At 72.6% G+C, this 459,757-nt stretch carries 380 protein-coding genes, 4 pseudogenes and 1 riboswitch (2 of these 385 cut by a window edge); of the genes and pseudogenes, 187 read left to right on the top strand and 197 right to left on the bottom strand.

Annotation, left to right across the window (positions count from 1 at the left end; genetic code table 11):
- Positions 1-1,233, top strand: the 3' portion of a protein-coding gene (locus ACQPYD_RS12940; protein WP_433701218.1) for an alpha-mannosidase. Its footprint begins 1,833 nt before the window's first position; 1,233 of the gene's 3,066 nt are visible here — the last part of the coding sequence; its start codon lies beyond the left edge, outside the window; its stop codon occupies positions 1,231-1,233.
- Between the two features lie 60 nt (positions 1,234-1,293).
- A complete protein-coding gene (locus ACQPYD_RS12935) occupies positions 1,294-2,073 on the top strand; it encodes an IclR family transcriptional regulator (protein ID WP_433701217.1) in 780 nt (259 codons plus the stop codon).
- Positions 2,074-2,155: 82 nt separating this feature from the next.
- Here the strand turns inward: ACQPYD_RS12935 and ACQPYD_RS12930 are convergent, their stop codons facing one another.
- Positions 2,156-2,911 carry a metal-dependent hydrolase gene (locus tag ACQPYD_RS12930; protein WP_433701216.1) on the bottom strand — a complete coding sequence of 252 codons (756 nt, stop codon included), beginning with the start codon at positions 2,909-2,911 and terminating at the stop codon, positions 2,156-2,158.
- A gap of 193 nt (positions 2,912-3,104) precedes the next feature.
- Here ACQPYD_RS12930 and ACQPYD_RS12925 point away from each other — a divergent pair, with 193 nt between their 5' ends.
- Together ACQPYD_RS12925 and ACQPYD_RS12920 are read left to right on the top strand one after the other, a co-directional pair.
- Entirely contained in the window at positions 3,105-3,416 is a 312-nt protein-coding gene (locus ACQPYD_RS12925) for a hypothetical protein (RefSeq protein ID WP_433701215.1), read from the top strand.
- A 206-nt stretch (positions 3,417-3,622) separates the two neighbouring features.
- The gene (locus ACQPYD_RS12920; RefSeq protein ID WP_433698589.1) at positions 3,623-4,858 is read left to right on the top strand and encodes an IS701 family transposase; all 1,236 of its coding nucleotides are present in this window, start codon (positions 3,623-3,625) and stop codon (positions 4,856-4,858) included.
- Positions 4,859-5,031: 173 nt separating this feature from the next.
- On the opposite strand, the gene ACQPYD_RS12915 is transcribed toward ACQPYD_RS12920, so the two are convergent.
- From ACQPYD_RS12915 to ACQPYD_RS12900, 4 genes are read right to left on the bottom strand one after another with little or no spacing between them, the layout of a single operon-like run.
- Positions 5,032-5,892, bottom strand: a complete 861-nt coding sequence (locus ACQPYD_RS12915; protein ID WP_267949681.1) for a carbohydrate ABC transporter permease — start codon at positions 5,890-5,892, stop codon at positions 5,032-5,034.
- 5 nt (positions 5,893-5,897) lie between these two features.
- The gene (locus ACQPYD_RS12910) at positions 5,898-6,836 is read right to left on the bottom strand and encodes a carbohydrate ABC transporter permease (RefSeq protein ID WP_330160141.1); all 939 of its coding nucleotides are present in this window, start codon (positions 6,834-6,836) and stop codon (positions 5,898-5,900) included.
- Positions 6,837-6,859: 23 nt separating this feature from the next.
- A complete protein-coding gene (locus ACQPYD_RS12905) occupies positions 6,860-8,212 on the bottom strand; it encodes an ABC transporter substrate-binding protein (RefSeq protein ID WP_433701214.1) in 1,353 nt (450 codons plus the stop codon).
- 28 nt (positions 8,213-8,240) lie between these two features.
- Entirely contained in the window at positions 8,241-9,248 is a 1,008-nt protein-coding gene (locus tag ACQPYD_RS12900) for a LacI family DNA-binding transcriptional regulator (RefSeq protein ID WP_433701213.1), read from the bottom strand.
- A 167-nt stretch (positions 9,249-9,415) separates the two neighbouring features.
- Between ACQPYD_RS12900 and ACQPYD_RS12895 the strand changes: the two genes are divergently transcribed.
- Both ACQPYD_RS12895 and ACQPYD_RS12890 read left to right on the top strand, forming a co-directional pair.
- Entirely contained in the window at positions 9,416-10,414 is a 999-nt protein-coding gene (locus ACQPYD_RS12895) for an ADP-ribosylglycohydrolase family protein (protein WP_433701212.1), read from the top strand.
- Positions 10,404-11,438, top strand: a complete 1,035-nt coding sequence (locus tag ACQPYD_RS12890; RefSeq protein ID WP_433701211.1) for an ADP-ribosylglycohydrolase family protein — start codon at positions 10,404-10,406, stop codon at positions 11,436-11,438. The genes ACQPYD_RS12895 and ACQPYD_RS12890 overlap by 11 nt, the downstream gene beginning before the upstream one ends.
- 156 nt (positions 11,439-11,594) lie before the next feature.
- Here ACQPYD_RS12890 and ACQPYD_RS12885 read toward each other — a convergent pair whose 3' ends face one another.
- Positions 11,595-11,984: an ArsR/SmtB family transcription factor gene (locus tag ACQPYD_RS12885; RefSeq protein ID WP_433701210.1), complete on the bottom strand. Its 390-nt coding sequence runs from the start codon at positions 11,982-11,984 to the stop codon at positions 11,595-11,597.
- Between the two features lie 165 nt (positions 11,985-12,149).
- Between ACQPYD_RS12885 and ACQPYD_RS12880 the strand changes: the two genes are divergently transcribed.
- On the top strand, positions 12,150-13,256 hold the full coding sequence (locus ACQPYD_RS12880; protein WP_433701209.1) for an NADH:flavin oxidoreductase/NADH oxidase: 1,107 nt from the start codon (positions 12,150-12,152) through the stop codon (positions 13,254-13,256).
- A 199-nt stretch (positions 13,257-13,455) separates the two neighbouring features.
- Here the strand turns inward: ACQPYD_RS12880 and ACQPYD_RS12875 are convergent, their stop codons facing one another.
- Both ACQPYD_RS12875 and ACQPYD_RS12870 read right to left on the bottom strand, forming a co-directional pair.
- Positions 13,456-14,964, bottom strand: a complete 1,509-nt coding sequence (locus ACQPYD_RS12875; RefSeq protein WP_433702039.1) for a Na+/H+ antiporter — start codon at positions 14,962-14,964, stop codon at positions 13,456-13,458.
- 167 nt (positions 14,965-15,131) lie between these two features.
- Positions 15,132-15,503 carry a DUF2255 family protein gene (locus ACQPYD_RS12870; protein ID WP_433701208.1) on the bottom strand — a complete coding sequence of 124 codons (372 nt, stop codon included), beginning with the start codon at positions 15,501-15,503 and terminating at the stop codon, positions 15,132-15,134.
- 283 nt (positions 15,504-15,786) lie between these two features.
- Here ACQPYD_RS12870 and ACQPYD_RS12865 point away from each other — a divergent pair, with 283 nt between their 5' ends.
- From ACQPYD_RS12865 to ACQPYD_RS12850, 4 genes are all read left to right on the top strand, one after another.
- On the top strand, positions 15,787-16,224 hold the full coding sequence (locus ACQPYD_RS12865) for a DUF6892 domain-containing protein (protein WP_433701207.1): 438 nt from the start codon (positions 15,787-15,789) through the stop codon (positions 16,222-16,224).
- A gap of 474 nt (positions 16,225-16,698) precedes the next feature.
- The gene (locus ACQPYD_RS12860) at positions 16,699-17,166 is read left to right on the top strand and encodes a hypothetical protein (protein WP_433701206.1); all 468 of its coding nucleotides are present in this window, start codon (positions 16,699-16,701) and stop codon (positions 17,164-17,166) included.
- Positions 17,167-17,218: 52 nt separating this feature from the next.
- Positions 17,219-19,924: a hypothetical protein gene (locus ACQPYD_RS12855; RefSeq protein WP_433701205.1), complete on the top strand. Its 2,706-nt coding sequence runs from the start codon at positions 17,219-17,221 to the stop codon at positions 19,922-19,924.
- A gap of 323 nt (positions 19,925-20,247) precedes the next feature.
- Positions 20,248-21,675: a PepSY-associated TM helix domain-containing protein gene (locus ACQPYD_RS12850; protein WP_433701204.1), complete on the top strand. Its 1,428-nt coding sequence runs from the start codon at positions 20,248-20,250 to the stop codon at positions 21,673-21,675.
- A 46-nt stretch (positions 21,676-21,721) separates the two neighbouring features.
- Here the strand turns inward: ACQPYD_RS12850 and ACQPYD_RS12845 are convergent, their stop codons facing one another.
- From ACQPYD_RS12845 to ACQPYD_RS12820, 6 genes are all read right to left on the bottom strand, one after another.
- Complete coding sequence (locus tag ACQPYD_RS12845; RefSeq protein ID WP_433701203.1) at positions 21,722-22,288, bottom strand: copper chaperone PCu(A)C; 567 nt, start codon at positions 22,286-22,288, stop codon at positions 21,722-21,724.
- 110 nt (positions 22,289-22,398) lie between these two features.
- Positions 22,399-23,664, bottom strand: a complete 1,266-nt coding sequence (locus ACQPYD_RS12840) for a Dyp-type peroxidase (protein WP_433701202.1) — start codon at positions 23,662-23,664, stop codon at positions 22,399-22,401.
- Positions 23,661-24,284 carry an SCO family protein gene (locus tag ACQPYD_RS12835; protein ID WP_433701201.1) on the bottom strand — a complete coding sequence of 208 codons (624 nt, stop codon included), beginning with the start codon at positions 24,282-24,284 and terminating at the stop codon, positions 23,661-23,663. The genes ACQPYD_RS12840 and ACQPYD_RS12835 overlap by 4 nt, the downstream gene beginning before the upstream one ends.
- 85 nt (positions 24,285-24,369) lie before the next feature.
- Positions 24,370-24,975, bottom strand: a complete 606-nt coding sequence (locus ACQPYD_RS12830; RefSeq protein WP_433701200.1) for an RNA polymerase sigma factor — start codon at positions 24,973-24,975, stop codon at positions 24,370-24,372.
- A gap of 236 nt (positions 24,976-25,211) precedes the next feature.
- Positions 25,212-25,787: a hypothetical protein gene (locus ACQPYD_RS12825; protein WP_433701199.1), complete on the bottom strand. Its 576-nt coding sequence runs from the start codon at positions 25,785-25,787 to the stop codon at positions 25,212-25,214.
- A 50-nt stretch (positions 25,788-25,837) separates the two neighbouring features.
- Positions 25,838-27,232, bottom strand: coding sequence for a hypothetical protein (locus ACQPYD_RS12820; RefSeq protein ID WP_433701198.1), 1,395 nt, complete (start codon positions 27,230-27,232; stop codon positions 25,838-25,840).
- Between the two features lie 151 nt (positions 27,233-27,383).
- On the opposite strand from ACQPYD_RS12820, the gene ACQPYD_RS12815 reads away from it, so the two are divergent.
- Positions 27,384-28,787: a molybdopterin-dependent oxidoreductase gene (locus ACQPYD_RS12815; RefSeq protein ID WP_433701197.1), complete on the top strand. Its 1,404-nt coding sequence runs from the start codon at positions 27,384-27,386 to the stop codon at positions 28,785-28,787.
- Positions 28,787-29,284 carry a hypothetical protein gene (locus ACQPYD_RS12810; protein WP_433701196.1) on the top strand — a complete coding sequence of 166 codons (498 nt, stop codon included), beginning with the start codon at positions 28,787-28,789 and terminating at the stop codon, positions 29,282-29,284. Before ACQPYD_RS12815 ends, ACQPYD_RS12810 begins: the two co-directional genes overlap by 1 nt.
- Before the next feature lie 114 nt (positions 29,285-29,398).
- Here the strand turns inward: ACQPYD_RS12810 and ACQPYD_RS12805 are convergent, their stop codons facing one another.
- The 5 genes from ACQPYD_RS12805 to ACQPYD_RS12785 form a co-directional block, all read right to left on the bottom strand.
- On the bottom strand, positions 29,399-30,079 hold the full coding sequence (locus ACQPYD_RS12805) for a methyltransferase domain-containing protein (RefSeq protein ID WP_433701195.1): 681 nt from the start codon (positions 30,077-30,079) through the stop codon (positions 29,399-29,401).
- Positions 30,067-30,738: a TIGR04282 family arsenosugar biosynthesis glycosyltransferase gene (locus ACQPYD_RS12800; protein WP_433701194.1), complete on the bottom strand. Its 672-nt coding sequence runs from the start codon at positions 30,736-30,738 to the stop codon at positions 30,067-30,069. The genes ACQPYD_RS12805 and ACQPYD_RS12800 overlap by 13 nt, the downstream gene beginning before the upstream one ends.
- Entirely contained in the window at positions 30,735-31,511 is a 777-nt protein-coding gene (locus tag ACQPYD_RS12795; RefSeq protein ID WP_433701193.1) for a glycosyltransferase family 2 protein, read from the bottom strand. Before ACQPYD_RS12795 ends, ACQPYD_RS12800 begins: the two co-directional genes overlap by 4 nt.
- Positions 31,512-31,581: 70 nt before the next feature.
- Positions 31,582-32,655: an NAD-dependent epimerase/dehydratase family protein gene (locus tag ACQPYD_RS12790; RefSeq protein ID WP_433701192.1), complete on the bottom strand. Its 1,074-nt coding sequence runs from the start codon at positions 32,653-32,655 to the stop codon at positions 31,582-31,584.
- 200 nt (positions 32,656-32,855) lie between these two features.
- On the bottom strand, positions 32,856-34,067 hold the full coding sequence (locus ACQPYD_RS12785) for an MFS transporter (RefSeq protein ID WP_433701191.1): 1,212 nt from the start codon (positions 34,065-34,067) through the stop codon (positions 32,856-32,858).
- An 841-nt stretch (positions 34,068-34,908) separates the two neighbouring features.
- On the opposite strand from ACQPYD_RS12785, the gene ACQPYD_RS12780 reads away from it, so the two are divergent.
- The 4 genes from ACQPYD_RS12780 to ACQPYD_RS12765 are packed head-to-tail and all read left to right on the top strand — an operon-like array spanning position 34,909 to position 38,448.
- Complete coding sequence (locus tag ACQPYD_RS12780; protein ID WP_433701190.1) at positions 34,909-35,328, top strand: universal stress protein; 420 nt, start codon at positions 34,909-34,911, stop codon at positions 35,326-35,328.
- Positions 35,325-36,335 (top strand): Bug family tripartite tricarboxylate transporter substrate binding protein, encoded by a 1,011-nt coding sequence (locus tag ACQPYD_RS12775; RefSeq protein ID WP_433701189.1) that lies wholly within the window; start codon positions 35,325-35,327, stop codon positions 36,333-36,335. Before ACQPYD_RS12780 ends, ACQPYD_RS12775 begins: the two co-directional genes overlap by 4 nt.
- A 24-nt stretch (positions 36,336-36,359) precedes the next feature.
- Positions 36,360-36,899: a tripartite tricarboxylate transporter TctB family protein gene (locus tag ACQPYD_RS12770; RefSeq protein ID WP_433701188.1), complete on the top strand. Its 540-nt coding sequence runs from the start codon at positions 36,360-36,362 to the stop codon at positions 36,897-36,899.
- 1 nt (position 36,900) lies between these two features.
- A complete protein-coding gene (locus tag ACQPYD_RS12765; protein ID WP_433701187.1) occupies positions 36,901-38,448 on the top strand; it encodes a tripartite tricarboxylate transporter permease in 1,548 nt (515 codons plus the stop codon).
- 77 nt (positions 38,449-38,525) lie between these two features.
- On the opposite strand, the gene acnA is transcribed toward ACQPYD_RS12765, so the two are convergent.
- A complete protein-coding gene (gene acnA / locus ACQPYD_RS12760; RefSeq protein WP_433701186.1) occupies positions 38,526-41,198 on the bottom strand; it encodes an aconitate hydratase AcnA in 2,673 nt (890 codons plus the stop codon).
- A gap of 81 nt (positions 41,199-41,279) precedes the next feature.
- Here acnA and ACQPYD_RS12755 point away from each other — a divergent pair, with 81 nt between their 5' ends.
- Positions 41,280-41,960: a GntR family transcriptional regulator gene (locus ACQPYD_RS12755; protein ID WP_433701185.1), complete on the top strand. Its 681-nt coding sequence runs from the start codon at positions 41,280-41,282 to the stop codon at positions 41,958-41,960.
- A 136-nt stretch (positions 41,961-42,096) separates the two neighbouring features.
- On the opposite strand, the gene ACQPYD_RS12750 is transcribed toward ACQPYD_RS12755, so the two are convergent.
- Both ACQPYD_RS12750 and ACQPYD_RS12745 read right to left on the bottom strand, forming a co-directional pair.
- Positions 42,097-42,567: a nitroreductase/quinone reductase family protein gene (locus ACQPYD_RS12750; protein WP_433701184.1), complete on the bottom strand. Its 471-nt coding sequence runs from the start codon at positions 42,565-42,567 to the stop codon at positions 42,097-42,099.
- 90 nt (positions 42,568-42,657) lie between these two features.
- Complete coding sequence (locus ACQPYD_RS12745) at positions 42,658-43,731, bottom strand: alkene reductase (protein WP_433701183.1); 1,074 nt, start codon at positions 43,729-43,731, stop codon at positions 42,658-42,660.
- A gap of 211 nt (positions 43,732-43,942) precedes the next feature.
- On the opposite strand from ACQPYD_RS12745, the gene ACQPYD_RS12740 reads away from it, so the two are divergent.
- Positions 43,943-44,455, top strand: a complete 513-nt coding sequence (locus tag ACQPYD_RS12740; RefSeq protein WP_433701182.1) for a MarR family winged helix-turn-helix transcriptional regulator — start codon at positions 43,943-43,945, stop codon at positions 44,453-44,455.
- A 243-nt stretch (positions 44,456-44,698) separates the two neighbouring features.
- A complete protein-coding gene (locus ACQPYD_RS12735) occupies positions 44,699-45,361 on the top strand; it encodes a pentapeptide repeat-containing protein (RefSeq protein ID WP_433701181.1) in 663 nt (220 codons plus the stop codon).
- A 56-nt stretch (positions 45,362-45,417) separates the two neighbouring features.
- Here the strand turns inward: ACQPYD_RS12735 and ACQPYD_RS12730 are convergent, their stop codons facing one another.
- Positions 45,418-46,530, bottom strand: a complete 1,113-nt coding sequence (locus ACQPYD_RS12730) for a serine hydrolase domain-containing protein (RefSeq protein ID WP_433701180.1) — start codon at positions 46,528-46,530, stop codon at positions 45,418-45,420.
- 46 nt (positions 46,531-46,576) lie between these two features.
- Positions 46,577-47,242, bottom strand: a complete 666-nt coding sequence (locus ACQPYD_RS12725) for a DUF4097 family beta strand repeat-containing protein (RefSeq protein WP_433701179.1) — start codon at positions 47,240-47,242, stop codon at positions 46,577-46,579.
- Positions 47,243-47,512: 270 nt separating this feature from the next.
- On the opposite strand from ACQPYD_RS12725, the gene ACQPYD_RS12720 reads away from it, so the two are divergent.
- Positions 47,513-48,001 carry an ATP-binding cassette domain-containing protein gene (locus ACQPYD_RS12720; protein ID WP_433701178.1) on the top strand — a complete coding sequence of 163 codons (489 nt, stop codon included), beginning with the start codon at positions 47,513-47,515 and terminating at the stop codon, positions 47,999-48,001.
- A gap of 291 nt (positions 48,002-48,292) precedes the next feature.
- On the opposite strand, the gene ACQPYD_RS12715 is transcribed toward ACQPYD_RS12720, so the two are convergent.
- Together ACQPYD_RS12715 and ACQPYD_RS12710 are read right to left on the bottom strand one after the other, a co-directional pair.
- A complete protein-coding gene (locus ACQPYD_RS12715; protein ID WP_433701177.1) occupies positions 48,293-49,321 on the bottom strand; it encodes an NAD-dependent epimerase/dehydratase family protein in 1,029 nt (342 codons plus the stop codon).
- A gap of 128 nt (positions 49,322-49,449) precedes the next feature.
- Positions 49,450-49,773: a putative quinol monooxygenase gene (locus ACQPYD_RS12710; RefSeq protein ID WP_433701176.1), complete on the bottom strand. Its 324-nt coding sequence runs from the start codon at positions 49,771-49,773 to the stop codon at positions 49,450-49,452.
- Between the two features lie 103 nt (positions 49,774-49,876).
- Between ACQPYD_RS12710 and ACQPYD_RS12705 the strand changes: the two genes are divergently transcribed.
- On the top strand, positions 49,877-50,707 hold the full coding sequence (locus tag ACQPYD_RS12705) for a helix-turn-helix domain-containing protein (RefSeq protein WP_433701175.1): 831 nt from the start codon (positions 49,877-49,879) through the stop codon (positions 50,705-50,707).
- Positions 50,708-50,773: 66 nt separating this feature from the next.
- On the opposite strand, the gene ACQPYD_RS12700 is transcribed toward ACQPYD_RS12705, so the two are convergent.
- Both ACQPYD_RS12700 and ACQPYD_RS12695 read right to left on the bottom strand, forming a co-directional pair.
- Positions 50,774-52,249, bottom strand: a complete 1,476-nt coding sequence (locus ACQPYD_RS12700; protein WP_433701174.1) for a DUF6297 family protein — start codon at positions 52,247-52,249, stop codon at positions 50,774-50,776.
- Positions 52,246-52,863 carry an ABC transporter ATP-binding protein gene (locus ACQPYD_RS12695; protein WP_433701173.1) on the bottom strand — a complete coding sequence of 206 codons (618 nt, stop codon included), beginning with the start codon at positions 52,861-52,863 and terminating at the stop codon, positions 52,246-52,248. Before ACQPYD_RS12695 ends, ACQPYD_RS12700 begins: the two co-directional genes overlap by 4 nt.
- Positions 52,864-53,059: 196 nt before the next feature.
- Between ACQPYD_RS12695 and ACQPYD_RS12690 the strand changes: the two genes are divergently transcribed.
- Positions 53,060-54,121, top strand: coding sequence for a hypothetical protein (locus tag ACQPYD_RS12690; protein WP_433701172.1), 1,062 nt, complete (start codon positions 53,060-53,062; stop codon positions 54,119-54,121).
- A 108-nt stretch (positions 54,122-54,229) separates the two neighbouring features.
- Here the strand turns inward: ACQPYD_RS12690 and ACQPYD_RS12685 are convergent, their stop codons facing one another.
- On the bottom strand, positions 54,230-55,201 hold the full coding sequence (locus ACQPYD_RS12685; protein WP_433702038.1) for an NAD(P)-dependent alcohol dehydrogenase: 972 nt from the start codon (positions 55,199-55,201) through the stop codon (positions 54,230-54,232).
- 163 nt (positions 55,202-55,364) lie between these two features.
- Here ACQPYD_RS12685 and ACQPYD_RS12680 point away from each other — a divergent pair, with 163 nt between their 5' ends.
- A complete protein-coding gene (locus ACQPYD_RS12680; protein ID WP_433701171.1) occupies positions 55,365-55,964 on the top strand; it encodes a TetR/AcrR family transcriptional regulator in 600 nt (199 codons plus the stop codon).
- A gap of 109 nt (positions 55,965-56,073) precedes the next feature.
- On the opposite strand, the gene ACQPYD_RS12675 is transcribed toward ACQPYD_RS12680, so the two are convergent.
- Both ACQPYD_RS12675 and ACQPYD_RS12670 read right to left on the bottom strand, forming a co-directional pair.
- Positions 56,074-56,412, bottom strand: a complete 339-nt coding sequence (locus tag ACQPYD_RS12675; protein WP_433701170.1) for a DMT family transporter — start codon at positions 56,410-56,412, stop codon at positions 56,074-56,076.
- A 1-nt stretch (position 56,413) separates the two neighbouring features.
- Complete coding sequence (locus ACQPYD_RS12670; protein ID WP_433701169.1) at positions 56,414-56,728, bottom strand: DMT family transporter; 315 nt, start codon at positions 56,726-56,728, stop codon at positions 56,414-56,416.
- A gap of 12 nt (positions 56,729-56,740) precedes the next feature.
- Positions 56,741-56,807, bottom strand: a riboswitch (guanidine-III (ykkC-III) riboswitch).
- A 290-nt stretch (positions 56,808-57,097) separates the two neighbouring features.
- Between ACQPYD_RS12670 and ACQPYD_RS12665 the strand changes: the two genes are divergently transcribed.
- Positions 57,098-57,310 carry a hypothetical protein gene (locus ACQPYD_RS12665; protein ID WP_433701168.1) on the top strand — a complete coding sequence of 71 codons (213 nt, stop codon included), beginning with the start codon at positions 57,098-57,100 and terminating at the stop codon, positions 57,308-57,310.
- Positions 57,311-57,450: 140 nt separating this feature from the next.
- Here ACQPYD_RS12665 and ACQPYD_RS12660 read toward each other — a convergent pair whose 3' ends face one another.
- The 5 genes from ACQPYD_RS12660 to ACQPYD_RS12640 form a co-directional block, all read right to left on the bottom strand.
- Entirely contained in the window at positions 57,451-57,930 is a 480-nt protein-coding gene (locus ACQPYD_RS12660) for a hypothetical protein (RefSeq protein ID WP_433701167.1), read from the bottom strand.
- Positions 57,931-58,658: 728 nt separating this feature from the next.
- Positions 58,659-60,056, bottom strand: a complete 1,398-nt coding sequence (locus ACQPYD_RS12655) for an MFS transporter (RefSeq protein WP_433702037.1) — start codon at positions 60,054-60,056, stop codon at positions 58,659-58,661.
- 163 nt (positions 60,057-60,219) lie between these two features.
- On the bottom strand, positions 60,220-60,348 hold the full coding sequence (locus tag ACQPYD_RS12650) for a hypothetical protein (RefSeq protein WP_433701166.1): 129 nt from the start codon (positions 60,346-60,348) through the stop codon (positions 60,220-60,222).
- 111 nt (positions 60,349-60,459) lie between these two features.
- The gene (locus ACQPYD_RS12645; RefSeq protein WP_433701165.1) at positions 60,460-61,659 is read right to left on the bottom strand and encodes an FAD-dependent monooxygenase; all 1,200 of its coding nucleotides are present in this window, start codon (positions 61,657-61,659) and stop codon (positions 60,460-60,462) included.
- A gap of 67 nt (positions 61,660-61,726) precedes the next feature.
- Positions 61,727-62,686 (bottom strand): zinc-binding dehydrogenase, encoded by a 960-nt coding sequence (locus tag ACQPYD_RS12640; RefSeq protein WP_433701164.1) that lies wholly within the window; start codon positions 62,684-62,686, stop codon positions 61,727-61,729.
- A gap of 68 nt (positions 62,687-62,754) precedes the next feature.
- Here ACQPYD_RS12640 and ACQPYD_RS12635 point away from each other — a divergent pair, with 68 nt between their 5' ends.
- Entirely contained in the window at positions 62,755-63,393 is a 639-nt protein-coding gene (locus tag ACQPYD_RS12635; protein WP_433701163.1) for a TetR/AcrR family transcriptional regulator C-terminal domain-containing protein, read from the top strand.
- 118 nt (positions 63,394-63,511) lie between these two features.
- A complete protein-coding gene (locus tag ACQPYD_RS12630; RefSeq protein ID WP_433701162.1) occupies positions 63,512-63,721 on the top strand; it encodes a hypothetical protein in 210 nt (69 codons plus the stop codon).
- Between the two features lie 387 nt (positions 63,722-64,108).
- Here the strand turns inward: ACQPYD_RS12630 and ACQPYD_RS12625 are convergent, their stop codons facing one another.
- The 7 genes from ACQPYD_RS12625 to ACQPYD_RS12595 all read right to left on the bottom strand — a co-directional run bounded on the left by ACQPYD_RS12625 (position 64,109) and on the right by ACQPYD_RS12595 (position 70,074).
- Entirely contained in the window at positions 64,109-64,489 is a 381-nt protein-coding gene (locus tag ACQPYD_RS12625) for a VOC family protein (protein WP_433701161.1), read from the bottom strand.
- 202 nt (positions 64,490-64,691) lie between these two features.
- Complete coding sequence (locus ACQPYD_RS12620) at positions 64,692-65,390, bottom strand: nitroreductase (protein WP_433701160.1); 699 nt, start codon at positions 65,388-65,390, stop codon at positions 64,692-64,694.
- 75 nt (positions 65,391-65,465) lie between these two features.
- Positions 65,466-66,254: an NADPH-dependent F420 reductase gene (locus tag ACQPYD_RS12615; RefSeq protein WP_433702036.1), complete on the bottom strand. Its 789-nt coding sequence runs from the start codon at positions 66,252-66,254 to the stop codon at positions 65,466-65,468.
- Positions 66,255-66,333: 79 nt separating this feature from the next.
- On the bottom strand, positions 66,334-66,930 hold the full coding sequence (locus ACQPYD_RS12610) for a TetR/AcrR family transcriptional regulator (RefSeq protein WP_433701159.1): 597 nt from the start codon (positions 66,928-66,930) through the stop codon (positions 66,334-66,336).
- A gap of 297 nt (positions 66,931-67,227) precedes the next feature.
- Positions 67,228-68,004: a hypothetical protein gene (locus tag ACQPYD_RS12605; RefSeq protein WP_433701158.1), complete on the bottom strand. Its 777-nt coding sequence runs from the start codon at positions 68,002-68,004 to the stop codon at positions 67,228-67,230.
- Between the two features lie 223 nt (positions 68,005-68,227).
- The gene (locus tag ACQPYD_RS12600; protein WP_433701157.1) at positions 68,228-68,767 is read right to left on the bottom strand and encodes a class IV adenylate cyclase; all 540 of its coding nucleotides are present in this window, start codon (positions 68,765-68,767) and stop codon (positions 68,228-68,230) included.
- Between the two features lie 86 nt (positions 68,768-68,853).
- A complete protein-coding gene (locus ACQPYD_RS12595) occupies positions 68,854-70,074 on the bottom strand; it encodes a protein kinase family protein (protein ID WP_433701156.1) in 1,221 nt (406 codons plus the stop codon).
- Positions 70,075-70,424: 350 nt separating this feature from the next.
- Between ACQPYD_RS12595 and ACQPYD_RS12590 the strand changes: the two genes are divergently transcribed.
- A complete protein-coding gene (locus ACQPYD_RS12590) occupies positions 70,425-70,724 on the top strand; it encodes a hypothetical protein (RefSeq protein WP_433701155.1) in 300 nt (99 codons plus the stop codon).
- Positions 70,725-70,985: 261 nt separating this feature from the next.
- The gene (locus ACQPYD_RS12585; RefSeq protein ID WP_433701154.1) at positions 70,986-71,642 is read left to right on the top strand and encodes a class I SAM-dependent DNA methyltransferase; all 657 of its coding nucleotides are present in this window, start codon (positions 70,986-70,988) and stop codon (positions 71,640-71,642) included.
- A 148-nt stretch (positions 71,643-71,790) separates the two neighbouring features.
- Here ACQPYD_RS12585 and ACQPYD_RS12580 read toward each other — a convergent pair whose 3' ends face one another.
- The 3 genes from ACQPYD_RS12580 to ACQPYD_RS12570 form a co-directional block, all read right to left on the bottom strand.
- Positions 71,791-71,967: a DUF397 domain-containing protein gene (locus ACQPYD_RS12580; protein WP_433701153.1), complete on the bottom strand. Its 177-nt coding sequence runs from the start codon at positions 71,965-71,967 to the stop codon at positions 71,791-71,793.
- A 257-nt stretch (positions 71,968-72,224) separates the two neighbouring features.
- Positions 72,225-72,395 (bottom strand): DUF397 domain-containing protein, encoded by a 171-nt coding sequence (locus ACQPYD_RS12575; RefSeq protein WP_433702035.1) that lies wholly within the window; start codon positions 72,393-72,395, stop codon positions 72,225-72,227.
- 2 nt (positions 72,396-72,397) lie between these two features.
- Entirely contained in the window at positions 72,398-73,159 is a 762-nt protein-coding gene (locus tag ACQPYD_RS12570) for a Scr1 family TA system antitoxin-like transcriptional regulator (protein ID WP_267949616.1), read from the bottom strand.
- A gap of 225 nt (positions 73,160-73,384) precedes the next feature.
- Between ACQPYD_RS12570 and ACQPYD_RS12565 the strand changes: the two genes are divergently transcribed.
- The 4 genes and pseudogenes from ACQPYD_RS12565 to ACQPYD_RS12550 all read left to right on the top strand — a co-directional run bounded on the left by ACQPYD_RS12565 (position 73,385) and on the right by ACQPYD_RS12550 (position 76,326).
- Entirely contained in the window at positions 73,385-73,870 is a 486-nt protein-coding gene (locus ACQPYD_RS12565; protein ID WP_433701152.1) for an ATP-binding protein, read from the top strand.
- Between the two features lie 186 nt (positions 73,871-74,056).
- Positions 74,057-74,257: pseudogene (locus ACQPYD_RS12560) on the top strand (BldC family transcriptional regulator); the annotation flags it as partial.
- Between the two features lie 167 nt (positions 74,258-74,424).
- A complete protein-coding gene (locus ACQPYD_RS12555; RefSeq protein ID WP_433701151.1) occupies positions 74,425-74,706 on the top strand; it encodes a hypothetical protein in 282 nt (93 codons plus the stop codon).
- Between the two features lie 363 nt (positions 74,707-75,069).
- Positions 75,070-76,326: an AI-2E family transporter gene (locus ACQPYD_RS12550; RefSeq protein WP_433702034.1), complete on the top strand. Its 1,257-nt coding sequence runs from the start codon at positions 75,070-75,072 to the stop codon at positions 76,324-76,326.
- 145 nt (positions 76,327-76,471) lie between these two features.
- On the opposite strand, the gene ACQPYD_RS12545 is transcribed toward ACQPYD_RS12550, so the two are convergent.
- Genes ACQPYD_RS12545 through ACQPYD_RS12530 form a run of 4 tightly spaced genes read right to left on the bottom strand, consistent with a single transcriptional unit; the run spans position 76,472 to position 80,419 of the window.
- Entirely contained in the window at positions 76,472-77,299 is an 828-nt protein-coding gene (locus tag ACQPYD_RS12545) for an ABC transporter ATP-binding protein (RefSeq protein WP_433701150.1), read from the bottom strand.
- Entirely contained in the window at positions 77,296-78,348 is a 1,053-nt protein-coding gene (locus ACQPYD_RS12540) for a FecCD family ABC transporter permease (protein ID WP_433701149.1), read from the bottom strand. The genes ACQPYD_RS12545 and ACQPYD_RS12540 overlap by 4 nt, the downstream gene beginning before the upstream one ends.
- Positions 78,345-79,382 (bottom strand): FecCD family ABC transporter permease, encoded by a 1,038-nt coding sequence (locus ACQPYD_RS12535; protein ID WP_433701148.1) that lies wholly within the window; start codon positions 79,380-79,382, stop codon positions 78,345-78,347. The genes ACQPYD_RS12540 and ACQPYD_RS12535 overlap by 4 nt, the downstream gene beginning before the upstream one ends.
- 2 nt (positions 79,383-79,384) lie before the next feature.
- A complete protein-coding gene (locus tag ACQPYD_RS12530) occupies positions 79,385-80,419 on the bottom strand; it encodes an iron-siderophore ABC transporter substrate-binding protein (RefSeq protein WP_433701147.1) in 1,035 nt (344 codons plus the stop codon).
- Positions 80,420-80,827: 408 nt separating this feature from the next.
- On the opposite strand from ACQPYD_RS12530, the gene ACQPYD_RS12525 reads away from it, so the two are divergent.
- Positions 80,828-81,256 carry a fluoride efflux transporter FluC gene (locus ACQPYD_RS12525; RefSeq protein ID WP_433701146.1) on the top strand — a complete coding sequence of 143 codons (429 nt, stop codon included), beginning with the start codon at positions 80,828-80,830 and terminating at the stop codon, positions 81,254-81,256.
- The gene (locus tag ACQPYD_RS12520; RefSeq protein WP_433701145.1) at positions 81,253-81,621 is read left to right on the top strand and encodes a fluoride efflux transporter FluC; all 369 of its coding nucleotides are present in this window, start codon (positions 81,253-81,255) and stop codon (positions 81,619-81,621) included. The genes ACQPYD_RS12525 and ACQPYD_RS12520 overlap by 4 nt, the downstream gene beginning before the upstream one ends.
- A 59-nt stretch (positions 81,622-81,680) precedes the next feature.
- On the opposite strand, the gene ACQPYD_RS12515 is transcribed toward ACQPYD_RS12520, so the two are convergent.
- The 3 genes from ACQPYD_RS12515 to ACQPYD_RS12505 form a co-directional block, all read right to left on the bottom strand.
- Complete coding sequence (locus ACQPYD_RS12515) at positions 81,681-83,372, bottom strand: ABC-F family ATP-binding cassette domain-containing protein (protein WP_433701144.1); 1,692 nt, start codon at positions 83,370-83,372, stop codon at positions 81,681-81,683.
- 429 nt (positions 83,373-83,801) lie between these two features.
- Positions 83,802-84,533 carry a cation diffusion facilitator family transporter gene (locus tag ACQPYD_RS12510; protein WP_433701143.1) on the bottom strand — a complete coding sequence of 244 codons (732 nt, stop codon included), beginning with the start codon at positions 84,531-84,533 and terminating at the stop codon, positions 83,802-83,804.
- A complete protein-coding gene (locus ACQPYD_RS12505) occupies positions 84,533-84,868 on the bottom strand; it encodes an ArsR/SmtB family transcription factor (RefSeq protein ID WP_433701142.1) in 336 nt (111 codons plus the stop codon). The genes ACQPYD_RS12510 and ACQPYD_RS12505 overlap by 1 nt, the downstream gene beginning before the upstream one ends.
- Positions 84,869-85,689: 821 nt before the next feature.
- On the opposite strand from ACQPYD_RS12505, the gene ACQPYD_RS12500 reads away from it, so the two are divergent.
- Positions 85,690-87,246, top strand: coding sequence for a BCCT family transporter (locus ACQPYD_RS12500; RefSeq protein ID WP_433701141.1), 1,557 nt, complete (start codon positions 85,690-85,692; stop codon positions 87,244-87,246).
- A gap of 145 nt (positions 87,247-87,391) precedes the next feature.
- Here ACQPYD_RS12500 and ACQPYD_RS12495 read toward each other — a convergent pair whose 3' ends face one another.
- The 7 genes from ACQPYD_RS12495 to ACQPYD_RS12465 all read right to left on the bottom strand — a co-directional run bounded on the left by ACQPYD_RS12495 (position 87,392) and on the right by ACQPYD_RS12465 (position 97,395).
- Positions 87,392-88,708 carry an MFS transporter gene (locus ACQPYD_RS12495; RefSeq protein WP_433701140.1) on the bottom strand — a complete coding sequence of 439 codons (1,317 nt, stop codon included), beginning with the start codon at positions 88,706-88,708 and terminating at the stop codon, positions 87,392-87,394.
- A complete protein-coding gene (locus ACQPYD_RS12490; RefSeq protein WP_433701139.1) occupies positions 88,705-89,529 on the bottom strand; it encodes an ABC transporter ATP-binding protein in 825 nt (274 codons plus the stop codon). The genes ACQPYD_RS12495 and ACQPYD_RS12490 overlap by 4 nt, the downstream gene beginning before the upstream one ends.
- 50 nt (positions 89,530-89,579) lie before the next feature.
- Positions 89,580-90,515 (bottom strand): ABC transporter ATP-binding protein, encoded by a 936-nt coding sequence (locus tag ACQPYD_RS12485; RefSeq protein WP_433701138.1) that lies wholly within the window; start codon positions 90,513-90,515, stop codon positions 89,580-89,582.
- A gap of 431 nt (positions 90,516-90,946) precedes the next feature.
- Complete coding sequence (locus ACQPYD_RS12480; RefSeq protein WP_433701137.1) at positions 90,947-92,794, bottom strand: ABC transporter permease subunit; 1,848 nt, start codon at positions 92,792-92,794, stop codon at positions 90,947-90,949.
- Complete coding sequence (locus ACQPYD_RS12475) at positions 92,794-94,278, bottom strand: ABC transporter substrate-binding protein (RefSeq protein WP_433701136.1); 1,485 nt, start codon at positions 94,276-94,278, stop codon at positions 92,794-92,796. The genes ACQPYD_RS12480 and ACQPYD_RS12475 overlap by 1 nt, the downstream gene beginning before the upstream one ends.
- A gap of 229 nt (positions 94,279-94,507) precedes the next feature.
- Entirely contained in the window at positions 94,508-95,833 is a 1,326-nt protein-coding gene (locus tag ACQPYD_RS12470; RefSeq protein ID WP_433701135.1) for an ABC transporter substrate-binding protein, read from the bottom strand.
- Between the two features lie 731 nt (positions 95,834-96,564).
- The gene (locus ACQPYD_RS12465; RefSeq protein WP_433701134.1) at positions 96,565-97,395 is read right to left on the bottom strand and encodes an SDR family NAD(P)-dependent oxidoreductase; all 831 of its coding nucleotides are present in this window, start codon (positions 97,393-97,395) and stop codon (positions 96,565-96,567) included.
- 74 nt (positions 97,396-97,469) lie between these two features.
- On the opposite strand from ACQPYD_RS12465, the gene ACQPYD_RS12460 reads away from it, so the two are divergent.
- Complete coding sequence (locus tag ACQPYD_RS12460) at positions 97,470-98,078, top strand: TetR family transcriptional regulator (protein WP_433701133.1); 609 nt, start codon at positions 97,470-97,472, stop codon at positions 98,076-98,078.
- 60 nt (positions 98,079-98,138) lie between these two features.
- On the opposite strand, the gene ACQPYD_RS12455 is transcribed toward ACQPYD_RS12460, so the two are convergent.
- On the bottom strand, positions 98,139-98,774 hold the full coding sequence (locus ACQPYD_RS12455) for a TetR/AcrR family transcriptional regulator (RefSeq protein ID WP_433701132.1): 636 nt from the start codon (positions 98,772-98,774) through the stop codon (positions 98,139-98,141).
- Positions 98,775-98,911: 137 nt separating this feature from the next.
- Here ACQPYD_RS12455 and ACQPYD_RS12450 point away from each other — a divergent pair, with 137 nt between their 5' ends.
- Positions 98,912-100,117, top strand: coding sequence for a cytochrome P450 (locus ACQPYD_RS12450; protein WP_433701131.1), 1,206 nt, complete (start codon positions 98,912-98,914; stop codon positions 100,115-100,117).
- Positions 100,118-100,167: 50 nt separating this feature from the next.
- Complete coding sequence (locus ACQPYD_RS12445) at positions 100,168-100,365, top strand: ferredoxin (RefSeq protein WP_433701130.1); 198 nt, start codon at positions 100,168-100,170, stop codon at positions 100,363-100,365.
- Between the two features lie 39 nt (positions 100,366-100,404).
- Here ACQPYD_RS12445 and ACQPYD_RS12440 read toward each other — a convergent pair whose 3' ends face one another.
- The 7 genes from ACQPYD_RS12440 to ACQPYD_RS12410 all read right to left on the bottom strand — a co-directional run bounded on the left by ACQPYD_RS12440 (position 100,405) and on the right by ACQPYD_RS12410 (position 108,104).
- The gene (locus tag ACQPYD_RS12440; protein ID WP_433701129.1) at positions 100,405-100,701 is read right to left on the bottom strand and encodes a VOC family protein; all 297 of its coding nucleotides are present in this window, start codon (positions 100,699-100,701) and stop codon (positions 100,405-100,407) included.
- 545 nt (positions 100,702-101,246) lie between these two features.
- Entirely contained in the window at positions 101,247-102,299 is a 1,053-nt protein-coding gene (locus ACQPYD_RS12435; protein WP_433701128.1) for a PQQ-binding-like beta-propeller repeat protein, read from the bottom strand.
- A gap of 221 nt (positions 102,300-102,520) precedes the next feature.
- Positions 102,521-105,064 carry a hypothetical protein gene (locus tag ACQPYD_RS12430; protein WP_433701127.1) on the bottom strand — a complete coding sequence of 848 codons (2,544 nt, stop codon included), beginning with the start codon at positions 105,062-105,064 and terminating at the stop codon, positions 102,521-102,523.
- Between the two features lie 44 nt (positions 105,065-105,108).
- Positions 105,109-105,441, bottom strand: coding sequence for a hypothetical protein (locus tag ACQPYD_RS12425; protein ID WP_352984638.1), 333 nt, complete (start codon positions 105,439-105,441; stop codon positions 105,109-105,111).
- 708 nt (positions 105,442-106,149) lie between these two features.
- Positions 106,150-106,527 carry a VOC family protein gene (locus ACQPYD_RS12420; protein WP_433701126.1) on the bottom strand — a complete coding sequence of 126 codons (378 nt, stop codon included), beginning with the start codon at positions 106,525-106,527 and terminating at the stop codon, positions 106,150-106,152.
- Between the two features lie 197 nt (positions 106,528-106,724).
- Positions 106,725-107,306: a sugar O-acetyltransferase gene (locus tag ACQPYD_RS12415; protein WP_433701125.1), complete on the bottom strand. Its 582-nt coding sequence runs from the start codon at positions 107,304-107,306 to the stop codon at positions 106,725-106,727.
- Between the two features lie 99 nt (positions 107,307-107,405).
- Positions 107,406-108,104, bottom strand: coding sequence for a GntR family transcriptional regulator (locus ACQPYD_RS12410; RefSeq protein WP_433701124.1), 699 nt, complete (start codon positions 108,102-108,104; stop codon positions 107,406-107,408).
- A gap of 93 nt (positions 108,105-108,197) precedes the next feature.
- Between ACQPYD_RS12410 and ACQPYD_RS12405 the strand changes: the two genes are divergently transcribed.
- On the top strand, positions 108,198-108,629 hold the full coding sequence (locus ACQPYD_RS12405; protein ID WP_330161965.1) for a VOC family protein: 432 nt from the start codon (positions 108,198-108,200) through the stop codon (positions 108,627-108,629).
- 118 nt (positions 108,630-108,747) lie between these two features.
- Here the strand turns inward: ACQPYD_RS12405 and ACQPYD_RS12400 are convergent, their stop codons facing one another.
- The 3 genes from ACQPYD_RS12400 to ACQPYD_RS12390 form a co-directional block, all read right to left on the bottom strand.
- On the bottom strand, positions 108,748-109,530 hold the full coding sequence (locus ACQPYD_RS12400) for a GntR family transcriptional regulator (protein WP_433701123.1): 783 nt from the start codon (positions 109,528-109,530) through the stop codon (positions 108,748-108,750).
- 59 nt (positions 109,531-109,589) lie between these two features.
- Positions 109,590-112,559, bottom strand: a complete 2,970-nt coding sequence (locus ACQPYD_RS12395) for an FAD-binding and (Fe-S)-binding domain-containing protein (RefSeq protein ID WP_433701122.1) — start codon at positions 112,557-112,559, stop codon at positions 109,590-109,592.
- 64 nt (positions 112,560-112,623) lie between these two features.
- Positions 112,624-113,790 (bottom strand): pyridoxal-phosphate-dependent aminotransferase family protein, encoded by a 1,167-nt coding sequence (locus ACQPYD_RS12390; protein ID WP_433701121.1) that lies wholly within the window; start codon positions 113,788-113,790, stop codon positions 112,624-112,626.
- 326 nt (positions 113,791-114,116) lie between these two features.
- Between ACQPYD_RS12390 and ACQPYD_RS12385 the strand changes: the two genes are divergently transcribed.
- Entirely contained in the window at positions 114,117-115,538 is a 1,422-nt protein-coding gene (locus ACQPYD_RS12385) for an SLC13 family permease (protein WP_433701120.1), read from the top strand.
- Positions 115,539-115,589: 51 nt separating this feature from the next.
- On the opposite strand, the gene ACQPYD_RS12380 is transcribed toward ACQPYD_RS12385, so the two are convergent.
- Positions 115,590-116,474: an amidohydrolase family protein gene (locus ACQPYD_RS12380; protein ID WP_433701119.1), complete on the bottom strand. Its 885-nt coding sequence runs from the start codon at positions 116,472-116,474 to the stop codon at positions 115,590-115,592.
- A gap of 218 nt (positions 116,475-116,692) precedes the next feature.
- The gene (locus ACQPYD_RS12375) at positions 116,693-117,322 is read right to left on the bottom strand and encodes a TetR/AcrR family transcriptional regulator (protein ID WP_433701118.1); all 630 of its coding nucleotides are present in this window, start codon (positions 117,320-117,322) and stop codon (positions 116,693-116,695) included.
- A gap of 87 nt (positions 117,323-117,409) precedes the next feature.
- Between ACQPYD_RS12375 and ACQPYD_RS12370 the strand changes: the two genes are divergently transcribed.
- The 6 genes from ACQPYD_RS12370 (at position 117,410) to ACQPYD_RS12345 (ending at position 121,684) form a co-directional block, all read left to right on the top strand.
- On the top strand, positions 117,410-118,027 hold the full coding sequence (locus ACQPYD_RS12370) for a GNAT family N-acetyltransferase (RefSeq protein WP_433701117.1): 618 nt from the start codon (positions 117,410-117,412) through the stop codon (positions 118,025-118,027).
- Positions 118,028-118,252: 225 nt separating this feature from the next.
- On the top strand, positions 118,253-118,726 hold the full coding sequence (locus ACQPYD_RS12365; RefSeq protein WP_433701116.1) for a carboxymuconolactone decarboxylase family protein: 474 nt from the start codon (positions 118,253-118,255) through the stop codon (positions 118,724-118,726).
- 234 nt (positions 118,727-118,960) lie between these two features.
- A complete protein-coding gene (locus ACQPYD_RS12360) occupies positions 118,961-120,565 on the top strand; it encodes a glycoside hydrolase family 10 protein (protein ID WP_433702033.1) in 1,605 nt (534 codons plus the stop codon).
- Between the two features lie 124 nt (positions 120,566-120,689).
- A complete protein-coding gene (locus ACQPYD_RS12355) occupies positions 120,690-120,821 on the top strand; it encodes an aldo/keto reductase (RefSeq protein WP_433701115.1) in 132 nt (43 codons plus the stop codon).
- A 49-nt stretch (positions 120,822-120,870) separates the two neighbouring features.
- Positions 120,871-121,197 (top strand): aldo/keto reductase, encoded by a 327-nt coding sequence (locus tag ACQPYD_RS12350; RefSeq protein ID WP_433701114.1) that lies wholly within the window; start codon positions 120,871-120,873, stop codon positions 121,195-121,197.
- Positions 121,198-121,363: 166 nt separating this feature from the next.
- Complete coding sequence (locus ACQPYD_RS12345; RefSeq protein ID WP_433701113.1) at positions 121,364-121,684, top strand: MazG nucleotide pyrophosphohydrolase domain-containing protein; 321 nt, start codon at positions 121,364-121,366, stop codon at positions 121,682-121,684.
- Here the strand turns inward: ACQPYD_RS12345 and ACQPYD_RS12340 are convergent.
- The 7 genes from ACQPYD_RS12340 to ACQPYD_RS12310 all read right to left on the bottom strand — a co-directional run bounded on the left by ACQPYD_RS12340 (position 121,591) and on the right by ACQPYD_RS12310 (position 128,774).
- Positions 121,591-122,034: a hypothetical protein gene (locus ACQPYD_RS12340; protein WP_433701112.1), complete on the bottom strand. Its 444-nt coding sequence runs from the start codon at positions 122,032-122,034 to the stop codon at positions 121,591-121,593. The two genes, ACQPYD_RS12345 and ACQPYD_RS12340, sit on opposite strands and share 94 nt — an antisense overlap.
- Positions 122,035-122,215: 181 nt before the next feature.
- The gene (locus tag ACQPYD_RS12335) at positions 122,216-123,268 is read right to left on the bottom strand and encodes a hypothetical protein (protein ID WP_433701111.1); all 1,053 of its coding nucleotides are present in this window, start codon (positions 123,266-123,268) and stop codon (positions 122,216-122,218) included.
- 276 nt (positions 123,269-123,544) lie between these two features.
- Complete coding sequence (locus ACQPYD_RS12330; RefSeq protein WP_433701110.1) at positions 123,545-123,778, bottom strand: hypothetical protein; 234 nt, start codon at positions 123,776-123,778, stop codon at positions 123,545-123,547.
- A 67-nt stretch (positions 123,779-123,845) separates the two neighbouring features.
- Positions 123,846-125,507 (bottom strand): pentapeptide repeat-containing protein, encoded by a 1,662-nt coding sequence (locus ACQPYD_RS12325; protein ID WP_433701109.1) that lies wholly within the window; start codon positions 125,505-125,507, stop codon positions 123,846-123,848.
- Positions 125,508-125,575: 68 nt separating this feature from the next.
- On the bottom strand, positions 125,576-125,992 hold the full coding sequence (locus ACQPYD_RS12320) for a hypothetical protein (RefSeq protein ID WP_433701108.1): 417 nt from the start codon (positions 125,990-125,992) through the stop codon (positions 125,576-125,578).
- A 545-nt stretch (positions 125,993-126,537) separates the two neighbouring features.
- Positions 126,538-127,983, bottom strand: a complete 1,446-nt coding sequence (gene gndA / locus ACQPYD_RS12315; protein WP_433701107.1) for an NADP-dependent phosphogluconate dehydrogenase — start codon at positions 127,981-127,983, stop codon at positions 126,538-126,540.
- Positions 127,984-128,198: 215 nt separating this feature from the next.
- The gene (locus ACQPYD_RS12310) at positions 128,199-128,774 is read right to left on the bottom strand and encodes a TetR/AcrR family transcriptional regulator (RefSeq protein WP_433701106.1); all 576 of its coding nucleotides are present in this window, start codon (positions 128,772-128,774) and stop codon (positions 128,199-128,201) included.
- 101 nt (positions 128,775-128,875) lie between these two features.
- Between ACQPYD_RS12310 and ACQPYD_RS12305 the strand changes: the two genes are divergently transcribed.
- Positions 128,876-129,727, top strand: coding sequence for an SDR family oxidoreductase (locus ACQPYD_RS12305; RefSeq protein WP_433701105.1), 852 nt, complete (start codon positions 128,876-128,878; stop codon positions 129,725-129,727).
- A gap of 197 nt (positions 129,728-129,924) precedes the next feature.
- On the opposite strand, the gene ACQPYD_RS12300 is transcribed toward ACQPYD_RS12305, so the two are convergent.
- Positions 129,925-131,100 (bottom strand): MFS transporter, encoded by a 1,176-nt coding sequence (locus tag ACQPYD_RS12300; RefSeq protein WP_433701104.1) that lies wholly within the window; start codon positions 131,098-131,100, stop codon positions 129,925-129,927.
- The gene (locus tag ACQPYD_RS12295; RefSeq protein ID WP_433701103.1) at positions 131,097-131,474 is read right to left on the bottom strand and encodes an ArsR/SmtB family transcription factor; all 378 of its coding nucleotides are present in this window, start codon (positions 131,472-131,474) and stop codon (positions 131,097-131,099) included. The genes ACQPYD_RS12300 and ACQPYD_RS12295 overlap by 4 nt, the downstream gene beginning before the upstream one ends.
- Positions 131,475-131,757: 283 nt before the next feature.
- On the opposite strand from ACQPYD_RS12295, the gene ACQPYD_RS12290 reads away from it, so the two are divergent.
- Both ACQPYD_RS12290 and ACQPYD_RS12285 read left to right on the top strand, forming a co-directional pair.
- Complete coding sequence (locus ACQPYD_RS12290; protein ID WP_344178481.1) at positions 131,758-132,543, top strand: 2-keto-4-pentenoate hydratase; 786 nt, start codon at positions 131,758-131,760, stop codon at positions 132,541-132,543.
- Positions 132,544-132,627: 84 nt separating this feature from the next.
- Positions 132,628-133,389 carry a phosphotransferase gene (locus ACQPYD_RS12285; protein WP_433701102.1) on the top strand — a complete coding sequence of 254 codons (762 nt, stop codon included), beginning with the start codon at positions 132,628-132,630 and terminating at the stop codon, positions 133,387-133,389.
- Positions 133,390-133,514: 125 nt separating this feature from the next.
- On the opposite strand, the gene ACQPYD_RS12280 is transcribed toward ACQPYD_RS12285, so the two are convergent.
- The gene (locus tag ACQPYD_RS12280; protein ID WP_433701101.1) at positions 133,515-134,372 is read right to left on the bottom strand and encodes a helix-turn-helix transcriptional regulator; all 858 of its coding nucleotides are present in this window, start codon (positions 134,370-134,372) and stop codon (positions 133,515-133,517) included.
- A 126-nt stretch (positions 134,373-134,498) separates the two neighbouring features.
- Between ACQPYD_RS12280 and ACQPYD_RS12275 the strand changes: the two genes are divergently transcribed.
- The 3 genes from ACQPYD_RS12275 (at position 134,499) to ACQPYD_RS12265 (ending at position 136,742) form a co-directional block, all read left to right on the top strand.
- Entirely contained in the window at positions 134,499-134,930 is a 432-nt protein-coding gene (locus ACQPYD_RS12275; protein ID WP_344178489.1) for a nuclear transport factor 2 family protein, read from the top strand.
- Complete coding sequence (locus ACQPYD_RS12270; protein ID WP_433701100.1) at positions 134,927-135,757, top strand: ergot alkaloid biosynthesis protein; 831 nt, start codon at positions 134,927-134,929, stop codon at positions 135,755-135,757. Before ACQPYD_RS12275 ends, ACQPYD_RS12270 begins: the two co-directional genes overlap by 4 nt.
- A 187-nt stretch (positions 135,758-135,944) precedes the next feature.
- Entirely contained in the window at positions 135,945-136,742 is a 798-nt protein-coding gene (locus ACQPYD_RS12265) for a siderophore-interacting protein (protein ID WP_433701099.1), read from the top strand.
- Between the two features lie 37 nt (positions 136,743-136,779).
- On the opposite strand, the gene ACQPYD_RS12260 is transcribed toward ACQPYD_RS12265, so the two are convergent.
- The 3 genes from ACQPYD_RS12260 to ACQPYD_RS12250 all read right to left on the bottom strand — a co-directional run bounded on the left by ACQPYD_RS12260 (position 136,780) and on the right by ACQPYD_RS12250 (position 139,862).
- On the bottom strand, positions 136,780-137,424 hold the full coding sequence (locus tag ACQPYD_RS12260; RefSeq protein ID WP_378552349.1) for a response regulator: 645 nt from the start codon (positions 137,422-137,424) through the stop codon (positions 136,780-136,782).
- On the bottom strand, positions 137,412-138,641 hold the full coding sequence (locus tag ACQPYD_RS12255) for a sensor histidine kinase (protein ID WP_433701098.1): 1,230 nt from the start codon (positions 138,639-138,641) through the stop codon (positions 137,412-137,414). The genes ACQPYD_RS12260 and ACQPYD_RS12255 overlap by 13 nt, the downstream gene beginning before the upstream one ends.
- A gap of 441 nt (positions 138,642-139,082) precedes the next feature.
- Entirely contained in the window at positions 139,083-139,862 is a 780-nt protein-coding gene (locus tag ACQPYD_RS12250; RefSeq protein ID WP_433701097.1) for a carbon-nitrogen hydrolase family protein, read from the bottom strand.
- A 99-nt stretch (positions 139,863-139,961) separates the two neighbouring features.
- On the opposite strand from ACQPYD_RS12250, the gene ACQPYD_RS12245 reads away from it, so the two are divergent.
- Complete coding sequence (locus tag ACQPYD_RS12245; RefSeq protein WP_267949560.1) at positions 139,962-140,591, top strand: GntR family transcriptional regulator; 630 nt, start codon at positions 139,962-139,964, stop codon at positions 140,589-140,591.
- Between the two features lie 149 nt (positions 140,592-140,740).
- Here ACQPYD_RS12245 and ACQPYD_RS12240 read toward each other — a convergent pair whose 3' ends face one another.
- A complete protein-coding gene (locus tag ACQPYD_RS12240) occupies positions 140,741-142,075 on the bottom strand; it encodes an MFS transporter (protein WP_433701096.1) in 1,335 nt (444 codons plus the stop codon).
- 82 nt (positions 142,076-142,157) lie between these two features.
- On the opposite strand from ACQPYD_RS12240, the gene ACQPYD_RS12235 reads away from it, so the two are divergent.
- The gene (locus ACQPYD_RS12235) at positions 142,158-142,850 is read left to right on the top strand and encodes a DUF2848 domain-containing protein (RefSeq protein ID WP_433701095.1); all 693 of its coding nucleotides are present in this window, start codon (positions 142,158-142,160) and stop codon (positions 142,848-142,850) included.
- Positions 142,851-143,021: 171 nt separating this feature from the next.
- Here the strand turns inward: ACQPYD_RS12235 and ACQPYD_RS12230 are convergent, their stop codons facing one another.
- Positions 143,022-144,854 carry an ABC transporter ATP-binding protein gene (locus ACQPYD_RS12230; RefSeq protein ID WP_433701094.1) on the bottom strand — a complete coding sequence of 611 codons (1,833 nt, stop codon included), beginning with the start codon at positions 144,852-144,854 and terminating at the stop codon, positions 143,022-143,024.
- Complete coding sequence (locus tag ACQPYD_RS12225; RefSeq protein ID WP_433701093.1) at positions 144,851-146,647, bottom strand: ABC transporter ATP-binding protein; 1,797 nt, start codon at positions 146,645-146,647, stop codon at positions 144,851-144,853. The genes ACQPYD_RS12230 and ACQPYD_RS12225 overlap by 4 nt, the downstream gene beginning before the upstream one ends.
- Before the next feature lie 300 nt (positions 146,648-146,947).
- On the opposite strand from ACQPYD_RS12225, the gene ACQPYD_RS12220 reads away from it, so the two are divergent.
- Positions 146,948-147,718 (top strand): siderophore-interacting protein, encoded by a 771-nt coding sequence (locus ACQPYD_RS12220; RefSeq protein WP_433701092.1) that lies wholly within the window; start codon positions 146,948-146,950, stop codon positions 147,716-147,718.
- Positions 147,719-147,929: 211 nt separating this feature from the next.
- The gene (locus ACQPYD_RS12215; protein ID WP_433701091.1) at positions 147,930-148,937 is read left to right on the top strand and encodes an iron-siderophore ABC transporter substrate-binding protein; all 1,008 of its coding nucleotides are present in this window, start codon (positions 147,930-147,932) and stop codon (positions 148,935-148,937) included.
- A gap of 120 nt (positions 148,938-149,057) precedes the next feature.
- Here ACQPYD_RS12215 and ACQPYD_RS12210 read toward each other — a convergent pair whose 3' ends face one another.
- A complete protein-coding gene (locus ACQPYD_RS12210) occupies positions 149,058-150,242 on the bottom strand; it encodes an alcohol dehydrogenase catalytic domain-containing protein (protein ID WP_433701090.1) in 1,185 nt (394 codons plus the stop codon).
- 178 nt (positions 150,243-150,420) lie between these two features.
- Here ACQPYD_RS12210 and ACQPYD_RS12205 point away from each other — a divergent pair, with 178 nt between their 5' ends.
- From ACQPYD_RS12205 to ACQPYD_RS12195, 3 genes are all read left to right on the top strand, one after another.
- Entirely contained in the window at positions 150,421-151,062 is a 642-nt protein-coding gene (locus ACQPYD_RS12205) for a TetR/AcrR family transcriptional regulator (protein ID WP_433701089.1), read from the top strand.
- Positions 151,059-151,811, top strand: coding sequence for a DUF4097 family beta strand repeat-containing protein (locus ACQPYD_RS12200; protein ID WP_433701088.1), 753 nt, complete (start codon positions 151,059-151,061; stop codon positions 151,809-151,811). The genes ACQPYD_RS12205 and ACQPYD_RS12200 overlap by 4 nt, the downstream gene beginning before the upstream one ends.
- 258 nt (positions 151,812-152,069) lie before the next feature.
- The gene (locus tag ACQPYD_RS12195) at positions 152,070-152,555 is read left to right on the top strand and encodes a CarD family transcriptional regulator (protein WP_433701087.1); all 486 of its coding nucleotides are present in this window, start codon (positions 152,070-152,072) and stop codon (positions 152,553-152,555) included.
- A gap of 105 nt (positions 152,556-152,660) precedes the next feature.
- Here the strand turns inward: ACQPYD_RS12195 and ACQPYD_RS12190 are convergent, their stop codons facing one another.
- Positions 152,661-153,227, bottom strand: a complete 567-nt coding sequence (locus ACQPYD_RS12190; RefSeq protein ID WP_433702032.1) for a dihydrofolate reductase family protein — start codon at positions 153,225-153,227, stop codon at positions 152,661-152,663.
- Positions 153,228-153,583: 356 nt separating this feature from the next.
- Between ACQPYD_RS12190 and ACQPYD_RS12185 the strand changes: the two genes are divergently transcribed.
- Complete coding sequence (locus ACQPYD_RS12185; RefSeq protein ID WP_433701086.1) at positions 153,584-154,210, top strand: GAP family protein; 627 nt, start codon at positions 153,584-153,586, stop codon at positions 154,208-154,210.
- A 141-nt stretch (positions 154,211-154,351) separates the two neighbouring features.
- A complete protein-coding gene (locus ACQPYD_RS12180) occupies positions 154,352-156,067 on the top strand; it encodes a DUF885 domain-containing protein (RefSeq protein ID WP_433701085.1) in 1,716 nt (571 codons plus the stop codon).
- Positions 156,068-156,100: 33 nt separating this feature from the next.
- On the opposite strand, the gene ACQPYD_RS12175 is transcribed toward ACQPYD_RS12180, so the two are convergent.
- Together ACQPYD_RS12175 and ACQPYD_RS12170 are read right to left on the bottom strand one after the other, a co-directional pair.
- A complete protein-coding gene (locus ACQPYD_RS12175; RefSeq protein WP_433701084.1) occupies positions 156,101-157,582 on the bottom strand; it encodes a serine hydrolase domain-containing protein in 1,482 nt (493 codons plus the stop codon).
- Between the two features lie 79 nt (positions 157,583-157,661).
- A complete protein-coding gene (locus tag ACQPYD_RS12170; RefSeq protein ID WP_433701083.1) occupies positions 157,662-158,681 on the bottom strand; it encodes a GlxA family transcriptional regulator in 1,020 nt (339 codons plus the stop codon).
- A 100-nt stretch (positions 158,682-158,781) separates the two neighbouring features.
- Between ACQPYD_RS12170 and ACQPYD_RS12165 the strand changes: the two genes are divergently transcribed.
- The gene (locus ACQPYD_RS12165) at positions 158,782-159,855 is read left to right on the top strand and encodes a saccharopine dehydrogenase family protein (protein WP_433701082.1); all 1,074 of its coding nucleotides are present in this window, start codon (positions 158,782-158,784) and stop codon (positions 159,853-159,855) included.
- Positions 159,856-159,892: 37 nt separating this feature from the next.
- Here the strand turns inward: ACQPYD_RS12165 and ACQPYD_RS12160 are convergent, their stop codons facing one another.
- Positions 159,893-160,390, bottom strand: a complete 498-nt coding sequence (locus tag ACQPYD_RS12160) for a MarR family winged helix-turn-helix transcriptional regulator (protein ID WP_433701081.1) — start codon at positions 160,388-160,390, stop codon at positions 159,893-159,895.
- A 39-nt stretch (positions 160,391-160,429) separates the two neighbouring features.
- On the opposite strand from ACQPYD_RS12160, the gene ACQPYD_RS12155 reads away from it, so the two are divergent.
- Positions 160,430-160,669 (top strand): hypothetical protein, encoded by a 240-nt coding sequence (locus ACQPYD_RS12155; RefSeq protein ID WP_433701080.1) that lies wholly within the window; start codon positions 160,430-160,432, stop codon positions 160,667-160,669.
- An 83-nt stretch (positions 160,670-160,752) separates the two neighbouring features.
- Here the strand turns inward: ACQPYD_RS12155 and ACQPYD_RS12150 are convergent, their stop codons facing one another.
- On the bottom strand, positions 160,753-161,403 hold the full coding sequence (locus ACQPYD_RS12150) for a CatB-related O-acetyltransferase (RefSeq protein ID WP_433701079.1): 651 nt from the start codon (positions 161,401-161,403) through the stop codon (positions 160,753-160,755).
- A 444-nt stretch (positions 161,404-161,847) separates the two neighbouring features.
- Between ACQPYD_RS12150 and ACQPYD_RS12145 the strand changes: the two genes are divergently transcribed.
- Together ACQPYD_RS12145 and bla are read left to right on the top strand one after the other, a co-directional pair.
- Positions 161,848-162,357, top strand: coding sequence for a DUF2255 family protein (locus ACQPYD_RS12145; protein WP_433701078.1), 510 nt, complete (start codon positions 161,848-161,850; stop codon positions 162,355-162,357).
- Positions 162,358-162,612: 255 nt separating this feature from the next.
- On the top strand, positions 162,613-163,527 hold the full coding sequence (gene bla, locus ACQPYD_RS12140) for a class A beta-lactamase (protein WP_433701077.1): 915 nt from the start codon (positions 162,613-162,615) through the stop codon (positions 163,525-163,527).
- Between the two features lie 315 nt (positions 163,528-163,842).
- On the opposite strand, the gene ACQPYD_RS12135 is transcribed toward bla, so the two are convergent.
- From ACQPYD_RS12135 to ACQPYD_RS12120, 4 genes are all read right to left on the bottom strand, one after another.
- A complete protein-coding gene (locus ACQPYD_RS12135; RefSeq protein WP_433701076.1) occupies positions 163,843-165,033 on the bottom strand; it encodes an MFS transporter in 1,191 nt (396 codons plus the stop codon).
- Between the two features lie 62 nt (positions 165,034-165,095).
- On the bottom strand, positions 165,096-165,716 hold the full coding sequence (locus ACQPYD_RS12130; RefSeq protein ID WP_433701075.1) for a maleylpyruvate isomerase family mycothiol-dependent enzyme: 621 nt from the start codon (positions 165,714-165,716) through the stop codon (positions 165,096-165,098).
- Between the two features lie 260 nt (positions 165,717-165,976).
- On the bottom strand, positions 165,977-166,702 hold the full coding sequence (locus tag ACQPYD_RS12125) for a class I SAM-dependent methyltransferase (protein WP_433701074.1): 726 nt from the start codon (positions 166,700-166,702) through the stop codon (positions 165,977-165,979).
- A gap of 246 nt (positions 166,703-166,948) precedes the next feature.
- Entirely contained in the window at positions 166,949-167,644 is a 696-nt protein-coding gene (locus ACQPYD_RS12120) for a tectonin domain-containing protein (protein WP_433701073.1), read from the bottom strand.
- Positions 167,645-168,132: 488 nt separating this feature from the next.
- Between ACQPYD_RS12120 and ACQPYD_RS12115 the strand changes: the two genes are divergently transcribed.
- Positions 168,133-170,448 (top strand): FdhF/YdeP family oxidoreductase, encoded by a 2,316-nt coding sequence (locus ACQPYD_RS12115; protein ID WP_433701072.1) that lies wholly within the window; start codon positions 168,133-168,135, stop codon positions 170,446-170,448.
- A gap of 89 nt (positions 170,449-170,537) precedes the next feature.
- On the opposite strand, the gene ACQPYD_RS12110 is transcribed toward ACQPYD_RS12115, so the two are convergent.
- Positions 170,538-171,884 carry a TIGR01777 family oxidoreductase gene (locus ACQPYD_RS12110; RefSeq protein WP_433701071.1) on the bottom strand — a complete coding sequence of 449 codons (1,347 nt, stop codon included), beginning with the start codon at positions 171,882-171,884 and terminating at the stop codon, positions 170,538-170,540.
- A 249-nt stretch (positions 171,885-172,133) separates the two neighbouring features.
- On the opposite strand from ACQPYD_RS12110, the gene ACQPYD_RS12105 reads away from it, so the two are divergent.
- Positions 172,134-172,769, top strand: coding sequence for a histidine phosphatase family protein (locus ACQPYD_RS12105; protein ID WP_433701070.1), 636 nt, complete (start codon positions 172,134-172,136; stop codon positions 172,767-172,769).
- A 70-nt stretch (positions 172,770-172,839) separates the two neighbouring features.
- Here the strand turns inward: ACQPYD_RS12105 and aroQ are convergent, their stop codons facing one another.
- Entirely contained in the window at positions 172,840-173,304 is a 465-nt protein-coding gene (gene aroQ / locus ACQPYD_RS12100; protein ID WP_433701069.1) for a type II 3-dehydroquinate dehydratase, read from the bottom strand.
- A gap of 216 nt (positions 173,305-173,520) precedes the next feature.
- On the opposite strand from aroQ, the gene ACQPYD_RS12095 reads away from it, so the two are divergent.
- A complete protein-coding gene (locus ACQPYD_RS12095; protein WP_433701068.1) occupies positions 173,521-175,317 on the top strand; it encodes an acyl-CoA dehydrogenase in 1,797 nt (598 codons plus the stop codon).
- A 156-nt stretch (positions 175,318-175,473) separates the two neighbouring features.
- On the opposite strand, the gene ACQPYD_RS12090 is transcribed toward ACQPYD_RS12095, so the two are convergent.
- Positions 175,474-175,851, bottom strand: a complete 378-nt coding sequence (locus tag ACQPYD_RS12090) for a hypothetical protein (RefSeq protein WP_433701067.1) — start codon at positions 175,849-175,851, stop codon at positions 175,474-175,476.
- On the bottom strand, positions 175,836-176,639 hold the full coding sequence (locus tag ACQPYD_RS12085; protein ID WP_433701066.1) for a MerR family transcriptional regulator: 804 nt from the start codon (positions 176,637-176,639) through the stop codon (positions 175,836-175,838). Before ACQPYD_RS12085 ends, ACQPYD_RS12090 begins: the two co-directional genes overlap by 16 nt.
- Positions 176,640-177,265: 626 nt before the next feature.
- Here ACQPYD_RS12085 and ACQPYD_RS12080 point away from each other — a divergent pair.
- Positions 177,266-177,787, top strand: coding sequence for a DinB family protein (locus ACQPYD_RS12080; protein WP_433701065.1), 522 nt, complete (start codon positions 177,266-177,268; stop codon positions 177,785-177,787).
- Positions 177,788-178,039: 252 nt separating this feature from the next.
- Positions 178,040-178,879, top strand: coding sequence for a phosphotransferase enzyme family protein (locus tag ACQPYD_RS12075; protein ID WP_433701064.1), 840 nt, complete (start codon positions 178,040-178,042; stop codon positions 178,877-178,879).
- 38 nt (positions 178,880-178,917) lie between these two features.
- Here the strand turns inward: ACQPYD_RS12075 and ACQPYD_RS12070 are convergent, their stop codons facing one another.
- From ACQPYD_RS12070 to ACQPYD_RS12060, 3 genes are all read right to left on the bottom strand, one after another.
- A complete protein-coding gene (locus ACQPYD_RS12070) occupies positions 178,918-179,418 on the bottom strand; it encodes a metallophosphoesterase family protein (RefSeq protein ID WP_433701063.1) in 501 nt (166 codons plus the stop codon).
- A gap of 38 nt (positions 179,419-179,456) precedes the next feature.
- Positions 179,457-180,224 carry an enoyl-CoA hydratase/isomerase family protein gene (locus ACQPYD_RS12065; protein WP_433701062.1) on the bottom strand — a complete coding sequence of 256 codons (768 nt, stop codon included), beginning with the start codon at positions 180,222-180,224 and terminating at the stop codon, positions 179,457-179,459.
- A 79-nt stretch (positions 180,225-180,303) separates the two neighbouring features.
- Positions 180,304-182,148, bottom strand: a complete 1,845-nt coding sequence (locus ACQPYD_RS12060) for a serine hydrolase domain-containing protein (protein WP_433701061.1) — start codon at positions 182,146-182,148, stop codon at positions 180,304-180,306.
- A 194-nt stretch (positions 182,149-182,342) separates the two neighbouring features.
- Between ACQPYD_RS12060 and ACQPYD_RS12055 the strand changes: the two genes are divergently transcribed.
- From ACQPYD_RS12055 to ACQPYD_RS12035, 5 genes are all read left to right on the top strand, one after another.
- Positions 182,343-184,139: a sensor histidine kinase gene (locus tag ACQPYD_RS12055; RefSeq protein WP_433701060.1), complete on the top strand. Its 1,797-nt coding sequence runs from the start codon at positions 182,343-182,345 to the stop codon at positions 184,137-184,139.
- Positions 184,136-184,792: a response regulator gene (locus tag ACQPYD_RS12050; protein WP_433701059.1), complete on the top strand. Its 657-nt coding sequence runs from the start codon at positions 184,136-184,138 to the stop codon at positions 184,790-184,792. The genes ACQPYD_RS12055 and ACQPYD_RS12050 overlap by 4 nt, the downstream gene beginning before the upstream one ends.
- 205 nt (positions 184,793-184,997) lie before the next feature.
- Positions 184,998-185,450, top strand: coding sequence for a MarR family winged helix-turn-helix transcriptional regulator (locus ACQPYD_RS12045; protein ID WP_433701058.1), 453 nt, complete (start codon positions 184,998-185,000; stop codon positions 185,448-185,450).
- 171 nt (positions 185,451-185,621) lie between these two features.
- Positions 185,622-186,896 (top strand): MFS transporter, encoded by a 1,275-nt coding sequence (locus ACQPYD_RS12040; RefSeq protein ID WP_433701057.1) that lies wholly within the window; start codon positions 185,622-185,624, stop codon positions 186,894-186,896.
- A 170-nt stretch (positions 186,897-187,066) separates the two neighbouring features.
- Positions 187,067-187,525: a hypothetical protein gene (locus ACQPYD_RS12035; protein WP_433701056.1), complete on the top strand. Its 459-nt coding sequence runs from the start codon at positions 187,067-187,069 to the stop codon at positions 187,523-187,525.
- A gap of 137 nt (positions 187,526-187,662) precedes the next feature.
- Here ACQPYD_RS12035 and ACQPYD_RS12030 read toward each other — a convergent pair whose 3' ends face one another.
- The 3 genes from ACQPYD_RS12030 to ACQPYD_RS12020 all read right to left on the bottom strand — a co-directional run bounded on the left by ACQPYD_RS12030 (position 187,663) and on the right by ACQPYD_RS12020 (position 190,362).
- Positions 187,663-187,998 carry a hypothetical protein gene (locus ACQPYD_RS12030; RefSeq protein ID WP_267949518.1) on the bottom strand — a complete coding sequence of 112 codons (336 nt, stop codon included), beginning with the start codon at positions 187,996-187,998 and terminating at the stop codon, positions 187,663-187,665.
- A gap of 94 nt (positions 187,999-188,092) precedes the next feature.
- A complete protein-coding gene (locus ACQPYD_RS12025; protein WP_433701055.1) occupies positions 188,093-188,578 on the bottom strand; it encodes an N-acetyltransferase family protein in 486 nt (161 codons plus the stop codon).
- A gap of 80 nt (positions 188,579-188,658) precedes the next feature.
- Complete coding sequence (locus ACQPYD_RS12020) at positions 188,659-190,362, bottom strand: RelA/SpoT family protein (RefSeq protein WP_330158048.1); 1,704 nt, start codon at positions 190,360-190,362, stop codon at positions 188,659-188,661.
- Positions 190,363-190,655: 293 nt separating this feature from the next.
- Here ACQPYD_RS12020 and ACQPYD_RS12015 point away from each other — a divergent pair, with 293 nt between their 5' ends.
- Entirely contained in the window at positions 190,656-191,891 is a 1,236-nt protein-coding gene (locus ACQPYD_RS12015) for an IS701 family transposase (RefSeq protein WP_433698589.1), read from the top strand.
- A gap of 156 nt (positions 191,892-192,047) precedes the next feature.
- Here ACQPYD_RS12015 and ACQPYD_RS12010 read toward each other — a convergent pair whose 3' ends face one another.
- Entirely contained in the window at positions 192,048-193,169 is a 1,122-nt protein-coding gene (locus ACQPYD_RS12010; RefSeq protein ID WP_433701054.1) for an IS630 family transposase, read from the bottom strand.
- 165 nt (positions 193,170-193,334) lie between these two features.
- Between ACQPYD_RS12010 and ACQPYD_RS12005 the strand changes: the two genes are divergently transcribed.
- Positions 193,335-193,583 carry a PLD nuclease N-terminal domain-containing protein gene (locus tag ACQPYD_RS12005; RefSeq protein WP_433701053.1) on the top strand — a complete coding sequence of 83 codons (249 nt, stop codon included), beginning with the start codon at positions 193,335-193,337 and terminating at the stop codon, positions 193,581-193,583.
- A gap of 305 nt (positions 193,584-193,888) precedes the next feature.
- Here the strand turns inward: ACQPYD_RS12005 and ACQPYD_RS12000 are convergent, their stop codons facing one another.
- The 3 genes from ACQPYD_RS12000 to ACQPYD_RS11990 form a co-directional block, all read right to left on the bottom strand.
- Complete coding sequence (locus ACQPYD_RS12000) at positions 193,889-194,272, bottom strand: hypothetical protein (RefSeq protein WP_433701052.1); 384 nt, start codon at positions 194,270-194,272, stop codon at positions 193,889-193,891.
- A 146-nt stretch (positions 194,273-194,418) separates the two neighbouring features.
- Positions 194,419-200,871, bottom strand: a complete 6,453-nt coding sequence (locus ACQPYD_RS11995; RefSeq protein ID WP_433701051.1) for an RHS repeat-associated core domain-containing protein — start codon at positions 200,869-200,871, stop codon at positions 194,419-194,421.
- Between the two features lie 128 nt (positions 200,872-200,999).
- Positions 201,000-204,497 carry a LamG-like jellyroll fold domain-containing protein gene (locus tag ACQPYD_RS11990; RefSeq protein ID WP_433701050.1) on the bottom strand — a complete coding sequence of 1,166 codons (3,498 nt, stop codon included), beginning with the start codon at positions 204,495-204,497 and terminating at the stop codon, positions 201,000-201,002.
- A gap of 582 nt (positions 204,498-205,079) precedes the next feature.
- On the opposite strand from ACQPYD_RS11990, the gene ACQPYD_RS11985 reads away from it, so the two are divergent.
- Entirely contained in the window at positions 205,080-206,834 is a 1,755-nt protein-coding gene (locus ACQPYD_RS11985; protein WP_433701049.1) for a stealth family protein, read from the top strand.
- Positions 206,835-207,011: 177 nt separating this feature from the next.
- Here the strand turns inward: ACQPYD_RS11985 and ACQPYD_RS11980 are convergent, their stop codons facing one another.
- Together ACQPYD_RS11980 and gntD are read right to left on the bottom strand one after the other, a co-directional pair.
- Positions 207,012-207,440: a DUF4259 domain-containing protein gene (locus tag ACQPYD_RS11980; protein WP_433702031.1), complete on the bottom strand. Its 429-nt coding sequence runs from the start codon at positions 207,438-207,440 to the stop codon at positions 207,012-207,014.
- Positions 207,441-208,340: 900 nt separating this feature from the next.
- Positions 208,341-209,372, bottom strand: coding sequence for a guanitoxin biosynthesis L-enduracididine beta-hydroxylase GntD (gene gntD, locus ACQPYD_RS11975; RefSeq protein ID WP_433701048.1), 1,032 nt, complete (start codon positions 209,370-209,372; stop codon positions 208,341-208,343).
- A 266-nt stretch (positions 209,373-209,638) separates the two neighbouring features.
- Here gntD and ACQPYD_RS11970 point away from each other — a divergent pair, with 266 nt between their 5' ends.
- A complete protein-coding gene (locus tag ACQPYD_RS11970) occupies positions 209,639-210,028 on the top strand; it encodes a DUF2267 domain-containing protein (protein WP_433701047.1) in 390 nt (129 codons plus the stop codon).
- A 231-nt stretch (positions 210,029-210,259) separates the two neighbouring features.
- Here ACQPYD_RS11970 and pepE read toward each other — a convergent pair whose 3' ends face one another.
- Both pepE and ACQPYD_RS11960 read right to left on the bottom strand, forming a co-directional pair.
- Complete coding sequence (pepE, locus tag ACQPYD_RS11965) at positions 210,260-211,018, bottom strand: dipeptidase PepE (protein ID WP_433701046.1); 759 nt, start codon at positions 211,016-211,018, stop codon at positions 210,260-210,262.
- Positions 211,019-211,027: 9 nt separating this feature from the next.
- Positions 211,028-211,879: an IclR family transcriptional regulator gene (locus ACQPYD_RS11960; protein ID WP_433701045.1), complete on the bottom strand. Its 852-nt coding sequence runs from the start codon at positions 211,877-211,879 to the stop codon at positions 211,028-211,030.
- Positions 211,880-212,093: 214 nt separating this feature from the next.
- On the opposite strand from ACQPYD_RS11960, the gene ACQPYD_RS11955 reads away from it, so the two are divergent.
- From ACQPYD_RS11955 to ACQPYD_RS11940, 4 genes are all read left to right on the top strand, one after another.
- Complete coding sequence (locus ACQPYD_RS11955; RefSeq protein WP_433701044.1) at positions 212,094-213,743, top strand: OPT/YSL family transporter; 1,650 nt, start codon at positions 212,094-212,096, stop codon at positions 213,741-213,743.
- A gap of 14 nt (positions 213,744-213,757) precedes the next feature.
- Complete coding sequence (locus tag ACQPYD_RS11950) at positions 213,758-214,465, top strand: AroM family protein (RefSeq protein ID WP_433701043.1); 708 nt, start codon at positions 213,758-213,760, stop codon at positions 214,463-214,465.
- Positions 214,462-215,103, top strand: coding sequence for an aspartate/glutamate racemase family protein (locus ACQPYD_RS11945; protein WP_433701042.1), 642 nt, complete (start codon positions 214,462-214,464; stop codon positions 215,101-215,103). Before ACQPYD_RS11950 ends, ACQPYD_RS11945 begins: the two co-directional genes overlap by 4 nt.
- A gap of 140 nt (positions 215,104-215,243) precedes the next feature.
- Positions 215,244-216,194, top strand: coding sequence for a DUF1177 domain-containing protein (locus ACQPYD_RS11940; protein ID WP_433701041.1), 951 nt, complete (start codon positions 215,244-215,246; stop codon positions 216,192-216,194).
- A gap of 46 nt (positions 216,195-216,240) precedes the next feature.
- Here ACQPYD_RS11940 and ACQPYD_RS11935 read toward each other — a convergent pair whose 3' ends face one another.
- From ACQPYD_RS11935 to ACQPYD_RS11925, 3 genes are all read right to left on the bottom strand, one after another.
- Complete coding sequence (locus tag ACQPYD_RS11935) at positions 216,241-217,506, bottom strand: pyroglutamyl peptidase (RefSeq protein WP_433702030.1); 1,266 nt, start codon at positions 217,504-217,506, stop codon at positions 216,241-216,243.
- A 587-nt stretch (positions 217,507-218,093) separates the two neighbouring features.
- Positions 218,094-219,125: an SMP-30/gluconolactonase/LRE family protein gene (locus ACQPYD_RS11930; protein ID WP_433701040.1), complete on the bottom strand. Its 1,032-nt coding sequence runs from the start codon at positions 219,123-219,125 to the stop codon at positions 218,094-218,096.
- 29 nt (positions 219,126-219,154) lie between these two features.
- Entirely contained in the window at positions 219,155-220,972 is a 1,818-nt protein-coding gene (locus ACQPYD_RS11925) for a flavin-containing monooxygenase (protein ID WP_433701039.1), read from the bottom strand.
- 223 nt (positions 220,973-221,195) lie between these two features.
- On the opposite strand from ACQPYD_RS11925, the gene ACQPYD_RS11920 reads away from it, so the two are divergent.
- The 7 genes from ACQPYD_RS11920 (at position 221,196) to ACQPYD_RS11890 (ending at position 231,857) form a co-directional block, all read left to right on the top strand.
- A complete protein-coding gene (locus ACQPYD_RS11920; RefSeq protein WP_433701038.1) occupies positions 221,196-221,672 on the top strand; it encodes a MarR family winged helix-turn-helix transcriptional regulator in 477 nt (158 codons plus the stop codon).
- 785 nt (positions 221,673-222,457) lie between these two features.
- Positions 222,458-223,354 (top strand): class I SAM-dependent methyltransferase, encoded by an 897-nt coding sequence (locus tag ACQPYD_RS11915; RefSeq protein ID WP_433701037.1) that lies wholly within the window; start codon positions 222,458-222,460, stop codon positions 223,352-223,354.
- A gap of 104 nt (positions 223,355-223,458) precedes the next feature.
- Entirely contained in the window at positions 223,459-226,287 is a 2,829-nt protein-coding gene (locus ACQPYD_RS11910; RefSeq protein WP_433701036.1) for an AAA family ATPase, read from the top strand.
- A gap of 156 nt (positions 226,288-226,443) precedes the next feature.
- Positions 226,444-227,175, top strand: coding sequence for a 7-cyano-7-deazaguanine synthase QueC (gene queC, locus ACQPYD_RS11905; protein WP_267949485.1), 732 nt, complete (start codon positions 226,444-226,446; stop codon positions 227,173-227,175).
- Between the two features lie 852 nt (positions 227,176-228,027).
- On the top strand, positions 228,028-228,675 hold the full coding sequence (locus tag ACQPYD_RS11900; RefSeq protein ID WP_433702029.1) for a 7-carboxy-7-deazaguanine synthase QueE: 648 nt from the start codon (positions 228,028-228,030) through the stop codon (positions 228,673-228,675).
- On the top strand, positions 228,672-229,250 hold the full coding sequence (gene folE, locus ACQPYD_RS11895) for a GTP cyclohydrolase I (RefSeq protein ID WP_330158019.1): 579 nt from the start codon (positions 228,672-228,674) through the stop codon (positions 229,248-229,250). The genes ACQPYD_RS11900 and folE overlap by 4 nt, the downstream gene beginning before the upstream one ends.
- Positions 229,251-230,291: 1,041 nt before the next feature.
- Positions 230,292-231,857 (top strand): GMC family oxidoreductase, encoded by a 1,566-nt coding sequence (locus ACQPYD_RS11890; RefSeq protein WP_433701035.1) that lies wholly within the window; start codon positions 230,292-230,294, stop codon positions 231,855-231,857.
- Positions 231,858-232,040: 183 nt separating this feature from the next.
- On the opposite strand, the gene ACQPYD_RS11885 is transcribed toward ACQPYD_RS11890, so the two are convergent.
- A complete protein-coding gene (locus tag ACQPYD_RS11885) occupies positions 232,041-232,880 on the bottom strand; it encodes a helix-turn-helix transcriptional regulator (RefSeq protein WP_433701034.1) in 840 nt (279 codons plus the stop codon).
- A 327-nt stretch (positions 232,881-233,207) separates the two neighbouring features.
- Here ACQPYD_RS11885 and ACQPYD_RS11880 point away from each other — a divergent pair, with 327 nt between their 5' ends.
- Both ACQPYD_RS11880 and ACQPYD_RS11875 read left to right on the top strand, forming a co-directional pair.
- The gene (locus tag ACQPYD_RS11880) at positions 233,208-234,152 is read left to right on the top strand and encodes an SDR family oxidoreductase (RefSeq protein WP_433701033.1); all 945 of its coding nucleotides are present in this window, start codon (positions 233,208-233,210) and stop codon (positions 234,150-234,152) included.
- 40 nt (positions 234,153-234,192) lie between these two features.
- A complete protein-coding gene (locus ACQPYD_RS11875; protein ID WP_433701032.1) occupies positions 234,193-235,554 on the top strand; it encodes an MFS transporter in 1,362 nt (453 codons plus the stop codon).
- A 99-nt stretch (positions 235,555-235,653) separates the two neighbouring features.
- On the opposite strand, the gene ACQPYD_RS11870 is transcribed toward ACQPYD_RS11875, so the two are convergent.
- A complete protein-coding gene (locus ACQPYD_RS11870; protein WP_433701031.1) occupies positions 235,654-236,355 on the bottom strand; it encodes a MerR family transcriptional regulator in 702 nt (233 codons plus the stop codon).
- 146 nt (positions 236,356-236,501) lie between these two features.
- On the opposite strand from ACQPYD_RS11870, the gene ACQPYD_RS11865 reads away from it, so the two are divergent.
- Genes ACQPYD_RS11865 through ACQPYD_RS11855 form a run of 3 tightly spaced genes read left to right on the top strand, consistent with a single transcriptional unit; the run spans position 236,502 to position 241,137 of the window.
- Positions 236,502-238,304: an ABC transporter ATP-binding protein gene (locus tag ACQPYD_RS11865; RefSeq protein WP_433701030.1), complete on the top strand. Its 1,803-nt coding sequence runs from the start codon at positions 236,502-236,504 to the stop codon at positions 238,302-238,304.
- Positions 238,301-240,043 (top strand): ABC transporter ATP-binding protein, encoded by a 1,743-nt coding sequence (locus ACQPYD_RS11860; RefSeq protein ID WP_433701029.1) that lies wholly within the window; start codon positions 238,301-238,303, stop codon positions 240,041-240,043. Before ACQPYD_RS11865 ends, ACQPYD_RS11860 begins: the two co-directional genes overlap by 4 nt.
- Before the next feature lie 26 nt (positions 240,044-240,069).
- Positions 240,070-241,137, top strand: a complete 1,068-nt coding sequence (locus tag ACQPYD_RS11855) for an ABC transporter substrate-binding protein (RefSeq protein WP_433701028.1) — start codon at positions 240,070-240,072, stop codon at positions 241,135-241,137.
- 405 nt (positions 241,138-241,542) lie between these two features.
- Here the strand turns inward: ACQPYD_RS11855 and ACQPYD_RS11850 are convergent, their stop codons facing one another.
- Positions 241,543-241,998, bottom strand: a complete 456-nt coding sequence (locus ACQPYD_RS11850) for a MerR family transcriptional regulator (protein WP_433701027.1) — start codon at positions 241,996-241,998, stop codon at positions 241,543-241,545.
- A 99-nt stretch (positions 241,999-242,097) separates the two neighbouring features.
- Here ACQPYD_RS11850 and ACQPYD_RS11845 point away from each other — a divergent pair, with 99 nt between their 5' ends.
- Positions 242,098-242,433: an EthD domain-containing protein gene (locus tag ACQPYD_RS11845; protein WP_433701026.1), complete on the top strand. Its 336-nt coding sequence runs from the start codon at positions 242,098-242,100 to the stop codon at positions 242,431-242,433.
- A 142-nt stretch (positions 242,434-242,575) separates the two neighbouring features.
- Here the strand turns inward: ACQPYD_RS11845 and ACQPYD_RS11840 are convergent.
- Both ACQPYD_RS11840 and ACQPYD_RS11835 read right to left on the bottom strand, forming a co-directional pair.
- Positions 242,576-242,686, bottom strand: a pseudogene (locus ACQPYD_RS11840) (IS5/IS1182 family transposase); the annotation flags it as partial.
- Between the two features lie 235 nt (positions 242,687-242,921).
- A complete protein-coding gene (locus ACQPYD_RS11835) occupies positions 242,922-243,743 on the bottom strand; it encodes an SDR family NAD(P)-dependent oxidoreductase (protein ID WP_433701025.1) in 822 nt (273 codons plus the stop codon).
- A 113-nt stretch (positions 243,744-243,856) separates the two neighbouring features.
- Between ACQPYD_RS11835 and ACQPYD_RS11830 the strand changes: the two genes are divergently transcribed.
- The 3 genes from ACQPYD_RS11830 (at position 243,857) to ACQPYD_RS11820 (ending at position 245,258) form a co-directional block, all read left to right on the top strand.
- Entirely contained in the window at positions 243,857-244,465 is a 609-nt protein-coding gene (locus ACQPYD_RS11830; RefSeq protein ID WP_433701024.1) for a TetR/AcrR family transcriptional regulator, read from the top strand.
- 173 nt (positions 244,466-244,638) lie between these two features.
- Positions 244,639-244,773 (top strand): hypothetical protein, encoded by a 135-nt coding sequence (locus tag ACQPYD_RS11825; RefSeq protein WP_433701023.1) that lies wholly within the window; start codon positions 244,639-244,641, stop codon positions 244,771-244,773.
- A 311-nt stretch (positions 244,774-245,084) separates the two neighbouring features.
- Positions 245,085-245,258, top strand: coding sequence for a hypothetical protein (locus ACQPYD_RS11820; protein WP_267949469.1), 174 nt, complete (start codon positions 245,085-245,087; stop codon positions 245,256-245,258).
- 204 nt (positions 245,259-245,462) lie between these two features.
- On the opposite strand, the gene ACQPYD_RS11815 is transcribed toward ACQPYD_RS11820, so the two are convergent.
- The gene (locus tag ACQPYD_RS11815; protein ID WP_433701022.1) at positions 245,463-246,866 is read right to left on the bottom strand and encodes a GH1 family beta-glucosidase; all 1,404 of its coding nucleotides are present in this window, start codon (positions 246,864-246,866) and stop codon (positions 245,463-245,465) included.
- Between the two features lie 401 nt (positions 246,867-247,267).
- Here ACQPYD_RS11815 and ACQPYD_RS11810 point away from each other — a divergent pair, with 401 nt between their 5' ends.
- On the top strand, positions 247,268-248,035 hold the full coding sequence (locus tag ACQPYD_RS11810; protein WP_433701021.1) for a DUF1266 domain-containing protein: 768 nt from the start codon (positions 247,268-247,270) through the stop codon (positions 248,033-248,035).
- Positions 248,036-248,069: 34 nt separating this feature from the next.
- Here the strand turns inward: ACQPYD_RS11810 and ACQPYD_RS11805 are convergent, their stop codons facing one another.
- The 3 genes from ACQPYD_RS11805 to ACQPYD_RS11795 all read right to left on the bottom strand — a co-directional run bounded on the left by ACQPYD_RS11805 (position 248,070) and on the right by ACQPYD_RS11795 (position 250,935).
- Positions 248,070-249,086: a methyltransferase gene (locus ACQPYD_RS11805; RefSeq protein ID WP_433701020.1), complete on the bottom strand. Its 1,017-nt coding sequence runs from the start codon at positions 249,084-249,086 to the stop codon at positions 248,070-248,072.
- Positions 249,087-249,098: 12 nt separating this feature from the next.
- Entirely contained in the window at positions 249,099-250,184 is a 1,086-nt protein-coding gene (locus tag ACQPYD_RS11800; RefSeq protein WP_433701019.1) for a magnesium and cobalt transport protein CorA, read from the bottom strand.
- Positions 250,185-250,281: 97 nt separating this feature from the next.
- Positions 250,282-250,935: an alpha-ketoglutarate-dependent dioxygenase AlkB family protein gene (locus tag ACQPYD_RS11795; protein ID WP_433701018.1), complete on the bottom strand. Its 654-nt coding sequence runs from the start codon at positions 250,933-250,935 to the stop codon at positions 250,282-250,284.
- 288 nt (positions 250,936-251,223) lie between these two features.
- Between ACQPYD_RS11795 and ACQPYD_RS11790 the strand changes: the two genes are divergently transcribed.
- A complete protein-coding gene (locus tag ACQPYD_RS11790; protein ID WP_433701017.1) occupies positions 251,224-252,036 on the top strand; it encodes a hypothetical protein in 813 nt (270 codons plus the stop codon).
- A gap of 53 nt (positions 252,037-252,089) precedes the next feature.
- On the opposite strand, the gene ACQPYD_RS11785 is transcribed toward ACQPYD_RS11790, so the two are convergent.
- Entirely contained in the window at positions 252,090-253,892 is a 1,803-nt protein-coding gene (locus tag ACQPYD_RS11785) for a hypothetical protein (protein WP_433701016.1), read from the bottom strand.
- A 262-nt stretch (positions 253,893-254,154) separates the two neighbouring features.
- A complete protein-coding gene (locus tag ACQPYD_RS11780; RefSeq protein WP_433701015.1) occupies positions 254,155-255,216 on the bottom strand; it encodes an EamA family transporter in 1,062 nt (353 codons plus the stop codon).
- Between the two features lie 71 nt (positions 255,217-255,287).
- On the opposite strand from ACQPYD_RS11780, the gene ACQPYD_RS11775 reads away from it, so the two are divergent.
- Positions 255,288-256,208, top strand: coding sequence for a LysR family transcriptional regulator (locus ACQPYD_RS11775; protein WP_433701014.1), 921 nt, complete (start codon positions 255,288-255,290; stop codon positions 256,206-256,208).
- 29 nt (positions 256,209-256,237) lie between these two features.
- On the opposite strand, the gene ACQPYD_RS11770 is transcribed toward ACQPYD_RS11775, so the two are convergent.
- Positions 256,238-257,167, bottom strand: coding sequence for a LysR family transcriptional regulator (locus tag ACQPYD_RS11770; protein ID WP_433701013.1), 930 nt, complete (start codon positions 257,165-257,167; stop codon positions 256,238-256,240).
- Positions 257,168-257,484: 317 nt separating this feature from the next.
- On the opposite strand from ACQPYD_RS11770, the gene ACQPYD_RS11765 reads away from it, so the two are divergent.
- The 3 genes from ACQPYD_RS11765 (at position 257,485) to ACQPYD_RS11755 (ending at position 261,760) form a co-directional block, all read left to right on the top strand.
- Entirely contained in the window at positions 257,485-258,027 is a 543-nt protein-coding gene (locus ACQPYD_RS11765) for a GNAT family N-acetyltransferase (protein ID WP_267949456.1), read from the top strand.
- Between the two features lie 339 nt (positions 258,028-258,366).
- Positions 258,367-259,575, top strand: a complete 1,209-nt coding sequence (locus tag ACQPYD_RS11760; protein ID WP_433701012.1) for a hypothetical protein — start codon at positions 258,367-258,369, stop codon at positions 259,573-259,575.
- Positions 259,576-259,651: 76 nt separating this feature from the next.
- The gene (locus tag ACQPYD_RS11755; RefSeq protein ID WP_433702028.1) at positions 259,652-261,760 is read left to right on the top strand and encodes an FUSC family protein; all 2,109 of its coding nucleotides are present in this window, start codon (positions 259,652-259,654) and stop codon (positions 261,758-261,760) included.
- A 68-nt stretch (positions 261,761-261,828) separates the two neighbouring features.
- On the opposite strand, the gene ACQPYD_RS11750 is transcribed toward ACQPYD_RS11755, so the two are convergent.
- On the bottom strand, positions 261,829-262,482 hold the full coding sequence (locus ACQPYD_RS11750; RefSeq protein WP_433701011.1) for a cyclase family protein: 654 nt from the start codon (positions 262,480-262,482) through the stop codon (positions 261,829-261,831).
- A gap of 251 nt (positions 262,483-262,733) precedes the next feature.
- Here ACQPYD_RS11750 and ACQPYD_RS11745 point away from each other — a divergent pair, with 251 nt between their 5' ends.
- From ACQPYD_RS11745 to ACQPYD_RS11735, 3 genes are all read left to right on the top strand, one after another.
- Complete coding sequence (locus ACQPYD_RS11745) at positions 262,734-263,417, top strand: lysophospholipid acyltransferase family protein (RefSeq protein ID WP_433702027.1); 684 nt, start codon at positions 262,734-262,736, stop codon at positions 263,415-263,417.
- Between the two features lie 292 nt (positions 263,418-263,709).
- Positions 263,710-265,056, top strand: coding sequence for an FAD-dependent oxidoreductase (locus ACQPYD_RS11740; protein ID WP_433702026.1), 1,347 nt, complete (start codon positions 263,710-263,712; stop codon positions 265,054-265,056).
- A 381-nt stretch (positions 265,057-265,437) separates the two neighbouring features.
- On the top strand, positions 265,438-268,305 hold the full coding sequence (locus tag ACQPYD_RS11735) for a penicillin-binding transpeptidase domain-containing protein (protein ID WP_433701010.1): 2,868 nt from the start codon (positions 265,438-265,440) through the stop codon (positions 268,303-268,305).
- 142 nt (positions 268,306-268,447) lie between these two features.
- On the opposite strand, the gene ACQPYD_RS11730 is transcribed toward ACQPYD_RS11735, so the two are convergent.
- The 6 genes from ACQPYD_RS11730 to ACQPYD_RS11705 all read right to left on the bottom strand — a co-directional run bounded on the left by ACQPYD_RS11730 (position 268,448) and on the right by ACQPYD_RS11705 (position 274,000).
- Complete coding sequence (locus ACQPYD_RS11730; protein WP_433701009.1) at positions 268,448-268,837, bottom strand: DUF3040 domain-containing protein; 390 nt, start codon at positions 268,835-268,837, stop codon at positions 268,448-268,450.
- A gap of 204 nt (positions 268,838-269,041) precedes the next feature.
- Positions 269,042-270,133 carry an ABC transporter ATP-binding protein gene (locus ACQPYD_RS11725; protein WP_433702025.1) on the bottom strand — a complete coding sequence of 364 codons (1,092 nt, stop codon included), beginning with the start codon at positions 270,131-270,133 and terminating at the stop codon, positions 269,042-269,044.
- On the bottom strand, positions 270,133-270,978 hold the full coding sequence (locus ACQPYD_RS11720) for an ABC transporter permease (RefSeq protein WP_433701008.1): 846 nt from the start codon (positions 270,976-270,978) through the stop codon (positions 270,133-270,135). The genes ACQPYD_RS11725 and ACQPYD_RS11720 overlap by 1 nt, the downstream gene beginning before the upstream one ends.
- The gene (gene modA, locus ACQPYD_RS11715; protein WP_433701007.1) at positions 270,975-271,790 is read right to left on the bottom strand and encodes a molybdate ABC transporter substrate-binding protein; all 816 of its coding nucleotides are present in this window, start codon (positions 271,788-271,790) and stop codon (positions 270,975-270,977) included. The genes ACQPYD_RS11720 and modA overlap by 4 nt, the downstream gene beginning before the upstream one ends.
- A complete protein-coding gene (locus ACQPYD_RS11710; protein WP_433701006.1) occupies positions 271,783-272,184 on the bottom strand; it encodes a TOBE domain-containing protein in 402 nt (133 codons plus the stop codon). The genes modA and ACQPYD_RS11710 overlap by 8 nt, the downstream gene beginning before the upstream one ends.
- 187 nt (positions 272,185-272,371) lie before the next feature.
- Entirely contained in the window at positions 272,372-274,000 is a 1,629-nt protein-coding gene (locus ACQPYD_RS11705) for a glycoside hydrolase family 10 protein (RefSeq protein WP_433701005.1), read from the bottom strand.
- Between the two features lie 321 nt (positions 274,001-274,321).
- Here ACQPYD_RS11705 and ACQPYD_RS11700 point away from each other — a divergent pair, with 321 nt between their 5' ends.
- Both ACQPYD_RS11700 and ACQPYD_RS11695 read left to right on the top strand, forming a co-directional pair.
- Entirely contained in the window at positions 274,322-275,605 is a 1,284-nt protein-coding gene (locus tag ACQPYD_RS11700) for an isochorismate synthase (RefSeq protein WP_433701004.1), read from the top strand.
- A gap of 59 nt (positions 275,606-275,664) precedes the next feature.
- Positions 275,665-276,165: a GNAT family N-acetyltransferase gene (locus tag ACQPYD_RS11695; protein ID WP_433701003.1), complete on the top strand. Its 501-nt coding sequence runs from the start codon at positions 275,665-275,667 to the stop codon at positions 276,163-276,165.
- A 73-nt stretch (positions 276,166-276,238) separates the two neighbouring features.
- Here ACQPYD_RS11695 and ACQPYD_RS11690 read toward each other — a convergent pair whose 3' ends face one another.
- Positions 276,239-276,547 carry a threonine dehydratase gene (locus ACQPYD_RS11690; RefSeq protein ID WP_267949444.1) on the bottom strand — a complete coding sequence of 103 codons (309 nt, stop codon included), beginning with the start codon at positions 276,545-276,547 and terminating at the stop codon, positions 276,239-276,241.
- A 61-nt stretch (positions 276,548-276,608) separates the two neighbouring features.
- Positions 276,609-277,307: a zinc ABC transporter ATP-binding protein AztA gene (aztA, locus tag ACQPYD_RS11685; RefSeq protein WP_433701002.1), complete on the bottom strand. Its 699-nt coding sequence runs from the start codon at positions 277,305-277,307 to the stop codon at positions 276,609-276,611.
- A gap of 51 nt (positions 277,308-277,358) precedes the next feature.
- Between aztA and aztB the strand changes: the two genes are divergently transcribed.
- The 4 genes from aztB (at position 277,359) to aztD (ending at position 281,760) form a co-directional block, all read left to right on the top strand.
- The gene (gene aztB, locus ACQPYD_RS11680) at positions 277,359-278,252 is read left to right on the top strand and encodes a zinc ABC transporter permease AztB (RefSeq protein ID WP_433701001.1); all 894 of its coding nucleotides are present in this window, start codon (positions 277,359-277,361) and stop codon (positions 278,250-278,252) included.
- The gene (locus ACQPYD_RS11675) at positions 278,249-279,457 is read left to right on the top strand and encodes an ABC transporter (protein WP_433701000.1); all 1,209 of its coding nucleotides are present in this window, start codon (positions 278,249-278,251) and stop codon (positions 279,455-279,457) included. Before aztB ends, ACQPYD_RS11675 begins: the two co-directional genes overlap by 4 nt.
- A gap of 4 nt (positions 279,458-279,461) precedes the next feature.
- Positions 279,462-280,403: a zinc ABC transporter substrate-binding protein AztC gene (gene aztC / locus ACQPYD_RS11670; protein ID WP_433700999.1), complete on the top strand. Its 942-nt coding sequence runs from the start codon at positions 279,462-279,464 to the stop codon at positions 280,401-280,403.
- 172 nt (positions 280,404-280,575) lie between these two features.
- Entirely contained in the window at positions 280,576-281,760 is a 1,185-nt protein-coding gene (aztD, locus tag ACQPYD_RS11665; protein WP_433700998.1) for a zinc metallochaperone AztD, read from the top strand.
- Between the two features lie 200 nt (positions 281,761-281,960).
- On the opposite strand, the gene ACQPYD_RS11660 is transcribed toward aztD, so the two are convergent.
- The 4 genes from ACQPYD_RS11660 to ACQPYD_RS11645 all read right to left on the bottom strand — a co-directional run bounded on the left by ACQPYD_RS11660 (position 281,961) and on the right by ACQPYD_RS11645 (position 288,261).
- Positions 281,961-283,979, bottom strand: a complete 2,019-nt coding sequence (locus ACQPYD_RS11660) for a PhoX family protein (RefSeq protein ID WP_433700997.1) — start codon at positions 283,977-283,979, stop codon at positions 281,961-281,963.
- Positions 283,980-284,522: 543 nt separating this feature from the next.
- A complete protein-coding gene (locus tag ACQPYD_RS11655; protein WP_433700996.1) occupies positions 284,523-285,884 on the bottom strand; it encodes a GntP family permease in 1,362 nt (453 codons plus the stop codon).
- A gap of 12 nt (positions 285,885-285,896) precedes the next feature.
- Complete coding sequence (locus tag ACQPYD_RS11650; RefSeq protein WP_433700995.1) at positions 285,897-287,096, bottom strand: glycerate kinase; 1,200 nt, start codon at positions 287,094-287,096, stop codon at positions 285,897-285,899.
- A gap of 64 nt (positions 287,097-287,160) precedes the next feature.
- Positions 287,161-288,261: a CdaR family transcriptional regulator gene (locus ACQPYD_RS11645; RefSeq protein ID WP_267949435.1), complete on the bottom strand. Its 1,101-nt coding sequence runs from the start codon at positions 288,259-288,261 to the stop codon at positions 287,161-287,163.
- Between the two features lie 155 nt (positions 288,262-288,416).
- Between ACQPYD_RS11645 and ACQPYD_RS11640 the strand changes: the two genes are divergently transcribed.
- Positions 288,417-289,061, top strand: coding sequence for a VOC family protein (locus ACQPYD_RS11640; RefSeq protein ID WP_433700994.1), 645 nt, complete (start codon positions 288,417-288,419; stop codon positions 289,059-289,061).
- Positions 289,062-289,429: 368 nt separating this feature from the next.
- Here the strand turns inward: ACQPYD_RS11640 and menD are convergent, their stop codons facing one another.
- The 3 genes from menD to menB form a co-directional block, all read right to left on the bottom strand.
- Positions 289,430-291,142 carry a 2-succinyl-5-enolpyruvyl-6-hydroxy-3-cyclohexene-1-carboxylic-acid synthase gene (gene menD, locus ACQPYD_RS11635; protein ID WP_433700993.1) on the bottom strand — a complete coding sequence of 571 codons (1,713 nt, stop codon included), beginning with the start codon at positions 291,140-291,142 and terminating at the stop codon, positions 289,430-289,432.
- Positions 291,143-291,326: 184 nt separating this feature from the next.
- Positions 291,327-292,313, bottom strand: a complete 987-nt coding sequence (locus ACQPYD_RS11630) for an o-succinylbenzoate synthase (protein ID WP_433700992.1) — start codon at positions 292,311-292,313, stop codon at positions 291,327-291,329.
- Positions 292,310-293,149, bottom strand: a complete 840-nt coding sequence (gene menB / locus ACQPYD_RS11625; protein ID WP_267949431.1) for a 1,4-dihydroxy-2-naphthoyl-CoA synthase — start codon at positions 293,147-293,149, stop codon at positions 292,310-292,312. Before menB ends, ACQPYD_RS11630 begins: the two co-directional genes overlap by 4 nt.
- Positions 293,150-293,388: 239 nt before the next feature.
- Between menB and ACQPYD_RS11620 the strand changes: the two genes are divergently transcribed.
- The 3 genes from ACQPYD_RS11620 to ACQPYD_RS11610 all read left to right on the top strand — a co-directional run bounded on the left by ACQPYD_RS11620 (position 293,389) and on the right by ACQPYD_RS11610 (position 297,082).
- A complete protein-coding gene (locus ACQPYD_RS11620) occupies positions 293,389-294,645 on the top strand; it encodes an AMP-binding protein (RefSeq protein WP_433700991.1) in 1,257 nt (418 codons plus the stop codon).
- Positions 294,646-295,181: 536 nt separating this feature from the next.
- Complete coding sequence (locus ACQPYD_RS11615; RefSeq protein ID WP_433700990.1) at positions 295,182-296,591, top strand: RNA polymerase sigma factor; 1,410 nt, start codon at positions 295,182-295,184, stop codon at positions 296,589-296,591.
- A gap of 134 nt (positions 296,592-296,725) precedes the next feature.
- Positions 296,726-297,082: a hypothetical protein gene (locus ACQPYD_RS11610; protein ID WP_433700989.1), complete on the top strand. Its 357-nt coding sequence runs from the start codon at positions 296,726-296,728 to the stop codon at positions 297,080-297,082.
- A gap of 28 nt (positions 297,083-297,110) precedes the next feature.
- On the opposite strand, the gene ACQPYD_RS11605 is transcribed toward ACQPYD_RS11610, so the two are convergent.
- Positions 297,111-297,473 (bottom strand): GntR family transcriptional regulator, encoded by a 363-nt coding sequence (locus ACQPYD_RS11605; RefSeq protein ID WP_344182759.1) that lies wholly within the window; start codon positions 297,471-297,473, stop codon positions 297,111-297,113.
- A gap of 112 nt (positions 297,474-297,585) precedes the next feature.
- The gene (locus tag ACQPYD_RS11600) at positions 297,586-297,972 is read right to left on the bottom strand and encodes a hypothetical protein (RefSeq protein ID WP_267949427.1); all 387 of its coding nucleotides are present in this window, start codon (positions 297,970-297,972) and stop codon (positions 297,586-297,588) included.
- A 144-nt stretch (positions 297,973-298,116) separates the two neighbouring features.
- Here ACQPYD_RS11600 and ACQPYD_RS11595 point away from each other — a divergent pair, with 144 nt between their 5' ends.
- A complete protein-coding gene (locus ACQPYD_RS11595) occupies positions 298,117-298,731 on the top strand; it encodes a TetR family transcriptional regulator (protein WP_433700988.1) in 615 nt (204 codons plus the stop codon).
- A 135-nt stretch (positions 298,732-298,866) separates the two neighbouring features.
- On the top strand, positions 298,867-299,646 hold the full coding sequence (locus ACQPYD_RS11590; RefSeq protein ID WP_433700987.1) for a sporulation protein: 780 nt from the start codon (positions 298,867-298,869) through the stop codon (positions 299,644-299,646).
- 122 nt (positions 299,647-299,768) lie between these two features.
- On the opposite strand, the gene ACQPYD_RS11585 is transcribed toward ACQPYD_RS11590, so the two are convergent.
- Both ACQPYD_RS11585 and ACQPYD_RS11580 read right to left on the bottom strand, forming a co-directional pair.
- Positions 299,769-301,577, bottom strand: a complete 1,809-nt coding sequence (locus tag ACQPYD_RS11585) for an ABC transporter ATP-binding protein (RefSeq protein WP_433700986.1) — start codon at positions 301,575-301,577, stop codon at positions 299,769-299,771.
- 112 nt (positions 301,578-301,689) lie between these two features.
- Positions 301,690-302,703, bottom strand: a complete 1,014-nt coding sequence (locus tag ACQPYD_RS11580; protein ID WP_433700985.1) for an ABC transporter permease — start codon at positions 302,701-302,703, stop codon at positions 301,690-301,692.
- Positions 302,704-303,076: 373 nt separating this feature from the next.
- Here ACQPYD_RS11580 and ACQPYD_RS11575 point away from each other — a divergent pair, with 373 nt between their 5' ends.
- Positions 303,077-303,418 (top strand): hypothetical protein, encoded by a 342-nt coding sequence (locus ACQPYD_RS11575; protein ID WP_433700984.1) that lies wholly within the window; start codon positions 303,077-303,079, stop codon positions 303,416-303,418.
- 1,028 nt (positions 303,419-304,446) lie between these two features.
- Here ACQPYD_RS11575 and ACQPYD_RS11570 read toward each other — a convergent pair.
- Positions 304,447-304,749, bottom strand: a complete 303-nt coding sequence (locus tag ACQPYD_RS11570; protein ID WP_433700983.1) for a hypothetical protein — start codon at positions 304,747-304,749, stop codon at positions 304,447-304,449.
- An 8-nt stretch (positions 304,750-304,757) separates the two neighbouring features.
- A complete protein-coding gene (locus tag ACQPYD_RS11565) occupies positions 304,758-304,934 on the bottom strand; it encodes a hypothetical protein (RefSeq protein ID WP_344183094.1) in 177 nt (58 codons plus the stop codon).
- Positions 304,935-305,576: 642 nt separating this feature from the next.
- Here ACQPYD_RS11565 and ACQPYD_RS11560 point away from each other — a divergent pair.
- The 7 genes from ACQPYD_RS11560 (at position 305,577) to ACQPYD_RS11530 (ending at position 314,426) form a co-directional block, all read left to right on the top strand.
- Positions 305,577-305,801, top strand: coding sequence for a hypothetical protein (locus ACQPYD_RS11560; RefSeq protein ID WP_433700982.1), 225 nt, complete (start codon positions 305,577-305,579; stop codon positions 305,799-305,801).
- A 599-nt stretch (positions 305,802-306,400) separates the two neighbouring features.
- On the top strand, positions 306,401-307,879 hold the full coding sequence (locus ACQPYD_RS11555; protein ID WP_433700981.1) for a DUF3375 family protein: 1,479 nt from the start codon (positions 306,401-306,403) through the stop codon (positions 307,877-307,879).
- On the top strand, positions 307,876-308,643 hold the full coding sequence (locus tag ACQPYD_RS11550) for a DUF4194 domain-containing protein (RefSeq protein WP_433700980.1): 768 nt from the start codon (positions 307,876-307,878) through the stop codon (positions 308,641-308,643). Before ACQPYD_RS11555 ends, ACQPYD_RS11550 begins: the two co-directional genes overlap by 4 nt.
- The gene (locus ACQPYD_RS11545; protein ID WP_433700979.1) at positions 308,640-312,008 is read left to right on the top strand and encodes an ATP-binding protein; all 3,369 of its coding nucleotides are present in this window, start codon (positions 308,640-308,642) and stop codon (positions 312,006-312,008) included. The genes ACQPYD_RS11550 and ACQPYD_RS11545 overlap by 4 nt, the downstream gene beginning before the upstream one ends.
- Positions 312,005-313,153, top strand: coding sequence for a Wadjet anti-phage system protein JetD domain-containing protein (locus tag ACQPYD_RS11540; protein ID WP_433700978.1), 1,149 nt, complete (start codon positions 312,005-312,007; stop codon positions 313,151-313,153). Before ACQPYD_RS11545 ends, ACQPYD_RS11540 begins: the two co-directional genes overlap by 4 nt.
- A 319-nt stretch (positions 313,154-313,472) precedes the next feature.
- On the top strand, positions 313,473-313,934 hold the full coding sequence (locus ACQPYD_RS11535) for a hypothetical protein (RefSeq protein WP_433700977.1): 462 nt from the start codon (positions 313,473-313,475) through the stop codon (positions 313,932-313,934).
- Positions 313,935-314,192: 258 nt separating this feature from the next.
- Positions 314,193-314,426 carry a hypothetical protein gene (locus tag ACQPYD_RS11530; RefSeq protein WP_433700976.1) on the top strand — a complete coding sequence of 78 codons (234 nt, stop codon included), beginning with the start codon at positions 314,193-314,195 and terminating at the stop codon, positions 314,424-314,426.
- Positions 314,427-314,538: 112 nt separating this feature from the next.
- Here the strand turns inward: ACQPYD_RS11530 and ACQPYD_RS11525 are convergent, their stop codons facing one another.
- Together ACQPYD_RS11525 and ACQPYD_RS11520 are read right to left on the bottom strand one after the other, a co-directional pair.
- Entirely contained in the window at positions 314,539-316,350 is a 1,812-nt protein-coding gene (locus ACQPYD_RS11525; RefSeq protein ID WP_433700975.1) for an ABC transporter substrate-binding protein, read from the bottom strand.
- Between the two features lie 82 nt (positions 316,351-316,432).
- The gene (locus ACQPYD_RS11520; RefSeq protein ID WP_267949417.1) at positions 316,433-317,458 is read right to left on the bottom strand and encodes an ABC transporter permease; all 1,026 of its coding nucleotides are present in this window, start codon (positions 317,456-317,458) and stop codon (positions 316,433-316,435) included.
- A 317-nt stretch (positions 317,459-317,775) separates the two neighbouring features.
- On the opposite strand from ACQPYD_RS11520, the gene ACQPYD_RS11515 reads away from it, so the two are divergent.
- Positions 317,776-318,492: a nucleotidyltransferase domain-containing protein gene (locus ACQPYD_RS11515; protein ID WP_433700974.1), complete on the top strand. Its 717-nt coding sequence runs from the start codon at positions 317,776-317,778 to the stop codon at positions 318,490-318,492.
- Between the two features lie 416 nt (positions 318,493-318,908).
- Here ACQPYD_RS11515 and ACQPYD_RS11510 read toward each other — a convergent pair whose 3' ends face one another.
- From ACQPYD_RS11510 to ACQPYD_RS11500, 3 genes are all read right to left on the bottom strand, one after another.
- Positions 318,909-320,531, bottom strand: coding sequence for an ABC-F family ATP-binding cassette domain-containing protein (locus ACQPYD_RS11510; RefSeq protein WP_433702024.1), 1,623 nt, complete (start codon positions 320,529-320,531; stop codon positions 318,909-318,911).
- A 491-nt stretch (positions 320,532-321,022) separates the two neighbouring features.
- Positions 321,023-322,723 (bottom strand): glucose-6-phosphate isomerase, encoded by a 1,701-nt coding sequence (pgi, locus tag ACQPYD_RS11505; RefSeq protein ID WP_433700973.1) that lies wholly within the window; start codon positions 322,721-322,723, stop codon positions 321,023-321,025.
- A gap of 212 nt (positions 322,724-322,935) precedes the next feature.
- Positions 322,936-323,775 (bottom strand): ion transporter, encoded by an 840-nt coding sequence (locus ACQPYD_RS11500; RefSeq protein WP_433702023.1) that lies wholly within the window; start codon positions 323,773-323,775, stop codon positions 322,936-322,938.
- A 274-nt stretch (positions 323,776-324,049) separates the two neighbouring features.
- Between ACQPYD_RS11500 and ACQPYD_RS11495 the strand changes: the two genes are divergently transcribed.
- Entirely contained in the window at positions 324,050-324,298 is a 249-nt protein-coding gene (locus ACQPYD_RS11495) for a hypothetical protein (RefSeq protein WP_433702022.1), read from the top strand.
- 25 nt (positions 324,299-324,323) lie between these two features.
- On the opposite strand, the gene ACQPYD_RS11490 is transcribed toward ACQPYD_RS11495, so the two are convergent.
- Positions 324,324-325,079 (bottom strand): FadR/GntR family transcriptional regulator, encoded by a 756-nt coding sequence (locus tag ACQPYD_RS11490; protein WP_433702021.1) that lies wholly within the window; start codon positions 325,077-325,079, stop codon positions 324,324-324,326.
- Between the two features lie 1,067 nt (positions 325,080-326,146).
- On the opposite strand from ACQPYD_RS11490, the gene ACQPYD_RS11485 reads away from it, so the two are divergent.
- The 5 genes from ACQPYD_RS11485 to ACQPYD_RS11465 all read left to right on the top strand — a co-directional run bounded on the left by ACQPYD_RS11485 (position 326,147) and on the right by ACQPYD_RS11465 (position 331,595).
- On the top strand, positions 326,147-326,839 hold the full coding sequence (locus ACQPYD_RS11485) for a 7-cyano-7-deazaguanine synthase (protein WP_330157023.1): 693 nt from the start codon (positions 326,147-326,149) through the stop codon (positions 326,837-326,839).
- A gap of 464 nt (positions 326,840-327,303) precedes the next feature.
- Positions 327,304-328,089 (top strand): (Fe-S)-binding protein, encoded by a 786-nt coding sequence (locus tag ACQPYD_RS11480; protein ID WP_433700972.1) that lies wholly within the window; start codon positions 327,304-327,306, stop codon positions 328,087-328,089.
- Positions 328,086-329,513 carry a lactate utilization protein B gene (locus tag ACQPYD_RS11475; protein WP_433700971.1) on the top strand — a complete coding sequence of 476 codons (1,428 nt, stop codon included), beginning with the start codon at positions 328,086-328,088 and terminating at the stop codon, positions 329,511-329,513. The genes ACQPYD_RS11480 and ACQPYD_RS11475 overlap by 4 nt, the downstream gene beginning before the upstream one ends.
- Positions 329,514-329,599: 86 nt before the next feature.
- On the top strand, positions 329,600-330,223 hold the full coding sequence (locus ACQPYD_RS11470) for a LutC/YkgG family protein (RefSeq protein ID WP_433702020.1): 624 nt from the start codon (positions 329,600-329,602) through the stop codon (positions 330,221-330,223).
- A 148-nt stretch (positions 330,224-330,371) separates the two neighbouring features.
- On the top strand, positions 330,372-331,595 hold the full coding sequence (locus tag ACQPYD_RS11465) for an alpha/beta hydrolase family protein (protein ID WP_433700970.1): 1,224 nt from the start codon (positions 330,372-330,374) through the stop codon (positions 331,593-331,595).
- Between the two features lie 16 nt (positions 331,596-331,611).
- Here the strand turns inward: ACQPYD_RS11465 and ACQPYD_RS11460 are convergent, their stop codons facing one another.
- Positions 331,612-333,129 (bottom strand): cytochrome P450, encoded by a 1,518-nt coding sequence (locus ACQPYD_RS11460; protein WP_433700969.1) that lies wholly within the window; start codon positions 333,127-333,129, stop codon positions 331,612-331,614.
- Between the two features lie 440 nt (positions 333,130-333,569).
- Between ACQPYD_RS11460 and ACQPYD_RS11455 the strand changes: the two genes are divergently transcribed.
- A complete protein-coding gene (locus tag ACQPYD_RS11455; protein WP_433700968.1) occupies positions 333,570-334,871 on the top strand; it encodes a DUF2786 domain-containing protein in 1,302 nt (433 codons plus the stop codon).
- A gap of 1,033 nt (positions 334,872-335,904) precedes the next feature.
- Here ACQPYD_RS11455 and ACQPYD_RS11450 read toward each other — a convergent pair.
- Positions 335,905-336,246, bottom strand: coding sequence for a hypothetical protein (locus ACQPYD_RS11450; RefSeq protein ID WP_433700967.1), 342 nt, complete (start codon positions 336,244-336,246; stop codon positions 335,905-335,907).
- A 95-nt stretch (positions 336,247-336,341) separates the two neighbouring features.
- Between ACQPYD_RS11450 and ACQPYD_RS11445 the strand changes: the two genes are divergently transcribed.
- The 5 genes from ACQPYD_RS11445 (at position 336,342) to ACQPYD_RS11425 (ending at position 352,595) form a co-directional block, all read left to right on the top strand.
- A complete protein-coding gene (locus tag ACQPYD_RS11445) occupies positions 336,342-349,364 on the top strand; it encodes an ADP-ribosyltransferase (protein ID WP_433700966.1) in 13,023 nt (4,340 codons plus the stop codon).
- Positions 349,364-349,738 carry a hypothetical protein gene (locus ACQPYD_RS11440; RefSeq protein ID WP_433700965.1) on the top strand — a complete coding sequence of 125 codons (375 nt, stop codon included), beginning with the start codon at positions 349,364-349,366 and terminating at the stop codon, positions 349,736-349,738. Before ACQPYD_RS11445 ends, ACQPYD_RS11440 begins: the two co-directional genes overlap by 1 nt.
- 60 nt (positions 349,739-349,798) lie before the next feature.
- Positions 349,799-350,296 carry a hypothetical protein gene (locus ACQPYD_RS11435; protein ID WP_433700964.1) on the top strand — a complete coding sequence of 166 codons (498 nt, stop codon included), beginning with the start codon at positions 349,799-349,801 and terminating at the stop codon, positions 350,294-350,296.
- Between the two features lie 354 nt (positions 350,297-350,650).
- Positions 350,651-351,436 (top strand): RNA ligase family protein, encoded by a 786-nt coding sequence (locus tag ACQPYD_RS11430; protein ID WP_433700963.1) that lies wholly within the window; start codon positions 350,651-350,653, stop codon positions 351,434-351,436.
- The gene (locus ACQPYD_RS11425) at positions 351,420-352,595 is read left to right on the top strand and encodes an AAA family ATPase (RefSeq protein ID WP_433700962.1); all 1,176 of its coding nucleotides are present in this window, start codon (positions 351,420-351,422) and stop codon (positions 352,593-352,595) included. Before ACQPYD_RS11430 ends, ACQPYD_RS11425 begins: the two co-directional genes overlap by 17 nt.
- A gap of 139 nt (positions 352,596-352,734) precedes the next feature.
- Here ACQPYD_RS11425 and ACQPYD_RS11420 read toward each other — a convergent pair whose 3' ends face one another.
- Positions 352,735-353,946 (bottom strand): phosphatidylserine decarboxylase, encoded by a 1,212-nt coding sequence (locus ACQPYD_RS11420; RefSeq protein WP_433700961.1) that lies wholly within the window; start codon positions 353,944-353,946, stop codon positions 352,735-352,737.
- A 619-nt stretch (positions 353,947-354,565) separates the two neighbouring features.
- On the opposite strand from ACQPYD_RS11420, the gene ACQPYD_RS11415 reads away from it, so the two are divergent.
- Positions 354,566-356,143, top strand: a complete 1,578-nt coding sequence (locus ACQPYD_RS11415; protein WP_433700960.1) for a hypothetical protein — start codon at positions 354,566-354,568, stop codon at positions 356,141-356,143.
- 79 nt (positions 356,144-356,222) lie between these two features.
- Here ACQPYD_RS11415 and ACQPYD_RS11410 read toward each other — a convergent pair whose 3' ends face one another.
- Both ACQPYD_RS11410 and ACQPYD_RS11405 read right to left on the bottom strand, forming a co-directional pair.
- A complete protein-coding gene (locus tag ACQPYD_RS11410; RefSeq protein ID WP_433702019.1) occupies positions 356,223-356,678 on the bottom strand; it encodes a GNAT family N-acetyltransferase in 456 nt (151 codons plus the stop codon).
- A gap of 184 nt (positions 356,679-356,862) precedes the next feature.
- Positions 356,863-357,693 carry a hypothetical protein gene (locus ACQPYD_RS11405; protein ID WP_433700959.1) on the bottom strand — a complete coding sequence of 277 codons (831 nt, stop codon included), beginning with the start codon at positions 357,691-357,693 and terminating at the stop codon, positions 356,863-356,865.
- A 139-nt stretch (positions 357,694-357,832) separates the two neighbouring features.
- Between ACQPYD_RS11405 and ACQPYD_RS11400 the strand changes: the two genes are divergently transcribed.
- Positions 357,833-359,605 (top strand): PD-(D/E)XK nuclease family protein, encoded by a 1,773-nt coding sequence (locus ACQPYD_RS11400; protein WP_433700958.1) that lies wholly within the window; start codon positions 357,833-357,835, stop codon positions 359,603-359,605.
- A gap of 26 nt (positions 359,606-359,631) precedes the next feature.
- Here ACQPYD_RS11400 and ACQPYD_RS11395 read toward each other — a convergent pair whose 3' ends face one another.
- The 3 genes from ACQPYD_RS11395 to ACQPYD_RS11385 form a co-directional block, all read right to left on the bottom strand.
- Positions 359,632-361,593, bottom strand: coding sequence for an ATP-binding cassette domain-containing protein (locus tag ACQPYD_RS11395; RefSeq protein ID WP_433700957.1), 1,962 nt, complete (start codon positions 361,591-361,593; stop codon positions 359,632-359,634).
- Positions 361,594-362,539: 946 nt separating this feature from the next.
- On the bottom strand, positions 362,540-363,760 hold the full coding sequence (locus ACQPYD_RS11390) for a CaiB/BaiF CoA transferase family protein (protein WP_267949392.1): 1,221 nt from the start codon (positions 363,758-363,760) through the stop codon (positions 362,540-362,542).
- Between the two features lie 163 nt (positions 363,761-363,923).
- Positions 363,924-365,423, bottom strand: coding sequence for a carboxyl transferase domain-containing protein (locus ACQPYD_RS11385; protein ID WP_433700956.1), 1,500 nt, complete (start codon positions 365,421-365,423; stop codon positions 363,924-363,926).
- Positions 365,424-365,688: 265 nt separating this feature from the next.
- Between ACQPYD_RS11385 and ACQPYD_RS11380 the strand changes: the two genes are divergently transcribed.
- On the top strand, positions 365,689-366,330 hold the full coding sequence (locus ACQPYD_RS11380) for a FadR/GntR family transcriptional regulator (RefSeq protein ID WP_433702018.1): 642 nt from the start codon (positions 365,689-365,691) through the stop codon (positions 366,328-366,330).
- An 87-nt stretch (positions 366,331-366,417) separates the two neighbouring features.
- Here the strand turns inward: ACQPYD_RS11380 and ACQPYD_RS11375 are convergent, their stop codons facing one another.
- Positions 366,418-367,815: an SLC13 family permease gene (locus ACQPYD_RS11375; RefSeq protein WP_433700955.1), complete on the bottom strand. Its 1,398-nt coding sequence runs from the start codon at positions 367,813-367,815 to the stop codon at positions 366,418-366,420.
- Positions 367,816-368,434: 619 nt separating this feature from the next.
- On the opposite strand from ACQPYD_RS11375, the gene ACQPYD_RS11370 reads away from it, so the two are divergent.
- Positions 368,435-369,919, top strand: a complete 1,485-nt coding sequence (locus ACQPYD_RS11370) for a hypothetical protein (protein ID WP_433700954.1) — start codon at positions 368,435-368,437, stop codon at positions 369,917-369,919.
- A gap of 63 nt (positions 369,920-369,982) precedes the next feature.
- Here the strand turns inward: ACQPYD_RS11370 and ACQPYD_RS11365 are convergent, their stop codons facing one another.
- The gene (locus ACQPYD_RS11365; RefSeq protein ID WP_433700953.1) at positions 369,983-370,585 is read right to left on the bottom strand and encodes a histidine phosphatase family protein; all 603 of its coding nucleotides are present in this window, start codon (positions 370,583-370,585) and stop codon (positions 369,983-369,985) included.
- A gap of 122 nt (positions 370,586-370,707) precedes the next feature.
- On the opposite strand from ACQPYD_RS11365, the gene ACQPYD_RS11360 reads away from it, so the two are divergent.
- A complete protein-coding gene (locus tag ACQPYD_RS11360; protein WP_433700952.1) occupies positions 370,708-371,916 on the top strand; it encodes a hypothetical protein in 1,209 nt (402 codons plus the stop codon).
- Between the two features lie 143 nt (positions 371,917-372,059).
- A complete protein-coding gene (locus ACQPYD_RS11355) occupies positions 372,060-372,797 on the top strand; it encodes an SDR family NAD(P)-dependent oxidoreductase (protein WP_433700951.1) in 738 nt (245 codons plus the stop codon).
- Between the two features lie 55 nt (positions 372,798-372,852).
- Here the strand turns inward: ACQPYD_RS11355 and ACQPYD_RS11350 are convergent, their stop codons facing one another.
- Genes ACQPYD_RS11350 through ACQPYD_RS11340 form a run of 3 tightly spaced genes read right to left on the bottom strand, consistent with a single transcriptional unit; the run spans position 372,853 to position 380,098 of the window.
- A complete protein-coding gene (locus ACQPYD_RS11350) occupies positions 372,853-377,088 on the bottom strand; it encodes an SbcC/MukB-like Walker B domain-containing protein (RefSeq protein WP_433700950.1) in 4,236 nt (1,411 codons plus the stop codon).
- The gene (locus tag ACQPYD_RS11345) at positions 377,085-378,569 is read right to left on the bottom strand and encodes a DUF2398 family protein (RefSeq protein ID WP_433700949.1); all 1,485 of its coding nucleotides are present in this window, start codon (positions 378,567-378,569) and stop codon (positions 377,085-377,087) included. The genes ACQPYD_RS11350 and ACQPYD_RS11345 overlap by 4 nt, the downstream gene beginning before the upstream one ends.
- A complete protein-coding gene (locus tag ACQPYD_RS11340; protein ID WP_433700948.1) occupies positions 378,569-380,098 on the bottom strand; it encodes a TIGR02677 family protein in 1,530 nt (509 codons plus the stop codon). The genes ACQPYD_RS11345 and ACQPYD_RS11340 overlap by 1 nt, the downstream gene beginning before the upstream one ends.
- A gap of 275 nt (positions 380,099-380,373) precedes the next feature.
- Here ACQPYD_RS11340 and ACQPYD_RS11335 point away from each other — a divergent pair, with 275 nt between their 5' ends.
- From ACQPYD_RS11335 to ACQPYD_RS11295, 9 genes are all read left to right on the top strand, one after another.
- Positions 380,374-381,738 (top strand): hypothetical protein, encoded by a 1,365-nt coding sequence (locus ACQPYD_RS11335; protein WP_433700947.1) that lies wholly within the window; start codon positions 380,374-380,376, stop codon positions 381,736-381,738.
- Positions 381,739-381,999: 261 nt separating this feature from the next.
- Positions 382,000-382,503 (top strand): DoxX family protein, encoded by a 504-nt coding sequence (locus tag ACQPYD_RS11330; protein ID WP_433700946.1) that lies wholly within the window; start codon positions 382,000-382,002, stop codon positions 382,501-382,503.
- Positions 382,504-382,680: 177 nt separating this feature from the next.
- Positions 382,681-383,808 carry a 2-keto-3-deoxygluconate permease gene (locus tag ACQPYD_RS11325; protein ID WP_433700945.1) on the top strand — a complete coding sequence of 376 codons (1,128 nt, stop codon included), beginning with the start codon at positions 382,681-382,683 and terminating at the stop codon, positions 383,806-383,808.
- The gene (locus tag ACQPYD_RS11320) at positions 383,805-385,004 is read left to right on the top strand and encodes a four-carbon acid sugar kinase family protein (RefSeq protein ID WP_433700944.1); all 1,200 of its coding nucleotides are present in this window, start codon (positions 383,805-383,807) and stop codon (positions 385,002-385,004) included. The genes ACQPYD_RS11325 and ACQPYD_RS11320 overlap by 4 nt, the downstream gene beginning before the upstream one ends.
- The gene (pdxA, locus tag ACQPYD_RS11315) at positions 385,001-386,032 is read left to right on the top strand and encodes a 4-hydroxythreonine-4-phosphate dehydrogenase PdxA (RefSeq protein WP_355011310.1); all 1,032 of its coding nucleotides are present in this window, start codon (positions 385,001-385,003) and stop codon (positions 386,030-386,032) included. The genes ACQPYD_RS11320 and pdxA overlap by 4 nt, the downstream gene beginning before the upstream one ends.
- Before the next feature lie 296 nt (positions 386,033-386,328).
- Positions 386,329-387,282: a GntR family transcriptional regulator gene (locus ACQPYD_RS11310; protein WP_433700943.1), complete on the top strand. Its 954-nt coding sequence runs from the start codon at positions 386,329-386,331 to the stop codon at positions 387,280-387,282.
- A gap of 290 nt (positions 387,283-387,572) precedes the next feature.
- Positions 387,573-387,869: a lactococcin 972 family bacteriocin gene (locus ACQPYD_RS11305; protein ID WP_433700942.1), complete on the top strand. Its 297-nt coding sequence runs from the start codon at positions 387,573-387,575 to the stop codon at positions 387,867-387,869.
- Positions 387,870-387,938: 69 nt separating this feature from the next.
- Complete coding sequence (locus ACQPYD_RS11300; protein ID WP_433700941.1) at positions 387,939-390,005, top strand: hypothetical protein; 2,067 nt, start codon at positions 387,939-387,941, stop codon at positions 390,003-390,005.
- 49 nt (positions 390,006-390,054) lie between these two features.
- Positions 390,055-390,711, top strand: a complete 657-nt coding sequence (locus ACQPYD_RS11295) for an ABC transporter ATP-binding protein (protein ID WP_433700939.1) — start codon at positions 390,055-390,057, stop codon at positions 390,709-390,711.
- Between the two features lie 126 nt (positions 390,712-390,837).
- Here the strand turns inward: ACQPYD_RS11295 and ACQPYD_RS11290 are convergent.
- Positions 390,838-391,337, bottom strand: a pseudogene (locus ACQPYD_RS11290) (GNAT family N-acetyltransferase).
- A 154-nt stretch (positions 391,338-391,491) separates the two neighbouring features.
- Here ACQPYD_RS11290 and ACQPYD_RS11285 point away from each other — a divergent pair.
- From ACQPYD_RS11285 to ACQPYD_RS11265, 5 genes are all read left to right on the top strand, one after another.
- Positions 391,492-392,310: a metallophosphoesterase family protein gene (locus tag ACQPYD_RS11285; protein ID WP_433700938.1), complete on the top strand. Its 819-nt coding sequence runs from the start codon at positions 391,492-391,494 to the stop codon at positions 392,308-392,310.
- A 74-nt stretch (positions 392,311-392,384) separates the two neighbouring features.
- Complete coding sequence (locus tag ACQPYD_RS11280) at positions 392,385-392,801, top strand: SgcJ/EcaC family oxidoreductase (protein ID WP_433700937.1); 417 nt, start codon at positions 392,385-392,387, stop codon at positions 392,799-392,801.
- Between the two features lie 308 nt (positions 392,802-393,109).
- Positions 393,110-393,532, top strand: a complete 423-nt coding sequence (locus ACQPYD_RS11275; protein ID WP_433700936.1) for a hypothetical protein — start codon at positions 393,110-393,112, stop codon at positions 393,530-393,532.
- Between the two features lie 223 nt (positions 393,533-393,755).
- Complete coding sequence (locus tag ACQPYD_RS11270) at positions 393,756-394,070, top strand: contact-dependent growth inhibition system immunity protein (RefSeq protein ID WP_433700935.1); 315 nt, start codon at positions 393,756-393,758, stop codon at positions 394,068-394,070.
- 336 nt (positions 394,071-394,406) lie between these two features.
- Positions 394,407-395,705, top strand: a complete 1,299-nt coding sequence (locus tag ACQPYD_RS11265) for a metallophosphoesterase (protein WP_433700934.1) — start codon at positions 394,407-394,409, stop codon at positions 395,703-395,705.
- 79 nt (positions 395,706-395,784) lie between these two features.
- On the opposite strand, the gene ACQPYD_RS11260 is transcribed toward ACQPYD_RS11265, so the two are convergent.
- On the bottom strand, positions 395,785-395,931 hold the full coding sequence (locus ACQPYD_RS11260) for a hypothetical protein (RefSeq protein WP_433700933.1): 147 nt from the start codon (positions 395,929-395,931) through the stop codon (positions 395,785-395,787).
- Positions 395,932-396,591: 660 nt separating this feature from the next.
- On the opposite strand from ACQPYD_RS11260, the gene ACQPYD_RS11255 reads away from it, so the two are divergent.
- Positions 396,592-397,773 carry a hypothetical protein gene (locus ACQPYD_RS11255; protein ID WP_433700932.1) on the top strand — a complete coding sequence of 394 codons (1,182 nt, stop codon included), beginning with the start codon at positions 396,592-396,594 and terminating at the stop codon, positions 397,771-397,773.
- On the opposite strand, the gene ACQPYD_RS11250 is transcribed toward ACQPYD_RS11255, so the two are convergent.
- The 3 genes from ACQPYD_RS11250 to ACQPYD_RS11240 form a co-directional block, all read right to left on the bottom strand.
- Positions 397,722-398,342, bottom strand: a complete 621-nt coding sequence (locus tag ACQPYD_RS11250) for a hypothetical protein (RefSeq protein ID WP_433700931.1) — start codon at positions 398,340-398,342, stop codon at positions 397,722-397,724. The genes ACQPYD_RS11255 and ACQPYD_RS11250 overlap by 52 nt on opposite strands.
- A 218-nt stretch (positions 398,343-398,560) precedes the next feature.
- Entirely contained in the window at positions 398,561-400,489 is a 1,929-nt protein-coding gene (locus tag ACQPYD_RS11245; protein WP_433700930.1) for a caspase, EACC1-associated type, read from the bottom strand.
- Positions 400,486-400,875, bottom strand: a complete 390-nt coding sequence (locus ACQPYD_RS11240) for a hypothetical protein (RefSeq protein WP_433700929.1) — start codon at positions 400,873-400,875, stop codon at positions 400,486-400,488. Before ACQPYD_RS11240 ends, ACQPYD_RS11245 begins: the two co-directional genes overlap by 4 nt.
- 464 nt (positions 400,876-401,339) lie before the next feature.
- Between ACQPYD_RS11240 and ACQPYD_RS11235 the strand changes: the two genes are divergently transcribed.
- The gene (locus ACQPYD_RS11235) at positions 401,340-402,308 is read left to right on the top strand and encodes an HNH endonuclease (RefSeq protein ID WP_433700928.1); all 969 of its coding nucleotides are present in this window, start codon (positions 401,340-401,342) and stop codon (positions 402,306-402,308) included.
- A 494-nt stretch (positions 402,309-402,802) separates the two neighbouring features.
- On the opposite strand, the gene ACQPYD_RS11230 is transcribed toward ACQPYD_RS11235, so the two are convergent.
- The 5 genes from ACQPYD_RS11230 to ACQPYD_RS11210 all read right to left on the bottom strand — a co-directional run bounded on the left by ACQPYD_RS11230 (position 402,803) and on the right by ACQPYD_RS11210 (position 421,033).
- Positions 402,803-405,229 (bottom strand): UvrD-helicase domain-containing protein, encoded by a 2,427-nt coding sequence (locus ACQPYD_RS11230; RefSeq protein ID WP_433700927.1) that lies wholly within the window; start codon positions 405,227-405,229, stop codon positions 402,803-402,805.
- Positions 405,226-411,936, bottom strand: coding sequence for a DEAD/DEAH box helicase (locus ACQPYD_RS11225; protein ID WP_433700926.1), 6,711 nt, complete (start codon positions 411,934-411,936; stop codon positions 405,226-405,228). Before ACQPYD_RS11225 ends, ACQPYD_RS11230 begins: the two co-directional genes overlap by 4 nt.
- 2 nt (positions 411,937-411,938) lie before the next feature.
- The gene (locus ACQPYD_RS11220; RefSeq protein WP_433700925.1) at positions 411,939-416,864 is read right to left on the bottom strand and encodes a class I SAM-dependent DNA methyltransferase; all 4,926 of its coding nucleotides are present in this window, start codon (positions 416,862-416,864) and stop codon (positions 411,939-411,941) included.
- Positions 416,864-419,704: a DEAD/DEAH box helicase gene (locus ACQPYD_RS11215; RefSeq protein WP_433700924.1), complete on the bottom strand. Its 2,841-nt coding sequence runs from the start codon at positions 419,702-419,704 to the stop codon at positions 416,864-416,866. Before ACQPYD_RS11215 ends, ACQPYD_RS11220 begins: the two co-directional genes overlap by 1 nt.
- A gap of 282 nt (positions 419,705-419,986) precedes the next feature.
- A complete protein-coding gene (locus tag ACQPYD_RS11210) occupies positions 419,987-421,033 on the bottom strand; it encodes a serine/threonine-protein kinase (protein WP_433700923.1) in 1,047 nt (348 codons plus the stop codon).
- Between the two features lie 224 nt (positions 421,034-421,257).
- Here ACQPYD_RS11210 and ACQPYD_RS11205 point away from each other — a divergent pair, with 224 nt between their 5' ends.
- Complete coding sequence (locus ACQPYD_RS11205; protein WP_433700922.1) at positions 421,258-421,728, top strand: hypothetical protein; 471 nt, start codon at positions 421,258-421,260, stop codon at positions 421,726-421,728.
- 68 nt (positions 421,729-421,796) lie between these two features.
- Here ACQPYD_RS11205 and ACQPYD_RS11200 read toward each other — a convergent pair whose 3' ends face one another.
- Positions 421,797-422,141, bottom strand: coding sequence for a hypothetical protein (locus ACQPYD_RS11200; protein WP_433700921.1), 345 nt, complete (start codon positions 422,139-422,141; stop codon positions 421,797-421,799).
- Between the two features lie 111 nt (positions 422,142-422,252).
- On the bottom strand, positions 422,253-422,816 hold the full coding sequence (locus ACQPYD_RS11195; protein WP_433700920.1) for an ATP-binding protein: 564 nt from the start codon (positions 422,814-422,816) through the stop codon (positions 422,253-422,255).
- A 226-nt stretch (positions 422,817-423,042) separates the two neighbouring features.
- Between ACQPYD_RS11195 and ACQPYD_RS11190 the strand changes: the two genes are divergently transcribed.
- The 6 genes from ACQPYD_RS11190 to ACQPYD_RS11165 all read left to right on the top strand — a co-directional run bounded on the left by ACQPYD_RS11190 (position 423,043) and on the right by ACQPYD_RS11165 (position 427,250).
- Entirely contained in the window at positions 423,043-423,903 is an 861-nt protein-coding gene (locus ACQPYD_RS11190; protein ID WP_433700919.1) for a helix-turn-helix domain-containing protein, read from the top strand.
- Positions 423,903-424,088, top strand: coding sequence for a DUF397 domain-containing protein (locus ACQPYD_RS11185; protein WP_433700918.1), 186 nt, complete (start codon positions 423,903-423,905; stop codon positions 424,086-424,088). The genes ACQPYD_RS11190 and ACQPYD_RS11185 overlap by 1 nt, the downstream gene beginning before the upstream one ends.
- Positions 424,089-424,234: 146 nt before the next feature.
- Positions 424,235-424,441, top strand: coding sequence for a hypothetical protein (locus ACQPYD_RS11180; RefSeq protein WP_433700917.1), 207 nt, complete (start codon positions 424,235-424,237; stop codon positions 424,439-424,441).
- Positions 424,438-424,992: a DUF6879 family protein gene (locus ACQPYD_RS11175; protein WP_433700916.1), complete on the top strand. Its 555-nt coding sequence runs from the start codon at positions 424,438-424,440 to the stop codon at positions 424,990-424,992. The genes ACQPYD_RS11180 and ACQPYD_RS11175 overlap by 4 nt, the downstream gene beginning before the upstream one ends.
- On the top strand, positions 424,993-425,835 hold the full coding sequence (locus ACQPYD_RS11170) for a helix-turn-helix domain-containing protein (protein WP_433700915.1): 843 nt from the start codon (positions 424,993-424,995) through the stop codon (positions 425,833-425,835).
- Between the two features lie 251 nt (positions 425,836-426,086).
- On the top strand, positions 426,087-427,250 hold the full coding sequence (locus tag ACQPYD_RS11165; RefSeq protein ID WP_433700913.1) for a methyltransferase domain-containing protein: 1,164 nt from the start codon (positions 426,087-426,089) through the stop codon (positions 427,248-427,250).
- A 483-nt stretch (positions 427,251-427,733) separates the two neighbouring features.
- Here ACQPYD_RS11165 and ACQPYD_RS11160 read toward each other — a convergent pair whose 3' ends face one another.
- Both ACQPYD_RS11160 and ACQPYD_RS11155 read right to left on the bottom strand, forming a co-directional pair.
- Positions 427,734-428,606 (bottom strand): helix-turn-helix domain-containing protein, encoded by an 873-nt coding sequence (locus ACQPYD_RS11160; RefSeq protein ID WP_433700912.1) that lies wholly within the window; start codon positions 428,604-428,606, stop codon positions 427,734-427,736.
- Entirely contained in the window at positions 428,603-429,151 is a 549-nt protein-coding gene (locus tag ACQPYD_RS11155) for a DUF6879 family protein (RefSeq protein ID WP_433700911.1), read from the bottom strand. The genes ACQPYD_RS11160 and ACQPYD_RS11155 overlap by 4 nt, the downstream gene beginning before the upstream one ends.
- A 368-nt stretch (positions 429,152-429,519) precedes the next feature.
- Here ACQPYD_RS11155 and ACQPYD_RS11150 point away from each other — a divergent pair, with 368 nt between their 5' ends.
- From ACQPYD_RS11150 to ACQPYD_RS11130, 5 genes are all read left to right on the top strand, one after another.
- Positions 429,520-429,675, top strand: a complete 156-nt coding sequence (locus ACQPYD_RS11150) for a lasso RiPP family leader peptide-containing protein (protein ID WP_433700910.1) — start codon at positions 429,520-429,522, stop codon at positions 429,673-429,675.
- Positions 429,676-429,950: 275 nt separating this feature from the next.
- Complete coding sequence (locus ACQPYD_RS11145) at positions 429,951-431,576, top strand: asparagine synthase-related protein (RefSeq protein WP_433700909.1); 1,626 nt, start codon at positions 429,951-429,953, stop codon at positions 431,574-431,576.
- Entirely contained in the window at positions 431,573-431,860 is a 288-nt protein-coding gene (locus ACQPYD_RS11140) for a PqqD family protein (RefSeq protein ID WP_433700908.1), read from the top strand. Before ACQPYD_RS11145 ends, ACQPYD_RS11140 begins: the two co-directional genes overlap by 4 nt.
- Positions 431,857-432,279 (top strand): lasso peptide biosynthesis B2 protein, encoded by a 423-nt coding sequence (locus tag ACQPYD_RS11135; RefSeq protein ID WP_433700907.1) that lies wholly within the window; start codon positions 431,857-431,859, stop codon positions 432,277-432,279. The genes ACQPYD_RS11140 and ACQPYD_RS11135 overlap by 4 nt, the downstream gene beginning before the upstream one ends.
- An 81-nt stretch (positions 432,280-432,360) precedes the next feature.
- Positions 432,361-433,401, top strand: coding sequence for a protein-L-isoaspartate O-methyltransferase family protein (locus ACQPYD_RS11130; protein ID WP_433700906.1), 1,041 nt, complete (start codon positions 432,361-432,363; stop codon positions 433,399-433,401).
- An 84-nt stretch (positions 433,402-433,485) separates the two neighbouring features.
- Here the strand turns inward: ACQPYD_RS11130 and ACQPYD_RS11125 are convergent, their stop codons facing one another.
- Both ACQPYD_RS11125 and ACQPYD_RS11120 read right to left on the bottom strand, forming a co-directional pair.
- Entirely contained in the window at positions 433,486-434,535 is a 1,050-nt protein-coding gene (locus ACQPYD_RS11125; protein ID WP_433700905.1) for an alpha/beta hydrolase fold domain-containing protein, read from the bottom strand.
- Between the two features lie 402 nt (positions 434,536-434,937).
- Entirely contained in the window at positions 434,938-435,063 is a 126-nt protein-coding gene (locus ACQPYD_RS11120; RefSeq protein WP_433700904.1) for a hypothetical protein, read from the bottom strand.
- A 528-nt stretch (positions 435,064-435,591) separates the two neighbouring features.
- On the opposite strand from ACQPYD_RS11120, the gene ACQPYD_RS11115 reads away from it, so the two are divergent.
- Both ACQPYD_RS11115 and ACQPYD_RS11110 read left to right on the top strand, forming a co-directional pair.
- Positions 435,592-435,861 (top strand): hypothetical protein, encoded by a 270-nt coding sequence (locus tag ACQPYD_RS11115; RefSeq protein ID WP_433700903.1) that lies wholly within the window; start codon positions 435,592-435,594, stop codon positions 435,859-435,861.
- A complete protein-coding gene (locus ACQPYD_RS11110) occupies positions 435,854-436,459 on the top strand; it encodes a DUF6879 family protein (protein WP_433700902.1) in 606 nt (201 codons plus the stop codon). Before ACQPYD_RS11115 ends, ACQPYD_RS11110 begins: the two co-directional genes overlap by 8 nt.
- Here the strand turns inward: ACQPYD_RS11110 and ACQPYD_RS11105 are convergent.
- Positions 436,450-436,695, bottom strand: coding sequence for a hypothetical protein (locus tag ACQPYD_RS11105; protein ID WP_433700901.1), 246 nt, complete (start codon positions 436,693-436,695; stop codon positions 436,450-436,452). The genes ACQPYD_RS11110 and ACQPYD_RS11105 overlap by 10 nt on opposite strands.
- Before the next feature lie 371 nt (positions 436,696-437,066).
- Positions 437,067-437,267, bottom strand: coding sequence for a hypothetical protein (locus ACQPYD_RS11100; RefSeq protein WP_433700900.1), 201 nt, complete (start codon positions 437,265-437,267; stop codon positions 437,067-437,069).
- Positions 437,268-437,516: 249 nt separating this feature from the next.
- Between ACQPYD_RS11100 and pglX the strand changes: the two genes are divergently transcribed.
- Entirely contained in the window at positions 437,517-440,993 is a 3,477-nt protein-coding gene (gene pglX / locus ACQPYD_RS11095; RefSeq protein ID WP_433700899.1) for a BREX-2 system adenine-specific DNA-methyltransferase PglX, read from the top strand.
- A 200-nt stretch (positions 440,994-441,193) separates the two neighbouring features.
- Positions 441,194-442,234: a hypothetical protein gene (locus ACQPYD_RS11090; RefSeq protein ID WP_433700898.1), complete on the top strand. Its 1,041-nt coding sequence runs from the start codon at positions 441,194-441,196 to the stop codon at positions 442,232-442,234.
- Between the two features lie 213 nt (positions 442,235-442,447).
- Here ACQPYD_RS11090 and ACQPYD_RS11085 read toward each other — a convergent pair.
- Positions 442,448-442,537, bottom strand: a pseudogene (locus ACQPYD_RS11085) (DUF5710 domain-containing protein); the annotation flags it as partial.
- A gap of 228 nt (positions 442,538-442,765) precedes the next feature.
- Here ACQPYD_RS11085 and ACQPYD_RS11080 point away from each other — a divergent pair.
- From ACQPYD_RS11080 to ACQPYD_RS11065, 4 genes are all read left to right on the top strand, one after another.
- A complete protein-coding gene (locus ACQPYD_RS11080) occupies positions 442,766-443,035 on the top strand; it encodes a hypothetical protein (RefSeq protein WP_330156307.1) in 270 nt (89 codons plus the stop codon).
- 4 nt (positions 443,036-443,039) lie between these two features.
- A complete protein-coding gene (locus ACQPYD_RS11075) occupies positions 443,040-443,639 on the top strand; it encodes a DUF6879 family protein (RefSeq protein ID WP_433700897.1) in 600 nt (199 codons plus the stop codon).
- A 61-nt stretch (positions 443,640-443,700) separates the two neighbouring features.
- Complete coding sequence (locus tag ACQPYD_RS11070) at positions 443,701-446,076, top strand: ATP-binding protein (RefSeq protein ID WP_433700896.1); 2,376 nt, start codon at positions 443,701-443,703, stop codon at positions 446,074-446,076.
- A gap of 80 nt (positions 446,077-446,156) precedes the next feature.
- Positions 446,157-446,270 (top strand): DNA/RNA helicase domain-containing protein, encoded by a 114-nt coding sequence (locus tag ACQPYD_RS11065; protein ID WP_433702017.1) that lies wholly within the window; start codon positions 446,157-446,159, stop codon positions 446,268-446,270.
- Between the two features lie 84 nt (positions 446,271-446,354).
- Here ACQPYD_RS11065 and idi read toward each other — a convergent pair whose 3' ends face one another.
- From idi to ACQPYD_RS11045, 4 genes are all read right to left on the bottom strand, one after another.
- Entirely contained in the window at positions 446,355-446,963 is a 609-nt protein-coding gene (gene idi / locus ACQPYD_RS11060) for an isopentenyl-diphosphate Delta-isomerase (RefSeq protein WP_433700895.1), read from the bottom strand.
- A 166-nt stretch (positions 446,964-447,129) separates the two neighbouring features.
- On the bottom strand, positions 447,130-447,990 hold the full coding sequence (locus ACQPYD_RS11055) for a geranyl diphosphate 2-C-methyltransferase (RefSeq protein WP_352985480.1): 861 nt from the start codon (positions 447,988-447,990) through the stop codon (positions 447,130-447,132).
- A gap of 86 nt (positions 447,991-448,076) precedes the next feature.
- Positions 448,077-449,453: a family 2 encapsulin nanocompartment cargo protein terpene cyclase gene (locus ACQPYD_RS11050; RefSeq protein ID WP_433700894.1), complete on the bottom strand. Its 1,377-nt coding sequence runs from the start codon at positions 449,451-449,453 to the stop codon at positions 448,077-448,079.
- 35 nt (positions 449,454-449,488) lie between these two features.
- Positions 449,489-450,892, bottom strand: a complete 1,404-nt coding sequence (locus tag ACQPYD_RS11045) for a family 2B encapsulin nanocompartment shell protein (RefSeq protein WP_433700893.1) — start codon at positions 450,890-450,892, stop codon at positions 449,489-449,491.
- Positions 450,893-451,572: 680 nt separating this feature from the next.
- On the opposite strand from ACQPYD_RS11045, the gene ACQPYD_RS11040 reads away from it, so the two are divergent.
- The 3 genes from ACQPYD_RS11040 to ACQPYD_RS11030 all read left to right on the top strand — a co-directional run bounded on the left by ACQPYD_RS11040 (position 451,573) and on the right by ACQPYD_RS11030 (position 458,765).
- Complete coding sequence (locus ACQPYD_RS11040) at positions 451,573-452,805, top strand: MFS transporter (RefSeq protein WP_433700892.1); 1,233 nt, start codon at positions 451,573-451,575, stop codon at positions 452,803-452,805.
- Positions 452,806-453,864: 1,059 nt separating this feature from the next.
- Positions 453,865-457,554 (top strand): CHAT domain-containing protein, encoded by a 3,690-nt coding sequence (locus tag ACQPYD_RS11035; RefSeq protein ID WP_433700891.1) that lies wholly within the window; start codon positions 453,865-453,867, stop codon positions 457,552-457,554.
- Positions 457,555-458,294: 740 nt separating this feature from the next.
- Entirely contained in the window at positions 458,295-458,765 is a 471-nt protein-coding gene (locus tag ACQPYD_RS11030) for a hypothetical protein (protein ID WP_433700890.1), read from the top strand.
- 945 nt (positions 458,766-459,710) lie between these two features.
- On the opposite strand, the gene ACQPYD_RS11025 is transcribed toward ACQPYD_RS11030, so the two are convergent.
- Positions 459,711-459,757: the 3' portion of a TetR/AcrR family transcriptional regulator gene (locus ACQPYD_RS11025; protein WP_433700889.1), read on the bottom strand. The gene runs 553 nt beyond the window's last position; only the last 47 of its 600 coding nucleotides appear in the window; the start codon falls outside the window, past its right edge; its stop codon occupies positions 459,711-459,713.

The raw sequence follows: 459,757 nt of genomic DNA, 5'->3' as shown, positions 1-459,757 counted from the left end.
CAGGGGGCGCTGGCGGAGGACCCCGGCGGGAGCGGCGCCACCCTGGTGTTCAACGCCGCCCCGCACGAGCGCGACGGCGTGCCCGCCCTCGGCGCGGTCCCCGCCGCGCTCACCGGCGCGCCCGGCGCGGCGGCGGCCTCGGTCGACGCCTCGGACGGCGGCTTCACCCTGGACAACGGGCTGCTGACCGTGCGCGTGGACGGCCGCGGGCTCGTCACCTCCGTCCTGGACAGGGTCGCGGAGCGCGAGGTGCTGGCCCCGGGGTCGCCGGGCAACCTGCTCCAGGTGCACCCCGACCTGCCCAACCAGTGGGACGCCTGGGACGTCGACGCGTTCTACCGCAACACCGTCACCGACCTCACCGGCGCCGACGCGGTCGAGGCCCTGGAGCCGCGGCCCGGGGGCGCCGCCGCGCTGCGCGTGGCGCGCACGTTCGGCGCGTCCTCGGTCGTCCAGGTCCTGTCCCTGAGCCCCGGCGCGCGGCGCCTGGACGTGGAGACGGTGGTGCACTGGCACGAGCGGGAGAAGTTCCTCAAGGCGGCCTTCCCGGTCGACGTCCGCGCGGACGAGTCCTCCTCGGAGATCCAGTTCGGGCACGTGAGGCGCCCCACCCACTCCAACACCTCGTGGGACGCGGCGAAGTTCGAGATCTGCGCGCACCGGTGGGTGCACGTGGGGGAGCCCGGCTACGGCGTGGCGGTCCTCAACGACTCCACCTACGGGCACGACGTGACCCGCGCGGTCCGCGGCGACGGGGGCACCACGACCACGGTGCGGTTGTCGCTGCTGCGCGCCCCGCGGTTCCCCGACCCGGAGACGGACCAGGGCGAGCACCGCTTCCGCTACGCGCTGGCCCCGGGCGCGACGGTGGAGGACGCGGTGCGCGAGGGGTACCGGATCAACCTGCCCCCGCGCGAGGTCCCCGGCGGCGGCGCGGTCGAGCCGCTGGTGCGCGTGGACGACCCCGGGGTGGTGGTGGAGTCGGTCAAGCTCGCCGACGACCGGTCGGGCGACGTCGTCGTGCGGCTGTACGAGGCCCGCGGCGGGCGGGCCCGCGCGACGGTGGCGCCGGGCTTCCCGTTCGCCGGGGTCCGCGCGGTGAACCTCCTGGAGGAGGAGTACGGGGGAGCGCCCGGACTCGACGTGCGGACCGCGTCCGGTGACGGCGGGCACGGCCGCGTGGCGTTCGGGCTGCGGCCGTTCCAGATCGTGACGCTGCGGTTCGCCCGGTAGCGCGGCCGCGTACCGGCCGGAGCGTCCGGCCGGTACGCGCGGCCGTCTAACCTGGCACGCATGCACAGGCAGAGCACCACACCCCCCGGCACGCAGACGCTGCGGCGGGGGCTCGACGTCGTCGCCGCCGTGGCGCGGGGGGCGTGCGACCTCCGGGCGGTGTGCGAGAGGACGGGGATCAGCCGCAGCACCGCGCACCGGCTGCTGCAGCTGCTCGTGCAGGAGGGCTACCTGCGCCGGGGCCCGGAGAACACCTACCTGCTGGGCCCCGCGCTGATCGAGTACGGCTTCCTCGCCCTCCAGCAGAACCCGGTGCCCCTGGTGGCGCGCCCGGTCCTGGAGCGGCTCTCCGGGAGGTACCGGGACACGGTGCACCTGGCCATCCGCGACGACGACGAGGTGCTGTACCTGGACAAGATCGCGAGTCTGCGCGGCGCGGAGACGCGTTCGCGGATCGGCTACCGCATGCCCCTGACCACCACGGGCATCGGCAAGTCCCTGATCCTGGACGAGGGGGAGGAGGTCTGGGAGCGGCTCTTCGCCGCCGAGCGGGAGGGCGGCGGTGGCGGCGACCGATCGCTGGACCGCTTCCTGGAGACGATGCGCCGCTACCGCAGGCTGGGCGCCACGATGGACCTGGAGGAGAACGAGCCGGGCATCCGCTGCGTGGCCGCCCCCGTGCGGGACGGCAGCTCGTCCGGCGTTGCGGCGGTCAGCATCGCCGCCACCCGCCCCTACATGCCCATGGAGCGCATGCGCGCCCTGGTCCCGGTCCTGCGCGAGGCGGCCGAGGAGATCTCCGGGCTCCTGGGGTACCCCTCGGCGGGGTCCCCGGCCTGACCCCCGCCCGACGGGGCCCGCCCTCCCGCGGTCGGCGGGAGGGGCCCGGTCGCGTCCGTGGAGACGGGGTCGGCGACCCGCCTCACGCCGCCGGCGGGAGGGGCGCCCCCAGCACCAGCAGCACGGGGAACCCGAGCAGCGCCCCCACCCTGATGGCGTCCTCCACCCTGCTCCTGCCTGTGTGGAAGGCCACCGGTGAGCGCAGCATCCACCACCGCTTGCCCCGCACCGTGAACGGCCAGGCCAGCGGCACGCCCGACCGGGTCAGCCAGTCCCCCAGCACGTGCGTCAGCGTGCCCGCGAACACCACCAGGCCCACGAGCCACGGCGCGGGGCCGTAGCCCTCCACGAGCAGCGTGCACGCGCCGAGGACGAGGGCGGCCACCAGCGCCGCCCGTCTGCGCCGCCGGACCGTGCCCCACGCCCTCCAGGGGCGGACCACGGTCCCCAGACCCAGGGCGGACATCGCGAACACCACCGCGGCGGCCCCGAACGGAGCCAGCGCCACCCCCAGCGCGACCAGGCCGAACACCAGGCACGCCGGGACGGTGTGGGTCAGGTGGCGGTGTCCGCCGTCCTTGGGCGCCTCCAGCTCCCGCGGGGTGGCCGTGCGGCGGTAGACCCGTCTCGACAGGCCGCGCAGGCCGGTCGAGACCAGTTCCGTCACCGGCCCGAGCGAGCGCCCCGCCGAGGAGCCGGGCTCGTCCAGGTCGGGGAGGAGCGCGGCGCCGGCGCCGACCGCGGCGCACGTCAGCGTGACGGGCACGTCGGCGCCGCAGAGCAGGGCGACGGCGCCGCCCGCGAGCACACCGGTCGCGGCGTGCGAGGTACCCATCATCGAGGTCTCCGTAGGGGGTGGGGAGGTCTGCCTCCCCGACCCTCTCTCGGACGTGCGACACCGCTGCGCCCGGGGCCCTGTCCACGCCTCGCCGGGCGGGGCGGCCGGTGCCGTGACGGCTTCCCGTTGCCGCCGGCCGACGGCCGCAGGGAGTCCGGGCGCCGAGGGGGTGCGTGCGGCCGGGTGGGCGGCTGTGGCCGGAACGGGGTTCGCGGCCGGGCCGGTCGTCGGCCTCACGGGCCTACCGGCGACGGAGGCGACGCGGTCCCCCAACGGCCCGGAGAACCTCCTGGCCGCCGGGGTCGACGCCGTGGCCGCCGGAAGCTTCGTGCTCGTGGCACGGGCCTGCCGACGACTGGGCGGTGGTCGCCCTCCTCGTGGTCGGGGCGGCCCTCGGGGCCCGGTGGGCGCCGGGTACGGGCGCCGCATGTCCCCGGACCCGAGGGGGGCGCTCGTCGTCGCCGTCGGGAGCGCCGCCGTCGTCGACACGGTCTTCTTCTCCTGAGCGCGCCCGCCCCGGGCCGGCGCCGCTTCGCGCGGCTCCGGCCCGGGTGGGCGTGCCCCCTGCCCTCCGCACGGGCCGTCCGGCCCGGCGGGGGCTGCCCGGACGGGCGGGCGCCGAGGCGCCCGGCTGTCCGGGGCCGGACCCGTGCCCTAGTAGTACTTCGTTAAGTATCTGTTTTCTCGGCTCGGTTCCGCCATCATGGACGCGTGGATCTGGCCGCTGTAGAAGAGCTGCGCGAGGACCTCGACGCGTTCTGCGCCGAGGTCTTCGCGTCCATCCCCCGCAAGGACTCCCGGGCCTGGGGCAGCTGCTACCTGCGCGGTCTGATGCTGGACGGGCGGCGCAAGTCCATCCAGCCCATGGCCGAGCGCCTCCCGGACGGCAACATGCAGGCCCTGCAGCAGTTCGTGGGCCAGTCCCCGTGGGAGCACACCCCCGTCCAACGACGCCTGGCCACCAAGGTGAGTGAGGCGATCACCCCGGATGCGTGGGTGATCGACGACTCGGGCCTGCCCAAAGCGGGCACCGAGTCGGTGGGGGCGGCCCACCAGTGGTGCGGGGCCCTGGGCAAGCAGGCGGTGTGCCAGAGCGCGGTGAGCCTGCACGCGGTCACCGATGCCGCCTCGGTGCCGCTGAACTGGCGGCTCTACCTGCCCCAGGACTGGGCCGATGCCGCCGATGAGCGCCGGGTCAAGACCGGGGTGCCCGACCGGGTCGGCCACCGGGAGAAATGGCGGCTGGCCCTGGACATGGTCGATGAGGCCCGCTCCTGGGGGCTGGCCGACCGGGTGGTGGTGGCCGATGCCGGCTACGGGCAGATCCACGGCTTGCGCCACGGGTTGGCCGAGCGGGGCCTGGACTACGTGGTCGCGGTGCGCGGTGATCTGAACGCCCATCCCGGTGGGGCGGTGCCCCGGGCGCCCGATCGGTCCGGGCCGGGGCCGCGTCTGCCGCGCTACCGGACCCCGGCCCGCTCGTTGAAGGACCTGGCCCTGGAACAGGGGCGCGCCGCGTTGCGTCGGTGTACGTGGCGGCAGGGGTCCCGTGGGGCGATGCGGGGCCGTTTCCTGGTCATGGACGTGCGCTTGGCGGGTAAGTCCGCCCGCCAAGCGGCTCTGGACCGTGCGGGCGGGCGCTCGACGTGGGACGGGGTGCTGCCGGTCGAGACGCTGATCGCCGAGTGGCCGCCCCATGGGGAGGCGCCCACGGACTACTGGCTGTCCAGCCTGTCTGCCGGGACCGTGTTGCGGCAGCTGGTGCGGTTGGCGAAGATCCGGTGGCGGATCGAGCACGACTACCGCGAGCTCAAGCACGGCCTGGGGTTGGACCACTACGAGGGGCGGACCTGGCGGGGCTGGCATCACCATGTCACGCTGGTCAGCGCGGCGCAGGCGTTCCTGACCCTGCGAAGACTCGACCCAAAAGGGTCGACGTCGGTCTGAGTCTGTACCAGGTGTTGGAGGAGCTCCAACGGGTGCTGCTGTGCTGGACCGGCGTGTGTCACACCTGCCGTAGGCCCCTTGCGCAGCAGCACCCACCCGACACGAGTTAACGAAGTACTACTAGGACGGAGGGCGCGGATCCGGCGGTTTCGGGACCCCTCACGGGGCCGTGGTCAGTTGGCCATGCCGGTGGAGGCGTAGCCCGACACGAAGCGGCGCTGCATGACGAGGAAGACCGCGAGCATGGGCAGCAGCATGATCAGGCCGGCCGCCGCCACCAGGGCGTGGTTCACGGTGAAGCCCTGCTGGAACGAGTACAGGGCGATCGAGACCGGCAGCGCCTCGGAGTCCTGGAGGAACGTCACCGCCAGGAGGAACTCGTTGTACGCCTGGAGCCCAGCGACCAGGCCCGCCGTGAGCAGCCCCGGCCAGATGAGCGGCAGCACGATCCGGAAGAACACGGTGAGCTCCCCCGCGCCGTCCATCCGGGCCGCCGCCTCGTAGTCCGGCGGGATGGCGATGAGGTAGGACCTCAGGAGCAGGGTCGCGAAGGGGCTGTAGATCGCCCAGTAGATGAGGATGAGGCCGAACTGGGTGTCGTACAGCCCCAGCCGCGTCCACCACGACAGCAGCGGGACGAGGAACAGCTGGATCGGCAGCGAGGTCACCACCAGCAGGTACATCGTGATCGCCCCGGGAGCGGGGACGTCCAGGCGCACCATGGCGTAGGCGGCGGCGCCCGAGATCAGGCACACGCCGACGGCGGTGCAGGACACGATGACCGCGCTGTTGGCCAGGCCGGTGGCCATGTTCGCGCTCTGCCACGCGGTGGTGAAGTTGTCCCAGGCGGCGTCGGCGGGCAGCCCCATCGGGTTGGTGCTGAGCTCCGCCGGGGTCTTCAGCGCGCTGAAGACCATGACGACGATGGGCCCCAGCGCGTACGCGGCGAGGATCACCAGCAGCAGGTAGGTGAGGGGGCGCCCCCGGTCCAGCAGACGCGCGGCGCGTCTGGCCCGTGTCGGTCGTGCGGGCATCGGGGTCACACCTCCCATCGGAGTCGGCGGCGCAGGACGAGGTAGCCCGCGATGGTGACGGCGCTGATGACCGCCATGACGACGCCCACGGCGGAGGCCACGCCCGCCCGGGACTCGCTGAACGCCGTGCGGTACAGCAGGGTGCTGAGCATGTCCGTGGAACCCGCCGGGCCGCCCTGGGTGAGGATGTAGACGAAGTCGAACACCAGGAACGACCAGATGATCGTCATCAGGAACAGGAAGACGAGGGTCGGCCGGATCCCGGGCAGGGTGACGTGCCAGAACTCCCGGAACCTCCCGGCCCCGTCCAGGCGGGCCGCCTCGTACAGCGACGGGTTGACCGACTGCATGGCGGTGAGGAAGAGCATCACCAGGAAGCCCCACCACTGCCAGTTGTTGATCATCGCGATCGCGCCCAGGGCCAGGTCGGGGTCGCCCAGCGCGTTGGCGTCGCCCACCCAGGGCACCCCGAAGGAGGCCAGGGCCGGGCCGATGCCCGCGTCGGGGCTGAGGATCTGGCGCCACACGGCGGCCGAGACGACGGTGGCGACCACGTAGGGGATGAAGAACGCGATGCGGAACAGGGTCCGCCCGCGCCGCACGCGGCTGAGCAGGTAGGCGCCGAGCAGGCCCATCCCCATGGGCACCGTCAGGAAGAACAGCGTCCACACCAGGTTGTGGCCGAGGGCCCGGTGGAAGGCCGGGTCGCCGGCCAGGGCCACGTAGTTCGCCGTGCCGACGAAGTCCGGGGTGTTGATCCCGTCCCAGTCGGTGAACGAGTACGCGACCGACATCATCGCCGGACCGGCGATGACGAGGACGTTGACGATGAGGAGCGGGGCGAGGAACAGCAGGCCCGTGAGCCTGCGGTTGGGGCCTCGCCTGCGGGCCGGGGGGCGGGGCGGTCGGGCCGCCCCGCCCGTCCCGGTGACAGCGACGGACATCGGGTGGGGTTTCCGGTTTCTCTCTACTGCGGAGTGAACGGCGTCGGCAGGCCGCCGGCGCCCAGCTCCTGCTCGAAGCTGGTCTTGAGGAAGCCCGCGTACGCCGACGGCGACATGTCGCCGGTGATGACACCGTCGAACTCGGTGTAGAGCGCGGTGTTGGTCTGCGGGGGCAGGAAGGTCCAGCTGGCGTAGCCGATGTTGTCCGACTCGGGGATCTGCTCGTACAGGCGCTGGGCGCGCGGGTCGATGCCCTCGGGGAAGTCGTCGGAGGCGTAGGCGACGGGCGGCGGGTTCTCGCCCTGCTCGGCCAGGTAGCCCAGGGAGCGGGAGGTGTCGCCGACCAGGTGGTCCAGGAAGGCGGCGGCGGTGTCGGGGTCGCTGCTGTCGGAGCTGATGGACAGCGCGGTGCCGATCGCCATCGGGAACACGCCCGGCTCGACGCCCTCGGCGAGCGAGGGCAGGGGCGCCCAGTCCCAGTCCTGCGGGTCGTTGCCGGAGTCGGTGAAGAACGTGCCCATGGAGCTGAAGCTCCACGTGCCGCTCATGTACATGGCGACGTCGCCGTTGGCGATGCCGGTGCACATGTCGGGGTCGGTGTTGGTGAACCAGCGCTCGGCGCCGCCGCCCCACCAGCCCTTGTCGATCTGGGACTTCATCGTCTCCAGGGCGTCGACGACGGCCGCGTCGTTCCAGTCGCGGTCCCCGGTGAGGATCTCGTAGAGGTTCTGGGGGCCCACGGCGGCGTTGAGCACGCAGCTGAGGTACCACTCGCTCTGTGCCGGATAGCCGCTGTTGCCGGCGCCGACGGGGATGATCCCCTTGGAGTCGGCGTCCTCGCACAGGGCCTCGAACTCCGACTTGGTCGTGGGCGGGGTCCAGCCGTTCTCCTCGAAGACGGCGCGGTTGTAGTACATCACCAGCGAGCCGTAGGAGGTGGGCACGGACTGCATGGCGTCGTCCACGCGGCTGAGCTGCTGCGCCCAGGGGAGCAGGCGGTCGTTCCAGCCGTACTGGTCGGCGTAGTCGTCCAGGGGGATCGTGCGGTTGCCCTGGGCGTAGGACACCGTGGTCGTCGGGCCGGGCGAGTAGATGATGTCGGGGGCGTTGCCGGAGGAGACGGCGGTGTCGGTCTGCGAGGCCAGGTTGGTGAGCTGCTTGGTGGTCATCTTGACCTGGCGCTCCGACGACCCGTTGAACGTGTCGATGAAGTGGGTGCGGAAGTACTCCTCGGTCTCCGGGGTGGGGAAGGCGCCCCAGTAGTCGATGGCGGAGGAACCCCCGCCGGAGCCGCCGCACCCGGTCAGGAGCCAGGCGCCCGCGAGGGCCCCTCCGGCGAGTTTGAAGGCGTCACGGCGAGGAAGGTGGTGGGTCACAGGGGATCCTTTGGATCGTGCACGGTGTTCAGGTGGATTCGCGGACGATGAGTTTCTGGGGGAGGACGACCTCGCGCGCCCCCTGGGCGGGGCCTTCGGAGAGGCGGTCGAGGATCAGCCGGGCGCAGGTGCGCCCGATCTCCCGTGCGGGGTTGTGGACGGTGGTGAGCGGGGGCGACAGCAGCGACGCCGCCTCGATGTCGTCGAACCCGGTGACCGCGACGTCGCGGGGGACGGTCAGGCCGCGCTCGCGGACGGCGTCCAGGGCGCCCACCGCTATGAGGTCGTTGGCGCAGACCAGGGCCTCGGGCGCCGGGTCGAGCGCGAGGAGGGCGTGGGCCCCCTCCACCCCTCCGGCCCGCGTGAAGGGGCCGGAGACGACGAGGGACTCGTCGAACTCGACCCCGAAGTCGCGCAGGGCCCGTTCGTAGCCCGCCAGGCGGAGCCGTCCCGGCGCGGTGTCCGGGTCCCCGTTGACGAAGCCGATCCTGCGGTTCCCGCGTTCGAGCACGTGGGTGACGGCGTCCGCCATGCCCCCGGTGTCGTCGGCCCGCACGATGTCGCCGAAGCGCGGGTCGAGCTCACCGCTCAGCCGGACCAGGGAGGCGCCGGCATCGGTGATCGCCGCGTAGTGGCGCTCCTGGGCGGTCAGCGACGCCAGGACGACCCCGTCGACCTTGCGGTCGAGCAGGTGGCGCAGGGCCGCGTCGAGGTCCTCGGAGTTCTCCCGGACGCTGCAGATCGAGATGAGGAAGCCCTGGGGCTGGAGCACGTCCTGGAGCCCGGCCGCCATCTGGGGGTAGAAGGGGTTGGTGACGTCGGAGACCACCAGCGCGACGGCCTCGCTGCGCCCGGTCCGCAGTCCCCGGGCCGAGGGGTCGGGCCGGTAGTCCAGCTCCTGGACGATCCGGAGCACCTTGGCCTTGGTCTTGTCGCTGACCGGGCGCCGCCCGCTCAGGACGTGGGAGACGGTCGTGATGCTCACACCCGCACGCGCCGCGACGTCGGCGATGCCGGCCCTGTTCTCCTTGCTCATCTCTCTCGATTCGCATCGTATGCAAAACGTATTGCAAAAGGGTAGGGTTCATAGTGGCCAAAAACGGTGTGCAGTGTCAAGACGAGTATCCCCCTCCCCCACTCACCAGTTGGAACATGGCGGAGCGCGTCGAACTGCTGTGCGCAAAACGAAGTGAGAGGATGCCGATGGTGACTCGTGATCGGTGCCGCGGGGCCCTGGTGGGCCTGGCGGTCGGCGACGCCCTGGGGGCACCCACAGAAGGCATGACCCCCGATGCCATCCGTGCAGCGCACGGACGTGTGGTGGACTTCCTCGAGGAGGACGCCGCGGGCACCGACGACACCGAGTACGCCGTCCTGTGCGCCCGGGGGCTGCTCGCGCACGGGCACGGCCTCACGGCCGACCACGTCGCCGAGGTGTGGCGGACAGCACTCCTGGCCCAGACCGAGGGGTTCCACGGCGCCGGGTTCAGCGAGATGGTGGCCATCGCCAACCTGCGGGCCGGGCTGCGGCCCCCGGTCAGCGGCGCCGACAGCTACGAGTCGTGGAGCGACGGCGCGGCCATGCGCGTCGCGCCCGTCGGGATCCTCTGCGCCGGCGACCCGGCCGAGGCGGCCCGGCTGGCGCACGAGGACGCCATGGTCAGCCATGACGCCGACGGCGTCCACGGCGCGCGGGCCGTCGCCGCGGCCGTGGCGGCCGCCCTGGTGGCCGAGGGGCCCGACGAGGTCGTGGCGGCCGGGCTCGCGGCCATGCCCGCGGACTCCTGGACCGGACGCCTCACGAGGCGGGCCCTGGAGATCGCCGGGGCCGCCCCCGACACCGACACGGCCGAACGGGAGCTGTACGCGCAGATCCCGCTCTTCCACTACCCCTGGCCCGACACCGCCCCCGAGGCGGTGGCCCTGGCCTTCGGCCTCTTCGCGGCCGCCCGCGGCGAGTTCGTCCCCACCGTGCTCGCCGGGGTCAACATCGGGCGCGACTCCGACACCATCGCCGCGATGGCCGGGGCGATGGCGGGCGCGCTGCACGGCGCCTCGGCCGTCCCCGCGCACTGGCGGGAGCAGGTGACGAGCGTCTCCGGCCGCTGCGTCACGGTCACCGCAGGAACGGACCTCATCGAACTCGCCGACGCCCTGCACGCCGCCGGGCGCCACCACCAGGAGGTGGACCTTGCGCTCTGAGACCGCGCGCGGAGCCCTGCTCGGGCTCGCGATGGGCGACGCCCTCGGCCTGCCCGCCCAGTTCCACCGGCGTGTCCGCTCCGGGTGGGGGCGCGACATCCTGTGGCAGAAGAACGCCGAGCTCGACGGCCAGCGCGTGTCGCGCCCGCTGCTGCCCTTCGCCCTGAGCGGCGACGAGGGCAGCCCGCTGTCCGGCACCGACGACGCCGAGACCGCGGCGACGGCGGCCCTGGTGCTGCTGGAGGCCGAGGCCTACGACACCGCCTCGCTGTTCGCCCGGTGGCGCGCGCACTACGTGGACACCGAGGACGTGTGGTGCGGCGTCGCCGAGCGCGGCGCGGCCGTCCACGCCCTGCGGGGCGCGGTGCCTCCCACCACGGGCACGGACAACCCCGTGCACTGGGACGACGCCGCGGTCCCGGCGGCCGTGGCGGTCGGACTGCTGCGGGCGGGGGACGCGGACGCCGCCGCCCTCCTGGCCGGGGACTACGCGAGCATCACCCACTCCCGGGACGGGCTGTGGGCGGCCCGCGCCATGGCCCACGCCGTGGCGTCGCTGGCCGGGGGCGCCCCGCTGGAGATCGCGCTGGCGGGAGCCCGCCGGACCGTGCCCGCGGACAGCTGGCTCGGGCGGGGGCTGGACCGCGCCGACGCGCTGGTCGACGGCGCCGCGGACGCCTTCACGGCGGTGCCGGACCTGGTGGACGCCTTCGGGCGGGCGCGCTACAGCCACGGGGGCGTGGCCCCCGAGACGCTGCCGACGGCGTTCGCGATCACCCGCCTCGTGGGCGGGGACCTCGCCGCGGGGCTCCAGGCCGCGGCGCTCCTGCCCCGGCAGGCCGACAGCATGCCGGCGATGGTCGGCGCCCTGTGCGGGGCGGTCGGCGGCGAGCAGGCCGTCCCGGCGGCCTGGCGCGAGCGCGTCGACCGGCTGGAGGGCGTGCTGCTCCCCCGGGTCGCGGGCGTGCGGCTGACCGAACTGGCCGACCGCCTGGTCGCCGCGGGGGCTGGAGTCCTCCGGTGAGGTGAGCTGGGCCGGGCACCGGTACCGGAGGGCGGATCGGGGCAGGCGTACCCGGCAGCGCGGGGGCGCGCCGGGTATCGGGGGCCGCGCGGGGCGGAGGATCCGTCCCGCGCGGCCTTCCGCGTTCCCGGAGCCGCGCCGCTCCCGGACGGGCCCTCAGCGCCCGCCGTCGGAGGACGCCGGCACGGCGGCCGCGTCCTCGCGCTCGGCGAGGAGGGCGGCGTTCAGCACCGCGCCGAGCAGCCCCGGCATACGCGCCTCCAGGTCCTCGGTGCGCAGGCGGCTCATGCGCGACGTGCCCTCGTAGTACTGGCGGATGATCCCGGCCTCGCGCAGCACGCGGAAGTGGTGCGTGGACGTGGACTTGCTCACCGGCAGCGCGAAGGCGATGCAGGCCATGTCCTCATGGCCGTCCGCCAGGTCGCGCACGATGCGCAGCCGTACCGGGTCGGCCAGTGCGTGCAGGACCGCGTCCACCCGGATCTCCCGGGCGTGCGGGTGCTCCAACCGGCGTCCCGGCCTTCTCGTCCCCGCCGTGTCGGCCACAGGACCGCCTCCCTCGCTGCGCCACCATCCACAAAGTACGACAAGCCTCGTAGTTTGACAATCATCGTAATACGATGATTATCGTATGAGGAGCGGTCGCCTCGTGACCGACACCCGACCCCGGCGCCGCCGGGGTCCTACCCCGCACCACGGGAAGGACCGACCGTGAGCACGTTGTTCACTCCCCTCGTACTGAGGTCGCTGGAGATCCCCAACCGCGCGTGGATGTCCCCGATGTGCATGTACTCGGCGGAGTCCCAGGGCCCCGACACCGGCGTGCCGACCGACTTCCACCTGGCGCACCTGGCGGACCGGGCCGCGGGCGGTCTCGGCATGGTCATGGTCGAGGCCACCGCCGTGCGCCCGGACGGGCGGATCAGCCCGTGGGACCTGGGCCTGTGGAACGCGCGGCAGGAGGCGGGCCTGGCCCGCGTGGCCTCGGCCGTCCGCTCCCACGGCGCCGTCGCCGCCATCCAGCTCGCGCACGCCGGGCGCAAGGCCTCGGTCGACAAGCCCTGGCTCGGCAGCCGCCCCGTCGCCCCCGCCGACGGCGGATGGGCCACGGTCGGCCCGAGCGCCGAGCCCTTCCACGACCACCCGGCGCCGACCGCGCTGACCGTCGAGGAGATCGGGCAGCTCGTGCGCGACTTCGCCGCGGCCGCCGAGCGCTCCCTCGCCGCGGGGTTCCAGGTCGTGGAGGTGCACGGGGCCCACGGCTACCTCCTCAACTCCTTCCTCTCCCCCGCGGCCAACCACCGCACCGACGCCTACGGCGGCAGCCTGGAGAACCGCATGCGGTTCCCGCTGGAGGTGGTCGACGCCGTACGCGCCGTCTGGCCCGAGCACCTGCCGGTGCTCTTCCGCACCTCCGCCACGGACTGGCTCTCGGAGAACGCCGACGACGCCCGGGAGGGCTGGACCGCCGAGGACACGGTGCGGCTCGCCAAGGAGCTCCAGGCCAGGGGCGTGGACCTGCTCGACGTGTCCACCGGCGGCATGGTCCACGACGCCTCCATCCCCGCCGCGCCCGACTACCAGGTCCCCTTCGCCGAACGGGTGCGCCAGGAGACCGGCCTGCCCACCGCGGCGGTCGGCCTGATCCTGGAGCCCGCCCAGGCGGAGGAGATCGTGGCCTCGGGCCGCGCCGACGCCGTGTTCCTGGGGCGGCAGCTCCTGCGCGAGCCCTACTGGGCCCACCGCGCGGCCGAGGAGCTGGGCGGGGCCTCGCGCTGGCCCGACCAGTACGGGTACGCGGTCGCCCGTCGGCGCTGACCGCGCGCACGGACCCGCCCGGCGCGGCGCCCCTCCCTGGGGCGCCGCGCCGTCGTCGTCTCCGGGGGCGGGCCCTGCGCCGCGGCCGGGCCGGGAGGCCCGCCCGTCCGGACACGCCTCCCGCCGCTCCGGGGAACCCGTTCACCCCCCGGCGCGGGAGTCCCCCGTCGTCACGGGTCCCCCCGCCCGAGCCCCGGCCTCACTCGAACTGTTCGCGGTGGGTGAGCCGGACCTCCTCGGTGTCCATCGCCGACTGCATCCGGCGCAGCACGACGTCGTCGATGCGGCGCTCGTCGCGCAGCCGGATCACGGTGGCCCGCTTGCGGGCCAGCAGAGCCAGGCGCAGCGCCGTGTACTGCTCCTCCCTGTTCCGGATCCGGTCGGTCCGCGCGGCGTCGGGGTCCTCGCGCAGCGTCTCCAGGTGCTCCCGGTACTCCTCCTCCAGGCGGGAGGCGACGGCCGGGTCGGTGTCCAGGGCGGACGCGGTCCCGGGCAGGGCCTCCAGCGCCTCCTCGATCGCGGTCCGCTGGGCGAACCGCCGCTCCCGCTCCACGTCGGAGTCGTCGGGCAGGCCCGCCCGCGAGATCAGCGGGGGCAGCAGCAGCCCCTGGACCACCAGGGTCACCAGGATGACGCCGGTCGTGGTGAACACGATGAGGTCCCGCTCGGGGAAGGCGGCCCCGGAGGACGTCGTCTGCGGCACCGACAGGGCCACCGCCAGCGACACAGCGCCGCGGAACCCCGCCATGGCGTTGACGAGCCGGGAGGGGAGCCCCGGTCCCCCGGCCGGCCGCCGCTCCCGCGGCAGGAGCCGCACGAGGAGGGCCGGGCCGAGGACGAAGGCGCCCCGCACCGCGAGGACCAGCACCGACACGAGGGCCACCAGCGCGAGGGCCTGGGCCAGGGCCAGGCTGGCGAGCCCCCGCACGGCCGTGTGGACCTCCAGGCCGACCAGCACGAACAGCGACCCGTTGACGAGGAACACCGCCAGGGACCAGGACGCCTCGGTCTGTCGGCGGGACAGGGGGCGCCCGACGGTCGGGCCGGCCTGGCTCATGATCAGGCCCGCCACCACCACCGCCAGCACGCCGGAGGCCTCCACGCCCTCCGCCAGGAGGAAGGCCGTGAACGGGGTGAGGAGGATGGCGACGTTCTGCAGGAGGGCGTTCTCGATGCGGCGGCGCACCGCCGCCCAGAACAGGGCGGTGACCGCGCCGGCCGCGACGCCGCCGCAGTAGGACAGCAGGAACAGCCAGCCGACGTGCGGGGCGCTCAGGGACTCCTCCCCCACGGTGACGCCGACGGCCACGCCGTAGACGACCAGGGCGGTGCCGTCGTTGACCAGGCCCTCGGCGCGGAGCACGGTGATGTCCCGGCGCGGCAGGAGGCGGGCCACGGTGGACACGGCGGTGGCGTCGGTGGGGGCGACGGCGGCCCCCAGCACCCACGCCGCGCCCCAGGGAAGCCCCCACAGGTGGGCCAGGACGGCGACGGCGGCGGCCGTGGCGATGACCAGCAGGGTGCTCATCACCGCGATGCCGGTGAGGTTCTTGCGGATCTCGCGCAGCGACGTGGACAGGCTCTCCCAGTACAGCAGGAGGGGCAGGAAGATCAGGAGCATCAGCTCCGGCGGCAGCTGCACCTCGTGCAGGGCGGGGACGAACCCCATCAGCACCCCGCTGCCCAGCAGCAGGGCCGGGGCGGGCAGGCGGGAGCGGCCCGCCAGGGCGGTGCAGACCAGGATCGCCGTCCCCAGCAGGACGACGAGTACGAGACCGAGCAGGAGGCACCTCCGTCGACGTCGTCCGCGCGGGCCCCGGCGGCCACGCCCCCGTGCGGACCGCCGGGGCGCGGCCGGGCGTCCCGGCCGCCGGTTCAGGCGCGCACGAGCCTCATCGTGGTGGAGCGGGCGGTCGCGCTCGTGATGCTCCCGACCGCGGCCGAGGACGCCCCGTACTTGTCGCGGTAGGCGGCGTCGATCCGGTCGTCCAGGGCGTCGTCGGCGTCCTCGAAGGCCACGTCGGCCTCCACCCCGCCCGCGCTCACGTGCCCCGCGAGGCGGTCGCGGGTGCCCCGGTACCAGGAGGAGCCCGGCCCGTTGACCGACCGGACGTAGAGGTCGCCGCCCTGGCGCACCACCCAGATCGTCCTCGGGCGCCGGAGCCCGCCCCCGCCGTCGCGGGACGTGATGCGCATCTCCCCGGCGTCGCCGATCCTGGCGAGCTCGTCCTCGGTCCACCCGCTCATCGGTGTCCTCCCTCGTTCTCCGGCACGCTCGGAAGCCTCTCGCGCCGCACCCCTGGAGGGGCCGCCGGACACGGCGCTTTGCCCGGGCCGGAGGAGGTTCTGCCCGCTCCTTGGCCCGCGGGGACGGGGGCGCCGGTCCGGGACCCGGGAGGGTCCGCCCGCCCGCGCGCCGCGGCCGGGGCCCCGGGCCGGGGCCGCCGCGCCCCGGCCGCCCGGCGGGAGGCGGGCCGCAGGGCCGGACCTGGCACGGAACGGTGTCGTACCCCCTGGCTACCGTGGTCCCATGCCGACCTTCCAGGACTTCAACTTCAAACTGCTCGTCGTCGAGAAGCTCATGTACGACGACGGGACGCTCTCCCCCCGGTTCACCCTCTCCGAGCACCTCAAGGGGCTCGGGATCACCCACGCCCCCTACGAGTACGCCTACTCGATCGGCAAGGAGTTCCAGGTCCTGGACGAGGCGCGCGCGTACTTCGAGGCGCTGGAGATCAGCGCGGAGCAGCTCGCCACCGTGGACTCGGTCCTGTTCGACGGCGGGCTCCGGGTGTTCATGGAGTGCGCGCCGGTCTGGGACGGCGAGGACGACCTGTTCGACGTCCGCTCCCTGGACGACCTCGACCTGGTGCCGAACCTCCGCCGCTTCCAGTGCGCCGAGGACCTCTTCTACGAGCGGCCCGAGATGCTGGAGGCCCTGACCGCCAGGGGCATTCGGATCGACTGAGCCTGCGGACGGCCCCCGCCCCGTGTCCGGGGCGCGGGCCGTCCGTGTCCTGCCCCGCGACCGTCTGCGGAGGTTCGGCCTCTCCCGAGGCCGCTCGGGGAGAGGGCACGCAGGGGCGGTCGTACGTCCGGAGAATCGCTTTCCCCTCCGAGGGGACGTGACGACGTACCGGAAGGGCGCAACAGGACCGGAGGGTTGATCCCCTTCGACGTCCTGGGGGCCTTCTTCACGGACGCGCACATCCCGCGTCCATGTGCCTCTTCGGGTGTCACCGGGCCCGGTTCCTCCCGTGGTCGCCGACCACGGCACCGGGCCCCGGCCCCGGCGGTCACCCCGGGTGTCCGCGGGAATGGCCGGTTTCGGACATCGGGTCCTGTACCCGGGACAGTTCGGGAAACCCGGGTGCGGGAAGTACACACCCACTAGGATCCCGGTCATCACAGGGACTCTCCCCGGCCCGAAGGCGGATTCGCGTTGACCCCTCCCACCACCTCGACGATCGACTCACTCGCCCGGCATGTGGTCGAGCGGCAGGCGCCGGACGAAATGCCGTACTACCCGAACCTTCGGGACGACTTCTTCGCGCTCGGCGGCAGGCTCCCGAAGGAAGGGGACAACCCGCTCGGTTTCGGGGCGGTGGCACTCGGGGTGGTCACCGGCGTGGTCCTGGCCGTGCTCAACGACCTGGTGGTCGGCTCGCTGACCGACGCCGTCCGCCCGTGGTGGAAGAAGGCCTGGCAGCGGCTGTTGCGCAGGGCTCCGCGTGTCGACGCGCAGGCGGAGCTCCCCGCCCTCTCCGCGCACCAGGTTCCGCTGGTGCGAGAAGCGGTCCTCCGCCACGGAGCCCGGGCCGACCTGCGGGAGGAGCAGGCCGCAGAACTCGCGGACGCGATCGTCTCCGAGCTCATGTCACGCGCCGATGACTCTCCGACCGCCGACTGAGGGAGCACCGGAAGACCGACGGCCGATCGGCGCACGAGGTCACCTCCTCCCGGTGAGCAGCCGACGGCCCACAGGGGCGTCGCAGTTCCTGCGACTGCCGAGTGCGACGACGGCGCGCTTCCTGATCCTGGTCGTGGCAACGGCCGGCGTCGCCCTCTACTTCCTTCCGCAACCCCTTCAGATGGCCTTCCTGGTGGCGGCGGACCTCGATGTGCTGCCCCGTGTGTGGCACACGCGCTGCCCCGAGGACGCCCTCGCCCTCGTCGGGAACGTTCCGGCGCGGGAACTGCGCCGGGAGTACCTGGACTGCGCGGCTCTCGCGAGCACGGTCGAGACAGGGACATGGGTGGCGGCCCTCGCGCTCCCCTTGTCGATCGGGCTCCTGATCTACACCCTGTACCCACGATGGCTGCGCCGGCGCCTGCGTCCGCTGGCCCGTCCCGAACTCGCCCAGGCCGCGTACGCGGAGCGGGAGCTGGCCCGGGCCCTGGGCTCCCGTCGAGGCGGCGTGCGGCTGCTCGTCACACCCGGGACCGCGGGCGGGGCGAGGGCGTTCGGGGCCTGGGGGCGGTACTGGATCGCCGTCGACCGCAGCCTGCTGCCCGCGACCGGCTCCGCGCCGGGGAGCTCTCCGCCGCGGTCCCCGGATCGTGGTCGTACGGGCGGCCCCCCGGGCCGGCAGCCGGACGCGTCCTCCGGCCGGCACGCGAACCGGAGCGACGCACTCATCCACCATGAGGCCGCGCACGTTCTCAACCGCGACATCGACATCACCTACCTGGCCATCGCGGTCTGGTGGGGGCTGGTCCTGTGTGCGGTCCCGGCGACCGCGCTCATGTTCCCCACCCCGTCGGGGGGCTGGGGAAGGACCGCACTGCTCGCGGTCCTGCTCGTCGTTCTCAGCCACACGCGCTCTCGGGTGCTCCAGGTACGGGAGTTCTACGCCGACGTCCGTGCGGCTCACAGCCCCGGTGTCGCGGTGCAGCTCCTGCACCTGTTGCCCACGGCACGCCCCGAACGCCTGCTCCTCCGCTGGTGGCGAGCGCTCAGCAGTTCGCATCCCCCACCCGGGCAACGTGCGGAGACCATCCGGGATCCCTCGCGCCTTCAGAACATGCACGTTCTCGACCTGTTCTACGCCGGATGCACCGTAGGACTCGGCTACGTCGGGTTCCAGTACTTGGCGAACTCGATCAGCGAGGTCGTCGGCGCCCCGTACACCTGGATCGTCGGCAACGCCTCGGGGATCCTCTTCGGCGTGCTGGCGGCGTTCGTGGTGTGTGCGTTCGTGTGGCGGGCCTCGCTGGGGTCCCTCGTCCGCGCCGAGCCCCGGACCAGGGTGTTCGGCGCAGCTTCGGCGCTGACCGCGGGCGTTCTCCTCGGGCAGGTGGTGGGACCTGGCAACCTCGAGGCCTCATGGGTCTACCTCCTGGAACTCCGCCCGGGGGCGGCTCTGGTGCTCGCGGTCCTCCTATGGATCGTGTTCTCGGTCATCCTGAGGTGGATCCTGATGGTGGCCACCACGTGGCTCTCGGTGTCCGAGTCCGTCTGGCCGCTGTGGCCTTGCGTGGCCGTCAGCGCACTCATGTTCGTCCTGGCCCTGACCCATTGGTTCTACATAGTGGGGCACATGACGGTCGGGGGAAGCGCACGTCCGGTGCCTCCCTCGATCCTCAACCTGCTCGTCCTGCCGATCACCGACCCGGCCTGGATCGCAACGGCCTGCCTCGGCGCCGCCCTGCCCTTGCTGGCCTGGTCGGCGTGGGGACGGGAACTGTCCGGACGTGACGCGGCTCCGCGCCTGTGTCCGCCATGGATACCGGTGGCCTTCTCGGCAGTGGTGCTGCTGGGTCTGATCGTCGTCGTGGCAGGGGCACTGAGGTGGCTGATCGAGCGGGTGGTCGAGGACATGGCCACCTCGGATTCGGTGTTGTCCCTGGCAGCACAGCTGGGACCCCTCCTCCTCGTCTGCCTGGGAGTGGTACTGGCCATCACGGTCGTCTCCTCCTGGATGCTCGGGGGGAGAGGGGCGCGGGCGCGGGTCCTGTCCACGACGGTGCTCGCCCTGTTCCTCACCTCGTTCCTGGCCATTCCCGCTGTCCACACGGGTATAGCCGTCGGCGCCTGTGTACGCGGGTTCGATGTGCCGGGAGCATGCGGGGACAGCTTCGACGGCTTCGGCGCGAAGGCCTTCACCGATTTCGTCAACACCGGGTCCTTCGTCTTCGTCCCGCTCCTCCTGGTGTGCGTTCCGGCGGCACTGGCCGCATCCTCCCTTCGGACGGTGGCCGGAATCCGTCCGTGGCCGGTTCGCCCGGCGCCGGGGCGTTGGTACGACCTCCTCGCGTTGGCCGCGTCGGCACTCCTGGGCGCCGTCGCGCTGCTCGAGCCTGCTGCCACCCCGGCCCCCGAGCCGGAGGCCGAGAGGGGGACCCCGTACACCGCGACGGTTCCGGGGGCACCGGCCGGGGAAGGCCCGCTGACCGGTCGGCAGACGTGTGAGGCCGTCGACACCGAGTACTACCTGGCGATCGACTTCTTGAACAACCCTTGGTCATCGGCGGCCGGTACGACGCACGTTCTCGCACGGTCCACGGATCCTGTGCTCGCCGCCTTCGCGGAACCGGCTCTCGAGGTTTTCGACGGGGGCGACGAGGCCGGGGGTGTCACCAGCTCCATGTACTCGCAGGCCGCCGCCCAGCACTACTGCGCTCTTCGTCACCCGGGGACAGGGCTGCTGCGCAACCCGGCCATGTGATCCCGTTCCCCGGACGGCGGCAGGGGACTCCGTGACCGTCCTCGACCACTCCCGCCGGGCGTTCCGGGGCCGCCCGGGGCCTGACTCTGCGGTCGCGGCCCCGGCGGACGGCACGCGCCACCGCAGCATCCTGTCGGCCCCGCCTCAGCGCGCCCGGTCGTCGACGTCCGGCCCGGCCGCATACACGGGGCCGGGCCGCGCGGGGCGCCCGGGCACGGGTTCGCGCCGACGGGAACCCGGAGGCCCCCGCGCACGACCACAGGGGCGAAGGACGCTTCCCACCGGGCACCGGCCCGGTGCGCCGCTGTGAGGAGAACCGACGCGTGGAACGGCAACCGGACAAGTCGACAGCGGACCGGGCCCGCCCGGGGCCCCGCGGCGCCTGGGCGGCGCTGCGACCCCTGGTCCTGCGGCTCCACTTCTACGCGGGGGTGTTCGTCGCCCCCTTCGTCCTGGTCGCCGCCGCCACGGGGCTCCTGTACGTGTGGACGCCGCAGATCGAGCAGGCGGTGTACGCGGAGCAGCTGTACGTGGAGCCCGGGGGCGAGCCCCTGCCGCTGCACGAGCAGGTGCGCACCGCCCGGGCGGAGCTGTCCGGGGCCGAGGTCGACGCGGTGCGCCCGGCCACCGGCGAGGAGGACTCCACACGGGTGCTCTTCGACCTGCCCGGGTCGGCCGAGAGCCACCGGACAACGGTGTTCGTCGACCCCTACGGCGGCGAGGTCCTCGGCGTGATGGAGACCTACGGCACGAGCGGCGCGCTGCCCGCCCGGACCTGGGTCGACATGCTGCACCGCAACCTGCACCTGGGCGACGCGGGCCGCCTGTACAGCGAGCTGGCCGCGAGCTGGCTGTGGGCGGTCGCCCTGGGCGGGGCCGCCCTGTGGGCCTCGACCGCGCTGCGCCGCCGCGGGGGCGCGCGCCGTCTGCTCGTCCCCGGCGCGGGCACCGCTCCCGGCCGCCCCCGGTCGGTCTCGGTGCACGGCGCGGCCGGGACGTGGCTGCTGGCGGGGCTGCTGTTCCTGTCCGCCACGGGGCTGACGTGGTCCCAGTACGCGGGGGCGAACATCACCGAACTCCGCGAGCGGCTGGCCTGGACCACGCCCTCCGTCTCCGCCGACGTCCCGAACGCCTCCCCGGGGGTGGACATCGGCATCGACACGGTGCTCGCCGGCGCGCGGGAGGCCGGTCTGGACGGACTGGTCGAGATCTCCCTGCCGCAGGACCCCGCAGCCCCCTACACGGTCACCCAGATCGACCGGTCCTGGCCCACGAGCGTGGACTCGGCGGCGATCGCCGCGGACACCGGGAAGGTCGTCGACGTCGTCCGCTTCTCCGACTACCCGCTCATGGCCAAGCTGAGCCGCTGGGGTGTCGACGCCCACATGGGCGTGCTGTTCGGGGTGCCCAACCAGCTCGTGCTGACCGCCGTCGCCCTGGGGCTGGTCGCCGTCGTGGCGTGGGGATACCGCATGTGGTGGCAGCGGCGTCCGACCCGGGGCCGGGCCCTGGGCGTGGGCCGCCCGTACCCGCGCGGCTCCTTCCGGGCCCTGACGTGGCCGTGGCGGGCGGCGGTGGTCGTCGTCCTGGCGGGGATCGGGTGGGCCGTGCCGCTGGTCGGCGTCTCGCTCGCGGTGTTCCTCGCGGTGGACGCGGTGCTGGGGTGGCGCGCCCGCCGCCCGCGCCGCACGGCGGGGCCGCCCCCCGCCGCGTCCGGGGACGCGCCGGTCGCGGGGTCCCGCTCCCGGTGACACGTCCCGCGCGGCCGTCCCCGCCCGGGCGGGGACGGCCGCGGGCTCAGTGGTGCCCCCCGTGGTCGGTCACGGGTGCGCTCCCGGCCGCCATGGGCTGCACGGGCGCGGTGACCTCCAGTTCGCTCCCCTCGGCGAAGGTCAGCGTGACGGCGACCTCGTCACCCTCCTCCAGGGGTTCGGGCAGGTCGTTGACCATGATGTGGTAGCCGCCGTCGACCAGTTCGGTGGCTCCCCCCGCCGCCACGGGGATCTCCTCCACGACGCGCATGCGGGAGGCCCCGGAGCCGGAGGTCTCCGTGCTGCACAGGTCGGCGTCGGGCGAGGCCCCGGTGGAGACCCCGGTGATGGCGGTGTCCTCGTCGGCGGCGTTGGAGACCTCCATGTACAGGACGGCGATCTCCGGGTTGGCGGGTTCGGGCACCCACGCGCCGGTGACCTCCAGGTCGCCGGCGGCGGCGTGGCCGCGGGGCTCCGCGTCCGGGGCGGCCCCGGCCCGGTCGGCGGGAGCGTCCGGCGTCCCGCAGGCCGTGGCGAGGAGCAGGGCGGCCAGCGCGGCGGTGGCGGCGGTGGTCCGTGGCGTCGGCACGGTCCCGTGTCGTGGGAGTGGCATGGTCCTCGCGGTTTCCTCGTGGTCGTGGTCGTGCGGTGGTGCGGGTGGGGAGCGCGGCCCCGTCCCCGGGGTCGTTCACGGAGCCCTCGCGGTTCCCGGGGCGCGCTCCCTCATCCGGGGAGGAGGTCGTGCGCGATCCAGGGGCGGCCCTCGCGCACGGGCGGCACGGCGAACAGGGCGCTCCCCTCGTGGCGGACGTACCGGTGGAGGGCGTCGGACCCCTCGTCCAGGGCGCGCTGCACCGGGGTGAAGCCCGCCCTGGGGTCCGCCTGCCAGGCGGTGAAGACCAGGCCCGCCTGCCGGAGGCCGTCGGCGTCCCAGCCCAGGTCGTAGTTGAAGCCCCGGCGCAGCATCCGCGCGCCGAGGGTGTTGCCGGGGGCGGCGAGCCTGATGTGGGCGTCGGGCGCGATCACCGGCGTGCCGTCCTCCCCCGTGGCCGACAGGTCGGGGAGGTCGTCCTCGGCGCCGCCCCCCAGCGGCGCGCCGGTGGAGAGGCGGCGGCCGATGACGGCCTCCCGGTCCCCGGGGTCGAGGGAGTACCAGTCGTCGAGGAGCATGCGGATGCGGCGGACGACGAGGTAGGTGCCGCCGTCCATCCACGCCAGGGCGGGCTCGGGGTGCGCGGCGAGGACCTGGGGGCCGAACACCGGGTCGGAGGCGTGCGGGTTGACGGTCCCGTCGATCTGGCCCATCAGGTTGCGCGGCGTGGCGCCCGGGTCCTCGGCCGCGGCGGCCGAGCGCTGGAACCCGGGCAGGGACCACCGCGGCCGCGCGTCGGCGGCGACGGCCCCGACCAGGTGCCCGACCGCGGAGGAGAGGACGACGGGGTCCTCCGCCCCCGCGTGGAGCAGCAGGTCCCCGCCGCACCAGGCGGGCTCCAGGCGGTCGGACGCGAAGGCCGGGAGGTCCTCCATGTGCGGGGGGATCCGGTTCTGCGCCCCGATCCGGTCGAGCAGGGAGGCGCCCAGGCCGACGGTGACGCCCAGCGACGCCGGGAACAGCCCCCGGGTCGGGGCGCCCTCGACACGGGCGTCGAGGCCGTGCCCGTGGAGGGCGCCGATCTCCCGGCCCCAGGTCCGGAGCACCCGGCGCGCGGCGTCGCGCGCCCGCTCCCCCGGCTCCGCCCGCAGGTCCAGCGCGACCAGTCGGACCTGTGACGGCGTGGGCGACAGGAGGGCCGGGGGCAGGCCGTCGCGGTCCCCCGCCCCGGAGCGGGAGGGGGCGAGCGCCCGGGCGTTCTCCTCCTCGGCCCGGCGGTCGGCGAAGGCGTGCCCGGCGCCCGCGCCCGCGGCCAGGCCGGCGAGACCGGCCGCGCCCGCGGCGGTCAGGAGGCCGCGGCGGGAGGGCCCCTCCCCCGGGTCGGTCCGGCGTCTCACAGCAGGGTCTCCGCGAGTTCGGGGAGGAGCGCGGCGATCCGGTCGGCCTCGGTGCCCTCGTCGAACATCCCGGCCGCCTCGCCCCCGGGCAGCAGGACGACGATCCGGCCGCCGTGAGTGACCAGGTACTGGCCCTCGGTCTCCTGCGGGGGGTCGACGGCGATGCCGTAGTCGCGGGCGGCCTCGACCGTCGTGTCGACGTCCCCCCGGACCCCCTGGAAGGAGGGGTCGAACCGGTCGAGCCAGGACCGCATCTGCTCGGCGGTGTCGCGGGCGGGGTCGGTGCTGACCATCACGACGTCGTAGGCGTCGGCCGCGTCCCCGGCCTGCCCGAGTGCCAGGTCGATCTCGGCCATCGTCATCGGGCACACGTCGGGGCAGCTGGTGTAGCCGAAGAAGAGCAGGGTCAGCCGGTCGTCGGCGACGTCGGTGAAGCCCCACGGGTCGCCGTCGAGCGTCGTCAGCTCGGTCGCCGAGGCGGCCATGGGGTCGTCGGACAGGTCCATGTAGTGGTCGGCCTCCGCGACGGGGTCCGCGGCGGAGCAGGCGGTGGCGAGGGCGAGGGCGGCGGCGCAGAGTGCGGGGCCGCGGAGGGCGGCACGGCGGGGTCGGGGCGTCATGGTGTTCCTTCTCTGGTTCGGGGCCGGCCGGGGCCGGCGGTGGGGAGGCGCGTCCGGGGCGGCGCGGTGCCGCCCCGGACGCGTGTCAGGCCGCCTGGCGCAGCATGCGCGCCAGGTCGCGCCGGCCGCGCGCCACGCGGGAGCGCACCGTGCCGACGGGGGCGCCGATGGCCCGGGCGGCCTCGGCGTAGGGCATGCCCTGGATCTGGGTGAGCACGAAGGCCGTTCTGCGGTCCTCGGGGAGGTCCTCCAGCAGGGACAGCAGGGCGAGGTACTCGTCGAAGCGCCCCTGGTGGGCGCACACGCCCTCCTCGGCCCACCCGTCCACGGCCTCGTGGCGCGGGATCCGGCTCTGGGCGCGGTAGCGGTCGGCCACCGTGTGGCGCGCCACGGAGAAGAGCCAGGCGCGCACCGGGGCGCGTCCCGCGTAGTGGTCGAGCCCGCGCAGGGCCCGCGAGAAGGTCTCCTGGGTCAGGTCCTCCACCCAGGACGGGTCCACCCGGCGGGCGATGAAGCGCGCCACGTCGTCACGGGTGCGCGCGAACAGGGAGTCCAGCGCGTCGCGCGCGCCCTCCTTGGCGCGCATCGCCAGGGCTGTCAGTTCGCCGTGCTCGCCGCCGGGGCGGAGGGCGTCCGTTCCGGGGGAGCGGTCGGGGGGTGCGGAGGGGACGGTCTCGCTGAGGGAGAGCATGTCGGTTCTTTCTGTCGCCGACCGCGCGGACCCCGGGACAGGGGTCGGCTGAGGACCGCGCGGTACACGTCGGAGGGGGCGCTCGGCAGGGCGGAGCACCCGGGGAAGGGCCGGCGGGGCCCGGACGGCGCGCTCGACCGTTCTCCGGCGCCGGGGCGGTGCGGGAGGCCGGGGCAGGGGTCAGGGCGGGAAGGGCCGTGACAGAGTCCTGCTCGGGGCGTGGCGGACGCGGGGTCTCAGGCGGGCGACAGGGCCGGGGGGCCGCGCAGGATGCGCGTGTGACGCAGGTACGGCAGCCGGATGCGGACGGGCACGTCCGCGGTCCGCAGGCGGGGCACGAGGGGGCCGCACGGCGAGGGCAGGCCGCGCACCAGCACCAGCAGCGGGAGGAGGGCGAGCGCCATGAAGCGCAGGAAGGCGAACAGCGCGGCCTCCCCGCGGCGCAGCCACCACGCGCTGACCAGCGCGGAGACCACGTGCATCCCGATCATCGTCCACGCGGGCAGGGCCGCCTGGACCACCGCGTCGCCCCCGTGCGAGGCGGTGTGCGGCCCTCCGAACGAGCCGACGTAGCTGAACGCCACGTGCAGGGCGAACTGGCCCCAGAGCATCCACCCGGTGAGGGTGGCCCAGCCCTGGCGGCGGTTCGCGGCCGCCCACGCCATGGCGAACACGACGGCCGCCCCCGCGAGGAGGCCGGCGAGGGGGACGTCGTGGCCGGAGCTGAGCGCGTGCCCGTGCGCGGACAGGCTCGCGCACACCAGGGTGAACACCCCGGCGCGCAACGGGCGGCACGACTCGCTCTCGGTCATCTCCCCGCCATCGTCCCACCACCGCGGGGGGCGGCGACGGCGGGGGCGGGTCACCAGCCGGTGAGCAGCAGGTGGTTGACCAGGAGGGCCGTGGCCCCCTGGGCGGCCAGCCACCCCCGGTGGTGGCGGTCCGGCAGGAGGGCCGCCGCGGGGACGAGCCACAGCACGAACGGCAGCCAGATCCGCTCGGTCTCGCCCTTGCTCATCCCCGAGAGGGTGGCCACGGCGATCGCCCCGAGCCCGGCGGCGACGAGCAGGACCGTCGTCGAGGCCTCCCGGGACGGCGCCCGGAGCAGGCCGCCCGCCGCTGCGGGCGCCCCCGCCAGAGCCCGGCGCAGGCCCGCCGCGGTCGCGGGTCCCGCGGCCAGGCACGCGACGGCGAGGTTGGCCCACACCCAGTACGCGTAGGGGCGGACGGCCGCCACCCCCTGGTAGTAGCGCTCCACGAGCAGGCCGTACCCCTCCCACCAGTGGAAGCCCGCCGCGGTGAAGGCGGCGGCGACGACCAGGGCGCCCGCCAGGGCGTAGGGGAGGGGGCGCGCGTTCCTCGCGCACAGGAGCACGGCCAGGGCCGGGACCGCGGCGAGGACCAGCCCGTAGGACAGGTACACCGCCCACCCCAGGAGCAGGCCGGCCGCCAGCGCGGTGGAGCGCGGCGCGCGGGCGCCGGGCGACGCGCCGACCGCGAGCAGGGCCAGGCCCCACGCGGTGACCGCCGCGAAGTAGCCGTCCGCGGACACGCCCGCCCACACCGCCGCGGGCAGCAGCACGAGGAACGGGGCCGCCCGGCGCGCCGCCCCCTCCGCGCCGAGCGCGCGCATGGCGACCAGGACGGCCGCGGCGGCCGAACCGCCGGCCAGGATGCACCAGAGCCCGGCCCACGCCCCTCCCCCCAGGCCGATCCGGTCCAGGACGACGAAGGTCAGGACGGCGCCCGGCGGGTGCCCGGCCACGTGCGTGGGCCAGTTGTCCGGCTGCCCGATGAGGATGTGCCGGGTGAACGTGCTCAGGGCGGCGCCCGCGTCCTCGAACCGGTGCACCGAGGACAGGTACTCGTGGGGTGACAGGAGGCGGTCGGCGATCCCGCGCCTCCAGCCGTCGACCAGGGCGAGCGCGGCGGTCCAGAGGGCGGACACGGCCCAGGCCGACCCCACCAGGGCGCGCCAGGGCAGGGCGCGCGCGGCCGCGGGACCGCAGGCCGCCACCGCCGCCGCCAGGACCAGGGCCGGCACCGTGCCCGGCCCCGTGTGCGGGAGCCAGGAGGCGTACAGCGGCGGCCAGTCGACGTGCAGGACGCCCCGGGTGCGCTCGATCCAGGTGCCGGTGACGGCCGCCGCGGCGAAGAGGAGCACGGCCAGGGCGGCGGCGGTCAGGTCGGCGCGGAGGCCGCGACGGGCGGAGCCGGGCGACTCCCGGTCGTTCCGGTGGAGTTCTGGCTGCGTCACGCCGTCACCGTAGGTCACGGACGCCGTTGTCGCGGGGTGCGCGGCGGCGTGTCGCCGGGGCCGGGGAAACCGCTGTTCGCAGGGGGTGCGGTCGGACACACCGCGAGGCCGGCGGTCCGCTCCCGCCGCGCCCGGTCGACCTAGGGTGACCGTGGCCGATCCATCGTTGCGGAGGGCGGAGGACCACGTGGACGAACGGGAGGGCGGTCCGCCCCGGGGGCATGCGACCGGCGGCGGACACGCGGGGTCCCCGGCCCCCGGGCCCCGGCGGCGGGCCGGCGGGTTCCGCGCGCTCCTGCGGGACGGTCCCCCGTACGGCCCCACCCGGGCGGAGTTCTGGCGCAGTCCGCTGCGCGGGCCGCGCCTGACGTCCCTGCTGGGCGCGGTCCTGCTCGGCGGGGTCCCGGTGCTGTTCCTCACCGGCCTGCTGTCCTACGCCGCGTACAACCCCGACCTCGGGTCCAACGACATGACGCCCGGCAAGGGGCTCCTCGGGTTCCACCTCTTCCCCTGGCCGACCGACCCGCCGTGGCTCTACCGCCTCACCCAGGGCGTGCACGTCACGCTCGGCGTCACGCTGGTACCCGTCCTGCTGGCCAAGCTGTGGTCGGTGGCGCCCCTCTTCTACCGCTGGCCCCCGGTCCGCTCCCCCGCCCACGCGCTGGAGCGGCTGTCCCTGGTGTTCCTGGTGGGCGGGGCGCTGTTCGTGTTCGCGACCGGGATCCTCAACATCCAGTTGGAGTACGCCTTCCCCGGCTCCTTCTACCCCCTGCACCTCTACGGCTCCTGGGTGTTCGTCGCCGCCCTCCTCTCCCACGTCGTCCTGAAGCTGCCGACCGCGGTGCGGGCGCTGCGCGGGCCGCGCCGGGGCGCGGGCGCGGGCGCCCCGCCGCCCCCGTCCGGGGCCGGGGAGGGCCTGGTCGCGCCCGCCCCCGCGCCGCGGACGGCGTCGCGCCGCACCCTGCTGGGCGCGGTGGGGCTGGGCTCGCTGGCGCTGTTCCTGACGACGGTCGGCCAGAGCCTCGGCGGCCCGCTCCGGCGCACGGCCGTCCTGGCGCCGCACGGCAGGCTGCCCGAGGACGGGTCCGACGGCTTCCCGGTGAACACCACCGCGGCCCACGCGGGGATCACCGGCGCCGACACGGGCCCGGACTGGCGGCTGACGGTCCGGTACGGGGACCGGGAGGCCGTCCTCACCCGGGAGGAGCTGCTCGCCCTGCCGCAGCACCGGTCGGCGCTGCCGATCGCGTGCGTGGAGGGGTGGTCGACGCGCGACCTGGACTGGGAGGGGGTGCGCCTGGCCGACCTCGCCGCCCTGGTCGGGGCGGAAGGGGCCCCGGGGGTCCTCGTGGAGTCGGCCCAGCGCTCGGGCGCCTTCCGCAGGGCCGCCCTGCGCGCCAACCAGGTCGCGGACCCGCGGTCGCTCCTGGCGCTGCGCGTCGGCGGCGAGGACCTGTCCCCCGACCACGGCTACCCCGCGAGGGTGGTCGTGCCGGCCAACCCCGGCGTGCACAACACGAAGTGGGTCACCCGGCTCGGCTTCGGGGAGGTGTGATGGCGCTCCTCCGCCGCTGGTACGGGGCCCCGCCGTGGCACCTGCTGCTGATGGTCGCCGTGTTCGCCGTGGTCGCCTACGCGGGCGTGCGGCTGCTGGCCGGGGGCAGCCCGTGGGGCATCGCCGTGTGGTTCGCGGGCGCGGCCCTGCTGCACGACCTCGTCCTCGTCCCCGCCTACAGCCTGGCCGACCGCCTCCTGCGGACCGCGTGCCTGGGCCGGTCCGCACGCCCGGACGGTACCCGCGGGGAGCCCGGCCGGGCGCGTACGGCCCTGCTCGACCACGTGCGCGTCCCGGCGGTCGCCTCGGCCCTCCTGCTCCTGGTGTACCTCCCGCTGATCCTCGGCCCCCCGGAGGCCTACGTCTCCAAGACGGGTCTGACCGGAGAGCCGTTCGGCCCGCGCTGGCTGGGGGTCTGCGCGGTCCTGTTCGCCGCGTCGGCGGCCCTGGGCGCGGTCCGGTACGCGCGGGCCGTGCGGGCCGCGCGCACGCCCTGAGCGGCCGCCGGCGCGGCGCCGCTCCCGGGGGGAACGCGACGGGCGCGGGACCGCCGCCCGGTGTCCGCCGGTCGGGACCGCCGACGCGGCTCCGCTCCCCCGGCCCGCCGCGGTTCAGCGCGGGGAGCGCAGCGCCGCGAACCGGCGCCCCCGGACCCTCCACGCCTCCGACCACGTCCATCCGGCCGCCTCCGCGCACAGCCGCAGGGCGGGGAGCCCGACCCTCGCCCACGGGAACGGCGACCCCGGGTCCCGGCGGCCGTCGGTGACCTGCACCGTCACGCACTCGTGGACGTCCTGGCCCGCGGCCTCGACGACGAGCAGGCCGCCGGGCAGGACGATCTCCCGTATACGGGAGAGCAGGTCCCCCGGCACGCCGCCGATACCGATGTTGCCGTCGAGCAGCAGGGCGGTGCGCCAGGCGCCCTCCCGGGGAAGGGGGTCGAACACCGACGAGCGCACCGCCCGGCCGCCCGCCTCGACGGCGCGCGAGACCGCGACGGGGTTCGTGTCCACGCCCAGCGCGAGGTGGCCGCGGGCCGTGAGCGCGGCGACCATGCGGCCGGGGCCGCACCCGACGTCGACGGTGTCGCCCTCGGCGCGCTCCAGCACGCTCTCGTCGGCGGCGTCGGTCCCCCCGCACCAGCGCTCGACCTCCAGCGGGAGCATCCACCCGTCGGACCGGCACAGGAACAGGGGGCCGCGCCCGCTGGCGAGCGCCTGCGAGTAGGGGTCGCACAGCCACGGGGCCGACCCGGCGTCGATCCCGGTCCCGGCCGCGCTCACCTCCGGCACCGCGCTCTCGCCAGCCGGACGGCCCTGCCGAAGCGGCTGCGGGGTATCAGCGACGCCACGAGGGCGGCGTCGCGCGCGGTGTCGACGTCGGTGATCCTCTCCAGGTCGCCCACGCGCAGCCCCGCGCCGACGAGCCGCTCGCGCTGGACCCGGCCCGTGCGCGCGGTCGACATCGGGACGCCGCGCAGCAGTGCGGGGTCGGGGGCGGCCAGGCCGAGCGCCCAGAAGCCGCCGTCCTCGCTCGGTCCGAACCACGCGTCGGCGCGGTCCCACGCGTCCGGGGCCAACGCGGGCGCCAGGAGCGCCCGGCTCACCTGGGGGGTGTCCATGCCGATCAGCAGGGTGGGACCCGAGCACGCGGCGAAGGCGTGCGCGAGCCGCTCGTCCAACCCGGCGCCGACCTGCGGCACCACCTCGAAGCCCGGGGACGGGAGCCAGGGGCCGGGCCTCCCCTCCAGGACGAGGAGCCGCCTCCTGGCGGGGAGGGAGCGCACCGTGTGCAGGGTGTCGGCCAGGGCCGCCTCCGCGAGCGCGGCGGCCTCCTCCCGCGTGTACTCCGGGGTGAGCCGCGTCTTGACCAGGCCGGGGACCGGTTCCTTGGCGATGACCACCAGGGTGGCGGCTCCGGTCGGCAGGGCGGCGTCGCGGCGGCCGGTCACGGCGACCCTCCCCCCGCGGGCGCGCGGCGCCGGGCCGGGGGCTCGCGCAGGACCGCCGCCATGTCGCGCACCGCGGTCCAGGTGCCCCGCCACGTCCCGGTGACCTTGGACCTGCCCGACCGGGGCAGGTAGGGCACGTCCACCTCCTCGATCCGCCACCCGGCGTCGGCGGCGCGCACGACCGTCTCCAGGGGGTAGCCCGAGCGGCGGTCGGCCGTCCCCAGTCCGAGGAGCCCGGTCCTGCGGGCCGCCCGCATCGGTCCGATGTCGCGGACCCGCACCCCGGTCCGGGAGCGCAGCATGCGCGCGACGGCGGCGTTGCCGGCCCTGGCGTGCGCCGGCCAGGTTCCCCGGCGGGTGGGGCGCCGCCTGCCCATGACCAGGTCGGCCCCGCCGGAGCGGACCCGCTCCACCATCTCCGGGAGGAGCCCGGGGTCGAGCGAGGCGTCGCAGTCGCAGAAGCAGACGAACTCGGCGGTCGCGGCGGTCAGGCCCGCGTGGCACGCCGCGCCGAAGCCCCGGCGCGGTTCGGGGACGACGAGGGCTCCCAGGGCCTCGGCGACGGAGGCCGAGCCGTCCGTCGAGCCGTTGTCGACGACGATCGCCCGCCAGCCCGGCGGTATCCGCTCCATGACCCAGGGCAGGGCGGCGGCCTCGTCCAGGCAGGGCAGCACCACGTCGACGGGCGGCGCGGGACCGCTGCCCCCGGGACCGTGGCCGGCGCGCGCCGGTTCGTCGTTCTCGCGGTCGTGCTCGTGAGGTTCACTGGTCATCTTGATCACGTTACGAATCGATGCCCTCGCCGGGTGTGAACGGCGGTCGCGACACGCGGAGGCGGCGTCCTCACCCCGTCGGGGCCCCCGCGCCGACCGATCCGCGCAGTTCGGCGCGGGCGAACTCGGCCATCCCCTCGGCGAAGCCGACCCTCGGCCGCCAGGACAGCTCCTCGACCAGCCGCCGGGAGGACGCGGTGATGTGCCGTACGTCGCCCAGCCTGTACTCGCCGGTGGTCCGGGGCGCCGGGCCCCCGTACGCGTCCGCCAGCGCCCGCGCCATCTCGGCGATGGTGTGCGGCGTCCCGCTTCCGGTGTTGAAGGCGGACAGCTCGCCGCCGGTCCGGTCCCGCACCGCCTCCAGTGCCGCCACGTTGGCCCTGGCCACGTCCGCGACGTGCACGAAGTCGCGCCGCTGGCGGCCGTCCTCGAACACGCGGGGCGCCTCGCCGCGGGCGAGCGCGGAGCGGAAGAAGGAGGCGACGCCCGCGTACGGGGTGTCGCGGGGCATCCCGGGCCCGTACACGTTGTGGTAGCGCAGGGACACCGCGCGCCCTCCGACGGCCCTGGCCCACGACGCGCACAGGTGCTCCTGCGCCAGCTTCGTGGTGGCGTAGACGTTGCGCGGGTCGGTCGGCGCCTCCTCCCCGACCAGGCCGGGCACGAGCGCGGCGCCGCAGCGGGGGCACGGGGGGTCGAACACCCCGGCCGCCAGGTCCGCCTCCGCCCTCGGCCCAGGGCGGACGTCGCCGTGCTCGGGGCACGTGTACCGGCCCTCGCCGTAGACGACCATCGAACCGGCCATGACGACGTCGCGGACCCCGGCCCGGGCCATGGCGGCCAGCAAGACCGCCGTGCCCAGGTCGTTGCAGCCCACGTAGTCGGGGGCGTCGAGGAAGCCGGCGGAGCCCAGTCCGACCATCGCCGCCTGGTGGCAGACCGCGTCCACCCCGCGCAGGGCGCGCTCGACGGCGTCGCCGTCCCGGACGTCGGCCACGACGTCGACGCCCTCCCGCGGGCCCTGCCCGGGGTGGGCCTGGGGCAGGTAGGCGTCGAGGGTCACCGCCTCGTGCCCGGCCAGGCGGAGTTCCTCCGCCACCCGCGATCCGATGAACCCGGCCCCGCCTGTGACTAGTACGCGCATGGCCCCAACCTACGTTTCGATCACTCACCGTCACCGTCTTCGCCACGCACGGTGCGGTGTTTCCGCGGTCGGCGCCCCTGTCGGGCGCCGACCGCGACCCGGGGGCCGCGCGGCGGCGGGCGGTCCTCCGGGCGTGCGGGGGCCGGGCCGCGGCGGGCGGTCCGACCGCGGCCCGGTCCGGCCGCTTGCCCGGGACGGCCTCAGACGGCCGCGCCGGACCGGCGGCGGGTCGTGCTCGCGCCCGTGGCCAGGGCCACGGTGAGCAGGACGGGCACCAGGAGGCCGGTGCCCACCCCGCCCTGCTCCGCGAGCACCCCGATCACGGGGGCGCCCAGCAGGGGCCCCAGGTAGCCGATGGCCGCGACCGTCCCCAGGTTCTTGCCGACCCGCCGGGGGTCGATCTCCGCCGCCGCGCTGAACAGCTGGGGCACCGCGCACGAGAGGCCGAGGCCGACCAGGGCGAACCCCGCCAGGACCGTGGCCTGGGTGGGCAGGCCCAGGGCCAGGGAGAAGCCGGCGACCGCGACGAGCGCACCGGACCTGAGCAGGACCACCCGGCCCAGCCACAGGACCAGGCGGTCGCCCATGAGTCGGCCGATGGTCATGGTGACCGTGAACGCCGCGAACGCCGTCGCCGCCATGGCGCCGGAGGCGCCCACGCTCTCCTGGGCGTAGAGCGCGCTCCAGTCCTGGACCGCGCTCTCGGTGAGCATCGCGGCCAGGGACAGCACCCCCAGGGTCAGGAGCAGGGGGGAGAGCCGGAGCCTGCCGGGTGACCCGCCGGCGCCGCAGCCCGGGTCGACCGCCGGTGGCGTGTACCGCGCGAGCGCTCTCGCGGGGACCAGTGCGGCCATCGCCAGGAGCGCGCCCATGGCCTGGAAGGTGATGAGGGGGCTGAGCCCGACGTGGGCGGTGACGACACCGCAGACGGCGCCGAAGGACGCTCCGAGCGACACGAAGGCGTGGAAGGAGGACAGGAGGGGCCGGCCCAGCGGCTGCTGGAGGGTCGCGGCGTGGGTGTTGACGCTGATGTTGAGCAGGGAGTGGGCGACGCCGAGGACGAACAGGGCGGCGGCCAGCTCGCGGGGCCCCATGGCCGCTCCCGGCAGGGCCAGGCAGAGCGAGGCCGCGACCGCGGCCGGGGGGACGACGAAGCGGGGGGCGCACCTGTCGAGCAGGGCGCCGCCGACGCGGGCCGTGATGATCGCCCCCACCCCCATCGCGAGGAGCGCGAGGCCGAGCTGGTCGGCTCCGACGCCGCTCTGCTCCTTGACGGCGGGGATGCGGGAGGCCCACACGGGGATCACGGCCCCGGTGAGGAAGAAGTACCCGGCGAGGGCCGATCGGGCGTGGAGGGCCCTTTTCTCACTGGTATCCCGATCTGGATTGGGGTGCGCGGTGTCAGGTTTCATGGACACTCTCCAGGTTCTCTGGGGTGGTGGAATCGAACGTCACCGCAGGAAATGGTCACGGGCGAGGTCGGGGTCAGGGGCGCATGCGAACACGCAGGCCTCTGGCCGCGCTCTCCCTGCCAGACCCATGGTCGGCCGAAAACACGAGGTTACAAGCGCCACAACCCGAAGAGTAGTAATTCGCGGACTTTATTTTGTAGAACTGCGAATGGCTTAATCCAGAATTTTCACGAAGTTGTGGAACATGGGGATATTATCCGAGATATTCTTTTTCACGGGAACAAAGGAGAACACCGGAAAGAATGGCAATGACCAACAGATCCCGCTTGTCGACGCATTCGACCGAAGGACACATGCCGCACGGCAGGACAAAAGAACCCGGCGCGCGAGAATTGGTTACCCCGGTCCGAAGTTATCCTGTGGCTTCCTCCATCGGGGGGCGACCCCGCCGGAACACGAAGTGTGGTCCGCCACACTCCTCCATGCAGTCCCACCTGGAACACCAGGTCAGACCCGTCCCGGCCACCGGGTGCGGACGGCGGCCGGGGTCGGCCGGACGCCGGCGGCGGCTCCCGGGGTGACTCCGGGGGCGCCCGAACCCCCCCGCTCGGGGGGTCGGGAGAGTGCCGTCCGGCGCTCGGCCGAACTCCAGCGCCCCGCCCCGCACGGGGGTCGGGCACACCCCCCACGCCCCCGGGTCCGCCCCGGCCGAACCCGCCGCGACCCCCGGGAGGCGCCCCCGGCCGTCGCCCTCTCCCTGACATTGACGGATCGGCCCCGGTGATACAGCCTATACACTGCACACTGTGATGCCAGTCACGGAGTGAACGAGGAGGAGCAGATGACAGTGGTGCTCGCACACGCCCCCGTGGAGTCCGCCGAGGCGGCCTTCGCGCAGGCGGTCCGGCAGGCGGGACTCCAGGGCGGCGAGTTGGTGATCGCCAACGCCGTCTCGCACGACGCCGCCGCCGACACACGGGCCGCCGACGCGTCCCGGGTGCGCGAACTCGTCGGGCGCGCGGAGGGCGAGGGGGTCCGGGCGAGGGCCGTACGCCTGACCGACGCCGACGCGGCGGCCGCCCTCCTGGAGCTCACCGAGGAGCTGGACGCCGACCTGCTCGTCATCGGGGTCCGCCACCGCTCCGCGATCGGCAAGCTGCTCATGGGCAGCACGGCCCAGCGCCTGCTCCTGGAGGCGTCGTGCCCCGTGCTCGCGGTGAAGTCCGGGGCCGGGCCCCGCGGAGCGGGAGGCCCCGCGTGATCGGCGACAAGGGCCTCCTCGGCGCCGGGATCGGCCTCGCCCTGGTCGTGACGACCGGGTTCTTCGCCGTGCAGGACGCCGCGGGCGGCGACGAGGGCTCGCGCGCCCGCTCCGCCCTGACGGTCATCGCCCCCGCCGCGGCCGGAGGGGGCTGGGACCTGGCCGCCCGCGAGTTCCAGCAGGCCACCAGGACGGAATCGATCGTCAACAACGTCCAGGTGGTCAACGTGCCCGGCGCGGGCGGCACCATCGGCCTGGGCCAGCTGGCCAGGCTCGACGGGGAGCCCACCACCGTGATGGTCACCGGCGCAGCCATGGTCGGCGGCGTGGAGATGGGCGGTTCCCCGGTCCGGCTGAGCGACGTGACGCCGATCGCGCGCCTGACCGACGACTTCGAGGTGATCGCGGTCCCCGCGGACTCCCCCTGGCAGACCCTGGACGACTTCCTCCGGGCCTGGGAGGAGGACCCGGACATCCCCGTGGGCGGCGGGTCGGCCGGATCGCCCGACCACCTGGTCGCCGGGCAGCTCGCCGAGGCCGCAGGGCTGGACCCCGCCGACCTGCACTACACGCCGCACGCCGGGGGCGGGGAGCTGACGATCTCCCTGCTCTCCGACGCCGGCGGCACCGTGCGGATCGGCGTCACCGGGTTCAACGACTTCCGCGACCTCATCGAGGGCGGGCGGCTGCGGGCGCTGGCCGTCGTGGCTCCCGAGCGCCTCGACGGGTTCGACATCCCGACCACCGCCGAACTCGGCTACCCCTCCGTCGACCTGGTCAACTGGCGCGGCCTCGTCGCCGCCCCCGGGATCGGCGACGAGGACCGGGCGGAGCTCCTGGCGATCACGGAGGAGATGTACGGGGCCGACTCCTGGCAGGAGGCGACCGACCGCAACTACTGGCAGCCGAACTGGGCCGGTCCGGAGGAGTTCGCGGATTTCCTCGCCGACGAGGAGGTCCGGATCCGCACGCTCATGACCGACCTCGGCCTCATCTCGGGCTCCTGAGCCCGAGGACTTCACGGAGAGAACATGTCACACACAGACCTCGACAGAGGCTCGGCCGCCGACCCGGCGCAGGCCCCGCCGCGGACACCGTCCTTCTGGGACGGCCGCGGTGAACTGGTCATCGGCGGCCTCCTGCTGGCCATGGCGGGCACGCTCGCCGTCGGCAACGCGGGGATGGACGTCATCGGCGACGGCGGACTGCTCGGCCCCCAGGGGTTCGGCTGGTTCGTGGCCGCGCTCGCCGCCGTCATCGGCCTCCTGCTGATCGTCGCGGCGCTGCGCCGCTCCCCCGGGCGCCGCGCCGCCCTGGCCGCGCAGGAGCGCACCAACTGGCGGGCCGTGGGCCTGGTCCTGCTCGGCATCGGCGCCTTCAGCGGCCTCATCGACATCGTGGGCTGGCTCCTCATGGCGACGCTGATGTTCACGGCCGTCGCGACGGGGCTGGGCAACCGGAACCTCCTGCGCAACCTGACCGTCGGCTTCGTCATGGCCGCGACCGTCCAGATCGTGTTCAGCGGCATGCTCGGCCTGAACCTGCCCTCCGGTGTGCTGGGGGGCCTGTGACATGGAGCAGCTGACGCACCTCATCGGCGGGTTCGGCGCCGTCCTCACCCCCATGAACCTCCTCTGGATCACCCTCGGCGCGTTCCTGGGCACGGCGGTGGGCGTCATGCCCGGCCTGGGCTCGGCCATGGCCGTGGCCCTGCTGCTGCCGATGACGTTCACGCTCGACCCGCTGGCCGCGCTCATCATGTTCAGCGGCGTCTACTTCGGCGGCCTGTTCGGCGACTCCACCGCGGGCATCCTGATGAACACGCCGGGCAACAGCACCGCGATCGCCACCACCTTCGAGGGCCACAGGATGGCGCGGTCGGGACGGGCGCCGCAGGCGCTCGCCACCTCCGCCATCGGCGCGTTCACCGGAGGCGTCCTCGCCACCGTGCTGGTCGTCTTCTTCGCGCCCTCCATGGCCGACCTGGCGACGAAGTTCGGCCCCGGCGAGTACTTCGCGCTGGCCGTCTTCGCGTTCGTCGCGATCTCCGCCGTGGTCTCGGAGTCGCCCCTCAAGGGCCTGGCCGCCCTGGCGTTCGGCCTGGGGCTCGCCCTGGTCGGCACGGACCAGTCGACGGGCACCGCGCGCTTCACCTTCGGGATGCCGGCGCTCTTCGACGGGATCAGCGTCGTCGTCATCACCGTGGCCGTGCTGGCCGTCGGCGAGGTGCTGTACTCGGCCGGGCGCGTGGGCCACCGCGGCGCGCACGAGATCGTCCCCTCCGCGGGACGGCCCTGGCTGTCGGGCAGGGAGTTCCGGGCGGCGCTGCCCGCGTGGCTGCGGGGCGCCGGCATCGGCATCCCCTTCGGCGTCATCCCGGCGGGGGGCGCGGAGGTCCCCACCTTCCTCGCCTACAGCGCCGAGCGCCAGCTGGACAAGCGCCGCCGGAAGCCGATGTTCGGCAAGGGGGCGATCCAGGGCGTGGCGGCCCCGGAGGCCGCGGGCAACGCGACGGCGGGGAGCGCGATGGGGGCGCTGCTGTCGCTGGGCCTGCCGACCTCGGCCACCGCGGCCGTGCTGCTGGCCGCCTTCCAGCAGTACGGCATGCAGCCCGGCCCCCTGCTGTTCGAGCGCAACGGCGACATCGTGTGGGCCCTCCTGGCGGGCCTGCTCCTGGCCACGGTCGTGCTGCTGGTCATCAACCTGCCGTTCGCGCCGCTGTGGGCGAAGCTGCTGCTGCTCCCCCAGTCCTACCTCTACGCGGGCATCACGGTCTTCGCCTGCCTCGGGGTCTACGCCACCGGCGCGAGCAGGACGGACCTGGTGCTCATGTGCCTCCTCGGCGTCCTGGCGTTCGCCATGCGGCGCACGGGGGTGCCCCTGGCCCCGGTGCTCATCGCGGTGATCCTGGGCCCGCTGGCGGAGTACTCGCTGCGCGACGCGATGGCCAACTCCGGCAACGACCCGCTCACCCTGGTCGGGAGCCCGATCACCGTCGCGCTCTACGGCCTGCTCCTGCTCGGGCTCGTCTGGACCGCGTGGCGGCGGCTGCGCCCCGCCGCGCCCGCCGGCGAACCCGACGCGGAGGACTCCGAGGAGGCCCCGCGGGCGCGGAGCTGACCCCGGCGCTCCGACACGGAAGGGCCGGCCGGGAGAGGACTCCCGGCCGGCCCTTCGCCGTGCGGCGCGCGGCCGGGTCAGTCCCGGACCCGCCCCGGCTCCGACAGCGCCCGGTGCAGGATGTAGGGCAGCAGCCCGCCGTGGCGGTAGTAGAGCTGTTCGCGGGAGGTGTCCACCCGGGCCCGCACCGTGAACTCGGTGACCCGGCCCGTGCGCAGGTGGCGGGCGGTGACGGACAGGCGCTCGGGGACCTCGTCCCGGCCCTCCAGCCCCCTGACGGCGTACTCCTCCTCCCCCGTCAGCCCGAGGCTCCCCGCGCTGTCGCCGTCCTCGAACTGGAGGGCGAGCACGCCCATGCCCAGCAGGTTGGAGCGGTGGATGCGCTCGAAGGACTCGGCGATGACCGCGCGCACGCCCAGGAGCGAGGTGACCTTGGCGGCCCAGTCCCGGGAGGAGCCCGTGCCGTACTCCCGGCCGGCGATGATCAGCAGCGGCTGCCCGCGGTCGCGGTGGCGGTCGGCGACGGCGTGGACCTCGCCGACCGTGCGCTCGTCGCCGTCGGGGCCCAGATCGACGGCGCTGCCGCCCGGCAGGCCGGGGGTCATCGCGTTGCGGAGCCCGGGGTTGGCCAGGCCGCCGAGCCTCATCACCTGCCAGTTGCCCCGGCGCGAGGCGTAGGTGTTGAGGTCGCGCGCCTCCACGCCGCGCTCGCGGAGGAACCGTCCGGCGGGGCTCTCGGGGGGAATGCGCCCGGCCGGGCAGAGGTGGTCGGTGGTGACGGAGTCGCCGAGGACCTGGAGTGCGCGGGCGCCCACGATGTCGCCGTGCGCCCCCTCCGCGCCCCGCTCCGCCGCCGGTTCCAGGAACGGGGGGCGCTGCAGGTACACGGAGCCGGGGTCCCAGTCGAACCGGTCGCCCCCGGGCGCCGTGAGCCCCCGCCAGTTCTCGTCGCCGTCGAAGAGCGTGCCGTAGACCTCGGTGTACATCGACGGTTCGATGCCGGCGGAGACTACCTCCTCGATCTCGGCCTCGGTGGGCCACAGGTCGGCCAGCATGACCGGCTCGCCGTCCGGGCCGGTGCCGAGCGGGTCGGCGGTGAGGTCGACGCGGGTGGTCCCCGCCAGGGCGAAGGCGACCACGAGCGGGGGCGAGGCGAGGAAGTTCAGGGAGACGTCGTTGTTGACGCGGCCGTCGAAGTTGCGGTTGCCCGAGGTCACCGAGGCGGCCACCAGCCCCCTGTCCTCGACGGCGGCCGCCGCCACGGGCGCCAGCGGCCCGGAGTTGCCGATGCACGTCATGCACCCGTACCCGACCAGGCCGAACCCCAGCTTCTCCAGGTCGCGCATCAGGCCGGCGCGCTCCAGGTAGTCCACGACCACGCGGGAGCCGGGGGCCAGGCTGGTCTTGACCCACGGTGCGACGCCCAGTCCGCGCCGGACGGCGTTGCGCGCGAGGAGGCCGGCGGCGACCATGACGGCGGGGTTGGAGGTGTTGGTGCACGAGGTGATGGCGGCGATGGCGACGGCGCCGTCGCGCGGCCCGGACGCGCCGGGCCCCTCGGCGGGCGCGGGCTCCTCGGCGCGGCCCAGCTCGGCGAGGGCGGCGCGCACCGCCTCGCCGGTCCCGGCAAGCTCGACCCGGTCCTGCGGTCTGCGCGGTCCGGCCAGGCTCGGGGTGATCCCGTCCAGGTCGACCACGAGGGTCCGGTCGAAGCGCGGCCTGCGGTCGGGGTCGTGCCACAGGCCCTGCTCCTTGGCGTAGGCCTCCACCAGCCGCACGTGGTCCTCGCGGCGCCCGGTCAGGCGCAGGAACTCCAGGGTGCGGCCGTCGACGGGGAAGAGCGCGGCGGTCGAGCCGAACTCCGGGCTCATGTTGGCCAGGGTGCACCGCGTGGCGACGCCGGTGGCGCCGACCCCGGCGCCGAAGAACTCCACGATGCTGCCGACCACGCCCAGGCGCCGCATCCTCTCGGTGACGGTGAGCACGAGGTCGGTCGCGGTGACGCCGGGCCGCAGCTCGCCGACCAGTTCCACGCCGACCACCGGGGGGATGAGCAGGGAGACCGGCTGGCCCAGCATGGCCGCCTCCGCCTCGATGCCGCCCACGCCCCAGGCCAGCACGCCCAGCCCGTTGACCATGGTGGTGTGGGAGTCGGTCCCGGCGACGGTGTCGGGGATGGCCACGCCGTCGCGCACCTCGACCACGCGGGCCAGGTGCTCGACGTTGATCTGGTGCATGATGCCGGCGCCGGGCGGGACCACCTCGAGCGTGCTCAGCGCCCGCTGTCCCCACTTGAGGAACCGGTAGCGCTCGGCGTTGCGCTCGTACTCGCGCCGGACGTTGAGGCGGGGGGCGTCGGGGCGGGCGAAGAAGTCGGTGGACACCGAGTGGTCGACCGTCAGCTCGGCGGGGATCGCGCCGTCGACGGCACGCGGGTCCCCGCCGCGCTCGGCGACCGCGTCGCGCAGCGCGGCCAGGTCGGTCAGGACGGGCACGCCGTTGGTGTCGTGCAGGAACACCCTGGAGGGGTGGAAGGCGATCTCGTGGGCGCCTGTGCGCCCCTCCGCCACCGCCGCGATGTCGGCCCCGGTGACCAGGTCGCCGTCCTCGTGGCGCAGGAGGTTCTCCAGCATGATCTTGTGCGCGAGGGGCAGCCGTTCGGTTCCCGGCACCGCCCCGATGTGGAAGTACTCCGCGCCGCCCGCCGCGGACCCCAGCCTCCGGCGGCTGCGGTGTGAATCGATCGACATCAGTCCTCCTAGCCTATAGGCTACATGATGTCAGAAGTCAGGAGAGGCCGATATCCTGCCTCCTCAGGGAGGACGACGTTCGTGACGACGAAGCCGGTTTTCAGCAAGAGCCAGTACGCCTACGAGGAGATCAAGCAGCGCATCCTCGCCGACGAGCTGCACCCCGGGGCGGCGCTGAGCCAGGAGGGCATCGCGGCCGAGCTGGGCGTCTCGACCACGCCCGTGCGCGAGGCGCTCAAGCGCCTGGCCGCCGAGGGGCTCATGACGCTGGAGACGCACCGGGACGCGCGGGTGACGGAGCTGACCTTCGAGGAGGCGCAGAGCCTGTACGAGGTGCGCTCGCACGTGGACCCCCTGGCCGCCGGGTGGGCGGCCCAGCGCCGCACCGGCGCCGATGTCGAGGCGATCCGCCGCGCGCTGGACGCCCTGGACCCGCTGACCGGCACGTCCGGCATCCAGGCGCTGAACGCGCACCGCGACTTCCACCGCGCCGTGTACCGCGCCTCCCACAACGAGCCCATGATCGGGATCCTGGACAGCCTGTGGGACAAGGCCGACCGCTACCGCCAGTTCACCCTGCGGCACCGCGCCGGGTCCGCGTCCGAGGACGCGCGCGTGCGCCGCGAGCACCGGGCGCTGGCGGAGGCGGTGATCGGCGGCGAGAGCGGGACCGCCGAGGAGGTCATGCGCGGGCACATCGAGCAGAGCCTGGGCCGGCAGGCCATGGAGGCCCTGCGCCCGGGGTCGGCCCCCGGGTACTGACCGGGCGGGCCCGCGCGGCGCCCGCCGACGTGGCGGCCGAAGCCCCGCGGGCCGAGCGGGCGGAGCCCCGTCCCGGAGGTCCCCGGGAAGGCCCCGCCGTCGGCAGGGTCCTTCCCGGGGCGGGCAGGGCGGTGACTCAGTCCTCGCCGTGGCCCTTCGGGAGGAGTCGGATGACGGGGATCGTGCGGTCGGTGGCCCGCTCGTACTCCGCGAACCCGGGTGCGGCGGCGGTGATCTTCGCCCAGACGCGGTCGCGTTCGCCTCCGGTGAGCTCCTCGGCGGTGACGGCGAGCTCCTCCCCCGCGACGACCACGCGCACCCGGTCGGGTGCGGTGGCAAGGTTGCGGTACCAGACCGGGTGCCTGGCCGCCCCGGCTGCAGAGGCCACGATCGCGTAGGAGTCCCCGTCCAGGGGGAAGTAGGCCACCGGCGTCTGCCGCTCCTGCCCGCTCTTGTGGCCGACGGTGACCAGGACGAGCGCGTTCATCCCGTCCGGTCCGCTGCCGCCGGCGCGGATGTCGGCGATCACGTCCTCGTTCATCCGCCGCATCTGCTCGGCGGGCGGCAGCTGGGTGCCGCGGGTGCCCTCGGGTGTGTCGAAGCTCAAGGTGACTCCTTATCGGTGTGTCGTCGCGGCGTCGGCGGGCCGACGTCGCGGGCGTCGCGGGACAGGCCGCCGGACGGCGGCGGGGCGGTCTCAGCCCAGGGCCGGGTAGTCGGTGTAGCCCCGCTCGCCGCCGGAGTAGAAGGTGGCCCGGTCCGGGGCGTTGAAGGGCCCGTCGGAGGCCAGACGCGCGGGCAGGTCGGGGTTGGCCAGGAACAGGGCCCCGAAGGAGACCAGGTCGGCGGTGCCGTCCGCCACCAGGTCGACCGCGTCCGGGCCGGTCGGGACGCCGGAGCCGGTGGCGGGGTTGAGGATGAACGTGTTCGGCCACGCGGCGCGCAGCCGGTCGGTGAGCGCGCGGTCGGCCTGCTCCGCCAGGTGCAGGTAGGCCAGGTCCAGCTCGGCCAGCCCGGTCACCAGCGGCAGGTAGGTCGCGGCCAGGTCCGGGTCGTCGGTGATGTCGTTGAACGTGCCGCCGGGCGAGAGGCGGATGCCGGTGCGGTGCGGGCCGATCGCCCCGGCCACCGCCCGGGCGACCTCCAGGGGGAGCCGGATCCGGTTCTCGACGGAGCCGCCCCACCGGTCCGCGCGGAGGTTGGCGTTGACCGACAGGAACTGGTGGAGCAGGTACCCGTTGGCCCCGTGGACCTCCACCCCGTCGAACCCGGCCCCGACCGCGTTGCGCGCCGCGTCGGCGAAGTCCCGGACCGTCCGGTGGACCTCCTCGTCGGTCAACTCCCGGGGGGTGACGAACTCGGCCGCCCCCCGATGGGTGTACACCTTCCCCCGCGCCCTGACCGCGGAGGGCCCCACCGGCGCCAGGCCGTCGGGCAGCACGTCGGGGTGTCCGATCCGGCCCGTGTGCATCAGCTGGGCGAAGATCACCCCGCCCTCGGCGTGGACCGCGTCGGTCACCGCTCTCCACGCCCGGACCTGCTCGGCCGAGTGCAGCCCGGGGGTGTTGGTGTACCCCTGTCCGACGGCCGAGGGCTGGGTGCCCTCGGTGACGATCAGGCCGGCGCTCGCGCGCTGGGCGTAGTACCGGGCGGTCAGCTCCGTCGGGATCCGCTCCGGCTCCCGGGCCCGGCTGCGCGTCATGGGCGCCATAACGATCCGGTTCCTCAGCTTGGTGCCGGCCAGGTCGTGAGCCTCGAACGCCGTGGTCATGTCCTTCTCGCCTTCTCCTGCCGCAGAGCCGGGGACATCATGCTCCGCAGAGTTTGTTGTCCGGACAAGTAAAGCATTGCCGAAGGCGGATTATTCCCATGACCTGGTTCGTCGAGACAGAGAATCTAGAATGGAAAGACAGGGTCGCACCACTGAGTGGCCGGTCAAAGAAACCGCGCCGCGAAAGCCGTGCGTTCGAGAGAGGGACTTCATGTGCAGCACACCCGCAGGGCACTCCGGTGAGTGCGGGCCCACCCCCCTGCCCGGGGCCACCGAACGGCTGGGACCGGTCAGCAACGCGATCGTGCGCGTGGCCCGCCTGCACCGCATGCTCGCCGGCCAGCTGCTGCGCCGCGTGGGACTGCACCCGGCCCAGGAACTGGTGCTGATGCAGCTGTGGGAACGCGGACCCCAGCGCCTGAGCGACCTCGCACGGCTCCTGGGCTCGGAGGCCGCGACCATGACCCGCACCGTCCAGCGGCTCGAACAGGGCGGCTTCGCCAGGCGCACGCCGAGCCCGACCGACGGACGGGTCACCCTCGTGGAGGCCACCACGGCCAGCCTGGCCCTGCGCGCCGAGGTGGAGCGGGTGTGGGAGGAACTGGAGCAGAGCGTGACCCGCGACCTCGGCGGCTCCGAGCGCGAGGGGGTCCTGTCCTCGTTGGAGCGCATGGAGCAGGGCTTGGCCGAAGCCGTCGAGCGGGCCCGGTCCGCGCAGGGGTGAACCGCCCCGCGGGCGGGCCCGCCTCGGCGGGCACCGCGTGCTCCTGCTTCCGTCCGCCCCGGGCAGGCGGGGGCCGGTGCCGCGGTCGGTGTCCCCGACCGCTCGTGGCGGACCGACCGGGGCGCCGCTCGACGCGGTGGTAGGTTCCACTGGTCAGGAGACCGCGGTGGCGTCGGGTGCGAACCCGCCTCGCGCCCGTGTCCGCCCCGCGGCCCGCCAGGGGCCGCTCCAGGAGAGGACCCCGTGTCCGGTCGCCCCGTTCCCACCGAGATCTCGGACCTGCCCTACGCCGAGGACCTGCGCCCCTTCAGCATGGAGCAGCTGCACGACGACCCCCACGAGGCCGTCCACTTCGACGGCGGCGGGTTCGACCGGGTCCACCTCACCGGCGCCCGGTTCATCGAGAGCGCCTTCACCTCCGCCCGGTGGAGCGGCGGGAGCCTGCGCCGGTGCAGGTTCACCGACGTGTGGCTGCACACGGTACGCGTGACGGGCACCGACATCGCGGAGTCCGTCTGGCTCGACAGCAGCATCGTGGACAGCGTGTTCGCCGGGGCCGCCTCCTTCGACTGCGAGGTCCGGCGCGTGGTCTTCTCCTCCTGCAAGCTCGACGGGGTGAACTTCAGGGCCTCGCGCATGGACGACGTGGTGTTCGAGGACTGCGTCCTCACCGACGTGGACCTCGGCGGGGCGTCCCTGTCCCGGGTCTCCTTCCCGGGCTCCAGCCTGCGGAAGGTGCACCTGGCCGGGGCGAAGCTGCGCGAGGTGGACCTGCGCGGGGCGGTCGACCTCGACCTGACGTCGGGCTTCGAGTCCCTGTCCGGCGCGATCGTCACCCGGGGACAGCTGATCGCGCTCGCCCCCGCCCTCGCCGCGAGCACGGGGATCTCCGTCCGGGACGAGTGAGCGCCCGGCGGGGCCCGACCGTCCCCGGCCCCCACCGCCGACGGCCCCGGAGCCGTCTACCGGGCCGGGCCCGCCGCGGCGTCCCGCCCGCCGCCGAAGACCTCCCCGACGAGCTTCCGCGTCACCTCCTGGAACGCCCCCGCCAGGGACTGCCCGGCGTCGTCCACGTAGGTCAGCGAAGCGGTCAGGGTCCGGCTCGCGTCGGGCGCGGCGTACATCAGCGCCGCGTAGCCCCCGATGCCTCCGTTGTGGGTGATGACGGTGCCCCCGCCCGGGGCCTCCTGCACGAACACCCCGAGGCCGTAGCCCGCCTTGGGGTGCGGCGCGCACATCTCGGCCAGGAGCGGGGCGGGCAGGAGCCTGCCGCCCACCAGCGCGGAGACGAACACGTGGAGGTCCCGGGTGGTGGAGACCATGTCGCCGCCGCTGGAGATCCACGAGGGGTTCTGGCGGGTGACGTCGACCGTCCTCTCCCCGCCGTCCTCCTCGTACCGGTAGTAGGCGTGGGCGTGCGGTTCGGGGAGCTCCGGCCCGGTGGTCGGCACGACGGTCCCCGTCAGCCCGAGGGGGCCCAGGATCGAACGCCGCATCTCCTCGGCGAGCGAGTGGCCGGTGACCTTCTCGACCAGCAGCCTGGCCAGCACGTAGTTGGTGTTGGCGTAGCTCCAGTCCTCGCCCGGCTCGAACCGCGCCGGCCTGGACAGCGACAGCTCCACCAGCTCCTCGGGCCGGTAGGTCCTGAACCGGCTCTCCACCCACTCCCGGCCCGCCCAGGTGATCCCGGGCACGACCGTGCCGTCCTCGTAGTGCTCGCCGGTGAAGTTGAAGATGCCGCTGGTGTGCTGCAGCAGCATCCGCACCGTGATCCGCCGGTCCAGCCCGAACCCGGGGAGGTGGTCGGCCACCGGGTCCTCCAGACCGAGTCTTCCCTCGGCCACCAGCTGCAGCACCACGGTCGCGGTGAAGGTCTTGGTGTTGCTGCCGATCCGGAAGTGCCCGTCGGTCGGCGGCCTCTCCGGTGAGCCCAGTTCGCGGGCCCCGGCACTGCCGACCCACTCCCCCCGCTCGTCGTTCACGCGCATCTGGATCCCGACGAAACCGGGGCCGAGGATGTCCTGGATGATCTTCTGGAGTTCCGGGCGGTCCTGCTCGGTGGAGGTGGCGGACATGGTGGTGTTCTCCTTCGACTGCTGGTACGGGACGGGTTCGGTCGTGCTACAGGCTGCGGGCGGTGATGTCGCCGTGGGCGGTGGTGGCGCGGATGTGCAGGTCGGGGGCGCCGTCGTTCCTGAGGGCGTTGTGGATACGGCCGTAGGGGGTGCCGGCGTCCAGGGAGGCCGAGACGCCGGGGGCTGCGCCGATCGAGATGCTTCCGGACTCGGTGCTCAGCTCGACGGTGCCGCGCACGGCCTCGGTGACGGCGATGTCGCCCTTGGAGGTGCTGATCCGGGCGGAGCCTTCGAGGCGGGCCAGTGAGACGTCGCCGGCCAGGAGGGTGAGGCGGGCCTCGGCGGTGTGGTCGAGTTCGACCGTGGCGCGGGCGGCGTCGAGGGTGACCTCGCCCAGGCGTCCGGTGCTGTGCAGCCGGGTGTCGGCGGCCTTGGCCCGCAGGGCCGAGCCGGCGGGCAGGTGGACGGCGACCCGAACGGAGCCGGTGTCGCCCAGGATCCGGTTCTCGGCGGGCGCGGTCCGGATGCTCAGGACCCCGTCGGCGAGGTCCACGGCGGTGCGCTCGGCGGCCTTGACGTCGCGGCTCCTGGCGGGGTCGGCGGGCAGGACCTCGACGGTGGTGTCGGCGCGGTCGGCGGCGGTGAGGCCGATGTGGGCACCGGGGACGTCCAGGACGGCGGTGACGGGGGCGGGGGTGGTGAACGTGTGCATCGTGTTTGTCCTCCTCGTGCGGCGGATCCTTGCGACCCGCTGTTTCCGATGAAGGAAAAGCTACGTTGCATTCGCATAGTAGGCAACATCTTCGTTGCGAGAAAAGCCCATATCCGCAGGCAGTTTCCGTGAAATCGTTGCTTTGGTTTTGAATCTAACGCAACATCTCCGTGCCATACATTGCAATGGATGGAAAACGAACGCTATGGCGCCCCCGGCCGGAAGACATCGGGCTTGCCGCCCTACCTAACGGTAGGTAGATTGATGCCCATGCTCGAACACACCTCGGTCGCGGTGACCGGCCTCAGGAAGTCCTACGGGAAGCACCCGGTCCTCACCGGCGTCTCCCTCGAGGTCCGGCGGGGCAGCCGCACGGTCGTCCTCGGCCCCAACGGGGCGGGGAAGTCCACACTGCTGGAGATCGTCTCGACCCTGCGCACGCCGACCTCGGGAACGGTCGTGGTGGAGGGCCGCGACGTCGTGGCCCATACCCGGGAGGCGCGCCGCCTGATCGGGCTGACGCCCCAGTCCAACGCGCTCTTCACGGGCGTGTTCGCCCCCGTGGAGGAGCTCTCCGGCTGGATGCGGGCGATCGCGACGGTCAACCCGCTCACGTACGTCATCGACGCCGCGCGCCAGGTGGAGGCCGGGACCGCCCCCACCGAGGGGCCGCTCGCGGCGGTCGTCCTGGTCGCGCTCGTCGCCGCGGGGTTCGCGGCCTGCGTGCTCGCCCTCGGCCACGCGCGGAGGAACCGGTGAGCGCCGCGCCCGGTGACCGCCGCCGGCCCCCGGGCCGACCTGCCCGCGGGCGGTGATGCGGCGGCGGATCACGGACGGCCCGCGGCGGCAGGCGCGGCTGACATCGGTGCCCGCGGTCTCCAGGACCGGGGTGAAGAAGCCCCGGCTCGGCGGACCCGCGCCCCCGGCACGGCGTGCCGGAACGCCGGGGCCCCGGGCGCGGGTGCCCCCGGCACCCCCGCGGGGGAGCGCCTGCGCCGTGCCGGGCGTCGCGGACCGCGCCCGTGCGCGGGGAGCGGGACGGCGCGGTGGCTACCGGACGGACGCGCGCAGACCGTCCAGTCCGGCCGAGAAGCTCACGCCCGGCCGGTAGTCCAGCTCGGCGCGGGCCCGGGTGATGTCGTAGCTGCGGTCGCGCCCCATGATGGCGATCATCCAGTCGTACAGCGGCGGCGGGGTGGGGCGGCGCAGCAGCCGCCATGTCCGGTCGAGGACCCCGGCGACCGGCGAGGCGACCGCGAGCGGGACGCTGCGGGCGCCGCTGACATCGGCGCCCGCGGTCTCCAGGACCTGGGTGAAGAAGTCCCGGATCGGCATCGGAGCGCCGTCGGTGACGTAGTAGACCCCGCGGTCGCGGCCACGGCTCAGCGCGGCCGCCGTCGCGGCCGCGAGGTTGTCGACGTGGACGAAGTCCATGACGTGGCGCCCGCCGTCGATCCAGGCGAACTGTCCGGCGGCGGCCGCGGCCGCCGAGTCGCGCAGCGTGGTCATCCCCCTTCCCCAGATGAACGGCGGGCGCAGCGTGACCAGCGTCATCCCCGGTGTGGCGGTGCGCGCCAGGGCCCGCTCGGTCGCGAGCTTGACCCGCCCGTACGCGATGATCGGCCGACCGGTCGGCGTCTCCTCGGAGACCACCTCGGGCGTGCGGCGCCGGTCGGTCGACACGGCGGCGGCGCTGATGAGCACGAACCGTTCGACGCCGGCGGAGGCCGCGGCGCTGAACAGGGCGACGGTCGGCCGGTGGTTGTCCCGCTCGAACCCGGCGTCCGGCCCCCAGAACTCCATGCGGGCGGCCGAGTGGATCACCGCTCCGCACCGGTCCAGGACGGCCAGCCAGTCCGGCGCCGGGCGCGGCGTTCCCGTGGGAGCGCCGCCGGAGCGGTGATCCGGCCCGCGCAGGTCGGCGAGGTCGCCGGGGACGGGCGTCGCCCCGGCCCGCTCCACCCGCTGCGCTGCCTCGGGGCTGCGGGCCAGCGCCCACACGGCGTGGCCGTCGGCGATCAGGCGGGTGATGGTGTGCTGTCCGACGAAACCGCTGCCGCCGGTGAGAAAGATGTCCATGCCAGTTCCCGTTCTCCGTCAATGGCTGTGTCGCAGGTCGATCCGGTGTGCGCCGCGTGCGCGGGGGACCGCGCGGGGGGACGCGGGCGGGACGGCCGACGGGCGTTCCCGCCCGGCGGCCGGATCCCCTACTCCGCCGGACGGAACGGCCGCAGGAAGCGGACCCCGTCGTCGGCCTCCCCGTCCAGCAGCTCCATGAGCCGGGGCGCCAGCTCCCGGCGCCGGGGGGCCTTCAGGTGGCCCTCGAAGGCCTCGTGCGTGTCCCAGCGCTCGAAGACGACGAAGGTGCCCGGCCTGCCCTCCACCTCGTGGGGCTCGTAGTCGATGTTGCCCGGGTCGTTGCGGGACGCGGTGACGGTGCCGGCGATGAACGCCTTCAGCTCGTCCTCCCTGCCGGGCTTCGCCCGGACCTCCAGGAGCACGGTGACATAGCGGTCAGGTGTGTTGTCCATGGGATCGATGGTGGGCCTGCGGGCGGGTCCCGTGGAAGCCACAGGCCTTCCTGGTACAGCCGGTACCACGCACGGCGGCCGGGTATGCGGGAGGATGGCCGCCATGAACGAACTCGGTGTCGCACTGCGGTCCTGGCGGGATCGGCTCGACCCCGGCGCCGTCGGACTGCCCCACCACTCCCCCCGGCGGGTCGCCGGCTTGCGGCGGGGCGAACTGGCGCACCTGGCCGGGATCTCCGTCGAGTACGTGGTGCGGCTCGAACAGGGCCGGGCGGCGACGCCGTCGGCACAGGTCTGCTCGGCGCTCGCCCGCGCCCTCCGGCTGTCCGACGACGAACAGGCCCATCTCCTGCGCCTGGCCGGCCACGCCGCGGACCCTGACCGTGTTCCCCGGCTGGTCCCCGCCGGCGTGCACCGGATCGTGGAGCGGCTCGCCGACAGCCCGGTGGCGGTGTGCGACGCCGCCTGGCAGCTGTTGCACTGGAACCCGCTGTTCGCGGCGACCTTCGGCGATCCCACCAGGCAGGGCGAGGACGAGCGCAACGCCCTGCTCTCCCAGTTCGAGGGCGGGGCGACCCGGATCCGGCAGACCCCCGGGGAGCGGGCCGCGTTCGAGGAGTCGCTGGTCGCCGACCTGCGCGCCACGACGAGCCGGTACCCGGACGACCCCGACGTCAGGGCGCTGGTCGCCAGGCTGAACCGCGGTCACCGGTTCCGTGAGCTCTGGGCGCTCCGGTCCGTGGGCGACCACCAGGGCGCGCACAAGATCGTCGCCCATCCGGACGTGGGGGACATCGCCATCGAATCCGATGTGCTCACCACCCAGAGCACGAACCTCCGCATCGTGGTGGACACCCCGCGCGACGCGGACGCCAGGAACAGGCTCGATCTCCTGGCCGCCATCGGCATCCAGGACATGGCCTCCAGAAGCTGACCCGCCGGTCCGGCCGCCGTGCGGGCCCCGGACCGGCGCGGCCCGGGGCGGCCCGGGGCGGCGCCCCTACGCCCGCCCCGGGGCGGCGCAGTAGGCCGCCAGCACCGCCGCGCCCCACACCGCCTGCGCCGCGAACAGCGGCCCGGTCACCCCGGCGGCGACCGCCACGAGCGCGGGCAGGCATCCGAGCACGGCGACGTCGGCCCCGGCCAGCGCCCACACCAGCGGACCGAGCGGCACCGGGCCCAGGGGCGTGTCCACGGCCGGCATCGCGTGCTCGATGGGACTGCGGCGCGCCATCCGCAGCGCCCCCGCCGCCAGCGCCGGCGCGCACAGCAGTCCCAGGGGCCAGAGTCCGGCGCCGTCGCCCGCGACGTCCAGTCCCGCCAGCGCGAGGGCCAGCCAGGAGCCGCCGAGCAGGGCGGGCAGCACCGACCGCGCAGCGAGGAGCGCGCGCGGGCCCGTGCCCAGCAGCCGCGCGAGCGAGGCGTCCCCGGCGTCCCGGCGCGCCCCGGCGGTCCCCGCCGCGGCGACCGCGAGCGCACCCGCGGCGAGCACGGCGAGCACCGCCGTCGCGCCGCCGCCCGCACGCTCCGCCAGCACGGGCAGGGCGGCCGCGGCCGCCATCAGCGCGAGCCGTCCCGGCCGCCGCGCCAGCCGCCGCCAGTCCAGCCAGGCCACCGCCGCCGCGCCGCGCAGCCGCGACGGCCACGGGCGCGACCTCAGGACCCTCGACCGCCAGTGGGCGTCCTCGGCGACCAGGGTCAGCGAACCCGGGTCCATGACGACGAACGCGCCCGCCGCGAACCCCACCCGCCGCGAGGCCTCCAGCACCGCGCGGGCCGGGATGCGCGCGAGGGCCGCCCAGGCCCGTGCCGTGAGGCCGGCGGCCACGGCGGCGGACGCGGTGGCCGTCGCCGTCCACGCCGCCGGGGGCGCCGACGCGATGCCGGTGAGCACGCTCTGCCCGGGTCCGGCGCTCATGACCACCGCGGCGGCCCCCGCGACCACGAGGACGGCCACCGTCGCGACCAGCCGACCGTCCCAGGGCTGGAACGCCTGGGCCAGGACGGCCGCAGCCGTGCCGCCCAGCGTCCACGCGACGCCCGTGACCAGGGACGCGAACAGCCGCAGCGTCAGCTCGTCGGAGGCACCGAGGGCGCTCAACAGCACCAGGCCGAGGACAGCGCCGAACGCGGCGCACAGCGCGGCCAGGACCACCGCCGTGCGGGTCAGCACGCTCCGGCGCGGCAGCGGCGAGAGCAGCAGCCACGCCGCGTCCGCGGCCGACACCGCCACGGGCCCGAGCCCGCGCGCGAGGACCAGCGCGCCGGCCAGCAGCAGCGCGACCAGGGCCAGGCCCGCGCCCGCCCGCGCCGGGTCGACTCCGGCGGGCACCTCCGACACCGCCCGGCCGACCGCCGGGGCCGCGAGGACCACCAGCAGTCCCAGGCCGAACAGGGTGATGTACCGGTCGGACCAGGTGCGGCGGCCGCGGTCCCCGGCCCGTACCAACGCCCGGACCTGCGCCACGCCGTTCACGCGGCGGCCTCCAGGGCGATGTGCCGGGCGTCCTCGGCGAACCGGGGGTCGTGCGTCACCATGACCACCGTCCCGCCGTCGTCGGCGTAGACGGCGAGCAGCCCCGCGAGCCGTTCCCGGAAGGCCGCGTCGAGCCCGCGCTCCGGCTCGTCCAGCAGCAGCAGCCTGCTGGGGCGCAGCAGCGCCATGGCCAGGGACAGCCGCTGGCGCTGCCCGGTCGACAGCGACGACGGGGCCCGGTCGGCGCAGCCGCCCAGCTCGAACAGGTCCAGGGCCGCCCCCACCTCCAGCCGCCCCGGTCCGTGCACGCCGCGCATCAGCTCCAGGTGCTCCCGCACGGACAGCCCGGGGTACCAGGTGGGCTCGTCGCCGACCAGGGCGACCTCGCGCCAGAAGCCGGGCTCGTCCACGGGCGGTCGGCCCAGCACGCTCACGCTGCCCGAGGCGCGCTGCAGCCCCGCGAGGCAGCGCAGCAGGGTGGTCTTCCCGACGCCGTTGGCGCCGAGCACCGCCACCACCTCCCCGGGCTCGACCGTGAGGTCGACCCCGCTCAGGACCGGGACGCCGCCCAGTTCCACATCCACACCACGGGCCACGATGATCGGTTCGCTCACCGGCCCAGCCTAGGGTGTGGGGCCGACGCGTCCGGCCGGTGCCCTCGGCCGCCGTGAGCCCCCGCTCCAGCGGTCCCCCGGGAGGCGCTCCGCCCCCTGTACCCCGCCGCTCGGCGCTGTTAGCCTCGGGGCAACGACCTACCTGAGCCCCGGGGGAGTCCGCGCCGTTCGGCGTGTTCGATTCCCGGAGGTAGACGTGTTCTCCATCGACGGACCAGGTCGGGCGACGGCGCTGTGGGACATGGTCGACGGGCCGATGCCGCGCGGCCTGCTCGGCGTCGGCGACCCGGACCTCCACATGGTCGACGGTGTCGCGACGATGTTCCTGGGCGGCTTCTCCACGACGTTCCGCAACCGGATCTACCTGGCCCGTCCGACCCCCGGCGGGGGCATGGGCTCCGAGCGGTGGCTGATCGACGCCGACGCGCGCGGCCGGGCGAGGCCGGTCGTCGCGGACCCTCCCCGCGACGGGTGGGACCGCGCGGGGATGCACACGCCCTCGTACGTGCCCGCCGTCGACGGCCGACCCGCGCGCATCTACTACACCGGTCGCGCGACGGCCAGGCAGTACGGCCCACGGAGCGGCTACGCGATCGGGGTCCTGGAGCAGCGCGGGGGGCGGTGGGAGCGCCGCGACGAGCCCGTCCTGCGCGGCACCGCACCGCGGACGAGCGTGCTCGAACCGCTCGTCGTCCACCACCGGGGCCGCTACGTGATGTGGTTCCAGGCCGACCCGAACGAGATCGGACCGGGCGAGCTGCCCGACTACGAGCTCAGGGTCGCCGAGAGCGCCGACGGGATCGCGTGGTCGGCCCCGCGGGTCTTCGCCGGTCCCGACGAGGGCTTCTTCGACAACGCCGTCCACCGCGTGGGCGACCGCTGGGTCATGGTGCTGGCGAGGGGGGCGAACCTGCACAACACTCCGCGCTTCCCCGACCAGGGCCTCTGGGTCGCCACGGCCCCCGAGCCGAGCCCCGTCCGCGCCGACTGGACGGCCCCGGTCCGGGTGCTGGACACGGACAGGCCGGACGTTCCCGCGTGGATGGCGCGCGGCGTCTACGGTCCGGCGCTGCACGCCCTGGAGGGAGCGGACGGCGCCGTGCTGACGTACACGGCCGTCAGGGCCGCTCCGAAGTGGCCCGCCTTCAACCTGCGCCGCCTCCTGCGCGGACGGGCCCCGGTCGTGCCCTCCCCCTTCTACCTCGCGGTGGGACGGTCGCGGTTGTCCGGCCCGTTCCCGGACACGGCCGGGCGCTGACGCCGCCGTCGACCCGCCCGCCCCGGAACGGGTCCGGGGCGGGGCGTCGCCCCGGGAGCCGCGGCGCGGGCGGTCCCGGGCGGGCCGGGCCCGCCCGGGACCGGCCCGTCAGCCCCGCGGGCCGGGGTCCTCGCCCATCGACACCACGACCTTGCCGCGCAGCCCGCCCTTCTCCACCCTCCGGTGGGCATCACGCACCCTCTCCACCGGGAACACCTCGTCCACCACGGGCACGAGGCGGCCCGACTCGACGTACCGGACGAGTTCGGTCAGGTCCTCGCGTGAGGGGTTGTTGCTGAAGGGCAGGACTTTGCGGCGGCCCACCGCGGCGGACCAGAGGGTGTCGGCGGTCGACCTCAGGGGGCGCCGGGGGTCGATGGCCAGCGGGAGGTAGCGGCCCCCCGGGGCGCGCAGCCTCCGGTAGGCGCCCGGCTCGGAGCCCACCACGTCGAGGACGACGTCGAACCGGCCCAGGTCCGCGGGCCCGGTCTCACGGTGGTCGAACACCTCGTGGGCGCCCAGGTCGCGGACCCAGTCGAGGTTGCGCCGCCCGGCCAGGCCGGTGACGTGCGCCCCCAGGGCCCGGCCGACCTGCACCGCCGTGCTGCCGACCCCTCCGGAGGCCCCGCGCACCAGCAGCCGCTCCCCCTCGCGCAGGCGCGCCTTCTCCACCAGGGCGGTCAGGACCGTGGTCCCCGAGGCCGGGAGCGCCGCCGCCCCGGCCGGGTCGAGGCCGGCCGGGGCCGCCACGACCCTCTCCTGCGGGACCGCGACGAAGTCGGCCGTGCTCCCGAACCCCATGTGCGGAAGGATTCCCAGCACCTCCTCCCCCACCCGCGCGGGGTCGACCCCGGGTCCCACGCCCGACACCCTCCCCGAGAAGTCGACGCCGAGGCCGCGGGGCATGCGCGAACCCATGACCCGGCGGAGGCTGCCCGCGCGGATCTCGGTCTCCCCTCCGCCCACGCTCGCGGCGTGGACCCGCACGAGCACCTCCCCCGGCCCCGGTTCGGGGACGGGCACCCGGTCGATCGTCAGGACGTCGGGCGGACCGAACCGCTCGTAGCGGACAGCGCGCATGGTGTTCACGGTGAACCTCTCCTCGTTGACGGGAATGGCCGGCAGCGCACCGCGGTTCCCCGCTACGAACGCCGGGGGCGGTGCGCGGCCTGTGCCGACTCCCCGACCAACGCACCGGGGCCGCGCCGTGATGGCCCCGGGGACACAAGTGAGAGACGGGGACATGGGGACTTCTCGGATCGGCGCACCGGCGCCGGCCACGGACCGGGACCGCCCGGCGCTGCCGCCGATGCGGCGCGACGCCGAGGACAACCGCCGACGCATCCTGCGGGCCGCCCACGAGTGCTTCCGCGAGCGCGGCCTGGACCTGCCGATGGCGGTCGTCGCCCGGCGCTCCGGGGTGGGCACGGCCACGCTCTACCGGCGTTTTCCCACCAAGGACGCCCTGGTCATGGAGCTCTTCGCGGACTCGGCCGCGCAGTACGGGAAGGTGTTCGACGCGGCCCTGGCCCATGCCGACCCCTGGCGCGGCATGGAGTACGCGCTGCGGCGCTGCTCCATCCTCCAGGTGGAGGGCCGTGTGTGCTCACCGGAGTTCGCGGCACGGTTCCCCTCCCACGCCGAACGGCACGCCCGCGAGGGCCGGGAGAAGCTGGCGGCGGTGCTGGACCGCGCCCGGGGGGCCGGGGTCGTGCGGGCCGGGATCACCACCGACGACGTGGAGATGCTGTTCGAGGCGGTCGGCGGTCTGGCCGCGTCCGCCGAACCCCACCGCCGCGCGCAGCGGCTGGTCAGCCACCTCCTGGCCTCCTTCGCCGCCTGAGGCGCCCTTGGGGCCGCCGGGCCGCGACGGGCCTTCCGCACGCGGAGAGGCCCCCGGCGCGACACGACGTCGCGCCGGGGGCCTCCGACGTGTCCCGCGGCCCCGGAGGCTACTCGGGGGCCGGTGCGGACTTCTCCGGTACCAGCTTCAGGCCCACGACCGCGGCGATGATCCCGGCGAGGAAGACGATCTTGAGCGCCGAGACGCTCTCTCCGCCGGTGAACATCGCGTAGAACACGGTCAGCGCCGCGCCGAGGCCGACCCAGACCGCGTAGGCGGTGCCGATGGGGATGTGCTTGGCCGCCCAGCCCAGGCCGACCATGCTGATCGCCAGTGCCACGAGGAACACGACGGTCGGGCCGGGTTCGCTGAACCCGTCGGACATGCCCAGGGCGGTGGCCCACACGGCCTCGAACACCGCGCTGATGAGCAGGATGATCCACGGCATGTCAGCTCACCGCCTTGAGACCGATGATCGAACCGATGAGCAGCACCAGGAGCAGGGACTTGCCCCAGGTGGCGCGGTCCTTGCCGGTGAGGAACCCCCACAGGACGGTGAGCGTGGCGCCGATGCCCACCCAGACGGCGTAGGCCGTGCCGGTCGGCAGCGAGGTCATGGCCCAGGCCAGACCCGCCATGCTCGCGACCAGGGCGACGGCGAACAGGACTGTGGGGCGCCATCGGGAGAAACCCTTCGACGCGCCCAGGGCGGTGGCCCAGACGGCCTCCAGTACCCCGGAGACGACGAGAACGAACCATGCCATGGACAAGCCCCTTTCGAGGCCGTCTTGTCGTGGCGCGGGTACGGCTCCCTCGTCCGCTGACCCGAGGAGCGGGTCTCGACCCCAACGTACAACATCGTCCCAGGCCGGTGCCGTGAGGGTCGTCACGACACGTCCCCTCGGGAACCCGTGACGAGATCACGCGCACCGGGACCGGTCCGGGGCCCTCCGCCCCGTGGGGCGCCCGGCTGCCGCCGCCGACCTGGCCACCAGGTCGGGGGCGACTCGTGGCCCTTGGTGGCGATATGCCGCGCCCGTCTTCGCGTCTCAGCAGTTCACAGGGTTTTCAGGCCCGGGAGCGGGGGATCCCTGTGGCGTAGGCACCCCGCTCGACACGCTCAGAGGAAACCGATGCGCATCCTCTTCGCCGCCCTCGCCCTGACCGCCGCCGCCCTCACGGCGTCGGCCGCCCCCGCGGCGGCCGCACCGCCACCGCCCCCCGGGGCCGAGTACATCACGGAGGAGATGTGCGTGGAGGGCGGAGGCGTCGTCGAGGAGAGCGAGGACTCCCCCAGCGGCCTGATCTGCGAGGGAGGCCGCTTCGACGGCTTCTTCGTCCACTGACCGGACCCCCGCGCCCCCCTCGGGGCCCCGCGCACCCCCGCGCGGGGCCCCACCCCTGTGCGCCGGACCCGTGCGTTCTCCCCGGGGACTCGGCCCCATCGGCTCACCGAACCGCGGGGCACGGGGTTCCGGGCTGAGCGCTAGAACGGCCATGCCCTCAGCAGGAGAAGCGGGAAGGGGGCCGCCAGTGCGAGAAGGGGGAAGAGGGCTGTACGCGACGACCCCTCGAAGCTGAGCCGCAAGAACATCCTGTGCAGGAGGAAGCCGACGGCGAATCCCATCACGGACACCGCCGCGTTCAGGGCAGTGAATCCCTCGGTGAAAACGAGGGAGAACGGCAGGGCGAAGTAGAATAACCCGGCCACGGAGGCGGAGATTGCCCTGGTCGCCCTGCATTCCCGCGAGCCGCCCCTGGGAATTCTCCTCCTGACCTCGATGGCGAACGCGACAAGACTCGGGAGAGTCGTCATCAGGAGCAGTGCCCCATAGGCCGCCGACAAAGCGGCGAACGCCATCGTGGGGCGCACGTCGGAGGATATGCTCCAAGGAAACAGGAGAAGCAGGCAGGCATGAAGGCCGCCCCCGCCCAGGACCCTGGCCCCTGTACCAACGACAGTCATGCCTTCCCTCCGAGCCAGGAACCCACAGCCGGACACGGCCCCGTTCGTACATGCGACCGCCCGAGCACCGCGCCTCCGAACACCGACGTCGCCCGAACATCGACACCGGCCGGAACAAAAGAAAAATGCGCCACCGGGAGAGCAATGCGGAGAGGGATTTTCTTTTCCACCGATCCCGGGCGAAGACTTCTCGTAAAATTACTACCCCCTGTGACACGCGTCAAGATGACAGGAATCCCCGACCCCCGGCGCAACCACCCGAAGAGAAGCGCCGACTTCGGGAAACCACAGGCCGGGGTGTAGGCAGTTTTTCGAGAAACCTCCTCCTCCGGCAAAGGGGTATTGGATCTCACATAAATGATCTTCGCGGCCCCGGAGAGAAACCATATCCGCACAGGTCAGCGGGTTTCCGCCTCCGGCGGAAGACGAAGCCACCGCTGTTTCCGCCCCTCGCGAAACGGGGCGACGGCATCCGGGCCGCTTCCGCGCCGGTTCTCGTAGCCCTTGCGGCTCGGGGCACGACAGATTTCCACGGGGTCGAGCGTCTCAGGCGCGGTGATGCTCCCCCGCAGGCCCATGGGACTCCCGAGGCCGCTGAAGACCTCACCGCTCAGGAACCCCCGGCGTGGTCGAGGGAACATGGCTTCGACCACCTCCCGGCGCACCCCGTGAACGTGACGGCATGCCCCGGTACCCGAGGTCCTCGCACGGCGGGGGCCGCCCCGACGTCATCCGTCACCGGGAGCGCCCCGGGGGACGGGGGCGCGCGCCGCACGGAGCCGTTGTGCCAGCAGCAGGCAGGCGGGGACCGTGGCGACCAGGAAGACCCCCGCGGAGATGGCGATGTAGCCGAACACCCCGGTGGCGGAGTTCACCGTGGTCCCGTCGACGACGACCGCGGTCGAGGACAGCACGGCGGCGCCGACGAAACTCATGGCGACCGAGCCGATCGCGCTGGTGACGGTGACCATACTGGCGATCACGCCCTGACGCTCCGGTGGCGTGAGCTCGCCGGCCATGTTGAACCCGGAGGCCGTCAGAGCCCCCATGCTGACGTTGAGCAGCACGCCGAAACAGAGGGCGGCGGGGAACGAGGCCACACCCGCGAACATCCCGATGGCGCCCGCGACTCCCAGCAGGACGCCTCCGGCCAGGGCGACGGAGGGGTCGAAGCGTGCGGCCACCCAGCCCGAAACCAGACCACCGACGATGATCCCGACGCCAGGGACGCCGAACAGCAGACTCAGCGACCCCGCCGCGTCGAGGCCGTAGCCGAGCTGCTGGTCGGGCGAGACCTGCGCGACGAGACTCAGGAGCTGGTCCATGCTCTGCACCGCACCGCTGCCGAGCACGACGACCAGGAGGGTGAGCAGCAACGGCCGCCCCAGGTTCCTGACGTCGATCACGGGCTCGGGTATCCGGCTGGACACCAGGAACCACCTGGCCAGCAGCGCCGCTCCGACGCCGAACAGGGCGAGCGCCCCCGCGCTGAACCACCCGATGTCGGAGCCGAGGCTGATGTACCCGAGCACAGCGGTCAGGCCGCCGCCGAGCAGCAGGGCCCCGACCACGTCGACGCGTCCCGGTGTCCTGACACCGTGATCGGGAACCACGGCGCGGATGCAGACGACTGCGAGGATCGCGAGCAGGGACGAGGCCGCGAAGACCGCCTTGAAGCCGAACTGCCCCGCCATGGCCTCGATCAGGAAGGTCAACCCGATTCCCAGACATCCGGCCCCCGTGGTGACCGCCCCCACGGCGGGCATCGCGACCTTCGGTGCGCACAGGTCGCGGACGATGGCGGCGGTGAGGAAGACCGCAGCCACGGCGGCGCCCTGCATCATCCGGCCCAGGACGAAGACCCAGAGGTTGGGGGCGGCCACGCAGACCAGCGCACCACCGCAGGCGATGAGCAGTACGACCGTGAGCATCGTGCGTTTGCCGTGGACGTCGGCGCTCTTGCCGAACAACGGCGCCCACATCGCTCCGGCCAGCATGGCGCTCGAGCTGATCCAGGCCGCCTGGGTGGTGTCGAAGTGGTCGAGCACCTGGGGCAGGACCAGCAGCGGGGCCACGATGACCGTGTCCGCCACGATGTTCGCCAGAAGCAGGGCCACGATCTGCACGCCCAACCGCGGGCTCCAGTGCGTATGCGGCGCTCTGTGCGATGGCGCAGGGGTGCTCATGTCGTTCTCCACAGAACTCCTTCGTTGGGGAAGGGGCGTCGGCTAGGACCATGCGGTGGGGCGCTGCCGCACGAAGGCCTGACCGGGTCCGACGACATGGCGGTCAGGAATCGTGGAAGGGGCAGAAGGAGCACGTGGCCTCGGCCTCGGCCGCCGGATCCTGCGGCATCCACCAGTGGCCGAGGCCGTCCGACCGGGCGGTGCGGGCCCCGTGCACGAAGACGGCGGTCATGGCCCCCCTGCTCGATCCGGTGGCCAGGTCTCGACACCAGACCTGGTCGACCGGTCCGCACGGGAGCGGGCCGGTCCGGTCCGCTGCGCCGTCGCCGTCGTGGACCGCGGTCTACACCGGTGCACCGCTGCCGACCGGGGCGGCGGCACGTTCCTTCTCGAGCTTTCGCCGACGCAGGGCGCCGCCGAACCGCAGGATGAACGAGCGAAGCACCTCGGCGACCCGGCCGGAGGGGACGAACATCTGCTGCTTGATCCGTGCGGTGCGCTGGTGGACCCGGATCGAGGGACGCAGCCCCGCCTCCCAGGCGGTCAGTGCGGCACGCAGGTCGGCCGGGTTGTCCCGCAGGGCCCTGCCGAGCGCGTCGCCGCCGCGCAGGGCGCTGGTCGCGCCCATGCCCGAGTACAGGTTCAGGCACCAGGCCGCGTCGCCCACCAACACGGTCCGGCCCTCGCTCCATCGGGGCATCCTGACCTGGTGCACCGAGTCGAAGACGAACTCCGGAGCCCGTTCGAGCCCGTCCAGGACGTGCCGCACGACCGGGTCGTCCATTCCGGAGAAGACCGATCGCAGCCGCTCGATCCGGTCCCCGGTGAACTGCTCGGCGATGTCAGCGGTGCGGTAGGTCAGCAGCGCGGTGGGGGCCCGGTCGGCCAGCCCGAACACCCAGGCCGCACGCCCTGCGCGGGCACTGATGACGCTGTCCTGCGCACCATAGGACGGCACCTGCCCGTCGAGCTGGAAGGCGCAGATCATCGCGTCCCAGTTCGTCATGTACTCCTCGTGCGGGCCGAAGACCATGCGACGCACGCTGGAGCGCATCCCGTCGGCGCCCACCACCAGGTCGAAGCGCTCACGGTACTCGCGGCCGGCTCCGACGTCCTCGAGCACCACCCCGACGTCGTCGGCGCCGTCGTCGATCTCGGTGGGCGCCGTGGAGAATCGCACCTCGACAGGCTCACCGCCGGCCCCGGCGATGCTCTGCCAGAGCGCGGCCTCGATGTCGCCGCGGACCACCGCTGCGGGCCGGCCGGGCTGGTGCAGGAATCCCAGCCCCGGCGCCGACCTCCCGTCACGGTCCACCTCCCACGCCTTACCGGCGTCGGGAGGGTTGCGGACGTGCAGGTCCTCGCTGATGCCCAGGTCGACGGCGGCCTGTCTGCCGTCGGGCAGCAGTCCGATGAAGTACCCGCCCCGCCGTCGTTCGGGCGCCCGTTCGACGATCACCGGGGTCCATCCGGCCGCACGCAACCCGATCGCCGCGGACATGCCCGCGATCCCGAGTCCCACGACCAGTGCTCGCTTCTGCATGGTGCTCTCCTTCGCCTTGCCGATTCGGGATTGCCCGGAGCCATCGGATGCGCGGCTCCGGGGTCGATCAGTCCGGGACGACGACGGCGCGGGTCCGCCCCTGGTGTGCCCAGGCTTCGCCGACCCGGTCGAGCGGGTAGGCGGTGTAGGGGGCCTGGAAGGTCTCGTCGGCGAAGTGCGCCATGACCGCGGGGGCCTCTGCGAGCAGCTCGGCCTTGGAGACCGAACCGATGCCGCTGCCCGTGACCCGGATACGGCGGCTGCGCAGCAGCGCGGCGGGCACGGCGGCCCGCGCCCCGGCGAGCGAGCCGATCTGCACGTACGCCACCTCGGGGGCGTCCTCGCTCATGCCGCCACGGGCCAGGGCGGCGAAGGCTGCTTCGGCGACCGCGCCCCAGAGGAAGTCGAGCACGAGCGTGGGCGGGGCCTGGTCGACGGCCGTGGCCAGAGCGGCGGCCAGGGCGTCGGGGCCGTCGTGGTCGAGCGAGACCGGCAGAGCGCCCAGCCCCTGCAGTAGCTCCAGCGCCTCCGGGTTCCGACCGGCGGCCACCACCCGGTCCGCGCCGAGTGCCAGCGCAGCCCGCACCGCCAGGGCGCCGGACATGCCGGTCGCCCCCAGCACCAGCACGGTGCCGAGTCGGCCCGCTTCCTTGCGCCGGGCGGTCAGAACCATCCAGCCGGACAGGCCCGGGTTCATCCCGGCAGCCACGGCGAGGGGGTCGGCCCCGGCCGGCAGCTCCAGCTCGAACGGCGTGACCAGCCGCTCGGCCATCGTGCCCCAGGGCGCACGGGCGAAGCCCGTGTAGACCAGGCTCCCGCCGGCGGTACGGGCCACCGCGTCCACACCTGGCACCAGCGGGTAGGCGTGGGCGCTGCCGTAGTGCCGACCGGATGCCAGCCCGCGCACGACATGGTGCAGACCCGCTCCGACCAGGTGGAGCGGCTCCTGCCCCGGCTTCGGCTCGGGGTCGGGGAACTCGGCGCAGACGGGCGTTGCCCCGGGGCCGTTGACGATTGCAGCGCGCATCAGAATGTCCTTAACTAAGTTAAGTTCTTGGTGCGGTCAGACTGCCTGAACTTTGTTAAGCTGTCAACATGGCCAAGGGGATCACTCGGGAACAGATCGTGACAGCGGCACTGAGCCTGCTCGACGACAAAGGCTTGGACGGCCTCACGGTCCGCGCGCTCGCCGCCCGGCTCGAGGTGCGCCCGCCCGCCCTGTACTGGCACATGCGCAACAAGCAGGAACTCCTCGACGAGATGAGCACCGCCGTCATGCGGCGCGTCACCACCGCGGTGTCGGCCCTCCCACCGGCCGACGGCTGGCGCGAGGACCTCGCCGCCTACGCGCGGATCCTGCGCTCGGAGTTCCTGCTCCACCGGGACGGGGCCCGTATCTTCAGCGGTACGCGCATCGCCGACCCCGACGTGGTCCGGATGAAGGAACCGTGGCTCGCGCGCTGGACCGCGCAAGGAGTCGGCCTTGCCGATGCCGACGACGCCATCGACCTGGCCGTCGCCTTCGTCGTCGGTTTCGTCATCGAGGAACAGGAACAGCGGCAGTCGGCCGGGACCGACCCGTCGCGCTACTCGATCGACCAGCGCGATGCGTGGCTGGGGCCGGACGTCCCGCTGGTCAAAGAGGCCGGCCACCTGCGCGACGACGGCGACCAGCGGTTCGAGCGGCACCTGGGCATCGTCCTGGACGGGCTCGCAGCCCGCTTCGACAGCTGACCCGCCCCCTGGACCGCCCGTGGCCGGCTCGACGGCCTCCACCAGGTGCTCGACGCCGGGATGACAGCCGGCTGCCCGCGACCGCGGCTTCATCCTGCTCGGCCTGCTGTCGGCCGGAGTGCACGGAGAGCCCCTCCGCGCCCTGGTCGACGACCTCGGTGGCGGCCTCGGACCGAGCGGTCTCCGCTACGGGCCGCTCCTCATGGGCGGCTGTCCGCTGCACGGGGTGGTCCACGACGAGAACGCGGCCGTCCTCGGCGGCGTCGCCGACACGCCGGAGTGTTCGCCCATGCCCAGGGGCTGGCCGAGCCGGCACACCACTTCCTGAGCGCGCGGCAGGGCCGGGGGCCGGTGAAGGACATCCCTGGCAGCTGGGTCCATCCCCGCGTGCGCGGGGAGCAGCTGGGTTGCGAGGGACCCATGCGACGCCTATGGGGTCCATCCCCGTGTGCGCGGGGAGCAGTGGACGGCCTGAGCCAGTCCCTGGACATAAGAGGGTCCATCCCCGCGTGCGCGGGGAGCAGTCTCGTTGACCTGCGCCTTTATCCTCTGAACCTGCTCGAATTTGCAAGTTGTTGAGAAACAGACATATCACCCACCGGTCGACCCCTATGCGGTTTCTTTCTACCGCATTTCATTCCTGCACCACACATTCGACAACAAGGTGCCCAACCTCGCCATAAGTACAAGATCATCGGGAGGGGGCGGGTGGGTGTCAGAGCGGGTTGAGGCGTGCCTTGAGCAGGCAGAACTCGTTGCCCTCGGGGTCGGCCAGGACGTGCCACTGCTCCTCCCCCGTCTGGCCGATGTCGGCCGGGCGGGCGCCGAGCGCGAGGAGCCGTTCGAGCTCGGCGTCCTGGTCGCGGTCGGTGGCGTTGACGTCGATGTGCAGCCGGGGCTTCCCCTTCTCCGGCTCGTCCCTGCGGCTGAGGATGATCGTCGGCTGCGGACCGCCGAACCCCTCGCGCGGACCGATCTCCAACGTGCCGTCGTCCTCGCGGTCGAGCACCACGAAGTCCAGGACCTCGCACCAGAACCGCGCCAGCAGCTCGGGATCGCGGCAACCGAGCACGAGCTCACTGATACGACATGCCATGAACGCAACCCACTCTCAGTCCGGGAACCGCCGGGGAGGCCGCACGCGAACTCCGTGGGCGCCCCTCGGCGAGACGACCCGGCGACTGTACCGAACGGGACGAGCGGGGACCAGATGTTTTCGGAGCCGCTCGGGACCCGGTGCCACCTGCGCCTTTCAGAACTGCCGCCGGCTCCCGCGCGGTGGTCCCGCCCCCGGGGCGCTACTCCCCGTCGAGGACCCCGGGTGTGTCGTGCAGGACGACGCTCTGCCGGAGCGGGAGCCGCCCCCGGCGGAATTCGTTCACCGGCGCGGTGCGGTCGGCCGTGCCGAAGGAGATGCCGAAGAGCAGTTTGAGGTCCTCGGGGACGCCCAGGAACTCGCGGACGGTGTCGGCGTAGAACCCGAGGATGGTCTGCGGGATGCCCCCGAGCCCGCGGGACGCCAGCGAGAGCAGGAAGTTCTGCGCGTACATGCCGATGTCCCCGGCCGTGCGCACCCCGTCGCCGATGACCGGCATGAAGAGGAAGGCGGCGTGCGGGGCGCCGTAGAACTCCAGGTTCTCCCGGACCGCGAGTCTCCTGCCCTCCCGGTCCGCGCGTTCGATGCCCCGGGCCCGGTAGTGGCCCGCGGCCTGGGCCTGCGCCCGCTCCTGGTAGACGCCGTCCCCGTAGTCGGCGGTGAAATCGGGGGAGGTCCGCCCCTCCTCCTCGGCCCGGAGCAGTTCCTTGCTGAGGGCGTCCCGGGCCGCGCCCGAGACGACGTGCACCGTCCACTGCTGGGTGTTGCTGTTGGAGGGGGCCGTCTGGGCGTCCTCCAGCACGCCGCGGATGTCCGACGGGGACACGGGGGCGGGCAGGAACTGGCGGGGCGAGCGCCGGGCGAGCGCGATGTCGGTGAAGGGTGAGGCGGTGGTGGGCACGGCGTCTCCTCTTGGCGGTGCTCGTCCCCGTGGGCACGGCTGTGCCCACGGGGTCGTCGCAGGGCGGGTCGTGTGTCAGCGGTGGAGCGAGCGGTTGAGCTCGACCGTCTCGTCCAGCGTGGGCACGGAGGTGAGCGCGGCGAAGCGCTCCATCATGCGGACGCGGTTGCGCGGGGCCTGGTCCCGGTCGGCCGCCTCCAGGGCCGGCCCCAGGTCCTCGAGGCCCAGCTCGGTGCAGTAGGCGGGCGTCATCGGCTGCTGGCGCCAGGAATCGGCGAGCGTCCCGGCGTCATAGGGGTCGAAGCCGCTCTCGTCCACCAGGCGCATGGCCACGCGTCGCGCCTCCGGGGAGTCGGCCGCCACGGGAAGCGCGATGCGGCCCGGGGTCCCCGCCGGTACGCCCTTGGTCTGCAGGGTGCCGGCCAGGACGGCGTTCCACGCCTTGACGACGGGCCGTCCCAGCTGCTCGGCGACCCACAGGCTCTCCACCTGGCCCTTCTCCACCGCCTCGACGGGTCCGCCGAGGTGGGGGAAGTAGTTGGAGGTGTCGATGACCACGGTCTCGTCGGGCACGGTGGCCAGGAGGCCCGCCAGCGACGGGATCCGCGTGAAGGGGACGGACAGGATGACCACGTCCTTGCCCTGGACGGCCTCGGCCGCAGTCACCGCCTCGGCCCCGTGCTCCAGCGCGGAGGCGTCGATCGTCTCGGGGCCCCGGGAGTTGGCGACCTGGACGTCGTGTCCGCCCGCGCTGAACGCGCGCGTCAGCGTCCGTCCGATCTCCCCCGCGCCGATGATGCCGATTCTCATGGTGTGTCCCTCTCGAAGGCGCGCCGTCCCGAGGTGGGTGCGGCGCGGTGTGATGGGTGGCCGGTCAGGTGGGAGCGCACGGCTGCCGGGACGGCCGACGGCGCAGGGAGCCGGCTGGGAGGGGGCCGGCGGCCTACTCCTCGCCGTCCTGTTCCCGGTACCCGCTCTCGATGAGTCCGCGCAGCCTGTCGAGCGACTCCTCGTCGGTGGTGCCGGTGCCCTTGATCCAGGCGACGGAGACGGCCGCGAGGTAGAGGTCGTACCCCTTCACCGAGGGGCGTGCGTGCCCCGCGAGCTGGGCGGCCCGCACGTACTCGTCGGTGGTGGCGATGAGTTCGTCGCAGGGGAGGGTGAGCGGGTTGTCCGGTTCCCGCTCCCGGACCGCGGCCATGAGCGGTTCCGGCAGCCCGCTGAAGGCGCTGAAGTACTCCTCCAGGGCCCGCAGCCACTGCCGCAGCGCCTCGGAGGCGTCGCCGAGCAGGGCGATGTCCTCCTGGCGGGCCACGAGTTCCTCGGACCGCGTCTGCAGCACGGCCGCCAGCAGCGCTTCCCGGGTGGGGAAGTGCCGGTACAGCGTGGCCGGTCCGACGCCCGCCTCCTTGGCCACCGCCTCCAGGGAGGCGCCGACCCCGGCTCTGAGGAAGTGGCGCTGCGCCGCTTCGAGGAGGGCGGCGCGGTTGCGCTGGACGTCCGCCCGGGGCTTGCGCCCCTGCTGTCCCTTGGCGCTCATACGCCCCCTGACATCGGTGTTTCCGACTCCTCGAAAAAACGGAGGCTGCCTCCGCACAGGAACGAGCTTAAAACGGAGGCTGCCTCCGGTCAAGTCGCCGCCCCCGGTCCGCCACCGTCCGGACGTCCTGAACGGTCGACGCGCGCAGGCGCATGCCACCCGTGGGGGCCGTGTCGACCAGGGCTGTGGCGGCACGGGCCCGGCCCGTGCCGGAGGCGGCGAACAGGCCTCCGGCCCGCCTCCGCGTGTGCGGAGGCGGGCCGGAGTGTCCGTGTGTGCGGCAGCTGTGGAGCGCGGTCACTCCATGCCGGAGACGGCGTCGCAGAGCAGGTCCACGGCCGCCTGGGTACGGCCCGCCTCGTCGAGCGTCTCCTCGGCCTCGGCGCCCGCGGGCAGTACCTCGACCTCGACGACGAGGTTGTCCATGCGGTACAGGGCGTGCCCTGCGCCGTTCCGCGTGCCGCTGAGCGGGAGCCTGCCGTCCGGGCAGGTCGCGGACTCGGAGCCGTCCGACTCCGGACGGCTGCCGTAGAAGTAGCTCGTGGCGGCCTCGATGCCGTTCTCCTTGCGGATCCCGTCCACCTGGCTGGTGAAGACGGTGGTGCGCAGGTCCACCTCGTGTCCGGACGCGGCCCCGTAGGCGGGGGCGACGACGCACTCCAGGCCCTCGGCGCCGTACGCGTAGGAGTGGTCGGCCTCATAGACCTCCAGGCCCTCGCCGTTTCCGGCGATCTCGCTCGCGGCGTCGGTGTCCAGGAGATCGCACGGACCCGGCGGAGAGGCGTGGACGTCCTCCGGGCCGAACCAGCCGAAGTAGTACGCGCCGCCGAAGCCGGCGGCCGCCATGACGAGGAGGAGGACGGTGGCGCAGCCGCAGCCGACCCAGGCGAGGGTCCTGCCGACGGAGCCCTTCTTGGGCGGGGCCTGCTGTGCGGGCGGCTGCCCGGGGCCGGGACGGCCGTGCGGCTGTCCGGGAGGAGGCCGCTGGCCGGGAGGAGGCCGCTGGCCGGAGGGGGGCTGGGGGCCGGGGGAGGGCTGGCTGCCGGGGGAGGGCTGGCTGCCGGGGGGAGGCACTTGGTGACCGGGCTGTCGGGGAGGGCGGGGACCCTGGGGAGGCGGGGGGCCGGTTTCGTGCATGGTGGGTACTTTAGCCACGCCCGACGACCGGATCCGGGGTACGCGGCTGGCCTGCTCCGGCCACATCGGGATGCGTGGAACACCAGGGACCGGTGGGCGGGATCGCGGGCGCCCTCACCGGCGCCGGTGGGATCACCGGTTCGTGCCGCACCACTGGCCCTCAGGACGCCACGGCGCGCACGAGGGTGTCGTAGGTGTCGGTGGTGCGTTCCAAGGCCACATCGAGTCCACGTGCCCAGGCGTCGAGTTCGGCCTGCACGGCCAAGCCGTCTCGGTCGTCGTCGACCAGCAGTTCCAACTCGACGAACGCGCCGACGCCCTCGACGACATCGACGCACACCCCCACCGGCCCGGCGGCGCCGGAGCGCCGGTGCTTCACGATGCGCACCGTGGGCTCGTAGCCCAGAACCAGCAGGGCGCCGTGCATCTGCTTGCGATCGGCGACGACCGTCTCGTACTCGGCGCACTCCATGGAGTTGGCCAGCGGGGTCTTCGTCGTGAAGACGTGCACTCCGCCGCTCAGGGTCCGCAGTCGGGCGAAAGTGTGGCCGACCTTGCCCAGTGCGGGTTTCCACCCGGCAGGGGCGTAGGCCTGGTCGTCCTGGAGCATGGGGTCTCCCAGATCGACTCCCGCGCTCTTGAGCGCCAGGAGAAGAGCTTCAAGATCCTGCACCCGATACTTCGTTTCGATCTCGCGCATCAGTAAGCCCCCGGTAACACACCGTCGTCACTGCTCTCAGGAGGGTACAGGTGCCACCTGCGCGGCGAGTCGGTTTCACACACCGATCACGGCCGGGAAGCAGGGGGACCTGTCTGCGGCGGCAGAGGCGTGGGCGGAGTATCTGGACGCACCGAACGACCGCCTCCCCGAGGCGAGCGGGTCCCCGCGCCGGAAGGCATCCGTCCCGCGGGTTCGTCAGTCGGCGGACGGGCGTGCACGCGGCCGATCCGGCGGATCTCCTCCAGCGGATACGGGGTCCGCCTGCTCCGGCTCCGGAACTCGCGGTTGAAGTCGGATATCACGGCGGCCACGGGCGCATGCCGGGCGATGACCGCTGCGGCCCCCTCGGGGATCCCGGTGGGGCGCCCGCCCTCCGCGTAGGAGCGCACCAGCTCCTGGCGGCCGTCCCGGTCCTCCCCGTGGAATCCGTACAAGGCGGTGACCAGCCAGTTCACCAGATACGTGGCGGTGTAACAGCGGTCGTAGGGCTGATGCCGGTCGAAGGAGTCGGCCTCCTCCCGCGACAGCTCGAACCGGGAGGAGGTCGCGAGGCCGTAGTCCGCGAAGTAGAGGCGCCTGCCGTCGGTGAGGATGTTCTCGAAGTGCGCGTCGAAGTGCAGGAGCCCCCGCGCGTTCATGAACGAGGTGGTGGCTTCCAGTTCCCGATCCACCATGGCGCAGGCCCGGTCCACGGCCTCGTCACCCGCTTCGACCTGCGTGCCCAGCCACTGGTGCAGGTTCTGCGGGATGTACTCCAGGAACAGCGCGATGCTCGCGGAGGACCGCTGGAGCGCCTCGATCCGGTGGCGCACCTGCGTTCCGCCGCCCCAGTAGGCGACAGCCCGCTCGATGTCGGCGAGTTCTGCGGGCAGGGGCGTCGCATCCGGCAGCACCCGCCAGTGGTACATCAGGGGGAAGCCCTCGTGCTCCGCCGCGAGCACCCAGTTCGTCGTCATGGTGTGCACGGCGAGCTCCCTCCAGGCCCCGAAGCCGGGCCCGCCGATGGCGCCGATGCCGTACTGGCAGAAGACGGGCAGCTCGAACAGGTTCGCCGTGGACCGGACGTGCTCGGGCCGCCTCTCCAGGTCGGTGAGCGGTACCCGCTTCACGAAGACCGGGGTCCCGGCGATCTCCAGCAGGGCCGATTTCCCGCCGATGCCGGATCCGATCGGCACGGCCGTGTCCACGAGCTCGCGCAGGGCGCGATCGCTGTACAGGGCCAGAGACGTGGAGACTGCGCCGTGGGCGGTGAGACGCGCACCGTGCGACATGTCGGGGTCTTTCATTGTTCCTCCGCCTGGACGCCGGTCCCCCATCATGTGACGGCTGCACGCCTGGGCCGGACCGCCCCGCTCTCCGCACGCAGCTCTTCGGTCCGGCCTCCGGGGCGGATCGGGGACGTCCGGGACCGAGGGTGATGACGGGCCGGAGTGCCCTCCCGGCCGCACTGTACGTGACGATCGACGCCGGGTCCGGGGGCGCGGTGCGGTGGCAGGCCGTCCCTGGGCGCACGGCAGGAGGGCGGAGACGGGGTGTGGTTCCCCGGCCCGGGTCCGGATCGCGGAACCGCAGGTGCGGCGCGCTTTTCACTGGCATGCTGACCACGCAAGGTCACCAACGGGCTCGGAGAGTCACCATGAAGCGCATGTACACCGCTGCGGCACTGGCCGCCGCCCTGCTCGCCGCCCTCGTCGTCCCGGCGCACGCCCAAGGTCGTGCCGAGTACAACTGCACGCACATCCACCCCCGGGGCGGCGACGTCCGGGCGACGGGCTGCATCGGCAACGGGGAGGGGGCCGGCTCCATCATGTCCCTGGCCAACACCGACGTGTTCGAGTGCCGGAACGTGAAACTCGTCAACGCCAGCATCGTCGGCACCGGATGCGAGAAGACCGCCTGGATCGACGCCGCGCACGGTCACGACACCATGGCGTGAGACGAACCCCGTGGCGCACCGTCGCGGGGGCCGACCCTCTGCTCCGGGGCCCGAGCTGTCCCGGAGTGACGACCCCCTGCGCGAGGTCGGCGACCGGCCGCGTGCGGTCCGTGCGCCCCCGGCTCGAACTGCCACTGACCTCGAGGCCGGGAGCCGACGCCCACGAGGGCGTCGGCTTCTTTCGTTGTTCCCCTGCCGTCCCAGCTGTGGCGTGGCTACCGTAGTGCGGGTTCTGCCACCCGAGCCGCGAGGACCGCCGCCATGCCCGATGCCACCACGGACGTCCCGAGCTACTGGGACAGGTACGCCCGGGGCGTCGCCCCGCAGGACCCCGGCGAGGTGTTGGCGTCGGCGGGGTGGACCCAGTACCCCGGGCACGGTCCCGGGTTCGAGCTGTTGGGGGAGGCCGTCTCCGCGTTGGAGCTGGGGTTCGGCCGGGGAGCGGCGGTCGCGGCGCTGGCCTCACAGGGGGTGAAGGCGACCGGGGTGGACCTGTCCCCGGCGGCGGTGGACCGGGCCCGCGGGCAGTGGGGGCATCTGGGGGCGGAGTTCCACCACGCGGACGCGGTCGAGTTCCTGGCGGGCGCGGACCAGCGGTGGGAGGCGATCTACTCGGTCTGGGGCGCGGCCTGGTTCACCGAACCCGGAACCCTGTTCCCGCTGGTCCATGACCGCTTGGAGCCCGGGGGACGGTTCGTGTTCTCCTGTGCGCCGGCGGTTCCCGGTTCGTACGGGGTGCAGGGCATGTACGGGGCGGGGTTCAACGGACGCCGGGTGTGGGTGTACCGGTGGGCGTACGAGCCCGAGGCGTGGGAGGAGATCCTTGCCGGGCACGGGTTCCGCCAGGTGCGTGTGTGGGAGGAGCCCGCACCGGAACCCGATCACGTGGGAACGCTGATCGCCTCCGCCGTCCGGTGAACACCGGTGGTTGACCAGGCACAGAGCGGAAGAGGAGTGGCTGAAGGCGAGACCGGCGACCGCGACCTGCGGTGAAGCGGACTGGACTCGCCGAACAGAACCGGTCCCGCCCATGATGCTCGAGCGGGACCGGTTCTGTTCTCGGTGGCTACTGGCCGCGCACCGCTGCCAGTAGGGCGGTCCACTCGGGGGCCGGGGCCGAGAGGTGGCCGAGCGGTCGATTCCGGGTGTCGCGGACCAGGACCGTGGCCTGGTCACTGCGGGCCTCCACGCAGTGCCCCCCTTCGGCGTTGCTGTAGGTGGACTTGTTCCAGTCCTCAGTCATCAGGCGATGCTGCTTCGTAGAACGTTCGACCATCGCGTGCCACCACTCTCAGCTTGCTTCAGCGATAACCCTGTCCCTACCCCCATGACGGGACCAAGGATCGCGAATCGACGCAGTTCGGATGGCCTGGTTCGGCCACTGCGCCGTGTGAGGTCTTTGGTCCTGGTGAACCACCCTGCCCCCGGGTAGCCTGAACCCGCTGAACAGAACCGGTCCCGCCCATTACGCCTGGGCGGGACCGGTTCTTTTTTCAGTGCCTACTGGTCGCGAACCGCGCTCACCAGAGCGGCCCACTCCGGAGCAGGCACCGCAAGGTGGCCCAACTCTCGGTTCTGAGTGTCACGGACGCCGGTCACCGGCCCCTCCGCGACCTCCACACAGTTCGCACCGTTGGCGCTGTAGCTGGACTTATGCCATTCGATGGTGATGCTCAAGTCATCTTCCTAAGTTCGTCCAGCGAGAGGCCAACTGGCAGGGAAGCAGCAAGAGCGGCCGTAACCTCACCGGAAAGTCTGTCGTGCGAGGTGTCCTCGTGGATCACGTTACCGTCGGCGTGGTCACTGACGACCGCTAGATCCCCCGTCCCCAGCCGAAACAGCATGAGCGGGCTTGCAGGCACGAGGAGCGTCGCCCCCTGCGGTACGAGATGCAGGCTCACCCGCCCCGTCGCGGCCCACTCTAGGAGATACACGGCCTGCGCCTGGCGAAGGTCGGCGGGAAGCCCGGCTACTGCCGCTGCCGGGAACACAGCCGTCACATCCATATCAGGCAGCTCTTTCAGTCGCTCCGTCCGCAGCGCGACCAAACGCGCAAGATCTCCCGGTGACGCCCCAGGGAGTCCGGCTCGGAACACAGCGCGGGCGACCGCAGGACATTGGAGCAAGCCCGGCACCATCGCGGGAGTGATCGCAGTCAGGTGCCTCGCCGTGCGCTCGATGGATTCCAGATCCCTCGCCCAGTCAGGTAGTCCGGTACCTTCCGTGGTCCTCCGCCACGCAGCTAGAAGGACACCCTGGGCCCCAAGAGCGCTATCCAAAAGTGCAACATTGTCCCTTTTTGGTGTCCCTGTCCCGCGCTCCCAGCGGTTCACGCTCGAATGCGATGTCTGACTCCGATCAGCTAGTTGTCGCTGAGTGAGCCCTGCTAGCTCTCGAAACTTGATGAGAGCTTCCTGAAAGGGAGTAAGGATCATGCGTGCCAGATTACCAAGAGTGACCCATTCAGGATCACGGAATCCCGAGATCATTCCGGAAGCTATGAGACAGCTAATTCTGGCCGCATTCTGGACCAAGGCCAAGCCATCGCAGGCATGCGGTGGGGCGGCTAAGCCGGGCACAAAAGAGCCTCGGCGGCCGAAGTAGAGAGCGGCCGCCGAGGCAAATGCCCCACCTGTCCGCAAAGACACGAGGTGAGACGAATGCAGCCTACCGCCACCCCGGCACCGAAACCAGATCCCGCGTCCGGGCCCGCTGTGCCCTACCCGCACCGAATCGGGTTCACCGAGCCCCACCGGCACGGCATCCTCCTGGGCCACGAGCGCGACTACACCGCCCTGTCCAACTGGGTGCACACCGTGGTCCCCCGGCGTCCCAGGCGCAACGTCCTCCAGGTCGCGCGAGCCCTGGTGTCGAACGCGCACCGGCACACCCGCTCGGGGGACCCCGGCGGGACCGTGCGGGTGGTCATCGACGTCAACCCGTTCCTGGTCACCGTCGCCGTGACCGACGGCGGCCCCCTGGGCGGCACCGCCGTCCCCTGCCCGCGCCTGGGCGACGCCCACCGCTCCCCGCTTCCCGGCCTCCACCTCGTGGACCACCTCGCCGTGTACTGGGACTGGGAATGGGAGTGGAAGGGCACCGCCCTGGGCCCCCTGACCGTACGCGCGGTCATCGAGAACCCCTGACCTGCGGGACACCGTCCCCCTCGCACCACACGCCCCCGGGCCGTACACCCGGGGGTTTCCCGCCCGGTGGAACACCACCGGGCCGCGGGGCCGCCGCCAAAAGGGGGGCCGGCGGCCCCGCCCCTCAGACCCGGGGCCGGTCGTACTTCCCCGGACCGGCCCCGGCCCTCGATACGAACGACACCGATGGAGAACACCGTGCCCACCGGACCCCTGCCCGACCTGGTCGAGAACGCCGACACCCTGCTCACCCCCGCGGAAGTCGCCCGTCTCTTCCGCGTCGACCCCAAAACCGTCGCCCGCTGGGAAAAAGACGGCCGCCTGGCCTCGGTCAAAACCCTGGGCGGGCACCGCCGCTACCCCCAGACCCAGATCAACACCCTGCTCACCACCCCCGGCCCCGGCCCCGGCGGCGGAGCCGTCCTGCTCGCCCTGGAAGAGGTCCGCGACCTGGCCACCGCCCACGGCGACCCCACCGCCGCCGCCCGCATCAACGACCTCATCACCACCCTGCGCACCCGGACGAACAAGCCCTGAGAAGGAAGGGAACCAGGGTGAACGCGCCCTCCAGCGACGGGACCCCGCTCCTGCGCCCCTACACCGCGCACGCCGAACACCGCGCCCACACGGCGATGCACGAGCGGGAACGGGCGGCGGCCGACGCCGCCGCGGGACTGGCGCGCCTGGCCCAGATCGCCGCCCAGCAACAGGTCGCCGCGGCCCAGGCCCGCCTGGACGCCGCCCGCGCACGGGTGGACGCCGCCGACACCGCCTGCCTGGGCGCCGCGATCCGCCACTGGCACCACCACCGCACCGCGACGCCCCCGGACGGGTGAAGCGCGCGCAGCGCCCGCGTGGCCGGTCCGCCCGCGGGGCGTCCGGATGCGTGGACCGACTGCCCCCGTACCCGGAAGGCGCGGAGGACGCCCCCGTCCCCGCGCCGCCGAGGGCCCCGCGCGTCACCGGTCCTCCTCTCCCGCGACGAGAGCTCCCCCGACGGGAGGAGGACCGGTGACGAGGCCGGCCGGGTTCACACGGGCCGTGCCGAAGGGGCGAAACACCCTGCGGGGACCGCTATCGTCCGGGGGGACACCCCCGCACCGCCGCGCGCTTCGTCGTGCGCGGCACACAGAAGGAAGACCGGCTTGCACACGAGCACCATGCCTCCCAGGGCCCCGCGCCCCGACCGCGGTGGCGGCATGCCGCCCTGGCTCCCCCGGGCCATGATGCTGGCCATGTGGATCGTCACGGCGTTCGGCATCGCCCTGTGGCTGTTCCTGCGGTTGCAGAACCTCATCGTGCTGCTGCTGATCTCGCTGTTCCTGGCGCTCGCGCTGGAACCCGCCGTCAACTGGCTCCACCGGCACCGCTGGCCGCGCGGCCCCGCCACCGGGGCCGTGATGCTCCTGGTCATGGCGCTGGTCGTGGCGTTCTTCAGCCTGCTCGGTTCCATGCTCGTCGGTCAGGTCCTGGCCTTCGCCTCCGAGGTGCCGGCGATGATCCGCGCCGCGCTGCACTGGGTCAACACCACGTTCGACACCACCTACTCGCCCACGACCCTGCTCAACGAGATCTCCAGCGCCAGCGGGGTCGTCGAGCAGTACGCCTCCGCGATCGCCGACAACGTCTGGGGGGCCGGGACGACCGTCATGGTCCTGCTCTTCAACGGCCTGGCGATCGCGCTCTTCACCTTCTACCTGTGCGCCGACGGGCCGCGCTTCCGCCGCGTGATCTGCTCGGTCCTGCCTCCCCGCACGCAGCGCGAGACGCTGCGCGCCTGGGAGATCGCCATCGAGAAGACCGGCGGCTACCTGTACTCGCGGGCGCTCCTGGCCCTGATCTGCTCCGGCGCGCACTACGCCGTGCTGGTCGTGCTGGAGATCCCCTTCGCGTTCGCGCTGGCGCTGTGGGTGGGCGTGCTGTCGCAGTTCATCCCCACGGTCGGCACCTACATCGGCGGGGCCGTCCCGGTGCTCGTGGCGCTGCTGGTCGGGGTCTGGCCGGCGGTGTGGGTGCTCGTGTTCGTGATCGTCTACCAGCAGTTCGAGAACTACCTGCTCCAGCCGCGCATCACCGCCAAGACCCTGGACATGCACCCGGCGGTGGCCTTCGGCTCGGTCCTGGCGGGCGTGGCCATCCTGGACGCGCCCGGCGCACTGCTCGCTCTGCCGATGGGCGCGAGCCTCCAGGCCTTCCTGAGCACCTACATCCGCCGGTACGAGGTGGAGGAGCACCACCTGCTCTCGGCGGCCAGGGCCGGGGAGGGACCCGCGGCGGACACCGGCGAGGCCGGGAACGGCGGCGCGTCCCCCGGGGACGACAGCGGCCCCGGGAACGACGGCGGCGACGGCGCCGGCCCCCGCGAGGACGGCGGCGGCGACACCGGTCCGGGCGACGGCGGAACCGCCACGGGGACCGGCGGGCGCAGCGGGCCCACCCCGCCTCCCCGGGACTGACGAGCGGGGCGCGTACGGAACCGGGCGGCGGCCTCCCCGGCGGGGAGCCGGTCCGGCACCGCTCCCCGCGCGGGGGTCCCCGGGCCGGGATGTCCGGCGGAACCGGCTGTCCGGCGGGACGGGACACCCCGCCCCGCCGGGCCCGTCAGTTCTCCGCGGCCAGGCCCGAGGGCTCCAGCACGTGGTGGCGTCCGAGGGGGAGCATGAGGGGCCTCCCCGTGGTCGGGTCGGGGATGACCCGGCTCTCCAGGCCGAACACCGCGCGCACGCTGTCCTCGGTGAGCACCTGCGCGGGCTCGCCCATGGCGTGCAGCCGCCCGTCCGCGAGCGCGATCAGCTGGTCGGCGTAGCGGGCGGCGAGGTTGAGGTCGTGCAGGACCATGACGATGGTCGTGCCGCGTTCCCGGTTGAGGTCGGTGAGCAGGTCGAGCACCTCGACCTGGTGGCTCACGTCGAGGAACGTCGTGGGTTCGTCCAGCAGCAGCAGGTCGGTCTGCTGGGCGAGCGCCATGGCGATCCACACCCGCTGGCGCTGGCCGCCGGAGAGCTCGTCGACCGACCTCTCGGCGAGGTCGGAGGTGTGCGTCGCCTCCAGCGCCGCCGCCACCGCGGCATCGTCCTCCCGGCTCCAGCGGGTGAACATCCCCTGGTGGGGGTGGCGTCCGCGGCCCACGAGGTCCGCGACGGTGATCCCCTCGGGGGCGATCGGCGACTGGGGCAGCAGGCCCATGGTGCGCGCCAGCTCCTTGGCGGGCGTGCGGTGCACCTCCTTGCCGTCGAGGACCACCCGCCCCTTCCTGGGGGCGAGGAGGCGCGACATCGACCGCAGGAGCGTGGACTTCCCGCAGGCGTTCGCCCCGACGATCACCGTGATGCCGCCCGGCCGCACGGCGAGGTCGAGGGATTCGATGACCATCCGGTCCCCGTAGCCGAGCGCGAGGTCCTGGACCTCCAGGGAGTGTTTCGCGGTCACAGGGAGCCTCCGGCGCGGTTGGTGCGGACGATCAGGTAGACGAGGTAGGGCGCGCCGAGCACGCCGGTGACGACGCCGACCGGGAAGCGCGTCCCGAAGGCGTACTGGCCGGCGAGGTCGGCGACCAGGACCAGGAGCGCGCCCACGAGGGCCGACGGCACCAGGAGCGAGCCGCCGGGCCCCACGATGCGGGCGGCAATGGGCCCGGACAGGAACGCGACGAACGCGATCGGCCCGGCCGCGGCGGTCGCGAAGGCGATGAGGCCGACGGCGGCGACGATGACGATGACGCGGGTGCGTTCGACGCGCACCCCGAGCGCGGAGGCGGTGTCGTCCCCCAGCTGCATCGCCGAGAGGTTGCGGGACTGGCTCAGCAGGAGGGGCGCCAGGACCGCCAGGGCCAGCAGGACCGGCACCGTCTCGGTCCAGGTGGAGCCGTTGAGGCTGCCGGTCAGCCAGCGCATGGCCTCCTGGAGGTCCCACTCGGCCGCCTGGGAGAGGACGTAGCTGGTGAGGCTGTCGAGCATCGCGGCGATGCCGATGCCGATGAGGATCAGGCGGGTTCCGGCGACCCCGCCGCGGAACGCGAGGGCGTAGACGAGCAGGGCGACGGCGAGCCCGGCGGTGATCGCGACGACGGACACCCCGGTCCGGCCCAGGGAGAGCACCACGATGGCGAAGGCCGCCGCCGCACTCGCCCCGGAGCTGATCCCGATGATGTCGGGGCTCGCCAGGGGGTTGCGCAGCATCGTCTGGAACGTGACGCCGCCGATGCCGAAGCACAGCCCGGCCGCGACCGCCAGCACCGCCCGGGGCAGGCGCAGCGTGCCGACGGTGAAGGACGCGCCGGGCACCTGCTCGCCCAGGATCACGGCGACGACGTCGGCGGGCGGGTAGAACGTCCGGCCCACCATGAGGCTGGTGGCGAACACGGCGACGATGAGGACCGCGAGCACCGCGACGACGGCGCCGCGCCTGGCCGTGCGCCGGATCCGGCCGCGGGTGACGGCCTCGACGCCGAGGGGTCGGGTGGCGGTTTCCGCGCTCACAGGGCACGCACTTTCTGCCGACGGACGATGTAGATGAAGACCGGTGCGCCGATCAGCGCCGTCACGATGCCTACCTCGACCTCGACCGGGCGGGCCACGACGCGGCCGACGACGTCGGCGGCGGTGAGCAGGGCCGCGCCGAGCAGGGCGGAGAACGGCAGCAGCCACCGGTGGTCCACACCGATCAGCAGGCGGCACATGTGCGGGACGACGAGGCCGACGAACATGATGGGGCCGGCCGCCGCGGTGGCCGCGCCGCACAGCAGCACGGCGCCGAGCGCGGCGGTCGCGCGCACGACGGCGACGCGCTCGCCGAGCCCGGCCGCCAGGTCGTCGCCCAGGGCGAGGGAGTTCAGGGCGCGCGCCGACATCAGGCTGAGGACGAGCCCCACGGCGAGGAAGGGCAGGACGCGGAGGACGCCGTCGAAGGACGCGCCGCCGACACCGCCGATCTGCCACATCCGGAAGCTCCCGGCCACGTCGTTGCGCGGCATCACCACGGCGGTGACGAGCGAGGAGAACGCCGCCGAGGTGGCGGCGCCCGCGAGCGCGAGCTTCAGGGGCGTGGCCCCGCCCCGGCCGAGCGAGCCCACGGTGTACACGAAGACGGCCGCGGCGGCGGCCCCGCCGATCGCCGCCCAGATGTAGCCGCTCGGGGACGTCAGGCCGAAGAAGACCATGCCGCAGACCACGGCGAGGGAGGCGCCCATGTTCACGCCGAGGATGCCCGGGTCGGCGAGGGGGTTGCGGGTCACGCCCTGCATGACCGCCCCGGACAGGCCGAGGGCGGCGCCGACGAGCACCGCGAGGAGGGTGCGGGGCACCCGCTTGGTGACGGCGGCCTGCTCGATGGTCTCGTCGGCGCCGCCCAGGGCGGCGACGACGTCGGCGAGGCCGACGATGCGGGAGCCCCAGGCGACGGAGGCCAGCATGGCCGCCGCGAGCACGGCGAGGGCGAGGAGCAGCCAGAGCGAACGCGCCCGCACCGGGCGCCGCTCGGCGCCGGCGTCCGGTGCGGGACGGGTGACGGTCATCGTCACTGGACCTTGTCGGCGGCCTCGGCGAGCGCGGCGACGTAGTCCTCGAGCACCCACGAGATCGACAGCGGGGTCGGGTTCGCGGCGGTGGCCAGGGGGGAGCTGCCGGGCAGGAGGTAGACCGAGTCGCGCTCCACGGCGGGCATCTTGGAGAGCAGCGGGTCGCTCTGGAGGAGCTCCAGCAGCTCGCCGGTGTCGTCGCCGTAGCCGGTGATGATGTCGACGTCGTCGAAGGCGTCGATCTGCTCGGTGCTCTGGGAGAGGGAGAACTGGTCGGTGCCGGCGGAGAGTTCCGCGATGCTCCCGGGGGTCTCCAGGCCCAGGTCCTCGAAGAAGAGGGTCCGGGTGTCGTGGGTGGTGTAGAAGCCGATCTCGCTGACGTCCGTCGGGTCGACGTGGGTCATGAACATGGCCGACTTGCCCTCGAGCTGCGGGTACTCGGCGACGACGTCGGCGATCTCCTGCTCCAGGTCGGCGATGAGCTGGTCGCCCTCCTCGGCCAGGCCGATGGCCTGGCTGTTGAGCCGGATGATGTCGCGCCACGACGTGGCCCAGGGGCCCTCGGGGTAGGCGACGACGGGGGCGATGTCGCTCAGCGTGTCGTAGTCCTCCTGGGTGAGCCCGGAGTAGGAGGCGAGGATGACGTCGGGCTGGGTGTCGGCGACGGCCTCGAAGTCGATGCCGTCGTTCTCGTCGAAGAGCACCGGCGTCTCGGCGCCGAGCTCGTCGAGCTTCTCGTCGACCCAGGGGAGGACGCCGTCATCGTCGTCGTCGCCGAAGTTGGCCTCGGCCATGCCGACGGGGACGACGCCGAGCGCCAGCGGGACCTCGTGGTTGGCCCAGTTCACGGAGGCGACCCGCTCGGGCTGCTCCTCGATGGTGGTGGTGCCGAGGGCGTGCTCGATGACGATGGGGTACTCGCCGGACCCGCCTTCGGCGGCGGCCTCCTCTTCTTCCGGCTGTGCGCCGCAGGCGGCGAGGGTGAGGACGGTGACTGCGGCAGCGGTCAGTGCCGTGAACCGGTGGGAGCGCATCAGGGTACATCCACTCTTGGAGGAATGAGGGTAGGCTCGCCTAAATTAGCAGAACCTCAATCCTCCCAAAACGGAGGTAGGCGGATAAACCTCCTGCCCACGGAACGCAGGCCCCGATCCGCCCCCGGTGGCGGATCGGGGCCGCCCCGCTCCGGGCACGGGGCGCGGGTAAAGTCTCCGCCAGGTCCCCGGGCGCCGTGTTCCCTCCGGTCCCGGTCCGCAGAAGCATGTCCCGGGGCCGGGAGTTCCCGGACGACCGCCGGTGCACCGGTTCCCGGACCGGCCGGCGGGGACGGCATGCGGGGCGGGTGCTGCGGCCCCGGGCGCGGTCCGGAGGACGGTCTCCCGCAGACCTGCGTCCACGCACCGGCGCGGCGGACCCGGGCACGGTCCGGAGGAAGGGGTTCGATGGGTCACCGGCACGCGCTGCCCCTGGTCTTCGCCGGGGGCGTGCTCGGCACGGGCCTGCGCTACCTGGCGGAGGTCGCCGGAGAGGCGTTCGGCGCGGGGGTCCTGGCCACGCTGGCGGTCAACGTCGCCGGGGCCTTCCTGCTCGGCCTGCTGCTCCAGACCCTGTCCTCGCGCGGGCCGGAGACGCCGGCCGTCGCACGGGTGCGGCTGTTCCTCGGCACCGGCGCGCTCGGATCGTTCACCACCTACAGCGCCCTGGCCGTCGAGACCGTCTCCCTCTCGGCGCAGCCGGGACCGGCCGCCGCCGCGGCGTACACGGCGGCGAGCATCGTCCTGGGGCTGCTCGCCGCACTGGCCGGGATCCTGGCGGCCGGCGGCGGCCGGGCCCCCGCGATGTGCTCCCGCCCCGACAGGGCGCCGCGGTGACGGGGGTCCTGATCGCCCTGTGCGGGGGGCTGGGCGCGGTGGTCCGCTTCCTGGTGGACGGCGCCGTCCGCGACCGGTGGACCACCACGCTGCCCTGGGCCACCCTGTTCATCAACACCAGCGGCTCGCTCCTCCTGGGCGCCCTCACCGGGGCGGTGATGTTCCACGGGGCCGCGCCCGTGTGGGCGGGCCCGGCCGGGATGGGCTTCTGCGGCGGGTACACCACCTTCAGCACCGCCATGGTGGAGACGGTCCACCTGGCGCAGCACCGGGGCCGGCCGCACGCGCTCGCCAACATCGCCCTGACGGCCGTCGTGCCCGTACTCGCGGCGGCGGCCGGGTTCGGGGCCGCCGCGCTGGTGTGAGGACCGGCCCGCGCCACCGCCCGGCCGCGGCGGCGCTCCCGCCGCGGCCCCGGGCCCGCTCACCCCGCCCGGCCCCCGGCGGCCGACCGCTCCGCGATCCGGGCCGCGGAGGTCCCGGGCCGCAGGTCCAGCTGCTCCCAGGAGGCCGTGTCCCGCCGGAGCCGCCGGTCGTGGGTGGCGATCACCACGGCCGCCCCGGTGGAGCCGAGCCCCTCGGTGAGCTCCTCCACCAGGGCGATCGAGAGGTGGTTCGTCGGCTCGTCCAGCAGCAGCACGTCGGGGCGCGACGCCAGCGCCACCGCCAGGTCGAGCCGCCGCTGCTGGCCCGTCGACAGCTCGCGCAGCGGCCGTGCGGCGTCCCGGGCCGGGAGCAGGCCGAGGGCGGAGAGGGGGACCGCCTCCCCCTCGGCCAGGACGCCCGAGCCGACGAGCCGCGCCACGTGGGCGGAGTACACCTCGTGGGCACGGCGCGCGCCCGCGCGCGGCGACTCCTGCGCCAACAGGCGCACCCGGGCCGTGCGCGCGGTCCGCACACCGCCCCCGGTCGGCTCGACGAGCCCGGCCAGCACCGACAGGAGCGTCGACTTGCCCGCCCCGTTGGCCCCGGTGACCACGACCCGGTCGCCGGAGCGGAGCGTGAGCGAGACCGGCCGGTCCAGGCGCCCCGCCACGGTGACCCCCTCGGCCGCGACCAGGTCCGTCCCGGGCCGCGCCCGCAGCTCCGGCATGCGGAACCGCAGCGGGGGCGGGGGCACGGTGAGCGCGTGCTCCTCCAGGTCCTCGCGCCGCCGGTGGACGGCGCGCACCAGGGCGGGCGCCCGGGTGGCCCGCTGGTGCTTGCCGGTCCCCTTGTCCGGGCGCCACCCGCCGACGAGCCGGTTCTGCGCCGCCGACAGATCCTGGGTCAGGCGGGCGTGCTCGGCCTGCTGCTGCTCGTACTCGGCCGCCCAGCGCTCCCGCTCCGCGCGCCGGCCCTCCTGGTACCCGGCGAAGCCCCCGCCGTAGACGCGGGGTCCGCCGTCGCGGCTCGGGTCGAGGTCGAGCATCGTCGTGGCCACGTCCGAGAGCAGGGCGCGGTCGTGGCTGACGAGCGCCACCCCGTTGTGGTGGCCGCGCAGCCGCTCGGTCAGGAAGTCCAGCCCGGCGGCGTCGAGGTGGTTCGTGGGCTCGTCGAGCAGCAGGAAGTCGTGCGAGGCGCCCAGCAGGCACGCCAGCCGCACGCGGTAGCGCTGCCCGACCGACAGCCGCTCCAGGGGGCGCGACCGGTCGGTGACGGCCCCCAGGTTCTCCAGGGCCAGGTCGACGCGCCGGTCGGCGTCCCAGGCGTCCAGCGCCTCCGCCGCGTCCAGGGCCGCCGCGTACTCCCCGGCGGCGCCGGGGAGCCCGTCGGCCAGCGCCGCGGCGCTCGCGTCGAGCGCGGCCAGGGCGGTCCGCGCGGCGGCGAGTCCGACGTCGACCAGGTCGCCGACGGTCCGGCCGCCGTCCGCCTCCATCTCCTGCTCGGCGACGCCGACCGTGCCCACGCGCCGGACGGTTCCGGCGTCGGGCGCGAGCGTCCCGGCGAGGACGTGCAGCAGCGTGGACTTGCCGCGTCCGTTCTCGCCGACGATCCCCCACCGCGACCGCGGGGTGAGGGCCATGTCGACGCCGGACAGGACCGTGCGCCCGCCGCGGTCGACGCGTACTCCGGACAGGGTGATCTGCGCCCGCTCGCCTGCGGGCAGGCCGGACACGGGGTTGGCGGTGATCATTCTCTCCTCCGAACAGAGCTCCGCCCCGGCGGTGGACGCGAGGGGTGCGGGAGCTCTCCGAGCTGACGAAAAGACCCCTTCGGGGTCATGGCAGACGTCGTCGGCCCGCGGCCACAGCGGCTGTGGGGCGGGCGCTCGGAATGCGCTCAGAGGTAGAGAGGTAGATGCACGCTGCCCATGGTAGTCACCGTGCGGACCTGGGGCCAGGGGTTTTCCGGCGGGCCCGGACCGGTCGGCCGTTCGCCCCGCCGGCCGGGGGCCGCCGCCGGGGTCGCGCGGCGCCGCCGCGAGGGCGCCGTCCCCCGTGGACCGCTCGCGGCGGCGGGCCTCCGCCCCGTGGGTCCGTCCGGGGCGGAGGGGGCCGTGCGCGCCCTCCCGTTCGGCAGGGGCGCGGCCCCGGCCGGGGCCGGGGCCGCGGGAGGGGCGGTGTCAGGGGCAGCAGGAACAGCCGGGGGCGCATCCGCACCCGTCGGCCTCCTCGGTCCCGGCGTCGGCCGCGCCGGGCGCGGTGAGGGCGATCCCGGCCGGGGCGCAGCAGGCGTCCCCGCGCCAGGCCTCCCGCCCCTCCTTGACCGCCAGCACGGCGATGAGCAGCGCCACCGCCGGGTCGGCCCAGGCCCACCCGAACAGGGCGTTGACCCCCAGCCCGACCAGGAGGGCGGCCGACAGGTAGGTGCACAGCAGTGTCTGCTTGGAGTCGGCCACCGCCGTGGCCGAGCCCAGCTCCCGGCCCGCGCGGCGCTGGGCCAGGGACAGGAACGGCATGATCACCACCGACAGGGCGGCCAGCACGATCCCCACCGTGGAGGGGGCCGCCTCGGTCCCGCCGAGCAGGGAGCGCAGGGCCTCGACGGTGACGTAGGCGGCCAGGGCGAAGAAGGCCACCGCGATGACGCGCAGCGCCCGCTTCTCCCGCGCCTGGCGCACGCCGGGGTCGCGGGCGGAGAACTGCCAGGCGACCGCCAGGGCGGAGGAGACCTCGATGAGCGAGTCCAGGCCGAAGCCGATCAGGGCGGCGGAGGAGGCGAGGTTGCCCGCGGTGATGGCCACGGCGGCCTCGACGAGGTTGTAGGCGATGGTCACGGCGACCAGCAGGCGCACCCGCCTGGTCAGGACGGCGCGGCGGTCCTCGTCCGGGGGCGCGGTGAGGGGGCGCGCCATCAGCAGCAGCCCTTCTCGTCGGCGTCCGCGCAGGCGGCGTCGGTCTGCACGGCCAGCACGGCCTGGCGCAGGTCGTCCAGGGCGTGTCCGAGGCGGGCGTCGGCCAGTTCGTAGCGCATCCGCCGGCCCACGGGCACGGCCACGACCAGGCCGCAGTCGCGCAGGCAGGCCAGGTGGTTGGACAGGCGGGTGCGGCTGATGCCGAGGGACTCGGCCAGGTCGGCGGGGTGGGCGGGGCTCTCGCGCAGGGCCAGCAGGACCCGGCAGCGGAGGGGGTCGGCCAGGGCCCGGCCGAACCGGGCCAGGGCGTCGATGTCGGTGGCGAGGGAGATCATGCCCCGACGATACACAAAAACGTGGATTCAGGAAACCATGAATTCTCACGTGCGCGCACACGCCGCCCTCCGGCCGGGGCGGGTGGGCGGCCGCCCCGGCCGGAAGGCGGCGTGCCCGGGGGCCGCCGGACGCCGACAACGGCTGGGGCACAGGGGATCCGGGCCCCCTCGCCGGTCGCGGCCGCGGGCCCCCGCGCCCCGGCCCCGGCGGGACGGCCGGGGGTCCGCGGCCCCCGGGGCCGGAGCGGTCCGCGGCGTATCAGGAGGTCGGGCCGGGCGAGCCCGCGCCCGCGTGCGAGTAACCTCGCTCCGGGACTCTCCGGCATCGCCTTGATCTGGAACGACTCGACCGCCCCGCGCCGCAGGAACAGCGCGCGGGGGCGCCGACGCCGGACCGGACCTCGACCGGCCCTTCGGCCCGGACCCGTCGGAGAGCCCCGCGGACCGGTGTGCGGCCTGAGCCGCAGACCTCGGCGTGCGCCGCCTCCCCCAGGGACTCCCCTGCCGGTGGACGCCGCCGGTGATCGCGTCGCGGATTCCTCCGCGAAGCGGATCCGGGTGGCACGGGCGCGGGGACGCGTCCCCGCGCCGACACCTCGTCCTCGCATCCTCCCGCACGGCCCTGAAGCGATCCAGCGGCCGTGCACGTGTCAGGAGACCCCGGCAGTCCTTGCCGCTCCCACCCACCGACAGGAAGTTCACCGCTGTGAAACCCGCTCTTGGCACCAGAACAGACGAGGACCGCGGTCCGCTGCGGCGCGGGGCCCCGTGCCCTGCGGCGCCACCGCGCGTGGTGGCCGTCTCGAGAGAGGAGTCCACCCATGAATGACTCCAGCACCGCCCGCGGCGCCGTCGGAACGGTCTTCTGGGCCTCCCTCGCCCTCTCCTCGCTGTTCGTGGTCTGGGGCGTGGCCGCCCCCGACCACCAGATGTCCGTGATGAACTCCGCCCTGAACCGGATCACCTCGGGGTTCGGATGGGCCTACCTCCTGCTCCCCCTGCTGCTGCTGGCGCTCCTGGTGGGGCTGGCCTTCAGCCGCTACGGACGCATCCGGCTGGGCGACGACGGTGACCGGCCCGAGTTCGCCACCCACACCTGGATCGCCATGATCCTGTGCGCGGTGATGGGCATCGGCCTGGTCTCCTACGGCATCGCCGAGCCGATCTCGCACTTCGCCGTCCCTCCCCACGACCTCGCCGAGCCCGGGACCCCCCAGGCGGCGGTCCTCGCGCTCCAGTACTCCTTCTACGACTGGGGGCTGCACGCCTGGGCGATCTTCGCGGTCTTCGGACTGGCCCTGGGCTACTCGATGTACCGCAAGAAGCGCCCCGGGCTGGTCAGCGCCCTCTTCCGGCCGCTGCTGGGAAGGCACGCCGACGGCCCCGCGGGCAAGGCCATCGACGTCTTCACGGTCTTCGCCACCCTGTTCGGGACCACGACCTCGCTCGGCCTGGGGGCCCTGCAGATCGACAGCGGCCTGAACCGGCTCCTGGGAACGCCCACCGGCACCACCACCCAGGTGGTGATCGTGGTCGTCGTGACAGCCCTCTTCAGCCTCTCGGCCGCCTCCGGGGTCCAGCGCGGCATCCGCTACATCAGCGAGGTCAACCTGTCGGTCGCCGCGCTGCTGTTCGTGTTCGTGCTGTTCCTCGGCCCGACGGCGTTCCTGGTCTCCCTCTTCCTGGAGTCCCTGGGCCAGTACGGCGACGAGTTCCTCCTGATGAGCCTGCGGGGACCGGCGTTCGGCGACACCGCGTGGATGCAGGGCTGGACGTACTTCATGATGGCCTGGTGGGTGTCCTGGGGCGCCTTCGTCGGGGTGTTCCTGGCGCGCATCTCGCGCGGGCGCACCATCCGCCAGTTCGTCCTGGTCGTCCTCGGCATGCCCAGCCTGGCCTTCTTCGCCTGGTTCTCCGTCTTCGGCGGCTCGGCCATCGACCTGGACCTGAACCACGGGACCGACATCGCGGGTTCCACCGCGGCCGACCTCAACAGCGCCTTCTTCACCACTCTGGCCGAGTTCCCGCTGCCCGCCGTCACGACGGCGCTGGTGGTGCTCCTGGCGGTGCTCTTCTTCGTGTCGGGCGCCGACGCCAACACCTACGTCCTGGGCATGCTCACCACCCGCGGCTCCCTGCGCCCGAGCGTGCCGATCCTGCTGCTGTGGGGGGCGATGACCGGCGCCCTGGCGATCATCCTCCTGCTCTCGGGAGGGCTCGCCGCGCTGCAGCAGACCGTCATCGTGGCGTCGGCCCCCTTCCTCGTCGTCATCGTGGGCGTGGTCGTGTGCTTCTGGCGCGACCTGCGGGCGGAGGACACGGGGGCGGCCGACCCGCCGCGGCAGCCGGCGCGCTCCGCCCCGGAGGAGACCGCGTGACCCCGCCGGGGGGCGCCCCCGCCACGGCGGCGCCCGCCCGGACCGCCGCGGCCCCGGGAAGGGGGCGGGGGCACAGGCCCTGAGGGCTGGTCCCTCCCGTCCGCCGACCGGTCCGGGCGGCCCCGAACGGGGCCACCCGGACCGGTCAGGAGCGGTGGCCGCGCGGGACCAGGGCCGCCCCGGCGAGCGGCACGGCCGCGAGCACGAGCCAGGGGACCGGGCCGCCCATGTCCAGGAGCGCCCCCGCGGGCACGCTGCCCAGGAGCACCACCAGCCCGGACAGCGAGGAGAGCGCACCCGTGAACAGGCCCAGGCGGGCGTCGTCCACGAGGTCGGGGAGCCAGGCCCGGACCGTCGGCACGATCAGGACCTGGCCCAGGGTCAGCGCGGTGACGAACGCGACGGAGGGCAGCAGCCCGCCCAGGGCCCCGACCGGTGTCAGCGCCGCGGCGGAGGCGAAGCCCAGCGAGACCAGCAGCAGCCCCCACACCAGGGTCGCGCGCCGGGACAGCCGGGCCGCGGCCCAGGACAGCACCGGGAACTGCGCGGCGATGTAGAGCACCGAGGACCACGCGAGCAGCCAGCCCAGCGCGGCCTGGGAACCGGTCGCCCGCTCCACCTCCCCCGGCAGCGCCAGGTAGAGCTGGTTGTAGGCCAGCAGGTAGCCGCTGTAGGCCAGGCACAGACCCAGGAAGCGGCGGTCGCCCAGCAGGAGCCGGACCCCCTCGCGCAGGCGGGGCCGCCCCTCCCCGGCCCGCGGGCCGGAGGCGCCGTGCGGCTCCGGCCCGGGCATGAGCCGCAGGTGCCCGGCGAGCACGAGCGCGAAGACCGCCGCCCCGACCAGGCACGCGGCCCGGAACCCGCCGAGCAGGAGCAGGGAGCCCAGCAGCGGTCCGACGAGCGTCCCCGCCTGCCCGGAGACGGAGAACAGCGCGAGGACGCGCGTGCGGGGCGTGCCCGAGGACCGCTCGTGCCGCACCGCCTGGCGCACGACCTCCGTCTCGACCGCCGGGGAGAACAGCGCGGCGGCGAACCCGATGAGCAGCACCGACGCGATCACCGACGCCGTGCCCTCCGCGAAGCCGAGCCAGCAGAAACCGGCGATCCGCAGCGCGCAGCCCGCCAGCACGACCGGCCGCGCGCCGAACCGGTCGGTGAGCGTGCCGCCCACGACGAACAGGCCCTGCTGGCTGAAGGTGCGCAGGCCCAGCACGAGGCCGACCAGCCACCCGGCCAGGCCCAGCCCGCCGCCGAGGTGGTCGGCGAGGTAGGGCAGGACCGCGAAGAAGCCGACGTTGAACGCGAACTGGGAGCCGACCAGCAGCAGCGCCAGCGGGGGCAGGCCGCGCGCGTCGCGCAGCACCGCGGCCGTCCGCCCCGTCCCCGGGCGTCCTCCGCGCCGGGGCCCGACGGGGCCCTCGGCGTGCTCCGCCCTCCCCCGGGCGTCACCGGCGGGGCTCACGGCGCGGTCGGGATCGTGCGTGCGCGGGGCGCCCCGACGGCCGCCGGGGAGGCCTCCACCAGCTCGCGCGTGTACGGGTCGGAGGGCTGCGAGAGCACCCGGCGGGCGGGTCCGGTCTCCACGACGCGCCCCTCCCTCATGACCGCGACGCGGTGGGCGACGTGTCCGACGAGCGCGAGGTCGTGGCAGATGAACAGGTAGCCCAGGCCCAGGGTGTCCTGGAGGCCGGTGAGCAGGTTGAGCACCCCGGCGCGCACCGAGGGGTCCAGGGCCGACACCGGCTCGTCCAGGACCAGCAGCCGCGGCTCGCAGGCCAGCGCCCGGGCGATCCCGACGCGCTGGCACTGCCCCCCGGACAGCTCGTGCGGCAGCCGGTCGCCGTGGGAGGCGTCCAGGCCGACCGTGTCCAGCAGGGCGGCCACGCGGTCCGGGCCGGTCTCCCGGTCCCAGCGCCCGTGGATGCGCAGGGGCTCGGCGACGGCGTCGCGCACGCGCAGGCGGGGGCTGAGCGACCCGTACGGGTCCTGGAAGACCGGTTGGAGCGCGGGGCGCAGGGCGCGCAGGCGCGCCGGGTCCATCGTGGTCAGCTCGCTCCCCTCGAAGCGCACCGACCCGGAGTCGGGCCGGCGCAGGCCGACCACGGCGGAGGCCGTGCTGGTCTTGCCGCACCCCGACTCCCCGACCAGGGCGAGCGTCTCCCCCGCGCGGACCTCGAAGGACACCCCGTCGACGGCCGTCACGGGCGCGGAACGCCGCGCGCGTCCCGGGTAGCGCACCACCAGGTCGCGGACCGCCAGCAGCGGCGGGGCGGAGTGGGTCATGTCGTCCTTCCTCGTGGGGTGTGCGGGGTGCGGGCGCCGCCGTTCCGCGGTCACGGCGCTTCCGCGAACAGGGAGCGCGCCGGGTCGGGGAGGTCCTGCCAGCGGTGGCACGAGACCAGTCTCCCCGGCTCGCCCGCGACGACCGGGGAGGGCTCGTGGGTGCGGCAGCGTGTCGTGGCGAGGGGGCACCTCGGCGCGAACGCGCAGCCCTGCGGCAGGGACGTCGGCGAGGGGGGCGACCCCGCGATGGCGGGGAGCATGCGGTCCCGCGCCTCCCGGGGCGGGAGCGCGGCGAGCAGTCCGGCGGTGTAGGGGGCCCGCGGGTCGGTGAGGACCCGGTCCACCGGGCCGGATTCGACGTGCCGCCCGGCGTAGACGACCACCACCCGGTCCGCGTGGCCGCCGACGACCCCGAGGTCGTGGGTGACCAGGACGACCGAGGTCCCGGTCCGCCCGCTCAGCCCGCACAGGAGTTCCAGGACCCTCGCCTGCATGACGGGGTCCAGGGCGGTGGTGGGCTCGTCGGCGAAGACGACGTCGGGCCGGTTGACCGTGGCCATCGCGATGACGGCGCGCTGGCGCATGCCGCCGGAGAACTCGTGCGGGTAGGCGTGCGCGCGCCGGGCGGCGTCGGGGATGCCGACCCGGTCCAGGGCGGCCACGGCCTCCTCCCACGCGCGGGCCCGGCCGGTCCGGCGCACCGAGCGCACGGCCCGGACGAGCTGGGCGCCCACGGTGTGGACGGGGCTGAGCACGGTGAGGACGTCCTGCGGGACCAGCGACATCCGCCGCCCTCGCACCGAGCGCAGGACGGAGGGGCGCGCGCCGACCAGCTCCTGTCCGTCCAGGAGGACGCTTCCGGCGACCTGCGCGCCGTGGGGCGCCAGGCCCAGGACGGCGCGGGCGGTCAGGGACTTCCCGGCGCCCGACTCCCCCACGAGGGCGACCACCTCGCCGGGGTGCACGTCGAAGGACAGGCCGCGCACGGCCGGGACGGCGGTACCGCCGCGTTCGCGCAGGGTGACCCGCAGGTCGCGGACGCTCAGCAGGGGCGCGCGGCCGGGGTCGGTTCCGCGCGGCGGACCGCCGGGCGCGGCGACGCCGGGGGCCGTGCCGCTGTGACCGCCATGAGAGCGGGGACCACCGTCACCGGGAGCCGCGCCACCAGGGTCCGCACCGCTGTGACCGCCGTGAGCGCGGGGCCCACCGCCGCCGGGAGGCGTGCCACCAGGGGCCGCACCGCCGGGGCCGCCTCGAGGGCGGGAGACCGCGCCGCTGTGACCGCCATGAGAGCGGGGACCACCGTCACCGGGAGCCGCGCCACCAGGGTCCGCACCGCTGTGACCGCCGTGAGCACGGGGCCCACCGCCGCCGGGAGCCGCGCGTCGGGGAGCGCCGTCGTGGGGAGCGCCGGGGTTCATCGTCCGGCTCCTTCCGGGTTTCCGGCCCCGGCGGCGGCCGGGACCCGGCGCCGCCGGGCGGCGCGCCCGCCCGGGGGCAGGGTGGACAGGGAGACCGCGAACGCGGCGAGCAGCATGAGCATGGCGGCCGGGGCGAGCGCGGCCAGGGGCGCGCGCTCCACGTAGGGCAGGGACTCCGACAGGCTCAGCCCCCATTCCGCGGAGGGCGGCTGGGCCCCGAGGCCGAGGAACCCCAGCGAGGCCAGGGCCAGGGCGATGCCGGGGAGCCGGAGCACCGCGTTGCGGCCCACCGGGCCCAGGACCGCGGGCAGGACGTGCCGCACCAGGATCCACCGGGGGTCGGCTCCCAGGGCCCTCTGGGCGTCGAGGTAGGCGGCGGCGCGCGTCTCCTGGACCAGCGAGGCCGTGTGCGCGGCGAGCGGCGGCCAGGACACCAGTGCGACGGCCACCGAGGCGCCGAGGGGGCCGGGGCCCATGACGGCGGCCACGAGGATCCCGGCGATGACCGGCGGCAGGGCGTTGGCCATGTCGGCGGCGCCCGCCGCCAGTGCGGGCCGGAACCCGACCACCAGCGCGACCGCGAGGCTCACCAGGCACACCAGCGCCGCGGTGCCCACGGTGGCGACGGCCCCGTGGCCGAGGCGGGCGAGCACGTCGCGGCCCACGGCGTCGGTGCCCAGCGGGTGCGCCCACGAGGGCCCGGCGAGGCGCTCGGCCACGCTCACGGTCATCGCGTCCCGGGTCAGCCCCCACACGCACACGGTGAGGAGCAGCGCCGCGCACACCGCGGGCACCGACCGGCGCAGCGCTCCGGCCGGGGCCGTGGGCGGCGGCGACAGGGTCAGGGCCGCGTCGCGCAGGCCGGGCCCCAGCATCCACCGGCGCGCCGCCTGGGCGAGCAGGCCCGCCGCGGTTCCGAGGAGCACCAGGCCGAGGACCGCGCCCTGGAGCATCGGCAGGTCCTGGGACTGGGCGGCGCCCAGGGCGGTGCGGCCGATCCCGGGCACGGCGAAGACCGTCTCCACGGCGACCGCTCCCCCGGTCAGGCCGATCGCGACCATGCCGAACTGCGGGATGAGGGCCGGGGTCGCCCTGCGCAGCGCGGCCGCGCCGATGAGGGCCGGGGAGCACCCCGAGGCGGCCCACAGGCCGACCCAGCGCTCGGCGAACACGGAGGGCAGGGCGTCGTCGACCAGCCGGCCCAGCAGCCCTCCGGCCGGGATGCCCAGCGCCAGGGCCGGCAGGACCAGGTTGACCGGCCCCTGCCAGCCGTAGGGCGGCAGCCAGCCCAGCCACACCGACAGGGAGACCATGAGCAGGACGGCGACCAGGAACTCGGGCAGGGCCGTGCACATGGCGGCGACCGCGCCGCTGCCCGACCCGCCCGGGCGCAGCGTGCCGCGCGCCCCGCGCACCAGGGCGGGTGCGCACAGCAGGGCCGCCAGCACCAGGGCCACGCCGAGCGCGCACGCCATGACCAGGAGGGACACCCCCGTGGCCGAGACGACCGCGGGCAGGACGGGGGCGTCGGAGACCCAGGAGGAGCCCAGGTCGCCGCGGAGCGCCCCGCCGAACCAGCGGCCGAGCATGGCCGACGGTCCGTCGGAGAGCCCCAGCTCCGCGCGGATCGCGTTCAGGGCCTCCTCGGTCGGCTCCTGCTCTGCCGAGCGTGCCCGCAGCACGGACAGCGCGGGGTCGCGGCCGGACAGCCACGGGAGCAGGCCGACCACGACGGTGATGACGGCCAGCGCCGCCACGCGGGAGAGCAGGGGGCCGAGGAGCCCGGAGCGGCGGGCCGGGCGGGGGCGCCGGGGCGCTGCCCGGCCCGGGAGCGCGGCGCCCATCAGTCCAGCCGGGTGCGCGAGGTGACGAGCAGGCGCTCGCGCGGGTCCTTGGCCGAGTCCACGACGCCGGCCGCGTCGCCCTGGATGACGCGCTCGTGCAGCATGGGAATGGCGGCGTCGGTGCCGAGGACGGCGGCCTCGGCCTCCAGGATCGCGGCGCGCCGCTCCTCGCCGGCCGGCGCCAGCTCGGCCGCCTCCAGCGCGGCGTCCACCCGCTCGTCGCACAGCTGAGCGATGTTGAAGGAGCCGTCGCAGGAGAAGTCGCTGGTCATGTACGCGGCGGGGTCACCGGAGTCCAGGACGGTCGCGCGGGACAGGATGAACGCGTCGAACTCGCCGCTGAGGGCGTCCTCCTCGATGTTGGCGTACTCGCGCACGACCTGCTCCACCTCGAACCCGGCGTCCTCCAGCTGCTGTTCGAGGACGGTCGCGACCTCGGGCAGCTCGGCGCGGTCGGTGAAGGTCGCCAGGGTGACGGACGCGCCGTCCGGGTCCTCGGCCTCCGTGGCGCCGGTGCGCGCGGGGCGCTCGGCGGCCCAGGGCAGCGCGGGGCCCAGAAGGCCCTCGGCCACGTCGGCGCGGCCCTCGTAGACGCCCTCGACCAGGGACTCGCGGTCGATCGCCTCACGTGCGGCGGCCCGCAGGCCGGGGTCCGTGAAGGGCCCCTCCCCGGTGTTGAGGTAGAGGGTGTTGGTGCGCGGCATCGGGACCTCGGTGAGGGTGTCCTCCTCCAGGAGCGCGGCCTGGGAGGTGGGCACGGACTCGACGATGTCGGCCTCGCCGGTGCGCAGGGCGGCGGCGCGCGCGGTCCCGTCGGGCACGAAGGCCACGTCGATGCCGGGGGCCAGGGCGGGTTCGCCCCAGTAGCCGTCGAAGCGGTCCAGGCGCGCGGCGGTGGTCCCGGTGACCTCGACCAGCTCGAAGGGGCCGGTCCCGGTGCCGACGGGGCTCACCGAGCCGCCCTCGTAGGCGCTCTCGGCGAGGATCGACAGCTGCGGCGAGGACAGCCGCTGCGGGACGAGGGGGTCCTCCTCGGCGGTGGTGACGGTCAGGGTGTCGCCCTGCGCCTCCACCCCGAGCTCCACGCCGTCGAGGATGCGCGGCTTGGGCGAGGCCTGCGCCGCGTACTCCAGCGCGTGGGCGGCGACGTCGGCGGTCAGCTCCGTGCCGTCGTGGAAGTCCACCCCCTCGCGGATGGTGAACGTCCAGGTGGTGGGGTCGGTGCGGGCCCACTCGGTGGCCAGGCCGGGCTGCGGATCGCCGACCTCGTCCAGGGTGACGAGGGTCTCGGCGGTGCTCCACCGGGAGAGCTTGAAGGCGTCGTCGGTGAGGGGCGACAGGGCGGAGCGCGGCGGCTGCATCATGGCGACCGAGATCCGCCCGTCGTCGGCGGCGGTGTCGTCCCCGGCGGGGAAGCAGCCGGTGGCCGCGAGGGCGGCGGCCACGGCCAGGCAGGCGCCGGGCGGGGTCTTGTGGAGGTGCACGGGGGTTCTTCCAGGGGTCGGGTGCGGACGGGGCCGCCGCGCGGCAGTGTCGCGACCGGCCAAAACAGCATATGACAACCGTTTTCATTATTGTCCACCAGTCCGCCCGGAACGTGCCCCTCCGCCCGGCCCCGCCCGTCTCCGCCCGGAGGGGCGGAGAACGACGCGGGCCCGGGCCGCGGGGGGACCTCGCCCCCCGCGTCCCGGGCCCGTGCCCGGCCGGCCGGTGTCAGGCGCCGCCGGTGGCCGCCTCGACCTCGGCCATGAACTGCTCGGCCGCCTCGGCCGGGGTGATGTCGCCGAAGGCGAGGCTGTCGGTGACCCGCCCGGTGATCTCCACGACCTGGCCGGCGCCGATCGGCGGCGGCGGGTTGCCGTCCACGATCGTGCCCTCGATGCCGCTCATGAACTCGGCCATCTGCGCGTCGGCGCCGGGCAGGTCGTCGACGATCGCCTCACGCACCTCCACGTTGGCCGGGAGCCCCAGGTCGGCGAGGGTCAGCTCGGCCACCGCCGGGTCGTTGAGCATGTAGTCGACGAAGAGCGCCGCCTCCTCGGGGTGCTCGGACCCCGCGGAGATGGTGTAGAACATGGCCGGCTTGAAGAACCCGCCGGTCCGCTCGAACTCGGTCTCCCCCGGGTAGCGGAGCAGCTGGATGTCGCGGCCGGAGGACTCGGCCACCCCGCCGAGCTGGTTGCTCCAGAAGTGCGCCATCGCGCCCTGGTTGGTGGACACGACCGACTGGTCGACCCCGCCGCCCTGGATCTCCACGCCCTCGGCGGCGCTCGGCTGGCCGCCGTTGTCCTGGAGTTCCTGGGTGATCTCGAACCACGCCGTCAGGGTCTCCTGGGAGAAGCCCAGCGACCCGTCCTCGGCGTAGAGGTTCTCGCCGTGCTGGCGCGCGAAGACCTGGAACCCGGTCTCGTTGTAGCTCATGCTCTGGGTGCCGACGTACTCGCCGTCGCTGCCCTCGGTGATCTGCGCGGAGATCTCGACGTAGTCGTCCCACGTCCAGGTCTCGTCGTCGGGCATCTCCACGCCCGCGGCCTCGAAGGCCTCGGGGTCGGCGTGGATGGCGTAGGCGTTGACGCCGGTGGCCGCGCCGAAGGTCTGGCCGTCCAGGTCGCCGCTCTCGGCGATGAGCGGGTCCAGGCCGGACAGGTCCAGGCCGGCGGCCTCGTCGAGGTTCATGAGCGCGCCGCGGTCGGCGTACTCGCGCAGGTAGCGCTCCTCCTGCATGGCGATGTCGGGGGCGTCGTTGGCGGCGGTGTTGGTGGCCAGCCGGTCCCAGTAGGAGCTCCAGTCGGTGCTCTCCCCCGCGATGCGGATGCCGGGGTTCTCGGCCTCGAAGTTCTCGATGACCTGGAGCATGGTGGCCTGGCGCTCGTCGGAGCCCCACCAGGAGAAGCGGAGCTCGACGGTGTCGCCGTCGCCTCCGGAGCCTCCGCACGCGGAGGCGGCCATGACGATCGCGGTCGCGGCGGCGGTGGCGGTGGTGAGGGCGGAGCCGCGGCGGCCCGCGCGGGACCGTCCTCGGCCGGGGGGTACGCGCATGGTGGTGTTTCCCTTCGGCTGCTGCGTTCCGGGGGCTGCTGCGTCCCGGGAGGGGGTACTGCTGTCCGGTCGGGAGGGTGTGGTCGGGCCGGCGGACCGGCCGGGGCCGCCGCGCGCGGCGGAGGGAGTGCTGGAGCGGACGGGGTCGGGACCCCGGTCGCGACCGGGCCGGATCGGCCGGGGCTCCGGCCGGCGGCGCACCTGGTGGGGGCGTCGGGCCGGGGCGTCACGAACGGAGCGGTAGGGCCGCAATCGTGCTGGTAAGCGCTATCCATGTTCTCAAGTGTTCATTTTTTAGCACCGCGTCACGTGGGGTGTCAACGCTCCCTTTCTGAACACGACACCCGCACGTCACACCGCGAACCCCCGCCGAGCCCGCCACCACCGGCAGAACCACGGGAAACAGCCGTCCCGGGAGGACGGAGGGCGACGAATCCGGCCCGGCGCACCGCGGCACGCCGGATCGGACCCCTCGCGGCATCGTTCCCCCATCGCTTGCCCTCAGAGCCGGAAAGCGTTTACCATGCCGAACACGCACGCCACCGGCCGCACCGGACCTCCCCGGCGACCCGCCCGGGGCCCGAGGGACGGGGGACGGACCACCCGGCCGCACCGCACCGCGCACCGGGCCCGGGCGTCCGCCGGAGCGGGCGCGCGTGCCCGCTCCGGCGGACGAGGCACCGATCGGGCCACCGACCGCCCCGCCGCCGTCGCGCCCGCGGCCCGGGACGTCAGGACCGCGGGGACAGGGCCGCGCGGCTCTTGCCCATCAGCTGCGCCGAGCGGGCCGCGCGGGCCGTGACCAGGACGGTGGACCGGCGGCCGAAGAACCGCGACAGGGACGTGGCGAGCACGTTGCCGGCGCGCGAGAACGCGCTCGGGACCGACCGGCGGCGGTCGAGCGCCCGGACCAGCGCCAGGGCGACCTCGTCGGGGGTCTGGAAACCGCCCGGGTACCCCTCGGTACCGATCGCGTCGAAGAACTCCGTGCGGGTCAGTCCCGGCGAGAACGCCATGGCGCGCAGCCCGCTGCCCCGGGTCTCCCACCACAGCGCCTCCGTGAAGGACAGCACGAACGCCTTGGTCGCCGCATAGGCGGCCATCCCCGGGATCGGCTGGTAGGCGGCCATGCTGGCGACGTTGACCAGGTAGCCGTCGCCCCTCTCCGCCAGCCGGCCCACGAAGGCCCGGGTGAGGTCGACGACGGCGCCCACGTTGAGGGCGACCATCGCGCCGAGCTCCTCGGGGTCCTGGTCGCGGAACGCGCCGTCCATGCCGACCCCGGCGTTGTTGACGAGGCTGGTCACCTCCAGGCCGCGGCGGTCGATCTCGGCGGCCAGCTCCCTTCCCGCCCCGGGGCGGCCGAGGTCGGCGGAGACGGTCTCGACCCCGACGCCGTGGGCGTCGCGGAGTTCGGCCGCCAGCGCCTCCAGCCTCTCGGCGCGCCGGGCGACGAGGACCAGGCCCGTCCCGCGTTCGGCGAGCCTGCGGGCCAGGGCGGCGCCGATGCCGGAACTGGCCCCGGTGATGAGTGTGGTCTGCGAAGCGTGGTCGATGCTCATGCCGACACCTTACGACAGACTTGGCACTAGGTGTCAACTTTGTCGCTTGATGACGCACTGTGTAGAGTGCGGGGGTGCGCAGTGAAGAACCGGTGCCGGGCCTGAGGGAACGCACCCGCCGAGCGGTACACCGGGAGATCGCCGAGGCCGGGATGCGCCTCTTCCTCGAACGCGGTTTCGAGGACACGACCATCGACCAGATCGCGGAGGCCGCGGGGATCTCCCGCCGCTCCTTCTTCCGCTACTTCGGGACCAAGGAGGACGTGGTCCTCGGCGACCTCGTCGACCGGGGCCGCCGGGTCCGTGACGCGCTCGTGGAGCGCCCGCCCGAGGAGGAGCCCTGGGAGGCGGTCCGGTCCTCCCTGCTGAGCCTGCGCACCGTGCAGCCGGTCGACACCGACCGCGAGCTCCGGATTGGGCACATGCTGCACCGGACCCCCTCCCTGCGCGCCCGCCACATGGAGAAGCAGCTCGCCTGGAAGGAACTCCTCGTCCCCGAGCTCGCCCGTCGCCTGCGCGGCGCGGACGACCCGGACGGGACGGCGGCCGAGCACCGCGCCGCCGCGATCGTGGCCACCGCCCTGGCCTGCCTCGACGTGGCCAGTGAGACCTGGCTCCGCCTCGACGGAGCCGTCCCCCTCGAACAGCTGTGGGACGAGGCCGTCTCCGCCGTCCGGGGGTGAGGCCGCCGGGGGCGCCCGGGTCCGCGGCGCTTCGAACGTCCGGCGCCTTCCGCGCGGGCCTCAGACGCGCGGGTCGAGGTCCTCGGGGGTGAGCGGGCGGCCGGGCAGGGGCGCCGCCGAGCCGGGCCTCAGCCCGTCCAGCGCCAGGGCGAGGACGCGCTCGTACACCTGCGGCCCCAGCGCCCCGGCGGTGGTGCCCATGCCGGTGACCACGAGCGCCACGAGCATCAGCACGTCCCCGGTGCCCACGTCGGGGCGGAGCGCCCCCTCCTCCTGCGCGTCCCTGACCAGGCCGTCGATCACGAGCCTGAGCTCCCTGGCCGCGGCCCGGGCGGGCGCGTCGTCGCGGACGAGGGGCCAGGTGTGGGGAGAGAAGACCGTCAGGCGCAGCGTGAACCACAGCTCTGGCATGTCCTTGAGGCCCACGAGGAAGGACTCCCACCCGCGGCCGCCCTCGGCCCCGGCCTCCCTGGCCCGGGCGAGCAGGACCCCGAAGCTGTCCCTGGCGGCCTCGCGGACCAGCGCGTCGCGGTCGGGGAAGCGCCGGTAGAGGGTCCCCACCCCCACGCCGGCCCGGCGGGCGACCTCCTCCATCGGCACGTCGGCGCCGCGCTCGGCGAACACCGCCTTGGCCGCGGCGACGATCAGGTCGCGGTTGCGCCTCGCGTCGGCCCTCAGTGCCTGCTGCTCCGCCATCGCGCCACTCCCCTCGACTCCGACGCCCCATTGTCCATCACGCGAACCGGTGGACGATCACTCTCCGCCTTGGTACGGTCACTCACGTAAGCGGAAGGAATTCGTCCGCATAAGCACGGCACCGAGGGAGCCGAGTCGTGGCCGCAGAACAGCCGTCCGCCCTTCCCACCGCCCGCACCTGCCCGTACGCCCCCCGGCAGGAGCACGTCCGGCTCCGCGAGGAGCAACCCGTCAGCAGGGTCACCCTGCCCACCGGCACGCAGGCGTGGGCCGTGACCCGCCACGAGGACGTCCGCGCGCTGCTGGCGGACCCGCGCTTCAGCTCGGACCGGAGCCGGCCCGGCTTCCCCATGCTGGAGGAGAAGCGCAAGGAGTCCGCCTCCGTCCTGCCGAGGATGCTGGTCGGCATGGACCCGCCCGAGCACGGCCCGGCCCGCCGCGCGGTCCTGGGCGAGTTCACGGTCAAGCGGATGAACGCCCTCGGGCCGCGCATCCAGGAGATCGTGGACGAGCACGTGGACGCCATGCTGGCCGGGCCCCGCCCGACGGACCTGGTCCGCGCCCTGTCCCTGCCGGTCCCCTCCCTCGTGATCTGCGAACTCCTCGGGGTGCCCTACGACGACCACGAGTTCTTCCAGAGCAGGTCGGCCTCGATCGTGAGCCACACCGCCCCGCCCGAGGAGCAGAGGAGGGCCCTGGTCGACCTGGCGGTCTACCTGGAGGACCTGCTCCGGGCCAAGGAGGCCCGGCCCGGCGACGACCTGCTGAGCCGGCAGATCCTGCGCCGACGGGAGGAGAGGGGCTCCGTCGACCGCCGCGCCCTGACCGGCCTGGCCTTCCTCCTGCTCAGCGCGGGACACGAGACCACGGCCAACATGATCTCGCTGAGCGTGCTGCAGCTGTCCCGCGCCCCCGAGGCCCGGGAGGCGCTCCGGCGGGACCCGGGCGGGACGCCGCACGCCGTCGAGGAGCTCCTGCGGTACTTCACCATCGCCGAGCAGGCGGTGGGCCGCGTCGCCGCGGAGGACGTGGAGCTGGGCGGACAGCGCATCCGGGCCGGGGAGGGCGTCCTGGTCCTCTCCCACACCGCCAACCGCGACCCAAGGGCGTTCCCGGACCCCGACGCCTTCGACGCGGCCCGCGGGGCACGCCACCACCTGGCGTTCGGCTACGGCGCCCACCAGTGCCTCGGGCAGAACCTGGCCCGCATGGAGCTCCGGATCGTCATCGACACGCTGCTGCGCCGGATGCCCGGGCTCGAACCCGCGGTGCCCGCCGACGAGCTCCCCTTCAAGGACGACGCCGTCGTCTACGGCATCCACGAGTTCCCCGTCACCTGGTAGCGCGGGCGCGGCCCCGCCACGGCCGCCCGCGGAGGAGGAAGGACACGAGTATGAGGGTCGGCGTGGAGGAGGACCGCTGCTGCGGTTCGGGCCAGTGCGTGCTGCTGGCGCCGGAGGTCTTCGACCAGCGCGAGGACGACGGGACCGTGGTCCTGCTGGACGCGGCCCCGCCCGAGGCCCTGCACGGGGACGTCCGCGAGTCCGCGGCCCTCTGCCCGGGCGCGGCGATCCGCGTCGAGGAGGCATGAGGGCCGCCCCGGCGCGGTTCCCGCCGCCGGCGGGAATCGTCAGACCGGGTCGACGCGGGGCCTGAGCAGGCAAAACTCGTTGCCCTCCGGATCGGCGAGCACGTACCAGGGCTCCTGTCCGGTCTGGCCGATGTCGACGCGCTCGGCGCCCGCGGCCAGGAGGCGCTCGAGCTCGGCGTCCTGGTCGCGGTCGGTGGCGTTGACGTCGATGTGGAGCGGCAGCCTCCCGTTCCTCGGTGTCCAGGCGCGGGAGCAGGCCGGTGTGGATGGTACAGAAGGCCAGGATTTCGGTCTGCAACCCGCACATGGGGTCCGGAAAGCGCGAGTGGTGGCCACTCGTCTCCGCGGCAACGCACCCGGCCGAACGAAACCGGCGCACGCGGACGTCAAGAAATTCGGCCGTATCCCTGACAGCGGCGGACACCGCACCAGCAGCGTTCCCAGAGCCGGCGCAAGCGCGCTGCCCCAAGAGAGGACTGCAACAAGCGCCAGGAAGCCCAACTCGGCAGCATTTTCCTGCACCCCACCCCGGACGCCCCCACCCGGGCCGCCTGCACCGACCCGGGGGAGGGAGGAGAAGGAGACCGCAGTCGCCTTTCGGCAGTGAGCGCACACCGACGTCACCTCGATCGCAAGCATGGTGGAGTGCTTCCACCACACCTCGGGCGGGAAATGGGCCTGTGTCCGCTCCTCCACCTTCGGAACTGAGGAGGCGCTGCCAAGGTCATGCTTCGCTGCACTCACCACTGGTTCCACACCGCGGTCAGCGGCCCTCCCGATGCCCTCGCACTTGCCTTTCATATCGGTGCACCTCATGGTCTTTTGGGCCACTTATGCCTGACAGTCCGATGGCGCGCTCGAAAGTCGGTACCACTCCTGGCTCAGGTCAGACCCAGAAGAACTTCGCGTCCTTCCGTGCCGTCCTCTGAGTAGCTGATAACCACTGCACCGGGGGCTGCCGTGGCGGACAGAACCGCCTCGTTGGCTTCCAGCCCGGCATCGCTGACATCGATGTCCGTAGGCTCGGCATCGCTTCCCCACTCGTGGAACCACACCCGCGCTTCCGAATCACGAGTGTCGGAGCCATGGACGACGACACCACCTTCCAGGGCCACCGGATACTCTGTCTGGCTTGTTCCTCTAGGCATGGAGATCGCTTCCAGAACCGTCCCAGACTGATCTGTCCTCCGATATTCGGAGTCCTCTCCGAATTGGATCACGACTGACTCGTCCTCAAGGACTCCGATGACCGCGCCGTCCCACTCTCCGAAGACCTCCCCGGTTGCAACGTCGAACACGCGAGTAGCACCGCTCTGCGTCCTGACCGCCAGGTATTGATCGGTGAGGGGATCGTAACGGCGTTCGGGGGCGTTCAATTCAGGTTCGGAGCTTCCGAAGCCCTCTTCGAACCGCCACAACTCCTCACCCGAGGTCAGGTCGCGGCCGAGGAGGCCGGCTCCGTCACCGCCCCCTGCACAGGAGTAACCCTCCAGAACGATGTCGCCCATGACCATACCCACGGTGGTGTCACTACTCGTAGCCTCGATGGTCGTGCACTCGGGCGGCTCTTGCTGGACCCACAGGTTCTCACCGGTGTCGAGCGCAACCGCTCTCAGGGCGGGATCATCGAAGGGGTCGCGGGCGATCCTCACGCCGTGGGCCACGTTCCGGCTGAAGGCTCCTGCATCGATACCGCTGTCACCGCTGGAGCTCTCCTCGATCGCGAATTCCTGGAGGACTTCCCCCGTGGACGGATCCAATTCGACCAAGCTTGGGCCAGCCTCGGAGCCCTCTGCCTCGACAGCCAAATAGTCGCCTGCATGTGAGGCATACGCCGCACGGGCGTTGTCTCCCACCCGGTACTGCCACAACTCCTCACCGGTGTCTCCCGCCAGAGCGACGAATCCGTCGTCCAGGAGTACCACGATACCCACGGGAACTGGAACTGTATCGACGAGGCGAGACCCTTCTGGCACCTCCCATTCCCAACCAACTCGTTCAACACGCTCCGGGTAGGCGAGATCCCGGGGATCATCGTTGATGGACTGAGTATCACCGGAGGACAGGCCACAACCAGCCAAGGGCAGCAGCAATGCGACGCAGGTCGCCGACAGCAGGTGGAATCGTCCCGTCGCACCCATACCGAATCTGCTCCTCACCACTTCCCCCAGGCCATACCCAGAGTCCCCAAGAAGTTGTCGACTGCACTCTTCGTACTGCCTTCACCATCCACCCATGGCCGCTCATCGACATAGTCGTACAAGTTGGCCCGTACGGAGTCGAGGCTCTCCTCGTTGATTTCCCACTCATAGGGATCGAGGGGAATGTAGCGGTCCTCGCCGTCACCCATGACTACACCGGGGTGGAGACCCGCCAAGGCGTCCATGACTTCGGGATCATTGGCCGCCAGTGCGCTGATGGCGAGATGTTGCATGTCCTCCGCAGGCATCCAGTCACCCGCCGTCTCGATCGTGTTTCCCGAAGGCGGATTGTCTGATATCTCAAGAGCTTCCTTGGCCAGGAACTTCGCCACTTCGACAACGACGCCGGAGGCATTCCTGTCACCAGCCAAACCGCCGATGGTGTCTACTACCCCATTGCGTATTTTGTTCGCATGGTTGACTGCTTCAGTATTATCTATCGCCCGCCGCGCACTCTCGTTCTCCAACGCAACGTCGACCAAACCGAGCAGAGAACCATAGGAGTTGGCCCCGCTATGGTCTCTGTTTCCATCACCCAGGGAGAATCCTCCCATGGTCTCCGCCCCATGGAGAACGACCTCGCTGTAGGTGCTCTGTGCAGCTTCAGCATCACCCATAATGAGTTCTACGAAGTGTCGGCGCCCGTCCGGACTCAGGTACAAGCGGTTCTGTTCGTCGTCCCAGCGCGTTCCGTAATCCGTTTCGTCGTTCGTTTCACCGAGGCCCTCCGTGTTGGCGAAAACGTCCATGTAGGAGACGAAGATATCGGACCAGGAATCAGCGACTTCAGGATTGAGGTGACCGGCGGCGACGTTGCGCCATGTGACGTCGTCGTCTCCTGTGACCTCGTGCCCCGTGGAGAACATGGATTCTCTGAACTCCTCGTCTTCCATCCTTTCCACCAGGGCTGCGAGAGCTTCGGCGGATCTCTGCTCCTCAGGCGTGAGTTCCGAACGAACCTCGGAACTCTCGTCCGGGGGTATACGATCCTCAGGAGCGGCTGCGTCCTCTGCGATCCAGTCGGTCAGACCGCGCACCGACTCACCACCATCATCCCAATCAAAGGTAAACAAGGAAGTCAAGGCGTGATCGAGCATCTCCTCTGCGGATTCATGCGGGGTGCTCGGTATGAAATCCCCGTTCTCATCCTTGAAGTTCGGATGAACAAAATCGCCAGTAATGATGGCGTGATTCGCGTCGTTGTTTCGCGTGGAATTGTCGAGGAGGGTTCCCGCGTCCTCCTGACTCAGCCAGACGTCGAAGTTTCCTTCTGATCCGCCTGCATAGAGACCCATGGAGAGCGTGAGAGTACTCGAGAATCCATAGCCTCCCTCCAGGTCGGGATTGGTGTGACGAAGAAGGTCGGCCAACGCACCCGCGTCATCCGCCCACTCATGGATCATGTAGAGATCCGTGGAGTTCGGGGACTGAAGGGCTGGCCCCTCAGCGGCTTCGCGTACGCTCGCCGGCAGGTCGTAGTAACCTCCGCCGAGGCGGTTGTCGGACAGAGCGAGGATTCCATCTCCGAGCACTCCCAGTGCGTGCTCGCGCTCCTCGGCCGTCAGATGATCCCCCTCCATCTCCGCGGGGAGACCGAGCACACCGTTGCCGTTGGGGTTCTCCTCCTCCAACCTCTCGTAGAAGGCACGAAGGAAGTCCATCTCCTCTTCGCGGTATCCTGTACCACCCTGTTGCGCCTGTGTCGCATTAGCGGTGATCATGCTCATCATGAGCATGAGCTCGTGATAGCGGTCATCCAACGGCTTGCCACCGGACCAGTAGGCCCCCAGTTCCTCGGCCCACTCCTCGGCGTTCTCTTCAGTCAATTCGCGGCCATCGACCAGCATGGTGTAGTGGTTCGGGTCGATGTTGTAGAAGGCCCAAGAGTTGACCCCGGCGTCAATGAGCGCTTGAACGTTCTCCTTCGTGGGCCCCTGGCGCAGTTTTTCGGCGATCTCGTCGGCGTGGTCCTCGAACTTTTGGTAATTGGTGCGTTCGCGCCCCTCCAGGTCCTCCGCCTTCGACGCGACCTCCTCGTAGATTGAACGACACTTGTTGGCGTCACCGAGCAGACCGAGCCCCTCCCTCTCGGGATATACCGCGGTGATGGTCTGCCCCTGGTATTTGTCAGGGACCTCGCCCCGCTTCGCCCTGAGGAACTCCCACCACTCGGTCATCTGCGCGGAGCGCTCCTCCTTGAAACTCTCCACGTGCTGCGCCCACATCTCGATCATGGAGGACGCGTAGACGATCGAGGTTCCGGCGTTCCGCCATAGCTGCAGTTCCTCAGCGGACTGGTCTCTAATGTTCCAAGCCAGGAGATCAGTGAATTGGGTAGCCGTGTCGTTGAAGTCTGCGTCGAGATCGTCAGCCCTGCCCAGGAGCCGAGCCTGAAGAGTATCCAGGTCTTCCGCACGGGCTCGGATAGCCGTAGCGTTCGCAGACGTAGTTCGGGCCAGGAAGGAGATGTCGAAGTTTGCCAAGGTGTGCTCTGCCATCGGGGAATAATGGTGGACAGGGGAAGTCTGAGCAGGGCTGGGGGTCAGAAGTTGACTTGGAGGTCCACGCCGAGATCCCAGGGTGTCTTGTAGTCTCCGGCGGACTCCTGATCGTTGCGCGAGATCTCGGAGGCGCCCGCCTGAATGTTCTCGGCGAGCTGCAGGCCGTGCTCCTGTACCTCGACGATGGCCGGGCCGTATTCATCCTTGTACGCCCGCAGAGCCGAGGAGACCTCATCCCGCTGGGCGACAGTCTCCGCGTCCTCCATGATCAGGTCGAACATGTCAGCCAGTCCCGCCATCGACTCCGCCAAGGCTTCAGCCAACTGAGCGCCCTCGTAGCCCTCGATCGGATTTCCACCGGTCTCACTTGACATGTCGAAAGTCTCTCTCGGGTCGGGGATGGCCATTAAAGGGGTGCCGTGCGACACACAACAGCAATGCCACAACTACGGGAAGTAAGCGACACTATAGCCATTCGAGCGCAAAGGTTGAGCCGTCCCAGGCCGTGGAAGGCCCCTACGGGGAGGCCACATCCGGACACACCAGAGCCCCTCCCGGACACGCGAGAGGGGTTGACCCAACGGTCACGCACAGCATATGCCTGACACTCAGAGCACCACGGGAGGTGCCATGGGCCAGCTTCATGCCTACGCGGAGACCGGGAGGTCCTGACAACGGGGACGTTCTCCCGCACCCAGGAACACAGCATCACTGGCACTGAGTCCTCAGGTGCGTGCCGGGCACCGGGTCCGACCGTTCGCCCGACTCCGAGGGGTACGACTGCGCGCTCCACTATCCCGAGACAGGTTCAGCCCTGCTTCGCCCCCGGCCAAGCCGTTACACGGCCACTGCCGGCAGCAACAGTGTCTTCTCGTGCCGAGTGGGACGGAGGCTCTGATAGGGCCGAGTTCGGTAGAACTGTGTTTGCGAAATCTCAGACCAGGGTGCTCAGTCGTCCCCGCTCGAACTTTACGAGTATCAGCCAGACGATCGAAGGCCAGTTCTGTCAGCTGTGGAAGAGCTCCGGGCATCCGAAGGGCGCATCATCCGACTTTAGGTGGGTCAGCCGCCGGCGGGAACCGTCAGACTGGGTCGACGCGGGGCCTGAGCAGGCAGAACTCGTTGCCCTCCGGATCGGCGAGCACGTACCAGGGCTCCTGCCCGGTCTGGCCGATGTCGACGCGCTCGGCGCCCGCGGCCAGGAGGCGCTCGAGCTCGGCGTCCTGGTCGCGGTCGGTGGCGTTGACGTCGATGTGGAGCGGGAGCCTCCCGTTCCTCGGCTCGTCGCTGCGCAGGAGGACCAGCTCGGCCTGCGGGCCGTCGGCCCCCTCGCGCGGGCCGATCCCGACGCCCTCGTCCGCCTGGGCGTGCACGACGAAGTCCAGGACCTCGCACCAGAACCGCGCCAGCGCCTCGGGGTCCCGGGACTTGAGCACGAGGCCGGTGATACGGCATGCCATGGTCGGAACCTGCTCTCAGCTCGGAGACTGCCCGGACGGCCGCGCGGGCCCGCACGGCCGGTCACCCGTGCGACGGTACCCGGCGGGGCCCGCGTGGGCCAGGGGGTTCCGGACCGGGCGCGCCGCGTGCGCGGAGGCGCGCCGGTGGGCAACGTCGATCGCCGCCATCTCGACGCCGCATGCGCGGAGCGGCGGATCTACCAGCGCCGGCGCACGGTGCCCTTGGGCCCGGCCACCAGGCTCGCCGCCGGCACGTCGTCGGCCACGGTCGTCCCGGCCGCGACGACGGCGTCGCGGCCGATGCTGACGCCGGGCAGGATCGTGGCCCCGGCGCCGATCCACACGTTCTCGGCCACATCGATGGGGGCGCCGCTGAGGAACCGGTGCCGCTCGCCGGGGTCCACCGGGTGGCCCACGGTGATGAACGTGGCCTTCGGGCCCACCATCACCCCCTCGCCCAGCCGGATTCCGGCGTAGTCGAGGAACGTGCAGCCCTGGTTGACGAAGACCCGCTCCGCCAGCTCCAGGCACAGGCCGTGGTCGGTGTAGAAGGGCGGGTGGACCGTCACCCCCGCGGGCAGGGGCCGGCCCAGGATCTGCTCGAGCAGCGCGGCCCTTCCGGCCTCGTCGTCGAAGGGGAGGACGTTGAGGCGGGAGGTCAGCTCCATGGCCCGCAGCACCCTCTCGCTCATCGCCCTGAACTCGGGCCCCAGGACGCGCTCGCCCCTGGCCAGGAGCTCCGGGTCGTGGATCGGCATGAAGCGGTCGTCGGTCGTCATGCGGCGATTGTGGCGCAACCCCGTCCGGAGCGGGATGTCCGTGATCCGTCGGCGGGCTCCCCTCTCCGTGCCCGGAGGCGGACCGCGCCGACGCCTGCGTCAGACCTCGTCCCCCGCCCCCTCCGCGGGGCCGGCCGCGTCCGGCGCCGACAGCACGTCGAAGGCGCGGCGCCGGTGGGCGGCGAAGAGGGCGAGTGCGGCCACGGCGTCGCGGGCGCGCAGGGCCCCGGCGAGTTCGCGGTGCTCCCCCGGGACGTGCGCGAGGTAGTCCTCCGTGCTGACGCGGACCCTGGTCAGCAGGAACAGGTGGACCTGGGACCGGATCGCCCGCCAGGCGTCCACCAGCCGCCCGTGGCCGGAGGCGTCGTAGACGGCGTCGTGGAAGGCGATGTCGCAGCGCACGAGCGCGTGCTCGTCCCCGGCCCGCTCCATCCGCTCCGCGAGCCCGGCGACGGCGTCGAGCTCCTCGTCGGAGGCGCGGGCGACCACCTCCCGGACGGCCAGCTCCTCCAGCGCGCCCCGGAGGCTGTCGAGTTCGGCCACGTCACGCGGGGACAGGGTGGTGACCGTGGCCCCGCGGTGCCAGGCGCTGCGGACCAGGCCCTCGCGCTCCAGCCGGAGCAGGGCCTCGCGCACCGGGCCGCGGCTGACCTCCAGCACCCGGGAGAGCTCCACCTCGCGCAGCGGGGCGCCCGGCGCGTAGACCCCGCTGAAGACGGCCTCCCGGACGCGGTCGGCGACCTCCTCGGCCAGCCCCCTGCGGCGTGCGGGCGCCACCGTGCCCCGTTCGTCCGCCACTCCTGCCTCCTTCTTTTGTCGCAATGTTAACATTGCGACATCGCTTCTCGGCGGCACGCCGGGAGCGCTCCTCAAGGAAGGCGGACCGCACACATGACCGTCCTCGACTCCCCGATCCCGCGGTTCCACCTGGCCGTGCCGGTGGACGACCTCGCGGCCGCGCGCCGCTTCTACGGCAAGGTACTCGGCCTGGAACAGGGGCGCAGCTCCGACACCTGGGTGGACTGGAACCTGCACGGCCACCAGTTCGTCACGCACCTGGCGCCCGCCCGGTCCGAGCGCGTGCACAACCCTGTCGACGGCCACGACGTGCCGGTACCGCACTTCGGGCTGATCCTGCCCGTCGACGCGTTCCACGAACTCGCCGGACGGCTGCGCGAGGCGGGGACGGAGTTCGTCATCGAGCCCTACGTGCGCTTCGAGGGGCAGCCCGGCGAGCAGTGGACGATGTTCCTGCTCGACCCCGCCGGCAACGCCCTGGAGTTCAAGGCGTTCGCCGACGACTCGCAGGTCTTCGCCGTCTGAGCGGACGGCCCGGGGCCCAGGCCCGCCCGCGGTCCTGCGGGCGGGGCCGGCCCCCGGCCACCGGGCGGAGCCCGTTCCGGCCGCGGGTCGGCGGGCGGGGGCGGCTTCGGGCCCCGGGTCAGACCGCGGTGCCCGTCCCCGCGCCCTCCGCCTGCACACCCCGGAGCCAGCGCACGGCCTGCTCGCTGCCGGCGTCCAGGTCCCCGGGCAGGTCGTCGAGGAAGGTCTGGTCGCCGTGCCTGGCCATCTCGGCGCGCACGGCCTCGGGGTCGCCCTCCTCGATGACCCTCAGCAGGCGGCGGTGGCGCAGCACGTTCGCGGTGGCCGTCTCGTTGCGGTGCGCCCGGGCGTGCCGGTTGAGCACCATGCACAGCTTCATCTGGAGCTGGAGCGACCGGTAGGTCTCCTCCAGCCGCCGGTGCCCCGACAGGCCGACGACCGCGGTGTGGAACTCGAACTTCTGCTCCGACAGCTCGGCCTCGTCCCGGGCGTCGGCGGCGGCCTCCATGCGGCGCAGCGCCTCCCAGCACCGCTCCAGCCGCCGGGGCTCGACCACGGGGATGCCCAGGTCGATGGCCATGTTCTCCAGCTGGTGGCGCAGGGTCATGATCTCGTAGACGTCGTGCAGCGTGAGCGGGGTGACGACCGCCCCCCGGTGCGGGGACTGGCGCACCAGCCCCTCGTGCTCCAGTCGGCGCAGCGCCTCGCGCAGGGGCGGCCTGCTGATGTTGAGCTGCTGCGTGAGCCGGTTCTCCACCACCCGCTCCCCGGGCAGCAGCTCCCCGGCCAGGATCATCCGCCGGATCGAGCGCGCCGCCAGCTCCACCATGCTCGGCGGCTTGACGATCCGCTGGTCGCCCCGCGCCCCGGCCCCGGTGCCGGCCGCCTCGGACCGGTCCATGGTCCCTCCCTCGTCCTCGCCGTGCGGGGCCCCGGCCGGGGCCCCGCCGTTCCATACTGTCACCGTCGCGCGGGCCGCCCCGGCTCCAGTGCGGCCGCGACCAGCTCCACCGGGTGCCAGGCGCGGCGCTCGGTCCCGTGCCCGATCTGCTGGCGGCACGAGACCCCGGTCGCGGCGACCACCGTGTCCTCCTCCTCGGCCTCGATGGCGGGGAAGAGCCGGTCCGAGCCGACCTTCATGGACATCTCGTAGTGCTCGGCCTCGAACCCGAACGACCCGGCCATCCCGCAGCACCCCGCGTCGAGCTCGACGACCTCCGCGCCGGGGATGCGGCGCAGGAGCGCCATGGTCGCGCCCGTGCCCACCTCGGCCTTCTGGTGGCAGTGGCCGTGGAAGAGGATCCGCCGCCCCGCGGGCCAGGAGTCCGCGGACAGGGTCAGCCGTCCCGCGTCCAGGGCCTCGGTCAGCAGCTCCTCGACCTGGCGCACCCGCCCGGCGACGTCGGCGACGCGGGGGTCGCCCGGCAGCATCGACGCGGCCTCGTCCTTGAGGGTGAGCACGCAGGAGGGCTCGCAGCCGACGATCGGCGTGCCGGCGGCGGCGCCCTCGCTGAGGAGCCCGACCAGCCCGCCGACCTTGGCCTTGGCGTCGTCGACGAGCCCCTTGGACAGGCTGGACCGCCCGCAGCACCCCCGGCTCTCCAGGCGGACCCGCCATCCCGCCCGTTCGAGGAGGCCGATGGCGGCCCGGCCGATCCCCGGCTCGGTGAAGGTCGAGAAGGAGTCCGCGAGGAAGGTCAGCTCGCCCAGGGGCGCCTCCCCCGCGGGCGCACCCCTGCGGCGGAACCAGCGCACCAGGTTCTGGCGCTCGAAGCTCGGCAGGGGGCGCCGCGCGGTGATCCCGGTGGCCCTCTCCATCAGGCGCCGCAGCACCGGCCACCGGTTGGGCAGCCCGCTCAGCGGCGCGGTGGCCGATCCCAGCCGGTACAGGGTGCGCACCGCCCCGAAGATCCGCGTGCGCAGCGGGACGCCGTGGACGTCGTGGTAGTGCGACTGGGTCTCGCTCTTGAGCTTGGCCATGTCCACGCCCAGGGGGCACTCGCTCTTGCACGCCTTGCACATGAGGCACAGGTCGAGGACCTCGTGGAGGCGCTCGTCTCCCAGGGCCGCCGTGGGGTCGGGCTCGGACAGCGCCTTGACCAGGGCGTTGGCCCGGCCGCGGGTGGCGTGCTCCTCGTCGCGGGTGGCGATGTAGGAGGGGCACATCGCCCCCGTGGTGCTCTTGCGGCACAGGCCGATGTTCATGCACCGGTCGGCGGCCCCGCGCATGCCGCCCACGACCTCGAAGGCGAGCCGCGTCCGCACCGGGGCGGCCTCGGGCAGGGCCGGGTCGCGCAGGTGGTCGGTCATGGGGGGCGCGTCGACGATCTTGCCGGGGTTGAGCAGTCCGGCGGGGTCGAAGACCCGCTTGACGTCCTGCATGGCCGCGTACAGCTCGGGTCCGAAGATCTGGCGGTTGAACTCGCTGCGGGCCAGCCCGTCGCCGTGCTCGCTGGAGTTCACCCCTCCGTACTCGGTGACCAGGTCCTTGACCTCCTCGGCGACCGCGCGCATCCGCTCGGCCTCCCCCGGCACCGCCAGGTCGACGAACGGGCGGATGTGCAGGCAGCCCACCGAGCAGTGGCCGTAGAACCCGGCCTCCATGCCGTGCCGGTCGAGGATCTCCTTGAAGCGGGTGGTGTACTCCACCAGGTGGACGGGGTCGACGGCGGTGTCCTCCACGAACGCGAGGGGGCGCCGGGTGCCGCTGCCCGCCGCCATGAGCAGGCCGAGGCTGGACTTGCGCACCTTGAGCAGGGCGGCCTGCTGCTGCGGGGTCACCGCCTCCAGGGTGTGGTAGCCGTGCCCGGAGGTCTTCCAGGTGCGGGTGAGCCGGTGCAGCCGGTCGACGAGCTCGGCCTCGTCGTCGCCGGTGAAGGAGACGAACAGCAGGGCGTCGGGGTCGCCCTGGAGGATGTCGCCGAGGGAGGCGTACTCGATGCGCTGCCGGGACAGGTCGAGGATGGTGCGGTCCATCAGCTCCACGGCGGCGGGGTCGTGCGCCAGGGCGTCCTGGGTGGCCGCGATCGCGGCCGGGACGCTGGTGAAGTGGCCGACGGCGATGACGGTCCGCGCGGGCTTGGGGACGAGGTCGACCTCGGCCCCGGTGGCCAGCACGAGGGTGCCCTCGGAGCCGACGACGAACTTGGCCAGGTCGAAGGCGGGGTCCTGCGCGAGCCGGTCCAGCCGGTAGCCGCACGCCCGCCGCCAGAAGTCCGGGTACCCGGTGGCGACGGCCTCGGCGTTCTCGCGCAGGATGCGGGCCAGGCCCCGGTGGATGTCGCCCTCCAGGCCGTGGCGGGCGGCGAGGTCGGCGCGCTCGGCCCCGGAGTAGGGACGCAGCGTGGTGCGCGCGGCGTCGGCCAGGACCACGTCCAGGGCGCGCACGTGGTCGATGGTCATGCCGTAGCGCAGGGAGCCGCTGCCCGCGGAGTTGTTGCCGATCATCCCGCCGACGGTGGCGCGGTTGCTGGTGGAGGTGTCGGGGCCGAACATCAGGCCGTGGGGGGCCGCCGCCGCGTTGAGCTCGTCCTGGACCACGCCGGGCTGGACGCGGGCCACACGGGCCTCGGGGTCCAGGGAGAGGATGGAGCGCATGTGCCGCGACATGTCGACGACCAGGCCCGCCCCCACGGTCTGCCCGGCCAGGCTGGTGCCGGCGCCGCGGGGGGTCAGCGTCACGCCGAGGCCGCCCGCGACCGAGGCGACCGCCGCGACCTCGTCTGCGTCGCGCGGGAAGACGACGCCGAGCGGCGTGATCGCGTACATGCTCGCGTCCCGGGAGAACAGGTGGCGCGAGTAGTCGTCGAAGCGGGTGTCCGTCACCCCCTCGCGGCGGAGCAGCTCCCGGGCCTCCGCGGCGAGCCCGGCGGGCGCCGCTCCTCCCCCGCCCGCTCCGCTCGTGCCGCTCTTCTGCGTCGTGCTGGTCATCGCCGCCTCCATCGCTCGCGTCCGCCCCGGTCCGGGGCCCCTCGGGTCGGTCGTCCGGTCCGTCTCAGTGCTCGTCCAGCAGCTTCAGCGCCGCCGCCAGTCCGTCGCCGGCGGGCGTGATCCCGGCGTGGCCCAGGCCCATCTGCACCCCGGCGAGCGCGCCGGCGATGGTGAGGTCGTTGGTGTGGCCCAGGTGCCCGATGCGGAAGACCCGCCCGGCCAGGCGGCCCAGCCCGGCGCCCAGGGACATGTCGTAGCGGTCGAGGATCACCTTCCTGACGTGGTCGGCGTCGTGCCCCTCGGGCACGAGCACCCCGGTGAGGACGCCCGAGTACTCGCGCTCGTCCGCGCAGAGCACCTCCAGTCCCCAGGCCCGGACCGCGGCGCGGACCGCCCGGCCGTAGCGGTCGTGGCGGGCGAAGACGGCGGACAGCCCCTCGGCGTTCAGGATGCGCAGCGCCTCGCGCAGGCCGTAGAGGAGGTTGGTGGCCGGGGTGTAGGGGGTGAACCCGCGCGCGTTGGCCTCCAGCATCGGCGCCCAGTCCCAGTAGGACCTGGCCGTGCGCGCGGTGCGCGACGCCTCCAGCGCCTTGGGGCCGACGGCGTTGAAGGCGAGTCCGGGCGGCAGCATGAGCCCCTTCTGCGAGCAGGACACGGTGACGTCGACGCCCCACTCGTCGTGCCGGTAGTCCACCGAGCCGAGGGAGGAGATGGTGTCGACGAGGAGCAGCGCGGGGTGGCCGGCGGCGTCGATGGCGCGGCGCACGTCGGGGATGCGGCTGACCACGCCGGTGGAGGTCTCGTTGTGAACCACGCACACGGCCTTGATCCGGTGTCCGGTGTCGGCGGCCAGGATCTCGGCGATGCGGTCGGGGTCGGCGCCGCGCCGCCAGTCGCCCGGGAGGACCTCCGCGTCCAGGCCGAGCCTGTCGGCCATCTCGCTCCACAGCGTGGAGAAGTGGCCGGTCTCGGAGCAGAGCACGCGGTCGCCCGGGGAGAGGGTGTTGACCAGGGCGGCCTCCCAGGCCCCGGTTCCCGAGGAGGGGTAGACGATCACGGGTCCGGTCGTGCCGAACACCGGGGGCAGGTCGCGCAGGAGCCCGCTCATCAGGTCGCTGAAGCCGGGGCCGCGGTGGTCGACGGTCGGCGCGGACATCGCACGCAGGACCTCGTCGGGAACGTTGCTGGGGCCGGGAATCTGGAGGAAGTGGCGGCCGGTGGCGTCATCCATGGTGATCCTCTCGAAACAATATCCGCATAGTGGAATATTGATTCCACTAAACGGATCCTAGAAGCCCCAACCCGATCGCCACAACCCCCTTGTCGCCGCCGGATCCCCACTTTACTGTGACTCACATCTCAGGCAATGGTTGACGTCGGCAGATTCAACGGAGATACTTCTGCAAGACAGAATCTATATTCCACAATACGAAATAGTGGAATACAGCGGTGCGTCAGTCGCCCCCCACCGACACCCAGGCCCGCGAACCCACGGCGCATCCCGGCCCCCACGGCCCCCGTCCGACTCTCCGCCGCCGAGCCTTCACAGGAGGCCACGTGCCCGCAGAAGTCATCTCGATCGTCGTCCTCGTCCTCGTCTTCCTCATCGCGACCCTCACCTCCGTCCACATGGGGGCCCTCGCCCTCTTCGCCGCCTTCGTCGTCGCCCTCGCGGTGGCGGGCGAGAGCACCGACGACGTGTTCGGCGGGTTCCCCGGCGACCTGTTCGTCGTCCTGGTGGGCGTCACCTACCTGTTCGCCCTGGCCAGGAACAACGGCACCGTCGACTGGCTGATCCAGGTCGCCGTCCGCGGCGTCGGCGGACGCGTCGCCCTCATCCCGTGGGTGATGTTCGGCGTCACCGCGGTGCTGACCGCCGCGGGCGCGGTCGTCCCCGCCGCCGTCGCGATCGTCGCCCCGGTCGGCCTGGGCTTCGCCCTGCGCTTCAGGATCAACCCCGTGCTCATGGGCCTGCTGATCATCAACGGCGCCAGCGCGGGGGGCTTCTCCCCCATGAGCATCTACGGCACCATCACCAACGGCGTCGTGGCGCGCAACGGCCTGGAGGGCTCCCCGCTGCTGCTCTTCGCCGCGACGTTCGCCTTCAACGTGCTGCTCAGCGTGGCCGTCTTCTTCCTGTTCGGCGGCCGCTCCCTGCTGGGCCGCCGGGAGGGCGAGGAGTCCGCGCCGCCCCCGCCCGCCCCCGAGGAGGGCGGCGGTCCCCGCGAAGCGCTCCCCGGACCCGTCGGCGGCGGCACGGCCCCGTCCGCCGCCCCCGGTCGGCGGACGGGCGGGCCGACCGCCACCGCGACCAGGCCGGAGGGCTCGGCCGGGACCGACGGCGTCGGGGCCGCCGCGGCCGTGGAGGAGGAGCGGATCGTCCTCACCAGGGACCGCGTCCTGACCCTGCTCGGCATCGCCGCCCTGGGCGTGGGCGCGCTCGCCTTCGGCCTCGACGTGGGCCTCACCGCGATCAGCGTGGGCGTGGTGCTGAGCATCGTCTCCCCCGGCGGCGCCAAGGGGGTCGTCAACCAGGTCGCGTGGCCCACCGTGCTGCTGATCTGCGGGATCGTCACCTACGTCAGCCTCATGGAGCGCATGGGGACGATCGACTTCCTCGGCGGCAGCGTGGCCTCCATCGGCATCCCGCTCCTGGCGGCCCTGGTGATCTGCGTGGTGGGCGGCGCGGTCTCCGCGTTCGCCTCCACCACCGGCATCCTCGGGGCGGTGATCCCGCTGGCCGTGCCCTTCCTGCTGGTCGGGGAGGTCGGCGCGATCGGGATGATCACCGCACTGGCGATCTCCTCCTCGGTGGTCGACTCCTCGCCCTTCTCCACCAGCGGGGCGCTCGTCGTGGCCAACGCCACGCCGGACCAGCGCGACCTCGTCTTCCGCCGGCTCATGGTGTGGGGCATGAGCATGATCGTGGTGGCCCCGCTGCTGACCTGGGGGATCCTCGTCCTCCCCGGCTGGCTGTAGCCGCCACGCGCCGGGGCGGCGGGGCCTCGTGCCCCGCCGCCCCGGCGCCGTTCAGCCGCGGTCCTCCCCGATCGCGTACCGGCGGCGCGCGGCGCCCCCCGCCACCAGCGCGGCCTCCGCCGCCGAGGGGCCCGCCGCGGCGACGGCCGCGCGCAGGGACCGCCAGGCCGTGGCGTGGTCGGCGGCCAGCCGGACGACCGGCCAGTTGCCCGCCAGCATCGACCGGCGCGCGCCGAACGCCTCCAGGGCCCGGCCGACCCAGGGGACCAGCAGGTCGGGCTCCCACTCCCAGCCGACCAGGACGTCGCCGCCGACCGAGACCTTCACGGAGGCCGAGGGCAGGGCGGCCAGCCGGTCGATCCACCCCTCCCACGCCTTCGGCTCCCCTCCGGCCAGGGGCGGGGTGGCCAGGTGGTCCACCACGATCGGCAGGTCGGGGCAGGCCGCGGCCACCTGCTCCACCAGGGCGACGTGGGACTCCGACGTCACCACGAGCTCCCAGAGCAGCCCGGCCCGCTCGGCGGAGCGCATGGTCGCCAGGAGGGCGGGGTCGGCTCGGGTGCCCGGGGGCACCGCCGCCCGGAACCCCCTGACCAGGCCGGTGAGGGCGCGCACCCGTGCGAGCTCGCGCTCCGCCGCGACCTGGTCGGCCAGGGGCAGCCAGATCACCAGGGCCCCGGCCGGGGGGAACTCCCGGGCGTAGGCCGCCAGCCGGTCGTTCTCCCCGGGACCGGCCGCGCACTGGACCAGGACCGTGCGCCCGACCTCTCCCCCGGCCAGCTCCCGTTCCAGGTCGGCGGGGGTGAACGCACGGTCGAGCACGGCGGTCCCCGGGGTGCGCGGGCGGACGCCGACCGGCCAGAAGTGCTGGTGCGCGTCGACCGCGGCGGGGGTGGGAGGGGCGGAGGTGGGAGGCGTGGCGGAGGTGGACTGCATGGGGGCTCCTTGCTCCAGAGATCCGGGCCCCTGAATTGTAGACAATAGTTCGCTAGCCAATAGGCCGAGATTCCGGGCCGCACGGATCCCCTTCGCCCTCCATGGACCACACCCCCGCACACGGCAGCGGCCCGGTCCCGGGGTGGACACCCCTGGGACCGGGCCGCTGCGCCTCCGGGCACCGGTCGCCGCAGGCCGCCCACGGGGGCGGCTCGTGGTCAGGCGGGCTCGGACAGTCGCGCCGCCAGGGCACGCACGCAGTCGTCCAGGGCCCGGTCGAGTACGGCACGGTCGCCGGTGGCCGACCACAGGTCGCTCAAGCCGCTGGCCAGCACCATGATCGTGGTCGCGACCTCCCGGGCGGGACGGGCGAGCGCCACGCCGGAGGCGGCCGACCACTCCGCTATCCGCTCGGCGGCGGCGCCCACGTACCTCTCGTGCTCCCAGCCCGGCAGATCGGCCAGCGCCGGGTCGCGGCGGGCCAGGGCGATGAGCTCGTCGAGCATCGCGTGGTGCCCCGGGTCGGCGCGCACGCTCTCCAGCTGCGCCTCCAGGACGTTGCGCAGCACGCCTTCCAGGTCGGTCGACCGGGAGGAGCGGTGCCCGGCGCTTTCGACCGAGCGGTCCACCTCGCTCTGCAGCAGGGCGCGGACCAGCGCCGTCTTCGTGCCGAAGCAGTAGTGGACCGAGCCGTGCGGCACGCCGGCGCGCTCGGCGATGGCGCGGGTGGTGGCGGCCGCCACCCCCTGCTCGCGCATCACCTCCGCCGCCGCGGTGAGCAGCTGGGCACGTCGTTGTTCGATGGGCAGGTGCTCGCGCACCGCCGCCGTGTCTCGCCTGGTCGCCATGGGGTGCAAGATTACACGCGCAAGTTTTGGCCATTTGGCCAAAAATGAGGGTAGCCTGTGGGCACCACCGACCACGGGAGAGCGATCATGCACATCAGACAGGCCGGCGCGGACGACGTCGCGGCGTCCGCCGCGATCCTGGCCGAGGCGTTCGAGGACGACCCGCTCCTGCACGACTTCGTGCCCGACGGCCCGGACCGGCGCCCACGCCTGGCCCTGCTCTTCGCCGCCCTGATGCGCAGGGGGGCGCTGCGCCACGGCGCGGTGGACGTGGCCGAGGTCCCGGGCGAGGGCATCGTCGGCGTCGCGGTGTGGGAGGGTCCTGGCCCGGCGCCCGGGGCGGGATGGGCCACCCTGCGGGAGGCCTGCGCCCTCGTGCGGGCCATGGGCGTACGGGGGCTGGTGTCCTCGTACCCCGTGCGGCGGGCCTTCGCACGCCACCGGCCCGGGCGCGCGCACTGGTACCTGGACCAGATCGGGGTCTCCGCCGCCGGGCGCGGCCGGGGGGTGGGCGGCGCCCTCCTGGCCCACGGGCTGGAGCGGGCCGACCGCGAGGGCCTGCCCTCGTACCTGGTCTCGTCCACCGAGCACAACCGCCGCCTGTACCGCCGCCACGGTTTCGGGGACGGGGAGATCGTCGCGGGCGCGCGCGGCGCGGCCCCGATGGCGATGCTGCGCGAACCGGGAAGCGTCGCACCGGCCTGACCGGACCGGAGGCCGCCGGGCCCCGCCGACGAGGGCGGGGACTCCCCCGGCGCCCGGCGGCGCCGAAGGCCCGTGTCCCCGCCGGGGCCGGACCCCTCCCGTGTTCGGGCCGGAGCACGGCCGGGCGTGACGCGCCTCACGCGTGCGGCGGCCACGGGGATGTCACGCCCGGCCCGCCCGCTCCCGTCCTTGCCGTGTCAGCCCCGACACCGCAAGGAGAACACCATGCAGGCCCGACTCGACCTCTTCGGCAACGCCCTCGCCACGAAGCTCATGAAGCACATCGCCTCGGCGGGCAGGGCCATCGGGGAATCGACGCTTCCCCGCACCACCCAGGAGCTGGTGCAGCTCCGCGTCAGCCAGATCAACGGCTGCGCCTTCTGCACCGACATGCACACCAAGGAGGCGGCACGGGCCGGGGAGACGGCCGTGCGCATCAACCTGGTCGCCGTCTGGCGGGAGGCCACGGTCTTCACCGGGGCCGAGCGCGCCGCCCTGGAGCTGGCCGAGCAGGGCACCCGCATCGCCGACGCCGCCGGCGGGGTGGACGACGGGGCGTGGGAGAGGGCCGCCGAGCACTACGACGAGGACCAGCTGGTCGCCCTGGTCTCCCTCATCTCCTTCATGAACACCGTCAACCGGCTGAACGTCATGGTCCGGACCCCCGCGGGCGACTACCAGCCCGGCCAGTTCGGCTGATCCTTCGCCCCGGCCCCGCGGAGGACACCGCGCACCGCCCCGCGGCGGGGCGGGTCCTCCGCGGGCCCGCACGGCGCTGCGCCCGATTCCCACCGCAATGAGATTCAAACCACCGATTTCAGAATCATTGTCCAAAACGTTACCAAGTGTCCTACCCTGATTCCCGGCGTGGCGTCGCCCCGACGCCACCGCGGTTCAGGGGGAGGACCCGTGGCTCGAGGCAGACGTGCGGGAATGGCGCCGCGCTGGCGCAACCGGTGGCTGGCCGCGGGCGCCGCCGCGGGGCTCATGCTGTCCGCCTACGTGCTCGTCGGAGCCACCGACCCCGGGGCGGGCCCCGGAGCCGCGCGCTGCCAGGCCGCCCACGACAAGCGGGAGATGCGCGGCGCGTGGCTCACCACCGTCGGCAACATCGACTGGCCCTCCGAACCCGGGCTGAGCGCCGACGAGCAGCGGGCCGAGATGGACGAGCGCCTCGACGAGGCGGACGAACTCGGACTGAACACCGTCTTCCTGCACGTGCGCCCCACCGCCGACGCGGTCTACGAGTCCGAGCTGGAGCCCTGGTCCCGCTACCTCACCGGCGAGCAGGGCGGCGACCCCGGCTACGACCCGCTGGAGTACGCCGTCGAGCAGGCGCACCTGCGCGGACTGGAGCTGCACGCCTGGTTCAACCCCTACCGGGTCGGCCTGAACTCCGACATCGAGGAGATGGCCGAGGACCACCCGGTCGAGGACAACCCGGAGTGGCTGGTCGAGTACGGCGGCGAGGGCTTCCTCGACCCCGGGAACCCCGAGGTTCGGGAGTGGGTCACCGGCGTGATCATGGACGTCGTCGAGCGCTACGACATCGACGGCGTGCACTTCGACGACTTCTTCTACCCCTATCCCAAGGACGGGGAGGAGTTCGACGACGACGCCAGCTGGCAGGAGCACGGCGACGGCTTCGACGACCGCGGGGACTGGCGGCGCGACAACGTCAACCGGCTCGTGGAGGGCGTGCACGACCGGATCCAGGACACCGAGCCGTGGGTCCGCTTCGGGATCTCCCCGTTCGGCATCTGGCGCAACGACGGCAGCGACCCCACCGGGTCGGCGACCTCCGGCCTGGAGTCCTACGCCGCCCAGCACGCCGACACCCGCACCTGGATCAGGGAGGGCATGGTCGACTACGTCGTCCCCCAGCTGTACTGGGAGCGCGGGTTCGGGGCCGCCGACTACGAGGAGCTCGTCCCCTGGTGGGCCTCGGAGGTCGAGGGCACCGGCGTGGACCTCTACATCGGCCAGGCCGCCTACCGGGTCGGCGAGAGCGGCTGGCGCGAGGACGACGCCCTCAGCACCCAGCTCGACTACGCCGACGACTTCCCCGAGGTCGGGGGCGACGTCTACTTCTCCTTCACCTCCCTCACCGGCGCCGCCGAAGAGGCCTACGAGCACCTGGCCGAGGAGCACTACGCCGACCCGGCGCTCCCGCCCGTGGCCGACCCCTCCCGCGAGGGGCAGCCCCTGACCGGCGCCGTGACCGGGCTGACCGCCACCGCCGACGGCGACGGCGACGGCGACGGCGACAGGCTGGAGTGGGACGAGGTCGACGGCGCCCGGTCCTACGCCGTCTACCGGCTCGACCCGGACGAGGCGGCCCTGGTCGCGTCGGGGGACGCGGAGGACCGCTGCGAGGCCCTGTCCGCCGACAACCTCGTCGAGGTGACCGGCCGCACCTCCCTGGAGGGGCTCCCCTCCGGCGAGGACGCCCCGGAGGGAACCGCGTACGCGGTCACCGCCCTGGACGACTACCGGGTCGAGGGACCGGTCGGGGCCCTCGCCGACCCGCGCGGCTGACCCTGCGGGGGGGGTGACCGGCCCGCCCTCCCAAGGGGAGAACGGACCGGCACCCCGCCCCACCGGGGCTCAGCCGTCCACGCGCTCCTCGGACCGGTCCCCCGCCCAGAGCGTGTGGAGAGCGATGCAGGAGGCCGTCGCCGCAGGCAAGGTGCGCTCGATAGGCATCAGCAACTTCAATCTCAGAAGACTGACCGACCTCACCAGCAGAGCGACGATCATGCCCGCCGTGGCGCAGCTGGAGCGTCACCCCTAACTTCCAGCAGCGGGAGCTGAAGGCGTTCCTCGAGCGGTTCGGCACCGTCGTGGAGTCCTGGTTCCCCCTCGGGCGCGGGGACAAGGGGCTGCTGGCGGAGCCCCTCTTCGCGGAGCTCGGACGCAAGTACGGGAAGTCACCCGTGCAGGTGATCCTGCGGTGGCACGTCCAGGACGACGGCATCGTCATCCCCGGCTCCACGAACCCGGCCCATATCCGGTCCAACTTCGAGCTGTTCGACTTCGAGCTGACGCCCGAGGCGATGGAGAGGATCGCCGCGATGGACCGGAACAGACGATTCCACAACCTGCCCGAATTCCTCGAGAGGATCATTTTTCAGTCCATGCGCATGGACTACGACAAGAGGCAGCGCTGATCCACGGGCCGCCGGGGCCTCCCCCCGGGCCGCGCCCGGGGTCGGACCCGGTCCCAGGTGCGGGCCGACCGGGGTCACGCGTTGGACGCGAGCTGCCCTGTTCCCCTCCTGCCACACACTTCCCGCTGGTAGCGTCCGTGCTCCCACAGCCGAGAAGGGATCTCTAATGGAGCCGCTACCCGAACGCACACTCACTCTGGAACAGATCCAGGACTACGTGGCGAAGATGGAGGTGGAGCGCGGGTTCTCCGACAGCACGCTGATCGAGCAGGCGCTGAAACTGGCGGAGGAGACGGGCGAGGTGTGCAAGGCCGTGCGCAAGCACTCCGCCCTCAGCCTCGATCCCCACAGCACAGTGGGCGGTCTGGGCGAGGAACTGGCCGACGTGCTGATCTACGTCGCGGCTCTCGCGAACAGGGCGGGCATCGACCTGAGTCGCGCGTTGCGCGACAAGGAAGCGGTGAACGAGAACCGTACCTGGCGGTGAGGGCCGAGCGGTGTGCACGCCTCCTGGAAGCCGTCCCTCCCCGGTACCCCATTCCACGCCTGCTGAGGCCGTGGTCGAACGTTCGCATGGGAAAAGTCCACGTCGACGCCGTCCTGGCGGATGATGTCGGCGTCCACGTTGGTGAGCAGGTCCGGGTGCTCGTCGAGGAACACCGCCTGGTACGCCACCGCGGAGCGCAACCGTTTGCGGTCACGGGTGCCGATGGTGGTGGAGTCCAGGTCCGCGCCGGACATCAGCTCGATCAGGAACTCGGCCTGCGTCACCTGCGCCTCGGTCGGCTCGAACCCCGTGATCTGCTTGACCTGCTCAACGGTCGCCCACACGCCCATGCGTCCTCCTCCGCGGGTGGGGCCGCCCCGGACACACCCCAGAAGACCTCATGTGTCCGGGACGGGGCTCCGATGGGTCAGCCCTCGGGAACGGGCTCAGGGTCGGGGATCGGGCCGACGTCCTCCAGGACCGCCCACGCCCGCGGGTGCGCCAGGGCGAACCCGCGCCGGGACCGGAACTTCACGGCCGCCTCATCGCGATCGTCCTGGGCGCGCGCCTCGCTGAACAGGGTCCGCAGACCTTCGCGCCGGCCCAGGCGCAGAGCACGCCGGGACCCGAAGAACAGCAACGGATTCCCTCCGGGCTCCTGGGTGGCGGTGGAGTGGGTGCGAGCCCCATGCGTCCACGCGATCCGGTACCCGTAGAGAGTGTCGTAGGCGTTCCCGGACCGGTCGATCGCCGCGGTCTCCTTGAAGACCGGTACCCGTAGAGAGTGTCGTAGGCGTTCCCGGACCGGTCGATCGCCGCGGTCTCCTTGAAGATCGGAGCGCCGTGCCCGTCAAGGGTGGTGCGCATGACGTCCTTGAAGGCGGGGTCCGCGATCACCAGCGACTCGGCCGGGCTGAAGTACCGGCTGGTCTCCACCCGGGAGATCATCAGCGAGGACCGCTCGAAGAAGCTGTTGCCGTCCGGGCCGGTGGTCGCGACACCACGAGAGCCGTCCCAGGTCACGTAGTGGTCGTCAGCGGTGTACCCCAGGTCGGGGTTGGCGGTGTGGGTGGTCCGCAGCGTCCGGTACACGGAGGTGAACGGGCGCTCGTCGGAATCGACGTCGGACTCGGCCGCGGTGACGCCTAGGCAGGCGTGGTCGATCGCCGTGGCGTACGAGATCGCGTAGTCGATCTCGGTCGCACCGAGGACATCGATGAGCGCTTCGGCGTCGGACAGGTCGTCCTCGTCCAGCGCCACCCGGGCGATGATCTTGCGGGCCTTGAGGAAGTACGAGGACTTCTCGGAGTCGTCGTCGGTGTAGGTGCGGCCGAAGCGCACCCGCAGCCCCTCGGGGCGGGGAACGGCCTTGGTGCGGGTGGACATCGGCACGGGCGCGGCCTCGCGCTCGATCACCGACTCCTGCATGACGCGCTGCCACACCTCGGAGTCGTACTCGACCGGCGTCCAGTCGTCGAGGTCGGCGGGCGCGGCACCGGCGTACACGTGGATCGGGTCGCCGTTGGCACGGTGCCCCAGGAGCGGAGGGCCCGGCGGGGCCGGGACGAGAAGAGCGCGGGACATCGGAAACCCCCCAGAGTCAGCCCGCGGATATGGACGTGCCCTCACGGGCTGCCTGTGTCCTCGCGGACTGCCCGACACCCAGGGGGTGTCTACGGGTTGGTTCGAGTCCCGTGCTCTACAGGGGGTGTGCGCTCACGCGCGGGCCGAGGCGGCCGTGCTGGGGCCGCGTCTGCCCGGATCATAACCCCGCCTCCCCCACTCCCCCTTTCTCAGCTCCTCCGGGAACGGGAACGGCCTCCATCCAAAGGTGGAGGCCGGGCAAGGGCAGGGTCGGTTTCAGTCCCAGTGGAGCAGGGCCCCTTCGGGGGCGCCGCCCTCGGCGTGGATCCGGGCGAGCTGGATCGTGGCGTGCGCGTTGGCCGCGGTGAAGTGCGCGCCCGCCTGAGCGGCCAGCGACGCCGCGTGCGCGGTGGACTGAGCATCGCGCGACTGGGCCAAGAGCCGCCGACCGACCGCCATGTGCTCAGGGCCGGTAAGAACCGGAACGTCGTCGAAACCGGAAGAAACCATGGCCGGAGTCCTTTCAGGAACAGTGCGGGGGTTCACCGTACGCGCACCTCAACCCGCCATGAACCGGTCATCTCTGTCCCCATGCGGCCGGAGCCAGCAGCACGCGCGTTGGTGCCTTCTCCTGTGCCTCCATCAGGCCCTTAGGGCACTGCCCGTAGGCGTCGCGGTACCCGGCTAGGTCAGCCGTGAGGCCTCCCCAAGTGAAGACCATCCACCCCCTCATGAGCTGCGTCTCCTCGAATGACACCTCTCCCCCCATGAACTGTGCCCAAGTGAACGACACCAGACCACCCAAGAATTGCGCGTGCTCGAACGACACCTCTCCTCCCACGAACCGCGCCTGAGTGAACGACACCAGACCACCCAAGAATTGCGCGTGCTCGAACGACACTTCGTCGCACTCAAACCGGACCCAGTCAAATGACACCTCACCTCCCTCAAACCGCGCGCTGCTGAACGGCACCTCACCGCCCTCAAACCATGCCTCGTTGAACGACACCTCACTGCCCACAAAACATGCCCTGCTAAACGACACCCAACCGCCCTCAAACCATGCCCAGTTAAACGACACCTCGCCGCCCTCAAACCGCGCCCAATCAAATGACACCATAGCATCATTAAACTGGGCCCAAATAAACGACACATCGCCGCCCACAAACCGCGCCCGAGTGAATGACACTACACCACCAGTAAAGTGGGCTCCGGAGAAGTCGCCTCCATCGAAGACAACTCCGGTGAAGTCGAAATTCTTGCCCCGCCAACGGGTGTTCTCTCGCAGGCGGTTACCAATGATGCGGATGATGGTGTGCCGCACTTGCTGAAATGACTCGAATTCCAGCACCCGCCTTTGGTACTCCTCCTGGTCTGCTTTCTGTTTCTCGAACTGAGCGTGGTCGTGTCCGATGGCGTGGGGGCGCCCGAGCTCGACGGCAGAAGTTGGTGATACAGATTGCAAACCGGACGGTACGGGCAGTTCGGTTAGGGGGGCAGGGCGGGGAACGTAGGGCATTCGCAGGTAGGCACACAGGACGTCGATGACGGTTTGGGCCTCCTGCTCGGAGGGAGCGTCGTCGACCAGGTGGGCAAGCGCATTGACTGCACCCAGCCGCACAGCGGCATGTTCGCTGCCCAGGTCGGCGTAGGCAGAGGCGTACCGCTCGTGGAAGATTCTCGACACCTCGCGTGTGGCCGCAGCGTCCGCGCGCTTCGCGTCCTCCTCCGTGGTGCGTTGACGGCGGTAGTGGATCACCAGCAGAGCGACGCCGCCCAGTCCGGCCACAATCGCGAAGGCGCGGGTGGCGATCGCGTCGAGGCTGCGAGCACTCAGGCTCCCCGGTGGAGACCACGTGGGCGTTCCCAGGAGGAACCAGGCAATCGCGGTCAACGCGGCGACCAGGCCGGCGGCGACCAGCCAGGCGATGAGGATCAGCCATGCCAGCCGAATCGGAGAGGAACGGCGCCGGGCTGCTCTTCTTACTCCGGCTGCCAGGATGAGCGCGCTCACCCCTGCGCCGACCATTCGCCAGCTCTGGGCGGTGTTGAGGCCGAGGGCGCTCCACGCCGTGGTCGCCAGGGGCCACAGGGCTAGGGTTGCGCCGAGGGCGCCGATGATGATGGCACCTCGGGAGAGTCCGCGGTCGCGGGCGGTGAGCCAGGTACGGGCGGAGCTGGGGGTGGCGGCCAGCCGAGCACGCCATGGGGGGCGCGTAGGTGGGAGGTCGGGGGTCATGGTGGCACCCTAGCCACCTGCGTTCCCGCGGGTAGGCGGTGACCGGAAACGGACACCGGACTCCCGTTTCAGCGCCGGTTGCGTGGGGTGTCGGTCACCCGGTGGGACAGGGGCTTCCCGGGTTCGGCGCCGGGCACCTTCTGGGTGAAGACTCGTCCCTCGGGGAGGACTCCGGCAGCTTGGAGGCTGTGGGACAGGTCCAGGACGCTGTCGCCGTGGGCGAGGGGTTCGGTTTCGCCCAGGACCGTGCCGTCCTCGGCAGGGGTCGGGGTGAGAGTCACGGTGGTCGCTGTGGTGGTGGGCTCGGCCACGTGGTCCAGGGTCAGCAGGAACCCGGCTCCGGCCGGGTGGGGTGTGGGACCGAGGACGGCGATGGTGCCGAGCGGCAGCAGCCCGGCATCCTGGAGACGTCGGGCCGCGAGCGCGGGGGTGTCGTGGGTCTGATGGTCGATCTGGGTAGTGATCCGACCCTGGGAATCGACCACTCCCCAGGACGGGGTCACCCGGCCGGGCACGACCTGTTCATCGGGGTAGGCGACGATGCGGACGGTGATGGTTCCGGTGCCTTCGAGGTCGGTGAGCGGGACCGCGGTGATGCCGACCTCGGTGGTGCCCTTGCCGTAGTCGGCGGGGTCCAGGCCGTCGGGTCAATCCGCGAGAAGGACATAGTCCTCCCTGGTGCCGCCTGGTTAGGCTGGGTCCCGGGTCATGTCGGTTCCGCTCCACCCGGCGTCGACCAAGGCGGCGCGAGCCGCGGTCCTGCCGACGCCGCGCTTCCACTTCAGCTCGGTGCGGGCTTCGGCGCGCTCGGCCGCCGTCTTGACCCGCTGCTCTTAGGCCTTGCGGAACCCGTCGACGTCGAACTCGTCATTGGTGTCGGTGTCGCCGGAGTCGTCCTTGCTGTCGGCAACGAACGGCAGCCGGGTCCTGGAAACAAGTTGAGGAGCCACGCGGCTGACCCCTGTGGTGGAGGTACGCCCGGTCCGCCCTCCCAAGGGGAGAACGGACCGGCACCCCGCCCCACCGGGGCTCAGCCGTCCACGCGCTCCTCGGACCGGTCCCCCGCCCAGAGCGTGTGGAACACCCCCTCGCGGTCCGCACGGCGGTAGGTGTGCGCCCCGAAGTAGTCGCGCTGGCCCTGGACCAGGGCCGCGGGCAGGCGCTCCGCGCGCAGCGCGTCGTAGTACGCCAGCGCCGCCGAGAACCCCGGCGTCGGCACCCCCTGCTCAGCGGCCGTGGCCACGACGTGCCGCCAGTCGCCCTGGGCCCGGCCCATCTCCTCCGCGAACGCGTCGTCGGACAGCAGGCTGGGCAGGTCCGGCCGGGCGGCGTAGGCGTCGCGCACACGGTCCAGGAACACGGCGCGGATGATGCACCCCGCACGCCACAGCGCCGCCACCGCGCCGGGGTCCACGTCCCAGCCGTACTCGGCGCTCCCGGCCGCGATCTGCAGGAACCCCTGGGTGTAGGAGACCAGCTTGGACGCGTACAGCGCCTGCTCGACCCGGTCCGCGAACCGGGCCGCCTCCTCCTCGCCCAGCGGCTCGGGCACGGGGCCGGGCAGCGCGCGGGAGGCCTCCCGCAGCTCCGCCCCGCCCGACAGCGAGCGCGCGAAGACCGCCTCGGCGATCCCCGGCACGGGGACCCCGAGGTCCAGGGCCGTCTGCACGGTCCAGCGGCCGGTGCCCTTCTGCTCCGCCCGGTCCTGGACCACGTCGACGAACGGCTCGCCCGTGGCCCCGTCGCGGTGGGCGAGCACCTCGGCGGTGATCTCGATCAGGTAGGAGTCCAGGCGGCCGGTGTTCCACGAGCGGAAGGTCTCCGCGATCCGCTCGGGCGAGTACCCGGCGACCGACCGCAGCAGCTGGTAGGCCTCCGCGATCAGCTGCATGTCGGCGTACTCGATGCCGTTGTGCACCATCTTCACGAAGTGCCCGGCGCCGTCCGGTCCCACGTGGGACACGCAGGCGGCGCCGTCGGGCGCCCTGGCCGCGATCCGCTCCAGCATCGGCGCGAGGGACCGGTAGGACTCCGCCGACCCGCCCGGCATGATGCTCGGGCCGTTCAGGGCGCCCTCCTCTCCCCCGGACACGCCGGCCCCGACGAAGTGGATGCCGCGCTCGCGCAGCTCCGCCTCGCGGCGCCGGGTGTCGAGGAAGTGGGCGTTGCCGCCGTCGACGATGATGTCGCCCTCCTCCAGCAGGGGCGCGAACTCCTCGATCACGGCGTCGGTCGGCCCGCCCGCCTTGACCATGACCACCAGGCGGCGGGGCCGTTCGAGCGAGGCGACGAAGTCCTCCGCCGAGTAGGCCGGGACGAAGGAGCCCTCGTCCCCGAACCCGTCGACCAGGTCGCGCGTCCTGGCCTCCGACCGGTTGTGCACGGCCACGGTGAATCCGTTCCGTGCGAGGTTGCGGGCCAGGTTGCGTCCCATGACCGCGAGGCCCGTGACACCGATCTGCGCGGTGGCGTCCATCCTGCGTCCCCCTGTTGTCCGACGGCGGCTGTGTCCCCCGTTGCAAAGTACAGCCGGGCGCCCCCGGAGCGGTGTTCCGGGGGCGCCCGGCGTGTGGTCCGGCGGGTTGTCGGCTCGGCTGCCCCGCGGCACGCAGGGCGCGGTCGCCACCGGCCCCCGGCCGGGCTCCGGCGCTCCAGGCCCGGGCCCCGGGCCCCGGGCCCCGGGCCCCGGGCTCAGCTCTCCGCCGAGCCCTTGGCCAGCGCGTCCACGAGGAGGCCGACGAGGGGGCGGACGTGCTCCTCGGTGGCGTGCCGTGCGGAATAGGCGACACCGCCCATGAGGAGCAGGACGTCGTCGGGGGAGACATCGGTTCGCAGGCTGCCGTCCCGGGCGCCGGCCTCCAGGAGCGTGGAGACAGCGCCGAGGAGGAGTGCGCGGCTGTCGCGGTAGGGGTCGACCCCGGAGGCGATGACCGTGTTGAGGGCTTCGGACATACCGCTCTTGGCCGTGGCGTAGCGGATGAAGTCCTCCATCCACGCACGGGTCGCCTCGACGGCCGGGCGCCGGTCGAGGAGGACCTCCGCCTTCTCGCACACGTGGGTGAGTTCACGCCGGTAGGCGGCCTCGATGAGGGCCTCCCGGGTCGGGAAGTGCCGGTAGAGCGTGCCGACGCCGACACCCGCCTTCTTGGCGACGGCCGCCGGCGCGGTGTCCAGACCCTGTTCGGCGAAGACCTGCGCGGCCACCTCCAGAAGGCGCTCTCGGTTCTGCAGCGCGTCGCTCCTGGTCCGGCGCGGGGTGGCGGGCATGCGGGTTCCTTCGTGTCCGTCTCGGCTTGCATTCCGGAACGCGTTCCGCTTAAAGTCCAAACGGAACACGTTCCGGTAGAACCCTACTCCAGGAGACTCCCATGCCCCCTGTCCCGGACAAGGCCGTACGCCACTGGTTCGTCACCGGCGCCTCCGGCGGCCTGGGCCGCCACCTCACCGAGCACGCCCTCCGGAGCGGCGACCGCGTCACGGCCACGGTCCGCCGCCCCTCGGCCCTGGACGACCTGCGCCGGACCTACGGCGACCGGCTGTGCGTCGAGGTCCTCGACCTCGCCCGGCCGGACGACGTGGGGGAGGTGGTCGGCAGGACGCTCCGGGCCGGACCCGTGGACATCGTGGTCAACAACGCCGGATACGCGGTCGTCGGCGCCGCCGAGGAGATGACCGCCGAGCAGATCCGCGACCAGATCGAGGTCCTCCTGCTCGCCCCCATGATGATCACCCGGGCCTTCCTGAAGCCGATGCGCGAGCAGGGCGGCGGCCGGATCATCCAGATCTCCAGCGTGGGCGGCCAGGTCGGCATCCCCACGCACAGCGCCTACCACGCGGGCAAGTGGGGACTGGAGGGCTTCACCGAGAGCGTCAGCCGCGAAGTCCGCGACTTCGGCATCCACCTCACCCTCGTCGAACCCGGCGCCACCCGCACCGGTTTCGCGTCGGCCCTGGACTACACCACCGAAACGGCCGCCTATCGCGACAACCCCGTCGGACTGGTCCGGCGCCACCTGGAGACCGCCGACGGGAGCGCCTTCACCGGCGACCCGGCCAGGATCGCCGCCGTCGTCCACGACACCACCCGCCACCCCGACCCGCCCCTGCGCCTGGCCCTCGGTTCGGACACCTACGACGCCGTCCACGCGGCGCTCACCGAACGCCTCACCGCGCTCGGGTCCCAGAAGGACCTCGCGGCGTCCGTCGCCTTCTCCCCCTGATCCGCCCCGCCGACGCCGCGACCGCATTGCCGTGGCCGACCTGCCGCGACAGGACCGCGCCCCCACGCGCCCCGGTGGGGCGAGGAGCCGGAGAACGGGAACAGCGGAACAGGATCCGGTGCCCGGCAGCACGGTTCCGCGCCGTTCTCCGCGCCTCCGAGCGGCACGGGCCGATCCGGTCGGCCGCCTCCGCGGACTCAGGGGCGGCCGGACCCCTCCCCGACCTGCTCGGACGGCCGCACGGCCCTTCCCCGGGCGACGGCCAGGGCGAGCACGAGCGCCGCGAACGCGACCCCGAACGCCCAGCCGGGGAGCGCTCCGGCGGACGTGCCCTGCTCCAGCAGCCGGCCGCCCAGGGCCGCGCCGACCGCCGAGCCCAGGTACATGGCGGCCATCTGGAACGCGACGACCGCCATGGCCTGCCGCTCGCGCCCGTGGACGAGCAGGTGCTGGAGGACGGGCACGCCGGCCCACCCCGCGGCCCCCCACAGGGCGACCGCGACGACCCAGACCGCGGCCTGGTCCAGCAGCGCCAGGGCCCCGAGCGCCAGGGCCAGGACCGCCACGACCGCTGGGAGGAGCCGCCGGGACCCCCAGGCGTCCAGGGGCCTGCCGACCAGGAACGAGGCGGCGACGCCGCCGATGCCCCACACCCACACCAGGGCGAACGCCAAGGGGGCCAGCCCGCGCTCCTCCGCCATGGGGACCAGGTAGGTGTACAGGCCCAGGCTCGCCAGCCCGAGCAGGAAGGCCAGGGCCACGCCCGTGGCGATCACGGGGGCCCTGAGGAGGCGCAGGTTCTCACCGAGCCGGACCACCGCGATGGCCGGGTACGGCGCCCGCCGGACCAGGACCGCGACCATGCTGACGGCGCCGATCGCCACGACCAGCCCCATCGTCCAGCGCCATCCCGCCCACTGGCCGATGAGCATGCCGACCGGTACGCCCGCGACCGTCCCGGTCGAGAGGCCGAAGGTCACCAGCGCCATGGCGCGCCCGCGCTCGCGGTCGGCGACCATCGCTGCGGCCGTGGCGGTCGCCACCGCGGTCAGGACGCCGGCGCCGAGCCCGGCCACCACACGTGACGCCAGGAACACCGCGATGCCGGGGGCCAGCGCGGTGACGAGGTTGCCGAGGTTGAACAGGGCCAGCGCGACGACCAGGGCGCGCCTGGTGGAGCCGGCGACGAGCGGCCCCGACAGCAGCGGCCCGGCGAACGCGTAGGCGCCGGTGAACGCCGTGACGCCCAGGCCGACGGCGGCCACGGACACCGTGAGCGATTCCGCGATCCGGGGCAGGACCCCGGCCAGCACGTAGGCGTCGATCCCGAGTGAGACGGTGGCGGCCACCAGCGGCCACAGACGGCGGATCACTGCCCGGCCGCCTGCTCCGGGCCCCCGCCGCGCGCCTTCCCGTCGTGCCCGTCGGCCGACTCCGACTCGTAGCCCGCCAGGACGGTTCCGACCAGGCCGGGGAACCTGGCGTCCAGGTCCTCGGCGCGCAGGCTGATCATGCACTTACGCCCCTCGGCCCGCACGAAGGCGACGCCGGACTCCCGCAGGAGGCCGGTGTGGTGGGTCAGGGTCGACCTGGGCAGGTCGGGCCCCAGATCGATGCTGTCCACCTCGCCCTCCCGGGCGAGTGTGCGGACCATCTCCAGGCGCAGGGGCTCGCTCAGCGCGAACAGCACGCGCGCCAGCGAGATCTCCCCGGTCTCGGGGTGGACGTAGGTCCGTACCGCGGCCATCGGCATCTCCTCCGCAATCGTTCGACTATTTTCGCACAATGATAGTGCGAAGATTGTCGCACAATCACCGGGGCGCCCCGGGGCCGGGCCGCACGCGACGCGTTCGCGGCCCGCGCCGGAGTCCCACCCCGGAGGACACGGCCCGGCCGCGTGCGGTCGCGGGCGGGGGTACCCGTTCCGGGACGCGCCGCGGAGCGCTACGGTGTCGGCGCAGACGAGAACCCGCGCGGGCGGACAGCCGTTCCCGACCCCGGCCGCGCCTCCCGAGAGTCCGAGGTCAGCCATGTCCCAGGCACACGATCGCGCCCGCGCCCTCCACGAGGCCCGCCGAACGCGCAAGCCGGTCCCCCCGTTCACCGACGCCGACCCCTCGCTCGGCGAGGCGGAGGGGTACGAGACGCAGGCGGAGCTGCTGGAACTGCTGCTCGCCGACGGCGACGAGGTCATCGGCTACAAGGTGGGGCTGACCTCGGCCCCGGCGCGCAAGCTGCTGGGCATCGACTCCCCCGACCACGGCCCGCTCCTGGCCTCCGCCGTGTACCGGGACGGCGACACCCTGCCGCTGGACCGCTTCATCGCGCCGAAGATCGAGGCGGAGATCGCCCTGAGGCTCGGCTCCCCCCTGAAGGGGCCGGGCGTGACCGTCGAGCAGGCCCGGGCGGCGGTGTCGGAGGTCAGGGCCGGGGTCGAGATCGTCGACTCCCGCATCGAGGACTGGCGGATCCGGATCGCCGACACGGTCTCCGACCTGGCGTCCACGGGGGCCATCGCCGTCTCCGACACGGCGGTCCCCCTGGAGGGGTTCGAGCCCCGCCTGGTCGGCATGGTCCTGAGCCGCAACGGCGAGGTCGTGGACACCGGGGTCGGCGCCGCGGCGCTGGGCGACCCGGTGGCCGTGCTCGCGTGGCTGGCCAACTCCCTGGCCGGGTCCGGCAGGGGCCTGGAGCCCGGGCAGCTGGTCCTGACCGGCGCCCTGCACACGCCGATCGCCCTGGAGGCCGGGGACGTGTTCACCGCCGAGTTCGACCGGCTCGGGTCGCTGACGCTGCGGGTGGCCGAGACGGTATAGGGGGAGCCGAACCGGTTTTCTCACCTCCAGGTGAGATTTTTCCGAGTTCGCACCTTGACGATGTAGATCTACCAAAGGGGAAGAATGTCCGGTGTTCGAGGGGGCGCCGGGGACCGCCGTCCGTGGTCGGTGGAGTTCGACTCCCACGGAAGGAGCGTCCACCGGCCCGACCACCCCGACAGGGAGTTCGAGCGCGCCCTCCTGGACCACCTCCACGGCCGGGGGTGGCGGGGCGCGCCCCGCCAGTACGGCCACGACCACAACGGGCGCCTGGTGTACGACTTCCTCCCCGGCCGGGCCGTCCACCACCGCGACCCCCTCCCCCGCCACTACATCGCCCGTGCGGCCCGGCTCACCCGGGAGTTCCACGACCTGACCGCCGGGACCGCCCTCGCCGGGGACCAGGAGGTCGTCTGCCACAACGACCTGGCCCCCCGCAACACCATCGACCTGAACGGCGTGCCCCACGCGTTCGTGGACTGGGAGCTATCCGCCCCGGGCCGGCGCGTGCACGACGTCGCCCACCTGTGCTGGCAGTTCGCGCGCCTGGGCCCCGGGGCGGTCGGCGCGGGCGCCCGGATCCGGCTGGTCTGCGACTCCTACGGACTCGCCGAACGCGGGGACGTCGTGGAGACGGTCCTGTGGTGGCAGGACCGCTGCCGCCGGGGCATCCTCGACCTGGCAGGGAAGGGCGACGCGAAGATGCGCCACTTCCGCGACCGGGGTGTCGTGGAGGAGGTGCGGGAGGCCCGTGAGTGGACGGCCCGGCACCGGGCGGAGCTGGAGGCCGCCCTGGTGTCCGACGCTCCCCCGCCGCATCCGCCCGGCGACCCGGCCGCCTGGTGAGGCCGTGGCGTCCCCCGGCCGGACCCGCCGCCGTCGACGCGGGCCGGGTCGGAACGGGCGCCGGGGACCGCAGCGGGCGGGGACCACGCGGACGGTCGTCCGGCCTCCGCGGCATCCGCCCGCCGCTACGGGAGCGGGGAGGGCTCGAAGACCGCGAGCCGGAGCTGGAGACGGGTGAGCTTCTCGTGGGCGGGGGTGCCCGGTTCGGCGCTGAGCATGACCACGCGCAGGTCGGAGCCCGGCACCGCGAGGGTCTGGGAGTCGAGGTCGAGCACGCCGAGTTCGGCGTGCTCGACGCGCTTGCGCAGCGTCGTACGCGGACGGACGTCGTGCCGCCGCCACTCCGCCGCGAACCCGGGCACCCGCTCGGCGGACTCGCCGACCAGCCGCCGGAGCGCAAGGTCGTGCGGGCGGCGGGACAGCGCCTCGCGCGCATGGGCCGCCGCCTGCGCCTCGAACCCGCCCGCCGCCTCCGGGGGCGCCGAGCACACCGTCCCGCCCAGGCGCGCGGCCAGGCGCAGCACGTTGCGCTCGGCCGGGGGCAGCGCGCCGAAGTCCGTGACCAGCTCTGCCGCCAGGTCGTTCCAGGCCACGATGTCGTGGCGGTCGTCGCAGACGTAGGCGGCGACCGGGCCGAGCCGGTCCAGCAGGGCGAGCACCCCCGGCGGGACCTGTTCGGCCGGACCCGGCCGTGCGGACGGCGCGTGCCCGGCCAGCCGGGACAGGTGCGCCCTCTCCGCCCCCGACAGCGCCAGGGCACGCCCGATCGCGTCGATCACCTGCGGTGACGGACGCGGCGCCCGGGCCTGCTCCAACCGCTCGTAGTAGCTCACCGAGACCCCGGCGAGGTCGGCGACCTCCTCGCGCCGCAGCCCCGGCGTGCGCCGCGCGCGCCCGCCCGCGCGGACGGGAAGGCCGGCGTCGTCCGGGCTCAGGGCCTCGCGGCGGGCGCGCAGGAAACCGCCGAGTTCTCGCTTGTCCACGCCCCCAGCCTGCCATGCGCGCGGACGGCTAGCCACGGACCAGTGGTCCGGGGACGACGCGGCCGTTCCCCCGCACGGCGCGCCCCGCCACTGTGGTGGACGAGGGACCCGACACAGGAGGCGGAGATGGAACGATCACCCGAAGAAGTGCTCCGGCGGATGCTGGAGCTGCTGGAGGCCAAGGACATGGACGGCATCGCCGGGATGTGGGCGCCGGACGGGACGGCCGCGTTCCCGTTCGCGGAGGCCGGGGCGCCCACGCGGCTGGACGGCCGGGAGGCGGTGCGCGACTACCTGTCCGGATACACCGATGTGTACGACGTCACCGGCGTCCCGGCGATGCGCGTGCACCGCACCGGGGACCCGGAGACCGTCGTCGCCGAGTACAGCGCCGAGGGCCGGACGGTGCGCACGGGCGCGCCCTACCGGATGGACTACATCACCGTGGTCACGGTGCGGGACGGGTTCATCACCGAGTTCCGCGACTACTGGAGCCCCGTGCAGGTGGCACGCGCCGGCGGCGGGCTGGAAGCACTGCGGAAGGGGCTCGGGGCATGACGGTCCTCATCACCGGCGGCACCGGCAACACCGGCCGCCCCCTGGCCGAGACGCTGCGGTCCCGCGGCGCGGACGTGCGCGTGGCCAGTCGCAGGCCGGGCCCCGGGGGCGTGCCCTTCGACTGGGCGGACCCGGGAACGCACGCCCGGGCCCTCGCCGGGGCGGAGGCCCTGTACCTGGTGCCTCCGCCGCTGACCGTGGACCCCATGCCGGCGGCCGGACCGTTCCTGGCGGCCGCCCGGGCCGCCGGGGTGCGGCGCGTGGTGCTGCTCGGCTCGCTGGCGGAGCTGCCCGGCGTCCCGGGCGCCGCGGAGCTGGGCAGGGCAGTGCGGTCGTTCCCGGAGTGGGCGGTGCTGCGGCCGTCGGGGTTCATGCAGAACTTCACCGGTGCGCACCCGGTGGCGGCGGGCATCCGCGAGCGCGGCGAGATCCGCTCGGCGACCGGCGGCGGGCGGCTCGGATGGATCGACTCCGCCGACATCGCGGCCGTCGCGGCGGAGGTGCTGACGGCTCCGGGGCCGGTGGCCGACGACCACGTGCTCACCGGGCCGGAGTCGTTCGGGTACACGGAGGCGGCGGCGGTCATCGCCGAGGCCGTCGGCCGACCGGTGCGCCACACGCCGGCGCCGGTGGCCGAGCTGGTCCGGCGCAACCTGGACGCGGGCATGCCGGAGCCCTTCGCCTCGGCGCTGGTCGGGGTGGACTCCGGCATCGCCCGGGGCGACGAGGACCGCGTCACGGACACGGTCCACCGTCTGACCGGCCGCCCGCCCCGCGCCTTCGCCGACTTCGTCCGCGCCCATCGGAAGGAGTGGTCCGCGGCCTGAGGGACCGGGCGGACCGGTCCGGCGGTGCGGGACGCCGCCCGTCCCCGGACCGGTCCGGGGACGGGCGGCCCGCTCCGCGCGGGTCGCCTCCGGGCTCCGCCGCCGCTTCGACGCCGGGCAGTTGGTGAGGCTAACCTAACGAGGGGCGTTTTCCGCCCGTCCGTCCGACCGAGGAGGAAATGGACCCGTGCGCATCGAACACCCCCGCCACCGCGCGATGATCCGCACCCGCGTGGTGCGCACCACCCGCGTCAGCAAGCACTTCGTCACGGTGACCCTCGGCGGCGGGGAGCTGGAGGGGTTCGACTTCCTCGGCCGCGACCAGTTCGTGCGCCTCTTCCTCCCCCGCGAGGGCCAGGACCGGCTGTACATGCCCGCCGACGCCGACAAGCGCTGGGTGGAGCAGCTGTACGCGATGCCCGACGACCGCAAGCCGCACGTGCGCAGCTACTCCGTGCGCCGCTTCGACCCGGACGCGCTCGAACTCGACCTGGAGTTCGTGGACCACGGCGACGCCGGCCCGGCCTCCGCCTGGGCCGCTGCGGCCGCCCCCGGCGACGAGGCGGGCCTGCTCGCCGACGCCGTCTACTACGTGCCCTCCGAGGACACCGACTGGCAGCTCCTCGTGGGAGACGAGAGCGCCGTGCCCGCCCTGGTGTCGATCCTGGAGCAGGCCCCCGCCGACCTGCGGGCCCGGGTCTACCTGGAGGTGCCCTCCGCCGACGACGTCCGGCCGCTGCCCGACCTGCCCGGCGTGGACGTGCACTGGCTGCCCCGCACCGACCCGCACGCCCTGCCCGGCAGGCTCGCCCTGGACGCCGTGCGCGCCGCCGAGTTCCCGCCGGGCCGCCCCTTCTGCTTCGTCGCCGGGGAGAACGCCCTGCCCACCGGCCTGCGGCGGGCGCTGGTCCGCGAGCGCGGGGTGCCCAAGTCCGACATCGCGTTCGTCGGCTACTGGCGCCACGGCACCTCGGCCATGGACTGACGGGGCGCACCGGCAGGGCGCCGGACGGGCGGCCCCCTCAGCCCGCGAGGTAGGCGAGGACCGCGAGCACCCGGCGGTTGTCGTCCGGGTTCACCGGCAGGTCGAGCTTGGCGAAGATCCCGCTCACGTGCTTGGCGACCGCCGCCTCGGTGACCACCAGGGCCTCCGCCGCCGCGGCGTTGGTGCGGCCCCGCGCCATCAGTTCCAGCACCTCGCGCTCGCGCGGGGTCAGCCGCTCCAGGACCGACCGGTTGCGGCGCCGTCCCAGCAGGCGGCGCACCACCTCGGGGTCGACGACGGTGCCCCCGGCGGCGACCCGCTCCAGGGTGCGCAGGAACTCGTCCACGTCCCCGACCCGGTCCTTGAGCAGGTAGCCGACCCCCTCGGCGCGGCTCTCCAGGAGTTCGGCGGCGGCCGCGCCCAGCACGTACTGGGACAGGACGAGGATCCCCGTGCGGGGGTGGGCGCGGGCGAGCGCGATCGCGGCGCGCAGTCCGTCGTCGTTGTGGCCGGGCGGCATGCGCACGTCGGTGAGCACGAGGTCGGGGCGGTGCGCGTCCACCGCCGCCATGAGCGCGGGTGCGTCGCCGACCGAGGCCGCCACCTCGTGCCCGACCATGGCGACGAGCTGTTCGAGGCCCGCCCTCAGCAGGACCGAGTCCTCGGCGATCACGATCCGCACGGGATCCTCACCTCCACCGTCGTCGGCCCTCCGCCGGGGCTGGTCAGGGACACCCGTCCGCCCAGGGCGGCCGCCCGGTCGGCCAGGCCGGTCAGTCCGCTCCCCCGGTCCGGGTCGGCGCCGCCGCGGCCGTCGTCGGTGACCGTGAGGAGCAGGGTCCCGCGCCGCGCCCCTCCGTTCACGCGCAGGCCCACCCGGACGGTGTCGGCCCCGGAGTGGCGGGCGGCGTTGGCCACGGCCTCGGCGGCGCAGAAGTACGCTGTGGACTCGACGGCGTCGGGCAGCCGCCCCACGTCCCCCGCCTCCACGGCCACCTCCACCTGCTGGGTGTCCGCCAGCTCCTCCAGCGCGGCGACGAGCCCGCGCTCGGTCAGGGCCGCCGGGTGGATGCCGTGCACCAGCTCGCGCAGCTCGACGAGGGCGGCGCGGGCGTCGGCGTGCGCCTGCTCGACCAGGGCCCTGGCCTGTTCGGGGTCGTCGTCGAACCGGCTGCTCGCCATGCCCAGGCGCACGACCAGCGCGGTGAGCCGCTGCTGGGCCCCGTCGTGCAGGTCGCGCTCGATCCGCCGCCGTTCGGCCGTGAACCCGTCCACGATCCGCGTGCGGGACCGGGACACCAGGACGAGCCGCTCCCCGAGCTCGGCCAGTTCCTCCCCGCGCGGCGCGGTGAGCAGCGCACGCGCCAGCCGGGCGCGGCCCGCCGCCAGCACCATGGCCGTGTAGGCGCTCACCGGCAGCGTGCCGAGGCCGAGGAGGACGCCGAGGGCGGCCGGGGACGGGCCCTCGGCGACCCCGGCGGCGCGCAGCACCGGCGAGGCCAGCAGGAGGGCCGGCACCCCCGCCAGGACCACCGCCACGGTCAGCTCGACCACGCACAGCAGCGCCAGCAGCAGCCCGTGGGCCAGCTCCAGCCAGGAGGCCGCCTCGCGCGAGCGCCACCGGATCCAGCCCGCGGGCCCGGCCCCCGGCGGCGGGGGCGTGTGCGGGGAGGGCGCGGGCGCCCCGTCCACGAGGGCGAGCCTGCGGCGCTCGACCGCCCCCAGGGGGAGGCCCGCCAGGGTGAGCAGCGGCCAGCACAGGAGCGACCACACCGCGGCGACCGGGGCCGACGTGGCCAGGTAGAGCAGGGCACGCCACGGCCAGGGGGTGAGGAGCACCGCGACCGGACGGCGTACGAGCGCCGGCCACAGAGCCGTCTCGGCGTCGTTGTCTCGCACCGGGGAATCCTATGCCGCCCCTCGCGGGACGGGGGGCTCCGGAGGCGAAGAGGGGTGCTCCCCCCACCCCGGGGGTCGAGGTTCCTCTACCCTCCCCGCCCGTCCGGGGCCGGCTCCGGCACGGCGGGCCCGGCCTGGGCGGGGCGGGTGACCGTGCCCGGACGGGGCGGCCCCGACCCGGAACGGCGGCGACCGCGACGGCCGGGAGGACCGGAAGGACCGGAAGGACCGGAAGGACCGGAAGGACCGGAAGGGCCGGGAGAGCCGGGACGGCCGGGAGGGCCGGTGCGGCGCAGGCGCACACACGCGCGCGACGCCGTGGCCCGGCCGTGCGGCCGCACGGCCGCACGGCCGGGCCGCACACCGGCGCCGCCGGCGTCCGCCCCGGGGAGGGGCCGGTCGCCGGCGGCGCGGAGGGTCCGGGGCGTCAGGCCCCCTGCCTCACAGCCGGGCGTTGCGCAGGACCGGCACGGCCTCGCGCACGGCTGCGGCCTCCGCCACGTCGATGTCGGCGACCAGGAGCCCCGGCGCCCCGTCGAGCCCGGCCCTGCGGGTGCCGTCCGGGCCGATGACGGCGCTGTGGCCGATGCCCCGGGGCGCGGTGCCCTCCACCGGGCCGGGGTCGGCCTGTCCGCAGGCCAGCACCCACGACGTGGAGTCCAGGGCGCGGGCGCGAGTGAGCAGGTCCCACTGCTCCCGCTTGCCGGGGCCGGCGCCCCAGGAGGCGCACACGGCGATCACCTGGGCCCCGGCCAGGGCGAGCCTCCGGAAGAGTTCGGGGAAGCGGACGTCGTAGCAGACGGCCAGGCCCACGCGGACCCCGCCGACCTCGATGACGACCGGCTCGGAGCCGGGGGCGACGGAGTCGGACTCCCGGTGCCCGAAGGCGTCGAAGACGTGGATCTTCTGATAGGCCGCATCGACGCCGTCCCCGGTGGCCAGCAGCAGGTTGCGGACCCTTCCGTCACCGGCCGGGGCGAACATCCCGGCGAGGACGGTGACCCCGTGGCGGGCGGCGATCCCGCGCAGGCCCGTCGCCCAGGGCCCGTCCAGCGGCTGGGCGGCCCCGGCCAGGTCGGCGCCGAAGTGGACCATGGCGGCCTCGGGCAGGACCACCAGCTCGGCCCCGGAGGCCGCGGCCTCGGCCACGGCGGTCTCCGCGGTCGCGAGGTTCTCCTCGGGCCGGTCGGTGGAGGAGATCTGGCAGAGTGCTACGCGCATCGTGTTTCCCCTGTGTTTCTTGGCTCATGGAGTGCGCGCCGACGGCGCGCCCCGGGACAGTAAGGTCGTGCATACATGTTGTGTACGTGAGGAGGGGCAGTGGCCGCATCGGGTCGGGAGAGGGCCTACCAGTTCCTGAAGGACTCCTACCTGAGCGATCCGGAGCGCCAGGGGGGCTTCATCAACGAGCAGGAGGTCGCCAGCCTGATCGGGGTGTCGCGGACCCCCATCCGCGAGGCGCTCCTCCTCCTGTCCGCCGAGGACCTGGTGCAGCTCATCCCCAAGCGCGGCGCCTACGTCGCCCCGATGAGCGGACGCGAGCTCTCCGAGCTGATGGAGATGCGCGGCATGGTCGAGCGCCACGCGGCCGAGCAGGCCCTGCGCCGGGGCGCGGCGCCGGTCGGGCCGATGGAGGACGCGCTGCGGCACCAGGAGGAGCTGACAGTGCCCGAGGAGGCCCGCACGTTCATCGACTGGGACCACCGCTTCCACTCGGCCCTGGTCGCCTCGACCGGCAACGACATGCTCATCAAGTTCTACGACGGTCTGCGCGCCCGGCAGGTCCGGGCGGGCATGGTCGCCCTGTTCTCCACCCAGGACCGGTACGCGTCCGTGCTGGACGAGCACACCGTCATCCTGGACGCGCTGCGCTCGGGTGACGAGGCCGCGGCCGCGGCGGCCATCGACTCGCACCTGGACGCCACGCTGAAGGTCCTGCTGGAGAGCTGAGCGACCGCCGGCCGGCCCCGGCGGGGGTCCGGCCCGGTGGCGGTCCGGGCGCCCGCCGGGCCGGACCGGCCGCCGTGCGCGACGGCCGGAGGTCCCCGTGGCGAGGACGCCCGGTCCCGGGCGGCGCGGAGGCCCCGGACACCACCGGTCTAGGCCCCGGCGCCGGCGAGGAGCTCCTCGTCCTCGTGCGGCGCGGGGTCGCGGCCCAGCACCAGGCCCGCCACCGTGACGGCGGCCGTGACGGCGACGTAGACGGCCAGCGGCACCCAGCTGCCGGTGGCGGCCAGCAGGTACGTGAACACGAGCGGCGCGACGGCGCCGCCGATGATCCCCGCCAGGGTGTAGGCGAGGGAGCTGCCCGTGTTGCGCAGGCGCGGGTGGAACTGCTCGGAGACGAAGGCGGCCTGCGGGCCGTACATGACCGAGTGCAGGGCGAGGCCGACCACGATGCCGCCGGTGAGGGCGAGGAACGAGGCGTCGGCGATGGCCGGGAAGAACACGAAGGGCCAGATCCCGGCGCCGAGGGCGCCCAGGCCGTAGAGCAGCCGCCGGTTGACGCGGTCGGAGAGCCATCCCGCGAGCGGGATGAGGGCCACCTGGAAGGCCGACCCGGTGAGGACCGCCGCCAGGACCGTGCCCGACTCCAGCCCGAGCACCTGGGTGCCGTAGGTGAGGACGAAGACCGTGAACAGGGCGTACACGACGTCGGGGGCGACCCGGCTGAGGACCGCCGCGGTCAGGGGCCGCGCCTGCTTCGTGAAGACCTCGCGCAGGGGCGCCGAGGGCCGCTCCCCCTCCTCCGCGATGGCCTGGAAGACGGGGGTCTCCTCCAGCTTGGCCCGGATCCACAGTCCGAAGAGGACGAGGACGCCCGACAGGAGGAAGGCGACGCGCCAGCCCCAGGAGAGGAACTGCTCCTCGGTGAGGAGCAGTCCGAGCAGGGCCAGGACGCCGTTGGCCATGAGGTTGCCCAGGGGCGGGCCCACCTGTGCGGCCGAGGCGAAGAAGCCCCGGCGGCGGGGGTCGCCGAACTCGCTGGACAGGAGCACGGCGCCGCCCCACTCGCCGCCCACGCCGACGCCCTGGGCGAAGCGGAGGGCGACCAGGAGGACGGCGGCGGTGCCGCCGATGCTGGCGTGCGTGGGCAGGAGGCCGATGAGGAAGGTGGCCACGCCGATGAGCACGAGCGTGCTGACGAGGACCTTCTTGCGGCCGACGACGTCGCCGAGGCGGCCGAAGAAGATCCCGCCCAGCGGCCTGGCCACGTAGCCGACGGCGTAGGTGGAGAACGCGAGCATCGTCGCGGCCAGCGGGTCGTGGCTGGGGAAGAAGAGGTGCCCGAAGACGAGCGCCGAGGCCGCCGAGTAGATCGCGAAGTCGTACCACTCCAGGGCGGTTCCCGAGAGGCTGGCGATGAACGCGCGCGCCACCGTCCCGCGCCCCACCTCTCTCGCGCGGGTCGTCACTGCTTGCGGCTGGTCCATCTCGTTCCTTCCGGTCGTGTTGCGCAGATCTGGTTATACTCGTCGTATACAAGAGGTATGCGCAAGTCCCGGAGGCTTTTTGATGACCGAACTGCAATTCGAGCTCAACGACGGGACCGCGGTCGCCGTGGAGGTCACGCACCTGCTCAACGCCGGCTACACCGGCCGCAGCCAGGACGACGTGCGCGCCCACGTGGAGGAGCTGGCCCTCCTCGGCGTCCCCGCCCCCACCACCACACCGGCCCTGTACCCGGTGTCCCCCTACCTCGCCGCGCAGGTGTCCCAGGTCCCGGCCCAGCACGGCCGCACCTCCGGCGAGGCCGAGTGGGCCCTCGTCGTGACCGGCCCCGAGCCGCAGGACGTGCTCGTCACGGTGGCCTGCGACCACACCGACCGCGAGCTGGAGGCGCACGGCGTGGCGTGGAGCAAGAACGCGGGCCCCGACGTCCTCGGCGCCCGGGCCTGGCGCCTGACCGACGTCCAGGACCGGTGGGACGACATCACCCTCAAGGCGTGGGTCGGAACCGGGGACGGCGAGGCCGAGATCCAGAACGGCACCCTGGCCGAGCTCCTGGCCCCCTCCTACTGGCTGGAGGTCCTGCGGGAGCGCGGCCTGCTCGTGACCGGCGCCGTCCTGCTGTCGGGCACGATCCCCATGCGCGCCGACGTGGACCAGTTCGCCTCCTCCTGGCGGGTGGAGCTGACCGACCCCGCCTCCGGGGACACCCTCGGCCTGGCCTACAGGGTCGCCCCGCTCCCCGAGCCCATCGGCTGACCGGGGCCGCCGGACGACGGACGACGGACGACGGACGACGGACGACGGACGACGGACGACGGACGACGGACGGGCCGGGCGCCGCTTCCGCGGCGCCCGGCCCGACGGTGTCGGCCAGGAGGTGTTCCCCGCGCCGTTCCGGCCCGCCGCCCGCGAGCCCCCGAGCACCCCCTACACGGCGGGTGCGGCCGTGTCCGGCCCCGGGGCGCCCTGCCAGCTGTGCCAGAGCGCCGCGTAGCGGCCCCCCGCGGCGACCAGCTCGGCGTGCGGCCCCTGCTCCACGATCCGGCCCTGGTCCATCACCACCACCCGGTCGGCGGCCTCGGCCTGGGTGAGCCGGTGCGCCACGACGAGGGTGGTGCGGCCCGCGGTGGCCGCGGCGGCGGCCCGCTCCAGGCGCCGGGCCCCGGAGCTGCCCGCCTCGGCCGTGGCCTCGTCCAGGACGGCGACGTCCGGATCGGCCAGGACCAGGCGGGCCAGCGCCAGGTGCTGGGCCTGCTCTGCGGTCAGGGTGTGGCCGCCCTCGCCCACGACCGTGTCGAGCCCCTCGGGCAGGGCGCGCACCCACTCCAGGGCGCCGACCGCCTCCAGCGCCCGCTCCGCGTCGGCCGGGTCCGCCCCGGCGCGCGCCAGGCGCAGGTCCTCCAGGAGGGTCCCCGCGAACACGTGGGTCTCCTGGCTGACCAGGTAGACGTGCTCGCGCACCCGGCGCTCCCCGAGCTCGTCGAGGGGGACGCCGCCCAGGTACACCGTTCCCCGGCCGGGCGTGCGCAGCCCGCTCACGAGGGCGGCCAGCGTGGTCTTGCCCGCGCCGCTGGCCCCCACGAGGGCCACGCGCTCACCGGCCGCGACATCCAGGGTCACGTCCTCCAGGGCGGGCGGGGCACCGTTCCCGTAGGAGTGGGTGACGCCCTCGACGCGCACGGTGGAGCCCGCGGGCCCCTCCTCGGCGCCCGGGTCGCGCTCCTGCGGCAGGTCGACGACGCCGGCGAGCCGGGCCAGGCTCGCCCCGGCGGACTGGACCTCGTTGAAGTTCATGACGAGGAAGATCATCGGCCCGAACAGGCGGTGGAAGTACAGGGCCGCCGCCGTGACCATGCCGACCGTGGCGAGGTCGCCGCGCACCAGCCAGAACCCCGTGACCAGCACGGCGGTCAGGCCCACGCACTCGGCCCCGTTGAGGCGCGACCCGAAGCGGGTGAACAGGCGGAACACCTCGACGGTGATGTCCCTGGCCGCACGGGACCGCAGGGAGACCCGCTCCTCGTGCTCGTCCTCCAGGCGGTACGCGCGCACGGCGCCGCGCCCGCGCAGGGCGCCCATCATCGCGTGCGAGCGCTCGCCCATGGCGATCCGCTCGCGGGCGTAGTAGGGGCCCGAGCGCGGCAGGTACCAGCGCAGGGCCATGGCGTACACGGGCAGCGCGCAGAGCCCGGCCAGGCCCAGGCGCCAGTCCAGCGCGGTCATGCCCACCGCGGTGAGCACCACCGTGGCCAGGGCGACCACCACGTCGGGGCCGGTGCGCGCGATGCTGGCGGTGACCACGGCGACGTCGTCCCCGACCCGGGAGAGCAGGTCGCCGATGCGGACCCTCTCGAGCCGTGTGGCGGGCATGTGCAGCACCCGGTCCATGACCCGCTCGCGCAGCCTCGCCAGGACGGTCTCGCCGACCCTGCTGACCAGCCACGCGCCCAGGCCCACGAGCAGACCGCCCACCACCGCGGCGGCGGCGATCAGCCCGGCCGAGCGGAGGACGGCGTCCAGGTCCGCCCCGGCGGAGATGTCGTCGACCATGCCGCCCAGCACCCAGGGGGCGACCAGCCCGGCGCCGCTGCCCGCGAGCACGGTCAGCAGGGCGAGGGGGGTGGCCCACCCGGTGGCGCGCACCCCCTCCCCGAGCACGGCCCAGGTCCTGCGTGCGCCGGCGGTGGGGAGCAGCTCCCCGCCCGCCGGGTCCTCGGCGGGCGGCGTGTCCGTCGCGCCCGTGGAAGTGGTCGCGCTCATCGGAGCACCGCCTCGCCGTAGTGCCGGTCTTCCTCGACCAGTCGTGCGTGTGTTCCGGTGCTGCGGACCCGGCCGTCGACGAGCACGACGACCCGGTCGGCGCGGGAGAGCAGGGCGGGGCTCGCGGCCACGACCAGGGTCGCCCCGGGTGCGGCGCGCCCGCTCCGCGCGGCGGCGACGCCGCGCGCGATGGCCTCCTCGGTGACCGCGTCCACCGCCGTGGTGGGGTCGTGCAGGACGAGCACGGGAGGGTCGGCGGCCAGGGCGCGGGCCAGGGCCACGCGCTGGCGCTGTCCGCCGGACAGGTTGGCGGCCTGGTCGGAGACGGGGCGGTCCAGGCCGTCGGGGTGGCCGAGGACCAGGTCCTCGGCGGAGGCCGCACGCAGGGCGTCGAGCAGCCGCTCCTCGTCCGTGCCGGGGCCGGTGACCAGGTTGGAGCGCAGGGTGCCCTCGAACAGGGCCGAGCCGTGCTCCTCCACCAGGACCGCGGCGCGCAGGGCGTCCAGGTCCAGTTCGCGGACGGGGACCCCGCCCACGGTGACGGAGCCCCGCGTGCCCTCCGGGTCGGCCCGGCCCGAGAGCAGTTCCAGCAGCGCCTCGGCGTCGCGGGGGTCGGTGGTGAGCACGCCGACGAACTCGCCGGGGGCGAGCCTCAGGTCGACGTCAGCCAGTGTGCGGTGGGAGACGCCCGCCAGTTCGACGAGCGCGTTCCCGTCGCCCTCACGCGGGGAGCGGTCCCCGGGGGTGACGGCGTCGGGCGCGTTGAGCAGCCTGACCAGCCGGTCGGCGGAGGCGCGTGCCGTGGCGAAGAGCTGCCCGACCATGCCCAGGCCCTGCACCGGCTCGGCGAGGAACTGGGCCAGGCCGATGACGATGACGAGTTCGCCGACGGTGAGCCGGCCCTCCAGCGCCATCCACCCGGCCGCGCCCGCGACGCAGGCGAGGAACACGGCGCTGGCCGCGGTGACCAGCCCCCGGTAGACGCCGCTGCTGGCCGCGGCGCCGACCGAGGCCTCCAGGGCGCGGACGCTCGCGGAGCGGTAGCGGAGGGCGGCGTTGTGGCGGGCTCCGATCCCCATGAGGACGCGCAGCCCGGTGACCAGGTCGGTGGCCAGGGCGGTCGCCCCGGCGGCCGTGGCCTGCTTGGCCTCGCTGCGCCGCGTGATGTGGGCCGCGGGGACGCGCAGGAGCAGCATGAGGAGGGGGACGCCGACGAGGACGCCGAGGCCGAGCGGGACGTCGACCGCCAGCAGGGCGACGGTGGTGACGACAATCGCGACGGTGAAGGCGATCCCCCCCGACCAGGCGCGCACGTACACGGCGGCCTGCTCGGCGTCGGAGGTGGCCACGGACAGGACCTCGCCCGCGCGCAGCCCGCTGCGCTCACCGCGCGGGTCGAGGGCGCGGCGCGCGGCCTCGACCCGGAGCAGGTGGGCCTCGTTCTCGATCGCCCGCAGGGTGAAGCGGGCCCCGGTGCGGTAGGCGAAGGCCAGGACGGTGAAGAGCAGCACCGTGCCCGCGACGCAGTAGGCCAGGGCGGTGACGTCCCCGGTGACGACCGCCAGGTCGATGGTCAGGCCGATCGCGACGGGGACGAGGGCCTCGGCGACCTGGTGGAGGGAGAGGAGGACCACACCCAGGGAGACGTGGCGGCGGTTGCGCCGCAGGGTGCGCCGGCGCAGGGCCCTGGCAGTGCCGGGGGACCCGCCGGGGAGGGGCCGCGGCGCGGGCGCCTCCGGCGCTGCGGGAGGGGCGGCGCCGGGGGCGCCGACCGTGCCGGTGGAGGCGCTCACCTGGTACTTCCTCTCTCTTCGGGGTGCGTGACCCCGTACAGTCGTGTACTCATCCGATGTCCTGTTCCCCCTGCTGTGTCGTGGCCTGGCCAGGCTAGTCAGGCCGGGCGGCCTCGCCGAACACGACCCCGGCCACCCGGGCACACTCAACCTTGGTTAGGCTAACCTTCGCCCGCCGTGACGGCGACCCCGTCCGCCGCCGGAATCCCCGCAGCGGCCCGGACCGGACGCGCCCGGCGGACCCCGCACCCCGAACGAGAGGCCTTTCCGTTGCGCATCAGGTATCCGAGTCGACGGAGCATGGTCCGGGTCAGGGTGGTGCGCACCGAGCGGACCACCGACAACTTCGTCACGGTGACGGTCGGCGGCGAGGAGCTGGCCGGATTCGAGTTCATGGGCCTGGACCAGTGCACGCGGATCTTCTTCGCGCGGCCGGGCCAGGAGCGGCTGCACCTGCCCCACGCCTCCGCCGACGACGGCTGGGTGGCCGAGTTCCGCGCGATGCCCGAGGAGCGCCGGCCCCACGTGCGCAACTACACCGCCCGCCGGTTCGACCCCGAGGCCCTGGAGATGGACATCGAGTTCGTCGCCCACGGGGACGAGGGGCCCGCGTCCGCCTGGGCCCTGGGCGCGCGGCCCGGGGACGAGCTGGGGCTGCTGGCGGAGGGCATCTACCACCTGCCGCCCGAGGACGCCGACTGGCACCTGCTGGTCGGCGACGAGAGCGCGGTGCCCGCGATCCTCTCGATCCTGGAGCAGTCCCCGCGCGACCTGCGCGGGCTGGCGTTCCTGGAGGTGCCCTCCTCGGCCGACGTCCGCGAGGTCGACGCCCCCGCCGGGATGGAGGTGCGCTGGCTGGCGCGCGACGGCGCGCACACGGTCCCCGGGCAGCTGGCGCTGGAGACGGTGAGCGGGGCCGCGCTGCCGGAGGGCCGCCCCTACTGCTTCGTGGCGGGCGAGAACGGGCTCCCCACCGGCCTGCGCCGGTTCCTGGTGAAGGAGAGGGGCGTGGCCAAGGAGGACATCGCGTTCATCGGGTACTGGCGCGCGGGCACCGAGGCCTACGCCTGACCCGTCCCCGCGGCCTCGGGCCGTGAACCTCGTCACCCGGCGCGCGGCGCGGGGGCCTCCGGGGGCGCCGCCGACCCCGCGCCGTCGGCGTCCTCCGCGGACCGCCCCCACCCCCGCCCGGGATGCCCGGTTTGCGCATCGGCTCCGCCTGCTCCACCATGAGACTTGCTTAGGTGAGCCTAAGCTCATCTCCTCGACCGAATGAGGCCCCATGAACCGCGGTCCGCTGACCCGCGGCGGCGCGATCGCCGCCGGTGCGCTGTCCATCCTGATGCTCGCCGCCTGCGGCGGCCAGACCTCCGACGACGGACAGGAGGGGACGGGCGAGGCCGCGGAGGGCTTCCCCGTCACCGTCGAGACCCTGTTCGGCGACGTGGAGATCGAGGACCGGCCGGCCAACGTCGCCGCCCTCGGCTGGTCCGACGCCGAGACGGCGCTGGCCCTGGGCGTCCAGCCCGTCGGCGTCGCCGACTGGCAGGGCTACGGCGGCGCCGGCGTGGGCCCCTGGGCCGCCGACCTGTTCGACGAGGAGCCGGTGCAGATCGGCACCATGGAGCCGAACCTGGAGGCGGTCGCCTCCCTGGAGCCCGACGTCATCCTCGACACCCGCTCCGACCACACCCAGGAGCGCCACGAGCTGCTCTCCCCCGTCGCTCCCGTGGTCGGCCCGCCGCCCGGCGTCGAGGTCACCTACGGCACCACCTGGCAGGAGCAGACCCGCCAGGTCGCCCGGGTGCTCGGCGAGGACGCGCGGGGCGAGGAGCTCATCGGGGAGCTGGAGGGCCGCTTCGCGCAGGCGCGCGAGGACAACCCCGACTTCGAGGGCACGACCATCGCGGTCGGCGCCTACTTCGACGGGCAGTACGGCGCCTACGTCCCCGGGGACGCGCGGGTCGACCTGCTGGAGGACCTGGGCTTCGAGAACAAGCCCGAGATCACCGAGATGGCCGAGGGCGCGTTCTACGTGGACCTGAGCGCGGAGCTGGTGGAGGTCCTGGACGCGGACCTGACCGTCGTCTTCCCCATCGGCGACGAGGAGACCACCCGCTTCCTGGAGGAGGACCCGGTGCTCCAGGGCATCCCGTCCGCCGAGGACGGCCGCCTGATCATCATGGACGACCCGGAGCTGGCCAACGCCTTCTCCAGCGGCTCGACCCTGGGCGTCACCCACGCCCTGGAAGGCGTCGTCCCGCTGCTGCGGGAGGCCCTCGGGGGCTGACGCCCCCGCGGTCGGCGCCCCGCCGGACCGCACCCCGAGGCCCCCGCCGTGCGTAGGCACGGCGGGGGCCTCGGCGTTCGCGGGGACCCGCGTGCGGGCGCCGCGCGCCGGCCTGCGCGGTCAGGGCCGGAAGACCACCTTGACCATGCCCTCCGCCTTCTTCTGGAACGCCTCGTACGCGTGCGGCGCGTCGTCCAGCGGCAGGTGGTGGGTGGCGAAGTCCTCCACCCCCAGCACGTCGGCGTCGTCCAGAAGCGGGAGGATCTCGGGCGCCCAGCGGCGCACGTTCGCCTGCCCCATCCGCAGCTGGATCTGCTTGTCGAAGAGGGTCAGCATCGGCATCGGGTCGGCCATGCCCCCGTACACGCCGATCAGCGAGACCGTCCCCCCGCGCCGTACCAGGTCGATGGCGGTGTGCAGGGCGGAGAGCCGGTCCACCCCCGCCGTCTCCATCAGCTTCGCTCCGGCGCCCTGGGGCAGGAAGGAGGCCACCCTCTGGGCGAACCTCGCGGTCCCGTGCCCGGACGCCTCCATGCCCACCGCGTCGATGACCGCGTCCGGCCCCTCGCCGCGGGTGCGCTCGCGGATCTCCCCGAGCAGGTCGTCGGTGCCGCCGGAGGGGTCGAACACCTCCACCCCCCGGGCGGCGGCGCGTGCGCGGCGCTCGGCCACCGGGTCCACGCCGAACACCTGTCCCGCCCCCAGGTGGCGGGCGACCCGGCAGCACATGTCGCCGATCGGCCCCAGCCCCAGGACCGCCACCGAGCCGCCCTGAGGCACGTCCGCGTAGCGGACGGCCTGCCAGGCCGTGGGCAGGACGTCGGACAGGAACACGTACCTGTCGTCGTCCCCCTGGGCGGGGACCGGAATGGCGTTGCTCTGCGCGCGGGGGACCCGCAGGTACTCGGCCTGCGCCCCGGGCACGGAACCGTACAGCGAGCTGTAGCCGTAGATCCGCGCGCCCATGCCCTGCTCCTCGACCCTGGTGTTCTCGCACTGGGTCTGGAGGCCGGTGCCGCACATGGCGCAGTGCCCGCAGGAGATCTGGAAGGGGACGACGACGCGGTCCCCCACCGAGAGGGACGTGACCTGCGCGCCGACCTCCTCGACGACGCCCAGGGGTTCGTGGCCGAGCACGTCGCCCGGGTTCATGAAGGGGCCGAGCACCTCGTACAGGTGCAGGTCGGATCCGCACAGGCCCGAGCTGGTGACGCGGATGACGGCGTCACCGGGGTCCTCGATCCGCGGATCGGGGACGTTGACGGTGTTGACGTCCCTCGTGCCGTTCCACACGACTGCCTTCATGACTCCCCCTGGTGTCGCCTCCTGTGCGCCGGCGCCCGGGGCCCGTGCTGCCCCCGGGGGCGGCCGTGCCCGCCCACTACCCGTGGGCCCGCGCCGGAAAACGAGGGCGGACCGGAGGACGCGGAAGACTTCAGTACCTGAAGTATCCGATACCCGTGGGTATGCTAACCTCGCTCCCATGGCCGACGACCCCGGGGGCCCGCTCCCCCGCACCCCCCGCGAAGAGGTACGGCGCCGCCTGCTGTCGGCCGCCGTGCGCGCGTTCGCCGAGCACGGCTACGCCGACAGCCGCCTGGAGGACATCGCGCACGCGGCAGGCTTCACCAAGGGGGCCGTCTACTCCAACTTCGGCGGCAAGCGCGACCTGTTCGGCGCGGTCCTGCGGGAGCGCTCCGACGCCGAGATCGACACCCTGCTCGCACGGATCGGGGAGTCCGCCGACCCCGCCGAGGCCGTCGCGGACACCGTCCGCGGCGTGGCCCGGCGCATCACCGAGGACCCCGAGCGCGGCCGCCTGGGCCTGGAGTTCGCCGCCCGGGCGACCCGAGACTCGCAGACCCGCGACGTGGTCGGCCGGATGCGGCGCGCCCAGCGGGAGGCGGTCGCCGAGGCCGTCTCCCGGTTCGCCGCCCGGGGCGTGCCCCTGGGCGCCGACCCCGGCCTCACCGCCCTGATCCTGCACTGCCTGACCAACGGCCTGTCCATGGAGCACCTGGCCGACCCCGGGTCGGTCGACACGGAAACGATCGAGAGGGCGCTGGGCGCCGTCATCGCAGCCCTGGCCCCCGTGCCACCGCCCGACCGCGAGGAGCCGCAGTGAACACGAAACCGGCCGCCCTGGCCCCGGCGTGCGCCGCCGCGACCGTCCTGCTGCTGTCCGGGTGCGCCTCCGCCGCGACGGTCGGCGAGGCCGAGGCGCAGCACCGCAGCTTCTCACCGTCCTCCGACGTGCTCACCATCGCGGTCGGCCGGGGGGACCTGGAGGTGGTCCCCGCCGAGGTGGACGACATCCAGGTGACGCGGTGGGTGTCGGGCGGGGCGGTCATCGGCCCGCCGCGCGCCACCTGGGAGCTGGACGGGGAGACCCTGTCGCTCCAGCTCCGCTGCGGCCCGAGGGCCGGCTGCGACGCCCGCTACGAGGTGACCGTCCCCGAGGGGACCTCGCTCACGGTGGAGGGCGGCAACGGCGACACCACGGCCACCGGCTTCGCGGAGCCGCTGGAGATCGGCACCGACAACGGGCGGGTGACGGTGGAGGACGTGTCCGGCCCGCTCGTCCTGCGCAGCGGGAACGGCGAACTGAGCGCCCGCGGGATCGTCTCGCCGACCCTGGAGGCGCACACGGAGAACGGATCGATCGACGTGTCCTTCGCCAGGGCGCCCGACGACGTCCGGGTGAGCACGGCGAACGGGTCCGCGACGGTGGAGCTGCCCGAGGCGGGGTACGACGTGTCGTCCTCCGCCGACAACGGCGAGGTGGTGACCGACGTGGAGGTGGTGACCGGAAGCGGCCACGTGATCGCCGCCGAGACGGAGAACGGCGACATCCGCCTGGTCCCCGCACGCTGACGTGCCCGGCACGGCGGGGCGTCCTCCCGCGGGTTCCGACCCGTGGAACGGGAGGGGCGGACGTGTCCGGAGCGGGGTTTCCCGCATTTCACCTTGACCTGACGCGAGACTCCTATAGTCTCCGCCGGTGATCAACCGACTGAACGGGCACCATGAGGATGAATCGCGCCATTCTCGTGTTCCGGACGTGCGCGCGACAGTGTTCCCCTCCGAACGGACAGCGGGCCGGGCGCCGCTGGGGAAGGCGGTGGTGAACCGGTGGACCTGACCGTGGGACACGCCCTCATCCACCCTCGCCACGGGCTGGTGACCATCACCGGCCGCTCGACCCGGACCACCCCCGCCGGCGAGGTCGAGTTCCTGACCCTGACCGTGCGCGCCTCGGCGATGGACATCCAGATCCCGGTGGCCAACGTCGAGCTGGTGGGGCTGCGCAAGGTCGTCGACGACGAGGGGCTGCAGACGATCCTCGACACCCTGAGCCGGCCGCCGACGGACGATCCGCCCAACTGGTCGCGCCGGTTCAAGAACTACGAGACCAAGCTGGGCAGCGGGGACCCGCGCCAGATCGCCGAGCTGGTCCGCAGCATCAGCGACCGGCAGCGCGCCAGGAAGGTCTCCGCGGGAGAGAAGCGCCTGTTCCTGAGCGGCAGGGAGATGCTCGTCAACGAGCTCTCGCAGCACCCCGGCGTCGGCGACGTCGAGAAGGCCGAACGCCTGATCGAGGAGAAGCTCTCCTCGTAGCGCTCCGGCCCCGGGCACGGGCCACCGCGCGGTCGCCCGTGTCCGGGGGGCGTCCGCCGGGGACGCCCCCCGGAAGCGGGGCGGGCGCGCCCTCCGGGCCCGGCCTCAGCGGACCACGTCGAAGACCTGCTTCTGGACGCCGTTGGAGTACACCTCGTGCTCGACCAGGCTGAGCTTCTGGGCGTCCTTGTCCGTGTCGCTGAACAGCCGCTTGCCCGCGCCCAGCAGCACCGGGAAGACCAGCAGGTGGTAGCGGTCGACCAGCCCGGCGTCGGCCAGGGCCCGGCCCAGGGTGGCGCTGGCCTGGACGGAGATCGGACCGTCCCCGGTCTCCTTCAGCGCGGCCACGTCCTCGACCGAGCGCAGGATCGTGGCGGGCCAGCGCGGGTCGTCCTCCTCCAGCGTGGTGGAGACCACGTACCGCGGCATGGCGTTGTAGCCGGCGAACTCCTCCACCATCGTCGGCCACACCGGGGCGAAGGCCTCGTAGCTGCGGCGGCCGACGAGCAGGGCGGTCGCCTCCTCCTGCTCGCGGGCCTTGATCCCGTAGGCCGCCTCGTCCATCTCGATGTCCTTGAAGGTCCAGCCCGCGTTGCGGTAGCCGGGCTCGCCGCCGGGAGCCTCCATGACTCCGTCGACGGACACGAACGCGGTGACGATCAGGGTGCGCACAGTTGACTCCAGGGGTGCTCGGTCTGCTTCTTCACCCACACGTCGATCGGGGCCGGCCCCGATCGACACCGGGACAGAACTTTTCTCCGGGAGGCCCGGGCCTGCCCGAAAGTCGCGGCGTGCGGAGGATCGGTGCGGCGGCGAGGGCACCATGGTGCACCGCTGCGCGACGGCATGACCCCGGGAACACCCGCCCATGGTCGGGAACAGGGCGGACAGCGGGTATCCCGTCACCGTGCTCCTTCCGCGCGCCGGTCCCGGAGGGTTCCCCGGCCGGGTGCGGAGCACGCGGACGGCGGGGCGCGGGCCGCCCCGGACGGCCCGGAGAACACCCGGGAACTCGGTGGGGAGAGGGTATGGACCTCAAGATCCTTCCGCTGGCCATCACCATGATGGCGGGGCCGCAGATCATCGCCGCCCTCGTGCTGGTCACGACCAGGCAGCCGGTGCGGGTGTCACTGGCGTTCCTGGCGGGCGCGGCCGTCGCCACGAGTGCCGGGGTGGCCCTCGCCCGCGGCCTCTTCGGGCTGTTCGGCAACGTCGTGCCCCTGGGCGACCCCGCCGACACCGGTTCGGTGGGCAACCTGATCCAGTTCGGGCTGGTGGCGCTGCTCGTCGCCGTCGCGATCAGGGCCTTCCTCCGCAGGAGGACGGCCGAGCCCCCGGGGTGGCTGACCGGGCTCATGGAGGCGGGCGCCGCGCACGCACTGGCGACCGGCATCCTGGTGATCCTGGCGATGCCCTCCGACATCGTCGTCATGCTGACGGTGGGAGCGCACATGGCCCACGGCGGCGAGGACTTCACGGCCGCGGTTGGGTTCATCGCCGCGACCGTCCTGATAGCGGCCCTCCCCCTCCTCGTACTCGTGGCCGCGGGCCGCCGTGCGAGGGAGGCCATGCCCTCCGTCAGGGACTGGCTGAACTCCCACAGCTGGGTGGTCACCATCGCCACCTGCGTCGTCTTCGTGTTCCTCCTGCTGTGAGCGCGGCCCTCGCCCTCCGACCGGGCGAAGGCCGCCGCACCCGGGCCCGCACCGTGGTCCGCGCGGACCCGGGCCGTGCGCACGTGCTCCACCGCCGCGCCGGTGTAGCCTCCCCCCACACACCGTCCCGGGGAGGTCTCCATGGCCATCGACCAGCTCGCCGACGAACTCATGGACGCCCTGCTCGACGCGGACCCGGTCAGGGCCTCGCTTCTGGGCGTACGCGACCGGGAGGACCGGCTGGGCGACCACACCGAAGCGGGTGAGCAGGCGTCGGCGGCGAGGATCGCGGACGTCGCGGCGCGGGCTGCGGAAGTCGACCCGGACGGTCTCGGCGCCGATGACCGCGTCACCCGGGCCGTCCTCCTCCAGCAGGCCGGGGCCGAACTGGACCGCGTCGCCGCGCGCGGCGTCGAGCACACCGTCTCCGACTCCTTCTTCGATCCGGCCGTGGGCACGCTGTCCCGGCTGGCGCTGGTCGGCATCACCCGGCCGGAACACGCCGAGGGCTACCTGGCCCGTCTGGCCGGGCTGCCGAACCTGCTCGACACGATCGCGGAGAGGCTCCGCGCGGGCACGGCCGCCGGGCGCACGCCCGTGCGGCGGTCGGCGGAGGCCGCCGTCTCCCACCTGACCCGCTGCCTCGCCGGCCCGGAGGAGGATCCGCTGCGCGGCCCCGGGCCGGTCGCCGACGGCTCCGGGGCCGCGGCCTTCCGGGCCGAGCGCGACCGGCTGCTCTCCGACGTCGTCTCCCCGGCTCTGGCACGCCACCGTGACACCCTCGCCGCGGAAGCGGTACCGCACGGGCGTCCCGACACCAGGGCCGGACTGTGCTGGCTGCCCGACGGCGAGGGCCACTACGCCCGGCTGCTCCGGGGCCACACCACCACCGGACACACCCCGGAGGAGCTGCACGGTGCCGGCCTCGACGTGCTGGAGGGGCTGGCGGCGGAGTTCGCGCCGGTCGGGATGCGGGTGTTCGGAACCGGCGAGCCGGGCGAGATCCTCGACCGGCTGCGCACCGATCCGGCGATGCGCTGGCGGGACGCCGCCGAACTGCTCGGGGCGGCCCGGGCGGCCGTCCGCCGCGCCGAGCGGGCCGCACCCGGGTGGTTCGGACGGCTGCCGTCGCGGGGCTGTGCGGTGGAGGCGGTGCCGACGGCCGAGGCGCCGGGCGCCCCGGTGGCCTACTACATGCCGCCGGCCATGGACGGCAGCCGACCGGGCACCTACTTCGCCAACACCCACAAGGCCGACCGCCGCGACCGGTACAGCGCAGAGGCGATCGCGTTCCACGAGGCCGTCCCCGGCCACCACTTCCAACTGGCCCTGGCCCAGGAGCTGTCCGGCCTGCCGCTGCTGCGCAGGCTCGCATCGGTGACGGCGTTCGACGAGGGCTGGGGCCTCTACTCCGAACGCCTCGCCGACGAGATGGGCCTGTACGGCGACGACCTCTCCCGGCTGGGCATGCTCGGCGAGGACTCGCTGCGGGCCTGCCGCCTGGTCGTCGACACCGGGCTGCACGCCAGGGGGTGGAGCCGCCGACAGGCCGTCGACTTCATGGCCGCGCACACCGCCGCGCCCCGGATGGAGATCGTGTCCGAGGTCGACCGGTACATCTCCTCGCCGGGACGGGCTCCCGCCTACATGGTCGGCCGGTGGGAGATCCAGCGCATCCGCGCGGAGGCGGAGACCGCCCTCGGCGACCGGTTCGACATCAGGGCCTTCCACGACGTGGTCCTGGGCAGCGGCCCGCTGCCCCTGGGCGTGCTCGACGACGTGGTGCGGGCCTGGACCGCCGACCGGAGCCGCCCCGGACCCCGCCGGGACGCCCCTGGAGCCGGGCCCCGGCGCTGACGCGGCCCGGCGCGGACGGCCGGCGTCCCGGGGTCAGGCCCCGCCCGCTCCCCGGACGCCGTCGTCCAGGCGCGGGAGCGCGCGGGCGGCGTAGTGCGCGTAGCGCTCGCCCGTGGGCAGGGCGTAGAAGGTGACCGGGACCCACGACCGCGTACCGCCGGGGCGCACGACGTAGAGCCCCTCCTCCACGGGGACCAGGACGTGCTCCTGCTCGGGCTCGGGGTCCACCTCGGCGAGGGGCCCGAGGACGGTGGTCCGCATCACGGTGTCCCCGTCCCTGGCGAACACCTCCATGCGCAGCGCGGCGTGCTCGTACGTCCCCAGGACGGGGGCGGGGCCGACCTCGGCGGGGACCGGGGGCGGCGCCAGCCTGTCGGGGACCGCGATCCCGGCCAGGTCGCGGAAGATCTCGCGGTACAGCTCGTGGTACAGGTCGCGCGCGTGGCCGCCGTTGGTGAGCAGGACCACGGCCAGGCCCGCCTCGGGGGACGCGCGCAGGAACGCGGACTGCCCGATGGTGTTGCCGTCGTGGCCGACGAGGCGGTGCCCGTTCCAGTCGTGGCGGATCCAGCCCAGCCCCCAGGAGTCCCCCAGGGTGTGCACGTCGGGCACGTCGACCTGGAACTCCGTCATCGCGCGCACACCCTCCTCGCTCAGGACGCGGGTGCCGTCCTCGGCGAGTCCGCCGTCCAGGTGCATGCGGGCGAAGCGCAGCACGTCCCGCGCGGTCGAGGTGAGGAGCCCGGCCGGTCCCATCGACCGGGGCAGCCCCCACACCGGGGCGCGCACCGGGTCGGGAAGCCCCCGCACGTGCCCGACGGCCGCGCCGTGCAGCAGCGCCTCCTCCGGGAGCGTGCCGGTGTGCGTCAGGCCGAGGGGGGCGAACAGCGCCTCCCGCATCGCCGCGTCCCACGTGCCGCCGGTGAGCCTCTCGATGATGCGGCCCAGCACCGGGAACCCGGAGTTGCAGTAGGAGAAGGTCGCTCCGAGGGGGTGGATCAGCGCCGCGTCGGCGAGCAGGGCGACGTACCTCTCCAGGGTGTCGTCCCCCCTGCCGGTGTCGGTGAACAGGTCGCCGTCGATGCCGCTGGTGTGGGTCAGCAGGTGGCGCACCAGCAGCCTCCCGGTCGTCGCGGGGTCGGAGAGCCGGAATTCGGGCAGGACCTCCGCCACCGGGGTGTCGAGGGTGAGGCGCCCCTCGTCGACCAGCCGCAGGATCGCGGTGGCGGTCCAGACCTTGGTGATCGACCCGATCTGGAACACCGACCCCGTGTCCACGGGGTGGCCGGTCTCCGTGTTGAGCACGCCGCAGGCGGCGAGGGCGACCCGGTCGGGCTCCCGCCCCTCCCCCTCCGCGGAGGGGCGGCCCAGCTCCAGGATGCCGAGCTGGGCCCCGGGAACCCCGTGCTCGGCGGCGAGCACCCGGAGGCGTTCGCCCCAGTGCGCCTCGTCGACCGCGGTCCGGTGGGGTGCGGGGGCCGGTCTGTCCTCCGGGCGCGATGCCGTCGTCGTCACGGTGTTCCTCCTGTGGTCGGGCGGGGACGCGGGCCCTCCGCCGGTGCGGCGGCGGGGCCCGCGCTCGGAACCGGTCCTATCACCGGACCGGCGGAGGGGGTCCGGCCGGGGGCTCGTTCGGGGAGGTCGGCGCCGGGCCCTCCCGCCGGTCGCTCCGGGGGTCCCGGCCGCGGAAGGCGCGCCGGTAGGAGTCCGGGGGCACGCCCACGGTGCGGTGGAAGTGCCGGCGCAGCGTCGCGGCGGTGCCCATGCCCACGGCCGCCGCGACGGTCTCGACACCGTCGTCCGTGGTCTCCAGCAGTTCCTGGGCGCGGCGGATGCGCTGCTCCAGCAGCCAGCGCAGGGGCGTGGTGCCGGTCAGCGACCGGAAGTGGCGCGCCAGGTTGCGCGAGCTCATGTTCGCCCGGCGGGCCAGGTCCTCCACGGTCAGCGGCAGCTCCAGCCGTTCGGCCGCCCAGGGCAGCAGGTCCGCGACGGGGTGGCCGTCCCGCACGGGGACCGGGGCGGCGACGAACTGGGCCTGGCCCCCGGGCCTGTGCGGGGGCACGACCAGGCGGCGTGCGGCGGCGTTGGCGACCGCCGAACCGTGGTCGAGGCGGATCAGGTGCAGGCACAGGTCAACGGCCGCGGCCTTGCCCGCGGAGGTGAGCACCCCGCCGTTGTCGACGTAGAGCACGGCGGGGTCGACCTCCACCCGCGGGTACCGGGAGGCGAGCTCCCCGGTGTGGGCCCAGTGGGTGGTCGCGCGCAGCCCGTCGAGGAGGCCGGCCTCGGCCAGCACGAACGCGCCCGTGCAGAGGGAGACCACGCGCGCTCCGGCCCTGTGGGCGGCGCGCACCGCGTCGACCAGCACGGCCGGCGGGCGCTCGTCCACGTCGGCCAGCGCGGGCACGACCACCGTCCCGGCGCCCGCCAGCCGGTCGAGCCCGTGGTCCGGTTCCAGCAGGAACCGTCCGGCCCGCACCGTTCCGGAGCCGCACAGGGCGATGTCGTACCAGGGGGCGGCCGTGCCCGGCGGCGCGGTGCCGAAGATCTCGCACGCGGCGGCGAGCTCGAAGTGCAGCATTCCGTCGGTGAGGGCGAACGCGATCGAGGGCATGTCCGAAAGTGTACGCATGGTGGCGTTCCGGACGCTGGCGGCGGTTCGCCGGCGCGGCCATGATCTTCCTGACGGACAGTGCGAGCCCCAGGGGGAACCGATGGCATCAGGATTCGCGGTGGCGGTGGTCGGCGCCTCCGGGCACACCGGGCGGTTCGTGGCGGCGGAGCTGCGCCGCCGCGGCCACGCCCCCGTCCTCGTCGGGCGCGACGCGGGCAGGCTGCGGGACCTGCGGGCGTCCCACCCCGGGTCGCCCGCCCGGACGGCGTCGATGGACGACCCGGCCTCCCTCGACCGGGCGCTGGAAGGCGTGGACGCCGTGGTCAACTGCGCCGGGCCCTTCGCCGTGACCGCGGCGCCGGTGGTCGGGGCGGCGCTGCGCGCGGGCGTCCCGTACGTGGACGTGGCGGCCGAGATCGAGGCGAACAGGGACACGTTCGCGCACTTCGAGCAGGACGCCCGCGAGGCGGGGGTCGCGGTGGTGCCCGCCATGGCGTTCTTCGGCGGGCTCGGCGACCTGCTGGCCACCGCGGCGGCGGGTGACTGGGGCGGGGCCGACGAGGTGCACGTCGCCTACGGGCTGAGCGGCTGGGCCCCCACGGAGGGGACCCGCGCCGCGGGACGGGTGTCCCGGCAGAGGAGGGACGGCCGGCGGGTCGTCTTCGCGAACGGGAGGCTGGAGTACCGCGACGGCGCCCCTCCGGCCGCCGAGTGGGCGTTCCCCGAACCGCTGGGCACACGTGCGGTGGTCGGCGAGTTCACGATGGCCGAGGTCACCACGATCCCCCGCCACCTGGACGTCCGCGAGGTGCGCACGTACATGACGGTCGAGGCCGCCACGGGCCTGGCGGCCCCGGCCGCGCGGACGCCGGTCGGGGAGGACGGGCCCGGCCGGCCCGCGGAGACCTTCCTCGTGGACGTCCTCGTGCGCTCGGGCGGCGCCGAGCGGCGCGCGTTCGCCACCGGCCGGGACATCTACGCCGTGTCCGCGCCGCTCGCGGTGGAGGCGGTGGAGCGGATCCTCACCGGGCGGACCGGGGCCGCCGGCGTGGCCTCCGCGGGTGAGATGTTCGACGCGGCGGACTTCCTGCGCGCCCTGTCCCCGCACGTGGCGACGGGCCCGCTCCGCGGAGAGCGGAAGCCCGGCGCGGAGCCCCTGGCCATGGCGCCGTAGCGGCGGCCGGGACCGGGGGCGGGCTCCCGGCCGGGCCTCAGGTCCCCTCGATGCGCGACAACCAGGTGGCCAGCAGCGCTTCGAGCCGCTCGGCCTCCTCGGCGGTGAGGGCTTCCAGGAGGCGCCGCTCGTCGTGCATGTGCTCGGTGAAGGCCCGGTCGATGAGCGTCCTGCCCTCCTCGGTGAGCGAGACCGTCCGGCCCCGGCCGTCCCCCTCGGCCCGGCGGCGGGTGACGAGTCCGGCCTCCTCCAGCCGGTCGAGCCGCTTGGTCATGGCCCCGGTGGTGACCATCGTGAACCGGGCGAGTTCGCCGGGCGCCCGCTCGCAGGGTCCTCCCGCGCGGCGCAGTGCGGCGAGGACCTCGAACTCGCCCTCGCTCAGCCCGTGGCGGCGGTAGACGACGCACAGCCGGTCGCTCAGGTGGGAGCCGATGCGGTGCAGCCTGCCGATCACCCCCTCCGGGGACACGTCCAGGTCGGGTCGCTCGCGTTCCCACTCGGCCTGGATGCGTGTGACGCGGTCGTACTGCTCCATGCCCCCATTGTAGCTTCCGAGGAAGCTACAATAGCTTCCATGGAAGCTATACGGCGGTGGGCCCTCGTGACGGCGCTCGCCCCCGTGACCTGGGGAAGGACGGCCGTGCCGACCGGCCTCCCCGCCCCCGGGGCCGGGGCGCCTCCCGGCACGGCGACGGCAGCCGGGGCGCCCGCCGTCCGGCGGACCGCCGAACTCGTCCTGCCCGGCATCCTCCCGGCCCGGCTCCCGGCAGCCGACCGGCTCCGGCGCGGCCACGCCCCGGCGGGGCCCCGGTGAACGGCGGTACCGGCGGGACCCGGCCGTGCCCTGCCGCGGCCCGGGGGCAGGCCCCCGCCGGGCAGCGGCCCCCGTGCCGGGCCTCAGCCGCCGGACCCGCCCGGCGCCGCGGCCTCCAGGTCGTCGACGCCGCCCGACATGATCGTGCGCACGTGCTCGGTGATGTGCTCGGCGGGCCAGTCCCACCAGGCCACCGCCAGCAGGCGGTCCACGGTCCCGGCGTCGAAGCGGGTGCGGATGAGCCGGGCGGGGTTGCCGCCGACGATCCCGTAGTCGGGCACGTCGGAGGTGACGACGGCTCCGGCGGCGATGACCGCCCCGTGGCCGATCCGCACGCCGGGCATCACCGTCGACCCGTGGCCGAACCACACGTCGTGGCCGACCACCGTGTCCCCCCGGCCCGGCAGCCCGGTGATCAGGTCGAAGTGCTCCGACCACGAGCCGCCCATCGTGGGGAAGGGGAAGGTCGAGGGGCCGTCCATGCGGTGGTTGGCGCCGTTCATGATGAACCGGGTCCCGGTGCCCAGCGCGCAGAACCGGCCGATGACCAGCTTCTCCGGCCCGTAGTGGTAGAGCACGTTGCGCGTCTCGAACGCGGTCGGGTCGTCGGGGTCGTCGTAGTAGGAGTACTCCCCGACCTCGATGAGCGGGGACGTCACCAGGGGTTTGAGCAGGACCACACGCGGCTGCCCGGGCATCGGGTGGAGCACGGTCGGGTCGGCGGGCACGGGCATGGCGGGGTATCCCTCGGGTCGTGGGGCGTCGGACCGTCCGATGATCCCAACACGGGACGCACCGGTCCAGGCGTTTGCGACCCGCGGGTCCACGCGGGCGGCCCCCGCGCGTGCGCCGGTCCCGGCCGGGACGGCGCAAGGGTGGGTGTGGCAGGGCCTCCCTCCGGAGGCCCCCGGATCCTAGCCTGGAGGGGCGCGGGCGGTCCGGGCGCCGTCCGCACCGCTCCCCCGGCGGGGAGCGCGGCCCCCTGCCCCCGGGCGCCCTCCGAAACGCCGTACCGCACGCCCCCGCAGCCGTCCGGCGCGGGGGACGGGGGCCGACCGGGGACCGGCCCCGCGGGGTCGCGGGCCGTGCGCGGTCCGCCGGACCGCGCCCCGCCGCCGCGCACATGCGATTCCCCCCTGTAGGACACCTCGAACGGAAAGCGAGTTGACGAGACGCCGATGACGTGGACTCCCGAAGAGTTGACGCTGTACTCCTCCACCGAGGAGATCGTCCTGACGGTCGCGCACGGCAGGCGTGTGCTGAGGCGCGGCCGGAGGGTCTGGGTGGTACGCGAGGGGGACGACCTCTACGTCCGCTCCCTGGGCGGCCACGCCTCCGACTGGTACCGGAGCGCGCGGATCCACCGGAAGGGCACGGTCCGGGCCGCGGGCCTGCGCAGGAACGTCGCCTTCGAGCCCGCCGACCCCGGGACGCGTGAACGGGTCGACGCCGCCTACCGGCTCAAGTACGGCCACTACGCCGCGGCCTTCCTCGACACGGTGACCGGGGACCAGGCGGCCTCCACGACGCTCCGGCTCGTGCCGTGCGCCACGCGGACGCAGGCGCCGGTGTGCTCCGCGGCCGCGCTCCCGGCCGGCCGCGGCTCCCGGCTCCGCTCCCCGCTGGGCCCGGCCGGGCGCTGGCACGCCCTGTTCGAGCGCCCGCGCCGCCAGGAGGAGAAGGCCTGAGTCGGCCGGGACGGCCGAATCCGACCGCGGCCGACCGCGGCCGACCGCCACAGGCTGGGGTCATGCCGTTTCCGCATGGGACTGGTCGTTTCCGTCTTGGACGGTATCGGCGACCGGGCCCAGACTACGGACAGGGCCCGGAAAGGGGCAGGTCGCAGCGGGTCGTGTCCCGCCGCGTCCGCCCTTTTCCGACCCTGTCCGTCCCGCGCCGCCCGGTCCTCCGGGCGGCGCGCACCAGACCACGAGGAGACGCACATGTTGTTCCCCACGGCCCGCAGGACCGGGCTCGCGGCCCTGGCCGCGCTCGCGCTCGTCCCCGCCGCGGCCTGCTCCGGCTCCGCCGCGCCCGCCGAGGCGGAGCCGGCGAGCGCGGAGGTGACGGCCGAGGACCTCTCCGGCGAGTTCGAGCGGCTGGAGTCGGAGTTCGACGCCCGTCTGGGGGTCTACGCGGTGGACACCGGGACCGGGGAGGAGGTCTTCCACCGCGCCGACGAACGGTTCGGCTACGCCTCCACCCACAAGGCGTTCACGGCGGCCCTGGTCCTGGGGCAGAACACCCCCGAGGAACTGGAGGAGGTCGTCACCTACACCGAAGAGGACCTGGTCGACTACTCCCCCATCACCGAGCAGCACGTCGACACGGGGATGACCCTGCTGGAGGTGGCCGACGCCGCCGTCCGCCACAGCGACAACACCGCCGCGAACCTGCTGTTCGAGGAGCTGGGCGGACCCGAGGGGTTCGAGGAGGACATGCGGGAGATCGGCGACGACGTGATCTCGGCGGACCGGATCGAGCCCGAGCTCAACGAGGTGCCGCCCGGCGAGACCCGGGACACGAGCACGCCGCGCGCCATGGCCGGGAGCCTGGAGGCGTTCGTGCTCGGGGACGTCCTGGAGGAGGGCCCGCGCGACGTGCTCACCGAGATGCTCCTCAACAACACGACCGGCGACGAGCTGATCCGCGCCGGGGTCCCCGAGGACTGGCGCGTCGGTGACAAGACCGGCGGCGGCAGCCACGGTTCGCGCAACGACATCGCCGTCGTCTGGCCCCCCGAGGACGACCCCATCGTCATCGCGGTCATGTCCACCCGCGAGCAGGAGGACGCCGAATTCGACAACGCCCTGGTCTCGGGGGCGACCGAGGTCGTCGTGGAGGCCCTGGCCCCGTAGGTCCCCGGCCCGCGCCCGGGAACGGCTCCCGCGCCGGGTCCGTCCTTCGAGGGGGTGCGGCCGTCGTCCGCGGGCGACGGCCGCACCCCCTCGCCCGTCGCGGAGCACCGGCCCCGGCGGCGGCCTCGGAGGGCTTCTGGGCACGCCGCCACGCGGGCTGCGTCCTCCGGCTCCCCGACCGCCCCGGAGTGCCCGACACGCGACACCTGTGGGAGGGGTGGAACGCCGGGGAGTTCGCGGGACGGGCCTCCCGCACCGGTTCCGCCGCGACACGGCCGAGAGGCCCGGACCGGACCTCCGGGCGGCCGGAGGGGGTCACCCCCGGGTGCGCGCGCCCGGCGCCACCGCGACCGCGGCGGCCGAGAAGACCGCGCTCACCGCGAACACGGCGGGCAGCCCCGCGGTGGTGATCACAGCGGCCATGAGGACCGGCGTGAGCGTGGTGCTGACGGCCTGGAGCCAGTTCTGCACGGCCAGGGCCCGTCCGGCCCACGCGGTCCCGGCGATCTCGGCGACGGCGGTGAAGGTCAGGCCGTTGTGCCACATCGTCAGCACGAGGCAGGCCAGCAGCAGGGGGACGGCCGTCCGGTCCCAGACCCCGGGCAGGAGGGCGAGGAGGACCAGGCAGACCCCGGAGACCGCCGCCAGCCACCGCACCGGCCGCATCCGGTCGCCGGTCCGGTCCGAGCGGACCCCGAGCAGCAGGCGTCCCGCGGCGCCCGGCACCTGGGCCGCCGCGACCACCGCGCCCGCGGCGGGCGCACCCCACCCCTGTTCCTGCACGAGGTAGACCACCGCGTACGTCATCAGCGCGACCTGGGGGACGCCGAGGAGCATGCTCACGCCGTGCACCCGCCAGATCGGGCGGCGCCGGTACGGTGACCCGGCGGCGGGAGGGGCCGCCTCCCCGCCTTCGGGCGCGTGTCCGCGCGCGGACCGGTGCGGGGGCGGGCCCTGCGCCACGGCCAGCAGGAGCGGCACCGCCAGGAGCGCGAGCGCGGCCGGGAGCGTCATCGCCGCGACGAACCCCCACGCGTCGGCGGCGCCGGGCAGCACCAGGGCGGAGAGCCCCACGCCCAGCGGGAGCGCCGACTGGCGGACCCCCATGGCCAGGCCCCGCTCCCCCGCGTCGAACCGGGACAGGACCAGTCGGCCGCTGGCCGCGTTGACCGGGCCGCCGACCGCGCCCACGAGCACCAGGACCACCGCCGCGCCCCACACGTCCGTGACGAGCCGGAGCGCGCCGAGCGCGGCCGCCGTGAGGACCAGGCTCAGCGCCATCGTCGACCGCTCCCCGACCCGGTCGATCACCACGCCCCACAACAGGAGGGTGAGGAGCAGTCCCAGGGACGGGAGCCCCGCCAGCACCCCCGCCTGCGCGGTCGTGACCCCGAAGGCGTCCCTCAGCTGTGGGAGCACGAGGGGGACGCCGAACATGGCGGACACACTGGCCACCTGCGCCACCATGCTGACGGAGAGGACGGTCCAACGGTTCCGTACGCGCACCCCGACAGCCTAGGCGCGGGGCCGGGTCGTCCGCGGCCCCGGCCGACGCGGCTCGGGCGGCCTCAGCAGCGTTCGCGCAGGACCGCCACGCCCTCGCCCTCCAGGTCGTCGCAGTACGCCGCGCGGCCGGTCATCGCCATGACGAGCGCCAGGGTCGGCCCGGAGACCGGGAGCCCTGAGCCGGTGGCGAAGGGGCCGTCCGTGGCGGCCAGGCGCAGCCCGCCGATCCTCCCCTTGGCCAGGACCACGAGGTCGGTGCCGCTGTAGTACTCGGCCAGGCGCGTGAGCGTGTCGACGGGGTAGGCCCGGCCGATCCCCAGGGGGCGGCGGATGTCCTCCCCGTGGACGACGGTCTCGCCCAGGCACGCCACGACCGGGCCGACGGGGGTGGTCGTGTTGGCCGCGACGCGGCGGAAGTTCTCCAGGGTCTCGGCCGGGCTCCCTCCGAGCTGTTCGGCCAGGCGCATCTCCACCTGCTTGTCGAAGTCGAACCGGCAGCGAACGACCCCCGCCATCCACCGGGCCCAGCTCAGCCCGGCGGCCGACGCCAGGTGGGCGAGGACCTCGCGGACGCTCAGGCCGGTGCACAGGGACTCCGTGGCCCACTGCCGGTCGGTGAGGTCCGCGAGGTCGGCGGCGAGCGAGGCCCGTTCGGTGTGCACGGTCGGCCAGAGTGCGTTCATGCGGGGAGCCTAGGACCCGGCGCCGACATCCGGGCCGAGGCGCGTCCCCCCCGCAGCGGATCCCCGGGAGAGCCGCCCTGCGGCCGGGTCCCGGCCCGACCGGCGCGCCGAGCGGCTCGGCCCCGTCGGCGCCGGCCCCGCGCCCACCGGGAGCCGGCGTCGGCGCCCCCGGGCCCCCGGCTCCCGGCGCTCTGCGCGTGGCACCGCCCCCGGTGTCCGGGCGGCCGTCCGGACACCGGGGACGGGCCCGGGCGCGTTCCTCAGCCGCCGACCGCCCGGGCCACGGTGACGACGACGGTGCTCCCGGCCGTGAGAGGGCCCCGAGACCAGTCGCCGTGGCGCTCCTCGACCTCCAGCCCGGCACCGCGCAGGAAGGCGTCGACGCCCTCCGGGCCGAGGAACCGCAGGCGTCCCCTGTCGACCCGGAGCGGTTCGCCCTCCCCTGTCGCGGTGGTCTCGGTGAACGTGACCACGTCGCCCTCCACGGACTCGACCCGGTGCGACACGCGCAGCGCGCGGCCCCGGTGGTCGACCACGCCGGTGGCGTTGTCCGGGGTCCAGCGCTCCCAGGCGCGGGCGAGGGGGTTGCGGGTGCCGAACACGAACCTCCCTCCGGGGACCAGCGCACGCCTGATCGCGGCGAGCGAGGAACGGAGTTCGCTGTCGGACACGAGCGCCTGGAAGGCGTTGCCGGCCATGACCGCGAGCTCGAACTCGCGGTCCCACGCCATGTCCTCGGCGCGGCCCCCGACCCAGGAGACGTCGTCGCGCACGCGTGCCCGGCCGAGCGCGGCGGGGTCGGGGTCCAGCCCGCAGAGCCGGCCGCCGTGGCCGTTCTCTCGGGCGCGGTGCAGCAGCGTGCCGGTGCCGCACCCCACGTCCAGGACGGACGCGGAGGCCATGACGTGGGAGAGGTAGAAGTCGTCGCTCGGATCCCAGGGGTTGAGGACGTCGTAGAGGGCGGCCGTGTCGGCGTCGGAGTACATCGCCGCAGTGTCCTGTCGGACCGATCCGTTCCGCCAGGGGTTTTCGGCCGGACCGGCAGCCGGGGCGAGGACCTCCCCGCGTACGCGGGGTGCGCGGCGGGCTCGCACGGTGGGCCCGGACCGGCTCCCGTGGGGCATGTCCCGCCCGCGCGGGGAGCAGCGCCCGGGCCGGTGGGGCCGCGGCGACGGACGGGTGTTCCCCGCGGCGGTCCGCCGCGGGGAACACCCGTCCGTCGCGCCCGGTCCCTAGGGCTGGTCACCGGTGTAGCGGTAGATGGCGCCGGCGGAGTTGACGCCCCACACCGTGCCGTCCTCGGCCGCGCTGATCTCCTTCAGCCCGCCGGGGACGTTGACCCAGGGGTTGGCGTCGTCATTCGTGAAACGATAGATGGCACCGGCGGAGTTGACACCCCACACATTGCTCCGGGAACCGGTGGAGATTCCCGACAGGCCGCCGGAGATACCCTTCCAGTGGGACGAACCCAGATCACCCGTGTAACGGTAGATCTGGTTGTTCGCATTGACCCCCCACACCGTGCCGTCCGCAGCAGCACTGATGTCGACCAAACCCCCCGGAACATTGACCCAGGGATTGGCGTCGTCATTCGTGAAACGATAGATGGCACCGGCGGAGTTCACGCCCCACACATTGCTCCGGGAACCGGTGGAAATCCTCGTCAGGCCGCCGGAGATACCCTTCCAGTGGGACGAACCCAGATCACCCGTGTAACGGTAGATCTGGTTGTTCGCATTGACCCCCCACACCGTGCCGTCCGCAGCAGCACTGATGTCGACCAAACCCCCCGGAACATTGACCCAGGGATTGGCGTCGTCATTCGTGAAACGATAGATGGCACCGGCGGAGTTGACACCCCACACATTACTCCGGGATCCCACCGAGATCTTCGTGAGGTTACCGGGAATGTTCTTCCAGTGAGCCATGGAACTCATCTCTGTTCGCTTGGAATTCTACGCCGAACCACTCAAGGAACTTCACGTCGCGACCATCCGGGCCCGGAGCACAGTCCGAATCCGCGCGGGGGGCTGCACATTCTCCGGAGGACCGCAGGGGGCCGGAAACCGGTCGTTCCCTCCCCTTTTCCCTCCAGGCCCGGAACCGTCGCTCCACCGAGATGCCCGCCGCCGGGGAACCGCAATCCCCCCAGGCCCGTTCCGGCCAGTATCCCGAAAGGCACGACCGGAGAAAAACAACCGTGATAGGGAGACGACAAAAACACCGAACAAACAAAAACAGCTGAAGAGCGGACTATATTGCCATGTCCTGACAAATACTTCGGGCGGCACGCCCGCCCGGCGGCGGCACGGCCTCGCGGAGGCCCGTCTCCCCCTCGGGCGCGGAGGCCCCGCACCGCCCCTGACCGGCCGGGCCGCTCCCCCGGCGTCACGGCGCCCGGGGACGCGATGCCACAATGCGAAGTGTGAGACACCAGAACTCCGCACAGCACGATCCCGCCCAGGACTCCCCCACGGTGGGCCCGCCCAAGACCAGCGCGGCGGGCATGCCCGCCGTGCTCAACAGCGTCCGCCAGGTCGGCGAACACGCCGGCGTCCGGCGCGGGCTGCCCGCCATGCTCGCGATCAACCAGAAGCGCGGCTTCGACTGCCCCGGCTGCGCCTGGCCCGAGGGCGACAAGCGGCACACGGCGGAGTTCTGCGAGAACGGCGCCAAGGCGGTCGCCGAGGAGGCCACCTCCCGGGCCCTGACGCCCGAGTTCTTCGCCGAGCACCCGGTCGCCGAGCTGGCCGAGCGCTCCGGCTACTGGCTGGGGCAGCAGGGCCGCCTCGCCCAGCCCATGTACCTGGCCGAGGGCGCCTCCCACTACGAGCCGGTGAGCTGGGACCGCGCCCTGGACCTGGTCGCCGAGGACCTGCGGGGGCTGGCCTCCCCCGACGAGGCCGTGTTCTACACCTCGGGCCGCACCAGCAACGAGGCCGCCTTCCTCTACCAGCTGTTCGCCCGGCAGCTCGGCACGAACAACATGCCGGACTGCTCCAACATGTGCCACGAGTCGTCGGGCTCCGCCCTCACCGAGACGCTGGGCGTGGGCAAGGGCAGCGTCTCCCTGGAGGACCTGCGCAAGGCCGACCTGATCATCGTCGCCGGGCAGAACCCCGGCACCAACCACCCCCGGATGCTCTCCGCCCTGGAGAAGGCCAAGCGCTCCGGGACCCGGATCATCACCGTCAACCCCCTGCCCGAGGCGGGCATGCGCGAGTTCCGCAACCCGCAGAAGGCGGGCGGCCTGCTCGGGCGCGGCACGGAGCTCACCGACCTGTTCGCGCAGATCCGGCTGGGCGGCGACCTCACCCTGTTCTCGGCGGTCAACCGGCTGCTGCTGCAGGCGCAGGAGCGCGGGGAGGAGGTCCTGGACCGCGACTTCATCGCCACCCACACGCACGGGTTCGAGGAGTTCTCCAAGGACCTGCTGGCCGAGCCGGACGAGGAGTTCTGGCCCCGGGTCGAGAGGGCCACCGGCCTGGAGCGGGAGCTCGTCGAGCGGATCGCGGAGATGGTCACCGGGTCGGAGCGGATCATCGTGTGCTGGGCGATGGGCCTGACCCAGCACAAGCACTCGGTGCCGACCATCCGCGAGGTCGTCAACTTCCTGCTGCTGCGCGGCAACGTGGGGCGCCCGGGCGCGGGAGTGTGCCCGGTGCGCGGCCACTCCAACGTGCAGGGCGACCGGACGATGGGGATCTTCGAGCGCCCCGCGGAGGCGTTCCTGGACGCCCTGGGCGCGGAGTTCGGGTTCGAGCCCCCGCGCGAGCACGGCCACGACACCGTCAATGCCATCCGCGCGATGGCCGACGGCGACGTGCGGGTGTTCTTCGCGATGGGCGGCAACTTCGTGGCGGCCACGCCCGACACCCTGGTCACCGAGGAAGCGATGCGCCGGGTGGGGCTGACGGTGCACGTGTCCACCAAGCTGAACCGCTCGCACGTGGTGACGGGGGCGCGGGCGCTGATCCTGCCCGCGCTCGCGCGCACCGACCGCGACCTGCGCGACGGCGAGCCCCGGTGGGTGACCGTGGAGGACTCGATGGGCAAGGTGCACGCCTCCCACGGGGTGCTCCCGCCCCTGTCGGAGGGCATGCGCTCGGAGGTCGACATCGTCTGCGACCTGGCCCGGCGGGTGCTGGGCGAGGAGCCCGTGGCGTGGTCGGAGCTGTTCGACTACGACCGGGTCCGCGACCACGTGGCGGCGGTCGTGCCGGGGTTCGAGGACTTCAACGCCCGTGCGCGCAAGCCCGCGGGGTTCACCCTGCCGCACGCGCCGCGCGACGACCGGCGCTTCCCGACCGAGACGGGCCTGGCGAACTTCACGGTCAACGGCACGTACGCGCCGGAGGTGCCGCAGGGGCGGCTGCTGCTGCAGACGCTGCGCTCGCACGACCAGTACAACACCACGGTGTACGGCCTCGACGACCGGTACCGGGGCATCAAGGACGGCCGCCGGGTCGTGCTGGTCAACCCGGAGGACGCACGCGAGCTAGGGCTGGCGGACGGCTCCTACACCGACCTGGTGGGCGAGTGGCGGGACGGCCGGGAGCGGCGCGCGGCGCACTTCCGGGTCGTGCACTACCCGACGGCGCGCGGGTGCGCGGCCTCCTACTTCCCGGAGACCAACGTGCTGGTCCCGCTGGACTCCACTGCGGAGGTGAGCAACACCCCGACGTCGAAGTCGGTGGTGGTGCGCTTCGAGCCGGACTCCGGCGCCGCCTGAGGAAGGCTCCGGCACAGCGCGGGGGTGCGGCCCACGGGCCGCACCCCGCCCCGGCGGGCGCCCGCCGGGGGAAGGGCCGCGCCGCCGCCTCACACGGGGCGCTCCCGGCCGAAGAGGTGGGCGAGCGCCCCCTCCAGGCGCGGGTGCCGGAAACGGTGCCCCGCCGCCTCCAGGCGGGCCGGGGCCACCCTCTGGTCCGCCAGCGCCACCTCGTCCGCGCCCTCCCGTCCCAGCAGGAGGGCCGGCCCCCAGCCCGGCACCGGCAGCGCCGCGGGACGGCGCAGGGTGGCGGCGAGCACGTCGGCGTGCTCGGCGCCGCGCACCGGGTTCGGCGCCACCCCGTTGACGGGGCCCGTCAGCGCCCCGTCCAGGACGGCGCGCACGTAGACGTCCGCGAGGTCGTCCACGCCGATCCACGACATCCACTGCCGGCCGTCGCCGATCCGGCCGCCCAGCCCCGCCGCGAACAGCGGGTACTGCAGCCCCAGCACTCCCCCGGCGGGGGTCTGCACGATGCCCGTACGCACCCGCACGCACCGGGCGCCGCCCTCGGCCGCGGGTTCGGCGGCCTCCTCCCAGTCCGCGACCAGGTCGGCCAGGAACCCCGTCCCGCGCGGACTGTCCTCCGTGAGGACCTCGTCCCCCCGGTCCGGCCCGTAGTAGCCGATCGCCGAGGCGGTCACGAACACGCGCGTCCCGCTGCGGGCCACCAGGCGGGCGAGGGCGCGCGTGGGGCCGACACGGCTGTCCCGCAGGGCTTCCTTGTGCCGCTCCGTGAACCGCCCGAACAGCGGCTCCCCCGCCAGGTGCACCAGGGCGTCGACGCCTTCGAGCAGGTCGGCTGCCGGGTCCCGGGGGTCCCAGCGCCGTTCGCCCGGGCGGGCGGGGTCCCTGCGCACCAGCCGGACCACCCGGTGCCCGCCCGTGGTGAGCAGCGAGCACAGGGAGCGCCCCACCAGCCCGCCCGACCCGGTGACCGCCACGGTCACCGGACGGTCGTGCCAGGCCCGCGACCGGGCCCCGGCCGCCAGGTCGTCGGCGAGCTGGGCGTGGCGGTAGGCGAACATGGGCCGCAGCAGCGCCTCGGGGACGGAGGTGGCGACCCGGTCGACGACGCGGGTGCTCTCCCCCGTCTCCGCGACGAAGTCGTGGGCGTGCGTCCAGGACAGCAGCGTCGCCAGCGGCCGGGACACCAGTCGGTCCGCGAACCTGCGGGGCGGGTCGTACCGCTCCGGAAGGTGGCGGGCCTCCCAGCGCAGGCCGCCGGGGAACGAGAGCACGGCCACGCCGTCGGCGAGGGAGTCCGCCTCGGCGGTCAGACGCACCGGCTGCCAGGGCGGGGCCAGCCGGGCGAACGCGCCCGGCCGCGCGTGCCAGTCGAAGACCTCGTCGCGCGGTGCGGGCACCACGCTCGAATACCGGAAGACCATGGTCATCCCTCCGTGTCGCGTGTGGCCACGGTAACGCGAAGGCGGTCGGCCGCCGCGCGCCGCACGCCGCACGCGCGCCGCCGGGTCCCGGCCGGGCGGAGCCGTGGGAACGCCCCGCCGCCCGCCGGTCCGCCGGACCCGCCGCGGGTCGCTCCCGCGGTCGGCACCGCCCGCCACCACCCCGAACCGACCGGACGGTATGCCAACGGGGCCCCGGTGCGCCGGCGGTCCGGGGCCCGCTCGTACCCTGGGGCGATGCCAGCGATCTATCTCATCCGCCACGGGAAGGCCTCTCCGGAGGCCGAGGACTACGACGAGCTGAGCCCCACCGGCCACGAGCAGGCCCGGCTGCTCGGCGCCGAGCTCAAGCGGCGCGACCTCCGGATCGGCGCGGTCGCCACGGGGGCGCTGCGCCGCCAGCGCCAGACGGCGGCGGCCGCCCTCGCCGAGGCGGGCATCGACACCGCACCGGCCGCCGACCCCCGCTGGGACGAGTACGACCACCTCGGCCTGCTCGGCTCCCACCTCACGGGGACGGGCACGCTCCAGGAGCGCCTGGACGCGGCCCTGACCTCGTGGATGGGCGCCGGGGGGAGCGGACCCGGCACCTGGGAGGGGTTCCGCGAGGGGGTGAACGCAGCCCTGTCCGACCTGGTCGCGGGGCTGGGGCGCGGAGAGACCGCGCTGGTGTTCACCTCGGCCGGGGTCGTCGCCGCGGTGTGCTCGACCCTGCTGGGCGCCTCTCCGGCCGGGTTCCTGGCGATGAACCGCGTGGTGGTCAACGGCTCGGTGAGCAAGCTGCTGCACGGGCGCGGCGGCACCCAGGTGCTGTCCTTCAACGACCACGCCCACCTGGAGCAGGGCGGCCCCGCGCTGATGACCTACCGCTGAGGCGCGGCGCCCCGCCCGCGGGTGCCCGCCCCCTGCCGGGACGGGCGCCCCGGGCGCACCGGCCGGAGCCTCAGACGCGGCGCTCGGCGTCGCGCCGGAGCACCGCGCGCAGGGCGAGCTCGTAGCCGAACACCCCGCACCCCGCCACGTACCCGGCCGCGACGGGCGCGGTCACCGACGTGTGCCGGAACTCCTCGCGCGCGTAGACGTTGGAGATGTGCACCTCCACCACGGGGACCTCGACCGCGTCGATCGCGTCGCGCAGGGCGATGCCGTAGTGGGCGTAGGCGCCGGGGTTGAGCACCACGCCGGCCCAGTGGCGGGCGGCGTGGATCCGGTCCACCATGACGCCCTCGCTGTTGCTCTGCGCGCACACCACCTCCACCCCCAGCTCGACGCCGAGGGCGACCACCTGCCGCTCGACCTCGTCGAGGGTGACGGTGCCGTACTGCTCGGGGTCGCGGGTGCCCAACAGGTTGAGGTTGGGACCGTTGAGCAGCAGGACGGTGCGGGAGGGTTCGGCGGCAGCGGACATGGGCCAGTGCTCCTTCTGGTTCGGTGGCCACCAGCCTAGGGCGTGTCCGGTGGATGCTCCCGGTGGACTCGGCGCCCGCGCCGATCGCCGCGGGCCCGGAACGACCCGCGGAACACGTCCCGGGACCCCGGGCGGCCCCGTGACCCCGGTCACGGAGGACGCCCCGGGAACGGATAGCATACCGACCAGTCGGTCAAACTTTCCGAGGAGGCGACCGTGGCGTCCACCCTGCTGTCCGCGCGTGACCTGCACTTCCTGCTCTACGAGTGGCTCGACACCGAGGCCCTCACCGCGCGCCCCCGCTACTCCGACCACTCGCGCGAGACCTTCGACGCCGCCCTGGAGCTGGCCGAGCGCGTGGCCACCGACCACTTCGCCCCGCACAACAAGGCCAACGACGCCAACGAGCCGCGCTTCGACGGCGAGCGCGTCCACGTCATCCCCGAGGTGCGCAAGGCCCTGGAGGTCTACGCCGAGACCGGCCTCGCCGCCGCCGGGATGCCCGCCTCCGTGGGCGGGGCCCAGATCCCGCAGGTCGTCTCCAGCGCGTGCGGCGCCTACTTCCAGGCCGCCAACCTGGGCACCTCCGCCTACCCCTTCCTCACCTCCGGCAACGCCCGCCTCCTCCTGGCGCACGGCAGCCCCGAACAGGTCGACACGTGGGTGCTCCCCATGGTGGAGGGGCGCTTCACCGGCACCATGTGCCTGTCCGAGCCGCAGGCGGGCAGCTCCCTGGCCGACATCACCACCCGGGCCGAGGAGGACGGCGAGGGCGGCTACCGGGTGTTCGGCAACAAGATGTGGATCTCGGGCGGCGACCACGAGCTGACCGAGAACATCGTGCACCTGGTGCTTGCCAAGCTCCCCGGCGGTCCGCCCGGGGTCAAGGGCATATCCCTGTTCGTCGTCCCCAAGCACCTGGTGGAGGCGGACGGGTCGATCGGTGAGCGCAACGACGTCGTCCCCGCCGGGCTCAACCACAAGATGGGCTACCGGGGCACCGTCAACGCCCTGCTCAACTTCGGCGAGGGGGCGCACACGCCGGGCGGCCGGGCCGGCGCGGTCGGCTACCTGGTGGGCGAGCCCCACCAGGGCCTGCGGTACATGTTCCACATGATGAACGGCGCCCGGATCGGCGTGGGCGCCGGCGCCGCGGCCGTCGGCTACACCGGGTACCTGAAGTCGCTGGCCTACGCGCGCGAACGGCTCCAGGGGCGCCCGCTCGGCGACAAGGACCCCGCCCGGCCGCAGGTGCCGATCATCGGCCACACCGACGTGCGGCGGATGCTGCTCGCCCAGAAGAGCTACGTGGAGGGCGCCCTCGCCCTGGTGCTGTACTGCGCTCGGCTGGTCGACGAGGCGGCGAGCACCGACGACGACGCCGGGCGCGAGCGCGCGAACCTGCTCCTGGACGTCCTCACGCCGATCGCCAAGAGCTGGCCCTCCCAGTGGTGCGTGGAGGCCAACAGCCTGGCCATCCAGGTGCACGGCGGCTACGGGTACACGCGCGAGTACGACGTGGAGCAGCACTACCGGGACAACCGGCTCAACCCGATCCACGAGGGCACCCACGGCATCCAGGCCCTGGACCTGCTGGGCCGCAAGGCCGTCCAGGACGGCGGCGCGCGGCTGGCGCTGCTGGTGGAGACCGCGCAGCGGACCGCCGACCGCGCCCGGGAGCTGGGCGGGGACGAGGCCGTGTACGCGGACCTGCTGTCGGCCGCCCTGGCACGGACGGCGGAGACGGCCGCCTCCGCCTGGGCCGGGGGCGACCCCGCGGTGGCGCTGGCCAACGCCACCCCCTACCTGGAAGCGGTGGGCCACGTGGTGGTGGCGTGGCTGTGGTTGGAGCAGCTGGTGGCCGCGCACGGCAGGGAGGGGGACTTCTACGAGGGCAAGCGCGCGGCCGCGGCGTACTTCTTCCGCCACGAACTGCCCCGGACCGGACCGCAGTTCGACCTGGTGGCCTCCCGCGACCGCACCGTCCTGGACGTCTCGCCCGACGTGCTCTAGGACCCGTCGGAACGGCGCCGACGGCCCTGGGAGCGCCCGCCCCCGCGCACGAGGCGCGGGCGGGCGCTCCCCGCCGGGCACAGGGCCCGGTGCCGGGCGGCGGTGACGGTGACGCGGGCGCACGCCGGACGCAGCGGGCCTCCGGCCGGAGGCCCGCTACACCCCCGTCGGGTACAGGCGGAGCTCCGCCGTGGTGAAACCGACCCGGTCCCCGACGGAGGGCACGGCCCCGCACGCCTCCAGCAGGAGGAGGCCGCCGCCCACCCGCAGGACCACGGCGGCGTCCGCCCCCGTCCCGGCCTGCTCGACGCGTCCCGCGACCAGCACGGCCCCGGAGCCGTCCGGAACGTCCTCGAGGCGATCGCGCCCCGGCTCCGCGCGGGCGAACACGACCCCCTCGGCCACGTCCAGCTCCACATCGTGCTCCCCGGGCACGGGCGGCGCCGGACCCGCCCACCGGCCCGTGGCCGCTCCGGCCGCGCACCGGAACCGGACCGTCGCCGCGTCGTCCACCCCGGTCACCGTGATCCGCATCCGCTCCCGCCGTCCGCTTCGCTCCGGGCCCCGGGACCGGCCAGCCGCTCGCGTGCGTAGACCGCCATCGCGTCGCGCTGGTACCCGGCCAGGCCGGGGGCGACGCGCTCGTACACCGCGCGCCAGGCGCCCTCCTCGGCGTAGACGCGGCCCAGGTTCTCGAACGCGCCCGCGTCGGGCGTCCACATCCGGCTCACCCCCAGGTAGTGGTCGTGCACCTCCGCCTGCACCGCCGGGTCGGCGGGCGGGGTCCCGGCGGCGAGGTGGTCGGCCATGCGCCTCATCTGCGCGGCGAGCTCCGCCTGCTGCCGGTCGCGGTCCTCCTCGGTCAACTCCTCGGACGCCTGCCGGGCCCGCTCCCACTCGCGGGGCCACTCGGCGCGGGCCCGCTCGGTGTAGGCGGTGGTGTCGAACCCGGCGAACAGCTCCTCGGGCCTGTCGACGTCGTGCATGCCGTCGTCCTCCTCCAGTGCGCCGATGGTGCGGCGCACGGTCTCGACGAGGGTGTCGATGCGGTCCCGTTCGGCCACGAGGTCGCGCAGGTGGGCGCGGAGTGCGTCCGCCTCGCCCGTCCGCTCGTCCAGGACCCGGGCGATGTCGGCGAGCCCCATGCCCAGCTCGCGCATCACGAGGATGCGCTGGAGCCGCAGGAGTTCGCCCCGACCGTAGTGGCGGATGCCGCCTGGGCCCGTCCGCTCCGGTTCGAGCAGCCCGATCCGGTGGTAGTGCCGCAGGGTGCGCGAGGTGACCCCGCTCATCCGGCACAGGTCCCCGATCGGCCAGGACATCGTTTCCCCCCTCGTCGGGCCGGTCCGTCCGGCCCGCAGACGACGCTAGGAGTTGACGCTACGTCAACCGCAAGCCGCGAGGTCCCGGCGAGGTCCCTCCCGCGGAACGCCCTCGCGGCTCTGCGAGACGTTCTTCTTGCGGCCCGGCCGGGAGGACCGGGGCGGGAAGGCCGGGGCGGGAATCCTCTGCTCCCGGTTTTCCGGGGCCGCTCCTCCGGGGGGCCGGGGCCCGTGCGCCTGCCGCCCCGGGGAGCGGCACGGTGCGGAGGGGGCGGGGCCGGAAGGCCCCGAAGACGCCTCGGGCGGAGGGGGTCCTCCTCGGCGCCCCCGGGGTGTCCGGTGGCCCGGGCGGGCGGGCACGGACTCCGGATCTCGGGCCCGTGGGGTGTTCCTACCCCGACCACTACCCCGAGCATTCACACGGTGACTCCCGGCTTGCCGTCTGGCATTCCAGGTCGGCGGACAATGCGGTCAATGCTGCCGAAATCCCTTGACAGGGGGCCGAGTGCGGCTACTGCGCCGCCCCGACCGCACCGCACTCCGGCGGAGGAGGGCCCCCTGGCCCGGGGGCGGCCCGCCCGAAAACCGCTTCGGTCCGGAGGGCGTCCTGTGCCAGGGTGTTCCCCATGCCCGAGACACCCCTCGAGCTGCCGCGCTGGCAGTTCGACCTCACCTGGTCGTTGTTCGAGTACCACCTGGAGCGCCTGGAGCCCGGCGACTTCCTCTGGGAACCCGGTCCCCTCTGCTGGACCGTCCGCCGTGGGGAGGACGGGGTGTGGACCCCGGACTGGGCGGACGCCGAACCCGATCCCGTGCCCGTGCCGACCGTCGCCTGGGTCACCTGGCACATCGGCTGGTGGTGGTCGGTGACCCTCGACCACCTGCGGGGACGCGCCCCACGGGACCGGGAGGACGTGGTCTGGTCCGGCGCCGACGAAGCCGTCGCGTGGCTGCGCGGCCTGCGCACGGAGTGGCTGGAGGTGCTGGACGGTCTGGGGGCCGAGGACCTCGACGCGCCCGCCCCCTTCCCGTGGCCGCCCGGCTCCGGCCTGACCGTCGCCCACACGGTCGCGTGGGTCAACGCCGAGCTGATGAAGAACGCCGCCGAGGTCGGACAGCTGCGCATGCTGCGCGCCACCCGGCCCTGACCCCGGAGCCCGGCCGTGCGAGCGGCCCGTCCGGTCCCCGCCCGCACGGCGGGGACCGGACGGCCGGAGGCCGTCCGCCTCCGCGGCGGAGAGCCCGCGCCGAGCGCCGTGTCCTCCTCCCGGCCCCTTCCCCGGTGTCCGGCTGGACAGGGGCCGGGGGCTCGGGGAGCATCGGAGCGGATTCCCCCGCTCCCTGCGCCCCGGCGGCGGGCGAGCGGTCCCGCGGTCCCGCCGGACGAACGGAGGCGCCCCATGACCGACCGGTTCCGCGACGAGCACGACGGCCGGCCCGCCGAGCCACTGGTCGGCGACGGCGTCACCCCCGGCATCGTGCGCGTGGGCGACACGGTCCGGCGCCCGGTCCGGCCGTTCACCGCCACGGTCCAGGCCTACCTCGCCCACCTGCACCGGGCCGGCTTCACCGCCGCGCCGGTCCCCCTGGGCGTCGACGGGCAGGGCCGCGAGGTGCTGACCTACGTCCCCGGCGACGTCCCCCGGGAACCGCTGCCCGCCGCTGCCGCGGGCGAGGACGTCCTGGTCGCGCTGGCCCGGCTGATCCGGCGGCTGCACGCGGCCGCCGACGGCTGGGTTCCGCCGTCGGACGCGGTCTGGGGCGGCATCCCCGGGGCCGCCGCCGTCGACGACAGCCCGGTGGAGGGGGAACCCGAACTGGTCGGCCACCGCGACTACTGCCCCGGCAACGTCGTCTTCCGCGAGGGCCTGCCCGCCGCCCTCATCGACTTCGACCTCGCCCGGCCCACCACCCGCCTCTACGAGATCGCCAACGCCCTCTACTGGTGGGTGCCGCTGCTCGACCCCCGGGACCGGGCCCCCGCCTTCACCGGCCTCGACGCGGCCCACCGGGTCGCCGTCTTCGTCGACGCCTACGGGGCGTCCGGGCGGCAGCGCGCGGAACTGGTGCCCCTGGCGACACGGATGATCCACCGCTTCCACCGCAGGGCCCGGGCCGCCGCCGCGAGCGACCCGGTCTTCCGCCGCATGTGGGAGGAGGGCGTCAGGGACCGCATGCCCCGCGCCGAGGCCTGGATCGCACGGGAGGGCCCCGCCATCGCCGGGCGGGTCGCCCCGTGACCGCGGACCGGGCGCCGGCCACGCCGGGCCGGCCCCGATCAGTCGGGGTCGACCCGGTGCAGCCGGACCTCGGAGAGGACCCCGTCGGCCGCCTCCGCCGTCATGTAGGTGTGGTGCGGCCGGCGCCGGCGGTCCGTGGGAGAGCCCGGGTTGAGCAGCCGCAGCCCGTTCTCCGCGCGCGTGTCCCACGGGATGTGCGAGTGGCCGAAGACGAGGACGTCGGTGTCGGGGAAGCGCTCGGCGCACCGCTTCTCCCGGCCCGCCGCCTGCCCCGTCTCGTGGACGACCGCGAACCGGACGCCGCCCAGGGTCGCCCTCGCCACCTCGGGCAGGCGTGCGCGCAGTTCGGGGCCGTCGTTGTTGCCGTGGACGCCCACCACCCGCGCGGCACGCGCCTCCAGGGCGTCGAGCGCCTCGGGGACGCACCAGTCCCCCGCGTGGACGACCGCGTCGGCGCGCTCGACCTGCGCCCACACCTGCCGGGGCAGGTCGCGGGCGCGCTTGGGCAGGTGGGTGTCGGAGATGATGAGCAGGCGCATGGCACGCCAGGGTAGCCGTCCCGCCGCCCGGCGCGGCGCTAACGCCCCGTGAACACGGGCGCGGTCCGCGCCAGCGAGGCCGCGATGCCGGCCTCGCTGTCCCCCGTCGCGAGCAGTCGCGTCTGCTCGGTGATCTCGCGCTCCATCGCCGCGCGGACCTCGTCCGTGTACCCCGCGCGCAGGGTCTCCCGCATCGACCGCACGGCCAGCGGCGCCCCGGCGGCGATCTCGTGCGCGAAGGCCACGGCGGCCCCGCGCACCGCGCCGTCCTCGACCAGCCGGTCGGCGAGGCCGAGGGAGAGGGCCCTCTCGCCGCCGACCCTGCGTGCGGTGTACAGCATCTCGGCGGCGCCCTGCGCGCCGATGATCCGGGGCAGGGAGGCGCTGAGGCCGAAGCCCTGGTGGATGCCGAGCGCCCCGAAGTTGGCGTGGAACCTGGTCGAGGGCGCGGCGACGCGGAAGTCGGCGGCGCACGCCACGCCGAGGCCGCCCCCGACGGCCGCGCCCTGCACCGCAGCGACCACGGGCACGGCGAGGGAGAACAGCCGCAGCCCCTCCGCGTAGATGGCCTTCAGGGAGGAGGCCGGGTCGGGGCCGACCCCCTCGCCGCCGAAGTCCACCCCGGCGCAGAAGTGCCGGCCCTCGGAGCACAGGACGATGGCGCGGCACCCGCGCGCGCCCTCCAGTTCGGCGGCGGCGTCCGCGAGGTCGCGCAGGAGCGCCAGGTCGAAGTGGTTGTTGGGCGGGCGCCGGAACTCCAGGACGCCGACGTGGCCGTCCACGCTCACGGACAGGTCGTCACTCACGGGTGCCCTCCCGGGTCTGTCGGTGCGGGGCCCGTCCGGCCCCGTCGACCGCCCGGCTCACCCCGCGTACGCGGTAGTTCTACCACCCGGCCCCTCCGGCGCCGTCGGCCGGGCCGGACGGGGCCGGAGCGGCGGCGGCGCCGACCGCTCCCGCGGGCCCTCCTCCGGTGCGGACGAGCTTCACGGTCCGGGCGGCGAGGACCGCCAGGCACACCAGGGCGGTGGCGGCGACGAAGGTCAGTTCGGCCGGGATCCCGTAGAACCGCTGGAGCCAGGTGCCCTCCCGCCCGCCCATCACCCAGGTGAGGAGCGGGTTGACCAGGGGGAACAGGAGGGGAGGCAGGGCGTAGGGCAGCAGCCGCAGCGCGGTCCGCCACCGGGGCAGGCCCGCCCGCCTCCCGGCCCAGGCCCCGGCCCGCCGCACCCCGAGCACGCCCAGCCCCGCCACGGTCAGCGTGGCCGCCCCGAAGGCGGCGTCGACCTTCCACAGGGACGAGCCCGCCCCGGCCGGTGTCCTGCCCTCGGTCAGGTCGAGGACCCCCTCGACCAGGCCCCACGTGTCGTTCTCGGTGAGGGTGATCCCGCTGTTGAACAGCGCCACGACGCCGTATCCGGTTCCGGGGACGAGCACCTGGTAGGAGCTGTACGTGGACACCGCCCCGCCGTGCCAGACCTGTGTTCCGGAGGCTCCGTCGGCCGGTCCGCGCCGCATCCATCCGAGGCCGTACCGGCCCCCGGGCGCGGAGGGGGTGTGCGTCAGCTCCACCGCTTCGGCGGAGAGCAGCCGCTCGCCGCCGGGCGCCCTCCCGCCGCCGGCCTGGAGGAGCAGCCACCGGGCCATGTCCTCCGCGGTCGAGACGACGTCCCCGGAGCCGGTCCCGAACGCGGGCGGTTCGGCGACGGGGACGTCGGCGCCGAAGGCGCGGACGTGCCCCGGCGCGGGTTCGGGGCGCGCGCCGCCGGTCGCCGCAGGGCCGGGGGCGTCCGGGCCGGAGGACCGGGTGTCGGCCATGCCCGCCGGGGCGAACACGTGCCGTTCCAGGTACTCGGCGAAGGGCTCCCCGCCGACGACCTCCACCAGGCGGGCCGCCACGTGGTAGTTGGGGTTGTGGTACTGCCACCGCTCCCCCGGCGCCGACGTGAGCTCGGCGTCGCGCAGGCGGGCCACCGCCTCGGTGAGGGTGGCGGGCTGCGGTGATCCGGCGACGTCGGGGTGGCCCCGGTCGGACATGCCCGAGCTCTGGTCGAGGAGCTGGCGGACGGTGATCAGGTCGCTGCGTGGGTCGGCGGTGGTGAACTCGGGCAGGTGGTCGCGGACCGGGTCGTCCAGGCCGACGGCGCCGTCCTCCACCAGCTGCATGACGGCGAGGGCGGTCATCGACTTGCTGAGGGAGGCGATGCGCATGGGCGAGTCCGCGCGCAGGGGCTCGCCGTTCCCGTCGTGCCCGTAGCCGCCCGTGTGCACGACCCGGTCCCCGCGCGTGACCGCGACGGTCGCCCCCGGCAGGCCGACGCGTTCGAGGTGGGCGGCGATGAAGGCGTCCAGCTCCGCCGCGTCCACGCCGCCGGCATGGTCATCGCCGGGGTCGGTGTCCCGGTCGGCGGCCTCCGCGGCCGGGGCAGGCCCGCCGGGCGGGGCCTCCGGACCGCCGGGCACAGTCCCGACCGGAGCGGAACCCGCTCCCGGCAACGGGGCCTGCCCCGCGGCCGCCCTCTCGGGGACGCCGTCCGCCGGGGCAGCGGCCGCGGGCCCGCCCAGGGCGAGGGCGGCGGCGGTGGCCAGGGCGAGGACGGCTCCCGCGCGGGACGTCCGCCTCGGGCCGGGTCCCCGGTCGCGCGGTCCCGCCGGTGCGGCCGGGGCGGCCGGGGCGGCCGGGGCGCGGCCTCCCGCGTCCTGGTTCGCGGTGTCTCCGCTGTCCTTCATCGTGCTCTCCCGAGGCCGTGGTGTGCCCGCCTGCTGCGGACCAGTGGGACGCTAGGCCCCGTGCGGCGCCCGGCGCCTCACCCGGACGTGCCCGAACGGAGGGGCGGCCCCGCCCCCGACGTGGCGCCGGCCTCCCCGGAACCGGCACTTTCGGGTGAGGCCGTCCCGTCCGACCGTTCTGTAGCCTGACCGCTGTGCGAAAGACGGCGGGACCCAGGACGGAAGACCCTGGTCACGGGGGCTGTGCGGACGGTGGCGCGGAGGGCCGCGCGGCCCGGGGAGCCCTCCTGCCCGCTGTCGCCCTGGCCTCGGGTCTGAGCTGCCTCGTGCCGCTCACCGCCGCCACGGCCCTGACCGGGAGCGGCGTCGCCCTGGCCGCGCTGGCGCTGGCGGCGGGCTGGAGTCTCCGGGGGCGGGCGTCCGCCGGGGGCGCGGCGGCCGCGTTCCTGATCCAGCCGGCCACCGTCCTCGCCCTGGGGCAGGACGCGACCTCCGCCCTGGCCAGGGGCGTGCTCGCGGTCGTGTGCGTGGTGCTGCCGTGGCTGGTGGGCCGGTACCTGCGGGCGCGCTCGGACTCCGCCGGGCTCGGCTGGCGGCGCGCCGAACTCCTCGAACGGGAGCGGTCGGTGGCGGCCGAGCGCGAACGCGTCCGGGAGCGCGAACGCATTGCGGCGCGGATGCACGACTCCCTGGGCCACGAGCTCAGCCTGATCGCCGTGCGCGCCGGAGCCCTGGAGGTCGCGCCCGGGCTGGGCCCGGAGGACTACCGGCGCGGGGTGGCCGAACTCGGCGCGGGGGCGATCGGCGCGGTCGAGCGCCTGCAGGAGATCATCGGACTCCTCCAGTCCGGGGGCGCGGAGCCCGACGAGCCCGGGACCGGCGACGGCGACCTGGCCGGTCTCGTCGGGCACGCCCGGAACGCCTCCCTGGAGGTCGGCCTGGCCGGCGGGCGGCTGTGGGAGGGGATGCCTGCCGAGGTGCGCGCCCTGGTGTACGCCGTGGTGCGGGAGGGGCTGACCAACAGCGCCAAGCACGCGCCGGGCGCACCGGTGGCCGTGCGGGTGGAGCAGCTCGGGACGCGGGCGTCCGGCGCCCCCGGGTGCGCCGCCCTCGCGTCCTCCGGACCGGCCAACGGCCCCGGGGCCGGGGTCGGTGTCGGGGCCCGGCCGACACAGGCGCCCCACGGGCCCACCGGCGCCGCCACCGCCCCGGGTGCCGCGGTCCCCTCCACCGGCGGGTCGGGCGCTGCGGCCCCCTCCGGCCCACATGCCTCCTCCGGCGAACCGGCCCCGGTCCCGGGCCCCGCGGAGGGCTACACGGTCTCCGTGGTCAACGGCCTCGCGACCGAGGCGCCCGTCCTGGCCTCCGGCGGCTCCGGTCTCGCCGCGCTGCACGCACGGGTGCGCGCCGTCGGCGGAACCCTCGACTCCGGACCGACGCGGACCGGCGGGCCACCGCCCCCGAAGGGCACGGCCACCGGGTTCACGCTCACCGTGCGCCTCCCGGTCCCGCCCGCGTCCTCCGGGCCGGACCTCCGCGCCCCCGGCTCCGCCCCGGAGCCACTCCCCTCCGCCCCCGAGTCCGCGCGGCAGCGGGAGCGGAGCAGGAGCCGCACCGGGAGGGCGCTGGCGGCGGCCGTGGCGGTCCCCGCCGCGCTGCTGGCGCTCCTGGCCGTCCTGGGGGCCGGGTACTACGCCCTGGCCTCCTCCCGCGCGGTCCTGGACCCGGCCGACTTCGCGTCGCTGCGGATCGGGGACCCGCGGTCCGCGGTCGCGCCGGTGCTCCCGCCGTCCACCATGCTCGACCCGCCGGACGCGGGGCCGGTGCCGAGCGGATGGACCTGCGACCACTACCGGTCCCGGACGGCCCTGCCGGGCTCCGGGGCGGACGCCTACCGGCTGTGCTTCGCGCAGGGACGCCTCGTCGACAAGGACGCGGTCCCGACGGGCTCCGGAGTCGGTACGGAGGACGAGGGGAGCGGGGGCCGGTGATCCGCGTCCTGCTGGCCGACGACGAACCCCTCATCCGCGCGGGGATCGCCGCCATCCTCTCCTCCGACCCCGGCATCACCGTCGTCGCGCAGGCCCGCGACGGGAGCGAGGCCGTGGCGCTCGCCCGCCGCGAACGCCCCGACGTGGCGCTGCTGGACATACAGATGCCCGGCGCGGACGGCTTCACCGCCGTCGGGGCGATCCGCCGCGCCTGCCCTTCGACCGCGATCGCCATGCTGACCACGTTCGGCCAGGACGACTACGTGGCCAGGGCGCTGGACGGCGGGGCCAACGGCTTCCTGCTCAAGGCCGCCCCTCCGCGCGAACTCATCACGGGGGTGCGGACCGTCGCCGAGGGCGGCGCGTTCCTGTCGCCGAAGGTCACCGGCCGGGTCGTCGCCGGCTTCCGCAGCCGGAGGGAGTTCCGCGCGGAGGCGGCCGAGGAGCGCCTGGGCGCGCTCACCCCGCGGGAGCGGCAGGTCCTGGCGCTGGTGGGGGCGGGGATGTCCAACGCGGAGGTGGGCCGCGCCCTGCACCTGGCGGAGGACACCGTGAAGACCCACGTCAGCGCGGTCCTCGCCCGGCTCGGGGTGCGCAACCGGGTCCAGGCGGCCCTCATCGCCCACGACGCGGGGCTCACCGCCGATGGCTGACCACGTGTCCCTTCCCTGGAGACCGCGGCCGGTTCCGGACAGCGCGGGGCCCGGCCGCCGCGGACCGGACGCCTGTCCCGGTCGGCCCGCGGGTCCCGCCACGTGCGCGAACGCGGTCACGGAGCCGCCGGCCGCAGCCGCCGCGCGCCCGGCCCAGCCCTCCCGCCGTGGCGGGGGCCGGGGCCGCTGCGGCTAGCCTGGCCGCGTGAGGAACAACGAGGGCCACGAGGACGACGAGGTCGCCGAACTGCTGGTCCGCCTGATCAACATCAGCAACCGCCTCGCCCGCTACGCCGCGCACGCGACCGGGGAGCGCACCTCGCCCGCGACCTGGCGTGCGCTCAGCGTCCTGCGGGAGAAGGGCCCGCTGCGGCTGGGCGTGCTGGCCGACCACTGCCGGGTCCGCCAGCCCACCATGACGGTGATCGTCGACTCCCTGCTCTCCTCCGGGTACGTCGAGCGCCGCCCCGACCCCGACGACGGGCGCGCCAACCTCCACGAGCTGACCGCCGAGGGGGAGGCGGCGCTGGACGACTGGAGGTCCCGGATCGGCTCGGCGCTGACCCCGCTGTTCACCGACCTGTCCGAGCACGAGCGGGCCCTGCTCGGGGACTCGGTGCGGCTCCTGGACGGCCGGCTGCGGCGCGGCGAGGCCTGAGCGGGCCGTTCTCCCCGGCCCGCGCCCCTCTTCCGGCCCCTCCACCGAACCCTCCCGGCACGGTCGGGAATCTCCGAGGATTAACATAGGTTTCCTATATGAATCCTCGCGAGGACCCCGACCGCACCGGCCGCCGTCCTCCCCACCGACGACCGACAGGAGTTCCGAAGCATGGTGGCGGAGACAGACAACGAGCGCACCACCCCGCACGGGGCGGGTGACGCACCACCCCGGACGGAGGGCTCGATCCTCCGGCAGCCGCGCGCGGTGTGGGCGGTGGCGTTCGCCTCCGTGATCGCGTTCATGGGCATCGGGCTGGTCGACCCGATCCTTCCCGCGATCTCCCGCAGCCTGGAGGCCACCCAGACCCAGACCTCGCTGCTGTTCACGAGCTACCTGCTCGTCACCGGCCTGGCCATGCTCGTGACCAGCTGGGTGTCGAGCCGGATCGGGGCCAAGCGCACCCTCCTGCTCGGACTGGCCCTGATCGTGGTCTTCGCGGCCGCCGCGGGGGCCGCGGGCGACGTCGAGTCCGTGATCGGCTTCCGCGCGGGATGGGGGCTCGGGAACGCCTTCTTCATCTCCACCGCCCTGGCCACCATCGTCGGCGCGGCCAGCGGCGGCTCCTCCTCCGCGATCGTCCTCTACGAGGCGTCCCTGGGGCTGGGCATCGCCACCGGACCGCTCATGGGCGGACTGCTCGGCAGTGTCAGCTGGCGCGGGCCGTTCTTCGGCACCGCCGTGCTCATGGCGGTCGGGTTCGTCACGATCGCCACCCTGCTGCGGAGCGACACCATCGCCAGGACGGCGCCGGTCCCGCTGTCGGCGCCGTTCACGGCGCTGCGCGAGCCCGCCCTCCTGGTGCTGGCGTTCACCGCGCTGTTCTACAACATCGGCTTCTTCGCGCTGCTGGCGTACACGCCCTTCCCGCTGGGCCTGGACGAGATGGGGCTCGGGTTCACCTTCTTCGGCTGGGGACTGGCCGTCACCGTCACCTCGGTGTTCGTCGCCCCCGTCCTGACCCGGCGGTGGCGCCGCACGGGCGTCCTGTGGGCCACCCTGCTCCTGCTCGCCGCCGACCTGGTCGCCGCGGGCGCCCTCATCTCCTCCACGGCGGGCCTGATCACCTGCGTCGTGCTCGGCGGGCTGCTGCTGGGCGTGCTCAACACGGTGCTGACGGAGTCGGTGATGGAGGCCGGCGACCTGCCCCGGCCGGTGGCGTCGTCGTCCTACTCGGCGATCCGCTTCCTCGGCGGGGCGGCCGCTCCCCCCGCGGCATCCGCGCTGGCCGCGGCCCTGTCCCCGGGCGCCCCGATGTACGCGGCGGCGGGCTCGGTCGTCGTGGCCGCGCTGATCGTCCTCCTCGGACGCCGGGTGCTGCGCAGGGTCGACGACGGCCCCGAGCCCGTCGAGGTCGAGGCCCAGGCCATCGCCCTGGGCCGGTGACGGCCCCGGACGGACGGCCGGGCGACCACGCGCTCCGGGCGCGGTGAGGAGAGGCGGTCCGGGCCGTCGCGCCGGGGCCGCGGGGGCGGCACAGGGGTCGCCTCTCGACGTACACGGGCGAGACCCGGCGCGGATGCCCCGCGGGAGCCCTCTCTCCTAACGTCGGTGGCATGACCGAACAGAAGCGCTCCACCCTCGGCCTGCCCCTCGTCGCCGTGATCGGGCTGGCCCTGCTCGCGGCGCCGCGCGTGGTGCTGCACGACCTCGGCCTCATCCAGGAGGGGACGTTCGTCAACGCGTTGTTCGTGTTCGTCCCGCTGGTCGTGTGGATCGCCGCGGCCGTCCTGGCCCGGGTGCCGAACCCGTTCCTGACCCTGCTCGTCGTGGGCGCGTTCTACGGGGTGTTCCTCGCGCTCGGACACCAGCTGCTGTGGAACGTCGCCTGGGAGGGCGACCCGCCGGCCCTCGGCGGCAACCTCGCCGACCTGCCGCCCCTGGCGCACGCGGTCGTCATCCGCGGCTTCGCCGTGGTCGGGAGCCTGGTGACCGGGGTGGTCGTCGGAGCGGTCACGGGGCTGGTCGCCCGGGGCCTGGCCGCGCTCGTCCGGCTCCGCTCCGCCAGGACCTGAACCGACCGGTCCTGAACCACGCGGTTCTGAACCACAGCGCCGGGCGGGGCCGCGCGGCCCGCGACAGCGGCGCGCCCGCCCGGAAGGCTCCGGACGGGCGCGTCACCGATGCGTGCGCGGAACGGCGGCGGAACGCCTCACTGCGGGGCGTTCTCCGGAACGCGCCGGGCGGGCAGGGCCTCGGCCACCGGTTCCGCCTCGGGGGGCTCCCACCCCGTGAAGTGCCAGACCCACCGCGCGGTCCCGTCCAGCGGCCGGTACCGGGCCACCGGCGGATCGGGGCGCACGTCACCCGGAACCACCAGGTCCGCGCCCAGGTCCTCCCACGGCACGCCGAGAATCTCGTCGCGGGTGAAGACGTCCTCCATCACCAGGCCGGACCAGGCACGCGGCCCACCGACCAGGCACACCTGGATGGGATCGTCACCATCCTCGTACCCCCTGCCCTGACCTTCGTCCTGCTTGCTCTCCATGGGTACATCCTCCGACGCGCGGGCGCGTCACGGGGGACGCGGGAGCCCGGCGTGTCGCGCCTCCGCGGGGCCGGGGCGGCCTCCCCGCGGCGTGTCAGCCCCGGGCGCCGGCGCCACCAGAACCGGGCACGGTCTGCAGCAGGAGCGGCGACACCGCGAACCCGCCGCGCTCATAGGCGGCCACGGCGCGCTCGGTGGAGTGGACGGTCACCCGCTCCAGGCCGAGAGCGCGGGCCAGCCCCAGCACCGCCTCGACCAACAGGGCTCCCAGACCCCGGTCGCGGTGTTCCGGCCGCACGTACACGCACTGCACGTCCCCCGACGCCCTGACCACCGCGCGTGGGTGCGGCACCCGCTGTGTGACCGCCAGCCACGCCATGCCGACCACGTCCCCGTCCAGAACCGCGACGAAGCAGTGGTGGGAGGCCCCGTTCCCCTTCGCCCAGTCGACGAACCGGGACGCGAACTCCTCCAGGGGAACCTCTGGCGTTCCGTGATTCTCCTCCGACCAGCGCCACCGCAGCCCGGAGACGGCGTTCAGGTCCTCTGCTCCGGCCGGGCGGACGACGGGATCGCTCATGCCCCGATGCTGCCACAGCGGCCCGAGGCCTCCCGGAAGGCACCCCCGGACAGGAACCGGTCCCGCGCCGAAACCGCCCCTCAGGACAGCTGGTCGGAGACGTCCTCGGGGGCGCGGCGCCCTTCCCCCAGGGCCACGTACAGGTCCTCCATGTCGGGATGGCCCATGCGCCGGGCGACCCCGATCAGTTTTCCGGCGGCCTCCGCCTCGACCAGCCGGTCCTGCCCCAGCAGTTCGGCGAGCCGCCACCTCCCGTCCTCGGAGGCGCGCTCGCGGGCGCGGACGCGGTGCCAGGCTGTGATGCCCACCCGCGCCTCACCCGTCCGGACCGAGTCCAGCCACCCCCGGTCCGGGGCGGGCTCGTCGGTGGTGACGATCCGCACCGTGTCGCCCTCGCGGATCCTCGCGGCGGGTCCTGCCAGGCGGCCGTCGATCGTGGCCGCGGAGAAGTGGTTGCCGGTCTCCTCCCCCAGGGCGTAGGCCACGTCCACGGGGGTCGCCCCCTCCGGGAGGGTGAGGACCCTGCCCTCGCCGGTCAGCACCGTGATCGTGTCGGCCAGGTCGGTGCGCGCCCCCGTGAGGAGGTCCTCGGCGCTGGCCTGCTCCTGCCAGCCGAGCAGCCGCGTCAGCCACTCGGGGTCGGCCCTGGTCCGTCCCTCCTGGAGGAGGCGGCCGTCCTTCGAGGTCTCCTGGCGGATCTGCGCGATGATCCCGTACTCCGACACCTCACGGGCGTGGGGGTCGCAGATGATGATCTGGACCTGACGGCCCGACTCGGTGACGACGGTGGTGTGCAGGGCCTTGTACAGGTTGTACTTGGGGGTCGCGATGAAGTCGCGGAACCTCCTCGGCACCGGGCGCCATCTGCCGTGGACCGCCCCCAGGGCCAGGTAGGCGTTCTGCTCCCCGCCGCGCACCACGACCACGTACCGGACCGTGGCCACCGGGCCGACCTCCGAGCCCGCCCGCAGGCCGGAGGTGAACACGGAGTACAGGTGCCGCTCGCGCACCACGACCTCCGCCTTGACCCGGAACGCGTGCAGCACGTCGCGCAGGCTCACCCGCAGGGAGTCGATCTCGTGCTCGTGGGAGCGGCGCACCTGTTCGGTGCGCTCCCGCACGCGCTCGAAGTCCTCCGTCTCCAGGTACTCGAAACACAGGTCCTCCAGCTCCCGTTTGAGCTGGTACACCCCCAGCCGCTCCGCCAGGGGGATCAGCAGCTCCCGGGTGCCCCGGGCGATCTTGGCGCGCTTGTGGGGCGGCTGGAACTGGAGGGTGCGCAGGTTGTGGACCCGATCCGCGAGCTTGATGAGGAGCACCCGCAGGTCGTCCTTGGCCGCGACGACCATCTTGCGGAACGTCTCCCCCGCCGCCGCGCTGCCGTACATGGACCGGTCGACCTTGGTGACCCCGTCCACCATGATCCCGACCTCCGCGCCGAACTCGGCGGCCAGGTGGGCGAGGCTGAAGGGGGTGTCCTCCACGGTGTCGTGCAGGAGCGCTGCGACCAGGGTGGCGGTGTCCAATCCCATCTCGGCCAGGATCGTGGCGACCGCGAGCGGGTGGATGATGAACGGTTCGCCGCTCTTGCGCTTCTGCTCGCGGTGCAGGTGGTCGGCGACGGCGTAGGCGCGGCTCAACAGCGCGACGTCCGCCTTGGGGTACCAGCGCAGGTGCTCCTTGACCAGCGGCTGCACCCTGGGCAGCGGGCGCCGGGCGGACATGGCCTCGTTCAGGCCCCGCCACCACTCGGACGACGCGGTCAGATCGGTCGACGCGACCATGGACAGGACCCCTCACGCTCGGACATCCGACGGGATCACCCGATTCTACGAGCAGGCCGGCGACTCCACGAGGGGAAGGGGCGAGCTCATCGCTGGGAGGCGGGACTCCCGCGCGCGGCCACCGACGAAAGTCGGTGCGCCCACCGACCAAAGCGGCCCCTGTGGTCGTGCCTCTACCCCTTTGGTCGCCGCGGCGGTAGGGCCCGCAGGTGGATGTGGGGAAGGCGACCCCGCGCCTAGTAGTACTTCGTTAAGTATCTGTTTTCTCGGCTCGGTTCCGCCATCATGGACGCGTGGATCTGGCCGCTGTAGAAGAGCTGCGCGAGGACCTCGACGCGTTCTGCGCCGAGGTCTTCGCGTCCATCCCCCGCAAGGACTCCCGGGCCTGGGGCAGCTGCTACCTGCGCGGTCTGATGCTGGACGGGCGGCGCAAGTCCATCCAGCCCATGGCCGAGCGCCTCCCGGACGGCAACATGCAGGCCCTGCAGCAGTTCGTGGGCCAGTCCCCGTGGGAGCACACCCCCGTCCAACGACGCCTGGCCACCAAGGTGAGTGAGGCGATCACCCCGGATGCGTGGGTGATCGACGACTCGGGCCTGCCCAAAGCGGGCACCGAGTCGGTGGGGGCGGCCCACCAGTGGTGCGGGGCCCTGGGCAAGCAGGCGGTGTGCCAGAGCGCGGTGAGCCTGCACGCGGTCACCGATGCCGCCTCGGTGCCGCTGAACTGGCGGCTCTACCTGCCCCAGGACTGGGCCGATGCCGCCGATGAGCGCCGGGTCAAGACCGGGGTGCCCGACCGGGTCGGCCACCGGGAGAAATGGCGGCTGGCCCTGGACATGGTCGATGAGGCCCGCTCCTGGGGGCTGGCCGACCGGGTGGTGGTGGCCGATGCCGGCTACGGGCAGATCCACGGCTTGCGCCACGGGTTGGCCGAGCGGGGCCTGGACTACGTGGTCGCGGTGCGCGGTGATCTGAACGCCCATCCCGGTGGGGCGGTGCCCCGGGCGCCCGATCGGTCCGGGCCGGGGCCGCGTCTGCCGCGCTACCGGACCCCGGCCCGCTCGTTGAAGGACCTGGCCCTGGAACAGGGGCGCGCCGCGTTGCGTCGGTGTACGTGGCGGCAGGGGTCCCGTGGGGCGATGCGGGGCCGTTTCCTGGTCATGGACGTGCGCTTGGCGGGTAAGTCCGCCCGCCAAGCGGCTCTGGACCGTGCGGGCGGGCGCTCGACGTGGGACGGGGTGCTGCCGGTCGAGACGCTGATCGCCGAGTGGCCGCCCCATGGGGAGGCGCCCACGGACTACTGGCTGTCCAGCCTGTCTGCCGGGACCGTGTTGCGGCAGCTGGTGCGGTTGGCGAAGATCCGGTGGCGGATCGAGCACGACTACCGCGAGCTCAAGCACGGCCTGGGGTTGGACCACTACGAGGGGCGGACCTGGCGGGGCTGGCATCACCATGTCACGCTGGTCAGCGCGGCGCAGGCGTTCCTGACCCTGCGAAGACTCGACCCAAAAGGGTCGACGTCGGTCTGAGTCTGTACCAGGTGTTGGAGGAGCTCCAACGGGTGCTGCTGTGCTGGACCGGCGTGTGTCACACCTGCCGTAGGCCCCTTGCGCAGCAGCACCCACCCGACACGAGTTAACGAAGTACTACTAGTGCCGTGGCCGCAAACGTTCGCCCGGGTGCTCTCACGCCGCGATGGTTAGCGGTCGGCCTCCCCAGCGCAGACCTTTCTCGCTGCGCACCCGGGCGCGTTCGCGGCGTTGGGCCGCGAGCACGTGCGGGTCGCGGGCATTGGCGTTGCGCCACCTCAAGTAGGCGTGCAGCACCCGCGTTTGGACCGTGTGGTTGGGGTGGTGGGAGTTGGCGATGGTGAACTGGCGCAAAGGCCCGAAGTGCGCCTCGATCGGGTTGGCCCAGGAGGCGTAGGTGGGGGTGAAGCACAGCTCGACCTTGTTGCGCCGGGCCCAGGCGCGGATCTTGGGGCCCTTGTGCGCGGACAGGTTGTCCATGATCACGTAGACCGGGGCGCCGTCCGGGCGGGCGGCCCGGATCGACTTGAGCGCCTTCAGCGTGTTCGCTCCGCCTTTGCGCCGGTGGTTGATGCCCCACAAAGTGTCGGAGCCCACTGAGTAGCAGCCGTGGAAGTAGGTGATCCCGTGGGTGCGCCGGTAGGTGGCCGGGATCCGGTCCGGGCGGCGGGACCGGGCCCAGCCCGTCCCGGCGGTGGGCCGGATGCCCAGGGGTCCGAACTCGTCGAAGGCGAAGACCCGGTCGGCGAAGTGCTCCATGACGTGCTCGATCCGGTCCAGTTTGGCATCGGCCTCGGGGTCGGGTGAGTCCTTCCAGGTCGTGGTGCGCTGGAAGGTGATGTGGTGGCGGTGCAGCAGGGTCCGCAGGGTCTCGCGGCCGATGCGCAGGCCCGGTCCGCCCCGGTGGGCCAGGTGGGCGGCGAGTTTGCGCAGCGACCAGCGGGTGAAGGGCCGGCCGAGCTTGGCCGGTCGGGTCGTGGCCGTCTGGATGACGAGGGCTTCCTCGTCGGGGGTGAGCAGGCGGGGACGGCCTCCCGCCCACTTAGGGTCCAGGCAGTCCAGCCCGTGGGTGTTGAAGGCGTGGATGACCTCGCGCACGGTCTTGTCGTCAGCGGCGACCAGGCGGGCGATGACCGGGACGGTGTTGCCGCTGGAGGAGGCCAGGATGATCATCGCCCGCCGGTAGCGGACCGTGTTGGTACTGCCCCGGCGGACGATGCGTTGGAGTTTTTGGCCCTCGGGGGCGGTGAGTCTGCGGGCTTTGAGGGGTGCGGACACCGCGGCTCCCAGGGTCGACTGCTGGTGTTGCGGTCAACCCTGGCACCGATCACCCACCCGGGCGAACGTTTCCGGCCACAGCACTAGCGTGGAGAACGTTCCCCGGGGCCGACCGGCCCCGGAGGGACGGACCGACTCGAACCTCTACCCCCGAAAGGGCACCGCATGACGCTGCTGGCACTGGCCGACGCGACCACCATGGAAGCCGGGATCACGGCCTTCATCCTCATCATGGCCCTGCTGGTGGGCCTGGCCGTGGTCGTCTTCATCATCGCCGCGGTGTTCAGCATCCTCGGCTCCCGGGTGGACGGGGCCATGAAGGTCGTCTGGCTCGTCTTCGTGTGCATCGCCCCCTTCATCGGCGCCCTCCTGTGGTTCCTCATCGGCCGTAACCAGGACCGCAGGTACAGGTAGCGCGCAGTCCCGGTCTGCTGAGCGGGACCGTCGTGTCCCGGCTTCGGCCAATGTCCTCTCCTCTCAGGGCCATGCCCCATCACGGCGCGGCCGGGTCGTCACGAGCAGATGGAACAGTACACAAAGACGGTGGTCGGAGACGGAGCTCAGAGTGGCGGTCCTGCACCACCATCCACACCGCTACCGCAACCGGCTTCAATGCCACCCACAAAAACATTCGCGATAATGAAGCTCGCGAGAAAACCCATGAAACCGCAAACGTTACACCCACCACTACGGATCACCCAGGAAATCTTGAGGTCGGTTCAAGTTTTTTCGGCACGCTTTAATGCACGACCATCAAGAAACCACAAAAAAACAGAAATAGACAGAAGGACACCAGCCAAAACAATTGGCGGGAACGTTTGCCATGCACCCACCCCAGCGGCCACCAAAATCGCCCACAAGGAAACGGACAGCAGACAGACAAACCAAATCAATGCCGCAGAAACACGCACCACAACAGCGAAAGGCGAGACTCCGAAATCCACCTCACGAGGAAATATAGACAAAAATATAAGAAGAACACCTATCAAGCCGAGCAATGCCAGTGTAGATATTTTCCAGAAATCCGAGATCCACACCGAAGCCAGAACGACACCGAACAGCACCGACAGCAGGGCCGCTCCGGCCAAAGACAGTGATCTCACCAAGTACACTTGCCGCGCCTTACTCTACCGGTGAATGCAAAACAGAAATTTTAAGGGGAATTTCACTAGCAAATAACTACAGCGCCCTACAATGCGGGGCAACTTCGGGAAAAATACTCCAGCAACCCCATTCACCCAGCTCAAGACTACCTGTAATTCATAGTCATGCAATACCCTGCCCCAACAGTAAAACCGGCGAGCGCTCCGGCTCCAGTGCCGATCGCAGCCCCAAGGCCGATACCGGCAGGTACCGTCAACACGACGCCCGGCCCAGTGGCGATTCCCATCGTACCCGCCACAGCACCGGCCCCTATGCCCAATGCACCTCCCACGCCACCACCAATACCTACCAATGATCCTGTGACTCCCACACATTCGACAAAGTCAAAACCCCCTGTCGATGTACTCTCCTCTGGTCGTCTCGAGACCTCTCGATCTCCTTCACCGCGCAAAGCAGGCTCAGGAAAATTCTCAGAGTTGTGACGCTCCTCTTGCTTTCTCCTATTGACCTCCGCAATTTTGCGTTGCTCGGCTTGGCGCCGCGCAGCTTCTCTCCTCTTCTCCGCAGCGGCTCGCGCTGCCCTCTCCCGTGCGGCCCTCACCGCAGCGGCCTTACGTGCCGCCGCTGCCCGCATAGCTGCTGCCTTGCGCGCAGCTGCCGCCGCCTTCGCCGCGCGAATCTGCGCGGCGCGGATCTTCGCCGCGCGAATCTGGGCGGCACGGATCTGCGCAGCACGGATGGCTGCCTGGCGGATCTGGTAGGCCCGGATGGCGGCCATACGCACCTGGTAGGCACGGATAGCGGCCTGGCGAGCACGCTGAGCAGCCCACTGGCGAGCCTTCGCAAAGCTCTTGCGCAGGAACAGCCCGTCAGGGTCGGTAAAGGATACCGGGTTGTTGTTGGAGTAGGAATACCCGTGCATCTGCTGGGAGTCGGCCGTGTCCACGACCGGGTCCGGTGAGATGAACGACCCCAGCCCCGAGTCGTAGGAGCGGGCGCCCAGACGTGTCAGTCCTGCCTGGTCGTCAACGACCCCGCCGACGAACCCGCGTGAGTTGGGCCAGGCGCCGTTGGCGTTGCCGCGTTCTCCGCCGAAGGCGGTGAACCTGCGCCGCACCCCTTCCCCGGTGAGGGAGTCCACCGCGAGCTGCCCGGTCTGGTGGTGGTCGGAGAAGATCCAGTGGACGCTTCCGTTGTTGGAGCGGCTCGCGATGACCTCGTCGGCGTGTTCGTAGAACCTGGTCGACTGGAAGGCGAGCTCTTCCTTGTCGAAGGTGAGTTCCGTACCCGGGAGGAAGAGAGTCACCTTCTGCCCGTCGTCCCGGATCAGCCGCTCACCCTCGGTGTCGTAGACGAATTCGGAGGTGTTCTGCCCTTCCTGGACAGCGGCGAGCTGGCCCTCCGCGTCCCATTCCAGGGTCTGGGAACGGGTGGAAGTCTGCCGGGAGACCATGTTCCCGGCTTCGTCGTAGGCGTAGGTGGCGGTGCCGCCGGCTCCGGTGGAGTCGACCTGGGTCACGGCGTGCGGGCGGTCCTGCCCTGCCTCCGGCCGCTGGTAGGTGCGCTCGACATCGCTGCCCTCGACGAGCCCGTGCCGGGTGTCGGTGAGGCGGTTGCCGAGGTCGTCGTAGGTGTAGCTGTTCCAGTACGGAGCGGCCCCTCCCAGCGCGTCCGTGGACGGCGGGGTGCCACAGGCCTGGTCGCCGCTGGCAGCGACCGTCCACTCGTCGGTGAGGCGTCGCATCTCGTCGTAGCCGAAGCACTGGACGTCCGGCAGAAGTCCTTCAGCAGTGGGTTCGTCCCTGACGCTGAGCACATTGCCGGCCGCGTCGTAGGAGTAGTGCTGCTGGACGAGAGTGCCGTTCCCGATCTCGGCGTGCACGCGAGCAGTGGCCAGCCGCTGGGTCCCGGAGTCATAGGTCCGCGTGGACCAGATGTACTTGGCCTGGTGTGATCCGTCGTTGCGGTAGTGCTCGCGTTGCAGGATCTGCCCGTGGTTGGAGTAGGAGGTGGCGTGGACGTAGTCCACCGTCTCCGCGGCGCTCATACCTCTGACCCTGGTCGCCAGGCCCTGGTCGTTGTAGGTGTAGCTGACGGTCTCCTCGGGCAGTCCGCCGGCGGCGGCGTAGTAGTTCGACCTGACCGTGCCGTCGGAGTTGTAGGTGCTCCGGAACTGGTAGGGGCCGCTCAGGTTGCCGTACGCCGGGTCCTCAGGGATGTGGATACGGGTGGAGGTCGCCCGCCCCAGAGGGTCGTAAGCGGCGATCGAGGTGGTGAACTCCAGACCGTCCTGGTAGCGGGTGGCTCTGCTCAGCTGTCCCTTGGCGACGGTGTCGAAGGTCCAGGAGGCCAGGAGCGGGCCGTCCGCCCCTCCTTCGTGCTGGGCGACCTTGCGGCCCAGTTCGTCGTAGACGTAGACGATGGACTCGTCGCGGGCGTCGGTTCGCGCGACCACCTGGTCCGCGGAGTCGTAGACGAACTCGGTGGTGCCGCGGTCGGGTTCGTCGGTACGGGTCTTGCGACCGCGCAGGTCGTAGTGGTTGCGCCAGACGTTGCCTGCCTCGTCGGTCACCGTCTCCACCTCACCGGCGGGGGTGTAGGTGTAGTGGAGTGAGGTGTAATCGGCCTCGGGCGTGTCGCCTTCGTGCTGGCGCACCTCGACGGTCTGGCCGCGGGAGTTCTTGATCGTGGTCGTGGGAATCGCCCCAGGAGCTGGTGTGATCAGCTGGCGGTCCCCCAGGTCCTGGGACGACGTGTGCCAGAGTTCGTGGCCCATGGACATGGTGCGGACCTCGACCGGGCGCTCGGCTCCGTCATAGGACGTCCGGGTGTACCGGGGGATGAGATCGTCGTTGCCGGTGGGAAGGAAGATGTCCTCACCGGGAGCGTCGTTGTTGAAGTAGGCGTGCCGCTTCTTGGTCTCCAGCCCCCGGCTGTCGTAGAAGGTGTCGGTGATCAGGCGCCCTCCGCCTACGCCCGGTTCCTGCTGCTGGCGCTCGCGCAGCAGTCCGTCGTAGATCTGGTAGGTCGAGGTGTAGCTCCCGTTCTCGCGCCGGGTCCGGCTCACCACGACCGTGGGGGCGTCGTTGCGCATGTGGTATTCGAACCGCATGGCGGGATCGACCCCGTTGGCCTTCCTGTGGTCAGGGGTCCACACCTGGGTCAGGCGCCCCAGGGGGTCATAGGTCATGTCCGTGCGGTGGTTGTTGGCGTCGACCTCGGCCACCGGCATGCCGCGAGCGGGCTCGAGGTGTTCGGTCTCGGTGTGTCCCAGAGGGTTGGTCGTGGCGACGGTGGTCGCCACTCCCCCCGTGACCGTGGACGTGTAGCTGGTCTCGGTGACGTTCCCCCGCGGGTCGGTCTCGGAGACTGTACGTCCGTAGGAGTCGTACTCCCTCTCCTCGACGACCTGGTAGGTGGGAGTGCTGCCCTCGTACTCCATGACACGCTGAGAACTCGTGGTCAGGCCGACGGTCGGCGCCTCGCCGAAACCGCCTCCGTCGAAGAGGGAGCGCTCGTCGCTGATGACGTCCTCGGGATAGGACGGAGCCGTGTCACAGTCGACCGCGACCTTCTCGGTCCGGGCCACGGAGTCCAGGATCCTGAGGCCGGGGTTGTCGGCGTAGGTGTAGCGGGTGCACTCCTCGTCACCGGAGGCATCGAGGTCGCCGTCGGTGTCGACCTGGCTGATACGGCCCAGCGAGTCGTACTCGGCACTCTCACGGGTGCGCATCCATCCGTCACCGGTGGCGGTGTACTGGGTGCTCGTGGCCATGCCGGTCATGCGTGCCTGGAGCGTCCCCCAGGAGTAGGTGCGCTCTCCGGTGACCTGGCTCCAGGGCTGGGAGATGGTCTTCTCCACGACGTCGCCGTCGGGGCCGTTGAGCGTGGTCTCCTCCAGCGTGAACCCGTTGTACTCGTTGAGGTCGCGGTGCCTGCCGCCTTCGGAGTCGCTGACGTCGACGGTCCGTGTCCCGTTGGGCAGGTGGTCTCCGTGCATGCCCCGGAAGAAGCGGTGCTCGGTGGCGGAGCGGGTGGCGTCGTCGGTGCCGGTCACGACACGGACCTGTTCGTATCCGCGCCAGTTGGACCAGGTGCGGTGTTTGTCCCGGGCGAACCCATCCGCGTCCTGGTAGCGCCAGCCGGCCTCGCCCAGGTACTCGTAGGTGGTCCGGTTCTCCGGCTGGTCGGTGACCAGGTCGAATTCGCTGACCTGGGTGACCACGTACTTGTGGAACCAGTCGGTGTACTCGCTCTTGCCGTCCGCGGTGGTGTTCACGACGGGGAAGCAGCGGGTGCCATTGGCGTGCGGGTCCGGGAAGGCCTCGGGGTCGCACTCGCCGCCACCGTAGCTGACGTCGAGCTGGCCGCCGCTCTCGGTGAGGATCTTGGAGATCCGCCACTTGAGCATGGGGGCAAAGCCGTCGTCCTGGGTGTCGACCCTGTTCTCGTACTGGGTCCCTCCGAACTCCAGTGCGGGAAGGGCAGCACTGCCTCCGACGTGACCGGTGTGGGTGATCGACTCCAGCCACAGGTCCGGAGGCGTGCCGTCGCCGGTCCGGGGGTAGGCGTGCTCGAGCTTCCAGGAGTCGACGTTGGTGTACTCGGTCCCGTTGTGGACCTGGGTGGTGATGGTGTCCAGCTTCTTGCGGGTCCAGAACGTGGGGGACAGCTTGTTGGTGCAGTTCTGTCCTTCCGCACAGTGCTGGTCGAAGGGCGCATCTGGCCAGTGGGCGGCATTGGCGCTGGTGTACTTGTCCTCGGCACAGTCGAAGCTGCTGGTGGGGATGCACCTCTCACCGACGCCGAAGTTCACGCGGGCCGGGGCGGTGGCGTAGACGTCGTCCGAGCGCAGCCCGTAGTCGATGCGGCGCAGGTACCCCCCGCGGTCGTAGACCGTGGGCGTGTTGGCCTGGGCGTTGCGGCCGTAGCGGTTGCGCTCCTTGGTGTAGTGGTAGGTCATGGCGTTGCCGTGCGCGTCCACCACGTAGTCGAGGTTCCATCGCCAGCCCTGTTGGCACCAGGAGTTCGCGAAGCTGGACGCGTTGCAGGGCTGTCCGGAGTTGCGCCCGAACACGGGGACGGTCCAGGCCGAGTTCGTCTCCGGCTTGCCGCTGGTGTATCCGGGGAGCCGGTTCAGACCGAAGTAGTACTGGGTGCCGTCTGTCGTGGTGATCTTCCAGTGCTCACCGTCGTTGTCACCGTTGGTGGCACCGGTGAGCCGTTCGATCTTCGAGGCGTCGTCGTGACGCATACGCCACGTTCCGTCCTCGTCCAGGAACATCTCTCCCGAGCGGCCGTTCAGGGAGAACGTGGCGTTGTGGCGCGACCAGCACAGGTCTCCGGTCTTCGCGTTGTCCGGTTGGCTGTCGGCGCAGGGCACGTACTTGCGCTCGATGAACCCGGAGGCGTAGTTGAAGCCCTCACCGATCCAGGAGGCCTGGTTGTTGGAGGAGGAGACCCGCCCGTCCACAGAGCTGGAGGAGTAGCCCAGTTCGATCCCCGGGGTGAGGTCGCCCGCGACCGGCGGTGTGTCGACGGGGTAGTTCCAGGAGAAGTCACCGGTCTGGAGTCCGACGTCCCAGCTGGACGCGGCCGACAGGTCGGTGGCGGTGTAGTCGCCCCGCGAACCGTTGGCGTCGGCGGCCACGGCCAGGAGCGCGCCCTCACTTCCCAGTGCCGGCACGGTTCCCGTGAGGGTCTGCGCTTCGGCGTCGTTGTCGGTCGTGAACGTGTGTGGAGCGCGTTCCTGACACTCGACGGACTCGTCGATGAGGCAGGGGTCGACCTCGGTCAGGTCCAAGCGCCCACCGTAATCACCCCCGTAGGCGTGGGCGAAGCCGGAGTAGTCGATCGTCAGGTCGACCGGCCCTGCCTCGTGCGCCTCATCGGTTCGGACCACCCGCAGGAGCAGGCCGTCGATCCCCGCTTCCTCGGCCACGGCGCGGTCGAGGACCTCGACCCGCACCGACGCCACGGGGGAGGCGAGGGGTGCTTCGTCAGCGGGTTCGTCGCCTTCGTCGTCCGCGTCGGCTTCCGTGTCCTCGTCCTCCGCGGGAACCTCGGGCAGCTCTTCCTCCGGCGCCACCTCGGGGTCGGATCCCTCGGGGCTGGGCTCGACCGCCTCGTCCTGCTCCCCCGTCTCCGGCTCGTACGGGGCGGGCGCCCTGCCGTCGTCGGCCGGAGCGGCCTCGGCAGCGGGGAAGTCCGGCGCGAACTCCTTCTCCCAGTCCTCCAAATCCTCTTCGGAGACCTGGGCCACTGTGATCAGTCCGTCGACGACCTGGAGGTCCTCCCCCGGGGCCGCGAGATCGGTGTCCCCAGCTCCTTCTCCGGGCCAGGCATGGTCCAAGGGCTCGTCGAGAGCCGCCTCGGCGATGGCGTCCTCTTCTCCGGCCGCCGCCAGAGCTCCTTCGACATCCGTGCCGGCGACGGATTCCTCGTCGACCACATCGGGACGGGTGTTGAAGGTGAGCGAGGACGCCGGTGCGGCTTGTAGCAGGCCGCCTACCAGGACCAGCACAGAGGCATAGGTCACCGGTCCCTTGATGAATCGCACGAAACGGCTGTTGGCCATGGTGCGTGTACGGGGGACCACGACCGGTTCCTGGTCGGGGAGGGTCCCTTCGGACGGGTTCGTCGTGTGCGGGGGATTATCAGGCACGGCATGCCTTTCTGACAGCGGCCGGAAGCTCACAGGGCAGAGGAGTTCTTGGGGGTTACCGGTCAGAGGGTGGGCGCTGGGGAGATCCCGTGCAGGACCGCCCTGATCTCGTCTTCGTCGAGTACACCCTGGTAGAGGTGGACATCGCTGATGTCTCCCGCCCAGGCGTCGGCGAACTGCTGCTCGAAGCGCCCGCCGCCGATGACCACGGGGCCGGCGGCGTTCCAGGCTGCGGGGACCTCGACCGTGCCGTTCCTGGTTCCGTCGACGTAGAGGGTGACTTCGCGCGAGGTGTGGTCGTAGGTCGCGGCCAGATGGGTCCATCGCCCGAACTCGGGCGCGTGCGTGGACAGGGCGCGGTGCCACCCGGTGGCTCCGGTCCGGTCCTCGGGGGGCAGCTTCATGACCCAGTTGTTCCAGTCGTAGGTGTACTGGTAGGCGAGCGTGAAGCCGCTGTGGTCGTTGCCGTTCTGCGCCACGGCGGCCGCGTTGCGTCCGATCTCGTCCAATCGGACCCAGGTCGCGACGCTGTAGCTGCGGTCGGTGCGGATCGCCGCGGCACGGGTCGCGATGTGTTCCTGCGTCTGCGGGTTCAGGCTCACACCGGGGGCGTAGGTGACGTCGTTGACGGCGTGGTTCCACGCGGTGAGGGGGTCACCGTGCAGGGTTCCGTCCAGGTCGTGATCGGAGGAGTCCGTGACCGCGGTGCCGTCGGTTTCGTCCAGTCTCCAGCGGCCTTCCAGGGCGATGGGGCGGTTGGCCAGGGTCCACGCCTCGGATCGGGCCTCCGGGTCCTCGACCACCACTTCATCGGTGACCACGCGGTTCCACACGCGCACATCGTCGATGGCTCCGGGCCAGAAGTCGTAGTAGGTGCCCCGGTACTTGGCTCCGCCGACGACGAACGGGCCCTCGGCGTTCCACGCCGACGACTGGATGTGCGTGCCCTGTTCGACCCCGTCGACGTACAGGGTGAGCGCGCCCGTCTCGGGGTCGTGGGTGCCGAGCAGGTGGGTCCAGACACCCAGTTCAGCGGGTTCGCTGGAGAGCACCCGTTCGGAGATCGAGGTGTCGTCCCCGTCGTAGGGGGCCTGCTTGAAGACCCACCGGCCCCCCTGGGTGTGCTGGTAGCCGAGGTAGAAGCCGCTCTGCCGGGTCCCGTCCTGGCCGACCGCCGTGTAGGCCCGGCTCGGCTGCTCGGCGTCGAGGCGCACCCACGCGGAGACCGAGAACGCTCCGCTGGTGTCGATCACCGGTTCGTCGGTACGGACGTGTCCCCCACCCAGTGTGTCCAGGCCGGTGTTCTCCAGGCGGAAGGCGCCGTCGATGATGCCGCCCACACGGCCCCGGGTCCAGCCGATGTCGCCGGAGGCGACGGCCTCACGTCCTGTCTCGGCCGAGTCGGCGGCCGTGTCCCCTTGCCCGTCGTTCAAGGTGAAGTGGGCCACAGGGCTGCTCGGCGGAGCGACGAGGAAGTAGTAGGCGAGTTCGCACAGGGACGAGTTCCCGTACGCGTCGACCGTGCTGGCGTAGATCATGTTCGCGCCGTTGCGGCGCGGCGTCAGGGAGACGGTCGCGCTCGCACCGGGCTCGGCGAGCTTGACCTCGGTCGCGCAGGAGGGGTCGTTGAGGCTGTAGTAGTACGAAGCCGCTTCCTCGACACCGTTGTTGGCGAACGTGAAATCGCCGGTTCGCCCGACACTGCCGTGCATGGCGTCGTCGGCCGGGTAGTCGGTGGAGGTCACCGTCGGTCCGGTGTCGGGTTTGTTGGTGTCGATCTCGATCCAGCACCAGGAGGACCAGGAGGGGCTCCACGCCGTCTGGTCGTGCGCCATGGCCCGGTATCCGAGCAACTGGTTCTCCGGCAGGCCGGACACCGTCACACTGCGTTCGGAGCCATTGGGCCAGTAGCCCACGTCGGCATACGACGACTCCGCCTCCCCCAGCGGATCTCCTTCACCGTCGGCCCACCAGGCGAAGCGCACCTTCAGCTTCTGTCCGCCCCAGTCCTTGCGCGCGTCGTAGTCGCGGATCGTGGCCCTGAGCGTGAGGGAGGTGTCGTTGACCAGACGCGGCTTGTCCTTGTCGGTGGAGCAGATGCCGCCGAGGGAGTCCGACATGCTCGCGGCGCTCACCTGGGACGGGGGATTGTTGTAGTTGACGACCAGGACCGGCGGCTTGTTCTTGACGTTGAACCTCCGCCAAGCGGTCACCGCGGACTCGTCGCGTTCCTTCAGCCGCAGGTAGATGTGGGAGGAGTCGTTGTCGACACCCCACTTGTAGGCGTTGGTGGCGTCGAACTCCACACCGCTGCTGGAGGGGCAGGTGGCCCAGCCGCCCCTGACGTTCTGGGTGTCCTGAAGAGTGCGGGAGGTGGGCTGGTTGTTCCAGGTGGTCTTGCTGTTGAACGCGTCGGTACGGTGCAGCTGGATGTAGGAGTTGCTGTTGCAGTTGTAGGCCCAGTCCACCTCGGTGCGCAGCGTCGCCGAGTTGATGGTCGTGTTGGCCTGGTTGGTGCGGGCCATGACGGTGAACTGGAAGAACGCGCGGCGGATGTAGGTGGCCGTGTCCACGAACCGGCCCACACCGACGCTGTCGATGTTGCGGTTGTAGTAGGTCTGGTTTCGATAGGCCTGATCGACGTAGGCCCAGTTGGGACGGCTGGCGCTGACCGAGGGATCGATGTAGACCGGGAACTCGGTGGTGTCGTCGACCAGCATCTCCTGGTCGGGGACCAGCCGGATGGAATCCACCCCGATCGCCGTCTCGACCAGAGCGGTGCGAGCTCCGGTGGTGGGGGCCATGAGGGGGTCCTCACCCGGAGCTTCGTCCTGGCCGGTGGAGTCCCACATGGCCGGCGCCTGGACGGTGAAGACGCTGTGCCCGCCCTCGTCGCCGACGGCCTCGATATTGCCGTGCTCGTCGGCGCTCACCGTGACGCCGTCGGCGGCCAGGGCGAGTTCCAGTTCGGCCAGGTCGGGGGAGGTTGCGGCCTCGGAGGTGTGCACGACCAGGACCTGGGTGAAGCCCTCGACCCCTGCTGTGAGCACCAGGTCGACGTCGGGGAGGACGTCGGCGTAGGTGGCCCGGTCCTCCTCCAGCGTGGGGGCGGGGAGGTCGCCGTTCCAGCCGAGAGCAACGCTGTTGGAGCCGATGCCGAGCCTGGCCATCGGAGCGTCGCCGCCGCCGGAGAAGGCGATGTCCATTCCGGCGGCTCTGGGGCGGACGAGCCCGTCGGCGGTGGCGACCAGGGTGGTGTCCACGTCGACCCATCCGTCCGCGGAGCGCACCCGCACCGGGACGGCATGGGTCTCGGCGGTCAGGGAACCGTCGGGGTTGGCGAAGTGCTGGGTCTTCTCGTCCGTCAACGACGGGATCTCCACCCGTTCCCCGGTCTCCTCAGCCAGTGCCAGGGCGTCGAACTCCTCGTTCTGGGAGTCCTCACCGACAGGAGCCAGGGGATCGTCTTCGTCCGCTGCGGCGGGTACGGCCGTGAGCAGCGACAGGGCCAGGACTGCGGCAATGGAGACCGCCGTCGCCCGGGTCAAGGGGGGATGCATGGGGGATGCCTGTCTTTTGTTGTCGAACGGGACACCGAACCGAGCGGAACTCAGTTACAGCCACCTCAAACGAGACAGAAGCTACTTGAGTTCTCATACGGGAACAAGCCCACCAGGAGCTTACTGAGCCACACCAGCCTTCTCGCCGCGTCTTCCACAAGGCTGAGCTGGCGACAAACCTTTGTGGCCGGATCCGGCCACCATCACCCAGGGTGACGCCGAACACCGACACAGCCCCTCAAGGTCCACACTTCGCTCTTCGAGCGAGAGAACCCTGGAAAGTCGGCTTCCCAGCCCAGGGGACTCGGTCACCGTCCCGACTCGCGGGGACAGCGTCAGGAGGGAGGACCGACCCCCTCCTTCAAGCACCCGGACCCCAAATCCATAACCCTCGGTAATCGAAATAGAGCGTTATGCGAGCATCCCCGGCGCGTCTTCACATCTGAGGCAACTTCTCGCCGTCCCGCGTCAACGGATCAGACCCCTCACTCGTCACCTCTGTGCACATATGAGACCCCTGTTCCTTCGAGGCTCCTCTGTCCTGGTACAGAACAACTCCCCCACCCCACGAGAAGGTCCCCCATGCCACTGGCCTCTCGCATCGAGCGAGCCGGCGAACGCCTCCTCCCCGCAGCGACCCGCGCACGCCGAGAGGAGGAACGCCGCCAGGCCGCTGAACAGGCCGCCGAGGAGAAGCGCCTGGCCAAGATCGCCCGGCGCCGCGCCGAACTCCTCGGCAGCGACCCCGCCCTGCGCTCCCTGACCGTGGACGGCGCCGAACTCCTGGGCCGGGTCGTGGACCGCTTCACCGCCTCCCAGGCCGCGGAGCACAACCTGCGCCTGGTCACCGACGCCCTGGAGGCCGCCGGGGTCGACCACTTCCTGGTCCGCGGCAGGTCGGCGCTGCGCCATGTCGTCGGCGTCCACCGCTCCGAGCGCAAGCGGTTCCTGGACTCCATGCGCGCCCTCTACGGGACCAGCGCCGTGTACGCGGTCAAGCCCGGGGCCAGGGGAAGCGTCGCCGCCTTCTCCGCCTACGTCGACGGCGCGCTCGCGGCGCCGATCAAGTCCGGGCTCATCATCCGCTTCGCCGAGCAGCTGCTCTCTCCGCAGGGCACGGTCCTGGGCGGGTTCGAGTACGGGTGCGACGTGGAGTTCTGGCGCGACGGCTCCGCCGTCCTGGAACGCGAGGACGCCGAGCAGGTCCTGTCCCGGCTGCGCACCGTGGTCCCCCGTGACGCCCTGGCGGACTGCCTGGTGGCCCCGCGCCGCAACCGGGTGGCCGACGTGCTCCCGGCCGACCAGCGCAAGCCCGCCACCCTCACCGTCTCCGGGCGCGAGCACCCGACCTTCGAGCCCTTCACCTGGAAGCTCGTGGACGAGGTCGACTTCCCCGTGGACGTGGTCTACACCTGGGTCGACGGCGCCGACCCCGCCCACGCCGCCAAGCGCGCCCTCCACCGGGGCGAGGGGCCGACGGACGCTCCCGGGACGGCCGACAACGCCTCCCGCTTCACCGACCGCGAGGAACTGCGGTACTCGCTGCGCTCCCTGGAGATGTACGCGCCGTTCGTGCGCAACGTCTTCGTGGTCACCGACGACCAGGTCCCCGCCTGGCTGGATCGCGACGCCCCCGGCATCACCGTGGTCGACCACACCGAGATCTTCGCCGACCGCGAGGCGCTTCCCACCTTCAACTCCCACGCCATCGAAACACGCCTGCACCGTATCCCGGGGCTGTCGGAGCGGTACCTGTACTTCAACGACGACGTGTTTCTGGGCCGCCCGGTGAGCGCCGAGCAGTTCTTCCACGCCAACGGCATCGCCCAGCTGCCCTTCTCCACCCACCAGTTCGGGGCCGGCCGGCCCATTCCCGGGGAGGTCGCGCCCAACTCGGCCGGCAAGAACGTACGGGCCCTGTTCGAGGACTCCTTCGGCCGCCACATCACGCACAAGCTCAAGCACGTCCCGCACCCGCAGATCCGCGAGGTCATGCTGGAGCTGGAGAAGCGCTACCGCGAGGACGTGGAGCGCACCGGGCGCTCACGCTTCCGGGAGCTGTCCGACGTGGGCTTCACCTCCACGATGCACCACCACTACGCGCTGCTCACCGGGCGTGGGGTGGCCGGTGAGTTCCGGATGCGCTACATCGACATCGGCTCGCCCGAGGCCCCGGACAGACTCGCCGCGCTGGACGCCGCGGAGGAGGTGGACTTCTTCTGCCTCAACGACTTCGACACCCCTCCCGAGGCCAAGGAGTCTGTCGAACGCATGGTCCAGGGGTACCTGGAGTCACGCTTCCCCCTCCCCTCCCGGTTCGAGAAGCCCACCGCATGACCTGACCGGCCCGGGCGTCTCGGGTACCCGTACGGCGATGGGGGCACGGCCCTCCGGAGTCGTGGTCCGCCGACGTTGCCGTCAAACGTGTAGGAAGCCCCATCGGAGTTCTCCGGTGGGGCTTCTGACTTCTGCACGACTTGTCCCAGATGAGGCAGCGGAATAATCTGGCCACCGTCAGCCTGATTCGCCTTGAGTGGTCTCGACCGCTTCGTTCAGGAGACGTACCACTTCGGTCTTCCACTCGTCTCCGCGGCCAGCATCGACCCACAGGCCATATGCCTCGGAATCCTCTTCCAGCACCCTTGAAAGAGCCGAAACTACCACAGGGGTGAAGGAGGAAGGGATATCGGGCAAGACATCCAACAGTCCCACTTCTTCGAGAACATCGCCTCTTCCCTTGATCTTCGCCAAAGCGACAGCCGCAGCAGCTACCGCCGACTCAGCCAGGTCGCGATCCAGATATCCTCCGGGTTCCACCTCAGTCGTGGCTGATAACGCCTCACGCAGCGCATCGATCACCTCGTCCTCAGCAAGTTCTCGCAACTCATCGAGCAGATCCATCGCCGAGTCGTTCTCGAAGGGGCCTGCACCGGAAGCGCTCATGTCGCCCACTCACCTCCATCCGTCCAGAAAGTCGCGCGTAGATTACACCGGGCTCCACGGGCGGCCCATCCTCCGGGCACCAACGGCCCAGGAACGTCCTCGCCGTGTTCGTAGGCCCCGGACTCCGGATCGGTGCCTGGCATGGCCGCCCGCGAAGCCCTTGGCGGCCTCAAGGTCATCCGAGAGAAGAAAGGAGATCTCCAGCTCTTCGGGCCGAAAGGGAAGCACCTGACGATCCAGTTCATCGATGACCTGCATGAGTGTTGGGGTGTTCACCGACCCCGAACGTCATCCGCACGAGAGCTCCCCGGATAAGGAAAACCGAACTCAAAAAATGATTCTGGTCGGAATTTTTCCCATACCTCTCTCATCAATGCGCCCCTCACCCACCCTCAGCCCGAACCAGAGGCTTCTCGCTTTCACATTTCCGTTCACCCCGAAACCCAGGTTGTTTTTCATGGAACCCCATTGACTTCACCCTGGCGGAAAACCCACCAGAAGCATAAACGACCATTTCCTGATCCTCCTCGGACAGGGGCACTGCAGCCCGTGGGCGCCGCGGTGCAGTTATGGCCCAGCGCCGGAATCCGACATCGGGTGGCGGGCAATAAACGATCCTGGCACGCACCGCCGGTCTCCACGAGTGCGGCGGCGCATCGGGGGGTACCTCGCGACAGTCGTGGAAGGCGGATCCGTCCGTTGTATCCCACGGCGACGACACAGAGCCGGTCGCTCCGGGCGATGCTCCGGCCCCTCCGGGCGGTGGTACCCGTGGGCCCGCACCGCTTCCTGCAGGTCATGGCCGACGGCCTCGCCGCGTACGCGGCGGCCCCTCGACCCCGCTGACAGGGGTGCGCGCACGACCGGGGGCCGGGCGCACACCTCCGGCGGCCCGGCCGGTCAGGCCAGGACCCTGCGGCTCTGCGGCATCCTGTGCGCGGCCGACCTGCGGATGTCGCGGCTCACGATCATCCGCTTCAGCCAGCGGTCGGTGCCGTCGTAGCGGCTGCGGAACGGCTTGCGGCCGTGGACGGCCAGGTAGTTGTCCACCACCATCAGCGTCCCGGGGCCGACCACGACGGAGTGCTGCACGCGCTCCAGCTCCTCCATGAGGTCGTCGAGCGCCCGCTCGGCGACGGGGTCGTCGCCGACGCAGCGCATGAACGGCCGGTCGATGCGCAGGTACGGCGCCGCGTCCGCGCCGAACAGCACGGGGACGGGCTGGGGCCGGTCCCGCATCCCGAGCACGCGCTCCAGCGCGGGGTGGTCGGGGTCGTGCGTGCGCAGCTGCCGCACGTGCTCGTCGTCGGGCACGATCAGGAAACGAGGCTCGGAGAGCACACGGGCGGTCCCGGCGTCCAGCTTCACGTCCCGCACCGAGGACAGGACCGTGGGGACGTCGTCCCGGTTGCGGATCCCGAACAGCAGCAGGTAGTCGGCACGGCCGGGGTGGAACCCGTCCTCGGTGTGGAACTCCAGGAGGGCCTCGCTGCCGTGGCCGCTCTGGCGCAGCTCGTCCCCCCGGACCGGGAAGATGTCCTGGACCATCCTGCCCTCCTGGAGCGTGGACCAGGTGAAGGGATCCCCCAGGGCCAGGGCGCACATGGCCAGGAAGAGCTCCTGCGGGTGGGTCGGACCCGCGTCCGCGTTCCTCCAGTGCCGGGGCGTCGGGCCGACGGTCCCGTCGTCCACGGGGAAGCCGTGGACGCAGCAGGCCGCGGCCTCCTCCGTGCGGCGGAACCGCTCCAGGAACAGGCGGAGCCCGCGGGGCAGGGAGTCGTGGAGCGCCCAGTTCCGCTCGTAGAACACCGGGTCCGTGGGCGGGGGCCCGCAGAGCTCTGCCGCCTCCCGGAGGGCCGCCCCGATCTCGTCGGCCTCGGCGGGCGTCAAACGGTAGTGGACGGCGATGTCGTCCGTCGGCGTGGTGCTCACCGTCTCCTCCAGGTGGTCTGCGCGCCCGGCGGCTCCGCCCGTCCGCGTGCCGCAGGACAAGCATCACCCGGAACAGCGGAAGACCGGGCGCGCAACGCCGCGGTCCGTGGGTCCGGCCCCGGGTCCGGGGGTCCGGCCCCGGCGCTGGTCGGCGCACACCCGTGCGGGGCGACCGCGCGGCGCGAAGGCGGTTCGGCCCCCGCCCGCCCGGGCAGGGGCCCGTACAGGGAGAACAGTCGCGACTCCGATGTGAGGCGAGGTGGACCATGCGCTACGACGAGTTTGTGGCCGAGGTACGCGAGCTCGGGGAGTACCAGGACAATCGCGAGGCGGCGCAGGTGACGGAGGAGGTGCTCGCCGTGCTCGCGACCCGCCTGCCGGACGAGTCCGTCGACAAGCTGGCCGCGCAGCTGCCGGACCCGCTGGGGGCGGAACTCCGGGAGGCCGGGCAGCCCGGAGCCCACGCCTTCGGAACCGAGGAGTTCTGCCGCCGGGTCGCGGAGCGGACCGGTTCGCGGGAGGACACCGCGAGGCATGACGCGGGGGCGGTCCTGACGGCGGTGGCCGAGAACGTCTCCGGCGGGGAGCTGAACCAGCTCCTGAGCCACCTGCCGTCCGGCTACGCCCCGCTGTTCGGCAGGGCCGGTCTGTCCTGAGGGCACGGGCCGCGCCCGTCTCCAGCCGTGCCCGGCAGCCCGCCGGCTCCTCCGCCGCCGGTCGGCGCCCGCCCGGCGTCCGCTGGTGTTCCGCCGTCACAGCGGAACGGGCCGGCAGGGACCGCGTCCGGGAGTTCGCGCGTTCGGCGGGGCACGGACGGGCCCGGCCCGCGGGACGCCGGACGGGGACCGGTGCCGCGGAAGCGGCGGAGGAGCCCTGTGCCGCCCGCCTCAGGCCGGGTGGTCGAAGCGGGGCGTGCGGGCGAACAGGTCGGTCACCTCGCCCGACACCTCGAAGGGCTCCGTGCCGCGGCGGAAGACGATCGCCGGGCCCGGGGCGTCCGGCTGCACCGCGGCGCCGCCGAGGGTCGCCCGGACCACGTCCGTCCCCGCGCCCTCCACCCGCAGGTGGACGCCCTCCCGCAGGCCGAGCACATCGACGTCGTTGGCCTCCAGGAACTCCGTCAGCCGGGTCAGGCGGGTCTCGCCGTTGTGCGTCGACCGCGGGTCGGCGTCCAGGTAGTGCGGGTTGATCTGGAACGGCACGAACCCCAGCGCGGCGAACGACTCCGGCTCGACGATGGGCATGTCGTTGGTGGTGCGCAGCGTGGGCGCGGTGATGTTGGTGCCCGCGCTCGCCCCCATGTAGGGCAGGCCCGCCAGGACGCGGTCGCGCAGCTCCCCCATGATCCCGGTGCGCTGGAGGGCGGCCACCAGGCGGAACGTGTTGCCCCCGCCCACGAAGACCGCCTGCGCGCGGTCGAGGACGCGCGCGGCCCCGGCGTCGGCCGGGACCCCGGTGACGCGGACCCCGCGGGCGGCGAAGGCCTCGGCCACCCGCGCGGTGTAGGCGTCGTGGTCGCCCCCGGCGAACGGCACGAACGCGATCTCGTCACGGCCGTCGAGGAAGGCCTCCACGTCCGTCCACGCGTGGTCGAGGTAGTCGCGGCCGTGGTTGGTCGAGTTGGAGAGGAGCAGCAGCTCGGGCATGGTCCCCCTTCAGGGAGCGGTCGGGCGCGGGGAGGGGCGGGAGCCGTGCCCCCGCCTCCACCTGCGGGTGGGCGGTGCCGGGCGCCGGTTGGAGAGCAGCCCGGTGAGCTCGTCGGCGGAGGCGCGCAGCGGCGCCAGGTGGTCGAGCAGGTCGTCGTCGTGGTCGGAGTACTTGTTCTCGACCAGGGTCACGGAGCCGACGGGGCGCTTGCCGCCGAACACGGGGACGGCGAGCGCGCGGGAGGCGGCGTCGTACTCGCCCTGGGAGAGCGCGTACCCCTGTTCGACGGCCGTGTCGAAGAGCTCCTCGACCTCGCGCTCGTCGAACGGCGTGAGGTCGGAGAAGCGGGCGGAGGGGCGGCCCGCCAGCAGGGCCCTGCGCTCGGCCGGGTCGAGGAAGGCGAAGTAGGCGCGGGAGGTGGCTCCCGCGTGGGCGGGGTAGAGCTCGTCGACGAAGGGGTGCGACCGGCGCGGCCCCTCGGAGCCGCTGACGGCGGCGATGCAGCGCACGTGGGCGCCGTCGGGGACGCAGAACAGGGAGGTCCGCCCGCTGGTGCGGGCCAGTTCGGCGAGCAGGGGCTCGGCCAGGGCGGAGAGTCCGCCGGACCGCTCCCACAGCCCGGCCATGCGCCACATGGCGGGGCCCATGCCGTAGCGGCGGGTGTCGGGGTCGGCGCGCAGGAACCCCTTGCCGGCGAGGGAGGCGAGGAGCCGTTGGGCGGTCGACCTGGCCAGGCCGAACTCCTCGGCGAGTTCCATGACGCCCCAGCTCGTGCGGTACTCGTCGAAGCTGAGGAGGACGTCGAGCGCGCGGTCGACCGTCTGGAGGGGGCCGGTGCGTTCCGTGGGTCCGGTGGACATGGGGCTCACCCTATGCGCGCCGCTGGGCCGGGGGCCCTGTTCCAAGGGATCGCAATGTGATCTTAACTCCCACATAGTGGGAAACCTTTGCCTCGGCGGGTGAACGGGGGGCAGCCTGTGCGTGACGGGCCGGGGCGCGGCATCCGCGCCCCGCAGGCCTCCGACCAGCGACACTCCGTCCCCGCCGGACGCGAGCCATCCCCGAAGGACACACATGGAACCCTCGGCACCCGGTTCGTCCACAGAACCGCAGACTTCGGAGGGCGCGCGCCACCCGCGGGCGTTCGAGCCCGTCGTCGTGATCGTCACCGTCCTGGTGAGCCTCCTCGGAGCGGTCATCGGCATCCACATGATCACGACGCTCGGGGTCTCCCCCAACACGAGCGTCATCGGCGCCGTCGTCGCCATGCTCATCGGCCGGGCCGGGTTCCTGGGACTGCGGTCCTTCCGCGACACGCACCGGCAGAACCTCGTCCAGTCCTCGATCTCGGGCGCGACCTTCGCCGCGGCGAACTCGCTGCTCACCCCGATCGCCATCCCGTTCCTCTTCGGCCGGCCGGACCTGGTGTGGCCGATGCTGCTGGGGGCGTCCCTGGGCCTGCTCATCGACGTGTTCGTGCTGTACAAGGCGTTCGGCTCCCGGTTCCTGCCGGCCGACGCCGCCTGGCCCCCCGGTGTCGCCGCCGCCGAGACCATCAAGGCCGGGGACAAGGGCGGGCGCCAGGCCGCCGTCCTGGTGGGCGGCGGCGTCGTGGGGCTCGGGGCGTCCTTCCTGGGGATGCCGATGTCGGCGGCGGGCATCGCGATGATCGGCAACGTCTGGGCGCTGCTCATGTTCGCCGTGGGCCTGCTCGTCGCCCAGTACTCCCCCGCGGTGATCGGGGTCGACCTCAACGCGGTCTACGTGCCGCACGGCGTCATGATCGGCGCGGGCGTGGTCGCCCTGGTGCAGATCGTCGTCATCCTCGCCGGACGGCAGGGCCGCCGGGAGGCCGAGCGCGAGGCGGCCCGCGAGCGGGCGGCCCAGGACGACCCCTCCCTGGCCTACACGGTCGACCGGGCCACGCTGGGCCGGGCCCTGGGCTCGGGCTACGTCCTGTTCGCCCTGGGCGCCCTCGTGCTCGCGGTCACCGGCGGCATCTGGGCGGACATGAGCTGGCTGGGCATCGTCGGGTTCGTCCTGTTCGCCGCCGTGGCCGCCCTGGTCCACGAGCTCATCGTCGGCCTGGCCGCCATGCACGCGGGCTGGTTCCCCGCCTTCGCGGTCACCCTGATCTTCCTCATCCTGGGCCTGGCCCTCGGCATCCCCGGGGTCCCGCTGGCCCTGCTCGTCGGCTACTGCGCGGCCACCGGCCCCGCCTTCGCGGACATGGGCTACGACTTCAAGGCGGGCTGGGTCCTGCGCCGCGACCGCCGCCCCTACACCGCGTACGAGCTGGACGGGCGCCGCCAGCAGCTCTTCTCCTCCATGATCGGGTTCGCCGTCGCGATCGGCATGGTCGCGCTGCTGTGGCAGGGCCTGTTCGCGGACGGCGCCGTGCCGCCGACCTCGATCGTCTACGCCGACACCATCGAGGCCGGCCTGACCGACCCGTCCGTCCTGCTCCAGCTCGCGCTGTGGGCCGTGCCCGGCGCCGTCGTGCAGTTCCTGGGCGGGCCCCGCCGGCAGATGGGCGTGCTGCTCGCCACCGGCCTGCTCGTGGCCACGCCCAACGCCGGATGGCTGGTCCTGGCCGGGCTGGCGATCCGCCTCGTGTGGGAGCGCCGCCGCGGCGAGAAGGGCGAGCAGGAGATCGCCCTCGTCGGCGCCGGCCTCATCGCCGGCGACTCCGTCCACTCCGTCGGCACCATCTTCAGCCGCTGAAACCCGGAGGAACCATGACACGCCTCGGAGTCCTCACCATCGGCCAGGCGCCGCGCCCGGACCTGACGCCGGAGCTGACCGCCCTGGTCCCGGAGGCCGTCGTCGTCGAGCGCGGTGTGCTCGACGGCCTCACCCGCGCCGAGATCGAGGCGCGGCCGGTCGCGCCGGACGACCACGCCCTCACCACCCGCCTGGCCGACGGCTCCTCCGTCGTCCTGGGCGAGTCACTGGTCATGGAGCGGCTTCCCGGCGTCCTCGCGGACCTGGAGCGCGAGGTCGACGCGGTGCTGCTCGCCTGCACCGGCGCCTTCCCGGAGCTGGAGCACTCCAAGCCGCTCTTCGTGCCGGACCGGCTGATCGCCTTCGGAGCCGCGGCCCTGCTCGGCGACACCGGATGCGTGGGCGTGGTGTGCCCCCTGCCCGAGCAGCGGGCGGACACCGAGGCGAAGTTCGGCCGCCGCCTCCCCTCCGGGGCGCGGGTCCTCACCGACGCCTGCTCCCCCTACACCGGTACCCCGGAGGAGCTCGCCGCCTCCGCGCGGCGCCTCGCGGAGGGGGGCGCCGACCTCCTGGCCCTGGACTGCATCGGCTACACGGAGGAGATGCGCGCCCGCGCGGCCGCCGCCTCGGGGCTGCCGGTGGTCCTGGCACGGTCGGTCTGCGTGCGCCTGGCTTCGGAGGTCCTGGACTCCCTCGACGCGCGGGCGGAGGCGGCGGTATGAGGATCGGCGTCATCCGGGTGGTCACCACCGACGACGGGGAGCGGCTGGACGACCACGGCCGTGTCATCCGGGAGGAGCTGGGCGTGGACACCGTCTCGCGGTGCCTGCCCGACCAGCCGGACGGGGTGCACGACGACGCGACCTTCGCCCTCGCCGCGGGCAAGGTCGCCGGCCTGGCCGCGCGCATGGAGCGCGAGGACGGCGTGGACGCGCTGCTCGTCAGCTGCGCCGCGGACCCGGGGCTGTCCCGGGCGCGCGCCGCGGTCGGCGTCCCCGTGGTCGGCGCCGGGGAGTCCGCGGCCCGCAGGGCCCTGGAACTGGGCTCACGGATCGGCGTCCTGGACCTGACCACGCGCACCCCGGAGTCGGTCACCGCCGTGCTCGGGTCCGCGCGCGTGGCCGCGCTCGTGCCCGAGGGCGTGCGGCGCACCCGCGACCTGGCCACCGCGGCGGGGTTCGCCGCCTCGGTCGAGGCCGCCGAACGCCTGGTCGCCATGGGCGCGGACACCCTGATGTTCGCGTGCACCGGCATGACCACCATCGGCCTGTACGCCCGGCTCGCCGACGAGGTCGGCGTCCCCGTCGTGGACGCCGTCCGCGCCGGGGCGCGGGCCGCCGTACGGGCTGCGGGCGGCTGACGCCCGTCCCCCACAGTCCCGTCGGCCGCGCTCCGGACGCGCGGCCGGCACCGTCCCGAAGGACCGCCGCGACCGGTGTCCGCACCGGTCGTACCGCCCGCCCGGGCCAGGCGGCCCGCCACCGACCGAGAGAGGCACCCATGTCCTGGAGCCACGTCATCGAGACCCACGACCTGCTCGACACCCCGACCGCGGACGGGGCGTCCGTCGCGGAGTACCTGCGCCGCCACGGGGCGGCCGACGGCGAGGTCGCCGTCGAGACCGTCCAGGGCGAGGGGGGGTCCACCGACTTCGTCCGGGTGACGATCCCCGGCACCGACGGCGCGTCGTCGGGCGGTTCGGCCCCCACCCTGGGCATCCTCGGCCGCCTCGGCGGCCTGGGCGCGCGCCCGGAGCAGATCGGCTTCGTCAGCGACGGCGACGGCGCCCTGACCGCCGTCGCCGCGGCCGCCAAGCTCCTGGACATGCGCCGCCGGGGCGACGCCCTCCCGGGCGACGTCGTCGTGGCCACCCACATCGACCCCGACGCCCCGACCCAGCCCCACGACCCGGTCCCGTTCATGGGATCGGTCGTGGACCAGGACGTCAGCAACCGGCACGAGGTCCTGCCCGCCATGGACGCGATCCTGTCCGTGGACACCACCAAGGGCAACCGGGTGTGCAACCACCACGGCATCGCCATCACCCCGGCCGTGGTCGACGGGTGGATCGTCCGCGTCCCGGAGACCCTGCTGGACATCGTCTCCCGCACCACCGGCCGCGCCCCGGTCGTCATGCCGCTGACCATGCAGGACATCACCCCGTACGGCAACGGCGTCTACCACGTGAACTCGATCCTGCAGCCGGCGACGGCCACCGCCGCGCCGGTCGTGGGCGTGGCCATCGTGACCGAGACCGCCGTGGCCGGGTCGGCCACCGGGGCCACCGACCTGCGCAGCGTGGAGACCGCCGTGCGGTTCGCCGTCGAGACGGCCAAGGACTACGGCCGCGGCATCGCGCACTTCGTCGACGCCGAGGAGGTGCGGCGGCTCCAGGACCTGTACGGCAGCATGTCCCACCTGCGCGGCGCGGGCGCGCCCGCCGGTTCCTGAGGGGGTCGCGGGGGCGGGCGCCCGTGGGGACGCCCGCCCCCGGCGGTCACGGCCGGACGGCGGCCGCGACGATGTCCTCGACCTGGCCGGCGATCGCCGCGCGGTTCTCCTCGAACTCGGGGTCGGTGACGCCGCCGCCGGACCCGAAGTGCAGGATCGGCGTGTGCACGTGCCCGGCCGGGATGTCCAGGCCGGTGGCGTCGCGCAGCAGGGTGTTGCGGTAGGCGATCTCGTTGGAGAGGTAGTCGCCCCCACCGCCGGCCCGCGCCTCGGAGCCGGGCGTGGGCCCGTCCGGGCGCACCACCGGCGCGGTCCCGCCCGCGGGGATCTCGGTCACCTGGGTGTTGTCGACCACGGGGAAGGGCGCCCCGCCGGTCTCCCCGATGATGGACGGGTGGTCCAGGGAGGAGTCGGACCACTGCGGCTGGGGGGTGACGGTGGGGACGCCGTCGGGGATGGGGGCCGTCTCCGGCGTGCCGACCGACTCGTTGTCCGCGGCGCCGCCGCGCCAGGCGCCGTTGTGCGCCTCCAGGTCGAACCGGCCGTCCCGGCCCTGGCTGACGGTGATGACCGCGTCGGCCGGCCGGTCGCCGGTGTAGTGCGGCAGGAGGGCGTGCTCGACCATGCCGTCGGTGAAGTCGCGCCAGCGCACCGGGAAGAGCATCGCCTCGACGACCGCGACGCCGTCGCCGGTCTCGATCACCGCTCCGTCCAGGGCGAGGGCGGCCGCACCGGAGGGGTTGGCCTGGCGGATGTCGTTGTCGAGCTGGAACGGGTCGAACCCGGTCACGACGACGCGGGACACCCCGGGGCCGCCCGGGTCCTCGGCGAAGCCGGCGTCGTCCTGGCCGCGGGAGCGGCGGTCCATGTCGGCCACGAGAGCCTCACGGTCGGCCCCGGCCAGATCGAAGCCCGGTTCCCAGCGGTGGAGGGCCGAGGTCATGCCGAGCCGCGCCCAGTAGAGCGGCCGGTCGTCCCCGGCGCTGAGGTCCCCCTCGACGGCCCCGGTCCCGCGGACGCGGTCCACCGCCTTGCGCCAGAGCGCGTCGGCGTGGCGCGCGACGATCTCGCCCGCCTCGTCCGTGCCGGACGCCGCGCACAGCTCCTCGGTGAAGCGGTCCACGTCCGCGGCGAACCCGGATCTGGCCAGGATCTCCTGCGGGACCTCTCCGGTGATCCGCGCCTCCTCGACGGTGGCGCCCTCCTCACCGAGGCATGCGGGCGTCCGCTCGGCCTGCGCCGGGGCGGCCAGGGCGAGGGCGGGGGCCAGGATGAGCGCCGAGGCGGCGACACGGGGGCCCGCCTGCCGGATACGCGCGCCCGCTCCGCTGCGGCTCTGTGACCTGTTCGACAAGATGTCCTGTTCCTTCCGGTCGTTCCACTTCCTGGTGCCACACCACGCTAGGGAACGGACCGGTGCGGGACATCGGCCGGGGGTACCGGGACGACCGCCCCCGAACGTCGGCCCCGTTCCGGCCGGAGCCGACGAAAGTCGGGGCGGCCCCGGCCGCGGCGGCCACCTCGCTGCGGTCGATCAGGGACGCGATGGTCGGGGCTCCGGCGCAGACACCCGTGCAGGCCGGCTCGGCGTTGAGGGAGTGCAGGTAGTCGCGGGTGGCCGACATGACCGGGCCCAGCCCGCTGAGGCCGGGCATCGGCCGGGCGCTGGAGGCGGGGTGGCCGAATGCGAGTCCCCTCGTTCCGGCGGCCGACCACACACCAGGAACCGGGGCCGCGGGGCGGCGACCCACCGGGCGACCGGGCGGACTCGCCCGCCAGGTTCCCGGAAAGCCCAACCGGACCGAAAGTCCCTTCCACGGGACGCGGGCCGGGGCCTTCGCGCGAAGGCCCCGGCCCGCGTCCCGGAGCCGCAGGGGCGGGCGCCCGCCCCTGCGGGGGTCAGCCCCCGTTGGACTGGCGGATCCCCTCCCCCAGGGCCTCGAACGAGTAGACGAACCCGCCGTCCTCGCCGCTCACGGTCATGTACGCGTCGGTCGTGCCCGGCGCGATGGCGACGTTGGTCGCCGACTCCAGGCCCTCGGCGTCGTCGGACGGCACGCTCACCGTCGCCAGGTGCTCACCCGTCGAGCTGTACACGAAGATGCTCGGCTGACCGTGGACCGCCTGGTAGAGGTTGCCCTCGGCGTCGACGGCGATGGAGTCGATCCGGCTCGTGCCGCCGTCGAAGTGGATGGCGGCGTGGGAGGTCGCCACCGAGGTCCCGTCCTCGTCGAGCTCGTAGTGGTCGACGCGGTTCGCGGCGTACTGGCCGACCCAGAGGCCCCCGAAGTCCTCCCTGAACGAGATGCCGTTCGGCGCCGGGAGCTCGTCCGCCAGGACGGTCGCCTCGGCCGTCTCCCCGTCGATCCTGACGACCCGGCCCCGGGGCTCCCAGGCCGGATCGCCGAACCCGGTCGAGTCGCTGACGTACATGTTCCCCGCCTCGTCGAAGGCCAGGTCGTCCGGCTGCATGGGCGTCCCGTCGACGTCCCCGGAGAAGAACGTGGTGTGGTCCTCCCCCTCCGGGGTGATGCTGTCGATCCTCCCCCCGGCGAAGTCCGTCAGGTACAGCCGGTCGTCGAGCGGGCTGAACTGGGCCGACGTGTACGCGCCGTCCCCCTGCGTGAAGACCGGTTCCACCTCGGCGGACCCGGTGTCCACCCTGAGCACCTTGGGCTCCCCGGCGGGTGCGGTGACGTCGACGACCAGGAGGCCTCCGTCGGGGGCGAAGGTCGGCCCCTCCAGGAGGGTCATCCCCGTCTCCTCGTGGACGGAGGTGACCTGGACGAGCAGCTCGGCCGTCCGGTCCCCCTCGCCGTCCGTGCTGGTGGCGGCGGCGTCGGCGCAGCCCGTCGCCGCGACCGCGAGGACGAGTGCCGGAAGCGCGCGGGCGATCACCGTGCGTCGTCCCGCGTGGCGGTGCGGTTCCATACGGTTCCCTTTCTGACGGGGCGGGCGGGTCACGGCTTCGCTCCCAGGACGTCGCCGATGCTGCTGCTCCGCCAGTCGCCGAGCAGCCGGTGGAAGGCCACGGGCCCAGGACTGTAGGAGGAGCCGCCGTGGACGCCGGCCCCCTCGCGGTTGTAGTAGCCGGGCGTGCACTCGGCCTGGAACGCGGAGTTGTCGTGCGCCGTCTCCCGGACGGTCCTGCCCCAGTCGTCGGCCGCCTCCTGCGAGGGCTCGACCACGGGGACGCCGCTCTTGCGGGCCTCCGCGACGACGGCGGCGATGTGCTCGGCCTGCTCCAGCAGGATGTGCGCGAAGTTGACGGAGTTCGCGTTCTGCAGCGGGCCCAGGTGGAAGAGGTTGGGGAACCCGTTGCTGTAGAAGCCGTGCAGCGTGCTGGGCCCGCGGCTCCACGACTCCAGCAGCCCCCGCCCGCCGCGCCCGCGCACCGGCAGCGTGCCGGACATGACCCCGGAGCGGCCGACGTCGAATCCGGTGGCGAAGACGACGCAGTCGACGGGGTACTCGGTGTCCCCGACGACGATCGAGTCCTCGGTCATGCGCGTGATGCCGCCGTGGTCGGCGGTGTCGACGAGGGTGACGTCGGGCCGGTTGAAGGTCTGGAGGTAGTGGTCGCTGAAGCAGGGCCGCTTGCACATGTAGCGGTACCAGGGCTTGAGCAGTTCGGCCGTGGCCGGGTCGTCGACGACCTCGTCCACGCGTGCCCGGATCTGGTTCATCTTCCGCGCGTCGACGAGTTCGTCGATCCTCTCGCGCTCCTCCGGGGGGAGGCTGGTGTCCAGCGCGCCGGTGATCATCTTGCGCTGGAGCTGCGCCGTCGACGTCCAGCCGTCCCGGGTCAGGTCGGTCCCGACCTGTTCGCCGGAGACGATCGCGAGGAAGTTCTCCATGCGCTCGCGCTGCCAGCCCGGGCGCAGGGACGCCGCCCACTCCGGGTCGGTGGGCCGGTTGTCGCGCACGTCCACCGAGGAGGGGGTCCTCTGGAACACGTACAGGTGCTGCGCGTCGCGTCCCAGGTGCGGGATGACCTGGACGCCCGTGGCCCCGGTGCCCACGACCGCGACCCTCTTGTCCGCGAGGCCGTCGAGCCCGCCCTCCTGGTCGCCGCCCGTGTAGCCGTAGTCCCACCGGCTCGTGTGGAAGGTGTGGCCCCGGAAGGTCTCGATGCCGGGGATGCCGGGCAGCTTGGGCTGGGTGAGCGTGCCCGAGGAGGTGATGACGAACCGGGCGCGCATGCGGTCGCCGCGGTCGGTCTCGACCACCCACTCGTCCGCCTGCTCGTCCCACTCCAGGCCGGTGACCCGCGTGTGGAACAGCGCGTCGCGGTACAGGCCGAAGGTCTCGGCGATCGCCACCGCGTGCTGCCGGATCTCCTCCCCGGGGGCGTAGCGCCACTTGGGCACGTAGCCGACCTCCTCCAGCAGGGGCATGTAGGAGTACGACTCGATGTCGCAGTGGATGCCCGGGTAGCGGTTCCAGTACCAGGTCCCGCCGAAGTCGCCCGCCTCGTCCATCATCCGGAGGGACTCGACGCCCGCCTGCCGCAGCCGCGCTCCGGTGGTGAGTCCGCCGAACCCGCCGCCGATGACGAGCACCTCCACGGTGTCCGTCAGCGCCTCGCGCTCGGTGCGCGGGGTGTACGGGTCCTTCGCGTAGTAGCCGAACTCGCCGGCGGCCGTGCGGTACTGGGTCGCCCCGTCGGGGCGGATGCGGCGGTCGCGCTCCCGGGCGTATCTGGCCCGGAGCGCTTCGAGGTCGACCTCCTCGATCTGGTCGTCGATGTTCGAGGTCGCGCCGGAGGCTGTGGTCATGTGCCGTCCTCACTTCGTTGCCGACGTGTCGCAGCGGGGCGGCGGGCGCGGGGCCGGAGGTCCTCACGGGGGTGGCCGTGCCACCCCCGGGCCTCCGCGGGGGATCGGGGCGTTCGTCACACGCTGCGACGGAGGGGTCTGTGATCCGTGCGCAAAAAGGTTAGCATCACCCTAAGTATTGGAGTCGGGGGGTGGCCCGCGCGGGGCGTCCTATCATGGCGGTATGCCGCAAGAGGTGCCTGAACAGGGCGAACACGAGCGCGAACGCATCGTGAACGAGATCGAGACCCTGAACGGATCCATGGAGGAGGCCGTCCTGGCCGCCCTCCTCCAGCACCTGCTCTCGATGGACCTCACGCTCCCACAGCTCAGAGTGCTCATGATCCTGGTCACCACCGAGGAGGGGGCGACGGGGAGAAGCCTGTCCGCCTCGTTCGGCGTGTCCATGGCGTCGATGTCCGGACTGCTCGACCGGCTCGTGTCCCAGGGCGTCGCCACGCGTTCGACCGACCCGCACGACCACCGGGTCCGCCGGGTCCACGCCACCCCCCTCGGCGCCGCGGTCGTGCGGCGCCTGGTGGTGGCCCGGCCGTTCCGCAGCGACATCCTCATGCGCCTGCGCATGGAGGACCTGCGCGCCCTCGAACAGGGCTTCCGGGCGGTCAGCGAGCAGATCTCCCTCATGGGCGAGCGGGACTGACCCCCGCGGGGCGCACCGGACGCGGCCCGGGCCCGCGCTCCCCCGGCGGCGCCCGCCCCGCACGGCCGGAGGGCGGCGGAGGGGCGGGGCCGCGCGCGGAACGACCGGTTCTCCGTGCCGCCGCACGCGTCAGCCCTCTTTCCTTCCTGCCATACACCGCTTAATTCGACCGACAATATACACAAGAAGACCGATTTGTTCTTGAGGCAGCCCGGGAAAAACAACGGACAGCCCGAAATTTTCGCTCTTTCGGGCGACCGCACCGCTTACCGGGGTCTCCGTTCGACAGTGGGGTCCGCTCCGGGATTCCCGCACAAGGGTATTCCGGCGAAGCCGGAAAGGGGACCCCCGGACCGCCTCAAACAGGACCAGCGCCCCAGGCTCCACCTGCGACAGTCCTTGCCACACGGGCCCTCGGTCGAGGTCGGCGCGAGGCCGCGCCACCCCCCGGTTTCCAACCCTCCGCACGCACGCTCGGGAAACACATCGACCGCACGCCATTCCCACCGGCGAAAATCCCTTTCCGGCCCCCTCCGCGCGGAGGGCCGAAAAATCGGAGGGGGAATTCCACCACCCCCGCGGTTTTCCCCTCCACCTCACGGGGATACCTCCCCATGCGGTCGGCGCCGGAACCGGCGAAACACGGCGGCACGGTCAGTTCCGGGACGTTCGAGGACGGGGGCTCCCGCCCGCGGTCGGCGCCGCCGGCGACACGGGACCGCGGAGAAGGCCGCACTCCCCCGGACACGGCCCCCGCCCCCACGGCTAAGAGAGGTGCGCAGAGCATGACCGAAGCACGAGCGGATGCACCGGCACACGGCAGCGCCCCCCGGGAACCCGGGGACACGCGGCTCACCCTCGCCCAGGTCCTGGAGCACCCCGCCCTGGGGCCCCGCGACCTGCTGCCCGACCGGTTCCGCGGACCGCGGAGGGTGACCGGCGACGGATGGGTGGGGTTCGCGACCAGGCTCGAACGCGGTGAGGAGCTCTCCCTCGTCCAGAGCCTCATGGCCGCCAACCGGCACGTGCTCGACGTCGGCGGCGGCATCGGGGAGCTCTCCCGCGCCGTCGCCGCCCGGATCGGGCACTGCACCACCGTCGAGCCGCACGCGCAACTGGTGGAGTCGATGCGGGACGAGGCCGCCGAAGCCGGGGTGAGCGTCTTCGCGGGAACCGCCGAGGACCTCCCCTTCCCCGACGCCTCCTTCGACGCCGTCTACGGCGCGTGGGTCCTCCCCTTCGTCGACGACGTCGGGAAGGCCGTCACGGAGATGGTCCGGGTCTGCGACCCGGACGCCCCGGAGGCGAAGATCGTGCTGATCGTCGGCGGAGCGGACAGCGAGGTCCTGGGGCTGTTCAACGACGTCTGCGCCCCCGTCTCCGGCGACCCCCGCGACCACCACGGCTACCTGCTGGCGACGGCCGCCCGCCTCCTCGCCGAACGGGGCTTCGGGGAGTTCTCGCTGCACCGCACGGAGGCCTCGGTCCGCTTCGCCGAGGAGGAGCCGGCGAAGCGCGCCGCGGAGGCGGCGACCGTGCTGACCGACTTCTGGTACCAGCTCCACCCCGGGGCCGACGAGGTCAGGGCCGCCCTGGAGCCGGCCCTGGAGCGCCACTTCGCCGCCCGCCCCCACGGGATCGGCGACCAGGGCGCGGTCCTGGTCGCCCGTCCCGGTTCCTGACCCCCGACAGCCGTGCCGGGGCGGCGCGGACGCCTCCGTCCGCCCCGGCCCACGGCCCCGACGGGGGCTCCATCGGTTCGGTTTCTCCGATCACGAGGACGACGATGCTGGACACGCCGACACGGCACGGTGAGATCGCGGGCAGGGCCGAGCTGGTCGCGAGACTGCGGTCGGCCCACCACCACAGCAGGCGCACGGGGCTCACCTCCCACGTGGTCACGGGGGAGGCCAAGGTGGGACGGACCAGTCTTCTCGCCTCGGTGTGCCGTCCCGCACCGGGCCACGACGGACGCGCGGCGTACATCGCGTGCTCCCGGCACGCGAACCGGCTGGTCGCCGCGCTCGCGGACGACCTGCTCCGGCTGGCCGCCGACCACCGCCCCCCGGAGCCGCTGGGGTCGGAGGGCGCCGACGCGCTCCCGCGGGCCCGCGTCGACCCGGGTGGCGCGCCCGTGCGGGAACCCGCCTCGGACGGCGTACCGGCCGGGTTCCGGGAGCTGGTGGAGTCGCTGACCCGGGACGCCCCCCTGCTGATCGCGCTGGACGACGTCGACCTGGCGGGCCCGGCCTCGCTCGTCCGGCTCCGGGACGCTCTGCGGGACGTCGCGCACCTGCCGGTGACCCTCGTCGCCTCGACCAGGAGCGGCGAGCCCCCCGTGGCGCCCTCCGAGCTCGCGGACCTGCTGCTCGGCGCCCGCACCGCCACCCTGACCGGCCTGTCGGTGCGGGAGACAGGCGCGCTGCTGCACGAGCGGCTCGGCCGCCGCCCCGACGCCGGCCTCGTGGACACGTGCCACCGGATCACCGCCGGCAACCCGTTCATGGTCGGCGCCGTGGGCGACTGGATACGGGCCCAGGCGGTCCCTCCCCGCACGGCGGCCGCACTGCGCGAGGCCGTGATCCCCTCGGTGGCCGAGGCGGTCATCGGACGGGCCAACCGCGTCGACCACCGGGCCCGGCGGGTGGCCGAGGCGATCGTCGTGGCGTCCACCTCCGGCGAGGCCGACCCGGCGCTCGTGGCGCGCCTCAGCGGCACCCCCCTGGAGGACACGCTGGCCACGCTCGACCTGCTGGTGCGGATGCGCCTCGTCACGGACGACCACGCGGTGGCGCTCCGCCACCCGCTGCTGGGCACCGCACTGCTCGGCTCGATGACCGTGATGAGCTGCAACGCCGCCCACCTGGCCGCCGCCACCTTCCTGCACCGGCGCCGCGACGCCGGGCAGCGGCCGGCCCGGCACCTGGCGGCGTCGACGGTCCCCCTGGACACCCCCTGGTCGGCGACCGCCATGATCACGGCCGCCCGGGCCCCCGACACGTCCGCCCGGGACCGGGTCCGCTACCTGGAGTACGCCGCCCAGGCCGGGACCGAGGAGGCCTGGGCCCGCGTCGCGCCCGAACTCGCGTCCGCCCGGATCGCACTCGACCGGCGGACGGGGCTGCGCGCCGCGGTGGAGATACTCGGCCGCACCGCCGACGCGTCGGTCCGCCGCCGGCTGCTCGGCCTGATCGGCGCGACGCTGTGCGAGGACGACCGCCGCGACGACGAGCGCGCCGTCCTGGACGCGGTGCGGGACGTGGTCGCCGGCACGGAGCGCGAGGACTGGCCGCGGTCCTTCCTGGCCTACGGCCGGTCCATGGCGCCCGTGCCGACGGCCCCCGCCGCGGGCGCCCGCGGCGCCGGCGACGCGGCGCGCCCTCCCGCCGCCACGGCCATGGGGGCGCTGGCCTCGCACCAGCTGGACGGGGCGCCCGCGGTCGCGCTCGCCGAGGCGCGCGAGGCCCTGGACCACGACCTGGACGACCTCCTGCTGCACCCTGCGGCGCTCCCCGCCGCGCTGTCCGTGCTCGTCGGCTGCGGCCACCGGGCCGAGGCGTTCGCGCGCCGGCGCGCGCTCGTCGACGACCTGGACCGCCTCCCCCGCTGGGTGCGTGCGGAGGTCGAGCTCGCCGAGGCCGCCGGGCACTACGCCGCGGGCGACCTCCAGGCTGCACGGCACGTGCTCACCGAGCGGCTGTCGGACCTGCCGACCCATGCGGGCCACGGCTACGGCCGGTTCCGGACCCGCCTCGTCGGCCTGCTGGCCAACGTCCAGCTCGACCTGGGCGACCCCTCCGGCGCGGAGGCCCTGCTGCGCCGCCACCACCACGAGGGCCACGTGCCGCCCGCCTGGTACGACGCCGACGTCCCGCTCGCCCGGGCGAGGCTGCGCGTGAGGGCCGGTGAGCTGACCGAGGGCGCCGAGGAGCTGCTGGGGATCGTCCGCCGCCGCGAGGAGGCGGGGGCCTCGGGGCCGGGGACGCTCTGCTGGCGGAGCGAGGGGGCCGTGCTCCTGTCCAAGACGGGGGCGCGCGACGAGGCGCTGCGGGTCGCCCGCAGGCAGCTGGAGTTCGCCGAGGGGACCGGCTCGCCGCAGGAGCGCGCGCGGGCACTGCGCGTGTGGGGCTCGCTCTCCGGGGGCCCCGCGGCGCTGGAGCTGCTGCACTCGGCGGTCGACCTGCTCCAGGGGACCGGGCACGACCTCGAGACGGCGAGGACCACCGCCGAGCTGGGGACGGTGCTGGCGAGGCTGGGCCGGCACAAGGAGGCGGTGGCCGCGCTGAGCCGGTCGGCGGGGCTGGCCGTCGACCGGGGGGCGCGCGACCTCGCCGACCGCGTACGCCTCCAGCTGGTGGCCCTGGAGGGGCGGGCCCCGCAGGACGTGTCGGTGCGGGGCATCCTCGCCCTGACGCCGCGCGAACGGGAGATCCTGATCGACGCGCTCCTGGGCCAGGCCAACAAGACGATCGCCGGCAACCGGCACATCACCCGCCGCACCGTGGAGCTGCACCTGTCGAGCGCCTACCGCAAGCTCGGCATCTCCGGCCGGGGCGAGTTCGGCAAGGTCCTCGGCGGTCCCGGGACGTGGGAGATCCTGGTCGGCGGCCCCTGACCGGGTCCGGCTCCACTTCGGTACCGCGCGAGAACATTTCGGTCGCGGGCCGTGATGTGCCCGGGTCGCGCCCGCACGACACTGTGACCACATGACAGCCGCCGGGGCCCGGGCGCCGCCCCGGCTCCGAGCCGCCCCATGGGGATGGAGATGCCGATGGAAGCACAGGACGCGTTCCACGACGATGCCGCGCGCGACCCCTTCACCGCGGTCGTGGTGTTGTCCGGGGGGATGGACTCCACGACACTGCTGGCGCACTTCGCGGCGCTGCGGTTCAGGTTGGTGGCCCTCACGGTCGACTACGGGCAACGGCACCGGAAGGAGATCGACTCGGCCCGGGAGATCGCCCGCCACTACGGTGCGGAACACCACGTGCTGGACCTGTCGGGGCTGGGGTCTCTGCTCACGGGCTCGGCCCTCACCGACGACCGGGTGACCGTCCCCGACGGGCACTACGCGGAGGAGGCCATGCGCGCCACGGTCGTCCCGAACCGCAACGCCGTGCTCGCCAACCTCGCCGTGTCGATGGCCGTGGCCCGCCGGGCCGACACGGTGGCGCTCGGGATGCACGCCGGCGACCACTTCGTGTACCCGGACTGCCGCCCGGCCTTCGTCGACGCGCTGCGCAACCTGGTGGCGGTCGCCAACGAGGGGTTCACCGCACCGCGCGTCGAGACCCCCTTCATGACGTGGTCCAAGGCCGACATCGCCCGGCACGGCGTGCGCCTCGGCGCGCCGCTGGGGCTCAGCTGGTCCTGCTACAAGGGGGGCGACATCCACTGCGGGACGTGCGGGACCTGCTACGAACGGGCCGAGGCGTTCCGGGAGGCGGGACTCACCGACCCCACCGAGTACCTGGACGGCGACGCGCGCTTCGCCGCGCCCTGACCTCTCCCCGCACGGAGCGGTCCGCCGCCGGGACGGGCGTCGGGACCCGCCCCTCCGCGACGCCGCCCGGGGCCTCCTGACCGGCCCGCCCGGGCCGAGCCGAGCCGGGCGAGACCGCGCGAGACCGCGCGTCGGGGCCGTGGCACGTCGTGCCACGGCCCCGACGCGTGTGCGCGGGACGCCCCCGGGTCCCGCGGCCCGGGAGCGGAGGGGGGCGCGCGGGCCCGGGGGCTCCCCGCCCGGGGCCCGGGGCGGACCGGCCCGCGGGGACGCCGGAGCCGGCCGCGGACCATCCTTCGTCGGCGCTCCGCAGATCTCTCGGTGGTGACCGTGATGCGCTTGGGGAGCGTCGCGCCCATCCTCGAAGTCAGGGAGGTTCATCCATGCCCTTCGGTTTCTCGAAACGGTGCGCGTTCCCGGCGGGCCGCCGACCCGGCGGCCCGGGACCGGACCACACACGCACCCGCCCCCGCGGCCGTGACCACGCCGTGGGACCGGCCCTCACCGCCGGCGCGGCAGCACCGGGCGCGGGGGCCGCACGGGACCGCGGCGGCCTCCGGAAGTCCTCCCACCGGGCGGGCCAGGAACTGGACCACCGGTATCCGAACGACGCCCTCACCCTCGGCCCCACGGCGCGCGACCCGCGCCGCCGGGTGTCCGGACGGTGGGCGTCCCGCTATCCGGAACCGGGCGCGGCACGCGTCCCGGGGACGGTCAGGACATGGGCGGTGTACAGGCCATGAGCACGGCTTCTCGCTCGAACACGGAAGGGGGTGAGGCCATGGACACGCCGAATCTCGTGGTGAACGAGATCTTCGGCCCCACTAGACCCTCCAGGGGGAAGGGCCTTCACTGGGACGTCGTTGCGCCTTCGTCAGGCTGGGCGGGTGCAACCTGTCCTGCAGCTGGTGCGACACTCCCTACACCTGGGACTGGACCGGGAAGGGCGATACCGGAATCGCCTACGACCCCAAGAAGGAACTGCAGAAGATCCCCTACACGCAGGTCCGCGACCGCCTGGTCGCCTACGGGGTTCCGCTGATCGTCGTCTCCGGAGGCGAACCGCTGAACCAGCAGACCAGGCTCTACCCGCTGGTGCGGGACCTGCGCGACTCGGGGCACGACGTCGAGATCGAGACCAACGGGACGATCGCCCCGGACGCCCGGCTCGCGGAGCTGGCGCGGTTCAACGTGTCGCCGAAGCTGGCCCACTCGGGGGACCCGCTGCGCAAGCGCATCGTCGGACGGTCCCTGGAGGCACTGGCCGCGGTACCGGGGACCGCGTTCAAGTTCGTGTGCCGCACCGAGGCCGACCTCGACGAGGTCGGGGCGGTCGTCGAGCAGTACGGCATCGGCTCGGTCTGGATTATGCCCGAGGGACGGACCCAGGACGCCCTGGACCGGTCCCTCGCCCAGATCCGGGACCCCGTCCTGGCACGCGGTTGGAACCTGACCACCAGACTGCACATCACGTTGTGGGGCGATCGGAGAGGCGTATGACGCTGGCAGACCTTCCTCAGGAGTCCACCGTGCGCGATCCGCTGGAGAGCGTGGCACGGCAACTCCTCGTCGAGATCGGCGAGGACCCCGACCGGAGCGGACTGGAGGACACCCCGCGACGGTTCGCCCGGTGGTGGCGGGAGTTCAGCAACTACCAGGCCGGCCGGGTCGAGACGCACTTCCCGTTGCGCACCGACGGGCAGATCGTCATGATCTCGGACATCACCGTGTGGTCGCTGTGCGAACACCACCTCCTGCCGTTCTCGTGCGTCCTGACCATCGCGTACAAGCCCGGGGACCACGTGCTCGGGCTGTCCAAGTTCGCCCGGATCGCCCACCGCCACGCGCACCGCCTCCAGGTCCAGGAACGCCTGGTACGCGACATCGCCGAGGACATCGCCAAGGTGACGGAGACGGACGACGTCGCCGTCATCGGCCGCGGCGAGCACCTGTGCATGACCATGCGGGGCATCCGCACCCCCGCCCTCATGACCTGCTCGGTGTTCGAGGGGGTCTTCCGCGAGTACGGACCGCCCCGGGAGGAGTTGATCAAGATCGCCTTCCCCGGGAACTGACCGCCCCGGTCCCACGGGCGCCCCGCCCGATCCGCCGGTGCCGGGAGGACAGGACCGCGCCGCCGGGGCCCGGCCGCTCCGGGCCCCGGCGGCGGAGCGGCTCGACACGGGGACGCGGCCACCGGCCGCGTCCCGGGAGGGTCGCGGAGGACACCGGGACCGCCTCGCCGCGCAGTGGCCGCACGGCCTGCGTCCCCGCGCGCACGGGCGCCGATGGGTCCTCGCGCGCTCCGGACCACGACCCCGGCTGCGTCGGTGCGCAGGGTGCGGGCGGGGTCGTCGTCAGCGTGCTGACGCACCACCACCGCTCCGGAGGTGTCGATCGCCAGGTTCGCTCCCCGGCTTCCTCTGGCGTCCGCGGGCGGGTCCGGACGGGTTCGCCGTCGGCCAGGGCGGACGCTCCGCCCCGGGTCAGTCCCGGGTCAGTGCCACCGGGACACGTCACGCTGGTCAGCGCGGGGCGGGCGTTTCCCCCTCTCGGAGGTGGGACCCGCGAAGCAGGCATCGGTGTCCCCTTCAGCGGGACGCTCCCCACCGGGCGCGGGTCCGCCGCCGGCTCCCGCACCGTGCGGAAGATCCGCGTCCGGACCGGCTTGCCGAGCTCGGCGAGCTGCTTGAGCGCCTGGTCCTCGAAGGCCGCTTCGTAGGGCTGAGGGGTCACTGGCCGTCCAGGTCTTCCTCGGTCAGTCCGAGCCGACCCATCGCCTCATCGAGCGGCACCACCTCGGAACGGCCGGCCTCGACGTCGGCAGGACGCCCGCCGCCCGCCGCTCCGGCCGGGACCGGCGCAGGCGTGATCCGGGGAACACGGCGCGTGTCCGGGGTTGAGTGTGCCGCTACGGCACGGTCTTGACTGGTTCCCGTCCGCGATCGGGGGCGGAACCCGCGCGTCGGCAGGGACCGTGGGCCCTCTCATCGGTCGCCGCGGTCATCCCGTCCGCGGCCGGGGCCCGCGCGGCGGAGGCGCGCCGTGAACGGCGGCCGTCCCCGACCGCCCGGCGCGCCCCGGGGACGGCGCCCCCTCACACCAGGAGGTTCGACATGAGCGTGAACGATTGGGACGTCATCGTGGTCGGCGCCGGTTCGGCCGGGGCCGTCCTGGCCGACCGGCTGTCCGCCCGGGGGAGGCGGGTGCTGCTCCTCGAAGCCGGACCCGACTACGCGTCGGACCGGATGCCCGAGGTGTGGCGGTCGCCGAACCCGGTCCCCGCGCTGCTCGACCCGGTGGCCGGCGCGGAGCTGGTGTGGTCGGGCCTGAACGCCGCCCGGACCGAGAGGCAGCCGGCGACCCCCTTCCTGAGGGGGCGGGGTGTCGGCGGCAGTTCCGCGGTCAACGGCCAGATCGCGATCCGTCCCCCCATGGACGACTTCGAGGACTGGGCCGGCCAGGGCTGCGACGGATGGTCCCCCCGGGACGTGCTGCCCTTCTTCGTCAGGCTGGAGGACGACGAGCGGTTCGGCGACGAGCCCTACCACGGCCGCGGCGGACCGATCCCGGTGTACCGCACGCCCGAGGGCGACTGGGGCTCGGTCGACGCCGCCCTGAGCGCGGCCTCCCTCGCCGCCGGCCACGTCTGGAGCGCCGACGTGAACGCGCCCGGGGCGAGCGGCGTCTCGCCCTACCCCGTCAACTCCCGCGGAGGGCGACGGGTCTGCACCAACGACGCCTACCTGGAGCCCGCCCGCGGCCGGAGGAACCTCACCATCCGCGGCGGCTCGACGGTCGACCGGGTGCTCTTCGACGGCGACCGCGCCGTGGGCGTCGAGGCGGTCACGGGCGGGGTCCGTGCGCGCGAGCACGCCGACCTCGTCGTCCTCAGCGCCGGGACGGTCCACTCGCCCGCCATCCTCCTGCGGTCGGGGATCGGGCCCGCGCGTCAGCTGCGGGAGCTGGGACTCGCGGTGCGCCAGGACCTGCCGGTGGGCGAAGGCCTCCAGGACCACCCGATGGTCGGCGTGACGATCCCGCTCTCCGCGGAGGCCGCCCTGCCCTCCCCCGACCACCGGCACACCAACGTCTGCGTGCGCTTCACCTCCGACGACCCGGCGGCCCGGGCCCACGACCTGATGTACGTGGCGCTCAACCAGGACATCCTGTCGATGGCCGGGGCAGCCCTGCCCCACGGCGCGGGCGCGTTCGGGGTCGTGCTCAACCAGTGCCACAGCCGCGGGTCCCTGGCCCTCACCTCCCTCGACCCCTCGGTGCACCCGCGCGTGGACGAGCGGATGCTCTCCGACGTGCGGGACCTCGCGCGCCTGCGGTCGGGCATCCGGGAGCTGGTGGAACTGGCGCGCGGCGACGAGGTCGCGCGCATCGCCTCGGAGCCGGTCGAGCGCCTCAACCGGGACCTGTTCCGGGCCCTCGACGACGACAACCGGCTCGACGACCACCTGCTGTCCACGGCCGCCGACGCCCAGCACGCCGTCGGGACCTGCCGGATGGGCGCCCCCGACGCCCCGACCTCCGTGGTCGATCCGCAGGGCCGCGTCCTGGGGGTCGAGGGCCTGCGCGTGGTCGACGCGTCGATCCTCCCGTCCGTCCCCCGGGCCAACACCAACCTCACGGTGATCATGGTCGGCGAGCTCATGGCCGACCGCATCGGATGAGGGACTCCCCCGCGGGCGGCACCGGCGGCCCGCGGCCCGGGAGAGCACCCGGCGGCCGGGCCGGAGCGCCGCCAACGTGCGCCGGTGCCCGGCGTCCTGTCGTCCCGGGACCTGCAGGACCGGAAGCGCCGTGCGAGCGGCCCCGGGCCCCGGCAGCGGCCGGGGACTGGGCCCGCCGGGGCCTCAGTGGAGCGGCTGGGCCCCGATGACGGAGAGCAGGCGCAGTTTCTCGTGGCTCTCGCTCCCGGGGTCCGCGGTGTAGACGAGCAGCGAGTGGGCCTGCCCCGGTTCGATCAGCCTCTGGCAGTTCAGCGTCAGGCGCCCCACCTCGGGGTGGACGAAGTGCTTGACGTCGTGGGGGCGCACACCGATCTCGTGGTCGCCCCACACCCGCCGGAACTCCTCGCTCCGGTCGAGGAGCAGTTCGGCCAGGTGCGCGGCCCGTGAGTCGGGTCCCCGCAGGGTGAGGATCTGGCGCAGGCCCGAGGCGTACATGCGGGTGAGGAACAGGTGTTCCTCGGGGGCGTAGAAGTCCCGCACGGAGGGGTCGGTGAACCACCGGTACCCGGCGCTGCGCGCGGGCCCGGTGTACCCGGTCGTGTCGCCGGTGAGGGCGACGCCCATCGGGGTCTGCCTCAGGGTCTCGCCGAGTTCGGTGACGATCTCCGCGGGGGTGTCGTCCAGGCGGTCGAGGATCCGCAGCAGGCCGGGGCCGACGTGGTCGCCGGCCCCGCCGCGTGCGGGCGGGTTGTGTCCGGCGAGGCGGAAGAGGTGGTCCCTCTCCTCCAGCGACAGGTGCAGCCCCTGGGCGATCGAGGCGAGCATCTGGAGCGAGGGCTGCGGCCCGCGCTCCCGTTCGAGCCGGGAGTAGTAGTCGGTCGACATGTGGCACAGCGACGCGACCTCCTCGCGTCGCAGGCCGGTGGTCCTGCGGCGCTGCCCGCGCGGGAGCCCGACGTCCTCGGGTTGCAGCGCCCCCCTGCGGTTGCGGAGGAACTCCGCCAGCCCGGTGCGATCGATCACAGCATTCCTTCCAAGGTCATGCTCTGTGTCTACCGTCCTCGGCGGGGGTGTAGCCACGGACCGCCGATCCCCCCTTTCGTCCGCCGGCCCGAGGGGTGGACCCGCGAGCCTGGGATCGGGAGGCCGTGGTTACTCCCCCGCCGAGGACCGAGGATCGGTCTTGCGAACCGGGAACGGAAGCGGGGCGGTCGGTGACCGGTCCCTCCCGTTCCCGGACTGCGCGGTCCGGCGACCCCTGCCCGCCCCTGCCCCCGGCGGAGGGGAACACCCGGACGCCTCCCACGCCCCCGACCGGCGTGAGGGATCGACTATCCGAGGAGCAGAGCAATGCCACGTCGAACCATCGACATCACCGTGCCCGACCTGACCGGGAAGCTGGTGGTCGTGACCGGCGCGAGCGACGGCATGGGCCTGGGAATGGCCGAGTGGCTGGCCGCGGCCGGCGCGGAGGTCATCCTGCCCGTCCGCAACACCGCCAAGGGGGAGAAGGCGGTCGAGAGGATCCGCCGCAACCACCCGGGAGCGCGGGTGTCGACCCGCAGCCTCGACCTCTCCTCGCTGGCCTCGGTCGCCGCCCTGGGCGACACGCTCCGCGAGGAGGGCCGCCCGATCCACATCCTCATCAACAACGCCGGCGTGATGCGGCCCCCGAACCACCAGACCACGGTCGACGGGTTCGAGCTGCAGTTCGGCACCAACCACCTCGGCCACTTCGCCCTGGTCGGCCGGCTCCTGCCGCTGCTGCGCGCCGGCCGGGCACGGGTGACCTCGCAGATCAGTGTCGCCGCGCGCCGCGGCTCCATCAACTGGGAGGACATCAACTGGGATCACTCCTACGACGGGATGCGCGCGTACAGCCAGTCCAAGATCGCGTTCGGGCTGTTCGGCCTCGAACTGGACCGCCGCAGCAAGGCCCACGGGTGGGGCATCACCAGCAACCTCTCCCACCCCGGGGTGGCCCCCACGAGCCTCCTGGCCGCCCGCCCCGAGCTCGGCCGCAACGAGGACACCCCGCACATCCGCCGGATCCGGGCCCTGTCGGCCCGCGGGATCCTGCTGGGCACCCTCGAGTCGGCGAAGCTGCCCGCGCTGATGGCCGCGACCGACCCCGGTTCCAAGCCGGGTGCGCTCTACAGCCCCAGCGGCTTCGGAAGGCTGGGCGGCCCGCCCTCCGAGCAGCGGCTGTACCCGACGCTGCGCAGCGCGGAGGAGGCGGCGCGCGTCTGGCAGGTCTCCGAGGAACTGGCCGAGGTCTCCTTCCTCGCCGCCTGACCGCCGTTCGCACGACCGCCCCACTACCCACGGAGTCCGCATGAGCACTGTCACCCCCCGCGCAACGAGACCGAGAAGCCCCTGGTGGGTGGTGGTCGGCGGTGGCACCTCCAACGCCGTCGGCCCCCAGATGTACCTCGCCACCATCGGCCTGTTCGTGCTGCCGATCGTCGAGGAGACCGGCTTCAGCCGCACGACCGTGACCGGGGCGTTCTCGGTCGCGGCGGTCGGGATGGCGATCGGCCTGATCATCGTCGCGCAGCTCGTGGACCGCTTCGCCGCGCGCTACATCCTCGTGCCGGGGTTCGTGCTGTTCGCGGCCTCGATGGCGCTGGTCGGGCTGGTGCCGCCGGTCGAGTGGGTCTACTTCATCCCGTGCTTCTTCGTGGGGTTCTTCGGGGCCGGAACGGCGGTACCCGCCACCAGGGCGGTGGTGAGCTGGTTCGACAACAACCGCGCCCTCGCCGTCGGCGTGGTGACGGGCATCATCGGGCTGGGCTCGGCCCTGGCCCCGCTGCTGGCCGGAACGCTCATCGAGAACGTCGGATGGCGGATGACGTACGGCGTGATGGCGCTGATCTCGGTCCTGGTGTCGGTCACGATGGTCACCCTGTTCGTACGCGCCCGCGCGGAACGGCACGTCCGCGGACGACTCGTCCAGGAGATGCGGGTGGAGGGCCGCGACGTCAGCCTCCAGCTCCCCGGCCTGACGGTCCGCGAGGTGTTCCGCACCCGGCAGTTCTGGAGCATCGCTGTCGGGCTGGGCCTGGTCGGGGTCGTCGTCCACGGCCTCCAGGTCCACCTCGTGCCGATGATGACCGACCGCGGGCTGAGCGCCGAGCAGGCGGCCGCCCTGCTGGTCGTCTTCGGCCTCGCCTCGCTGGTGGGACGCGTGGCCGGCGGCTTCATCGTCGACCGCGTGCCCGGAACCGTCATCGGCCCGATCGTGATGATCGCCCCCATCGCGGGCATGTTCTTCCTGTACCCGCCGTTCGGCAGCGCCGCCGTCGCGGTCGCCTTCATCGGCATCGCCTTCGGCATCGAGGGCGATCTGCTCGCCCTGCTCATCAGCCGGTACCTGGGCACGCGCTACTTCGGCCGGATCCTGGGCGTGGTCCAGGCCGCGTTCCTCCTGGGGACCGCCTTCGGGCCGCTGCTCCTCGGGCTGGGCTACGACCTGCTGGGCTCCTACGACCCCGTCATCCCCGTCCTGATGGGCATCCTCGTCATCGGCGCGATCCTCATCGCGACCCTGGGCCGCTACGTCTACCCCCCGGTCACCGGCTTCGACCGGCTCGCCGCGCGCGACGAGCTCGCCGCCTCCGAGGTGCTGAGCGGCATCGCCGAGGGCAGCGACGCCCCCGGTTCCCCCGACAGGCCGAAGGCCGGGGCCCACGGCTGACCGTCCCGGGCCGGCACGCCGCAGGGCCACCACGGGCCCGCTCCGTCCGCCCGGGACAGGGGTCTTCCCCCTGTCCCGGGCGGACGGCCGTCACCGGTCCTACCGGGGGGATCCGGGATCTGGCAGGGCGGTCGCCTGCGGAGCGGGCGGGCCGACCTGTCGCCGGGCCGCCCGCTCCCGGTACCGCCGCTGCCGGCACGCGCGGGAGCAGTACCGCCGGCGTCGGCCGTGGGCCGGCTGGACAACGGGTTCGGCGCAGACCGCGCACAGGCCCGCCGCTCTGCCCCTTTCGTCACGCCGGAAGGCCTTTTCGTCATGGAGTCGGCGGCCCGGCGCCGGGCGTCGGACCGGACCCGGCGGGGCGGCGGCGCCCTCCGTCCCTCCCGCGTGGACACTCCCGCGCGGCGTGTGCCTCGCCAGTTCGCCGTCGAGGTGGGGGCACTCCGCGAGGATGTCGTCGTCCGGGCACTTGAGCAGGTGGAGCAGGTACGCGTGCGCACTCCGCAGTCGCCCGATCCTGTTTTCGATGTCCGCCGCCTGCTCGATGACGGCTCTCTGCCATTCCGCGTTCCCTGCCCCGTTGGTCACCACGGCCACCTGCTCCAGCGGCATAGCCCCCGTGACGCTGCACAGGTACGCGAGGCCGACGCGGCGCAGATCGGCCTCGGTGTAGACCCGGCGTCCGTTGACGCGCGGCGGTTCGGGGAGCACCCGTCGGGCCTCCCACCAGCGCAGTGTCGACGGCGCGAGTCCGTAGAGAGCCGCAGCCTCGCCGATGGGGATCCCGGATGCATTGCCCATGCCGTCCATTTGACATCACGCCGCCTTCAGGAATCAAGATTTAGGTTAGGCAAACCTCAGTGATTCTGGTTGGAAGGGGTGGGGCGTATGGGACGCGGAGTGGAGTCGACGAGTCACACGGCGGCGATCGCGGGGGGAGCGGAATCATGAGCACGGCCACCGGCTCCCGCACGGGACCCGCGACGGAGCCCCCCGAGGACGACGAACGGCAGCCCGGCCTCGCCGGACCCGGCGCCCTCGCACGACTGCTCGCGCCCGTCCGGTGGCGCCTGGTCGCCTGCGGCGCCCTGTCGGCGCTGTCCGCGGCGGCCGGGATCGTGCCCTACGTCGCCGCCGCGGAGATCGGGCGCCTCATGCTCGAAGCCCCGGAGGGAGGGGCCTCCACCGTCCGGACCTGGGTCGCGGTCGGGGCCGCCGGCGCAGCGCTGTGGCTGCTCCTGCTCGTGCAGTCCTCACGCCTGGGCCACTACGCGGACGCGAAGATCCTGCACACCCTGCGGGTGAGGATCGTACGCCGTCTGGGCACACTGCCGCTGGGGTGGTTCAGGACCCGGGGCTCGGGTGCGGTCAAGCGCGCGATGACCGGTGACCTGGAGGAGATGCACGAGGTCATCGCGCACGCGCTCGGGCAGCTGACCGGCGCGGTCACCGTGACCGCCGTCGGGGCGGCGTACCTGTTCGTGGTCGACGCGCCCCTGGCACTGGTCGTCCTCGGCGTCCTCGCCGTGACGGGTCTGTGCTACCGCGTCTCGATGCGGTCGATGACCGCCCACATGGACCGGCTGGTCGCGGCCGAGGGCCGCATCAGCGCCGCAGGCGTCGAGTACGCCGACGGCATCCAGGTCGTCAAGGCGTTCGGCACCGGGGGGCGCGTCCTGCGCCGGTTCGACGACGCCGTGGACGAGTACGCCCACGCTTTCGCGGCGTGGGTCGCCGAGGTGCGGTACAGCTCGGCCGCGACGCGGCTGTTCGGCTCGGAGATGGCCGTGCTGACCGTCGTGACAGCCGCAGGACTCGCCCTGCTCTCCCGGGGAGCGCTGACCGCGGCGGACCTCATCGCGTTCCTGATCGTCGCGGTCGGCCTGCCGACATCGATCATCCCCGCCGTGTCCGCCGCCCAAGGCGTGCGCAAGGGAAGGATGGGGGCGGCCCGCATCGAGCGGCTGCTGTCCCGGGCTCCTCTGCCCGAGCCCGGACACCCGAAGACGCCGCGCGCCTTCGGCGTCGAGTTCGACGGCGTGTCGTTCTCCTACGGCGGGGCGGCCGACGCGGTCGAGGGCTTCAGCGCCGTCTGCCCGCAGGGCCGGGTGACCGCGATCGTCGGGCCGTCGGGGGCGGGCAAGACGACGCTCACGAGCTTGCTGCCCCGTTTCTATGACGTGACCGGCGGTGCGATCCGGATCGGCGGCGTCGACGTCCGCGAGATCCCGTCCACCGAGTTGCTGAAGTCGATGTCCCTGGTGTTCCAGGACGTCGCCCTCCTGCGGGACAGCGTGGCCGAGAACATCCGGATCGGACGCCCCGGCGCCACCGACGCGGAGGTCCGCCGGGCAGCGGTCGCCGCCCACGTCCACGACGTGGTCGAGGGGCTCCCCGAGGGGTACGACACGCTGCTCGACGCGGCCGGAGGCGGTCTGTCCGGCGGTGAGCGCCAACGGCTGACCATTGCCCGGGCGATCCTCTCGGGGGCTCCGATCGTGGTCCTCGACGAGGCGACAGCCGCATTGGACCCGGACAGTGAGGCCGCGGTCCAGGACGCGCTGGCCGCTCTGGCGACCGACAGGACGGTGATCGTCGTCGCCCACCGCCTCACCACGATCGCGGGCGCGGACCAGGTGCTCGTCGTCGACCGCGGAAGGCTCGTGAAGCGGGGCCGCCACGACGAACTGCTCGCACTCGACGGTCTCTACGCCCGCATGTGGGCCGCTCAGGAAGGGGTACCCGCATGATCCGCCGCCTGTACAGGCTGTGGCCCGAACCACGGCTGCTGGGCCGCCTCTGGCTGCTCACCGCGGCGCGGTCCGTCCTCCAAGGCCTGCTCCTCGGCCTGCTCGTCCCCGTCCTGGCCGCGGTGGTCCGCCCCGAGCCGGATCTCGCCGCGGCCGCGCCCTGGCTCGTCGCCGGCGCCGTCGGCGCGGTCCTGTACGCGGTGCTGAGCGTCGTCGCCGACCCGGTTGGCTTCGCCGCGGCCGGCGCGCTCGCCGCCGGCCTGCGGAAGCGGTTGATGCGCCACGTGAGCACCCTGCCGCTCGGGTGGTTCACCGCCGAGAACAAGGCACGGATCGCGCGCGGGGTGACGGCCGACGCGGGTGACGCGGCCCAGCTGGCCGTCACGATCGGCGGTCCGGTGATCACCTCGACGCTGCTGCCCGCGACGGTCGTCGCCGTGGTGTTCGCGGTCGACTGGCGCGTCGGGCTGCTGCTCTGCGCGATCGCCCTGGTCTCCGTCCGGGCACTGCGACACGCCGCGCGGATCACGGCCGAGGCCGAGGTCGAGCTGGAGCGCGCCTCGGCCGAGGTCGCCGGCCGGGCGGTCGAGCTCGGACAGGCCCAGCCGGTCCTGCGCGCCGCAGGCCGAGCCGACGGCACTCCCCGGATGCACGCCGCGCTCGAGGACCACCGCGAAACCTACCGCGACGGCATGGACCGGGCACGGCGCCCGTTCTTCGTCTACACCGGCGTGATCGCGTGCGGCTTCGCCTCGGTCCTCGCCCTGGTCGCAGGGCTCATGCTGAGCGGGAGCCTCGGGGTCGCCCCGGCGATCGCCCTCCTGGTGCTGGCCATGCGCTTCCTGCAACCGCTCGGCAACCTCATCGACCTCATCGGCGCCTTGCGGGCGATGACGAACAAGGTCGCCCGTATCGAGGAGCTGCTCGCCGTCCCGGCGCTGCCTGCTCCGTCGGGCCCGGCGCGTCCGGTCGAGGGGGCCGCCGTCGAACTCTCCGACGTCACCTTCACGTACCCGAACGGTGAAGCCCCGGCGTTGCGCGGTGTGTCGATGCGCTGCCTGCCGGGCACCACCACCGCCCTGGTCGGGCCTTCGGGCTCCGGCAAGACGACCGTGACCCGGCTCATCGCCCGGTTCTTCGACGTCGACTCGGGGCACGTGCGGGTCGGAGGCGTCGACGTCCGCGACCTCGATCCGAGCGCTCTGCTCGACGAGATCGCCGTCGTCTTCCAGGACGTCTACCTGTTCGACGACACCATCGAGAACAACCTGCGCCTGGCCCGGCCGGAGGCGACCGGGGACGAGCTCGCGGAGGCGGCCGCGGCCGCACGGCTCGACGAGGTCGTCGAGCGCCTTCCCGACGGGTGGAGGACGCGGGTGGGAGAGGCAGGCGCGCGGCTGTCCGGGGGCGAGCGCCAACGCGTCGCGATCGCCCGGGCGGTTCTCAAACGGGCGCGCATCGTGCTCGTCGACGAGGCCGGTTCCGCGCTCGACCCCGAGAACGAGGCCGCGGTCGCCCGGGCGATCACCGACCTCGGCGCCGACCCCGACCGGACGGTCATCGTCATCGCCCACCGTCCCGCCACACTGGCGGCGGCCGACCAGGTGGTCTCGCTCCACGCCGGAGAGGTGGACGAGACCGGCTCCCCCGGGGAGCTGCGGCGGACCGGCGGGGCGTTCGCCCGCATCAGCAGCCAGTACGAGCGGGCACGGCACTGGCGCATCGCCGGCCACTCCTAGACAGGCCCCTGCCGAGAGGAGCCCTCATGGAACACCGTCCCCCGCCCCCCGTCCCCGCCGTCTCCCTCCCTCCCGGGCGGGAGAGGGCGGGCTACGCGCCGCCGCACCCATCACCGGGGGGACGTGCCCGCGCGGCGACGCTGGGCGCCGCGTTCACGGCCGCGGTCCTGTGGGCGACCGGATGCGCACCGGCGCCCGCCGGCGGTCCGGACGCCCCGGGGCCCACCGTGACGGTGCGGTCGGCGAACGGTGAGACCGACGTACCCGTGACGGACCGGGACATCTGGGCACTGGACGTGTTCACCGCGTTGAGCCTCCTGGCGGTCGGCGTCGTCCCGGAACACGCGGCGACCACCCACACGGGGCAGGAGATGCGCGAACGGATCGTCGAGGACGCGGGGGTGGAGCTCGTCGCGCCGCACAGGCCCGGGCTCGTCGCCGGCGCCGCGCCGTCCCTGATCGTGGGACTGGACCACCCCGAGCACCGCGCGCTGCTCGACCAGCTGGAGGTGATCGCCCCCGTCGTGCTCATCGAGGACGGGGCCGGGATCGACGAGCAGACCTCCTTGATCGGCGCGGTCACCGGACACGAGGACCGGGCAACCGAGGCTCTCGACCGCGTCGACTCCGCGGTCTCGGCGCTCGCGACACGGATCGGGGCCGCCGGCCACTCCGGGCGAACGGTGTCGGTGGTGCAGAGGTTCCCGACCGTCTTCTACGCCTACGACGACAGCACGCTGCTCGGCGTGATGCTGGCGCGCCTGGGACTCGACCGGCCGGAGGCGCAGTCCGGCACGTCCGAGTGGGGGTACGTCGAGGTCTCGGAGGAGAACCTGGACCAGCACGGAGCGGACGTCGTGCTCGGACTGGTCGACGACTCCCACGGCGAAGGGCTCTCCGCGCTCGACAGCCCGCTGCTCGGCACCTCCGGCGCGATCGCCGCAGAGGTCGAGTTCGCCGGATGGTACGTCACCGATGTCCTCAGCGTGTGGTGGATCCTCCACGACGTCGAGGCCGTCCTGATCCACGGGGCGCGGCCCGCGGCGCCCGACGACGCGCCGGCCCTCTGGTCGAACGCGGTCGGAACGGAATAGACCGGCAGCGTCCGTTCCGCCCGCCGGGCGGAACGGACGCACCCCTGTGGCATCCTCCACGAGCAGTGCCGCCGCACACGAGGGGGCCGCTCTGCCGTCACAGCCCGGTGGGGGTGCGACACCCGGTGCGGTGGGAGGGAGACGTGGAGGCTGACCGGCCGGAGAAGAGATGTCCGCAGGTTCGAACCCTGCCGGGTGTACCGCAAAACTTCAGGGCGACCGGGGTACGCGGAGTCGAAAAGGCGAGGCGCGAATCCCCGTCCGGGTCCTGAAATGCTCCGCGTGCGCTCCCCGGCGCAAGGTCCGGTACAGATGGGCAGGAACCTCGCCTCCTGACTCTCCCCGAACACGCTCTGAGCGACATCGTTCGTCAAGCGCCGGCCATCGCAGGGTGAAGAACCTTGCTCAGGACGCAGAGCGCACCCGAACCCGACCAAGGCCCTCGCTCTCCGAGGCATCGACCGCAATCAGCTCGCCTGGATCCGAATCGCAAGAACTCCGGAGCCCTGGTTGATGTGCAGCCGTGGCTTCAATGAGTCCGTCAAGCGCCGCCACGGCCGCCGACAGCTCCTTCACGGCGACACTCAACCGACCGCGCTCACGTTCCATTACCACTTGCGCGCGCTGAGCCACCAACCGTGAAGGAGAACGCTCCATGCATGGAATCAACTCGGCGATCGTTGCACTGGTGAGCTTGGCCGCGTAAAAGGTCTGGATCAGACGGACACGACGAACGTGATCCTCCTCGTAAAGACGCTGGCCACTCGGCGACCGGCGAACCTCGATGAGTCCTTGTTGCTCGTAGTACCGCAGCGACCGCCGACTGACCCCTGCTCGTTCTGCGACCTCACCGATCCGCATCGACTCTCCTCTTGACCATGACACTGATGTCACCGTTTAGCCTACCGGTGCGTCCACTACACCTCGGTTCCAGAAACCGACTCACCTCCAAGGTCCCTTATGATCAAGTTCGCTTTCCTCATCAACCGCCTACCCGGCATGACAGTCGAGGACTTCCAGCTCTACCACCGCGACAGGCATGCGCCCCTGTTCACTTCCATCCCCGAAACGGAACAGTACGTGCGCAAGTACGCCGTCTCGCATCCGATCACGGCCGATGGCTACCCGGATCCAGCCTACGACGGATTGACCGAAATCTGGTTCGATACTTGGGACGACCACGATTCCTTCTTCGCATCCGCGAACTACAAGACCAAAGTCAATCCCGACGAGTCGAAGTTCATCGACTTCTCCAACGTCGGCGTGATGGTCACCAACGAAACAGTCGTCAAGTAGCATTCAATCCTGACGCGCGTGGGATGCCGGTCAGCAAGACCCGGCATCCCGCGCGGCACAACTGACTGATCGAGGTTCGCCGAGGTTTCCGGACAGGAACCACACAACAAGTCGGTGCGTGATATAAAGCGAAGAGCTCATCTCATTCAATGAGTCGGCGATAGCAGATCAGCGTGCAAGCGATGCCGGCGAAGGCCAAGAAGTGCTCGGCCCTGCGCTCGTAGCGTCGGTGCAGGCGGTGACATCCGGCCAAGCTACCGAGAATCCAAATGAGATGAGCTCTTATTACCCCTGTGAGGGGTAGCACGGGAAAACAGTCGGCCGGTGCCGGCGAATCCCCATGTCAGTGACTCTGCTTCCGCGCCCTCGGGGATGGACCCGACAGGGACGGCCGCTACTCACAGCGCGACCCCTGCTCCCCGCACGCGGGGATGGACCCGACCGCCCGGTCGTCGTGTGACGATCCCCGGACGCGGCGCGGAACACGGTCAGCCCGGGGCCGTCCGGCTGAGGTGCTCCCAGGACCGGTACAGCTCCGTCCGCGCCCGGTCCATCTCCAGCACGTGGTCGAAGGACCGGCTGCCGACGACGAGCCGCCGGGGCGGGTCCGCCAGCGCGACCAGCTCCATGAGGACCGGAGCCGCGGTGTCCGGTTCCGGAGCGGCGGCGTCGCCCCACATCGCCTCCATCTCGGTGCGCAGAGGTTGGTACCGCGCCAGGGGTTGCGTGGTCGTGGCGCCGGCGGTGAACAGGCCGGTCTCGTAGCCGCCCATCTGCACAATGGTGACCTTGACGCCGAACCCCTCGACCTCCATCGCCAGCGCCTCGCTGACCGAGTCCAGCGCGGCCTTGCCCGCGCCGTAGAGGCCCACGGTGGCCATGCCGCCGCCGCTGCCCATCGAGGTGACCTGCAGGAGCCGTCCCCCGCCCCGGGCACGCAGGTGCGGCAGGACCGCCTGGGCCACCCACACGGCGCCGAAGAAGTTCACGTCCATGTGCGCCCGGATCTGCTCCTCCGTGGCCTCCTCCACCATGCCGTAGAGCATGGCGCCGGCGTTGTTGACGACCACGTCCAGACCGCCGAACGCGGCCGCCGCCCGCTCCACCCCCTCGAACACGCCCTGGCGATCGGCGACGTCCAACGCGAGCGGGACCAGGCGGTCGGGGTACTTCCCGACCAGCTCCTCCAGGGGCCCGACGTCGCGGGCGGCGGCCACCACCCGGTCGCCGCCGGCCAGGGCGGCCTCGGCGAAGGCTCTTCCCAGGCCGCGGGACGCCCCGGTGATGAGCCAGACTCGTGCGTCCGCCATGACACCTCTTTCTTTCAAAGGAAACGGTCCGTCTCGTTTTCTGTGAGTGTAGGACACTCCGCCCGACGCAGCAATACGGCCCGTCTCGTTTCTTTTTCGGATAGGCTGGGCGCATGTCCAACGCGAAGGGGCCGGACCACTCCCGGCGCAAGGAACGGTCCCGGCAGGCGATCCTCTCGGCCGCCCGCTCCCTGGTGGCGGAGCAGGCCTACGAGAAGGTCACGGTCGAAGCCATCGCCGCCCGCGCCGGCGTCGGGAAGCAGACGATCTACCGGCGGTGGCCGTCCAAGAGCGCGGTCGTCTTCGCCGCCGTCCTGGCCCTGAGCGAGGACGCGGACGGACAGTCCATCGCGCTGCCGGACACGGGCGACCTGGAGTCCGACCTCAAGCTGGTCATGCGGGCCACGGTGGAGGAGTTCGCCGACCCGTCCTTCGACAGGCTACTCCGCGCCCTCAACACCGAGATCGCCAACGATGTCGCGCTGGCGGCCGAGTACCGCGAGAAACTGGCCCGGCCGCTGGACGAGGCGAAGAAGGCGCGTCTGCGCAGCGCCCAGGAGGCCGGCCGGCTCGATCCCGACGCCGACCTCGACCTGGTCCTGGAGGTGCTCTACGCCCCCCTCTTCCAACGGTGGCTGCACCGCGGCGGCCCGCTGACCCCCGCGTACGCCGACGCACTCGTCGATGCGACCCTCAGAGCTTTCGGCCCGGCCGCACCCTGACCCCCGGGCGTCCGCCGTCGAGTGTTCCGGCGCGGGGCCACAGGCGGTGACGCCGGGTCCGGAACGCCTGTGACACAGGGACTTTCCACGCATTGGTGACCGGTTTCGGCGTTCGCCGGGCGGTCGGGCGGGAGCCTGCCTAGGCTCGCCCGGAACGATCCCGAGGAGCCACGATGTCCACCCCGGCGGACCACCGCATCCCCACGAACCCGTACCGCGACCCGGTCCCGGCCTCCGCGCCGGCCCTGTCCGGGCGGCGCGCCCGCCTGGACGCGCGGGGGGACGGGACGACCGTCCTCACCGACTGATGCCGCCGCCCGCCGGAACCGGGGTCCGGCCACACCCCCGGGGCGTGGCCGGTTCCGGCCAGTGCGCCGTGCCTGCGATGCCGTCCCCGCCCCGCCGCGCCGGTGGTATCACTGGGATTGCTCCCCGCGCACACCGGAACGCATCCCGGAGCGTGACAGGGCTGGGAACCCGGCCCGGGAAACAGTGGACCGCCCTGCCCCAGTGGCGCCGTTCCCGCTCGGTTGTACCCGGCCCCGGCCGTAGTGAGGGTTGACGCATGTCCATATGGTCCCGCGGTGACCGTACAGGAAGGGTCGAAGAGGCCCTGTTGATGTTGGAGGGACAGGGGATCATCGACGGGCTGGAGATCCTGCCCGCCGAGCCCAAGCCCTACCGGGTGCGTGTTCCGGCCGGCATCGTCCACATGGACGAGGACGAGGCGTCGATGTTCGCCCTGGGCGCCGTCGTGGGGGCGTTCGGCGGCGTCGCGCGCCAGCACGCCTGAGCACCGCCGCGCCCCGCCGTCCGCGGGGCGCGGCGGAAACCGTCCGCCGTGCCCGGTCCCCGTTCCGCCCCCTGCTCCCGCTGCCCCCGTCGGCCGGCTCACCCCGCTCGTCGCGCTCCGGGGGCGGTGCCCGCACGGTGCCGGGGCAGGGTCGCGTAGCCCGGGCCCGGTGGGCCGGGGACCGGGCTGCGGCCGGGCCGCCCCTTACGAGCCCTGCCGGACGGCCTCTCCGGCCCTGCGTGCCCGGTGGGAGGTCAGGAAGTCGCGGTACCAGTGGTAGCTGTCCTTGGGGTGGCGCTCCAGGCGTTCGTAGTCGACCCGGACCAGGCCGAAGCGCCGGTCGTAGCCGTAGGCCCACTCGAAGTTGTCCAGCAGCGACCACACGAAGTAGCCGCGCACGTCGACACCGGCCTCGATGGCCCGTGCCAGGGCCGCCAGGTGGTCCCGCAGGTAGTCGACGCGGCCGGTGTCGCGGACGCGCCCGGTCTCGTCGGGCCGGTCGTCCTCGGCCGAGCCGTTCTCGGTGATGAGGATGGGCGGCAGGTTCGGGTAGCGGCGGTCGAGGTCGATGAGCAGGTCGGCGAAGGTGTCGGGGAGCACCGGCCAGCCCATGGTGGTGTGCCGGACCCCCTCGAAGTCCACCTGCTCGGTCCGGATGTCCACGGCCGTGCGGGCGGAGATGTCGGCCTCGGCGTGCGGGGCGTCGCGGAGCATGATCGGCCGGTAGTAGTTGACGCCGAGGAAGTCCAGGGGCTGGGCGATGATCTCCAGGTCCCCGTCGGCGCGGTACGAGCCGTCGGCCATGCCGCCCCAGACCTCGTCCTCGTTGTCGGGGTAGGCGCCCTTGAAGATGGGGTCGAACCACACGCGGTTGTGGAGCGTGCGTGCGCGTTCCACGGCGGCGCGGTCGGCGTCGGAGTCCGACGCGGGCAGCAGGTGGTCGGGGTTGAGGGTGATGCCGACCTCGCCCGCCGCGGCGGCGCGCAGTTCTCCGGCGGCCATGCCGTGGGCGAGGAGGAGGTGGTGGGCCGCGGCGAGTGCGGGGGTCCCCTCGCGGGTGCCGGGGGCGTGCCGGCCGACGGCGTGGCCGACGAAGGCCGAGCAGAACGGCTCGTTGAGGGTGATCCAGCGGTTGACGCGGTCGCCGAGGCGGTCGGCGACGATGCGGGAGTACTCGGCGAAGCGGTGGGCGGTGTCGCGCACCCGCCAGCCGCCCTCGTCCTCCAGTGCCTGGGGCAGGTCCCAGTGGTAGAGGGTGAGGACGGGTTCGATCCCGGCGCCGAGGATGGTGTCGACGAGCCGGTCGTAGAAGGCGAGGCCCTCGGGGTTGGGGCGGCCCTTGCCCGTGGGCTGGACGCGCGGCCAGGCGACGGAGAACCGGTAGAGGTCCACTCCGAGGTCGGCCAGCAGGGCGACGTCCTCGCCGTAGCGGTGGTAGTGGTCGCAGGCGACGTCGCCCGTCTCGCCGCGCGCGACGCGTCCGGGGGTCCGGCAGTAGGTGTCCCAGATGGACGGTCCGCGTCCGCCTTCGTGGACTCCCCCCTCGACCTGGTAGGCGGCGGTGGCGGTACCGAACTGAAGGTGTGCGGGCAGTGTCGGGGCATCCATGGGGAGTCCTTTCTGGGAGCGCTCCCATCGTAGGTGATGTGACCCCTGACACCAAGACCTTCTCCGTCACACCGCGAACACCGGGAGTGCACGGAAACCACTCCTCCCCCACCTCTCCCCCCGCCCGGAGAAATCCGGAACCCGCGGCCTGCCGGAGGCGTCACACCACGCGGCGTGCACCACGGTCTCCGAACGCGCGACGGAAGGGACCGGGACATGGGCAGCAGCCGGACCGGCCACTCGCGGAACCGCGGGACCCCGGAGCCGGAGGAGGCACCGGACTCCGCCCGCTCCCGGACGGCGGCCCCCCGGTGCCCCGCCGCCCCGGAGCGGAGCACCGCCGGGGCCCGACGCGAGGCGGAGGGGATCCGCCGCCTCCTGAACCCCTGAGGAGGGGCGCCATGGGACTGTTCTCCAAACGGGCGAGGCTGCGGAGCGATCCCGCGGGGTTCTTCCGGGGGCCGCTGGCGCACGCCTTCGCCTCCGGGGCGCACATGCCGACGGCGGGGGGCGGGGTGTGGAACGCCGTCCACTCGTCGTGCTCCTGCTGCGACGCCGAGGACGAGCGGGCCAAGCTCCGGGACTCCTGGGGCATCACCGACTCCGCCGGGTGGGACGGCGCGCTGCGCCGCCTGACCGACGACCACCGCCCCGCCTCGGACGTGACGGTCCTGCTGGACCTGCGCAACCGGGCGATGGCCCGCGCTCCCGGGCACCCCTTCGACGCGGGCGTGTGGCCGGACCTGATCGCTCACTGGTGCCGGGTCCGCGGCGCCGCCCACCGGGTCTACGAGGAGATGGTCCTGGAGGCCGCCCGGATCTGGGAGTACGAGGAGCGCATGGCCGAGGACGGGGTCCTCCCCCGGGGCGTGCCGGTGCGGACCGTGCGCGCCTACGACTTCGGCCGGGCGGTCAACCTCGCCAGGTGGGGCGTCAACGCCGGGTACGCCGACGAGCGGGCCGCGCACGGGCACATCCTGCGGGCGGGTGCGCAGTCGATGCGCCACCACGGCTCGTGGCAGGAGATGTCGGCGGGTTTCGTGCTGGGGCGGGCGATGGCCTTCGACGAGGGCTCGTTCGGCCCCTACTACACGGACTCGGTGGCGGCGCACAAGGTCCTGACCGGTGATCCGGCGAGCCCGTGGCTCAACCTCCCCTGGCGGATGTGACGGGACGGGCGGGGGCGGACGGCCCGCCCCGCGGTCACGGCGGCGGGACGGGGCCGGCGACGAGGAGCCGCATCTCCAGCGGCAGGTCGAGGATCTCGCGCGTGGTGAGCCCGGCGGAGCGCAGCAGTTCCTCGTAGCCGCGCTCGGTCCGCTCGGCCCCCGGGGTCATCACCATCATGTGCACGTCCAGGACCAGCGACAGCCAGGGACGGCCCTCGTCGGGCAGGATGCGTTCGGCGACGAGCACCCTGCCGCCGGGTGCCATGGACCGGCGGCAGTGGCGGAGCAGACCGCGCGCGTCCTCGTCGGACCAGTTGTGCAGCACCCGGCTGAGCAGGTAGACGTCGGCGCCGCCGGGAACCCCTTCCCGGAAGTCGGCCTCGACCAGGTCGCACCGTCCGGCGTCCGCGAACGCCCCGAGGCGCTCGCGGGCCGCGGCGAGCGCGGCCGGGCGCTCCACCAGGACGCCGTGCGCGCCGGGGGCGGCGGCCAGGACCGCGGCGAGGAGCTCGCCGTCCCCTCCCCCGAGGTCGACGACCGTGCGCGCCCCGCCGAAGTCGTACACGTCGGGGATGTGCGTGGAGAACCGGCCGCCCGCGGCCATGCCCGCGGTGTAGAGCGCCGCCTCCCGGGGGCGCCCCTCCAGGTACGAGAAGACGTCGGTGCCGTGGGCCTCGCCGAAGGCGGTCCGTCCCGTGCGGACGGCGTCGGCCAGGTGCTCCCACGAGTCGCCGAACATGTCGCTGTCGTAGAGCAGGGCGAGTTCGGCCATCCCGGAGGGGTGGCCCCGGCGCAGGTGGGAGCCGACCCGGGTGGGCTCGTGGCGGCCGTCGCGCTCGCGGACCACTCCCACGGCGGCCAGCAGCCGCAGCAGGCGGCCCAGCCGGTCCGGGTGCAGCCCGAGCCCCTCGGCCAGGGAGCCGGTGTCGGCCGGGCCCTCGCCGAGGCGGTCCAGGATCCCCAGCTCGACGGCGGTGGCGACCGCCCTGGACACCCACGCCCCCGTCATCAGCCGGATCACCTCGCGTTCGGCGGATTCCCCGTCGCGCACCGTGTTCCCTCCTCACAGCCAGCCGTTGCGTCGGAACACAACGTAGAGGGTGAGGCTGGAGAGCGCCATCAGAAGGAGGGACAGGGGCCAGCTGAACATCCACTCGAACCCGGGCCTGGGCGGGATGTTCATGCCGTACGCGGAGGCGATGAGGGTGGGCACCACCAGGATGCCGCCCCAGGACGAGACCTTCTTCATGGCCTCGTTCTGGGCCTGGTCGATGAGGGCGCTGTTGACGGACATGATGTTCTGGAGGATCTGGCGGAACCCCTCGGCGTGCTCGCGCACGGCGCTGACGTGGTCGGCGACGTCGCGGAGGAGGTTGTGCAGCGTGCCCCGGGCCTCGGCGGGGGTGTGGGGCGGTCCCGGATCGGCCTCCTCGGGGCGCTCCAGGAGCGCCATGAGGTCGGTCATGACGACGTCGAGCGGGTCGACCGCGCGGTGCAGGACGATGACCTGGCGGGCGAGCCGGTAGGTGCGGCGCGAGGCCTCCGGGGCGCCGTCGAGGACCTGGGTCTCGACCTCGTCGATGTCGTCCTGGATGTCGAAGACGACGGGCGCGTAGGCGTCCACGACCCGGTCGAGCACCGCGAGGACGACGGCCAGGGAACCGTGGGCGAGGACCCGCGGCTCGGCCTCCAGGCGGTCCCGGACGGCCTCGACGTCCACCTGCCCCCGGTGGCGGATGGTGATGACGAAGCCGCGGCCCCCGAAGAGGTGGAGCTCGCCGACCCGGACGGCCTCCCGGTCACGGTCGTAGTGCGCCGGTCGCAGCACGAGGAACAGGACGTCGCCGTAGGTCTCGACCTTGGGCCGCTGGTGGGCGACGACGGCGTCCTCCAGGGCGAGCCTGGGCAGGGAGAAGTGCCGGGCGGTGTCGGTGAGCTGGTCCTGGTCGGGCTCCTCCATGCTGATCCAGGCCATGAGCCCGCTGTCGCGGGCGAGGGCCCGGCGGGCCTCCTCGACGGAGTCGGCCTCGCGCTCCCGGCGCCCGTCGCGGTAGAGGACGGCGCGGACGGTCCCGGGAGAGTCCCGGGCCGGCAGCCGGGCGGCCTCGTGGCCCAGGGCCATCACGCGTTCGGGCGAGGAGTCGTGCATGGGCTTCCCTCCCGGGCGGTGGGTACTGTGCCCGATCCTGGCGGGGCGCGGGGGCCGGGGCGCGCCGACACGCCACGCCCGGGCGAACCGGGAGCGGTCAGCCCTCCAGGCCGGAGGCGCGGACGGTGATGTTGAGCCGTCCGACCAGCCCGAGGGAGGGCGGGGCGGTCCCCGGCCGGGTGCGCGGAACGCCGTGGTAGGCCATGCGGGAGGGGCCGCCGAAGACGAAGAGGTCGCCGCTGCGCAGTTCGACGTCGGTGTAGGGGCGGGTGCGGGTCTCGGTGTTGCCGAAGCGGAAGACGCAGGTGTCGCCGAGGCTGAGGGAGACGACGGGTTCGCGGGAGAGCTCGTCCCTGTCCTGGTGCATGCCCATGCGGGCGTCGGCGTCGTAGAAGTTGACCAGTGCCACGTCGTAGGGGTCGGCGCCGGGCCCGGGCGGGGCGCCGTAGGCGGCCCCGACCGCGCGGGCGGCCAGGTCGGCGAGGACCGCCGGGAAGGGCTGGACGGGGGTGCCGTCGGGGAGGGCGCGGGAGTAGGAGTAGGGCTGCCAGTGCCATCCGAGCCCGACCATTTGAACGCTCATCACCCCTCCGCGGGGCATCGGGTGCCGGCGCATCCCGGCGGGGCCGCGGGCCCAGTCGCGGCAGCGGCGGACCAGGTCGGCCTGGGCCTCCCCGTCCAGCCATCCGGGCAGGTGCACGGCGCCGGGGGCCACCTCCACCGGCGGGGAGCCGAACAACGCGTCGCTCATACCCCCATCGTCCCCGCGTGGGGCCCCGACGCCAACCGCGGCTCCCGGGGAGGGTTCCGCGGGGAGGCCGAACGCCGCGCGGGGCCGGGCCCGATCCGGCCGCCCGCGATCGGGGACGGGGCCCGGCGGTCCCCGGTCCCTCCTCCGGGCGGCCGGCCGCCGGGACGGTCCGCCACCGCGCGTATGCATCCTCCCAATTCGCCTCCATGTGCGGTGAGCGGCGTGAACGCGCGGGTAGTCGGGTGGGCGGGGCTCTCGCGGGGGGTCCACGACCGTGAGGAGGCGACCATGGGACGGCGCAGCGCGGCGCAGGAGGCCGGGACCGTCGGGGGAGCGGTACCGGCCCAGGCCGACCACCGGGAGGGAGGGGCGGGGACCTGGCCCGAGATCCGCCTCCCCGACAACACCGGGATCGACGAGCGGATCCGCGGCTTCGGGGCCGACCCGGCCACCAAGCAGCCCCTCAAGTCGGTGTCCGTCGACCGCGTGGACTGGACCAGGTCGGACGCGCGTTCCCTCCTGGAGGAGTGCCTGAAGGACTCCAAGTGGCGGAAGGCGGTACTGGTCCGTTCGGAGCGGCTGAAGTTCTGGCCGGGCGGGTTCAAGGCGGTCGGCGACGCCGTCGTCAACTGCACCGGTTCTCCGGTCGGCCGCTCGGTGGGATGGTCGCAGACGGTGTCGACCACGCACGGTCTGACGCTCTCCGCCAGCGCGTCGGTGGGTTTCGAGGACGTTCTCACAGCCTCGTTCTCGATGTCCTACAGCGTCTCCTGGACCGTGTCCAAGACCTTCACCGACACGACGGCGGTGACCGTCCCGTCCCGGCACATGGGGTGGTTGGAGCGCAGCCCCACCCTGCAGACTCTCGAGGGCGAGATCTGGATGCTGCTCGACGACGCCAAGACGGCCCTCTGGGGATCGGCCACGATCACCGGCCAGGCCACCGACGGCCGCCCCGAGGGGATGCTGGTGGCCAAGGAGCGCCGACTCTCCTCCGACGAGGAGAAGAAGTGGTGCACCACGCGCCAGGAACATGTGCCCGTCCTGCCCGCGGCGCTTGTGCCGATGCTGGACGGGACGACGACCACCCCGCGCGACTGACCTGTGCGGCGGAGCGCCCCGTCCCCGCGGCGGGGACCGCGGGGACGGGCGGGTCAGCGGCGCAGGAGTTCGCGGATGTTGACCACGAGCAGGAGCACCACGATGACCGCGATGGGGACGGCGATCGCGATCCGCCAGTCGGCGATGAACGCGGCCACGATCCCGACGGCGAGCCCGATCACGAAGGCCGCGATCGCCAGGCCGGTGAGGTACTGGATGAACTTACGGCGGGCGACCGAGTCGACGGCGGCGAAGGCCACCACGACCCCGAGCATCGCGTAGAGCGTGAACTGCCCGTCCAGCAGGAACATGGGCAGGGCCAGGGACACCAGCAGGAGCGGGGTGCTCAGGGCCACCCACAGGTGCAGGAAGCGGGTGGTGCGCTGCTGCCCGGAGGAGTACGGCAGGTGCGGGGCCTTGAGGTGCCCGGTCGGCGTGGGCACCAGGGGCGTCTCGGAGGCCAGGGCCCGGAGGTGGGTGTCCCGTTCGTCCGCGGTCAGCACGCGCTTCTCGTAGACCTGGGCCAGCTCCTCCTCCAGGGCCTCGATCTGCTCGGTGTACTCGCGGGCGCGCGGCCGGGAGTGCGCCTCCCGGGACAGGGCCATGCGGGCGGAGTCGAGCTGGCGCAGCTCGTGGCGGCGGCGCAGGACGTCGGCGTCCATCTCTCGCAGGCGCTCGTCCAGGACCCCCACGTGGGAGCGGAGCTCGGCGCGGGCGGCGGCCTCGGTCGGCGCGACCTTCTGGAGGCCGACCCAGGCCAGCGGGTCCGCCCACGAGCGGCGGATGGTGCCGTCGCGCTCGTAGCGGGGGCCGCTGGGCGCGCGCTCCCCGTCGAAGAAGTCGCGGGTGTCGCGCCCCCACAGGCCGCGGAAGCCCTTCAGCCAGGGGGTGTCGTCGTCGATCAGGACGGCGTACCACTCGCGGTCGCCGCCGGGGCCGAGGCGTTCGCCGTCGCCGCGCGCGTAGTCGACGAAGGGGACGCCGATGCCGTGGCGGTTGATGGCGCTGTCCGCGCGGAAGACGCGGTGCGCGATCCACTGCCAGACGCGGATGATGCCGCGCAGGAAGGAGGGGTCCACCTGGATGAGGTAGTCGCCGGGGAGCATCTGGTGGGAGTGCGATCCCGCGCCGACGTAGACCATCGGGTGGTCGCCGTCCCGGTGCAGGTCGGGGTCGTTCCAGCTGCGCCTCAGGTCGTCGCCGTGGTACTCGTGCGAGGAGGCGCCGACCCAGACGGGGCGCGTGGTGCCGTCGGGGTTCTCGACGGCGTAGACGGTGACGCGCTCCCAGTCGGCCTCGTGGTCGTTGACCCCGCCGTAGATGGTCCGCCAGTCGTTCATCGCGTAGAAGAACCAGTACTGGAGGATGATGTAGCCGCCCTCGCGGCTCACCCGGCCGTAGTAGGTGGCGCCGCCGTTGTCGACGCGCTCCCGGTACCGGGTCACCGCCGCGAAGGTGACGCCGCCGGGGACGGCGCCCCGGATGAGCAGGGAGAGCTTCATGAGGATGTCGAGGACCCGGCCCAGGACGCCGACGGCGGCGAGGCGGCCGCTCTTGGGGATGACCGAGCGGGCGACGCCCTTGTAGCGCCGGGCCTCCTCGCGCAGGGTCTCCTCCTGGACGAAGCGGAGGTGCTTGTGGCGCTCGGGCCACTCCTCCTCGGCCTGGGACAGACGGTCGAGGGTCAGCTCCCCCGCGGGGACCAGGACGCGTTCGCGTCCGCCGGGCTCCTCGATCCACAGGCTGCAATTGCGTACGTAGGCGTCCACGTCGGTGGGGAAGAAGAGTTCCCCCTTCGTGCACATGAGCACGGGTTCGTGGGCGCGCAGGAGTTCGAGATCAGATTTCGCGGCCATGATCGCACCAAGCTAGTGCATGCGGACTGTCCGATACACGGAGCGAATTCCCAGCTCAGAGCCCGTTCCCGTACGCAACGTGACGGTCTTCGCTGCTCAGGAGGGCTGTGGTGGCGCGATGACAGCCGGTTTCCGGCCGAATCGGGCCGCTTTCACACCTCAGAAGTGGTGCGTATCACAGTTTCCGGACATGGGGTGACCTCTGGAGCCACGTGCGTCCGGTGCGCCGGGCACCGGGTTCCCGGCGCACCGGCGGACCGGCTCAGGCGGCCCGGTCGGACTCGCTCGGCTCCGGCACCTCCGCCCGCTCCGCCTCCGGGGCCCCGCCACCGGCCGGGGACACGGGCCCGTCCCGGCCCTCGGCGGGAGGCCCCGCCGAGGGCCCGGGGACGGCCTCCCCCGCCCGGCTCCGGCGCGTGGCCTCCGGACCGGGCACCGCGGGCCGGTCGCTCCGGTCGCCCCGGGCCGCGCCCACCCCGGCGACCACCACCAGCGCCATGCCCACGACCTGCACGGCCACGGGCGCCTGGCCGATGACGACCAGGCCCATCACCAGGCTGACCGCGGGCTCCAGGCTGGAGAAGGTGCTGTAGGCGGTCCGGCCCATCCGCTGGAGCGCGACCATCTCCAGCAGGAACGGGACCATCGGGAAGAGCAGCGCGATCACCAGCGTGAACAGGATGAGGTCCACGTCCGGGGCGGTGAACACGGCGGACGCCCCGAAGGGCGCGCTGACCAGCGATCCCACCGTCATGGCCAGCGCCAGGCCGTGCACGGCCCCGAAGCCGGCGCCCACCCTCTGGGTCAGCACGATGTAGGCGACCACGCAGACCGCCCCCGCCAGGGCGAAGCCGACCCCGGCCAGGTCGAGGTCCCCCCGCCAGGGCCGGGTGAGGCAGAGCACGCCGAGCACGGCCGCGGCGATCCACACGAGTTCGCGCCGGCGGCGCATGGCGGCCACGGCCACGACGAGGGTGCCGAGGAACTCGATCGAGGTGGCGGCGCCGAGCTCGATCCGCGCCGTCGCCTCGGAGTAGAACAGCATCATCCCCGCGCTCGCCGTGCCCAGGATCACCACGGCCCCCAGCTCGCGCGGCGTCGCCGCGCGCACGGCGCGCCACAGGGAGCGACCGCCGAGGGCCAGCAGCAGGACCGCCGCCCACGTCAGCCTGAGCCAGGTGACGGTGGCCGGACTGGCGTGCGCGAACGCGGTGACGGCCAGGGCGCTGCCGGTGTGCAGGGTGAACATGCCGATGAGCAGCATGACCGGCGCCGGGACCGGGGGGCGGGCACGGCGCAGCGAGGACACGAATGAGGGGATCACCCGACCATTGGATCCGAGAGGTTCGTTTCTGTCCACGAACCGATGGTTGATGGACCGTGTAGTTTCGGTGGATGGATTTCACCCGGTTGGGCCTGCTCGTGGAACTGGAGCGCCTGGGCACGATGGCCGCAGTGTCCGAGGTCACAGGCATGAGCACGTCGGCGGTCTCCAAACACTTCGCCGTCCTGGAGAAGGAGGCCGGCGTCCCCCTCCTGGCGCCCGACGGCCGCCGCGTGCGCCTCACGCCGGCGGGGCGGCGGCTCGCGGAGCACGCGGTGGACATCCTGGCGCGGGTGGAGGCGGCCCGGGCCGAGTTCGAGGGCGAGGGCGAACCCGTCGGCCGCGTCGACCTGGTGATGTACACGAGCGCCGCGCCCGTGGTGCTTCCCGCCCTGCGGCGCCTGCGGCAGGACCACCCGGGCATCGAGGTCCAGCTGACCGAGCACGAGTCGGAGCAGGCGCTCACCCTCCTCCAGACCGGGGGCGCGGACCTGGGGGTCGTGTACCAGTACAGCCTTCTTCCCCGGAATTTCCCGGGAACCCTGACGGTGCGCCCGATCGGCTGCGAGGAGCTGCTGCTGTCCCAGCCGTCCGAGGGCGCGGACAGCCGGACCCTGACCCGGCGGCGGCTGCGGGAGCTGTCCGGGGCGTCGTGGATCGCCAGCCCCTACCGGGGGGACGAGGAGGCGCTGGTGCAGCGGATGTGCGCCGACGCCGGCTTCACGCCGCGCATCGCGCACCGCGTCGACACCATGGAGCTGTTCGAGGAGCTGGTCGCGGCGGGGCTGGGCATCGGCGTGGCCCCGCGCCTGGCGGCGGTGACCCGCCGCGGCGTGGCGCACGCGCCCCTGGGAGAGCTGGGCGGGGTGAGAGAGGTCTTCCTGGCCGGTCGCACCGGCGGGTGGGCGTGGCGGCCGATCCAGCTGGTGGCGCGGTACCTGCACGAGGCGGCCGGGGAGGTCCTGGACGACGTCCCGCCGCTGCCCGCCTGAGCCGGGGGCACCGCCCCCGGCGCCCCCGGTCAGCCCGCGATGGCGAAGGGTCCCACGGACGGCACCGGGACCTTGCTGGCGGCCTCCCGGACGGCGGTGAGCAGGGGCTCGGGGGACGAGCCGGCCCGGGACAGGGCGACGATGTGCCTGCGCGCCGTCTCGCGCACGCCCCGCACGACGATCTGCGGCGCATGCAGCCCCGTCCAGGCCAGCCGCGGCATCAGGGCGATGCCCAGGCCGGCCTGCACCAGGGAGAAGACGGCGCTGAAGTCGTCGACGGTGTGCACCACGCGCGGCTGGAAGCCCGCCTGGTTGGCCGCGCCGGACACGCACTCGTGCCAGGCGGTGCCGGGCGCGGACATGATCCAGTCCTGGTCGGACAGGTCCTCGGCCAGGTGGAGGCTGGTGCGGGCGGCCAGCGGGTGCTGGTACGGCAGGATCGCGTCGAGCAGTTCCACCATGACGGGGTCGACCCGGAAGTCGGGGTCGCCCGAGGCGGGCAGGTGCCGGGTGGACATGGTCAGGGCCACGTCCAGGCGCCCGGAGCGCACCATCTCGGCGCTCTCCTCGGGCTCGGCCTGGACGACCTCGAAGGACCACTCCGGGTGGCTGGTGCGCAGGCGCGCGAGGGCCGGGGCCACGAGGTCGCTGATCCCCGTGGAGAAGGAGCCGACGCGGATGACGCCGCGGTCGCCCTTCGCGTACTCGGCGAGGTCGGCGGTGGCCCGCTCCATCTCCGCGAAGATGACGTGCGCGCGCTGGAGCAGCACCCGCGCGGCGCCGGTGAGCAGGAAGCGGCGGCCCTGGCGTTCGACGAGGGGGACCCCGGCCTCCTTGGCCAGGACGGCGAGCTGCTGGGAGACCGCCGACGGGGTGACGTTGAGCGCCTCCGCCGTCGCCGCCACCGTGCGGTGGTGTTCGAGTGCCTGGAGGAGCTGCAACCGCCGAACGTCGATCATGCGATCCAACTTATGACAGTACGCACAGGTTTCCGTGTGGTTTCCGTCCTGTTGCCCCAGCTCGGAAGGTGATTCCGTGCACACTGCCGAAGCGTGGCCCAACACCGGGCGAACCCTGGATTTACCAAGGAAAGAATCAAACTAATTCTCATGGTGCGATCTCGTGCATCTCTTTTTTTCGTGTCACGCCCATTCGGGTCGACACCGACACGTACAGTCGGAACACAGCTCAACCACGGGTCTCCGCTCTGGGGACCCCGGGGGATCAGCACCCAATGCTGGTGGGAACGGGTGAGAAGAACATGCAAACTTCGCTGATGACCAAACCTCGTACGACCGACGTCGGTCTCCTCAGCTTCCGCTACCTGGGCGCGCACGAGGTGGAGGAGCTCGCGGACCTGTGGGGCGCCCTCCACCAGCAGCACACCCTGAGCGCCTCGCACCTGTCGGACATCATCAGCGCCACGAGCCTGGACGAGTCCTGGCGGCGCCGCCGCGCACAGTACCTGGCCTGGCTGTCCGACCCCGACACCATGGCGATTCTCGCCGAGAGCGGCGAGGACCTGGCGGGGTACGCGATGGTCACCATCCGCGAGAGCGCGCAGGGCAGCTGGGACCGCGGGACCCGAGTGGCGGTCGTGCAGACCTTCGCGATCGACCCGGAGTACGACTCCAGCGGGGTCGGGTCGAAGCTGCTGGAGGAGGTGCGCCGCCAGCTCGCCTCCATGGGCATCCGCGACATCGAGTTCTCCGCGCTGGCCACCGCGTCCGAGGACATCAGCTTCCTGGAGCGGGAGGGCTTCCGCCCCTTCGTGACGACCATGGTCTGCCGCGTGGACGGCTTCGGCGCCCACGACTGAGCCCCTCCCCCGACGCCCTCCGCGGACGCGTCCGGGCCCGCCCCCGAGGCGCGGGCCCGGCAGGCGCCCCCGCCGCGCCCCGCACCGATCCTGTCCGGTGCGGGGCGCGGCGCACTCCGTCCCGGGTGGCACTGAGCCTCGTCCCGGGTGAGACGGCCCAGTCCGGCCCCTCGGCTCCGACGGAGACGACGCGCCGTCCCACGACGACGCCGCGGAACGCGTCCGGGAGGGTCCGGGGCGGCGACGCGAGGGGGGGCTCCCCGCAGGCCCGAACCCCTCGCGTCGCGGGAGGGCGACACACCCCGGCGGCGGGCGGCGGCGAACCGCTACGCTCACCCCGTGGCCACCTCCGACTCCAACACCTGCAACTTCCCCGGCTGCGACCGGCCGGTGCCCCGCGCGTCCTCCCCCGGACGTCCTCCCCAGTACTGCGGACTGCCGGAGCACACCCGGTGGCGCGCCTGGAAGGAACGCCAGCGCCAGGCCCAGGAGGCCGAGCGCCAGGAGGAGGCGGCGCGGGCCGCCCAGGAGCCGGCCCCCGGCGCCTCCCCGGTGCCGGGCGCCGAGCCCGTCACCGCCGCGCGCCTGCGCGCGGACGACCTCCTCACCCGGTTCGCCGTGCAGAGCGAGCAGCTCACCGCCACCCTGCGGGCCGCGACCGAGGCCTTCTCCACCATGACCGATCCGGCCGCCGCCGAGGCCCAGGTGGAGGCGGCGCGCCTCGCGGGCGCGCGGCACGCCGCGGAGGCCGACGGGGCCCGGCTGGAGGCGGAGAACCGCCGCCGTGAGGCCGAGACCGCGCGCCGGGTCGCGGAGGACGCGGCCGCCGCCGCCGTGGCCGCCGCCCAGGAGGCCGAGCGGATGGCCGACGAGGCCCTGTCCGCCCGGGACGCCGCCCGGGAGGAGCGCGACCGGCACGAGGCCGCGGCACGCGCCGCCGCCGTCGAGCGCGACGCCGCCACCGCGGAGGCCAACGCCGGGCTGGCCTCGGCCGAGCGCCGGATCGCCGGGATCACCGCCCGGGCGGCGGAGGAGCTCGACCGCGAGCGCGCCGACGCCGCGCGGCGGGTGCAGCACGCCAGGGCCGAGGCGGAGGGGCTGCGCGCCGAGGCCGCGGAGCACGCGCGCCGCCGCGACGAGGCGGTCCTGGCGGCGGAGAGCGCCCTGGCCCGCGCGGAGCGCGCCGAGGCGCAGGCGCACCGGTCGGCCGAGGACCTGTCCGCCGAGCGGGAGCGGTTCGGCGCAGAGACGGCCCGCGCCCAGGAGCGGCTGGAGTCCGACCGCGCGGCCGCGGCGGCCGAGCGCGAGCGCCTGGCGGCGGAACTCGACCGGCTCACGGCCGACCGCGAGCGCCTGGCCGCGGAGCTCGACTCCCAGCGCCGCAACGCCGAGCTGACCCTCGCGGAGTCCAGGGAGGCCGCCGCCGCCCGCCTCTCCCTGGCGGAGGAGGCCCGCGACAGGGCGGTGGAGCGGGCCGAGCGGGCGGAGGCCGAACGCGACGAGGCTGTCGCCTCGGCCGCCGCTGCGGTACAACAGTCGTCCAAGTAGTCACCTAAGTACCGGTTCATCCCGGTCTAGGATGGAAGCCGTGCGAGATCTGGGAACCACAGGAGACACCGGGCCGATGAACCTGGGCGGTTCCCACGCCTCCGACGACGGTCCCGGCGCGGACGCGGACAAGGGGCCCCGGCGGGCCCAGGTCGGAGAGCGCCCCCGCCCCCGCGTGGACCTGAAGGCCGTCTTCGGCCTGGAGGCCGGGGCGTGGGCGTGGACCACCGCGGCCCAGGCCACCATCGCGATGACGGTGTCGTTCGCCCTGGCCGCCCTCGTCTTCGGCCCGCAGATCGGCACCCTGGCCGCCCTGGGGTCCATGACCGTCCTGTACGAGAAGAAGACCCCCTACGCCTACCGCTCCGCCGCCCTCGCCCTGGTGGGCCTGGGCTTCGTCGCCGCCGTCGCGGTCAACTCCATGGCCGCGTCCCTGTCCCCGTGGGCGGCGGTTGCCTCCATCGGCCTGACCGCCGGGGTCGCCACCTGGGTCTGCGCGGCCTGGCGCGTCGACAAGCCCGGGCCGATGTTCTTCGTGCTGGTCGCCACCATCTCCACGATCGCCCCCGGGACCCTGGCCGACGTACCCCTGCACGCGCTGGTCGCGGCCCTGGGCGCGGCGGTCGGGTGGGCCGTCTCCATGTCGGGGGCGCCCCTGCGCGCCCGGCACCCCGAGTACCAGGCCGTGGCCGCGGCCTTCCGCGCGCTGGGCTCCCTGCTGCGTTCCGTGGGGACCCCGGACCTGGACCACGCCCAGCACAAGGCGTCGACGACCCTCGCGGACGCCTGGCGCATCGTCCTGCTGGGGCAGACCCGCGGCTACCGCACCACGGCCGAGGCCGCCAGGCTGCGCGCCCTGCTCCGGTGGGTGTCCGACATCCACCTGGCCGCGACCCAGGTGTGCATGGCGCGCCCCTCCCCGCTTCCGGAGGAGGTCTCGGAGTACGCCGACGCCCTGGCCCTGGCCGTGGCCGACCCGGGCCGGGCCCCCGACCCCGACTCCCTGGACGAACTGCGCCGGGGCATGCGCCCGCGCTCGCTGGAGGCCAGGCTCTACTCGCTGCTCTCCCGGGCCGCGCACTCCGCCCGGCGGGCGGGCCAGGACGGGGAGGACGACGAGCGCACGGAGACACTGCACGACGAGCGCTACCCCGCGCTGTGGGGCGCCCTGCGCTCCAGCCTGAGCGGGGACTCGCTCATCCGCCCGACCGCGCTGCGCATGTGGGTGACGGTCACCGCGGCGGGGGCGTTCGGCCTGTGGCTGGGCCTGGACCACTACTACTGGGTGGCGCTGACCACGACGGCGGTCCTCCAGGCCGGAAACGTCGTGCTGACGATGAACCGCTCGGTGCAGCGCTCGCTGGGCACCCTGCTGGGCGTGGTCGTCGGTGCCGGGCTGCTCATGCTCGACCTGCCGCTGGCGGCGGTCATCGTGCTGGCCGGGGTGCTCCAGGGGGCCACGCAGCTGGTGGTCGGGCGCAACTTCCTCTACGCCTCGGTGCTGCTGACCCCGATGGCGCTGCTGCTGTCCTACACGGCCTCGCCGCACCCCATCACCGCGCTGGCCGAGTCGCGGATCATCGACACCGTGGTGGGGTCGGCGTTCGGCATGGCGGGCTCGCTGCTCCTGTGGCGCAAGGCGTCGGCGACCCGGCTGCCGCAGGCCATCGCGGGCGTTCTGGCGACCACCCGCCAGTGCATGCTGGCGGTGCTGGACCAGGAGGTGGAGATCGGCTCCGGGCGCCGCTACCGGCTCCGGCGCGACATGCGCGCGGCCCTGGTGAGCCTGCGCGGCGTGTACGAGAGCGCCATCGGCGACGTCCCGCGCGCCGCCTCGACCCGGCCGCTGTGGCCCGTGGTCGTGGCCACCCAGCGCATCGGCTACCTCGCCCTGGCGGCGCTGGCGCAGGACCGCAAGCCCGAACCGGTGGGCGTCATCACGCTCCAGAGGGTGGACCTGGCGTTCGGGGAGCTGATCTCGGCGATAGAGGAGCGCCGCACGCCGCGGCTGGGCGCGCTGCCGAGGCTGGCCGCCTACCCCCGGATCAACATGGAGCTGCGGGCGCTGTCCAACTCGATGACCAGCGCCGTCGCCCAGGACGAGCGCGCCGCCCAGCAGGAGGTCGAGCGGCGGGCCCAGCGGGAGCGCAACCGGGCCCAGAAGGACGTGGACGCCGACCTGTGACCCCGGGGCGCGTGCCCCGGGACGGACGGATGCCGGGGACGCGGTCCCCGGCACGCGCCCGGCGGCGGTCAGTCGGTGAGGGCGAAGGCCCGCACGGGGAAGGCCGCCATCCCGCGGACCTTGGGGGGCGCCGCGAAGAAGGTGAACCCCTCGTCGGGGAGCTGGTCGAGCAGGCACAGGTGCGAGACGACGGGGATCCCCGCGGCGAGGAGGACGGCCAGCGCGGGCCTGGCCCCCTCCGCCGCGGGAGAGGTGTCGTCCACGCCCACCGAGTCGATGCCCACCAGGACGGCCCCGGCCTCCACGAGGGCCTTGGCGGCGGTCTCGGTCAGGCGCGGGTGGTCGAAACGGCCGTAGGCCTCGGTCCGCCAGTGCCTGTCCCACCCCGTGCGCACGAGCACCGCGCGACCGCGCAGGTCGAGGCCGCCGAAGGCCTCCGGGCCGATCTCGGGGGACGACGCGGCGGTGACGACCGTGCCGGGAAGGCCGGCCACGCGCGCCAGGTCCAGGTCGGCGAGGTCGGCGCCGTCGCGGTAGCGGTGGGCGGGCATCTCGACGTAGGTGCCCGTGGCTCCCACCATCGTGACGCGGCCGCTGCTGTCGCCGTGGCCGGGCACTGCGCCGGGGACGGAGACCCCCTCCCGGACGGCCGGCCGGGGGACGCCCGGGCTGGTGGTCATCCCGTCGGTGATCTGGTGGCTGACGTCGACCAGTTTCGGCATGGCTGTTCTTCCTCGCTTCACGAGCGCGTCCGGATGCTGGGCCCCCGACCTGCGCCAGAGGTCTAGACCATCAGCGTAGCGCGTGTGACCCACGGCACGGCAGTGTCCGAGGGAACAGGCCCGACCGCGCCTCGGCCCCGCCTCCCGCTCCGGACCCCCGCTAGGCTCGAGGGCGCGCGGACCATCGGGAGCCCTCGGGAAGTCCGTACACCCCACGGACCCACCACCCACCGAGAAGAGGCGACCTCATGGTGTCACTTTACGCAGCCGCCAAGGCCGTCATCGCGCCGGCCACCCGCGTGGTGTGGCCGCAGCGCGTGGAGGGCGCGGCCCACGTCCCCCCGAAGGGGCCGGTGATCCTGGCCTCCAACCACCTCGCGCTGATCGACCCGCTCTTCATCGGCGTGGCCTGCCGCAGGCCGGTCCGCTTCATCGCCAAGCAGGAGCTCTTCGACGAGGGCACCCTGCCCCGGCGGCTCTTCGCCCGCGCCCTGCGCGCCATCGGCCAGCTGTCGGTGGACCGGCGCCCCGGCGAGAGCGCACAGGAGGCCATGAACAACAGCCTGGCCGTCCTGGAGGGCGGGGAGGTCTTCGGCATCTTCCCCGAGGGCACGCGCTCCCCCGACGGGCGCCTGTACAAGGGACAGACGGGGCTGGCGTGGCTGGCGCTGACCACGGGCGCGCCCGTGGTCCCGGTGGCCCTGACCGGCACCGAGCGCATCCTGCCCCCGGGCCGCAAGGTCCCCTCCCTCAACCGCGTGGGGGTGCGGTTCGGCGAGCCGGTGGACCTGTCGCCCTGGAAGGACAAGGCCCACAAGGCGCGTCCGCGCCGGGAGGCGACGGACGCCGTCATGGACGCCATCGCCAAGCTCTCCGGCCAGGAGCAGGTGCCCCGGTTCGCCTCGTCGGTCAAGGCCGAGCTCGAACAGGGGTGACTTTCCCCACAGGCGCGCGGGGGCTGATTCGCCCGTGACGGGGCGTTGACCCCTGATTGAGGACCACGGGCGACACCCGCGGAACGCCGCGGACCCCGCCCCCACCAGGGACGCCCGCCCGCAGGGCGGCGCCGGACCCCTTCCACGCCCCTGGGGGCGGGAGCAGAATTGTCTACCATTATAGTAGGTTTTCCCGGTGCCAACACCGGATAGATTAGGCAAGCCTTACCTTTTGATGGCGTCCGACTCTGGCGCGAAGACTTGGAGCTGTGCGATGACGCGACCACTGCGAGTGGGAATCGTGGGTGCGGGGCCTGCGGGGATCTACGCCGCGGACCTGCTCACCAAGGACGAGACCCTGTCCGCGTGCGGCACGTCCGTCAGCATCGACATCCTCGACAAGCTGCCCGCCCCCTACGGTCTGGTCCGCTACGGCGTCGCACCGGACCACCCCCGGATCAAGCAGATCCAGGGGGCCCTCCACAAGATCCTCGACAAGCCGGAGATCACCTTCTACGGCAACGTCGAGTACGGCGTGGACCTCAAGCTGGAGGACCTGCGCCGCCACTACGACGCGGTCGTCTTCTCCACCGGCAGCGACCGCGACCGGCCGCTGGACATCCCCGGCGTGGACCTGCCCGGGAGCCACGGCGCCGCCGACTTCGTCTTCTGGTACGACTCCCACCCCGACGTCCCACCCTCCTGGCACGTCGAGGGCACCAGCGTCGCCGTGATCGGCGCGGGCAACGTCGCCGTCGACGTCGCGCGCATCCTCGCCAAGAGCGCGGACGACCTGCTGGACACCGACATCACCGACAACGTGTACGAGGGGCTGCGCGCCAAGCAGATCACCGACGTCCACGTGTTCGCCCGCCGCGGCATCGCCCAGTGCAAGGCCACGCCGATGGAGCTGCGCGAGCTCGACAAGCAGCCCGGCGTCGAGGTCATCGTGTACCCCGAGGACTTCGACATGGACGAGGGCAGCCTCCGCTCCTGCGAGGAGTCCAACCAGGTCAAGACCAACGTCAAGGTCCTCCAGAACTGGGCGATCCGCGACCCGCGCGGCGCCGAGCGCCGCCTGCACCTGCACTTCCTGCACAGCCCCGTGGAGATCCTCGGCGAGGACCGGGTCACCGGCTTCCGCACCGAGCGCATGGAGCTGGACGGCGAAGGCGGCGTCCGCGGGACCGGCGAGTACGTCGACCACGAGGTCCAGGCCGTCTACCGGGCCATCGGCTACCTGGGGTCGCCCCTGGCCGACCTGCCCTTCGACGAGGAGCGCGGTGTCGTCCCCAACACGGGCGGCCGCGTCCTGGACCTGGACGAGAAGCACATCGACGGCGTCTACGCCACGGGGTGGATCAAGCGCGGTCCCGTGGGCCTCATCGGCCACACCAAGGGCGACGCCCTGGAGACGGTCACCAACCTGGTGGCCGACCGCGAGTCCTTCACCCCCGCCGCCGAGCCCGACCCGGTCGCCTTCCGGTCCCTGCTGGAGGAGCGCGGCGTGGACTACACCACCTGGGAGGGCTGGCAGCGGATCGAGGCCCGCGAGGAGGAGCTGGGGGCCGAGCGCGGCCGCAAGCGCCTCAAACTGCGCTCCCGCGAGGAACAGACCAGCATCGCACGCCAGGCCTGACAGGGCGTGTGAGCTTCCCCGGCCGGTCCCGCGCCCCTCTGCGGGACCGGCCGCACCCCCTTCCCGCACGGGTCGGGTTCCCACCGTGAGATTGCGCATGTGCGATCGCCGCCCCGTACCGGAACAACGGCGTCGGCCGATGGGTTAGAGTCACTGTTGGTCGGTGTGGTAGCAAGTGTCCCCCGGGCCTCAACTATTGCCTTCGCGGAATACCGCGTCCGGCCCCGCCCTCGGGCGGGTGACCGTACGGCCAGGAGCCCCGTTGTGCCCCGCGCCGAGAGGCGACCGCCATGCCGACCTTCATCCTCGTGCCCCGCTCCCACCGAGGTGGGAGCGGGGCATCGTGGTATCTCCAGGCAACGTAGCGAAGGACGGTCAGGCGTGGACGAACGGTCCCCCCGGCAGCCGGATTCCTCCGGGCCGCCCGAACAGTCGGACGAGACCCCGGTAGGCGATTCGCGCCCCGAGAACCCCTACCGCATCCCCCGGCGGCCCCAACCGCCGAGCCCGGCCGAGAGCGGGGGGTTCGGTTACGAGCACCCCCGACCTGCGGACCCGGCGCCCTCCGGCGAACCGGAGCCCGCCGCTCCGGCCCAGCCGTGGGAACCACCGCGGGGACGGCACGGACACCCGGAGGAGGACGACTCCTTCGAGCGTTCGGCATCGACGTGGGACAACCCCTACAGGGAGTCCGCGGACCGGGACTCGCCCCCGGCCGGGGCGGCGTCCTCCGGGTGGGACTCCCCCCGGCACGGCGAGCCCTCCGCGGAGCCGTGGAGCGCCGCCGACGCGGACGCGCGCCCCCGCGACCCCTGGGACGCCCCCTCCGGCGAGGCCCCCGCCCCGAGCGCGTGGGACGCCCCCTCCGACCCCGACCGGCCCCGCGCCTGGGACGCCCCGGCCGGCGGATCCCCCGCCCCTGACGCATGGGACAACCCCCCCGGCGGAGAGCCCTCCACCGAGTCCTGGAGCGACACCGCCCGGACCTGGAGCGCCGCCGACGCGGACGCGCGCCCCCGCGACCCCTGGGACGCCCCCTCCGGCGAGGCCCCCGCCCCGGACGCATGGGATACCCCCTCGGGAAGGACCCCCTCCGACGAGTCGTGGAACCCCCCCGGCGCGGACGCGAGGCCCGACGACTCCTGGGACACCCCCTACCCCGCCGCCCAGGGCCCCTCCGGCGACTGGAACGCCTCCCGCGAGCCCAGCGGCCCCCAGCCCGCGCACGACTCGTGGCAGGAGCCGCACGCGGAGTCCGGGCCGGGCCCGGACGGCCGCGGCGGCACGTGGGACGAGGACCCCTACCGGAGCCCCGGCGAACCGGGTCGGGAGCCCCGCCCCGCGGCGCAGGGCGCCCCGGACGACCGGTCCGACGGCTGGGACGACGACCCCTACCGGGGACAGCCCGTCCACCAGGGCGACACCCCCTATCCGGGGAGCGAGCCCCACCGCGACGACGCGGAGAACCGCGCGGCGGCGGACCCGGCGTCCGGCCAGGGCTTCGAGTACCTGTACAACGGCGGCTCCGGCCCGGAGGGTCCCGACGGGCCCGACGACGCCTACGACCCCGGCCCGCCCCCGCCCCGCAAGTCGCGGCGCGGCCTGCTCATCGGCCTCGTCTCCGCGGTGGTGGTGCTGGCGCTCGTCGGCGGCGGCGTGTCCTGGTACGTGCTGACCATGCCCCAGCCCGAGGAGGCCACCGCCGAGTACCAGGCCTCCTGGGAGGCGCAGGACTACGAGCGCCTGGCCGCCGTCACCAGAGGCGACGACGCCGCCGAGATCCTCGGCGGCATCGACGCGGGCCTGGGCGTCGACTCCATCGAGGTGGAGGTCGGCACGCCCACGACCGACGGCGGCACCGGCAGCGCGCCCTACGAGGTCACCATGTCGCTGACCAACGCCGACGACTGGGGGTGGGAGGGGGAGCTCCCCCTCATCCGCGAGGACGGCGCGTGGTGGGTCGACTTCTCGCCCGAGGTCGCCTACCCCGGACTCGGCGAGGGCCAGGTCCTGGCCCGCACCGCGGTGTGGGGCGAGCGGGGGCAGGTCCTCGCCGCGGACGGCACCCCCTTGGAGGGCGCCCAGATCTCCGGCTCGCTCCAGATGATCGCGGGCTCCCTGGGGGAGGCCACCGAGGAGGACCTCGAACGCCTCGGCCCCGCCTACAGCGTCGGCGACACGGTGGGCCTCGGCGGCCTCCAGCTCACCTACGAGGAGCAGCTGGCCGGCGAGGCGGCGACCACCATCCTGATGGTGGACGCCGCACAGGCCGAGGACCCCGCCTCGCTGGAGGCGACCGAGGAGAACACGGTCGCCACCCTGGACGGCTCCGACGGACAGGACATCACCACCAGCATCGACATGGGGGTCCAGAGCGCGGCGTCGAGCGCCATCATCGACTCCGACGACCCCGCGGGCCTGGTCGCGGTCCGTCCCTCGACCGGGGAGATCCTGGCCGCGGTGAACGTGCCCGGCGGGTTCAACCGGGCCTTCGAGGGCCAGTACCCTCCCGGCTCGTCGTTCAAGATCGTCACCTACAGCGCCCTCCTGGACAACGGGATGGGCATGGACGCCTCCCTGGACTGCCCCGAGGAGTACGACCTGGGCGGATGGCCGTTCCGCAACGCCGGCGGGGCCGAGTACGGCGCCCAGTCGGTGACCGAGGCGTTCGCGACCTCCTGCAACACGGCCCTCGTGGAGCGGGTCGGCGCGCAGCTCAGCGGCGAGACCCTCCAGGCCAGCGCCGAGCAGTTCGGCATGAACGCCCCGCTGGACATCGGCGTCCCGGCCTTCGAGCCGTCCTTCCCGCCGGTGGACAGCAGCACCATGCTGGGCGCGCAGAGCATCGGCCAGGGCCAGATCCTCACCTCGCCGCTGCACATGGCGACGGTGCCCGCCGCCGTCGCCGACGGTTCCTGGCGCCACCCGGTGCTGGTGACCGAGCCCGCCGCCACCGAGCTGCCCGAGCCGCGGCCGATCGCCAACGCGGAGGCGCTGCGGGGGATGATGCGGGCGGTCGTCACCGACGGCACGGCCGAGAACGTCCCGTTCCAGGGCGAGGTGTTCGGCAAGACCGGCACCGCCGAGTACGGGACCGCCGAGGACGCCGACGAGGACGAGGAGCTCCCCAGTCACGCGTGGATGGTGGGCTACAAGGGCGACGTGGCGTTCGCCGTGGTGGTCGACGGGGGCGGCGGCGGTTCGGCCGTGGCCGCGCCCCTGGCCGCCGCGTTCACCAACGCCCTCTGACGGGAACGGCAACGGGCGGGCACCCACCGGTCGGTGGGTGCCCGCCCGCCGTCGTCCGCGGGGAGGTGGTCGGCGCCGTGCCCGGCCGGGGCCGCCGGGAACCACGGGGGACGGGCCCCCGGGGTTCCTGGCGGCCCGGGTCCTAGCGGCCCGGGTCCTCGTCCACTGCGGGGTCCTCGTCCACGGTCCCGGAACCGGTCCCGGCGGGGTCCTCGTCCGCCGGAGCGACGCCCGCGGGTCCGCTGTCCGGAACGGTGTCCTCCACCGTCTCCGAGGTCCCGGCCGGGACGGGGGGCGGTGGCTGCGGAGCGGTCGGTGTGAGGACGAACAGCAGGACCAGCAGCCCCGCGGTGACCGCGGCGATCAGGCCGCACGCCACCCACGGTTTCCAGCCGTCCAGGCCGGAGTCGGCCATGGCGTCGGGATCGTCCGCCCCGAAGGAGTCCAGGCGTTCGGCAAGGTCCGGTTCGTCCGCGCGGAGCTGCCGCTCGATCTCCTCGAGGATTCTTCGCTCATGCTCTCTCAGGGACATGGCACCCTCCTCAGCCGCTGGGGGAAGGACTGTCGTCGCCGGGTTCCTTAAGTCTCCCCCGGGTGGGCCCCGGATATCCAGGTGTCCGCCGCTTTTCCCGAGCCTGTTTCGGGCACGCGGGCCGACGGCGGGCCCGGGGCCCGGATCCCGGGCCCGGCGTGCCGCCGTCCCGGCCCGCCCCCGCGGTGAACTGGGGCGACGCCCTCAACCGGGGTAGCACTCCACCTCGGCCGCCTTGACGCCCGCCCACACCTCGCTCCCCTGTTCGAGCCCGAGCTCGGCCAGGGCGGCCGGGCTGACGTCGGCGGCCAGGGACAGCCGTCCCGCCAGGTGCACGCGCACCTGGTCGCCGAACCTCTCGATGCCGTCCACGGTCAGCCGCCACACGTTGCGGGGGCTGCCGTGCGGGTGCCGGGGGTACAGGGCGACGGCGCGCGGCGGGAAGGCCACCAGGACCTCCCCCCGGTGCGCTCCGCCCACCTCCACCCGGGCCCCGTCCGCGTCCCCCCGGGGCCCCAGGAGGACCGTGGTCCCCTCGGCCCGCCCCCGGAAGAGGTTGAGCCCCACCAGGCGGGCCACGTACGGGGTGCGGGGCCTGCGCGCCACCTCGGCGGGAGGGCCCTGCTGGACGACCCGGCCGTCCTCGACGACCGCGATGCGGTCGGCCAGCACCATGGCGTCCAGCGGGTCGTGGGTGACCAGCACGGTGGCCCCGTCGAACTCCTCCAGGAGGTGGCGCAGCCGGCCGCGCACGTCGATGCGGGTGCTGGCGTCCAGTGCGGCCATGGGCTCGTCCAGGAGCAGCAGGCGGGGGCGCACCGCCAGGGCCCGGGCCAGCGCGACCCTCTGGGCCTGTCCTCCGGACAGGTTCCGGGGCCGGGCCCCCGCGTGGTCGGACAGGCCCATGTGGGCGAGGAGCCCGGCGGCCCGCTCCCGGGCGGCGGCCCGGGTCGCGCCCTGGCAGCGCGGACCGAACGCCACGTTGTCCAGGGCGCTCATGTGCTCGAACAGCAGGTAGTCCTGGAAGACCATGCCGATGGGCCGGCGCTCCACCGGCGTGGCGGTCTCGTCCCGGCCGTCCACGCGCACGTGCCCGCCGCTGAGGGGCGCCAGCCCGGCCAGGGCGCGCAGCACCGAGGACTTGCCGGCCCCGTTGGGGCCGAGCAGGGCCAGGATCTCCCCCTGTGCGGCCTCCAGGGCCACGTCGAGGGAGAACCCGCCCCGGCTCAGCCGCAGCTCGGCGTCCAGGGCGGGGGGCCGGGCACGCGGAGTGCGGGCGGCGCCGTCCGGCTCCATCAGGCGTTCACCCACCTCTCGCGCAGCGTGGCCAGGACGGCCAGGGAGACCAGGAGCAGGACCAGGCTGAGCACGATGGCGGCCTCCGGGTCGCGCTGCATGGCCATGTAGACGGCCAGCGGCATGGTCTGGGTGGTGCCGGGGAAGTTCCCGGCGAAGGTGATGGTGGCGCCGAACTCCCCCAGGGCGCGGGCCCAGCACAGGACGGCGCCCGCGCCGATCCCGGGCAGCACCATGGGGAGGGTGACGCGGGTGAAGACGGTGACCCGGCTCGCGCCGAGGGTGGCGGCGGCCTCCTCGTAGCGGCGGTCCGCGCCGCGCAGCGCGCCCTCCACGCCGATCACCAGGAACGGCATGGCGACGAACACCTGGGCGAGGACCACGGCGACGGGTGTGAAGGGGATCGTGATCCCGAACCAGGTGTCGAGGTACCGGCCGAGCAGGCCGTTGCGCCCCAGCACGAGCAGCAGCGCCACGCCGCCGACGACCGGGGGGATGACCAGGGGGACGGTGACCACGGCGCGCAGGACGCGGCGGCCGGGGAAGTCGGCGCGGGCGAGCAGCCAGGCCAGCGGCACCCCGAGGAGCAGGGACACCAGGGTGGCGGCGGTGGCGGTCGACAGGGACAGCCAGAGCGCGGCCAGGACCTCGGGTTCGGTGACCCGCTCGCCCATCGTGGACCAGGGCGCGCGGATCAGCAGCCCCGCGAAGGGGAGCACGAGGAAGGCCGCGCCCGCGAGCGCGGGCAGGACCAGGATCCACGGGGGGCGGCCGGACCGGACGCGCGGCGGGCGGTCCCGTCCTCGGCGCGTGTCCCGGCCCGCCGCCGGGCCGTCCGCGGTCACGGCGTACCGAACCCGGCCTCGGCGAGGACCCGCTCCCCCGTCCCGGACAGGACCAGGTCCACCCATGCGGAGGCGAGCCCGGCGTCGGCGGCGCCCGCCAGGACGCCGATGGGGTACTCGTTGACGGCCTCGTCGGCCTCGGGGAAGTCGATGCCGGTCACCCGGTCCCCCGCCGAGGCGACGTCGGTGGCGTAGACGAGCCCGGCGTCGACCTCGCCCAGTTCGACCTTGGTCAGGACGGCGCGCACGTCCCGCTCGTAGGTGTCGGGGGTGACGGCGACCCCGGCGGCCTCCATGGCGGCGGCGGTGGCCGCGCCGCAGGGGACCTCCTCGGCGCACAGGGCGACGGAGACGCCGTCCCCGGCCAGGTCGGCGAAGTCCTCGACGCCGCCGGGGTTGTCGGGCGGCACCGCGATCCGCAGCGTGTTCGTGGCGAAGACGGCGGCGCCGCCGCTGCCGGACGCCCGTTCGGCGTCCAGCCCCTCGCCCTCGACGACCTGCCGCATGGTGGCGGTGTCGGCGGCGGCGAAGACGTCGGCGGGGGCGCCGGAGTTGATCTGGGCGGCCAGTTCGCTGCTGCCCGCGAAGTTGAGGACCACCTCGACCCCGGGGCGTTCCTCCTCGAAGTCCTCGGCCAGGGCGGTGAACACGTCGGTGAGCGAGGCGGCGGCGAAGACGTGGAGCTCCCCGCCCCCGCTCCCCGCCGGGGCGCCGCCTCCGCCGTCCTGCACGCCGCAGGCGGTGGCGGCGAGTGCCGCGGCGGCCAGGGCGCAGAGGGCGAGCGGGGCGCGTCGGGGGGCTCTCTCACGCATGGCTTCCCCCGGTGGTCTCGACCACGACGTTGGTGGACTTGACGACGGCGGTGGCGGTGGTCCCGACGTCCAGCCCGAGCTCGTCGGCGGCCTCGCGGCTCATCAGGGAGACGACCCGGTGCGGCCCCGCCTGGATCTCCACGGCCGCCATGACCCGGTCGCGGACGACGTTGGTGACCAGTCCGCGGAAGCGGTTGCGGGCGGAGGAGAGCCGGCGTCCGGGGTCCTCGTCCGCGCCCGCGCGCATGAACGCGGCGAGTTCGGCGCCGTCGAGGAGGCGCCGGGCGGAGGCGTCGCGGGTGGCCGCGAGCCGACCGGAGTCGACCCAGCGGCGGACGGTGTCGGCGCTGACGCCGAGGAGGTCGGCGGCCTCGCTGATCTGGTAGGTCGGCATGCGACGAACCTACCCCTCGCTGATACCAGGGCAAAAGGTGGTTTCGTCTAGCAGATCATAACTTTTTTCTCGCCCCTGGGGAGATTGTGCCACCCCGGAGCCAGGGATCCGCGAAAGCGCGGACGACGGGACCCCCGGCCGACGGCGTTCCGTCGGCCGGGGGTCCCGTGCGGGCGCTGTCCCCGGATCAGCCGCGGATGTCGGCGGCCTCGCTCACCGGGCCCTCGGCCCGGTAGTCGTCCAGGGCGGTGACCACGTACCCGGCGCCGTCCTCCAGCGGTGCGTCGTCGGCCAGCGCGGTCCCCCCGGTGAGCCCCACGAGGTTCTCCGGGGCCAGGGCGGCGCACCGCGCCTCCTCCGAGCCGGTGTCCGCGCCCGCGGGCAGGCGGTAGACCGCGTAGAAGCGGGCGGCGTCGGCGGCGTCCCACTCGACCTCGACCCGGTCGCCGTCGGTCCGGGCCTCGACACCCCCGACCTCGCCGACGAGCGGGCCCTGGTTCTCCGGGGCCTCCGCCTGCGGCGGGAGCGCCGGCCGGCCGTAGTGGGCGTCGGCGAGTTCGGCGTAGGCGTCCGAGGCCTGCTCGCGCAGGTTCTTGATGGAGAAGTAGATGTCCCCTCCGACCTCGGGCAGCTCGCCGGAGTAGTCGAGCTGGGCGCTGAGGGCGTCGTCGCCGCGCCAGCCCTCCTCGCCGACCCGGTAGGCGGCCTGGCCGATGTAGAGGTCCACGCCGGTGCCCTCGACCTCCGAGGCCCACCAGTCGGTCATGGCCTCGTAGTCGGCGGTGGAGAAGCCCCTCTCCCAGTACAGCTGCGGGGCGACGTAGTCGACGGTGCCCTCCTGGATCCAGGTACGGGTGTCCGCGTACTGGGCGTCGTAGGACTGGAGGCCGGAGCTGGGCGAGCCGCTGGGGTCGGTGCTGTCGTTGCGCCAGATCCCGAACGGCGAGATCCCGAAGCTCACCCAGGGCTTGGTGGCCTCGATCCCCTCGTGGACGTCGGCGATGAGCCGGTTGACGTTCTCGCGCCGCCAGTCGCCCCGGTCGTCGAAGCCGTCGCCGTGCTCCTGCCAGCTGGCGTCGTCGTCGAACTCCTCCCCGTCCTTGGGATAGGGGTAGAAGAAGTCGTCGAAGTGCACGCCGTCGATGTCGTAGCGCTCGACGACGTCCATGATCACGCCGGTGACCCACTCCCGGACCTCGGGGTTGCCCGGGTCCACGTACGCCTCGTCACCGTAGTCGACCAGCCAGTCCGGGTTCTCCTTGACCGGGTGGTCCTCGGCCATGTCCTCGATGTCGGGGTCCTGGAGGCCCACGCGGTAGGGGTTGAACCAGGCGTGCAGCTCCAGCCCGCGCTCGTGGGCCTCGGCCACCGCGTACTCCAGCGGGTCGTAGCCGGGGTCGCCGCCCTGCTCGCCGGTGAGGTAGCGGGCCCACGGCTCCAGCTCGGACTCGTAGACCGCGTCGGCGGTGGGGCGCGCGTGCAGGAAGACGGCGTTGAGGCCCATGTCGACGGCGTCGTCGAGGTAGGCGTCGAGCTCGTCCTTCTGCTCCTGCGCGGACAGGCCGGGCTCCGAGGGCCAGTCGATGTTGCGGACGGTGGTGAGCCACGCCCCGCGCATCTGGCGCTCGGCACCCCCGCCCTCGCACTGGAGCGGGGCCGCCGCCGTCCCGGCCTCTCGCGTGCCGGGGGCGTCGCCGTCGGCCGTCCCGCCGCCGGAGGCGGCGCAGCCCGACAGCAGGAAGGTGGTCGCGGCTGCCGACGCCGCCCACCGCGCTGCGGTGCGCCGCGTGCTCCCGGCCCGTGCCACTGATCCCATGAACGGTTCTCCTCTGAGGTCCTTGGCGCACAGCCGTCCCCCTGGCGTGGCGCCGCGACCCAGGTTAGAGCAGGAAGTCAATTTTTGGACACGATTCGGACAACTTGTGGATAACGTCGCATCAAGGCAGGTGAGGGAACATTGTCGCGGCGCAACGAAACACCGCCGGGCAGGGGGCTCCGCCCCTCCCGCGCCCCCGAAAAGAGTCAAATCCACACCGTCCGGGCTGTCCGCCCGGGGAAGCACGAGGGGCGGAGACCGCACCGACCTCGGACGGACCGGGACACAACCGCCCCGGGCGAGGTCCTACACTCGGTGACCGTGAACGTCGCCCTGAGCCCACCCAAACTGTTCGTCCGCACCGTTCCCCTGAGCGATCACACCGCCGGCCTGGTCCGCCTCCTGCCGGACGGCGCCCCCCTGGCCTGGCTGACGGGGGACGAGGGCGTCGTGGGCTGGGGCGAGGCCGCGCGGCTGGACCTGGGCGCCGAGCCCGAGGGGACCGCCCCGACCGACACCACCCGCTTCTCCGAGGCGGCCCGGTGGCTCAACGGGCTCCTGGAGCACGCCGAGGTCTCCGACGGGGTCGGTGCGGCGGGGACCGGCCTGGTCGCGTTCGGGACGTTCGCCTTCGCGCCCACCTCCCCCGGCTCCGCCCTGGTCGTGCCCCGCGTGCTGGTCGGGCGGCGCGGCGGGCGCAGCTGGCTGACCACGGTCGGCGACGAGCCCGGGGACCCCGACCCCGGCGAGCTCCCGCCCCCGGCGTCCGCACCGCGCCCCGTGGGCCCCGTCTCCTGGACGCAGGGGTCGCTGTCGGGGGAGGACTGGATGTCCGCCGTGGCCGGCACCGTCGAGCGCATCCGCGCGGGGGAGCTCGACAAGGCCGTGCTCGCGCGCGACGCCTTCGCCGAGGCCGCCTCCCCCATCGACGTCCGCACCCTCCTCGAACGCCTGCGCCTGCGCTTCCCGAGCTGTTTCACCTTCTCCGTCGACGGCATGGTCGGGGCGACCCCGGAGCTCCTGCTGCGCCGCGAGGGCGACCGGCTCACCTCGCTGGTCCTGGCCGGGACCCGCCCCCGGGGCGAGGACCCGGACGACGACCGGCGCCTGGCCGACGAACTCCTCGCCTCCGCCAAGGACGTCGACGAGCACCGGATGGCCGTGGACTCCCTGCGGACCGCGCTCGCACCGCTCGCCGAGGAGATGGAGGTCCCGGCACGGCCCAGCCTGCTCCGGCTCGCCAACGTGCAGCACCTGGCGACCCGCGCGCACGCGCGCCTCTCCCCCGGGGTCTCCGCCCTGGACGCCGTCGCCGCCCTGCACCCCACCGCCGCCGTGGGGGGCACGCCCACCGGCACCGCCATGCGGCTGATCGCCGGGGCCGAGGGCATGGACCGCGGCGGCTACGCCGGCCCGGTCGGGTGGGTCGACGGGGCGGGCAACTCCGAGTGGGGCATCGCCCTGCGCTGCGCGCACGTGGACGGCGCCCGGGCCCGGCTGTTCGCGGGGGGCGGGATCGTGGAGGGGTCGGTGCCGGAGGCCGAGCTCGCCGAGACCGAGTCCAAGTTCCGGGTCATGCGCGAGGCCCTCACCGACGGGGCCTGAGCGGCCCCGGCCCGCCGCGCGTCACCTCCCGGAAACACGCGGGCGGTACTTTACCGCCCATGCGTATCGACATCGTGAGCTGGGACGATCCCGACGCCACCGCCCTGCGCGCGGAGCAGCGGGCGGAGATCGCCGAGCGTTACGGCACCCCCGACTCCGAGCCCGGGACGGCCCCCTCCGCCGAGGACATCGCGGTCTTCACCGTGGCCCGCGACGGCTCGGGCGCCGCCGTGGGGTGCGGCGGGCTTCGCGACCTCGGCGGCGGGGCGGGCGAGGTCAAGCGGATGTACGTCCGCCCCGGAGCGCGCGGCACCGGCGCGGCGCCCCTGGTCCTCGCCGCGCTGGAGGACTGGGCGCGCGGACGCGGGTGGACGCACCTGCGGCTGGAGACCGGCGACCGCCAGCCGGACGCCGTGCGCTTCTACACCCGGTCGGGCTACACGCCCATCCCGTGCTTCGGGGCGTACGCGGGGTCGCCGTCCTCCCTGTGCTTCGAGAAGGCGCTCGGGGCGCCGCTCCCGGAGGCCTCCGGGGCCGGGGCCGCGGCGCGCCTCGGCTGAGGCGGCCGGGCACGCGGACCGGGCCGGGGCCTCCCGGCTGCGGGAGCGGGACCGGCCGTCCCCGCGCAGCGGGTCAGGAGACCGGGGCGTGCTCGTCCCAGTGGCCGTCGTGCTCGCGGTGCAGGTGCCCGTCGTGCACGTAGTCCACGTGGTCCCCGTGGGGCACCGCCACGTGGCCGCACCCCTCGCCGTGCCGGTGCCCGTGGTCCTCGTGCACGGTGTGCTCCTCGTTCGCGCACTCGTCCCAGTGGCCGTCGTGCCCGTGGTGCAGGTGCCCGTCGTGCACGTAGTCCACATGGCCCTGGTGGGGCACCGCGACATGGCCGCACCCCTCGCCGTGCCGGTGCCCGTGGTCCTCGTGCACGGGATGCGTCGCCGTCATCTCTCCCCCTCGGGACGGTCTGTCGCCCCGGTGCGGCCGGGACGCGTGCCCGACCAGTCCATCAGAGATCGTCCGCGGTGAAAAGGGCCTGGTCGGCGGAGGGGTCCGGCTCCGCCAGGCGCCCGTCCTCCATGCGCAGGACGCGGTCGGCGTGCGCGGCCTCCCGGGCCGAGTGCGTGGCGTGGACCACCGCGACCCCCCGGGCCCTCTCCTCGGCCAGCACCGCCGTGATGCGCTCGCGGGAGTCGGCGTCCAGCCCGGTGGCGGGCTCGTCCAGCAGGAGCAGGTCCGCCTCCTGCGCCAGCCCCTGGGCCAGCAGGACCCGCTGGCGCTGCCCTCCGGACAGGTCCCCCAGGGCGCGCCGGGCCAGGTCGGCGACGGCCAGCCGGTCCATGCAGGCCTCGACCACGGCCCGGTCCCCGCGGGTCAGGCGCCGCCAGGGCCCGCGCTCGGCCCACCGCCCCATCTCGACGGTCTCGCGCACCGTGACGGGCAGCGCGTCGGAGACGGCGCTGCGCTGGACGACGAGGGCGGGACGTCGGGCGGCGCCCCGGCGGACCCTTCCCGCCGTCGGGGCCAGGGTCGAGGCCATCACCGCCAGGAGGGTCGACTTCCCCGAGCCGTTGGCGCCGACCAGGGCCGTGACCGTGCCCGCGTGGACCGTGGCGGTGACGCCGTGCAGGACCGCCCGTCCGCCGTAGCCCGCGTACACGTCCTCCAGCTCCACCGCGGCTGTTGCCGACGCATCGACCGATGTCATGACCACTCCCGATTTGGTATTGAAAACGGTTTTCATTATAGAGTGCCCGACATGGAAGCCCTGTTCGACCCGTTCGAGGTCGTGTTCGTCCAACGCGCCCTGTGGGGAGGCGTCCTCGTCTCGCTCATCTGCGCCCTGGCGGGAACCTGGGTCGTGCTCCGCGGCATGGCCTTCCTCGGCGACGCGATGTCGCACGGGATGCTGCCCGGCGTCGCGGTGGCCTCGCTCCTGGGCGGGAGCCTCTTCGTCGGCGCGGCCCTGGCCGCCGTCGCCATGGCGCTGGGGGTCACCGCCCTGAACCGTTCGCCCCGGCTCTCCCAGGACACGAGCATCGGCCTGCTCTTCGTGGGCATGCTCTCCGCGGGCGTCATCATCGTCTCCCACTCCGGCTCCTTCGCCGTGGACCTGACCGGCTTCCTCTTCGGCGACGTGCTCGCCGTACGGGAGCGGGACCTGCTCCTCCTCGCGCTGGCGCTGCTGGCGGCCCTGGTGATCGCCGTCGGGGGCCACCGCTCCTTCGTGGCCCTGGCCTTCGACCCGCGCAAGGCGACGACGCTGGGGCTGGCGCCCCGGGCCGCCCACGCCGCCATGCTCGGCCTCGTCACCCTGGCGGTGGTGGCCTCGTTCCACGTGGTCGGCACCCTGCTGGTCTTCGGCCTGCTCATCGCCCCTCCGGCCGCCGCCGCGATCTGGGCCCGGAGCATCCCGGCGATCATGGTCGGCGCCGCCCTGCTGGGCTCCGCCTCGACCTTCGTGGGCCTGCTCGTCTCCTGGCACTGGGGGACGGCCGCCGGGGCCAGCATCTCGGCCACCGCCGTCGCCCTCTTCTTCGTCTCGGTCGCCTCCTCCCGCGCCCGCCCCCTGCTCGGGGCGCTGCGCCGGACCCGGGCCGCCGACGCGCCCCCCGCACCGATCCACGCCCACGAAAGGTCGCACGTGTCATGAACCGCCCCCACCGCAGGACCGCGGTCCCCGGGGTGTCCGCCTGGATGCTCGCCGCGGCACTGCTCACCGGGTGCGCCTCCGCCCCGGACCCGCAGGAGCCCGAGGACGGGGAGGCCACGCCCCACGGCTACGTCGAGGGGGCCGAGGAGGCCGCCGAGCCCCAGTCCCGCCTGGTCGTCGCCGACGCCGAGGGGGCCGTCCAGGTCCTCGACCTCATCACCGGGGAGACCACGCTCCTGGACCCGGTCGGGCCGGTCGACGGGATCACCGGCGACGGAAGGTTCGCGTACCTCTTTTCATCCGATGAGCGGATGACAACCGTGATCGACAGCGGCACCTGGACCGTGGACCACGGGGACCACATGCACTACTACCGGGCCGACATCCGCCCGGTCGGGACCGCCGAGGGGATCGCCGCCGCGAACGCGGCGACCGACACCGCCCTCACCGCGCTGACCGACGGCGGCGGCGGGGTCTCCCTGCTGGACCGCCCCTCCCTGGAGGACGGGACGGTCGAACGGGTCGACATCGCCACCACCGGGGACGCCCCGGCCGTCGTCGCCCCCCACGGCGGGGCGGTCGTCACCGCGGGGGCGGACGGGGTCCACGTCGACGACCGGTCCGGCGAACCGGTCCTGACCCTGGACGAGGGGTGCACCGATCCCCGGGGCCAGGCCACGACCCGGCGCGGCCTGGTCATCGGATGCGAGGAGGGCACCCTCCTGGTCACCGAGGACGACGGCGAGTTCGCCGGAGAGACGCTCCCGTACCCCGACGGCCTGCCCGACGGCGCACGGGCCGAGGAGTTCCACCACCGGCCGGGCGCCGGAGCCCTGGCCGCGGTGCCCGCCCCGGACACGGTCCTCGCCCTCGACCTCGCCGAACAGCGGTGGGACCACTGGGAGCTGCCCGGCGTGGTCTCCGTAGCGGCGGTCGGCGAGGGCGCCTCCGTCCTGGCCCTCACCGAGGACGGGGTCCTGCGCTCCTTCGACCCCGCGACGGGAGAGGAGCGGGCCCGGACCGAGCTCCTGGACGGGGTCGACACCGAGCACCCGCCCTCCATCCGGGTGGACACCTCCCGGGCCTACGTCAACGACGTGCGGGGCGGCCTGGTCCACGAGATCGACTACAACGACGACCTGCGCGTGGCGCGCACCTTCGAGACCGGGGTCGCGCCGCAGCACATGGTCGAGACCGGACGGTGAACCGATGACCCACCCCCGAACCGCGAACCCGCGCCGCACGGGCGCCGCCCTGGCGCTCGCCCTGGCCGTACCGCTCGGCCTCACCGCCTGCGCCCCGGGCGGGGAGGCCGGCGGCGGCGTGGTCGTCACCACCAACATCCTCGGCGACATCACCCGCGCGGTGGTCGGCGACGAGGCGGAGGTGACCGTGCTGATGAAACCGGACGCCGACCCCCACTCCTTCGGCGTCTCCGCCCAGGAGGCCGCGACCATCGAGGAGGCCTCCCTGCTCGTCCACAACGGCCTCGGCCTGGAGGAGGGGGTGCTGCGCAACGTGGAGTCCGCCGAGGAGGCGGGCGTGCCCGCCCTCGCGGTCGGCGAGCACGTCGACCCCCTCGCCTACACCTCCGACGAGAGCGAGGGCGAGCCCGACCCGCACTTTTGGACCGACCCCCGGCGGGTGGCCACCGCCGTCGGCCTCATCACCGAGAACGTGGTCGCGGAGGTGGACGGCGTCGACGCCGACGCCGTGCGGGCCAACGCCGCCGCCTACGAGGCCGAACTGGCCGCCCTCCACGACTGGATGGGCGGGGAGTTCGAGGCCATCCCGCCCGGGGACCGCAAGCTCGTCACCAACCACCACGTCTTCGGCTACCTCGCCGACCGCTACGGCTTCGAGGTCGTGGGCGCGGTGATCCCCAGCGGCACGACCCTGGCCTCGCCCAGCGCCTCGGACCTGAGCTCGCTCGCGGAGACCGTGGAGGAGGCCGGGGTCCGCGCGGTCTTCGCCGACTCCTCCCAGCCCGACCGCCTGGCCACCGTGATGGCGGAGGAGGCCGGGGTGGAGATCGACGTCATCCCCCTCTTCTCCGAGTCGCTGACGGCCGAGGACGGGGACGCGGCCACCTACCTGGACATGATGCGCGCCAACACCACCGCGATCACCGCGGGCCTGGCCGCACCCTAGACCCCGCCCCGGCCCCGCACGGCGCGGGCGCGCGACCCCCTCCGCCCTCCCCGGGGAGGGCGGCCGCGCCCGGCCGCCGCGAGGGGCCGGCCGGACCCCCCGGACACCGGCGCCGCCGCCCGGCGCGTGCCGCGCACGAGAACACGACCCCTGACACGAGGACCGAGACACCATGAGAACACCGCACACCGCGACCAGGGCGGCCCTGCCCGCCGTCCTGTCGGCGGGGCTGCTGCTGACCGCCTGCTCCACCGGGGCCGACGGCGCCCCCGAGGAGGAGGCCCCGGCCGCCGACACCGCCGCCGCCGTCGCCGAGCCGATCGCGGTCACCTACGACGGCGGCGTCCTCGTCCTGGACGGCACCACCCTGGAGGTCGCCGGGAACATCGAGCTGGAGGGCTTCAACCGGCTCAACCCCGCCGGCGACGACCGCCACCTGTTCGTGTCGACCTCCGACGGGTTCCAGGTCCTGGACGCCGCCGCGGGCGAGCTGACCGACACCGTGTTCCCCGCCGACACCCCCGGCCACGTGGTCCGCCACGGCGGGCGCACGGTGCTGTTCGCCGACGGCAGCGGCGAGGTGACGGCCTTCGACACCGACGCCCTGGGCGACGGCACGCCCGAGGACCTGGACGTGTACACCACCGAGGAGGCCCACCACGGGGTGGCCGTGGAACTGGGGAACGGCGAACTCCTCGTGACCCTCGGCGACGAGGAGGAGCGCGTGGGCGCCGTCGTCCTGGACGCCGACCGGGAGGAGATCGCCCGCAGCGAGGACTGCCCCGGCGTCCACGGGGAGACCACGGCCGAGGGCGAAACCGTCGTCATCGGCTGCGAGGACGGCGCCCTGATGTACCAGGACGGCGAGTTCACCAAGGTCGAGGCCGAGCACGACTACGGGCGCATCGGCAACCAGGCCGGCTCGGAGGACTCGCCCATCGTCCTGGGCGACTACAAGACCGACCCGGACGCCGAGCTGGAGCGCCCCGAGCGCGTCGCCCTGGTCGACACCTCCGACGCCTCGCTGTCCCTGGTGGACCTGCCCTCCAGCTACACCTTCCGCTCCCTGGGCCGCGGCCCGCAGGGCGAGGCGCTGGTCCTGGGCACCGACGGGTCGCTGCACGTCATCGACCAGGAGGAGGGCGAGATCACCGACTCCGTCGAGCTGATGGACCCCTGGGAGGAGCCCCTGGAGTGGCAGCAGCCCCGCCCGGCCCTGTTCGTCCGGGGGGAGACCGCCTACGTCACCGACACGGCCACGCGCCAGATCCACGCGGTGGACCTCGGGACCGGTGAGGTCACCGCCTCGGCCACGCTGGAGGAGACCCCCAACGAGCTCAGCGGCGTGAGCTCCTGACACCGGGGTCGGCGGGCGCCGCGGCGCCCGCCGACCCTCCCGTGCAGACGGCCCCCGCCCCGCGGCGTGCGGGGCGGGGGCCGTGCGCGCACCCGGTGCGCGGCCGCCGGCGCGGGCGGCCGTGCGCGGGAGCGACCGGCCCGGCAACCCCCACGACGGAGCCGGGGCCGGTCTCCCGCGCCCTCCCCCGGGGAGGGGGTCTACTTGCCGACGTCGCGCCCGGCGGTGTGCCAGATGCACAGCACGGACGGGCGCGGGAAGTCGCCGTCGGGCCACGTGCTGGTGGGCTCCGCCAGGGTGCCGCCGTCGCCGGGGTGCTGCGGGGCGAGGAACACCGTCTTGTTGTCCTTCGAGATGAGCGGCCCGCAGGCCTCCGCGCCGACCGGGACGGTGGCGAAGGTCCTCAGCTCACCCCGGAAGCGGCCCTCGACGGGGACCACGTGCAGGGCGTCGTTGATGCCCAGCGCGCCGGGCTGGCCGTCCGTGGAGATCCACAGGTTGCCGTCCTTGTCGAAGGTCAGGTTGTCCGGCGCCGAGATCGGCATGACCTTGGACTTGTCGAAGCCCGCGTAGTAGGTGTCGTCGTCCTCGGGGTTGCCGCAGACGATGGGCACGTTCCAGGCGAACTCCGTGGCACCGGCGTCCGAGCCCGCCTCCACGATCTCCAGGATGTGGCCGTGCTTGTTGGGGCCGCGGGGGTTGGGCTCGTCGGCCTGGCCGGGCTCGCGGGCGGAGTTGTTGGTCAGCGCGCAGTAGACCTTGCCGGTGACGGGGCTCGGCTCGAAGTCCTCGGGCCGGTCCATCTTGGTGGCGCCCACGGTGTCGGCGGCGAGCCGCGTGCGCACCAGGACCTCGGCGACGCTGAACCCGGGCACGAAGCTCTCGGCGTCGGTGCACAGGGCGATCCACTCGCCGCTGCCGTCGAACTCGCCGTCCTCGGGGAGCGCCCCGGAGCCGTCGAACTCCTCGCCCGGGCTGTTGCCGGTCAGGCGGGCCACGTAGAGGGTCCCGGTGTCCAGCAGGGTGAGGTTGTGGCGGCGCGAGCCCTCGACGTACTTCTTCGCGCTCACGAACTTGTACATGTAGTCGAAGCGCTCGTCGTCGCCCATGTACGCGGCCACGCGGCCGTCGTCGGTGATCCGGATCGTGGCGCCCTCGTGCTTGAAGCGGCCGAGCATGGTGCGCTTGAGCGGCTCCGACCCCGGGTCCAGCGGGTCGATCTCGACGATGTAGCCGAACCGGTTGGCCTCGTTGGGGTGCTTGGCCAGGTCGAAGCGCTCCTCGAACCGGTCCCAGCGGCGGCCGGCGGGGCCGGTCCCCATGCCGTACCGGGCGTTGGGGGCGTCGGCGGGGGCGTTGCTGAAGTACTGGTTGAAGTTCTCCTCCGCGCTGAGGAAGGTGCCCCAGGGGGTCATCCCGCCCGCGCAGTTGTTGAGCATGCCCTTGACCAGGGTTCCGTCCGGGTCGTCCTGGGTCCTGAGCAGCTCGTGCCCCGCGGCGGGGCCGGTCAGGCGCATCGGGGTGGAGGCGGTGAGCCGCCGGTTGAAGGCGCGCTCCCCGTCGGCCAGGCGCCACTCGCCGGTGCCGGCGTGGCGCTTCAGCTCCACGATGGACCCGCCGTGGGCGGCCATGGCGATCCTGACGTGCTCCTCGTCCGCGGTCGCGCCGTCGGTGTACCCGGGGAACATCAGTTCCTCGTTGGTGTACTCGTGGTTGACCCACAGCAGGCCGTTGTCGTCGTCGAGCTGGTGGAAGCCCACGTAGTCGCAGTTGTAGCCGAACTGCTGCTCCTGGGCCTCGGCCGTCTGGGCGTCGACGTCGAACTCGGGGGCCCCGGGCAGGACGGGGTCGCCCCAGCGGATGATGACGTGCTGGTCGTAGCCCCGGGGGACGGTGACCTTGTCGTCGGTGTTGGGCTGCACGCTCGTGAAGGTCGGCCGGGGCGCGGGGTGGGGGCGTCCGGGCCCGCGGTCGGCGGCCGCGGTGCCCAGGGCGGAGAGGCCGAGGGCGGAGACGCCCGCGCCGACCGCTCCGGCGCGCAGGGCGCTGCGGCGCGAGAGGGCCTTCTGGAAGATGTCGCCGAAGTAGGGGTTGGCGCTGGTGTTGGGGGCGGGGTGGAAGCAGGCGTCGCCACAGCGCAGGGCGCATGTCGCGCGGGAGCGACCGCCCCCTACCTGGCCGAGCAGCGGCAGCGGGCGGCGGGGCGCGGATTCGGGCACACCTTCTCCTTGGGGATCGTCTCTGCTCCCGTGCGCTCCGCCGACGTGCGGGGGCGGGTCGGAGCGCGCGGGTCGTTCTCGTCGGGCGGGCCTCCCGCCGGACGCTCTCGACCTTGGCCGAGGTTCCACTCGCACAGGTGAAACCGAGGTGAACGCCCCTACAACTCCACCACATCCCTGGGTCGGTCACGCTCCACGGTCGTCAGGGCACCCACCGTCGACTTACGCCGCGATCCTCACACGTCGGACGCCCCGTGTCCTACGTGCCACGCCCGGTCACCCGTCCGTGTGGATCCCCGCCGGAACCGGTCCCCTCCCGCCCGCAGGGCCCGTAGGCCGATGAGGGCGTTCCCGGCGCGGGTGCTGGAAGCCCCTCCCGCCCGGAGGTCCCGCGGGCGGGGGTGCGCGCCCCTCCGCGTGGGCGCGTGCCGCGGCCGGCCGGGGCCGCAGACGCGTCCGCCCCCGCCGGGGGTCCCGGCGGGGGCGGACGCGACGCGGACCGGCGCGCCGCCGGCCGTACGGGCCGGGGCGCGCCGCGGCGGGTCACATCAGGAAGAGCGCCAGCACCTGGATCGCGGCGAAGGCGGCGACGCCCTCGACGGCGGTCGCCACCGTGAGGGTGCGGTAGGCCGTCGCCACCGGGATGCGGCTGAGCTGGGAGACCACCCAGAAGTAGGAGTCGTTGGCGTGCGAGACCACCATCGCGCCCGCGCCCACGGCGAGCACGGTCAGGACCATCCCCTCGGGGGAGGCGAGCCCGAGCGAGCCGAGCATCGGCGCGATCAGCGCGGAGGTGCTCACGATGGACACGGTGGAGGAGCCCTGGGCGGTCTTGAGCGCCGCGGCGATCAGGAACGGCACGGCCAGCCCGATGCCGAGTCCGGCCAGGTTCTCGGACAGGAAGCCGGTCAGCGGGGAGGCCGCCAGCACGGCGCCGAAGGAGGCGCCCGCACCGGTGATGAGCAGGATCGGGGCGGCGACCCGGATCGACTCGTGCATCTGCTCGTTGAACCGGGCCAGCTTGCCCGAGCCGCGCAGGAGGGTCGTCGCGGCCATGAGGCCGATGATGAGCGCTATGACCGGGGTGCCCAGGAACGTGACGATGTCGAAGGCGGTCCCCTCGCCGATCGGCCGACCGGGGAGGTTGACCACCGAGGAGGCGCAGATGAGCACCAGCGGCAGCAGGATCGGCAGGAACGCGGCGAAGGCGTTGGGCAGGCGGCCGTAGCTCTCGCGCAGCTCCTCGTAGGTCTGCGTGGTGATGTCGTCGTCGCTCTCGGGGGGCAGCGGCGTGAAGTCGCGGCGGGAGAACACGGTCGCGTAGGCCAGCCCCGCGAGGGCGGCCACGGCGGCGACCGGCAGGCCCAGGGCGATGAGCATGCCCAGGTTGTCGGAGATGCCGATGTTCTCGGCGGCGGCGAGCGGGCCCGGGGTCGGCGGCACCAGCGTGTGCGTCGAGTACAGGCCGGTCATCAGCGCGATGGCGGTGGCGAGAGAGGACACGCCCGTGCGCAGGGTGACCGCCTTGCGCAGGGAGTTGAGGACGACGTACCCCGAGTCGCAGAACACGGGGATGGAGACGATGTAGCCGATCAGCGTCATCGTCAGGTTCGGGAACCGGGTGCCGATCAGCCGGATCAGCGCCTCGGCCATGGAGATGGCGGCGCCGGAGCGCTCCAGGATCACACCGATCATGGTGCCGAAGAGGATCACCAGGCCGATGTTGCCCATGGTGCTTCCGAAGGCCGTCGTCACGGTGGTGACGATCTCGCCGAGCGGAAGGCGGAAGGCGAAGGCGCCGAGGATGGCGGCGCCCATGAGCGCGAGGAAGGGGTTGACCTTCCAGCGCGCTGTGGCGAGCACGATGCCCGCCACGAGGACGATGAGGATCAGGAGCGCGGTCACGTGCGGTTTTCCTTAGGGATGTACGGGTCGGGTGAAGCTGTTCGCGAGGAGCCGGCAGCAGTTGTAGGCGGCCCAGGTGATGCCGGGGACCGCCTCGTCCTGCATCTGTTCCAGGGAGCCGGGGCCCCGTGCGATGGAGAAGGCGGCGGTGACGCCCGAGCGGCGGAGTTCCTCGGCGGAGACCGCGACCCTGCCGGCGATCACCACGACGGGGCGGTCGGCGGGGGTGAGGCGGCGCACCGCGTCGACGACCTTCCCGGCCAGGGACTGGCCGTCGAAGGACCCCTCCCCGGTGAGGACGAGGTCGGCCCGGGAGAGGAGCTCCTCGGCGCCCAGGACGTCGGCGACCATGCGGGAGCCGGGGAGGACCTCGGCGCCCAGGAGCGCGGTCAGTCCCGCGGGCAGGCCGCCGGCGGCCCCCATCCCGGGGAGGTCGCGGACGTCGGTCCCGGAGGCCTCGGCGAGCACGTCGGCCAGGCGGCGCAGTCCGGCGTCCAGGGTTCGCACGTCCTCGGGGGAGGCGCCCTTCTGCGGGCCGAAGACGGCGGCCGCGCCCTCGTCGCCGAGCAGGGGGTTGGTGACGTCGCAGGCGATGCGCCAGCGCACGCGGCGGGCGCGGGGATCGAGCCCGTCGAGGTCGACGCGGTCGAGGCCGGTGAGGGCCCCTCCCCCGTCGGGGAGCTCGGAGCCGTCCGCGTCGAGGAAGCGCGCCCCCAGCGCGGAGAGGAGGCCGGTGCCCCCGTCGGTGGTGGCGGAGCCGCCGATGCACAGGAGGATCTCCTCCACACCCGCGTCCAGGAGCGACGCCACCAGGGGACCGATGCCCCGGGTGGTCGCGGTCAGCGGCCGGAGGGGGACGTCGGAGACCGCGGGCAGCCCGTTGGCCTCGGCGGCCTCGATGACGCCCGTCAGGTGGTCGGGCGAGAGCCCGTACCTGGCCCGGACGGGCCTGCCGAGGGCATCGGTGGTGTCCGCGGTCAGCGCGGTCGTGCCCCAGGCGCCGAGCAGGGCGTCGAGGGTGCCCTCGCCGCCGTCGGCGAAGGGCAGGGTCCGGATCTCCACCGGCGTGCCCTGCTCGTCGAAGGCGTCCTGGACGCCCCGGGCCATCGCCGCCGCCACGTCCACCGCCCCGGCACTCCCCTTGAAGGAGTCCGGGATGATGGCGACGCGGAGGGGGGATGCCTCGTCATGTGTGCGAAACGCTGTGGACATGCAGGAGAGCCTAAGCACATCACCGGTGCGTTTCGACGGTGATTCGCCCAGTCTTCCTGGGACTTTATGTGAACCCTGTGTGCGATTCGCCCAGAGCGTCACACGCGTACAGGGCCATCTGGAGCGTGGTGAGGTGGTCGGCCCGGCGGATGTCCAGACCCGTCACGGACCGGATCCGCTCCACCCGCTGGAGCAGGGTGTTGCGGTGGACGTACACCGAGTCCGCCGCGGCCTGCATCGAGGTCGTCGAGGCCACCGCCACGACCGTGCGGCGCAGCGCGCCGTTGAGCTCCGCGACCCTTCCCGCCAGGTTCTCCAGGGTGCGCGGGGGCAGGTGGGCGACGGCCACGGCGATCGTCCGCGACCACGGCACGCCGCTCGCCGCGGCGGGGATCAGCCCGGCGTAGCGGCACAGGGCGCGCGCCTCCTCCGCGTGGGCGAGCAGGACGCCGACGTCGTCGGTGGGCGCGGTGGCGGTGTGGCGGCTCTCCGGAGGCAGGCCCGGGGCGCGCGGCGCGGGGGCGGCCCCGGAACCGACCAGCCAGAGGGCCCCGTGCAGGACGGCGGCCCGGTGCCCGGCGTCGGCGTTGATCCGGACCACGGCCGTCTCGGCCAGGCCCGGAGGGGCGGCGGAGCCGTCCGGGCGCGGGGCGGCGGCCGCCCACAGGGCCAGCGACCAGGGCGGGGCGAGCCCGGCGGCGGCCAGCCGGGCCCGGGCCGCCGCCGGGCGGGCGGTGCCCGAGCTGAGGGCGGCGATGAGGTCGCGGGCCTCGGTGTGGCGCCGGGTGACCGCGTCCTGCTCGTACTCCTGGGCGAGGAGGAGCTGGACGGTCAGCGCGACGACCCGGGCCAGCGGCGCGACCTCGTGCGGGTCCCCCGTCACCCCGACCACACCGCGCAGCTCGCCGTCCACCACCAAGGGCTCGTTGGCCCCGGGCCTGTCGGAGGTGCCCGGCTCGGGGGAGGTGACGAGCACCCCGCGCCCCTCGGCGATCACCCTCTGGGCGCCGCGGTGAAGGGTGCCGCGCCGGTCGGGGTCCAGGCAGGCGATGATGGTGCCGTGCTCGTCCATCACGTTGATGTTGTGGCTGATCGTCGGGGCGATCAGGTCGACCACGCGCTGGGCGAGGTCGCCGCTCAACGGTGGCCTCGCGTGTTCGGCCATGGCCCACAGGATAGGCGCAGGTGGGAGGGGAGCGGGTCGGACGGGGGCGCCCCGGCCCCGCCGGTCGGTGCGGCCGGGGTGTGCCGCCGCGGGCCGCGTCCGCCCCCGGCGGCGCGGGCGGCGCGGTGTCGGGGTCGTGGCCTATCGTCGGAGACATGGCAGAGCAGACCACCCGCCCCGGGGTCCACCGGGCCGGTCCGGCCGACTGGCGATGGCTGCTGGGTGCGTTGCGCGCCCGGTTCGAGACCGCCTCGTTCGGAGCGGGGGCCGCGTTCGTCGCCGCCGTGGGACGACTCGTCCAGGAGGCCGACCGTCCGCCCGACGCCGACCTGCGGGCCGGGCACGTCCAGCTCGCCCTGCGCGGCCGGGACGCCGGCGGCGTGACCGCACGGGACGTCCGGTTGGCCGAGCGCATCAGCGCGCTCGCGTCCGACCGGGGGCTGTCCGCGCGACCGGACCGGGTCCAGGTGCTGGAACTGGCCCTGGACACGCCTGCGCCGGAGGCGGTGCTGCCGTTCTGGTCGGCCGTTCTCGGCGGATGCGGGGCGGACGGCAGCGTGGTCGACCCGGCAGGAGGACTCCCGCCGCTGTGGTTCCAGGCGACCGGCTCGACCGCACCCGACCGGCAGCGCTTCCACCTCGACGTCACCGTCCCCCCGGAAGCTGCCGACCGGCGGATCGCCGCAGCGGTCGCCGCAGGCGGACGCGTCGTCGACGACAGCCGCGCACCGGCCTTCGTCGTGCTGGCCGACCCCGACGGAAACAGGGCCTGTGTCTGCACCGAGCTGGGACGGGACTGAACCCAGCCCGCACGGGGCGTGCGCACCGGGCCCGTCGCGGTTCCGGCCGACCGCCCTGTCCACCGGGGGCGCGATCGGTGCCGTGCCGACGCACTCGGGCCCCCGTGGAGCCGATCGGCGCCTTCTGGCCCGGAGCACCGTCCCCGCACGTGTCCGGGGCACGGGCCCGGACGCCGGGGCGGACCCCGGTCGGCGTCGCTGTGGACCGTGGTCCGGACGGTGCCCGCGAGGCCCCGGCGGTGCGCCCCTCCGCGATCGCACCGCGGCCGCCCCTGACCCGGAGGGGCCGCGGGACGGGACCCGCGGCCCGTGTCACGGTCGCGCACGCAAGGCCGGCGCCGGTCGCGTGCGACGGCTCCGGCAGGTCCTCACAGGGCCGCTTCGACCGCCGCTTCCACCGCCGACTGCAGCCTGCGGCGCAGCGCGGCGCTGTCCGGTCTCTTCGTGCACACCTCGATGACCCGCAGGCCCTCCCCCAGGAGCGCCTTGGGCAGGTCGGTGGCCCACTCCAGCCGCGTGTAGGGCAGGTCGGCCACGGCCGCCACACGCTCCATCGACACCCCGTGCGGCGTGCCGAAGACCCGCTCGAAGTCGGGGTGCCCCGCCTGCTCCAGGCCGGAGAAGATCCCGCCCCCGTCGTTGTTGACCACCACGACGGCCAGGTCGGGCCGGGGCTCCCCCGGGCCGATGATCAGACCGTTCTGGTCGTGCAGCAGCGCCAGGTCGCCCAGCAGCGCGTAGGCCTGGCCGCCGTCCGCGCCCTGGTGGGCGAGCGCGGCGCCCACGGCGGTGGACACGGTGCCGTCGATCCCGCTCACGCCCCGGTTGCCGACCAGGCGCACGCCGCAGCGCGCCCGCATGGTGGCGTCCAGGTCGCGGATGGGCATGCTCGACCCGGCGAACAGCAGCGAGCCCGCGGACAGGTGGGAGGCCAGGTCGCGGGCGAGCCTGGGCTCGCTCAGCACCTCGTCCCCGTCCAGGACCGCGTCCAGCGCGCCGCGCGCGGCGGCCTCGGCGAGCCGCCACCTCTCGGACCACGCCGTGCGCGGCGGGGAGGCCGGGTCCAGACCCGTCGGCGGCGCGACCGCCGCGACCACGTCGGTGGCGGTGCGGGCCGGGTCGGAGAACGCGTTGGCCAGGCTTCCCGCGGGGTCGCCCACCGCTCCGGCGGTCACCGCGACGTGCCGCTCGGCCCTGCGCAGGAACGCCAGGATCTGGCGGGACAGGTTCGGGCGCCCCACGCTCACCACCAGTTCCGGGGCCTGCCCGGAGACGAAGCGGGGCGAGGCCAGGAGCTGGCGGTAGGTGGAGACGGCGTCCCCCCTGCGCGCGTTGGAGGTGGGCTCGGCCAGGAGCGGCCACCCGGTCAGCTCGGCCAGCGCCAGGAACGGCACCGGGTCGTAGTCGCCGTCGCCGCACACGATCACGCCGCGCTCCGCGGCGGGCAGGACGAAGGGTTCGGGAGGGGAGGGCGGTCCGGGGCGGTTGATCCACGGCCGGCGGTCCGGGCGCCCCTCCAGGGGCTCGGGCCACGCGTCGGCGGAGTCGTCGGGGGTCAGGGGGTCGCGGAAGGCCACGTTGAGGTGGACCGGCCCGGGTCTGCCCCCCACCGCCGCGCCCCAGGCGCGGCAGGCCAGGGAGCGCCAGTAGGCGACCATCCCCGGCACCGGGTCGGGGGTGCCCACCTCGGCGAACATGCGCACGGCGCCGCCGTACAGGCCGATCTGGTCCACCGTCTGGTTGGCCCCGGTGCCCCGCAGCTCCGGAGGCCGGTCGGCGGTCAGCACCAGCAGGGGCACCGCGCTCTCGTCGGCCTCCATCACGGCCGGGTGGAGGTTGGCGGCCGCCGTACCGGAGGTGCACACCACCGCCACCGGGCGCCGGGCCGCGCGGGCCAGGCCGAGTGCCAGGAACGAGGCGGAGCGCTCGTCGACGCGCACGTGGACGCGGATCCCGGGGTGGGCGACGAGGGCCAGGGCGAGCGGTGTCGAGCGCGACCCCGGCGCGACCACGGCCTCGACCAGGCCGCCTCGGGCCAGCTCGTCGACGAGGACCCGCGCCAGGGCGGTAGACGGATTCATCAACTCTCTCGATCGTCTCAAGGTGTACCAAGTATCGCCGCGTGGACTCGTCCCCTCCAGTCAACCCCCACCCGGGGCGGAGGTCGAACGAATCCCGCTGTTGTTCCCGGCACATCCGCGCCGGGCGCGCCGGTGCCCGACGCGTCGGCGTCCGCGGCCCCGGCGCCGGTCCGCCGGGCCGGGGCTAGCCGGTTCCGGAGACCTCGTCCGCCGCGGCGCGGGCCGCCTCGGCCCGGGCACGCCACCCGGCGGGGTCCACCTCCACCGCGCGCAGGCTCTCCTCGTCCACCGCCACCGGCCGTACCGGCAGGAACCCGTCCAGGGGCAGCAGCGGGTCCGCGGTGACGTCGGCGGTGAGCATCTGCCCGGTGGCGAGCCCGCACGCGTGGGGCAGGTCCGGCAGCGCGGCGGCCAGGGCCACCCCGGCCGCGAGCCCGACGGAGGTCTCCACGGCGCTGGAGACCACCACGGGAAGCCCGCACGCCTCGGCGACCCGCAGCGCGGCCCGCACCCCGCCCAGCGGCTGGACCTTGAGGACCACGATGTCGGCCGCGCCCGCGGCCCTGACCCTGAGGGGGTCCTCGGCCCGGCGGATCGACTCGTCGGCGGCCACCGGGACGTCGACGCGGCGGCGCACCTCGGCCAGCTCCTCCAGGGTCGCACACGGCTGTTCGACGTACTCCAGGCCGAACCGGTCCAGGGCCCGGACCATGCGCACCGCGGTGTCCACGTCCCAGCCGCCGTTGGCGTCCACCCGCACCTTCCCGGAGGGGCCGAGGGCGTCGCGGACGGCCTCGACGCGGGCCAGGTCCTGCGCCGGGTCCTGCCCCCTCTCCGCGACCTTGACCTTGGCGGTCGCGCAACCGCCCGCGGCGACGATCGCGCGGGCCCGCTCCGGGTCCAGCGCGGGAACCGTCACGTTGACCGGCACCCGGTCGCGGACCGGTTCGGGCCACCCGAGGAAGGCGGCCTCGTGGCAGGCCGCCCACCAGCGGGAGGACTCGCGCGGACCGTACTCGGCGAAGGGCGAGAACTCGCCCCAGCCGGCGGGCCCGCGCACGAGCATCCCCTCCCGGACGGTGACGCCGCGGAAGCGGTCGCGCAGGCCGACCGCGAAGGCGCGCCCCCCGGAGGGGGCGCCCTCCGGGCCGGACCCGACGGGGGGCGTCACGGGCGGCGCGGGAACTTGTCGAACTCCGGACGCCGCTTCTCCTTGAACGCGTCCCGGCCCTCCTGGGCCTCCTCGCTCATGTAGTAGAGCATGGTGGCGTCACCGGCGAACTGCTGCATCCCGGCGGCGCCGTCGCTGACCGCGTTGATGGCGCCCTTGAGCATGCGCAGCGCCAGGGGGGACTTCTCCAGGAGCTCGCGCGCCCAGGCGACGGTCTCCTTCTCCAGGTCCTCCAGCGGGACCACGGTGTTGATCATGCCCATGTCCAGCGCCTCCTGCGCGCTGTACTGGCGGCACAGGTACCAGATCTCGCGGGCCTTCTTCAGGCCGACGGTCTCGGCGAGCAGCCAGGAACCGTAACCGCCGTCGAACGAGCCGACCTTGGGGCCGGTCTGGCCGAACTTGGCGTTGTCGGCGGCGATGGTCAGGTCGCAGCAGACCTGGAGGACGTTGCCGCCGCCGATGGACCAGCCCGCGACCATGCAGATGACCGGCTTGGGCAGGCGGCGGATCTGCACCTGCAGGTCGAGGACGTTGAGCCGGCCGATGCCCTGGCGGGCCACGGCGTCGTCGCCGATGTAGCCGTCGTCGCCGCGGATCTTCTGGTCGCCGCCGGAGCAGAACGCCTGGTCGCCGGCGCCGGTGAAGATGATCACGCCGACCCCGGAGTCGTCGCGGGCGATGTTGAACGCCTGCTGGAGCTCGAACAGGGTCTGGGGCCGGAAGGCGTTGTGCCGCTCCGGGCGGTTGATCGTGATCTTGGCGATGCCCTCCGCGGTCTCGTAGATGATGTCGGAATACTCGCCCGACCGCTGCCAGTCGATCACGCTGCTCACGGCTACTACTTCTCCTCACGGGGACACTGGGGACGACGCGGACGCGCCTTCGTCGGCCGCGTCCAAGCGTCAACCCTACGCATTCTGCCAGGCGAGCCGGGACGAACAGGCACGCACCCGGCCGTCCGGCGCCCCGGGGCTCCCCGCGCCACGGTCGCCGCCCGGGGCGCGCGGCCCCCGGCCCGGGGCGCGGGGAACCCGCGGGCGCGGTGGCGGCGGACGGGCGTACCCTGGCGGGCGTGGCACGCGCGAATCAGGTTGAAACCCAGGTCGAGGTCCCCCCGTCCGAGGAGGGCCGCCCCCTCCAGGCCGTCCTCGGGCTGGCGCCGGAGCGGTTCGGGGACCTGCTCGCCCGCGCCCTGGACGGCGAGGGCCCCGCCCTGCTGCCCGTCCCCGCGGGCACCCCCGACGCGCGGGTGCGCGACCTGCTCGCCGCGATGCGGCCCTCGTCCCTGCGCGGCCCGGACGGCGTGACCGCGCTCGGGGGCTCCGCGCCGGCGGGCGCCGACACCGCCCTGGTCGTCACCACGTCGGGCTCCACCGGCGCCCCCAAGGGGGTGGAGCTGTCCGCGGAGGCCCTGCGCTCCTCCGCCCGCGCCTCGGTCGCGCGGATCGGCGCCGTCCCGGGCGACCCGTGGCTGTGCGTGCTGCCCGCCGGACACATCTCCGGCATCCAGGTGATGATGCGCGCCCTCGTGACGGGGACCCGGGCGGTGCACGCCCCCTTCGACGTGGACACGGTGCGGGAGGCCGCCGAGCGGCTGCGGCCGCACGTGTCCCTGGTCCCCACGCAGCTGCGGCGGCTCATGGCCGCCGGGGTGGACCCGTCCCTGTTCGGGTCGGTCCTGCTCGGCGGGGCCGCCGCCGAACCCGCGCTGGTCGGGGCGGCCCGCGCGGCGGGCGCGCGGGTGGCGACCACCTACGGCATGAGCGAGACCTGCGGCGGATGCGTCTACGACGGCGTCCCCCTGGACGGCGTCCGGGTGCGGATCGACGCCGAGGCCCCCGGCGGGCCCGGGCGGATCCTGCTGTCGGGACCGGTACTCCTGAGCGGGTACCGGCTGCCCCCGGGCAGCCCCGCCGATCCGGGGGCGCCGGCCGCCGACGGCGACGGGCGGCTCTGGCTGCGCACCAACGACCTGGGCCGCCTGGACGCGGACGGCCGCCTGACCGTGCTGGGCCGTATGGACGAGGTCGTCAACACCGGCGGCCACAAGGTGGTGCCCGGCCAGGTCAACGCCCTGCTGATGGAGCACCCGGCGGTGGCCGAGTCGGTGGTCGTGGGCCGCCCCGACCCGGAGTGGGGCGAGCGGGTGAGCGCGGTGGTGGTGCCCGCCGACCCGGACGCGCCCCCGACCCTGGAGCAGCTGCGCGCGTGGGTGCGCGAGCGCCTGCCCTCCTACGCGGCGCCGCGGGAGCTGGACCTGCGCGGGTCCCTGCCGATGCTGGCCTCGGGCAAGCCGGACCTGGTGGCACTGCGGAACGCCGCCTCCTGAGACCGGGCCCCGGGCGGGGCCCCGCCCGCCCGGCCGTTACCGCCGCACTCCGCACGCGTGGGACCCTGGGCCCGCCGGGTACCGCGCTCCGCTCCGCCGAGAGGGGCGCTGACCTGGGGGTCGTCGGCGCCGCCCGCCGGCGGCGCCGCCACGGCCGACGACAGCCGATCCCGGATGGCGGGGAACTTCCCGGAGGTCCCCCGCGTCTACTACCTGAGTATCCGGTCCCTTCGGCCCCTCTCCCAAGGAGGTCCGCAGTTGGCGCCAGCCATCGGTCCACCCGTTCGTGTCCCTGCGCCCTCCTCGCGGCCCGGCCGGGCGACCGGGCCGGGGCGCGGCCGCACCCGAGCGGGCTCCTTTACCCGCTCGCGTACACGCTTCGCCACTCTCCGCCCAGTGATCTGTGCCACTCTCGACGATATCCAATCGAGACAGGGAACATTTGACTCCCCGACACGTTGGACATATTGGCGCGTCCAGTCGGCGGGAACCCTCCGCCACGTGCCATACGTCTTGGAAGGGAGGGAGGTGCCCAGATGACGAGCACTGCCCTAGCCGCTTCGGCACACGCCGCCGAGGCCCCCGACGGCCCCGCTCAGAACGAGGACGCGGCCGCCGACGCGGCCCTGGCCGACCTGATCACCCGCGGACGCGCCCAGGGACACCTGTCCCTCTCCGAACTGCGTACCGCTTTCACCGCGGCCGGGGTCTCCTCCGGAGACGGCCGATCCATCCTGCGTGAACTCACCGAGAACGGGGTCCGGCTCGCCAACGGGGGCGACGACTCCGCGCTGGTGTCCGATCCTGACGCCGAGGACGACGTGCTGGAAAACACTCTCATCGCCACGGTGCCCGACACCGACGAGGCACCCAAGGCCGCATCCGGCAAGGCAGGGGCGCGCAAGGGCCCCGCCACCCGGAGGAAGGCCCGCACCACGCGGCGCACCAAGAAGACCGAGACCACCCAGGCCACCACCGATCCGGAGACCGGTGAGGCCGACCTCGACGACCAGTCGCCCGCCATGGGCGACTCGGTCCACACCTACCTCAAGGCCATCGGCCGCCGCCAGCTCCTCACCGCGGAGCAGGAGGTCGACCTGGCCAAGCGTGTCGAGGCCGGGCTCTACGCCGAGTACCGGCTGGGCCTGCACGGCAACGTCGACGGCTCCGTCCCGATGTCCGAGGCCGAGGTCGACGAGCTGGAGTGGGTGGCCGAGGACGGCCGCAAGGCCAAGTCCCACATGCTGGAGGCCAACCTGCGCCTGGTGGTGTCGGTGGCCAAGAAGTACAGCGACCGGGGGATGTCGCTGCTGGACGTGGTCCAGGAGGGCAACCTCGGCCTGATCCGCGCTGTGGAGAAGTTCGACTACAGCAAGGGCTTCAAGTTCTCCACCTACGCCATGTGGTGGATCCGCCAGGCCATCCAGCGCGGCTTCGCCGACTCCGCCCGCACCATCCGCCTTCCCGTGCACGTCCTGGAGCTCCTCAGCAAGGTGAGCCGGCTGGAGCGCGACATGCACCAGGCGCTGGGCCGCGAGCCCACCCCCGAGGAACTGGCCCTGGAGCTGGACAAGACCCCGGCCCAGATCGAGGAGCTGCTGCGGGTCACCCGCCAGCCGATCAGCCTCGACTCGACCATCGGCGAGGACGGCGAGACCCGTATCGGCGACCTCATCGAGGACATCGACGCCTCCGAGGCCTCCGAGGTGGTCGACCGCCAGCTCATGGCCGACCAGCTGCGCAACGCGCTCTCCGACCTGGAGCCGCGCGAGGCGACCATCATGTCCCTGCGGTTCGGGCTGATGGACGGCCGCCCGCGCACCCTGGACGAGATCGGCAAGCACCTCGGGCTGACCCGCGAGCGCATCCGGCAGCTGGAGAAGCAGTCGCTGTCCAAGCTGCGCCACCCCAGCCGCGCCCAGCAGCTGCTGGACTTCGCGAGCTAGACGCGGTTCGACACGCGAACGGGGCCGCCTCCCGCACGGGGGCGGCCCCGACGCGTGTCCGGCCTCAGGGATCTCCCCCATTCGCCCCTGGTATGGGGCCCGAGGCCCCGACAGCCGGCCCCCGCGGTGGCACGATGGCGCACATGACGAACAACCCCCACCGCGGCGACGAGATCGCCGCGGCCCTCAAGGCGAGCCGCGAACTCGGACCCGAGTACGACGAGGCCCTGGCCGCCTCCCTGGTCGAACGCATCGACGACACCATCGAGGACCGGGTCCGCCACCACGTGGCGCGCCAGACCTCCGGAGCTTCCGCCCGGGCCGGGATGCCCTCCAACACCGTGCGCTTCGTGCTCTCGCTGGTGTGCCTGGGCGTCAGCATCCCCGTCAGCGCCGTCACCGCGGCCCTGGGGTCCCCGGGGCTGCTGCCGTTGGTGTGGCTGGGCCTGATCGCGTTCTACGTGGTCTCCGTGGTCGGCCTGCGCCGCTGAGGGCGCGCGCCCGCTCCGCGCCGGGACCTCAGCGCCTCAGCGCCGCGCGCAGGATCTCCACCGCCTCGTCGTGGTCCAGGCCCACGCGGGAGATCACCTCGGCGTAGTCGCGCGCGGCCGCCAGCGCCTCCGCGCGCTGGTCGTCGCCGCCCGCGGCGACGAAGGTCCCCGAACGACCGCGGGTCTCGACCACACCCGCCTGCTCCAGCTCCCGGTACGCCCGCGCGACCGTGTTCACCGCCACCGAGAGCTCGCCCGCCAGGGCGCGCACCGTCGGCAGCCGGTGGCCGACCGCGAGTTCGCCGTTGGCGGCCGCGATGGCCACGATCGACCTGATCTGCTCGTAGGGCGGTACCTTCGACGTCGGATCTATGCGGATGAAATCCGCCATCTCCTACTGCGCTCCCCACGGTCGCCTGCTGCGGTGTCCGGTCCCCGGAGGGACCGAACACCAAACTACCGTGCGTGCCCCGGCCGCCGGCGGCGAACCGGCGGAACCGGCCTCATCCCGGAAGGCGCGGCACCCGCTGGATCCCGTGCATCCGGTGGGCCTCCCGGGCGGTGAGCAGCGTCTCCGCCGTCTGCGTCGCCTCGCGCACCTGCGGCCGGGCCAACCCCTTACGGCGGTGGATCCGGTCCTGGTACCCCTTGAGCCCCACCAGTGTCCGCTCCTTGGCGTAGGCGGCCCGCATGGCCTCGGTGAGCGCCTCGTCCAGCGCCACGCCCCGCTCGTGGACCTCGACCACGGAGGCCCCCGAGCCCCTCACAGCGTCCAGGGCCTCCTGCGCCTCGGCCACTCCCCGCAGGAGCTCGGGCAGGCGCGCGGCCCGCTCCCGGTCGGCCTCCAGGCTCTCGCGCGCCTGTGTCGTGCTCTGCTTGGCAAGTCCCATGTGTGCGCTCCGTACCCGCGTACCGTCGGTCGAGGCCACTCTAGAGGTGACGAAGATCATCCGACGACCCGGGCCGCGCGTCGGTGGTGGCCCCCGTCCCCGGGATCTGCCACCTTGGCGTCCCACACCCCCGAGAGGAACACCGTGAGCAGGAACTACGCCGGACTCAGCCGCGAGCGCATCATCGTCGAGGCGCTCCACATCATCTCCGGGCGCGGGTTGGGCGGCCTGTCGATGCGCCGGCTGGGCGACGCCCTGGAGGTGGAGGCCATGGCCATCTACCACCACTTCCCCCTGGGCAAGGAACAGCTGTTCAACGCCATCGCCGCCTACGTGGCCTCGCCCTCCCCCGCCGGGACCGCCCCCGCGGGCGGGGAGGACGGCGCCGAGGAGGACGGCCCCGCGGAGACGGAGGAGGAGGCCGTCGACACCCGGCCCTGGGACGTCCGCCTGACCGACTGGGCCGACACCCACCGCGCGCGCATGCTCGCCTACTCCGGCGCGCTCTCCCTGCTGGTGCACCGCGCCCCGCACACCCCCGACAGCGACGCCACCCGCGCCCTCATGCACCGCGCCTTCACCGACGCCGGCCTGACCGGCGAGGACGTGGTCCGCGCCGCCGACGCCCTCCACTCCTACTGCGTCGGCGCGGTCGTCCACCAGGTCCGCCACGCCGACGACGAGGACGCCCCCGACGAGGCCGAGGCCGAGGCCCGTTTCCGCTTCGGGCTGCGCGCCCTCCTGCGGGGACTCACCTGAGCCGGACAGGACACACACGGTGACCGGGAACCCCGGACGCCTCCCCCGCGTCTCTTCCCCGGGTGCCGAAACCCGTTCCCCTCGTCTGCACGCCGCCCGGCCACGGCACCACCGGCGCGGCACGGAGATCACGCCATGGTCCTCAAACGCCTGCTCGCCGGAATCGGATTCGGCGGAGCCTCCGTCGAAACGGTCCTGGACTCCGCCGGAACCCAACCGGGCGGCGTCCTGCGGGGCGTCGTCCACGTCGAGGCGGGAAGCGTCGAGCAGAGGGTCGAACGGCTCACCGTCGGCCTCCAGGCCAGGGTCGAGACCGAGGTCGGCGACCACGAGGTCAACAGCGACGTGGAGTTCCACCGGGTCAGCCTGGGCGAGGGCACCGTCCTGGCGCCCGGGCAGCGCTTCCAGGTGCCCTTCGAGCTCCCCGTCCCCTGGGAGACGCCCATCACCGTCCACCAGGGCCGCCACCTGCACCGGATGCACGTCGGGGTGAACACCCGGCTGCACGTGGCGGGCGCCGTGGACCCCGGCGACCTCGACCCCGTGGCCATCGCCCCGCTCCCCTCCCAGGCGGCGGTCCTCGACTCGCTGGTCGGTCTCGGGTTCGCCTTCAAGCAGGCGGACCTCGAACGGGGGCACATCCCCCACACCCGCCAGAGGCTCCCCTTCTACCAGGAGATCGAGTTCCGGGCGCCGAGCCGCTACCGGGGGCTGAACGAGCTCGAACTGTCCCTGGTCACCGACGGGCAGGGGTTCGACGCGGTGCTGGAGCTGGACAAGAAGCCCGGCCTGCTCTTCTCCGAGGGCCGCGACAGCTTCCACCGCTTCAGCGCCGACCACGCCCCCGGACTCGACTGGAGGGACCACCTGCACCAGTGGATCGACTCCCTGGCGGGCAGGCGCAGACTGCTCTGAGCGGCGGGGGCCGGGAGCGTGTCCGCCCGGCCCCGCCGGGCCCCCGGAGCGACCGCGACGCGGGAGGGCCCGGGGCGGTCGGCGGGAGCCGGTCGGAAGGGGCCGGCCCCGCCGCGGAGGGCTCAGGCGCCCGCCGCCCGCTGCCGGACGCGCTCCGCCCGCAGGCGGCGGGCCTCCTCCGGGTCCAGCACGGGCGCCGCCGTGAGCAGCTGGCGCGTGTACTCGCTCCGCGGATCCCCGTAGATGCCGTCGCTGGTGCCCAGTTCCACGACCTCCCCCTTGCGCATGACGGCGACGCGGTCGCTGACCTGGCGCACCACCGCCAGATCGTGCGCCACGAAGATGTACGTCAGCCCGAAGTCGTCCTGCAGCTCCGACAACAACCGCAGCACCTGGTCCTGCGTCGACACGTCCAGCGCCGACACCGGCTCGTCGCAGATGATCAGCTTCGGCTTGAGGATCAGCGCCCGCGCGATCGCGATCCGCTGACGCTGACCACCCGAGAACGCGTGCGGGAACCGGTTGTAGTGGTTGGGCTCCAGCCCCACCCGCTCCAACAGCTCCTGCACCTGCCGGCGCACCTTCTTGCCGTCCCTCTCCCCCTGCACCCGCAGCGCCGTACCGATCGCGTCCCCCACCGTCAGACGCGGGTTGAGCGAGGAGTAGGGGTTCTGGAACACCATCTGCACATCACGGCGCAGCGGACGCAGCGCCCGCTCCGACATGTGCGTGATGTCGCGCCCCTCGAACTCCACCCGGCCCCGGGTGGGCTCCAGCAGACGCATCACCATCCGCGACAACGTGCTCTTCCCCGACCCCGACTCCCCCACGATCCCCAGCGTCTCCCCCTGGTGCAGATCGAAGGACACACCCTTGACCGCCCAGAAGTCCGTGGAGCGGCCCCAGAGCCCTCCCCTCACCCTGAAGCTCTGCGACACCTCCTCCACCCGCAGCAGGACCTCGCCCCGCTCCGGCCCCCGGTCCGGGGCGAACGCGTCGAAGGACTCCTCCCCGTCCTCCCCCGCCGCCGTCGCCCCCGACGGCTGCCTGCGCTGCTCGGCGCGCGCCTTCGCGGCCCGGTCGGAGCGGTCGCGCGCCCGCCGCTGGGCGCGGGAGACCTCCACGCGCGGCACCGCGGCCAGCAGCTCCTGCGTGTAGGGGTGTTCGGGGGCGGACAGGACCCGGCGCACGTCGCCGCGCTCCACGGCCACGCCGTGGCGCATGACCACGACCTCGTCCACCGACCCCGCCACCACGGCCAGGTCGTGGGAGACCAGGATCAGACCCATGGCCAGATCCCGGCGCAGCTCGTCCAACAGGTCCAGGATCTGCGCCTGCACCGTCACGTCCAGGGCCGTGGTCGGCTCGTCCGCCAGCAGCACCTTGGGATCGCACATCAGCCCCATCGCGATCAGGACGCGCTGGCGCATGCCCCCCGAGAACTCGTGCGGGTAGGAGTTGATCCGCTTGCGCGCCTGCGGGATGCCCACCCGGTCCAGCGACTCCACGGCACGGTCGCGCGCCTGCGCGCGCGACACCTGCGGCCGGTGCACGCGCAGCGCCTCCACCAGCTGGTTGCCGATCGTGTACTGCGGGTGCAGCGACTGCATCGGGTCCTGGAACACCATCGCGATGTCGTTGCCGCGCATCCGCCGCAGCTGCTTGTCCGACGCCGACACCACGTCCTTGCCCACCACCTCGATGGAACCGCTGATCCGCGCCCGGCTCCCCCGGTGCAGGCCCATCAGCGCCAGCGACGTCACACTCTTGCCCGAACCGGACTCGCCCACGATGCCGAGCCCACCGCCCGCGGGCAGCTCGAACGACAACCCGTCCACCGCCCGGACTTCGCCGTCCATGGTCGGGAACACCACCCGCAGGTCGTCCACCCGGACGACGGCCTCGGCGGAGGACGGTGCGGACTCACTCATAGGAGACGCCTCTACTCTCTCGGTCCGGCGGGTCTGTGGACTGCTCCTCGGCGGGCGCCCGGTCGGCGCCCCGTGCGCCCGGCGCCGGGCGGCGCGTCCCGCGCGTCCGGCGCTAGCCGTGGATGCGCACGCGCGGGTCGATCAGCGGGTACACCAGGTCGACGATCAGGTTGCAGACGACGATGAAGAACGCCCCGAACAGGGTCACCCCCAGAATCACCGGCAGGTCGCTCTGCGTGATCGCGTTGACGGCGTACCGGCCGATCCCGTTCAGCGAGAACACCTGCTCCGTCAGGACCGCGCCGCCCAGCACCAGCCCCAGGTCCAGGCCGAAGATCGTCACGATGGGGGTGAGCGTGGGGCGCAGCGCGTGCTTGAGCACCACCTTCCTCTCGCTGAGCCCCTTGGCGCGGGCGGTGCGGATGTAGTCCTCGCCCAGCGTCTCCAGCATCCCCGCGCGGGTCTGCCGCGCGTACATGGCGGCGTGCAGGAAGGCCAGCGTCAGCCACGGCAGGAACAGCCCCTCCGCCCACCCCAGCGGGTCCTCGGTGAAGGGCACGTAGCCCGGCGTGGCGAACAGGCCCCACGCGTGCACGAGGAAGGCCAGCGCCAGCAGGCCGGTGAAGAAGATGGGCAGCGACACCCCCGCCAGGGCGACGGCCATCGCCAGGCGGTCGAACAGGCTGCCCTTCCACACCGCCGACACCACCCCGACCAGGATCCCGCCGACCAGCCAGATGACGCCCGCGCCCAGCGCCAGCGACGCCGTCACCGGCAGGCGGGCCATGATCTCGGGGAACACCTCCTGGTAGCTCTGGAAGGAGTAGCCGAAGCACGGCGCCGAGCACTCGATGGTGTCGCGGCCGAACCGGTACTCGGCGCCGAAGAAGATCCCCCGGACGAACTCCCCGAACTGCACGAACACGGGCTTGTCCAGCCCCAGGCGCTCGATGGTGGCCTGGATCGCCTCGGGGGTCGGGGCGCGGCCCACGTACATGGTCGCCAGCTGCTCGGTGGTCCGTCCCGCCCACCGGGGCACCACGTAGAAGATGGCGAAGGTGACCAGGGTGACCACGGCCAACAGCAGGAGGCCGGCGCCCAGACGGCGCAGGATGTAGGTCAGCAACGCGCGTGCTCTCCGTTCAGGGGCTCGGACGGGGCAGGTCGCGGCGGGCCGCCGGGATCACGGTGACCGCCCAGGACGCGCCCACACCGGCAACAGTAACCGAGTGTGTTCGTTTGATCACGCTCATCCATGACGGTGTGTGCCCGCTCCCGGGTGCCTCCGCGGCCCCGGGCGGGGCCACGGCAGCACCGGAGCCGGACGAGAACAGGCCCCCCGATCACCCGGAGTTGACCACACCCGGCCCTTCCCCGTGCTAGTTCTGTTTCCAGGGATGCGCCACCGCCGGGGCCACGGCCCCGGCGCGCACAGGGCGTACGGCGCGCGAGGCGGGAGCACGGCGCGCCCGGGAGACACCGTTTCGAGGAGGACGTCCATGCCGAACCTGTTCAGCGCGTCGGACCGCGCGAGGGTCGCCCGGAGCGTGGCGGACGCCCACGGCGTGGACTACCCGGAGGCGATGCGCATGGTGCAGGACGCGCTCTCGGGCCGGGGGGACCCGGAGCACGACCGGCTGGTGGCACCGTTCCTGTGGGGACAGCTCGGACCGGCGGCGGAGAGGCTCCACCGGTCCCGCGGGAACGCGCAGGAGGTGGCGGCCTCGGAGGCCGTGCCCCGGGAGGTCGCCCTGTCACGGTGGGCGGGGGCGATGTTCGGCGAGCACCCGGACCTGGCGCGCCTGGACCGGCAGCTGGAGCACTTCTACGGCGACGTCTGAGGACGGGCCGGGGCCACTGGCCCGGTGTCAGGGGAACGGGACATCGTGGAGTTCTGCCAGGCACCGCAGCCGAGCGCGCAACTCACGTGCCTGCCGGTTCCGCATGGCGTGGACCAGGACGTCGAGAAAGTCCTTGGCCCTCAGCGGATGCCTGATTCACACAAGTCACTTAGGACTCAGGAAGCGCGGCTACCACCACGGAGTTGTTCGCAGGGTGTTAGGTGCTTCGCAGGAGCCAAGGATCGGCATGATGCACGCCCGAAACGCACGGCTGCTTGAGGAAGACGTCGGATACCCCTCCGTCCATACGGTGCCACCCTCTATCCGAGCAGTCCTGAAATCGTCATATCGCCGGTCGCCGTCCAGGTCGACTTCGAAGCGAAGGTGCGTACCAGCAACACCGTTTTGAACGCGAGCCCACCCGTACCGAACACCATTACTGTGCACGCCGGTACGAATCTGGAGCCTGGTGCTTCCGTGTGCCACGGTCACGGGGGTCTGCTGGGAGGTGGTCGAAGTCATGTGCTCTCGTCCAAGCCAGGGGGGGATTTTAGCTGCGTTGCTCTCAGTGATCTCAGTAGTTTGAAGGGATCGAGGGGTGGCAGCGGCGAGGCTAGGTGCCGCCATACCTGTGGTCATCAGAACAGCTGCGGCAACAGCGACGAGGCTCTTCTTGATCGCGCCCATGAGCCTCCTCGAAGAGAACCTTCGCGCCAAGTAGCGCGTTGGAAGAATTCTTACAAAGTCGACTTTGGCTCGGTGTCCTCTGTCGGTCCGCTGAATCGGGCCACATGGAGGACTTCCTGTCGCCCCACTGTCCGACGTAAGGCCACCAGTTTCCGTCCAGCGTGCGGGAACCGGACACAGCCGAAACGCCAGGTAGCGACAATGCGGTCGATCATCGACCCAGTTCAGACCCGCCCGGCAGGAAGCATCCACCCCGTGATGTGTCCCCGACTGCCGGGCGCCCCAACATCCCGCCCTGCTCCGCGCCCCTGAGGGGGAGGCGCGTCGAGCGGGGCGGGCGACTACTTCCCCGCCGGGTCCCGCTTCTTGCCGACCGACGGGTCCATGATCAGGGCACCGAAGGCCAGCACGGCGCCCGGGACAATCGACCCCCACACAAGCAGAGTTCGGTTCGACCAAGCGGCCGCACACGCCGGGCCTCCGAGGTAGCTGCTCTCGCGATCGAACACCTTCCCGCACTCGCCTATGACCAGGGGCCCGAACTGGCCGGGGTCGATGGGCTCGATGGGTAGGAGCCCCGCGACGACACCGGTCACCACGAGGGCGACGCCGACCAGGATGAACAGCTTCGTGGAGTGCCGCATGGCGCTCCTCACCGGTAGTAGGTCTTCGTGACGCGCCTCTTCGGCACGATCACCCGGAAGATCCACCACGGGATCCAGATCATCAGCCACATGCCGCAGGAGAAGATCGTCAGCAGCAGGTGCGTCGAGTTCGCCAGCCCGCCGAGCCCGCGCCGCTTCTCCACGCTCTTGGAGTACCGGGGCATCGGCGGAGGCGGAGGAAGCTGCTGGGGCGGCGGATAGTACGGCTGTTGGTGGTGCGGCTGCTGATAATGGCCATAGGGATCCTGGCCCGGGGGCGGGGGGTACGACACAGGTGTCTCCGAAGGCAGCGCAGGGATATGCCGCCACAGTAGACGGGCACCGCCACCCCCTCAGGACGTTTGGCCACAGGCGGCCACCAGGGCAACCGCCCATCACCTGGGGCGTCTGGAGGTGCCCGTTGTCCGGAGGGTGGAGGGGCAGCACCCGCAGGGCCGAACTGCCCTCCGACTGGTACAGCCGCGTGCGCCCGCGCATCCTGCGCCGCGACCGCCATGTCTGCCAGTGGCGAATGGCTGTCGGGGAATCTGCGGTGAGCCAGCGAACCAGGTCGACCACATGGGCGACCGCGACGACCACCGCGACGAGAACCTCCAAGCGCTGTGCGAACGACACCACAAGCACAAGAGCGCGGCCAAGGGCAACGTCTCCCATCAGCCGCGCCCGAGCCACTTCCGCAGGCCTGAACGCCACCCCGAAACCCCATAGCCACCTGAACTGGCAAAACAGGGGACCCTCTCTCCCGGTCCATCCCTGCGAGTGTGGGGCCCACACGGTCGGAACTGTATGACCACCTTCTTCACGGGTTGAGGGACTACACCTTCGGCCAGAGAGTGTGCTTCCTGTGGCGGACAGCCGACACCGCCGCCGACTGGAAGAAACACAGGCAACTCACCACCGCCCATGTCTCCTCCGCTGCAGTTACCGGTCTACAAGGCAAGCTCGCATCTGCCCGCGAATACAAGGCTCTGATCCTCGAGTACGGCCTTGCGCGCTCCTACACAGAGCCGACCGCGCTGCCAGCTCTTTGAAGTGTGAGGTGGATAAGTACGTCGCGCTCAAACTCATCTGTGAACTGTAGGAAGTCTCTATGCCGTGTTCCCCTGCCGGGAGTGCTCTACGGAGGCGAAGAGAACGCGGAGGACATCAGGGAGCACCACACCTTACTGGGAACCCTCGCGCTCCGGCTCGGGCCCAACCTGGCGCACAAAGCAGCAGTCCAACCCCCATAACCCCTGATCGTCCAGGCACTTCACTAACACTCCCACGTCGGCGAGTGCTACTACGAAATCGCTTTCAAGGCCTTCCTGGGAGAGACCATGAGCACCCCGGCCTTCCCCGGCATTGAGGCCCCCTACGCCTGCTCACGCCCGGTGCTGCCTGCTCGCGGTCAGGACCGCGGACCACCATGGGCAAGATCGTCCTGGCTTTGGAACCGGACCGCCACGCCGACCCGGCTGGGGTACCAGCCCTGTACTGTACCGGGCACGAGAAACGGAAATTTCGACAGATTTGGTGCATAGTCGATTGGCAGGCTTTCCGGGTTGCGACACGAACTGTCCGTCTCGACTTCTACTCTCCAAAGCAAGCCACTCGGTGGTCAACGCGAAGCAGGTAAGGGGAGGTGTTGATGGGCGACATCGAGGGTGAGGTCGCACGCATCAATTCGGCTTTGGATACGCCGACTTTGAAGTTGCTCGACCGCAAGTCCGCTGGTATCGCGATGCCCATCTTCGCCACCTCCTTCCCCGAGGACGGGCAGCCGATCCCGGTGGAGAGGTTCCACACCGTGGTCGATGCCCGCCTCGACGAGCTGAGGGCTGCCGGTCACCCGGCCCCGGCAGCGGGCGGCAAGACCCTGGCGATGCAGTGGGTGCGGGAACGGTGGCTCTACCGCGATCCCGGAGACGGCCAGGAAACCTATCAGTTGACCGGTGATGCGAAGCAGGCACTGGACTACGTGACCCGCGCGACCCGCACCCAGCTGAACGTCTCCCTGTCGCGGATCACCACCATGCGCCATGTCGTGTCCCAGGCCGCGCTGGTCGCCAACCCGGACCGTGGGGAACGGATCCGGCGGCTGACGGAGGAGATCGTGGGGCTGACGGCCGAGCGCGACCGGCTCACCGAGGGGGGCGAGATGCTGCAGACGACAGAGGCTGAACTGACTGAGCAGTTCGCGAACGTGCTCAGGGAGCTCGACGGTCTGCCCTCGGACTTTCGCCGGGTCGAGGAAGCCGTCCGGGACATGCACAAGGTCATCGCCAAACGGTTCCGGGAGGAAGCACGCCCCGTCGGCGAGGTCGTCGATGACTACCTGGACCAGTCGGCGAACCTGCTGAAGGCCACCCCGGAGGGACGAGCGTTCGCCGGCGCTCTGGAGCTGCTGCGCAACCGCGACTGGCTCGACCGGCTCCGCAAGGACCTACAGGTGATCCTGGCCCACCCGTGGGCCGGAACCCTTCTGCCGGATGAGCACCGCCAGCTGCGGACGACGGTGGATGTGATCCGTCGCGGTATCTCCGAGGTCCTGGGACAGCGGCAGCGGCTGTCAGCGACCTTGCGGGAGCACATCGAGAACTACGACCACGTCAAGAACCGCGAACTCGACGAGGTGCTGCGCGGCATCGACGGGCAGATGCGGGTCTGGATGCAGTCGGCCCGCGCACGCAGCCACGTCGAAGTGGAACTGATCCCGCCCGGCCTGGACATCTCCGGACTGCGGTTTCGCACCTTCGACCCGGACAGCGAACGCGCCCCCGAACCGTTGGAAGACGTCACCGCAGAGGCCCCGCAGGCGTTGTCGCTCGAGGAGATACGCAAACAGGGCGGTCCGTCGCTGGCCGAGCTGCGCCATGAGATCCAGACGCGGCTCGCCACCGGGGACGTGGAGTCCGCTGCCGCACTGTTCAACACACTGCCAGAGGACCTGCGTCGCCCGGTGGAGATCCTCGGCCTGCTGCACCTGCTCGCAGGGATGGACACCGACGTGGACGCCACCATCCGCGAACCGGTCGCGGCGGTGCGCCCCGACGGCAGCACCCGCCGGTTCCTCATGCCGCGCATCACCATGGCTGACAGCTTCGGCGTGGACGGAGACGAGCAGTGACCCACACCTGGGCCGGCGAGGGGACTGACCCCGGCCACGACTTCGACCCGTCCGCCGGCGAGGCGCTCTCCAACATGGAGGACACCGAGGACAGGACATCGTTGGCGATGTTCGAGGAGGACACCAGCACTCTCTACCCCGAGCAGCGGCGGTGTCTGCACGCCCTACTGAAGCACCGTTACATCTCCGCGGAGAGCCATCCCGAGCAGTGGGCGGCCCTCATCACCCACCAGGACCTCATCAAGAGCCGCCTCAACGACTTGTTCCTCGAACTGCATGTGGACCGCGACTACCAGGTGGCCTTCAAACGACAAGCCGCCACCGAGACCGGAGACCCCCTTCCCTCCCTGCTGCGCGATATGGCGCACAGCAAGGAGGAGACCATCGTCATGATGTACCTGCGGCACCGGTTCCGCGCCCAGCTCCAGGAGGGCAACAACATCGTCTTCGCCGAGCGGCAGATCATGCTCGACGAAGTGGCGGACCACCGCCCCGAACACACCACCCACCGCGCCATGGACCACAGGCGCGCCAACAAGGCCATCGACACGCTCGCCACCGCCGGGGTGCTGCTCAAGACCGCAGACCCGGACCGGTTCCGCATCTCACCGATCATCGAGGTCCTCCTCCCGGTGGAGAAACTCCGTGCCCTGTGGGTCTGGCTGATCACACAGAACGGCTTCGAGACACCCACCGGCCAAGACCGCGGCACCGGCCCCGCCGAACTCGATTTCGACTCCGACGTTGAGGAAGAGACAGGATGACCATCGACCAGCCGCTCATCCCCGACCTCGCCGTGCCTGATGGAACCAGCCAGTGGCGTGCCGACACGCTGCAGATGGTCAACTGGGGCGGCTTCCACGGGTGGAACGAGGCGCGTTACTCACCCGGCTCCACGCTCATCTCCGGTGCGTCGGGCACCGGGAAGTCCACCATGCTGGACGCCTACATCGCGCTGATGATGCCCTCCGACACCGCGTTCAACGGTGCGTCGAACGAGGCCGGTGGTCGGGCCCGGTCCGCTGAGCAGCGCAACCTGCTCAGTTACCTGCGCGGTCAGACCGACATCAATCGAGTGGCCGACGAATTGCGCGACCAGGTGCTGCGGGGGGCGGACGGGGCGCCCACCTGGGGTGCGGTCGGGATGACGTTCGTCAACGACAGCGGCCGCAAGTACACCGTCGCGCGGCTCTACTTCGTGAAGCCAGGTGCGAAAGGCAACGGCGACTTGATCACCGCCTTCGTCACGCTCGACGGCTACCTGAACCTGTCCCGGTTCGCGCCGCTCGCCAAGACCCGCTTCACCAGGCGGGCGCTGCGGACCGCCTTCAGCAATATCTCCGTGTTCGAGACGTTCTGGGAGTTCGAGGACAGCGTGCACACCCGCCTGGGCATCGGCGGCGCCAGCGGCGGCCGCAAAGCCATGCGGCTCCTGGCCCGTCTCCAGGCCAACATGCAACTCAAGCGCGTGGACACCCTCTACAAGACCATGGTGCTCGAAGTGCCAGGCACCTACCAGGCCGCTGACAACGCCCTGGAACACTTCGCCGACATCGAGGCCTCCTACAGCAAGATGGTCGACGAGGCCAAGAAGGTCGAAACTCTCCGGCGCCTCCCCGACCTCCAGAGGGAGCTGGAGCGGGCCCAGAGCGATGTGGACCTGATCCATGGGTTCGGCGCCGACTCCGAGGACGTCTCACCGTTTCAGCTGTGGCGGCTGCGCACCGAACGCGCGCTCCTGGACACGGCGGTCGAGGAGAACCGACAGGCCCGTGCCAAAACGACCGCTGAGTTCCAACAAGCCCAACGGGACGAAGCCGACCACCAGACGGGCTTGGACAAGATCGCGGAGGACAAGAGCGCCAACGGCGGCGACGTCATCGATGACCGCCTCCGAAAGATCAAGGACCTCGAAACCAGCCGCAACGGCGTCTATGAGGCCAATCTCAGGTTCCAACTCCGCACCGAGCCAATCCACCTGGTCGTACCCGACAAGGAGGAACAGTTCAGCGAGGCCCAAGCCGCCGCCGCAGAGTTCCTGGTCGGGTTCGAGGGCCGAGAAGGGACGTTGAAGGACGAAGAGGACGCGTGCAAAAGCGAGCAGCTGTATCCGCTCACCACCCGCCAGGCCGAACTACTGAAGGAGAGGAAATCCCTCCAGGGCCGGGCCGGGATGGTCCCCGAACGGCTGCACCACGCACGTGTGCGCATGGCTGAGGCCGCCGGGCTCGACCCCATGAACGACCTGCCGTTCGTGGCTGAACTCATCGACGTTCTCCCCGACGAGGAACACTGGCGCAAAGCGATCGAGACCACCCTGGGTGGTCTGGCCCGGGTCGTCCTGGTCGACCAGCGCACCCTCACACACCTGTCCAGCAGCATTGACGGTGTCCCGATCCGGCCCCGCATCCAGTTCCAGGCCGTCACTCTCGCCGATACCCAGGACTGGCGCGGCGACCCCGACCACGTGTCCGGCAAGCTTGCCTTCAAGGACTCGCCGTTCTCCCGATGGGTCCAAGGACGCGTCAGCGACACCGGTATCGACCACCTGTGCGTTCCTGATGCCGCTGCCCTGGCTGGTGACGGGCCACGCGTCACCCCCGCCGGCCAGACACGGCACGGGCACAAGGGAGCACACGGCGAATCCGGCGACGGCAACATCATCGGCTTCTCCAACGAACGGCGCCTGGCTGATATCGACTCGGCCCTTGCCGACCTCGATCCGCAGATCGAAGCGGTCCGCACACGCATCAAGGACGTCCAGGACCGGCTCGGTGACTTGGGCCGCCAACGCGTCGCGCACCAATGTGTCGCAGACACCGACTGGGCTTCCATCGACTACCTCGGTGTGGACAGGAAGATCGCGGACTTCAGGGACGAGATCCAGCGCTTCCGTGGTGCCAACAAGATCCTCGACGAACTCCAAGCTGAAGAAGAGCGCCTCAAGCCGTTGTTGGAGGAAGCGAACCGTCTGCGTGTCCTGGAGGCCGACCGGCTGAAAACGCTGGAGAAGGAGCACGGCGATCTGGCCACGAAGCAGGACGAGGTCCAAGGCGCTGTCGACGACATCGACAACGAACAAAGCGCCACCGTTACTGGCGACCAACAGGAGTACCTAGACGAGCTGTTCGATAAGAACTGGGCCGCCACTGACCCTGAAACGTTCAGTTACAACATGCGAGCCATGCGCAACCGCCTCAAGGCAGACGCCGCCGCAGCGCAACTGAGCGTCAAACGCGCCACCGAAGCCATGAAACAAATGTTCGAGTCGTTCCAGGCCCAATGGAGCGAACACAACCTCGGCACAACCGTCGCCTCCGCTGCGGGGTACCGTGAGATCCTCGACCGCATCGAGACTACGGGTCTTCATGAACGCCGCGAGAAGTGGCAGCGCGAACTCGCCGCCTGGTCCAGCGACGACCTGCTCAAACTCAACGACGTCTTCGACACCGCGATCGATGACATCGAGCAGAGGCTCGTCCCCATCAACGCCATCCTGCGCGGGCTTCCCTTCGGCGGCAAAGGCATCCTCCAGATCGACCTGCGTCGCCTCAAAATTGCGGAAGTGGTCCAGTTCCGGAGTCGGCTCCGAGAACTGTCCTCCGGAGTCGCCGCCGAACTGACCGACCACCAAGTCGAGAGCCGGTTCAAGAAACTCCACGAGTTCATGGCCCTCATCAGCGTCCCCGAAGGCCACACCAAGACCTCCACACCACAGCGCGACCGCTACCTCGACGTGCGCCAACACGTGGTCATCACCGCCGTCTGCCTGGATGAGCACGACCGTGAGATCGCCATCCACGACTCCCTGGGCGGCAAGTCCGGAGGCGAGAGCCAAGAACTCATCGCGTTCATCGTCGGGTCCGCGCTGCGCTACCAACTCGGCGACGAGACCCGCTCCCGGCCCCGATTCGCGCCCGTCTTCCTCGACGAGGCTTTCGTGAAGGCCGACAGCGAGTACGCGGGCCGCGCCGTCAGGGCGTGGCAGAACCTGGGGTTCCAACTCATCATCGGCGCGCCGCTCGACAAGGTCACCGCCCTGGAACCCCACATGGACCTCATCCTCACCATCACCAAGAACAGCCGCGGCTACTCCTACATCACTGCCCTCCCGGACGGCGCCGCATGAAGACACCCGAGCAGGTTGTCGCCGACATCGAACGGCGACTCTCCAAGCACTGGCACACCGCTATCGCCGGCGGCGACCCGTCGTTCCCTCACGCCTTCCCGCTCGGCAGGCTCACCAGGGCCGCCCTCGAGGCCGACTACGCCGCCGTCCACGCCCGCACCATCCAATGGCAGGACTGGGCCAAGACCCGCGGTCTCGACCTCGCCTACGAAAATCGCTCGGTCAAAGGGACCTCCCAGGTCGTCCCGACCCACCTCGGCGTTGACTCCCTCGACCGGGCCGCGGCCATCGTCGGAGGGGCATGGCCCTCCCGGCTCGAACGAGCCCGCCACCGGCACCGCGTCCTACAGGAGCGCTACCCCCAGATAGCGGACCATGACCGCGCGCTCCGCCTCGTCGACCAGTACACACCCCTGGACTTCGACCTGCTCACCACCGTTGCCGACTGGTACCTCGCAGACCCCGCCCGTGCAGGCCTCGGTGTCACACCACGGCAGGTACCGCTGCCGGGCGTCCACGCCAAGTGGCTCCAGGCCCACACGAAGGGTGTCCTGGCCCTGACCGGCCTGAACGACCTCGGCCTTCGACCCGCCCACCCCTCCCGCATCCACTTCACCTACCTCGACCCCGCCTACCGGGCCACCGGTGCGCGCGTCCACGACTCGGCCACCGTCGACGACACCTTCACCCCCGCCTACCAACCCGACGTCGTCCTCATCTCCGAGAACAAGGACACCGCCATCCACTTCCCACCGACCCCCGGCGGCATCGCCGTCGAAGGGCACGGTTTCGGAGGAAGGACGGCCGCCGCGTTCGCCTGGCTCGCCGGTGCGCCTCGCCTGTTCTACTGGGGTGACATCGACCGCCACGGCTACGAGATCCTCAACGGCTTCCGGGCCGACGGCCTCCCCGTGACCTCCATTCTCATGGACCCCCGCACCTATGAGGCCTATGAGCGGTACGGCACCGACACCGACAAGAACGGTGCGGCCATCAAGCCCGGCACGCCCAAACCACTCGCGCACCTCACCGGCCCTGAACGCACCGTCTACCTCCAACTGCTGGACACCGGCCACTCCGGCCACCGGCGCGTCGAGCAGGAACGCATCCCGCTCACTGCGGCATTCGAGGCCCTCGGGCTCTGAAAGGCCAGGCCGGTCGCAGAGGATCTCCTGCCCGGCTCCGGGGAAGCCCCGCCATAGGATTGCACGAGCAGCAGGGAGTTGACATCGAAGTCCTTGCCGAAGCCCACCCAATTCCCAGCCATGCGGCGCCCCGTCGGCTCGAACAGCAGTCGGATCGCACCGTGGCACCGCACTCCCGGCAGTACCCCTCTTCCGCAGTCTGCTCGGTCCAGTTGGATGGGCAGAGCTCGTCGAGATTTGACAGAAATGGCGTCCGTGTAATTATCAACTGGAATATGCCACGAAGACCCATGTCACATTACCCCAATGGGACGAACCGATGAATGAAAGCGAACAAAATGAATGGCTCGGCAGCTTTCTAACGGATATGGACATCGGTCGACTGGAGAGCGTCTCGGTTTCAGTCACCCCAAATCGGTCTTTAGGGCTGATTGAGCTGTTGGAGAGTTGGCAAAATCACGTTCTCAGGATCGAGGCGGAGACTGGGCTACCAGATTCCAACAGAACGGTATGGGTCGCCTATGACTTGATTGCCGCCCTCGCACTCAGGAGTCTCGTCCATCGGGGTATGAAAAAAGCCGAATCGGATTACCTCGAGGGGTTCATGCGAGCTCTCGATGATGTCGACTCCAGGTTTATTCAGTTCACTGAAAATGATGAACCAGGGATTGTTCGCCACCTTGACGACGGCGGGCGATCGGATGATGAATGGTGGTGGGATCGAGTTCCCCAACTTGGCCCGATTCGTCGAGATATCGATCGAATAAATTTGTCATCGTAGTCCTATTTTGGCTACTGAAATGAATAGGAAACGATGGCAGCCCTAGGTTTTCTTCAGAAACCCTGGAGTCCCATCGGATTATTTTTCGGCAGGACTCCAGGAATAGTCGACGTCAATGCCAGCGGACAACGGTTGCGGCGGGTGGGTCCTTGGATTTGTCGTTGGTAAGGCCAAGTGAGCTGTCCAGAGCATCAATGGCATGACATTAGAGGTCGAGTTGGATATGGGCGCTGTCGAGGAATTCTTTGATTACGATCAATGCTATCCCTACCCCAGGAAGAGATAGTCGTCCACGGTCGGGAGGAGTTCTCGCCGGCGGCCGTGGACAGTGCGGGGGACCACCGGATCGCGATGGCCGCCGCCGTGGCCGCGGTGGCTCGCACCAGCGGGCTGAGCACGATCACCGGCTGGGGTTCGGTGGCCACGTCCTACCCGGGATTCGCGGAGGACCTGCGCACCGTCTCGGGAGTGGCCGCGTCGGTCGGTGCCTGACCGGACCCCGGCCCGCGTGTGATGGATCCGGGTGCGGCACGGGGCGCGAAGACAGGCGTCGCGGGTCGGAAGACCCCTCCCCCCGACCCGCGACGCGTCCTGCCCGCCGCCCCTACTCCCGGGTGGTGCCCAGGGCCATGTAGTCGTACATGGAGTAGCCCGCGTGGTAGTAGACGTTGGTCAGGTGCGGCGGCCGGTACAGGACGGTCCGCTCGAACACGGCCGGGACGATCACGGCCTGCTGCATGGCCCGCTCGTCGATCCGCGTGTAGATCGACGCGCGCTCCTCCTGGTCGTCGACGGTGACCACCTCGTCGAACCAGTCGTTGATCTGGCTGTCGTCCAGCTCCGCGATGTTGGTGTTGCCCGCGTCCTGGATGGCGTCGCCGTCCAGCACCTTGCTCATGAACCCGTAGCCGCTGGGCCAGTCCGGCGCCCACCCGTACACGGTCAGGCCGAGGTCGTTCTCGTGCACGAAGTCCGGGGACCCGGCCTGGGTGTTGGTGTAGCTGTCCGACGGGTACTGCTTGATCTCCACGTCGATGCCCACACGGGCCAGGGCCTGCTGGAGGGCCTCGGCCGTGCTCACGTCGGTGGGACGGTCCGCGCGGGCGCCGATCGCCGTGGAGAACCCGTCGGGCTCACCGCACTCCTCCAGCTTCTCGCGGGCCTTGTCCAGGTCCCCCTTGTTGTCCTGGGAGGGGTACAGGTCGATGCTCGGATCGGCGCCCGGGAGCGCGGCGGGCATCAGCTGCGTCGCGATGTCGCCGCCGGTGTCGCCGCCCCACGCCCGCTGGAGGGCGTCGCGATCCGCGGCGAACATGACCGCCTCCCGGCAGGCGGGGTCGTCCAGGGGTTCGATGACGGTGTTGATGTTGACGTAGCGCAGCGTGTTGGTCTGCGGGTTGTCGACGCTGTGCCGCTGGTTGTCGTCGGTGATCAGCGTGCCCTTCATAGCAGGGCCCACCCCCGCGCCGGCGAGGTCGACGTCGACCTCGCCGTTGACCAGTCGCTGGTCGATCTCGTTCTGGTCGACCCCGAGCTGGACCTCGATCCGGTCGGGCAGGGCCTTGCGGGTCGGGTCCGTGGCCGCGTCCCACTGATCGTTGCGCACCAGGTTCAGGGAGACGCCGGGGCGGTAGTCGCCGTCGAACTTGTAGGGCCCGGACGACATGACGTGGCTCTGGTACTGCTCGCCCCGGTCGGCCTCGGCCGGGACCGGAGCCGTCTGGGGCTGCACCAGGACGTACGGGAACTCGGAGAAGCTCGTGTTCAGGTGGAAGACGAGGGTGTGGTCGTCCGGGGTCTCGATGCCGTCGAACCCGGCCAGGGGGTCGGCCTCGTCCGCGTAGGGCCCCTCGTAGTCGTCGCTGTCGGCCAACAGCTCCTGGAAGTACTTGGGCCCGTTGGGCAGCGCCTGATCGCCGAAGTTGCTGCGCGCGATGGCGTACTTGACGTCCTCGGCGGTGATCTCGGACCCGTCCTCGTACTTGAGGCCGGGCTTGAGCTCGACGGTCCACTCGGTGGAGTCCTCGTTGCCCTGCGGCATCCCCTCCGCGAGGTCGGGCTGGAGCTCGGTACCGCCCTCCCCCGGCGCCTCGGTGTAGGTGAGCAGGGTGCGCGCGTAGTAGCGGGTGAAGTTCCAGCTGAACGCGTAGTAGGTGTTGCCGGGGTCGGGCGAGTCGAAGTCCGAGGAGATGGCGTACCTCAGGGTGCCGCCGGTCTGGTCGGAGGGGTTGACGATCTCCGTCTCCCCCTGGTTGAACTCCGCGTCGACCGCGCCTCCCCCGCCTCCGCCGCGGCCGTCCCCGCAGGCGCTCAGCAGCAGTGCCACGGCCGCCGCCGCGGCCGTGCACGCGGTGGCCCGGCCGCGCCCGCGGCGCCGCCTGGGCGGCCCCGCGTGTGTGAAGTGATGGGTACTCACCTTGCCTCCTGGTCGGATTCGATGGTGGGACCGCGCCCCGCACGGTCCGGTGAACGGTCCGGCCCGGGCCGGACCCGGTGCGTCAGTCGGAGGAGCGGGGGTCGAACGCGTCGCGCAACCCGTCCCCGAAGAGGTTGAAGGCCAGGACGGTGACGAAGATGGCCAGGCCAGGGATGATCACGAAGTGCGGCGAGGTCGTGTAGAAGCGCAGGGCGCCCTCCAGCATCCCGCCCCAGGTGGCGGTGGGCGGGTTGATGCCCACCCCCAGGAAGCTCAGGGCCGCCTCGAAGAGGATGTTCGTGGGGATGAGCAGGGTGGAGTAGACGAGGATCGGCGTGACCAGGTTGGGCAGGATCTCGCGGAAGACGATGTGCGCGCTGCCCGCGCCGAGGCTGCGCGAGGCCTCCACGAACTCGCGCTCCTTGAGGGTGAGGGTCTGTCCGCGCACGATGCGGCCGATGTAGGGCCAGTTGAAGAACCCGATGATGAACACCAGCACGCCGATGCGCAGGTTGTTGCCGGAGAGGCCGAAGGCGCCGTCGGGGATGACCCCGACGAGGGCGATGGCGAACAGCAGCAGCGGGAAGGCGAGGAAGATGTCCATGGCCCGGCTGATGACGGTGTCGATCCAGCCGCCGAAGTACCCGGCCACGATGCCGAGGACGGTGCCGATCAGGACGCACACCACGGTGGCGACGGTGGCGACCAGCAGGGAGGTGCGCGCGCCGTAGACGATGCGGCTGAACAGGTCGCGTCCGTTGACGGGTTCGACTCCCAGGAGGTGCTGGGCGCTGATGCCGCCCCACGGGTCGAGCCCCTGGGCGGGGTCGTCGGGGTCGCGCAGGACCCCGCCGGTGAGCGGGTCGACCAGGTCCTGGTCGAACTGGTTGGGCGGGTGGCCGAACCAGGCGGTGAGGAGGGGCGCGAACAGGGCCACGAGGATGAGGAGGACGACGATGATCCCCCCGGCCATGCCGACCTTGTCCCTGCGGAACCTCTGCCAGGCGATCTGGCGCAGGGACCTGTTCGCCGCGTTCGCCGCGCCCGCGACCACCGCCTCGGGGTCGGCGTGTCGGGAGGATTCGGGCACGTCCATCGGCGCGGTCATGTGGCCCTGCCCCCGTCATCGCTTTGAGTAGTTGGTCGACTACGCAAAGATTGCACGACTGACATGGGCGTTTCCAGCGTCCGCGCCGGTCGTCGACCGGCATGTCCAGCACGGGACAGAAGGCAACAAACCGCCATGAAGCGGGGCACCGTTCCGCCCCGAAGGCACAGCCCGCCCCCGGCTCGGAGGAACGCAGGCGCGACAGCGTGTCCCCGGTCGCCCACCCGGGGCTCGCCCCGGACACGGGGGAACACAGAACCCCTCCACACCCGCCCCGCCCGCGCGTGGACCGGCCTCCGGTGCGGTAGGACCACGGAATGAGCAGAGAACGGCTGGCCCCCGTCACCACGGTCATCGACCTCTCCCGCCGCCTGTTCCCCGAGGCCCTGGCGGTGGTCCTCGGCGGCAGCTCGGCCGCCGGGCGCCTCACCCCGACCTCCGACCTGGACGTGGTCGTGGTGACCCCGCCCAGGCCCGCCCCCTACCGCAGCTCCCTGCACTGGCTCGGCTGGCCGGTCGAGGTCCTGGTCCACGACCCGCAGACCCTGGCCGCCTACTGCGAGGACAACCTGGCCCGGCGCTGGCCGGGGATCCCGCGCCTGCTCGCGGAGGGGGTGGTGGTGACCGACACGGGCGGCCTCGGCGCCGGGTTCCGGGAGCGTATGCGGGCCCGGCTGGCGGCCGGTCCCGCGCCCCTGTCCCCGGCGGAGCTCGACGAGCGCCGCTTCGTCCTCACCGACCTGCTCGACGACCTCTCCGGGGCGACCGATCCCGGGGAGAGGGCCTTCGTCGCCTGGCGGGCGCTGACCGAGGCCTCACGGCTGGCCCTGGCCGCCGCGCGCCACTGGCAGGGATCCGGCAAGTGGCTGCTGCGCGAGCTCCGCAACCTGGACCCCGGCCTGGCCGACCGGGTCGTGCGGGCCATGGACGAGCCGGATCGGGCGCACGGGGTCGTCCGCGAGGTGCTCGACCGCGCCGGAGGGCCGCTGTGGGCGGGCCACACCGTGGTGTGCCCCCGCTGGCCGGGGCGGTGAACCCGGGGCGGGCCGGTACGCCGCGTGTCCGGATCACCTTTGTCGGACTCGAAACCCCTCACCTTTATGTCGTAGATTCGCTAATTCTTCCCGTTTCGCGCCGGTCGCTTCTTCCGCCGCGTTCTCGTGCCTCCAGCGCGTTGCCTCGAAGCCGCCCAGAAGTAGACGTTCCACCGGCCCACCATGGCGGTGACGGGGAGGCTTCCGCCAGGGAACCCCCTCCCGCCACACCGGCGACGTGCGCGGCCCGGACCTAGGGCGTGTTCCGTGGATGCTGCCCGTCGCGAGCGGCGTATCCGGTGCGTTCATCGCAAGGCCGAAGAAGGAGTCAGAGCGGGGTCCTGTCGACTGATGAGAACGCCGCGAGGGGCGTGCCGGGGCGACGCGCAGCAGGGCGAGTGTCCGCGGAACACGTCCTAGGACCCGGCCTGCGCCTCCGCGGCGCCGCCGTCGACCAGCCGCAGCTCGTCCCAGGACCAGTTGCGGCGCAGCCAGCGGTCGTGCGAGGCCACCACCACGGCTCCGGGCGCCGTGCCCAGTGCCTCCTCCAGCTCCTCCGCCAGGGACAGCGACAGGTGGTTGGTCGGCTCGTCCAGCAGCAGCACGTCCGGGGAGTGGCCGACCAGCATCGCGAGCGCGAGCCGGCGTCGCTGCCCCACGCTCAGCTCCCCCACCGGCCGGTCCAGGTCGCGCGGGGCCACCAGGCCCAGGTCCGTCAGGCGCGGGGCGTCGGGCAGCGACGCGTTCAACCCGTCGTAGAGGCCGCGCGGGGTCCGCTGCGGGTCGCGGAACACCACGTCCTGCTCCAGCAGCGCCACCGACACGCCCCTCCGCCACAGCACCTCGCCGGACTCCGGCCGCAGCCGGCGCCCCAGGGCGTACAGCAGTGTGGACTTGCCGGCCCCGTTCGGGCCCGTCACCAGGAGCCGGCCGTCCGCCGGCACGTCCAGGCGGTCCAGGCGCAGCCGCCCCGGCACCACCACGTTCCGCAGTGTGATCGCGTTCACGCCGGCCTCCCCGGGGTCACGGGTCAGGGCGGCGCCGAACACCAGCGGCCTCGGCGGCCTGCGCACCTGGTCGCGCTCCAGGTCGTCCAGGCGTCCCCGCGCGTTGCGCACGCGGCGCGACACCTGCTTGTCCACGCGCCCGCCCGAGTAGTCGTACGCCATCTTGGCGTTGTCCCGGGGAGCCCGGTCCGGCGCGACCTGCCGCGACGTGGTGCGCACCGCCTCGCGCAGCCCCTTCAGGTCGTTCTGCTCCCGCTGGTAGCGCTGCTCCCAGCGCTCCCGCTCCACCCTCTTCTCCTCCAGGTAGAACGAGTACGCGCCGCCGTAGTACACGGGCCCCTCCACGGCCGGGTCCAGGTCCAGCAGACCCGTGCAGACCGCGTCCAGGAACACCCGGTCGTGGCTGGCCAGCACCACCACCCCCGGCAGTCCCCTCAGGTACCCCTCCAGGAACTCCAGCGCCCGGTCGTCCAGGTGGTTGGTCGGCTCGTCCAGCAGGAGGGCGCGCGGACGGCGGACCAGCAGCGCGGCCAGGCCCAGGCGGCCTCGCTGACCGCCCGACAGCCGTCCCACCGGACGGTCCGGGGAGACCCCGTCCAGTCCGAGCCCGGCCACCACCAGTTCCGCGCGGCGGTCGGCGTCCCACACCTCCCCGCGCTCGGCGTCGGCCAGCGCCTCCGCGTACGCCGCCAGCAGCCCCGCGTCCTCGGGGGCGCCGTCGAGGGCGGCCGCGGTCTCCGTGAGCCGCCGCTCCACACGCCTGGCGGGCGCCAGGGCCTCCTCCAGGACCTGGGCCGGTGTCGTCTCCGGCCCATAGGGCAGTTCCTGGTACAGGAACCCGGTGTCGTCGGGTCGTTCCACCCTGCCGGCGTCGGGCTCCTCCTCCCCCGACAGCAGGCGCAGCAGGGTGGACTTGCCCGCGCCGTTCTCGCCCACGAGCCCCAGCCTCTGGCCCGGGGCGACGTCGAGGCCGACACCGTCGAGCACCACGCGGTCGCCGTAGACGCGGGCCAGGTCGCGGGCGCGCAGCAGCGGTGAACCGCCCGTGCCGGGAGCCGCCGGGAGGGGCGGCCTCGGGGCCTTCGCCGACGCGGCCGGTGCGGATGTGGATTCACGGGTCACGGAGTGGGACCGCCCTTCGTCTGGGGGCGGGCCTCGACGCCTGACCGGTGCCGTCCCCTCCCGGTGCGCCTCGAAGGCGGATCCGTGGAGCGGCCCGGGACGACGGACAGGGGTCCGTCGCCGACATCGAGACCGCACCACGGGTCCGCGGGTCCTGGGGACGCCGCGAACGGGAAACAGGGAACGTGGGTCCGCCGGGCGGGACAGCGGGCTCGAGCCCTGGACGGGCGAGCCCCGCGCACGCGGCGGATCGGTCTCGATGTCAGTTCAGCATGTCCCCGCCAGGCTAACCGGGCCGGCGCGGAACGCGCAAAGGGTTTTCCGGCGCGGCGCGGCCCTGTCCCCGTCTGCGGGAGGGCTCGGGCCCTCCCGCAGACGGGGACGGGATCCGCCCCCGGGCCCTATCTGCCGCGCAGGGACCGGTAGCGCTCCACCAGGGACGCGGTGGAGGTGTCGAGGCCGGGCACGTCGGCGCCCTCGCTCAACGCGGGTTCGACCCGCTTGGCCAGGACCTTGCCGAGCTGCACGCCCCACTGGTCGAAGGAGTTGATGTTCCACACCGCCCCCTGCACGAACACCTTGTGCTCGTAGAGGGCGACGAGCTGGCCCAGGACGGACGGGCTGAGCCGGTCGGCCAGGATCGTCGTGGTGGGGCGGTTGCCCTCGAAGGTGCGGTGCGGGACCAGCTCCGCGGCGACGCCCTCCTCGGCGACCTCCTCGGCCGTCCTGCCGAAGGCCAGCGCCTGCCCCTGCGCGAACAGGTTGGCCATGAGCAGGTCGTGCTGGGGCACCAGGGACTCGGGCAGGTCGGGGGCCGGGTTGGCGAACCCGATGAGGTCCGCCGGCACGAACCGGGTCCCCTGGTGCAGGAGCTGGAAGTAGGCGTGCTGGCCGTTGGTGCCGGGGGTGCCCCACACGACGGGGCCGGTCTGCCAGGCGACGGGGCGCCCGTCCCGCTGCACGGACTTGCCGTTGGACTCCATGTCGAGCTGCTGGAGGTAGGCGGTGAACTTCGACATGTGGTGGCTGTAGGGCAGGACCGCGTGGCTCTGCGCGTCGTGGAAGCCGCCGTACCAGACGCCCAGCAGCCCGAGCAGGAACGGCAGGTTGCGCTCCACCGGGGCGGTCGCGAAGTGGGTGTCCATCAGGTGGAACCCGGCGAGCATCTCCTGGAACCGCTCGCGCCCCAGGGCCACCATCAGGGACAGGCCGATGGCCGAGTCGTAGGAGTAGCGGCCCCCCACCCAGTCCCAGAACTCGAACATGTTGCGGGTGTCGATGCCGAAGGCCTCGACCTCGGGTGCGTTGGTGGACACCGCGACGAAGTGCTCGGCGATGGCGTCCCCGCCGGGCTTCTCCCCCAGCCCGTCCAGCAGCCAGCCTCGCGCCGCGGTGGCGTTGGCGATGGTCTCGACGGTGGTGAAGGTCTTGGACGCGACCACGAACAGCGTGGTGGCCGGGTCCGCGTCGATCAGCGCCTCGTGCAGGTCGGTGCCGTCCACGTTGGACACGAACCGGAACTCCAGGCCCCGGTCGGTGTAGGGGCGCAGCGCCTCGTAGGCCATGGCGGGGCCCAGGTCCGAGCCGCCGATGCCGATGTTGACGATCCGGCGCACGGGCAGGCCGGTGTGGCCGCGCCACTCGCGCGAGCGGACGCGGTCGGCGAAGGCGCCCATGCGCTCCAGGACCCGGTGCACCTCCGGCACCACGTCGTGGCCGTCGTCCTCGATGACCGCCCCGCGGGGCGCGCGCAGGGCCGTGTGCAGGACGGCGCGGCCCTCGGTGACGTTGATGTGCTCGCCGCGCAGCATGGCGTCGCGCAGGTCGGCGACGCCGGTGGCGGCGGCCAGTGCGCCGAGGAGGCCGAGGGTCTCGTCGGTGACCAGGTTCTTGGAGTAGTCGACGTGCAGGTCGCCGACGTCGAGCGTGTACCTCCCGGCCCGGGAGGGGTCGTCGGCGAACAGCTCGCGCAGGTGGGCGGGGCCGAGCCGCGCGCGGTGCTCTCCCAGCGCGGTCCACTCCCCCCTGCGGTCCAGGGGGAGGCCCGGGGCGGCCCCCTCTCCGGTGCCCCCGGTGCGAGGGAGGGGTGTGCTGGCAGACATCCGGTCGCTCCTCGTCGTCCGTGCGGTCAGGTGCGGGCGGCGGCGCACGGATGCCGGGTCCGCGTGCCGCTCCCACCGTGCGGCTGTGCCGCCGAACCGTCCGAAGGCGTCCGGCGCACAGCCCTAGCCTGCCACGAACACCACCGCTTCCGGGGCTTTCCACAGCCCCGGCCGGAAGACGGCGCGCCGCGGGGTCCGGTCCCCGCGGGCGCTCACACCTCCTGGCGCTCCCGGCGCAGCTCGGCCACCTCGGCGCGCAGCGTCCGGAGCTCCGCCATGATCATCGCGTGCCCCGGGTCGGGGCCGCCGTCGTCCGGATCGGGTACCGCGCGGCCGCCCCGCCCGTCCCCGGGGCCGCCCCCGCTCTCCTCGCCGTCGTCCTTCTCCAGCGCCTCCACGGCGACGGCGATGAACAGGTTCAGGGCGACGAGGGTGGACACCAGGACGAAGACCACGAAGAACACCCAGGCCATCGGCGTGTGCTCCATCACGTCCTTGGCGATGGTGCCCCAGCCGTCGGCGGTGGCGATCTGGAAGAGGGTGAACAGCGAGGTGGGGAGGTCCTGGAAGTACTGCGGGGAGTCGTCCGCGAAGAGCCGCGTGGCCATGACCGCCGACACGTAGAGCAGGAGCATCACCAGGAAGAGGATGGACATCATGCCGGGCAGGGCCCGGAACAGGCCGGACACGACGTGCCGCAGGGAGGGGATCACCGAGAGCAGCCGCAGCACCCTGAGGACGCGCAGCACCCGGAGCACGGAGAACGGCCCGGAGGTGGGCAGCAGGGCGATCCCGACGATCACCATGTCGAACCAGCTCCAGGGGTCGCGGAAGAACTCCGCCCGGTGGGCGTAGACCCGCAGCCCCAGTTCGAGGACGAACAGGGCGAGGATCACGATGTCGATGCCGCGGAGGAGGTCGCCGTGGGCCGCCATGGCCCGGGGGGAGGTCTCCACGCCGAGGATGACGGCGTTGATCAGGATGAGGGTGACGACACTCGCCTGGAACCAGGGGGCGTCGACGATCGTTCGGACCCGGTCGCGCACGGTCACGGGAGAGGGGACTCCGTTCGTCATCTCGGACAAGAGCGCCAAATCCTACCGTCCGTGACCACGCGCCGTTCCGTCCCCGGTGACCGCTTCGTCCCCGCCGGGTCCCCGGTCCGCACGCCCCCCTGGCATCCCCTGCCCTGACCAGGCATGATCAGGGGTAGGGACCACGAGAGCGAGGGGGACGCCGGTGACAGGACGACCCGACGGGTCCGGCGTGGGGCCCTTCGACCCCGCGCCCGGACACGAGAGCGACATCGACGACGTGGACGCGGACATGGACGTGGGCGCGGCGGACCAGGACACGGCGGTGGCCGAGTACCTGGCGGACCACCCGTACGGCCTCCGGATCGAGGAGCTCGAGGACCACGACGCCCTCGGCATCGGCGCGGAACTGCGCCAGGAGGTTCCCGAGCAGGCCCCCGAACCGGCGGAGGAGCAGGACCGGGCGCCGGACGGGGAGGACCTGACGCGCGTGCTCGGGGCGGAGGAGTTCGCGGACGGGGTCCGCGACGGGGACGGCTGAGCCCCCGGCGCCGGCGGTGGCCCCCTCACCGTCCCGGCGCCCGCGTCCGGACCCCGGCCCCGTCCCCCTGCGCGAGGTCGGCCCGGAGCCAGCGCTCCACCCGCAGGACGTGCACGGTCGCGGCGGCCCTGGCCGCGTCGGGGTCGCGCGCGACCAGGGCCTCGTGGATGCGCTCGTGGTCCTCGTGGAGCGCGGCGGTCAGGCCGGCCTCACGGTGCCCGGCCCACACGCGGGCGTTGAAGGTGCGGGAGGACAGCCCCTCCCCGATCGCCGCCAGCGTGGCGTTGCCGGTGCTGGCCACGATGGCCTGGTGGAAGCCGAGGTCCGCGCCGGCCGTGTCGAGCACGCCCCCGTCGGGGGCCTCCCGGCGGGGGCGTGCGCCGCCCTCCGGAGCCGCTCCCCCCGGAGCCCCCGCGCAGTCCATGGCGCCGGAGCCGTCCATGCGCTCCAGCAGCGCGCCGATGCGTTCCAGGTCGCGCGCGTCGGCCCGCGCCGCCGCCAGGGCCGTGGCGGCGGGTTCGAGCATCCGGCGCACCTGGAGGACCTCCAGGAGGGTCTGCCCCTGGGACACCTCGGCGAGCACCGAGAAGGTCTCCAGCAGGTCCGCGGGGCGCAGCGCCGTGACGTAGACGCCCGCCCCGTGGCGGGCCTCCAGGACACCGAGCGTGGTGAGGGCGCGGATGGCCTCGCGCATGGAACTGCGGGAGACCCCGAGCTGGACCGCCAGGTCGCGTTCGGTGGGCAGGCGCTCGCCGGGTCCGACCTCGCCCCCCGCGATCATCGCCTTGATCCGCTCGACGGCCCTCTGGGTGACGGGCGTGCGCTCTCCGCCGGGATCGTGGGGCACGGATCTCTCCAAGTCGTCGGGCCGTGGCGCACCGCCCTCGCGGGGCGCCCCTCGCTGCGTTCCGGGCGGCGGCCGGGTCCGGTCCGGACTCCGAGAGGCTGCCGCACCGTTCCCCTTGACGGGCGATTCATCATACCAATTTTCTGATACATCGTGGTGTCCCGCCGAAAAACCTGCTTCTTTCCCCGGCTTGCCTCTCCTCACGGCAGAGTGGTCCGACCATTCGGCGCCCGCCGGAACGGAGCGGTGCGTCCCGTCGCCGCCGGGGCGCCGGGTCGGACACCGTGCTCCCCGCCGGGGCGGAACCGCGGGACGACGCCGCGGGCGCGGGGCCGGGCTCTCCTGGAACGACGGCCGGGGGCCCGTCCCGCGACGCGGTACACCCGGCGGACTCCCCCGCGGCGTGCGAACCGGGTTCCGCGAAACCCCTCACACGACGGATCCGGATCTGGTCAACTGGGACCAGTGTCGCCAAGGATGCTTGGAGCCGACCGTGATCCCTCACCCGTGCCGGGTACCCGCCGCCCGTACCGCCGATGATCCGGCCCGGCGCACCCCCGGCCCGGCCCGCGGCCCGGACGCGAACGGCGGCGGTCCCACGGCGGATCCGCGCCGGCCCGCATCGAGAACGTGGGCCGGCTCCCTCCTGCGGACCCCGCACCGGGAGACGGTCCTGCCGTCCTGACACGGCCCCGGTCCACCCGCCCCCGACCCCCGAGCCCGCCCGTCGCCGCGGACGGTGACACACCGTGTCCCCTCCGACCCGGCGGCCTGCCCGCCGACCCCGCGCCAGGCGTCCGCGGGCTCCCCCGCCGCCACCGGACCGGCCCCTGTGCCGGGCTCCGGCCCCGCGCCCTCCGTCCGCCCGGTCCCGGGCGGCGGACAGAGCCGGGCGGCGCACCGCCGAGGCCCCGCACGAGGAGTGCCGGGGCGGCCCCACGGGACTCCCCCTCTCACCGTTGAACCCGCACCGACGAAGGCAACCGAAAGGGAGATCTGCAATGAGCGACCTGGTACTGCTGTCCGGCGGCATGGACTCCGCCACCGCCCTGGCCCTCTCCGCCCAGGAGGGACGCGCCGGCGCGGTCCTCAACATCAACTACTCCCAGCGCAACGCGGCCGAGATCCAGTCGGCGAGGAGCCTGGCCGAGCACTACGGCGTGGACTACCACTTCGTCGACCTCTCCTCCTGGGGGGCCAAGCTCCGCTCCTCCTTCACCGACCCCACCATCGACGTGCCGAGCGGCCCCTACTCCAACGGGGTGTACGGGGACGGCGGCGCCGACTCCACCGGCGTCACCGTGGTGCCGTCCCGGAACGGCACGTTCGTCTTCGCGGCACTGGGCATCGCGCAGACCCTGGGGCACGACCGCGTCGTCACCGCGGTCCACGCCGACGACCACGACGTCTACCCCGACACCAGGCCGGAGTTCATCGCCGCGGTCAACACGGCCGCGCTGCTGTCCACCAGCGGCACCGTCACCGTCCACACCCCCTTCTCCCGCACGAGCAAGGCGGGCATCGGGAAGATCGGCCGGAGCCTGGGGGTGCCGTACGAGCTGACGTGGTCGTGCTACTCCGCCGGCCCCTCGCACTGCGGCACCTGCGGGACGTGCATCCTGCGCCACGACGCCCTGACCGCCGGGGGCCACACCGACCCGACCGTGTACGCCGTGGTCCCGGAGCTGGTGTAGCCCGTACGCGCCGCGGTCCGCGCCCGTGGCCCGGCAGGTCAGCGCACCGGCGCCTCCACAGGCCGGGGCGCCCGTACGCCGCTCCCGGCGGGGAGGGGCCGCACCTCCCTGCCGGGGGCGGGCCCGCCGTCGAGCGGACCCGCCGGGGCCGGGACGGAGGCGGCCGGGGCGCCCGGCCCCTCCCCCTCGAGGGGCCGGGCGCCGTCCGTCGCCGCGCCTCCGGACCGGACCGGCGGGCCCCGGGAAGCACCGGCTGCCCGGAACGGATCCGCCCGCCCCCGGCACGTGTCCCGGGTCACACGTCTGAAAAGTGATCGTACCAATCCCGCCGGAGACTCTCCCTCAACACTGACAAACCCCCCTGTTCTTGCCGCTCTTCCTCCAGTGTGCAAAAGTGGTCAGACCACTGGAAGGCTCGTGGCGAGCGGGACGCCGTCCCCTGGGGGACGGCTCGAGGGAGGCCCATGCGGATCGCACTCTTCATCACCTGTGTCAACGACACACTCTTCCCCGACACCGGGCGGGCGGTGGTGCGGCTCCTGGAGCGGCTGGGCCACGAGGTCGTCTTCCCGGAGGACCAGACGTGCTGCGGCCAGATGCACTACAACACGGGGTACCGCAGACCGGCGACGCGGCTGGCCGTGCGCTTCGTCAAGACCTTCGAGGGCGCCGACGCCGTCGTCGTCCCCTCCGGCTCCTGCGCGGCGATGATCCGCGACAACTACCCGCGCCTGGGCGCGGGCGGCAGCCGCCTGTCCCGCAAGGTGGCCGGCCTCGCCCCGCGCGTGTACGACCTCACCGAGTTCCTGGTGGACGTGCTCGGGGTGACCGACGTGGGCGCCTACTACCCTCACAAGGTCGCCTACCACCCGACCTGCCACGGGCTGCGCATGCTCGGCCTGGGCGACCGCCCCTACCAGCTCCTGCGCGCCGTGCGCGGCCTGGAGCTGGTGGAGCTGGAGGGCGCCACCGAGTGCTGCGGCTTCGGCGGCACGTTCGCGGTCAAGAACGGCGACGTCTCCTCCGCCATGGGCGCGGACAAGGCACGGCACGCCGTCGAGACCGGCGCCGAGGTCCTGTGCGCGGTGGACAACTCCTGCCTGATGCACATCGGCGGCATCCTGTCCCGGCAGCGGTCGGGCATGCGGGTGGCGCACATCGCCGAGATCCTGGCCAGTACCGAGAAGGGCGGCTCGGCCGGCCCCGCCCCCGACGACGCACCCGCCGCGAAGGAGGCCGCCACCCGATGAGCGCCACGTTCCTGGGCATACCGCCCTTCCCCGAGGCCGCGAGGGCGGCCGTCGACGACTCCCGGACCCGCCACAACCTGCGCAGGGCGACGCACACGATCCGCGACAAGCGCGCGTCCGTGGTCGGCGAGCTGAACGACGACTGGCAGCTGCTGCGCGCGGAGGGCGCGGCGGTCAAGGAGCACACGCTCCGCCACCTGGACCGCTACCTGGAGCAGTTGGAGGAGTCGGTGACCCGCGCGGGCGGCCGGGTGCACTGGGCCGCCGACGCCGAGGAGGCCAACGCGATCGTCACCCGGCTGGTGAAGGCCACCGGCGAGACGGACGTGGTCAAGGTCAAGTCGATGGCCACCCAGGAGATCGAGCTCAACAACGCGCTGGCCGAGGCGGGGATCACCGCCTACGAGACGGACCTCGCGGAGCTGATCGTGCAGTTGGGCGACGACCTCCCGTCGCACATCCTGGTGCCCGCCATCCACCTGGGGCGCGCCCAGATCCGGGAGATCTTCCTGGACCAGATGGCGGAGTGGGGGACCCCGGCCCCGCCGGGGCTGACCGACGATCCCCGCGCCCTGGCGGAGGCGGCCCGGCTGCACCTGCGCGAGCGCTTCCTGCGCACCAGGACCGCGATCTCGGGCGCCAACTTCGCGGTGGCCGACTCCGGGACGCTGGTGGTGCTGGAGTCGGAGGGCAACGGGCGCATGTGCCTGACCCTCCCCCAGACCCTCATCTCCGTGGTGGGCATCGAGAAGATCGTGCCGACCTGGTCGGACCTGGAGGTGTTCATGCAGCTCCTGCCGCGCTCGTCCACCGGCGAGCGGATGAACCCCTACACCTCGACCTGGACCGGGGTGACCCCGGGCGACGGCCCCCAGGAGTTCCACCTGGTGCTGCTGGACAACGGCCGCACGGACGTGCTGGCCGACACGGTGGGCCGCCAGGCCCTGCGCTGCATCCGCTGCTCCGCGTGCCTGAACACCTGCCCGGTGTACGAGCGCACGGGGGGCCACGCCTACGGGTCCGTGTACCCGGGGCCGATCGGCGCGATCCTCACGCCGCAGCTGCGCGGGATGTCCTCGGCGGTGGACGAGGCGCTGCCGTACGCGTCGTCGCTGTGCGGCGCCTGCTACGAGGTCTGCCCGGTGGCGATCGACATCCCGGAGGTGCTGGTGCACCTGCGCGAGGAGGTCTCCGCGGGCAAGGGCCACCTGGGGGAGAAGGCGTTGATGGCGGGCGCCGAGGCGGTCTTCTCGTCCTCGCGCGCGCTGGGCGCCGCCCAGCGCGCGGCGGGACTGGGCCGCAACCTGGTGCCGGGACACCTGCCGGGCACGGCCGGGGAGTGGACGGACACCCGGGACGTCCCGGACGTCCCCGCGGAGTCCTTCCGCTCGTGGTGGGACAAGCGTGGGAAGGGGCAGCGGTGAGCGCATCGCGGACGGGACGGACCCCGGGACGGGGAGAGGCCGCCGGAGGCGGCCCCGGGGGCCCCGTTCCGAGCAGCAGGGAGCGGATCCTCGGCCGGGTCAGGGCGGCGCTCGCCGACGTGCCCTCCGACGAGCCCGCGGTGCGGGCGCCGGGGCGCGGCTTCGCGGACAGCCACGCCGCGGGCCCGACCCTGGACGTGTTCGAGGACCGGTTGCGCGACTACAAGGCACAGGTGCGCCGGGTCCCCGCCGACCGGGTGGCGGCGGAGGTGGCGGCGGCCCTGGTCCGGCGCGGAGCGCAGCGGGTGGTGGCCCCGCCGGGGGTGCCGGACGCGTGGTTCGAGGGGGGCGCGGCCGAGCGGCTGCCCGACTCCCGGGAGGAGCCCCTGTCCGTGGGGGACCTGAACGGGGTGGACGGCGTGGTCACGGGGTGCTCCGTGGCGATCGCGGAGACCGGCACCATCGTCCTGGACGGGAGCCCCGACCAGGGACGGCGCGCGATCACCCTGGTGCCCGACTACCACCTGTGCGTGGTGCGCGCCGAGCAGGTGGTGGACGGCGTCCCGCAGGCCGTGCGGCTGCTGGACCCGGCCCGGCCGCTCACGTGGATCAGCGGCCCGTCCGCCACCAGCGACATCGAGCTCAACAGGGTGGAGGGGGTGCACGGCCCGCGCACCCTGGAGGTGCTGCTGGTCGAGGCCGCTCCCTGACCTGGTACGACCGGCGGGGGTGGGGCCGGCCCCACCCCCGCCGGTCGTGCGGGCCCCCGGGAGAGGGGACGGCCCGCCGTATGGTCCGGCGGAGCGGGGCTTCCTAGGGTCGGAGGCGACAACGACCCCACCGAACGACGGGACGCGCATGCCCCACCTACGACGCGACGCCGACCCCCTCCCCCGCGCCGCCCGCACGCGGCGACGGAAAGCCCCCTCCCGCCTGCGCACCGGGGCCGTGCTCGCCGCCGCCCTGGTGCTGGCCTCGCCGGCGGGCGCGCTGGCGGGCCCGGCGGCCCCGCCCGCCCCCTCGGAGGCTCCGCGCGCCTCCCTCCCCGCCCCCACCGGGGAACGCCCGGTCGGCCGCACGACCCTGCACCTGGTGGACGAGGGCCGCGAGGACATCTGGGTCGGCGGTCCCCGCGAGCTGATGGCGACCCTGTGGTACCCGGCCCGGTCGGACGCGGGGCGGCGCGCGCCCTACATGACCGAGGCCGAGTCGGCGGCGACGCTCGAAGCGCGCGGGCTGACCGGCCTGCCCGCGGACACCCTGCACCGGGTGCGCACCCACTCCCGTCTCGACGTCGCCCCCGCCCGCACCGGGGACGGCCTGCCCCTGGTCGTCCTGTCCCCAGGCGCGGGGCACAACAGGATCTGGTTCTCCTCCCTCGCCGAGGAACTGGCCAGCCACGGGTTCGTCGTGGCCGCCGTCGACCACGCCCACGAGTCCGCGCCCGTCGAGTACCCCCACGGGCTGGTGACCGGGTGCGCCGGGTGCGCCGCCGGGGAGTGGGCCCGGGGCGCGGTCAACCGCGCCGGGGACGTCTCCTTCCTCCTGGACCGGCTCACCGGCCCCGACCCGGCCTGGCGGTGGTCGCACGTGATCGACGCCTCCCGGGTCGGGATGGCGGGGCACTCCTGGGGCGGCTCCGCCACCGCCGAGACCCTGCGCCTGGAGGAGAGGGTGGACGCCGGGATCAACCTGGACGGCCCCTACTACGCCACGGCGCTGGAGGAGGACCTGGACAAGCCCCTGGCCCTGCTCGGGAACGACCGGGGCATCGCCTGGGAGGGCCACGAGGAGATGTGGCCGCGCCTGACGGGGTGGCGCCAGTGGATCAGGATCACCGGCTCCGGGCACTCCAACGGCATCGACCAGGGACTGGTCACCGAGCAGCTGGGGCTCCGTGACATCTATCCGCCCGAGGAGTGGCGCGACCTGTACGGCGACATCCCGATCGGGCACGGCCTGGACCTCGTGCGCGCCTACGGCCTGGCGTTCTTCGACCACCACCTGCGCGGGGGCGACCAGCCCCTCCTGGACGATCCGGAGGGCGTCCACCCCGAGCTGGTCGTGGTGGATCCCGGGTAGCCGCGTCAGGCGCGGGTCAGCCCCCGGGGCGCCAGGCGGCCAGCAGCGCCTCCAGGGGGTCCGGCCGGGCCTCCTCCTCGGCGAACGGTGCCTGGTACCGGGCCCCGGCCCCCTGGGGCGGGCGGCGCGGCCGGGGCCTGGGACCCGCCGCCGGGACCCGGGCGGCCCGTTCGGCCGGGTCCTCCTCCCGAGCCAGCGGCGCCTGGTAGCGGGCGCCCTGGGAGGCGGGCCTGCGCTTCTTGCGGATCCACCTGCGCACGGGCGCCTCCGGCTCCTCCTCGGCGGGCTCGGCGCGTTCACCGGTGGCCGTGAACCACACCGGGAGCTCCACCAGGCCGTGGACGGACGGCCCGCCCCGGCGGCGCAGCTCGTGCGGCTCGACCGCCAGGACCATGCCGCGCATCCGGTCCACGGCCATGTCGATGGCGGTGCGCACCAGCTCGCGCGTGAACCCCGTGGCGGGACAGCGGTGCGCCCCCGCACCCCACAGCAGGTGGGAGCGGTTGCCCGCCATCGCCATCGCGTCGTCCCCGCCGTGGAACACGGAAGGGTCGGTGTGGGCGGAGGCGAACCCGAACAGCATCGGGTCGCCCCGCCGGAGGCGTGCGCCCGCGAAGCCCGCGTCCGCCGTGGCGTAGCGCCCGGCGAGCATCCGGATCGGCGGGTCGGTCCACATGACGTAGTCGACGAAGTCCTCGGGGGTGAGGGTGCCGCCCAGGTAGGCGGTCCACACCCTCGGGTCCTCCAGCAGCCTGAGCAGGGCGTTGCCGATGAGGTGGGTGGTCGGCTCGTGTCCGGTCTCCCACAGCAGGGACAGGGACGCGACCGCCTCCTCGTCGGTGAGCCCGTGGGGGTGGGCCAGCAGCCGGCTGGCGAGGTCCTCGCCGGGGTCGGCGCGCTTGCGGGCGACCAGGCCCGCGAAGTAGGCGCGGACGGCCCGGGCCGCGGGTCCGGCGCGGTCCGGCTCGCCGCTCCACAGGCGCGTCGTGAGGTCGGCCAGCAGGCGTCCGTAGGCGTCCGGCAGTCCGAAGAGCTCGTTGAGGACGAGCGCCGGGAGCGGGGCCGCGTACTGGCCGATGAGGTCGGCGCTCCCCTCTGCGGCGACCCGGCCGAGCAGGTGCACGGCCGCGCGCTCGACCACCGGCACCAGCTGGGGCGTGCCCACCTGCGCCAGGGCCTCCACGAGGGGCACCCTCAGCCGCTGGTGCTCCTCGCCGTCGCGGGCCAGGGCCCCGCTGCGGGCCGGGGCCGTGCCTTCGGGACTCCACGGGCGCGGGTCCGCGGAGAAGAGGTCGCGGTCGCGCAGGACCTGGAGGTTCTCCTTGTACCCGAGCAGGAGCCAGCCGCGCTCCCCGGGGCCGACCTCGACGGGGACCAGCCCTCCGTGACGGGCGCGCAGCAGGTCCCAGGGCACCTCGTCCCCGGGTCCCCCGTGGAGCCGCGGGGCCCGGTCCGCGCCGCGGGGGCAGCCGGCGGCGTCCGCCCCGCCCCGTGGGAGGCCCTCCCGGTCGTCGGCCCCGGTTCCCTGGCGCATGGCGGCTCCTCGGTGGGTGCGGATGGGAGCCGACGGTATTCCCCCCGTGTTTCCGCTGTGCTTCGGGGAGGAAAGCACTGCCTTTCCTTCCGGGGCACCGGGCTCCACGGCGGGGCAAGGCGGGATTTCACGACACCGCGCCCAACGGCGGCGTTGTCGCCGCACAGGAGCCGATTCCCCCTTCGGGCGCACCCGATCCGGTGCGGGGCCGCCGAACTGCCCCTTCGCGGGCGGAGGGCGCGCGACGGCGCCGCCCGGTCCGCCTCCGCGGGGGAATACGGGCGGCGGGACGCGCAGGGGGCGAAAAGCCGCTCCCGGGCGCGCGACCGGCCCTTTTCCCGGAGGTCTCGGTTCTCTCACCGCGAATCCGGCCGACGGGGATCGGTAGGATTGTCCGTCGGCTCCACCGCCGAACGACGACACGACCGGGGAGAAGCACCGTGGGCAAGAAGGGTCGTGGCCGGCAGCGCCGCGCCGCCGGGGCGCCGACCGCCGCCTGGGCCGGGCCGGAGGCCGGGGCCTCCCCCGCGGAGGTGGTGTCCGGGGCGGTGGACGCGCTCGTGTCCGGCGGGGAGGGCGGAGGCGTCGACCTCGCCGCGGCCCGGCTCGCCGACACCGAGGACCGGGAGTGGGCGGACGCGGCCGGGCGGGCCCTCCTGGCGGCCCTCCTGGACGCCGCGGCCTCCGCGTGGACCCGCGGCTGGCAGCCCGCCGAGACCGTCCGCCAGGTCGACCGCGTGCTCGGACCCGTGGCCGCGGCGGTGTGCGCCGACGCCGTGACGGCCGACCTGGAGCGCCACTCCCCCGCGACGGTGGATCCGCGCTGGGCAGAGCAGGTGCGCGGATTCGGCGTGAAGGCGTCGTGGGGCCGCGGCGAGGGGTACCCGGCCCACGTCGGCGCGGAGCACGGGCTGCTGCGGTTCGAGGCCGTGGACGCCGTGCTGCGGGTGCTGGCGGCCCTGCGTGTGCTCCCGCCCCTGCGGCGGCTGTGCCCGCCGCCGGGGGCGTACCGGCCGGGCCGTCCGGGCGCGGCGCGGCGGCCCGAGCGGGTGGACGCGGGCAAGCTCGCCCGGGTGCGGGCGCTGCTGGCCAAGGCCGAGTCGACGGAGTTCCCTCAGGAGGCGGAGGCGCTGAGCGCCCGCGCCCAGGAGATGATGGCGCGGCACAGCATCGACCGGGCCCTGCTGGCCGAGGGCCCCGGGGAGTCGGAGGCCGCCTCCGGGCGCCGCCTGCCGGTGGACGCCCCCTACGACGAGCACAAGGCGGTGCTGCTGCACGAGGTGGCCGAGGCCAACCACTGCCGCGCCGTGTGGCACCAGGAGCTGGGGCTGTGCACCGTCATGGGGTTCCCGGGGGACGTGGAGGCCGTGGACCTGATGTTCACCTCCCTGCTGGTCCAGGCCGAGACGGCGATGCGGGCCAGCGGCTCGGTGCGGGACCGGTCGGGGCGCGCGGCGGGCAAGGCGTTCCGCGCCTCGTTCATGTCGGCGTTCTCGGTGCGGGTGGGAGAGCGGCTGGTCGAGACGGCGCGCGCCGCCGAGAGGGCGGCCCAGGCCGAGACCGGCACGGACCTCGTACCGGTCTTCGCGGCGCGCGAGCGCGAGGTGGAGGCGGCCGTCGCGGAGGCGTTCGGCGAGCTGACCTACTCGCGTGTGCGGGGCCCCTACAGCGAGGACGGCTGGATCGAGGGGCGCGCCGCGGCCGACGCCGCCTCCCTGGGCTCGCGCCGCCACCTGCCCTGAGCCCCGGACCGGCAGAGTCGGCTGCTGCGCCGCGTCCGCCGGGAAGGGGCGTCAGCGCCGACCCATGGCACCCGAAGCCCTCCGCGGGCTCACGCGCGCCCACGCCACCCGAGCCGGAGCCGACACCACCGGGCTCACGGCGTTCGCGCTACCCCCACCCCTGACACGCGTTCGCGCTCACACCCGCACCGGCACACTTTCCGAATGAGTAGAAGAACTCCCTTCGCGGTCGGATCCCGCCTGATTCCCCGAGGACCGGGCCCGCCGCCGACCAGGGAGGTCGGGCACATCCGGGCGGGCCCCAGCCCGCGCCCCGGGCACCTGCGATCAGGTCGGGACCCCACAGGAGCCCCCCCGACAACGCGCACCGGAAAAGAAACAGTAAATCAGTCACGGAAAAAGAAAGACAGAGAAAGTGAGCGCCTCGCACAAAACCGGGCCACCCCGGTGAATCATTAATTTTCAACCGACACAACAGGAATCACAGCAAGCAAAAAGAACGCACCCCGCGAGTTCGTGACTATAAACATCAGGAACTCCCCCGCACATTCGGCAACCGACCGAAAAAATCCGTTACGCGGACGCAACAAAAGTCCGCGGCCACTCCGCGGGGACACCTCGCGCCCGGGGGCCGATTCCACGTCTGCGCGCGCCGGTGGTACCTTTGCCGTCGCTTCAGATGCAGGTGGCGGGGAAAGGGGTCGGGCATGCTGTTTGGCCCCCGGAGAATGGGTGACTCAGCACACAATTTCGTCACAGTGGTGCTGGGGATCGCCCTGCCCCGGGCCGGCTCACCGGCCATGCCCGCCGCTTCGGAGGTCTACGACGCCCTCGACGAGCAGCTGCACGAGCTCTCCGACGTCATGGACACGACGCGCAACCGCGTCCGGAGGAACTTCGACGGAGCGGCCTCCGACTACTGCGACCGCTCCCTCTCGGCCTTCACCGGCGGGGAGAGGGACTGCACCGGCCACGTGGCGAGAGCGAGCCGCACGCTCTCGGCCGAGCTGCGCAAGGCGGCGGCGAACGTCGACTACACGGTGGCGATGGTCTGGGTCCAGGCGGCCCAGCTCATCAGCGAGACCACCTGGGCCATCGCGACGGCCAAGGTCACCGTCGGCCCCTCCCTGCAGTGGATCCCGGTCTTCACGGCGATCCGGAGCCTGGCCGTCCAGCGGCTCATCGCCTCGTTCCTCGTCACGGTTCCCGGCCACCAGCTCGTCGGCCAGGTCTTCGCGAGCTTCGGCGCGCCGATCCAGCGCGTCCAGATCGACAACGGCGACCGGGACGGGGTCGACCAGGACTTGCTGCGCGACGCGCACGCGGGGGCCGTGATCGAGGAATTCGTCTCCGGAGGCCTCGGGGTGTTCGTCAACAGCGGTTTCGCGAAGACCTTCACCCGGCACCTCGACGACCTCCGCGGCCTGCCGGACCCGCCCGCGCTCCCGATGCCAGAAGGAAGAGTCGCGCATGCCGTTGGACCACAACATGTCCGACTCCTCTCGCAAGGCGATCGAGGTCCTCACCGGCATCCAGGTCCCCAAAGCCGGCATCAACAACCTCGGCCGCGCCTCGGAGATCTACACCGCCCTGGACCAACGCCTGGCCGCGCTCGAGGACCTGTTCGACCTCAGCCGCAAACACGCACGCCGCCACTTCGACGGACACACCGCCGACCGCTACGAACGCTCCCTGGACCAGTTCACCCGCGGCGAGAACAACTACGTCGGCTCGGCCCGCGACAACTCCACCACCATGTCCGCCGAACTCTTCAAGGCCCGCGCCAACGTCGAGTACATGCACATGATGGTCATCGGCCAGTTCGTCCAGCTCCTGGTCGAGATCGCCTGGGCCATCGCCATGGCCAAGTTCACCTTCGGCGCCTCCCTGAAGTGGATCCCCATCTTCAAGGCCATCCGCAGCCTGGCCATGCGCCGCATCCTGACCTGGCTCGTGATCACCGTGCCCGGGCACCAGATCATCAGCCAGATCTTCGCGAGCATGGACAGCATCATCCAGCGCATCCAGATCGGCAGGGGGACCCGCCACCACCGCGACGGCAACCTCACCGCGAGCGCCCACAAGGGCGCCGCCCTCGAGGGCGTGCTCTCCGCGGTCTTCTCCGCGGGCATGGACGGGCTGTTCAGCAAACACCTGACCGACCTGTTCAGCAACGGCCTCAAACACCTCAACGACCTGCCCGACCCGCCACCGCTGGTCCGCACCAGCCCTGACGGACCACCCCCGGCCGGACCCCCCACCGGCCCGCCCGTGCGCGAGACCCCTGACGGGCCACCCCCCGGACCGCCTTCTGGTCCCCCCGACGGCCCCCCTGCCGGGCCGGTCAGGGACGACCCGCCACCGATCAACCGCGACACCGACACCCCGCCACCCCCCGGCGGCGGTGGCCCCGACGGACCCCCCACGGGTCCGGTCAGGGACGACCCGCCCACGGCACCGGTCAGGGACGATCCCGCGCCCGTACCCGCGCCCAAAGAGGGGCCACCGGCGTCCCCGTCCCTGAACAAGGACCTGGCCGAGGTGTTCGGCCGCCACAACGACGAGTTCCTCACCCCCTACAACCCCGCCAGCCCCCTGGGCGCAGGAGCCTTCGACAACGCCACCAAAGCCGCCGCAGCCCGCAACGACTTCGCCGAGGTGTTCGCCCGCAACTTCGGCGACCACCTCGGCGACACAGCAGCCCGAAACCTGGGCCGCGACTACGCCGACACCCTGGCCCGCCACTGGAACGACCCCAACCTCGGCCAGCACCTGCGCGAGACCATCGGCGACCGCCTACCCCCGCACATGCGCGACCACCTCGCCGACGTGCCCGTCGGACTGCAAAAACCCCTGGGCGAGTACTTCTCCACCACCGGCGCCTACACCCAACAAGTGGGCGGCAGCATCGGCACCGGCGCACTCGAGGGCTACCTCGGCGAAGGACTCGGAAGCCTCGCCGACGGACGCGGCTGGGAGGCCTCGGGCTACTCCGCCACCGCCGGCGCCACCCAAGCAGGCATCCAACAGGGCGCCACCGACGGCATCCTGCACGGCACCGAACTCTTCAAGGACAAAGACAAACCCGACCTCGACACCTCCACCCCGACCCGGACCCAGAGCGAGAACACCGGCACCCGCACCGACGTTCCCACCGGCCCCCAGACCCCCGACCCGTGGACGGGCGGGGACTCCGACCCCGGCCCCGGCCGCGATGACTCCTCCGACATCGACGACGTCCCCGACCTGGTCAGCGACACCGACACCGACTCCGGTTCGGAGTTCGGCGACGACGGCTCCGATTTCGGCGACTTCGACGACCGCGACCTGAACAACCATGACACCGTCCGCGTCCACCAGGACGAGGACGTCCGCACCCCCTACCCCGACCCCTTCAAGACCCCCGACACCGGCAAAGACCCCCTCGCCACCACCGAGGCCAAGCACCCCGGCCTGGGCAACGACCTCTTCCACCCCGGCATGAACAACGACGGCCCCCTGACCGTCAACTTCCTCAACGCCATCGTCCCCGACAACCCGGCGGCGAACGTTCCCACCGGCACCGAGCAGACCACGCCGAACACCGGGAACACACCCGACACCGGCAACGGCACGAACCCCGCCGACCGCTCCGCCCCCGAACCTGAACAACAGCACACACCCGCGCCCGTCGCCGTGACACCCCCGATCAGCCAAGCAACCCCTCCGCCCGCGACCGCCCCGCAGAACACGACCAACGACAACAACCAGCGCTCCACACCCACCGAACGCTCCCCCCAGCGCACCAACGACACCCGCACCCCCGACTCCTCCACCGACTACTCACCCCGCGACGGCGACGCCCCCCAGATCGTCACCGAGAACGCCCCACCCGCACCGGAGACCGAGACCACCGGCGACCCGACCGACCAGCACCACCAGAGCACCGCGACGGACGAACAGCGGACGGCCACCGCCAGCGAGCGCACCCCGGAGCAGCGGACCTCGTCGACCGAATCCCCGACGCCCGCCACCGAGAGCGGACCGCCCCAGGACACGGAGGACACCGGGCACGACACCTCCGACCCTGCGGGCGAACAGCCCGACCGGCCCGACCAGCGTGAGGAGGACACCTCCCGCGACGACGACCGCTCCCGGAACGACGAGAGGGACCGATCCGGCGACGGAAACGAGCGGTCGGGCGAACAGAGCAGCGACCGCACCGCAGACGGTGAGGACCGGGGCGACGGGGACCGATCCGGGGAAGAGAAGGGCGAGGACGGCGAACGCGCGGACGACGACGCCGGGTCCGGGCGCGAGGAGGAGTCCACCGACGAGAAGGACGGCCAGGAGCAGGACGGCGAGGAGAGCCGCGAGGACGCCCCCGCCGGAGAGGGCGAGACCTCCGGAGCGGCCCTGCCCCGGAACACGGACGGTGTCCCGCAGAGCACGGACACGGACTCGCCTCCGGCCCCGCCCGCCGCCGGACCCGAGCACGCGGCGGACAGCGGCTCCCCCACCCCCGGACCCACGCGCACCGACCCCACCGCTCCCGGGATCGACCCGCGAGCCGACGCCCGCGCCGCGTCGGTCCTGGACCGCCTGCCCGAACTCACCCGCTCCCTCGCGGACAAGGACATCCCCCGGGCACGGGCGCTGGGAGCCGAGTTCTGGAAGCTGCTGCGACCGGTCGACGATTCGGCCCCGCAGAACCGCTCCCTCCACGAGGCGCGCGCGCTGGCGCAGGCACTGGTGTACACCGTCTCCGACCCCTCCGACCGGCGCCTCCCGCTGAGCGGCGACTCCGTCCCTGCCGAACGCGTCCGGGACGCCGAGACCCTGGCCCGCGGCATCGACCGCCACCTCCGGGACCGCCACGACCCGGTCCGCGCCCGGCTCTGGCAGCCCGGCGGGCAGCTCACGACGGACTACGTCCGCTACGCGATGCAGGACCCCGCAGACCGGGGCCCCTCCCCCTACGACCCACCGCACACGGTCAAGACCGTCAACACGGCGCTGATCGACGACGACAAAGACGCACCCGCCCCGCAAGGACACTCCGGAGAGGCGTCGGCCCCGGCGGAGGCGCTCGGATCCGCGGACCAGCCGTCCGCCCAGGCCGTGGAGAGCGTCGAGCCCCTGAGCGACCGGGCGGAGCCGGAGCCGGGGGAGCGTCCAGCGGCCACCTCGATCCTGGACACGTTCCACAGCGCCCTCAACGAGCAGTCCCCGCCCGTCCGGAGCGGACCGGTGACCGGGGAGGAGTCCTCCGACCCGGGGGGCGGACCGTCCCCGCAGACGGTTTCAGCACGATCGGCGCCCGAGCCGAACACGGACGACGAGATGACCGTGTTCCTGATGGAGACGACGGACCAGGACCCGGCCGAGGTCGACGGGCCCCCCACCGAGCCCGGGTGGACGCGCGATCGGGAAGACGGGATGGCCGGCCTCCTGGGGCTGGAGGACCCGGCCGCCCGCGCCGCGGAGCTCGACGACCCGGGCACCAACCCGCATACCTTCGACGCGCTGCCCCGGGACCAGCGCGAGGCCGTCGTCGCGCAGGCGGCCAGCGGCTGGCTCTCGTCCCTCACCTGGATCCCCTCGCTGGACACCGCCTCCGTCCAGACGAGGCTGGAGGACCTGACGTACGACGCGGACGACAACGCCACCGGCGACGACCTCAACGGCTGGCCCCTCTACGAGAAGAACGGGAGGCAGTGGCCGACGCTCGCCGAGATCCGGGAGTTCCACTCCGACGGCGGGAACAGCCGCATCATCACCTGGCTCATCGATGACATCTTCAAGGCGCCGGACCCCGGCCGACGGCTGCGCCACTGGTACGACAACGCGGACGAGGCCGGAGCCCTGGCCAGGGCCGCCGGCGGCGCCTACCCGACGGCCGACCAGGTCCTGGACACCCTGCGCACCCTGGACGCCGCGACCGACCGACCGCTGCCCGGCCCCGTGGAGGTGACCTTCGCGCTGAGCGGGGACGAGGGCCTCGCCGGGCTCGGCGGGTACGTCGAGGGCGACCCCTCCTCGCTGGTGGGCACCGAGCAGCGGGAGGCGGGGTACCTGCGCACCTCCCTGGACCGCTCACCGGCAACCGGAGACGACGGTACGGCCCTGGTCCGCCTGACCGTACCCGAGGGCGGGCGCGGCCTGTGGATCGGCGACAGGGCGGACACCTCCGACCCGTACACGCTCCTCCTCCCCCGCGGCACCGGCTACCGCGTCACCGGCGTCACGGAGTCGGACGGGATCGTGGAGATCACCGCCGTGGCCCTGCCCGCGGAACCGCGACCGGTGGCCGCGCCCCCGGCGGAGGCCGCCGCGGTCCACGACGACACGGGCCACGGAGACGACGAGACCGACGCCGGCTCGGAATCGGACGCTTCGGACACGGACGCGGACGGCAGGGGCACCCTCGACGAGAACGGCATCCGCCGCTTCGACTCGCCCGAGGAGGCCGACGGGCAGGACCGGTGGCTCCAGGACCCGGCGAACAACCCCCACGCCTTCGACACCCTCACCCCCGACCAGCGCCGGATGGTCGACGCCTACACCAGATCCGCCTGGATCACCCGTGTCGCCCGCATCCGGCCCTTCCTGCCCCAGACCGTCTCGCGACAGCTGATGGAGTGGCGCTCGCAGTCCCGGTCCGAGGCGGCCGACCCCGACACGGCGCAGACGGCCCACGGCTGGGACCTGTACGAGGCCAACGGACTCACCTGGCCCACCCTCGACCGGCTGCGCCAGATCGCGGCCTCCCCGCAGCCGTTGCCCCCGCGGACCCGGGGGCTCATCCGGTACGTCCTCGACGCCCCCGACCCCCGTGCCGAACTCGACCACTGGTTCCACAACGCCGGATACGCGGGGGTCATCGCCCGGCTCAACGGGGGCGTCTACCCCGACGCCGCCGAGACCAGGCGGCTGTTCCGCCTCCTGGACGGCGCGGTCGACCGCCCGCTGCCCGAGGGCATGGCCGTGTCCCGCGGCATGCAGTCGATCGACCACCTCCTGCGCACGACCGGGGGCACGGACCCCCGCAGGCTGGTGGGCACCGTCCACACCGAGCCCGGCTACATGTCCACCACCCTGGGCGACTCCCCGTTCAAGACGGACGTGGACGGATTCCCCTTCCTGCTGCGCCTGGACGTGCCCCAGGGGAGCCGTGGCCTCTGGATCGGTACACGCAGCCACGACCCGGAGCAGATGGAGCTCACCCTCGGCCGCGGCACCACGTACCGCATCACCGGTGTCCAGGACAGGGTCGACCCCGAATCCGGCGGCCCGCAGACCGTGGTCACCGCGACCGTGGTCCCCCTGCCACGGGCGGTGCCCGACCTCTTCTCGGAGGGGAGCACGGGTGAGGACGGCGTCCGCAGGTTCTGGAACGCGGAGGAGGCCCACTGGTACGGCCACCGCCTCCACGACCCGGCGCACAACCCGCACGCCGTCAACGCGCTCCCCCGGGCACAGCACGACCTCGCCCGCGCCCTCAGCGCGCTCGCGTCCGGGGTCGACCTCACCCGGGCGGACCCGGACGGTGCCCGGGAACTGCTGGACTCCCTACGCGCGGCGAGCCGTGTCACCCCGGGCTCCACCCCCGCGGAGCAGCAGCGGGTCCTCGGGTGGGAGCTGTACGAGGCGAACGGCCTCACCTGGCCCTCCCCCGACCGGCTGCTCCAGCTCCTGCCCGCGGAGCGGGTGCGCAACCCCGCGCGGGCGCGATTCATCACCGACCTCCTCAGGCACGGTCCCCAGGAGGCGGCCCGCAGGCTGGGCGGTCTGTACAACGCGGCCGGGGCCGCCGGGGTCCTGGCCCGCGCGAACGGGGGCGCCTACCCCTCGCCCGAGAGGCTGCTGGACATGCTGGCCTCCTACGAGGGCGCCGTCCGCCGTCCGCTGCCCGACGCGGTCGAGAGCACCTGGTATCTGGACCACACGACGGCGCGGGAGCAGTGGCACGGATTCGACCCGCGCGACCCCTCCGCGCTGGTCGGGACCGAGCAGGCCACCCGGGGATACACCGCGGTCGCGCTCAACCCGCGGTCGGCCGACCCGGGCGACAGGGCGGCCGCGGTCGTCCGTCTCGTCCTGCCGTCGGGGGCTCACGGCCTCTGGCTGGGCGGCGCGGGCCCCCGCCCCCAGAACCAGGAGATCATCCTCCCGCCGGGGACCGGGTTCCGGATCGACTCCGTGGACACGTCCGGCGGCCGACCCGTGATCACCGCGCGGGTGCACGTGCCGACGGACGACACCGCCGCGCCCGCGGCGGTGAGTGCGCCGCCCGCCGCGGCCGAGGACGCGGTCGACGGGACGAACGACGCCGCCTCCGGGCCGGACACGGTCCGCACCGGGCAGGGACCCGGCGACGGACGGGGGTACGTCGACGGGACCGGGATCCGGAGGTTCCGCACCGAGGAGGAACTCGACGCCTACGACCTGTGGCTCCATGACCCGGCCAACAACCCGCACGCCTTCAACGCCCTGAACCCTGAGCACCGGAACAGGATCACGGGCTACACCATCGACGGCTGGCTCAACACCGTGGCCCGCGATTCCATGAGCGCGGACCAGGTGGCGATCACGCTGGACCTGATGCGCCAGGACACCGTCGCGGCGTTCGAGACCAACCCCATGGGCTCGCGCGGCTGGGAACTGTACGAGATGAACGGCCTCGCGTGGCCGACCCTGGACCGGCTGCGGGAACTCCTGGCCCAGGGGCGCGTTCCGGAGAGGGCCGAGGGCTTCGTCCGGTACATCCTGGACGCACAGGACCCGCAGCAGGAACTCGACCACTGGCACGTGCACGCCGGTGAGGCCGGGGAGATCGCCAGGTCGAGCGGCGACGTGTTCCCGACCCCGGAACTCGCGCTCGAGCACCTCCGGACCCTGACGGAGGCCATCGACAGGCCCCTGCCCGAGGGGGTCGAGGTCATCCGCGGTCTGGAGGAACTGGACCACCTCGAGGGCTTCGACGGCAAGGACCCCTACTCCCTCGTGGGGACCGTCCACACCGAGCGCGGGTTCCTGTCCACGTCGCTGGGGAACCAGCTCGCCGGGGTCACGTCCAATTACGCGCACGCGGTGCACCTGGTCCTCCCCCGCGGCTCCCGGGGCATGTGGATCGGTTCGGAGAGCAGGTACCCCGGAGAGCGCGAGCTGATCCTCCCCCCGGGTACGACCTACCGGATCACCCGGGCGGGCTGGGGAGGCTTCCACGGACTGGAGGGCCTGTACATCGAGGCCGAGGTGATCGTGCCGCCGCGGCCGGTTACCGACCCGGCCCCGCCGCAGGTCGAGGGATCCGCGGACCTGCACGTGTTCACCGCGGAGACGGACACGGACGCCACCGTCACGGGCCCCGACGAACCCGGCCTCGGCGCGGAGGAGGAGGCCGGACTGGCCGCGCTCCTGGGGCTGGAGGACTCCGGGCACGAGAGCGCCGGCGACGACGCGTACGACGACCGGCCGCCCCTGGACAGCGACGACTCCGACGACGACGCGTACGACGACCGGCCCCTCCTCGACCGCTACGCCTCCGACGACGACGCGCCGACGGCCTCGGCCGTGCGCACCGACCGGGCCCTGCCCGATCGCACGGACGACGGCGGTACCGCGGCCGCGACCCCTGAAACGAGCGGCGGAGAGGTCCGCGGGTTCCGCACCCGGGAGGAGTTGGACGCCTACGCGGAGCGGTTGGAGGACCGAGAAGGTGAACCGCACACCTACGGCGCTCTCCCGCCGGAGCTGCGCGCCCTCATCAGCGCGCACACCGCGTTCCCGTGGCTCAGCAATCTCGCCCGGCTCGGAACCTCCGACCCGGCGGCCATCCAGGACAGGCTCGACTACTGGAGCAGGATCAGCCGGGAGAACGCCGCCGACCCCGACACCCCCAACGGGTGGGTGCTCTACGAGGAGAACGGCCTGTCGTGGCCCTCGCTCGGCCGGGTGCGCGAACTGTACGCCGAGGGGGGCCGCTCCCCGGCGTTCGTAGCGGTCGCGGCGGACATCTTCGGTTCCTCGGATCCGCGGCTGCGGCTGGACCACTGGTACGGGAACGCGGACGACGCGGGGGAGGTCGCCCGGGCCAACGGCGGTGTCTACCCCACCGGGGACAGGGCCCTGGAGCTCATCCGGGACATGGACACGGCCGTGGACCGGCCCCTGCCGGACCCGATCGCGGTGTCCTTCGTGCTGGATGTCGACCGGGACCTGCCCGGACTCGACGGATACGACTGGGACGACCTGTCCGCCATAGTGGGCAGGGACCAGCGCGAGCGGGGGTACACCACCGCCTCCCTGGGCGACTCGCCCTTCACCACCTCGCCGCGCGACACCGTGGCGGTCGTCCGCATGGTCCTCCCCGAAGACGCCCGGGGCCTGTGGATCGGTGGCCGGGGCGCGACGGGCGACCCGTACGCGCTGGTCCTGCCCCGGGACTTCGGCTACCGCGTCACCGACGTCCGGATCACCGACGACGGAATGGAGATCGACGCCGAGCCGGTCTCCGCGGACATGTCGCCGCGAGAGCCGTCCGCGGAGGCCGGGGACGGCGACTCGGAGACCTCCACGCTCGTCGACGAGGAGTCGCGCCTTCCGGCGGGCGACGGCCGCGGGCACGTCGGCGACGACGGATACCGGCGCTTCCGAACCCTGGAGGAACTGGACGCCTACGACCAGTGGCTCCAGGACCCGGCGAACAACCCCCACGCCTTCGACACCCTCACCCCCGACCAGCGCGGGATGGTCGACGCCTACACCAGATCCGCCTGGATCACCCGGCTGGCACGTGTCCGGCCCCTGTCCCCGACCGGTGTGGCGCGCCAGCTGGCACTGATACGGGCCGGGGCCCAACAGGAGGCCGGGCAGGCGGCGACCGTGGTGACCGCCCACGGCTGGGACCTGTACGAGGCCAACGGACTCACCTGGCCCACCCTCGACCGGCTGCGCGAGATCCGGGCGAACCCGGACGGCCTCCCCCCTCGCACCGCCGGACTCATCGACTACGTCCTCACCGCCCGCGACCCCGCCGCGGAGCTGCGCCACTGGTTCCACAACGCCGGGTACGCCGGGGTCATCGCCCGCCACAACGGCGGGACCTATCCCGACGTGGACCGGGTCCTGGAACTCTTCCGCCTCCTCGACGACGCCACCGGCCGCCCCCTGCCCGAAGGCCTGGTCGTCTCCCGGGGCATGCACTCCGTCGACCACCTGCTGCGCGCGGCCGGCAGGTACGACGCCGACGACCTCGAAGGCACGGTCCACACCGAGCCCGGGTACATGTCCACCACCCTGGGCGACCAGGCCTTCAAGACCGACGCCGCCCCCTTCCGCTACCTCCTGCGGCTCAACGTCCCCCAGGAGGCGCGCGGCCTCTGGATCGGCTCCCGCAGCCACGACCCCGAACAGCGCGAGCTCACCCTCGCCCGCGGTTCCACCTACCGGATCACCGGTGTCCGGGAAACCTTCGACATGAACACGGGCGGGATCGTGACCGTGCTCTCCGCGGAGGTGGTCCTGAGCCCCGAGGCCTTCGCGGACCCGCTCTCGTACGGACGGGTGGACGCGTCCGGTGTCCGGCGGTTCCGGACGCCCGCGGAGGCCGACTGGTACGCGCACCGGGCCGCGCGCGCGGAACGCGGCATGCCGGGGCTGGACACCCTCCCCGCGGAGGCACGCCGCGTCGCCGCGGCGTTCTCGGACACCCCGTGGCTCGCGGACCTGGCGCTGGTGCCCTCGGACGACCTGCGGACGCAACTCGACCGGTTGCGCTCGATGAGCCGTACCGAGCGGCCCTCGGTCGTGGACCCCCACGGCAGCAGCGGCTGGGAGGTCTACGAGGCCAACGGGCTCACCTGGCCCACCCTCGAGCGGCTGCGGGAGATCGCGGACGCCGCCGAGGAGGGGGCCCCGAGAACGCGCTTCCTGCGGACGATCGTCACGCTGGAGCGTCCCGAGGAGCGGCTGGCCGGCCTGTACCGCAGGAGCGGTATGGCCGGGGCGCTGGCCGCGGCCAACGGCGGGACCTACCCCTCCGCCGCAGGTGTGCGGGAACTGCTCGGCACCTACGACGAAGCGGTGGGGCGCCCGCTCCCGGAGGCGGTCGAGACGACGTGGGTCCTGAACCACACCCGCGACCTCCGGTTTCCCGAGGGGTACGACGAGAGGACCCCCTCCGGCCTGGTGGGCACGGTCCAGACCAGCCCGGGGTACACCACGGTCTCCGTGAACCCGGAACCGGTGGGCCTGGGACACCCTGCGGTGACCGTCCGGCTGACCCTGCCCGAGGGCGCGCACGGGCTCTGGCTGGGCGCGGAGGGCCCGCGGCCGTCCAACCACGAGATCGTCCTGCCCCGGGGAATGTCCTATCGCGTCACCGGCGCGGAGACGACCGCTCACGGCCTGCTGCTGTCAGCCGAGGCCGTCCTGCCGCAACAGGACGACACCGCGTCCGGAGCCCGACCGCCGGCCGTGGAGGAAGCCCCTCCCGCGACCGTCGGTGGGGCCGGGCAGGACACGGCCGCTCCCGGCGAGGAGACGGGACACGCGGCCGCCCCGGACTCCTCTGCGGACGCCTCCGCCACCGTCACCGACCTCCCGGTCGGCACCGGTCCCGCCGGCGACGGCAGGGGGTACGTCGACGACCGGGGCGTGCGGCGGTTCCGCTCCGTGGAGGAGGCCGACGCCTACGGCCGCTGGCTCCACGATCCGGCGAACAACCCGCACGCCTTCGACACCCTCCACGACCGGCAGCGCGACGACGTGCGCGGGTACACGGCGGACGGATGGCTCAACATGGTCGTCCGCGCCAACCTCTCGGCCGAGCAGATCCAGGAGAACCTGGACGAGGTGCGGGAGGAGACCCGCCTCCAGACCACCACGGACCCGATGGCGGCCCGCGGCTGGAGCCTGTACGAGCTGAACGACCTGTCCTGGCCCACCGTCGAGCGCCTTCGTGAACTCCTGGCGCAGGACCGGGTGCCCGAACACACCGCGGGTTTCGTCAGGTACATCATCGACGCGCCGAACCCGGAGGCGGAACTGGCGGGCTGGTACGGGCACGCGGGTGGAGCCGGTGTCGTGGCGCGGTCCAACGGGAACGTGTTCCCCACCGCGGCCGATGTGGCAGCGTTCCTGGAGCGCCTCGACCGGGCCGTCGACCACCCCCTGCCCGAGACGGTCGAGATGGTCCGCGGCCTGTCCGAGGTCTCGTTCCTCGACGGGTTCCGGGACATGGACCCCTACTCCCTGGTGGGCACCGTCCAGACCGAGCCCGGTTTCATGTCCATGTCCCTGGGCAACGAGCTGGCCGAGCACCACCAGGCCGAATCCGCGCACGTCGTCCACCTGACCGTGCCCGCGGGCAGCCGCGGCCTGTGGGTCGGTGAGAGGAGCGACTACCCGGAGGAGCGCGAGTTCGTCCTCGCCCGGGGCGCCGTCTACCGGATCATCCGCGCGGGATGGGGCGGATCGCTCGGGCTGCCGGGGTTCCACATCGAGGCCGAGGTGGTGGTCCCGCCGCGGCCGGAGACCGCTCCGTCACCGGAGCAGCGGGCGGGGGACGCCGCGGACGTCCAGGTGCTCACCGTGCGGACCGACACGGACACCACCGTGACCGGCCCCGAGGAAGCGGGATTCAGCAGTGGCGCCGAAGCCTTCCTGACCGCGCTCCTGGGGTTGGACGCCGCCGGCGCCGATGCCGCGGCCGCCGCGGTCCCCCCGGGGACCACCGCGGAGGACTCCGCCGGTCCCCCGGAGAGCGGGACGCAGGCCGCTGGGCCGGACCTGCCCGACGACCGCCCCGGACGCGTCGACCCCGACGGCGTCCGCCGGTTCGCCACCGACGACGAGGGCGCGGGGTACGGGAGGCTCGTCCTCGGCGACCGGTTCGCGTCCCTGGCCCCGGAGCAGCAGGACTCCGCCCGGGCCTACACGAACAACGCGCAGTTCTACAACGACTTCTCCCGGCGGGCCAGCCCCGAGTCCCAGGTCCTGCGGCTCAGCGAGCAGCGGTTCTTCGGCGCGTGGGTCGAGAAGTGGTTCGGCGGGCACACCCCGACCCGGGAGAACGCCGAGAAGACCTGGGGCCTCCTGCGCGAGGGGATGGAACTGCTCGACCGGGCGACGGAGCCGATCCCGGAAACGGTCGAGGTCCGGCGCTCGGTGTTCAGCGTGGGCTTCATGGCCCCGCCGGGGCGGCCCTTCCACGACCCCACGGACCTGATCGGCACGGAGTTCGTCGAACGGGGGTTCCTCTCGGGATCGCTGGGGGTCGAGACCGTGAACCAGACCGCCGCCTACCAGTTCCACCTGTCCGTGCCCGCGGGGCACCCCGCCCTGTGGATCGGCGACGGCAGCGTGCACCGGTCCGAGCGGGAGCTCCTCCTGCCGCGCGGAACACGCTTCCGGATCGACGACGCGCTCCAGGACGCCGACACCGGGCAGTGGATCCTGCGGGTCACCGTGCTGCCGTTCACCCCCGAGACCGTGACGGAGGAGGAGTGATGACCGACGAGGAACAGGCCGCCCGGGACGCGTTCCGCCCGGACTTCGCGGGCGCCGAGCCCCGGTTCGCCGCCGACACCGACGGGCCGGTGCTGCACGTCCCGGTACTGCGGGGGGACGGGAGTCCGCTGGGCCGCCTCTGGGCTTCGCGGGACGGGGCCGCCGCGGGGTTCCTGCCCGTACCCGGCCCGGCGGGGCTGAACGCCAAGGGCGCCTGGGTGCGCCGCCTGATCCTGGCACGGGCCCAGGGGCTGGACGCCTTGGGCGCGCTGACACACTGGACCGGGGCCCCGCAGGACGACCGGGCCGGGGCGGTCCCGCCGGGGAGCGTGCCCGAGCACGCCGACCACCTGCACGGACTTCCTCCCGCCTGATCCGGGCAGGACGCCCGGTACCGCAATGACCGCTGAGAACGAGAGGAAGTGAGGACGGCCATGGACGGTGGGCGCGCCCCCGAGGACGGATACGGCACGGACCGGAGCGCGGCCGGCCCCGACCCGTCGCACGGGGCCGACGGCGCCGGGGGTCCGGCCCGTACGCCGGGCGCCGGGCAGGGGGCCTTCGACCGGTGGAGCGACGACGCGCTCGCCCCGGTGCTGGTCGGCCGCTCCTACGTCCCGAGCACCGCGGGCCCCGTGCTGTACCTCCCCGTGCACCGGGACGGCCGCCTCATCGGGTACCTGTGGGCCTCCGAGACCGAGGAGGCCAGTGACTTCCAGCCCCTCCTGCCGCCCGACACGGCGGGCAACGCCGCCCGCGGCTGGTGGACGATGGAGCACGTGCGCCTGCGCGGTGAGGGGCTGACCGCGCTGGAGGCGCTCCGGTCCTGCGCCGGGAGGGTCGACGACCCCCAGGGGGGAAGGGTGGACGCCGACGCCCCCGAGTCCCGTGCCTCGAGCCTGGAGGAGCTGCGCGCCCTGGCCCGCGGCTGAGGCACCGGACCGGTCGGCCCCGGCGGCGCACGCGGCGCAGCCCGTGCCCGGGACGGCGGGCCGCGGCCCTCCCGTACGCGTTCGCACCGCGGACCCGCGGCGTCATCGCGGTGCGGGTCGGGGTGAACGGGGCCCGGGTCTGCGGGGACGGCCCGGTGACGGCGTCAGCACGCCGACGACCGGACCCGGTGGGCCCTTGAGGACGGCCGGGTCGAGGGGCGCGCCGCGGCCGACGCCGCCTCCCCGGGCTCGCGCCGCCGCCTGCCCCGAGCCCCGGCCCAGGGGTGCGCCCGCGGGCCGCCGCCGGGGAAAACGGGTGGCGGCGCGGCGGAGCCGGCGTGTAGAACCGCACCCATGCGCAAGTACCCCCGGACCCGGCACATCCGCGGCTCCCGCCTCCAGGCGGGCGACCACGACCTGGCCGCCGTGCCCTTCGGGCAGCTGGCCAGCCGGCACCTGGTCGTGGAGGAGAAGCTCGACGGCGCCAACGCCGGCATCAGCTTCGGCCCCGGGGGCGCGCTCCTGCTGCAGAGCCGCGGCCACTACCTGACGGGCGGGCCCCGCGAGCGGCAGTTCGCCCCGTTCAAGGCCTGGGCCGCCTCCGTCGCCCACCTGCTGTGGCCGCGTCTCGGCGAGCGGTACGTGCTCTACGGCGAGTGGATGTACGCCAGGCACACGGTCTTCTACGACGCCCTTCCCCATTACTTCCTCGAGTTCGACGTGCTGGACACCCGGGAGGACGCGTTCCTGTCCACCCCGCGCCGCAGGGAGCTCCTGGAGGGGACCCCCGTGGTGCCGGTGCCCGTGCTGCACTCCGGCCCCCTGGACCGCCTGGAGGACCTGGTCTCCCTGGTGGGGGCCTCCACCTGCCGGACGGCCGGCTGGCGCGGGGCCCTGGCCCGGGCGGCGGTGGCGGGCGGCGCCGACCCGGAGCGGGCGCTGGCGGAGGGGGACGGCTCCGACCTGATGGAAGGCCTGTACGTCAAGGCCGAGGAGGGCGGCCGCACGGTCGACCGGTACAAGTGGGTGCGCCCCGGGTTCACTGCCGCCGTCCTGGACTCGGGCTCGCACTGGCTGGACCGGCCGGTGATCGCGAACGGCCTCGCCGACCCGGAGGTGCTCCATGCGGGTCTTCGCTGAGCTGTGCCCGGCTCCCCCGTACTGGGAGCTGGACTGGGACCGGGTCAGGGAGGCGTTCCCGTGGGTGCGCGACCTGGCGGGGGTGGAACAGGACCCGGTGCACCATGCCGAGGGCGATGTGGAGGTGCACACCCGGATGGCCTGCGAGGCCCTGTCCGGGCTGCCCGCCTGGCGGGCCAGGCCCGCGCCGGAGAGGGTGCGGCTGTTCGCCGCGGTCCTGCTCCACGACGTCGCCAAGCCCTACTGCACGCGCCGGGACGGGGACGGGCGGGTGACGGCGCACGGGCACTCGCGGCGCGGCGACCTGATGGTGCGCCGCCTTCTGTGGGAGGCGGGCCCGGACGGTTCGGCCCGGACGGGCCGGGCCACGGAGGCCGACAGCCTCGCCGCGGCCCGGTGGCGCGAGCACGTGGCGGCGCTGGTCCGCCACCACCAGGTGCCGTTCTGGGCGCTCGAACGCCCCGACCTGCGCCACATCGCCTTCCGGGTGAGCCTGCTCGCACGCAACGACGACCTGGTGCTGCTGGCCACGGCGGACATCCTCGGCCGGCACTGCGGCGACACCGCAGAGGTCCTGGAAAGCATCGGCCTGTACGGCGAGTACTGCGCCGAGCAGCGCTGCCTGGACCGGCCGCGCGAGTTCCCCTCCGACCACGCGCGGTTCTGGTTCTTCCGCAAGCCCGACCGCGATCCGGACTACGCGGCCCACGACGACACCCGGTCGTCGGTGACCGTCATGTCGGGGCTGCCCGGGGCGGGCAAGGACACCTGGATCGCGCGCCACCTCCCGGACACGCCGGTCGTGAGCCTGGACGCGCTGCGCACCGAACTGGGCGCGCGCCCGACCGCCGACCAGCGGCCGGTGGCCGCCGCAGCCCACGAGCGGGCCCGCGAGCACCTGCGCGCGGGGCGCCCGTTCGTGTGGAACGCCACCAACGTCTCCCGCCAGCTGCGCGACCAGTGTGTCGGCCTGGCCGCCGGCTACCGGGCCCGGGTGGAGATCGTGTCCGTGGAGGCCCCGCCGGGGGTGCTGCGGGCGCGCCTGGACCGCAGGGGGTCCCCCGTCCCGGCCGCCGCGGTCGAACGGCTGGTCCGCCGCTGGGAGTGTCCCGATCCCACCGAGGCGCACCGCCTCACCCTCGTCGCCTCCGGCGGGTAGCCGGGGCGCCGCGCACGCCGTGGCCGGGGCGCCGCCGGTCGCGCGGGGCGCCTCCGCCCCGGCCCGGTGGCGGGCCGGGAGGGGCCGGCCCGCTGACCCGCTGATGTGTGGGGGCCGGTCGGGGCCCGTCTCCCGGCGCTCAGGGGACGGCGCGGCGTCCGTTCGCGGGGGTGTCGGGGCGCAACGCCTCCGGACGGCGTACGGCGGGTCCGGTGAAGAGGGAGCGCGGCTTCCCCGGATCCTCCAGGAGCCCGATGCGCTGGCCCTGGAGCATCTGGAGCGCGGGGAAGCGGCCCTTCTCGAAGAGGAGGATGTTCAGCGAACCGCCGTACTTGAAGCATCCGACCTCCTCCCCCTTGGCGATCGCGACCGGGTTCTCCGGCCTGACGCGGGAGAGTTCGGGACGGAACTCGACGGAGGCGATCGAGTTGAGGCCGACGGGCACCATCCCGACGTGTCCGTGCGCCGCGTTCCCCGTGTCGATGACGAGGTAGCCCCGCCGGAACCTCTCGAACATGCTGTAGTCGTGGCCGTAGCCCACGTTCCCGTCGTTGAGCAGTCCGGGGAGGTCGCGCATGCCGTAGTAGACGCCGCCGATCCCGGAGTTGGACTCCACGACCCGTCCCGCGACCGGGGAGTGGTACCGGTGGTAGCTGTCGGGCATCAGGATGCAGGACACAGCGGTGCCCCCGACGAACCTGCCCGCGTACGCGGAGCCGTCGAGCAGCTCCCTGACGTTCATGGTGACCGTCTTGACCGGGATGCGCGTCTCCTCGGTCAGCTCGTTCACGATCATGTTGATGACGCAGTCGGCGGGGGCGACCACGACGGTTTCGTCCGCGGGTGCGTCGACCGGGCGTTTTCCGTCCTTCACCCTCCGGACGAAGAAGTCGTTGAAGTTCCTGAATCCACCCGGCGGCACGACATAGTCGTCCATCCTCGGCCCGAGCTGCCTCTTCCACTTCTCCACGAGCCCGAGTGATTTCTCGGAGTCCATGTAACGCCCTTGGAACTCGGTGAATAGGGCGGTCATCTCACATCCGGGGCCGGAGGTGACGAAGACCATCCCGTAGTCGTTCTCGTAGTTGAGCCAGCTGAACTTCTCGATGAAGACGAGCCCGCTGTCGACCCCCGGCTCCCATTTGTCCCAGGCGCGGAAGAAGTCGCACAGGTCGTCGATCGTACTGTTTCGCCAGTCGTGCCGGACCTCGGCCCCGGTCCCCTCCGGGATCGGCTTCACGTTCTCGACCGCCGCGTCGAACATGGTGGCGAAACCCTCGTGGTCTGCCGCATACCAGCGCTGGAGCAGGTCGGTGAAGTCGTCGATGGTCTCGATGCGGTATTCTTTCATTTTTCCTCCCATACAGCCAATTGTCTGATTCGCGCATCTCGCACGACCGGAGGTCGGATGGGACGACTGCGCGAATTACACCTCCCGACCGGGGAAAGAACCCGAACACACGGAGAGGTGTTCGATTCTTCCGCCAATCGCCCCGGGAGAGTTCGCGGCACTCGGAATCGAAATATCCCCGCACTCCGGGACGCCCAACCGCCTCTTACCCAGCCCCTTTGCCCGCAACAAACACACCGCTCCCGAAGGGTCCCCAATGGGGAAAAAGCGACTCTCTCCCGACGGAACGACACCTGGACCCCCGGGAGGGCCCGCCTTGCGGCCGGATCGGGACCTTGCGGGCAAAACGCCCCCGAAACAGAACTCCACGTGGATTGCCGACAAAGAAAACAGGGCGGCTGCGCCGGTCGACGCGCCCCGGGACGGGCCGCGCGGGGCCCCTCTCGGGCGCACGCACGCACCCGCCCGCCCCGGGGGCGGGCCCGACCGCGTCCCGCGTCCCGTCCCACCGCACCCGACCCGGCCCGCGGGGGATTTCGGCGTTCTCCCGCGCCACCGCGCGCGGCACGGTTAGCCTGAGGCCCTTTCGGCGACTCACACCACTTCGGGTGACAGGGCAATGACTGATCGCATCTACTCCGCCGTGCACGCGTGTCTGGAGTGGGCCGGGGGCGTCGACCCCCGCCCCGTGCTGGACCCCGACACCCTGCTCTTCCTCCTGACCGCGCACCTGGAGGCCGGTGCGCCCGACCCCGGCGACTGGTCCACCGCCGACGTGCACGACATCGCCCGCACCGTCCGGCACTGGGACCGGACGCCCGCCGGCCTCAGGGACACCTGGCTGACGTGGTGCGACTTCCTGGTGGAGACGGGGGACCTGCTGTCCGCGGAGAGCCCCCGCGGGCTCCGCCGGGCCATCGCCTCGGTCGACCTCTCCCCGGGCGGGCCCTCCGGCGCCCGCGACCCGGCGGACGGGGCGGACGCGGACCGGGCCGTGCTGGCGCTCCTGGACCGGTTCGGCGTGGGGGAGGGCGGGGGTTCCGGACCGCCGCGCCCGGTCGTTCCCGGGCGCCCGGAGGAGCTGGACGCGGCCGCGCGCCTGTGTCGCCCGCTGTCCGACGCCGTCCGCCTCGCCGCCTGGGTGGGCGGCGGCAGAGACCTCCGTTCGGACGCGGACGACGAGCTCACCCCGTCCGACACCGCCGGGGCCGCCGCCGCGCTGGGTCGGACGCCCGCCGAGGTGCGGTCGCTGTTCGCCGTCGCCCGCCACGGCGGCCTGCTGCGTACGACGTACACGCGCGTCCTGCCCGGGCGGGCCGCCCGGGCGGTCGCGGAGGAGGTCCCGGGCGCCGTCGCCGACGCCTGGGCGGACGCCCTGCTCACCATGGTCGGCGGGCCCGGGATGACGGCGTTCCTGCTGCTCGCGGACCTGTTCTCGCACGGTGAGCCCCGCACGCCCGCCCAGCTGGCCGGGGTCCTCGTCCCCGGGGACTCCCCCGGGGACGAGGACCCCGGGCGCCGTGCCGCCCGGGTGCTCGACACCCTGGCCGCCCTGGGGGCCGTGGCGCACGCTAGCGGAGGGCGGTTCCGCGTGACCCGGCTCGGCGACCACTTCACGGTGCGCCAGCTGCGGCAGTCGGGGGCCGACGTCGCGGTCGCCCCGCCCCTCGACGGGATGGACGCCGAGGACGTGCTCGCGCTCGCGGACGGGGGGCGCCCCGTGGACGCCGAGGGTCTGGTGGAGGGGTGGCTGGCCGCCCGCGACACCGAGAGCGCCGTGTGCGACCTGTTCGAGGCCTCCGACGCGCCCGGCGACTGGCACCGCAGGCAGCGGGTGGCCGACGTCCTGTCGGCGCTGGACGAGGACCTCTCCCCCGTCCTGCAGCTGTACGTGCACCACCCCGTCCTGGGCGGATGGGCGCGGGGGCTGCGCGGAGGGACGGACGCCGACCCCCTGTCGCACCAGGCGGTGTGGGCCGTGCTCGACCGCTACGCGATCCGGCTCGACGCGGGCCGGCCGCTGCCGGAGTCGGACCGGGAGCGGTACGCGCGGTGCCCGGAGGAGTTCGTCCGGGCCGTGTGGCTGACCGGGCACCCGGTCGCCGACGCGGTGCTGGACCGGATCCGCGAAGGGGCGCTGGGCGCGTCCCTGGCCGATGCGGCGCGCCGGGCCCGCCCCGTCCCGGCCGTCCCCTGAGGCGCCCGCCCCGCGCCTTCCCCGGCAGCGGGGCCCGGGCGTCCGGCCCCCCGGCGGGACCGGGCGCCCGGACAGTCGGTCAGTCCTTGACCACGAGCTCGTAGGTCAGGAGTTCCACGTCCGGCAGCGGGGACAGGTCGCGGTCGGGCGCCCGCCGGAAGCCGCGCGCCCGGTAGACGTACTGCGCGGCGACCATCTCGGGCAGCGCCGACACCAGCAGCCGGGAGACCCCCTCCTCGCGCGCCCTGTCGACGAGGGCGTTCACCAGCGCGCGGCCGACCCCGAGCCCCCGGGCCCCGGGCGACACCGCGAACGCGCGCATCTCCGCCTCGTCCGCGTTGCGGGCGATCTCGCTCTCCGGTGACCACGGCTCGAACATGACCGTCCCCAGGAGCCGTTCGTCGTCCGCCGCCACCAGGACCTCGCCGCGGCCGTCCGCCCCCAGGAGCCGCAGCGCCTCGACGTGGTCCGGGTTCACGTTCACAAGGCCGTCGGCCGTGTAGGCCATCACGCGCAGTTCGCTGACGGCGTTCATCTCATCGGGAAGTACTCGACGCACGATCATGCACGTCATTCAACATGATGAGGGGGTGCCGGACGGGTCTTCGCCGCACCGCCCGGGGAGGGGAAAACGTCACCGTGAGTGACTTTTTACGGAGGTTTATCCCCAGCTTCCCCGGACGTGGAGCGGTGTCCCCCGTCCGGGGCGCCCGTCGCGCTCAGGTACCGCGGATGGCGGCGCACCCGTCGTCGCCGTCGCGGTGGGCCTCCAGGTCGTAGGCGTCCTCGACCGGCCCCCGGGGCCGCTCCCCCTCGGCGAGCTCGTCCGGATAGGCGGGGACGACGTTGTACCCGTCCACGCAGTGGGCCGGTCCGGTCCCGCGCCACCAGTTCGGCCACGCCTCCAGGGCCCCGTCCCCGGTGTCGAAGAAGGACACCTCGCCGTAGTGCGTGGTGACCAGCCGCACCGACACGGGGTCGCCCGGGCGCGCGACCGGGTGGACGATCGTGTACTCGGTGTTGACCGCCAGGTGGTCGGGGCCGCCCTCGGAGGACTCCTCCGCCCACATCCGGCCGTCCACCTTGACCACGTCGCCGATGGGCTCGGCGGTTCCGGGGGCGAGGTTGAAGACCACGTGCCGGCTGTCCAGGTCGCCGTTCTCGTGGCCGAGGTGGTTCATGTACCACTTCAGCGCCTGCTCGCCCAGCAGCCCGGTGAACTCGCTGTTGTCCTCGTCGAAGACCGCGTCGGGGTTCAGGTACACGGCGTCCAGGAGGTCCCGGGTGCGGCCGTAGGCCTCCTCCACCTGGGCGGCGGAGAAGGAGCCGACGGGCTCGGCCGGGGGCGGTTCGAAGCCCTCGGCGTAGTCCTCGGCGGGAGTCCCCCCGAAGGGGTCGTCGCGGTCGACCTCGTCGTAGGAGCCCAGTCCGGAGACCGTCGGCGCGGGGGAGACGAACCACTCCAGGGCGTCCTGGACCTGGGCGCAGCCGGTGGCGGTGAGCAGGGCGAGCAGCGCGACCCAGCGGGTGGCGGCGGCGCGTCGTGACATGGGGGATGCCTGCGTTCTCTCTGAGTTTTGTGCGAACGATGTCCGCTTCGAGTGTTCTACCACCGCACCCGGACAGTTCGTCCACAGGCCTCCGGCGGGACGGCGCGGATCGTGCCACCCTTCTCCCAGGGAGGACACCGTGAACGACCGGACCCGTGGCAGCGACGGCCAGGCAGCCGTCATCCGACTCTTCAGCAGTTCCGCGACCCTCGCCGCGGGCGGCTGCCCCACCTTCCGCCGCACGGAGGCCGACCACGCCGCGCGGCGGGACCCCGCCCCCCGCACGCCGCCCCCCGCCGACTCCGCGCCCGCCGTCCTCGGCGCCGTCCTGGACCTGGTCGAGCACCGGGGGCTGTCGCTGGGGGACGCGTGCTCGGTGCTGCCCGCCCCCGGCGGGCGGTGCGCCGACGTGCTGGGCGAACGGGTGGCGCCGCCGCACCCGGGCCTGCTGGCCTGGGTGCGCCACGCCGCGCGGTCCTACCTCGACGGCCTGGCCGGGGACCGCGCGAGGGACGGCCTCGACCGCGCCCCGGTGGCCGACTTCTGGGTGCGGCAGTACATGCCCGACCGGGGCGCCTCCCACGCCAGGCCCTACGAGGTGTGCGCGCGGGGGCGCGGGTACGCGTACCTGGACGGCGGGCAGCGGGTACGGGAGCTGCGCGTCCCGGTCACGGGCCCGGCGGACGAGGGGAGCCTCCCCGACGCGGAGGTGGCCGTGGCCGCGTTCGTGCTGGCCACCGGCTCCGGGGTGGACCGCGACGCCTACGCGGGCCGCCCCGGACGCTACCGGGGCGGGGTCCCCTACCCCATGCGGGGGCGCCACGGCGGCCCGGCCGGTCCCCCCGACCGGGTGCGGGTGGTCCGGGCGTCGTGCCTGGACTCCTCCACCGCCGTGCTCTACGACGCCCCGGCCCGCGAGGCCGAGGGGTTCTTCTCCTCCGCGGGCAGGGAGCCCCTGCGCTCCGCCCTGGTCGGCGGGGCCCGGTCCCCGGGGGCCGACTGCCTGTCGTGCGGGGTGCGGACCGGCTGCGGACGCCTGCCCTCCGCCCCCGGGATCCTCGGCGTCCACGACCGCTCGCGCCCCCGCAGGTCCTGGACCGCGGCCTCGGGCCTGCGCTTCCGGGGCTGTCCCGCGCGCGACCACTTCCACTCCCTCGGCCTCCCGGGGGACCCGCCGGAGGGCGCGCCGCCCGGGGCGGTCGGCGCCTCGCCCCGGGACCGCGCCGTCCGCGCCCGGCTGCAACGGCTGCACGGGCGCCGGCCGCGGAGGGCGTGCGGACCCGGCGACCTTCCCGACGGCCCCGGGGACTGGGGTGCGGAGGGGTGGGCGCCCAGCGTCGGGGAGGCCCGCGCGGGCGCCGCCATGATCGCCGCCCACGTCGAGGTCTGCCCGCTGGACGGGCTCCGGTCCGGGAGCCACGTCCGGGTCGGGCGCACCGTGGCCGCCGACGACCCCCGGGCCGACGTCCTCGTCCTGGCCAGGCCCGACCTGCTGCTCCACCGGGACGGCGCCTGGAGCTGGCGGGACGTCGCCCCGACGACCGCGGTCCCGCCCCCGGGCGAGCGCGGGCTCATGGCACGCGAGCCCGCGCTGGCCCTGGCCGTCCTGCTCTTCGCGTCCGGGGTGCTCCCCCTGGAGCCGGGGTCCGCGGTCGAACTGGAGGTCCTCACCCCCGACGGCGCCGACCTGCGCACCGTCGATCCCGGCGCCGCCCGGGCCAGGACCGAGGCGCGGGAGGTGGTCCACGGGCTCGCCGGGCCCTGGCACCGCGACCTGGAGCACGCCCCGACCCCGGGCAGGGTGTGCCGGGACTGCCCCTACCGCCGCTGGTGCCCGGCCTGGTCGGGGCGCCGGCCTCTCGAACGGGTCCCGGGGGCGCGCCCCCGGGACCGCGGGCGGGAGGGGCGGTGACGGGTACGGCGCCACCGCCCCCGGGGTCAGGCGCTGTGGCGGCTCTCCGGAACGGACCACCGGTAGGCGGCGGCCTGGAGGTCCCACAGCTCCCGGTAGAGCCCGTCGGCCTCCACCAGCTCGGCGTGGGCGCCCTCCTCCACCACGCGGCCCTTGCGGAGGACGACGATGTGGTCGGCCATCCGCACGGACGCGAGGCGGTGCGTGATCAGGACGACGGCCGCCCCGGTGCGTCCGGCGTGGGCGTGCAGGGAGGCGAAGAAGGCGTGCTCGGCCCGCGCGTCGAGCGCCGCCGTGGGCTCGTCGGCGATGAGCAGGGGCGTGGCGTCGCCGTCGTCGCCCCGGTAGAAGCCCCTGGCCGCCGCCAGTCGCTGCCACTGGCCCCCGGACGGCTCGGCGCCGTCCACGAACCGCTTGTCCAGCAGGGTGTCCCACCCGTGGGCGAGCTCCGCCACGACCGTGTCGGCGCGCGCGGCGCGGGCCGCGCGCTCCAGGCGCGCGGGGTCGCCGCCGGGGCTGCTCATCACGACATTGCGCCGGGCCGTCAGCGGCCAGTGGGTGTGGTCCTGGGCGATGACGGAGATGCGCCGCCGCAGGCCGGTCCCGTCCACCCCGGCCAGGTCGGTGTCGTCCCAGCGGATCCTTCCGCTCTCCGGTGCGTACAGGCCGGACAGGAGCTTGGCCAGGGTGGTCTTGCCCGAGCCGTTCTCCCCCACGAGCGCCACGGTCCGGCCGCGCCGGAGGGTGAGGCTGACGTCGTCCAGGGCCGGGGCGTCCCCCTTCCCCCCGCTCGGGTAGGTGAAGGTGACGTTCTCGACCCGGATCTCCTCGAACCCCTCGGGGGCCGGTTCCGGTTCGGCCGGGGGCAGCCGCAGCGCGGCCTCCTCCTCGAAGGCGACGAAGTCGGAGAAGTACAGTCCGGACTCGTACACGTGCGTGAGGGAGGACAGGGCGTTGCCCAGCGCCCCCTGCGCGACCCGGATGGCGACCACGGCCGCGCCCGCGACGGCGATCTCCACGGTCCCGCCGACCAGCATCAGCCCCAGCACCGCGAACACGGCTCCGGAGGCGAGCCCGCCGGCGGCGCTGCCCGCCAGCCGGATCAGGGCCTGGCGGGTGGCCAGGCCGAGCTGGATGTCCAGCTCCCTGTCGGCGACCCTGTCGAACTCGGCGAGCAGGCGCCCCTCCATGGTGAACGAGCGGATCTCGGCCGCGTTGTCCCGGTTCACCATGATCTGTTCGAGCAGGAATTTGCGGCGGTGCCCGTCGGTGAAGGCCACGATCATCCGGTAGCGCATGCGCGCCGCCGCCGAGGAGCCCCACCACTGGGGCGCCATGGCCAGGAGCAGCAGCGGGAGCAGGGCGGGGTGCAGCACGCCCAGGACGCCGACGGCGGCGGCGACCCCCACGGTGCCGGTGAGCACGTCGGCGGTGTGGCGGACCAGCGCGCCCGCCTCGTCGCTGCCGCGCGCGTAGCACCGGTAGAGGTGGTCGTGGAAGCCGCTGTCGTCGAAGGCCCGCAGCTCGACGGCGGTGCACCGGGTCAGCAGCCGCCTCTCCGCGGTGAGCACGACCTTGGGCTCCAGGCGGGCCTGGGCGCGCCCGGCGGCGGCCGAGCAGGTCCCGCGCAGCGCCAGGGCCGCGGCGAGCACCAGCAGGGAGGGCAGCGCGGCCGCGAGCCGGTCCGGGGTGGGCGCCGCCGCGAACAGCTCGCCGAGCACGCCGGTGGTGGCGACGAGCGCCCACGCGGTGGCCGCTCCCATGCCGATGTTGAGCGCGGTCGTCGCGAGGACGTCCCGCGGGCTGCTCTGCCAGGCCAGCGCGGCGGCCTGGGCTGCCAGGGCCGGCATGCGGCGGGCGATCCGGGCCCAGGTGGCCTCGGCCGCCTGGGCGCCGAAGTGCCGCCAGATCGGGGTGGCCAGTTCGGGCAGGGACAGTCCCCCGCCGGTCTCGTCGTCGGTGACGGGTGGTTCCGTGGTTCGTGTCATGGAGTCCTCTGGTGGTCGGGAGCCGGTGCTCGCCCGTGTCCGGGCGCGCGGGAACGGCGGTCGCGCCGGGTGTGCGTCGCGACCTCCTCGGTGACCGGCGTCGAAGTGCTGCCGATCATGGACCCGCCGTGGGACGGTCGGAAGGGGATTTCGCGGTTGCGGTCGGACCGGATCCGGGCCCCCGCGACGGCCCGGCGCGCACTCGCCCCGGGGGACGGGAGACCCGGCCCGGGCACACGAATCGAAAACCTGTCGGAGGGGGCGGCCCGGATCGGCACCGGATACGGGCCGCCCCGAAGCGGGCCGGTCCGTCACCGATCCAAGGCCCGCCGGTGCCCGGAACCCCCGGGGGCTCGCCGCCGGGGGCGGACCCGCGCCCGGAACCAGGGGTCCCGGGCGGCCGGGCGGTCGCCGTCCGGGGCGCACGGTTCCGCCGGGGCCCGGCCGCGGGGGCGCGGCGCACGCGGGAGAGCCGTCACGGTGCGGGGGCTCGGGTCCCCTCGCGCGGGGCGACGTGTCGCGCGGGGCACCCCTCCCACAGCCCCGCCGACGCGGGTTTCCTCACGCGGGGCGCCGTGCGGCTGTCGATCTGGGCGGTGCCCTCGCCCGGCGCGGGCTCCCGCGCACGGGGACGCCGTTCCTCCTCGCGGCGTACACGGGTGCCCGGCCCGGGTCCGCCGGGACCTCCGGGACCGGCGCGGGCCGCGGGGCAGCTCGCCGGGGGCGCGCCGAACGGCCGCACCCGCGTCCGGGGGGACGCTCGGTACGGCCGTTCGCATGGCTGTCGCGGTGGTCGTGGAGTCCGGTGGCAAGCCGGGGCCGGTGGGGCCGCGCTCGACGGCCCGCTCGCCGGGCGGGGGCCGTGCGCGGTCCCCGCTCCCCGGCGGGCCGGTCCGGTCGGAGGACCCGCGCCCCGTCTCCGGGTCAGCTCCGGTTCAGCTCCGGGTCAGCCCACCGGCTCCGCCGCGGGCTCCCGCTCCCGCTCGACCTCGTCGAGCCAGGCCCGCACCGCGTCGTTGTGCTCGCCCAGGGCGGGGGGCGGCAGGTAGCCGCGTCCGAACTCCTCCGACTCACCGGGGTCGCGGGGGTCGAACCGCAGGGCCGACCCGGGCAGCTCGACCTCGCCCAGCACGGGGTGCTCGACCGACACCACCAGCCCCTGGGACCGCGTCTGGTCCCACTCGTAGACCTGGTCGACGGTGCGCACCGCGCCGCAGGGCACCCCGGCCCCGCCGATCCGGCTCAGCCACTCGTCACGGGTCCCCTGGCCGAGGACCGCCTCGATCTCCGCGATCAGGGCCTCGCGATGGGCGACGCGGGAGGCGTTGTCCCGGAACCTGGGGTCCTCGGCGTCCAGCCCGAGCAGCCCCGCGAACCGGGCCCACTGGGCCTCGCCGCCCACCGCCACCTGGAGCATCCCGTCCATGCAGGCGAAGGCGCCGTAGGGGGCGATGGAGGGGTGCTGGTTCCCCAGCGCCGAGGGCACCTCGCGCGCGACGGTCCAGCGCGTCCCCTGGAAGGCGTGCACGCCCACGATGGAGGAGAGCAGGGAGGTGCGCACCACCCGTCCGCGCCCGGTGCGGCCCCGCTCCACCAGGGCCGCGAGCACGCCCTGCGCCCCGTTCATCCCGGCCAGCACGTCGCCGATGGCCACGCCCGTCTTGGTCGGCTCCTTGGAGGAGGGGCCGGTCAGGCTCATCAGGCCGGCCTCCCCCTGGGCGATCTGGTCGTAGCCCGCCCGGCCGCCCTCGGGCCCGTCGTGCCCGAAACCGCTGATGGAGCAGACCACCAGCCGGGGGTTGAGCTCCTCCAGGCGGCCGACGGAGAAGCCGAGCCGGTCCAGGACGCCCGGCCGGAAGTTCTCCACCAGGACGTCGGCGGCGCGCACGAGCCTGGTGAGCTGCTCGACGCCGTCGTCGGACTTCAGGTCGAGTTCGATGGACTCCTTGTTGCGGTTGCAGGAGAGGAAGTAGGTGCTGATCCGCTCCTCCTCCGGTCCGACGAACGGCGGGCCCCAGCCGCGGGTCTCGTCGCCCGTGCCCGGCTGCTCGACCTTGATCACCCTGGCCCCGAGGTCGCCGAGCAGCATCGCGGTGTGCGGCCCCGCGAGGGCCCGCGACAGATCCACGACCACGGTTCCCTTGAGCGGGCCTTCCGAGCGGTCCATGTTCCTACCTCCGGTGTCGTTCTTCCTGTCCTGTGCCCGGCCGGCCCCGGCGGGGGGCGGGCCTCCCCGCCGGCGCCGGACGGACACGCGTGTCGTGCGGGACGCCCCCGCGGGGGCGCGTCCCCGGCGGCCGGTCCACGCGGTCCGGCCGTCCGGTCCCGGGTCAGACGCCCGCGCCGAGCAGCCGGTAGCGCCCGGTGCGTCCGGCGCCCGGGCCCTCCCCGGCGCGCGACCGCAGGGTCGAGAGTTCGTGGGCGACCGCGGCGCCGACCCGGGCGCAGAGGGCCTCGCCGTCCTCGGCGGCGTCTGCGGCCTCGGCGATCACCCGGTCCACCACCCCTGTCGCCAGCAGGTCCGCGGAGCCGATGCCCTGGCTCTCGGCCAGCTCCTCCGCGCGGTCGACGGTGCGGTGCACGATCGCGCTCGCGCCCTCGGGCGGGAGGGGCGAGAGCCAGGCGTGCTGGGCGCACAGGACGCGGTCGGCGGGGAGCAGCGCGATCGCGCCCCCGCCGGTCCCCTCCCCCAGCAGCACCGACACGGTGGGGGTGCCGAGGGTGGCCATGTCCGCGAGGCAGTGGGCGATCTGGGCCGCCATGCCCCGTTCCTCGGCCGCGGCCGACAGCTCGGCGCCGGCGGTGTCGATGACGGTGACGAGCGGGAGCCGGAGCCCGGCCGCGAGGCGCATGCCCCTGCGTGCCTGGAGGAGGGCGGCCGGCCCCATCGGGGTCCGGGGGCCCTGCCTGCTGCGGTCCTGGCCGACCAGGACGCAGGGGCGTCCGCCGAACCGGGCCAGAGCCACCAGGAGGGTGGGGTCCTCGTCCCCCTCCCCGGTGCCGCGCAGGCGCACGACGTCGGTGGCGGCGTGGCGCAGCAGGTCGCGCACCCCCGGGCGCTCCCCGCGCCGAGACCGCAGGACGGAGTCCCAGGTGGGAACGCGGGAGGCGGGCACGGCGGGCGGCGCGGTGGGGGGCCGCGCCTCGTCGGCGGTCCGGTCGAGCAGGACGTCGAGGGCCAGGACGGCGGCCCCGCGCAGCTCCTCCGGGGCCAGGACGGCGTCGACGAGGCCGTGCCGGCGGAGGTTCTCCGCGCGCTGGACCCCTGCGGGGAAGGCCTCGCCGTGGAGGGCCTCGTAGACGCGGGGGCCGAGGAAGCCGATGAGGGCGCCGGGCTCGGCCGCGGTCAGGTGCCCCAGGGAGCCCCAGGAGGCGAGCGCGCCGCCCGTGGTCGGGTGGCGCAGGTAGACGAGGTAGGGGAGCCCGGCGGCCTTGTGCGCGGTGATGGCGGCGGCGATCGGCGCCATGGACACGAAGGCGCGGGTCCCCTCCTGCATGCGGGTGCCGCCCGAGGCGGGTGCGGCCAGCAGGGGGATCCCCTCGGCGGTGGCGCGTTCGACGGCGTCCAGGAGCCGTTCGGCCGCGGCGAGCCCGACGGAGCCGGCGAGGAATCCGAACTCGCTGGCCACGACGGCGACGCGGTGCCCGCCCAGGCGCCCCTCCCCGGTGAGGACGGCCTCGTCGCACCCGCTCGCGGTGTGCGCGTCGGCCAGTGCTCCGGCGTAGGCCGGGTCGGGGCGCACGTCGGCGGGCGCGGTGTCCCAGGAGGCGTACGAGCCCGTGTCCAGGACGAGGTCGAGGAGTTCGTGAGCGGTGCGTCGGGTCCCCACAGCAACCTCCAAATGGTTCAGTGGCTAGGCCACTAGGCCTTAGAGCCAGGGTGGCACGCCCACCCCCCGTTTGTGAAGCCCTCCGCGCCCCCCGATCGCCCTCCCGCGCGTCCGCCGCCACAGCCTGATCCCCGGGAGCACGGGGGCGGGATGCTCTAGCCTGGAAGGCCTCTGACACAGCCGGATGCGAAGACAGGAGCCACCGAGCGTGCCTGCCAAATCCCGACCCCGACCGCCGGCCCGACCCCGTCTGTACGAGCAGCTCGTGGAGCGGCTCGTCGAACACATGCGGGAGGCCGGACTGGGCGTCGGCGACCGGCTGCCGCCCGAGCGCGAACTGGCCGCCGCGCTGGAGGTCAGCCGGGCCTCGGTGAGCCAGGCCCTGGTGGCCCTGGAGGTCCAGGGGGTCATCGAGGTCCGCCACGGCGACGGGGCGATCATCCGCCAGACCGTCTCCGAGCAGGGGGTTCTCGCCCTGCTGCGCGACCGTGCCAACCGGCGCGCGGAGATCATCGAGGCCCGGCAGGCGCTGGAGGTCAAGCTGGCCGAGCTCGCCGCCGAGCGCCGCACCCCCGAGGACCTGGCCTCCATCGACGCGGCCCTGGAGCTCATGCGCCAGGAGGTCGAGAACGGGGACCGGGGCGTCACCGGCGACGAGCGGTTCCACGCCGCGATCACCGCGGCGGCGCGTTCGCGTCTCCTGGCGCGGATGATGAACGAGCTGGCGCCGATGATCAGGGAGACCCGCCTGGAGTCCCTGTCCCAGCCCGACCGCCCCCAGGCCTCGCTCGACGGCCACGAGCGGATCGGCGCCGCCATCCACGCGGGGGACCCCAAGGCCGCCGCGGACGCGATGCGCGACCACCTCGTGCTGGTCTCCCGGGTGGTCGCACCGGTCGCCCCGTAAGTCTGCACCGGACCACAGGCCGAGCCTGTGGTCCGGTGTCCGGCCGCGGTACGGCCCCGCACCGCGCCTCCGCCGGTGCGGACCCGGTCACAGCAGGCCGGGCACGACCAGCACTCCCCAGGCGATCATCGGTCCCACCACCACCACGATGGCGCTGTAGACGAGGATCTGCCGGTAGAACTTGTCCGGGTCCACCCCGGAGGCGTTGGCCAGCACCAGGGCGCCGTTGGTCGAGAAGGGGCTGACGTCGACGATGGTGGAGGAGACCGCCAGCGCCACGATCACGCCGGTCGCGCTGATCTCGCCCATCATGAGGAACGGGATCGCCAGCGGGATGGTCGCCCCCAGGATCGCGGTCGAGGACGCGAACGCCGACACGACGGCGCCGATGTAGCAGAGCACGAGCGCGACCAGGAGCGGCGCGCCCAGCCCGGCGGCCGCGTCGCCGACGTAGTCGATGGTCCCGGCGCTCTCCATGACGCCGACGAACGTGAGCATGCCGGTGATCAGCAGCACCGTGGGCCAGCTGATCTGGGACAGCGCGTTCTTCTGGGCCTTGGGCGAGATCAGCGCCAGCACGACCGTCACGGACAGCGCGACGAAGCCGACGTCGAGGCCGAAGCCCAGGGCGAGCACGCCGAGGACGACGATGCCGGCGATGGTGGCGAGCTGGTCGAACCGCACGGGTCCGCCCGACGGGCCGTCCGCGGGTGCGTCGGCGGGACCGTCCGCGGGTGCGTCGGCGGCGGGGGTCCCGGAGGGGCCGCCGGTGGCCACGGCGACGGAGCCGCCGGCCGTGGCCGAGCCGGAGCCGGGGACCGCGGCGGCGCCCGTGCGCGCCTCGGCGCGCCCGGCGGCCTCGAACTCCTGCGCCCGTGCGCCGACCAGGCGGTTGCCGCCCAGGGAGACGAAGAGGACCAGCGCGATGCACAGGTTGAAGACGAGGTTGCCGAGGAAGAGGGTGAGCGGCGAGACCGCGAGACCGCTGTCGGCGACGATGCCGTTGACCGTCGCGCCGTAGACGCTGACCGGGGAGAACCCGCCCCCCTGCGCGCCGTGGATCACCATCATGCCCATGAGCAGGGGGTTGATCCGGTACTTGACGGCGAAGCCCAGGGCGATGGGTGCGACGATGGCCACCGCCGCGGGGCTGAGCGCGCCCACGCCGGTCAGCAGGGCGCTGATGCCGAACATGATCCACGGGATGGCGACGACCCTGCCGCCGACCAGCCGCGTGGCGGCGCGTACGAGGAGGTCGATCGTCCCGTTGTTCTTGGCGATGGCGAAGAGGTAGGTGACGCCGACCAGTGTGAGGAAGAGGTCGGCGGGGAAACCGCCCAGGATGGCGTCGGTGTCCATGCCCAGGGCGAGGACGCCGACGAGGAAGGCCCCGACGAAGGCGAGGGCGCCGATGTTGATCGGCAGGACCGTGGCGATGACGAACATCGCCAGGAGGGCGAGGATGGTGAGGAGTTGCGGGGTCATGTCGTGTACCGATCAGACGGAAAGCAGGGCTGTGATCTGGCTCATATGGCTCAGTGGCCTAGCCAATATGCCTTTTGCCGACATGTCAACCCCCCGGTAGGACACTCCCGGGCACGGGCGCCCCGTCCTCCCCGCGCGCGAAAGGTACGGTTGTTCCCCAGGTGGCGGCGGAACGTCCCCGGTGTCCGCGCCATCGGAACCGCCGAATGTGGAACCGGTGACCCCAGGGACACGTCGTAACCCATGCCTGGTTCCCGCGACAGGAGCGGGGCCAGATCCGGTCCGTCGAGCCCCGAGTTTCCCCTGCTCAACCCTCAATGACGGGACCGTCCCCCTCACGGGGGGACAGCGTCGGCGCTGGTCGGCCACGCGCCGCACCGACCCGGTCCCGCCGCCGGCGGGAGAACCGTCCCTCCCCCGTCCCGGCCGGACCCGTGCCGCGGGCCGCGGGTCCGGCGACCGCCCCGGTCCGCTCCCGAGGACCGCGGCGCCCCGGTGCCGGCCGGCGCCCCGCGCCTCGCGCTCCCGGCCGCCGTTGTTCCCCGAAACGCCCCACGGGGCGACCCCGGAACGGTAGAAGGGGAAGGTCGGACAGCACGAGAGAGAACCGGGAGCGGACATGGCGTCGAACGAGACCTCGCACCTGGACCGCCGCGGCCCCGGCCGGGCCGCGGTCCGGCCGGTGTCACTGCTGCGACCGCAGGTGCTCGCCCAGGTCGCCCTGGGCACACCCCTGCTGTGCGACGCCCTGCGCCTGGCCCGGTGGAGCGCCCCGGCCACCCCCGTCTCCGGACCCGGGGTGCCGAGCCCGGAGAGCGCCCGCGCCGCGATCGAGCGGTTCGGCCTGTGGCCGTACGGGCTCGTGCGCGACCGCGGCGCACGCGTGGCCTGGCTGCGGGGCCTGGGCTCTGCCTCGGACGCGGCCGAGTTCATGGCCCCCTGGCAGGCGGCCGTGGTCCTGGGCATGATCGAGATCGACACCGCCCGGGCGCGCCCCGCTCCGGGGCTGGAGGAGCGCGTCCACGACCCCGAGGAGGTCCTGGACTGGTGGATGCGGCTGTTCGAGGACGCCGTGCGGTACGCGCGCGCCGACCTCCTCGACCCGGATCCGCCGTGGGGGCACCGCCCGGAGCTGCTGCCCGCGGTCCTGCTCCGCCTCTACGAGGGACAGGACGGGGCCCGTGTCCCGCTGGCCTCGCTCGCCACGAGCGCACCACCCTTCCCCGGAGCGCCCCCGCTCCCCGCCGGCCCCGAACCGGACCCGGACCTGGTGCTCCACCTGCTGTGGCAGCTCTCCGACACCGGGGCGGTCATCCTCGGCACGGAACAGGAGATCCCGCCCCACGCGGATCGCGCGGCGGGCGGGGACCCCGGCCGCGGGGAGCGCGCGGACGCCCCTCCCGCCTCCCCCTCCGCGCAGGCGTCCGGCCAGCCGGAGCGCCCCGACGTCGAACTGACCGACCTGGGCCGCTACGGCGTGCGCAGGCTGCTGCTCCGGCGCGGTGTCCGCGCCCCGCTGGCCGAGGACCTCGCCGTGACGGGCGCCGCGGAGTTCCTGGACTCCCTGGCCCGCGTCCGCGCGGCCGACCAGGGCGCGCTGGTCGACCCCTGGCTGGCCCGGCGCTCCCCGGAGGAGGCGCTGGAGGAGATCGTCCGGGCGGTCGCCGATCCCCGCCTGACCCTGCGCAGGCGGACCGGGGCCTCGGTCCTGCACATGGTCAGCTCACGCCTGGCGGGACGGCTGCGGGCGATGCTGCGCGACGCCGACCGCGTCACGGCGGGCCTGGCCGCCCTCGTGCTCCTGTCCTCCCGGATGCTCCCCCAGGAGGAGATCGACGCGGTCCTGGACCGGTTCGGCCCGTGGCTCGTGCTGGACCTGGCCTCCGCCGCCGGGACCGGGGCCGACGACCTCGCCGCCGCGCTCGACTTCGCCTTCCCCTCCGGCCTCGACGCCTCCCTCCTGGAGAGCGCCGACCGCCTGTGGCTGTGCGGGCACCCGGACACCGTCCCCGCGCTGGAGGCGATCGGCCGCCTGCACCGGGACCCGCGGGTGGCCCGCGCCGCGCGCGGGGCCGCGGGCCGGACCCGGCTCCGGGGCCTGTGACGGCCCGGGCCCGCCGCCGGGCGGCGCCCGACGGGGTCGGGTCAGGCGCCCTGCGGGGCCGGGTCAGGCGGACGGCGCCAGGTTCCACGACGTGACCACCGGTCGGCCGTGCTCACGGCCGAGCGTGCTCACCGAGCCCGTGCCCAGGGCGAACAGCGCCCCCGCTCCCGGCTCCAGCCCCAGCCAGCGGGCGGTGAGCACGCGCAGGACGTGCCCGTGCGCCACCAGGGCCACGTCCGGGGCCCCCTCCTCCCCCACCGACCGCGCGACCCCCTCCAGGACGCGGTCCACGCGCGCGCCGACCGCTTCCACGGCCTCCCCCGGGTGGTCCGGCCCGCCGGGGACGACGCCGTCCCGCCACAGGTCCCACCCGGGGCGCCCGCGCCGGATCTCGGCGGTGGTGATCCCCTCGTAGCCCCCGTAGTCCCACTCCCTCAGGTCCGGGTCGGCCGCGCCGCCGCCCAGCCCAGCCAGCTCGGCGGTGCGGACGGCGCGCGCCAGCGGGCTGACCACCGCCCGCCCGATGTCGCGGGCCTCCAGCAGGGGCCGCAGCCCCTCCGCCTGCCGTACGCCCTCCTCCGTGAGGGGGACGTCGGTCCACCCGGTGTGCCGGCGGTCCCGGCTCCACTCGGTCTGCCCGTGCCTGATCAGCACCAGTTCACCCATGCCGGGTTCCTGCCCCGCCGGACCCCGTCGGACTCCCCCGGGCGGAACCGCTCCCGCGCGCCCCTCGGGCAAATTCGCCAGATGCCGGACACCGGCGCAGATTCGTCGCTACCCTCCTGACCATGACGCAGCACACCGCCACCAGTGACGCGCGGGACCCGTCCCCCGTGCCCCACGAGATCGCGCAGCCCCACTTCTTCCGGCCCAACGAGGACCTGGCCGCGGCCATGGAGTGCGCGCGCTGCGAGGAGCAGGGCATCACCACCCCGCCGGGAGGCGCGCCCCGGAGGCTGTCCAACGCGGAGCTGCGGGCGTTCAAGAAGGAGCGCAGGCGCGCACGGGAGGAGGCACTGGCCAAGCCCCAGGCCAAGGTGCCGGTCGACCGCAAGCGCACCCTGCCGATCGGCCCCCACCACGCGGCGCTCCTGCGCGGGCTGTGGGCGCGCCTGGCCGCGGAGGGCGTCGGCGCCACCCCCGACGGCCGCCTCCTGGGACTGACCTTCGCGGTGCGGGGCGCCGTCACGGGGCGGGCCAACTTCACCGGCCAGGACCTGCGGATGCTGCGCCTGGAGGACGCGCACGCCGCGCTCGTCGAGCTGACCTCGACCGGGTGGCTGGCCTCCGCCCCGGAGGCGGTGATCGGGGCGGACGCCGCCAACCCCGCCCTGTGCGACCTGCCGGGCCTGCGGGGCGACCTGTGGACGGTCGGCAACGGCGTGCGGTCCCGCGCCTCGGGATGGCTCTCCCAGGCGCTCGCCCACAAGAAGCTCCGCAAGAAGCCCAACCGGCTCCGGCTGGTCGCCGCCCACCTGGCCCTCCACGCGGACCCCGGCGGTTCCGTGTCCCTGCCCGCCGGGGACGTCGTGGCGGCCTGCGCCCTCTCCGGGGACGAAGAGCTGTCCGAACTCCTCACGTGGCTGGCCGAGGTGTCGTGGATCGAGGACGCCTCGGCCGCCGGGGGCGTCGTGGCCGCGCGGCTGACCGAGCTGACGCAGCCCCTGGCCGTGCGGCCCGAGCCGCCGAGGACCCCTCCCAAGCAGGTCCCGGCGACCACGCCGCTCGACGTGCCCGTCGCCGACCGTGCGCGCGACCTCCTCTCCGGCCGTGAGGCGGAGGTGGCCCGGTGGGTGGACGCCTACCGGGGCGAGCACGGGCACGGGCCCAGCTGGTCCGCGATCGGGGAGGCCTTCGGCTGGCCGCCGCGCCAGGCGCCGGACCACGACGTCACCCACGAGGTGTTCCGCCTGCTCCGCGCGGGGGGCTGGCTGACCGGCTTCGGCCTGCCCTTCGGCCTGCGCGCCGGGGAGGGGCGGCCGGGGGGCGTTTCCTGACACCCCGGCGCCGGGGCCGCCTGCCCACGCGGCCCACGGGCCCTCCCCCGCCCGCGGGAGTGCCCGTGGGCGGGGGCTAGGATGCCGCCCATGCCTCATCAACCGACGCCCGCCGCGCCCGCCCCGGCCCCGGGGAGGGGCCGGTGAACCGGAACGTGCTGGTCACCGGGGCGGCCCGGGGCATCGGCCGGGCCGTCGCCCGGGCCTTCGCCGAGGCGGGCGATCGCGTCGCCGTCCACTGCGGGAACAGCGTGGAGGAGGCCGAGCGCACCCTCGCCGGCCTGCCCGGCGAGGGGCACGCGCTGTTCCGCGCCGACCTGCGCGACCCTGCGGCCACCGCCGACCTCGTCTCGGGGGTGGTCGCCGCCCTGGGCGGGATCGACGTGGTGGTCAACAACGCGGCCGTCAACACGGCCCACCCGGTCGTCGGCGTCTCCTACGAGGAGTGGCAGGAGGCCTGGCGGGCCACCCTGGACGTGAACGTGGTGGCAGCCGCCAACATCGGCTACCTCGCCGCCCGGCACATGATCGACCGCGGGACCCGGGGGCACATCGTCAACATCGGCTCGCGCGGCGCCTACAAGGGCGAGCCCGACCACCCGGCCTACGGGGCGAGCAAGGCCGCGCTGCACTCCCTGGGGCAGTCGCTGGCCGCCGCCCTGGCCCCGCACGGCATCGCCGTCGCCTCCGTGGCCCCGGGGTTCGTGGCGACCGAGCGCGTCGCCGACCGGGTCACCGACGAGGTCCGCGCGCAGAGCCCGTTCGGGCGGGTGGCCGCGCCCGAGGAGGTGGCGGCGGCCGTCCTGTACCTGGCCTCGCCGGAGGCGGTGTGGTCCTCCGGCGCCGTCCTGGACGTCAACGGCGCCTCCCACCTGCGCTGACCGCCCCCGCCGCGCGCCCCTCGGCGCACGGCGGGAGCGGAACCGCTCCACCGCCTCACCCGCCGGCGTCCTCCAGGAGGGTCCCGGCCGCCGACAGCGGCGCGTAGCGGCTGGGGGTGAACCCGAGGAGCTCCGCCGCGAGCTCCTCGTTCCCGGCGAACCCCGCGTCGGCGTCGATCGTCTGGGCGCCGTCCCAGAGCATGAACAGCGCCGAGACGGTGTGCGAGCCCTTGTCGTGGTGCATGTCGTAGTGGGAGGCCATGGGCACGCTGTCGTAGTGCACCCACAGGTCGTGCCCGGTCATGAACATGTCCAGGTCGAACGTGACCGTCAGCCCCATGAGCTCCGGCTTGTACCGGTCGTCGATCCCGGCGAACGCCTCGTCCAGCGCCACCATCCGCGGGCAGGTGGGGGACGCCGAGGTGTAGAGGGCGTTCGCGGCGGCGAACAGGGGCAGGTGGATCGCCGCGGACTTCTCGCCGCCGGACATCTGCTCGTGCTTGTTCTTGGTGAGGCGGACCTCGTCCTGGCCCGGGACGGCCATGCGCAGCTCGAACCGGTACCAGGCACGGTAGTCCAGCACCGCGGCCAGGACCTGCTTGTAGGTGGCGCGGGGGTGGGCGGCGTGGTGGGCCCGGATCATCTGCCGCAGGACCTCCCGCAGACGTGTCAGGCCCGCCTGCCCCAGGCCGGCGGCGTCGCGTTTGAGCAGCTGCGCCGCGAGGGCCTGGTCCTCGGTGAGGCGGTCCGAGCGGCTCCAGCGGATGCCGATGCGCGTGCCCGAGGACATGGGCCGCGAGCGGGTGTCGCGGTCCATGCCGGCGACCAGGTCGCGGGCGACGCGCACGCGCTCGTGGATCTGCTGCGCGATACCGCTGAGCAGCTCGTCCTCCAGGACCCCGCGCTCCTCCTCCCGCAGGAGCGCGCCCTGGTCCTCGACGCGGTCGGCGATCGTGCGCGCGAAGGCGGAGACCGGGTTGCGGCCCGTCTCGTCGTTGACGAACACGGTGATGATCCCGCTCGTGCCGAAGTCGTGGTCGACGCGGTAGCCCTCCGCGTCGCCGCCCAGGGCGTCCTGGAAGGCGCGCAGGGCGTTGGAGACGCGGGTGGAGGCGGACTTGAGGTCGCCGTCGGTCACGGCGCGGCCCGGGTCGACCGCTCGCGCGAAGGCGTCGGTCAGCGCCACCGCGGCCGGCGGCAGGACGGCGCGGACGGCGTCCCCGGGGTCGGCGTCCCCCTCCGCGAGCACCTTCCCGGCGGCCTGTTCCGGCTCGGGCCACAGCCCCCGGTCCGGCCAGGCGGTCCCGGGCTCCACCCCCAGGGTGGCGCGCAGGTCGGGGTGGGTCAGGGCCGCGAAGGAGTCGGCGTGCTCGTACAGGGCCGTGAAGGCGTCGGTGAGGGCCTTCTGCCCGTGTTCGAGGTCGCGGTCGGCGCGGATCATCGTCTCGTGCGCGGAGGACGCCCGCGCCCGGACCTCGCGCTGCTCCGCCTCGGCCCCGCGCAGGGACCCCCGCACGGCCTCCAGCTCGGCCATGATCTCGCGCACCGGGGCGCTGATGCCCTCCTCGCGGGCGGCGAGCTCCGCGACGGCCCGCTCGTGCTCGCGCAGGCGCTCCTCGTGGCGTTCGCGGTCCTCCTCCAGCCGGCCGCCCAGCCGGGCGATGGTCTCCCGGCGCCCGTCCAGGTCGGCGGTGTGCCGGGCGGCCTCGGCGCGGGCGGCGTGGAGGTCGCGGGCGGCGGCGGCGAAGTCGTCCACGGCCGTGGCCACGGCCTCGACGGCCTCCGGGCTCACGGGCATGGCACGTTCGGCGGCCACCGCGCGCACCTGGTGGCGGTGGGCGTCCACCTCGGCGACGGCGGAGTCGAGGGCGCGGCGCCGCTCCTCGCTCTCGCCGCGCGCGGAGGCCAGGAGGGTGGAGTGGTGCTCGACACGGCGCACGGCGCGGTCGACCGGGGCGGTGTCGGGCAGGGCCGACCTCGCCCGGGTGAAGGCCTTGAGGAGTTCGCCCGCGCGGTCGAGGTCGTCGGAGAGCAGGGCGCCCTGCTCGGCGAGTTCGGCCAGGCGCGCGTCGCAGGCGGCGAGGCGCTCGCGGCGGCGGTGGGCCCGGTTGGTGGCGCCGATGAACTCGGGGACGTCCTTGGGGCAGGACCCCACGAGGAGGCCCTGGGCGAACCCGGCCCGGGCGGTGACGGCGTGCGCCGCCGGGGCGGACCCCGAGGGCCCGGAGGCGTCGGCGCCGTCCAGACGGACCGAGGCCAGGACGCGGGCGATCACATCCCGGGGCACCAGGTCCTGCTGCTCGGGGACGAGCACGTCGGCGAGGGTGCGGCCCCCGCCCTCGACCGTGTCTCCGGCGGGCAGGAGGTAGGCGTCGGCCTCCCCCGCCTCCAGGGCCTCCCGGGTGGCGTCGGCGTCCGGGTGGACCCACGCGGTGAGCAGCCCGGCGCCGTCCAGGGCGCCCTCGACCGCCGCCGCGTCGGCGTCCGCGACGGTGTCGGCGAACCGGACGAGCCGCCACAGCGGGGCGCCGGGGCGGCCCTCCCGGGACGCGGTGCGCCGGTGGTCGGCGGGCGGGGCGTCGTCGCGCTCGGCGGCGATGTCCGCGCGTTCGCGGGTGAGGCGCGCGGTCTCCCCGTCCAGCTGCTCCCTGCGGTCCTCCAGGGTGCGCACGCGGCCGGCCGCGTCGAGGCGCTGCTGGTCGGTGTGCTCGCCGTAGACCTCGGCCAGGGCGGGGGTGCCGGGTTCGCCGAACCGTTCCAGCGCCTGCTCCAGGGCCTGGACGCAGGCGGCGCCGGTGACCGGGTCCGGGCCCTGCGCCCAGTGCCCGGCCCAGGCGGCGAGGGCGTCGGCGGCGGCGCCGCGCGCGGCGGCCAGGGCCTCGTCCGCCTCCCGGCACTCCTGCTCGCGCTGCTGGAGCCGCCCGTCGGCGCGGGCGGCGGCCCGGTCGGCCGCGGCGCGGGCGGTCTCCGCCCCGGCGAGCCCGCGGAGGCGTTCGCGCACCGCGTCCACGTCGGCGCGGCGGGCGGTGGCGCGGGCCCGTGCCGCGGAGGGCAGGTCGTCACCGCTGTCGGCGGGACCCTCCCCGTCGTGGGCCAGGCCGGCCCGGTCCGCGGCCTCGGCCAGTTCCGCGGCGAGTTCGCCGGTGCGGGCGCGTACCCGTTCGAGGCCGTCGGCGACCTGGTCGGCCTCGCGGCGCAGGGCGCCCACCTCGCCCGCCTGGACGTCCAGGCGGGCCTGCTGATCGCGGAGTTCGCGGGCGGTCTCCGCGCTGTGGGCGCGCTCGACCTCCAGGGCGGCGTGGCTGCGGAACGCGTCGTCGGCCTCCAGCCCGCTCCTGCGCGCGGCCAGCTCGCGGACGCGGGCGTCGAGCTCCTCGGACCTCGCGGTGGCGGCGGCGTGCTCGACGGCGGCCCGTTCCCGGGTCCCGCGCGCCTCGGTGACGGCCGCCGCCTGCTCGGCGGCGTGGCCGGTGGCGGCGCGCAGGCGCGCGAGCCGGTGGCGGGCGTGCACGTCCAGGTAGGAGGCGTACTCGCCGGCGAAGGCGGTGGCCGCGGCGTGGGCGGTGGTCGCCTGGTCGAACCGGCGCTGGACGGCGGCCAGGTTGGTGAAGTCGCGGGCGGCCTGGTCCAGGAGGGTCTCGTCGAGGGGGCTCAGTCCGCTGGTGAGGGTCTCGGAGACCTTGTCGGGGTCCAGGTCCTTGGCCAGCAGGGGCCGGCGCAGCGCCAGGAGCAGGTCCAGGAGCTGGGTGTAGCGCTCGCCGAGCCCGAAGAGGCGTGCGTCCACGGCCTTGCGGTAGTCCGCGGCGGTGGCGTGCCAGGCGGCGTCGCCCAGGACGCCCTTGAGCTGGCGTTCGGTGAGCGGGCGCCCGTCGGAGGCGAGCAGGCCGAAGTCGACGCCCAGGCGCCGGTCGGTGACGAAGAACGAGGGGTTGACGCCGTCGCGGTGCTTGTGCGCGCGCAGGCCGATGACCAGCGTGGCGGTCTCGGTGCGGTCGCCGTCGGGGCGGGCGAACTCCATCCACACGTACCCGTACGCGGAGTCCTCGCCCCGGTAGAGCAGGTTGGACTTCATGGTGCGGTTCTGGCCGCTGAAGGGGTCGAGGCGGCGTGCGTCGGTGTACCCGTCGAGCACGAACGGGAAGAGCACCTCCAGGGCCTTGGTCTTGCCCGAGCCGTTGTGCCCGCGCAGCACCAGGCGGCCGTCGGCGAACACGAACTCCTCGTCGACGTAGTCCCAGACGTTGATGACGCCGGCGCGGCTGGGCCGGAAGCGGTCGCTCCTGGAGGTCATCGGTTTCCTTCCGCGGGGGCGTGGGCGGTCGTGGGTTCGGGGGTCGGCCCGGGGTCGTCGGGGGGTGCGGTCCCGGAGGGGGGTGGGGCGGCGGGGGCGGCCTCCGCGGGCGCCGGGTCCGCCAGCCCCAGGGGGAGCTGGCCGCTGTCGGCCCGCTCGGGCAGCGCGCCCTGGAGGTTGCGGTAGCGGGAGGCGGCGGGGAGCACCAGGGCCCCGCCCGGGACCGGCCGGACCAGGGAGAGCTCGGCGAGCAGCGCCAGGGCGGCGTCCAGGAGGCCGTAGGGGTCCTGCTGCCAGGCGCCGCCGAAGGAGGCCGCGCCGAACTCGGCGAAGAGCTCGTGGATCATCGTCTCCCACCGGGCGCGTTCGACCAGGGGTGCCTCCAGCCGCTCCGGCGGCCCCGCGCCGTCGTCCGCCCCGGGGGGCTCCGGGGTCCAGGCGAGTCCGGCGACGACCCCGTCGCGGGGCAGGCCCGCGTCGACCAGGCGGACCAGGTCGGCCTGGTCGGCGGGGAGCGGGGGCACGGGCAGCGCCACCAGCGCCGCCAGGGACGTCTCCAGGAGGTCGGCGACCTTGGCGAGCAGGAGCCCGGCGGTGCGGTTGACCGCGCCGCCGCGCCCGGGGAAGGGTCGGTCGGTGAAGGTGCCAGCCGGGTCGGCGAGCAGGACCCCCTCCGCGCGGCGCTCCACCTTGAGGCCGGTGGCGCGGGCCAGCTCCTCGGCCGCGCCCCGCCCGCGCAGGACGGCGGCGACCTCGGGTTCGACGTCGGCGAAGTAGACGACGGGGCGCTCCACCAGGAGGCGCCGGGCCCGGCGGGCCGCCTGCTCGCGGGGGGAGGCCGCGGTCAGCGGTTCGGCGAGCAGTCCCGCAGCGCTGCCCAGGTGCTGGACCGGGCGTGCCGGCCGGAACAGCACCTCGCACACCTCGTGGTCGATGTCGAAGAGCGCGTCGCCCTGGCCGCCGGTGGCCGCCCACGCCTCCAGCGAGCCGTCGGACAGGTGCAGGGCGCCCCGGTCGAGGAGCCAGTGGGCGGCGTCGACCAGCGCGGCCTTGTGCGATCCGTCGGTGGGGTCGTAGCCCAGGCCCCGGACCGCGTTGGCGGCGGGGGTGAGGCGGGCGACCAGGTCGGCGAGGCTGATCTCGATCTGGGAGCGCTGGAAGGAGGCCAGCAGCAGGCACAGGTAGGCGAGCCTGCGCCGGTCGAAGGGCCTGCCCCGGCGGGAGAAGGCCTGGGTCTGGGTGGGGTCCAGGGCGTCGAGCTCGCGGACCAGGCGCACGTGGTCGGTCGTGGCGATCAGGGTGTAGCCGAAGAGCCGTCGGAGGTCGGCGGCGAGCTCGTCGGCCCAGCGCAGCACCTGGTCGAGGACGCCGGGGCGGGGCCGCGAGGCGGTGATGAGGTCGCAGGTGAGGACGCGCCGCACGGCCTGCTGGTAGGAGCCCAGGTCGGCGGGGGCGACCGCGGGGGCGGAGGTTCGGGGCATCAGGGGTTCTTCGTTCGTGTCCGGTGGGCGGTCGCCTCCAGGCGCAGGCCCGGGAGGTGGATCCGGCCCTGGCTGGTGCGCACGGTGCTGCCCGCCGGGTCGGGGACCAGGCGGACCATGGTGCCGTCGCCCTCGCCGGAGGCCGAGGAGAGGCGTCCGGCGACGACGGTGCGCGCCTCCAGGGCGCGGGTGACCAGGCGCAGCAGGATACGCGTGTCGGTCTCGTCCAGCACACGGCCGTGGACGCCCTCCTCGACCAGGCGCTCGGCCGACCTGCGCTCGGACCCGCGGTCGGCGGCCTGCTTGCCGCGCAGGCGCGCCTGGGCCCCGGGGTTGCGCCGCACCGGCCTGGGCACGCCGGCCGTGGGCGCGGTGCCGCTGCGGAACAGGGTGACCGAGACCTCGACCCCGGGCGCGTCCCACCAGGTCAGGCCGGGGGAGATCTGTTCCTCGTCGTCGTGGGCGACGCCGAGGTGGCGGGCGGAGCGGACGTTGAACGCCGCACCCATCAGGGCGTGGGCGGCGCCGTCGTCGGGGGTGTTGAACACCCAGGAGGCGAGGTGGCGCAGCTGGCTGGAGCGGTTGACGCCGCCGCGCTGGGCCTCGGTGATCTGCCGGAGCAGGGCGATCACGCCGGAGACGGCCGTCCTGGTGGCCGCGTGCAGTTCGGCGGCGCGCGCGGGGACGGCGTCGTCGGAGGAGAACCAGGCGCGCAGGGCCTGCCAGCGGCGCTCCCAGTCGGCGCGGCGCTCGGCGCGCTCCATGAAGGGGCGCTCGTCGGCGTCGGCGGCGCGGGAGAGGAGGGTGGCCAGGCCGGTCTCCTCGACCTCGCGGACGGCGCGGTCCAGGCGGGGCAGGTGGCGGTCGAGTTCGGCCGTGAAGTCGGACATGTGCACCAGCAGGGCGTTCTTGTGGCGCAGGAAGACGTCCGGGGAGGCGTCGGTGGAGCGCAGGATCTCACCCAGGGTGACGTGGAACTGCGCCGAGCGGCGCCCCATGTCCTCCATGGCCGAGTCCAGGCGGGCGAGCCTGCGGTGGACGTGCTCGGCCCGGCCGGTGCGGTTGGCCTCCGCGAGGGCGCGCAGGTCGTCCAGGACCTCGGAGAAGACCAGGCGGGACAGGTTGACGTCCTCGATGCGGGCGCCGAGCAGGTTCTCCACCGCCTGGTAGGCCCAGTAGCCCAGCTCGCTGAACTGGTAGACCGACTGGCGGTTGCGGTAGCGCACCAGGTTCCCGGCCCGGGAGGCGTCGTCGAAGCGGTGCACGACGCGGTCGGCGTGGAGTTCGTCCAGCCGGTCGCGCAGGCCGCGGTCGGGCGTGGGCACCCGGTCGTGCGCGGCGGCGAGCTCGCGCAGGGCCGCGGCGACGTCGTCGGGGGACACCTGCACCTGGTGGACCTCGCGCAGCCGGTCCATGGCGCGCAGGATCCACAGGTAGGTGACGTGGTCGTCGCGCCGGGTGAAGTTGAACAGCCGGAACCGGTCGCTGACCGCGAGGGAGTCCATGTCCAGGGCTCTGCGTTCGACCACGGGCCGCCCTTTCGGTGATGTGGGAGTGGTGCCGCCGGGGCGGAGGGGGTTCCGCCACACCATGACGCTACGTGACCACGGGGGCAGGTGCGGACGTCCGGGCCCCTGTCGGCGGTCGACGGTACCCGGTTCCCCGCGTCCGCCGCCGTGGGGCGTGAGGGGCCGGTGTGCCGGGCGCCACGGGGGCGAACTTGGCGAATCCGCCACAACGCGTCCCACCGGCACGGTAGAAGAAGAGGAATCACGTTCCACACAAGAGAATCCATGAGCTCCCCATGCCCTCCGACGAACCGGCGTCCCCGAACAGCCTGCGGCTCCCGGCCCGCCCCGTCTCGCTCCCTCCCGCGGAGGACCTCGCCCTCGCCGCACTCGCCTCCCCGCCCCTGCGCGACGCCCTCGGCCTGGCCCGCTGGTGCGGGCCGGCGACCCCCGTCTGCCCCCAGGGGCTGCCCGGAACCGCCGACGTGCGCGACGCCGTCCGGGAGTGCGGGCTGTGGCCCCGCGGCCTGGAGGACCACCCCCGCCGGCGCAGCAGATGGCTGGAGGGACTCGGCCCGGCGTCCGGCGTGGAGGAGTTCGTCCGGCCGTGGCGGACCGCCGTCCGGCTCGGCCTGGTCGAGCTGGGGGCCGGGAACGCCCACCCCGCGCGGCGCCTGGAGGAGCACGCACGCTCCCCGGACCGGATCCTCGCCTGGTGGTCGCAGGTGTTCGAGGACGGTGTCGGGCAGGACCAGGACCCCCTCTCCCCCGCCGGCGCCGACGCCCTCCTCCCCCGGGCCCTGAGACTCCTCTACGAGGCCCCGGACGGCGCCCGCACCCCCCTGGAGGCCCTGAGCGGCGCCGGCCGGCCGGACCCCGGCGCGGTGCGGGAGGGCCCCGATCCCGCGGCCGACCGGCTCCTGCGCTCGCTGTGGCGGCTCACCGGCACCGGGGCGGTGGTCGTGGGGCGCCACGGCCCCGGAGGTGGGGGCGGCTCCCGCCCCTTCTGGGCGCGGCTGACGGGTCTGGGCCGGTTCGGGGTCAGACGGATCCTCCTCGCGGTGGGCGTTCCCGCCCCGCTGGCGGAGGACCTGGCGGGGGCGGGGGAACTCCTGGACGCCCTCGGGGCCCTGGCCCCGGAGGGCCGGCTGTGCTCGTTCGACGCGTGGCTGGAGCGGCGCACCCCCGCGCTCGCCCTGCGGGAGATCGCCGAGGCGGTGCGGGGGCCGGGCCGGGCGCAGCGCCGGTGGACGGGGGCGAAGGTCCTGGACACGACGAGTTCCGAGCTCGTCCCGGACCTGTGGTCCCTCCTCGGCTCCGGCGAACCCACCGCGGTCGGCCTGGCGGCCTCCGTCCTCCTCTCCTCCGGCATGCTCGCCCGGCACGAGGTCGACCGGATCATGGACAGGCACGGGGCCCTGGTCGTCATCGACATGCTCGCGGCGGCGCTGGACCCCGACGAGGCCAACCTGCGCGCCTTCCTGACCTCCGAGTGCACGGAGGGCATCGAGGAGCTGATCCTCGACGACGTCGACCGCCTCCGGGCGGACCGCCACCCCGACACCGTCCCCGTCCTGGAGGCGATCGGCCGCCAGCACCCGGACCCGGGCGTCGCGGCCACCGCCCGCAAGGCAGTGGAGAGGCTGGCCTCCCCCTCCTGAGCCCACGCCGGCCCCGGCCCCGGCCGCCGCTCCCGCCCACCCGCCGCGCCGGGTCCCGCCCGCGCCGCCCTCGGTCCGCACGGACCGCCCCCCGCGCCCCCGCGCCCCCGCGCCCCCGCGCCCCCGCGCCCGGACCCCACCGCAGGTTCCGCCGCACGCCAAATACCGTTTTGCCTCCATCTTTCCATTGACAAGTTGGGGTGCCGCGAGGCAATCTTTCCAGTAGAAAGATTTCGGGACACCACCCATCGGAGGCCCGCCATGGAACCGCTCATCACCCTGATCGGCACCACCACCGCACTGCTCGCGCTGGGCGTGCTCGGCGTGCGGCCCCTGCGCTCCTGGTCGCGCGCCCTGCGCGGCGGACTCGCGGCCATGTTCACCCTGACCGGCGTGGCGCACTTCGTCGGGCTGCGCGAGGAGCTGGTCGCCATGGTCCCGCCCCTGCTGCCCGCGCCCGAGCTGCTGGTCACCGTCACCGGGGTGCTGGAGCTCGCCGGGGCCGCGGGCCTGCTGTGGGCGCGCACCTCGCCCTGGGCGGCGGCCGGACTCGGCGCGCTCATGGTCGCGATGTTCCCCGCGAACGTCTACTCGATCATGACCGGCGCGAGCGCGGGGTTCAGCGAGAGCCTGCCCGTCCGGGCCGCCATGCAGGCGGTGTTCATCGCGGCGGCCCTCGCCGTGGTCGTCCACCACCTGCGCGCACGCCGGGCGGCGGTCGCCGCCGGAGACCGCGCCGAGACCCGGGAGGCCGTGCTGTCCTGACGGGCACGAACACCGACACGCGCCCTGTCACGCAGGGGATACGGCCGGGGCCGCTGTGAAAACTTGTGGCCCCGGCTGACATCATCCCAAATTGTACGTACACTCTGTACGGACAATATGAGTCCCGGCCCGGATCCTCCGAGGTCCCCGCCGGGACACCCCTGCGAACGGACACTCATGCGCGACGACCACGGGACCCTGGTGCCCCTCTACCACTGGATGAACAAGATCCCCGGCGGAGCCATGCTGGTCCCGCTGGTCCTGGGGTCGCTCATCGGAACCTTCGCCCCCGGGGCGCTGGACATCGGCAGCTTCACCACCGCGCTGTTCAAGGACAGCGCCCTGCCGCTGATCGCCCTGCTCATCTTCGCCACCGGCACCCAGGTGACGCTCCGGACCGGCGGCCCCGTCCTGGCCGCCACCGGCGTGGTCCTGCTCGGCAAGAGCCTCATCCCCGGCCTGCTGATCGTCGGGCTCGCCGTCTTCACCGGCCCCGACGGCATCCTCGGGGTGTCGATCCTGGCGCTGCTCGCCGCCACCACCAACGCCAACGGCGGACTGTGGCTCGCGATCACCGGCCAGTACGGGCGCTCCCGCGACCGGGGCGCCTACATCGCGGGCGCCGTCAACGACGGCCCGTTCATCGCCCTGCTGTTCATCGGCGCCTCGGGCCTGGGCCAGATCCCGGTGCTGGCCCTCGTCGCCGCGATCGTCCCGTTCCTGCTCGGCGTGGTCGTCGGCAACGTGGACGCGCAGTGGCGCGAGGTCCTCAAGCCCGTGCCCTCCATCGTGATCCCGTTCTTCGCCTTCGCGCTCGGCGCGGGCATCGACCTCGCCGACGTCGCCCGTGGCGGGCTGACCGGCATCCTGCTGGGCGTCGTCATCACCCTGTTCACCGGCGGCCTGGTCTACCTCGGCTACAAGCTGATCCTGCGCCGCGGCAAGGAGTCGGGCATCGGCTTCGCCGCCGGGACCGTCTCCGGCAACGCCGTCGCGACCCCCGCCATCGTGGCCGCCGCCGACCCGTCCTTCGCCGCCTACATGGGCACGGCGACCTCCCAGATCGCGGCCAGCGTGCTGGTCACCGCGATCCTGGCGCCGCTCGTGACCACCTGGGTCCTGCGCCGGGCCGGGGCCTCCCCCGCCGAGGCGGAGAAGGCCGAGGAGGCGGCCGAGGCCGAGAGGGCCCTGGCCGACGGGGAGACCGCCGGCGCGGAGACGGCGGCCACCGGCGCCGGCCGGGCGTCCGCCGCGGCCCCCGCCGCCGGCGCCGACACCACCGAGCAGAAGGAGTCCGACTCGTGAGCACCCCCGTCACACCGCGCGTCGCCGTCGTCGCGGACGACCTGACGGGCGCGGGCGACACCGCCGTGCAGTTCCTGCGGGCCGGGTGGAGCACGGAGCTCCAGCTCGACGCCGCGACCCCGAACGCCGAGGTCGTCGCCGTCAGCACCGACTCCCGCGCGCTGCCCGCCGACCGCGCCGCCGCCGTCGCGGCGGAGGCGGTCCGCCGCCTGCGCGACGCCGGGGCGGCCCGCCTGTACAAGAAGGTCGACTCCACGCTGCGCGGCCCCATCCGCGCGGAGATCGACGCCGTCCTGGACGCGTGGTCGCCGGACGCGGTCGCCGTGGTCTGCCCGGCCTTCCCGGCCAACGGCCGCACCGTCCGCGACGGGGTCCTCCTCGTCGACGGGGTCGAGGTGCACCGCACCGCGGTCGGCACCGACCCGGTGACCCCGGTGTCGGAGAGCCGCGTCGCGGTCCTGCTCGGCGCCGAGCACGTCCGGCTCACCGGCGGCGACGCCGCCGCCGACGCGGCACAGCTGCGCGCCGCCGGACCGGTCGTGGTCGCCGACGCCGGGACCGACGAGGACCTGGCGCGCCTGGCCGCCGCCGTCACCGCGCTCGGCCCCGACGCCGTGCCGGTCGGCTCGGCCGGACTCGCCGCCCGGCTGGCCGACTCCTGGGCCGCGGAGGCCGAACCGGCCCCCGCCCTCGTCGTGGTCACCTCGCTCCACCAGACGGCCCGGGGCCAGGTCGAGGAGCTGGCCGCCGACGACCGGACCCGGGTCGAGCAGCCCGCGCCGCGCGACCTCGCCGACGACGCGGCCTGGCGCGCCTGGTCCGCCGGGGTCCTGGACCGGTTCGACCCGGCCGCGGCCCACACCGCGCTGGTCGCTCCCGAGGACCGCGACGGGGCGCTCGACCCCGCGTCGGTCGCCCGCCGCTTCGGCGCGCTCGCCGCGGACCTGGCCGCACGCCACGAGCTGTCCGGCTTCGTGGTCACCGGCGGCGACGGGGCCCGCGCCCTCACCGCCGCCCTGGACGCGCGCGCCATCGCCCTGACCGGCGAGGTCGCCCCGGGCATCCCGCTCGGCACGCTGTCCGGCGGTCCCCGGCACGGCCGCGCCATCGTCACCAAGGCCGGGGGATTCGGATCCCCCACCGCACTACTGGAGGCCGCTGACGCGGTACGCCACACGAAAGGCAGGAACGCATGAGCCGCCCCACCCTGGCAGTCACCCTCGGCGACGTCGCGGGCATCGGCCCGGAGATCACCGCCAAGTCGCTGCTGCACCACCCCGAGGTCCGGGAGTACTCCCGCCCCGTGGTGATCGGTGACGCCGACGCCCTGCGCAACGCGGTCACCGCCGTCGGCGGCGACCCGGCCGCGGTCAACCCCGTCGAGTCCCCGGCCGACGCGGCCGACGACCCCGCCGTGATCGACGTCGTGCAGACCGGCCCCTCCCTCGGCCACGTGCCGCCGGGCGAGCTGAGCGCGGAGGCCGGCGACGGCGCGGCCCGGTTCGTGATCGCCGCGGTCGACCTGGCCAAGCGCGGCCTGGTGGACGGCATCGTCACCCCGCCGCTGAACAAGGCCGCCATGCACCTGGGCGGCCACGCCTGGCCGGGCCACACCGAGCTGCTCGCCCACGAGTTCGGGGTGCGGGACTACAGCCTGGTGCTCTCCGCCGGGGAGCTGTCCTTCTTCCACCTGACGACGCACGTGTCCCTGCGCAACGCGATCGAGGGCATCACCCGGGAGCGCACCCTGGAGGTGCTGCGCCTGATGAGCGCGTTCGCCCGCGCCCAGGGCAGCCCGGACGAGCCGATCGGGGTGGCCGGGCTCAACCCGCACGCCGGGGAGAACCGCCTGTTCGGCGACGAGGACGCCGACGTCCTCGCGCCCGCGATCGCCCTGGCCCGCGAGGAGGGCATCAACGCCCACGGCCCGCTCCCCGCGGACGCCCTGATCCCGGCGGCCGTCAACGGCAAGTGGAAGCTGGTCGCGGTCTGCTACCACGACCAGGGGCACGCGCCCTTCAAGGCCGTCTACGGCGACGACGGCGTCAACATCACCGCCGGCCTCCCCGTGGTGCGGGTCTCGGTCGACCACGGCACCGCGTTCGACATCGCGGGCCGCGGGATCGCCCGCGAGGCCAGCCTCGTCCTGGCGCTGCGCCGGGCCGCGGAGCTGGCCCCCGGCTGGGGGCACGTCTGGCAGGCGTCCCGCTCCGACGCGCGGTAGCGGCGCGAAGGCCCTCCGGGCGGCGTCCGCCCCGCGCGGCGCCGCCCGGCGGTCGGGGCGGCCCCGCCCGCCCTCGGCCGCCCCGACCCGAGCACCGGTGAGCTGTGTGCCCGCGTCCCCGCCGGGGGCGCGGGCACACCGCCGTTCCGGCGCCCGGTTCCGCGCGGAAGCCGTGCGGCCCGGTTCCGCAGCGTGCCGCGCACGGGCCCGCGCTTGAACATGCCCACCCCCGGGTGCCGGCCGCTCCGCAGCGTGCCGTGCACCGGCACGCCCCTGCCCGCACGCCCGGCCCTAGAATGGCGCCCATGCCCGTCGACCGCACCGACCCCCGCCCCCTGCACGCCCAGGTCGCCGGCGTGCTGCGCGCAGAGATCCGCGACCGCTCGATCGCCCCCGGCGACACCCTGCCCAGCGAGGCGGCCCTGCGCGAGCGGTTCGGCGTCTCCCGCAGCGTGGTCCGGCAGGCGCTGGCCACCCTGGAGGACGAGGGCTCGGTCAGGAGGACCCGCGGCCGCGCCCCGGTCGCCGCGGTCCCCACCGAGCACCACCGGCTCGTCCAGCGCGTCACCGGGCTCTTCGACCAGTTCTCCGCCGAGGGGCTGAGCCTGTCCACGGCGGTGCTGTCGCTGGAGCCCTCCCTCTCCGGGGGCCCCGCCGCGGTCGGGCACCTGGGCACCCGGGACCTGCTCCGCCTGGAGCGCGTGCGCTCGGTCGGCGGCGACCCGCTGTCCTACGTGCGCACCTGGCTCCCCGCCGAGCGCTTCCCCGGCCTGGAGGCCGCGATGCTGCGCGACGCCTCCCTGCACCGCCTCATGGAGGAGCGGTTCGGGGCCGTGCCCACCAGCGGGCGCCGGCAGATCCGGGCCGTGCCCGCCGACCCGCGCATCGCCCTGGAGCTCGGGGTGGCGGCCGAGGCACCGCTCCTGCTGCTGGAGGGCGGGACGTTCGACCGGGACGGCACCCCGCTGGAGTGGTTCGAGAGCTGGCACCGGTCGGACCGGGTGGTGTTCGACATCGAGGCCGAGGGCGCCTCGGAACAGGTGCGCATCGCCCCCGACCCCTCCCTGCTGGACCGGTCCGCCCCGGAGCGGCCGGCCGCCGAACCCGTCCCCGGGCCGGCGGACACGGCCCCCGTGCCCGGCCTGGACCGCGCCGTCGCACTGGCCGACGAACTCCGGGCCGAGCTGGCACGCCTGCGCGACGGCCTCGCCAGCGGTGACGCAGAGCAAGGCCCGGGCGCCGCCCGCTAGACCGGAACGCACGGAGAGCCCTGCTACGGGCGAATTCCTGTCCGATAGTGGCCACAAAGAGTTACCGAAGCACTCCGTGCGGTACTTTTTTCTTGCGTCGGCACGAGCGGGACGGTAACGCGGAGAACGCCCCGCCCCGCGGAACGCGCCGCCGCCCCCGTCGTCCGTCCCCGACACGGAGCCCCCGGCGCGCGGCCGGGAGGCCCGACCGACCACCCCCTCCGCGCACCGTCCCCGCACGACGAAGGCCCCCGCCGACAACCGTGCCGGAGGCCGTGAGAGGGAACGACATGCCCCAGCCCCTGAAGCGCGCCGCCGCGTCCCTGGTCTTCGCGGCCGGGCTCACCGCGGCGACGGCCGGCGTCGCCGACGCGGCCATCAGCTACGTCGGCGGCGGTACCTGGTACCACGGCCTCACCACCGGAAGGGTGTACTCGAACTACTTCCACGCGACCCTCTGCCACGGGTCGACGGCGGTCGGCACGTACACCGTCACGTCCGCCGCGATGCTGCCCGGCAAGACGTCCGAGGCCTCCGCCCCGCGCGCCGTCAACCACAACGAGGCCTACTGGAGGCACTGCGGGTAGCGCCTCCCGCAGCCACGGGGCCGCCCCGCCGCCGGGGCGCACGGCTCCCCGACCACGCGCAGGGACACGATGCCCAACCGCACCATCGCCTTCGCCCACACCGCGCTCCTGGTCTGCGCCGCGCTCATCGCCGCGCTGCTGCTGGCCGCGTGGGAGGCGACGATCCCCACGGCGCAGCACTCGGCGTCGGTGTGGATCGTCGAGGACGACGGCGCCTCCGACGGCGGCGAGGTCGCGCGGACCGTCGAACGCGTCGCGGCGGAGCAGCGGATCTCCGTCGGCCTCGTCGTCCCGGACGTGCGCTCGCCCGAGTCGCTGTGGCACATGTACCTCGCGGTCGGGGACCCCGGCTCGGCCCAGGCCGACTGGCTCACCGACGGGTACCCCTCCTTCGGCCGCACGATGGAACTGCGCGTGCACCCCGTGCGGGACATGGCCGACCGCAGCCCCCGCGGCAACTACCTCGTCTTCGGACCGCCGGAGAACGCGCGGGTGCTCGCCGACGCCCTCGCCACGCACGGGCTCGGCGCGGACTCCGGCGCGGGCCAGGCCCGCCTGTGGCAGTCGTTCCTGGGCGGCCCCCTCTTCCACATCCTGGCCACGGCGCTGCTGGTGGGCGCCACCTCGATCGGCGCGGGCGTCCTGCTCGACTCCCGGGACCACGGCGTCCGGCGCCTCCACGGGCACTCCTACACCCGGATCCTCCTGGGCGACCTGGGGCGGGTCGCGCGCCTGTGGGGCGTCGCCCTGCCCGCCGTGTGCGCCCTCACCCTGGTCCTCCTCGGCCTCTACAACGGATGGAACCAGCTCGGCCTGTACACCCTGACCGCCCTGGCCCTGCTCGGCGTCCTCGCCGCCGCGGCCCTGGTGACGCACGCGGCGGCGCTGGGCCTGGTGCACGCCACCGGGGTCCTGCCGGCGCTCCGGGGGCGCCTGCCCGTCCGGAGCACCCGGGCCGCCGTCTACCTGGTGCGCGTGCCCGTCCTGCTCCTGCTGCTCGGCGTCCTGGCGAGCACGCTCCACCTCGCGCAGGCCGCGCGGGAGCAGCGCGCCGCGCTGGAGGCGTTCGAGCGCACCGGGGAGACCTCGCACGCCACGCTCAACGGCAGCACGGCCTTCGACGACCCGGGGACCGCCGAGCGCCTCCTCGGCCCCTGGCTGCGCCGCGCCGACCTCGACGGGGAGCTGGTCATCGCCGAGCGGCACCCTCCCGCGTCGCTCGTGCCGGTCGGCGCCCCCCGCCCCGGCTTCGACGTGCTCGTGGTCAACGACACCTACCTCGCGCAGCAGGAGGTCCTGTCCCCCACCGGCGCGCGCTACGGCGCCGCCCCCTCCGACGACCGGGTCCGGGTCCTGCTGCCGCCCGCGCACGCCGCCCACCGGGAGGCCGTCGAGGGCGAGCTGCCCGACTGGTACGCGCTCCAGGCCGGGGGCACGGGAACCGCGGCCGACATCGAGGTCCTGCCGCTGGCCGGCGGCCAGCGGGTGTTCACCTACGGGTCGAGGGACCCGGGCGGGACCGACGCCTCACCCTTCCTGCGGGACCCGGTGATCGTCGCCCTGCCCAACGGCTCCGCGCTCTCCGACCGGACCTACCTCACCTACCTGACGCACGAGGCCCTGCTCTTCCCCGACCCGGACGTGGTGCTGGCGGCCCGCGCCGACCCGCGGGTGGCCGAGTACGTCAACACGGTCCAGCCGATCCTCGACAAGGCCAGGAGCGCCCACGCAGCCCAGGTCGCCGCGGTGCGCGTCGAACTGCTCGCGCTGGCCGCCGGCACCGCCGTCCTGCTGACGACCGGCGTCGCCGCGTGCGTCATCCACGTGCGCACGCACGCCCAGACCGTCTTCGCCCGACACATCAGCGGGTGGGGGTTCCTCTCCGCGCACCGCCGGTTCCTCGCCGTGGAGGCCGTGGTCGCGCTCGGCTTCACGGGCTGGGCCGCCTGGGACACCCTCGCCGCGCTGCGGGCCCTGGACGACCCCCTGCGGCCCCTGCCGCCGCAACCGGTGCCGACCAGCGGGCTGGAGCCCCTCTACGCCGCGGCCGTCACGGCGGCCGGGCTCGCCCTGACCCTCGGCGCCCTCGCCCTCTTCCACCGCCGCATCGTCCGCGAAGGCTCCTCGCGGGCCTGACACCACGGGGGAGCACCTTGATCACCGCCGAACACCACCGGGAAGCACCTTGATCACCGCCGAGAACCTCGCCAAGTCCTTCGGGAGCCGCGTCCTGTGGCAGGGCCTGGACCTGACCGTCGAGGCCGGGCAGACGGTCGCCCTCGTCGGGGCCAGCGGCTCGGGCAAGACCACCCTGCTCAACTGCCTGGGCCTGCTCGACAGGCCCAGCGGCGGCCGGATCCTCTGCGAGGGCGCCGACCTGACCCGCCTGGGGCCGGGAGGGCGGCGGCGCTTCCGGCGCGACAGGCTCGGCTACCTCTTCCAGGACTACGCGCTCATCGAGAACGCCACGGTCCGGGCCAACCTGGACGTGGCGCGGCGGCGCGGCGCCCGGGCAGGCCACGCCGCGGCGCTGGAGCGGGTCGGCCTGGCCGGGCGGGAGGGCGAGGTGGTGCACCGCCTGTCCGGCGGCGAGCGGCAGCGCGTCGCCCTGGCCCGCCTGCTCGTCAAACGGCCGTCCCTGGTGCTGGCCGACGAGCCGACGGGCGCCCTGGACGCGGACAACGCGGCGATGGTGGTGGAGGTCCTGCGGCAGCTGGGCCGCGAGGGGTGCGCGGTGGTGGTCGCCACCCACAACGACGGGGTGCGGGCGGCGTGCGACAGGGCCTTCGACGTGGGGACGGGGCGGGAGGCGGCGCCGTCCGGCCCGGCCTCTCCCCCGTGATCTTGTACTCATAGACGGTGTGGGCGTCCAGACCGTCTATAAGTACAAGATCATCCAGGTCAGGGCCCCTCACGCCCCACCGGACACCGTTCCGGTCAGCCCGCTACCGGGGCCGGAGGGCGCCGCTCAGCCCTGGGCGACCGCCTGCGAGGAGGGGGCCGCGGAGGTCTCCCGGTCCGGCAGCGCGAGCGCGTAGGTCAGCAGGTCGACCCCGGGCACCGGGGTCCAGTCTCGTTCGGGGGTGCGGACGAACCCGTGGGCCCGGTAGAGGGACTGCGCCGCGAGCATCGGGGGCTGCGTGGACAGGACCACCCGGGCCGCGCCCCGCTCCGCGGCCGACGCGATCACCGCGCGCACCAGGGCGCGGCCCACCCCCGCCCCTGGGCGTCGGGCGCCACCGCGAACGCCCGCACCTCCGCCTCCTCGGGCCCGCGCGCGATCTCGCTGGACTCCGACCACGGGACGAGCAGGATCGTGCCCACCACCCGCTCCCCCTCCACGGCCACGAGCACCTCGCCCCGGCCGTCGGCCCCCAGCGCACGGAGCGAGTCCGTGTAGGGGTCCCCCTCCTCCAGCAGCCCCAGGTCCCGGTACGCCGCGACCCGCAGTTCCCCGACCGCCGCCATCTCCTCCGGCAGCGCCTCACGCACGTTCATGGGAGCAGTCAAGCAGAGGCCGGGGACAGTCCTTTGCCCGGCCCGGGTCCGGGCCGCCCGCCCGAAAGCCCGCCCGGGTGTGTAGGGTGTCGCCGATCCACGACCACCGAAGGGGACGGTGACGATGAGCCTGGTCGCCATCAGTGACCTGCACGTCCGGCACGCCGACAACCGCGCCTTCACCGAGGCCCTGCGGCCCGCGTCCGACGACGACTGGCTCGTGGTCGCCGGCGACGTCGCCGAGACCGCGGACGACGTCCTGTGGGCCATGGAGCTGCTGAGCGAGCGCTTCTCCACGGTGGTGTGGACCCCCGGCAACCACGAGCTGTGGACCTCCCCGCGCGACCCGGTCCAGCTGCGAGGCGAGGCCCGCTACCTGCACCTCGTCGAGGCTCTGCGCGGCCTGGGCGTGCACACCCCCGAGGACCCCTACCCGGTGTGGCCGGGCCCCGACGGGCCGGTCGTCGTCGCCCCGCTGTTCGTGCTGTACGACTACACTTTCCGCCCCGAGGGCGCCCGCACCAAGGAGGAGGCGCTCGCCGTCGCCCACGCGTCCGGGGTCGTGTGCACCGACGAGTACCTGCTGCACCCCGACCCCCACCCGAGCCGCGACGAGTGGTGCCGCGCCCGGCTGGACTACACGCGCAAGCGCCTCGACGCCCTCGACCCCGAGACCCCCACCGTCCTGGTCAACCACTTCCCCCTGGTCCGCGAACCCACCCGCGTCCTGCACTACCCCGAGTTCGCCCAGTGGTGCGGCACCGAGGCCACCGCCGACTGGCACACGCGCTACCGCGCCCGCGCCGTCGTCTACGGCCACCTGCACATCCCGCGCACCATCGTCGTGGACGGCGTGCCCCACATCGAGGTCTCCCTCGGCTACCCGCGCGAGTGGGGGCCGCGCCCGAAGCCTCCGGAGGGGCCCCGGCCGATCCTGCCCTGAGGCGATTGAGGGCGGGGGCGAAGGTGGGACGGGCGCCTTGACATGAACATAAGTTGAGCTTCTAGGTTCGCCCCATGGACACCACGAGCACGGCCCTCCCCGACCGCGACACCGACGAGCGGCGCATCCGCGACCTCGTCGCCCGGGCGGACCTGGCCCAGAACGACCCCGTCGCACTCCCTGCCCTGCACACCTCCGACGTCGTGATCGTCAACTTCGGCGGGCGGCGGCTCTTCGGCCTGGAGGCCTTCGCCTCCGCCATGGCCGCAGCCCTCGCCACACCCCTCAAGGACGTCCGGACGGCCCTGCGGGTCGACGACATCCGCTTCGTCGCGCGCGACGTCGCCCACGTCAGCCTGACCAAGACCGTCTTTGACGGGCGCCCCGAGGCGGAGTCCTCCGCTCCCCGGGAAGGCGTCATGTCCTACCTCCTGGTCCGCGAGGGCGACGACTGGCGCATCTCCCTGGCGCAGACCACGCCGGTGCTCTGAGGGTTCGGTCGGGCGGGCCGGCCGGGAGCCGGAGGGCCTGGCCGGTGAACGGCGGACTGCCGAAGGTCCGAACGGACCACTCCACTCCTGGCGGAGAGGCTCGCGGCGAACCACCCACCACTCCCTTCGGGCCGAAGAACACACGGCTCTGACCGGTCAGGCCACCGGCTCCCCGCTCCTGGTCTGCGTCGAGATGAAATGCCGCCTCAGGGAAAAATTCCTATCATCGACCTCGACAAGGGAACCACCCAGGAGTTCGAGGCCTCACGCTCGAGGCAGACAACCGAAAACCGAGACGAGTAGCCGTGGTGAGCAACCAGCCGGACCCGGCCCATGCCATGTCTCGCGGAGAGTCATGGGAAGACCTTGGCCTGGAAAGATCCGGATCGAGGCCGAAGTTCGACCGTCTGACAGACACAGCCGTACTCTACGTTCCGATACACAAGGAAGGAGTCGCGATCGGCTACCTCTGGGCCTCGGTGGACGGGAAGGCAGCAAATTTCCTGAGCCTTCAGTCAGCCGACACAGAAGCAAGGAATGAGAAAAGTGTGTGGGTACGCCGACTCCTCCAGGCAAAAGGGGATGGCCTGACATCCATCGAAGCCCTCGAGAGATGGCTTGGAAATCCCCCGAGCGAGCAAGGGGGAAGAATACCTCCGGACAGCCACCCCCAAAAAGCCAAAAACCTCCAGGAACTCCAGGAACTCCAGGACACAGCAAACTCACAATGAGAAGCGGGCACGCGATCCACGACAGCCGGCCAAGCGACCCAGCATGCAGTCACGCTTCCATTGTCAAATAATGAAGGACTGACCGGAAACTTCTTGGTCAATCAAACTTCGGCCCGACACGCGCCACCGTGGGGATCGACCATGTTCCGAGATGAATCATCTTCCCCGAAAACCCCAGACCCCGCCACCACCTTTCCTCCCACCCCAAGCCGCCAGGACATCCATGGAAACCCCAGAAGAAAAATATAATAAACTCAGCTATCTCTTCAACTACTATCTACACCAAGACTGGACCATCGAAGGAGAGACCCTGTCCGAAGTATTCGAAAAGAATACAGTCCTCCAAAGCCTCTCAGGAGGAATAAAAAGAGAAGCAGAAGCCCTCTTGGCAGAAGAACACAAAAACCAACATCTGGATGACATATTCTTCGGCCGTTGGAGCGCTGGCTACGAACCCGAGGCGGACGGGCTCGATGACTGGCACCACGTCCTGAGGGAGATCGTCCGCTACTGCGACCGCTACACCGAAGTCGAATAACGCCTGTTCTCAGCATTTCGAGCTGATGCGCTCCGCCCCGAACGGTTTCCGACTTCGAAATACACAGGTCGCCCCACGGCTCGGGCCTGATGTACGCCCTGGTCGCGCCCGACCCGGCACTGCGCGTGCGTCTCGCCTCCGACGGAGCGTTGAACGAACGCCGGACACGGGCGGACGCCCGGGAAGCGACGCCGGTGATCGAGTTCCGTATGCCCGCCGCGACGGATTTCCGCCTCTCACCTGGGTAGGGGCCGGATACGACGCCCCTCCCCGGACCGACCCGTCGGCTCCCCGCCCCGCGGTCCCGGACCGCCGGAAGAAAGGACAGGTACCTCCATGCCCACCGCTCCACCCCGCCCCGCTCCGGGCCGCGTGTCGGCGGCCCTGTGCGGAACCCTTCTCGTGGCAGGGCTGTGCGCCTGTACCCCCCAGGCCACGGCCGAACAGCCCGTCGACCGCGTCCTCCTCTCCCCCACAGCCGATCCCGGCACCTCCCAGACGGTGACCTGGCACGCGTCCGGAGCGGAGGAGTCCTTCCTGGAGATCGGGCCCGACGACGGTTCGGAGGAGACCGTGCGGGTCGACGGCAGCCCGACCGGAGGCGACGAACCGGGCTCCACCTTCGCGGCCACGGCCACCGGCCTCGAACCGGACACCGCCTACCGCTACCGGATCGGCGCGATCGGCGCCGGTGAGGGTTCGGAGGAGGAGACCGGGGACTGGCGCGCCTTCACCACCGCGGCGGAGGGGGCTGAGCCCTTCAGCTTCCTGTACTTCGGCGACATCCAGAACGACATCACCGAGGACGCGGCCCCCGTCGTCCGGGCCGGGCTGGAGGCGGCGCCCGACGCCGAGCTGGCCGTGCACTCCGGGGACCTCATCGACGACGCCGACAGCACTTCCCAGTGGGACGAGTGGTTCGACGCCTTCGGGCAGGCGGCCGGGAGCATGAACCACGTGGCCGCCCCGGGCAACCACGAGTACGACGACGGCCTGAGCCGGCACTGGGGCCCGCAGTTCCCCGGCGCCGGCAACGGCCCCGACCGGGGCACGGACCTGGCCGAAACCGCTTACCACACCGACTACCAGGGGGTGCGGTTCGTGGTGCTCAACTCCAACTACCGTGAGGCCGCCCCGGAGGACCCCGAGCGGTGGCTGGACACGCAGCGGGACTGGCTGGACCGGGTGCTGGCCGACAACCCCCACCCGTGGACCGTGGTCACCTTCCACCACCCGGTCTTCTCCAGCGACCCCGAACGCGACAACGGGCCGCTGCGCGAGGCGTGGCTGCCGGTCCTGGAGGAGCACGACGTGGACCTGGTCCTGCAGGGCCACGACCACTCCTACACCCGGGGCGTCCTGGCCGAGGGCGAGGACGGCGGCTCCGGCGCGCACACCGGCCCGGTCTACGTGGTCTCGGTGGCCGGTCCCAAGACCTACGACGCCGGCGAGGACAACTGGACCGACAACGGCGCCCGGGTCCAGGTGCAGCGCGAGGACACCCAGACCTTCCAGCACGTCGCGGTGGACGGCGACACCCTGGAGTACCGGGCCCGCACCGCAGACGGCGAGACGGTGGACGCCTTCACCATCGTCAAGGACGGGGACGGCAAGCGCGTCACCGACGCCTCCTGAGCGGTGGGTGTCCTGGTGCGCCGCCCATCACCTCAGGGGTCCGATGGGCGACGTCCCGATCACGCCCGGGGCTCGGCGTTCAGGCGACGGCCACGGCAACCGCGAGCTGGGCGACCGCCGCGACACCGGACACGATGGTGGCGGCGGTGACGAGTGCGGGGAGCGACCTCTTCCAGCTGGCGAAGATCTTGGCACGGAGCTCTCCCCACCCACCGCTGCGCAGCATGAGTTTGGCCGTCTGCCACCGGTGCTGCTCGATATGACACCCCGGCAGCAGCCCGGGGAGTTGTTGCGGCACCGCGTCTTCTCCCCCCTGTTCCAGGCACCGCACGGCAGCGGCATCTGGAAGAAGACGTAGAGGACCGAGACCGCGGAGGCGATCACGATCCACATCGGCCCCACTTCCGGCAGGAACCAACCGAAAAGGGCGAAAACTATAACCGCCACGCCCCAGTAGCGAAGAGAACCACGAGATTTCGTCTTGGAAGCCATAACAGCAATCCTTGGCCAGTCGAACTGCACGGGACAAGGGACAGAAGACCTCCGACGGTGGCCGACACCGGCCTGGAGTTCGACACATGAATTCAATCGAAAAAGGGAAACCTCTCAAGTGCCGAATGTGAAATATATGAATTACATGGACAACCATGGATTTTTACTCTTCGCCAGGAGTTTCCTGAACCGATGACGGTTGCGCCCCCGGGACCACGGGAGGCGATCACGGAACCGGGCCCTGTTCCGCACCGACCACCACGCGCACACCTCCGGAGCAACAGCAGCCACAGCACTCTCACTTCGGTGGCCTCAACCGGTCACGCGGGGTTCCGGGGAACACCCGGCGGGCAGAGCACGGGCGAACGCCCACGCGGAACCACGAGGTGAAACGGTGCCCACCACCCCCGGGCCTCTCCCAGCCGTCGGCCACGCACCACCCGACCCCCTCGCCGCCGTGCGCGGCCGCGTCCTGCTCCATGTCAAGGACGTCCGACACGCGCCCCTGGGCCATGTCACGGCCGTCGCCGGAGGCGTGGTGTTCTCCGGCGGGAAAGCCCGCGAGAGGGCGAAGGAGTTCATCGCCGGGACAGCCCATGCGTGTCCGGTCGTTCTGGACCCGTCGGCCTACGAAAGCTCCTACGCGACCGCCGAGGAACCGTTCACCACAGAACCGCAGCACTATGTCGACACGCGCCGCACCGGCCTCGGAGCGACCCTGGAACAGTGGACCGCGGCCCCCGCCGACCTGGTTCTGTCGCCCACCAGGTACCTGCGGTGCGACGATGCGGGCGAGCGGGCACTGGCCGCGGCCGTCCGGCAGATGAACGGGACGGACGCGCCGACCGTGGTCTTCGCGGCGCCCGTCGACGCGGCGTGGCTCACCGAACGCCGCACGTACCTGATCGCCGCCCTCCGTAGCGTCCGTGCGCCCAAGGCACTGATCCTCGGGGCCCGGAACAACCCCTTGGAATCGAGGCGGCGGGCGAGTGCGCTCAGGGAGGTCCTCCGTGCCTGCCCGGACACCGCCCTGCTCCGGACCGACCTGGCCGCGCTGGAGGCGATGGCGTGCGGAGCGCCGTTCGCCTCCGTCGGCGACACCTCGTCGGTCCGCCACGCGGTGCCCCCGGGAACGGAGGGCGGCAGGCCCGGGACGGATTCGAGCCCTCACGTCATCCTGCCCGCCCTGATGGGCTACTTCCACGGCTCCACACTCGCCGAACGCCTGCGGAACCCCCGGCGGTGCCTGTGCACGCCCTGCGTCGAATGGGGAGAAGCGCGAAGCAACGGCGAGGCGGGCAGAGCGCTCAGCGACTTCCAGGACTCGTCCGACAGGAAGGCGGCACACGCCCACAACATGGCGCTCTGGTCACGGTGGTGGCGGGAGCTCGCGTCAGAGACCTCGCCCGGAGACGTCAGGTCGCGGTGGCAGGGGATGTGCCGGAGGGCTCTGAACGAGTACGAGTGGCACAACAGGGAGATCTCGCCCCGTGAGGACACGTTCGGTGCCTCCGCCGCCCTGCGCTACTGGGCCGACTCCGAGGACTGGGGGCCCAGTTCCTCCGCTGCCCGGTGAACGCGCTCGGCGAGGCGCCAGTGCAGTGCCGCAGCCGGCTCGGGGACCCCATGACGGGGACGGACCAGCACCCGCAGCCCGCTTCCGTGGCGCACGGCCAACCCCACCCCGTAGTAGTCCGCCTCCCAGCACGCCCGGTCGCGGTCCTCGCCGAGCGAGTCACACACAGCCATCCGGGGCGCGACCGCGCCGAGCGCACAGGCCCGGTCGAGGGCGTCGAGCCACTTCTCCCCCCGGGTGACGAGCAGGTCGAGCCGCACCGGCGTGTCCGCCAGGCGCAGGATCCACCCGTTCCTCCGTATCCGGGTCCAGGCGGGCAGCGCCGGGAGGATGGCCTGTTCGCGTTCACTGAGGGCGTCCACCGGCACCCACGAACCCAGGGGAAGCGCCTGGAGCACCTGGTAGACACCCAACCGTGAACCTAGGGCCCTGCCTCCGGAGCGGAGGCGGGCCTGTTCCGCCACGGGGCGGTGGACGGCCGTGAGCGGTACTCCGCGCACACTCAGGTCGACGGTTCGCGCGTCCTCGGACCCGACGAGCGCGCGCATGTGCCGGGGGTCGGGTTCCATCCCACCGATGGTGGCAGAGAACCCGGTTCCCCGCCCGCGGTTCTCCACAGGCCCGGCGGCCGGTCCCGCGCACGGTCGGGGACCGGGGTACTGGCCGAGGGCTCCTGGCTCCGCTCCGACCGGGAAACCGGCTCCCGAACCCTCACCGGCTCACGGCCCGTGCGACCTGCTCCGCCCGGTTCCGGACGGAAGGACCCGGTCGGCAAGGGGGGCGCCCGTCAGCGCCCCGCATCCGGAGGGGTCCGTACCACCACGGTGCCCGCCCAGCTGTCGTGCAGGGCCTGTCCGCGGGGGTTCCCCTGCGCGGCGAGCGACTCGAAGAAGACCACGAGCTGCCCCATGAACGGGATCGACTGCGGCAGACCGAACACCGCGGCCCTGCCCGCGGCCTGTCCCCGGCTCAGCCTTCCGCCATCGGCCGCGTCCACCACCCTGAGCCGCAGGAGCATCTTGCCGAAGGTCGCTCCCAGGTGCCGGAGGAAGATCCAGTCGTAGAAGAAGAGCAGCACACCCCACCCGAGGAAGAACAGGCCCAGGACGATGTTGGCCAGCGTGTCCATGGAACTGGTCGGAGCCGACAGGATCGACGCGACCACCAGCACGGCGAAGACCGCCATGACGGCGAAGAACAGCACCATCACGTAGTCGATGATCCGCGCCGCCAGGCGCTCACCGAAGCCGGCGGGCGGCCGAGCGGTGGGCGGGGCCTGTGAGCCCCGTGCTCCGGGGACGGGCGCCCGCGGTCCGGGGACCTCAGGGCCGACAGCCGTTCCGCTCGCGGATCGCTGCACAGGTGGAGGGCCATGGGACTCGGGTGGCGCCGGCGCGGCGGCCTGCACCCTGCTGCCCCCGGTCGGTCGCGGTGCCGACGACGGGACGGGCTCCGCGGACACTGGAGCGGGCACCACTTCCACGCGGACGGACACCGAGGCGTCCCCGGCCCTGCCCTCGAGCACGAGAGGGCCCTCCAGCCTGCCTGCCCGCGCCGTGTCGACGGACACGTCCAGTCCGTCCGTTACCTCCACCACGTGGATCCAGGGCTCCCTCGGATGCGGAACGCACTCGTGTGCCAGCGCTGGACCGAGGAGCTGAACCCTGCGGTGCGGCGCGGGCGAGTCCTGGACCACCCGGCCGAAGTCCAGCACCCTTGGTGAGGGGCGTACCGCCACCTCGTCCAGGGCGTGGGAGGCCTCGTCCGCGATCGACCGGATGTCGTTGAGCACCAGCCCGTGGAGTGCCTGGCACGCCACCTCGGCGACCTCCCGGTCCGGGCTCTGCAGACGGTCGCGGAGCTCGGGTACCGCTCCGCGCCGGGTGAAGACGTCAGGGCTCGCCACCGCGGACCTCAACGCCTGCGGCAGGCCTTCCGTGTCGGTCCTGCGCCGTTTGCTGTGGGCCAGGTAGACGTCGCCCTGCAGGTGGAAGCTACGGCTGGGCGTCTGGTGCGGATTCTCCCTGCGGACCTGGTCGTAGACGTAGTCGTACAGCTCGTTGATCGACACACGTCCGTCGGCGTCCAGGTCCGCCTCACCCGAGGCCAGCCCGACGGCGAGCGCCCGGGTGAACACCGAGGCCCGCACCTGCCGGTCGTCGGCCAACTCTGTGCCCTCGAAGGAGTACTCCATGGCGCTGGAAGCAGTGATCACCGCCCACCCGCGCCCACTGTCGAATGCTTCTGCGGAGAAGGAGTCGAACACGTTCGCGTTGCCGGACGCGCGGGTGCCCATACCCGTCATGAACGCTCCGCCGTAGCAGCAGTCGAGGAAGAGCACGACGTTGCGCGCCCTTCCCTCGTTCATGCTCCTGCGCACGAAGTCGGCCGAGACCGCGGTCGAGGACAGCCTCCGGGGAACGGTGTCGGCGGCGGCGAAGAAGAGTTCTCCTGAGTCGTTCTTCAGCCCGTGGCACGAGAAGTGCAGGAGCAGGGAGTCGTTCCTGCTCCGGTCGGAGAAGAAGTCGTCCACGCGCCTGCTCAGCACGTGCGCCGGCTCGTTGCGCAGGACCTCGACCTCGAACCCGCCGACCTCCGGATCCCGCAGTACGTCGGCCAGGGCGACCGCGTCCTGACCCGGCGACTTCAGGCGTTCCAGACCGTCGTCCTGGTAGGTGTCGGTGGCGACGATCAGGGCGTTCCGGATGCCGTTCATGATCCGGCTCCGTCGGACGAGTGGCGGTCGGCGAAGAGCTTGAACGACCGTGCGGCCTGATCCGGGGTGGCTTCGGAGATCTCCAGGACGTCCCCGTCGATCACCAGCCGGATGGCCGGGCGTTCGCGGCAGCGGGCCCGCCAGTTCCTGACGGCGTCGACGACCGCTCGCAGGGCGGTGGCGGACTGGCCCATGGTGACCAGCAGAGCTCCGGTCTCCGCCACACTCCAAGCGCGTGTTCCGGGTGGCGCCTCTCCCCCTCGCGCCGGTGCGACGTCGTCCACGTCGAGCTGGAGCAGTTCGCGTCTGAGCTGGCGTGTCATCTCGTCCACACGGTCGGGGGGTGACCCCTCTTCCGTGACCAGGACCCGCAATAACGTGTCCACCGGACCACACCTCCCCCGGCACGGAGTTCGGCACCCCATGCACGAAAGTACGCTTCGTACCAGTTTGCTCCTTTTATTACTCAATGTGAATTGAACATCCATGGTGCGGGCGATACCGACACCTGCCACGGCAGCAGGGGCCCCTGCCCCGTGGAACGACTGCCCCGCCGTGACGCCGACATCTAAGCGGGCCCCGACCACCAGCGCGCGACGATCGGCGGCACACCGCCCACGTGACCGTCGAGCCGGCGACCGAACCCCAACCCTTGACCCTCTCGCCGACTCCAGGCTGAGCACCACCGCTGAGCACGACGATCTTTCCCGGTCTGCGGACTTGGCCAGATGTGGACACACGCGAGCGCACCCACCTCCTCCAGGGCCTTCACACACGCGCCTTCGCCACGAGACGCGGCAACCCCGCTCACCGGCGCACGCTGGTGCATACCTGCTCCACAATGTCGGACATGAAGGCTTTTGTCGGAGTCACTGACAAGTCCTGGGCCGATTTCCTCGCCCAGCGCCCCCACCTGGAGGAGATCAACTTCTGGCGCCCCTCAGGAAAGAGTTTCAAAGCGCTCTCCCCCGGTGACCTGTTCCTGTTCAAGACCCACAAGCCGCACGACCGGATCGTGGGCGGCGCCCTCCTCAGCGGGTTCGCGCTCGTCCCCCTGTCCGAGGCATGGGCGGCCTTCGGCGAAGGCAACGGCAGGAGCAGCCTGTCCGCGGTGCGCGAGGCGATCAACGTGTACCGAGCGAAAAACAAGATGCCACCCATCCTCCCCGGGGAAGACCCGCTCATCGGCTGCATCATGCTGCGCGCCCCGGTGTTCCTGCCCGAGGACGAGACCTTCGGCCCTCCCCCGGACTGGTCCTACGGTCTCGTTCAGGGAAAGACCTACAAGGACATCACCAGCTCCGAGCACACCGACTACTTCGCCCCCATCGTCGACCGTGTTCTCGCGCGGAGCCCTGCGGAGACCCTCGTCGACGACGAGACCACCGTGACGACCACCTGGGAACACCACGGCCCCATGTTCGGCGAGGCCCGTCCCACCCGCCGTCGCATGGGCCAGGGAGCGTTCAAGCTGGCGTTGTTGGACGCCTATGAAGGCCAGTGCGCCGTCTCCGGCCGACGCGTACGTCCAGTGCTGGAGGCCGCTCACATCCACCCGGTCTCCCAGGGAGGACTGCACCGGCTCGACAACGGAATGCTCCTGAGATCTGATGTGCACACCCTCTTCGACCTGGGGTACATCGGCATCAGCCCGAAGATGCAAGTGCGAGTGAGTCCCCGCCTGCACAAGGACTTTCCGGACACCGAGGAGTACGCGGAGCTGGCAGACAAGGCCGTCTTCCTTCCCAGGGAAAAGACGGACCGCCCCGCCCCTGGCGCCCTTGCCTGGCACCTGGACAAGGTCTTCAAAGCAGCCTGATACGCAGAGTCCACCGCGACCTCTGCTCCCCTCGCCGATCTTGTGGACCGCCGCGGCAGAACCACCAGCCGGCAGCCACCCCGTGAGAAGGAACGCCGTTGGTTCCGGCCGCTCTGGTCCGCACCTGTACAACCTCGGTCAGAAACCCGGGAGCACCTCATGGCCGTGGCCGGACGGGTCTGTGGAGATGTATCTGCGGGTGCTCGGCCAGTGGCCGGTGCCCCGTACGGCGTCGGCGCGCGGTTCGCCGATGCCCACGGCGACCCGTGGTGGTCACCGCTGACCGGGCGCGCTCCTCCTCATGATCGGTACCGGCCGAGGTGGCACCACGATGGGTGGAGCACTGACACACGGTCGGCTGTTCGGGAGCGGTCGACCTTCGCCCGGTCCGGGGAAGGTACGCGCCAGCGCGGGGAACGAGGTGTCCGGCCCCGCACAAGCCCGACGGGACCCGCCTCCGTCACGAAGTCGGGTCCCGTCCGCGTCAGATCGTCCTACAGCAGCGCGTTCGGGGGCTTGAACAGACCGTCGCCCAGGTTCACTTCCTCTGCCTCTGCCCCCTTCTCCCTCGCCGGTTCGGCGGACGCGGCTGCCAGAGCGGTGGCGTTCGGGGGCAGGAACCTGCTGGGCTCGCCGTGCCAGGACACCAGCAGCGAGTCCCTCGCCCGGGTGGCGGCCACGAAAAGCAGGGACCGGGCCATCTGGAGCTCGCGGCGGTACCGGGCCGGGTCACTGTCCTTGTGGCGGTCCACACTGGAGTGGGGTACCAGGCCGTCGGTCATGCCGGCGACCATCATGTGCTGGTACTCCAGTCCCTTGTACCGGTGCAGGGTGCCCACGTGCACGGACTCCTCGTGGCCGGCGGGCGGCCCTTCGGGGCGCAGGGACGCGGCGCTGATCCCCGCCCTGACGAGTCCGCGCTCGACTTCGCCGACCATGTCGCGATGGGGCACCGCTACCGCGATGGACGCGAACTTCCCCTCGGTCTGCGCCTGCTCCCTGATCGCTCCGATCCGCGCCACCAGGTCGTCGATCTCGGCCTCCCACGTGCCGGCCCCGTGGAAGGACGGCCGCGGCCCTCGCAGGACCGAGCGGTAGCCCCGGAGGGTGTCTGTGCCCTCGTCGAGGTCGTCCCAGGTCTCCTCACCCAGCAGTCCCAGGGCGGAACCAAGGATCTCGCGGGTGGTGCGGTAGCTGAGGGTCAGCCGCGCGGAGCGCCCGACGATGTTGATGCCCAGGCTGCTCAGGGACACCTGGTTGCCGTAGATACGCTGGTGGGTGTCACCGACCAGGAAGATGTCGTTCTCCGTGTGGTCCACCATCGCACGCAGGAGCGTCCAGTGCGCCGGGTTGAGGTCCTGTGCCTCGTCCACCACCACGTGCTTGTAACGGAACCGCAGGTTGGCGTGGGACTGGTCCTGGTGGTGCAGCATCTGCCCACCGGCCCTGGCCTCGCGTTCGCGGTTGGCGGCGATCTTGGCGGCCCGGTCGCCCTCCACCCGGGCGGCGGCCTCCGCGATCTGGCGGAAGGTCCACACGCCCCTTTCCTCCAGGCGCATGGTGAACCGCTCCACCAGTTGCCAGATCTCGGCCCGCTGGGCACGGCTCACCCGCTGTCCGCGACCGGCGCGGCGTGCCCGGAAGTACTCGGCCCGGGTTCGCACGCTCTGGCCGAGGATCACCTGGCTCCACTCGGCGTTGAGGAAGTCGGCGTCCCAGTTCTGCTCGCCGAGTTCGGTGAGCATGTCCTGCCACTCCCGCGCGGCCTGATGGTCGTTGATGGAGCGTCGGCGCTGGCGGCCCTGGTCGCTCTCGCTGACGATGCGGGAGGCGAGCTGATCGATGTTGACGACGTCGACCCGGTCCAAGAGCTGCGGCCCGCCGAGGTCGAGCAGGCGGTGGCGCAGGTCCGCGGCGAGGTTCTTGTTGAAGGTGGTGAGCAGCACAGGTTTGGTGTAGCCGGGGCCCAGCTGTTCCACCAGGTGTTTCACCCGGTGCAGGGCGACGATGGTCTTGCCGGTCCCGGGACCGCCGCTGACGCGGGCCGGACCCTTGTAATCGCGCTTGACGAGCTTGTGCTGGGTGGGGTGCAGGAACACCTTCCACGCGGCGAAGTCGTCTTCGAGAACCTGCCGGAGATCGGTGTCGGAGGTGGTGACACGCGTGGCCGGGCGCGCGAAGGCGGCGGAGTAGTCGGTGGTGTCGACGGGTTCGGGGGCCGCGACCGGTCGGGTGACCTCCTCCATGACCTCGTCGAAACCGCGCCCGTCGGCGAGGGCGAGCAGAACCTCCTCGGTGTGCCGAGGCGCGTACTCGACCAGGCCCAGGAGCCTGCTCTCGGTCGTGATGCTGAGGGCGAGTGAGACGAGCCCCTCGGCCACACCGAGTTCGCGCAGCTGTTCCTGGGTGTAATCGGCAAGGAGCGGACGGGGCGTCGGCCCACCGGTCTCCTCGGGTTCATCTCCGGGCTCCGGGACGGAATCGACCTCGGCACCGGTTGCCGGGGCGGGCTCGGCCTCGGGAACGACCTCCGTGTCGGGTGCCTGGGCCGGGGCGGCGGGATCGGCTGCGGTGGCCTCCTCCGAGGCCACCACGTCGAAGATCTCCAGGGCGCCGGTCACCTGGTTGATGTCGAAGCGGTACCGCTCCAGGTGCTCGTAGACCTGCCCGCGCGGACGGAGGGCGACCAGGATGTAGTCCTGGTTGCCGACATGGAAGAGGATCGCGCGGTACTCCCCCACCCTGGCGGAGAACAGGCGCTCACCCTTGAGCTGCTTGAACCCGTTGGTGGGGTTGGCGGGGTTCTCCCGGAACTTGTACTGGAAGTCGTACAGCGCCCCCTTGACGTTGCGGGGGAGCTTGCGGATCTCCTTGTCGGCCTTGTCCAGCAGCCGCAGCGTGGCCTTGTCCTGCACGCTCATCCCTTCGCGATCGTCGTGTCGTCGTCACCGGCGGCGGAACCGTGCCCGCCGGTCGCACCGCTGTCCGCGCCCAGTATCCGCAGCAGTTCGGACACTTCCCACTGGTCGGCCTCCCGCACATGCCAGCCCGCTTCGGCGTAGGCGGCCTCGCCGCGTGCCTTGTCGTCGGCGTTGCCCATGAGTTCCTCGGACAGCACCACGGCCACCTTGCGGGCGGGCCAGGCGAGTTCGGCGGGCCACATGCCCTTGCCCAGCTCGTATCCGACCTCGGGGGCGGGGGCGCCGCGCTGCCGGAGTCCCTCGGCCAGGCTCTCCAGTCCGGGCTCGTCCGGGTCCATCAGTTCACGTACCCGGACCCACGCGGGGTCGACTGTGACGTCCATCGTGTGTTCAACGGGAGCGGGTTTGGTTGGCTGCTCGACAGCAGCGGCCCCCGTACCCGTCGTCGCGCCTGGCCCCGAGCCGTCGGCAGCGGTGGTGGTGAGCAGGGTGACCAGGCCCCGCTCCAGGTCGCTGGTGAGTACCCGAGTGCTGGCCAGTGTGTCGCCGAAGAGCGCCTCCACCGCCGCCGGGTCCATCGGCTGGAGCGCAAGGGTGTCGTCGAGGCCGTCGCCGCCGACGGCGGACAGTACGGTCGCGTCCAGCGCGCCCAGGGCGCTGAGCGCGAACTGGCCGCCGTCGCCGCCCTCGTGCGTGAGGAACTGGAGCAGGTTGCCCCAGTACAGCCAGGCCTTCCACCGGCGCTTGTGGTCGTCGCCGCCACCTGCCAGGGTCTCCTTGCGGTCATCGAGAACCGTGAAGGCGCTGAACGTGCGCTCGGCCTGGTTGGCGACGAGTACCAGTCGGCATCCGGCGTCGTCGGCGCCGCGGATCAGGACACAGCCCGCACCACCGACCGGTCCGGGCAGCCGGTCGCCGCGCAGGGCAGGGGTGATGTGCGGTGCGAGTTCGACGGCTCCGCCGCCGGTCTTCTCGGCCCCGGCCGTCCGCATGATTCCTGTGACGGCAGCCTGCGACCGCTGGGCCCAGCGCTTCGGATCGGGATCGCCGAGGTAGGCGAACAGGGTCTCGGCTGGGCTGTTCCAGACCGTCGCGTCGAGCTCCTTCGGGTCACCGCCCTGCTTCCCGTAGGACTTTTGGGCTTGCATACGCCCGTTGGGCCCGTAGGGCAGCCAGGCGGGGTGCGGGACCTTCTTGCCGTCCAGGTGGTCGAGGTCGTCCCAGTTGACCTGGAAGACGGTGATGCCGTGAGCGCGCAGCCGGGCGCGCTTGTCGGCGTCGTCGGCGATCCGGTTGTGCTGGGACGAGGCGTGGTAGGAGTAGCCGTCCAGGTAGAGGGCGACCTGGTCTCGGCTGGTGTCCATCCGACGGAAGACCACGTCGGGGCGGGTGCCCTTGATGGTGTTCTGGAACAGCACCTCCCAGCTGATGACCTTCTCGTCGCCGCCGATGAGGCGCAGGACGGCGCTGCGTCGGCCGTTGACCTTGCCGCCCAGCTCGAACGAGCGGCCGGAGTCGGGGGTCTTCGCCCAGCGCTGGAGAGCCTGGAGGAAGCGGGCCTCCAGTTCGCTCTCGACCTGGTTCCACAGGGAGATGTCATCGGTACGGGCGATGCTGTCGGTCGCCCAGTCGTCCAACAGGTCCGCGAGCATCTCCTCGGCCAGCGCGCGGTCGGCGTGCGGGAACTCGCGGTCGCTGACGTGGGCGAGCAGGCACCGGTGGCAGGCCGCCCGGCCCTCGTCGCCCTGGCAGCGGCAGTGCGCGACGACCTCGCGGGCGGCGGTGAGGATCTCCCGGATGCCTTCGGCGCCGGCACGGGGGTTCAGGTAGCCGCTACCGCCGGGCAGGGTGTCGTGGATGACCAGGTAGCGGCGCTGGTGGCCGGTCTCGTGGTCGGGCATGGCGGCGACGGTGGCGGCCAGGTGGTCCAGGGCCCCGCCGTAGACGCGGGCGAGCCCGGCCATGAGCGCGGCCTTGAAACTGATGATGCGCTCGGCGGTGTGCACGGTGGCCACCGGCAGCAGGATGCGCAGGGCCTCGGTGCGCAGTGAGTGCGCGAGCACGATCTTCTCGTGCTCCACCTGGTCGCCGCGGCGCTGCGGGCACCAGGGCCGGTGGTAGCCGGGACGCGAGTCGTAGGAGCTGCCGAGAACGTCGCTGACAGCATTGGTGGGTTCGTCGAGGGTGGCGCCGCCGCAGGCCCTGCACACCTGGAACGGGGTGGGGGTGACCTCGTTCCCGGCGAAGGTGACGGTGGCGGGCCGGTTCATCCGCAGGGCGCCGAGGTTGAACCGGCGGATGACCGCTTCCCGGGTGAACTCCACGCCGAACACGCGGCCGGTGTGGCGCCAGGCGCCGGGGGCGATGGCCTCCTCGGGGATGTCCACGGCGGTGGCGGTCTCGTAGAAGACGCGCTGGCGTTCGTCGTGCTCGTCCCGGATGAGAGCGTCGTCGCGGCGGTCGCGCGCATATACCCGGGTGGGTTCCAGGACCCGGTACAGGCTGCCGCGGTCGGCGATGACAGCGCTGGAGCACCGGGGGCAGGGCGAGGTGTCCGTGGCGGCGTCGTGGGTGCGCACGTATCCGCAGGCGGGACAGACCCGCCAGTCCCGCCAGGCGGGCCGGTTCATCGAGCCGATGTCGAGGCCGTCGACGGTGTGCCGGTAGCCGCGCACGTAGTAGTGGTTGCCGGGGGCGAGCTCGGTGAGGGCCCGGGCGGTGGGGCGCTTGTACTCGCGGACCTCGCTGCGGAACTCGCGGTCGCCCTCGGCGTTGCGCTCCTCCCAGGTGAGGGTGGCCTCCAGCTCGGTGGCGCTGTCCACCAGGGAGTAGTTGGGCAGCACACCGAGGTCGACCAGGGCGCCGTGGGCACTGGTGCGGCCGATCTCGCCGATGCGCCTGCGCACGGCGTTGCGTTCGGCCTGGAGTGCGCGTTTGCGGCGTTTCTGCTCGGGGTCGGACTCGATGAGGGCATCGATGGAGCGGCCGACGGTCTCCACCCGCTCGCGCAGGTCGGCCAGGCGGGCCGCCCAGACCTCCTCGGCCCGGGTGACGGTCTCCTTGAGGCCGACGGTGGCGTAGTGGCGCAGCTGCCCCGCGGCGATGTCGTCCACGTCCTGTCCGGCCCCGGTGAACAGGTCGAGGAAGCCGGAGACGAGGCGGTCGCCGTGGGCGAGAGCGCTCTCGGTGAACCCGGAGAGCCAGCCGAGCTCGCCGAAGAGGTCGGCGGCGCGGCCGGGCAGCGCGGGCACCCCGGGCAGGTCGCCGCGGGCGGCGAGGTCGAGCAGGTGCGCGGCGTACTGGCGGCGCAGGATCTCCACCGCGGAGGGGAAGCTGCCTGGCGGGGCGATCTGCCCCGCGATCATGTCGAGCGGCTCCTCCAGGTAGTAGCGCTCGCGGGCGCGGCGGCCGACCAGGGTGAGCAGGAAGGCGTTGCCGGAGCGGCGTCCGGCGCGGCCGGCGCGCTGCACGTAGTTGGCCGGACCGGTGGGCAGGGAGCCCAGGACCACGGCGTCCAGCTGGCCGATGTCGATGCCGAGTTCGAGGGTGGGGGTGGCGGAGAGGACGTTGGGGTCGGTGTAGCGGCTGCCGCGTTTGAACGACTCCTCGACCCGTTCGCGCTGAGCGCGGGTGAGCTGGCCGGTGTGCTCGGCGGTGGTGATCCGGAAGGGCTGGGCCTCCCGGTAGAGGCGCCGGTAGTAGTCGTGGCGGAAGCGGCGGTCCTCGTCCACGTCGAGGCGGCCGGTGCACCGGTAGCGGGGACAGGCCACGGCGGCCCAGTCGGCGGACTGGTCGGGGTGGACGCTCTGCCGCCAGTTGCACACGTGGCAGCGCAACCCGCCGGTGGCCACCTGTTCGTCGTCCAGGAGCTGGACCTGGACGTGCCCGGGTGTGAGGCCGTACACGTTGACGCCCGCGTCGGTTCCGGTGCGGGTGAGCACGCCTTCCTCGTGGAGAAGTTCCAGGAGGCGGCGCAGGTAGCGGGGCGCGGCGTCGGGCGGGAGCTTCAGGCAGCGCGTGGTCCAGTCCTGGTACCAGGTGCCGCGCCCGGCGACCGAGTCGAACTCGCTGCGTTCCTTGCGGTCGTCGGTGAGGAAGCGCGGGGCGGGCAGGCCTCGGGGGAAGGCGGGCATGCCGTCGGGGCGCTTGCCCCAGATGGTGCCGAAGCGTTTGACCCCGACGTTCTTGATCCAGGGTTCGAGCCACTCGTGACTGATTCCACCCCGCGTGCGCAGGCGTTCGAGGAGCCCGCGCACGTAGCCGCGGAAGACTGCCGGGGAGGGGCGTCCCTCGATCTGCTCTCCGCTGTGCTGGAGCAGGTCTGCGGCGAGGGCGGCGATCCGCTCTGGTTCGTCCAGCCGGACCCGGGCGGCGGCGGTCCGGGTGAGTTCGAGGGTACGGCCCTGCCGGGAGCGCAGCCCGAACTCCAGCACGGAGGTGAAGGCCAGCCGCTCCCCCACCAGATCCCACTCACGGGTGCCGCCGGCGCTCTCCCCCGCGAGAAGGCGGTCCATGCCGGGCAGGTCGTGCATGTCCGGGGGGACCACGCAGGCCAGGTAGGCGGGGTCCTCGGCACGGGCGACGGTGTCGGCGATGAGGTCGTTGAGGTCCAGCGGTGCGCCGCCGGTCTCCTCGTGGTGTTCGCGCAACCGGGCGGCGAGCAGGGCGCGGGCGGAGAAGGTGTAGGAGCGGTTGGAGATGAACCCGGCCCGGTGGGCGGCGTCCTGTACCGAGTCGCTGAACATCAGCGTCTTGGGAGTCTGGCCGTCATGCGCGAGCTGGCCGCCGGTGAAGAGCTCGGTGACGGAGACCGAGGCGAGCGCGGCCAGACCCGAACCGAGGAAACGGGTGCCCTGGTCGGCCGCGCAGGCCGGGCAGCGGTCGTTCTCAGCCGCCCGGAACGCGTCCTTGGTGTGCGCGATGTCGGCGAGCACGAACACGCCGTCGAGCTGACCGGCCTCGTGCTTGGCGAGGTCGGTGGCGAGGTCCACCGGACGCACGTGGTTGCCGGAGGAGCGCAGCACCAAGGTGGCGGCGGGGTTCTCCTTGGCCTCGGCGCGGCTGGCCCGGATGAGGGGGCGGACGAACTTCTTGCCGGCGATCGCGCCCCGGTACACCTTGTCCGGCTCGGTGACCAGGTCGGCCGGGGCGGACTCCTGCGAGATCCCGGCCCATCCCGAGCGGCCGCAGTGGCGGCAGTACACGGCGGGCAGGCTGACCCGGCCCAGGTCGGAGGTGGTGGTCTCGGAGCCGAGGGCGGGCAGGGTCTCGCCGTGCCAGGCAAAGGAGGGCTTGTCGGCGACCGCGCGCAGCAGCCGGGAGACCGAGCGGACCCACAGGTGGGTCTCGATGGTCACCAGGGGACGGTCCCTCTCCCCCTCGGGGGTGTCCGGGTGGCGGGCGATGGAGAGCAGCGCGATATAGCGGGCCAGGGCCTCGGCGGTGAGTTCGGGGGTGCTGCTCAGCGCGCGGCCCCAGGCGTAGGCTCCGCGTTCAGGGAGCTGGTCCAGGACCCGGGCCATGGGGGCGACGGTGCCGTCGAGGGTGCTCAGGACGGCCTTGGTGAGGATGTGCTTGCGCAGGACCGCACCGAGCTCGCGCGGGCTGAGGTCGTCGCGGCCGGTGAACTCGGCCATGATCCGCCCCATGGCGGTGGGGTCGCCGTGCGGGTCGTGGATGGTGGCGACCTTGACCGGGTCGGGCACCGGGAGCGCGTATTCGAGCTTGTCCATGAACTCGTCGATGGCCAGGCGATCCTCGCCCACGACGGAGTCCGGACCGAACTCGGTACCGAAGACGGTGGAGGCGACCGCGCGGATCCGCGCGGTGGGGTCGTGGTCCTTGGCGGCAGGGGTGCCGGATGAGCCGGGGCCGCCTGAACCATCGGGCCCGTCCTGGCCGAGGGTGGCGCTGGTGGCCACCGGGCAGATGCCACCGAGCGGGTACCCCGGGCGAGAGTTGCCGGTGGCGGCGGCCAGGCGGCGCAGCAGCATGGCGACGTCGGTGCCCTGCGCGCCGTCGTAGGTGTGGAACTCGTCCACGACCACGTAGGTGAGGGCGGAGTCCTTCCACAGGGGCAGGTCCTGCTCGCGCTGGAGGAGCAGGTCGAGCATCTTGTAGTTGGTGATGAGGATGTCGGGCCGCTGGCGCCGGATCTGCGCGCGGGCGGTGCTCACACGCGGGTACCCGGTCTCCGGGGTGTCGCCGATGTAGAGGCCGGCGGTGACCTGGGACAGGGCCGGGTCGAGCAGGAGTTCGTTGAGCCGCTGCGCCTGATCGGTGGCGAGCGCGTTCATCGGATAGAGAAGGACGGCCTTGATGCCGTTGTTGCCGTTGGCGCGCTCACGGCGGCAGTGGTCCAGGAGGGGGACCAGGAAGGATTCGGTCTTACCGGAGCCGGTGCCCGTGGTGATGAGGGTGGGCTCGGCGGGGCCGTTCAGCGTGGATAGACGCTCCCAGGCCCGGGCTTGGTGCAGGAAGGGCGTGAACCCGGGCGGGTGCCATTCCAGATGGCTGCGCCAGGCGTCGTCCGAGGTGCGGAAGGGCGTGCGCACACGGAGGTAGGGCCCCCGGAAGATGCCCTGGGCAGGGTCGTTGAAGAAGGCTTCCAGGCCTTCGCGCACCGGTTCGTCAGCAAGCGCGAAGGTGGTGGCGAGGTACTGGGTGATGTTTCGCTTGACCTCGGCAGCGGCGAGCGTGGGCTGCATGGTCAGACCTCCCCGTCCCAGGTGCCGTCACGCTTGGCGCGTTCGACGATCTCGGTGAAGTACGCGTGCGCCTCGCGGTACTCGTCTTCTCGTTTGGCCTCGTAGAAGGGCGCGGTGTACCCGTCGGGGACTGTGTCGGTGGGATCGTCCTTGTCCAGATACTTCTGGAGATGGACGAAGTCTTCCTTGGTCTGCCCGTGACCGTAGGCATACCGGTCCTCCGCGACCTTGCGACCGTTCGCGTCAAACCAGGTCCGGTCATCGCGCCCAGCAAGGATCTGGAACCGAGCTTTGTAGATGGCGACGAGCTCTTCGGCGCTCATGCCCAACCACGTCGCGACAAGAGCATCAAGTTCAACCAGGGCAGCACGGCGTTCATATTCGGTGCGCAGAGGTGAGGCGTACTCCCACTCAGGGCTGACGTTGCTCAGGGGCGACAGGCGAGGCCAATCGACCGCCCAGGTCTCCTGCTTCCAAGAGTCGTCATAGAGCTCAGACCACAGAGGTGCGTAAGCATTGGTGAGGCAATTCAGTCTCATGGTGCGCACAAGAAGCGCAACCTCCAATGGATGACCCATAGAAGGCGAAGGCATATTACGAGCCTCCGTCATCTGCAAATCATCGCGCCCAGTGATCCTAAGAAGATAATCCAAAGGCAGAGACGACCAAAACCCTACATCAAGAACTAGACTCTGAATATTTCCCATCCATAGTGATTGGACTCCATGAACATGCATTGGCCCAGGCGGAATGAGAGCCGCAGAAAGGCTTCTCTCGGTATCAGAGGGAACCCTCCTACGCCAGGCCAGCCGATAGTACTCTGAGCACCTTCGACCATTCCATACAGCTTGACTAGAAAAATATTCACCCTTCCCACATGCCCTCTCGTAGTTTGCCGCAGGAATGGCAGACTGTGGCATCTTTATTGGATTCCACGAAATCCAGTCTTTTGCATGCCTGAACGGAATATTCGGCTGCTGGCCAAAGGGGGTCGAAGGCTCAATGTGAGGCCCCTGAAGAATGACCTCTTCGAGAGAATTAGGGCGATAACTACCCAGTCGAATTAGCCCTTCCTTGACAGCCTTCGCTTCATCAAATCCGATAGTAATTAGAGGGTTCTTGCCAGACAACTTTCCCTCAAAGTCTGCAAGTTTACCAATAGCCCCCATCTCAGAAGTAGTAACCGGATGCAAAAGGGGAACCTCCTCCACGGGAGTCCCTACCCCTGAAGAGACATTGCGCCACTCTTCGAGAAGGTTCGCATTAACTCGAATAACTCGAGAAAAGTGGGGGCGCAGGTCCCATTTTCCTTCAAACTTGACCCCCGGAACCTCCCCTCCCCCAGCATGAGAGAGTGACGGAATCACCACAGAAGCGTCATAGATCCAGTTCATACCAAGGAAATGAACTTCAGAACTCTTCCCATAAATATGCATTCCAAATTCTTTACTTCGCCCAACAGGGCTAGCGAAAGCCCAATTGCCAGCATTTACAAAATGCACGTGCAGCCGAAGGTGGCGATAGGCGCTGGCTCGCAGCCTAGCCTCTTTGGGTCCATTGAAATGCGTATCAGAATGAATCAACCCAGAAACGCCAAAGAGGGCCTGGGATCCCCAGGTCTTGCACATAAAAGCGCGATACAGGTCAGGCTTAGTGCCAGCCAAAAGAGGATAGGTACTCTCCCCCCTAAGGTATCTTGCCATTCCCATAACCTCCGCCATCTGACTCAAGGCGAAATCTCGATTAGCTTTAACATTCAGAACGCTTGACTTGCGTCGAGCCTTCTGGCCAGCTCCAGCGCCTTCAACCAAAGCAAACCAGGGATCAACCTCAGATAGCACAGAATCCTCTTGCCATTGAGGGCGCACCCACGGAGGATTGCCAACCTGAATATCGAAACCACCGCGATTGCCAAAGAGATAAGCAAACTGGAGTTCCCAATGGAAGAATCCGTGGCGTTCAGCGATATTCTCTACCTCCCGCAGCCAGGGGAAGGCCTCACCCAGCCGAAATTCATCCTTCATTCCCATAAGGCCAGACAGGGAGTCTTCGGCATCATCGAGCTCAGAGAGGCTTTCGATCTCTCCAAACAAGGAATCAACAGGAATGTCGTGGCTGCCCAGCAGGGCCTCGGCAAACTTGAGCCAGTTCTCCACCTCGGACAGGGGCAAGCTCTCTCGGGGTTCACCAAAGAGTGAACCGTCTCCCCCGGCGCCGCTCAGGTCCAGTGTGCTGTCCAGGCGCTCATACACCTCGTCGCTACCATCCAGCAGCCCGGCCTTCTGTACTGGCCAGAACCACAGCGCGCACCAGGCATCCATCAGAGTCTTGAGGCGCCAGTACGGGGTGCCCTTCTCGGTCAGGTTGGCAAGTACTTCCTCGCGCGGGATGACGTCCTCAGGCTGATCGATCCAATCCGCGCCATAGACATCAACACTCCGGCTGATCTCACGCTCGGACAGCTCCAGGCGCCGGATCACCAGGCCCCACAGGAACTCCGCTCGCCTCGACAACTCCTGCAACCGCCGGAACTGGGACTTCTTCCCAACCGTCTTCGGCTTCCTGCGCATCGCCTTGCGCCAGGCGTTCAGCTTGGCGGTGTCCTCAGGAGCGAGGTTCTTCGCTTCCTTTTCCGAAGCAACGCTTCCCCAGCCCTGGGCGGGCAGCAGGAAGTGGTGGATGTATCCGGCCTTGATGTCACCGTCCCGGAACGGCTGATCCTGCGGCGGGGACTTGAGCCACTCGCCCTTTTTCACTGTCTCGGGGTCGTACAACCTCCTTCCAGCCCCGATCAGTGAATTGCCGCGCCTCAGGTGCAGACCGAACCACGGCGCCTGCAAGCCCGGGTACATCACGTTCAACCACAGCGATACCTCGGCCAGCTCCACCGCAGTCCCGTTAAGGTCCACCCCGTACGCCCGGTGCAGGGCGATATAGGCCTTGACCTTCTGCAACTCCACCGTGTACCGCTCGGGGTCCAGCTCCTCGCCGCGCTCGGCCTGGGCCCGCTTGAGGTACTCGGCCGCTACCTGGTTGATCGCCTCGTTGAGGAAGGCACCCGAGCCCAGCGCGGGCTCACAGATCGTCCACTCCAGCAGCTCCCTCGCAGGAGTCGTCTCGCCGTTCTGGTCGAGGCGCTCCCGCAGGGTGAGTTGAACCGTCAGCTGGGTCAGCGACTCAGGCGTGTAGTAGGAGGCGCTGGTCTCCCGGTCACGTCCGGCCAGCCGGTAGACGAACGAACCAGGCTTGTAAACAACCCGAGGGCTCTCCTTGGTGACCTTGCCGTTCTCGTCCTTGACGCGCACCCACACGTCATCGTTGTAGTCGTCGACCTTGGACGCCGGAATCATCCACGAGCCGCCCGACGAGTCACCGTTCTTGGCGGCCTCGTACAACTCCTCCTGGGCGATGAACCCGGTGTAGGACATCAACCCCTCGTACACCGCGCCCAACTGGTTGATGCCGAGTTGCGCGTAGGAGATGAACCCGCCCCGGCCCTTGCGGCTGCCCCGCGAGATCATCAGCTTGCGCAGCACCTGGTACAGCGCCTCGTTGCGCAGCCGGGTGTCCAGCGTCCGCACGTCCGGCTCATCCGGGTCGTCGTCCGGGTGCGGCAGCCGAGTACCGATCAACCGTGTACGTTCGGGGTCGAAGAGGTCGGCTTTCAGCGGCTCGAACCGCAGCCCGTCACCCTCCGAAAGCCCCGCCGCCTCCGCCTCCGAGAGCTGGTGCCCGCGCGGGTTGTGGCCCTCGTTGACCATGCGGAACAACAGGTCCAACGACTGGTACAGGTGCGTGCTGCGCCGAGCCTCCTCGCCCACCAGGTCGCCCGCGACCAGGTCACCGAGTCGCGCCATGCTGTAGCCCTGGACATAGGCCTCGTCGTCGGCGGGCACCACGCCCAGCTCGGGCCGGGCCTCGGCGTACAGCAGGAAGAGGATCCGGTACAGGTAACGCAGGGACTGGCGGGCCAGTTCGTCGGCGAAGGTGCGGTTGGAGCGGGTGTCGATCCGCTCGGGGTCCACACCCTCCTGTCGCAACCGGGCCAGGACCTCGTTGGCGATGATCTCGACCGAGTCCCGCAGCCCCTCCCGCAGCTCCTTGGACACCCCTACGGCGTGCTGGCGGGAGGCATCTACGAGCGCCGCGATGGGTTCGGTGCCGCCCTCCTCCGAGGGTAGGAGCGCCTGGGCGCCGAAGAGCGCGGCGATGGTGCCGAGTTCGTCGGTGTCGTTGCGTCCGAGCGCGGTGTCCAGGCTCGCCGCGAGGTAGCGGCCCTCGCCCCACACCGAGCGGTCGGCGAGAGTCACCACGCCCCCGGAAAGGATCAGCACGTAGCGCAGGTTCTCGTCCCGGGCGAACAGCCAGGACACCAGCTTGGTGCCGAGGGGGATCTGCTCGCGGCCGCCCAGTTCCACCGGGTCGATGAGCCAGCCGGCGCCGTTCTCGTCCAGGGCGGAGTCAGGGTCGGGCGCCCAGCCGCACTCGACGGCGGCGACCGTGCCCTCGTACAGTGCCAGCCGAACCGGGACCAGGTCGTCGCCGTGCGGGAAGGGCGGCTCCAGCGGCTCCTCCTTGGGGCTGAAGCCGAGCGCGGTGAGCACATCCCGGTGGAGGGCGTGCAGGAGCTTGTGGTGGACCTGGTCCTCGGCCTCGCTGGGCTCGGCCCCTTCACGCACCTGTTCGACGTGGTCGGCCAGGGCGGAGCGGACCTTGAAGTACTGCGCCTTGAGCCGGCGCAGGCCCATGCGCGGGGTGACGGGTTCAGGGCTCCTCTTCTCATCCCGGGCCCGGGCGTTCTCCTGCTTCTCCAGCTCGGTCCAGCCCTTGAAGGGGCCGTCCTTGCCCTTGAGCTTGGCGGGCAGCACCTCGGCCAGGTAGTGGGCGGAGAAGTACTCTCCCCGGTTGGCCAGCGAGTCGTAACCCATCAGTTCTCCCCCTTCACCACGGCGAGGACGCGCAGCAGCGGTTCGCCCACCGTGCTCATCCTGCGCATCAGGCGCTGCTGTTCGGCGTAGGTGTCGTGCACCCGTTCCTTCTTCCGCCGGCCGCGAGGGTCCTCGCCCAGCCCCTCGAGGCTGAGCTGCTGCCACTGCTCCAGCCGCTGCTGGGGCCGGGTGAGGGCCTCTTTGATCCGGGCGTCGTATTCGGCACTGCGCTCGGCCAGGTGGGTTCGGGCGGCGCGAACGGCCGCAGGGACGAGTACCTGGATCCCCGTCAAGTCACCGGCCTGGCCGGTATTGACCATCCCGGGGCCCACACCCGCCTTCCGAACGGCCTCGAACATGTCCTCCACCCGGGGCTGGCCGGGCAGGCCGGTGACGGCCATCCACTCCACCACCGTGGGCTGGCCCAGCTCGTTGGAGTAGGTGCCCTGGACGAGGAAGACGGGGGCCTCGACGTCACCCCGAATGACCGGGGCCTCGTTGCGGTGGGTCTGGACCTGGACCTTGTCCACCAGCCACTCCACCAGCGGGTGCAGGTCGCTGACATAGCTGGTGTCCGGCCAGGTGGTCTTGGTGGCGCGGGCCTCGTCGAGCCGCTTCTGGGCGTGCTCGCGGTCGAAGGTGACGCGCAGGCGCTCCTTGACCTTGAGATCGCGCAGGTAGTCGACGGGCAGGGCGCTGAGGCGGTGGGCCAGGTCCCGGGGCGGTTCGAAGGCGAGGATGCGCTCGTCCTCGTCGACGGAGACCTCGCCCGCGACCGTGCTCAGCGCGGCGCGGACGAATTCCTCGGTGGAGTCGAAGAGCTGGGGCTCGGGGGCCCGCTCCGGTGCGGCCTCTCCCTCGGGCACGCCCACGTCGCCGAAGAGCACGTCTCCGGCCCAACCCGTGTCCTCGTCCTGCTGCTGGTGGGTGGCGTCCAGGGACTCGTCCACGGTGCGGCCCTTGAGGAGGTCCTGAATGAGCCGGTCCTCCTCCTTCTTGGCGCTGAACAGGCCGGTGACCGTCTCGGCGGTGCCCATGGCCCGGTGGGCCTTCTCCTCCCGGTCGAGGAGTCTCTCGGCGACGCTGGTGTCGTCCTTGGCCCCTTCGACGGTGGAGGTGAGGACGAGGGCGCGGAACTGGGGGCGGTGCTTCTGCCCGAAGCGGTCGATACGGCCGTTGCGCTGCTCGATGCGGATCAACGACCACGGCAGGTCGTAGTGGACGATGTGGTGGCACTGGCGGTGCAGGTTGACGCCCTCGGAGGCGACGTCACCGGTGACCAGGACTCGGACCTTGCTGGTCTCCAGGGCGAAGTCGCTGATGATGCGCTGCTGCTCGGTGTCGGAGAGGCCGCCGTGCATGAGCGCCACCTGCTCGGGTTGGAGTCCGAGCTTGCCCGGCAGAGTCTTGTTCAGCCACTCCAGGGTGGGCACGGACTCGGAGAAGACCACGGCGCGGGTGGGGCTCTTAGCCTTCACCCCGATCTCCTGGAGCTGGTCCACCAGGCCCTTGAACTTGGCGGAGTCGGCGTCACCGATCCCAGCGGCGAGATCGCGAAGGTCGAGCAGCGCCTTGTGCTCGCGCTCGTCCTCACCGTCCTTGAGCGCCCCGGTACCGGTGTAGGTGATGGTCTTGATCCGGTTCTCGACCGTGGCGGCCAGGGCCACGTGCGAGGACAGGAAGGCCTTGAGCAGGGTGTACGGGAACAGACGGCGTTCCTTGCGCACCACCGCGCCGCCCTCGCGCTCCTCGCCCGCCAGCCACACGCGGGTGAGTTCGGTGAAGACCTTCTCCTCGGCGGGGGTTGCCGGGACCCGCACCGACACCGACGGACCGCGCTCGGGCCAGTCGTCGCCCATCTCAGCGCGCACCTCGGGGTGCACCTTGGTGCGGCGGATGTAGAGGTGCTCGATGTCCTTGGCGGAGTAGTTCTTCGGGTCGGCGATGGCGGCCGGATCGAGCAGGCGGATGAGTTCGGCGAAGGACTCGGAGTTGCCGTTGTGCGGGGTGGCGGAGGCCAGGAGCAGGGCATCGGTCTGGGCGGCCAGCAGCCGGGCGAGCTGGTTGCGGAGGTTGCCCTCGTTGATGAGGTTGTGCGACTCGTCGATGACCACCGCGTCCCAGTGCATGCTGCGCAGGTGCTGGCCGTACTTGCCCTGGTTCTTGAGGGTGTCCACGGAGATGATGGCGCGCTTGAAGTACAGGAACGGGTTTCGGCCCGCGGGGATGTCGCGCTGGACGCGCTCCAGGCCCACCGAGTCCAGGCGGACCAGCGGGATGGCGAAGCGGGTCCACAGCTCCTGCTGGAACTGCTCCAGGACCTGTTGCGGGGTGACGACGAGAATGCGCTCGCCCCGGCCCCGGCGGATGAGCTCGGCGAGGATGAGGCCGATCTCCAAAGTCTTGCCCAGGCCCACCACGTCGGCGATGAGCACGCGCGGGCGCAGCTCCCGGAGCGCGAGTTCGGCGGGGCGGCGCTGGTAGACGAGGTCCTTGAGCAGGAACTTGTCCGGCATCGCCAGTCGGCGCTCGGACTGGGGCAGCGGGGTGCGGCGCAGCACCGACTCCAGGTAGAGGCGACTGCGCGCGTACCCGGAGGAGTCGTCGTGCACCAGCCTGGTCCGCTCGGGGTCCAGGGCGGTGACGTCCTCGATGCCGGTGAAGAACACCGCGTCCTCACCGCGAACGAACTCCGACACCCCGACGGCCCTGACCATGTGCCCGTCCACCGGTGAGGCGGCCGGGGTACAGGTGCGCACCATCCACTCCGCGTCGCGCACCTCCACCCGGGCCCCGGGGGCGAACGGGCTCGTCTGCGTCGTGCCTGCACCTTCGGTCACTTCAACGACCCTCACTGTCCGCTGTGAATCTGGATATGCGGATCGGCTGTGCGATCCGATCTGCGTCTTGTGTGGCCCGAGGCCCTCCGAGAGATCACGCGCCCCGCACGGACCCGGTTGACACATCCGCCGCACACGCGGCGATCGGGAGCACTTTGTTATCGGGTTCCCGTGTTACCGAGTGCCCGTCGATCACCGGGCGGGGCGGGTCCTCGGACCTTGCAGTACTGCCGGGAAGCACTGGACTGTCGGGGGAGATCGGCCCCGGGCGCCACCAGGCTCTCAGGCGGCGCCCGGGCGTGCATAGGCCTTGCGCAACCGCTCGGCCGTGCGCACCGCGATCCCGGCCCGCCGGCCGGTCCCGCTCCCGACTGTCGGGGGTACCGTCTCCACCCGGGTGACGGGAGCGTGCCGCCTGGTCGGTGGGACCTCGTCGGTGATCCCCGTACCCGGGACGTACGTTCGCTCCGCGAGCCGGCTGCGGGCCGCTGCCGGTGACATGTGTGCGGCGGCGAGCTGCTCGGTGAGCTGCGCGCGTACGTCCGCCAGGTTCGGCCGGTCCTGCGGCTTGACCGCCATCAGAGCGGTGACCAGCAGGAGCAGTCCGGCGGGGACCCCGGACAGGTTCGGTTCGATGTCCGCATTGGCCACGGCGTAACCCAGAGCATCCGGGGTGGCGCCCTCGTACGAGTACTGGCCGGAGGTGGCGTAGGCCAGCAGCGCCCCGAGGGCGTACACGTCAGCCGGGGTTCCCACCGAGGTCGGGGCGGTGAACTGTTCGGGTGCCATGAACCGGGGGGTACCCAGGCGGAGGTTGGTGTGCGTCAGGTCGCCGCCCGCGCCGCCGATGGCGACCAGGCCGAAGTCGACCACCTTGGGGCCGTCGGGGCCGAGCATGACGTTGGCGGGTTTGAGGTCACGGTGGAGCAGGCCCGCTGTGTGGATGTCGGTGAGCGCGTCGGCCAGGACGAGCCCCAGCGCCATACCGGTCACCGCGTCCAGGGGGTCGTGCCGCTTGAGATAGGTGGCGAGGTCGAGTCCGGGAACGTACTCCAGGGCGAGCCAGGGGGTCTCGTCGTCGTCCTGTCCGGATTCCACAAGAGAGGCCACCCCGGGCCCCTGCACCATGCCCAGGGCGGTGGCCTCACGGTCGAACCGCTCGCGCAGATCACTCTGGTCGAGGCTCCCGACATGCAGGGTTTTGACCGCGACCAGGGAATCGTCGTCGGTGCGGCCCGCGTAGACCACGCCCATGCCGCCCTTACCGAGTCTGCCCAGGATCTCGATACCGCCGAGCACGCGGGGGTCGGAGGGAGTCAGGGGTTTCACTGCGCGCCTGCCAATGCCGCCGGGGGCCGCGCGGGAGCCGGGGGAACGCGCGGTCTGCGGACCCAGGTTATCGCCGCTGACCTGCGTACTGAGCCGGGACCAAAGTCCCTTTCGGAACTCTGGCCACATGCGGCCACTGTAGACACACCCCATGGGGAGAGCGGCACACGAGGACCACGACAGGACGATTCACCAGGAGGGTCGATGTCTGGGATTCTGGGGGCATGCCCCACGTGGAGGTGTCACAGAGCACGGACCGCCAGCTCGAGCTCCTCGCCGGCTGGGAGGGAATCAGCAAGGGTGAGATCATCGCCCGGCTCCTGACCAGACTGTCCGTGACGGAGACGTTCCCGGGGTTCGCGAACGAAGGTACCCAGGTTCCCGTGTACGCCTCCTACAAGGAGCATCGTGTCGAGGGGTGGTTCGAACCGGCGACGCACAGGCTCGGCATCGTCTCGTCTCCGTGGAACGGCCAGGTGTTCGACAACCCCAGTCCCGCGGCCGGGGCAGTAGTGAAACACGCCAACTCGCTGCTTCCCCCTGGCAAACGTGTGAGTACCGCGCGCAACGGCTGGGCCTTCTGGAAGCTGGCAGCCACAGGGAGGCGATCCAGTCGCTGCGCCCCGGAAAACCCGCAGACCGGCGTTCCTGACCCCTGCCCCACTCTCCTGGCGGATCCGATACCCGTGTCCTGACCAAGGAGCAATGCGGTGGCGACCGTTCCGCCCGGAGGAACCGGCCGCCACCGACTGCGTCACCAAGGTCAGTGGTAGGCGGGCCTCGGCAGCAGAAGCCCCGATGCCTCGAGGTCGAGGACTTCCGTCAGGCCGTCGGCCGAGGCCACCCAGTACGACAGGGTCTGCTCACCGAACCAGATGACCAGGTTCCGGTGTCGACCCTGAACGGCGGCGGCTCGGGCGTGCTCACGAGCGAACTCGGAGCGGTGCCCGCCCAGGCGGGGCAGCCGCTCGGCCCGGCGCCTGCGACAGGACGGGTGCTCACAGGCCGAACAGTAGGGGCCGACGAGCGGATTGCGGCGAGGCAGCGGCGGGCAGGTCCGGTACAGCGGTTCGCTGGAGGTTCGGGGGCCGGGGATAGAATTCGTCATCGATCCTGCTTTCTGAGCATGTGGAAGTGTGCGGACTTCAGGGTTGTTGCGGGCCCGGGAAGAGCGTTGCCGCGCTCTCCTGGGCCCTTCTGCGTGCGGCAGTGTCGACGGCTAAGCGGTGGCGTTCCAGAGGCTGTCGGCCAGGTCGTAGGCCAGGAAGAACCAGACCTGCCGGTAGTCGCACATGCCGTTGTCGCCCCAGGAGGTGGCCAGGGCGTCGACCATGGCCAGGCCACGTCCGGACTCGGCGGACGGGTTCAGTCCGTGGGGGTCCGGGGCCAGATGGGAACGTCGCCCGGGAGCACTCTTCCTGTCTTCGAGGGAGCCCTGGTCGCGGCAGGTGAGGCGCAGACCGGCGCGGGTTCGCTGGCAGATGAGGGTGTAGACGCCGAAGGGCTGTCCGGAGCGGGAGTGCCGAAGCGCGTTGTTGGCGAGCTCGCTGCCCAGAAGGGTGAAGAGGTAGCGATAGTCGCTGTCGCGTTCGGCAGCACAGGTGCCCAGAAATGCCCGGACCAGCGGCATGTACTGGGATGAGCCGCCGAAGTCGTAGCGCCGGGCCTTGTAGTGGGCACGGTCGACCCGCCCGGTGAAGTAGTGGCGGCGCCGGGGCGGAACCAGCTCACCGAGCGGAACAGTCACCTCGGGCAGCGCGGGCATGGGTGCGATTGCGGGCATGACGAACAGACTCCTTGCATGTGGAGGAGAACGAGGGTGCTGCGTGCCCGCAGGAGTGAGACCTTCGCGTTTCCCGAACAGCGGGGAAGGGGCACGGCGTAGCCTGACCAGCAGAGACTCTGGGTGACCCCTTGATCACTGGCCATGTTCACGACCTTAAAACTTGAGCCTCAAGCTTGTCAACACTAAAACTTGAGGATCAAGTTTTTTTGGTTAGACTGAGGCCATGCAACGCTCCCACAGCCCTACGCTGCGCCGTCGCCGCCTGTCAGCCGAGCTCAAGCGTGCTCGCGAGGAAGCCAACATCACGTCTACGAACGCGGCCAGGTTGCTCGGCTGGGCAGCTGGCAAGCTCAGCATGATCGAGAACGCCGAGATTCAGAAGGTCAAGGCTGACGATCTCAACAAGATGTTGGACCTGTACCAGGTCACCGATTCCGACAAGCGCGAGGCTCTTCACGCCCTGGCCAGGGACGCTAAAGTCCGCGGTTGGTGGTCGAAATATAGAGAGGTGTTCGGGCCTCAGTCGCTCCCGGACTTCGAGGCGGAGGCATCAACCATCCGCACCTTCGAGTCGTCCGTCATTCCCGGTCTGCTCCAGACTCCTGAGTACGCTCATGCAGTCTTCCAAGGCGGGCGGTACACGGGGACAGAGGAGATCGAACGCCGTACTCAGGCACGTATGGCTCGGCGCGAGATCCTGACCCGCTTCAACCCGACGAAGCTCCGCGTAGTTCTGGATGAGGCAGCGCTCCGGCGCTTCATGGGCAGCCCCGATGTCATGGTTGAGCAGATGCGCCACCTGCTTCACATGGCGAAGCTGCCGAACATCGACCTACAGGTATTGCTCTTCTCCACCGGAGCCCACAACGCCCTGATCGCACCCTTCAGCATCCTGGAGTTCCCTGAACCCCTGGACCTCCCCATCGTCTTCATCGAGACTGCCACTGGTGGTCTCTTCCTGGAGGAAGCTGACGAAGTGGAACAACATACTGTTACCTTCAGCGACGCTCAGGGCTCAGCAATGAGCACTGCGCAGTCCGCGAAGTTCATCGCTGACGTCCTGAAATCCCTAGAGAGCGACTGATGACCAACGAGCTGGTGTTCCGGAAGAGCAGCTACAGCGGCCAGGGACAGAACTGTGTCGAGATCGCCGACCTGCCCAGCGGCGCGGCTGTTCGGGACTCCAAGAACCCCGCCGAGGGGCTCTTCCCCTTCCCTGCCGCCGAGTGGACCGCCTTCCTCCACTCCGCCCGCGACAGCCGGCCCTGAGCCGCCTCAACCGCGCCCAGCGATCCGCCCGCTGGGCGTGTTCCCTCTGGCCAGATTCGGACACGGACAGCAGTTGTCTTGATGCTTTCCGTGTCCGATCATGGTCCTGTCATGAATATCCGTGACTGGCCGAGAGGCTTGACGCCATGCGCCTGGAGTTCCTGGGAACCGACAGCCGGGACGGCGAGTGCCCGACCCTGTACCGAACCGACCGAGGCACCATCGTGGTGCAGGGGTACAAGGTCACCGACCCCGAAGCACTCGCCGACCTGCACGACCTGGCCGAGGACGAGACCGTGGTGGAGATCCCCGAGGAACTCCTCCGCTTCGCCCACAAGGAAGACTCCCCGTGACCAGGCCCCTCACCAAGGAGGAGTTCGCCCGGCAGTTCCTCGACTTCGAGCACACCGCCTGGAAGCTGGAGGTCCGGGACCGGTACAACGTCTCCGGTGAACGGCAGGAGTTCGAGTACTGGCTGCGCACCGGCGACACCTCCCTCGAGGAGAAGCACGCCCGAACCTCCACCTGGCACCGCAGCGTCCGTGACGCCCGCAGGGCCGGAAAGCTCTGGCAGCGGGTCCGCGTGGTGAGCGAACCGCTGAGCGACTACATCCGCTGGGAGCACGCCGCCACCCGATTCAACGAGGAGGCGGGGGAGGACATCCGCTGGCTTGCCCGCCACCATCCGGCTGTCGAGCAGCTGCCGCGGCGCGACTTCTGGCTCTTCGACAGCCGCTGGGTCTGCGTCCTGCACTTCGACGAGGACGACGTCCCCTACGAGTACGAGGTCATCGACGACCCGGCGGCCGTGGCCCAGCACTGCCGGTGGCGTGACATCGCCTGGCCGCACGCCGTACCCCACCGTGACTACGAACCCGTGTCCAGGAAGCGGTTTACTGCGTAGGTGTCCTACTCCCTCGAACGTGCCCGCCACGAGATCGGGCGAAGTCTGCGCGAGCTGCGCACCGGTGCGGGTCTGACCGGTGCGCAGCTCGCGGAGCTGGTGGGCTGGAGCCAGCCGAAGATCTCCCGGTTGGAGACCGGCCGTCAGACCTCTACCGGCGCCGACGTGCGGGCATGGGCCGGTGCGTGCGGCCGGGCCGGGGCAGCCGAAGAGATCGTGGATCGGCTCCGCGTCCTGGAGTCGATGTACGTCGAATGGCGTGTCCAAGAGCGTTCGGGCATGCAGGGGCCGCAGAACGAGGTCCGCGACCGCGACTCCAGGACGAGGGACCGCAGAGTCTACGAGTGCACCGTCATACCGGGGATCCTGCAGACGGAGCCCTATATTCGGGCGGTGATAGACCGGTACGCGAGCTTTCGCGGTGTTTCCATCGGGGTGGAGGAGGCTGTGCGCAAGCGCCTCCAACGCCAGGAAATGCTCTACAGCAAGCGCAAGAGGTTCCGCTTTCTCCTCACCGAAGGCGTCCTGCGCACCCGCTACACCGATCGTGACTCCATGGCCGAACAGCTCGACCGGCTCACCTCGGTCTCGGCTCTGTCCAACGTGTCACTGGGCATCATCCCGTTCGACCAGCGCGTGGTGTTCGACCCCGGGCACGGCTTCTGGATTCACGACGACCGGCTGGTCACTGTCGAGACTCTGTCCGCGGAGCTGCGGTTGACCCACCCCGTCGAGGTTGAGCAGTACGTCCGGGCCTTCGACCTGTGCGCCCAAGGGGCCAGGTACGGCAAGGAGGCCCGCTCCCTGATACTGCGTGCGATCGACTCCCTGGCGGAGGAATAGGCCGGCGCAGTCACCTTTATTCACGTGCGCACGCCAGCGTGGAGTGTTCCGCGCATAGACGCTCATCCCGCTTCCCATGGCGGGAGCCGTTCCCTAGCGTCGGCCTGGACTCAGAGAAAGGGTGTCGAGGCCATGGCAACATGTTCAGGGTGCAACGGTGCGAAATACGTCTTTGTCGGTGGAGACGGTTCGGGCCCGTGGTCGGACAAACAGATGATCCCCTGCCCCGACTGCAAGGGGACGGGAAAGGCGTGAGGGCCAGGATCGAGACCCTGGGGAAACGACGAGAGCAGCTTGCCGTCAACCTGAAAACGCAGGAGCGTATCCGCGAGGTGTTCACCAAGGTGCCCCGGCACCTGTTCATCCCGGACCGGGTATGGCCCTCCTTGACCGGTCCCCCCTTGGACCGCGACGCGGACCCGGAGGGCTGGGCCGACCACGCCTACGCCGACGCACCCGTCATCACCCAGGTCAACGAAGGGCGGGAGGGGCCCGCGAACGTCCCTACCTCGTCCTCGTCCGCGCCTTCGGTGATGGCGGCGATGTTGGAGGCCGCCGGGGTTCGGCCGGGGCACCGCGTGTTGGAGGTGGGTACCGGAACAGGCTTCAACGCGGCTCTGCTGTGCGAACTGGTGGGAACACGGGGCCGGGTCACCACCGTCGAAGTGGACCCGTGCGTGCTGGAAGCAGCCTGCTACGCCCTGACAGCGACCGGCTACCGACCGACGACCCTCCTCGGCGACGGTGCCGAAGGGCACCCGCCCGGGGCTCCGTTCGACTCCGTCATCGCGACCTGTGCCGTGGTACGTGTGCCGGCGGCGTGGCTGGGACAGACCCGGCCGGGCGGGGTCATCGTGGCCCCGTGGGCACCCGAGGTCACCCTTCCCGGCGCGATGATGGCACGCCTGGTGGTGGACGCCGACGCGAGGCGGGCGCAGGGGCGGTTCGTCGGCGGCGCCGATTTCATGAGCCTGCGCGACCAGCGAACCCGGCGAGGCGCTCCACCCGACCTCGACGCGGTCGCCGAGCGGACGTGGACCCTGGCAGGTGACGCACGCAACCTGGTGTTGGGCGGGGCCGGACCTCAGCTGGCGCTGATGAATCCCGGCATCGCCATGGGTTTCCAGCCCCTGCCCGGTCGAGGGCCGAGCTGTGTGTGGCTCGCGACCGCGGACTGCCCCTCGTGGGCACGGCTGCACGCCGACGGACGGGTGGAGCAGGGAGGTCCGCGTCGGCTCGGCGAGCAGATCACCGCCAGCCACGAATGGTGGCGGGCCCAGGGCAGCCCCGACCTCACAGAATACGGGCTGACCGTGGATCCCACGGGCGAGCACCGGGCATGGCTGCGAGATCCCTCCGGCCCGGGTTGGGTCCATGTGTCAGGCGCGCGTGGCGGACGTCCCGCCCCCGGCTGAGTGGAACCATGGCCCGTCGCACAACGACGTGCCGCCCTGGCCGTCCGTGGCCGGGGCGGCACAAGCGGCCGTCCCGCATCGACTGTCCCGGAAGGCAGGGCCGTGACCGTCACCACCCAGGTACGCACCTACACCGCCCGAGACGGTCTGCTCGACGAAGGGGGCCGACGCTGGAGGAAGGAGATCGTCCCCCTGAGCCTGGAGTTCGGCTTCCCCCGGCGGGGTCTGGATCGACCGGAAGCGCCACCACTTCCTCTGGGAGATCTCCTACGCCGACCCCGAGACCTTCGCCGAGCGCAACCGCCAGTACTGGGACTTCCCCGAGCGCAAGGCGATGGCCCTGGACGTGGTTGATCATCGTCGCCCTGGTTGCCAACTGCCCTCGACCTGATTGTGTCAGTTGGTGAGATTTATTCCCTCATGCCCCACATGAGCCTGACGCAGAGGGCAGCCAACCCATCCCTTGGTGAACGCGTCGGGCCCTCATCCCTGCGCCAGCCGGCGGTACTCCCCCGCGATGCGCTCCAGGTGGCTGACCGCCTCATCCCCGAAACAGGCCAGTTTCTCCAGCTCACCGAACAGCTCGACATAGGTCGCGACGTCAGCCGCTCCGGTCAGGGTGGCTGTCGCAGTCTCGGTCCCGACCATCACCGCGTCCTCGTCGTAGATGTTGAAGCCGTGCCCCGGGAAGACATGCGTGGGCCTGGTCCAAGGGATGACGCCGACCACCGCGTTGTGCGCCTGGACAACGACTCGGGCGATGTCCTCGATCTGGTCGGCCATGATGTCGGCCGAACCCGCCTGCCAGCGGAGCGCGCCCTCCGGCACGATCAAGTGGTGCCGCGTCGTTCCCTCGAACAGACCTCGGTGCCGCTCTTGCCTGGCCTCGATCGAAGCCTCCGCTTCCTGCGCCGAGACCTGGGAGCGGGGATCGTTGAACACACACCGGGTGTACTCGCGCGTCTGGAGCGCTCCGAGCACGATGACCGGGTGGAACGACCTGATGATCGAAGCCGAAGTGGTCAGGTGGTTGATCCTGCGCTGGAACTGGGACACGCCTCGCGCCATGATCACACGGCTGGACGCCTCTTGCCTCAGGCCCTCCGCCAGGGCCACCAGCTCCGCGCGCTCCTCACTCGCCACCCCGTAGACCCGGCACAGCGCCGCCACGTCGTCCACGGTCGGCAGCAGGAGTGCCCGCTCGATCTTGGAGACCTTGGACTGCGACATCCCCGCCGCCCGACCTGCGCTGACACCGCTGACGGCTGCGTCGGCGCGTGCCTCGCGCAGCGCACGGGCAAGCCGGTCGCGGCCTTCGGCGCCACGACCGGCGGAGGTGTTCTGCTGAGCCGTCATACAGTCCGGTTGGCTCTCCATTCCTCGGGATGGCACGCCCACCACTGAGCGAACGGCTCGGCGGCGGCAAGCGCCGCATCCCTGGCCTTCTGGTACCGGCCCAGGTTATCGACGAGTTCGGCACCGATGAACTCGCCGTTCTCGGCGTAGTGCATGCGCAGGGGGTACTTGTCGTCGATCAGCCAGAAGTCGTGGTCCACCACTTCCGGCGGGAGTGCGCGCTCAGCCAGGTCCAGGACGTGGATCTCCTCGCCTGCCTCGGCGTTGAGGACATAACCCCACTCACAGGCGTAGCGAAGGTAGTCGTTGAGTGGGGTGCGCAGGACTCGAACCCTATGCCTGCGGATGCCGGCGTCCCGCTCAGTCCGCAATGTCTCCAACCAGGGGCGCTTTCGGTCCCAGTCGGGTTCGGGTTCTCCAACCACAAACCGATGGAAGTCTCCTCCGTCAGAGCCGACGTCGTACTGGTCCAGGGTCTCCAATCGGAAGGCCGACTCTGTCAAGCGGGTGTCGAAGAACCCCAGCAGTTCAGCCACTGTGAGCACGTGCGGCCTCCTTCAGCAAGGACAGAGGGATCTCCACGGCACTCTCACCTTCAGGAAGGGGGATCTCGGTGAGGTCCCCCGGGGCCAGTGTGTAGCCCTGCACGATGATCGTTCCTCGATCGCTGGCGAAGACGGTAGGGCAGGTCACTCCGTCTGGGCATTCGCCAGCAAGCCGGGTGAGCTTCATCTGTTTCCTCCAGGGGATCGAAGTAGATTCCATCATGGATGGAATACTTCATTCTGTCACCCCTTGCGTCCACAGAGTTCGAGATCCGCTTGTCGCACTCACCATATTCCTGTACTACTGGAATAGCCAAGCTGGCCGGTCCCGTCCACCGGACAGCCCCGGACGACTTACGGAGACATCCATGTCCGAACAGGACACCGTCACCCAGCCTCGGCAAGACGTGCCCGCACTCTCCTACGAGCCACCGACCGTCACCTGCCTGGGTGAAATCCGAGAGGTCGTCCTGGGCACCGGTTCCCAGGACACCGCGGACATGAACACCTCCCGCTACTGGTGAACCCACCGGGTGCGGCCGCTCGGCCGCACCCGACCCTCTCCAAAAGGAGCACGGTGTCCCCTTCACCCTGCTACACCGGCACATCCGAGGCCAGGGACCCCTCCCGAACCACGCACGGCGACTCGGATTTCTGGCACGAACTGCATCTTTGCGATCCCCGGTTCATCGGCCACGCGCGCGTTCACCGGAACCGACGGCGCCGAGCAGTCTTCCTGGGGACGTGCTTCGCCTCCGGAACGAGCATCGAACGGATTCTGACCGACTCCCCCGATCCGGTGACCGCGGCCGACCGGCTCGGCTCGCTCGCGGGCTCCTACTGCGTCTTCGTCACTGAGGGCCCTGAGCTGGCCTGGGCCGGAGACCTGGCCGGAACCCACCGCCTCTGGTTCCGCCAAGGCGAACACAGCGTTCGGTTCGCCTCCTCTCCCATCTCTCCCAACCTCACCCCGACAGCAGAGCCGGAGACCGAGGGGATCGCCGCCTTCCTGTTCCTTCCCGACCTCACGGACGTGCTGGGCATCTGCCCGGTCCAAAGGGTGAGCCAGGTCGGACCCCACCAGGTACTGCACGTCAACAAGGGCCGTGCGGCCCTCCGGCCGCGAAACCTCCCTGTCCCGGAGGCCTCACTCGCTGAAGGCGCGGCCCTCCTCCGCTCGGCCCTGCTCCAGACTCTGCAGAACCTGTGCGGTAACGCTGCGGACGTCAGCTGCGACCTGAGCGGCGGCCTGGACTCCTCCACGCTCGCGGTTCTGGCCGCGAGCTCCGCCGGCTCCCCGGTGGTCGCCCTGACCTACACGGACGGTTTCGCCCACAACGGCGACGACCTCACGCACGCCGAGCGCATCGTCCGACAGATCCCCGGCCTGGACTGGACGGTCATCGAGGGCGACCACAGCACCCTGCCCTTCAGCGGCCTCGCCCAGAGCCCGGAGACCGACGTCCCCTCCCTCGATCCGCTCATCTGGGCCCGCACCCGTGTTCGGCTGCGCCCGGCGACGCGCGAAGGCGTGCACCTGGTGGGCGACGGCGGAGACGTGGTCCTCGGCGCACCGTTGACCTACCTCTCCGAACTCGCCCGTATGCGGCACGGCCGACGCTTCCTCGCGGAGGCCCACGCACTGGCACGGTTGCGACAGCGACCGGTGCACCGGGTGGTGCGGGCGGGATTGAGCAGCGCCCGCACCGGATTCAGGGCCGTGCTGGCCGACCTCGCCGGCCACCTCCGCTCCCCCGGTTGGAGAGCCCAGACGCTGTCTCCTTCACCCGAACTCGAAGCAGGTATCTCCTGGATTCCGGTGGGCGGTGCTTTGGGATGGGCCACCGACTCGGCGATCGGGGCACTGGCCGAACGTGCACGGCTGGGAGCCGATGCTCTGGGTCCCGAGCAGGACGGGGCCGACGCCCACGCTCTGCGCATGGTCCACCGGCACGGCGAGGCCACGAGGTCCTTCCTCCACCTGGCCGAGCTCGCGGGGGTGCGGGCGCGGGCCCCCTACTTCGACAACAGCGTGGTCGCGGCCTGCCTAAGTGTTCCGGCCGGCGAACGTGCCACCGCCTTGAACGCCAAGCCCCTCCTGGGCCGGGCCATGGAGGACCTGGTCCCGGCCACACTGTACGAACGCCGCAGCAAGGACGACTACGGGGCGTGTGAGTACCACGGGCTACGCCGCAACGCGGCCGAGGCGCGCGTCCTGCTTCGTGAGGGCCACCTGCTCGCCTCAGACATCGTCCGCCCCGATCCGGTTCTGCGTGCTCTGGACCTGGCGGTGGCAGGGGGCCGTGCTCCGATGGCGGAGCTCCACCGGATCCTGGCCGCCGAACTGTGGCTGCGGTCCCGACGGAACAACCTCCCCACCCCTCGTACGGAGAGTGCACCGATACCGATCGGAGTGATGGCATGAGCGGTTCCGACCCACAACTACGCCGGCACCACGCGGTGTACACCGCCGCCGACCGTGACGGCGCCGTACTCCTGCACAGCACGCAGAACCGGCTCTACGGCCTCAATCCCTCCGCCGCCACATTGTGGGAACGCCTGTCCGGCGGCGAGGATCCCGGCTCGGTGATCTCCGCCCTGTCCGGTCTCTGGGGCGTGAACGAGGAGCGGCTCCGCGCCGATGTTCGCGGCTTGACCGACACGCTGGTGCGGCTCGGGTTGGCCGTCCCGGAAGGAGGGTCCCGGTGAGTTCCACGCAGATGGCGATCGTCGCCGAGAGGTGCACGCCTCTCCCTCCCGGGTACCAGGCAGCCGCTGTGGCCGGGTGTCTGGGGGCGCTGCTCCTGCTCCGGCTCCCGATCTCGGTCAGCCTGCGCTTGGTTGCCTTCGGACACCGGCGCACGGCCCGAAGGGCGCGTACCCACCAGGCGGAGATGGTGATCGGCGCTGTCAGAGCGGTGAGCCGGATCCTGCCCGTACGGTTCGCCTGTCTGGAAACCGCGCTGGCCTCGACTCTGACCTGTCTGTTGCTGCGCCACCGCGTCGACTGGTGTATCGGCGCCCGGATGATGCCCTACACCGCACATTCCTGGATCGAGGTCGAGGGCGCCCCGATCGCGGAGCCGGGGTTCGACGCCCACCCCTACCTGGTCCTGATCCGCACCTGACCGCCCGTTCGTACCTGCCTGCCCGCTCACGCCTGACCGCACGTTGTCCGTTCCAGGACCGACCACCAACAGAGGAGTACCGTGACCGACGACCACGTCCAGAACGCTCTCGCGTCCGTTCCCGAGGAGTACTACACCCGGCGCGAGGACGGGAGCCTCATTCGGCAGACCAGTTCGGTCGACGCCATCCGTACCGGGTTGAAGCGGCTGGACGTGCGATCGGGCGTGCGAGTGCTGGAGATCGGCACCGGTTCGGGTTTCTCCGGTGCGCTCCTGGGCGAGCTCGTGGGGGAACAGGGCTCAGTTGTCTCCATGGACGTGGTGTCGGACCTGGTCGAACGAGCCCGGGACCGGCACGCCCGTCGGGGCGCGGACCAGATCCGCGTCGTGGCCGGGGACGGCGCCAAAGGCATGACCGAGCACGCACCCTACGACCGGATCATCGCGTGGGCCAGTTCCGACCTGTTGCACCGCAGCTGGGCCGACCAGTGTGTGACGGATGCGGTTCTGGTGGTACCGGTGACCATCGCCCCTCTTCCCCGGTCCAACGCCATCGTGCGGGCCAGCCGTACCCGGGACGGGGGTCTGACGGCGGACCGGTTGTGGCCCGGAGGGTACGTGGAGATGCACCCCGAAGAGCTCACCCAGTGGCTGGTGCCGCCGCGCGGTGTCCACGCCCGGACCACCGACGGAGAGGGGAACCCGTGGTGGATCAGCGGTACGTGGGTCAATGAGTGCGGGGTAGACGAAACGACGGCGCTGTCCCTGGTAGAGGTCCTGGCCTCCGAATCCCACGTGGAGGACGAGGCTGTTCTGGCCCCGGAGGAGTCCGCCGCTGACATGCACACCTACCTGTACGCGGCCGGGTTCGAGGGACTGAGCATGTTCGGCCTGGGTTCGCGCGGTTGGGCGCCGGGCCATGCGTCCAGGCAGGGCGCCGCGGCGCTGTTGGGCGACGGTCGGCTGCTCGCCGCCGGGGACCCCTCGTCGGCCTGCCGGGTGCGGGAATGGGCAGAGCGGTGGCGGCAGGCGGGAAAACCGGGCGCCGGCTCCCTGACACCGGTGCTGGAAGAGGTGCGCGACGGCTGGGCCGCCCGTGCCCGCGTCCCAGGTGGGGGATAGTCCTCGGCCGCGAGCGGCGTTCGGCGGACAACGGCGATGCTTGACGCCATCAGCTCCCTTTCCACAGAGCGCCTACCTCTCCGGCTACGGAGACGGCTTCGGGGAGCGATTCCCATCCCTGGCCACGGGTCCGGGCGACGCGGGCCGGGTGAGGTGCCTGCGCAGGAAGTCGTCCACGGTCGCGAACCCGAAGGTGGTCCGCACTTCGTCGGGGTCGAGCTCGGCCGTACGGCGCCGCACGGCTCGGGCCGCCCCTTCCAGCTCCAGGCGGCCGTCGTCCATCACCGCCGCGGGCTGTCCGTCGAGACCTCCCGCCTCGTTGAGGAACCCGTGCTTGTAGCCGTCGAGGAGGTAGAGCTCGCTCGACGCGCCGGCAGCAGCCAGGGCGTCGTGCAGGAGCTCGCTCTGCCTGTACGAGACCAGGTCGTCGACGGTCCCGTGGGAGAGCTGGAACGGCGGCGCGTCGGCGTGGACCCAGGTCAGAGGGCAGGCGTACCGCGCCGCGTCCACGAGCTCGGCCGGAGCTCCGCCCAACAGCCGGCCTTCCGGGGAGGACGCGGCGTCCGCATCCGGGCGCCCGGACTGGGCTTCGGCGACCACGACGGCCAGGTCCACGGGGGCGTAGGAGGCGACGACAGCCTGCACCGACGGGTCGCCGCCGGTGTCCTCCTCGTCGACCAGTGCGCCGATGTGGCCGGTCAGGCCCGCCAGCGCGGCCAGGTGGCCGCCGGCGGAGCCGCCCCACACCCCGATCGCCCGCGGGTCGAGTCCGAGCCCTTCCGCGTGCGTGCGCAGGAAGCGGATCGCGGCCCGCACGTCGTGCAGTTGAGCGGGGAAGGACTCCTGATCGGAGAGCCGGTAGTCGATGCTCGCGAAGGCGTAGCCGCTGGCGCGCACCCGGCGTACGAGGTCCGGCGCCTGGGTGCGGTCACCGGCGTACCAGCCGCCCCCGTGCACCCAGAGCACGACCGGCACGGGACGTTCGGCGGAGGCCGGCCGGTACAGGTCGAGCAGGAGGTCGCCGGTATCGCGCCGCGCGAAGACGAATCCGGTGTCGACCGCGACCTGGCAGGAGGGCGTCGAGGCGGTGTCGGGGGCGGAGTCTGCAGAAGGGGGCGTGGAGGCATGGCTCATACCGTCCATGGTGCTGTGTGCGAGGACCTACGACACCACGGGACGGGCACGACTTCCCGCCGAACCGTGATCACCCTCGAAGCGGAGGCCGCCCGGCCACAGGGCATCGCCTCGTCGCGAGTACGGCGCCGGACCTCGTGGCCGATGTCGCCTACGCCCCGGGGCGAGGTGGCCACGGCCACCATGCCGATCACGGCCACGACTCCCGTGACCGGGATCCCGGGCGGGTAGCGGTCTGGACTCGCAGGTGCGGCTGCGGGCCGCACAAGAGCCGACAACCGGATTCCGTGGTTTCACGCTCTCGCTCGTGGTGTCCCAGCCAGCCGACGCCGAGACCTTCTTCGACGCCGCGTTCGAGGACGAAGCCACATCGCTCAAACTCGCCGCGAAGTCCTTCGGGGGCTACGGCGGCGGCATGCGGGCCCCTGACAGGACCATCCGGCAGATCGCGACCTCCTCGAAGAAGGACACCGACACCGCGCCCTGGCCGAGGTCGCCGGTGTCCCCGCCGAGGGTGGCGAATCGCACCGGATCATGGTCAACGGCTTTCGTCAGGGTGACCAGCGCTGAGCCGAACGTGGTGGTCGATGGGCACCATCCCGTCGACCACCACACTGTGCTTCTTACCGCGGTTCCCCACCGACCGTCGGCTGCCCCACTCCGCCCTCGCCCTTCGACGAGCCTCCGCACCCGGATCGGTCAGCGGCGCCGGCGCCCTCTCCAGCTTCGTCCAGACCCGAAATCTGGGCACACGGGTGACCGAGGACTCTTGCGCTCGCTTTTCTCGGAGCGGAAATCCGAACGCCACCGAAGGAAGCCAGACAGGCCACCACCGTTCCCACTGCGAATCAGCGCGCAGCACCGGCATCAAATAACACGTCATCCGCATACTTCACCGGCATAGACGCATCTTTCCGAGACGGGTTCCGGCACGCACTCCGATCCATGTCGGCATCGCTGCCGAGGACGAATAATCAGCCTGGCTCAACACAACCATCGTGGTATTTTTCTCGCACGCGCTCGCCCCCGATTCCAGGAGCGCGTGGGAGGGCCACCATGACACGTCCCTGGGAGGCGGACCCGTCCGCTGACATGACGCGGAGGCTGGGCAGGTCTCCAGCCGAACTGGGCAACACCGACAGAGCCAGCGGTTGCCCGGACATCTGGGAACTCGACAACGGCGACATCGCCGTGATCGGGCGCGACCTGACCGACGCCTACGCGGAGCGTCTGCCGTCAGGTGCGGCCATCGCAGAGGACGAACGCCTGATCATCATCCCCCGCAACACCCTGATATCAGCGAAAGCGGACATCCCCGATGCTTGACACCATCGACGGCCTTTCCGGTGACCGGCTGGAGCTCGATCCCTATCTCGACGACTTCGATGGGCGTCTGGCATCGCTCAGGAACACCGATGTCTGGAAGCTCGAACGGCGACAGGTCTTCCACCAGCCGGAAAGTGACAGTTGGATGGCGTTCCGGAAGGGACGCCATGACGAGTCCCTTCGGCTTCTGGAGAACAACCGCTCCTCCTTGCGGGAGGAATTCGCCGAGCTCGCCCGAGCAGGATGCGTGCTGCGACGAACCCGTGTCGTGGAGAAGCCTTTCACGAGGTATCTGCTGTGGGAACTGCACTCCCTCCATCTGCGGGCCCAGTGCGGCGAGGACGTCCGGGTCATCTCCCCCGAACCCCTCGCGGCGTGGGAACACAGTGGCCGGGTACCCGAGATCGTCGGGCTCGGCGACGAGGTGACATACAAGATCCGGTACGACGATCAGGGTGTTCTCCGGGGCGGAGTCCGGTTCACCGACCACGCCACCACCACACGGTGCCGCGCAGAGATCGCCGCGCTCCACGAGACCGGTGAGGATCTGAAGCGCTACTTCCCGCGCGAGGTCGAGGGGGGCTGCGCTCAGCCGTGACTGACCGCAGGCCCTCCGAACCCGGTGAGGACCCCGACGAGCGACCCGGTACCGGTGTCCGTGCGCAGATGGGCGCGGTCGCGGGCCGCGCGGTGCAGGCACGGGACGTCCGAGGCGGGGTGCACTTCCACGGCCAGGGGCCGACGGCGCACTCCGCTCCCGTACCCGGGCAGCTCCCCGGTGACGTGCACGGATTCGTGAACCGGGTGGGCGAACTGGAGGTGCTCAGCACCCACCTGCGCGCTGAGGACCCCGCCGGCGGCTGGGGTGCCTCGAAGCTTCCGGACAGCTGGTGCCCACCGGCACACCCTCGGACAGGACCGCCGTAGCGGTGCAGCACTGGAACCCGAGGTCCAACGCGTCGCCCACCAGATGGCCAGTGCTCGCAGTGTCGACTCCGAACTCCCCCGGCACGAGCTGATCGGCCACCTGCACCTGTGGTGGAGCACCCAACCCGCTTGATCAGAGTCCTCGTTGCGCTGGTCCGAGTCTTTGAGCGCGGAGCGGGCCCCACCTTCCTCAATCCACCGATCGAACCTTCTCCCACCCGGCACACCGGGGCCGCGAACCAGCGGCCCCGGTGTCGTGGGTTCAGGGCGGGCGGCCATCACACGGCCGCGATAACGACGCCGATCATCGCGACCAGCACCGTCATGGTGGCGAGCATCGTGGTGAAGGAGGCGCCCAGCGCCACCGACCACGACTTCTTCCTCTCCCGAGCGAAAAGCGCGGCGATCACTGCACAGACGCTGGAGAAGAAGACAGCAAGGGCCATGGAGACGAGAACCGCGATGAGCTTGACGGGCATGTGGCAGTGTCCTCTATTCGCGAATTAGTTACTGAGAGTAACGAAACGGGGGATGACGTGGAGTGCCTGGAGGGGGCCCGACACAGGGCGGGTTCTACAGTGACCACAGTAGCAATCAGGTGCAGCACGCACAACTATTTACCGCACTCAACGCATGCTTTACACTGGAGTGGGCCGACGAGACCGCCTCTCCCAGGGGCCCAAAAGCCCATATAGGCAGGGAATATGCGGACAGGAAGGCGGGAGAACATGAACGATGCTCTGCCACTGAAGGAGCTCCGCCACCTCGTGCATGTGCTCCGGAAGAACCTGCAGCCTCCTCCGAACGGCACCCGTGCAGCGGAGGGTGCGGCCGAACACTCCGCAGTGATGTGGGCACTCACCACCACATTCATCACTTTCTGTGAGGACAATGGGCTCGTGCAACCCACCGCTCTCACGCGAGGGGACCCCTCGGTCAACGCCCCAGGAACCGATCCGCTACGGCTCATCGAACAAGCCGTGACCGAGGTGGTCGAAGCGCACCCGGTTCTGGCAGAGGTCTTCCACGCCGACCCGGGGACTTGGCGTGAGCACCGTCCCGACAAGGCCACTGCCCGACAGCTGGTGACCTACTGGCGGAACAGGGCCCAGGCACCCTCCCACCCGCAGACCGCACCCCCGACCAGCGGTGGGGGGATCGACACCCACCACTTCGGTGACCTCTACCAGAACCTGTCCGAGAGCTCGCGCAAGGGTTACGCCCTGCTCACCACCCCCGAGTTCGTCATCGACCTGATGCTCGACCGATCTCTGGGGCGTGCCTTCGAGGATGTCGGCCGTATCACTGAGCACGGTCTGCGCTACATCGATCCGGCCTGCGGTTCCGGAGGGTTCCTCCTGGAAGCGTTCCGACGGGTGGTGGCGAGGATCCACGACGAAAAGCCGGGCCTCCCCAAGGACGAGGCCGTGGCCCTGGCCCTGTCGTGTGTTCACGGCTGCGACCTCAGCCCCATCGCCGTCATGGTCAGCCGCTTCCGACTCGCGATCGAAGCGATCAGCCAGGCCGATGGCGCCTCCGCTGAAGCCCAACAGCGGTGGCGCGTCCTCGTCGTCGAAGCGGACTCACTGCTGGAGGGGCACGGTGCGCCGATCGCTCCTTATGAGCGCCCGTCCGCCAAGGGCGTCCCTCTCCCGTATCCGGCCAGGGCCGCGAACGTGCTCGGCCGCTCCACCTATAACGCGGTGGCCACCAACCCTCCCTACATCACTGCGAAGGACAAGAAAGCGGTGGAGGCCTACCGTGAGGGCTACCCGAGCGCCCGATCCGGTTCCTTCGCCCTGACCGTCCCCTTCACCGAATGCGCCTTCGCCCTGGCCCGCCCCGGGGGCCGCATCGGCTTGCTGATGGCGAACTCCTTCGCCAAACGGGAGTTCGGCAAGCCCCTGGTCGAGTCCTTCCTGCCCGGCGTGGAGGTGGACGGCGTCATCGACACCGCCGGCGCCTACATCCCCGGCCACGGGACCCCGACGCTCATCCTGACCGGGCGCAATCAGACGCCGTCCCAGGACGCGACCGTCACCATCGTCAGCGGCAAACGGGGGGAGCCCTTCGCGCCGGAGGACCCGAGCCGGGGCAAGGTGTGGACCTCCATCAAGGAGCGTCTGGACACGGTACCCAGTGAGGACGCGTGGACGGCCTCACAAGAGCGTCCGCAGTATGAGCTCCGGGTCCATCCGTGGCGGCTCAGTTCTTCTGAAGCCGATGCCGTGTTCCGGTCGCTGCATTCGGAGACGCTGCTGGGCGACCATGTCCACCGCATCGGCTACATCGCGAGTACGGGCTCCGACGACCTGTTCTCGATGACTTCTGCGTCGATGCGCCGTTGGGGTGTGGAGGCCGAAGCCACCATCGACCTGGTCACCGGTTCGGAGGTCCGGGACTGGCAGGTCCGCAGTGACCTCAAGGGTTTCTTTCCCCGAACATGGGAGGACCGCACGGAGCTCGTCGACCTACGGAAGCTGCCCGGTCATTTCAGACGGCTGTGGCCCTATAGGAACGTGCTCGCCGGTCGCTCCCGAATCAGTCCCGAGAGGTGGTACGACTGGCACCAGTTGACGGCCAACCGGGATGTGTCCTCGTGGTCGATCATCTTCCCGTGGGTCGCGACCCACACGCACTTCGCCCTGAACCGGGTTCCGAACGCCCCTCTCAACTCGGCTCCGGTCATCGAGTTGCCCTCCTCCGTCACTGAGGAGACAGCCCTGGGCCTTCTTGGAGTTCTCAACAGCTCCACCGCGTGTTTCTGGCTGAAGCAGGTCAGCCAGAACAAGGGCAATCCCCGGGGCGACCAACTCAGGTCGGGGGACGGTTGGGAGGCGATCTACGAGTTCACCGCCTCCCGGATGGTGGACCTACCTGTGCCCATCCTCAGCGAGATCGAACTACCTCGCGAACTGGGGTCTCTGGCGCAGCGGCTCCTGGAGCTACGCGCCGAGGTCGAAGAGCCTGTAACACCCCCGACCGGAGAGCGCATCGCGGTGCTGGGTGAAGAGTGGCGCTCCACTCTTCGACGCATGATCCTGCTCCAGGAAGAGCTCGACTGGCGCGTCTACGAGTCGTACGGGCTCGTCCCCACGGAGAGCATCCCCCGCGTTCCCCTCGACTCGCTGCCCGAAGGGATCGTTCAGGGGGAACGCGCCTTCGAGTTCGCACTGGCCCAAGCGCAGGACGAGAACCCTGAGGCCTTCGAAGAGCGTGAGTGGTTCGAGAGGAACGCCATCGACCTCTTCACGACCCCACCCGCCCACTGGCCGTCCGATTACCGTCGGCTCGTGCTTGCACGTATCGACGCCCTGCGCGACAATCCCGCACTGCGTGTGCTGGAACGACCCGACTTCAAACACCGATGGACCACTCCTCCGTGGGAATCCGTGTGGCGCCCCGCTGTCGCCGCCTGGCTCCTACAGCGGTGCGAGAGCCGAGAACTCTGGTACACGCGGGGAACGGACGGGGTCGACCGGCCGACCGTGCGCACTCTCTCCGAGTTGATCGGTGCGCTGGAGAACGATCCAGATGTGATCGCCGCCGTCGAGACGCACAGCCCCGGGTCCACCGTCAGGAAACTGCTTGCCACGTTGCTCCAGGAGGAACATGTTCCTTTCCTCGCGGCGCTCAGGTTCCGCCCCTCTGGCCTGCGCAAACATCGGCTATGGACGCTTCTGTGGGATCTGCGCTGGAAGCGGGAGAACCCTCTTCTGTTCGGGGACGCCGCTGAAGCCGATCCATCGGATGAGGTATCACCGCCCAAGTTCACCTCGGTCGATTTCCTCAGGAAGTCGTACTGGGCCAACAGGGGCAAGTTCGACATGCCCGACGAACGGTTCACCTCCTACTCTCCCGGCCCCTCCTCCGGTCTCGCCGCTACCAGCATGCTCGGATGGGCAGGGTGGGACGCGCGTGACCGCGCCTGGGCGTTGGTGGACATCATCGAGCGGAACCTGGCACCGCCCCAGGCCCCCACGGAGACCGTGGTCCCGCTGCTCGCAGGCCTGGCCGAGACACTGCCGTGGGTCGATCGTGTGGGGGTGGGGATCGGCCCGCTCCGTGCGCACGGAGACGGTGTCGAACTGAGGAGGAGGTTCGCGGGCTACCTGAACCAGTTGGGGCTCACCGAGGAACAGGTCACCGCATGGGCGCCGCCTCCCCCGCGCCGCGGGCGCCCGCCCAAGCGGACCGGGAGCTGATCTTCCCTGTACGCGGCCGCCTGTTCGGTGACGGCACAGCCGGCATACCCGACCCGAACAGCGATTTCTGGCCGGGCCGGCCCGGGGGGCTGCCGCACCATCCGAGGCTGCCCCGGTCTCCACTCAGGCCTGATTCTGGCCCGTATCAAGCTAGGGGAGAGCACCACTGTGCCGGGAAACCGAAACCTACGGAGGGGCTCATGCGGGAGATGCTTCTGCTGGACAAGGACTGGCACGGGGCGCACCTTCAACTGGTCCGGGACACCTTGCTGGTCGTCGTGGACGACGAGTCCGAATCCGGCCTTCTCAACGACAACGTCCTCGCGGTCGCCTTCGACCTGGCGAGCCGCCGTCCCCTGGGCCCCGCGCACTCCTCCGCCTCCCCCGTACACCTGGTCAGTCTTCCCGCACTCGGACCCGAACCGGTCCTGGCGTTCACCACGTCCAAGAACCTGATGGTCACCGATGCGCGCGACGGGTCTGCCCTGAAGGCCTTTCCCCTGCCTGGCCCGCACACGGGGAAACACTTCTATGACGCGTGCTATCTGGCCCTGGGGCACTACGGCGGGCGTGAACTGCTCTTCCTGCATGAGGCGGGTAAGGGGCCCTACCACCGTTCGGTGCGGGCGGTGAACCTGGCCACCGGCGAGCCGGTCCCCGGCATGGCCTACGACCACTACCGCTACCGAGAAATCAGCGAGCGCCTCACCCTGAACCACGGCTACCTGGCATGGCCTACCACCGAAGAGGTCGTCGAATTCTGGGACGACGACTTCAGCGTCCTCGACAAGCCCTTCGTCTACGTACGGCGGGCGGATGACGGCTCCTGGGTGGGGAAGGTCGGTCTCGCCAATTCGGTCCCCGAGGACCGGGATGTCGGGATCGCCCGCGCGGCCGGGCGCACCTACCTCGCCGAGGCCGGGGACATCGTCACCCTGCCCGATCTGGAGCCGGTGTTCCCAGGGGTGAATCCGTGGGTGGTGGTGTCGCGGGTGACCGAGTGGGGCGGACGGCCGGTCGCCGTCCTCGTCGAGGAACAGGACTACCCGCAGGAGCTTCCGGGCCGGTTGTGCCATCTGTTCCTGGACACGGACACCCCGGAGAAGGTCGTCATCCCCTGGTCGGTGCCGCCACGGGTGCACGACCTTCTGGCCACCCCCGCCGGAACGATCGTGGTCTCCTCGGCCGAGGGCGTCCACGTGCTCGACGTCGACCCCGGGGAGACTGCCCGCACCATCTGACCGGTGTGAGCCGGTTGGCACCAGCGGATCCAGCCCCCTACGTGAACGACTGACGGCGCTCCGGTCTCCTCTCCCGGTAGGACCCGATGCTGCGACCCCGAGCGCTCTCGGCGTTCGACCTGGCTCGCGGCTCCCGGTTCACATCACCACGGTGCGCCGCTACCTCGACAGCTCCCTCCGGGCCTCCTCGGCTCGCTGCGATGCTTCGGATGGACGCGTCTGGGAGTCCCATCTCGTCCCTTCCGCCTTTGCCAGGTCCTTCTCAGCGTAGGGGACATCCAGCCAGATCCGCTCGGCAGGCATCGTACTCCTCGAATGGTGGGGAAGTGTGATAGCGCAGAGACTCCAGTGGCGGAGGTGAAGAAAAGTCCGCCCTTTCACATGACCGAAAGCGGCCACCAAAAAGAGGCGTCCGCCCCTTGCCGCCTTGTCCTCTGAGTCACCCCTAGATTGCCTCCGATCGATTAACGGATCATGTTATTCTTCCCACAGACGCACACTCGCCCCATCGGAGCACGTGGAAGGAAATCCATGCCCCGCCCTTGGGAAGCCGACCCCACAGCGACAATGAAACGTCGATTGGGAATTTCGCCCACCATTCTAGGCAACACCGACAACGTCGACGGATGTCCTGATATATGGGAACTGGATAATGGGGACATCGCAGTGATAGGCCGTGATCTGACGGAGGTCTATGAACACCGGCTTCCCGCAGGTGCGGCCATTGCACAGGACGAACGCCTCGTGGTCCTACCTCGCAACACGTTGATCGCGGCCAAGGCGGATATCCCCGATGCTTGAGAGCATGACTCGGCTCACCGGCGAACGGCTGGACGAGGCCTCTTACGGGCAGGACTTCAGCGCACGGTTCTGGTCGGTGCGCGACTCCCCCATCTGGAAGCTCGAACGGCAGCAGGTGTTTCACCAACCGGAGAGCGACAGCTGGATGGCCTTCCTCCAAGGCCGGCGCAAAGACGCCCTGGGTCTCCTGGAAGCCAGGCGTCCCGCCCTGCGCGAGCAGTTCGACCGCCTCGCCCAGGCAGGAGCCTCGGTTCGACGTGTCCGGGTCGTGGAGAAACCCTTCCCGACCTACCTGCTGTGGGAGTTGCACTCGCTGCGGGTCCGCGCCCAGTGCGGTGAGGACATCCGTGTCATCTCCCCTGACCCTCTCTCGGCCTTCGAAAGGGAGCATCCCGTCCCGGAGATCGTCGTCCTCGGAGACGAGGTGGCCTACAGGATCCTCTACGACGAGGAGGGCGTGATCGAAGGCGCGATCCGGTTCACCGATCCAGCCGTCATCGAAGGATGCCGGTCCGAGATCGCGGCGCTGCACCAGCGGGCCGAAGTTCTGGAGGACTACTTCGTCCGCGAAGTGTCCGACGCGGAAGCCACCCGTGTCCGATAGCCGCACACCCCGGCACGGTGAGGGTCCCGAGGAGAACCCGTCGGCGGGAACGCAGTCCCGCATGTCCGATGTCTCCGGCCGCGCGGTGCAGGCGAGGGACGTCCGCGGCGGGGTGCACTTCCACTCGGAGCGTTCGGAGCGTTTCAGCACCCCTGTGCCCCGACAGCTTCCCGGTGACGTACGCGGGTTCGTGAACCGTACCGGGGAACTCGAGGTGCTCAGCAGCCGCTTGCCGGGCGCCGACGGGCCCTCGGAGGCCACGGTCCACGTCGTCGTCGGCACGGCCGGGGTGGGCAAGACCGCGCTCGCTCTGCGCTGGGCGCACCGGGTCCACGAGCACTTCCCCGACGGTCAGCTCTACGTCGACCTCCAGGGCTACGGCCCCGGCCTGCCGGCGGCCCCGGAGCAGGTGCTGGAGCGTTTCCTGCGGGCGTTCGGTGTCTCCGCCGGATCGATTCCCCCGGACACCGACAGCCGAGCCGCCCTCTACCGCTCCTTCCTGGCGCGTAAGCGCGTTCTGATCCTGCTGGACAACGCCTCGACCGCCGCCCAGGTCCGTCCGCTGTTACCGGGATCCTCCGAGTGCGCGGTCGTCATCACCAGCAGGGACCGGCTGTCCGGCCTGGTCGCCAGGGACGGGGCACAGCGCCTCACCGTACGTACCCTCGATCCCGCCGAGGCGGTGGAGCTCCTGGAGTACGTGACCGTCCACCACCGACCCCAGGACGATCCCCAGGAGGTTGTTGAACTCGCGCGGCTGTGCGGCCAGCTCCCCTTGGCCCTGCGCATCGCTGCCGAACGCGCGGCGAGCCGACCACACATGCCGCTCGCCGACCTCATCCAGGATCTGCGTGACGAGTCCGCTCTGTGGGACGCCCTGGCCACCGATGACGAGGAGGAGGCGGACACCGTTCGCTCCGTCTTCGCCTGGTCCTACCGGGTCCTGCCCCAGGACGCCGCACGGCTGTTCCGACTCCTCGGCCTGCACCCCGGACGGGATTTCGACGTCGGGGCCGCGGCCGCCCTGGCGGATCTGCCCGTGCGTCGCGCCCGGCGCTCCCTGGACAGCCTTGTCGGCGCCCACCTGCTGGAACAGACCGGCGCGGACCGCTACCGGTTCCACGACCTGATCCGCTCCTACGCCATGGACCAGGTGCGCGAAGAGGAGGAGCCCGACCTGCGGCGTGCGGCTCTGGAGCGGCTCCTGACCTGGTATCTGCGCACCGCCTACGCGGCGGTCCAGGTCGTCGACACCAACCTGCGACTCCCGGAACCGGACGAGATACTCACCGAGCAGGCACAGGAGCCGGCTGCCCGGTTCACCGACACAGTGATTACCGACAACTCCGGCGCGCTCCGATGGTTTGAACTGGAGTCGACGAACCTGATGGCGGCGGCGGAGACGGCCGCTGCGCAAGGATTCGACCACCTCACCTGGCGTCTCCCCTACGTCCTGGGGCACTTCCCTGTTCACGGCCGGGCATGGATCAGTGCCCTCGACCGCGGACTGGTGGCGGTGCGCCGCGAACACCGCCCCAGGGCAGAATCCGACCTGTGGGAGCACCTGGGCATAGCTCACCTGCACTCCAATCGGACCGTCGAGGGAATCGAGCACCACACCCGCGCCCTCGATCTGCGCCGGGAGCTGGGAGACGAGTCCGGGATGGTGATGTCCCTGAACGCTCTCGGCCTGGCCTATCTGCGCGGCCATCGGCTCGACGAGGCACGCGACCACCTCGAGCGCTCCGGTGCAGCCGCCCAGGCCCTCGGTGACCGGTTGTGGGAGGGGATCGCTCTGGGGAACCTGGTCCGCTGCCTCCTGGACCTGGGACTGCGTGAAGATGCGGTGACCCTGGGCGAACTGGCCCTGGAGATCCACCGGGAGACCGGCAACCGGATGAGCGAGTTCGCATGCCTGACCTCCCTGAGCGCGGCCCTGCGGGAGCTGGACCGGGCCGACCGGTCCCTGGCCTTGACTTTGAAGGCCCTGGAAATCGCCCAAGAGCTCGACCACGCCGTACGGGAGGGGTTCGCCCTCCTGGAGCTCGGCCGGATCCACTCGCTGCTCCAGCAACCAGAGGAGGCCCTGACCAGCTTCCACGAGGCTGCGGGCCTGCACCGCTCGATCGGCGACCACGTCCGCGAGTCCGAGTCCTTCGAGGGCGTGGGCAAGGTCTATGAATCCCTCGACCGCCTCGAAGAGGCTGCGCAGTTCTACCGCCAGGCAGCCAACGGCTATCGCAGGAACCGGTCCCGGTGGAACCTGGCGGTCAGCCTGAATCGTCTGGCCGTCGTGGTGTCCCGGAACGGTGACCCCGGGAAGGCCCAGGAGCACTGGCGCGAAGGCCTGGAGGCTCTCGAGGGCTTCACCGATCCCCGAGCCGAGCGTCTGCACGAGGAGATCACCGCCATGGTGCGCCCTGTCACCGACTCCTGAGCCTGTTCAAAGGCATCACCGAACGCTGAGGGCCCGGCTCTGCGGGGAAGAAGGCGACCGACACCGAGGCCGAGACGCTCATCCGCAACACCTACAAGGTGCTGCTCACCCGGGGGATGCGGGGTACACTCCTGTACTCGACGGACCCCGAGACGCAGGAGTTCCTGACCGGGCTGACCGCGAAGGCGGGCTGAGCGCGGTCGCGGAGGGCCCCGGGGCCCGTCGGCCGGGCGATCGGGCCGCCGACGGCCCCCGGCGCGCACCAGGGCCGGGACCAGCTACCAGCCGGCTGCCGGCGCCAGTTCGCGCAGCCCCGGCCGTGCCGCGTCGAGCACCGTCGTGAACCACACCGAGAACGGGTCCGCGCCCACGAGCTTCGCCAGCTCCTCCGGGTCGGCGAAGGCGGTCTCGGCGATCTCGTCGGGATCGGGGCGTAGGACGCCGTCCACCAGGCCCACGAACAGGTGGTTGAACTCCTGCTCGACCAGGCCGGAGTCCGGGTCCGGGTGGTGGTAGCGCACGGTGCCGGCCTCGCGCATCAGCGCGGGCGCCACGCCCAGCTCCTCGCCGACGCGGCGGGCCGCAGCCGCGAACGGCGGCTCGCCGGGGTAGGGGTGGCCGCAGCAGGTGTTCGACCACACGCCGGGCGAGTGGTACTTGCCCAGGGCGCGGCGCTGGAGGAGGAGGCGGCCGTGCTCGTCGAGGAGGAAGACGGAGAAGGCGCGGTGGAGCCGTCCGGGGGCCAGGTGCGCGGAGAGCTTCTCGGCCGTGCCGATGGTCGTCCCCGCCTCGTCGACCAGTTCGAGCATGATCGTGCCGTCCGGGCGGTCTCCGAGCGGGACGGTGGCGGCGGTTCCGGGGCGGCCGGCGGCGGGGTGCGTGCTCATGTGGATCCTTCGGTCGGGCGGACGGGAAGGGGTGACGGGCCCGCGTCGCGGGCCCGTCGTCCCCGTCCGCGGTTGCGGTGCCCGGGCTGTGGGCTACGGGGGGTCTGGAAGATCGGCGCGGGCGCTCGGCACGAGACCGGCGAGCGCCCGCGCGCCGGGCCTGGGGTCAGACCTTGTCGGCGGCGATGAGCAGGTAGTGGAAGCTGCCCTCCTTGTAGGCGGTCAGGAACGGGTCCTCCACACCGGTGGCGACCGAGGACTGCGCGCGCAGCTCCCAGTAGGGGATCGTGTCCGCGGTGAGGTCGACGACGCTGATGGGGACGAGGTTGTTGGCCGCCATCGCCTTGAAGTAGGCGCTGCGGGGGTGCACGTTGCACGTGTAGTGCTCGTCGATGCGGCTGACCGCCTTGGAGCGTCCGCCGGTCACGTCGTTGTAGCAGCCGGTGATGGTGACGTAGCGGCCGCCGTAGCGGAGCAGGCGGGCGTGCTCGCTGAAGAGCTCGTGGAGGTCGACGTACATGGTCGACTCGTTGTTCCAGCTGGCGCGCATGGACCCCGTCTCGAAGCCGGTGTCCAGCATGTTGCGGAAGTGGAAGCGCACCTTGTCGTCCACGCCCCGGTCGCGCGCCTGCTCGTTGGAGAAGTCGACCTGCTGCTGGGAGATCGAGACGCCGTCCACGTAGCAGCCGAACCGCTGGTTGGCCATGAAGCTGGTGCCGCCCCGGCCGGAGCCGGTGTCCTGGATGCGGTCCTCGGGCCTGATGTCGCCGAGGTGGTCGAGGAGCACCTGGGCCTGGGCGGACTCCAGGCGGTGCAGCTCCTCGATGATGCGCGCCTCGCGGGTCTCCTCCGGCCCCTGCAGGACGGAGGGGTCGTAGTCGCCGAGCCCGTAGTGGTGGTGGAAGAAGCCGTCGACCTCGCCCAGGCGGATGTTGACGGGGTCCTTCTCCGCGTTCCAGTACGCGGCGACGGACTTCTGGTAGTCGGTACGCAGCACGTTGTCCGAGGAGGGCATGGTGGTGGTCATCGCGTGTACTCCTTGTGGTGGTTTCCGGAGGCGGCCCGGGCAGGGCCCGGGCCGCGGTGGTGACGTGCAGGGGGCCGTGATCCCCCTCAGGCGGTGCCCGTCCCGTGGTAGCGGGCGGTGCGGGCGTGCCATTCGCGGCTGCCGCCGCACCAGGCCCACACGCCTGCCAGGAACCGGCGCAGCTCGGGTGAGCCGGTGAGGGCCAGGGCGGAGGCCTCCGCCTCGTAGGTGTGCATCAGCTCGTCGTGGAGCACGACGGTGCGCTCGATCGCCTCGCGCTCGGAGCACCCGTCCTCGGTGGCGATCAGCCGGGGGACGCTGAAGTCGGAGGGGTCCTCCTTGCCCATCGAGTACAGGTCGTTGACGATCACGGTCGCCGATCCGGCCAGGGTGAACACGCGGCGCACCCTGGGGTCGGAGAACTCCTCCGCGGGGAGCTCGTAGCCGGCGACCGCGTCGATGAGCGCCATGCAGGGCACGAAGCTGTTCTCGTGCCGGTGCATGAGGAACTCCCAGACCGGCGGCCGCTGCCCGGTCGCCGCCCAGACGCCCTCCTGGTTGTAGGCCACGAACATGATGGCCAGCTCGTGCCGGAGCCTGCGCACCTGGGCGGACGAGGCGTAGCGGGAGAGGTTGTCCAGGCTGGAGCGCAGGGCGACCATCACCGGGTCGCCCTGGACGACCTCCTCCAGCTGGGGCGCGTAGCTCAGCGGGAGATGGGCCTGGTCGATCACCGAGTGGGCGATGGCCAGGCGCTGCCCGAGCAGCTCGGGCTGCGCCTCCTCGACCTCGCCGTCGACGTAGTGGTCGTCCACGGACCACTCCGCCAGGGCGCACTTGGCCGCCGCCAGCAGGCGGTCGGGGTCGTCCGTCTCGGGGTGGGCGAGCATGATGAGTCGTCCGAACCCGGCCGACCTGACACGGTCGAGCTGGCCGGGGTAGACCCCCACCTCCTCGGCCCACTCGACGAGCCGGTCGTCGACCTCGTCGCCCAGGGCGGGGTCGTCGCGGAGGGCCGGCGGACAGTACAGCACGGGCACGGCGGACGCGCTGTCCGCCGGCGGGCGTCGGGTCTCCGCCGGGCGGGCGGTGTCCGGAGACGGCCCGCCCCCGTGGGAGCCGACGCTCCCGGCGCCGGGCGGCGTCGCGGGGATCCGCGGGACGGTCCGCGCCCCGACGCCGGTACGGCCCGGAGCCGGGGCCCCCAGGGGGACCGCGGCGCGCTGCCGGGCCGGCGGGGCCGGGAGCCGGATCGTGGCCGCCGAGACGCCGAGCCCCGTGGGCCCGCCGGGGAGGCGCGGAGCGACGGGTCCCTCCGGCGCGCCTTCCTGCGGTGTCGGTACCGCCGGGGGCGCCAGCAGGTCCGGTCTTCCGGGTCGGTTGGAGTCGCGGAGCAGGGCGTCCACCAGGTCCGCCGCCTTGTGGGTGGCGGTGGAGGCGGACATCCGGGCCATCAGTGACACCGTCTCAGTCCTCCTTCCCTGACAGTGTCGGGTGCTCAGCCACGGGGCCGGACCTCGGCGTTCTCCAGGATGCCGATGGCGTCGGGCACCAGGACCGCGGCGGAGAAGTAGGTGCTGACCAGGTAGGAGATGATCGCCTTGTCGTCGATGCCCATGAACCGGGCGTTGAGGCCGGGCTCGACCTCGTCGGGGAGGCCGGTCTGGTGGAGTCCGATGACGCCCTCGTTGTCCTCGCCGGTGCGGATGGCGATGATCGACGAGGTGTGGTGCTCCGAGACCGGGATCTTGCCGCACGGCAGGAGCGGCACGCCGCGCCAGGCGGGGAGGTGGTGGCCGTTGACGTCGACCGTGCCGATGTTCAGCCCCCGCTTGTTGCACTCCTTGCCGAAGGCGGCGATGGCCCGGGGGTGGGCGAACATGTACTGGGTGTTGCGGCGCATGCTCAGCAGGTCGTCGAGGTCGTCCGGGGTGGGCGGGCCCTCGTGGGTCTGGATGCGCTGCTTGAAGTCGGCGTTGTGGAGCAGGCCGAAGTCGCGGTTGTTGACCAGCTCGGACTCCTGGCGCTCGCGGAGCGCCTCGATGGTCAGCCGCAGCTGCTGCTCGGTCTGGTTCATCGGCTTGTTGTAGAGGTCCGCGACCCTGGTGTGCACCCGGAGCACCGTCTGGGCCACGCTCAGCTCGTACTCGCGGGGCTTGAGCTCGTAGTCCACGAAGGTGCCGGGCAGCTCGGTCTCGCCGACGTGGCCGGAGGACAGGGCGATCTCGGCCTCGCCGTGCTTGTTCTGCCGGTGCTCGGGCACGGACAGGAACTGCTGCACCTGGGCCTGGAGGCTGGGCGAGTCGTCCAGGAGGGCGATGAACTCGCGGCGCGGCAGGGCCAGCAGGACACCGGAGGACGCCGCCTTGACGGTGAAGTCCCAGACCGGTTCGGTGTCGAGGAGGTAGCGGTCCCCGAACTTGTCGCCGTCGGCCAGGACGCCGAGGTGGTTGACCTCGCCGTAGTGGCCGTTGCTGGTCTTGTGCACGCGACCGTGCGCGAGGAGGTAGAGGTGGTCGGCGGGGGTCCCCTCCTGCGCCAGCACCTGCCCGGCCTCGAACTCCTGCTGGACGAAGCGCCCGGCCAGGGCCTGCAGCACCTCGATGTCCTCGTAGCCGCGCAGCACGGGGAGCTCGCCTAGCTCGGCCGGGATGACGCGGACCTCGGAGCCGGTCTGGTCGAAGTCGATCCGGCCGTCACCGATGGTGTAGGTCAGGCGCCGGTTGACCCGGTAGGCGCCGCCGTCGGCCTGGACCCACGGGAGCATCTTCAGCAGCCAGCGGGAGCTGATGCCCTGCATCTGCGGCGCGGACTTGGTGGTGGTGGCGAGGTTGCGCGCCGCTGCGGTCGCAAGGCTCCGCTGCTCGCTGGTTCGTACCTCAGGGGCTGAGTCGATCGACATCCGCGGATTCTCTCCTCGTGGTGGTCGTTGTACCCGTCCCGTGGGTCCTCGGGGGAGCCCACGGGACGGGCGAGGGGAAGGAGGGTTGGCTGAACGCCTACGTGAGCCGCCCGACCCTGGTGGCCCCAGAGCCCGCGTCCCGTAAACCGCTGATCACCCTAGGAGAGCGCCGCCGGACATCGCAGCGGAATCGCGTTTTTCCCACTCTGAACAGGGGTTACCAAAACCCACTTCCCATGCTCGACCTTTCATGAAGAACCCGAGAGAATCCTCCGTTCTCCCACTTCGATCCCAGCTCAAACCACCCCCGTAACATGACAAAGGATGACGAAAAACCCCACAGCATCGACCACGCCACACGCGAGGCGCAGACATCCCTTTTGCCCGGAAGGTGATGACATAACACGACATGAACGCCTCTTGAAAAAGAGGCCCCAGCACGCCACCTGAACACCAAAGGCAGTGTTTTCGGACAACCGGTTACAGCTTCCCTTGTGATCCCAAAGCGGATTTCCCGTCCGGACGGAGCGACGCCGGACCCGCCGCAGGGACCGGGGCAGGGACCGGGCTAGGATCGGCCGCGACCGCGCCTTCCCGGTCCGGGCCCCCTGCGGCCCGGCGCACGAGGCGACCGGCCGACCCCGGAGCGGGCCGGGAAACACGACAAGCGAAGAGCGGGCATGACCGGCTACCTGCGTTTCCTGCACTCGAACCGGCGGTGGCTCCTCGGCGGGTTCGCGCTCTTCCTCATGTCCTGCTTCGGACAGACCTTCTTCGTCTCGCTGTCCGCCGGAGACATCCGGGCGGAGTACGGCCTCTCCCACGGGGAGTTCGGCTCGCTCTTCATGCTCGCGACCCTGGCGAGCGCCCTGGCCCTGACGCAGATCGGTTCGATCGTCGACCGCTTCGGCGCCGCGGGGGTCGTCCTGGGCGTCTTCGCGTTCCTGGCCGCGGGCGCGGCGGCGATGGCGCTGTCGTCACACGTCGCCGTCCTCTTCGTGGCACTGTTCCTCCTGCGCCTGTTCGGCCAGGGGATGATGACGCACACCTCGTTCACGCTCATGGGCCGGTGGTTCGGCCGCGAGCGGGGACGCGCCACCTCGGCGGCGACGCTGGGGCTGAACACCGGAGAGGCGCTCCTGCCCCTGGCCGTGGTCGCACTCGCCGCCCTGACCGGATGGCGCGGGACCTGGTGGGCGGCCGCGGTGCTCCTGCTCGTCCTCGTCTGGCCGGTCACGGCGCTCATGAGCGCCGAGCGCGAACCCGACCCCGTGCCGGAGGGAGGCCGGGAGCTGCGGGCACGGGACTGGACCCGCCGCCAGGCCCTGCGCGACCCCTGCTTCTACCTGGTCGCGGCGGCGATGGCTGCTCCCGCCCTGATCGGCAACACCGTGTTCTTCCACCAGGTGTACCTGGTGGAGTCACGCGGGTGGGCGCCCGCAGCGTTCGCCGCGGCGTTCACCGTGTACGCGGTGACCACCGTCGTGTTCAACCTGGTCGGAGGACAGCTGGTCGACCGGTTCAGCGCGATGCGGCTGGTGCCCGTCTACCTGCTGCCGCTCGGGTTCGGTCTGGTCGTGCTGGCCTCGGTGGCCGACCAGTGGGGCGCGTTCGCCTTCATGGCGCTGTACGGCGTCACCAACGGCCTCTCCCTGAGCCTGTTCGGCGCGGTGTGGCCGGAGGTCTACGGAACCGCGCACCTGGGCTCGATCCGGTCGGTGGTCGTGGCGGTCATGGTGTTCGCCTCCGCTGCCGGCCCCGGCGTGGCGGGTCTGCTCATCGACGCGGGTGTCCCCTACTCCGCCCAGCTGGCCGCGCTGGGCGGCTACTGCCTCGCGGTGTCCGCGGTGATGGCCAGGGTCGTACCGCTGTTGCGGGCACGTGTGCTCTCGCAGAGCGTTCCCGCGGACTGACGCCCGGCTTCGTGTGGCGGCTGCCGGACGGACCGGGTGGATCTTCTGATCGCCGGGCGGCGTTCCGGCCTGTGAGCCGGACCCTGGGACTCGTCCACCTCGCGGGGCTCGACAAGTGGTGAGGGGTGGGCCTGACCGGTGCCGTGTCGGCGGGCTACATCTTCCCTGCCGGCGCCGTCCTCGTCTCCCCGCGTGGCGTGGTCCACCGGCCAGACTGCATGCACCAGTGTCTCGTGCCGGGTGTGATGGAGGCTCTGGCATGTACCGGCTTTGGTAGAGCCATGTTTCTGGAGTCTCAGGCCACGGTGCTCGGTAGTCTCTTCTCGAACTCTACGGGTGACCGTGATCTGCGTGATCAGATAGCGCCAATCCCAGGCGCGGTCGTGTCCCAGAGTATGTGCCAACGGCCACCCGTCAGATACAGAGCACCGGGAAAGGCAAGAAGGGACAACCGCTGATCGGTCAGCTTCTTTCCCAGTACCGTCAGCAGCCCGCCCACCGGCTACACCGCCGGGGTGCGCTTTAGCCGCACTCCGTCGACATAGCACGAGGGGACCTCTTCCGCAGGACTGGGTTCCCACACACGTGCACACCGATTCCGTGGGCAGTGGTACTTGGCCAAGCTTGGCCGAGACCGATCAATCCCGACTGCGTTCAGCCCTCGATCCCCCGCAGCCCAAGCAAATCCGAGGTAGCCATGTAGGCCCTTTCGCTCCCCCAACGCGGCCAGGGCCGTGTCTAAGACCTCCAGGGAATCTGTGGTGTCCTGACCCGCGCGCGCCTTGTTTAGCACCGTTTCGACCAATTCGGGGCCATTGGGGCGAGAACTCAGTCGTTCACGGATCGCTTGTGCGTTCTGACAGACGGCGGACAACAGCACTTCCACCTGGTTCGATGCCGCTTTTTCCGCTTCACTCATACGGCCTCTTCTCTGCACGGGTCGCAGGACACTGGGGCACGAGATCCTACCCTGAGCGATGATGACAAAGCAGGACTTAACAAGCTAGCATAGCACAGATACCATACTTATGTCCTGATGATTACTTCGGAAGGCCATGAATGCAAGAGCAGTGGTGGTCGGAATCATTGGCTCGGATACTTGAAGCCATCAATAGCGGCAACACATTTGCGCTGTTGAACTCGGAGTTAGACCAGGATTTACAGGAATTGCAACTCGTGGCGTTCTTCAGTGATCAGAACCCCAGTCTACTGAGAGTCAGTCACGCGGTCGGATGGTTCCAGTGGTTGCGTTACCTGGCTGTACCTGGGGGAGAGGACAAGACTGATCTCCATGGTGCCACGGATGCTCTGGTACCGTGCTTTTTCGCAGGATTGGAGCCCTTGCCCCGCCCTTTGCTCCCTTTGCTCGCCGATGCGTCGGTCCAAAGCGCCCTTCAACTGTTGGATCAGGCCATGTCCTCCGCGAGCCCCGAGCTCGCCACTACAGCGGTATCAGTGTGGGAACGCATCGTGTCAGCAACTCCGGATGATCATCATGACCGTTTCGATCGTTTGTCCAGCCTTGGCATTGTGCTGCATATCCTGTCTCGACATACCGGCCGACTGACTGACCTGGACAGAGCCATCAACACCATGCGCCAAGCCGTCCACACCACACCAGCTCGCCATCCTGATCGGGCCGTGTATTTGTCGAATCTCGGGGCGGCTTTAGCGGACCGGTACAGGATTTCCAATGACTTGGCCGATTTGAACAAAGCAGTGGACTTCAGCCGGGAAGCCGTCCAGTGCATCGACGATCATCCCGATCAGGATAGGCACCTCCACAACCTCGGTTTGGAACTCAAGGACCGGTATCGGCGCACCGGGCAGCCGATTGATCTGGACGAGGCCATCGCCAGCATACGTCAAGGCATCTTGACTACACCGGACGACCACCCAGATCGATTCCAGCGCCTGACGGACTTCGCCGGATTGTTGACCGCTCGGTTCGAGCACACGGGTAGCCGACCCGACGTGGACGAGGCCGTTTCCACCTTGAGAAAAATCGTCCAGACCACACCCGAAGAGCACCCCCACCGAAACAGACACCTAGCTATCCTCGGCGCGGTGCTGCGGGCCAGGGCCAAGTACGCTAGCGGCCCAGCGGATTTGAACGAGGCCATTGATCTCACCCGATGGGCCATCAATGTTACACCTGACGACCACCCCGACCAAGTCACGTTGCTGTTGAACCTCGGTATGGCAATTTCCGAGAGGTTCGAGCACACCGGCGACCAAGACGACCTGGACGAGGCCATCACCACCATCCGCCAAGCCATCCGCACCGCACCACAGAACCATCCCTCACGAACCGCAATGCTGTCCAACCTTGCCATTGCACTGCGTAATCGATTCGATTACATCGGAGGTCGGTCTGATCTGAACGAGGCGGTTGAGCTTAACCGTCAGGTCATTCTAGCCACTCCGGATGAAAGCCCCAACCGCGGCGGCGACCTTTCCAATCTTGCCGTAACTCTGCATGCCAGGTTCCATATCGCAAGGAATAAGGACGACCTGGACGAGGCCATCACCACCATTCGCAAAGCCATCCACAAAACACCCGAAAATCGACCGAACAAAGCCGCGATGCTATCCAATCTCGGCATTATGCTGCGCGTCCGGTTCAAACGAATCGGTGACCAAACAGATGTGGACGAAGCCATCGAGGTCGGCCGCCTTGCTGTCGACCGAACCAACGTCAACGCACCTGAGCAAGCAGGGAGTCTGTTCAACCTCGGCATCGCGCTGGCTGAGAGGTTCGAGCACACCGGTAACCAGGACGACCTGGACGAAGCCATCACCGCCACCCGCCAGGCCATACACACAACACCCGCCAACGACCCGCACCTACCCGACTACCTTTGTGGCCTCGCTGCAAGACTCAGTTCCCGGGTTCGGCACACCGGAGATCAAGGAAACCTACGAGTCGTAATTGAGCTCTACACCCGTGTCTGGCGCATGCAGTCCGCCACACCTACTGTACGAATCCACGCGGGTTATAAGTTGGCCGATCTAGTATCCTCCGCAAACCCGGCACACGCAGCAGAGGTTCTACAGGACATCGTCGGCCTGCTGCCCAAGGTCGCTCCCCACCGCTTAGCCCGTACTGATCAGCAGTACCAGCTTGGCCAGTTCTCTGGCCTGGCTGGAAAGGCCGCAGGGGCAGTACTCAACCATCCCGGTCTGAGCTCGCAGGACCGAGCCATCCAAGCACTGGGCATTGTGGAAACAGGCAGGGGCGTCCTGCTCAGCCAGGCCCTGAACACACGCAACGAACTCACCGACCTGCAGAGAATAGCCCCAGACCTTGCAAACCGGTACGCACAACTGCGCAACAATCTGAACAGCCCCGAGCTTCCAAGAAGTCTCGAAACCGCCTCCGCCACGGAGACATCGGCTGCGAATTCGGAGAAACAGGCAGTCATGAGTGATCAGCGCATGTTCCAGGACCGACACCTTCTGGCCAGTGAGTTCGATGCGGTTCTGGAAAATATTCGCACACTAGACGGCTTTTCGTCCTTCGGACTCAACCCATCTATTCAAGAAATAATAAGGGAAGCAGACCAGGGCCCGATAATCGTGTTCAACACGACACCCGAACGCTGTGACGCCCTACTGCTTACCAACACAAGTATCTCTCACCTGGAGTTGCCCGATCTGACCTGGGAAAGCTTGGTGGAGAAAGTCAATATCTTCCGCCGCCACCGAACACAGATAAATTTCACGAAATCAGATGCCCTCGATAACAGCGAGAACCCTCAGCAGGAACTGATCGACATCCTGGCTTGGTTGTGGGACGTAGCAGCTGGCCCGGTTCTGAATGCGTTGGGCTTGGACACGGAGCCCGAGGATGATTCCTGGCCACGAGTGTGGTGGTCTCCAGGAGGTCTATTGGGGCTATTGCCCCTGCACGCGGCTGGCCATCACACTGATCCACCCGGAAGCCGGCGCACAGTGATGGACCGGGTCATCTCCTCATATACCCCCACCGTGCGCGCTTTGCGTTACGCCCGCGAACAGGCCTCCCGCCACGAGAGCGGGGTGGGAGCAGCTAAGCGGGCGTTGGTGGTGGCGATGCCTACCACACCCGGCCTCGACCACCAACCAGGCGAAGGCGCGCTGCCGTTTGTGACCGTGGAGAGGGAGAAGGTACATAGGCATCTGCCTGAGGCCGTCATTCTGACGACCCCCGATCCTACCCTATCCAACCCGAACAGTGACATGTTCGCAGTACCGACCCGAGAACAGGTCCTCGAGCACCTTCCTCGTGTGGCGATCGCGCACCTGGCCTGCCATGGCCAAGCTGACCCGGTCGACCCCTCACAGAGCAGACTTCTACTACACGATCACGCCGACCATCCGTTGACCGTGGCGCAACTGGGGCCACTGCAGCTCGACCATGCCCGACTCGCCTACCTGTCGGCATGCAGCACCGTTGCCATTACGAAAGACGAATTGTTGGACGAGGCGATCCATGTGGCCTCAGCGTTTCAGCTCGCTGGATTTCCGCACGTGGTGGGGACCCTGTGGGAGGTCAACGATAAGGTCAGCGGGGCCGTAGCTGATCTGTTCTACGCCTATCTGCGTAATGAAGGTGATCAAGAGGTCAACCCAACGCGTGCCGCCCGGGCACTGCATGCCGCAGTACGAGCAGTACGGGATGGTGCTGACTTGCAGGACATACTGCCCGGTTGGGACCGGATCGCGGCACCGTTGTTGTGGGCTCCCTACCTGCACACCGGAGCATGAGCTGTTTCGTGCCGGGAGATGACCTGGCCGTGGGTCATGGGCCCGTACGGCGGTGAGGTCACCCACGCGCGTGTCCGCGGTGACCGGACGTCCCCGCTTCGGCAGCCGGAACACCGACACGTTCAGGTGGGCGGGCGAGGTGATCGTGGCCGCCGCCTAGGTCGACACTCGGCGATCGGCTGACTGACACCCATAGAATTTGAGAACGGACAACCGAGCACCGTGGCCCGAGGGTCCGAAAACACGGCTTCATCAAAGCCGGTACATGCCAGAGCCTCCAATAAAACCGGCACGAGACACTTCTAACCTGATGACCAAAGGTCAGAATATTGCCGGGCGCTCCATAAAACCCGATTCAGACGGATCATTCGGGGAGTCAGTAAGAGGCCCTCATCGCATTTCGGGCCCATGCACGCTCCATACGTGCTCTGCAGTACCAGGTCCAGTACAGGCAAGCGAGCAAGCTCTTCTCACGTCCAGCAAGAGGAAGTATCCGCTGCGTTCCCATACGCAACCCCTAGGATCTGCAACTTTTTTACAGCGGCACGACAGCACTCGCACCCGTGGGAGAATGATGTGTGATCGACCCCAAGACCATTGATCTGACAGACCTCCTTGCCACTTGGTACGGTGCCCCCGTTAGAAGCGCAACACCTCTCCCTGATTCCTGCATTTGGCTCCCCGAGTCGCTTAAGGATTGGCATGCACTAGCCAGGCGATGGGACACCCGAATCAACCACATGACGTCGATGATTCCACCTGAACAGATTTGCACCACCGAGGGCAAAGCCATTTTCATGGTGGATGCAACAGGTGACTGGCGCTGGTGCATTGACCCAAACGAACCAGACAGCGTTTTCGACGCTGAACTCTACGAACCTTGGGAGAGGGGCACTGAACAGCTTTCAGAATTCCTTGCACACAATACCGTGAAAGAAATTATTTACGGGGCATCCGCAAAAATGTCGACCCTCGATACCCCGGGCGAGGCGGCGAAAGAAATCATCTCTCCCCTGAAAGAAATTGCGTTCGGCGCCTGGAATTGGCCAGTACCGGGATGCCGAATATTCATGGGCGGCGACACACTCGCACAGATCACTCCGACCTATCGCAAAGACATTTGGGAGGTCGACGTGGCCGCTCCAGACTTCGCCGACCTATTCCCTTTCGAAAAAATTTCCGGAGTAGACTGGCAGAAAAGAGAAGCATGACAGCACACCAAAAAAACAGGGGCGAGTCCAGGAAACCCGAGATCGGCCTTATTTTTGAACTTTAATTTTTTACGTTAGAGCTCAACTCAAAAGTCCTGCGGAGTACCCCTGCGCCTCACATGACCACACCCTGTGATTTATGTGTTGCCTGTGGACCCGGGGAGGTCGTCCAATCGCTGCTGCTTCCCGCCCCGAAGGCCGGTCGGCCCATGTAGGCCAGAGAGCCGTGTTGACCACGGGGCTGTTCGTTCAGGCCTCGGGCTACTTTCCTTCCCAGCCCGTTGACCAGTGATGGCCACACTCATCACCAGATCCGACACAACATCCGTGCCCTGGGCGAACGTGCGGCAGACGAGCCGAAACAGCGATGGTGAGCCCTGAAGCACGTCACTTTGGGCACGGGCCGGACCGGAGCGATCACCCAAGCCGCCCTCGACAACGCATGAGAACAGAGCGCGCTGGGAAGACCTCACTGTCGCCTCACGTGTCCCAGGTCGACGGCTTCTCCGTCGATCCGCACCTTGGTATCACCCAGGGCAGGGATCTCAGCTGCCGCGCCGTCCTCCTCTGAACACGGACGGCGTCTCACGGAATGACGCTGCACCAAAGGGTCGTGCCCACCCATCGAGCCCGGCTGCTCGAAGTGGTCCGCCGTACACGTTCTCGGGGAGGTGCGCCGGCACCCGGGCCGCATACACCCGCCCGAACCCCGTTCAAGGTTCGCGCAAGGAACGCGCAAGGCCCCGCTGGAAGATTGCTTACATGCTCGCGAACAGGCGGTAGACCACGGCGTCTCCTGTGCCCGTCCACACGGCCGCAGGTCCCGTGGAGAGAGTGAGGAGTTGCCCTGATGGAGGCCATCCCCCCGGCGCGCTTCGGCGCCAGCCACCTCCGACCCGCCTCAGGACGCCCGGGGGTCGCGCACGCCGAGGACGGTCGGCGGCGTCACCCGGCCAGCCAGGACACCGCGGCCTCGACCGCGGCCAGCTGGC

The organism is Nocardiopsis sp. CA-288880, from assembly GCF_050955985.1.
GTDB lineage: Bacteria > Actinomycetota > Actinomycetes > Streptosporangiales > Streptosporangiaceae > Nocardiopsis > Nocardiopsis tropica.
The sequence above is the reverse complement of the archived record's forward strand: the minus strand, read 5'-3'. Positions and strand labels throughout refer to the sequence as shown.

Excerpts from the sequence above, each read along its gene's own strand:
- ACQPYD_RS11515 (WP_433700974.1), top strand. The coding sequence starts at position 317,776 with ATGAGCAGAGAACGGCTGGCCCCCGTCACCACGGTCATCGACCTCTCC.
- ACQPYD_RS11815 (WP_433701022.1), bottom strand. The coding sequence starts at position 246,866 with ATGGATGCCCCGACACTGCCCGCACACCTTCAGTTCGGTACCGCCACC.
- ACQPYD_RS12610 (WP_433701159.1), bottom strand. The coding sequence starts at position 66,930 with ATGAGCGCCAAGGGACAGCAGGGGCGCAAGCCCCGGGCGGACGTCCAG.
- ACQPYD_RS11790 (WP_433701017.1), top strand. The coding sequence starts at position 251,224 with ATGGGACGGCGCAGCGCGGCGCAGGAGGCCGGGACCGTCGGGGGAGCG.
- ACQPYD_RS11695 (WP_433701003.1), top strand. The coding sequence starts at position 275,665 with ATGCGTATCGACATCGTGAGCTGGGACGATCCCGACGCCACCGCCCTG.
- pglX (WP_433700899.1), top strand. The coding sequence starts at position 437,517 with ATGAACGATGCTCTGCCACTGAAGGAGCTCCGCCACCTCGTGCATGTG.
- ACQPYD_RS11435 (WP_433700964.1), top strand. The coding sequence starts at position 349,799 with ATGGACGGTGGGCGCGCCCCCGAGGACGGATACGGCACGGACCGGAGC.
- ACQPYD_RS12070 (WP_433701063.1), bottom strand. The coding sequence starts at position 179,418 with ATGCGCCTGCTCATCATCTCCGACACCCACCTGCCCAAGCGCGCCCGC.
- ACQPYD_RS11725 (WP_433702025.1), bottom strand. The coding sequence starts at position 270,133 with ATGGAGCCGGACGGCGCCGCCCGCACTCCGCGTGCCCGGCCCCCCGCC.
- ACQPYD_RS11440 (WP_433700965.1), top strand. The coding sequence starts at position 349,364 with ATGACCGACGAGGAACAGGCCGCCCGGGACGCGTTCCGCCCGGACTTC.
- ACQPYD_RS11985 (WP_433701049.1), top strand. The coding sequence starts at position 205,080 with ATGCCACTGGCCTCTCGCATCGAGCGAGCCGGCGAACGCCTCCTCCCC.
- ACQPYD_RS12310 (WP_433701106.1), bottom strand. The coding sequence starts at position 128,774 with ATGCCCGCCACCCCGCGCCGGACCAGGAGCGACGCGCTGCAGAACCGA.
- ACQPYD_RS11650 (WP_433700995.1), bottom strand. The coding sequence starts at position 287,096 with ATGTCCACAGCGTTTCGCACACATGACGAGGCATCCCCCCTCCGCGTC.
- ACQPYD_RS11080 (WP_330156307.1), top strand. The coding sequence starts at position 442,766 with ATGCCCCGCCCTTGGGAAGCCGACCCCACAGCGACAATGAAACGTCGA.
- ACQPYD_RS12810 (WP_433701196.1), top strand. The coding sequence starts at position 28,787 with ATGGCGCTCCTCCGCCGCTGGTACGGGGCCCCGCCGTGGCACCTGCTG.
- ACQPYD_RS12870 (WP_433701208.1), bottom strand. The coding sequence starts at position 15,503 with ATGAGCGGGTGGACCGAGGACGAGCTCGCCAGGATCGGCGACGCCGGG.
- ACQPYD_RS12835 (WP_433701201.1), bottom strand. The coding sequence starts at position 24,284 with ATGACGCCCCGACCCCGCCGTGCCGCCCTCCGCGGCCCCGCACTCTGC.
- ACQPYD_RS11055 (WP_352985480.1), bottom strand. The coding sequence starts at position 447,990 with ATGACCACCACCATGCCCTCCTCGGACAACGTGCTGCGTACCGACTAC.
- ACQPYD_RS12165 (WP_433701082.1), top strand. The coding sequence starts at position 158,782 with ATGGCATCAGGATTCGCGGTGGCGGTGGTCGGCGCCTCCGGGCACACC.
- ACQPYD_RS11265 (WP_433700934.1), top strand. The coding sequence starts at position 394,407 with ATGCCCACCGCTCCACCCCGCCCCGCTCCGGGCCGCGTGTCGGCGGCC.
- ACQPYD_RS11415 (WP_433700960.1), top strand. The coding sequence starts at position 354,566 with ATGACTGATCGCATCTACTCCGCCGTGCACGCGTGTCTGGAGTGGGCC.
- ACQPYD_RS12765 (WP_433701187.1), top strand. The coding sequence starts at position 36,901 with ATGGAGCAGCTGACGCACCTCATCGGCGGGTTCGGCGCCGTCCTCACC.
- ACQPYD_RS12525 (WP_433701146.1), top strand. The coding sequence starts at position 80,828 with ATGGGTCACCGGCACGCGCTGCCCCTGGTCTTCGCCGGGGGCGTGCTC.
- ACQPYD_RS12425 (WP_352984638.1), bottom strand. The coding sequence starts at position 105,441 with ATGTCAAGTGAGACCGGTGGAAATCCGATCGAGGGCTACGAGGGCGCT.
- ACQPYD_RS12375 (WP_433701118.1), bottom strand. The coding sequence starts at position 117,322 with ATGGCGACCAGGCGAGACACGGCGGCGGTGCGCGAGCACCTGCCCATC.
- ACQPYD_RS12415 (WP_433701125.1), bottom strand. The coding sequence starts at position 107,306 with ATGACGACCGACGACCGCTTCATGCCGATCCACGACCCGGAGCTCCTG.
- ACQPYD_RS11585 (WP_433700986.1), bottom strand. The coding sequence starts at position 301,577 with ATGAGTGAGTCCGCACCGTCCTCCGCCGAGGCCGTCGTCCGGGTGGAC.
- ACQPYD_RS11980 (WP_433702031.1), bottom strand. The coding sequence starts at position 207,440 with ATGAGCGCTTCCGGTGCAGGCCCCTTCGAGAACGACTCGGCGATGGAT.
- acnA (WP_433701186.1), bottom strand. The coding sequence starts at position 41,198 with ATGTCGATCGATTCACACCGCAGCCGCCGGAGGCTGGGGTCCGCGGCG.
- ACQPYD_RS12825 (WP_433701199.1), bottom strand. The coding sequence starts at position 25,787 with ATGACCGAGAGCGAGTCGTGCCGCCCGTTGCGCGCCGGGGTGTTCACC.
- ACQPYD_RS11835 (WP_433701025.1), bottom strand. The coding sequence starts at position 243,743 with ATGGCGGACGCACGAGTCTGGCTCATCACCGGGGCGTCCCGCGGCCTG.
- ACQPYD_RS11230 (WP_433700927.1), bottom strand. The coding sequence starts at position 405,229 with ATGAGCGTGCAGGACAAGGCCACGCTGCGGCTGCTGGACAAGGCCGAC.
- ACQPYD_RS12740 (WP_433701182.1), top strand. The coding sequence starts at position 43,943 with ATGTGCAGCACACCCGCAGGGCACTCCGGTGAGTGCGGGCCCACCCCC.
- ACQPYD_RS12705 (WP_433701175.1), top strand. The coding sequence starts at position 49,877 with ATGAACGAACTCGGTGTCGCACTGCGGTCCTGGCGGGATCGGCTCGAC.
- ACQPYD_RS12395 (WP_433701122.1), bottom strand. The coding sequence starts at position 112,559 with ATGACCAGCACGACGCAGAAGAGCGGCACGAGCGGAGCGGGCGGGGGA.
- ACQPYD_RS11530 (WP_433700976.1), top strand. The coding sequence starts at position 314,193 with ATGCTATCCCTACCCCAGGAAGAGATAGTCGTCCACGGTCGGGAGGAG.
- ACQPYD_RS12790 (WP_433701192.1), bottom strand. The coding sequence starts at position 32,655 with ATGCGCGTACTAGTCACAGGCGGGGCCGGGTTCATCGGATCGCGGGTG.
- ACQPYD_RS12040 (WP_433701057.1), top strand. The coding sequence starts at position 185,622 with ATGGTGGCGGAGACAGACAACGAGCGCACCACCCCGCACGGGGCGGGT.
- ACQPYD_RS11260 (WP_433700933.1), bottom strand. The coding sequence starts at position 395,931 with ATGCTGCGCAGCGGTGGGTGGGGAGAGCTCCGTGCCAAGATCTTCGCC.
- ACQPYD_RS11375 (WP_433700955.1), bottom strand. The coding sequence starts at position 367,815 with ATGACCCCGCAACTCCTCACCATCCTCGCCCTCCTGGCGATGTTCGTC.
- ACQPYD_RS11110 (WP_433700902.1), top strand. The coding sequence starts at position 435,854 with ATGCTTGACACCATCGACGGCCTTTCCGGTGACCGGCTGGAGCTCGAT.
- ACQPYD_RS11890 (WP_433701035.1), top strand. The coding sequence starts at position 230,292 with ATGAGCGTGAACGATTGGGACGTCATCGTGGTCGGCGCCGGTTCGGCC.
- ACQPYD_RS11535 (WP_433700977.1), top strand. The coding sequence starts at position 313,473 with ATGAATGAAAGCGAACAAAATGAATGGCTCGGCAGCTTTCTAACGGAT.
- ACQPYD_RS11035 (WP_433700891.1), top strand. The coding sequence starts at position 453,865 with ATGCAAGAGCAGTGGTGGTCGGAATCATTGGCTCGGATACTTGAAGCC.
- ACQPYD_RS11030 (WP_433700890.1), top strand. The coding sequence starts at position 458,295 with ATGACGTCGATGATTCCACCTGAACAGATTTGCACCACCGAGGGCAAA.
- ACQPYD_RS12895 (WP_433701212.1), top strand. The coding sequence starts at position 9,416 with ATGGTGACTCGTGATCGGTGCCGCGGGGCCCTGGTGGGCCTGGCGGTC.
- ACQPYD_RS11430 (WP_433700963.1), top strand. The coding sequence starts at position 350,651 with ATGCGCAAGTACCCCCGGACCCGGCACATCCGCGGCTCCCGCCTCCAG.
- ACQPYD_RS12785 (WP_433701191.1), bottom strand. The coding sequence starts at position 34,067 with ATGAAACCTGACACCGCGCACCCCAATCCAGATCGGGATACCAGTGAG.
- ACQPYD_RS11910 (WP_433701036.1), top strand. The coding sequence starts at position 223,459 with ATGCTGGACACGCCGACACGGCACGGTGAGATCGCGGGCAGGGCCGAG.
- ACQPYD_RS11040 (WP_433700892.1), top strand. The coding sequence starts at position 451,573 with ATGACCGGCTACCTGCGTTTCCTGCACTCGAACCGGCGGTGGCTCCTC.
- ACQPYD_RS12665 (WP_433701168.1), top strand. The coding sequence starts at position 57,098 with ATGCGCATCCTCTTCGCCGCCCTCGCCCTGACCGCCGCCGCCCTCACG.
- ACQPYD_RS12230 (WP_433701094.1), bottom strand. The coding sequence starts at position 144,854 with ATGAGCGCGACCACTTCCACGGGCGCGACGGACACGCCGCCCGCCGAG.
- ACQPYD_RS12660 (WP_433701167.1), bottom strand. The coding sequence starts at position 57,930 with ATGACTGTCGTTGGTACAGGGGCCAGGGTCCTGGGCGGGGGCGGCCTT.
- ACQPYD_RS12370 (WP_433701117.1), top strand. The coding sequence starts at position 117,410 with ATGCACATCAGACAGGCCGGCGCGGACGACGTCGCGGCGTCCGCCGCG.
- ACQPYD_RS11495 (WP_433702022.1), top strand. The coding sequence starts at position 324,050 with ATGGACGTGGGCGCGGCGGACCAGGACACGGCGGTGGCCGAGTACCTG.
- pgi (WP_433700973.1), bottom strand. The coding sequence starts at position 322,723 with ATGTCTGCCAGCACACCCCTCCCTCGCACCGGGGGCACCGGAGAGGGG.
- ACQPYD_RS11575 (WP_433700984.1), top strand. The coding sequence starts at position 303,077 with ATGCCGAACCTGTTCAGCGCGTCGGACCGCGCGAGGGTCGCCCGGAGC.
- ACQPYD_RS11675 (WP_433701000.1), top strand. The coding sequence starts at position 278,249 with ATGAACCGCCCCCACCGCAGGACCGCGGTCCCCGGGGTGTCCGCCTGG.
- ACQPYD_RS11370 (WP_433700954.1), top strand. The coding sequence starts at position 368,435 with ATGGCGTCGAACGAGACCTCGCACCTGGACCGCCGCGGCCCCGGCCGG.
- ACQPYD_RS11795 (WP_433701018.1), bottom strand. The coding sequence starts at position 250,935 with ATGAGCGACGCGTTGTTCGGCTCCCCGCCGGTGGAGGTGGCCCCCGGC.
- ACQPYD_RS11220 (WP_433700925.1), bottom strand. The coding sequence starts at position 416,864 with ATGGGTTACGACTCGCTGGCCAACCGGGGAGAGTACTTCTCCGCCCAC.
- ACQPYD_RS12780 (WP_433701190.1), top strand. The coding sequence starts at position 34,909 with ATGACAGTGGTGCTCGCACACGCCCCCGTGGAGTCCGCCGAGGCGGCC.
- ACQPYD_RS12060 (WP_433701061.1), bottom strand. The coding sequence starts at position 182,148 with ATGAAGGACAGCGGAGACACCGCGAACCAGGACGCGGGAGGCCGCGCC.
- ACQPYD_RS12080 (WP_433701065.1), top strand. The coding sequence starts at position 177,266 with ATGCCCGAGACACCCCTCGAGCTGCCGCGCTGGCAGTTCGACCTCACC.
- ACQPYD_RS12250 (WP_433701097.1), bottom strand. The coding sequence starts at position 139,862 with ATGCGCGTAGCACTCTGCCAGATCTCCTCCACCGACCGGCCCGAGGAG.
- ACQPYD_RS11195 (WP_433700920.1), bottom strand. The coding sequence starts at position 422,816 with ATGCCCGCAATCGCACCCATGCCCGCGCTGCCCGAGGTGACTGTTCCG.
- ACQPYD_RS11850 (WP_433701027.1), bottom strand. The coding sequence starts at position 241,998 with ATGCGGATCGGTGAGGTCGCAGAACGAGCAGGGGTCAGTCGGCGGTCG.
- ACQPYD_RS12215 (WP_433701091.1), top strand. The coding sequence starts at position 147,930 with ATGAACCGCGGTCCGCTGACCCGCGGCGGCGCGATCGCCGCCGGTGCG.
- ACQPYD_RS12105 (WP_433701070.1), top strand. The coding sequence starts at position 172,134 with ATGCCAGCGATCTATCTCATCCGCCACGGGAAGGCCTCTCCGGAGGCC.
- ACQPYD_RS12445 (WP_433701130.1), top strand. The coding sequence starts at position 100,168 with ATGAGGGTCGGCGTGGAGGAGGACCGCTGCTGCGGTTCGGGCCAGTGC.
- ACQPYD_RS11345 (WP_433700949.1), bottom strand. The coding sequence starts at position 378,569 with ATGCCCCGAACCTCCGCCCCCGCGGTCGCCCCCGCCGACCTGGGCTCC.
- ACQPYD_RS12565 (WP_433701152.1), top strand. The coding sequence starts at position 73,385 with ATGCAGCCTACCGCCACCCCGGCACCGAAACCAGATCCCGCGTCCGGG.
- ACQPYD_RS12570 (WP_267949616.1), bottom strand. The coding sequence starts at position 73,159 with ATGATCCTTACTCCCTTTCAGGAAGCTCTCATCAAGTTTCGAGAGCTA.
- ACQPYD_RS12115 (WP_433701072.1), top strand. The coding sequence starts at position 168,133 with ATGCGAAGTGTGAGACACCAGAACTCCGCACAGCACGATCCCGCCCAG.
- ACQPYD_RS11100 (WP_433700900.1), bottom strand. The coding sequence starts at position 437,267 with ATGCCCGTCAAGCTCATCGCGGTTCTCGTCTCCATGGCCCTTGCTGTC.
- ACQPYD_RS12170 (WP_433701083.1), bottom strand. The coding sequence starts at position 158,681 with ATGCCCTCGATCGCGTTCGCCCTCACCGACGGAATGCTGCACTTCGAG.
- ACQPYD_RS12725 (WP_433701179.1), bottom strand. The coding sequence starts at position 47,242 with ATGCACACGTTCACCACCCCCGCCCCCGTCACCGCCGTCCTGGACGTC.
- ACQPYD_RS12730 (WP_433701180.1), bottom strand. The coding sequence starts at position 46,530 with ATGTCCGCCACCTCCACCGAGCAGGACCGCCCGGAACTCCAGAAGATC.
- ACQPYD_RS12455 (WP_433701132.1), bottom strand. The coding sequence starts at position 98,774 with ATGGCGGAGCAGCAGGCACTGAGGGCCGACGCGAGGCGCAACCGCGAC.
- ACQPYD_RS12405 (WP_330161965.1), top strand. The coding sequence starts at position 108,198 with ATGACCGTCCTCGACTCCCCGATCCCGCGGTTCCACCTGGCCGTGCCG.
- ACQPYD_RS12465 (WP_433701134.1), bottom strand. The coding sequence starts at position 97,395 with ATGAGCATCGACCACGCTTCGCAGACCACACTCATCACCGGGGCCAGT.
- ACQPYD_RS12075 (WP_433701064.1), top strand. The coding sequence starts at position 178,040 with ATGACCGACCGGTTCCGCGACGAGCACGACGGCCGGCCCGCCGAGCCA.
- ACQPYD_RS11555 (WP_433700981.1), top strand. The coding sequence starts at position 306,401 with ATGGGCGACATCGAGGGTGAGGTCGCACGCATCAATTCGGCTTTGGAT.
- queC (WP_267949485.1), top strand. The coding sequence starts at position 226,444 with ATGGAAGCACAGGACGCGTTCCACGACGATGCCGCGCGCGACCCCTTC.
- ACQPYD_RS11300 (WP_433700941.1), top strand. The coding sequence starts at position 387,939 with ATGCCCAACCGCACCATCGCCTTCGCCCACACCGCGCTCCTGGTCTGC.
- ACQPYD_RS12930 (WP_433701216.1), bottom strand. The coding sequence starts at position 2,911 with ATGATGGGTACCTCGCACGCCGCGACCGGTGTGCTCGCGGGCGGCGCC.
- modA (WP_433701007.1), bottom strand. The coding sequence starts at position 271,790 with ATGCGTGAGAGAGCCCCCCGACGCGCCCCGCTCGCCCTCTGCGCCCTG.
- ACQPYD_RS11710 (WP_433701006.1), bottom strand. The coding sequence starts at position 272,184 with ATGCCGACCTACCAGATCAGCGAGGCCGCCGACCTCCTCGGCGTCAGC.
- ACQPYD_RS11870 (WP_433701031.1), bottom strand. The coding sequence starts at position 236,355 with ATGGGCAATGCATCCGGGATCCCCATCGGCGAGGCTGCGGCTCTCTAC.
- ACQPYD_RS12150 (WP_433701079.1), bottom strand. The coding sequence starts at position 161,403 with ATGCCCGTGCCCGCCGACCCGACCGTGCTCCACCCGATGCCCGGGCAG.
- ACQPYD_RS11280 (WP_433700937.1), top strand. The coding sequence starts at position 392,385 with ATGGACACCACGAGCACGGCCCTCCCCGACCGCGACACCGACGAGCGG.
- ACQPYD_RS11690 (WP_267949444.1), bottom strand. The coding sequence starts at position 276,547 with ATGACGGCGACGCATCCCGTGCACGAGGACCACGGGCACCGGCACGGC.
- ACQPYD_RS11565 (WP_344183094.1), bottom strand. The coding sequence starts at position 304,934 with ATGCCCCGGTACTCCAAGAGCGTGGAGAAGCGGCGCGGGCTCGGCGGG.
- ACQPYD_RS11460 (WP_433700969.1), bottom strand. The coding sequence starts at position 333,129 with ATGCGCCAGGGAACCGGGGCCGACGACCGGGAGGGCCTCCCACGGGGC.
- ACQPYD_RS11955 (WP_433701044.1), top strand. The coding sequence starts at position 212,094 with ATGGAACCCTCGGCACCCGGTTCGTCCACAGAACCGCAGACTTCGGAG.
- ACQPYD_RS11485 (WP_330157023.1), top strand. The coding sequence starts at position 326,147 with ATGAGCGACCTGGTACTGCTGTCCGGCGGCATGGACTCCGCCACCGCC.
- ACQPYD_RS12290 (WP_344178481.1), top strand. The coding sequence starts at position 131,758 with ATGTCCCAGGCACACGATCGCGCCCGCGCCCTCCACGAGGCCCGCCGA.
- ACQPYD_RS11310 (WP_433700943.1), top strand. The coding sequence starts at position 386,329 with ATGGCGCCCATGCCCGTCGACCGCACCGACCCCCGCCCCCTGCACGCC.
- ACQPYD_RS12220 (WP_433701092.1), top strand. The coding sequence starts at position 146,948 with ATGGTCCGGGTCAGGGTGGTGCGCACCGAGCGGACCACCGACAACTTC.
- ACQPYD_RS12365 (WP_433701116.1), top strand. The coding sequence starts at position 118,253 with ATGCAGGCCCGACTCGACCTCTTCGGCAACGCCCTCGCCACGAAGCTC.
- ACQPYD_RS12470 (WP_433701135.1), bottom strand. The coding sequence starts at position 95,833 with ATGCGCGTACCCCCCGGCCGAGGACGGTCCCGCGCGGGCCGCCGCGGC.
- ACQPYD_RS12625 (WP_433701161.1), bottom strand. The coding sequence starts at position 64,489 with ATGGCATGTCGTATCAGTGAGCTCGTGCTCGGTTGCCGCGATCCCGAG.
- ACQPYD_RS12770 (WP_433701188.1), top strand. The coding sequence starts at position 36,360 with ATGTCACACACAGACCTCGACAGAGGCTCGGCCGCCGACCCGGCGCAG.
- ACQPYD_RS11125 (WP_433700905.1), bottom strand. The coding sequence starts at position 434,535 with ATGAGCCATGCCTCCACGCCCCCTTCTGCAGACTCCGCCCCCGACACC.
- ACQPYD_RS12355 (WP_433701115.1), top strand. The coding sequence starts at position 120,690 with ATGCAGGAGGCCGTCGCCGCAGGCAAGGTGCGCTCGATAGGCATCAGC.
- ACQPYD_RS11970 (WP_433701047.1), top strand. The coding sequence starts at position 209,639 with ATGCGCTACGACGAGTTTGTGGCCGAGGTACGCGAGCTCGGGGAGTAC.
- ACQPYD_RS11960 (WP_433701045.1), bottom strand. The coding sequence starts at position 211,879 with ATGTCCACCGGACCCACGGAACGCACCGGCCCCCTCCAGACGGTCGAC.
- ACQPYD_RS11225 (WP_433700926.1), bottom strand. The coding sequence starts at position 411,936 with ATGCAGCCCACGCTCGCCGCTGCCGAGGTCAAGCGAAACATCACCCAG.
- ACQPYD_RS11860 (WP_433701029.1), top strand. The coding sequence starts at position 238,301 with ATGATCCGCCGCCTGTACAGGCTGTGGCCCGAACCACGGCTGCTGGGC.
- ACQPYD_RS11590 (WP_433700987.1), top strand. The coding sequence starts at position 298,867 with ATGGTCCTCAAACGCCTGCTCGCCGGAATCGGATTCGGCGGAGCCTCC.
- ACQPYD_RS12900 (WP_433701213.1), bottom strand. The coding sequence starts at position 9,248 with ATGAGCAAGGAGAACAGGGCCGGCATCGCCGACGTCGCGGCGCGTGCG.
- ACQPYD_RS11045 (WP_433700893.1), bottom strand. The coding sequence starts at position 450,892 with ATGTCGATCGACTCAGCCCCTGAGGTACGAACCAGCGAGCAGCGGAGC.
- ACQPYD_RS12155 (WP_433701080.1), top strand. The coding sequence starts at position 160,430 with ATGGAAGCTATACGGCGGTGGGCCCTCGTGACGGCGCTCGCCCCCGTG.
- ACQPYD_RS11930 (WP_433701040.1), bottom strand. The coding sequence starts at position 219,125 with ATGGAACCGCACCGCCACGCGGGACGACGCACGGTGATCGCCCGCGCG.
- ACQPYD_RS11875 (WP_433701032.1), top strand. The coding sequence starts at position 234,193 with ATGAGCACTGTCACCCCCCGCGCAACGAGACCGAGAAGCCCCTGGTGG.
- ACQPYD_RS12865 (WP_433701207.1), top strand. The coding sequence starts at position 15,787 with ATGCCGACCTTCCAGGACTTCAACTTCAAACTGCTCGTCGTCGAGAAG.
- ACQPYD_RS12510 (WP_433701143.1), bottom strand. The coding sequence starts at position 84,533 with ATGGCGCGCCCCCTCACCGCGCCCCCGGACGAGGACCGCCGCGCCGTC.
- ACQPYD_RS12430 (WP_433701127.1), bottom strand. The coding sequence starts at position 105,064 with ATGGCAGAGCACACCTTGGCAAACTTCGACATCTCCTTCCTGGCCCGA.
- ACQPYD_RS11075 (WP_433700897.1), top strand. The coding sequence starts at position 443,040 with ATGACTCGGCTCACCGGCGAACGGCTGGACGAGGCCTCTTACGGGCAG.
- pepE (WP_433701046.1), bottom strand. The coding sequence starts at position 211,018 with ATGCCCGAGCTGCTGCTCCTCTCCAACTCGACCAACCACGGCCGCGAC.
- ACQPYD_RS12935 (WP_433701217.1), top strand. The coding sequence starts at position 1,294 with ATGCACAGGCAGAGCACCACACCCCCCGGCACGCAGACGCTGCGGCGG.
- ACQPYD_RS12585 (WP_433701154.1), top strand. The coding sequence starts at position 70,986 with ATGCCCGATGCCACCACGGACGTCCCGAGCTACTGGGACAGGTACGCC.
- ACQPYD_RS12130 (WP_433701075.1), bottom strand. The coding sequence starts at position 165,716 with ATGAACGCACTCTGGCCGACCGTGCACACCGAACGGGCCTCGCTCGCC.
- ACQPYD_RS12685 (WP_433702038.1), bottom strand. The coding sequence starts at position 55,201 with ATGCGCGCTGTCCGCTACGAGCGGTTCGGTCCGCCCGACGTCCTGACG.
- ACQPYD_RS11390 (WP_267949392.1), bottom strand. The coding sequence starts at position 363,760 with ATGGACCGCTCGGAAGGCCCGCTCAAGGGAACCGTGGTCGTGGATCTG.
- ACQPYD_RS11615 (WP_433700990.1), top strand. The coding sequence starts at position 295,182 with ATGACGAGCACTGCCCTAGCCGCTTCGGCACACGCCGCCGAGGCCCCC.
- ACQPYD_RS11770 (WP_433701013.1), bottom strand. The coding sequence starts at position 257,167 with ATGATCGACGTTCGGCGGTTGCAGCTCCTCCAGGCACTCGAACACCAC.
- ACQPYD_RS12915 (WP_267949681.1), bottom strand. The coding sequence starts at position 5,892 with ATGCCCGCACGACCGACACGGGCCAGACGCGCCGCGCGTCTGCTGGAC.
- ACQPYD_RS11730 (WP_433701009.1), bottom strand. The coding sequence starts at position 268,837 with ATGTCCCTGAGAGAGCATGAGCGAAGAATCCTCGAGGAGATCGAGCGG.
- ACQPYD_RS11830 (WP_433701024.1), top strand. The coding sequence starts at position 243,857 with ATGTCCAACGCGAAGGGGCCGGACCACTCCCGGCGCAAGGAACGGTCC.
- ACQPYD_RS12145 (WP_433701078.1), top strand. The coding sequence starts at position 161,848 with ATGACGTGGACTCCCGAAGAGTTGACGCTGTACTCCTCCACCGAGGAG.
- ACQPYD_RS12590 (WP_433701155.1), top strand. The coding sequence starts at position 70,425 with ATGAAGCGCATGTACACCGCTGCGGCACTGGCCGCCGCCCTGCTCGCC.
- ACQPYD_RS12580 (WP_433701153.1), bottom strand. The coding sequence starts at position 71,967 with ATGACTGAGGACTGGAACAAGTCCACCTACAGCAACGCCGAAGGGGGG.
- ACQPYD_RS12335 (WP_433701111.1), bottom strand. The coding sequence starts at position 123,268 with ATGTCCCGCGCTCTTCTCGTCCCGGCCCCGCCGGGCCCTCCGCTCCTG.
- ACQPYD_RS11140 (WP_433700908.1), top strand. The coding sequence starts at position 431,573 with ATGAGCGGTTCCGACCCACAACTACGCCGGCACCACGCGGTGTACACC.
- ACQPYD_RS11395 (WP_433700957.1), bottom strand. The coding sequence starts at position 361,593 with ATGACACGAACCACGGAACCACCCGTCACCGACGACGAGACCGGCGGG.
- ACQPYD_RS11855 (WP_433701028.1), top strand. The coding sequence starts at position 240,070 with ATGGAACACCGTCCCCCGCCCCCCGTCCCCGCCGTCTCCCTCCCTCCC.
- ACQPYD_RS11810 (WP_433701021.1), top strand. The coding sequence starts at position 247,268 with ATGGGACTGTTCTCCAAACGGGCGAGGCTGCGGAGCGATCCCGCGGGG.
- ACQPYD_RS11750 (WP_433701011.1), bottom strand. The coding sequence starts at position 262,482 with ATGCCGAAACTGGTCGACGTCAGCCACCAGATCACCGACGGGATGACC.
- ACQPYD_RS12210 (WP_433701090.1), bottom strand. The coding sequence starts at position 150,242 with ATGAAGGCAGTCGTGTGGAACGGCACGAGGGACGTCAACACCGTCAAC.
- ACQPYD_RS11425 (WP_433700962.1), top strand. The coding sequence starts at position 351,420 with ATGCGGGTCTTCGCTGAGCTGTGCCCGGCTCCCCCGTACTGGGAGCTG.
- aztD (WP_433700998.1), top strand. The coding sequence starts at position 280,576 with ATGAGAACACCGCACACCGCGACCAGGGCGGCCCTGCCCGCCGTCCTG.
- ACQPYD_RS11150 (WP_433700910.1), top strand. The coding sequence starts at position 429,520 with ATGTCCGAACAGGACACCGTCACCCAGCCTCGGCAAGACGTGCCCGCA.
- ACQPYD_RS11200 (WP_433700921.1), bottom strand. The coding sequence starts at position 422,141 with ATGACGAATTCTATCCCCGGCCCCCGAACCTCCAGCGAACCGCTGTAC.
- ACQPYD_RS12680 (WP_433701171.1), top strand. The coding sequence starts at position 55,365 with ATGGGGACTTCTCGGATCGGCGCACCGGCGCCGGCCACGGACCGGGAC.
- ACQPYD_RS11845 (WP_433701026.1), top strand. The coding sequence starts at position 242,098 with ATGATCAAGTTCGCTTTCCTCATCAACCGCCTACCCGGCATGACAGTC.
- ACQPYD_RS12910 (WP_330160141.1), bottom strand. The coding sequence starts at position 6,836 with ATGTCCGTCGCTGTCACCGGGACGGGCGGGGCGGCCCGACCGCCCCGC.
- ACQPYD_RS12595 (WP_433701156.1), bottom strand. The coding sequence starts at position 70,074 with ATGAAAGACCCCGACATGTCGCACGGTGCGCGTCTCACCGCCCACGGC.
- ACQPYD_RS11270 (WP_433700935.1), top strand. The coding sequence starts at position 393,756 with ATGGAAACCCCAGAAGAAAAATATAATAAACTCAGCTATCTCTTCAAC.
- ACQPYD_RS11205 (WP_433700922.1), top strand. The coding sequence starts at position 421,258 with ATGCCCCACGTGGAGGTGTCACAGAGCACGGACCGCCAGCTCGAGCTC.
- ACQPYD_RS11090 (WP_433700898.1), top strand. The coding sequence starts at position 441,194 with ATGCGGGAGATGCTTCTGCTGGACAAGGACTGGCACGGGGCGCACCTT.
- ACQPYD_RS11570 (WP_433700983.1), bottom strand. The coding sequence starts at position 304,749 with ATGCGGCACTCCACGAAGCTGTTCATCCTGGTCGGCGTCGCCCTCGTG.
- ACQPYD_RS11945 (WP_433701042.1), top strand. The coding sequence starts at position 214,462 with ATGAGGATCGGCGTCATCCGGGTGGTCACCACCGACGACGGGGAGCGG.
- ACQPYD_RS12205 (WP_433701089.1), top strand. The coding sequence starts at position 150,421 with ATGGCCGACGACCCCGGGGGCCCGCTCCCCCGCACCCCCCGCGAAGAG.
- ACQPYD_RS11825 (WP_433701023.1), top strand. The coding sequence starts at position 244,639 with ATGTCCACCCCGGCGGACCACCGCATCCCCACGAACCCGTACCGCGAC.
- ACQPYD_RS11915 (WP_433701037.1), top strand. The coding sequence starts at position 222,458 with ATGACCGAAGCACGAGCGGATGCACCGGCACACGGCAGCGCCCCCCGG.
- ACQPYD_RS11920 (WP_433701038.1), top strand. The coding sequence starts at position 221,196 with ATGCCGCAAGAGGTGCCTGAACAGGGCGAACACGAGCGCGAACGCATC.
- ACQPYD_RS11605 (WP_344182759.1), bottom strand. The coding sequence starts at position 297,473 with ATGGCGGATTTCATCCGCATAGATCCGACGTCGAAGGTACCGCCCTAC.
- ACQPYD_RS11765 (WP_267949456.1), top strand. The coding sequence starts at position 257,485 with ATGACCAAACCTCGTACGACCGACGTCGGTCTCCTCAGCTTCCGCTAC.
- ACQPYD_RS12500 (WP_433701141.1), top strand. The coding sequence starts at position 85,690 with ATGAATGACTCCAGCACCGCCCGCGGCGCCGTCGGAACGGTCTTCTGG.
- ACQPYD_RS12325 (WP_433701109.1), bottom strand. The coding sequence starts at position 125,507 with ATGACCCCCGACCTCCCACCTACGCGCCCCCCATGGCGTGCTCGGCTG.
- ACQPYD_RS12125 (WP_433701074.1), bottom strand. The coding sequence starts at position 166,702 with ATGTACTCCGACGCCGACACGGCCGCCCTCTACGACGTCCTCAACCCC.
- ACQPYD_RS11245 (WP_433700930.1), bottom strand. The coding sequence starts at position 400,489 with ATGAACGGCATCCGGAACGCCCTGATCGTCGCCACCGACACCTACCAG.
- idi (WP_433700895.1), bottom strand. The coding sequence starts at position 446,963 with ATGAGCACGCACCCCGCCGCCGGCCGCCCCGGAACCGCCGCCACCGTC.
- ACQPYD_RS11190 (WP_433700919.1), top strand. The coding sequence starts at position 423,043 with ATGCAACGCTCCCACAGCCCTACGCTGCGCCGTCGCCGCCTGTCAGCC.
- ACQPYD_RS11180 (WP_433700917.1), top strand. The coding sequence starts at position 424,235 with ATGCGCCTGGAGTTCCTGGGAACCGACAGCCGGGACGGCGAGTGCCCG.
- ACQPYD_RS12185 (WP_433701086.1), top strand. The coding sequence starts at position 153,584 with ATGGACCTCAAGATCCTTCCGCTGGCCATCACCATGATGGCGGGGCCG.
- gndA (WP_433701107.1), bottom strand. The coding sequence starts at position 127,983 with ATGGACGCCACCGCGCAGATCGGTGTCACGGGCCTCGCGGTCATGGGA.
- aztB (WP_433701001.1), top strand. The coding sequence starts at position 277,359 with ATGGAAGCCCTGTTCGACCCGTTCGAGGTCGTGTTCGTCCAACGCGCC.
- ACQPYD_RS12505 (WP_433701142.1), bottom strand. The coding sequence starts at position 84,868 with ATGATCTCCCTCGCCACCGACATCGACGCCCTGGCCCGGTTCGGCCGG.
- ACQPYD_RS11800 (WP_433701019.1), bottom strand. The coding sequence starts at position 250,184 with ATGCACGACTCCTCGCCCGAACGCGTGATGGCCCTGGGCCACGAGGCC.
- ACQPYD_RS12360 (WP_433702033.1), top strand. The coding sequence starts at position 118,961 with ATGGCGCCGCGCTGGCGCAACCGGTGGCTGGCCGCGGGCGCCGCCGCG.
- ACQPYD_RS12670 (WP_433701169.1), bottom strand. The coding sequence starts at position 56,728 with ATGGCATGGTTCGTTCTCGTCGTCTCCGGGGTACTGGAGGCCGTCTGG.
- ACQPYD_RS11640 (WP_433700994.1), top strand. The coding sequence starts at position 288,417 with ATGGCAGAGCAGACCACCCGCCCCGGGGTCCACCGGGCCGGTCCGGCC.
- ACQPYD_RS12025 (WP_433701055.1), bottom strand. The coding sequence starts at position 188,578 with ATGAGCGATCCCGTCGTCCGCCCGGCCGGAGCAGAGGACCTGAACGCC.
- ACQPYD_RS12285 (WP_433701102.1), top strand. The coding sequence starts at position 132,628 with ATGTCCGGTGTTCGAGGGGGCGCCGGGGACCGCCGTCCGTGGTCGGTG.
- ACQPYD_RS11235 (WP_433700928.1), top strand. The coding sequence starts at position 401,340 with ATGAAGGCTTTTGTCGGAGTCACTGACAAGTCCTGGGCCGATTTCCTC.
- ACQPYD_RS12480 (WP_433701137.1), bottom strand. The coding sequence starts at position 92,794 with ATGGGCGCCGCGCTCCCGGGCCGGGCAGCGCCCCGGCGCCCCCGCCCG.
- folE (WP_330158019.1), top strand. The coding sequence starts at position 228,672 with ATGACGCTGGCAGACCTTCCTCAGGAGTCCACCGTGCGCGATCCGCTG.
- ACQPYD_RS11070 (WP_433700896.1), top strand. The coding sequence starts at position 443,701 with ATGTCCGATGTCTCCGGCCGCGCGGTGCAGGCGAGGGACGTCCGCGGC.
- ACQPYD_RS11285 (WP_433700938.1), top strand. The coding sequence starts at position 391,492 with ATGAGCCTGGTCGCCATCAGTGACCTGCACGTCCGGCACGCCGACAAC.
- ACQPYD_RS11335 (WP_433700947.1), top strand. The coding sequence starts at position 380,374 with ATGCCCTCCGACGAACCGGCGTCCCCGAACAGCCTGCGGCTCCCGGCC.
- ACQPYD_RS12390 (WP_433701121.1), bottom strand. The coding sequence starts at position 113,790 with ATGGATGACGCCACCGGCCGCCACTTCCTCCAGATTCCCGGCCCCAGC.
- ACQPYD_RS12490 (WP_433701139.1), bottom strand. The coding sequence starts at position 89,529 with ATGACCCACTCCGCCCCGCCGCTGCTGGCGGTCCGCGACCTGGTGGTG.
- ACQPYD_RS12180 (WP_433701085.1), top strand. The coding sequence starts at position 154,352 with ATGGCCATCGACCAGCTCGCCGACGAACTCATGGACGCCCTGCTCGAC.
- aztC (WP_433700999.1), top strand. The coding sequence starts at position 279,462 with ATGACCCACCCCCGAACCGCGAACCCGCGCCGCACGGGCGCCGCCCTG.
- menD (WP_433700993.1), bottom strand. The coding sequence starts at position 291,142 with ATGAATCCGTCTACCGCCCTGGCGCGGGTCCTCGTCGACGAGCTGGCC.
- ACQPYD_RS11365 (WP_433700953.1), bottom strand. The coding sequence starts at position 370,585 with ATGGGTGAACTGGTGCTGATCAGGCACGGGCAGACCGAGTGGAGCCGG.
- ACQPYD_RS11950 (WP_433701043.1), top strand. The coding sequence starts at position 213,758 with ATGACACGCCTCGGAGTCCTCACCATCGGCCAGGCGCCGCGCCCGGAC.
- ACQPYD_RS12535 (WP_433701148.1), bottom strand. The coding sequence starts at position 79,382 with ATGACCGTCACCCGTCCCGCACCGGACGCCGGCGCCGAGCGGCGCCCG.
- ACQPYD_RS11775 (WP_433701014.1), top strand. The coding sequence starts at position 255,288 with ATGGATTTCACCCGGTTGGGCCTGCTCGTGGAACTGGAGCGCCTGGGC.
- ACQPYD_RS11925 (WP_433701039.1), bottom strand. The coding sequence starts at position 220,972 with ATGACCACAGCCTCCGGCGCGACCTCGAACATCGACGACCAGATCGAG.
- ACQPYD_RS12005 (WP_433701053.1), top strand. The coding sequence starts at position 193,335 with ATGACGCTGCTGGCACTGGCCGACGCGACCACCATGGAAGCCGGGATC.
- ACQPYD_RS12345 (WP_433701113.1), top strand. The coding sequence starts at position 121,364 with ATGGAGCCGCTACCCGAACGCACACTCACTCTGGAACAGATCCAGGAC.
- ACQPYD_RS11185 (WP_433700918.1), top strand. The coding sequence starts at position 423,903 with ATGACCAACGAGCTGGTGTTCCGGAAGAGCAGCTACAGCGGCCAGGGA.
- ACQPYD_RS11475 (WP_433700971.1), top strand. The coding sequence starts at position 328,086 with ATGAGCGCCACGTTCCTGGGCATACCGCCCTTCCCCGAGGCCGCGAGG.
- ACQPYD_RS12675 (WP_433701170.1), bottom strand. The coding sequence starts at position 56,412 with ATGCCGTGGATCATCCTGCTCATCAGCGCGGTGTTCGAGGCCGTGTGG.
- ACQPYD_RS11350 (WP_433700950.1), bottom strand. The coding sequence starts at position 377,088 with ATGACCTCCAGGAGCGACCGCTTCCGGCCCAGCCGCGCCGGCGTCATC.
- ACQPYD_RS11250 (WP_433700931.1), bottom strand. The coding sequence starts at position 398,342 with ATGGAACCCGACCCCCGGCACATGCGCGCGCTCGTCGGGTCCGAGGAC.
- ACQPYD_RS11545 (WP_433700979.1), top strand. The coding sequence starts at position 308,640 with ATGACCATCGACCAGCCGCTCATCCCCGACCTCGCCGTGCCTGATGGA.
- ACQPYD_RS12090 (WP_433701067.1), bottom strand. The coding sequence starts at position 175,851 with ATGCGGATCACGGTGACCGGGGTGGACGACGCGGCGACGGTCCGGTTC.
- ACQPYD_RS11610 (WP_433700989.1), top strand. The coding sequence starts at position 296,726 with ATGGCGCACATGACGAACAACCCCCACCGCGGCGACGAGATCGCCGCG.
- ACQPYD_RS12110 (WP_433701071.1), bottom strand. The coding sequence starts at position 171,884 with ATGACCATGGTCTTCCGGTATTCGAGCGTGGTGCCCGCACCGCGCGAC.
- ACQPYD_RS12120 (WP_433701073.1), bottom strand. The coding sequence starts at position 167,644 with ATGGCTCACTGGAAGAACATTCCCGGTAACCTCACGAAGATCTCGGTG.
- ACQPYD_RS12400 (WP_433701123.1), bottom strand. The coding sequence starts at position 109,530 with ATGGACCGGTCCGAGGCGGCCGGCACCGGGGCCGGGGCGCGGGGCGAC.
- ACQPYD_RS12305 (WP_433701105.1), top strand. The coding sequence starts at position 128,876 with ATGCCCCCTGTCCCGGACAAGGCCGTACGCCACTGGTTCGTCACCGGC.
- ACQPYD_RS11600 (WP_267949427.1), bottom strand. The coding sequence starts at position 297,972 with ATGGGACTTGCCAAGCAGAGCACGACACAGGCGCGCGAGAGCCTGGAG.
- ACQPYD_RS12745 (WP_433701183.1), bottom strand. The coding sequence starts at position 43,731 with ATGACCACGGCGTTCGAGGCTCACGACCTGGCCGGCACCAAGCTGAGG.
- pdxA (WP_355011310.1), top strand. The coding sequence starts at position 385,001 with ATGAGCCGCCCCACCCTGGCAGTCACCCTCGGCGACGTCGCGGGCATC.
- ACQPYD_RS11490 (WP_433702021.1), bottom strand. The coding sequence starts at position 325,079 with ATGATCGCGGGGGGCGAGGTCGGACCCGGCGAGCGCCTGCCCACCGAA.
- bla (WP_433701077.1), top strand. The coding sequence starts at position 162,613 with ATGTTGTTCCCCACGGCCCGCAGGACCGGGCTCGCGGCCCTGGCCGCG.
- aztA (WP_433701002.1), bottom strand. The coding sequence starts at position 277,307 with ATGACATCGGTCGATGCGTCGGCAACAGCCGCGGTGGAGCTGGAGGAC.
- ACQPYD_RS12270 (WP_433701100.1), top strand. The coding sequence starts at position 134,927 with ATGACGGTCCTCATCACCGGCGGCACCGGCAACACCGGCCGCCCCCTG.
- ACQPYD_RS12330 (WP_433701110.1), bottom strand. The coding sequence starts at position 123,778 with ATGGTTTCTTCCGGTTTCGACGACGTTCCGGTTCTTACCGGCCCTGAG.
- ACQPYD_RS11325 (WP_433700945.1), top strand. The coding sequence starts at position 382,681 with ATGCGCGACGACCACGGGACCCTGGTGCCCCTCTACCACTGGATGAAC.
- ACQPYD_RS11330 (WP_433700946.1), top strand. The coding sequence starts at position 382,000 with ATGGAACCGCTCATCACCCTGATCGGCACCACCACCGCACTGCTCGCG.
- ACQPYD_RS11360 (WP_433700952.1), top strand. The coding sequence starts at position 370,708 with ATGACGCAGCACACCGCCACCAGTGACGCGCGGGACCCGTCCCCCGTG.
- ACQPYD_RS12845 (WP_433701203.1), bottom strand. The coding sequence starts at position 22,288 with ATGCCACTCCCACGACACGGGACCGTGCCGACGCCACGGACCACCGCC.
- ACQPYD_RS12240 (WP_433701096.1), bottom strand. The coding sequence starts at position 142,075 with ATGGACCAGCCGCAAGCAGTGACGACCCGCGCGAGAGAGGTGGGGCGC.
- ACQPYD_RS11305 (WP_433700942.1), top strand. The coding sequence starts at position 387,573 with ATGCCCCAGCCCCTGAAGCGCGCCGCCGCGTCCCTGGTCTTCGCGGCC.
- ACQPYD_RS12030 (WP_267949518.1), bottom strand. The coding sequence starts at position 187,998 with ATGGAGAGCAAGCAGGACGAAGGTCAGGGCAGGGGGTACGAGGATGGT.
- ACQPYD_RS12830 (WP_433701200.1), bottom strand. The coding sequence starts at position 24,975 with ATGCTCTCCCTCAGCGAGACCGTCCCCTCCGCACCCCCCGACCGCTCC.
- ACQPYD_RS12650 (WP_433701166.1), bottom strand. The coding sequence starts at position 60,348 with ATGACCGCCGTCTTCGTGCACGGGGCCCGCACCGCCCGGTCGGACGGC.
- ACQPYD_RS11820 (WP_267949469.1), top strand. The coding sequence starts at position 245,085 with ATGTTGGAGGGACAGGGGATCATCGACGGGCTGGAGATCCTGCCCGCC.
- ACQPYD_RS12515 (WP_433701144.1), bottom strand. The coding sequence starts at position 83,372 with ATGATCACCGCCAACCCCGTGTCCGGCCTGCCCGCAGGCGAGCGGGCG.
- ACQPYD_RS11445 (WP_433700966.1), top strand. The coding sequence starts at position 336,342 with ATGCCGTTGGACCACAACATGTCCGACTCCTCTCGCAAGGCGATCGAG.
- ACQPYD_RS12710 (WP_433701176.1), bottom strand. The coding sequence starts at position 49,773 with ATGGACAACACACCTGACCGCTATGTCACCGTGCTCCTGGAGGTCCGG.
- ACQPYD_RS11940 (WP_433701041.1), top strand. The coding sequence starts at position 215,244 with ATGTCCTGGAGCCACGTCATCGAGACCCACGACCTGCTCGACACCCCG.
- ACQPYD_RS12420 (WP_433701126.1), bottom strand. The coding sequence starts at position 106,527 with ATGGCATGCCGTATCACCGGCCTCGTGCTCAAGTCCCGGGACCCCGAG.
- ACQPYD_RS11755 (WP_433702028.1), top strand. The coding sequence starts at position 259,652 with ATGAACCTGGGCGGTTCCCACGCCTCCGACGACGGTCCCGGCGCGGAC.
- ACQPYD_RS12715 (WP_433701177.1), bottom strand. The coding sequence starts at position 49,321 with ATGGACATCTTTCTCACCGGCGGCAGCGGTTTCGTCGGACAGCACACC.
- ACQPYD_RS12380 (WP_433701119.1), bottom strand. The coding sequence starts at position 116,474 with ATGCAGTCCACCTCCGCCACGCCTCCCACCTCCGCCCCTCCCACCCCC.
- ACQPYD_RS11705 (WP_433701005.1), bottom strand. The coding sequence starts at position 274,000 with ATGGGATCAGTGGCACGGGCCGGGAGCACGCGGCGCACCGCAGCGCGG.
- ACQPYD_RS11115 (WP_433700903.1), top strand. The coding sequence starts at position 435,592 with ATGACACGTCCCTGGGAGGCGGACCCGTCCGCTGACATGACGCGGAGG.
- aroQ (WP_433701069.1), bottom strand. The coding sequence starts at position 173,304 with ATGTCCGCTGCCGCCGAACCCTCCCGCACCGTCCTGCTGCTCAACGGT.
- ACQPYD_RS12035 (WP_433701056.1), top strand. The coding sequence starts at position 187,067 with ATGACCGAACAGAAGCGCTCCACCCTCGGCCTGCCCCTCGTCGCCGTG.
- ACQPYD_RS12235 (WP_433701095.1), top strand. The coding sequence starts at position 142,158 with ATGACCGAACTGCAATTCGAGCTCAACGACGGGACCGCGGTCGCCGTG.
- ACQPYD_RS12020 (WP_330158048.1), bottom strand. The coding sequence starts at position 190,362 with ATGGTCGCGTCGACCGATCTGACCGCGTCGTCCGAGTGGTGGCGGGGC.
- ACQPYD_RS12530 (WP_433701147.1), bottom strand. The coding sequence starts at position 80,419 with ATGCGCTCCCACCGGTTCACGGCACTGACCGCTGCCGCAGTCACCGTC.
- ACQPYD_RS11410 (WP_433702019.1), bottom strand. The coding sequence starts at position 356,678 with ATGAACGCCGTCAGCGAACTGCGCGTGATGGCCTACACGGCCGACGGC.
- ACQPYD_RS12600 (WP_433701157.1), bottom strand. The coding sequence starts at position 68,767 with ATGCGCGAGATCGAAACGAAGTATCGGGTGCAGGATCTTGAAGCTCTT.
- ACQPYD_RS11405 (WP_433700959.1), bottom strand. The coding sequence starts at position 357,693 with ATGTCACGACGCGCCGCCGCCACCCGCTGGGTCGCGCTGCTCGCCCTG.
- ACQPYD_RS11480 (WP_433700972.1), top strand. The coding sequence starts at position 327,304 with ATGCGGATCGCACTCTTCATCACCTGTGTCAACGACACACTCTTCCCC.
- ACQPYD_RS11880 (WP_433701033.1), top strand. The coding sequence starts at position 233,208 with ATGCCACGTCGAACCATCGACATCACCGTGCCCGACCTGACCGGGAAG.
- ACQPYD_RS12645 (WP_433701165.1), bottom strand. The coding sequence starts at position 61,659 with ATGCAGAAGCGAGCACTGGTCGTGGGACTCGGGATCGCGGGCATGTCC.
- ACQPYD_RS12720 (WP_433701178.1), top strand. The coding sequence starts at position 47,513 with ATGCTCGAACACACCTCGGTCGCGGTGACCGGCCTCAGGAAGTCCTAC.
- ACQPYD_RS12295 (WP_433701103.1), bottom strand. The coding sequence starts at position 131,474 with ATGGCCGCGGTACGGACCTACGTCCACCCCGAGACCGGGGAGATCTCG.
- ACQPYD_RS12340 (WP_433701112.1), bottom strand. The coding sequence starts at position 122,034 with ATGGGCGTGTGGGCGACCGTTGAGCAGGTCAAGCAGATCACGGGGTTC.
- ACQPYD_RS12640 (WP_433701164.1), bottom strand. The coding sequence starts at position 62,686 with ATGCGCGCTGCAATCGTCAACGGCCCCGGGGCAACGCCCGTCTGCGCC.
- ACQPYD_RS11990 (WP_433701050.1), bottom strand. The coding sequence starts at position 204,497 with ATGCATCCCCCCTTGACCCGGGCGACGGCGGTCTCCATTGCCGCAGTC.
- ACQPYD_RS12795 (WP_433701193.1), bottom strand. The coding sequence starts at position 31,511 with ATGACCAGTGAACCTCACGAGCACGACCGCGAGAACGACGAACCGGCG.
- ACQPYD_RS11465 (WP_433700970.1), top strand. The coding sequence starts at position 330,372 with ATGCCCCACCTACGACGCGACGCCGACCCCCTCCCCCGCGCCGCCCGC.
- ACQPYD_RS12550 (WP_433702034.1), top strand. The coding sequence starts at position 75,070 with ATGCCGCCCTGGCTCCCCCGGGCCATGATGCTGGCCATGTGGATCGTC.
- ACQPYD_RS11420 (WP_433700961.1), bottom strand. The coding sequence starts at position 353,946 with ATGAAAGAATACCGCATCGAGACCATCGACGACTTCACCGACCTGCTC.
- ACQPYD_RS11520 (WP_267949417.1), bottom strand. The coding sequence starts at position 317,458 with ATGACCGCGCCGATGGACGTGCCCGAATCCTCCCGACACGCCGACCCC.
- ACQPYD_RS11540 (WP_433700978.1), top strand. The coding sequence starts at position 312,005 with ATGAAGACACCCGAGCAGGTTGTCGCCGACATCGAACGGCGACTCTCC.
- ACQPYD_RS12635 (WP_433701163.1), top strand. The coding sequence starts at position 62,755 with ATGGCCAAGGGGATCACTCGGGAACAGATCGTGACAGCGGCACTGAGC.
- ACQPYD_RS11645 (WP_267949435.1), bottom strand. The coding sequence starts at position 288,261 with ATGGCCGAACACGCGAGGCCACCGTTGAGCGGCGACCTCGCCCAGCGC.
- ACQPYD_RS11160 (WP_433700912.1), bottom strand. The coding sequence starts at position 428,606 with ATGACGGCTCAGCAGAACACCTCCGCCGGTCGTGGCGCCGAAGGCCGC.
- ACQPYD_RS11865 (WP_433701030.1), top strand. The coding sequence starts at position 236,502 with ATGAGCACGGCCACCGGCTCCCGCACGGGACCCGCGACGGAGCCCCCC.
- ACQPYD_RS12085 (WP_433701066.1), bottom strand. The coding sequence starts at position 176,639 with ATGTCCTGGCCGATCGGGGACCTGTGCCGGATGAGCGGGGTCACCTCG.
- ACQPYD_RS12160 (WP_433701081.1), bottom strand. The coding sequence starts at position 160,390 with ATGGAGCAGTACGACCGCGTCACACGCATCCAGGCCGAGTGGGAACGC.
- ACQPYD_RS11785 (WP_433701016.1), bottom strand. The coding sequence starts at position 253,892 with ATGGCCGCGAAATCTGATCTCGAACTCCTGCGCGCCCACGAACCCGTG.
- ACQPYD_RS12275 (WP_344178489.1), top strand. The coding sequence starts at position 134,499 with ATGGAACGATCACCCGAAGAAGTGCTCCGGCGGATGCTGGAGCTGCTG.